The 455,281-nt window shown below is 68.3% G+C and carries 429 protein-coding genes, 2 tRNA genes and 1 riboswitch (2 of these 432 running past the window's edge); of the genes, 184 read left to right on the top strand and 247 right to left on the bottom strand.

Annotated features, from left to right (window positions below; translation table 11 throughout):
• The 3 genes from VV02_RS18840 to VV02_RS18850 all read right to left on the bottom strand — a co-directional run.
• Positions 1-333, bottom strand: the beginning of a protein-coding gene (locus tag VV02_RS18840) for a branched-chain amino acid aminotransferase (protein ID WP_052594003.1). Its footprint begins 774 nt before the window's first position; the window shows 333 of its 1,107 coding nt (coding positions 1-333); its start codon is at positions 331-333; the stop codon falls past the left edge of the window.
• Between the two features lie 162 nt (positions 334-495).
• Positions 496-1,560, bottom strand: coding sequence for a 3-isopropylmalate dehydrogenase (locus tag VV02_RS18845; RefSeq protein WP_052594005.1), 1,065 nt, complete (start codon positions 1,558-1,560; stop codon positions 496-498).
• A 127-nt stretch (positions 1,561-1,687) separates the two neighbouring features.
• Positions 1,688-2,632: a quinone oxidoreductase family protein gene (locus VV02_RS18850; protein ID WP_052594007.1), complete on the bottom strand. Its 945-nt coding sequence runs from the start codon at positions 2,630-2,632 to the stop codon at positions 1,688-1,690.
• A 465-nt stretch (positions 2,633-3,097) separates the two neighbouring features.
• Here VV02_RS18850 and VV02_RS18855 point away from each other — a divergent pair, with 465 nt between their 5' ends.
• Positions 3,098-6,262, top strand: coding sequence for an ATP-binding protein (locus VV02_RS18855; protein WP_052594010.1), 3,165 nt, complete (start codon positions 3,098-3,100; stop codon positions 6,260-6,262).
• On the opposite strand, the gene VV02_RS18860 is transcribed toward VV02_RS18855, so the two are convergent.
• The 10 genes from VV02_RS18860 to VV02_RS18905 all read right to left on the bottom strand — a co-directional run bounded on the left by VV02_RS18860 (position 6,253) and on the right by VV02_RS18905 (position 17,703).
• Positions 6,253-7,065 (bottom strand): ABC transporter permease, encoded by an 813-nt coding sequence (locus VV02_RS18860; RefSeq protein WP_052594012.1) that lies wholly within the window; start codon positions 7,063-7,065, stop codon positions 6,253-6,255. The two genes, VV02_RS18855 and VV02_RS18860, sit on opposite strands and share 10 nt — an antisense overlap.
• The gene (locus VV02_RS18865) at positions 7,062-8,090 is read right to left on the bottom strand and encodes an ATP-binding cassette domain-containing protein (protein ID WP_052594013.1); all 1,029 of its coding nucleotides are present in this window, start codon (positions 8,088-8,090) and stop codon (positions 7,062-7,064) included. Before VV02_RS18865 ends, VV02_RS18860 begins: the two co-directional genes overlap by 4 nt.
• Before the next feature lie 274 nt (positions 8,091-8,364).
• Complete coding sequence (ilvC, locus tag VV02_RS18870; protein WP_052594015.1) at positions 8,365-9,399, bottom strand: ketol-acid reductoisomerase; 1,035 nt, start codon at positions 9,397-9,399, stop codon at positions 8,365-8,367.
• A gap of 53 nt (positions 9,400-9,452) precedes the next feature.
• On the bottom strand, positions 9,453-9,965 hold the full coding sequence (gene ilvN, locus VV02_RS18875) for an acetolactate synthase small subunit (protein WP_052594017.1): 513 nt from the start codon (positions 9,963-9,965) through the stop codon (positions 9,453-9,455).
• A complete protein-coding gene (locus VV02_RS18880) occupies positions 9,962-11,821 on the bottom strand; it encodes an acetolactate synthase large subunit (protein WP_425412280.1) in 1,860 nt (619 codons plus the stop codon). The genes ilvN and VV02_RS18880 overlap by 4 nt, the downstream gene beginning before the upstream one ends.
• 231 nt (positions 11,822-12,052) lie before the next feature.
• Positions 12,053-13,630, bottom strand: coding sequence for a hypothetical protein (locus VV02_RS18885; RefSeq protein WP_052594024.1), 1,578 nt, complete (start codon positions 13,628-13,630; stop codon positions 12,053-12,055).
• Positions 13,606-14,382 carry an ABC transporter ATP-binding protein gene (locus VV02_RS18890; RefSeq protein WP_052594025.1) on the bottom strand — a complete coding sequence of 259 codons (777 nt, stop codon included), beginning with the start codon at positions 14,380-14,382 and terminating at the stop codon, positions 13,606-13,608. The genes VV02_RS18885 and VV02_RS18890 overlap by 25 nt, the downstream gene beginning before the upstream one ends.
• Positions 14,383-14,420: 38 nt before the next feature.
• A complete protein-coding gene (ilvD, locus tag VV02_RS18895) occupies positions 14,421-16,121 on the bottom strand; it encodes a dihydroxy-acid dehydratase (RefSeq protein ID WP_052594026.1) in 1,701 nt (566 codons plus the stop codon).
• Positions 16,122-16,181: 60 nt separating this feature from the next.
• Positions 16,182-16,703: a SixA phosphatase family protein gene (locus tag VV02_RS18900; protein ID WP_052594027.1), complete on the bottom strand. Its 522-nt coding sequence runs from the start codon at positions 16,701-16,703 to the stop codon at positions 16,182-16,184.
• Positions 16,704-16,776: 73 nt separating this feature from the next.
• Entirely contained in the window at positions 16,777-17,703 is a 927-nt protein-coding gene (locus tag VV02_RS18905; protein WP_052597259.1) for a 2-hydroxyacid dehydrogenase, read from the bottom strand.
• Between the two features lie 58 nt (positions 17,704-17,761).
• Between VV02_RS18905 and VV02_RS18910 the strand changes: the two genes are divergently transcribed.
• Positions 17,762-18,892 (top strand): PQQ-dependent sugar dehydrogenase, encoded by a 1,131-nt coding sequence (locus VV02_RS18910; RefSeq protein WP_052594029.1) that lies wholly within the window; start codon positions 17,762-17,764, stop codon positions 18,890-18,892.
• Positions 18,889-20,820, top strand: a complete 1,932-nt coding sequence (locus VV02_RS18915; protein WP_052594031.1) for an RNA polymerase sigma factor — start codon at positions 18,889-18,891, stop codon at positions 20,818-20,820. Before VV02_RS18910 ends, VV02_RS18915 begins: the two co-directional genes overlap by 4 nt.
• Before the next feature lie 13 nt (positions 20,821-20,833).
• Here the strand turns inward: VV02_RS18915 and VV02_RS18920 are convergent, their stop codons facing one another.
• The 4 genes from VV02_RS18920 to gatC form a co-directional block, all read right to left on the bottom strand.
• Positions 20,834-21,559, bottom strand: a complete 726-nt coding sequence (locus tag VV02_RS18920) for a class F sortase (protein ID WP_245633131.1) — start codon at positions 21,557-21,559, stop codon at positions 20,834-20,836.
• Positions 21,560-21,701: 142 nt separating this feature from the next.
• Complete coding sequence (gene gatB / locus VV02_RS18925; RefSeq protein WP_052594035.1) at positions 21,702-23,213, bottom strand: Asp-tRNA(Asn)/Glu-tRNA(Gln) amidotransferase subunit GatB; 1,512 nt, start codon at positions 23,211-23,213, stop codon at positions 21,702-21,704.
• Positions 23,210-24,745 (bottom strand): Asp-tRNA(Asn)/Glu-tRNA(Gln) amidotransferase subunit GatA, encoded by a 1,536-nt coding sequence (gatA, locus tag VV02_RS18930; RefSeq protein ID WP_052594037.1) that lies wholly within the window; start codon positions 24,743-24,745, stop codon positions 23,210-23,212. Before gatA ends, gatB begins: the two co-directional genes overlap by 4 nt.
• Positions 24,746-24,775: 30 nt before the next feature.
• Positions 24,776-25,072, bottom strand: coding sequence for an Asp-tRNA(Asn)/Glu-tRNA(Gln) amidotransferase subunit GatC (gene gatC / locus VV02_RS18935; protein WP_052594039.1), 297 nt, complete (start codon positions 25,070-25,072; stop codon positions 24,776-24,778).
• 92 nt (positions 25,073-25,164) lie between these two features.
• Here gatC and VV02_RS18940 point away from each other — a divergent pair, with 92 nt between their 5' ends.
• Entirely contained in the window at positions 25,165-26,256 is a 1,092-nt protein-coding gene (locus tag VV02_RS18940; protein WP_157063465.1) for a WD40/YVTN/BNR-like repeat-containing protein, read from the top strand.
• Here the strand turns inward: VV02_RS18940 and VV02_RS18945 are convergent.
• Positions 26,243-26,806, bottom strand: coding sequence for a DUF4333 domain-containing protein (locus VV02_RS18945; RefSeq protein WP_052594042.1), 564 nt, complete (start codon positions 26,804-26,806; stop codon positions 26,243-26,245). The two genes, VV02_RS18940 and VV02_RS18945, sit on opposite strands and share 14 nt — an antisense overlap.
• A 219-nt stretch (positions 26,807-27,025) precedes the next feature.
• Between VV02_RS18945 and VV02_RS18950 the strand changes: the two genes are divergently transcribed.
• Entirely contained in the window at positions 27,026-28,150 is a 1,125-nt protein-coding gene (locus tag VV02_RS18950; RefSeq protein WP_052594044.1) for a serine hydrolase domain-containing protein, read from the top strand.
• Positions 28,151-28,205: 55 nt separating this feature from the next.
• Here VV02_RS18950 and VV02_RS18955 read toward each other — a convergent pair whose 3' ends face one another.
• Complete coding sequence (locus VV02_RS18955) at positions 28,206-29,711, bottom strand: DHA2 family efflux MFS transporter permease subunit (RefSeq protein WP_052594046.1); 1,506 nt, start codon at positions 29,709-29,711, stop codon at positions 28,206-28,208.
• Between the two features lie 76 nt (positions 29,712-29,787).
• Between VV02_RS18955 and VV02_RS18960 the strand changes: the two genes are divergently transcribed.
• A complete protein-coding gene (locus tag VV02_RS18960; RefSeq protein ID WP_052594047.1) occupies positions 29,788-30,393 on the top strand; it encodes a TetR/AcrR family transcriptional regulator in 606 nt (201 codons plus the stop codon).
• Positions 30,394-30,400: 7 nt separating this feature from the next.
• On the opposite strand, the gene VV02_RS18965 is transcribed toward VV02_RS18960, so the two are convergent.
• The 4 genes from VV02_RS18965 to VV02_RS18980 form a co-directional block, all read right to left on the bottom strand.
• Complete coding sequence (locus tag VV02_RS18965) at positions 30,401-30,643, bottom strand: glutaredoxin domain-containing protein (protein ID WP_052594049.1); 243 nt, start codon at positions 30,641-30,643, stop codon at positions 30,401-30,403.
• A complete protein-coding gene (locus VV02_RS18970) occupies positions 30,640-31,128 on the bottom strand; it encodes a mycothiol transferase (RefSeq protein ID WP_052594054.1) in 489 nt (162 codons plus the stop codon). Before VV02_RS18970 ends, VV02_RS18965 begins: the two co-directional genes overlap by 4 nt.
• Positions 31,125-33,302, bottom strand: coding sequence for an NAD-dependent DNA ligase LigA (gene ligA, locus VV02_RS18975; protein WP_052597263.1), 2,178 nt, complete (start codon positions 33,300-33,302; stop codon positions 31,125-31,127). The genes VV02_RS18970 and ligA overlap by 4 nt, the downstream gene beginning before the upstream one ends.
• Before the next feature lie 77 nt (positions 33,303-33,379).
• Positions 33,380-34,882: a right-handed parallel beta-helix repeat-containing protein gene (locus VV02_RS18980; RefSeq protein ID WP_169787719.1), complete on the bottom strand. Its 1,503-nt coding sequence runs from the start codon at positions 34,880-34,882 to the stop codon at positions 33,380-33,382.
• 286 nt (positions 34,883-35,168) lie between these two features.
• Between VV02_RS18980 and VV02_RS18985 the strand changes: the two genes are divergently transcribed.
• Entirely contained in the window at positions 35,169-37,271 is a 2,103-nt protein-coding gene (locus VV02_RS18985; protein ID WP_083450285.1) for an NPCBM/NEW2 domain-containing protein, read from the top strand.
• A 68-nt stretch (positions 37,272-37,339) separates the two neighbouring features.
• On the opposite strand, the gene VV02_RS18990 is transcribed toward VV02_RS18985, so the two are convergent.
• Positions 37,340-39,592, bottom strand: a complete 2,253-nt coding sequence (locus tag VV02_RS18990) for an alpha-L-fucosidase (protein ID WP_052594061.1) — start codon at positions 39,590-39,592, stop codon at positions 37,340-37,342.
• Positions 39,593-39,774: 182 nt separating this feature from the next.
• On the opposite strand from VV02_RS18990, the gene VV02_RS18995 reads away from it, so the two are divergent.
• Entirely contained in the window at positions 39,775-42,051 is a 2,277-nt protein-coding gene (locus VV02_RS18995) for a family 20 glycosylhydrolase (RefSeq protein WP_218917444.1), read from the top strand.
• Positions 42,052-42,064: 13 nt separating this feature from the next.
• On the opposite strand, the gene VV02_RS19000 is transcribed toward VV02_RS18995, so the two are convergent.
• The 5 genes from VV02_RS19000 to VV02_RS19020 all read right to left on the bottom strand — a co-directional run bounded on the left by VV02_RS19000 (position 42,065) and on the right by VV02_RS19020 (position 47,357).
• Positions 42,065-43,051 carry a uroporphyrinogen decarboxylase/cobalamine-independent methonine synthase family protein gene (locus VV02_RS19000; protein ID WP_052594063.1) on the bottom strand — a complete coding sequence of 329 codons (987 nt, stop codon included), beginning with the start codon at positions 43,049-43,051 and terminating at the stop codon, positions 42,065-42,067.
• A gap of 21 nt (positions 43,052-43,072) precedes the next feature.
• Positions 43,073-43,981 carry a septum formation family protein gene (locus VV02_RS19005; protein WP_052594068.1) on the bottom strand — a complete coding sequence of 303 codons (909 nt, stop codon included), beginning with the start codon at positions 43,979-43,981 and terminating at the stop codon, positions 43,073-43,075.
• A complete protein-coding gene (locus tag VV02_RS19010) occupies positions 43,978-44,910 on the bottom strand; it encodes a septum formation family protein (protein WP_157063467.1) in 933 nt (310 codons plus the stop codon). Before VV02_RS19010 ends, VV02_RS19005 begins: the two co-directional genes overlap by 4 nt.
• Before the next feature lie 156 nt (positions 44,911-45,066).
• Positions 45,067-46,155 carry a tRNA 2-thiouridine(34) synthase MnmA gene (gene mnmA / locus VV02_RS19015; RefSeq protein WP_052594072.1) on the bottom strand — a complete coding sequence of 363 codons (1,089 nt, stop codon included), beginning with the start codon at positions 46,153-46,155 and terminating at the stop codon, positions 45,067-45,069.
• Positions 46,152-47,357, bottom strand: a complete 1,206-nt coding sequence (locus VV02_RS19020) for a cysteine desulfurase family protein (protein ID WP_052594075.1) — start codon at positions 47,355-47,357, stop codon at positions 46,152-46,154. Before VV02_RS19020 ends, mnmA begins: the two co-directional genes overlap by 4 nt.
• A gap of 123 nt (positions 47,358-47,480) precedes the next feature.
• Between VV02_RS19020 and VV02_RS19025 the strand changes: the two genes are divergently transcribed.
• On the top strand, positions 47,481-48,629 hold the full coding sequence (locus VV02_RS19025) for a hypothetical protein (protein WP_052594078.1): 1,149 nt from the start codon (positions 47,481-47,483) through the stop codon (positions 48,627-48,629).
• Here VV02_RS19025 and VV02_RS27225 read toward each other — a convergent pair.
• Both VV02_RS27225 and VV02_RS27230 read right to left on the bottom strand, forming a co-directional pair.
• The gene (locus VV02_RS27225; RefSeq protein ID WP_245633132.1) at positions 48,609-48,821 is read right to left on the bottom strand and encodes a hypothetical protein; all 213 of its coding nucleotides are present in this window, start codon (positions 48,819-48,821) and stop codon (positions 48,609-48,611) included. The genes VV02_RS19025 and VV02_RS27225 overlap by 21 nt on opposite strands.
• A complete protein-coding gene (locus VV02_RS27230; RefSeq protein WP_245633133.1) occupies positions 48,818-49,021 on the bottom strand; it encodes a hypothetical protein in 204 nt (67 codons plus the stop codon). The genes VV02_RS27225 and VV02_RS27230 overlap by 4 nt, the downstream gene beginning before the upstream one ends.
• 101 nt (positions 49,022-49,122) lie before the next feature.
• Between VV02_RS27230 and VV02_RS19035 the strand changes: the two genes are divergently transcribed.
• A complete protein-coding gene (locus VV02_RS19035) occupies positions 49,123-50,070 on the top strand; it encodes an RNA polymerase subunit sigma-70 (RefSeq protein WP_052594081.1) in 948 nt (315 codons plus the stop codon).
• Between the two features lie 96 nt (positions 50,071-50,166).
• Positions 50,167-50,718, top strand: coding sequence for a dihydrofolate reductase family protein (locus VV02_RS19040; RefSeq protein WP_052594083.1), 552 nt, complete (start codon positions 50,167-50,169; stop codon positions 50,716-50,718).
• Between the two features lie 94 nt (positions 50,719-50,812).
• Here VV02_RS19040 and VV02_RS19045 read toward each other — a convergent pair whose 3' ends face one another.
• The 5 genes from VV02_RS19045 to VV02_RS19065 all read right to left on the bottom strand — a co-directional run bounded on the left by VV02_RS19045 (position 50,813) and on the right by VV02_RS19065 (position 54,812).
• Positions 50,813-51,769 (bottom strand): electron transfer flavoprotein subunit alpha/FixB family protein, encoded by a 957-nt coding sequence (locus tag VV02_RS19045; RefSeq protein ID WP_052594086.1) that lies wholly within the window; start codon positions 51,767-51,769, stop codon positions 50,813-50,815.
• Between the two features lie 12 nt (positions 51,770-51,781).
• Positions 51,782-52,561 carry an electron transfer flavoprotein subunit beta/FixA family protein gene (locus VV02_RS19050; protein WP_052594088.1) on the bottom strand — a complete coding sequence of 260 codons (780 nt, stop codon included), beginning with the start codon at positions 52,559-52,561 and terminating at the stop codon, positions 51,782-51,784.
• Positions 52,562-52,698: 137 nt separating this feature from the next.
• Positions 52,699-53,238 (bottom strand): hypothetical protein, encoded by a 540-nt coding sequence (locus VV02_RS19055; protein WP_052594090.1) that lies wholly within the window; start codon positions 53,236-53,238, stop codon positions 52,699-52,701.
• A gap of 240 nt (positions 53,239-53,478) precedes the next feature.
• Positions 53,479-54,267, bottom strand: coding sequence for an enoyl-CoA hydratase/isomerase family protein (locus VV02_RS19060; RefSeq protein WP_052594092.1), 789 nt, complete (start codon positions 54,265-54,267; stop codon positions 53,479-53,481).
• A complete protein-coding gene (locus VV02_RS19065) occupies positions 54,264-54,812 on the bottom strand; it encodes a hypothetical protein (RefSeq protein WP_052594094.1) in 549 nt (182 codons plus the stop codon). Before VV02_RS19065 ends, VV02_RS19060 begins: the two co-directional genes overlap by 4 nt.
• A gap of 34 nt (positions 54,813-54,846) precedes the next feature.
• Between VV02_RS19065 and glgX the strand changes: the two genes are divergently transcribed.
• Together glgX and VV02_RS26115 are read left to right on the top strand one after the other, a co-directional pair.
• Positions 54,847-57,000 (top strand): glycogen debranching protein GlgX, encoded by a 2,154-nt coding sequence (glgX, locus tag VV02_RS19070; protein ID WP_052594096.1) that lies wholly within the window; start codon positions 54,847-54,849, stop codon positions 56,998-57,000.
• Between the two features lie 13 nt (positions 57,001-57,013).
• Positions 57,014-58,282 carry a GNAT family N-acetyltransferase gene (locus VV02_RS26115; protein WP_083450288.1) on the top strand — a complete coding sequence of 423 codons (1,269 nt, stop codon included), beginning with the start codon at positions 57,014-57,016 and terminating at the stop codon, positions 58,280-58,282.
• Here VV02_RS26115 and VV02_RS19080 read toward each other — a convergent pair.
• The 15 genes from VV02_RS19080 to VV02_RS19145 form a co-directional block, all read right to left on the bottom strand.
• Positions 58,239-58,541, bottom strand: coding sequence for an Imm53 family immunity protein (locus VV02_RS19080; protein ID WP_052594098.1), 303 nt, complete (start codon positions 58,539-58,541; stop codon positions 58,239-58,241). The two genes, VV02_RS26115 and VV02_RS19080, sit on opposite strands and share 44 nt — an antisense overlap.
• A 63-nt stretch (positions 58,542-58,604) precedes the next feature.
• Positions 58,605-59,999 (bottom strand): GH1 family beta-glucosidase, encoded by a 1,395-nt coding sequence (locus VV02_RS19085; RefSeq protein ID WP_052594100.1) that lies wholly within the window; start codon positions 59,997-59,999, stop codon positions 58,605-58,607.
• The gene (locus VV02_RS19090) at positions 59,996-61,972 is read right to left on the bottom strand and encodes a cellulase family glycosylhydrolase (protein ID WP_052594102.1); all 1,977 of its coding nucleotides are present in this window, start codon (positions 61,970-61,972) and stop codon (positions 59,996-59,998) included. The genes VV02_RS19085 and VV02_RS19090 overlap by 4 nt, the downstream gene beginning before the upstream one ends.
• 50 nt (positions 61,973-62,022) lie before the next feature.
• On the bottom strand, positions 62,023-62,865 hold the full coding sequence (locus tag VV02_RS19095) for a carbohydrate ABC transporter permease (protein ID WP_052594104.1): 843 nt from the start codon (positions 62,863-62,865) through the stop codon (positions 62,023-62,025).
• Positions 62,858-63,829 carry a carbohydrate ABC transporter permease gene (locus tag VV02_RS19100; RefSeq protein ID WP_052594108.1) on the bottom strand — a complete coding sequence of 324 codons (972 nt, stop codon included), beginning with the start codon at positions 63,827-63,829 and terminating at the stop codon, positions 62,858-62,860. Before VV02_RS19100 ends, VV02_RS19095 begins: the two co-directional genes overlap by 8 nt.
• Positions 63,829-65,142 (bottom strand): ABC transporter substrate-binding protein, encoded by a 1,314-nt coding sequence (locus VV02_RS19105; protein ID WP_052594110.1) that lies wholly within the window; start codon positions 65,140-65,142, stop codon positions 63,829-63,831. The genes VV02_RS19100 and VV02_RS19105 overlap by 1 nt, the downstream gene beginning before the upstream one ends.
• Positions 65,143-65,273: 131 nt before the next feature.
• Complete coding sequence (locus VV02_RS19110; RefSeq protein ID WP_083450289.1) at positions 65,274-66,356, bottom strand: LacI family DNA-binding transcriptional regulator; 1,083 nt, start codon at positions 66,354-66,356, stop codon at positions 65,274-65,276.
• 46 nt (positions 66,357-66,402) lie between these two features.
• Positions 66,403-66,837 carry a hypothetical protein gene (locus VV02_RS19115; protein WP_052594112.1) on the bottom strand — a complete coding sequence of 145 codons (435 nt, stop codon included), beginning with the start codon at positions 66,835-66,837 and terminating at the stop codon, positions 66,403-66,405.
• Positions 66,838-66,955: 118 nt separating this feature from the next.
• The gene (locus VV02_RS19120; RefSeq protein WP_052594114.1) at positions 66,956-69,052 is read right to left on the bottom strand and encodes a CapA family protein; all 2,097 of its coding nucleotides are present in this window, start codon (positions 69,050-69,052) and stop codon (positions 66,956-66,958) included.
• Positions 69,053-69,078: 26 nt separating this feature from the next.
• Positions 69,079-70,089 carry a poly-gamma-glutamate biosynthesis protein PgsC/CapC gene (locus VV02_RS19125; protein ID WP_052594116.1) on the bottom strand — a complete coding sequence of 337 codons (1,011 nt, stop codon included), beginning with the start codon at positions 70,087-70,089 and terminating at the stop codon, positions 69,079-69,081.
• Positions 70,082-71,407 carry a poly-gamma-glutamate synthase PgsB gene (gene pgsB / locus VV02_RS19130; protein ID WP_052594119.1) on the bottom strand — a complete coding sequence of 442 codons (1,326 nt, stop codon included), beginning with the start codon at positions 71,405-71,407 and terminating at the stop codon, positions 70,082-70,084. The genes VV02_RS19125 and pgsB overlap by 8 nt, the downstream gene beginning before the upstream one ends.
• Positions 71,408-72,274 (bottom strand): hypothetical protein, encoded by an 867-nt coding sequence (locus VV02_RS19135; RefSeq protein ID WP_052594121.1) that lies wholly within the window; start codon positions 72,272-72,274, stop codon positions 71,408-71,410. It abuts the gene before it with no gap.
• Positions 72,243-72,383 carry a hypothetical protein gene (locus VV02_RS26500; protein WP_157063468.1) on the bottom strand — a complete coding sequence of 47 codons (141 nt, stop codon included), beginning with the start codon at positions 72,381-72,383 and terminating at the stop codon, positions 72,243-72,245. The genes VV02_RS19135 and VV02_RS26500 overlap by 32 nt, the downstream gene beginning before the upstream one ends.
• Before the next feature lie 4 nt (positions 72,384-72,387).
• Positions 72,388-74,085: a hypothetical protein gene (locus tag VV02_RS26505; protein WP_052594123.1), complete on the bottom strand. Its 1,698-nt coding sequence runs from the start codon at positions 74,083-74,085 to the stop codon at positions 72,388-72,390.
• A gap of 126 nt (positions 74,086-74,211) precedes the next feature.
• Complete coding sequence (locus VV02_RS19145) at positions 74,212-75,198, bottom strand: NlpC/P60 family protein (protein ID WP_157063469.1); 987 nt, start codon at positions 75,196-75,198, stop codon at positions 74,212-74,214.
• A gap of 358 nt (positions 75,199-75,556) precedes the next feature.
• Between VV02_RS19145 and VV02_RS19150 the strand changes: the two genes are divergently transcribed.
• Positions 75,557-76,066 (top strand): SRPBCC family protein, encoded by a 510-nt coding sequence (locus VV02_RS19150; protein WP_052594127.1) that lies wholly within the window; start codon positions 75,557-75,559, stop codon positions 76,064-76,066.
• Positions 76,067-76,082: 16 nt separating this feature from the next.
• Here the strand turns inward: VV02_RS19150 and VV02_RS19155 are convergent, their stop codons facing one another.
• The gene (locus VV02_RS19155) at positions 76,083-76,448 is read right to left on the bottom strand and encodes a hypothetical protein (protein ID WP_157063470.1); all 366 of its coding nucleotides are present in this window, start codon (positions 76,446-76,448) and stop codon (positions 76,083-76,085) included.
• A gap of 35 nt (positions 76,449-76,483) precedes the next feature.
• Between VV02_RS19155 and VV02_RS19160 the strand changes: the two genes are divergently transcribed.
• Positions 76,484-76,843, top strand: coding sequence for an MmcQ/YjbR family DNA-binding protein (locus VV02_RS19160; RefSeq protein WP_052594132.1), 360 nt, complete (start codon positions 76,484-76,486; stop codon positions 76,841-76,843).
• Here the strand turns inward: VV02_RS19160 and glgP are convergent.
• Positions 76,840-79,413, bottom strand: coding sequence for an alpha-glucan family phosphorylase (gene glgP, locus VV02_RS19165; RefSeq protein ID WP_052594134.1), 2,574 nt, complete (start codon positions 79,411-79,413; stop codon positions 76,840-76,842). The two genes, VV02_RS19160 and glgP, sit on opposite strands and share 4 nt — an antisense overlap.
• Before the next feature lie 43 nt (positions 79,414-79,456).
• Between glgP and VV02_RS19170 the strand changes: the two genes are divergently transcribed.
• The 6 genes from VV02_RS19170 to VV02_RS19195 are packed head-to-tail and all read left to right on the top strand — an operon-like array spanning position 79,457 to position 89,983.
• Entirely contained in the window at positions 79,457-81,538 is a 2,082-nt protein-coding gene (locus VV02_RS19170) for a maltotransferase domain-containing protein (protein ID WP_425412281.1), read from the top strand.
• Between the two features lie 6 nt (positions 81,539-81,544).
• The gene (gene treS / locus VV02_RS19175; RefSeq protein ID WP_052597269.1) at positions 81,545-83,302 is read left to right on the top strand and encodes a maltose alpha-D-glucosyltransferase; all 1,758 of its coding nucleotides are present in this window, start codon (positions 81,545-81,547) and stop codon (positions 83,300-83,302) included.
• 3 nt (positions 83,303-83,305) lie between these two features.
• Complete coding sequence (glgB, locus tag VV02_RS19180; RefSeq protein WP_083450292.1) at positions 83,306-87,220, top strand: 1,4-alpha-glucan branching protein GlgB; 3,915 nt, start codon at positions 83,306-83,308, stop codon at positions 87,218-87,220.
• Entirely contained in the window at positions 87,213-88,862 is a 1,650-nt protein-coding gene (gene pgm / locus VV02_RS19185) for a phosphoglucomutase (alpha-D-glucose-1,6-bisphosphate-dependent) (protein ID WP_052594136.1), read from the top strand. The genes glgB and pgm overlap by 8 nt, the downstream gene beginning before the upstream one ends.
• Before the next feature lie 37 nt (positions 88,863-88,899).
• Entirely contained in the window at positions 88,900-89,454 is a 555-nt protein-coding gene (locus tag VV02_RS19190) for a nucleoside/nucleotide kinase family protein (RefSeq protein WP_052594138.1), read from the top strand.
• Between the two features lies 1 nt (position 89,455).
• Positions 89,456-89,983 carry an AAA family ATPase gene (locus tag VV02_RS19195; protein ID WP_052594140.1) on the top strand — a complete coding sequence of 176 codons (528 nt, stop codon included), beginning with the start codon at positions 89,456-89,458 and terminating at the stop codon, positions 89,981-89,983.
• 100 nt (positions 89,984-90,083) lie between these two features.
• On the opposite strand, the gene VV02_RS19200 is transcribed toward VV02_RS19195, so the two are convergent.
• The 18 genes from VV02_RS19200 to VV02_RS19285 all read right to left on the bottom strand — a co-directional run bounded on the left by VV02_RS19200 (position 90,084) and on the right by VV02_RS19285 (position 106,752).
• The gene (locus tag VV02_RS19200; RefSeq protein WP_052594142.1) at positions 90,084-91,349 is read right to left on the bottom strand and encodes an HNH endonuclease signature motif containing protein; all 1,266 of its coding nucleotides are present in this window, start codon (positions 91,347-91,349) and stop codon (positions 90,084-90,086) included.
• Positions 91,350-91,418: 69 nt separating this feature from the next.
• Positions 91,419-92,240: an SCO6745 family protein gene (locus VV02_RS19205; RefSeq protein ID WP_052597272.1), complete on the bottom strand. Its 822-nt coding sequence runs from the start codon at positions 92,238-92,240 to the stop codon at positions 91,419-91,421.
• Positions 92,241-92,323: 83 nt separating this feature from the next.
• Positions 92,324-92,623: a hypothetical protein gene (locus tag VV02_RS19210; protein ID WP_052594145.1), complete on the bottom strand. Its 300-nt coding sequence runs from the start codon at positions 92,621-92,623 to the stop codon at positions 92,324-92,326.
• Positions 92,624-92,750: 127 nt separating this feature from the next.
• Complete coding sequence (locus VV02_RS19215) at positions 92,751-93,980, bottom strand: MFS transporter (protein WP_052594147.1); 1,230 nt, start codon at positions 93,978-93,980, stop codon at positions 92,751-92,753.
• An 18-nt stretch (positions 93,981-93,998) separates the two neighbouring features.
• Entirely contained in the window at positions 93,999-94,352 is a 354-nt protein-coding gene (locus VV02_RS26510; RefSeq protein ID WP_157063471.1) for a hypothetical protein, read from the bottom strand.
• Between the two features lie 50 nt (positions 94,353-94,402).
• Complete coding sequence (locus VV02_RS19225) at positions 94,403-95,644, bottom strand: ATP-grasp domain-containing protein (RefSeq protein WP_052594149.1); 1,242 nt, start codon at positions 95,642-95,644, stop codon at positions 94,403-94,405.
• Positions 95,645-95,703: 59 nt separating this feature from the next.
• Positions 95,704-96,366, bottom strand: a complete 663-nt coding sequence (locus VV02_RS19230; RefSeq protein WP_245633134.1) for an esterase family protein — start codon at positions 96,364-96,366, stop codon at positions 95,704-95,706.
• 88 nt (positions 96,367-96,454) lie between these two features.
• Complete coding sequence (locus VV02_RS19235; protein WP_052594151.1) at positions 96,455-97,465, bottom strand: alpha/beta hydrolase; 1,011 nt, start codon at positions 97,463-97,465, stop codon at positions 96,455-96,457.
• A gap of 22 nt (positions 97,466-97,487) precedes the next feature.
• A complete protein-coding gene (locus tag VV02_RS19240; protein WP_052594153.1) occupies positions 97,488-98,498 on the bottom strand; it encodes a tetratricopeptide repeat protein in 1,011 nt (336 codons plus the stop codon).
• 58 nt (positions 98,499-98,556) lie between these two features.
• Positions 98,557-100,326: a coenzyme B12-dependent isobutyryl-CoA mutase large subunit gene (gene icmA / locus VV02_RS19245; protein ID WP_052594156.1), complete on the bottom strand. Its 1,770-nt coding sequence runs from the start codon at positions 100,324-100,326 to the stop codon at positions 98,557-98,559.
• Positions 100,327-100,375: 49 nt separating this feature from the next.
• Complete coding sequence (locus VV02_RS19250; RefSeq protein WP_052594158.1) at positions 100,376-100,693, bottom strand: YqfO family protein; 318 nt, start codon at positions 100,691-100,693, stop codon at positions 100,376-100,378.
• A 17-nt stretch (positions 100,694-100,710) separates the two neighbouring features.
• Positions 100,711-101,235 carry a MarR family winged helix-turn-helix transcriptional regulator gene (locus VV02_RS19255; protein WP_052594159.1) on the bottom strand — a complete coding sequence of 175 codons (525 nt, stop codon included), beginning with the start codon at positions 101,233-101,235 and terminating at the stop codon, positions 100,711-100,713.
• A 30-nt stretch (positions 101,236-101,265) separates the two neighbouring features.
• The gene (locus VV02_RS19260; RefSeq protein WP_052594161.1) at positions 101,266-101,805 is read right to left on the bottom strand and encodes a GNAT family N-acetyltransferase; all 540 of its coding nucleotides are present in this window, start codon (positions 101,803-101,805) and stop codon (positions 101,266-101,268) included.
• Between the two features lie 59 nt (positions 101,806-101,864).
• The gene (locus VV02_RS19265) at positions 101,865-102,176 is read right to left on the bottom strand and encodes a thiamine-binding protein (protein WP_052594163.1); all 312 of its coding nucleotides are present in this window, start codon (positions 102,174-102,176) and stop codon (positions 101,865-101,867) included.
• A gap of 9 nt (positions 102,177-102,185) precedes the next feature.
• Complete coding sequence (locus VV02_RS19270; protein WP_052594165.1) at positions 102,186-103,886, bottom strand: NAD(P)/FAD-dependent oxidoreductase; 1,701 nt, start codon at positions 103,884-103,886, stop codon at positions 102,186-102,188.
• 58 nt (positions 103,887-103,944) lie between these two features.
• On the bottom strand, positions 103,945-104,451 hold the full coding sequence (locus tag VV02_RS19275) for a hypothetical protein (protein ID WP_052594168.1): 507 nt from the start codon (positions 104,449-104,451) through the stop codon (positions 103,945-103,947).
• A 76-nt stretch (positions 104,452-104,527) separates the two neighbouring features.
• Positions 104,528-105,484, bottom strand: coding sequence for a methylmalonyl Co-A mutase-associated GTPase MeaB (meaB, locus tag VV02_RS19280; protein WP_052594171.1), 957 nt, complete (start codon positions 105,482-105,484; stop codon positions 104,528-104,530).
• A gap of 23 nt (positions 105,485-105,507) precedes the next feature.
• Positions 105,508-106,752 (bottom strand): acetyl-CoA C-acetyltransferase, encoded by a 1,245-nt coding sequence (locus tag VV02_RS19285; protein ID WP_052594172.1) that lies wholly within the window; start codon positions 106,750-106,752, stop codon positions 105,508-105,510.
• 146 nt (positions 106,753-106,898) lie between these two features.
• Here VV02_RS19285 and mce point away from each other — a divergent pair, with 146 nt between their 5' ends.
• On the top strand, positions 106,899-107,351 hold the full coding sequence (gene mce / locus VV02_RS19290; RefSeq protein WP_052597274.1) for a methylmalonyl-CoA epimerase: 453 nt from the start codon (positions 106,899-106,901) through the stop codon (positions 107,349-107,351).
• A 5-nt stretch (positions 107,352-107,356) separates the two neighbouring features.
• On the opposite strand, the gene VV02_RS19295 is transcribed toward mce, so the two are convergent.
• Positions 107,357-108,541, bottom strand: coding sequence for a Fic family protein (locus tag VV02_RS19295; RefSeq protein WP_052597277.1), 1,185 nt, complete (start codon positions 108,539-108,541; stop codon positions 107,357-107,359).
• Positions 108,542-108,702: 161 nt separating this feature from the next.
• On the opposite strand from VV02_RS19295, the gene VV02_RS19300 reads away from it, so the two are divergent.
• A complete protein-coding gene (locus VV02_RS19300; RefSeq protein ID WP_245633135.1) occupies positions 108,703-110,055 on the top strand; it encodes an AI-2E family transporter in 1,353 nt (450 codons plus the stop codon).
• A 20-nt stretch (positions 110,056-110,075) separates the two neighbouring features.
• Here VV02_RS19300 and VV02_RS19305 read toward each other — a convergent pair whose 3' ends face one another.
• The 4 genes from VV02_RS19305 to VV02_RS19320 form a co-directional block, all read right to left on the bottom strand.
• Positions 110,076-110,681, bottom strand: coding sequence for a mobile mystery protein B (locus VV02_RS19305; protein ID WP_052594177.1), 606 nt, complete (start codon positions 110,679-110,681; stop codon positions 110,076-110,078).
• Complete coding sequence (locus VV02_RS19310) at positions 110,681-111,148, bottom strand: mobile mystery protein A (protein ID WP_052594180.1); 468 nt, start codon at positions 111,146-111,148, stop codon at positions 110,681-110,683. The genes VV02_RS19305 and VV02_RS19310 overlap by 1 nt, the downstream gene beginning before the upstream one ends.
• Before the next feature lie 104 nt (positions 111,149-111,252).
• Positions 111,253-112,527, bottom strand: a complete 1,275-nt coding sequence (gene ilvA, locus VV02_RS19315) for a threonine ammonia-lyase IlvA (protein ID WP_052594182.1) — start codon at positions 112,525-112,527, stop codon at positions 111,253-111,255.
• Positions 112,524-113,351, bottom strand: a complete 828-nt coding sequence (locus VV02_RS19320) for an alpha/beta hydrolase (RefSeq protein WP_425412282.1) — start codon at positions 113,349-113,351, stop codon at positions 112,524-112,526. Before VV02_RS19320 ends, ilvA begins: the two co-directional genes overlap by 4 nt.
• Between VV02_RS19320 and VV02_RS27410 the strand changes: the two genes are divergently transcribed.
• Complete coding sequence (locus tag VV02_RS27410) at positions 113,338-113,466, top strand: hypothetical protein (RefSeq protein ID WP_342667843.1); 129 nt, start codon at positions 113,338-113,340, stop codon at positions 113,464-113,466. The two genes, VV02_RS19320 and VV02_RS27410, sit on opposite strands and share 14 nt — an antisense overlap.
• A 124-nt stretch (positions 113,467-113,590) precedes the next feature.
• Here VV02_RS27410 and VV02_RS19330 read toward each other — a convergent pair whose 3' ends face one another.
• Entirely contained in the window at positions 113,591-115,291 is a 1,701-nt protein-coding gene (locus VV02_RS19330; protein WP_052594188.1) for a 3-hydroxyacyl-CoA dehydrogenase, read from the bottom strand.
• Between the two features lie 71 nt (positions 115,292-115,362).
• On the opposite strand from VV02_RS19330, the gene nucS reads away from it, so the two are divergent.
• Both nucS and VV02_RS19340 read left to right on the top strand, forming a co-directional pair.
• Positions 115,363-116,058: an endonuclease NucS gene (gene nucS / locus VV02_RS19335; protein WP_052594191.1), complete on the top strand. Its 696-nt coding sequence runs from the start codon at positions 115,363-115,365 to the stop codon at positions 116,056-116,058.
• Positions 116,059-116,146: 88 nt separating this feature from the next.
• Positions 116,147-117,682, top strand: a complete 1,536-nt coding sequence (locus tag VV02_RS19340; protein WP_052594193.1) for a gamma-glutamyltransferase — start codon at positions 116,147-116,149, stop codon at positions 117,680-117,682.
• A 64-nt stretch (positions 117,683-117,746) separates the two neighbouring features.
• Here the strand turns inward: VV02_RS19340 and VV02_RS19345 are convergent, their stop codons facing one another.
• The gene (locus VV02_RS19345) at positions 117,747-118,109 is read right to left on the bottom strand and encodes an STAS domain-containing protein (RefSeq protein ID WP_245633136.1); all 363 of its coding nucleotides are present in this window, start codon (positions 118,107-118,109) and stop codon (positions 117,747-117,749) included.
• Positions 118,110-118,371: 262 nt separating this feature from the next.
• Here VV02_RS19345 and VV02_RS19350 point away from each other — a divergent pair, with 262 nt between their 5' ends.
• Positions 118,372-118,980: a cob(I)yrinic acid a,c-diamide adenosyltransferase gene (locus VV02_RS19350; RefSeq protein ID WP_052594196.1), complete on the top strand. Its 609-nt coding sequence runs from the start codon at positions 118,372-118,374 to the stop codon at positions 118,978-118,980.
• Positions 118,981-118,999: 19 nt separating this feature from the next.
• Here the strand turns inward: VV02_RS19350 and VV02_RS19355 are convergent, their stop codons facing one another.
• The 4 genes from VV02_RS19355 to VV02_RS19370 all read right to left on the bottom strand — a co-directional run bounded on the left by VV02_RS19355 (position 119,000) and on the right by VV02_RS19370 (position 121,031).
• Complete coding sequence (locus VV02_RS19355) at positions 119,000-119,425, bottom strand: DUF2550 family protein (RefSeq protein WP_052594198.1); 426 nt, start codon at positions 119,423-119,425, stop codon at positions 119,000-119,002.
• 15 nt (positions 119,426-119,440) lie between these two features.
• Positions 119,441-119,713 carry a F0F1 ATP synthase subunit epsilon gene (locus VV02_RS19360; protein WP_052594200.1) on the bottom strand — a complete coding sequence of 91 codons (273 nt, stop codon included), beginning with the start codon at positions 119,711-119,713 and terminating at the stop codon, positions 119,441-119,443.
• A 136-nt stretch (positions 119,714-119,849) separates the two neighbouring features.
• Entirely contained in the window at positions 119,850-120,236 is a 387-nt protein-coding gene (locus VV02_RS19365) for a LysM peptidoglycan-binding domain-containing protein (RefSeq protein WP_052594202.1), read from the bottom strand.
• Between the two features lie 129 nt (positions 120,237-120,365).
• Entirely contained in the window at positions 120,366-121,031 is a 666-nt protein-coding gene (locus VV02_RS19370) for a hypothetical protein (RefSeq protein ID WP_052597281.1), read from the bottom strand.
• A gap of 70 nt (positions 121,032-121,101) precedes the next feature.
• Between VV02_RS19370 and VV02_RS19375 the strand changes: the two genes are divergently transcribed.
• Entirely contained in the window at positions 121,102-121,887 is a 786-nt protein-coding gene (locus tag VV02_RS19375; RefSeq protein WP_052594204.1) for an MBL fold metallo-hydrolase, read from the top strand.
• Between the two features lie 127 nt (positions 121,888-122,014).
• On the opposite strand, the gene atpD is transcribed toward VV02_RS19375, so the two are convergent.
• From atpD to VV02_RS19440, 13 genes are all read right to left on the bottom strand, one after another.
• Positions 122,015-123,478 (bottom strand): F0F1 ATP synthase subunit beta, encoded by a 1,464-nt coding sequence (gene atpD / locus VV02_RS19380; protein ID WP_052594206.1) that lies wholly within the window; start codon positions 123,476-123,478, stop codon positions 122,015-122,017.
• Positions 123,479-123,504: 26 nt separating this feature from the next.
• Positions 123,505-124,416: a F0F1 ATP synthase subunit gamma gene (locus VV02_RS19385; RefSeq protein ID WP_052594208.1), complete on the bottom strand. Its 912-nt coding sequence runs from the start codon at positions 124,414-124,416 to the stop codon at positions 123,505-123,507.
• A gap of 49 nt (positions 124,417-124,465) precedes the next feature.
• Complete coding sequence (gene atpA / locus VV02_RS19390; protein WP_052594210.1) at positions 124,466-126,100, bottom strand: F0F1 ATP synthase subunit alpha; 1,635 nt, start codon at positions 126,098-126,100, stop codon at positions 124,466-124,468.
• A gap of 112 nt (positions 126,101-126,212) precedes the next feature.
• Positions 126,213-127,025 (bottom strand): F0F1 ATP synthase subunit delta, encoded by an 813-nt coding sequence (locus tag VV02_RS19395; RefSeq protein ID WP_052594213.1) that lies wholly within the window; start codon positions 127,023-127,025, stop codon positions 126,213-126,215.
• On the bottom strand, positions 127,025-127,627 hold the full coding sequence (locus VV02_RS19400; RefSeq protein WP_052597283.1) for a F0F1 ATP synthase subunit B: 603 nt from the start codon (positions 127,625-127,627) through the stop codon (positions 127,025-127,027). The genes VV02_RS19395 and VV02_RS19400 overlap by 1 nt, the downstream gene beginning before the upstream one ends.
• Positions 127,628-127,686: 59 nt before the next feature.
• Positions 127,687-127,902 (bottom strand): ATP synthase F0 subunit C, encoded by a 216-nt coding sequence (gene atpE / locus VV02_RS19405; RefSeq protein WP_425412298.1) that lies wholly within the window; start codon positions 127,900-127,902, stop codon positions 127,687-127,689.
• 122 nt (positions 127,903-128,024) lie between these two features.
• Positions 128,025-128,843 carry a F0F1 ATP synthase subunit A gene (atpB, locus tag VV02_RS19410; RefSeq protein WP_052594216.1) on the bottom strand — a complete coding sequence of 273 codons (819 nt, stop codon included), beginning with the start codon at positions 128,841-128,843 and terminating at the stop codon, positions 128,025-128,027.
• 130 nt (positions 128,844-128,973) lie between these two features.
• Positions 128,974-129,246, bottom strand: coding sequence for a hypothetical protein (locus tag VV02_RS19415; RefSeq protein ID WP_218917445.1), 273 nt, complete (start codon positions 129,244-129,246; stop codon positions 128,974-128,976).
• 33 nt (positions 129,247-129,279) lie between these two features.
• A complete protein-coding gene (locus VV02_RS19420) occupies positions 129,280-129,759 on the bottom strand; it encodes a Cg1360 family ATP-synthase-associated protein (protein ID WP_052594219.1) in 480 nt (159 codons plus the stop codon).
• Between the two features lie 148 nt (positions 129,760-129,907).
• Positions 129,908-131,011, bottom strand: coding sequence for a glycosyltransferase family 4 protein (locus tag VV02_RS19425; protein ID WP_052594221.1), 1,104 nt, complete (start codon positions 131,009-131,011; stop codon positions 129,908-129,910).
• Between the two features lie 10 nt (positions 131,012-131,021).
• Complete coding sequence (locus tag VV02_RS19430; protein ID WP_052594223.1) at positions 131,022-132,299, bottom strand: serine hydroxymethyltransferase; 1,278 nt, start codon at positions 132,297-132,299, stop codon at positions 131,022-131,024.
• A complete protein-coding gene (locus tag VV02_RS19435; RefSeq protein WP_083450297.1) occupies positions 132,296-133,228 on the bottom strand; it encodes an L-threonylcarbamoyladenylate synthase in 933 nt (310 codons plus the stop codon). The genes VV02_RS19430 and VV02_RS19435 overlap by 4 nt, the downstream gene beginning before the upstream one ends.
• Before the next feature lie 9 nt (positions 133,229-133,237).
• Positions 133,238-134,074: a hypothetical protein gene (locus tag VV02_RS19440; RefSeq protein WP_052594225.1), complete on the bottom strand. Its 837-nt coding sequence runs from the start codon at positions 134,072-134,074 to the stop codon at positions 133,238-133,240.
• 145 nt (positions 134,075-134,219) lie between these two features.
• Here VV02_RS19440 and VV02_RS19445 point away from each other — a divergent pair, with 145 nt between their 5' ends.
• The 7 genes from VV02_RS19445 to VV02_RS19475 all read left to right on the top strand — a co-directional run bounded on the left by VV02_RS19445 (position 134,220) and on the right by VV02_RS19475 (position 142,826).
• A complete protein-coding gene (locus VV02_RS19445; protein ID WP_052594228.1) occupies positions 134,220-134,795 on the top strand; it encodes a pentapeptide repeat-containing protein in 576 nt (191 codons plus the stop codon).
• 55 nt (positions 134,796-134,850) lie between these two features.
• Positions 134,851-135,231, top strand: a complete 381-nt coding sequence (locus VV02_RS19450; RefSeq protein ID WP_052594229.1) for a DUF1304 domain-containing protein — start codon at positions 134,851-134,853, stop codon at positions 135,229-135,231.
• 224 nt (positions 135,232-135,455) lie between these two features.
• A complete protein-coding gene (locus tag VV02_RS19455; RefSeq protein ID WP_052594231.1) occupies positions 135,456-138,479 on the top strand; it encodes an alpha-mannosidase in 3,024 nt (1,007 codons plus the stop codon).
• Positions 138,480-138,530: 51 nt separating this feature from the next.
• Positions 138,531-139,910: an extracellular solute-binding protein gene (locus tag VV02_RS19460; RefSeq protein ID WP_052594233.1), complete on the top strand. Its 1,380-nt coding sequence runs from the start codon at positions 138,531-138,533 to the stop codon at positions 139,908-139,910.
• On the top strand, positions 139,910-140,842 hold the full coding sequence (locus VV02_RS19465; protein WP_052594234.1) for a carbohydrate ABC transporter permease: 933 nt from the start codon (positions 139,910-139,912) through the stop codon (positions 140,840-140,842). The genes VV02_RS19460 and VV02_RS19465 overlap by 1 nt, the downstream gene beginning before the upstream one ends.
• Complete coding sequence (locus VV02_RS19470) at positions 140,839-141,735, top strand: carbohydrate ABC transporter permease (RefSeq protein WP_052594236.1); 897 nt, start codon at positions 140,839-140,841, stop codon at positions 141,733-141,735. The genes VV02_RS19465 and VV02_RS19470 overlap by 4 nt, the downstream gene beginning before the upstream one ends.
• A gap of 209 nt (positions 141,736-141,944) precedes the next feature.
• Positions 141,945-142,826 (top strand): NlpC/P60 family protein, encoded by an 882-nt coding sequence (locus tag VV02_RS19475; RefSeq protein ID WP_052594237.1) that lies wholly within the window; start codon positions 141,945-141,947, stop codon positions 142,824-142,826.
• 3 nt (positions 142,827-142,829) lie between these two features.
• Here VV02_RS19475 and VV02_RS19480 read toward each other — a convergent pair whose 3' ends face one another.
• From VV02_RS19480 to rpmE, 5 genes are all read right to left on the bottom strand, one after another.
• Entirely contained in the window at positions 142,830-144,323 is a 1,494-nt protein-coding gene (locus VV02_RS19480; RefSeq protein WP_083450298.1) for a M1 family metallopeptidase, read from the bottom strand.
• A gap of 63 nt (positions 144,324-144,386) precedes the next feature.
• Positions 144,387-144,968, bottom strand: a complete 582-nt coding sequence (locus VV02_RS19485) for an NUDIX hydrolase (protein WP_083450299.1) — start codon at positions 144,966-144,968, stop codon at positions 144,387-144,389.
• 10 nt (positions 144,969-144,978) lie between these two features.
• Positions 144,979-145,827 (bottom strand): peptide chain release factor N(5)-glutamine methyltransferase, encoded by an 849-nt coding sequence (gene prmC / locus VV02_RS19490; protein WP_052594240.1) that lies wholly within the window; start codon positions 145,825-145,827, stop codon positions 144,979-144,981.
• The gene (gene prfA / locus VV02_RS19495; protein ID WP_052594242.1) at positions 145,817-146,899 is read right to left on the bottom strand and encodes a peptide chain release factor 1; all 1,083 of its coding nucleotides are present in this window, start codon (positions 146,897-146,899) and stop codon (positions 145,817-145,819) included. Before prfA ends, prmC begins: the two co-directional genes overlap by 11 nt.
• Before the next feature lie 132 nt (positions 146,900-147,031).
• Positions 147,032-147,247, bottom strand: a complete 216-nt coding sequence (rpmE, locus tag VV02_RS19500) for a 50S ribosomal protein L31 (RefSeq protein WP_052594244.1) — start codon at positions 147,245-147,247, stop codon at positions 147,032-147,034.
• Between the two features lie 220 nt (positions 147,248-147,467).
• On the opposite strand from rpmE, the gene VV02_RS19505 reads away from it, so the two are divergent.
• The 6 genes from VV02_RS19505 (at position 147,468) to VV02_RS19530 (ending at position 153,040) form a co-directional block, all read left to right on the top strand.
• On the top strand, positions 147,468-148,268 hold the full coding sequence (locus tag VV02_RS19505; protein WP_157063473.1) for a hypothetical protein: 801 nt from the start codon (positions 147,468-147,470) through the stop codon (positions 148,266-148,268).
• 44 nt (positions 148,269-148,312) lie between these two features.
• Complete coding sequence (locus VV02_RS19510) at positions 148,313-149,173, top strand: LLM class flavin-dependent oxidoreductase (protein ID WP_052594248.1); 861 nt, start codon at positions 148,313-148,315, stop codon at positions 149,171-149,173.
• A gap of 130 nt (positions 149,174-149,303) precedes the next feature.
• Positions 149,304-151,226 carry an N-acetylmuramoyl-L-alanine amidase gene (locus VV02_RS19515; protein ID WP_052594250.1) on the top strand — a complete coding sequence of 641 codons (1,923 nt, stop codon included), beginning with the start codon at positions 149,304-149,306 and terminating at the stop codon, positions 151,224-151,226.
• A gap of 83 nt (positions 151,227-151,309) precedes the next feature.
• Positions 151,310-151,852 (top strand): TetR/AcrR family transcriptional regulator, encoded by a 543-nt coding sequence (locus VV02_RS19520; protein ID WP_052594252.1) that lies wholly within the window; start codon positions 151,310-151,312, stop codon positions 151,850-151,852.
• Between the two features lie 88 nt (positions 151,853-151,940).
• Positions 151,941-152,630 (top strand): molybdopterin-dependent oxidoreductase, encoded by a 690-nt coding sequence (locus tag VV02_RS19525; protein WP_052594254.1) that lies wholly within the window; start codon positions 151,941-151,943, stop codon positions 152,628-152,630.
• Complete coding sequence (locus VV02_RS19530; RefSeq protein ID WP_052594255.1) at positions 152,627-153,040, top strand: DUF6463 family protein; 414 nt, start codon at positions 152,627-152,629, stop codon at positions 153,038-153,040. The genes VV02_RS19525 and VV02_RS19530 overlap by 4 nt, the downstream gene beginning before the upstream one ends.
• A gap of 159 nt (positions 153,041-153,199) precedes the next feature.
• On the opposite strand, the gene rho is transcribed toward VV02_RS19530, so the two are convergent.
• The 6 genes from rho to VV02_RS19560 form a co-directional block, all read right to left on the bottom strand.
• Entirely contained in the window at positions 153,200-155,203 is a 2,004-nt protein-coding gene (gene rho / locus VV02_RS19535; protein WP_052594258.1) for a transcription termination factor Rho, read from the bottom strand.
• 219 nt (positions 155,204-155,422) lie between these two features.
• On the bottom strand, positions 155,423-156,376 hold the full coding sequence (gene thrB / locus VV02_RS19540) for a homoserine kinase (RefSeq protein WP_052594260.1): 954 nt from the start codon (positions 156,374-156,376) through the stop codon (positions 155,423-155,425).
• Between the two features lie 5 nt (positions 156,377-156,381).
• Complete coding sequence (gene thrC, locus VV02_RS19545) at positions 156,382-157,470, bottom strand: threonine synthase (RefSeq protein ID WP_052594262.1); 1,089 nt, start codon at positions 157,468-157,470, stop codon at positions 156,382-156,384.
• A gap of 1 nt (position 157,471) precedes the next feature.
• On the bottom strand, positions 157,472-158,779 hold the full coding sequence (locus tag VV02_RS19550) for a homoserine dehydrogenase (RefSeq protein WP_052597292.1): 1,308 nt from the start codon (positions 158,777-158,779) through the stop codon (positions 157,472-157,474).
• 5 nt (positions 158,780-158,784) lie between these two features.
• Positions 158,785-160,146, bottom strand: a complete 1,362-nt coding sequence (lysA, locus tag VV02_RS19555) for a diaminopimelate decarboxylase (RefSeq protein ID WP_052594264.1) — start codon at positions 160,144-160,146, stop codon at positions 158,785-158,787.
• A gap of 10 nt (positions 160,147-160,156) precedes the next feature.
• Entirely contained in the window at positions 160,157-160,921 is a 765-nt protein-coding gene (locus tag VV02_RS19560; protein WP_052594265.1) for a hypothetical protein, read from the bottom strand.
• 95 nt (positions 160,922-161,016) lie between these two features.
• Here VV02_RS19560 and VV02_RS19565 point away from each other — a divergent pair.
• Positions 161,017-161,088: transfer RNA gene (locus VV02_RS19565), tRNA-Arg, on the top strand.
• Positions 161,089-161,156: 68 nt separating this feature from the next.
• Here VV02_RS19565 and VV02_RS19570 read toward each other — a convergent pair.
• Genes VV02_RS19570 through VV02_RS19585 form a run of 4 tightly spaced genes read right to left on the bottom strand, consistent with a single transcriptional unit; the run spans position 161,157 to position 165,750 of the window.
• On the bottom strand, positions 161,157-162,149 hold the full coding sequence (locus VV02_RS19570; protein WP_052594267.1) for a LacI family DNA-binding transcriptional regulator: 993 nt from the start codon (positions 162,147-162,149) through the stop codon (positions 161,157-161,159).
• A 40-nt stretch (positions 162,150-162,189) separates the two neighbouring features.
• A complete protein-coding gene (locus VV02_RS19575; protein ID WP_083450300.1) occupies positions 162,190-163,140 on the bottom strand; it encodes a carbohydrate ABC transporter permease in 951 nt (316 codons plus the stop codon).
• Positions 163,137-164,102 carry an ABC transporter permease gene (locus VV02_RS19580; RefSeq protein WP_052594269.1) on the bottom strand — a complete coding sequence of 322 codons (966 nt, stop codon included), beginning with the start codon at positions 164,100-164,102 and terminating at the stop codon, positions 163,137-163,139. The genes VV02_RS19575 and VV02_RS19580 overlap by 4 nt, the downstream gene beginning before the upstream one ends.
• A gap of 1 nt (position 164,103) precedes the next feature.
• Positions 164,104-165,750 (bottom strand): type 2 periplasmic-binding domain-containing protein, encoded by a 1,647-nt coding sequence (locus tag VV02_RS19585; RefSeq protein WP_052594271.1) that lies wholly within the window; start codon positions 165,748-165,750, stop codon positions 164,104-164,106.
• 195 nt (positions 165,751-165,945) lie between these two features.
• Between VV02_RS19585 and VV02_RS19590 the strand changes: the two genes are divergently transcribed.
• Positions 165,946-167,031 (top strand): glycoside hydrolase family 27 protein, encoded by a 1,086-nt coding sequence (locus VV02_RS19590; protein WP_157063474.1) that lies wholly within the window; start codon positions 165,946-165,948, stop codon positions 167,029-167,031.
• A 59-nt stretch (positions 167,032-167,090) separates the two neighbouring features.
• Positions 167,091-168,269: a Gfo/Idh/MocA family protein gene (locus VV02_RS19595; protein ID WP_052594272.1), complete on the top strand. Its 1,179-nt coding sequence runs from the start codon at positions 167,091-167,093 to the stop codon at positions 168,267-168,269.
• A 21-nt stretch (positions 168,270-168,290) separates the two neighbouring features.
• Here VV02_RS19595 and VV02_RS19600 read toward each other — a convergent pair whose 3' ends face one another.
• The gene (locus VV02_RS19600; RefSeq protein WP_052594273.1) at positions 168,291-170,105 is read right to left on the bottom strand and encodes a glycoside hydrolase family 2 protein; all 1,815 of its coding nucleotides are present in this window, start codon (positions 170,103-170,105) and stop codon (positions 168,291-168,293) included.
• Entirely contained in the window at positions 170,077-171,135 is a 1,059-nt protein-coding gene (locus VV02_RS26515; RefSeq protein ID WP_169787721.1) for a LacI family DNA-binding transcriptional regulator, read from the bottom strand. Before VV02_RS26515 ends, VV02_RS19600 begins: the two co-directional genes overlap by 29 nt.
• Positions 171,136-171,213: 78 nt before the next feature.
• Between VV02_RS26515 and VV02_RS19610 the strand changes: the two genes are divergently transcribed.
• The 9 genes from VV02_RS19610 (at position 171,214) to VV02_RS19650 (ending at position 181,045) form a co-directional block, all read left to right on the top strand.
• Entirely contained in the window at positions 171,214-172,578 is a 1,365-nt protein-coding gene (locus VV02_RS19610; protein WP_052594277.1) for an extracellular solute-binding protein, read from the top strand.
• Between the two features lie 14 nt (positions 172,579-172,592).
• Positions 172,593-173,543, top strand: a complete 951-nt coding sequence (locus VV02_RS19615; protein ID WP_052594279.1) for a carbohydrate ABC transporter permease — start codon at positions 172,593-172,595, stop codon at positions 173,541-173,543.
• Positions 173,540-174,397: a carbohydrate ABC transporter permease gene (locus VV02_RS19620; protein ID WP_052594281.1), complete on the top strand. Its 858-nt coding sequence runs from the start codon at positions 173,540-173,542 to the stop codon at positions 174,395-174,397. The genes VV02_RS19615 and VV02_RS19620 overlap by 4 nt, the downstream gene beginning before the upstream one ends.
• A gap of 148 nt (positions 174,398-174,545) precedes the next feature.
• Positions 174,546-175,427 carry a trypsin-like peptidase domain-containing protein gene (locus VV02_RS19625; RefSeq protein WP_083450303.1) on the top strand — a complete coding sequence of 294 codons (882 nt, stop codon included), beginning with the start codon at positions 174,546-174,548 and terminating at the stop codon, positions 175,425-175,427.
• A 137-nt stretch (positions 175,428-175,564) separates the two neighbouring features.
• The gene (locus VV02_RS19630; protein ID WP_052594282.1) at positions 175,565-176,260 is read left to right on the top strand and encodes an NUDIX hydrolase; all 696 of its coding nucleotides are present in this window, start codon (positions 175,565-175,567) and stop codon (positions 176,258-176,260) included.
• Complete coding sequence (gene nadA, locus VV02_RS19635) at positions 176,257-177,513, top strand: quinolinate synthase NadA (protein WP_052594284.1); 1,257 nt, start codon at positions 176,257-176,259, stop codon at positions 177,511-177,513. Before VV02_RS19630 ends, nadA begins: the two co-directional genes overlap by 4 nt.
• Positions 177,514-177,522: 9 nt before the next feature.
• The gene (gene nadB, locus VV02_RS19640; RefSeq protein WP_052594286.1) at positions 177,523-179,034 is read left to right on the top strand and encodes an L-aspartate oxidase; all 1,512 of its coding nucleotides are present in this window, start codon (positions 177,523-177,525) and stop codon (positions 179,032-179,034) included.
• Complete coding sequence (nadC, locus tag VV02_RS19645; protein ID WP_052594288.1) at positions 179,027-179,866, top strand: carboxylating nicotinate-nucleotide diphosphorylase; 840 nt, start codon at positions 179,027-179,029, stop codon at positions 179,864-179,866. Before nadB ends, nadC begins: the two co-directional genes overlap by 8 nt.
• Before the next feature lie 6 nt (positions 179,867-179,872).
• The gene (locus VV02_RS19650) at positions 179,873-181,045 is read left to right on the top strand and encodes a cysteine desulfurase family protein (RefSeq protein ID WP_052594290.1); all 1,173 of its coding nucleotides are present in this window, start codon (positions 179,873-179,875) and stop codon (positions 181,043-181,045) included.
• 53 nt (positions 181,046-181,098) lie between these two features.
• On the opposite strand, the gene ppc is transcribed toward VV02_RS19650, so the two are convergent.
• The 3 genes from ppc to VV02_RS19665 form a co-directional block, all read right to left on the bottom strand.
• Positions 181,099-183,867, bottom strand: coding sequence for a phosphoenolpyruvate carboxylase (gene ppc, locus VV02_RS19655; RefSeq protein WP_052594292.1), 2,769 nt, complete (start codon positions 183,865-183,867; stop codon positions 181,099-181,101).
• Between the two features lie 72 nt (positions 183,868-183,939).
• Positions 183,940-184,965, bottom strand: a complete 1,026-nt coding sequence (locus VV02_RS19660) for a hemolysin family protein (protein ID WP_052594294.1) — start codon at positions 184,963-184,965, stop codon at positions 183,940-183,942.
• Entirely contained in the window at positions 184,965-186,290 is a 1,326-nt protein-coding gene (locus tag VV02_RS19665; RefSeq protein ID WP_052594296.1) for a hemolysin family protein, read from the bottom strand. Before VV02_RS19665 ends, VV02_RS19660 begins: the two co-directional genes overlap by 1 nt.
• Positions 186,291-186,384: 94 nt before the next feature.
• Here VV02_RS19665 and VV02_RS19670 point away from each other — a divergent pair, with 94 nt between their 5' ends.
• From VV02_RS19670 to mctP, 15 genes are all read left to right on the top strand, one after another.
• Entirely contained in the window at positions 186,385-187,377 is a 993-nt protein-coding gene (locus tag VV02_RS19670; protein WP_052594298.1) for an ABC transporter ATP-binding protein, read from the top strand.
• Complete coding sequence (locus VV02_RS19675) at positions 187,377-188,210, top strand: ABC-2 transporter permease (protein ID WP_052594300.1); 834 nt, start codon at positions 187,377-187,379, stop codon at positions 188,208-188,210. Before VV02_RS19670 ends, VV02_RS19675 begins: the two co-directional genes overlap by 1 nt.
• A 176-nt stretch (positions 188,211-188,386) precedes the next feature.
• Complete coding sequence (locus tag VV02_RS19680) at positions 188,387-192,316, top strand: multifunctional oxoglutarate decarboxylase/oxoglutarate dehydrogenase thiamine pyrophosphate-binding subunit/dihydrolipoyllysine-residue succinyltransferase subunit (protein WP_052594302.1); 3,930 nt, start codon at positions 188,387-188,389, stop codon at positions 192,314-192,316.
• 3 nt (positions 192,317-192,319) lie between these two features.
• On the top strand, positions 192,320-193,357 hold the full coding sequence (locus VV02_RS19685; protein WP_052594304.1) for a GNAT family N-acetyltransferase: 1,038 nt from the start codon (positions 192,320-192,322) through the stop codon (positions 193,355-193,357).
• Positions 193,358-193,405: 48 nt separating this feature from the next.
• Positions 193,406-193,579, top strand: a complete 174-nt coding sequence (locus tag VV02_RS26720; protein WP_169787722.1) for a DUF6104 family protein — start codon at positions 193,406-193,408, stop codon at positions 193,577-193,579.
• Between the two features lie 16 nt (positions 193,580-193,595).
• A complete protein-coding gene (locus VV02_RS19690) occupies positions 193,596-194,249 on the top strand; it encodes a DUF459 domain-containing protein (RefSeq protein ID WP_052594306.1) in 654 nt (217 codons plus the stop codon).
• 215 nt (positions 194,250-194,464) lie between these two features.
• Positions 194,465-195,334, top strand: a complete 870-nt coding sequence (locus VV02_RS19695; protein WP_052594309.1) for a DUF4097 family beta strand repeat-containing protein — start codon at positions 194,465-194,467, stop codon at positions 195,332-195,334.
• A complete protein-coding gene (locus tag VV02_RS19700; protein ID WP_052594311.1) occupies positions 195,331-195,924 on the top strand; it encodes a PadR family transcriptional regulator in 594 nt (197 codons plus the stop codon). The genes VV02_RS19695 and VV02_RS19700 overlap by 4 nt, the downstream gene beginning before the upstream one ends.
• Positions 195,925-196,333: 409 nt before the next feature.
• Entirely contained in the window at positions 196,334-197,254 is a 921-nt protein-coding gene (locus VV02_RS19705; protein WP_052594313.1) for an ABC transporter substrate-binding protein, read from the top strand.
• A complete protein-coding gene (locus VV02_RS19710; RefSeq protein WP_052594315.1) occupies positions 197,254-198,225 on the top strand; it encodes an amino acid ABC transporter permease in 972 nt (323 codons plus the stop codon). Before VV02_RS19705 ends, VV02_RS19710 begins: the two co-directional genes overlap by 1 nt.
• Positions 198,225-199,106 carry an amino acid ABC transporter ATP-binding protein gene (locus tag VV02_RS19715; protein ID WP_052594317.1) on the top strand — a complete coding sequence of 294 codons (882 nt, stop codon included), beginning with the start codon at positions 198,225-198,227 and terminating at the stop codon, positions 199,104-199,106. Before VV02_RS19710 ends, VV02_RS19715 begins: the two co-directional genes overlap by 1 nt.
• Before the next feature lie 5 nt (positions 199,107-199,111).
• Positions 199,112-199,414 carry a S24 family peptidase gene (locus tag VV02_RS19720; protein ID WP_083450304.1) on the top strand — a complete coding sequence of 101 codons (303 nt, stop codon included), beginning with the start codon at positions 199,112-199,114 and terminating at the stop codon, positions 199,412-199,414.
• 106 nt (positions 199,415-199,520) lie between these two features.
• Positions 199,521-199,928, top strand: a complete 408-nt coding sequence (gene sodN / locus VV02_RS19725) for a superoxide dismutase, Ni (RefSeq protein WP_052594319.1) — start codon at positions 199,521-199,523, stop codon at positions 199,926-199,928.
• Between the two features lie 196 nt (positions 199,929-200,124).
• A complete protein-coding gene (locus VV02_RS19730; RefSeq protein ID WP_218917446.1) occupies positions 200,125-200,409 on the top strand; it encodes a DUF3311 domain-containing protein in 285 nt (94 codons plus the stop codon).
• Positions 200,409-202,121, top strand: a complete 1,713-nt coding sequence (gene mctP / locus VV02_RS19735; protein ID WP_083450305.1) for a monocarboxylate uptake permease MctP — start codon at positions 200,409-200,411, stop codon at positions 202,119-202,121. Before VV02_RS19730 ends, mctP begins: the two co-directional genes overlap by 1 nt.
• Positions 202,122-202,197: 76 nt before the next feature.
• Here the strand turns inward: mctP and VV02_RS26140 are convergent, their stop codons facing one another.
• The 4 genes from VV02_RS26140 to VV02_RS19755 form a co-directional block, all read right to left on the bottom strand.
• The gene (locus VV02_RS26140) at positions 202,198-202,968 is read right to left on the bottom strand and encodes a helix-turn-helix transcriptional regulator (protein WP_083450306.1); all 771 of its coding nucleotides are present in this window, start codon (positions 202,966-202,968) and stop codon (positions 202,198-202,200) included.
• Positions 202,958-203,263 (bottom strand): LuxR C-terminal-related transcriptional regulator, encoded by a 306-nt coding sequence (locus VV02_RS26725; RefSeq protein WP_169787723.1) that lies wholly within the window; start codon positions 203,261-203,263, stop codon positions 202,958-202,960. Before VV02_RS26725 ends, VV02_RS26140 begins: the two co-directional genes overlap by 11 nt.
• Positions 203,264-203,837: 574 nt before the next feature.
• Positions 203,838-205,145 carry an HD-GYP domain-containing protein gene (locus tag VV02_RS19750; RefSeq protein ID WP_157063476.1) on the bottom strand — a complete coding sequence of 436 codons (1,308 nt, stop codon included), beginning with the start codon at positions 205,143-205,145 and terminating at the stop codon, positions 203,838-203,840.
• Positions 205,142-206,185 (bottom strand): HD-GYP domain-containing protein, encoded by a 1,044-nt coding sequence (locus VV02_RS19755; protein ID WP_169787724.1) that lies wholly within the window; start codon positions 206,183-206,185, stop codon positions 205,142-205,144. The genes VV02_RS19750 and VV02_RS19755 overlap by 4 nt, the downstream gene beginning before the upstream one ends.
• 653 nt (positions 206,186-206,838) lie before the next feature.
• Here VV02_RS19755 and VV02_RS27470 point away from each other — a divergent pair.
• Positions 206,839-206,913 carry a 50S ribosomal protein bL37 gene (locus VV02_RS27470; protein ID WP_370670776.1) on the top strand — a complete coding sequence of 25 codons (75 nt, stop codon included), beginning with the start codon at positions 206,839-206,841 and terminating at the stop codon, positions 206,911-206,913.
• 91 nt (positions 206,914-207,004) lie between these two features.
• On the opposite strand, the gene rsrA is transcribed toward VV02_RS27470, so the two are convergent.
• The gene (gene rsrA / locus VV02_RS19760) at positions 207,005-207,283 is read right to left on the bottom strand and encodes a mycothiol system anti-sigma-R factor (RefSeq protein WP_245633139.1); all 279 of its coding nucleotides are present in this window, start codon (positions 207,281-207,283) and stop codon (positions 207,005-207,007) included.
• Positions 207,280-207,936, bottom strand: a complete 657-nt coding sequence (locus tag VV02_RS19765; RefSeq protein WP_052594328.1) for a sigma-70 family RNA polymerase sigma factor — start codon at positions 207,934-207,936, stop codon at positions 207,280-207,282. Before VV02_RS19765 ends, rsrA begins: the two co-directional genes overlap by 4 nt.
• 285 nt (positions 207,937-208,221) lie before the next feature.
• Here VV02_RS19765 and VV02_RS19770 point away from each other — a divergent pair, with 285 nt between their 5' ends.
• Positions 208,222-208,773, top strand: coding sequence for a ferritin (locus tag VV02_RS19770; RefSeq protein WP_052594329.1), 552 nt, complete (start codon positions 208,222-208,224; stop codon positions 208,771-208,773).
• Positions 208,774-208,811: 38 nt separating this feature from the next.
• Here VV02_RS19770 and fgd read toward each other — a convergent pair whose 3' ends face one another.
• Genes fgd through VV02_RS19785 form a run of 3 tightly spaced genes read right to left on the bottom strand, consistent with a single transcriptional unit; the run spans position 208,812 to position 211,301 of the window.
• Positions 208,812-209,819 carry a glucose-6-phosphate dehydrogenase (coenzyme-F420) gene (gene fgd / locus VV02_RS19775; protein ID WP_052594331.1) on the bottom strand — a complete coding sequence of 336 codons (1,008 nt, stop codon included), beginning with the start codon at positions 209,817-209,819 and terminating at the stop codon, positions 208,812-208,814.
• A gap of 16 nt (positions 209,820-209,835) precedes the next feature.
• On the bottom strand, positions 209,836-210,462 hold the full coding sequence (locus tag VV02_RS19780; protein WP_052594333.1) for an alpha/beta hydrolase family protein: 627 nt from the start codon (positions 210,460-210,462) through the stop codon (positions 209,836-209,838).
• Between the two features lie 2 nt (positions 210,463-210,464).
• The gene (locus tag VV02_RS19785) at positions 210,465-211,301 is read right to left on the bottom strand and encodes an SOS response-associated peptidase (RefSeq protein WP_052597306.1); all 837 of its coding nucleotides are present in this window, start codon (positions 211,299-211,301) and stop codon (positions 210,465-210,467) included.
• A gap of 86 nt (positions 211,302-211,387) precedes the next feature.
• Here VV02_RS19785 and VV02_RS19790 point away from each other — a divergent pair, with 86 nt between their 5' ends.
• The 5 genes from VV02_RS19790 (at position 211,388) to gabT (ending at position 216,706) form a co-directional block, all read left to right on the top strand.
• Positions 211,388-211,906, top strand: coding sequence for a DoxX family protein (locus VV02_RS19790; RefSeq protein ID WP_052594335.1), 519 nt, complete (start codon positions 211,388-211,390; stop codon positions 211,904-211,906).
• The gene (gene aroA, locus VV02_RS19795; RefSeq protein WP_052594336.1) at positions 211,906-213,207 is read left to right on the top strand and encodes a 3-phosphoshikimate 1-carboxyvinyltransferase; all 1,302 of its coding nucleotides are present in this window, start codon (positions 211,906-211,908) and stop codon (positions 213,205-213,207) included. Before VV02_RS19790 ends, aroA begins: the two co-directional genes overlap by 1 nt.
• Positions 213,208-213,216: 9 nt before the next feature.
• Complete coding sequence (gene rsgA / locus VV02_RS19800; protein WP_052594338.1) at positions 213,217-214,251, top strand: ribosome small subunit-dependent GTPase A; 1,035 nt, start codon at positions 213,217-213,219, stop codon at positions 214,249-214,251.
• 225 nt (positions 214,252-214,476) lie between these two features.
• Positions 214,477-215,286, top strand: coding sequence for an inositol monophosphatase family protein (locus tag VV02_RS19805; RefSeq protein ID WP_052594340.1), 810 nt, complete (start codon positions 214,477-214,479; stop codon positions 215,284-215,286).
• Between the two features lie 88 nt (positions 215,287-215,374).
• Positions 215,375-216,706, top strand: coding sequence for a 4-aminobutyrate--2-oxoglutarate transaminase (gabT, locus tag VV02_RS19810; RefSeq protein WP_052594343.1), 1,332 nt, complete (start codon positions 215,375-215,377; stop codon positions 216,704-216,706).
• A 243-nt stretch (positions 216,707-216,949) separates the two neighbouring features.
• On the opposite strand, the gene VV02_RS19815 is transcribed toward gabT, so the two are convergent.
• The 5 genes from VV02_RS19815 to VV02_RS19835 form a co-directional block, all read right to left on the bottom strand.
• Positions 216,950-218,203 carry an MFS transporter gene (locus VV02_RS19815; RefSeq protein ID WP_052594345.1) on the bottom strand — a complete coding sequence of 418 codons (1,254 nt, stop codon included), beginning with the start codon at positions 218,201-218,203 and terminating at the stop codon, positions 216,950-216,952.
• Complete coding sequence (locus tag VV02_RS19820; protein ID WP_218917447.1) at positions 218,200-218,835, bottom strand: winged helix-turn-helix domain-containing protein; 636 nt, start codon at positions 218,833-218,835, stop codon at positions 218,200-218,202. The genes VV02_RS19815 and VV02_RS19820 overlap by 4 nt, the downstream gene beginning before the upstream one ends.
• Positions 218,836-218,915: 80 nt before the next feature.
• Positions 218,916-220,274 carry a M16 family metallopeptidase gene (locus tag VV02_RS19825; protein WP_052594349.1) on the bottom strand — a complete coding sequence of 453 codons (1,359 nt, stop codon included), beginning with the start codon at positions 220,272-220,274 and terminating at the stop codon, positions 218,916-218,918.
• Positions 220,271-221,545 (bottom strand): M16 family metallopeptidase, encoded by a 1,275-nt coding sequence (locus VV02_RS19830; RefSeq protein WP_052594351.1) that lies wholly within the window; start codon positions 221,543-221,545, stop codon positions 220,271-220,273. Before VV02_RS19830 ends, VV02_RS19825 begins: the two co-directional genes overlap by 4 nt.
• An 89-nt stretch (positions 221,546-221,634) precedes the next feature.
• Positions 221,635-223,053: an NAD(P)/FAD-dependent oxidoreductase gene (locus VV02_RS19835; protein WP_052594353.1), complete on the bottom strand. Its 1,419-nt coding sequence runs from the start codon at positions 223,051-223,053 to the stop codon at positions 221,635-221,637.
• 110 nt (positions 223,054-223,163) lie between these two features.
• Between VV02_RS19835 and VV02_RS19840 the strand changes: the two genes are divergently transcribed.
• The 3 genes from VV02_RS19840 (at position 223,164) to VV02_RS19850 (ending at position 229,672) form a co-directional block, all read left to right on the top strand.
• Positions 223,164-224,708, top strand: a complete 1,545-nt coding sequence (locus VV02_RS19840; RefSeq protein WP_052594354.1) for an FHA domain-containing protein — start codon at positions 223,164-223,166, stop codon at positions 224,706-224,708.
• Positions 224,709-224,855: 147 nt separating this feature from the next.
• On the top strand, positions 224,856-227,876 hold the full coding sequence (locus VV02_RS19845; protein ID WP_157063478.1) for an FHA domain-containing protein: 3,021 nt from the start codon (positions 224,856-224,858) through the stop codon (positions 227,874-227,876).
• An 80-nt stretch (positions 227,877-227,956) separates the two neighbouring features.
• Positions 227,957-229,672 (top strand): aldehyde dehydrogenase family protein, encoded by a 1,716-nt coding sequence (locus VV02_RS19850; RefSeq protein ID WP_052594356.1) that lies wholly within the window; start codon positions 227,957-227,959, stop codon positions 229,670-229,672.
• Here the strand turns inward: VV02_RS19850 and VV02_RS19855 are convergent.
• Positions 229,669-230,871: a PucR family transcriptional regulator gene (locus tag VV02_RS19855; protein ID WP_052594358.1), complete on the bottom strand. Its 1,203-nt coding sequence runs from the start codon at positions 230,869-230,871 to the stop codon at positions 229,669-229,671. The two genes, VV02_RS19850 and VV02_RS19855, sit on opposite strands and share 4 nt — an antisense overlap.
• A 134-nt stretch (positions 230,872-231,005) precedes the next feature.
• On the opposite strand from VV02_RS19855, the gene VV02_RS19860 reads away from it, so the two are divergent.
• From VV02_RS19860 to VV02_RS26520, 6 genes are all read left to right on the top strand, one after another.
• Positions 231,006-232,508 (top strand): long-chain-fatty-acid--CoA ligase, encoded by a 1,503-nt coding sequence (locus tag VV02_RS19860; protein ID WP_052594360.1) that lies wholly within the window; start codon positions 231,006-231,008, stop codon positions 232,506-232,508.
• On the top strand, positions 232,505-234,199 hold the full coding sequence (locus tag VV02_RS19865; protein ID WP_052594362.1) for a PHA/PHB synthase family protein: 1,695 nt from the start codon (positions 232,505-232,507) through the stop codon (positions 234,197-234,199). The genes VV02_RS19860 and VV02_RS19865 overlap by 4 nt, the downstream gene beginning before the upstream one ends.
• Positions 234,200-234,203: 4 nt before the next feature.
• Positions 234,204-235,394 (top strand): acyl-CoA dehydrogenase family protein, encoded by a 1,191-nt coding sequence (locus tag VV02_RS19870; protein WP_342667844.1) that lies wholly within the window; start codon positions 234,204-234,206, stop codon positions 235,392-235,394.
• Positions 235,395-235,404: 10 nt separating this feature from the next.
• On the top strand, positions 235,405-236,208 hold the full coding sequence (gene phaZ, locus VV02_RS19875; RefSeq protein ID WP_245633140.1) for a poly(3-hydroxyalkanoate) depolymerase: 804 nt from the start codon (positions 235,405-235,407) through the stop codon (positions 236,206-236,208).
• Positions 236,209-236,305: 97 nt separating this feature from the next.
• A complete protein-coding gene (locus VV02_RS19880) occupies positions 236,306-236,752 on the top strand; it encodes an iron chaperone (RefSeq protein WP_052594367.1) in 447 nt (148 codons plus the stop codon).
• A 51-nt stretch (positions 236,753-236,803) separates the two neighbouring features.
• Positions 236,804-236,980: a hypothetical protein gene (locus VV02_RS26520; protein ID WP_157063479.1), complete on the top strand. Its 177-nt coding sequence runs from the start codon at positions 236,804-236,806 to the stop codon at positions 236,978-236,980.
• Positions 236,981-237,687: 707 nt separating this feature from the next.
• On the opposite strand, the gene VV02_RS19890 is transcribed toward VV02_RS26520, so the two are convergent.
• Positions 237,688-238,290 (bottom strand): hypothetical protein, encoded by a 603-nt coding sequence (locus tag VV02_RS19890; RefSeq protein ID WP_157063480.1) that lies wholly within the window; start codon positions 238,288-238,290, stop codon positions 237,688-237,690.
• A gap of 309 nt (positions 238,291-238,599) precedes the next feature.
• Here VV02_RS19890 and VV02_RS19895 point away from each other — a divergent pair, with 309 nt between their 5' ends.
• The 6 genes from VV02_RS19895 to VV02_RS19920 all read left to right on the top strand — a co-directional run bounded on the left by VV02_RS19895 (position 238,600) and on the right by VV02_RS19920 (position 243,721).
• On the top strand, positions 238,600-239,322 hold the full coding sequence (locus tag VV02_RS19895) for an ABC transporter ATP-binding protein (protein ID WP_245633141.1): 723 nt from the start codon (positions 238,600-238,602) through the stop codon (positions 239,320-239,322).
• 58 nt (positions 239,323-239,380) lie between these two features.
• A complete protein-coding gene (locus tag VV02_RS19900) occupies positions 239,381-240,115 on the top strand; it encodes an ABC transporter permease (RefSeq protein WP_052594374.1) in 735 nt (244 codons plus the stop codon).
• Positions 240,112-240,735, top strand: coding sequence for a TetR/AcrR family transcriptional regulator (locus tag VV02_RS19905; protein WP_052594375.1), 624 nt, complete (start codon positions 240,112-240,114; stop codon positions 240,733-240,735). Before VV02_RS19900 ends, VV02_RS19905 begins: the two co-directional genes overlap by 4 nt.
• A gap of 188 nt (positions 240,736-240,923) precedes the next feature.
• A complete protein-coding gene (locus VV02_RS19910) occupies positions 240,924-241,673 on the top strand; it encodes a hypothetical protein (RefSeq protein WP_157063481.1) in 750 nt (249 codons plus the stop codon).
• Positions 241,674-241,863: 190 nt separating this feature from the next.
• Complete coding sequence (locus VV02_RS19915; protein ID WP_052594380.1) at positions 241,864-242,613, top strand: hypothetical protein; 750 nt, start codon at positions 241,864-241,866, stop codon at positions 242,611-242,613.
• Positions 242,614-242,686: 73 nt separating this feature from the next.
• A complete protein-coding gene (locus tag VV02_RS19920; protein WP_052594382.1) occupies positions 242,687-243,721 on the top strand; it encodes an adenylate/guanylate cyclase domain-containing protein in 1,035 nt (344 codons plus the stop codon).
• An 83-nt stretch (positions 243,722-243,804) separates the two neighbouring features.
• Here the strand turns inward: VV02_RS19920 and VV02_RS19925 are convergent.
• Both VV02_RS19925 and VV02_RS19930 read right to left on the bottom strand, forming a co-directional pair.
• Positions 243,805-243,881, bottom strand: a tRNA-Met gene (locus tag VV02_RS19925).
• A gap of 56 nt (positions 243,882-243,937) precedes the next feature.
• Positions 243,938-246,904, bottom strand: a complete 2,967-nt coding sequence (locus VV02_RS19930; RefSeq protein WP_245633142.1) for a UPF0182 family membrane protein — start codon at positions 246,902-246,904, stop codon at positions 243,938-243,940.
• A gap of 304 nt (positions 246,905-247,208) precedes the next feature.
• Between VV02_RS19930 and VV02_RS19935 the strand changes: the two genes are divergently transcribed.
• Positions 247,209-247,700, top strand: coding sequence for a PPA1309 family protein (locus VV02_RS19935; RefSeq protein ID WP_083450582.1), 492 nt, complete (start codon positions 247,209-247,211; stop codon positions 247,698-247,700).
• Positions 247,701-247,703: 3 nt separating this feature from the next.
• On the opposite strand, the gene VV02_RS19940 is transcribed toward VV02_RS19935, so the two are convergent.
• From VV02_RS19940 to VV02_RS19955, 4 genes are all read right to left on the bottom strand, one after another.
• Positions 247,704-248,075, bottom strand: a complete 372-nt coding sequence (locus VV02_RS19940) for a hypothetical protein (protein ID WP_052594384.1) — start codon at positions 248,073-248,075, stop codon at positions 247,704-247,706.
• Between the two features lie 106 nt (positions 248,076-248,181).
• Positions 248,182-249,270 (bottom strand): YlbL family protein, encoded by a 1,089-nt coding sequence (locus VV02_RS19945; protein WP_052594387.1) that lies wholly within the window; start codon positions 249,268-249,270, stop codon positions 248,182-248,184.
• Complete coding sequence (locus VV02_RS19950; protein WP_052594389.1) at positions 249,267-249,713, bottom strand: molybdenum cofactor biosynthesis protein MoaE; 447 nt, start codon at positions 249,711-249,713, stop codon at positions 249,267-249,269. The genes VV02_RS19945 and VV02_RS19950 overlap by 4 nt, the downstream gene beginning before the upstream one ends.
• Positions 249,710-250,816: a Rossmann-fold NAD(P)-binding domain-containing protein gene (locus VV02_RS19955; protein ID WP_052594391.1), complete on the bottom strand. Its 1,107-nt coding sequence runs from the start codon at positions 250,814-250,816 to the stop codon at positions 249,710-249,712. Before VV02_RS19955 ends, VV02_RS19950 begins: the two co-directional genes overlap by 4 nt.
• 88 nt (positions 250,817-250,904) lie before the next feature.
• Between VV02_RS19955 and VV02_RS19960 the strand changes: the two genes are divergently transcribed.
• The 3 genes from VV02_RS19960 to VV02_RS19970 all read left to right on the top strand — a co-directional run bounded on the left by VV02_RS19960 (position 250,905) and on the right by VV02_RS19970 (position 253,999).
• Positions 250,905-252,395, top strand: coding sequence for a zinc-dependent metalloprotease (locus VV02_RS19960; RefSeq protein ID WP_083450311.1), 1,491 nt, complete (start codon positions 250,905-250,907; stop codon positions 252,393-252,395).
• Positions 252,392-252,973, top strand: coding sequence for an NUDIX domain-containing protein (locus VV02_RS19965; protein WP_218917448.1), 582 nt, complete (start codon positions 252,392-252,394; stop codon positions 252,971-252,973). Before VV02_RS19960 ends, VV02_RS19965 begins: the two co-directional genes overlap by 4 nt.
• A gap of 228 nt (positions 252,974-253,201) precedes the next feature.
• Positions 253,202-253,999 (top strand): SMP-30/gluconolactonase/LRE family protein, encoded by a 798-nt coding sequence (locus VV02_RS19970; RefSeq protein ID WP_052594393.1) that lies wholly within the window; start codon positions 253,202-253,204, stop codon positions 253,997-253,999.
• Positions 254,000-254,007: 8 nt separating this feature from the next.
• On the opposite strand, the gene VV02_RS19975 is transcribed toward VV02_RS19970, so the two are convergent.
• From VV02_RS19975 to VV02_RS19985, 3 genes are all read right to left on the bottom strand, one after another.
• Entirely contained in the window at positions 254,008-254,400 is a 393-nt protein-coding gene (locus VV02_RS19975; protein WP_052594395.1) for a hypothetical protein, read from the bottom strand.
• A gap of 95 nt (positions 254,401-254,495) precedes the next feature.
• Positions 254,496-255,077, bottom strand: coding sequence for a M48 metallopeptidase family protein (locus tag VV02_RS19980; RefSeq protein WP_052594396.1), 582 nt, complete (start codon positions 255,075-255,077; stop codon positions 254,496-254,498).
• A gap of 71 nt (positions 255,078-255,148) precedes the next feature.
• Positions 255,149-255,895, bottom strand: coding sequence for a metallophosphoesterase family protein (locus VV02_RS19985; RefSeq protein WP_052594398.1), 747 nt, complete (start codon positions 255,893-255,895; stop codon positions 255,149-255,151).
• 80 nt (positions 255,896-255,975) lie between these two features.
• On the opposite strand from VV02_RS19985, the gene VV02_RS19990 reads away from it, so the two are divergent.
• Complete coding sequence (locus VV02_RS19990) at positions 255,976-256,503, top strand: isochorismatase family protein (RefSeq protein WP_052594400.1); 528 nt, start codon at positions 255,976-255,978, stop codon at positions 256,501-256,503.
• A gap of 4 nt (positions 256,504-256,507) precedes the next feature.
• Here VV02_RS19990 and VV02_RS19995 read toward each other — a convergent pair whose 3' ends face one another.
• Positions 256,508-257,806 (bottom strand): DUF2207 family protein, encoded by a 1,299-nt coding sequence (locus VV02_RS19995; RefSeq protein ID WP_052594402.1) that lies wholly within the window; start codon positions 257,804-257,806, stop codon positions 256,508-256,510.
• 96 nt (positions 257,807-257,902) lie between these two features.
• Between VV02_RS19995 and VV02_RS20000 the strand changes: the two genes are divergently transcribed.
• A complete protein-coding gene (locus tag VV02_RS20000; RefSeq protein ID WP_052594404.1) occupies positions 257,903-258,724 on the top strand; it encodes a TOMM precursor leader peptide-binding protein in 822 nt (273 codons plus the stop codon).
• Positions 258,725-258,752: 28 nt separating this feature from the next.
• The gene (locus VV02_RS20005; RefSeq protein ID WP_052594406.1) at positions 258,753-260,075 is read left to right on the top strand and encodes an ABC1 kinase family protein; all 1,323 of its coding nucleotides are present in this window, start codon (positions 258,753-258,755) and stop codon (positions 260,073-260,075) included.
• A gap of 174 nt (positions 260,076-260,249) precedes the next feature.
• Here the strand turns inward: VV02_RS20005 and VV02_RS27375 are convergent, their stop codons facing one another.
• The 5 genes from VV02_RS27375 to nudC all read right to left on the bottom strand — a co-directional run bounded on the left by VV02_RS27375 (position 260,250) and on the right by nudC (position 264,533).
• Positions 260,250-260,381: a hypothetical protein gene (locus tag VV02_RS27375; protein ID WP_281177315.1), complete on the bottom strand. Its 132-nt coding sequence runs from the start codon at positions 260,379-260,381 to the stop codon at positions 260,250-260,252.
• Positions 260,382-260,487: 106 nt separating this feature from the next.
• Entirely contained in the window at positions 260,488-260,775 is a 288-nt protein-coding gene (locus VV02_RS20010; protein ID WP_083450583.1) for a WhiB family transcriptional regulator, read from the bottom strand.
• A gap of 216 nt (positions 260,776-260,991) precedes the next feature.
• Complete coding sequence (locus VV02_RS20015) at positions 260,992-261,291, bottom strand: hypothetical protein (RefSeq protein ID WP_052594408.1); 300 nt, start codon at positions 261,289-261,291, stop codon at positions 260,992-260,994.
• Positions 261,292-261,440: 149 nt separating this feature from the next.
• A complete protein-coding gene (locus tag VV02_RS20020; RefSeq protein ID WP_157063482.1) occupies positions 261,441-263,555 on the bottom strand; it encodes an ATP-dependent DNA helicase UvrD2 in 2,115 nt (704 codons plus the stop codon).
• Between the two features lie 63 nt (positions 263,556-263,618).
• Positions 263,619-264,533, bottom strand: coding sequence for an NAD(+) diphosphatase (gene nudC, locus VV02_RS20025; protein WP_245633143.1), 915 nt, complete (start codon positions 264,531-264,533; stop codon positions 263,619-263,621).
• Between the two features lie 63 nt (positions 264,534-264,596).
• Between nudC and VV02_RS20030 the strand changes: the two genes are divergently transcribed.
• The 8 genes from VV02_RS20030 (at position 264,597) to VV02_RS20060 (ending at position 272,086) form a co-directional block, all read left to right on the top strand.
• Entirely contained in the window at positions 264,597-265,868 is a 1,272-nt protein-coding gene (locus tag VV02_RS20030) for a phosphotransferase (RefSeq protein ID WP_052594414.1), read from the top strand.
• Between the two features lie 104 nt (positions 265,869-265,972).
• A riboswitch (SAM riboswitch) is annotated at positions 265,973-266,088 on the top strand.
• Positions 266,089-266,121: 33 nt separating this feature from the next.
• Positions 266,122-266,211: a putative leader peptide gene (locus tag VV02_RS27475; RefSeq protein ID WP_425412283.1), complete on the top strand. Its 90-nt coding sequence runs from the start codon at positions 266,122-266,124 to the stop codon at positions 266,209-266,211.
• 159 nt (positions 266,212-266,370) lie between these two features.
• Positions 266,371-266,934, top strand: a complete 564-nt coding sequence (gene ssuE / locus VV02_RS20035) for an NADPH-dependent FMN reductase (RefSeq protein ID WP_052594417.1) — start codon at positions 266,371-266,373, stop codon at positions 266,932-266,934.
• A gap of 137 nt (positions 266,935-267,071) precedes the next feature.
• Positions 267,072-268,088, top strand: a complete 1,017-nt coding sequence (locus VV02_RS20040) for an ABC transporter substrate-binding protein (RefSeq protein WP_052597321.1) — start codon at positions 267,072-267,074, stop codon at positions 268,086-268,088.
• Entirely contained in the window at positions 268,085-268,933 is an 849-nt protein-coding gene (locus VV02_RS20045) for an ABC transporter ATP-binding protein (RefSeq protein WP_052594419.1), read from the top strand. Before VV02_RS20040 ends, VV02_RS20045 begins: the two co-directional genes overlap by 4 nt.
• Positions 268,933-269,811 (top strand): ABC transporter permease, encoded by an 879-nt coding sequence (locus tag VV02_RS20050; RefSeq protein ID WP_052594420.1) that lies wholly within the window; start codon positions 268,933-268,935, stop codon positions 269,809-269,811. The genes VV02_RS20045 and VV02_RS20050 overlap by 1 nt, the downstream gene beginning before the upstream one ends.
• A 35-nt stretch (positions 269,812-269,846) precedes the next feature.
• Positions 269,847-271,187, top strand: a complete 1,341-nt coding sequence (locus tag VV02_RS20055; RefSeq protein WP_052594422.1) for an LLM class flavin-dependent oxidoreductase — start codon at positions 269,847-269,849, stop codon at positions 271,185-271,187.
• A complete protein-coding gene (locus tag VV02_RS20060) occupies positions 271,184-272,086 on the top strand; it encodes a TauD/TfdA dioxygenase family protein (RefSeq protein WP_052594423.1) in 903 nt (300 codons plus the stop codon). Before VV02_RS20055 ends, VV02_RS20060 begins: the two co-directional genes overlap by 4 nt.
• Positions 272,087-272,205: 119 nt before the next feature.
• Here VV02_RS20060 and VV02_RS20065 read toward each other — a convergent pair whose 3' ends face one another.
• The 5 genes from VV02_RS20065 to moeB form a co-directional block, all read right to left on the bottom strand.
• Positions 272,206-273,636: a hypothetical protein gene (locus VV02_RS20065; RefSeq protein ID WP_218917449.1), complete on the bottom strand. Its 1,431-nt coding sequence runs from the start codon at positions 273,634-273,636 to the stop codon at positions 272,206-272,208.
• Positions 273,637-273,771: 135 nt separating this feature from the next.
• Positions 273,772-277,089: an ATP-dependent helicase gene (locus VV02_RS20070; RefSeq protein ID WP_052594424.1), complete on the bottom strand. Its 3,318-nt coding sequence runs from the start codon at positions 277,087-277,089 to the stop codon at positions 273,772-273,774.
• Positions 277,089-280,292 carry an ATP-dependent helicase gene (locus VV02_RS20075; RefSeq protein ID WP_052597323.1) on the bottom strand — a complete coding sequence of 1,068 codons (3,204 nt, stop codon included), beginning with the start codon at positions 280,290-280,292 and terminating at the stop codon, positions 277,089-277,091. The genes VV02_RS20070 and VV02_RS20075 overlap by 1 nt, the downstream gene beginning before the upstream one ends.
• 22 nt (positions 280,293-280,314) lie before the next feature.
• Positions 280,315-280,656, bottom strand: coding sequence for an MGMT family protein (locus VV02_RS20080; protein ID WP_052594425.1), 342 nt, complete (start codon positions 280,654-280,656; stop codon positions 280,315-280,317).
• Positions 280,656-281,780, bottom strand: a complete 1,125-nt coding sequence (gene moeB, locus VV02_RS20085; protein ID WP_052594427.1) for a molybdopterin-synthase adenylyltransferase MoeB — start codon at positions 281,778-281,780, stop codon at positions 280,656-280,658. The genes VV02_RS20080 and moeB overlap by 1 nt, the downstream gene beginning before the upstream one ends.
• Positions 281,781-281,985: 205 nt before the next feature.
• Between moeB and VV02_RS20090 the strand changes: the two genes are divergently transcribed.
• The 3 genes from VV02_RS20090 (at position 281,986) to VV02_RS20100 (ending at position 283,405) form a co-directional block, all read left to right on the top strand.
• Positions 281,986-282,564: a TetR/AcrR family transcriptional regulator gene (locus tag VV02_RS20090; protein ID WP_083450584.1), complete on the top strand. Its 579-nt coding sequence runs from the start codon at positions 281,986-281,988 to the stop codon at positions 282,562-282,564.
• Between the two features lie 91 nt (positions 282,565-282,655).
• Positions 282,656-282,877 carry a DUF3107 domain-containing protein gene (locus VV02_RS20095; RefSeq protein WP_052594431.1) on the top strand — a complete coding sequence of 74 codons (222 nt, stop codon included), beginning with the start codon at positions 282,656-282,658 and terminating at the stop codon, positions 282,875-282,877.
• A gap of 228 nt (positions 282,878-283,105) precedes the next feature.
• The gene (locus VV02_RS20100) at positions 283,106-283,405 is read left to right on the top strand and encodes a GlsB/YeaQ/YmgE family stress response membrane protein (protein WP_218917450.1); all 300 of its coding nucleotides are present in this window, start codon (positions 283,106-283,108) and stop codon (positions 283,403-283,405) included.
• A 68-nt stretch (positions 283,406-283,473) separates the two neighbouring features.
• Here VV02_RS20100 and VV02_RS20105 read toward each other — a convergent pair whose 3' ends face one another.
• Positions 283,474-284,163 carry a ferritin-like fold-containing protein gene (locus VV02_RS20105; RefSeq protein WP_052594433.1) on the bottom strand — a complete coding sequence of 230 codons (690 nt, stop codon included), beginning with the start codon at positions 284,161-284,163 and terminating at the stop codon, positions 283,474-283,476.
• A gap of 192 nt (positions 284,164-284,355) precedes the next feature.
• On the opposite strand from VV02_RS20105, the gene VV02_RS20110 reads away from it, so the two are divergent.
• The gene (locus VV02_RS20110) at positions 284,356-285,888 is read left to right on the top strand and encodes a DEAD/DEAH box helicase (RefSeq protein ID WP_052594434.1); all 1,533 of its coding nucleotides are present in this window, start codon (positions 284,356-284,358) and stop codon (positions 285,886-285,888) included.
• An 11-nt stretch (positions 285,889-285,899) separates the two neighbouring features.
• Complete coding sequence (locus VV02_RS27240) at positions 285,900-286,943, top strand: response regulator transcription factor (RefSeq protein ID WP_083450313.1); 1,044 nt, start codon at positions 285,900-285,902, stop codon at positions 286,941-286,943.
• A gap of 195 nt (positions 286,944-287,138) precedes the next feature.
• Here VV02_RS27240 and VV02_RS20120 read toward each other — a convergent pair whose 3' ends face one another.
• From VV02_RS20120 to VV02_RS20130, 3 genes are all read right to left on the bottom strand, one after another.
• Entirely contained in the window at positions 287,139-288,053 is a 915-nt protein-coding gene (locus VV02_RS20120) for an alpha/beta hydrolase (RefSeq protein WP_052594438.1), read from the bottom strand.
• A 76-nt stretch (positions 288,054-288,129) separates the two neighbouring features.
• Positions 288,130-288,729, bottom strand: coding sequence for a TetR/AcrR family transcriptional regulator (locus VV02_RS20125; RefSeq protein WP_052597327.1), 600 nt, complete (start codon positions 288,727-288,729; stop codon positions 288,130-288,132).
• A gap of 40 nt (positions 288,730-288,769) precedes the next feature.
• The gene (locus tag VV02_RS20130; protein WP_052594440.1) at positions 288,770-289,810 is read right to left on the bottom strand and encodes an NAD(P)-dependent alcohol dehydrogenase; all 1,041 of its coding nucleotides are present in this window, start codon (positions 289,808-289,810) and stop codon (positions 288,770-288,772) included.
• Positions 289,811-290,038: 228 nt separating this feature from the next.
• On the opposite strand from VV02_RS20130, the gene VV02_RS20135 reads away from it, so the two are divergent.
• Entirely contained in the window at positions 290,039-291,880 is a 1,842-nt protein-coding gene (locus VV02_RS20135) for a BCCT family transporter (protein WP_083450314.1), read from the top strand.
• On the opposite strand, the gene VV02_RS20140 is transcribed toward VV02_RS20135, so the two are convergent.
• Together VV02_RS20140 and VV02_RS20145 are read right to left on the bottom strand one after the other, a co-directional pair.
• Entirely contained in the window at positions 291,826-292,683 is an 858-nt protein-coding gene (locus tag VV02_RS20140; RefSeq protein ID WP_052597330.1) for a RecB family exonuclease, read from the bottom strand. The genes VV02_RS20135 and VV02_RS20140 overlap by 55 nt on opposite strands.
• 58 nt (positions 292,684-292,741) lie before the next feature.
• On the bottom strand, positions 292,742-293,590 hold the full coding sequence (locus VV02_RS20145; protein WP_052594442.1) for a PHP domain-containing protein: 849 nt from the start codon (positions 293,588-293,590) through the stop codon (positions 292,742-292,744).
• Positions 293,591-293,684: 94 nt separating this feature from the next.
• Here VV02_RS20145 and VV02_RS20150 point away from each other — a divergent pair, with 94 nt between their 5' ends.
• A complete protein-coding gene (locus tag VV02_RS20150) occupies positions 293,685-294,392 on the top strand; it encodes a hypothetical protein (protein ID WP_052594444.1) in 708 nt (235 codons plus the stop codon).
• A gap of 135 nt (positions 294,393-294,527) precedes the next feature.
• Positions 294,528-295,166 carry a DcrB/PsbP domain-containing protein gene (locus tag VV02_RS20155; protein WP_169787725.1) on the top strand — a complete coding sequence of 213 codons (639 nt, stop codon included), beginning with the start codon at positions 294,528-294,530 and terminating at the stop codon, positions 295,164-295,166.
• A 6-nt stretch (positions 295,167-295,172) separates the two neighbouring features.
• Here the strand turns inward: VV02_RS20155 and VV02_RS20160 are convergent, their stop codons facing one another.
• On the bottom strand, positions 295,173-296,687 hold the full coding sequence (locus tag VV02_RS20160) for a threonine/serine exporter family protein (protein ID WP_157063483.1): 1,515 nt from the start codon (positions 296,685-296,687) through the stop codon (positions 295,173-295,175).
• 105 nt (positions 296,688-296,792) lie between these two features.
• Between VV02_RS20160 and VV02_RS20165 the strand changes: the two genes are divergently transcribed.
• On the top strand, positions 296,793-298,307 hold the full coding sequence (locus tag VV02_RS20165) for an aminopeptidase P family protein (RefSeq protein ID WP_052594450.1): 1,515 nt from the start codon (positions 296,793-296,795) through the stop codon (positions 298,305-298,307).
• Positions 298,308-298,374: 67 nt separating this feature from the next.
• Here VV02_RS20165 and VV02_RS20170 read toward each other — a convergent pair whose 3' ends face one another.
• Together VV02_RS20170 and VV02_RS20175 are read right to left on the bottom strand one after the other, a co-directional pair.
• A complete protein-coding gene (locus tag VV02_RS20170) occupies positions 298,375-298,887 on the bottom strand; it encodes a YflT domain-containing protein (RefSeq protein WP_052594452.1) in 513 nt (170 codons plus the stop codon).
• Between the two features lie 139 nt (positions 298,888-299,026).
• Entirely contained in the window at positions 299,027-299,782 is a 756-nt protein-coding gene (locus tag VV02_RS20175; RefSeq protein ID WP_052594454.1) for a L,D-transpeptidase family protein, read from the bottom strand.
• 543 nt (positions 299,783-300,325) lie between these two features.
• Between VV02_RS20175 and VV02_RS20180 the strand changes: the two genes are divergently transcribed.
• The 4 genes from VV02_RS20180 (at position 300,326) to VV02_RS20195 (ending at position 304,004) form a co-directional block, all read left to right on the top strand.
• Complete coding sequence (locus tag VV02_RS20180) at positions 300,326-300,814, top strand: hypothetical protein (RefSeq protein ID WP_052594456.1); 489 nt, start codon at positions 300,326-300,328, stop codon at positions 300,812-300,814.
• A gap of 90 nt (positions 300,815-300,904) precedes the next feature.
• The gene (locus VV02_RS20185) at positions 300,905-302,209 is read left to right on the top strand and encodes a magnesium transporter MgtE N-terminal domain-containing protein (RefSeq protein ID WP_052594458.1); all 1,305 of its coding nucleotides are present in this window, start codon (positions 300,905-300,907) and stop codon (positions 302,207-302,209) included.
• A 15-nt stretch (positions 302,210-302,224) separates the two neighbouring features.
• The gene (locus tag VV02_RS20190) at positions 302,225-302,833 is read left to right on the top strand and encodes a DUF1003 domain-containing protein (protein WP_083450586.1); all 609 of its coding nucleotides are present in this window, start codon (positions 302,225-302,227) and stop codon (positions 302,831-302,833) included.
• Between the two features lie 34 nt (positions 302,834-302,867).
• Positions 302,868-304,004, top strand: a complete 1,137-nt coding sequence (locus tag VV02_RS20195) for an Mrp/NBP35 family ATP-binding protein (RefSeq protein WP_052597333.1) — start codon at positions 302,868-302,870, stop codon at positions 304,002-304,004.
• Between the two features lie 92 nt (positions 304,005-304,096).
• Here the strand turns inward: VV02_RS20195 and VV02_RS20200 are convergent, their stop codons facing one another.
• From VV02_RS20200 to VV02_RS20225, 6 genes are all read right to left on the bottom strand, one after another.
• Positions 304,097-305,245 carry a serine hydrolase domain-containing protein gene (locus tag VV02_RS20200; protein WP_169787726.1) on the bottom strand — a complete coding sequence of 383 codons (1,149 nt, stop codon included), beginning with the start codon at positions 305,243-305,245 and terminating at the stop codon, positions 304,097-304,099.
• A gap of 75 nt (positions 305,246-305,320) precedes the next feature.
• A complete protein-coding gene (locus VV02_RS20205; RefSeq protein WP_052594462.1) occupies positions 305,321-305,983 on the bottom strand; it encodes a hypothetical protein in 663 nt (220 codons plus the stop codon).
• Between the two features lie 58 nt (positions 305,984-306,041).
• Entirely contained in the window at positions 306,042-307,187 is a 1,146-nt protein-coding gene (locus VV02_RS20210; RefSeq protein ID WP_052594463.1) for a DUF4185 domain-containing protein, read from the bottom strand.
• Between the two features lie 150 nt (positions 307,188-307,337).
• A complete protein-coding gene (locus VV02_RS20215; protein WP_169787727.1) occupies positions 307,338-308,972 on the bottom strand; it encodes an alpha/beta fold hydrolase in 1,635 nt (544 codons plus the stop codon).
• 394 nt (positions 308,973-309,366) lie between these two features.
• The gene (locus tag VV02_RS20220) at positions 309,367-309,819 is read right to left on the bottom strand and encodes a CoA-binding protein (protein ID WP_052594467.1); all 453 of its coding nucleotides are present in this window, start codon (positions 309,817-309,819) and stop codon (positions 309,367-309,369) included.
• 50 nt (positions 309,820-309,869) lie between these two features.
• Positions 309,870-310,268: a MarR family winged helix-turn-helix transcriptional regulator gene (locus tag VV02_RS20225; protein ID WP_052594469.1), complete on the bottom strand. Its 399-nt coding sequence runs from the start codon at positions 310,266-310,268 to the stop codon at positions 309,870-309,872.
• Positions 310,269-310,354: 86 nt separating this feature from the next.
• On the opposite strand from VV02_RS20225, the gene VV02_RS20230 reads away from it, so the two are divergent.
• A complete protein-coding gene (locus VV02_RS20230) occupies positions 310,355-311,815 on the top strand; it encodes an MFS transporter (protein ID WP_052594471.1) in 1,461 nt (486 codons plus the stop codon).
• A gap of 68 nt (positions 311,816-311,883) precedes the next feature.
• Here VV02_RS20230 and VV02_RS20235 read toward each other — a convergent pair whose 3' ends face one another.
• Genes VV02_RS20235 through sigE form a run of 4 tightly spaced genes read right to left on the bottom strand, consistent with a single transcriptional unit; the run spans position 311,884 to position 314,938 of the window.
• Entirely contained in the window at positions 311,884-312,276 is a 393-nt protein-coding gene (locus VV02_RS20235; protein ID WP_245633144.1) for a twin-arginine translocase TatA/TatE family subunit, read from the bottom strand.
• A 32-nt stretch (positions 312,277-312,308) separates the two neighbouring features.
• Positions 312,309-313,661: a S1C family serine protease gene (locus tag VV02_RS20240; RefSeq protein ID WP_083450319.1), complete on the bottom strand. Its 1,353-nt coding sequence runs from the start codon at positions 313,659-313,661 to the stop codon at positions 312,309-312,311.
• Between the two features lie 30 nt (positions 313,662-313,691).
• A complete protein-coding gene (locus VV02_RS20245; RefSeq protein ID WP_052594475.1) occupies positions 313,692-314,267 on the bottom strand; it encodes an anti-sigma factor family protein in 576 nt (191 codons plus the stop codon).
• Positions 314,267-314,938 carry an RNA polymerase sigma factor SigE gene (gene sigE, locus VV02_RS20250; protein WP_083450320.1) on the bottom strand — a complete coding sequence of 224 codons (672 nt, stop codon included), beginning with the start codon at positions 314,936-314,938 and terminating at the stop codon, positions 314,267-314,269. The genes VV02_RS20245 and sigE overlap by 1 nt, the downstream gene beginning before the upstream one ends.
• A gap of 145 nt (positions 314,939-315,083) precedes the next feature.
• Here sigE and VV02_RS20255 point away from each other — a divergent pair, with 145 nt between their 5' ends.
• Positions 315,084-315,716 (top strand): O-methyltransferase, encoded by a 633-nt coding sequence (locus VV02_RS20255; protein WP_052594477.1) that lies wholly within the window; start codon positions 315,084-315,086, stop codon positions 315,714-315,716.
• Positions 315,717-315,783: 67 nt separating this feature from the next.
• Here VV02_RS20255 and VV02_RS26150 read toward each other — a convergent pair whose 3' ends face one another.
• A complete protein-coding gene (locus VV02_RS26150) occupies positions 315,784-315,951 on the bottom strand; it encodes a DUF3117 domain-containing protein (RefSeq protein ID WP_083450321.1) in 168 nt (55 codons plus the stop codon).
• A gap of 178 nt (positions 315,952-316,129) precedes the next feature.
• Here VV02_RS26150 and VV02_RS20260 point away from each other — a divergent pair, with 178 nt between their 5' ends.
• Both VV02_RS20260 and VV02_RS20265 read left to right on the top strand, forming a co-directional pair.
• Positions 316,130-316,954, top strand: a complete 825-nt coding sequence (locus VV02_RS20260; RefSeq protein WP_052594479.1) for a PaaX family transcriptional regulator — start codon at positions 316,130-316,132, stop codon at positions 316,952-316,954.
• A gap of 22 nt (positions 316,955-316,976) precedes the next feature.
• Positions 316,977-317,768 carry an enoyl-CoA hydratase/isomerase family protein gene (locus VV02_RS20265; protein WP_052594481.1) on the top strand — a complete coding sequence of 264 codons (792 nt, stop codon included), beginning with the start codon at positions 316,977-316,979 and terminating at the stop codon, positions 317,766-317,768.
• 158 nt (positions 317,769-317,926) lie between these two features.
• On the opposite strand, the gene VV02_RS20270 is transcribed toward VV02_RS20265, so the two are convergent.
• From VV02_RS20270 to VV02_RS20300, 7 genes are read right to left on the bottom strand one after another with little or no spacing between them, the layout of a single operon-like run.
• Positions 317,927-319,189 (bottom strand): hypothetical protein, encoded by a 1,263-nt coding sequence (locus VV02_RS20270; protein ID WP_245633145.1) that lies wholly within the window; start codon positions 319,187-319,189, stop codon positions 317,927-317,929.
• Positions 319,186-319,779, bottom strand: a complete 594-nt coding sequence (locus VV02_RS20275) for a DNA-3-methyladenine glycosylase I (protein WP_052594484.1) — start codon at positions 319,777-319,779, stop codon at positions 319,186-319,188. The genes VV02_RS20270 and VV02_RS20275 overlap by 4 nt, the downstream gene beginning before the upstream one ends.
• Positions 319,776-320,225 (bottom strand): SRPBCC family protein, encoded by a 450-nt coding sequence (locus tag VV02_RS20280; protein WP_052594486.1) that lies wholly within the window; start codon positions 320,223-320,225, stop codon positions 319,776-319,778. Before VV02_RS20280 ends, VV02_RS20275 begins: the two co-directional genes overlap by 4 nt.
• Before the next feature lie 9 nt (positions 320,226-320,234).
• On the bottom strand, positions 320,235-320,546 hold the full coding sequence (locus tag VV02_RS20285; RefSeq protein WP_052594488.1) for a DivIVA domain-containing protein: 312 nt from the start codon (positions 320,544-320,546) through the stop codon (positions 320,235-320,237).
• 51 nt (positions 320,547-320,597) lie between these two features.
• Positions 320,598-321,353, bottom strand: coding sequence for an LOG family protein (locus VV02_RS20290; RefSeq protein ID WP_052594489.1), 756 nt, complete (start codon positions 321,351-321,353; stop codon positions 320,598-320,600).
• 11 nt (positions 321,354-321,364) lie between these two features.
• Complete coding sequence (dapE, locus tag VV02_RS20295) at positions 321,365-322,432, bottom strand: succinyl-diaminopimelate desuccinylase (RefSeq protein WP_157063486.1); 1,068 nt, start codon at positions 322,430-322,432, stop codon at positions 321,365-321,367.
• Positions 322,433-322,464: 32 nt separating this feature from the next.
• A complete protein-coding gene (locus VV02_RS20300) occupies positions 322,465-323,454 on the bottom strand; it encodes a helix-turn-helix transcriptional regulator (protein WP_052594499.1) in 990 nt (329 codons plus the stop codon).
• A gap of 103 nt (positions 323,455-323,557) precedes the next feature.
• On the opposite strand from VV02_RS20300, the gene VV02_RS20305 reads away from it, so the two are divergent.
• From VV02_RS20305 to VV02_RS20320, 4 genes are all read left to right on the top strand, one after another.
• Complete coding sequence (locus tag VV02_RS20305) at positions 323,558-324,157, top strand: TIGR03086 family metal-binding protein (RefSeq protein ID WP_052597341.1); 600 nt, start codon at positions 323,558-323,560, stop codon at positions 324,155-324,157.
• A 73-nt stretch (positions 324,158-324,230) separates the two neighbouring features.
• Positions 324,231-325,172, top strand: a complete 942-nt coding sequence (gene dapD / locus VV02_RS20310) for a 2,3,4,5-tetrahydropyridine-2,6-dicarboxylate N-succinyltransferase (protein WP_052594501.1) — start codon at positions 324,231-324,233, stop codon at positions 325,170-325,172.
• A gap of 56 nt (positions 325,173-325,228) precedes the next feature.
• On the top strand, positions 325,229-326,140 hold the full coding sequence (locus tag VV02_RS20315) for a hypothetical protein (RefSeq protein ID WP_052594506.1): 912 nt from the start codon (positions 325,229-325,231) through the stop codon (positions 326,138-326,140).
• A 114-nt stretch (positions 326,141-326,254) separates the two neighbouring features.
• Positions 326,255-327,208: an esterase/lipase family protein gene (locus VV02_RS20320; protein ID WP_052594508.1), complete on the top strand. Its 954-nt coding sequence runs from the start codon at positions 326,255-326,257 to the stop codon at positions 327,206-327,208.
• Positions 327,209-327,275: 67 nt separating this feature from the next.
• Here VV02_RS20320 and VV02_RS20325 read toward each other — a convergent pair whose 3' ends face one another.
• The 3 genes from VV02_RS20325 to fdxA all read right to left on the bottom strand — a co-directional run bounded on the left by VV02_RS20325 (position 327,276) and on the right by fdxA (position 330,135).
• Positions 327,276-328,568, bottom strand: coding sequence for a citrate synthase (locus VV02_RS20325; protein ID WP_052594510.1), 1,293 nt, complete (start codon positions 328,566-328,568; stop codon positions 327,276-327,278).
• Between the two features lie 124 nt (positions 328,569-328,692).
• Entirely contained in the window at positions 328,693-329,799 is a 1,107-nt protein-coding gene (gene dapC, locus VV02_RS20330; RefSeq protein ID WP_052594512.1) for a succinyldiaminopimelate transaminase, read from the bottom strand.
• Positions 329,800-329,808: 9 nt separating this feature from the next.
• Positions 329,809-330,135 carry a ferredoxin gene (gene fdxA, locus VV02_RS20335; RefSeq protein WP_052594514.1) on the bottom strand — a complete coding sequence of 109 codons (327 nt, stop codon included), beginning with the start codon at positions 330,133-330,135 and terminating at the stop codon, positions 329,809-329,811.
• A gap of 67 nt (positions 330,136-330,202) precedes the next feature.
• Between fdxA and VV02_RS20340 the strand changes: the two genes are divergently transcribed.
• Complete coding sequence (locus VV02_RS20340) at positions 330,203-331,189, top strand: GNAT family N-acetyltransferase (RefSeq protein WP_083450322.1); 987 nt, start codon at positions 330,203-330,205, stop codon at positions 331,187-331,189.
• Between the two features lie 114 nt (positions 331,190-331,303).
• Entirely contained in the window at positions 331,304-332,035 is a 732-nt protein-coding gene (locus VV02_RS20345) for a Type 1 glutamine amidotransferase-like domain-containing protein (RefSeq protein ID WP_052594519.1), read from the top strand.
• Positions 332,036-332,174: 139 nt separating this feature from the next.
• Here VV02_RS20345 and VV02_RS20350 read toward each other — a convergent pair whose 3' ends face one another.
• From VV02_RS20350 to typA, 5 genes are all read right to left on the bottom strand, one after another.
• Entirely contained in the window at positions 332,175-335,027 is a 2,853-nt protein-coding gene (locus VV02_RS20350) for an FAD-binding and (Fe-S)-binding domain-containing protein (RefSeq protein ID WP_052594521.1), read from the bottom strand.
• Positions 335,028-335,232: 205 nt separating this feature from the next.
• The gene (locus VV02_RS20355) at positions 335,233-337,674 is read right to left on the bottom strand and encodes a VanW family protein (RefSeq protein WP_052594523.1); all 2,442 of its coding nucleotides are present in this window, start codon (positions 337,672-337,674) and stop codon (positions 335,233-335,235) included.
• The gene (locus tag VV02_RS20360; RefSeq protein ID WP_052594525.1) at positions 337,671-338,162 is read right to left on the bottom strand and encodes a flavin reductase family protein; all 492 of its coding nucleotides are present in this window, start codon (positions 338,160-338,162) and stop codon (positions 337,671-337,673) included. Before VV02_RS20360 ends, VV02_RS20355 begins: the two co-directional genes overlap by 4 nt.
• A 1-nt stretch (position 338,163) precedes the next feature.
• Positions 338,164-339,084, bottom strand: coding sequence for a PIG-L family deacetylase (locus VV02_RS20365; RefSeq protein WP_052594527.1), 921 nt, complete (start codon positions 339,082-339,084; stop codon positions 338,164-338,166).
• 12 nt (positions 339,085-339,096) lie between these two features.
• Positions 339,097-340,998: a translational GTPase TypA gene (gene typA, locus VV02_RS20370; RefSeq protein ID WP_052594529.1), complete on the bottom strand. Its 1,902-nt coding sequence runs from the start codon at positions 340,996-340,998 to the stop codon at positions 339,097-339,099.
• Positions 340,999-341,077: 79 nt separating this feature from the next.
• On the opposite strand from typA, the gene VV02_RS20375 reads away from it, so the two are divergent.
• Positions 341,078-341,563: a MarR family winged helix-turn-helix transcriptional regulator gene (locus VV02_RS20375; protein WP_083450323.1), complete on the top strand. Its 486-nt coding sequence runs from the start codon at positions 341,078-341,080 to the stop codon at positions 341,561-341,563.
• Here VV02_RS20375 and VV02_RS20380 read toward each other — a convergent pair.
• The 3 genes from VV02_RS20380 to VV02_RS20390 all read right to left on the bottom strand — a co-directional run bounded on the left by VV02_RS20380 (position 341,526) and on the right by VV02_RS20390 (position 344,534).
• Positions 341,526-342,962 (bottom strand): alpha/beta hydrolase, encoded by a 1,437-nt coding sequence (locus VV02_RS20380; RefSeq protein WP_052594533.1) that lies wholly within the window; start codon positions 342,960-342,962, stop codon positions 341,526-341,528. The two genes, VV02_RS20375 and VV02_RS20380, sit on opposite strands and share 38 nt — an antisense overlap.
• 93 nt (positions 342,963-343,055) lie before the next feature.
• Positions 343,056-343,997, bottom strand: a complete 942-nt coding sequence (locus VV02_RS26525; protein WP_052594535.1) for a Pr6Pr family membrane protein — start codon at positions 343,995-343,997, stop codon at positions 343,056-343,058.
• Between the two features lie 108 nt (positions 343,998-344,105).
• The gene (locus tag VV02_RS20390) at positions 344,106-344,534 is read right to left on the bottom strand and encodes a (deoxy)nucleoside triphosphate pyrophosphohydrolase (protein WP_245633146.1); all 429 of its coding nucleotides are present in this window, start codon (positions 344,532-344,534) and stop codon (positions 344,106-344,108) included.
• 310 nt (positions 344,535-344,844) lie between these two features.
• On the opposite strand from VV02_RS20390, the gene VV02_RS20395 reads away from it, so the two are divergent.
• From VV02_RS20395 to VV02_RS20420, 6 genes are all read left to right on the top strand, one after another.
• Entirely contained in the window at positions 344,845-347,187 is a 2,343-nt protein-coding gene (locus VV02_RS20395; RefSeq protein WP_083450324.1) for an XRE family transcriptional regulator, read from the top strand.
• 285 nt (positions 347,188-347,472) lie between these two features.
• Complete coding sequence (locus VV02_RS20400) at positions 347,473-348,432, top strand: ABC transporter permease (RefSeq protein WP_245633147.1); 960 nt, start codon at positions 347,473-347,475, stop codon at positions 348,430-348,432.
• A gap of 67 nt (positions 348,433-348,499) precedes the next feature.
• The gene (locus VV02_RS20405) at positions 348,500-350,266 is read left to right on the top strand and encodes an ABC transporter substrate-binding protein (protein WP_052594543.1); all 1,767 of its coding nucleotides are present in this window, start codon (positions 348,500-348,502) and stop codon (positions 350,264-350,266) included.
• An 87-nt stretch (positions 350,267-350,353) separates the two neighbouring features.
• Positions 350,354-351,379, top strand: coding sequence for an ABC transporter permease (locus VV02_RS20410; RefSeq protein ID WP_245633148.1), 1,026 nt, complete (start codon positions 350,354-350,356; stop codon positions 351,377-351,379).
• Entirely contained in the window at positions 351,379-352,419 is a 1,041-nt protein-coding gene (locus tag VV02_RS20415) for an ABC transporter ATP-binding protein (RefSeq protein ID WP_052594548.1), read from the top strand. The genes VV02_RS20410 and VV02_RS20415 overlap by 1 nt, the downstream gene beginning before the upstream one ends.
• Positions 352,416-353,495 carry an ABC transporter ATP-binding protein gene (locus VV02_RS20420; RefSeq protein ID WP_052594555.1) on the top strand — a complete coding sequence of 360 codons (1,080 nt, stop codon included), beginning with the start codon at positions 352,416-352,418 and terminating at the stop codon, positions 353,493-353,495. Before VV02_RS20415 ends, VV02_RS20420 begins: the two co-directional genes overlap by 4 nt.
• 9 nt (positions 353,496-353,504) lie before the next feature.
• Here the strand turns inward: VV02_RS20420 and VV02_RS20425 are convergent, their stop codons facing one another.
• Both VV02_RS20425 and VV02_RS20430 read right to left on the bottom strand, forming a co-directional pair.
• Positions 353,505-354,941, bottom strand: a complete 1,437-nt coding sequence (locus tag VV02_RS20425; protein WP_083450325.1) for a DHA2 family efflux MFS transporter permease subunit — start codon at positions 354,939-354,941, stop codon at positions 353,505-353,507.
• A gap of 117 nt (positions 354,942-355,058) precedes the next feature.
• The gene (locus VV02_RS20430; RefSeq protein ID WP_052594558.1) at positions 355,059-355,793 is read right to left on the bottom strand and encodes a TetR/AcrR family transcriptional regulator; all 735 of its coding nucleotides are present in this window, start codon (positions 355,791-355,793) and stop codon (positions 355,059-355,061) included.
• Between the two features lie 62 nt (positions 355,794-355,855).
• Here VV02_RS20430 and VV02_RS20435 point away from each other — a divergent pair, with 62 nt between their 5' ends.
• Positions 355,856-356,242 carry a VOC family protein gene (locus VV02_RS20435; RefSeq protein WP_052594559.1) on the top strand — a complete coding sequence of 129 codons (387 nt, stop codon included), beginning with the start codon at positions 355,856-355,858 and terminating at the stop codon, positions 356,240-356,242.
• Here the strand turns inward: VV02_RS20435 and VV02_RS20440 are convergent.
• The gene (locus VV02_RS20440) at positions 356,202-357,164 is read right to left on the bottom strand and encodes a DMT family transporter (RefSeq protein ID WP_245633149.1); all 963 of its coding nucleotides are present in this window, start codon (positions 357,162-357,164) and stop codon (positions 356,202-356,204) included. The genes VV02_RS20435 and VV02_RS20440 overlap by 41 nt on opposite strands.
• A gap of 60 nt (positions 357,165-357,224) precedes the next feature.
• A complete protein-coding gene (locus VV02_RS20445) occupies positions 357,225-357,620 on the bottom strand; it encodes a hypothetical protein (protein ID WP_052594560.1) in 396 nt (131 codons plus the stop codon).
• A 142-nt stretch (positions 357,621-357,762) separates the two neighbouring features.
• On the opposite strand from VV02_RS20445, the gene VV02_RS20450 reads away from it, so the two are divergent.
• The 4 genes from VV02_RS20450 to VV02_RS20465 are packed head-to-tail and all read left to right on the top strand — an operon-like array spanning position 357,763 to position 361,010.
• Entirely contained in the window at positions 357,763-358,836 is a 1,074-nt protein-coding gene (locus VV02_RS20450; RefSeq protein ID WP_052594562.1) for a class I SAM-dependent methyltransferase, read from the top strand.
• A 55-nt stretch (positions 358,837-358,891) separates the two neighbouring features.
• The gene (locus VV02_RS20455; RefSeq protein WP_052594564.1) at positions 358,892-359,491 is read left to right on the top strand and encodes a TetR/AcrR family transcriptional regulator; all 600 of its coding nucleotides are present in this window, start codon (positions 358,892-358,894) and stop codon (positions 359,489-359,491) included.
• Positions 359,492-359,518: 27 nt separating this feature from the next.
• Entirely contained in the window at positions 359,519-360,442 is a 924-nt protein-coding gene (locus tag VV02_RS20460; protein WP_052594566.1) for an alpha/beta fold hydrolase, read from the top strand.
• Between the two features lie 37 nt (positions 360,443-360,479).
• Entirely contained in the window at positions 360,480-361,010 is a 531-nt protein-coding gene (locus tag VV02_RS20465) for a DinB family protein (protein ID WP_245633150.1), read from the top strand.
• Between the two features lie 22 nt (positions 361,011-361,032).
• Here the strand turns inward: VV02_RS20465 and VV02_RS20470 are convergent, their stop codons facing one another.
• Positions 361,033-361,986 carry a LysR family transcriptional regulator gene (locus VV02_RS20470; RefSeq protein WP_169787728.1) on the bottom strand — a complete coding sequence of 318 codons (954 nt, stop codon included), beginning with the start codon at positions 361,984-361,986 and terminating at the stop codon, positions 361,033-361,035.
• A gap of 215 nt (positions 361,987-362,201) precedes the next feature.
• Here VV02_RS20470 and VV02_RS20475 point away from each other — a divergent pair, with 215 nt between their 5' ends.
• The 5 genes from VV02_RS20475 to thpD all read left to right on the top strand — a co-directional run bounded on the left by VV02_RS20475 (position 362,202) and on the right by thpD (position 367,679).
• Entirely contained in the window at positions 362,202-363,896 is a 1,695-nt protein-coding gene (locus tag VV02_RS20475) for a M4 family metallopeptidase (protein WP_052594570.1), read from the top strand.
• A gap of 402 nt (positions 363,897-364,298) precedes the next feature.
• Positions 364,299-364,817 carry a diaminobutyrate acetyltransferase gene (gene ectA / locus VV02_RS20480; protein ID WP_245633151.1) on the top strand — a complete coding sequence of 173 codons (519 nt, stop codon included), beginning with the start codon at positions 364,299-364,301 and terminating at the stop codon, positions 364,815-364,817.
• 85 nt (positions 364,818-364,902) lie between these two features.
• Positions 364,903-366,237 (top strand): diaminobutyrate--2-oxoglutarate transaminase, encoded by a 1,335-nt coding sequence (gene ectB / locus VV02_RS20485; RefSeq protein WP_052594574.1) that lies wholly within the window; start codon positions 364,903-364,905, stop codon positions 366,235-366,237.
• 46 nt (positions 366,238-366,283) lie between these two features.
• The gene (locus VV02_RS20490) at positions 366,284-366,685 is read left to right on the top strand and encodes an ectoine synthase (RefSeq protein ID WP_052594576.1); all 402 of its coding nucleotides are present in this window, start codon (positions 366,284-366,286) and stop codon (positions 366,683-366,685) included.
• Positions 366,686-366,782: 97 nt separating this feature from the next.
• Complete coding sequence (thpD, locus tag VV02_RS20495) at positions 366,783-367,679, top strand: ectoine hydroxylase (protein WP_052594578.1); 897 nt, start codon at positions 366,783-366,785, stop codon at positions 367,677-367,679.
• A 16-nt stretch (positions 367,680-367,695) separates the two neighbouring features.
• On the opposite strand, the gene panD is transcribed toward thpD, so the two are convergent.
• Positions 367,696-368,121, bottom strand: a complete 426-nt coding sequence (gene panD / locus VV02_RS20500) for an aspartate 1-decarboxylase (RefSeq protein WP_052597347.1) — start codon at positions 368,119-368,121, stop codon at positions 367,696-367,698.
• Between the two features lie 82 nt (positions 368,122-368,203).
• On the opposite strand from panD, the gene VV02_RS20505 reads away from it, so the two are divergent.
• Positions 368,204-370,210 carry a DUF5107 domain-containing protein gene (locus tag VV02_RS20505; RefSeq protein ID WP_052594580.1) on the top strand — a complete coding sequence of 669 codons (2,007 nt, stop codon included), beginning with the start codon at positions 368,204-368,206 and terminating at the stop codon, positions 370,208-370,210.
• A 41-nt stretch (positions 370,211-370,251) separates the two neighbouring features.
• Here VV02_RS20505 and VV02_RS20510 read toward each other — a convergent pair whose 3' ends face one another.
• Complete coding sequence (locus VV02_RS20510) at positions 370,252-372,015, bottom strand: HNH endonuclease signature motif containing protein (RefSeq protein ID WP_052594582.1); 1,764 nt, start codon at positions 372,013-372,015, stop codon at positions 370,252-370,254.
• A gap of 270 nt (positions 372,016-372,285) precedes the next feature.
• Here VV02_RS20510 and VV02_RS20515 point away from each other — a divergent pair, with 270 nt between their 5' ends.
• Both VV02_RS20515 and VV02_RS20520 read left to right on the top strand, forming a co-directional pair.
• Positions 372,286-373,449 (top strand): acyl-CoA dehydrogenase family protein, encoded by a 1,164-nt coding sequence (locus tag VV02_RS20515; protein ID WP_052597348.1) that lies wholly within the window; start codon positions 372,286-372,288, stop codon positions 373,447-373,449.
• Between the two features lie 8 nt (positions 373,450-373,457).
• A complete protein-coding gene (locus tag VV02_RS20520; RefSeq protein WP_052594584.1) occupies positions 373,458-374,531 on the top strand; it encodes an acyl-CoA dehydrogenase family protein in 1,074 nt (357 codons plus the stop codon).
• 20 nt (positions 374,532-374,551) lie between these two features.
• Here VV02_RS20520 and VV02_RS20525 read toward each other — a convergent pair whose 3' ends face one another.
• Positions 374,552-375,295 carry a class I SAM-dependent methyltransferase gene (locus tag VV02_RS20525; protein WP_052594586.1) on the bottom strand — a complete coding sequence of 248 codons (744 nt, stop codon included), beginning with the start codon at positions 375,293-375,295 and terminating at the stop codon, positions 374,552-374,554.
• A 74-nt stretch (positions 375,296-375,369) separates the two neighbouring features.
• On the opposite strand from VV02_RS20525, the gene VV02_RS20530 reads away from it, so the two are divergent.
• Positions 375,370-375,837 (top strand): AAA family ATPase, encoded by a 468-nt coding sequence (locus tag VV02_RS20530; RefSeq protein ID WP_245633152.1) that lies wholly within the window; start codon positions 375,370-375,372, stop codon positions 375,835-375,837.
• A gap of 6 nt (positions 375,838-375,843) precedes the next feature.
• Here VV02_RS20530 and VV02_RS20535 read toward each other — a convergent pair whose 3' ends face one another.
• Entirely contained in the window at positions 375,844-376,881 is a 1,038-nt protein-coding gene (locus tag VV02_RS20535) for an Lrp/AsnC family transcriptional regulator (RefSeq protein WP_052594587.1), read from the bottom strand.
• Positions 376,882-377,004: 123 nt separating this feature from the next.
• Between VV02_RS20535 and VV02_RS20540 the strand changes: the two genes are divergently transcribed.
• Complete coding sequence (locus tag VV02_RS20540) at positions 377,005-378,531, top strand: DHA2 family efflux MFS transporter permease subunit (RefSeq protein WP_052594590.1); 1,527 nt, start codon at positions 377,005-377,007, stop codon at positions 378,529-378,531.
• On the opposite strand, the gene VV02_RS20545 is transcribed toward VV02_RS20540, so the two are convergent.
• The 5 genes from VV02_RS20545 to VV02_RS20565 form a co-directional block, all read right to left on the bottom strand.
• A complete protein-coding gene (locus VV02_RS20545) occupies positions 378,507-379,016 on the bottom strand; it encodes a GNAT family N-acetyltransferase (protein WP_052594592.1) in 510 nt (169 codons plus the stop codon). The two genes, VV02_RS20540 and VV02_RS20545, sit on opposite strands and share 25 nt — an antisense overlap.
• 117 nt (positions 379,017-379,133) lie before the next feature.
• Positions 379,134-379,427, bottom strand: coding sequence for a HigA family addiction module antitoxin (locus tag VV02_RS20550; RefSeq protein WP_052597351.1), 294 nt, complete (start codon positions 379,425-379,427; stop codon positions 379,134-379,136).
• Positions 379,428-379,443: 16 nt separating this feature from the next.
• Positions 379,444-379,728 (bottom strand): type II toxin-antitoxin system RelE/ParE family toxin, encoded by a 285-nt coding sequence (locus VV02_RS20555; RefSeq protein WP_342667849.1) that lies wholly within the window; start codon positions 379,726-379,728, stop codon positions 379,444-379,446.
• 84 nt (positions 379,729-379,812) lie between these two features.
• The gene (locus tag VV02_RS20560) at positions 379,813-380,169 is read right to left on the bottom strand and encodes a VOC family protein (RefSeq protein WP_052594594.1); all 357 of its coding nucleotides are present in this window, start codon (positions 380,167-380,169) and stop codon (positions 379,813-379,815) included.
• Between the two features lie 48 nt (positions 380,170-380,217).
• Positions 380,218-380,853: a maleylpyruvate isomerase family mycothiol-dependent enzyme gene (locus tag VV02_RS20565; RefSeq protein ID WP_052594596.1), complete on the bottom strand. Its 636-nt coding sequence runs from the start codon at positions 380,851-380,853 to the stop codon at positions 380,218-380,220.
• A 212-nt stretch (positions 380,854-381,065) separates the two neighbouring features.
• Here VV02_RS20565 and VV02_RS20570 point away from each other — a divergent pair, with 212 nt between their 5' ends.
• The gene (locus VV02_RS20570) at positions 381,066-381,986 is read left to right on the top strand and encodes an NADP-dependent oxidoreductase (protein ID WP_052594598.1); all 921 of its coding nucleotides are present in this window, start codon (positions 381,066-381,068) and stop codon (positions 381,984-381,986) included.
• Between the two features lie 15 nt (positions 381,987-382,001).
• Here VV02_RS20570 and VV02_RS20575 read toward each other — a convergent pair whose 3' ends face one another.
• Positions 382,002-383,759 carry a DUF429 domain-containing protein gene (locus VV02_RS20575; protein WP_052594600.1) on the bottom strand — a complete coding sequence of 586 codons (1,758 nt, stop codon included), beginning with the start codon at positions 383,757-383,759 and terminating at the stop codon, positions 382,002-382,004.
• 141 nt (positions 383,760-383,900) lie between these two features.
• Between VV02_RS20575 and VV02_RS26530 the strand changes: the two genes are divergently transcribed.
• A complete protein-coding gene (locus VV02_RS26530) occupies positions 383,901-384,119 on the top strand; it encodes a hypothetical protein (RefSeq protein ID WP_157063488.1) in 219 nt (72 codons plus the stop codon).
• Between the two features lie 49 nt (positions 384,120-384,168).
• On the opposite strand, the gene VV02_RS20580 is transcribed toward VV02_RS26530, so the two are convergent.
• A complete protein-coding gene (locus tag VV02_RS20580) occupies positions 384,169-384,993 on the bottom strand; it encodes a sulfurtransferase (RefSeq protein WP_245633154.1) in 825 nt (274 codons plus the stop codon).
• 24 nt (positions 384,994-385,017) lie between these two features.
• Positions 385,018-386,109 carry a redox-regulated ATPase YchF gene (gene ychF / locus VV02_RS20585; protein WP_052594604.1) on the bottom strand — a complete coding sequence of 364 codons (1,092 nt, stop codon included), beginning with the start codon at positions 386,107-386,109 and terminating at the stop codon, positions 385,018-385,020.
• 71 nt (positions 386,110-386,180) lie between these two features.
• Between ychF and VV02_RS20590 the strand changes: the two genes are divergently transcribed.
• The 6 genes from VV02_RS20590 (at position 386,181) to VV02_RS20615 (ending at position 392,137) form a co-directional block, all read left to right on the top strand.
• Positions 386,181-387,719, top strand: a complete 1,539-nt coding sequence (locus VV02_RS20590) for a molybdopterin-dependent oxidoreductase (RefSeq protein WP_052594606.1) — start codon at positions 386,181-386,183, stop codon at positions 387,717-387,719.
• 84 nt (positions 387,720-387,803) lie between these two features.
• Positions 387,804-388,499, top strand: a complete 696-nt coding sequence (locus VV02_RS20595; RefSeq protein WP_052594608.1) for a fasciclin domain-containing protein — start codon at positions 387,804-387,806, stop codon at positions 388,497-388,499.
• An 83-nt stretch (positions 388,500-388,582) separates the two neighbouring features.
• Positions 388,583-389,176, top strand: a complete 594-nt coding sequence (gene sigK, locus VV02_RS20600; RefSeq protein WP_052597354.1) for an ECF RNA polymerase sigma factor SigK — start codon at positions 388,583-388,585, stop codon at positions 389,174-389,176.
• Entirely contained in the window at positions 389,173-389,910 is a 738-nt protein-coding gene (locus VV02_RS20605; protein WP_052594610.1) for an anti-sigma factor, read from the top strand. Before sigK ends, VV02_RS20605 begins: the two co-directional genes overlap by 4 nt.
• Positions 389,907-390,872: a DUF389 domain-containing protein gene (locus VV02_RS20610; protein WP_052594611.1), complete on the top strand. Its 966-nt coding sequence runs from the start codon at positions 389,907-389,909 to the stop codon at positions 390,870-390,872. Before VV02_RS20605 ends, VV02_RS20610 begins: the two co-directional genes overlap by 4 nt.
• Positions 390,873-390,934: 62 nt before the next feature.
• Positions 390,935-392,137 (top strand): DNA recombination protein RmuC, encoded by a 1,203-nt coding sequence (locus VV02_RS20615; protein ID WP_052594613.1) that lies wholly within the window; start codon positions 390,935-390,937, stop codon positions 392,135-392,137.
• A 143-nt stretch (positions 392,138-392,280) separates the two neighbouring features.
• Here VV02_RS20615 and VV02_RS20620 read toward each other — a convergent pair whose 3' ends face one another.
• The 5 genes from VV02_RS20620 to VV02_RS20640 form a co-directional block, all read right to left on the bottom strand.
• Positions 392,281-392,640, bottom strand: coding sequence for a thioredoxin family protein (locus VV02_RS20620; RefSeq protein WP_052594615.1), 360 nt, complete (start codon positions 392,638-392,640; stop codon positions 392,281-392,283).
• Positions 392,641-392,663: 23 nt separating this feature from the next.
• Entirely contained in the window at positions 392,664-393,122 is a 459-nt protein-coding gene (locus tag VV02_RS20625) for a MerR family transcriptional regulator (protein ID WP_083450327.1), read from the bottom strand.
• Positions 393,123-393,295: 173 nt separating this feature from the next.
• A complete protein-coding gene (locus tag VV02_RS20630; protein WP_052597356.1) occupies positions 393,296-394,324 on the bottom strand; it encodes a 4-hydroxy-3-methylbut-2-enyl diphosphate reductase in 1,029 nt (342 codons plus the stop codon).
• Between the two features lie 43 nt (positions 394,325-394,367).
• Entirely contained in the window at positions 394,368-395,648 is a 1,281-nt protein-coding gene (locus VV02_RS20635) for a cytochrome P450 (protein WP_083450328.1), read from the bottom strand.
• Positions 395,649-395,961: 313 nt separating this feature from the next.
• Positions 395,962-397,218, bottom strand: a complete 1,257-nt coding sequence (locus VV02_RS20640) for an alpha/beta fold hydrolase (RefSeq protein WP_052594619.1) — start codon at positions 397,216-397,218, stop codon at positions 395,962-395,964.
• Positions 397,219-397,833: 615 nt separating this feature from the next.
• Here VV02_RS20640 and VV02_RS20645 point away from each other — a divergent pair.
• The 3 genes from VV02_RS20645 to VV02_RS20655 all read left to right on the top strand — a co-directional run bounded on the left by VV02_RS20645 (position 397,834) and on the right by VV02_RS20655 (position 399,664).
• The gene (locus VV02_RS20645; protein WP_052594621.1) at positions 397,834-398,037 is read left to right on the top strand and encodes a cold-shock protein; all 204 of its coding nucleotides are present in this window, start codon (positions 397,834-397,836) and stop codon (positions 398,035-398,037) included.
• A 138-nt stretch (positions 398,038-398,175) separates the two neighbouring features.
• Complete coding sequence (gene xseA, locus VV02_RS20650; protein WP_052594623.1) at positions 398,176-399,399, top strand: exodeoxyribonuclease VII large subunit; 1,224 nt, start codon at positions 398,176-398,178, stop codon at positions 399,397-399,399.
• Positions 399,400-399,409: 10 nt separating this feature from the next.
• Positions 399,410-399,664 carry an exodeoxyribonuclease VII small subunit gene (locus VV02_RS20655; RefSeq protein WP_052597358.1) on the top strand — a complete coding sequence of 85 codons (255 nt, stop codon included), beginning with the start codon at positions 399,410-399,412 and terminating at the stop codon, positions 399,662-399,664.
• Positions 399,665-399,676: 12 nt separating this feature from the next.
• Here the strand turns inward: VV02_RS20655 and VV02_RS20660 are convergent, their stop codons facing one another.
• Positions 399,677-400,276, bottom strand: coding sequence for a DUF4245 domain-containing protein (locus tag VV02_RS20660; RefSeq protein WP_157063489.1), 600 nt, complete (start codon positions 400,274-400,276; stop codon positions 399,677-399,679).
• A 126-nt stretch (positions 400,277-400,402) separates the two neighbouring features.
• On the opposite strand from VV02_RS20660, the gene glpX reads away from it, so the two are divergent.
• Both glpX and VV02_RS20670 read left to right on the top strand, forming a co-directional pair.
• A complete protein-coding gene (gene glpX / locus VV02_RS20665; RefSeq protein ID WP_052594628.1) occupies positions 400,403-401,425 on the top strand; it encodes a class II fructose-bisphosphatase in 1,023 nt (340 codons plus the stop codon).
• Positions 401,426-401,431: 6 nt separating this feature from the next.
• Positions 401,432-402,352: a carbohydrate kinase family protein gene (locus VV02_RS20670; RefSeq protein WP_052594631.1), complete on the top strand. Its 921-nt coding sequence runs from the start codon at positions 401,432-401,434 to the stop codon at positions 402,350-402,352.
• Positions 402,353-402,368: 16 nt separating this feature from the next.
• On the opposite strand, the gene VV02_RS20675 is transcribed toward VV02_RS20670, so the two are convergent.
• From VV02_RS20675 to VV02_RS20695, 5 genes are read right to left on the bottom strand one after another with little or no spacing between them, the layout of a single operon-like run.
• Entirely contained in the window at positions 402,369-403,094 is a 726-nt protein-coding gene (locus tag VV02_RS20675; RefSeq protein WP_052594633.1) for an SDR family oxidoreductase, read from the bottom strand.
• 57 nt (positions 403,095-403,151) lie between these two features.
• On the bottom strand, positions 403,152-404,402 hold the full coding sequence (locus VV02_RS20680) for an ABC transporter ATP-binding protein (RefSeq protein ID WP_052594635.1): 1,251 nt from the start codon (positions 404,400-404,402) through the stop codon (positions 403,152-403,154).
• A 45-nt stretch (positions 404,403-404,447) separates the two neighbouring features.
• Positions 404,448-405,311, bottom strand: coding sequence for a carbohydrate ABC transporter permease (locus VV02_RS20685; protein WP_052594637.1), 864 nt, complete (start codon positions 405,309-405,311; stop codon positions 404,448-404,450).
• A 5-nt stretch (positions 405,312-405,316) separates the two neighbouring features.
• The gene (locus VV02_RS20690) at positions 405,317-406,288 is read right to left on the bottom strand and encodes a carbohydrate ABC transporter permease (RefSeq protein ID WP_052594639.1); all 972 of its coding nucleotides are present in this window, start codon (positions 406,286-406,288) and stop codon (positions 405,317-405,319) included.
• Positions 406,285-407,592 (bottom strand): extracellular solute-binding protein, encoded by a 1,308-nt coding sequence (locus tag VV02_RS20695; RefSeq protein ID WP_052594640.1) that lies wholly within the window; start codon positions 407,590-407,592, stop codon positions 406,285-406,287. The genes VV02_RS20690 and VV02_RS20695 overlap by 4 nt, the downstream gene beginning before the upstream one ends.
• Before the next feature lie 173 nt (positions 407,593-407,765).
• On the opposite strand from VV02_RS20695, the gene VV02_RS20700 reads away from it, so the two are divergent.
• Together VV02_RS20700 and VV02_RS20705 are read left to right on the top strand one after the other, a co-directional pair.
• Positions 407,766-409,457 carry a fumarate hydratase gene (locus tag VV02_RS20700; RefSeq protein WP_052594642.1) on the top strand — a complete coding sequence of 564 codons (1,692 nt, stop codon included), beginning with the start codon at positions 407,766-407,768 and terminating at the stop codon, positions 409,455-409,457.
• A gap of 11 nt (positions 409,458-409,468) precedes the next feature.
• Positions 409,469-409,966: a beta-class carbonic anhydrase gene (locus tag VV02_RS20705; RefSeq protein ID WP_052594643.1), complete on the top strand. Its 498-nt coding sequence runs from the start codon at positions 409,469-409,471 to the stop codon at positions 409,964-409,966.
• A gap of 101 nt (positions 409,967-410,067) precedes the next feature.
• Here the strand turns inward: VV02_RS20705 and VV02_RS20710 are convergent, their stop codons facing one another.
• Positions 410,068-410,835 (bottom strand): DinB family protein, encoded by a 768-nt coding sequence (locus VV02_RS20710; protein ID WP_052594645.1) that lies wholly within the window; start codon positions 410,833-410,835, stop codon positions 410,068-410,070.
• A gap of 82 nt (positions 410,836-410,917) precedes the next feature.
• Here VV02_RS20710 and VV02_RS20715 point away from each other — a divergent pair, with 82 nt between their 5' ends.
• Entirely contained in the window at positions 410,918-411,757 is an 840-nt protein-coding gene (locus VV02_RS20715) for an MOSC domain-containing protein (protein WP_169787729.1), read from the top strand.
• Positions 411,758-411,775: 18 nt separating this feature from the next.
• Here the strand turns inward: VV02_RS20715 and VV02_RS20720 are convergent, their stop codons facing one another.
• Positions 411,776-412,768 (bottom strand): methyltransferase, encoded by a 993-nt coding sequence (locus VV02_RS20720; RefSeq protein WP_052594649.1) that lies wholly within the window; start codon positions 412,766-412,768, stop codon positions 411,776-411,778.
• An 87-nt stretch (positions 412,769-412,855) separates the two neighbouring features.
• Between VV02_RS20720 and VV02_RS20725 the strand changes: the two genes are divergently transcribed.
• Positions 412,856-413,983, top strand: coding sequence for a helix-turn-helix transcriptional regulator (locus VV02_RS20725; protein WP_052594651.1), 1,128 nt, complete (start codon positions 412,856-412,858; stop codon positions 413,981-413,983).
• On the opposite strand, the gene VV02_RS20730 is transcribed toward VV02_RS20725, so the two are convergent.
• Both VV02_RS20730 and VV02_RS20735 read right to left on the bottom strand, forming a co-directional pair.
• Positions 413,980-414,636, bottom strand: a complete 657-nt coding sequence (locus VV02_RS20730; RefSeq protein WP_052594653.1) for a cation efflux transmembrane domain-containing protein — start codon at positions 414,634-414,636, stop codon at positions 413,980-413,982. The two genes, VV02_RS20725 and VV02_RS20730, sit on opposite strands and share 4 nt — an antisense overlap.
• Positions 414,633-414,986, bottom strand: coding sequence for an ArsR/SmtB family transcription factor (locus VV02_RS20735; protein ID WP_052594656.1), 354 nt, complete (start codon positions 414,984-414,986; stop codon positions 414,633-414,635). Before VV02_RS20735 ends, VV02_RS20730 begins: the two co-directional genes overlap by 4 nt.
• Positions 414,987-415,089: 103 nt before the next feature.
• On the opposite strand from VV02_RS20735, the gene VV02_RS20740 reads away from it, so the two are divergent.
• Positions 415,090-416,385: a family 43 glycosylhydrolase gene (locus tag VV02_RS20740; RefSeq protein WP_052594658.1), complete on the top strand. Its 1,296-nt coding sequence runs from the start codon at positions 415,090-415,092 to the stop codon at positions 416,383-416,385.
• Positions 416,386-416,397: 12 nt separating this feature from the next.
• Entirely contained in the window at positions 416,398-417,255 is an 858-nt protein-coding gene (locus VV02_RS20745; RefSeq protein WP_083450330.1) for an NlpC/P60 family protein, read from the top strand.
• 19 nt (positions 417,256-417,274) lie between these two features.
• Here the strand turns inward: VV02_RS20745 and VV02_RS20750 are convergent, their stop codons facing one another.
• Entirely contained in the window at positions 417,275-417,847 is a 573-nt protein-coding gene (locus tag VV02_RS20750) for a hypothetical protein (RefSeq protein WP_052594662.1), read from the bottom strand.
• Between the two features lie 93 nt (positions 417,848-417,940).
• Between VV02_RS20750 and VV02_RS20755 the strand changes: the two genes are divergently transcribed.
• Positions 417,941-418,318: a hypothetical protein gene (locus tag VV02_RS20755; RefSeq protein WP_052594663.1), complete on the top strand. Its 378-nt coding sequence runs from the start codon at positions 417,941-417,943 to the stop codon at positions 418,316-418,318.
• A gap of 10 nt (positions 418,319-418,328) precedes the next feature.
• Here the strand turns inward: VV02_RS20755 and VV02_RS20760 are convergent, their stop codons facing one another.
• Positions 418,329-418,706, bottom strand: a complete 378-nt coding sequence (locus VV02_RS20760; protein WP_052594665.1) for a VOC family protein — start codon at positions 418,704-418,706, stop codon at positions 418,329-418,331.
• Between the two features lie 38 nt (positions 418,707-418,744).
• Entirely contained in the window at positions 418,745-420,175 is a 1,431-nt protein-coding gene (locus tag VV02_RS20765; protein WP_052594667.1) for an MFS transporter, read from the bottom strand.
• 112 nt (positions 420,176-420,287) lie between these two features.
• Here VV02_RS20765 and VV02_RS20770 point away from each other — a divergent pair, with 112 nt between their 5' ends.
• Positions 420,288-420,941 (top strand): TetR/AcrR family transcriptional regulator, encoded by a 654-nt coding sequence (locus VV02_RS20770; RefSeq protein WP_052594669.1) that lies wholly within the window; start codon positions 420,288-420,290, stop codon positions 420,939-420,941.
• 256 nt (positions 420,942-421,197) lie between these two features.
• Positions 421,198-422,526, top strand: coding sequence for an amino acid permease (locus tag VV02_RS20775; RefSeq protein WP_052594671.1), 1,329 nt, complete (start codon positions 421,198-421,200; stop codon positions 422,524-422,526).
• On the opposite strand, the gene pdxR is transcribed toward VV02_RS20775, so the two are convergent.
• Positions 422,442-423,875, bottom strand: coding sequence for a MocR-like pyridoxine biosynthesis transcription factor PdxR (gene pdxR / locus VV02_RS20780; protein ID WP_052594673.1), 1,434 nt, complete (start codon positions 423,873-423,875; stop codon positions 422,442-422,444). The two genes, VV02_RS20775 and pdxR, sit on opposite strands and share 85 nt — an antisense overlap.
• A gap of 67 nt (positions 423,876-423,942) precedes the next feature.
• Positions 423,943-424,365, bottom strand: a complete 423-nt coding sequence (locus VV02_RS20785) for an organic hydroperoxide resistance protein (RefSeq protein WP_052594675.1) — start codon at positions 424,363-424,365, stop codon at positions 423,943-423,945.
• A 121-nt stretch (positions 424,366-424,486) separates the two neighbouring features.
• Between VV02_RS20785 and VV02_RS20790 the strand changes: the two genes are divergently transcribed.
• Positions 424,487-425,461: a Gfo/Idh/MocA family protein gene (locus VV02_RS20790; RefSeq protein WP_052594677.1), complete on the top strand. Its 975-nt coding sequence runs from the start codon at positions 424,487-424,489 to the stop codon at positions 425,459-425,461.
• On the opposite strand, the gene VV02_RS20795 is transcribed toward VV02_RS20790, so the two are convergent.
• Complete coding sequence (locus tag VV02_RS20795) at positions 425,446-426,600, bottom strand: pyridoxal phosphate-dependent aminotransferase (protein WP_052594680.1); 1,155 nt, start codon at positions 426,598-426,600, stop codon at positions 425,446-425,448. The two genes, VV02_RS20790 and VV02_RS20795, sit on opposite strands and share 16 nt — an antisense overlap.
• Positions 426,597-427,226, bottom strand: coding sequence for a TetR/AcrR family transcriptional regulator (locus VV02_RS20800; protein WP_052594682.1), 630 nt, complete (start codon positions 427,224-427,226; stop codon positions 426,597-426,599). The genes VV02_RS20795 and VV02_RS20800 overlap by 4 nt, the downstream gene beginning before the upstream one ends.
• A gap of 96 nt (positions 427,227-427,322) precedes the next feature.
• Between VV02_RS20800 and VV02_RS20805 the strand changes: the two genes are divergently transcribed.
• Positions 427,323-427,877 (top strand): NADPH-dependent FMN reductase, encoded by a 555-nt coding sequence (locus tag VV02_RS20805; protein WP_052594685.1) that lies wholly within the window; start codon positions 427,323-427,325, stop codon positions 427,875-427,877.
• Positions 427,878-427,885: 8 nt separating this feature from the next.
• Here the strand turns inward: VV02_RS20805 and VV02_RS20810 are convergent, their stop codons facing one another.
• The 4 genes from VV02_RS20810 to rplM all read right to left on the bottom strand — a co-directional run bounded on the left by VV02_RS20810 (position 427,886) and on the right by rplM (position 432,165).
• Entirely contained in the window at positions 427,886-429,493 is a 1,608-nt protein-coding gene (locus VV02_RS20810; protein WP_052594687.1) for a GMC oxidoreductase, read from the bottom strand.
• A 141-nt stretch (positions 429,494-429,634) separates the two neighbouring features.
• Positions 429,635-430,993 (bottom strand): phosphoglucosamine mutase, encoded by a 1,359-nt coding sequence (glmM, locus tag VV02_RS20815; protein WP_052594690.1) that lies wholly within the window; start codon positions 430,991-430,993, stop codon positions 429,635-429,637.
• Positions 430,994-431,172: 179 nt separating this feature from the next.
• Complete coding sequence (rpsI, locus tag VV02_RS20820; protein WP_083450331.1) at positions 431,173-431,685, bottom strand: 30S ribosomal protein S9; 513 nt, start codon at positions 431,683-431,685, stop codon at positions 431,173-431,175.
• Between the two features lie 30 nt (positions 431,686-431,715).
• Positions 431,716-432,165: a 50S ribosomal protein L13 gene (rplM, locus tag VV02_RS20825; protein ID WP_052594697.1), complete on the bottom strand. Its 450-nt coding sequence runs from the start codon at positions 432,163-432,165 to the stop codon at positions 431,716-431,718.
• Between the two features lie 200 nt (positions 432,166-432,365).
• Between rplM and VV02_RS20830 the strand changes: the two genes are divergently transcribed.
• Positions 432,366-432,944: a winged helix-turn-helix domain-containing protein gene (locus VV02_RS20830; protein WP_052594699.1), complete on the top strand. Its 579-nt coding sequence runs from the start codon at positions 432,366-432,368 to the stop codon at positions 432,942-432,944.
• On the opposite strand, the gene VV02_RS20835 is transcribed toward VV02_RS20830, so the two are convergent.
• The 3 genes from VV02_RS20835 to VV02_RS20845 all read right to left on the bottom strand — a co-directional run bounded on the left by VV02_RS20835 (position 432,941) and on the right by VV02_RS20845 (position 437,845).
• A complete protein-coding gene (locus tag VV02_RS20835) occupies positions 432,941-435,094 on the bottom strand; it encodes an acyltransferase family protein (protein WP_052594702.1) in 2,154 nt (717 codons plus the stop codon). The genes VV02_RS20830 and VV02_RS20835 overlap by 4 nt on opposite strands.
• A gap of 124 nt (positions 435,095-435,218) precedes the next feature.
• Positions 435,219-436,121 carry a transglutaminase-like domain-containing protein gene (locus VV02_RS20840; protein ID WP_052594707.1) on the bottom strand — a complete coding sequence of 301 codons (903 nt, stop codon included), beginning with the start codon at positions 436,119-436,121 and terminating at the stop codon, positions 435,219-435,221.
• Positions 436,122-436,153: 32 nt separating this feature from the next.
• Positions 436,154-437,845, bottom strand: a complete 1,692-nt coding sequence (locus VV02_RS20845) for an ABC-F family ATP-binding cassette domain-containing protein (RefSeq protein WP_052594709.1) — start codon at positions 437,843-437,845, stop codon at positions 436,154-436,156.
• Between the two features lie 102 nt (positions 437,846-437,947).
• Here VV02_RS20845 and VV02_RS20850 point away from each other — a divergent pair, with 102 nt between their 5' ends.
• Positions 437,948-439,195, top strand: coding sequence for an MFS transporter (locus VV02_RS20850; RefSeq protein ID WP_052594711.1), 1,248 nt, complete (start codon positions 437,948-437,950; stop codon positions 439,193-439,195).
• A 1-nt stretch (position 439,196) separates the two neighbouring features.
• Here the strand turns inward: VV02_RS20850 and VV02_RS20855 are convergent, their stop codons facing one another.
• The gene (locus VV02_RS20855) at positions 439,197-440,564 is read right to left on the bottom strand and encodes a WS/DGAT/MGAT family O-acyltransferase (protein ID WP_157063642.1); all 1,368 of its coding nucleotides are present in this window, start codon (positions 440,562-440,564) and stop codon (positions 439,197-439,199) included.
• A 114-nt stretch (positions 440,565-440,678) separates the two neighbouring features.
• Here VV02_RS20855 and VV02_RS20860 point away from each other — a divergent pair, with 114 nt between their 5' ends.
• The 4 genes from VV02_RS20860 to VV02_RS20875 are packed head-to-tail and all read left to right on the top strand — an operon-like array spanning position 440,679 to position 443,923.
• On the top strand, positions 440,679-441,650 hold the full coding sequence (locus tag VV02_RS20860) for an alpha/beta hydrolase (RefSeq protein WP_052594713.1): 972 nt from the start codon (positions 440,679-440,681) through the stop codon (positions 441,648-441,650).
• 25 nt (positions 441,651-441,675) lie between these two features.
• The gene (locus tag VV02_RS20865; RefSeq protein WP_052594715.1) at positions 441,676-442,443 is read left to right on the top strand and encodes a LamB/YcsF family protein; all 768 of its coding nucleotides are present in this window, start codon (positions 441,676-441,678) and stop codon (positions 442,441-442,443) included.
• Complete coding sequence (locus tag VV02_RS20870) at positions 442,440-443,051, top strand: 5-oxoprolinase subunit B family protein (RefSeq protein WP_052594716.1); 612 nt, start codon at positions 442,440-442,442, stop codon at positions 443,049-443,051. Before VV02_RS20865 ends, VV02_RS20870 begins: the two co-directional genes overlap by 4 nt.
• Entirely contained in the window at positions 443,048-443,923 is an 876-nt protein-coding gene (locus tag VV02_RS20875) for a 5-oxoprolinase subunit C family protein (protein ID WP_052594717.1), read from the top strand. The genes VV02_RS20870 and VV02_RS20875 overlap by 4 nt, the downstream gene beginning before the upstream one ends.
• Here the strand turns inward: VV02_RS20875 and truA are convergent.
• Positions 443,909-444,760, bottom strand: coding sequence for a tRNA pseudouridine(38-40) synthase TruA (gene truA, locus VV02_RS20880; protein ID WP_052594718.1), 852 nt, complete (start codon positions 444,758-444,760; stop codon positions 443,909-443,911). The two genes, VV02_RS20875 and truA, sit on opposite strands and share 15 nt — an antisense overlap.
• A gap of 67 nt (positions 444,761-444,827) precedes the next feature.
• On the opposite strand from truA, the gene VV02_RS20885 reads away from it, so the two are divergent.
• Entirely contained in the window at positions 444,828-445,070 is a 243-nt protein-coding gene (locus VV02_RS20885) for a DUF2087 domain-containing protein (protein WP_052594720.1), read from the top strand.
• Positions 445,071-445,114: 44 nt separating this feature from the next.
• On the opposite strand, the gene VV02_RS20890 is transcribed toward VV02_RS20885, so the two are convergent.
• Together VV02_RS20890 and VV02_RS20895 are read right to left on the bottom strand one after the other, a co-directional pair.
• On the bottom strand, positions 445,115-445,885 hold the full coding sequence (locus VV02_RS20890) for a siderophore-interacting protein (protein ID WP_052594722.1): 771 nt from the start codon (positions 445,883-445,885) through the stop codon (positions 445,115-445,117).
• A gap of 145 nt (positions 445,886-446,030) precedes the next feature.
• Positions 446,031-447,503, bottom strand: coding sequence for a serine/threonine-protein kinase (locus VV02_RS20895; protein ID WP_052594723.1), 1,473 nt, complete (start codon positions 447,501-447,503; stop codon positions 446,031-446,033).
• A 196-nt stretch (positions 447,504-447,699) separates the two neighbouring features.
• Here VV02_RS20895 and VV02_RS20900 point away from each other — a divergent pair, with 196 nt between their 5' ends.
• Complete coding sequence (locus tag VV02_RS20900) at positions 447,700-448,710, top strand: hypothetical protein (RefSeq protein ID WP_052594724.1); 1,011 nt, start codon at positions 447,700-447,702, stop codon at positions 448,708-448,710.
• 83 nt (positions 448,711-448,793) lie between these two features.
• Here VV02_RS20900 and rplQ read toward each other — a convergent pair whose 3' ends face one another.
• From rplQ to infA, 7 genes are all read right to left on the bottom strand, one after another.
• A complete protein-coding gene (gene rplQ / locus VV02_RS20905) occupies positions 448,794-449,510 on the bottom strand; it encodes a 50S ribosomal protein L17, sunset domain variant (RefSeq protein WP_052594727.1) in 717 nt (238 codons plus the stop codon).
• 59 nt (positions 449,511-449,569) lie between these two features.
• Positions 449,570-450,610 carry a DNA-directed RNA polymerase subunit alpha gene (locus tag VV02_RS20910; RefSeq protein ID WP_052594729.1) on the bottom strand — a complete coding sequence of 347 codons (1,041 nt, stop codon included), beginning with the start codon at positions 450,608-450,610 and terminating at the stop codon, positions 449,570-449,572.
• Between the two features lie 218 nt (positions 450,611-450,828).
• Positions 450,829-451,437: a 30S ribosomal protein S4 gene (gene rpsD, locus VV02_RS20915; RefSeq protein WP_052594730.1), complete on the bottom strand. Its 609-nt coding sequence runs from the start codon at positions 451,435-451,437 to the stop codon at positions 450,829-450,831.
• 30 nt (positions 451,438-451,467) lie between these two features.
• Entirely contained in the window at positions 451,468-451,875 is a 408-nt protein-coding gene (gene rpsK / locus VV02_RS20920; protein ID WP_052594731.1) for a 30S ribosomal protein S11, read from the bottom strand.
• Positions 451,876-451,971: 96 nt separating this feature from the next.
• Positions 451,972-452,349: a 30S ribosomal protein S13 gene (rpsM, locus tag VV02_RS20925; protein ID WP_052594732.1), complete on the bottom strand. Its 378-nt coding sequence runs from the start codon at positions 452,347-452,349 to the stop codon at positions 451,972-451,974.
• A gap of 189 nt (positions 452,350-452,538) precedes the next feature.
• Positions 452,539-452,652, bottom strand: coding sequence for a 50S ribosomal protein L36 (gene rpmJ / locus VV02_RS20930; protein ID WP_006592630.1), 114 nt, complete (start codon positions 452,650-452,652; stop codon positions 452,539-452,541).
• A 58-nt stretch (positions 452,653-452,710) separates the two neighbouring features.
• Entirely contained in the window at positions 452,711-452,932 is a 222-nt protein-coding gene (gene infA, locus VV02_RS20935; RefSeq protein WP_006946284.1) for a translation initiation factor IF-1, read from the bottom strand.
• Between the two features lie 285 nt (positions 452,933-453,217).
• On the opposite strand from infA, the gene VV02_RS20940 reads away from it, so the two are divergent.
• Together VV02_RS20940 and VV02_RS20945 are read left to right on the top strand one after the other, a co-directional pair.
• Positions 453,218-454,468 carry a sensor histidine kinase gene (locus VV02_RS20940; RefSeq protein ID WP_052594733.1) on the top strand — a complete coding sequence of 417 codons (1,251 nt, stop codon included), beginning with the start codon at positions 453,218-453,220 and terminating at the stop codon, positions 454,466-454,468.
• Positions 454,465-455,136 carry a response regulator gene (locus tag VV02_RS20945; RefSeq protein ID WP_052594734.1) on the top strand — a complete coding sequence of 224 codons (672 nt, stop codon included), beginning with the start codon at positions 454,465-454,467 and terminating at the stop codon, positions 455,134-455,136. The genes VV02_RS20940 and VV02_RS20945 overlap by 4 nt, the downstream gene beginning before the upstream one ends.
• A 24-nt stretch (positions 455,137-455,160) precedes the next feature.
• Here the strand turns inward: VV02_RS20945 and map are convergent, their stop codons facing one another.
• Positions 455,161-455,281 carry the final stretch of a type I methionyl aminopeptidase gene (gene map / locus VV02_RS20950; protein ID WP_052594736.1) on the bottom strand. Its footprint extends 716 nt past the window's final position, so only the last 121 of its 837 coding nucleotides appear in the window; its start codon lies beyond the right edge, outside the window — the gene reads right to left on this strand; it ends in the stop codon at positions 455,161-455,163.

Genomic DNA, 455,281 nt, shown 5'->3' on the forward strand with positions numbered 1-455,281 from the left:
CGCGAGGCGATGTGCGGAGCGGGCGAAGCGCGCCGCGTTGGCCTCCGGTCGGAAGGTCCAGACCGAGCCATCCGCGTGCTTGTAAGCCTTCATGCCTTCGAAGATCTCCTGCGCGTAGTGCAGGACGGCGGCCGACGGCTCGAGCTGCAGCGGACCGTACGCCGTGATGCGCGCGTCTCCCCAGCCCTCACCCTTGCGCCAGACGGCCAGCGCCATGTGGTCGCTGAACTTCTGGCCGAACCCCGGGTTGGCGAGGATGACGTTGCGCTCGGCCTCGGCGAGCCGGTCCGGCCGCTCGGTGACCTCGAACGCCAAGGACGGGGACTGCGACATGACTCCTCCTGAGATACACCGGGACGGCCCGTCGGCGACGACGGGACCACGCGTTCAAGCGTACGGCCCACGCGGTGACGTCGATCACAAGCCCCGTCTCCCCTGCTGAGACCGGAGCGCGTGGGGTGTGGTTCGCCAGCGGGAAGGCCCGCGGCGACGGGGTCAGACCAGACGAGCGGCGATGGCGTCGCCGATCTCGCTGGTCGACCGTACGGCGTTGCGGCGGTCGCTGAGATCACCGGCGACCGCGTGCTCGACCCGCGCAGCCTCCTCGTCGCGCCCCAGGTGCGACAGCAGGAGGGCGACGGACAGGATGGTCGCCGTCGGGTCGGCCTTGCCCTGGCCCGCGATGTCCGGAGCGGAACCGTGCACCGGCTCGAACATCGAGGGCGATGCGCCCTCCGGGTTGATGTTGCCGGAGGCCGCGAGCCCGATGCCGCCGGTCACGGCGGCAGCGAGGTCGGTGATGATGTCGCCGAAGAGGTTGTCCGTGACGATCACGTCGAAGCGACTCGGGTCCTGGACGAGATAGATCGTCGCGGCATCCACGTGCGCGTAGGCGGTCTCGACGTCGGGGAACTCCTCGCCGACCTCGTCCACGGTCCGGCGCCACAGGTGACCGGCGTGGCTGAGCACGTTGTGCTTGTGGACCAGAGTGAGGTGCTTGCGCTCGCGCGCCTGAGCACGGGCGAACGCGTCACGGACGACGCGCTCGGCGCCGAAGCGGGTGTTGACGCTGACCTCGGTGGCGAGCTCCTGCGGAGTGCCGACACGCAGCGCGCCGCCGTTGCCGGTGTAGGGCCCCTCAGTGCCTTCGCGCACCACCACGAAGTCGATGCCCTTGGGAGCCACGCGGTCGACGGCCAGCGGCGTGATGACGCCCGGATAGAGCCGCGACGGGCGCAGGTTGACGTAGTGGTCCAGCTCGAACCGGATGCGCAGCAGCAGCTGACGCTCCAGGACACCGCTCGGGACACTGGGGTCACCGATTGCGCCGAGCAGGATCGCGTCGTGCCCTCGCAGCTCCCCGAGCACGGAGTCAGGCAGCGTCTCGCCGGTTTCGTGCCATCGGCGCGCGCCCAGGTCGTACTCGGTGCGGTTGACCTTGGCAGCAGAGACAGCCTCGAGAACCTTCAGGCCCTCGGCCACGACCTCCGGGCCGATGCCATCGCCCGCGATGACCGCCAGGTCGATGCTGTTCGTCACGTCGCTGTCCTCTGTGCCCATGGCCGCGTCTCCTCCCCCAGTCGACATCGCAGGCTCCCTCGAGTCGGCATCGTCGTCACGCATGCCGCCAACAGTAAGTAGCCGTCTTGCATCTTGGTACGTCGATCTCGAAATACGGACAACAATCTCACGGCACGAGCAGGAGCTTCCCCGTGGTTCGTCGACCCTCGAGGTCGGCGTACGCGCTCGCCGCGTCGCGCAGCGGGTAGCGGCCACCGATCTCCAGCGAGAGCTCGCCGGCACTGATGGCGCCAAGCACCTCACCGGCACGGTGCAGGAGATCTTCCCGTGTCTCGATGTAATGCGCCAGGGTCGGACGCGTCACATAGAGCGAGCCGCCCGAGTTGAGCCGCTGAAGGTCGAAGGGCGGGACCTGGCCGCTTGCTCCCCCGAACAGGACGAGCATGCCGCGACGGCGCAACGACGCCAGGGAGGCCTCGAAGGTCGCCTTGCCGACACCGTCGTACGCGACCTGAACACCGTTGCCACCATTGGCTTCTCGGACCTTCTCCGCGAGATCTCCCGACTGGGTGTAGTCGATGGCCCCACGGGCTCCGAGGCGCTGAGCGATCTCGAGCTTGTCGGCGGTGCCCGCGGTGGCGATGACCTCGCCGCCCTTGCGGGTGATCATCTGCACCAGGAGCTGGCCGACTCCTCCAGCGGCGGCGTGCACGAGCGCGACGTCACCGGGCTTGATCTCGTAGGTCGTGTTGACGAGGTAGTGCGCGGTCATCCCCTGCAGCATCGCGGCGGCTGCCACATCGAGATCCACACCGTCCGGCACTGGCACGAGCGCATCGCGCGGCACGTTGATCACGCCCGCGGCGCTGCCGAGTCGCTGCGCCCAGGCGACCCGCTCCCCCGTACCGACAACCTCGCCGGCGCCTTCGGAGCACGTCGTGAACGGTCGTGGGACGGGATACACACCCTGCCGTTGGTAGACGTCGATGAAGTTGACGCCGACCGCACCGACCCGGACCTGGACCTCGTCCGGCCCCGGATCGGGGACCTGCACCTGCTGCAGCTCCATCACATCGGGCGCGGTCACGACGAGTGCCTCAGTAGTGGTCATGTCAGCCCCAACTCTCGATGAGTCCCAGATCATTCCGTGCGTGCCGGGGCCGATGCGCACCCGGACATGGTGGAGCCCCTGGTCGTTGTCCGGACGACCAGGGGCTTCTATCCCCAATGTGACGCTGCGCGGGAGATCAGTCGCGCAGGTCCAAGGACTCTTGAAGGGCGCGGCGTGCTTCCATCTCTTCTTCAGTCATGATCATCAGTCCTTCGCGGTTCTCATCTCGTGACCCCGGGGGTGCGTGGGGTGGAGCAGGTCTGTAGTCAGCGGCAACGCGGGATCTCCGCGGTGAGCAGCTGACTAGAGAGACTCACCGCGGCGTCGAAGGATGTGGATCAGCCGCGTCATAACTCGAGAGTAGGACGGGGTGTCCACGTCGCGATACCGCCATCTCAGATGCCGGTCCGGGGCCGCAGCGCTATCCCCAGTGCGGGTGTCAGGTCCGCTGACTAACCTGTTCCAGTGACCACGACGCTGACGCTGCTCTCGCAGGTCGGCTACCGCAGCACCGAGATCGCCAGCCCTCAGCTGCGCCAGCTTCTCGCGCTGCTGGCCCAGGACCTGCGGACCGGCGCGAGCACGACCCGGCTGGTCGACGGCCTGTGGCCGGACGACCGGCCGGCCAAGCCCACCAAAGCCCTCCAGGTGCTGGTCTCGCGCGCTCGCTCCGTGCTCGGCCACGAGACGATCGTCAGCACCCCGACCGGCTACCGGCTCGATCTCGCTCTCGACGAGGTGGATGTCACCGCCGTCGAGCTGAGCGCCAACGCCGGGGTCCGGGCCGCGCGCGAGGGTGACCACGACCTGGCTCTCAAGCACGCCGAGGCCGGCCTCGCCCTCTGGAACGGATCGCCTGCCGGACTGCAGGACGCCACCGGGCCGCTGGGAGCGCTGCGAGCCGAGCGTTCTCAGACCTACGCCTCGCTGTGCCGCCTCCAGGCGCTGTCGCTGGCGCGGCTGTCTCGTTTCGAGGAGGCGCTGCCCGCGCTTCGCGAGCTGAGCGAGGAGCACTCTCGTGACGAAGAGCTCCTCCAGGAGCTGCTCCACGCCGAGGCCGCGACGACCGGCCCGGCCGCGGCCCTCGAGCGCTACGAGTCGTACCGGCGTCGGCTGCGCGACGACCTAGGCACCGATCCGGGATCGGCCCTGCAGGCCGTCCAGCGGGAGCTGCTCAACGGCGAGGCGCCGACCGTCCGGGCCGGCATCCCGCACGAACCCAACGCCCTGCTCGGCCGGGACGACGACCTCGACGCCGTCGCCGCCCTCGTCCGATCCTCGCGAGTGACCTCGATCGTCGGCCCCGGCGGTCTCGGCAAGACGCGCCTCGCCAACGTGGTGAGCCGTCGGGCGCAGCAGCGAGTGGTGCACCTGGTCGGACTGGCTGGTGTGTCCACCGACGAGGGTGTGCTGGCCGAGGTCGCCTCCGTGCTCGGCGTACGCGATGCGCGGGTACGCCCTGGAACCGCGCGGCTGACCGCACCGCGCGACGTACTCACCGGCATCGTCGAGGCGCTCGGCCCCACTCCTTCGCTGCTCGTGCTGGACAACTGCGAGCACGTCGTCCAAGGCGTGGCCGACGTGGTTCGTGCCCTCGTGTCCATGTCGCCTGACGTCCGTGTCCTGACGACGAGCCGGGCGCCGCTCGGCCTGAGCTCGGAGTCGGTCTACCTCCTGCCCGAGCTCGACCTACGCACCTCGGTCGAGCTGTTCGGGCAGCGCGCTCGTGCGGCACGCCCCGATGTCGACCTCCCTGCCGAGACCGTGGAGCGACTCTGTCGCGCCCTGGACGGTCTGCCGCTCGCGGTCGAGCTTGCAGCTGCCCGCACCAGGGTCATGTCAGTGGCGCAGATCGAGCAGCGCCTGACCGACCGGTTCGCACTGCTGCGGGGCGGGGCCCGCGATGCGCCCGCCCGCCACCAGACCCTGCTGGCGGTCATCGACTGGAGCTGGAACCTCCTGCACGACGACGAGCAGTCGGCGCTGGCCGCGCTCTCGATCTTCCCTGACGGATTCACCCTCGATGCTGCCGACGCAGTGCTGGGCATCGACTCGATGCTCGTGCTCGAGCAGCTCATCGCGCAGTCGTTGCTCAAGATCGTCGAGTCGGCGGCCGGCAGTAGGTTCCGGATGCTGGAGACGGTGCGGGAGTTCGGTGCCATTCAGCTCACATCGACCGGTCGCTCCACAGCTGTACGCGCGGACTTCCTGAGCTGGGCTCGCGAGGTCGGACGTCGACACTCGCCCATCCTGGTCGGCCCGGCGCCGTACGCCTCACTCGACCTGCTCCGCACGGAGCAGGACAACCTCGTCGCCGCCATGCGGCTGGCCACGGAGGATGAAGACGCCCGGACCGTGGCCGCCGTCTTCGCGGCGCTCGGCACGATGTGGACGATGGAGTCGACCCATACCCGCGCCGTGAGCTTCGCCGCGCCCGTCGCCTCAGTGCTTTCCCATGCGAGCGTGGCGCGCGAGGATCTGGAGATCACCCGCACGGCACTGGTGATGGCTGCAAGCAACGCGATCATGCTGGCCGACCACACGGCCGCCCGCGTCTTCGTCGTGCTGGGTCGCTTGCCGGCCCCCGACTCCATCACACAGATCTCGATCATGGCCGACCTGCTGCTCCAGATCCGTGAGCTCTCGCAGGTCGACTCACCCCTGCTGCGCACCCTGACCCGCGACGAGAACCCGCTCGTGGCGTGCACCGCAGCCGGGATCGCCACCCAGACATGGGAGAACGAAGGCCTCGTCGAGGACGCCTTGCAGGCCGCGCGCATCATGGTGCTGCGGCTGGCCGACGACACCAGCCCCTGGTTCCGCGCGGTCGCCCACGCACGGGTCGGCGAGCTCAGCCTGCACCTCGGCCGACCCGACGAGTGCGAGACCGAGATGCGCAAGGCGATCCCGGTGCTCGAGCGCATCGGCGCCTGGACCGACGTGATGCAGGCCCGGTGGACCCTCGTGCTCGCGCGGCTGCAGGTCGGCGACGTCGAGGGCGCGGAGGAGTGGCTGGAGCGGGCGAGCGAGCATTCTGGCGAGGACCCGTTCGGCATGCGCATGCTCGACATCGGGGTGCGCGCCGAGATCGAGCTCGTGAAGGGCAATCTCGACGACGGGCTACGGACGTGGCGACGGGCCGTGGACCGCGTCCAGAGCATCATGAACGGCTTCTTCCAGACCGACCCGCCCGGACTGGAGCCGTGGACGATGTCGACCGAAGCCGTCGCTCTCGCCGCGCACGCCCGGTCGGGCCGGCTCGAGCTGGTCCCCGACCTCGCGGACCGGCTCAGCAGCAAGCTGCGAACCGTCCTCGCGGTGCCCGACGACAAGCGCCGCAACTTCGTCTTCCTCGACTACCCCGTCGCCGGTTCCGGGCTGCTCGCCCTGGGTCTGGTGGCGCTGCGGCCCGGCGCCTCGACGGCAGACTCCGCGACCGGCGCCCGGCTGGTCGCTCTCGCCGAGGCGTTCTCCTACCCGCGGGCGCACCCGTCGATGAAGCGCGAGACCAACCGCGCCGTGGCTCTCGAACGCAACAAACCGGCGTACGACGAGGCAGTCTCGTCGTACGCCGGTTTGAGTCGCGCAGACCTCGTCACCGAGGCGCTGCGACTGCTGGATCAGATCTGACGGCGGTAGCCCTTCACCGCGAGCGGCATGAAGATGGCAACGACCGCGAGGCAGGCCACGATCGCCCAGCCGACCTGACCGGTGACCTGACCGTCGTTCATGAGGTCGCGCAGCGCGGTCACCACGTGGGACACCGGGTTGACGTTGACGAACGACTCCAGCCAGTTCGGCAGCGACGACGACGGCACGAACGCGTTGGACAGGAACGTCAGCGGGAACATCAGCATCAGCGAGACACCCTGCAGACCCTGTGCCGACTTCATGACCGTGGCGAGCGCAGTGAAGACCCACGCCAGCGCCCAGGCGGTGAACACGATCAGCAGCGTGGCGCCGACGACACCGAGCGGGTCCGGGCGGTAGCCCATCGCGATGCCGACCGCGAGCGTCATGACCGTCGCGACGAAGTAGCGCACGATGTCGGCGATCGCCGGCCCGGCAAGGGGGGCGACCCGTGACATCGGTAGCGATTTGAATCTGTCGAAGACGCCCTTCTCCATGTCTTCGCGCAAGGTCACGCCGGTGCCCATGCAGGTGGTCAGAGCGGTCTGCGCGAGCAGACCGGGGATGAGGAGCGGGAGGTACTTGCTCACATCACCTGCGACTGCGCCACCGAAGATGTAGCCGAACATCGGTGTGAACAAAAGAGGTTGGATCGTCACGTCGAAGAACTGCTCCGGGTTGCGGCGCATCTTCTGCAGAGCACGACCGGCCATCAGCCAGCTCTGCCGGATCGTCTCGATCAGACTGACACGTGATTTCAGCTGGGGCAGGGTGGCCCCACGGGTTGCGGTGAGCGTCGTCATCGGCTCATCTCCATCTGCTCGGGCTGCTCTCCGGCAGCCGTACGTCGGTTGGTCTGGTCGACGTCGTCCTGGACGTCGTCGTCCTGGATGTGCGCGTGCTCGCCGGTCAGGGCGAGGAAGACCTCATCCAGGGTGGGCTGCTCGACCTGCAGGTCGGTGACGCTGATGTCGTTGCGCCGCAACGTGATCAGCACCTCGGCAGCCTCATCGGCACGGTCCAGCGGCACGGTCAGACGAGCGGCCTCAGGCGTGCGGTTGGCCGGACGCCCGAGCAGCTGGGCAACCAGCCGCGAGGCGGCATCCATGTCGACCGGGTCGGCCAGACCGACCGCTAGCGTCGAGCTGCCGACGGACGCCTTGAGCTCCCCCGAGGTGCCCTGGGCGACCTTGCGGCCACGGTCGATCACGGCGATCCGGTCGGCGAGCTGGTCGGCCTCGTCGAGGTACTGCGTGGTGAGCAGGATCGTCGAACCCTGCGCGACGAGGTCACGGATCGTGTCCCACATCTGGCCGCGGGTCCGCGGGTCGAGGCCGGTGGTCGGCTCGTCCAGGAAGATCAGCGGCGGGCGCGCGATCAGGCTGGCCGCGAGATCCAGCCGTCGGCGCATACCGCCGGAGAACTTCGCGATCGTCTTGTCCGCGGCCTCCTCGAGGCCGAAGCTGCCGAGCAGGTCGGACGCGGTGACGGACGCCTGCTTGCCGGACTGCCCGTGGATGCGGGCGAAGAGCCGCAGGTTCTCGCGGGCGGTGAGCTTCTCATCCACCGAGGCGTACTGACCGGTGACACCGATCAGCTGGCGCACCTGGTGCGGCTGCTTCTTGACGTCGACGCCGAAGATCTGCGCCTCGCCGCCGTCGATGCGCAGCAGCGTCGCGAGCATCTGCAGCATGGTGGTCTTGCCTGCGCCGTTCGGGCCCAGGACGCCGAAGACCTCGCCCTCGTGCACCTGCAGGTCGATCCCGTCGACCGCGCGCAGCTCCTTGAACTGCTTCACGAGTCCGGTTGCTTCTACTGCCAAAGTCATGGTGTTCCCCTTTCCTACGTCGAGGTCGGGCACCGTCAGGGGTGCTGTCGACTTCGCCCAGAGTGCAGGGGGTCACCTTCGAGGCGGTTTCACACCAGTTTCAGCCGCCTTCCGCCTCACCAACCCCGCTTGGCCGACAGTGCAAGCCGTGTCGCTACGAATTTCGCGGAAGCGACGCGGCTTGCACTGTCGGCCAAGTTGGAGGAGTCGGGGACGTACGACGGCCGGTCACCTCACGATGAGGTGACCGGCCGCGTACGACTGGGCTTGGGTATCAGCGCGCGGCTGAGCCCTCGACGTAGTCGTTGTCCGTCGACTCGTCCTTGATCCAGCTCATCAGGCCGCGCAGCTCCTTGCCGGTGGCCTCGATCGGGTGCTGGGCAGCCTTCTCGCGGAACGCCTTGAACTCCGGCGCACCGGCGTCCTGGTCCTCGATGAACCGCTTGGCGAACGCACCGTTCTGCACGTCGGCGAGCACGGCCTTCATGTTCTCCTTGACGCGCTCGTCGATGACGCGCGGGCCGGAGACGTAGTCGCCGTACTCAGCGGTGTCGGAGACCGACCAGCGCTGCTTGGCGATGCCGCCCTCGACCATCAGGTCGACGATGAGCTTGAGCTCGTGCAGGCACTCGAAGTAGGCGACCTCCGGCTGGTAGCCGGCCTCGGTGAGGACCTCGAAGCCGTACTGCACGAGCTGCGAGGCGCCGCCGCACAGGACCGACTGCTCACCGAACAGGTCGGTCTCGGTCTCCTCGGTGAAGGTCGTCTTGATACCGCCGGCGCGCAGTCCGCCGATGCCCTTGGCGTACGACTTCGCCAGGTCGAAGGCCTTGCCGGACGGGTCTGCCTCGACCGCCACGAGCACGGGCACGCCGCGTCCGTCGACGTACTCACGGCGGACGAGGTGGCCCGGGCCCTTGGGCGCGACCATCGCAACGTCCACGCCCTTGGGCGGCGTGATGTAGCCGTAACGGATGTTGAAGCCGTGGCTGAAGAAGAGGGCGTTGCCCTCCTCCAGGTGCGGCTGGATCTCCTCGGCGTACAGGACGCGCTGCACCTGGTCGGGCGCGAGGATCATGACCAGGTCAGCTTCCTTGACCGCGTCGGCCACGTTGAGGACCCGCAGGCCCTCGGCCTCGGCCTTGGCGCGCGACTTCGAGCCTTCCTTCAGGCCCACGCGCACGTCGACACCGGAGTCACGCAGGTTGAGTGCGTGAGCGTGTCCCTGGCTGCCGTAACCAATGACGGCAACCTTGCGCCCCTGGATGATCGACAGGTCTGCGTCGTCGTCATAGAACATCTCGGCCACGGTAACTACTCCTTGTTGTTGTTGCTGTGAAAGGTCTTGTGGTTGAAGGGAACTCACGCCGACTTGAGGGCGCGGTCCGTGATCGAACGTGGGCCGCGGCCCATCGCGATGACACCGGACTGGACGAGCTCACGCACGCCGTACGGCTCGAGGGCGGTCAGGAAGGCGTTGACCTTGTCGCGGTGCCCGGTGGTCTGGATGATCACCGAGTCGGGTGACAGGTCGATGACATTGGCACGGAACACATCGGCCAGCTGCAGCACCTGACTGCGTGCCACGGTGTCGCACCGCACCTTGATGAGCAGCACCTCACGCTGGACTGATGCGCCCTCCTCGAGCTCGACGACCTTGAGCACCTCGATGAGCTTGTTGAGCTGCTTGGTCACCTGCTCCAGCGCGATCGACTCGACGTCGACCACGACGGTCATCCGGGAGATCTCCGGATGCTCGGTGGGACCCACAGCGAGGGACTCGATGTTGAAACCGCGCCGCGAGATCAGCCCGGAGATGCGCGCGAGCACACCCGGCTTGTTCTCCACCAGCACCGACAGTGTGTGTGAGCTCATGGCGTCTCCTCGCCTGCCTCGTCGTCTTCACGGTCCCAGACCGGTGTCATTGCTCGGGCGACCGTCACCTGGTCATTGCTGACGCCGGCCGGGACCATTGGCCACACCATCGCGTCGCGCTCCACCACGAAGTCGATCACGACCGGGCGGTCATTGATCTCCAGGGCCTTCTGGATCGTGGCGTCCACGTCCTCCGGCTTCTCACAACGCAGACCCACACAGCCGTACGCGTCCGCCAGCTTCACGAAGTCCGGCACCCGGGTGCCGCTCGCGGAGGTGTGGAGATCGGTGTTGGAGTAGCGCTGGCCGTAGAACAGCGTCTGCCACTGGCGCACCATGCCCAGGCTGGAGTTGTTGATGATCGCGACCTTGATCGGGATGTTGTTGATGACGCAAGTCGCCAGCTCCTGGTTGGTCATCTGGAAGCAGCCGTCACCGTCGATCGCCCAGACAACCCGGTCCGGCTCGGCCTCCTTGGCGCCCATCGCCGCCGGGACCGAGTAGCCCATCGTCCCGAGACCGCCGGAGTTCAACCATGAGTTGGGGCGCTCGTACTGGACGAACTGTGCGGCCCACATCTGGTGCTGGCCGACGCCGGCGACGTAGGTCCCCTCAGGGCCGGTGAGCGCACCGATCCGCTCGATGACGTACTGCGGCGCGATCGCGGTGGCGTCCTCGGCGACGGTGTAGCCGAGCGGGTAGGTCGCCTTCCACTTCGTGGTCCTGGTGCGCCAGGCCGCGTAGTCACCACCACGCCCAGCGTCGATGTCCTCGCGCAGCGCCTTCGTCAGCTCGGTGATGACCTCGAGGCAGTCACCCACGATCGGCACATCGGCGACCCGGTTCTTGGAGATCTCGGCAGGGTCGATGTCGGCGTGGATGACCTTGGCCAGTGGCGCAAACGACGAGAGCTCGCCCGTCACTCGGTCGTCGAAGCGAGCGCCCAGCGTGATCAGCAGGTCCGACTTCTGCAGCGCGGTGACGGCTGCCACCGAACCGTGCATCCCCGGCATGCCGAGATGCAGCTCGTGGCTGTCGGGCACGGCGCCGCGGGCCATCAGCGTGGTGACCAGCGGGATCTGAGTCAGCTCGACCAGCTCGCAAAGGGCAGCACTGGCACCGGCCCTGATCACTCCTCCCCCGATGTAGAGGACCGGGCTCTTGGCCTCGCGGATCAGCGCGGCCGCGGCCTTGATCTGCTTCTGATGCGGCTTGGTCACCGGCCGGTAGCCCGGCAGGTCGAAGGTGGGTGGCCACGAGAAGGTCGTGGTCGCGGTCAACGCGTCCTTGGTGATGTCCACGAGCACCGGGCCGGGTCGGCCGCTGGACGCGACGTGGAACGCCTCCGCCAACGCCCGCGGGATGTCCGCAGGGTCGGTCACCAGGTAGTTGTGCTTGGTGATCGGCATCGTGATGCCGCGGATGTCCGCCTCCTGGAAGGCGTCCGTGCCGATGACTCGCGCGGCGACCTGGCCGGTGATGGCCACGATCGGGATCGAGTCCATGTAGGCGTCCGCGATCGGTGTCACCAGGTTGGTGGCGCCGGGACCGCTGGTCGCCATGCAGACGCCGACCTTGCCGGTCGCGGCGGCGTAACCCGTCGCGGCGTGACCGGCGCCCTGCTCGTGCCGGACGAGGACGTGGCGCACCTTGACCGAGTCGAGAAGCGGGTCGTACGCCGGCAGGATCGCCCCTCCCGGAATGCCGAATACCGTTCCGACTTCGAGGGCCTCGAGCGACAGGACCAGGCTCTGTGCACCTGTGACGGTGCGCGGCTGGGCGCTGGGCCGGCCTGCCAGATCTGCTGGCGACGGCGGGCGCGATGCTGCACGAGCAGCCATCGTCGTCTCACTCACGGTTGGTCACCGCTTTCGGTCGGAATGGGTCGGGCGTCGGGTCATCTGCGGTCTGGACACAAAAAAACCCTCAGCCGTGGGACGGCATTGAGGGTGAGCGCGCGAGCTGATCGGAGTCAGCAGGCGCGCCTGGGAAGTACGAGAATTCGTGTCACGGCCACAGCGTGGCGCACCCAGCCGGCCGTGTCAACGGATGAGAACGCGATCCCAGATACCAAGACCGGACTCGCGTCAGCCGTCGACGCTGACCTTGGTCAGCAGCTCCGGCCACGACGTATCGATCCGATGGCCGCCCCAGCGCACTCCGGCCCACAGCACCAGCGGACCGAGCACGAGCGCCAATGCCAGAGCCGCGATCTGGAAGAGCCCGTGCGACATCCCGATCACCGCGAGGACGATCACCGGCACTGAGAGGACCACGGCCCCCGCGGTCCCGACGACGTACACCACGATGGTGGCGAACCCGTTGCCCGAACCGGTCGAGAACGGGTTGCCCCCAGGAGGTGGTGCCGTGCCTGGATACACCGCTCCGACTGCCAGACCCAGCCCCGAACCGCAGCAGGCCAGTGAGATGGTCACGGCGAGGACCACGATCAACCGGTCGTATCGGCCGGAGAGGACGAGCGCGATGGCCAGCGCCACCAGAGTGAGCGGCACGACCCAGGTCATCAGCGCCATGACCCGACCCCATCGGTCTGCGGAACCGCTCACACCGGAGCTGACGTGAGTCCACAACGCCGAGCCGTCGTACGCCAGGTCAGCGATGAGACCAGGCCCACACAGGGCAGCCAGGACGAGCGGCATCGTCAGCAGCGCGTCGCGGTCGCTGCCGCCTGAGCTCATCGACAGGCCCATGACCACGGGCAGGATCACGAAGCTCACCATGGCCGCGACGTAGCGCGGGTCGCGTCGCCAGTAACGGAGGCACCGCGCAGCGACCGCACCGGCCGGTGCGGTGCCGTAGAGGCTCTCTAACCGGTGACCGGACCTGACCTGGGTGGCCGCAGTGTCGGTGACGGTGGTCAGGGCACGGTCCAGCAGGCGGCCCCACCCCCACCAGAGGGCGAGGACCAAGGACACGGCCAGCCCAAGATGCACGGCAGCCGTCCCCCACGCGCCGTCGGCAACGTCTGCCGGCACCGCCCAGGCCCAGCCGTACGGCGTCCAACCGGCCACGTGTCCCGCGGACACTGCGAAGTCGCCGGCGCGATCCGGGTCATCGCTGCCCGCCCTGCCGATGAGGTTCATGCCGAGACCGAGACTGACGCTCAGGACGCCAAGAAGGACGGCCGCCAGATCTTTGAACCTGCGCCCGCTGAGCACGTGGGCGAAGGCTGAGGTGATGACTCGGGAGGCCAGGAAGCTGGTCGCCACCCCCAGCACGATCGCGATCAGTGCCGCGCCGACCGCGAGGACACTACGAGACCAGGTGGCCAGCAGACCGAACGCCGCGAGGCACGTCGCCACGCCGGGTACGCCGATGAGGCCGGCGATCATCATGCCCGGTCGCAGGCGTTGCGCCGTCAGCGGCAGCAGCGCGAAACGACGTGGGTCCAACGTCTCATCAACACCGAAGGCGAGCAGCGGCAACACGGTCCAGGCGACTCCGAGCGAGGAGAAGATCAGCACGGTCACCGCGCGCGCGGTCTCACGGTCTGCCGTCCGCAACCCGATGAGGGCCAGCAGGACCGCCAGAACGAGGACGGCCGCGAAGCAGGCGCCGATCACGATCCCCGCCGCCCGGGCCGTGCTGCCGGCCAAGGAGCGCCGCAGCAGGGTCAGCTTCAGTCCGACGAGGACTGCAACCATGACAAACCTCTCGGATCGGCTGCCTGGACACCGACGAGGTCCAGGAATCGCTGCTGCAGCGACTGGCCGGCGCGCACCTCGTCGGTCGTTCCCTGGACGACGACCTGGCCAGCGATCACGATCGCCAGCCGGTCGCACAGCTGCTCGACCAGCTCCATCACATGGCTGGACAGGATGACCGTGCCGCCGCTGCCGACGTAGCTGCGCAGGATGGTGCGGATGGCCTCACCCGACACCGGGTCGACCGCTTCGAACGGTTCGTCCAGGACCAGCAACCTGGGCGTGTGGATCAAGGCACACGCCAAACCGATCTTCTTGGTCATGCCGGCCGAGTAGTCGACGACGAGCGTGTTGCCGTCGCCATGGAGCCCCAGTGCGTCCAGCAGCTGCTCGGTACGCTCGGCGACGACCTGTTGAGGAACTGACCGCAAGAGACCGACGTACCGCAACAGCTCCCGGCCGCTGAGCCGGTCGAAGAGTCGTACGCCGTCCGGCAGGACTCCCATGAGCGCCTTCGCACCCGCAGGATCAGACCACACGTCATGGCCCACGACGGCCGCCGATCCCACGTCCGGGCGCAGCAAGCCGGTCGCCATCGACAGGGTGGTCGTCTTGCCTGCACCGTTCGGACCGACGAGGCCGTACAGACTGCCGCGTGGGACCTGCAGGGACAGCCCGTTCACGGCTGTCTTGGGTCCGAACGACTTCACCAGTCCACGCAGATCAAGAGCTGGCACTTCCCCGAGTTGCATGGACGTGAGTTAACCAGCCCGGGACCTGACCCACCCCATCAGTCGCAGACAGCGCCCTTGCTCGCGCTGCCGACCAGCTTGCGGTACTTCGCGAGCACGCCCCGGGTGTACTTCGGCTCGGGGGCGGTGACCCCTGCCGTACGCCGACGCTCCAGCTCCGCGTCCTCGACCAGCAGGTCGAGCGTGCCGCCCGCAACGTCGAGGCGGATCCGGTCGCGGTCCTGGACGAAGGCGATCGGTCCGAGGTCGACCGCCTCGGGTGCAACGTGGCCGACGCAGAGCCCCGTCGTCCCACCTGAGAAGCGACCGTCGGTCAGCAGCAGCACGTCCTTGCCGAGCCCGGCGCCCTTGATGGCTCCTGTCACGGCCAGCATCTCGCGCATGCCCGGTCCGCCCTTGGGCCCCTCGTAGCGGATCACGACGACGTCGTTGGGCTGCAGTGCGCCGTTCTCGACAGCGTCCATCGCTGCGCGCTCACCGTCGAAAACCCTTGCGGTGCCTTCGAACACGTCGCTATCGAAGCCGGCCGACTTGACCACGGCACCTTCGGGAGCGAGCGAGCCCTTGAGGATGGTCAGCCCGCCGGTCGCGTGGATCGGCTCCTTCATGGCGCGGATGACCTTGCCGTCGACATCGGGCGGCGCGACGTCGGCAAGGTTCTCAGCGACCGTCTTGCCCGTGACGGTCAGGCAGTCACCGTGCAGCAGGCCGGCGTCCAGCAGGGCACGCATCACGACGGGCACGCCGCCGACACGGTCGATGTCGGTCATGACGAACTGGCCGAACGGTTTGACGTCGGCCAGGTGGGGCACCTTGGCGCCCACGCGCTGGAAGTCGTCGATACTCAGGTCGACCTCGGCCTCGTGCGCGATCGCCAGCAGGTGCAGCACCGCATTGGTCGAGCCGCCGAACGCCATGACGACTGCGATCGCGTTCTCGAAGGCTTCCTGGGTCATGATCTGGCGAGCCGTGATCCCCTTGCGCAGCATCCCGACGACGGCCTCGCCGGACTTGCGCGCGAAGCCGTCACGCCGACGATCGGTCGCGGGCGGCGCAGCGCTGCCAGGAAGCGACATCCCCATCGCCTCAGCGACCGAGGCCATTGTGTTGGCGGTGTACATGCCACCGCACGCTCCCTCGCCGGGACAGATCGCACGCTCGATCGCATCGACGTCGGCGCGGCTCATCTTGCCGGCCGTGCAGGCACCCACGGCCTCGAACGCGTCGATGATCGTGACCGTCCGCTCCGACCCGTCGGACATCTTCGCGATGCCCGGGAGGATGGATCCGGCGTAGAGGAAGACCGACGCGAGGTCGAGCCGGGCGGCAGCCATCAGCATGCCCGGCAGCGACTTGTCGCAACCGGCGAGAAGGACTGAGCCGTCTAGCCTTTCGGCACTCATGACGGTCTCGACCGAGTCGGCAATGATCTCGCGGCTGACCAGGGAGAAGTGCATCCCCTCGTGGCCCATCGAGATGCCGTCGCTCACCGAGATGGTGCCGAACTCGAGGGGGTAACCGCCTCCTGCGTGCACACCGTCCTTGACCGCCTTGGCCAGCCGGTCGAGCGACAGGTTGCAGGGCGTGATCTCGTTCCAGGAGCTGGCGACACCGATCTGGGGTTTGGCGAAGTCGTCGTCGCCAAGGCCTACCGCACGAAGCATCCCTCGCGCCGCGGTCTTCTCGAGACCGTCGGTGACGTCGCGGCTGCGGGGCTTCATGTCAGGCGTCTGCGTCATGGCTCCGATGTTATGACTGTGTCCGAGGAATGGGACGTAGGTCCCGCGATGTGAGCGTCCTCAGCCGCGCGGTGTGTACACGGTGCGCAGCCGCGCTGCACGGGGCGCCACGTCGGCCCAGTCGGTGTCGACGTTGAGGACGGCGACCGTGCAGGTCGGGAAACCTTCGGCCAGACGTTCCTGGACGTCCTCGTCTCCCTCGCCGTCCTGCAGGGTGGCAGCGAGGTCCGGGAGCCCCGGCGCGTGACCGACCATCACGAGCGTGATGGCGTCGGGGTCGGCCTCACGCACCACCCCCAGCAGCCGCTGCGCGGGTGCGTTGTAGATACGCGGGTCGTGCTCGACCACGGTCCCGAGCTTGCTCGCCTCGACGATGCCGGCCCAGGTCTCACGCGTCCGAGCCGCCGTGCTGCACAGCACCAGGTCCGGCGCGATGCCTTGCTCCCGCATCCAGCGGCCGGCCGCGTCAGCGTCAGCCCTGCCCCGCTCGCTCAGGGAGCGGTCGTGGTCGACCTTGGCCTCGGGGTCCTCGGCCTTGGCGTGCCGGATCAGCACGAGCTGCCGGTGGGTGGCGTCGTTCATGACATTCAGCATGTCAGCCGAACGCACCAAAGCACGAGAGGCGGCGCCGCCCTTCCGGGTCCGGAAGTCAGCCCTAGGAGGGGTGCACCACGTGCGACAGACCCTGCCCGTCGGCGTACGCCGTCAGCTCACGCTTCAGGAAGGCCAGGGCCCTCGGGACGAACGCCGAGCTCGCGCCGCCGATGTGCGGACTGATGAGTACGCCGGGCGCACGCCACAGCGGATGCTCGGCCGGCAGCGGCTCGGGATCCGTCACGTCGAGAGCCGCCCGGAGTCGGCCGGCCGAGCACTCGGCCAGCAAGGCGTCCGTGTCGATGACGCCGCCACGCGCCACATTGACGACCAATGCACCGTCCGGCAGCGCGCTCAAGAACTCCGCGTCGACCAGGTGACGAGTGCGTTCGGTCAGCGGCACGATGAGGATGACGACCTCGGCATCCGGCAGCAACGTCGGGAGCTCGTCCACTCCATGCACGCGCTCGACCAGGTCGTCGCCTTGCCTGGCCCGCGACGCGACAGCGGTCACGTGCGCCTCAGAAGCGTTGAGCCGCTTGGCAATTGCGCGTCCGATCGATCCGTAGCCGACCACCAGCACTCGCCGGTCGGCCAGGGAGGGTGCGCCGGCGTATCGCAACCACTGGCCGGTCTCCTGAGCGCGGACGAAGTCCGGGATGCCGCGCTGCGAAGCGAGACTCAGCGCGAGCGCGAGCTCGGCGGTCGAGGTGTCATGGATACCAGCGCCGTTGGCGAGGACGACGCCTTCGGGTAGGTAGGGCACCGCGTGCTCGTAGCCCGCCGTCACGAGCTGGACCGCGCGAAGGCGAGGCACGTTCGCCAGCTGCTCCAACCTCGTCGGCGAGCCCATGTAGGGCGGGATCACGACCTCGATGTCGTCACGCTCCGGCGGAGCCTTCAGATCCCAGTGCACCAGGTCCACACCGGGCAGCACGCCCAGCTCGGCGATCCATTCTTGGTCGGGCAGCGACACAACGACAGCCATGCTCGGAAAGGTACGCGTGACACGGAGCAGGATCCGGTGCACCCCTGCACAATGAGTCATGGGCACTCGTCGGATCCGCACCGCCTGCACGGCCGCTGCCGTCGCAGTCGTGGCCTTCACCGGTTGCGAGTCGAGCCCTCCTGAGAGCTCAGGGTCGACGGCCGGCTCGTCGGCCAGCGCCCCCGCGCCCGCACCGAGCAGCGGTGGTGCACCCACCAGCTCATCGGAGTCGCGCACCACGGTGGCGAGCAAGCTCGACGTGCCGTGGGGCCTCGCGTTCCTGCCCGACCGCAGCGCACTACTCACCCTGCGCGACAAGGCCGAGGTCCTGCAGATCAGAGAGGGCGCCAAACCGGTGTCGGTCGGCAAGATCGACGGCGTCGAGCCGAATGGCGAGGGCGGCCTCCTCGGCATCGCCGTGTCGCCTCAGTTCGCTTCTGACAAAAGGGTATTCGTCTACTACACCACCGGCTCGGACAACCGCGTCGAGCGATTCACCTTCGACGGCAAGGCGTTGCACGCGGATCGCGTGATCCTGCAAGGCATTCCGAACGCCGATCACCACAACGGCGGTCGACTCGAGTTCGGTCCCGACGGCCGGCTCTACATCGGCACGGGTGATGCCGGTGAGACGAGCCACTCACAGGACACGTCGTCCCTCGGCGGCAAGATCCTGCGCGTCGACCAGGACGGCAATGCACCTACGGACAACCCGAACTCGGGCTCACCGGTCTGGAGCTGGGGCCATCGCAACGTGCAGGGGCTCGCCTGGGACAGCGCGGGCCGGATGTTCGCCAGCGAGTTCGGGCAGAACACCTGGGATGAGCTCAACCTGATCCGCAAAGGCGCCAACTACGGGTGGCCAGTGGTCGAGGGCAAGGGCAACCGTGCGCCGTACGTCGACCCTCTGGTGCAGTGGCGGACCTCGGACTCCTCACCCAGCGGGCTGGCGATCGGTACGGACGGAGCGGCTTACATGGCCGCCCTCGCCGGTCGGGCACTCTGGCGAGTCCCACTGAACGGCATCACCGCCGGCACACCAGAACGGTTGCTGGACAACCAACTTGGGCGAATCCGTACGGTGGAGCGTGCCAGCGATGGTCGCCTCTGGATCGTCACCAGCAACACCTTCCGGGGGTCGCCCAGCGATGACGACGACCGTGTGATCGCAATGCGACCGCCGCTGTGAGCACCGCTGAGGACGAGGGATTCCGCGAGCTGGTCGAGGCTCGCTGGCACCGCTGGCTCGATGTCGCCTACCTGGTGATCGGCGACGAGCGAACTGCTCACGAGGCCGTCCTCGACACGTTCATCCACACCAGGCGGTCGTGGACCGACCTCAACGGCTCCCCGGCGACAGCTGCGCTTCGCCGGCTCGTCCGGCGATGTCGTACGGAGGCCGAGGGTCGTGCCCCGGCCTTCCCTGAGGATGCTCCCGAGGACTTCGCGCTGGACGAGCTGGCGCGTACGCGGGCCGACCTCGTCGCCGCGTTCAGCACCCTCCCGATCGAGCAGCGCCTCGTCCTTGCACTTCAGGCGGTCGAGGACCTCACCGACCACGAGATCGGCGACGTCCTCGAACGCACCTCGAACGAAGTGGCAGGCGAAGGACAGTCCGGCCTCCGGTCGTTGCAGCCAGTCTGCCCGCCGTCGTGGTCGATCGCTCAGATCGAGTCGGAGCTGCGCCCCGCTCTGCGCGCTCACGCAGATCTCGCGGTCGATGGCGAACACCCTTGGGAGACAACACAGCTCGCCCTCTCCCAAGCCGACCATCGCCGCAGACGTACGACGGTGGTTGCGCTGGCTGCGCTCGTGGCAGCCCTCATCGCGGCGGGCGGGATAGCACTCGCGCTCCGGGACGACCCGAAGCCGCATGGCCAGCCCTCGCCGACCAGGTCGACCTCAGTTGCTCCGCCTGCGCTGGATGCCCGGAGCGACGACATCAAGAACTGGCCGTTGCGCGGCTCGTTGAGTGCGCATCCTGAGCTGCTCGACCCGCTGCGTGACTCGCCGCAGCTGGACGGCATGTTCGGAGGGGACCAGCCGGTCTACATCGACCGCTTCATCTTCGCCGGCGATATCGGGCAGAGCCGCTTCGTGATCGGCTACAGCGCCGACGTGTCGGAGGCTCAGCAGACCGGGCTCCTGGTCTGGAGCGGCAAGCGAGGTGCCCCGCTGAACACTCTCAAGCCCGCGGTCGCGGACGGCTTTGGAGTCGTGGCTCTGATCCGTCGGCCGGCTGATGGCGCCGGTGATCTCCTCGTGCTGGCACCGGTCGGCGCCAAGCCCGTCAAGGTCTCGCCCGGGCCGACCTATCACCTCGACGGCACTGCGACCAGGACGGAGACCCGGCTGCCCTTCACCGACGGCACCGCCTCGATGACGCTCCCCGCGACCGGGCCGGACGTCGTCATGGTCACCACGGATGGCGGGCAGGCAGCGCTCGCCACCATGGTCGGCGACCTCGAGGGACTGCAAGCGCCTCCGAAGACGGAGTCGGTCGTACAGAGCCTGCTCCGCACCTTCGCCTCGAACCACCGGATCCCCGTCGCGCAGGTCACGCTCCTGGATCAGCAGACCTTCCGCTACAAGGCGCCGGCGTCACCCTCATTTCCGGGTTCTGCGTCCCAGAACGGTCCCTCCGTGACGGGTCCCGACGTCGACTGGACGGCCACCATGGTGGTGATGCGCAAACCGGACGGCACCGTGTTCAGGAGCAGCGCCGTGTCGCAGTCCGGCGCCGACGGACAGGGCGCGCCAGGGCCTGAAGCCCTCACCGACACCCCGACTGACGCTCGCTACTGGCGCGGCCGACCGATGCCGCTTGTGGAGATCACGGACAGCGACAAGCAGACGATCGTGCTGCTCGCGCCCGGGGCATCGAGCGTGACGTTCAGCGGCCCGGGTGCCAAGCAGATCGGGCTCAAGCGCATCGCACCCGGGGTCTTCCGTGGACCGCTGGCGACAACCGCGTGGTACGTCGACCCGCTCAAGGTCCGGGTCGAGACCAAGGATGCGGGCGGCAAGGCGCTCGGCTCGTGGCCACTGATCACGGCGTCTGAGCAGGACCCGTTCGCTCAGAATGGTCCGGACACGATGACAACCAGGACCTACTGACGGTCGAGAAGAATCAGACCGGTGAGGCCCAGACGACGTAGTTGTCGACGTGGTGGTTGCCGACGACCTGGGACGACGCGTCGCAGGTGATCAGCGCAAGGACCGGCTTGCTGGAGGTGCCCCAGACCCGGGCATCGGTCTGCAGCTTCTTCTTGTCGATCGAGGCCTCGTCGTAGACCTTGAACTTCTTCTGCGCGCCGTTGCCGAAGCCGACCGTCACGACGTCGCCCACCGACAGCTTGTCGAGCTTGTAGAACACGTCCGGACCGTCGTACATGACGTGGCCGGCGATGACCGAGATGCCCGTCTGCCCGGGTTTGACGGACTTGTTGTACCACTGCGCCACACCGGCCGGAGGGCTGATCTCGCCGCGGCCGTTGACCCCGAGCGAGGCGAGCGACCGGTTGAACCCGATGGTCGGCATCGAGAGCCGGGTCGGGGCGCCGGCAACCGGCTTGCCCGACGTTGCCGCTCCCCCGTCGGTCGCCCCGCGCGTCGCACCGTTGACACCGGTGCCGTTGCCGTCCGGCTTCATCTCCCCGACAGCGGGCACCGAGCCCGTCGCCCCAGGGGTCTGCGCGTTGGTGCTCGGCGCGCCCGGAGTGCTCGCGGCAGTACTGCTGTCGCCGAGAGGCGACGACGCGTCGTCCGAAGAGCCGCCACACCCGGCCAGCAGCACCCCGAGCGCCAGTGCGCCCGCCGCGGCGCGGAGCGAGCGGGACTTCGGAGTCGTGGTCATGCTCATCAGGTCAAGAACCTCTCATGGTTTGGGGAGCTGGCATCGGGGCACGACAAAGACGCTCGACGCCGAGGACCCCCGTTGCCCGCAGGCGACCCAATCGTACGAAACCTGCCGCCCTCGGGCGACGGGATCGGCCGGATCAGGAGGTGAGTCGCTGGACCAGGAGCTCGCGCACCTTGGCCGCGTCGGCCTGGCCCTTCATCGCCTTCATGACCTGGCCGATGAGCGCGCCGACCGCCTGGACCTTGCCGTCCCGGACCTTGTCCGCGACATCCGGGTTGTCAGCGATGACCTGGTCGACGGCGGCCTCGAGCGCGCCGTCGTCCTGCACCAGCTCCAGGCCGCGCGCGTCGGCAACGGCCGTCGGTGAACCTTCGCCGTCGATGACGCCTTCGAGGACCTGGCGGGCCATCGAGTCGTTGAGGCGACCGGCCGTGACCATGCCGTCGAGCTCGGCCACGTGAGCCGGCGTGACGTTGAAGTCCGAGACGCTCTTGCCCTCGTTGTTGGCCCGACGAGCCAGCTCACCCGTCCACCACTTGCGGGCCGCGGCCGGCGAGGCACCCGCGGCGACGGTCTCCTGGATGATCTCGACAGCGCCGGCGTTCATCACGTCGCGCATCTCGAGATCGCTGTAACCCCAGGCGGACTGGAGCCGCTTGCGACGCTCAGCCGGAGGCTCGGGCAGCGTCGTCCGCAGCCGGTCGACGAGCTCTCGGGACGGCGCCACCGGCACCAGGTCCGGCTCCGGGAAGTAGCGGTAGTCATCGGCGTCCGACTTGGGGCGGCCGGACGTCGTGACGCCGGTGTCCTCGTGCCAGTGCCGCGTCTCCTGCAGGATCGAGCCGCCACCGTCGAGCACGGCCGCGTGACGGCACATCTCGTAGCGGACGGCTCGCTCGACCGAGCGCAGCGAGTTGACGTTCTTGGTCTCGGTGCGGGTGCCGAGCTTGGTGGCGCCCTTGGGCATCAGCGAGACGTTGGCGTCGCAGCGCATCGAGCCCTGCTCCATCTTGACGTCGCTGACGTCAAGCGCCTTGAGCAGGTCGCGCAGCGTCGCGACGAACGCCCGGGCGACCTCGGGAGCGCGCTCGCCCGTGCCCTGGATGGGCTTGGTCACGATCTCCACCAGGGGGATTCCGGCGCGGTTGTAGTCGACCAGCGAGTAGTCCGCGCCCTGGATACGGCCGGTCGAGCCGCCGACGTGCAGCGACTTCCCGGTGTCCTCCTCCATGTGCGCACGCTCGATGTCGACGCGGAAGACCTCGCCGTCGTCGAGCTCCACGTCCAGGTAGCCCTCGAAGACGATCGGCTCGTCGTACTGCGACGTCTGGAAGTTCTTCGGCATGTCTGGGTAGAAGTAGTTCTTGCGCGCGAAGCGGCACCACTCGGCTACCTGACAGTTGAGCGCGAGGCCGATCCGGATCGCGGACTCGACCGCGACCGCGTTGACCACCGGCAGCGCGCCGGGCAGGCCCAGGCAGACCGGGCAGGTCTGGGTGTTGGGATCGGCTCCGAAACCGGTCGCGCAGCCGCAGAACATCTTGGTCGCGGTGCCCAGCTCGACGTGCACCTCGAGCCCCATGACCGGGTCGTACTTCTCGAGCACCTCGTCGTAGGGCAACACCGCGTCCGCAGTCGTCGTGGTCATCGGAGCGCCTCCTTGGCGGTCGGCTCGGCGGTCGCGGACGTCAGCTCGGGCGGAGTGAGCGGCCCGCCCCACTTCTCGAAGAGGGCTGCTTCGAGAGCCGCGCCGACGCCGTACATCAGGTCGTCCCGCGTGGCTGGTGCGAGGATCTGGAAGCCGGCGGGCAGAGCGTCCTCGTCCGCGAGGCCGCTGGGGAGCGAAAGGCCAGGGATACCAGCAAGATTCGCCGGAATCGTGGCCACGTCGTTGAGGTACATCGCCATCGGGTCGTCGAGCTTGTCACCCAGCTTGAACGCCGTGGTGGGCGCCGTCGGCGAGACCAGCACGTCGGCCTTCTCGAAGGCTGCGGCGAAGTCGCGAGCGATGAGAGTGCGGACCTTTTGGGCCTGCCCGTAGTAGGCGTCGTAGTAGCCGCTCGACAACGCGTAGGTGCCGAGGATGATCCGGCGCTTGACCTCGTCACCGAAGCCGGCGTCGCGCGAGGCGGCCATGACCTGCTCGGCGCTCGGGCTGTCGACGCCCTCGGGGCTGACGCGCAGGCCGTAGCGCATGGCGTCGAACTTGGCGAGGTTGGAGGACGCTTCGCTGGGCAGGATCAGGTAGTAGGCGGCCAGGCCCTGCTTGAACGTCGGGCAGGACACCTCGACCACCTCGGCGCCGCGGTCGACCAGCAGCTGCACCGACTCCTCGAAGCGCTGCTGCACCCCGGGCTGGAATCCCTCGCCGGAGATCTCCTTGACGATGCCGATGCGCAAGCCCTTGATGTCGGCCTTGCGGGCAGCCGCGATCACCGGAGGCACCGGCGCGTCAATCGAGGTGGAGTCCATCGGGTCGTGCCCGCCGATGACCTCGTGCAGGAGCGCGGCGTCCAGCACCGAGCGCGTGCACGGGCCGGCCTGGTCCAACGAGCTGGCCAGCGCGATGAGGCCGTAACGCGAGACGCCACCGTAGGTCGGCTTGGCCCCGACCGTGCCCGTGACTGCGGCGGGCTGGCGGATCGAACCGCCGGTGTCGGTGCCGATCGCCAGCGGTGCTTCGTACGCCGCGACGGCCGCCGCCGAGCCTCCTCCAGAACCGCCCGGGATCCGCTCGAGGTCCCACGGGTTGTGGCTGGGGCCGTAGGCCGAGTGCTCGGTCGAGGAGCCCATGGCGAACTCGTCCATGTTGGTCTTGCCGAGGATCGGCAGACCGGCGGCGCGCAGCCGGGAGACCAGCGTGGCGTCGTACGGCGGGATCCAGCCCTCGAGGATCTTGCTGCCGGCGGTCGTCGGCTGCCCCTGGGTGGCGACGACGTCCTTGACGGCGATGGGTACGCCGGCCAGCGGGGACAGGGCCTCGCCCTTGCTCCGGCGGTCATCGACCTCGCGGGCCGCGGCCAGCGCGCCCTCGGAGTCGATGTGCAGGAACGCGTGCACATCGCCGTCGACGGCGGCGATGCGGTCCAGGTGGGCCTGCGTGGCCTCGACCGAGCTGATCTCCTTGCGGGTCAGGCGGTCGGCGATCTCGGCAGCAGTGAGCCGGGTGATGTCAGTCAAGGGAGCGATCTCTCTCAGTGGTTCGGCTCGTCAGTCCTGGTCCAGGATGCGCGGCACCTCGAAGCGCTGCAGCTCACTGGCGGGTGCTCCGGACAACGCCTGCTCGGCCGTCAGGCTCGGGCGGACCTCGTCGGGGCGCGTCACGTTGCTCAGGGGCAGCGGGTGCGACATCGGCGGGATGTCGTCCGCCGCGATCTCGCCGACACCGGCGACGAACTCCACGATCTGGTCCAGCTGGCCGGCGAGGTGGTCGAGCTCGTCATCGGAGAGCTGGATACGGGCGAGCATGGCGACGTGAGCGACCTCGTCACGGGAGAGCGTGGACATGCGCGGCAGTCTAGTGCCGCGCCCGGGTGGGTCCGGAGGCGAGCAGGCTGAAGGTCGCCCGCGACCGGAGACGCGCCGCTACGTTCGAGGGCATGAAGCGAGCCATCCTCACTCTTGCCCCCGCGCTGGTCCTCGCCATGGGTGTCGTGCCGACCGCACACGCCTCCGCGACGGACCGGCCGAGCCACCATCCGTCGTACGGCTGGACCGACCGGAGCACCGGCGCGGACGAGCAGTACCGCGGGCTGGCTGCCGTGAGCGGGCGGGTCGCGTGGGTGAGCGGTGAGAAGGGCAGTGTGCTGCGTACGACGGACGGCGGTCGGTCCTGGACCGACGTCTCCCCCGCTGCGGCCAAGACCGCCGGACTCGCGCTGCGCGACATCGAGGCCTGGGACTCCCGGCACGCCGTCGCGCTGTCGATCGGCAACGGGTCAGACTCACGCATCTTCCGCACGAGTGACGGCGGCAAGACGTGGACCGAGGCGTTCCGCAACGCCGAGGAGCCGGCGTTCTACGACTGCATGGCGTTCAGCTCCCGCAAGGTCGGCCTGGCGATGAGCGACCCGGTCGACGGCCACATCCGCATGGCTCGGACGACCGACGGGGGCAAGTCCTGGTCGGTGCTCCCGACAGCCGGAATGCCCGCGGCGCTCGACGGCGAGTTCGGCTTCGCCGCCTCCGGCACCTGCCTGGTGACCGCGCAGCGGGCCGGCTTCGGCAGCGAGGACTACTGGCTCGTCACCGGCGGCAAGACGCCGCGGGTGTTCCACACGACCGATGCCGGTGACACCTGGACCGTGATGCCCGCTCCCATCCGCGGCGGTGAGGCGGCCGGCATCTACAGCGTCGCGTTCCGTGACCGCCACCGTGGCGTGATGGTCGGCGGCGACTACACCGCGCCGACAGACGGGACCAAGGCCGCCGCGACGTCCGAGGACGGCGGCCGCTGGTGGAGTCCGAGCAGTACGCCGCTCAGCGGCTACCGCTCCGGCGTCGCGTTCGATCCGCGCAGCGGCCACAACGTCATCGCCGTCGGCCCGACCGGCAGCGACGTCAGCACGGACCTCGGCCGCAGCTGGAAAGCCTTGGACACCAAGGCGTTCGACGGCATTCACTGCGCCAATGACGGGACGTGCTGGGCGTCCGGGCCGCATGGCGCGGTCGCTCAGCTCACCCGCCGCTGACGCCGAAGTCGTCCCGCACCACGAAGTGGCCTTGAGCATCCTCGAACTCCACGGACACGTGGATCGAGTCGCCGTCCATGTCGCCGCGGCACTCACTCGTTGCGCCGGGAGCGACGGAGCTGACCTCGTCGCAGGTGAATCCCTCGGGTGACCAGTTCTGGTCCTCGTAGATCCGTGCGACCTCTCCGGCAAGGCGAGCGCCGTCGTAGGGCTGTCCGTCGACAACCTGGGCTGCGGTTCCGTGCAGGGCAGGGCCACCGTCCATAGGGCCGTCCCACTCATCGAACCCGGTTGCGAAGGCCACACCCAGGAAGACCAAGAAGCCGGCCCCGAGCACGATCAGCAGAGACACTCCACTGAGAACGATCGCCGCGATCGCCAAGCCGTTGGAGGACGACGGCGCCGGAGGCGCTGCTGGGCTCCATGCAGCGGCGTGCCCTGTCGGCCAGCTGCTGGGTGGTACCGGCGTCCTGCTCGTATCGGCAGGGACGCGTGTCGCGCCGTCGGGGGCGGCGTACGGGTCGGCGTTGGGCGGTGTCAGGTCAGACATGTGGACCGTGTTCTCGAGCAGGGCCTCCGCAGCGGAGATGCCGCACTATGACACGGCCGGCGAGGCGACGTCTTCGCAACGCTGGAGCGCACCACGTCGTACCAGAGGACCAGTCGAGAGTCACTCATCCGTACGACGAGCGATGGCTCCGTACGGTGATGCGCCCTTGGGCTGTGCCCTCCTAGCGTCGACGCGATCCGACGAGAGCTGGGAGAGCTGATGCAACGAGTGCGACGAGCACTGGCGACTGCAACGGTCGTACTGATCATGGGAAGCGCTGGGGCTGCTGCCGCGACGGCTGACGGCTCCGGCCGAGCCGGTCCACAACAACGGCTGGACGAGGTCGTCGACCACGGATCGGTCGGCGGCCTGGCCCTGGTGCGGACCCCGCACGACGCGTGGCGAGGGACGAGCGGAGTGAGCAAGCTCGGCAGCGACCGACCCGTGCCCGGGAACAGCCGCTTCCGTGCCGGGAGCATCACCAAGACATTCCTGGCCACGGTCGTCCTGCAGCTCACGGCCGAGGGAAAGCTCGGGCTGGAGGACTCGGTGGAGTCGTGGCTGCCTGGCGTGGTCCCGGGCGGCGAGGGGATCACGCTGCGCCAGCTCATGAACCACACCAGCGGCGTGCCCGACTACCGACCCACGATCCCGTTGCCACCGTCGCAGGAGTTCCTCGACAACCGCGAGCGGACCTGGACGGCGGCCGAGCTGATCGCGCGCGCCGTGACGCAGCCACCGACGTCCGATCCGCCGGGCAAGACGTTCTCCTATTCGAATACGAACTACCTGCTGCTCGGGCAGATCGTCGAGAAGGCGACGGGTCACTCGTATGCCGAGGAGATCGAGCGACGGCTGATCAGACCTCTTCACCTGCGCGACACCACCATGCCGGGCACGTCGGTGGAGATCCCTGGGCCGCACCCGCACGGCTATGCGCCCCTGGTGCGCGACGGTGAGTCCGAGATGACTCTCGTCGACTTCACGCGGATGAACCCGTCCCTGTTCGGTGCCTCCGGAGAGATCATCTCCACCGCGCCCGACCTCGACGCGTTCTTCAGGGCATTGCTGGGTGGTCGGCTCCTGCCGGCACATCTGCTGAAGGAGATGGAGCGGCCGGCCGTCGAGGGCCACGCCTACGGGCTCGGGCTGGCCTGGCGCGACACGCCTTGCCATGTCCGCGTGTACGGCAATGACGGCGACGCGGTCTCCTACCAGTCATGGTCGTACGTCTCGGCGGACACCCGACGTGGCGTCACCATCGCGCTCACGCCGAACCACTCCGCCAACAGCGACACAGCCGTAGGCAGCTACATCGACGCCGCGATCTGCGGAGACCGCTGACACAGAGCAGCTGGGCGACCGCGCCGTGTAGCGCGATCGCCCAGCTCGCTTTGCTCTAGACCTGCGCTGCCGCGACAGGGACCTCAGCCGCAGTGGCCTCGGCAGGCGCCGCGGTCACCTGTGCGTACGAGCTCTCTGCCGCTGCCTTCTTGCCGGGCAGGAGCAACGCGGGGATGATCCCGAGCGCGACGCTGACCATGCCGACGAGGAGCGCCGGCCGGAGGGCGTCGGCGTAGCCCGTGGGCGTCAGGTGCCCGTCCGCTGCCAGGAAGACCGCGGTCAGCACAGCCACACCGAGGCTGACACCGATCTCGCGGACCGTGGCGTTCACCGAGCTGGCCGTCGCGTGGTCCGCCTCGGCCATGTCCGAGAGAACCGCGGTCGCGCTGGGCGCGAACGTCAGACCCATGCCGACACCGGCCAGGATCAGCCCCGGGATCTGCTCGGTGTAGCCGGCGCCCGGTGTGATGACGAGCGCGAGGTAACCCAGCGCTGCCGCCTGCAGGATCAGACCGATGGTCAGCAACGGACGTACGCCGACCCGCGGCGCCAGCATGCCGGCGATGGGCGCGACCACCATAGGAGCAGCTGTCCAGGGCAGCGTGCGGATGCCCGCTTCGAGGGGTGAGTAGCCGAGCACGATCTGCAGGTACTGCGACAGCAGGAACACCGCACCGAACATGCCGATCGAGAAGGCCAGCGCGATGACGTTGGCCATCGCGAAGCTGCGCGACCTGAACAGGCGGGTCGGCATCGCGGCGTACGAGACCCGCCGCTCCCGTACGACGAACGCACCGAGGGCGGCCGCCGAGACGGCCAGCGTGCCGAGCACCGAAGCTGAGGTCCAGCCGTCGTCGTTGCCGTGCACGATCGCCCAGACGCCGGCGAAGATGCCCGCTCCACCCAGGAGCACGCCGAGCACGTCGAGCCGGCTGCGTCGCCCGAAGGACTCGTCCAGTACCCAGAGCACCAGCGGCACGGCCAGCATGCCGACCGGCACGTTGATCCAGAAGATCGACTGCCATGAGATGCCTTCGACGACAGCGCCGCCGACCACCGGGCCGAGAGCGACTCCGAGACCAGTGACGCCACCCCAGATACCAATGGCGAGAGGGCGTTTCGCAACCGGCACGGCGCCGGCCAGCAAGGTCAACGACAGCGGCAGGATCGCCGCCGCGCCGGCACCCTGGACGGCTCGGGCCGCGATCAGCGTCTCGGGACTTGTGGACAGCGCGGAGGCGATCGAGGCGAGCGTGAAGACCGCGATGCCGCCGAGGAACATCCGTCGGCGGCCGAGCCGGTCGCCCAGGGTGGCCGCCGGGAGCATGAGCGTCGCGAACGCCAGCGTGTAGGCGTTCATGAACCACTGCAGCTGGCCGATCGACGGGTGCAGGTCGGTGCTGATGACCGGGAGCGCGCTGGTCATGACCAGGTTGTCCAGGGTGGCCATGAACATCGGCAACGAGGTCGCCAGCAGCACCAGCCAGATCGGGACGCGCCGGCGCGCTGAGGCCGGCGGGGAGCCGGCGTCCGCGGGCCGGTCGACGGTTGCGGTACCCATGACCACTCCTTTGTAAGCATTGAATGATTACTTGTCCGAGCAGCACGTTAGTTATCAACTGATAACCTTGTCAACCATGGTGACCAAAACGACCCGAATGAGCGCCACCGATCGCCGTGAGCAGCTGCTGGACGCGGCCGCCCGAGCGTTCGCCCGCGGCGGCTATGCAGGCACCAGCACGGACGCGATCGCCCGCGAGGCAGGCGTCTCACAGCCCTACGTCGTCCGCACCTTCGGCACCAAGGCGGAGCTCTTCACGGAGGTCCTGACCCGCTCGTGCGACGCGATCGTGGCCACGTTCGAGGGCGAGATGGACCGTCAGACTGCCGCGCCCGACAGCGAGGAGTACTGGGCGGGGCTCGGTCAGGCGTACGCCGACCTGGTCGCCGACCGCGACCTGCTGATGGTGATGACCCATGGCTTCCTGGCCAGCTCGATCCCCGAGGTCGGGGCTCAGTCTCGCGCGTCGATGGCCCAGATCTATCGGCTCCTACGCGACCGGACCGGATGTCCGCCTGAGCGTGCCCGCGAGTTCATCGCTCACGGCATGCTGCTCAACACGCTGCTGGCGATGGAAGCTCCGGAGCACCGCGACGACGATCCTGCGCTGCGGGAGCTCGCCGACTGCGCGTTCGGACCCGGGCTCGAGAAGCTCGCTGCGCATCAGGCGGCGCGCACCTGACCCCTCGTCACTCGAGCAGGGCTTCGTGCACCAGGGCCGGGTCGGGGTTGGTGTAGCCCTTGCCGTCAATCACCACGGTCGGCACGATCTCGTTGCCGTTGTTGATGCCTCGAACGACCTCGGCCGCCTCGAGGTCCTCCCAGATGTTGCGCCATTGCGCGCGCGAGCCGTCGGGCCCGAGCGCGGCCCGCAACGAGGTGCAGTAGCCACACCCAGGCCGCCAGTAGATCGTCACGTCGTGCGCGCTCATCTGTGCTCCTTGCGAACGAGGTCTGCGGTCACATCGAGATGGCCGCGATGCTGGGCGAGCTCTTCGTAGATGTGCATGAGCACGCCGCCTTGAGTACGGGTGAACTGCGGCATGTCTTCGCGGTCCCGGTCATCGAGCGGACCGGGCGGGGGCGCTGCGCCGTCGAACGCCTCCAGGTCTTGCTCAAAATGCTTGCGCTGCAACGACATTCGCGTGACCAGGTCGTCCACGGTGCCTGTCGCCACGAACTCCGCCGCTCGGTCCCGATCGATGGCCCTCGCGGCGATGACCTGACCGGCCCAGAACTCCATGACGCCCAGGCAGTGCGTGACGATGACGTACGCAGAGTTGGCGCCTTCGAGGTCAGGGCGCCGGTTGGCGAGGTCGTCGCCGAGCGACTCGAGCGTCGTACGCATGCCGCTCAACGCACGGTCAACGTGCACGAGGACGTCATCCAGCGCCACGGACGGTGATGTCTCGGTCATGTATCGTCCTCCGACGCCGTCTCGTCGTCGGCCGCTTCGTCGTCGGCTTCAGCGAACGCGGACGGACCCTCGTCGAGCAGGGTGCGGAAGCCGGACTCATCGAGGATGCGCAGACCGAGCTCCTCGGCCTTGGTGGCCTTGGTGCCGGCGTTGGCCCCGACGACCACGAAGTCGGTCTTCTTGCTGACCGACCCGGACGCCTTGCCGCCGCGCGTCACGATGGCTTCCTTGATCTCATCGCGTGAGAAGCCTTCGAGTGAACCGGTGGCGACGATCGTGAGGCCCTCCAGCGTGCGTACGACGGACTCGTCCCGCTCGTCGGCCATCCGCACACCGGCGGCTGCCCACCGCTCGACGATCTGCCCGTGCCAGTCGACGGCGAACCACGCCACGACGGCTTCGCCGATGACCAGCCCGACACCCTCGGTCGCCGCGATGCGCTCGGCGTCGGCCTCGCGCAACGCCTCCATCGACTGGAACTCCGAGGCCAGCGCCCGAGCGGCTGTCGGTCCCACGTGCCTGATGGACAGCGCCACGATCACGCGCCACAGCGGCTGCTGCTTGGCCTGCTCGAGGTTGGCGATGAGCCGAGCACCGTTGGCAGACAACGTCTTTCCATCGACAACTGCGTCCTCGGCGTCAGTCTTCTTGGCCGCTCGGGTGTAGAGCGGCACCTTGACGAGGTCTTCGGTCGAGAGGTCGAACAAGGTGGACTCATCGGCGAGCACACCGGAGTCCAGCAGCGCAGTCGCGCCCTCCCAGCCCAGCGCCTCGATGTCGAACGCTCCCCTGCCGGCCAGCCCGAAGAGCCGCTCGCGGAGCTGCGCGGGGCAGTGCCGCGCGTTGGGGCAGCGGATGTCCTTGTCACCGTCGCGCTCGTAGGCCAGCGGCGTGCCGCAGGCCGGGCAGTCGGTCGGCATCTCGAACGCGCGCTCGGAGCCGTCGCGCAGGTCGACGACCGGACCGACGATCTCGGGGATGACGTCGCCGGCCTTGCGCAGCACGATCGTGTCGCCGATCAGCACGCCCTTGCGGGTGACCTCGAACGCGTTGTGCAACGTCGCCCGTTCGACGGTCGAGCCGGCGACCTTGACCGGCTCCATCACGCCGAATGGGGTCACTCGGCCCGTGCGGCCCACATCGACGCGGATGTCGAGGAGCTTGGTGTTGACCTCCTCGGGCGGGTACTTGAACGCGATCGCCCAGCGCGGCGCCCGCGAGGTCGAGCCGAGCTGCCGTTGCACCGACACCTCGTCGACCTTGACCACGACCCCGTCCAGCTCGTGCTCGACCGAGTGGCGCGACTTGCCGTACTTGTCGACGTAACGCTGCACGGCCTTGATGTCCTTGACGACCTTGGAGTGCGTCGAGACGGGGAGCCCCCAGCCGCCCAGCAGGTCGTACGCCTGTGACTGGCGGGTGATGTCGAAGCCGGTCCGCGCGCCGATGCCGTGCACGAGCATCCGCAGGTTGCGGCTCGCGGTCACCCTCGGGTCCTTCTGTCGCAGCGAACCTGCAGCAGTGTTGCGGGGATTGGCGAACGGCGGCTTGCCCTGCTCGACCAGGGAGACGTTGAGTGCGGTGAAGTCCTCGACCGGGAAGAACACCTCGCCACGCACCTCGACCAGCGCCGGGATGTTGTCCCCCTTGAGCTGGTGCGGGATGCCCTCGATGGTGCGGACGTTGAGGGTCACGTCCTCGCCTGTGCGGCCGTCACCGCGGGTCGCGGCGCGAACCAGTCGGCCATCCTCGTAGAGCAGGTTGACCGCGAGCCCGTCGATCTTGAGCTCGCACAGGAAGTGCACCTCCGCTCCCCCGGAGTCGCGCTCGACGCGAGCCGCCCACGCAGCCAGCTCGTCTGCGCTGAAGGCGTTGTCGAGACTGAGCATCCGCTCGACGTGGTCAACGGGCGTGAACTCCGTGGAGTAGGTCGCGCCCACCTGCTGGGTCGGGCTGTCCGGCGTCCGCAGCGAGGGGTGCGCCTCCTCCATCTCGTTGAGGCGGCGGATGAGCCCGTCGTACTCGCCGTCGCTGACGGTCGGCGTGTCCTTGACGTGGTAGGCGAACTGATGGCCGCGGACCTGCTCGGCCACGTCCTCCCACTCGTGTCGTACGTCATCGGGCACCGGCCCGTCAGTCTCCGGGTCGGCTGGGGGCTGCTCCGTCGTACTCACCCGCTCATCCTGCCGCACCGCAGTGACATTGACCGGCGCTGCCGCGCTACCCGCGACGCCCGGCCAGACCTCCAGCCCTACCCGACGCCACGACCTTCGTAGGCGCCGATGTTCGGCGCCCGGTCCCGGGGCACGCGGTTGCCGTAGAAGTCGCGCCCGCCGTTGTCCGAGATGACGGTTCCTGCACCGGTCGCCGGTGAGCCGGCCCGCAGACGGTACCCGGCCGCGCCGGTGCCTGGCGCGACCAGCAGCGGGTCAGCGGTCGAGCCGCCCGGATTGGACTCCACACCGCTGACGTTGACGAACGTGTTGTGCGTCGGACTGACCGCGGTGCCGGGCTGCAGGCGCAGGTTCGCGGTCCCGTCGCCGGCCTTGACCACGATGTTGTTGTCGAACCGGACATGGTGCGGTGCGGTCGTGTTCTCGTTGATCACCGTCATCGAGCGGCCCGGGCCGACGTAGATCGTGTTGTTGTACACGTGCGCGCTCTCGATCCCACCCGAGCACATCTCGACACCACGGAACACGTCGTTCTGGCTGACGTTGTAGCGCACCACCGCGTTCGCGACACGGCCGGTCGCGTTGCACAGCAGCACGAAGCCGCCGGCGTTGTCGTGGCTGTAGTTGTACTCGAAAACCGTTGTGTCCGTGCCCTGGTCGACGTCGAAGGCCATTCCGTCGCGGGTCGTCTCACCACCGGAGACCTCGTTGTAGCGGAACGTCGTCCCGTCGGAGTTCCACGGCCACATCCCGGCGTTGTAGCCCGCGGACCGGCGCTGGAAGCCATCGATCCGGTTGTGCTCGACCAGAGCGTTCCGTGCGGTCAGGATGACGATGCCGTCGCCGCCCACGTCGTACACCTGGTTGCCGGCGACCACGATCCGGGTGTTGGCCGTCCACGGCTTGGTGACCGGCCCGGTGGACCCGACCTGCGGACGCTGCTCCCACTCCGAGACCACCAACCGGATCCCGCCTCGGTTCACGCCCTTGACCGTGTTGCCGGTCACCCGTACGTCGTCGAACGCGCTCGCCCGGACGTCACCAACGACGGAGAACAAGATCCCGTCGCTGCCCGAGGTGCTCTTGGTGTCATCGCCCCAGACGTCGTGGACGTACAGGTTCTGCAGCACGTAGTGCCGACCCGTCCCGTAGTCACTCAGGCGGACATGCACGCCGCGCCGGTTGCCACCAGGGCTCGCGGCGTTGGTGACCTCCAGGTCACGCAGCTCGATCCACTGAGTGTTCTGCAGCAGCACCGCATCCGGCGCACCGTTGCCATCGATCACCGGCCGTGCTCCGGAGCCGTACGCCCCGATACGGATCGGCGCACCCGCCGCGCCGGCACCACGCGGCGCGAACGTCCCCGTGCAGCGGCTGCCGCGCTTGAACAGCACCGTGGTGCCCGGCCGGAGGGTGAGGGCATTCACCTCGGCCAAGGAGCCCAGACCCGACGAACCACCCGAGCAGTCCACGTAGTACGACCGCGGCCCAGCACTCGCCGAACGCGGCAGGACGAACCCGACCGCAGCCATGACAAGAGCAACGACGAGCGCAAGGGCTGAGGAAGTACGTCGGGTCAAGCAGGTGCTGGGTCCTCGCGACGTCATCTCACATCTCCAGAGGTCGTAGATCGGATGTTTGGTCTCGCGGCCGGCGCGAGAGTAGCGGCCAACTAGGCCATCCGGGGGTCAACGTTCATCAAGAAACTTGATCGCTCGATCAAAGATCCGATCATCGTCATCTCTCATGCGTGAACCTGATCAACATAGCGTGTTTTTGGTCACATCTGCTCACCACGAGTTGGCGCGCAGTACACCGTCGAGCACTGTTCCTGCCCCTCACCCCGCGCACAAGGAGCTGGCAAGCATGAGTACGTCAACCCCGCGACATCAGGTACGACCCCACCTGCGACGGCAGCGCACCCTGAGAGGAGGAGCAGCAGCCGTCGGCGTCACCGCGGTCATGGTCTCCGGACTCGGCGTGGCCGCTGCGGCGCCGTCCGTCGGAGCGACGTCAGCGCCGACATCGCCGCCGGCCGCCGCGACCACGGCGGGCGCAGATCTGCCGACACCCTTGATGGGATTCAACGACTGGAACTCCTTCGGCTGCAACGTGTCCGAGAAGCTGATCAAGGCGACGGCGGACCTCTTCGTCACCCAGGGCTACAAGGACGCCGGCTACAACTACGTCAACATCGACGACTGCTGGATGACCAAGCAGCGGGACCCCGCCACGAACCGCCTCGTCGCCGATCCGGTGAAGTTCCCGAGTGGCATGAAGGCGGTCGCTGACTACGTCCACTCCAAGGGACTCAAGATCGGCATCTACGAGTCGGCCGGGACCAAGACGTGCGCGGGCTACCCGGGCAGCCTCGGCTACGAGTCCACCGACGCCCAGACCTTCGCCGACTGGGGCTATGACCTGCTCAAGTACGACAACTGCAACCACCTCGGTGACACCACGCAGGCGCAGTACATCACCAGGTACAAGAAGATGGGCGACGCCCTGAAGGCCACCGGCCGCCCGATCGTCTACTCGCTGTGCGAGTGGGGCAACCTCGAGCCCTGGACCTGGGCCAAGGACAAGGTCGGTGCGCCGATGTGGCGCACGACCGGCGACATCAGCGACAGCTGGAGCAGCATGCTGTCCATCCTCACGTCGAACGCCAAGCTCGACACGTTCGCAGGGCCGGGTGGATGGAACGACCCCGACATGCTCGAGGTGGGCAATGGCGGCATGACCGACACGGAGTACCGCACGCACTTCTCGATGTGGTCGATCATGGCCGCGCCCCTCATCATCGGCAGCGACCTGCGCACGGAGAGTCCGGAGACGCGCGACATCCTGCTCAACAAGGACGTCATCGCGATCGACCAGGACGCGAAGGGCGTGCAGGGCAAGGAGATCGAGAACGCGGGCGGGCGCCACGTCTTCGTGAAACCGCTGGCCAACGGAGACGTCGCGGTGGCCCTGCTGAACGAGACCGATGCCCCGGCACTCATCGACACCACGGCAGCAGCGGCGGGCCTCACCGGCCATCCGTCCTACTACCTCAAGGACCTCTGGTCCAAGGAGACCACCCAGACCACCGGTGTCATCTCGAGCTCGGTGCCCGCACACGGCACCGTGCTCTACCGGGTGTCGCCGGCCGGCAGCAAGGTCTACCCGCCGCAGACCACGCTGAGCGGATCAGCTCCGACGGCGTACCCCGACGGACCCTCGCTGGTGAAGCCAGGCCAGACGGTGGTTGTCACCACGACCTTCACCAATCACGGGACCCAGAAGGTGACCAACGCCAGCACCGGTCTCTCCGCGCCGGGCGGGTGGAGCGTACGCCCGGTGGGCAAGACCCGTACGGCGACAGTGAAGCCGGGTGGGACGTCCGTCGTCACCTGGGCGGTCACCGCCCCGAGCACGCTGCGACCCGGAACGACATCGCTGAGTGCCACCACGACCTACCTGCTCAAGGACGGCCGACAGGTCAGCACCGCGGGCGGCACCGCACTGCAGTACGCCGTGCCGATCGGGACCGGCACGGTCGCCCTCGGCGGTGCGTCGTGGGTGTCCACCAGCAATGCCTGGGGCCCCGTCGAACGCAACACCAGCAACGGTGAGGACGCCGCCGGCGACGGCTCGACCATCACGATCCAGGGCAAGACCTTCGCCGAAGGCATCGGCACGAACGCCCCGAGCGAGGTCACGATGTTCCTGGACGGTGCCTGCACGTCAGTCACCGCGAACGTCGGCCTGGATGACGAGACCGGTGAGAAGGGCAACGCCGCCGGATTCGAGATCTGGGCAGACGGCGTGAAGGTCGCCAGCACGGACATGACGTCGGCCGACCCGGCACGGACGCTGACCGCGCAGGTGCCGCACGCGGCCTTCGTCACCTTGCGTGCCACCGATGGCGGCGACGGAGCCAATTACGACCACGCCGACTGGGGTGGCGCCACCGCCTCCTGCGGCTGACCGCCCTTCCAACGCGACCGGCCCGCTCCCCTACCAGGGGGCGGGCCGGTCAACGAGCGCGAGTCGCGCTACCGGATCTGAACCTCCGCGAGCGCCAATGGGTTGGTCGTGGACTCCAGCTGAATCCGAACGTAGCGGCCCTTCACACCCTTGAGCGGAACCGTCGTCGGCCGGCCCGCAGTCGCTTCCTGGCGGACCGCGGTCACGCCGGGTGTCGCGCGCGCCTCCTCCAAGGAGTTCGCCGTGATCGGGTTGTCGGAGCTGAGGATCCAGTACTTCGCCAGCCGGTCGGCACAGCAGTCGGTGCGGTTCCAGATCGAGGTCTCGGTCAGGGAGCGCGACGCGCCGAGGTCGACCTGCCACCAGGCTTGCGACGACGGTTCGGCGGTGTGCGTGACCGATCCCGAGCCGAACGAACCGTTGGTGTTGCCGTCGACCGCTCGACCGGCCGGTGCGTCGTACGCCGTGCTCGCCTGCGATGCCGCCTTGCCGAGTGCGAGGTTGGGCAGCTGAACGTTGACGTTCGTGGTCGCCGTCGTGCTGACCTTGCCTCCCGACGTCGTGACGCTCAGGTCGTACGACCCCCGCGCCGAGCCTTCCGGGACGCTGATCGTGATCGGCACGGTGACGGTGGCGCCGGGCGGGATCGTGCCGATCGAGCCTGTTGCCGGAGTCACCTTCCAGCCCGCGGGCGCGGTGAACTTCGCGAGCGGGTGCGTGATCGGCGTACGACCGGTGTTGGTCAGCGCGACCGAGGCCTTCGCACTGGTGCCGGGAACGATCTCCGGCGGCACGTCGAACCTCGCACGCACCAGCTGTTTCACGCCTGGCGTCGAGATCTTGAAGACGAAGGCGTTGTCGGTCTTGACTGTGCCGCGCGCCGGGGCCGTGATGTGAACCGTGCCGTCGGCGGCGCGCTGCCATGGCAGCGCCTTGCCGTCGCCGCCGAGCACCTTCACCTGCGTGCCCTTGGCGAAGGGCAGGTCGCCGCCGAGCGTCAGCTGGGCGCCGGGCCAGGACTGCGCGATGGCGTACAGGTTGCCGTCCTTGACCGTGTAGCGAACGGGCACGTTGCTGTGCTTGTCCTCGGCATGGTTGAAGTAGGTGGTGCCGTAGATCGCCTCACCGTTGACGCCGAGCCAGGAGCCCATGTCGCGCAGTCGCGACTGCATCAGGTCAGGGATCGTGCCGTCGGCCTTGGGCCCGATGTCGAGCAGCAGGTTGCCGTTCTTGCTGACGATGTCGCTGAGCGAGTCGATCAGCTGGTCGGAGGTCAGGTAGTCCGACTCCGGCTCGTTGGAGTTGTAGCCGTAGGAGTGCGCGATGCCGCGGCTCGCCTCCCACTTCACCGGGTCGATGTCGTCCTTGACGGTGTACTCCGGTGTCTGGAAGTCCAGCTCGGGGCTGTCCAGGTCGCCCGTGCGCGTCTTGCACCGGTTGGCGACGGCGACCTCTTTGGGCTTCGGACGGTTCTTCGCCTTGTTGTAGTAGTCGGCGATGACCGGCGCCATGTCCCAGTAGGAAGCGGGCTTGTCCCACTGTCCGTCGCACCAGATGATGTCCGGGTCGTACTGGTCGACCAGCTCCTTGAGCTGGGGCTGCATGTACGTGTGGACGTAGTCCTTCGTCGGCTCGACCCCGGTGTAGGGGATCTCCTGGCCGGTGTACGGGTTGGTCACCGGCTTGCCCGTGTAGTTCGGGTTGTTCCACTCGTAGAGCGAGTAGTAGAAGCCGGCCTTGAGCCGACCGTCCTTGCGCGCCGCCTTGAACAGGTCGCCGGCCAGGTCTCGGTGCGGTCCTCGATCGACCACGTCGCGGGTGCTCGTCTTGGTGTCCCAGAGGGCGACGCCCTCGTGGTGCTTGGAGGTCAGCACGAAGTACTTCGCGCCAGCGTCGTTGAACAGCTTCACCCAGTCGGCCGGCTTGTACTTCTCGGCCTTCCAGTCATCGATGAACGAGTCGTACGTCTTCCCGATCCCGAACGTCGCGCGGTGGTGATCGTTGGTCGGCGTGCCCGCGGTGTTCATGTAGTTCCAGTACCACTCGGCGTAGCTGCCGCGCGGTCCCCATGCGGGCACCGAGTAGGCACCCCAGTGGATGAAGATCCCGAACTTGTCGTCGTTGAACCAGCTCGGCACGGGGTGGGTGTCGAGCGAGTCCGCGTTCGGCTCGTAGTCAGGTGTGCTCGTCGAGCCGTGCGGCGGCACCGGATCGACCGAGGTCGCTGACGCGCTGGACGACACCGTCCCGACCGTCAGCGCAGTGGTCGCCAGCGCGGCGACGAGGAGGGTCGTACGCCTGCTGTGTCGTCTGAGCTTCATCTCACATCTCCGTTGACGAAAGATCCGATGTCTGTTGGCTGTGCGTCAGAGGATAGCCACCATTTGGCGACGATTTGTGAGATCTGTCACCAAAAGATCCGATCTAGAGGCGCTCTTGATGCTTGACTGTGAGTGGTTGAACTAGCAGACACTCATATCTGCGCACCCAAAGGAGTCCAGGCATGTTGCCCCTTCGATCGTTGGCCATCCCCGTCGCTGTTACGGCACTGTCCCTCGGCGCCCTGGCTCTCTCTCCCGCCGCCGCGCAGCCGAGCCAGCCGTCAGCGGACGTCGCTCAAGACGCACCCGCAGCGGGCATCAGTGGTGTGGTGCCCCGCCCGACCAGCTGGCAGCCCGCGCCCGGGCAGACCCGGCTCGGGTCCGACACTCGGCTGCTCATCGATCCGCACAGCGCCAGCCGGTGGACCACAGGTGCAACGCAACCCGGGCTCGCGCAGCGCAGCACCATGTCGGTCGCCCAGGAGATCGCCGGCGACCTGTCCGCGATCTTGCCGTCGCGCCCGAAGGTCTCTGCCGCGGTGAAGACCGCCGACCGGGACGACGTCGTGGTCACGCTGACCCGCGATCCAGGGCTCGGCGCTGAGGGCTACCAGCTGCGCGTCGGACCAGGCCCGATCCGGATCGAGGCGAACACCAGCACCGGCGTCTACTACGCCGCGCGGACCTTGCAACAGATGCTTCGGACCGGCGATCACCAGACCGTGAGCGCCGGGACCGTACGAGACGTCCCGACGCAGGCGGTGCGCCAAGTCATGCTGGATGCCGGTCGCAAGTACTGGCAGCCGGCGTACCTGAAGAACCTCGTCCGGCAGATGTCGTGGATGAAGATGAACACCCTCTTCCTGCAGCTCTCGGACTCCGAGGGCTTCCGGCTGGACTCGCCGAAGTTCCCGGGACTCGCGAATCCGGCAGTTAGCTACAGCCGCAACGAGATTCACGACCTCGTCACGTTCGCCGCGAAGCATCACGTCATGGTCGTACCCGGCATCGACGTGCCCGGGCACGCGACCGTGCTCAGCAACTACTTCGGCATCGGGTTCGGGCAGGGCACCGATCCGTGCGGGCCGCAGCACATGCACAGCCACCTCACGCCGGACTGGGTCATCGATCTCACCAGCCCCCGGTCCACCCAGGTGACCAGAGACCTGCTGACGGAGTTCCTGCCATGGTTCGACGCGCCGTACGCGCACCTCGGCGCCGACGAGCTGCCCGGACAGCTCGGCGACTGTCCGCGCGTCCAACGCGCACTGGCCGCGGACCCGGACGCCGACACGCTCGGTGACCTGCTCAGCCGCTTCATCAACGACGCCGACAAGACCGTCCGAGGTCTGGGCAAGCGCTCGATCATCTACAACGGTGTCGAGCACATGGACTCACCGCGCCAGGACGTCAACGACGACGTCGTCTTCATGACCTGGGAGGGCTCCGGCAGCGAGCCGGAGATCCCCGGCAAGGACGAGATCGCCATCGGGCCGTTCTACGTGACCCCGAACAACTACCACCACCTCTACCCCGACCAGCAGTGGATGTATGACGAGTGGGTCCCGAGCCAGGCATCCGACATGCTCGGTAGCGGCCTGATGAACTGGGCCGACTACAACTTCTGGGCCAAGGACGCCTACTTCGAGCAGCTGATGGCGATGCCGCGCGCGATCCTCGCGGACCGCACCTGGAACGCCTCCCCGACGCCGGACACCGTCGCCGAGTTCCGGTCCAGGGTCACGACACTCGGCTCCGCACCCGGCACCACCGCTGAGCCGACAGTCCCCCGCGTGAACGACGGCCGACCGAGCCACCGTTGGACGTTCGACAACGCGAGCTATCCGAGCGGGTGGACGTACGCCGGAAGTCCTGGCAACACGCTGTTCGCCCAGGACGCCGTCGGCGATCTGCCCGGCACGTCGTACATCATCAACAACCCGACGCCCGTCCCTGGCGTGACCGGACAGGCGTGGCGCTTCGACAACGACCGGGACGGCGTCGGCTTCGGCGGTCTGGACGTCCAGGCACCGTGGACCTTCTCGACCTGGGTACGCCGCACGGGAACGACCGGTCCGAACGGCAACTCGACGCTGCTCAGCTCCAACGCGTCAGCGATCAAGCTGGAGCAGTGGAAGGCCTGCAGCAAGGTCGGTTTCACGGCCAAGGGCGTAGCCGATCACAGCTTCGACTACGTCACCCCGCTGAACGAGTGGGTGCACCTGACCATGGTCGCGACCCCGACGCGCACTGATCTCTACGTCAACGGTGCCTTCCACAGCAGCGTTGCAGCCAGCGTGCCGCTGCCGATGCGCTCCATCGGAGACGTCGGCTCCTCGATCCGCGGCGACCTGGACGACGTCACGACGTACGACGAGGCTCTCTCGCCCACACAGGTGCTGGCGGCGTACCAGAAGTACGGCGTCGCCGGCTCGTCACAGCAAGGAGCGTGCGGCTGACTGGCCTGACCGCTCAGCGTTCTTGCTCGAGCATGGCCGCAGCGTCGACGGCAAGGGCCTGTACGCCGTCCGCCTGACGCGGCGTGCGCGTCGCCAGCCCGCACGCCGGCGTGACGACGACCGACTCCAAGCGCGAGCTCTCCAGGCCGACCCGCCGCCAGCCTTCGAGGAAGGGGTCGACGACGGCCTGCGGGTGGCTCGCGTCGGTGTCGGTGGGGACGAGCCCGGCCCACAGGGTCGTCCCGGCCTCGACGCTCGCCGCCACCGACTCCCACGTGCGAGCCGTCAGCAACGACGTGTCGATCGCGAGCCCGGCCGCCCCGACCTGACGGAGCAGAGCGAACGGCACATCAGGCGCGCAGCAGTGGATCACCACCGAATCCGCTTGCCCCTCAACGGCATCCACGACTTCCTGCAACCCGGACTCAACGGCACCCGGATCCACCGCGCGCAGCCGCCCGAACCCCGACGAAGAGCGCAACCGTCCGGTGAGGACAGCCGGCAGGGAGGGCTCGTCCAGCTGCAGGATCAGCTCGGCCCCCGGGATCAGGCCACGGATGCGCGACAGGTGCTCACGAGCCGCCTCGGCCAAGGAACCCGAGAGATCGCGACAGGCTCCTGGGTCGACCACCGCGCGATCGCCGCGCGGCAGCCAGAGCGCAGCCGCGAGAGTCCAGGGCCCGCACAGCTGGACCTTGAGCGGACCGGTGTAGCCGTCGTACGCCTCGGCCAGCTCATCGAGGTCCTCGCGCAGGAAGGCCTGCCCGCGCGCGACGTCCCGGCCGGGCGCATCGGTCAGCCTCCAACCCGAGGGCTGGAGGTCGACCGGCATCTCGACCAGCTGTGCCGCGGTGCGACCCACCATGTCGGCGCCGGGACCCCGCCCCGGGAGCTCGGGCAGGTAGGGCACCTGCCCGTCCGCGAGCCGGTCCCGGACCCGGCGCACGACCTCGCGGACGGGTCCATCGGGCCAAGAGCCGACTCCAGAAGCACGCGTCACGGACGCGACACTAGCCCGGTATCAGCGATAGGCCGTGAGCGGCTTGTCACCGATGCCCTTGAGCGTCTTGGTGACCTGACCGCTGGTCACCTCGGCCCAGCAGCTCGACGTGCGTACGCCGCGCGACCAGCCCGTTGCGGAGGGCTGCGTCTTGCCGAGCACGATGTCGGTGCGCGGTTTGGTCGTCTTGCCGATGAACGCCTGGAACAGCGGCTTGCACAGCGCGTCCGAGCGCTTGTTGCGCTCGGCATCGCCGGGGTAGGCATCGGTCGGCTGCCCGAGGAAGCCACCGCCGACCGCCTCCGAGGCGTGCTTCTTGGAGCAGGGGGACATCTCGACCGACGTCAGTCCCGTGACCCGCTTCTCGACACAGCCGCGGGTCTCATAGGGCGCGTTGCCCTTGAGCTTGCCCTTGTAGGACCCCTTGACGGTGGCCACCTTGTCCCAGGACTCATCGAACTCGCCGACCAGGCACACGATCCGGCTGCCCGCGGCCGAGTCCTTGGCGATCGGGAAAGTCAGCGAGCGGTAGCGCGTGGAGTTGAAGCCGTCATAGCCGACGTATTCGGCGGCTTTGCGGTCACAGGTTGCCTCGCGCAGCTCGTGACGCTTGATCATGTCGTCGGCGAACTGCGTCGTCGGCACCGCGGCGGTGACCTCGTACTGATGGTCCCCACCGCAGCTGATGACGGTCCAGTCCGGCTCCTTGGTCATGCAGGTCCCGGCGGTGTACGCCGTCGCCGCGGCCGTGGAGGTCGCGCTGGTGGCCGGCGGCTGGCTCGCGTCAGACGTGGCCGGGCTGGACGACGTGGCAGCCGTGCTCGGCGCGACGGTCGAGCCGCCCTTCACCTCGGCGTCCTGGCACCCCGCCACGAGCAGCGACGTGACGAGGGCTGCGCCGACGGCGACGGCGCGCGTGGGGCGCCTCATCGGTAAGAGGTGAGGGGCTTGGTCGTGATGTAGTGCAGCGACTTCTTGACCGTGCCCGACGTCACTTCGACGAAGCAACCGGTGAACATCTGTCCCTTGGCCCACGGTCCGGGGCCGCCGGAGTTCTGGGAGGAGATGATGTCCGTGCGGCGCTTGGTCCCGAGGAACTTCTCGCCGATCGGCTTGCAGTACGACAGCGCCTGCTTCTGGATCTTGTCGCCACCGGGGAACGGGGCACCCGGACGGCCGTTGAGCTTGCCGCCAGTCGCTTCCGACGCGTGCGGGGCGTTGCACGGCACGAACTCGACGTCGTCGCTCTTGCTCGCCCGGCCCTTGAGGCACAGGTTGTAGCTGTAGAAGCCCGATCCAGTGAGCTTGCCCTTGACCGACCCGGTCCCCTGCTTGAGGGACTTCAGGCTGTTCTCGAACTCCTGGACGATGCAGACGAACCGTTCCTTGTTCTTGGGGTCCGCCGCGGTCGGCAGCGTCGCGACCTGAAGCCGGGAGACCGCCCAACCGGCGGAGCCGAGGTACTTGGCACCCTGCTCGTTGCACACCGCGGTGCCGTAAGCCGTCCGCTTGACCAGGTCACCGGCGTACAGCGTCGTGGCCGGAGCGGCAGCGACCTCATAGAGGTGCGAGGTAGAGCAGTCGACCTTGGCGTAGCCCGGCTTGGGGCCCAGGCACTGGCCGGCGGCGTAGTCCTGGGCCGCGGGCGCTGAGCTGGTCGAGGACGACGGCGAGGGGCTCTCGGACGACGTCGGGCTCGGGGTCTCGGTCGTGCCGCTGCTCGAGGCCGTGGTCGGCGCGCTGGTGGCCGACGTCGGGGCACCGCCCACCGATGGCCCGTCGCTCCCTCCGCACCCGGCCGTCAGAGCCAGAACTGCCGCAGCTGCCAGAGCTGCACCTGCACTACGTCGCACCATCATGGATCCCCTTCGTCACAATCGTCTGCGCGCAGCCTAGCGAGGCCACGACTGGCGCAGCGACGTCGGCCACCGTTCAGATACGAACATGGGAACGACAGTCTGATCCCCGCGCCGGGGCTTCGACTTCACCTGGCACCGTGCAGGTTCCACCCGATCTCAGGATTGTTGAGCGCGACGCTCCGCACGGCTGATGGTGGCCGATCCCACGACCCGGGTGCCGTCGTACAGCACGACCGACTGCCCGGGCGCGACACCGCGGACCCGCCGCTCCAGGCGTACGGTCACGGTCTCGCCGTCCGAGCTCGCCCGGCACGGGACCTCTTCGCCATGGGCCCGCAGCTGGGCGCCGTACGATGCCTCGCCCGTCGGCGGCGGACCGCACCAGCGCGCGTGGTCACCCACGACGACGTCGACTCCGAGGAGCTCCTCGGTGCCGACCACGACGGTGTTGGTCCGAGGCTGGACGTCGACGACGTAGCGCTTGGCGTGGTCCTCGCGCGGGACCTTCAGGCCGAGGCCGCGACGCTGACCGACGGTATAGGCGAACGCTCCGTCGTGCTGGCCGACGACGTCTCCGTCGGTGTCCACGATCGGGCCCGGCTGCTCACCGAGCCGGCGAGTCAGCCAGCCCTTGGTGTCGCCGTCGGCGATGAAGCAGATGTCGTGGCTGTCCGGCTTCTTGGCCACCGCGAAACCGCGAGCGGCGGCCTCCTCGCGGATCTGCGGCTTGGTCGTGTCGCCGAGAGGGAAGAACGAGCGGGCAAGCTGGTCCGCGGTCAGCACACCGAGGACGTACGACTGGTCCTTGGCCGGGTCCACCGCACGATGCAGCTCGCGGCCCTGCGCACCGTCGACGATCTGCGCGTAGTGGCCGGTGGCGACAGCGTCGAAGCCGAGCGCGAGGGCCTTGTCGAGGAGCGCCGCGAACTTGATCCGTTCGTTGCAGCGCAGGCAGGGGTTCGGGGTGCGACCGGCCTCGTACTCGGCCACGAAGTCCTCGACGACGTCCTCACGGAAGCGCTCGGCCATGTCCCAGACATAGAACGGGATGCCGAGCCGGTCCGCCACCCGGCGGGCGTCGCCCGCGTCCTCGATGGTGCAGCAGCCGCGCGCGGACTCCCGGAGGGTCGCCGCGGACTGGCTCAGCGCCAGGTGGACGCCGACGACCTCGTGGCCGGCCTCGACCATGCGGGAGGCGGCGACCGCCGAGTCGACGCCTCCGCTCATGGCGGCCACGACCCTCACCGCTCGCTCCCCCGCGTCGCGTGGTGCGCTCGTTGGGCGCGTTCGACCGCTGCGGGCAGTGCCGTCAGGAACGCCTCGACATCGGAGTCGGTCGACGTGTGACCCAGCGACAGCCGCAGTGCGCCTCGCGCGTCGTCCTCGGAGATGCCCATCGCGAGCAGCACATGACTGGGCTGCGGTACGCCCGCCTGGCACGCAGATCCGGTCGAGCACTCCACACCTGCGGCATCGAGAAGGTAAAGAAGGGAGTCGCCCTCACACCCGGGCACGCGCAGATGCGCAGTGCCCGGCAGCCGTCGTACGACATCGCCCACGTCGTGCGGACCCGTCACCGTGATCCCGAAGCCGGCTCCGACCGCACCGTGGATGAGCTTGTCGCGCAGCGACGCCAGATGGGCGGCGTGCTCCTCGAGGTGGGTGACCGCGTGCTCGACGGCCATGGCGAGCCCGGCGATCGCCGGGGTGTCGAGGGTGCCGCTGCGCACCTGACGCTCCTGGCCACCGCCGTAGCTCAGCGGCTGGATCTTGACGTCGCGGCGCGCGAGGAGGACGCCAACGCCCAACGGCCCACCGATCTTGTGCCCGGTGAGTGCGAGGAGGTCGGCGCCGCTCTCGGCGAAGTCGACCGGCACCTGACCGATGGCCTGCACGGCGTCGGTGTGGAACGGCACCGCGAACTCACGAGCGATGGCGGCGATGTCACGAACCGGCTGGACGGTGCCCACCTCATTGTTGGCCCACATCACGCTGACGACGGCGACGTCGTCAGGAGCCTCCTCGAGAGCGGCCCGCACGGTTGCTGGGTCGACCCTCCCCTGCTCGTCCACGCCCAGCCAGGTCACCTCAGCGCCTTCGTGCCGGACCAGATGCTCCACGCAGTCCAGCACGGCATGGTGCTCAATGGCGCTCACCAGGAGGCGGGTGCGACGCGGGTCGTCCTCGCGCCGGCGGCGGTAGGTGCCCGCGACGGCAAGGTTGTCGGCCTCGGTGCCCCCAGACGTGAAGATCACTTCCGACGGACGCGCGCCCAGCGCTGCGGCGATCGCCTCGCGGCTCTCCTCGACGACGCGTCGGGCAGCTCGCCCGGCCGTGTGCAGCGAGGAGGCGTTGCCGAGCACACCCATCTGCTGCGCCACGCGTTCGACCACGGCCGGTAGGACAGCCGTGGTCGCAGCGTGGTCGAGGTAAACGCGGTCGGTCACCCATCGATGCTACGGCGGCGCCGCACAGTGGACGAATCTCGATCGGTCGGTGATCGGTTTCGGATCGGGGCCCAAGATTTGCCACACTATGGCGCGCACCAACCATTCAAGCGAGGTCTCTCGATGCTCCTGGCACGTCGCCGTCTCCTGGCCTGCACCACCGGTCTCACCGCCCTGCTCACCGTCAGCGCCTGCTCGGCCTTCGACGACTCGCCGAAAGCCGACGGCGGCAAGTCCGCAGCCAGCAGCACGCCCACGGCCTGCAACGGCCCGGCTGCACCGTCATTCGCCGGTCACAACACGGCGTACGACTCCGCCGCCCGGGTGGAGCGCGACCAGGCCGTCGGAGCCCAGGTCGGCAAGCCGGTGCTGCGCAAGCAGCCCCGCAGCGACGGCTGGGCGGTCGTCGATCTGGCCGTCAAGACGTCGGTCATCACCAACGGCGTCTTCGCGATCGGCCCCGACGCGTTCGTGCTCGTCGGCCCCAACAACAAGCAGTGCGCTCGTCCGGCCGCCGGCTCATCCACCACCGCCTTCAACCTGACCGAGATCGACGAGCAGCGCTCCGGCTCGGGCACGGTGTCATTCCTGGTGCCCCCGGGTGCCAACCTGTCGGCGTACAAGGTGCTCTACAACCCCCAGGGCGGGACCGTCGCCGAGGCGACCTGGGCCACTGGCGGCACGGCGGCCGACTCGGTCACCAGCTCCTGCAGTGCCCGCAAGAGCCCGTTCAAGCCGGTGCAGGGCGCCGACCGCAAGCACTTCGGCGAACCGATCACGGTCGGCGACCCGAGCACCGTCGGAGCCTGGATCAATACACAGGCACCGCGTCCCCTGCCGCTCAAGGCCAGTGACAAGCACCCCAACGACGTCGACGGAGTCCTGGTCTACGCCACGATCCGGGCCGTCGGTGCCGTCGCCTACGTCGATCGCGGGATGTTCCAGCTGACGGACGGCAAGGGCACGGTCTGCCGCTACGGCGCGCTCGGGACCGAGGGCGAGAACCTCAGTAGCGCGCTGGTGCAGACCAACAAGCCCGCGACGTACCGCCTGGTCTTCTGGGTGCCCAAGGGTTCCAAGCTGTCGGGCTGGCAGGTGCACTACCGCCAGGACCCGGACGGCAACTGGACCAACGGCACCTGGTACGACCCGAAGTACAAGGCGCCCAGCCCGAAGCCCGCGCCCAAGCCGACCTCCACGGCCAAGCCGAGCTCGACAGCCAAGCCGAGCAGCTCGGCGAAGCCCAGCAGCTCAGCGACCACCAAGGGTTGAGAGCCACGGATGACCCGGAAGCGCGCGCTGCAGCGCGTCGGCCAGCCAGACGCGTCTGGCATCGCCGAGCAGCGGTAGCGCCACCTCGAAGTCCTCCTGGTCCCGACGCCGTAAGCCCTTGGCCTTGTAGAGCAGCTGAAGGTGCGGTTCGAGATAGGGCACGCCGTCCTTGCTCCACAAGGCCCGGCTCATCGGCATGGTGATCGACGGGTCGCAGTCGTGGTGGTGACGTGAGACCCGGTGAACGCCTCGATCGCCCACCCTCCAGCGATCCACCACGTGCCGGCATAGTCCGCGAACAGCGTTGCTGCGTCTGCGGGTTCGCGCCCCAGCGATGGCCCGTAGACCCGCTCGGACTCATCGTCGCTGATGTCCCACCCCGTCACACCCACGCGCTGCAACCTACCGTCGCGGCGACGAATCACCTGGTCCGCGAGCGCAATTCGGCATGAAGCTCCGTCGTCGGGCGGAGAGTGTTTGTAGGGTTTCGGGAGTGCCGACCATCACCGCCGAGGAAGTCGACAGTCACCGGCAGGAGCTGATCGCCTACTGCTACCGGTTCTTCGGTTCGTACGCCGACGCCGAGGACGCAGTTCAGGAGACGATGCTGCGCGCGTGGCGGCGTGCCGACACCTTCCGGTCGGACTCCTCGACCCGGACGTGGATCTACTCGATCGCCACCAATGTGTGCCTCGACATGCGGAAGGCTCCGTCGCGACGTGCGCTGCCCATGGATCTCAACGGGCCTGGTGACGTCCCGTCCGACAACCGTCCGCTGAGGACCCGGCCCGATGAGAGCTGGATCGGACCGCTGCCCGGCCGCTTCCTGCCGCAACCGGAGGACCCCGCCGACGCGGCGCAGCAACGGGACTCGTTGCGACTCGCCTTCGTCGCTGCCCTGCAGACCCTGCCGGTCCTGCAACGAATCGTCCTCATCCTGCGCGACGCGCTCGCGTGGTCGGCCGCTGAGTGTGCTGAACTGCTGAAAACGACTGTGCCGTCCGTGAATTCGGCGTTGACCAGGGCACGACGCACTCTCGGCACGAAGGCCCTGCCGCAACGCGTCGGCACCGGATCCGACGTGCGGACCGCGGACGCCTACGTCACCGCGTTCGAGCGGTACGACGTCGACGCGCTCGTCGAGCTGCTCTCCGCAGAAGCCGAGTTCAGCATGCCGCCCTTCGAGCTGTGGTTGCGCGGGCGACTAGCCATACGCGAGTGGTGGCGCGGCCCGGGCGCGGTCTGTCGCGGGTCACGAGTCGTGCCCACCTCGTCCAACGGTTGTCCCGCCGTCGCGGTCTATCACCCGCGAGAGGACGGGACGTACGGCGCGTTCGCCGTACACGTGCTGGACATCGACGACGGGCAGATCACCGCCATCACGCACTTCATGGGAGCAGGCGTCTTCGGCGACTTCGAGCTGCCCGCGGAAATTCTTTAGGAAGGACCGCTCAGTTCGTGAGCGCCGCGTCGTCCAACCCTTCGACAGCACGTACCGCGCGGCGCCGACCGGCCCGCCACATCCTTTGGAGCAACCATGAGCCGCAAGGTCACTGCCCACCTGTTCAGCTCGGCCAACGGCGTCGTCGAGTCGCCGAACCTCTTCCAGTTCGACGCGTTCGGCCAGGAAGAGGAAGCAGCGATGGCGAAGTCGATCGCAGGCATCACTGACGTCGTGATCGGGACGACCCTCTGGAAGGAGTGGTCGGAGTTCTGGCCGGGCAGCGACATCGAGCCGTTCGCCTCCTTCATCAACCCGGTCCGCAAGCACGTGGTGTCCTCGACCCTGTCGGGCGACCTGGCGTGGAACAGCACGCTCGTGGAAGGCGACCCGGTCGACTACGTGAAGGCGTTGCGCGACAACGGCGCTGAGGGGGGAGAGATCTCGATCGCCGGGGGCATCCAGACGATCCGATCGCTCTTCGTCGCCGGCGTCGTGGATGAGCTGACGCTCACGACCCACCCGGTCGTCACGCCCGAGGGCGCGCGCCTCTTTGACGAGTCGGTGCCGCTCACCCGCCTGACACTCGTCGACTCGCAGATCACCGCTGCCGGGAATGCCCTGCTGACCTACTCGCTGCGTGACTGAGCCCTGACCGACGCGTCAACTCGTTGAGATACCAAGGCCGCCCGCTCCCCTGAGGGGAACGGGCGGCCTTTGGTGATCGTACGTCTGTGCTCGCTCAGGCGCGGGCCTTCTGTACGGCCTCGGTCGCCTGCGGGAGGACGGTGAACAGGTCACCGACGACACCGAAGTCCACGAGCTCGAAGATCGGCGCCTCCTCGTCCTTGTTGATCGCGATGATCGTCTTGGACGTCTGCATGCCCGCGCGGTGCTGGATCGCGCCGGAGATGCCGGCGGCGACGTACAGCTGCGGCGAGACCTGCTTGCCGGTCTGGCCGACCTGGTTGCTGTGCGGGTACCAACCGGCATCGACAGCGGCGCGGGAGGCGCCGACGGCGGCCCCGAGGGTGTCCGCGAACGTCTCGACGGGCGAGAAGTCGCCGCCGGTGCCACGACCACCGGAGACCACGATCGCGGCCTCGGTCAGCTCGGGACGACCCGACTTCGCCTTGGGCTCGCGGGCGGTGATCTTGGCGCCCTTGGCGGCGTCGGAGACGGTCAGCTCGACGGGCACCACAGTCGCGCTCGCCTGAGCGGCCGACGGGGGTACGACATTCGGCTTGATCGTGATGATCGGCGCACCCTTGGTGACGGTCGACTTCACAGTGTAGGAACCGGCGAACACCGACTGCGTCGTGGAGACGCCGTCACCGGCGGCCTCGACGGCGGTCGCGTCGGTGATCAGACCAGACTCGGTCTTGATCGCCAGCCGGGCCGCGGCCTCCTTGTTGTGCGACGTCGAGGGCAGCAGGACCGCAGCCGGCGACGCCTGCTGGACGACGGCGTACAGCGCCTCCGCAAGCGGGGCGACGAGGTAGTTGTCCACGTCCGCGTTGTCGATGACGTAGACCTTCTCGGCGCCGAACTGTGCCAGCCGCGGACGAGCCGCGTCGACGTTGCTGCCGACGAAGACGGCGGACGGCGTGCCCAGAGACCGGGCAATCGTCAACAGCTCCGCGGTGGTCTTCTTGACCTGACCATCAGCGTGGTCGACCAGGACGAGTACTTCAGCCATGGCGTTCTCTCCTCACACGAACTTCTGAGCGACCAGGAACTCGGCGAGCTTGGTGCCGCCGTCTCCTTCGTCGGTGACGATCTCGCCCTGCTCGCGCGGCGGGCGCGCGGCGAAGGACTCGACCTTGGTCCAGGCTGCGTCGAGACCGACCTGGCCCGCGTCGACGCCGAGGTCGGCGAGCGACCAGGTCTCGACCGGCTTCTTCTTGGCGGCCATGATCCCCTTGAAGGAGGGGTAGCGCGGCTCGTTGATCTGGTCGGTGACCGAGACCAGGGCAGGCAGCTGGGCCTCCACGGACTCCGAGGCGACGTCGCCGTCGCGGCGGCCCTTGGCGGTGCCGCCCTCGACCTCGAGGGTCGAGACCTGAGTCACCTGGGGCAGACCCAGGCGCTCGGCCAGCATCGCCGGGACGACGCTCATCGTGCCGTCGGTCGAGGCGAGACCGGTCAGCACCAGGTCCGGCGTGCCGATCTTCTTGATCGCCTCAGCCAGGATGAGCGAGGTCGCCACCGCGTCGGAGCCGTGGATGGCCTCGTCGCTGACGTGGACCGCCTTGTCGGCGCCCATCTGGAGGGCCTTCTTGATGGCGTCGGCAGCCTGCTCAGGACCGACGGTCACCACGGTGACCTCGCCCTCACCCGCCTCGACGATCTTCAGAGCAGCCTCCACGGCGTACTCGTCCAGCTCGGACAGCAGACCATCGACATTGTCGCGGTCCGTCGTGTTGTCCTCGTTGAAGGTGCGGTCGCCCTGAGCGTCCGGCACGTACTTCACGCAGACGACGATGTTCATGTCGCTCGTCCTCTTCTTTGTGGTGCGTGGATGACTGGGGATTGAGTCGTGACCGCCAGGCTACCCGTCAGTAACACGAGCGCAAGCGGCAGGGGTTTGGTCAAAGCGCCCGGAGGGACGCCGGAGGGCTCCAGGCCCTAGTGGTCCTTGATCCAGATCAGCAACATGCCGATCAGTGTCAGCGCGACGATGATCCAGGGAGCGAGACGGTTGAGCACGAAGGCCAGACCACCCGGGGCCTCGGTCTCACCTGCGGGAGTCTGGAACATGTCGGCCTGCCGCCCGAGCACAGTGTCGGCGACGGCTGCGGCCAGCACGATGACCAGGCCGACGACGAAGGGCAGCACGGGGGGCATCCCGGCGATCTTGTCGAGGTCGCGCACCATGCCGGTGAAGCCCCACAGCGTGAGGAACATGCCGATCAGGCCGGCCGCGGCCAGGAGGATGGCTCGGATGCGCGAGACGCGCCCGTCGATGCTTCCGGTGATGTCCACGCCCGCAGCGTAGGCCTTCGGATCGCCGAAGTGATCGGCTGCCTTCTTGCCGCTTGCACTGAGCGCGTCATCGACCTTGCCCAGCGCCTGGCCGATCGCCTCGGCCGATGCGCCACGAGCCTTCAGAGCCGTCACGAACGGCTCCTGCCACTCCTCGTCGATGTGCCAGGCCTTGATGGTCACGGGTCTTCCTCCCGGGCAGTGGTCACGAACGGACCAGGCGGAGCTGCGGGTCGGCGGGCGCCCCGCGGCACTCGGCTGGACTCTACCGCTGTCTCACCGGCCGGGGACCGTACGACACCGGGTGACGTGGCCGCCCGCCCGGACCCGACTACCCCGCCGAAACGTGCACTGCCCCCGGTGACATGACGAGTCATTCCACCGGGGGCAGTGTCAGGAACGGCGGGGTAGTCGAGGAAAAGCTCAGCGGCCTTCGAACGTCGCCTTGCCCGGCCCGTTCTCCACGAACGAGCGCATCCCGGTCTCCCGGTCCTTCGTGGCGAACAGACCGGCGAACAGCTGGGACTCGATCCCCAGGCCGGTGCTCAGGTCGCCGTCGAGGCCACGATCGATGGCCTCCTTGGCGGCCCGCAGTGCAACGGCCGGACCGCCGACGTAAGGCTTCACCCGAGCCTGGGCGGCGGCGTACGCCTGACCCGGCTCGCACACCTCGTCGACGAGACCGATGGCCAGCGCCTCGTCGGCCTCGACCATGCGACCCGAGAAGACCAGGTCCTTGGCCTTGGCCGGGCCGACCAGTCGGGCCAGCCGCTGCGTGCCACCGGCACCCGGGATGATGCCGAGGAGGATCTCAGGCTGGCCGAGCCTGGCGTTGCTGCCGACGACCCGGAAGTCGCACGTCATCGCCAGCTCGCAGCCACCGCCGAGGGCGTATCCCTCGATCGCGGCGACCGTCGGCTTGGGGATGCGCGCGAGCTCGATGAACGCCTCCTGCAGCAACCGAGCCCGCTTGACGATGTCCGGGTAGGACATGTCGAGCATCTCCTTGATGTCCGCGCCGGCCGCGAAGACCTTGTCGCCGCCCCAGACGATGACCGCGGCGACCTGGTCGTCACGGCCGAGCTCGCGCGCCGCCTCACCCAGGGCGTCCTGGATGGAGGCGTCGAGCGGGTTCATCTTGGGCTTGTCGATGCGGATCGTGCCGATGCCGTCCTCGACCGTGGTCGAGACGTGCTCCCCGTACGAGGTCATGCCTTGGTGTCGTCCTGGCCCTCGTCGGCCTGACGTGCGTCGGCCTGACCCTCGCCGTCCTCCGGCGTCGGGAAGGACACCTGCGGGACGCCACCGTTGGCTGCGTGCGGGCCTTCGCTGGTGACGGCCTGGTGCCACATCTGCACGGCCTGCAGCACCATCTGGATGGTCGTCTGGACGAGCATCTTCAGGTCGGAGCCGTCTTGAACGAGGTGCTCACCGGTCGCCACCAGGGTGCCGTTGGCGATGCCGGTCTTGATGATGTTGAGGCTCAGCGTGACGTCGTTGGCGGCGAGCAGCTGCTTCTCCAGGTCCTGCGGGAGGTCCTCGGAGACCTGCCACTGGCCGAAGATGCGCATGATCGGCACGTCGCCCTCCATGCAACGGACGAAGAGCTGCTGGCCCTGCACCTTGAAGCTGACGTCGCCGTCGTCATCGAGATCGGGGCGGAAGCCCTCGTCCTGCAGGACATCGAGCACGCGGCCGCGCAGCGGGGACTCGTCAGCCGGCGGCGGGAAGTTCGGCAGAGAGGTCGGATCAGTCATGAGGCCAACGTACCGAGTCAATACGCTGGCGACCATGTCAGGTCTGCAGCCCGTTCTCACCCCGCGCCGCTCCCCTAACGTCGCACCGCCGCCCGGGGCCACCATCAGCCCGCAAGGCGTCGAGTTCTCCGTGTACGCCGGTCACGCGTCGTCCGTCGACCTGTGCCTCTTCGATTCGCAGGGCGCCGAGCGGCGAGTGCCGCTGGACAAGCACTCCGACGGCAGCTGGTCCACCCACGTGGACGGCATCGGCGCCGGCCAGCGCTACGGCTACCGGGTGGACGGCGAGTGGTCCGCCTCCGGCGGCCTGCGTCACAACCCGGCCAAGCTGCTCGTCGACCCCTACGCCCGCGCGATCGAGGGCGGCGTCACGTGGCGGCCCGAGGTCTATCCGCATGTCGTGGACGACTCCCTCTCCGGCGACGGCGAGATGCGCGACGACCGCGACAGTGCGCCGTACGTGCCGCGCAGCGTCGTGCTGGGCGACGAGTTCGACTGGGGCGACGACCGCCCGCCGCACATCGCGTGGCAGGACACGGTCGTCTACGAGACCCACGTCATCAGCCTGACCAAGACGCTCCCGGACGTACCCGAGCACCTGCGCGGCACGTACGCCGGCGTGGCCCACCCGGCCACGATCGCCCACCTCAAGAAGATCGGGGTGACGTCGATCGAGCTGCTCCCGGTCCACTCCTTCCTCACCGAGCCCTACATCGCCCAGGGCGGCCGAACCAACTACTGGGGCTACAACACCCTCGGCTACTTCGCGCCGCACGCGGCGTACGCCAGCGCCGACGACCCGCAAGGCGTCCTCGATGAGTTCAAGGGCATGGTCAAGCTGCTGCACGCGGCGGGCCTCGAGGTGCTGCTGGACGTGGTCTACAACCACACCTGCGAGGGCGGCTCGTACGACGGGCCGTCCCTGTCGTTCCGCGGTCTGGACAACCGCGTCTACTACCGCATCGACGAGACCGGTCACGACATCGACGTCACCGGCTGCGGCAACACGGTGGACCTCAGCCACCCGGTGCCCATGCGGCTGGTGCTGGACTCGCTGCGCTACTGGGTCAGCCAGATGCACATCGACGGCTTCCGTTTCGACCTGGCCGTCGCGCTAGGACGCGGCAAGACCGGCGAGTTCCATCCGGACCACCCGTTCCTGATGGCGTTGCGCACCGACCCGATCCTGTCCGGCGTCAAGCTCATCGCCGAGCCGTGGGACGTCGGGCCGGACGGATGGCGCACCGGACAGTTCCCGCCGCCGATGTCGGAGTGGAACGACAAGTTCCGGGACACGGCTCGCACCTTCTGGCTGACCGACCTGGCACGTGACTACGAGGGCCAGCCCGGTGATGGCGTGCACGACCTGGCCACCCGGCTGGCCGGCTCGGGCGACCTCTTCGGCAGCGGCCACCGCAGCCCTTTGGCCTCGATCAACTTCGTGGGTGCGCACGACGGGTTCACGCTCGCCGACCTGACGGCTTACAACGTGAAGCACAACGAGGCCAATGGCGAGGACAACCGCGACGGCAGCGACAACAACCACTCCTGGAACCACGGGATCGAGGGCAACGACGACGTACCGGACGAGGTCCTCACGGTTCGCCATCGGTCGATGCGCAACCTTCTGGCGACCCTGGTGCTCTCGTCGGGAGTGCCGATGATCAGCGGCGGTGATGAGCTCGGCCTCACTCAGAACGGCAACAACAACCCCTACTGCCAGGACAACGAGATCTCTTGGTACTCATGGGATCTCGCCGACTGGCAGCGCGACATGATCGAGACGACGACCTTCCTGACCGGCCTCCGGGCTGCACACACCGTGCTGCGCCAGCGGCAGTTCTTCCCGGGCGACCCGATCGACGGCGACGAGCTCGCGGCGTTGCGCTGGCACAGCGCGGACGGCGGCATCCTGACCGCCGAGCAGTGGGACAACCCATCCACTCGCACGATGTCTGTGGTCTTCGACGGTGCGGACGTTGGCGATGGTCGGCTGCTGATGGTTCTTCACGGCAGCGCCCACGACGCCACGATCACACTCCCCCAGCAGGACGGCGTCGCACACTGGAACCTGTTGTGGGACAGCCGTTTTGATCGTCCTGATCAGGTCGAAGGCGGCGCGGTGGACGCGGGGCAGACCTACGACGTACGTGCCGCCTCGTTCGCGATCTTCGAGGGCCAGGAGTGAGGTCGACCGCGGCATGACGGTGCTGCAAGCCTGGACCGAGCAGGACGGCGCGTTCTACGCCGGCCAGGTCGCCGACCCCGAGATCCAGCGCTTCACCGTCGACTCGCCCGATACGACGGCAGACGACGTCGCCTCGGCGATCCGCGCGCTGCACGCGGATCCCCACGGGCAGTTCGGCCGGGTCATCGTCGATCCCGTCACCGGCGACCTGTGCGGCAACCTCGCTCTGGAGCGGTCTGCGGCCGAGGTCACCGTGTCCTACTGGGTCGCGGCACATGCGCGTGGCCGAGGTCTGGCACGGCGGGCCGTCCGCGAGGCACTGGACTGGGTGCGGAGCCACTGGTCGGGCACGAGCACCGCCTTTGCCTCGATCCACGCCGACAATGCCGCGTCGGCGGCCGTGGTCTCCGCGCTGGGCTTCGAGCGAGCTCCCCAGCGGGACAAGCAGATTCACGTCCGCGGCGAGGACTGGCCGATGCACGGATGGCAGCTGCGGCTGGCGCCGCTCACACCCGACGAGCACGGTGGGTCCGAGCTCGATGGTGACTACCTCGACCAGCTCTGGGACTTCAACGATCCGGCTGAGTCCGAGGGTCGCCTACGCCGCGCGCGAGATGACGCAGCCGACGGCGTACGGGATGAGCTGACGACCCAGGTGGCCCGCGCGCTGGGACTCCAGGAGCAGTTCGACGCAGGGTGGGCCGAGCTGGCGCTCGTCGAGTCCGACGGCCCCGTCGTACGCCTGCGCCGCGCCCTCGAGAGCGGCCGGCTCGCGCGGTCGGCCGGCGACACGGACCGCGCAACCGAGTCGTTCCTCGAAGCGACGCGAGTGACCGACACCGGCCACGACTTCCTGCGGATCGATGCGCTGCACATGCTCGCCATCACCGACGGGCCGCACGCCGAGCAGTGGACCGCCGCGGGGCTCGAGCTTGCGACCACCACCTCGGACCAACGGGCGAAGCGGTGGGTCGGTTCGCTCATGCTGAACGCCGGATGGGCACACCACGACGCCGGTCGACATGCTCAAGCCCTGGAGTCGTTCGAGCGCGCTGTCGCGGCGTACGCCGAGCGCGGCGCGCCCGAGCAGCTGCACGCCGCACGATGGGCCGTCGCGCGATGCCTGAGATCGCTCGGCCGGGACGCCGAAGCCTTGGCGATCCAGGAGCAGCTCGCGCTCGCCGAGCCGACCGATACCTACGTGCAGCAAGAGCTGGCCATCCTGAACGCGGTTGGCACTACTGGCGATTCGGCTCCGCCCAATCGAGAAAAGTCTCGATGATCCGTTCGAGCTGAGTCTCGTCGCCCGCGCCCTTCCAGACCCCTTGCTCGATGTAGCAGCAAAACCAGCGGTCCTGTGGTGTCGCCCCGACGCCTTCCTCGATCTCCTCGAACTCGCGGTTCTCCAACCCCGCGCCTTTGAGCTCGACCTTCACGATCCAACCCGGGTTGGAGACCGTCTCGATCACCACACTGGAGTCGGTCCACTGGTCATCGGACCGCTGCCGAGTCCACTCGCCGAGCCGCTGAAGACTGTTCATGCCTGGAGAGTAGGCGACTGGGCGGCCGCGTAGACAGAACGCCTGCGGAGCCCGTCGGGGCGGTCAGCCGGCGTGCTGACGGGCGATGAGTCGGCGATACCACTCGAAGCTGGACTTCGGAATCCGTTGCTGCGTCTCGTAATCCACGTAGACCAAGCCGAAGCGTCGGGCGTAGCCCTCGGCCCACTCGAAGTTGTCCAGCAGCGACCAGCAGTAGTAGCCGCGGACGTCGACTCCCTCATGGGTCGCCGCCACGACAGCGCGCAGGTGGTCCTCGAGGTAGCGCACCCGGTCGGGATCGTGCACGTGGCCGTTGGACGCCACGACGTCGTCGCACGCGCGGCCGTTCTCGGTGATGTAGACCGGCGGCAGCGTCGGGTAGGTGTCGTGCAGCCAACGCAGCAGGCGGCGTAGCCCGTCGGAGTCCACCGGCCAGCCCATCTCGGTGCGCTCCTCACCGTCCGCGATGACCTCTTTGAACGCGAGGTCTGCAGCCGTGCGGCGGGCCGGGTCCGGCTCGTCGTAGTCGGCGGCGACGACGTTGGACGGGAAGTAGTAGTTGACCCCGAGGAAGTCCAGGGGCGCCGAGATCGTCTCGAGGTCGCCGTCCTGGATCCACGAGAAGTCGGTCAGCCCGGAGTAGACCGTCCGTGCGAGCTCCGGATAGGTCCCGGCGAGAACGGGATCGGTGAACAGGCGGTTGGCCGCGAGCAGCGATCGATCGGCCGCCGCTCGGTCGTCGGCAGAGTCCGTGACCGACGCAACCGGCTGCAGGTTGAGGGTGATCCCGAGCTGTTGGTCCGGGCTGCCAGAGCCGCTTGCACGGAGCCGCTCGATCGCCAGACCGTGGCCCAGCAGCAGGTGGTGCGCCGCGGCCAGCGCGCCGTCACCCTCCTGCGCACCCGGCGCGTGCCGGCCGTTGCCGTAACCGAGGATCGAGGAGCAGTACGGCTCGTTGAGCGTGATCCAGCGCGTCACCCGGTCGGACAGGTGGGCATGCACGATCTCGGAGTACTCGGCGAACCGCTCGGCTGTGTCGCGCACGCGCCAGCCGCCGGCGTCCTCGAGCGGCTGCGGGAGGTCCCAGTGGTAGAGCGTGATCGCCGGCGCAATTCCCTTGTCCAGCAACGCATCCACCAGCCGGTCGTAGAACGCCAGCCCCTCCTCGTTGGCAGGGCCTTTGCCGGTCGGCTGGATCCGCGGCCACGCCACCGACAGCCGATAGCTGTCCACCCCGAGGTCAGCCATGAGCTGCACGTCCTCGGGATAGCGGTGGTAGTGGTCGCACGCCACATCGCCGTTGTCACCACCCGCGACCTTGCCCGGTGTGTGACTGAACGTGTCCCAGATTGAGGGTCCACGACCGTCGGCCGCGATCGCGCCTTCGATCTGGTACGACGCCGTCGCCACTCCCAGCTCGAATCCCTTTGGCAGGCCGAGGCTTTCGTTAGCACTCATCGCTCGTTCCCCTCACTGTCAGTGGAACCCAGCACGGTGTCGCCCTGGGCTTGGTCTTGGGTCATCTGCAGCACGGTCACGCCGTACGCCGGGAGCTCGACCTTGGTCACGGCATCGCCTCCCGAGAGGGGGCGGAGCGTCATGCCGTCCGGGACCCGTGGCGCGGCAACCTGGCTGTCCGCCGACTCACTCACGAACCACACGAACTCGCGGCCATCGTCATGGACAAGCCCGTCGACCAGCACGTGTGGCGAGTCGACCTGGACTCGTCGAGCGACGCCCGCCAGCTCGGCCAGCGCGTCGTACAGCTGCCACGTCGGCTCCGGGTTGGCACGCGGGCGCGCCGCAGCGAGCAGCTCGGTGGGAACCGTTGACAGCACAGCGATTCCGGCACCGATGCGATGCGTCGTGAGGACGACCCGGCCACGTTGGTCACGGGCGACGACCTCAGCGTCCAGCGCCTCGACCGGCAGCATGCTGCGAGCCGACTCGCTCCCTGCGACCGGGATGCGCAGCACGTCCCCTGATCGCAGCGGACCCAGGTCTCGCTCGAAGGTCACCTCGATGACGTCGTCCTCGAGGGGCTCGGTGATGCCGTACATGAGCTGGTGACGGACCCCGAAGATCTCCTCGAGCCCGGACCACCACGGCCCACGCTGGAAGTCGGCGTCGCCGAGGCCGTGGGAGGCATAGACGGTGGCGCCCGCCCGGGCCAGCTCGCCGAGCCGGCGCCAGGTCGGCGCGGTCAGCGCCTTGGTGGATGGCACGAGGTAGAGCGGCAGTCCGTCGGGGATCCCGTCGACCTCACGCGCGAAGTGCACGGCAAGGTCTGCCTCACGGGCCGCCACGTGCGCCTGCTCCAGCGACGCAAAGATCGGCGTGCGCTCCTCGACGCTCTGGGTGAGCGGCTCAGCCGTCTCGAGATAGGCCGGTACGACCAGAGCCGCCTGGGCAGGCCACCGGTGGCAGCGCGTGAGGTCGATCGCCTCGACCGTCTCGGCGAAGTCGCGCATCTCAAGCAGCTGCGGCTTCGGCGAGCCGTCCACGCGAGTCAGCCCGAAGTGCAGCTCGAAGGCGTGGTGCCGGTAGGGATCCTGGTCAGCGAGGTTGTCGAAATCGGTGTTGTTCCAACCGATCCAGCCCGTCGCGCCGGCCAGCAGCGAGTTGTGCAACGTCTGCCGGTAGTAGTGCGCGGCATGCTCGTCGGAGGCGAAGTCGGACGTGACGCCGAACTCCTCGAGTACGACCGGCTTCTCGGCCACAGCGGCCAGCTCACAGATGAAGGCGGCCTTGAGGTGCTGGCGTACGACGTCGGTTTCCATCCGGTAGACGTGCGGTCCGACGAAGTCGACGATGTCCGCGGTGTCCCGCACCGAGAACCCGTTGTCCTCGCCGGTCACCTCGATCCCCCATGCGCCGTCGCCGAGGGACACCGGCTGACGGCCGCCTCCGGCGCGGACGGCTTGGACCATCAGCTCTGCCCAGCTGGTCACCGTCTCGCGTTCGGCGGCCCCGCCGTAGATGGGCATCTCGTTGGAGATCAGCCAGCCGACCACGGCCGGGTGTGACGCGAAACGGGAGACCAAAGTCCTTGCGTACCAAGCCTGTCGGGCGACCAGCCAAGTGTCGGCGTACAGATCTCGACCGGCACGCCAGGACGGGTCCCAGTTCTCTCCCGACATGTGCCCGACGATGAAGGTCGGCACGCTGGTCATACCGAGCTCGTGGTGCAGGTCGAGGAAGACCTCGAATCGGTCGACCACGTCCGGGTCCAGCTGGTCGGCGGTCGGCATGGTGTCCGGCCAGTAGAAGAACGACCGTGTCATCGTCAGGCCGTGGTCGCGCAACGCCGTGAGCTCCTCACGGAGCAGGTCGCGGTCGACGTCGCGCCACATCAGGGGGCCGCCCTGACGCGACCAGAAGTTGGCCCCGATCCAGACGATCGGATCTTCGCCGCGACGCACAAACCTCATGGGCCGTTCGACGAGACCTGTTGTGGCCGAACGGCTCTCGGACGGCACGGTCACTTCACCGCGCCTGCTGTGAGACCGGCCACCATGTAGCGCTGCAGCAGGAGGAACGCGATGACGACGGGGACGCTGACCACCAACGCAGCCGCCATGACCTGGTTCCAGTAGACGTTGATCTGCGTCGAATAGCTCTGCAGGCCGATCGACAAGGTGCGCGTCGTGTCGTTGGTCATCTGCGACGCGAACAAGATCTCGCCCCACGCGGTCATGAACGCGTAGACCGCAACGGCGATCACCCCGGGGCGGGCAGCAGGGAGGACCACGCGGAAGAGTGCACCCATCGCGTTGCACCCGTCCACGCGTGCGGCCTCGTCGAGATCCTTGGGGATGCCGTCCAGATAGCTCGCCAGCATCCAGATCGCGAAGGGCAGCGTGAAGGTCATGTACATGACAATCAGGCCGACGCGGGTCTGATAGAACACCGTGCTGCCGAGGGTCTTGTCGATGTTGACGAAGACGAGGAAGAGCGGCAGCAGGAACAAGATGCCCGGGAACATCTGGGTCGACAGCACGGCTCCGGAGAAGAGCCGCCGGCCGCGGAAGCGGTAGCGGGAGACGGCGTACGCCGCGAAGATCGCGATCAGCACGCTGAAGAACGTCGCGGTCACACAGACGATGAGGCTGTTGGCGAAGTACCGGCCGAGCGGCACGGTGCTCCAGATGTCGACGAATGGCCGCAGCGTCATGTGACTCGGCCACCACTCGAACTTGCCCTGCACATCACTGAGCGGCTTGAGCGACGTGGTGAGCAGGACGTACAGCGGGATGGCCGTGAACAGGCCGACGACCGTGATGACGACCCATCGGAAGATGCGGAACGACAGTGGATCACGCACGTCGAGACCTCCGTGAGGTGAGGAAGAGGTAGAGACCGGTCACCACGAGCAGGAAGAGGAGCAGCAGGACCGACATGGCCGCGCCGAAGCCGAAGTTCCAGCTCACGAACGAGTTGCCGTAGATGTGCAGCGAGATGAGGTCGGCCGACTTCGGCGGAGTCGGGCCGAACAGCACGAACGGGGTGTTGAAGTCGTTGAAGTTCCAGAGGAAGAGCATCAGGATCAGCACGACGTTGACCGGGCGCAGGTAGGGCAGCGTGATGTAACGGATCTGCTTCCAGACGCCCGCGCCGTCGACCGAGGCGGCGTCGTAGACCTCGTCCGGGATGTTCTGCAGTCCCGCGAGCAGCATCAGGAACGCGAACGGCCAGCACCGCCAGATCGCCACGATCGCCATCGAGAAGAACGCGTTGTTGCCGACCAGCCAGAACGACTGCCCGTCGCCGAGACCGAGCGACTTCTGGACGTGGTTCACCAGCCCGTTGTCGCGCTGGAACATGAAGCTCCAGGTCATGATCCCGGCGTAGATGGGCATCGCGTACGGCACCAGGAACAGCGTGCGCAGCAGGCCCCGACCACGGAAGCTGCGCTGCAGCACGAGCGCCGCCGAGGCGCCCACGACCCAGGAGATGAGCACCACGGCGATCGTGTAGAGGATCGTGACCTGGAAGGAGTGCAGCAGGCTCTTGCCCAGCGGGCCGTCGAAGTCCAGGGCGAGACGGTAGTTGGCCAGCCCCGCCGACGGCGCCTGCGACCAGTTGGAGATGAAGAACTGCGTGAGCTTGCGAAAGCTCATCCAGACGCCCACGAGCATCGGCCCGAAGTGGACGAGCAGCTCCAGCAGGACGGCCGGCAGGACCAGCAGGTACGGCGTCAGCCGGGGCCCGGAGAGCCGGCGGCGCCGGGGTCGCGGAGGTGGGTCCTCCGCGGCCCGAGGCGCAGCCTTCACCGTCTCGACGACCATCAGCCGGCGGTCGCCATCTTCTCCTGCGCCTCACCGAGGGCGCTCTTGATGTCAGCGTCCGTGGGCTTCTGGCCCGTCGCCGCCTTGGCGATCAGGCCGTTGACGGCGTTGCCGACGTTGGTCTCGTACGCGGCCTCTGCCGGCACCAGTGGCAGCGGCACCGACTGCGTGGCGAGGATGTCGGCGAAGGTCTTGGCCTCCGCCGGGTTGTCGGTGAACTTCACCTTGCCGCCCTTGACCACCGGCAGCGCGGTGAACGGCTGGTCGAGGATCTCCTGCTCGGCGGGGCTGGTCATGAACTTCACCATCTGCAGGGCGCCGTCCTTGTTCTTGGTGTTCTTGAACACCGAGAGGTTGATGCCCGCGACGAAGCTGGCGGTGTTCTTGTTGCCCGACTTGGTGGGGATCGGTACGACGCCGTACTGGCTGGACTTCATGCCCGCACCCTGGAGGGTGTTGTTGGCGTTGTTCTGACTCATCAGCATCGCGGCCTTGCCCTTGGCGAAGTCGCCGGGAGCCTCCGGACCGTTCTTGTACTGGACGCTGCTCTTGTTGACGACTCCGTCACTCATCAGGTCGACGTACTGCTTGACGCCCTGCACCATGCCCGGCGTCGTGAACTGCGGCTTGCCTTGTGCATCAAAGGGATCCGCGCCGTGCTGCTGCCCGAAGATGAACGCGAAGTGCAGGCTCTCGGTGTAGCTGCCGCCCTCCATCGCCATGCCGTAGACACCCTTGCCCGGGTTGGTGAGCTTCTTGGAAGCGGCCTGCAGCTCCTCCCACGTCTTGGGCGGCTGGAGACCGGCATCGGCGAACATCTTCTTGTTGTAGTAGAGCCCGTAGACCAGGCCGTAGAGCGGCACGGAGGTCGGGTCCTGGCCGGCCATGCCGCTGGTCTTGAACGAGGCATCGACGAACTTCGCCTTGCCACCGATCGCGTCGAGCGCAGCCGAGTCGAACGGCATGAACGCGCCCGTGGACTGCAGGGACGCCGCCCAGGTGTTGCCGATGTTGAGCACATCGGGACCCTTGCCGCTCGCGGTCGCCGCGAGGATGCGGTTCTGCAGGTCGGGCCAGCCGATCACCTCGACGTTGACCTTGATGCCGGTCTGCTTGGTGAACTTCGCCAGCTCGGTGGTGAGGACCTTCTTGTCGACCTCCAGGCTCGAACCCTGGTTGCTCGCCCAGTAGGTGAGGGTCTTGGCCGACCCCCCGCCTCCCGAGCTCGACGAATCATCGTCGCCACTCCCGCACGCGGCGGTGGCCGAGACGGCGAGGGCGATGAACGACGCACACACGAGACGTGTCTTCACGTGGACTCCCAGGGGATCCGGCCCGGCCTTCGCGACCTGGCGATGAGACCCACATCACACCACTGAACGGCTTACCCGGTTCAGTACCAGCGGACGCCGTTACCTGATCGTTAGCAGAATCGGGTCGACGCTCAGTCCGGCGCGGCAGCGGTGCTCTCGCGAGCCTTCAGCACGGACGCGTCGACCTGCACCCTCCCCCGATGGCTGCCTGCCACCAGGTCGAGCAGCACCTCCGCGGCGAGGCGGCCGTACGCCGGGGTGTCGCGACTCAACGCGGTCAGGCTGGGCGTCACCAGGCCCGCCAGCTGGGAGTCGTCCCAGCTCACCACGGACAAGTCATCGGGCACCCGTACGCCCATGGCCGTGGCCGCACGAATGCCAGCCAGTGCCGTCACATCGGAGGCGTAGATGATCGCGGTCGGAGGCTCGGGTCGGGTCAGCAGCTCACGGGTGCGCTCTCCTGCACCCGGCCCGGTGTAGGGCGCCTCGATCGTCTCCACGTCGATGCCGACAGCACGTGCCGCACGCCGTACGCCGCGCCGGCGCGCGCGCTCGTGGACGAACTCGGCTGGTCCCGCCAGGTGCGCCACTCGCCGGTGGCCGAGCTCTGCGAGGTGCTGGACGACCAATGCAGCGTCGCCGCCCTGATCGGTCCAAAGGCAAGGGATAGCAGCATCTTTCAGCGGCCCACCGCACAGCACCGCGGGCAGACCGACGCGCTCGACCGTGTTGACTCGAGGATCGCGGTAGCGCTCGTCGAGCAGGATCACGCCGTCGATGCGACGCTCGCCCCACCAGCGCTCGTAGGTCTCGATCTCGACCTCGGGATGGTCGCCGATCACGCGCAGCAGCAGGCTCCAGCCTCGCTCACTGAGCACGGACTCGACGCCCGCGAGGAACCTCATGAAGAACGTCTCGGTGGTCAGCAGGTCCGGTGACCTGGACAAGACCAGTCCGACGACCTTGGTCTGCGAGCCGGAGAGCGCGCGGGCGCTCGAGCTCGCGTGCCAGCCGAGCTCCTGAGCCAGTGCGAGCACCCGCTCCCGGGTGGTGGCCGCGACACCGGGCTGGCCGTTGAGGGCGTAGGAGACTGCGGCCTTGGAGATGCCGAGCTGCCGTGCCATGTCGCTCATCGTGGTGCGTCGGCCCATGGCTTCGGGCGACGTCGCCGCGGGCTCGCTCGGATCGGGTGTGGTGGTCTCGCCGGCACTCATCTGGACTCCGTCCTGCGGCCCGCGAGTGACGGGCTACGACAGGAGTTTACTTATCCAGTTCAGCAAAGCCCGCCACCGCGCCGGTACGGCGCAACCACCACAGCCCGACGACCGGCAGCACCAGGGGCACGAAGCCGTACCCCTGGCCGAAGTGCGACCAGACCGTCTTGTCGGGAAAGGCATCGGAGTCGAAGGTCGACCACAGGCCCACCACGAGGACGCCGACCAGCTCGATCGAGATCGTCACCAGGGCGATCCGTGCCGATGTCCGGTCTCCGCGGGCGAGCGCGATGGTCGCCACGATGTAGATGACCGCGGCGAGCGCGGACAGGATGTAGGACAGGGGCGCCCGGTCGAAGTATTCGCTGATCTGCAGCACCGAACGTCCGGTGGCCGCCAGGGCGAACAGGGCGTAGACCGCGACGAGCATCCGCCCTGGTCCTGAGCTGGTGCGTCGCGCGCCCGCGGTGGTCTCGTTCATCGCGGACAGCGTAATGCGGCCGGTACGACGCGGACGCGCCACCACACCCCGGCAAAGTTGGCCACCCGCACACGCATACCTGTGCCACCCACCAACTTTTGCCGGTGGGTGGCGCAGGTCAGTTGTCGCTCGAGGAGTCCTCGAGCAGCGGGTCAGACGGCTTGCGCTGCGAGCTCGGCCGGTCCAGGACGAAGCGGCCGGTGCTGTTGAGCGAGCCGCGCACGACGTCGTACTGCCGCCCGCCCTGACCGACCGGCGCCCAGGCGATGAGCCGCAGGTTGTCGACCGCAAGGCGGCGCGACTTCTGGCCGTCCGACGGCGGCGCCAGCCGCAGGAAGGGCTGGACCGCGTGGGCGTCCTTGGGAGCAACGGCGTCCAGGACCACACGGCGGCAGCCTGAGGACGTCGTATCGGTGATCGGCAGCGTGACCGAGGTCGTCTTCATGCTCTTGCCCTCGGAGCGGTAGTACCAGCGCAGCTCGAGGGTGGCTCCAGGAGACGCTCTGCGCAGGTCGGTCGTGAGTGTCAGCGACTGCCCTGGCGTGATCATCTGCCGATGGGAGGGAGTCGCGTAGACGTCCTTGGTGCTGACCGGACTGCGCAGCAGCTCGATGCCCTGGTCACTGGTGCCGTCGCCCAGCTTGCACCGCGCGCCCGTGCTGATCCGGGCGTACTTGCCCAACGTCCACAGGTCACCACCTGACGTCGTGGGATCGACGTCCTGGTCCTCGAAGGTGCCGGTGCCGAACAGCAGGTCGGTGCCGGCGCGGACGCCGCCCGTCGGTGTCGCGGCACCGGAGAACCACCAGCCGGGCGCCACCGACCGGATCTCACCCTTGCCGACCTTGACCTCCTGGGTGCTGGCGGGCGGTGCGTTGCTCGTCGGCAGCAACGCGCCCGCGCCGCCGAGCCTCGCCTGGCCGGGCACGCTGCCGGCGGCAATCCGTGCCGAGGCCTCAGCAAGAGCCCCAACCGCAGGGACCGGGTGATAGCGCTGGATCGACAACGGGTCAACCGAGCTGTAGACCGGCGCACCCTGGCGCAGGTCGACCCGCAGCAGATAGCTGGGGAACGTCGACCAGAGGTCTTGGTCGAACACCAGGTTGCCCATCGTCTCCGCGACCACCGACTTGCCGCTCTGCGTGATGCCGCCGGTCACGTGCGGGTGACCACCGATGATGGCCTGCGCACCAGCCTCGGTCGCCGCGCGGAACAAGGCGCGGACCTCGGGCGTCTGCAGCCGCTGGTACTCGATGGCGCCGTGGATCATCACCACGACGTTGGCCGCCTGCTTCTTGGCCGCGGCCACAGCGGCGCGCATGCGCGGCTCGGTGCAGAACGCAGCGCCGCCTCGGGCCGGACCGGCCACATAGGGGACGGCCTCGTCGTGCCCGTCGACGGTCGTACAGCCGAGCAGCGCGACCTTCTGGCCCGCGCGAGTGACGATCGCGGGCTTCCAGGCAGCGTTCTCGTTGGGCCCGGCGCCGAAGTGCACGATGCCCGCCTGGTCGAGGGTCTTGATGGTGCTGCTCAGACCGGGGTCGAGCGCGTCGTAGAGGTGGTTGTTGCCGAGCGAGACCGCGTCAACGCCCGACTGCTTCAGCGCCTGAGCGGTCGCCGGAGCCGAGCCGAACGCGAGGCTCTTGCTCGGGTGGTAGCGCTTGGGCCGCGGTTTGCTGGGGTCGTAGTACGGGTCGGTGACCAGGGGCGTCTCGAGGTTGACGACGGTCAGGTCGGCATCACCGAGCAACGGGGCAACAGGCGCCAAGATCTTCGCGTGGTCGGCCACGGTCGAGGTCTGCGTCAGGAGTGGCGGCTTGCCGTCGGCCGGCTCATAGTAGCGACGCGCCATCATCACGTCACCCCCGAACCTGATGCTCACGGTGTGGTCGGCCTGCGACGTGAGCTCGATCGAGACCGTCTGGTCCGGAGCGGCGGCCTGGGTGCGCGACTTGTGGCCGGGCGCGGAAGCCGTGATCAGCTCCGCACCTCTGATCGCGGCATCGAAGTGGCCACCCTCGTCGGCCACCACGGTCTCGGCGTCGGTCTTGATCGTGGCACCGGGGACCGCACGGCCCTGCTCGTCGACCACGATGCCGTCGATCGAGGAGGTGATCAGCGCCGCATCAGGCGTGGACGGCTGCCGGATGGTCATCGTGGCTACGCTGCCGAGCACGACAGCGGCGGCCAGGCCGGGCAGGACGACGCGGGTCACGCGTTGCCGGTGTGCTGCGGTGAATCTCACAGGACGGCCCCCATGTGGGTGCTGACGGCGATGAAGTTGACGGCGGCATAGACGCCGAGGCCGGCCAGCGCGGTGCCCCAGACCGTACGCTCCCAGCCCTGCCGCTGCGCGTCATTGGCGATCAGGGCCGGCACCATGAGCGTGGCGACGGTCAGTCCTCGCCACGGCGTGTAGTCGCCGTGGGAGGCCTGCTGGATGACGATCTCGGTGGTCCAGCCCACGATGCTGCCGACCAGGATCATGGTCGACACCTTGCGTCGCCCGAAGAGCAGCAACCGGGGCATCAGCACCCTGACCACCACGAACCACGTGGCCAGTGCGACACCGACCGTGAAGGCGAGGTCGGCCCAGCGCGGGCTCACGAGCGCGAGGTAGGCGCCGGTGATGAACCCGCCCGAGCGCAGTCCGGTACGCGCGAAGATCAGCATGCCCGTGAGCACGCTCAATCCGACTGCGACCACAAGGAACTCGCGCGGATAGCCGAGCACGGAGGCCAGCTGGACGGGGGAAGTGTTCTTGCCCGGCAGGATCGAGAACAGCGCGGTGATCAGCTGGACGAAGACGGCCAGCACGGCCGTCGTGATGGCGACCGCGAAGATGGTTCTGCCGGGCTTCTGGCGCGCCATGTCGTGGGCGATGATGCCCGGCACCAGGAAGCCGACACCGGTCAGCCCGAGGAACATCGGGTCGACCTGGTCGAAGAGGTGCGCGGCGTAGGTCGCCCCCATGATCAGCGTCAGGCCGACCATCACCTCGGCCTCGAACTTCCTTCTGCCGTAAAGGATCTTGCGCTTGGACAGCAGGACCGTCACGAGGAGGTAGGTGAGGTATCCGACGCCGATCGTGACGACGATCGCGAGCGGTCGGAAGACCGCCAGCGACAGGTAGGCCGGCACGATCGCGCCACCGGTCGTGAGCTGGACACGCTCGTAGAAGAGCATGCTCATGATCACGCCGAAGACGATCGCGATGCGAACGACCTCCGGGCTGGCGGCGTACTCAGCCATCGCCGCCCACCGACTGGCGGGTGCGGGTCGCTGCCCGGACGACGCGCTGGACTCCGCGCGGGGCCCGGGACGGGTCGCGGGACTCCTCGATCTCGTCGCGGTGGTCCTCGCCCCGGAGGTGCTGAAAGTGCTCGATCAGCATCTCGGCCTGCGCCGTGTGGATGTTGATCATCCCGATCAGGACGCCCTGCTGACCATCGATCAGCCGGTCGACGGTGCCCAGGATCTGTCGCAAGGACGGCTGCACGGTGTCGCCCAGGTGGTGAATCCGCTCACGGCCGTAACCGCGCTCGACCATCACCTTGGTGACGTTGTCCTCGAATGCACCGAAGGTGATCACGTGGTCCAGGTGGTGCGACAGGTCGTCGGGCACCATCTCGGCGAACAGCTCGGCCCGGCGTCCGCGGTCGCGACGGTTGTTGAGGATGCCGATGACCGTGGCGTTGGGCGGGAACTGGGCGCGCAGCGTGTCCAGCGTCAGCACCACGCTCTCGCGGTCGTTGGCCGCGAACATCGGCACCCACAGCACGTCCTTGCCGTGGATGTCGTAGGTGTTGAGCCGGACGACACCGACGTCGGGCACCGACTTCCACATGCCCTCGAGCGCCGCCTCGCGGCTGACGCCGAGCAACCGCCCGACGGCGAGGCCGATCGCGACGTTCTCCCTGAACTGGAGGTAGTCGAAGCCGCGCATGTCCGCGTCGGAGACACCGGCGGGATCGGCGTACAGCAGTGTGCTGCCACGCTTCTCGGCGTTGCGTCGCAGTCGCTCGCGCAGGTCCGGACGGTCCTCGGCAGTGACGAGTACGCCGCCGGTCGGGATCGTCGTCGACAGCGAGTCCGCGATCTCCTCCAGCGTCTCCCCCATCTCCTCCTGGTGGTCCTCACGCACGTTGGTGATGACGGTGATGTCGGAGCGGACCATGTAGTCCTCGGAGTATTGCTGGTAGAGCGGCCGCACCGCCATGCACTCCATCACCAGCGCCTCGACCTCGGGCGTGACGTGCTCGGCCACGATGTCGATCTGCTCGTTGATGGTGGGCGCACCACGTCGCTGGATCCGCGTCTCTGCGCCGGTCGGCGCGATGATCCGTGCCGCACTGCCGGTGGTCTTGGCGACCGTGACGAAGCCGCCCTCGCGCAGCACACCGGCCAGCAGCCGGGTCACGGTCGACTTGCCACGGATGCCGTTGACGTGGACGCGGACGTCGAGCTGCTCGAGCCGGCGGTTGTGCCCACGAACGGTCACATGCCAGTAGAAGAAGAGGGCTGCGGTGGCCACGACCAGCACACCGAGCCCACAGACCTGTGAGAGCACCTACCGACCGCCGCTTCGTTCGTACGACGAGGGGTCGGCCGACGCCTGCGCGGCGGCCAGGAGGGCCGCACCGGTGGAGTGCTGCTCATCGAGGAGGACGAGGCCGGCGTGCAGCTCGGCGCAGTCGGACAGCGCTCGGCGATCGCCGGTGACGCGGTCGGCGAAGGTGGACCGCGTTGCTGCGTCAACGATGGGTCCGACCTGCTCCCACGCCGCGGCGAGATCGGTCTCGGGCAGAATCGCGCCGATCGTGCGCTCGGACACCATGAACGGCACGTCGGAGCTGCGGGCCAGACTCTCCACCAGTCGGGCCAGGCTGCGTCCGAGTCGCGTGCGCGAGCCTTCGTCGAGCGTGGTGTCGGTGATGTGCACCGTGATCACCAGCAGGCTGAGCGGCGTGCTGCCTCGCTGGGCGCGCGCGACTTCTTCGTCCAGGCGCACCATCGCGGCCGAGCTGGTCAGCAGTCCGAGTGACCCGACGGCAGGTGCCGCATCGGGCACGGCGCGGACCTGGTGAGTGCCCCGGGCCAGGCTGCGGATGCTCGCGCCCAGCTGGCCGGCGACCCACGACAGCACGAGCATCGCTCCTGCCGTCGTCAGGATCGTGAAGAAGTGGTCAGAACCCCAGAGCCCGCGAGCACGGAACAGGAAAACCGCAGCGGCGGCCGCACACAGTCCGACGCACAACGCGATGAATCCGTCGACGCACAGCGAGATCAGCAGCGCGCCGAGCGCGATCAGGATGAGCCCGAGCCCGATGGTGGCCGTCTGACCGCCCGCGATGAACGCCACAGCGGTCGCGGTGCCGGCGCAGAACAGGATCAGCGCATGCTGGTCAGTCCAGGCGACTCTCCGTCGACCGCTCATGGTCGTCTCCCTTCGCGAATCGGATCCGTGCCGCGATGAAGACGACGAGGAACAGTGAGGCAGCAAGGCTGGTACGCGCCACGGCGATCAGCCAGTCGGTCTTGTCCATGTGCTCAGCCCAGGTCCAACGGCCATTGAGCGGTGAACGAGGTGTGCTCGCGTCCCGAACGGGCCTCGAATGCGTCGGCGTGCACGACGTTCTCGAACGACGTCACGCGCAGCTGAGCGGGCGGAGCCGTACGCCGACGACGACTCGTGTGACAGGCCTCGGCAAAGCGCGCGGCGAGGCGGGCCAGCTGTGCCGCGGTGAGCTGCTCCCCTGAGAACCAGGCGGTGAGTTGCACGCTCAGCCGGCCTTCGATGCTGGTGGAGTCCTCGGCCCGCACCCCGACGCCGAGGCGGACCGTGCGATCGAGCGATGACTCGACGGCACTGGACAGCAGCATGGTGACGGCGCGCTGCACGATGCCGGGGTCGGCGGAGACGGTGAGCGAGTCGTCGATGAGGTCGACATCGACCCGGCTGCCCGGGTGCGCCTGATAGACCCCAGCCACTGCGGCGTCGATCACGGCAGGCAGGTCGAACATCGTGCGGGTCCGCGGGCGGGCCGGGTTGCCCTCGAGGTGCGTCCGCAGCCGGGCGCGGCTGCGCTCCACCTTCGCGAACCGCTCCTGGACCGCGGCTGCATGACGGTGGAGGACCTGGTCCTCACGCCGCTCGACGTGGTCGAGCAGCGCACTCAGGGAGTCGGCCGCACCGGCAACCTCGTCGGCGAGCGAGAGGCTGCGGTCTCGCAGCTCGGTGTCATCGCCCTGGGTGACCGGCTGTGTGCCTCGGGTGACTGGCTGGGTGCCCTGAGACCACTGGGTGTCCAGACTCGGCCGCAGGTTGGTGGCGGCATTCGCCTCGCGCAAGATCGAGCTGAGCGGAACCGTCGGATCCTTGATCGGGCGGGCCGCCTTGGGCGGCACATCCAGCCAGCGGTAGTCCGCGGCAGGTTCTGGCTGCGTAGTCGGCGGGGTGGGAAGCGTCCGTGCCTGGGTCTGCGGCGGCGGCGGCTGGTGCCGGGCTGCAGGTGCGGACGGCGCTGGGGTCGACGGTGCCGGAATGCGCGGCGCGGGCGCCGGGCGCGAGGCCTGGACCGGCGAGGCGCCGGACGTCGTGGGTCGCTGCGGAAGGATCACCATCGTGTCGTCGGCTGCGGCCCTACGCGGCGTCGGCGTAGCAGGCGTCGGTGCGGGGCGCGGCGGTGCAGCGGGCGCCGTCGACGCGGGAGCAGATCCGGAGGGCGTCGGCGTCGGCGCGCGGTAGGTGTCTACGGGCTCGTACGTCGGCGTCGGCGCGCGGTACGTGTCCACGGGTTCGTACGTCGGCGGAGCAGGACGCGGCGCAGGCTCGCGAGTCACCGTGTAAGACCGCAGCTCCCCCGCGATCAGCCGTCCGAGCTCACTGAGCTGAGCCGACTCACCCGGGGACGCCGCACGCGGTGTCCGGTCCAGCACGGCGATGACACCGAGCAGGCTCTGGTCGGAGGCGACCACGTGCTGCACGGCGCGTACGGCGACGCCCTCGAGCATCAGTCCTGGCGACACCGAACCCTGGAGCATCGGAACCGACAGTGAGGACGGCGCAGCGAAGACGGACCGGCGTGCGCCGAGGTCGACCATGACGGCGTCACCGGTGACGGGCGCGAACACCACGATGGACGCATCCACAGCGTCGGCGACCAGCCGCGGGACGGCGGAAATGGTCTCGCTCGCGCGGTCGGTGAGCTGGGTGGCACCGGCAGAAGGCACGTGTGTCGTCGTCATGAAGCAAGGTCCCCCGTGAGAAGCCCCCGACAGGCCAACGGTCTCGGCGAACGATGGTACGAGGCAGTAGAGCTTTTGCCTAAAGCGTGGCCGGGCCGACTCTGCTCGAGCTGCATCAGATCTCCCTCAGAAGCGCCTAGCGGTGCGGAATCCACGGGTGAACATGCTGTCGCCATCCAGCACCGACTTGCCCGCGACATCGCCCATCGTCGGACCGTCCGGACCCCCTCGGCTGGAGATGAAGCGGTGCTTCCCCTCGCTGTCGATGCCGAGGAAGATGCCGGAGTGGTCGATACCAGGCTCCGCGTCGGTGATGAAGTAGACGGTGTCGCCCGGCAGCAGCGCGCCGAGACTGGCCAGAGCCGGCCGGACGTTGCGGTCCGGGATCACCGAGATGCCGGGACCGTAGGCCGCCATCGCGTATGCCCGCCGCGGCATCGCCGGCCCCGGTCGCGGCTCGCTCTTGCTCATCAGCGGGAGGCCGAGGCGGTAGCCGAAGACCATGCGCAGGTAGCCCGAGCAGTCCATCGCGCCGAGGCGAGCCTTGTCAGCGGGCTTGGTGCGGCCGTCCGGGAAGGTCCACGGCACACCGAGGTAGTCGTAGAAGTCGGAGGCCTCCAGCCGCAGCGCGCCCACACCGGGCGGACCGAACGAAGCGTTGCCCGCATAACGGCGCCCGTGGGTGTCGACGATGTCGCGGGCGCCCTGGATGTATTGCATCGCGATCCCGAGGATGTCCGGCTTGGTGTCCTGCAGCGCGGTGACCAACCACGGCTTGGCCCACCCCTGCTCGGCACCGGCGGCCCACGGCTGCGGAGCGAGGCGCGCCCAGGTCGTGCTCGTCACGGTCGCCCCGGTGCCCTCGGGCTCGGCGAAGACGCGCTTCGGCCCGACCAGCGTGACGGTGCGCGCCTTGTCGGTGAACGTCGCCACGAGACGCTTCTTCTCGTCGTGCACGAGCGTGCGGGCCGGGTTCGCGGCGCGGGTGTAGGTGAACTTCTCCACGTCGAATGAGAGGGGCGCTGCCGTCGTCGGGGTAGCGGTCGGCGTCGTCTCAGCTGCGGCGGGGAGAGCCTTGAGTGAACGCAGAGCCTGGTAGGACGTACCGGCCATGGCCACACCGGCCACCAGCCCCAGGAGGTCGCGTCGACTGACTCTCGATCGTGGAGCAGTGGTTCCGTGCCGCACTACCGCGTCCCCCTCGTGGGCTCGTGCTGCAAGGGACACATGTGACGGTGGCCGCCCCCGCGGACCGCCGTCGTGCCTGGCGTGGTGCCTTACAGCGTCGTCGTGCCCAGGCGGGACAGCCCGGGCACCTCGCGCAGTTTAACCGCTATCCCACTACCACTCCGACGAACGACACAAGTCGACATCAGTCGGCCGATCATGGACGCCGTGCCCGAGCTCACCTCGGGTTACCGTCGGGTAGCACCGATGCGCACGTGCGTCGTGGCGAACCGAAGGAGTTGGCATGCCAGCAGGGCGCACCATGACCGTGTCCGACAGCGTGGTCATCGCAGCAGATCCGCAGACGCTGTACGACGAGATCAGCGACCCCCGGCACATGGGTCGGTGGAGCCCGGAGAACACCGGCGCCGACGTGACCTGGGCGCACGAGGGCGAGGCCCAGGTCGGTGCCCAGTTCGTGGGTCACAACACGCGCGGCCGGCTCAGCTGGGAGACGCGCTGCCGGGTGACGGCAGCCGATCGCGGGACGCGCTTCGCCTTCGAGGTCTACCGGATCGGGCTCGGTGTGCCGGCGCTGCCCGCCAAGATCGCGACCTGGTCGTACGACTTCGAGCCAACCGCGGAGGGCACGCGCGTCACCGAGACCTGGACCGACCGGCGTACGGGCTGGCCTGACTTCGTCGCGGCGCGCTTCGACCGCGCGGTGACGGGTGGTAAGCCGTTCGCGCAGTTCCAGGAGGGCAACATCGCCACGACCCTGGCGCGGCTGAAGGCCGACTTCGAGTCGCGCTGAAGGGCGCCCAGCGCGGTCAGCCCTGGCCGTTCCAGATCTGGACGAGCCGGGCGACCATCACGAGCAGCCCGAGCGCTGCCACGAGCAGCACGCCGGTGCCCCACCGCGACTCGCGCTCGGCGATGGCCCAGAACCCCGCGACCGGCAGCACCGCCACCAGACCGGCGAGGTAGGCGATGAACAGACCGGCCGACATCTGCGGGTCGCCGTCACCGCTGCGCACGATGCCGACGACGAGCTGGATCACGATGAGCGCCTCGACCACGCACCCGACATAGAACGTCGGGTTGTCGATCGGCCGGCCACGGACGGTCGACAAGGCGGTCATCGCAGCAAGGACGACGAGCGCGGCCACGAGGGCGAAGGTCAAAGGCGCGAGCACCGACACATCGTAAGGATCGATGGCACCCTGGCGGCATGACACCCGCCGAGCTGCGTGCCTACTGCCTGGGCAAGGCCGGTGCCTGGCCGGACGAGCCGTGGGAGGGCGACACCGTCGCCAAGATCGGGCCGGGCGAGCGCGGCAAGATCTTCGCCTTCCTCGGCGAGCAGACACTCGGCGTCAAGTCAGCCAGGACGCGTGAGGAGGCCGATGAGTGGCTGGTGCGCTACCCGGACGACGCATCCGTGATGGCCTACATCGGCCGCTCCGGGTGGAACACCCTGCGCATCGACCGGGACATCCCTGACGACGAGATCCGCGACGCCGTCGACACGTCGTACGACCTGGTCATGGCTGGGCTGCCCAAGAAGTTCTGGCCGCCGGCGTCAGGCTAGGCGTTGACGACGAGTCCCAGCTCGGCCGGCGAGGCGAGACCGGGATGCTTCGGCAGGATCCGCACGGTGTAACCGAACGCGCCCGTCCGCGGGATCGCCACCTCGCCCTCGAAGCGGTGCCGCGACCCGTCGTACGCCTCCGCGTGCGACAGCGCGATCGACTGCACCTCGCTGAGCTCGTCGGTCCGTGAGGCCCGTCCGTGCACGACCTGCACCTCGACGTCGTCCGGACTCAGGTCACCGAGCGAGACGTACGCCTTCACCCGGACCCGGTCACCGACCTGCGGCGAGTCTCCGACGCCCTCGGAGTCGACGTGGTCGACGTTGACGTGGCTGAAGGACCGACGGGCCAGCTCCGTGTAGGCCGCGAGCGCGCGGGCCTCGGCGAAGTCGTCCGCGGAGCGCGCGCGGGCCGCCTCGGCCGCGGGGGCGTACAGCTGAGTGACGTAGTCGCGCACCATGCGTGTCGCCAGCACCTTGGGACCGAGTGTGCTCATCGTGTGCATCACCATCGACATCCAGCGCTGCGGCAGACCCTGGTCGTCGCGGTCGTAGAAGAGCGCGGCCACGTGGTTCTCGATGAGCTCGTAGAGCGCAGCGGCCTCGAGGTCGTCCCGCCGGTCGGGGTCCTCGACGCCATCAGCCGTCGGGATCGCCCAGCCGTTCTGGCCGTCGAACCACTCGTCCCACCAGCCGTCCAGGATGGACAGGTTGAGGCCACCGTTGAGCGCGGCCTTCATGCCCGACGTGCCGCACGCCTCGAACGGCCGCAGCGGGTTGTTGAGCCAGACGTCGCAGCCCGGGTAGAGCTGCTGCGCCATCGCGATGTCGTAGTTGGGCAGGAAGGCGATCCGGTGGCGGATCTTGGGGTCGTCGGCGAACTGCACCATCTGCTGGATGAGCTTCTTGCCGGTGTCGTCGGCCGGGTGCGCCTTGCCCGCGATGACCAGCTGCACCGGTCGGTCAGGGTTGAGCAGCAGCCGCCGCAGCCGCGCTGGGTCGCGCAGCATCAGCGTGAGCCGCTTGTAGGTCGGCACCCGTCGAGCAAAACCGATCGTGAGTACGTCGGGGTCGAGGATCTCGTCGGTCCAGCCGAGCTCGGCCGCGGACGCACCGCGCGTCACCCAGGACTCGCGGACGCGATGCCGTACGTCGGCGACCAGCTGCTCGCGCAGCTCACGTTTGACGCCCCACATCTCGTGAACGGGAACGTTGGTCGCGTCCTCCCAGCCCTCACCGTGGCGGATCCTCTCGCCTCCGACGTAGCGTTGTCCGAGCTCCACGACTCGGCGATCGACCCAGGTCGGCGAGTGAACACCGTTGGTAATGCTCGTGATCGGCACCTCGGCATCGTCGAACCGCGGCCACAGCCCGTCGAACATCCCGCGGCTGACCTCGCCGTGGAGCTGTGAGACACCGTTGGCGCGCTGCGCCAGGCGCAGGCCCATCACGGCCATGTTGAAGATCCCTGCCGCGCCACCGTCGTAGTCCTCAGCACCCAGAGGGAGGATGCGCTCGACCGGTACGCCGGGCAGTGCCCCCTCCCCGCCGAGGAACCTGCGCACCTGGTCGGCCCCAAAACGGTCGATGCCGGCCGGCACCGGGGTGTGGGTCGTGAACACGGTGCCGGCGCGTACGGCCTCCAGCGCGTCGTCAAAACCGAGACCGTGCTGGGTGACCAGCTCGCTGATTCGCTCGAGCCCGAGGAAGCCGGCGTGGCCCTCGTTGCAGTGGTAGACCTCGGGCTCCGGGCCGCCGGTCAACCGCGACCAGATCCGCAGCGCCCGGACGCCACCGATGCCCAGGAGCATCTCCTGCTGCAGCCGGTGGTCTCCTCCCCCGCCGTAGAGCCGGTTGGTCAGGTCGCGTGCGGCGTCGTCGTTGCCGTCCACGTCAGAATCGAGCAGCAGCAACGGAACTCGGCCGACCTGCGCCTTCCAGATGTGTGCGCGCAACACCCGTCCCTCGGGCAGCGGCAGCACGATCTGGGCCGGCGTGCCGTCGGCCTCGCGCACCACTGACAGCGGCAGGTCGTCCGGGTCGAGGACGGGATAGGTCTCCTGCTGCCAGCCCTCGCGCGACAGCGACTGGCTGAAGTAGCCCGTCTTGTAGAACAGGCCGATCCCGACGATCGGGACGCCCAGGTCGGACGCGGACTTGAGGTGGTCGCCGGCGAGAATGCCGAGCCCGCCGGAGTATTGCGGCAGCACCGACGTGATGCCGAACTCGGCGCTGAAGTAGGCGATGCTGCTCGGCCCACGACCGTCCGCGGACCACTCCTGGAACCACTGCGGCGACTCGAGGTAGCGGTGCAGCCCATCGGCCGCCTCGCGCACCCGGGACACGAAGCCCTCGTCGTGGCTGAGCCGCTCCAGCTCGTCCGTCGACAGCGACGCGAGCAGCGCCACGGGGTCGTGCGCGAGTGCTTCCCACCGCGACGGATCGATGTCGCGGAACAGGTCGCGAGTGCGGCTGTGCCACGACCAGCGCAGGTTGGTCGCCAGGTCGCCGAGAGGGGCGAGCGGCTCGGGCAGCACGGTGCGCACATGGAATCGACGGATGGCCTTCACCCAGAGATCGTAAGGGTCGGTCGGTGGGCTGTAACGTCGTGCCGTGACTGCTCAGGCCATCGGCCGTCAGGCCCTTCCCCGACCCCACCAGCCCGCGACTCCCATCCGGCTGCCGCGCGTCGTCGCTGGACAGCGACCGATCGGCCGAATACCCGTCCAGGACGTCAAGCCTGCGGTGGACGGCGGGAGGTTTCCGACCAAGTCCGTCGTGCACGAGGACATCGTCTTCACGGCGACGGTCTTCCGCGAGGGCCACGACGCGGTCAACGCCACCCTCGTGATCGTCGACCCGGACGGCCGCGAGGAGCCGGTCTCGATGACCTGCACCAATCCCGGTCTCGACCTCTGGATGGCCGAGGTCAGCGCTGACCGCCCGGGCCAGTGGTCCTACCGCATCGAGGGCTGGTCGGACCCCTACGGCACCTGGTCGCACGACGCCGAGATCAAGGTCGCGGCCGATGTGGACACCGAGCTGATGCTCGAAGAGGGCGCTCTCCTGATGGAGCGCGCCGTGGCCGAGCTCCGGTTCGACCGCAGCTCGCGGCGCGCGCTGACAGATGCTGCCGCGACCCTGCGCGACCAGGACCTGGCGGCCGCAACCCGCCTGGACGCCGGTCTGGCCGAGGGGGTGCGCTGCCTGCTGCACCACCAGCCGCTGCGCGACATGGTCAGCCCGAGCGCGACGTACCCCTGGCTGGTCGAGCGCGAGCTCGCGCTCACCGGCGCGTGGTACGAGATCTTCCCTCGGTCCGAGGGCGCGAAGCAGGACCCCAAGACCGGCGACTGGACCACCGGCACCTTCCGTACGGCGATGGAGCGGCTCCCCGCGATCGCCGACATGGGCTTCGACGTGCTCTACCTGACCCCGGTCCACCCGATCGGCGAGGTCAACCGCAAGGGGCCCAACAACACACTGAACGCGGGCCCGAAGGATCCCGGGTCTCCGTACGCCATCGGCAGCAAGGACGGCGGGCACGACGCCCTGCACCCCGACCTGGGGACCTGGGCCGACTTCGATGCGCTGGTCGCCGAGAGTGAGCGGCTCGGGATGGCCGTCGCCCTGGACCTGGCCCTGCAGTGCGCGCCCGACCACCCGTGGGTGACCGAGCACCCCGAGTGGTTCACGATGCGCGCGGACGGCACGATCGCGTACGCCGAGAACCCGCCCAAGAAGTACCAGGACATCTACCCCCTCAACTTCGACAACGACCCGGACGGCATCTACGCAGAGGTCCGTCGCGTGGTGCAGGTGTGGATCGACCACGGCGTCACGATCTTTCGTGTCGACAACCCGCACACCAAGCCGGTCGAGTTCTGGCAGTGGTTGATCAGCGACGTGGCCAAGGCACACCCCGAGGTGATCTGGCTGGCCGAGGCGTTCACCCGGCCGGCGATGATGCACACGCTCGCCAAGGTCGGCTTCCAGCAGAGCTACACCTACTACGCATGGCGCAACGAGGCCGAGGAGCTGCGCGAGTACTGCGAGGAGCTCGCGGGCGACGCGGCGGCGTACATGCGCCCGTCGTTCTGGCCGACCACGCACGACATCCTCACGCCCTACATGCAGTACGGCGGCCCGACGGCCTGGCGGCTGCGCGCCGCCCTCGCCGCGACGCTGGCTCCGACCTACGGCATCTATGCCGGCTACGAGCTGATGGAGCACGTCGCGCGACCAGGCGCCGAGGAGCAGCTCAACAACGAGAAGTATGAGTTCAAGGACCGGCACTGGGAGCTGGACGAGCCGGGCGGTCTGCGTGAGGGGCAGAGCCTGGCGCCCTACCTGACGATGCTCAACGAGATCCGGCGCGCGCACCCGGCGCTGCACTGGATGCGCAACCTGCACTTCCACGAGGTCGAGGACGAGACCATGCTGGTCTTCTCCAAGCGTCGGGTCCTGCCCGACGGCAGCGATGACGTGATCATCGTGGTGGCCGCCACCGACCCGCACAGCACGCGCGAGTCGTGGATGCACCTCGACCTCGAGGCGCTCGGGCTCGCCGACGGCGAGTCGTTCACCGCGCACGATCTGGTGACCGACTCGTCCTGGCGCTGGAGTGAGCACAACTGGATCCGGCTCGGCCGTGACACCGAACCCGTCCACATCGTCCATGTGAGGAGGTCCTGATCAGTGGTGCAAGGACTCAACCTCCAGCAGCCAGGGCTGAAGCACGACCCTCACTGGTTCCGTAAGGCGGTCTTCTACGAGGTTCTCGTGCGCGGCTTCGGTGACTCGACCGGGTCCGGGTCGGGCGACTTCTCGGGTCTGATGGCGCGCCTGGACTACCTCCAGTGGCTCGGCATCGACTGCCTGTGGCTGCCGCCGTTCTACGCCTCACCGCTGCGGGACGGCGGCTACGACATCGCCGACTACACCGCCGTACTGCCGGAGTTCGGGACGCTGCCGGAGTTCACCGAGCTGGTCACTCAGGCGCACGCGCGTGGCATCCGCATCATCACTGACCTGGTCATGAACCACACCAGCGACCAGCACCCGTGGTTCCAGGCGTCGCGCTCGGACCCGGACGGCCACTACGGCGACTTCTACGTGTGGTCCGACACCGACGACCGCTACCCCGACGCGCGCATCATCTTCATCGACACCGAGGTGTCCAACTGGACCTTCGACCCCGTACGCCGGCAGTTCTTCTGGCACCGGTTCTTCGGCCACCAGCCGGACCTCAACTTCGAGAACCCGGCCGTGCAGGAGGCGATGTTCGACGTCATGCGCTTCTGGCTGGACATGGGCATCGACGGCTTCCGGCTGGACGCGGTCCCCTACCTCTTCGAGGAGGACGGCCACAACGGCGAGAACCACCCGCGTACGCATGAGTTCCTCGCCGAGCTCCGCGCCAAGGTGGACGCGGAGTACCCCGGGCGGATCCTGCTGGCGGAGGCCAACCAGCTGCCGCACGAGGTCGTGGACTACTTCGGCACCGAGGAGTCGCCGGAGTGCCACATGTGCTTCCACTTCCCCGTGATGCCGCGTCTCTACTACGCGCTGCGCGAGGAGAAGGCCGCCTCGATCATCGACGTCCTGGCCGAGACGCCCGCGATCCCGGCCGGCACCCAGTGGGGCACGTTCTTGCGCAACCACGACGAGCTCACGCTCGAGATGGTTGCTCCCGAGGAGCGCGCCGCGATGTACGGCTGGTACGCCCCCGACCCTCGGATGCGCGCCAACATCGGCATCCGTCGTCGGCTCGCTCCCCTGCTGGACAACTCCCGCGCCGAGGTCGAGCTGGCGCACGCGCTGCTGCTGTCGTTGCCTGGCTCGCCATGCCTCTACTACGGCGACGAGATCGGCATGGGCGACAACATCTGGCTCGACGACCGCGACGCAGTCCGTACGCCGATGCAGTGGTCTCCCGACCGCAACGCCGGCTTCTCGACCGCGGACCCCGGAAAGCTATATCTCCCAGTGGTTTCCAGCCTCGTCTACCACTACAACAACGTCAACGTCGAGGCGCAGATGGCGTCGAGCTCATCGCTGCTGCACTGGGTCCGCGGGATGCTCGCGGTGCGTGCGCGCTACGCCGTCTTCGGGCTCGGCGACTTCGCGGTGTGCGAGGCCGACAACGAAAGCATTCTGGCCTTCACCCGGTCCGTCCCGGACAGCGAAGCCACCGATCAGGGTGTGCTCACCCGAGACGTGCTGTGCGTCAACAACCTGAGCAGTCGTCCGCAGGCGGCAAAGATCCGGCTCGACCCGCGCTTTGCCGACGCCAAGATCCGAGATCTGTTCGGTGGCAGCGGTTTTGGCCGGATCGGACCTGACGGCGAGCTCGATCTGACGCTGGGTTCCCGCGACTTCTTCTGGCTGGCGCTGGACCATGTGGGCGAAGACGCAGCAGCTCCTTCGGGCCGCTCACCTGCCCAGGCGGACGGCTGAGCCATGGCCCTCATCTATCCCGACTCCACAGTCGCGCCGAGCAAGCTCGAGCTGCTGACGGGATGGATGGGGCAGCAGCGCTGGTTCATGGGCCAGGGACGCCAGCCACGGCTGCGGCGGCTGAGTGCCTACCGCTTCGACGACCCCGCCGGCGAGGTCGGGATCGAGACGCTGATCGTTGTCGACGAGGGCGGGGCGTTCCCGGTCGTCTACCAGGTGCCGGTGACCTACCGAGCGGAGCCGCTCGCCGGCGCCGAGGGCGCTCTCGTCGGCACTGCGGAGCACTCGGTGCTCGGCACACGCTACGTCTACGACGCGTGTCACGACCCGGTCTACGCGGGCGAGCTGCTGCGGACGATCGTCTCGGCCGACGGCGAGGCACAACGGTCGGACGGAGTGGTCAGCGCGACGGTGCGCGGCAGCGGCATCATCGGACGACCTGAGCCGCGGCACGGCCAGGACGACCCCGTCACGGTCGAGCTGATCTCGAGTCGGGTGCTCACCGGCGAGCAGACCAACACCTCGATCATCAGCGACGTCGAGCTGGACGGCACGCCACAACGCTTGATCTGCAAGCTGTTCCGGGTGCTGCACGAGGGCAACAACCCGGACGTCGAGGTGCAGACCGTGCTCTCGGCCGCCGGGTGCGAGCGGATCCCGGTGATGCTCGGCTCGTTGTCGGGCAGCTGGAGCGATGAGGAGAAGTCCGGGGTCCGTCGTACGGGCGACCTCGCCTTCGCGCAGGAGTTCCTCCCGGGCGTGCAGGACGCGTGGCGCGAGGCGCTCGACGCGGCGACCGCCGGACGAGACTTCGGCACGCAGGCGGCCGCCCTCGGACGCGCGACCGCTGAGGTGCATGCCGTCATGGCCGAGCACCTGCCGACCGTGCCGAGCGACCCGGAGCGGGTGGCGGCCATCAGCGCCGGCATGCGGGTGCGCTTCGCCCAGGCCGCTGCCGTACGCCCCGCGCTCGCCGCCCGCCGGGTCCAGGTCGATACCGCCATCGCTGCCCTCTCGGACGTGAATTGGCCTGCGCTGCAACGGGTTCACGGCGACTACCACCTCGGGCAGGTGCTGGACGTCCCGGCTCGGGGCTGGATGCTGCTCGACTTCGAGGGCGAGCCGCTGCGACCGTTGTCCGAGCGCACTCAGCCCGACTGCGTCCTGCGCGACGTCGCGGGCATGCTGCGGTCCTTCGACTACGCCGCCGGCTCGGTCGCCCAGGACGGGGGCGAGGACCGCACCAGCTGGGCGGTGAGCGCACGAGCCGCGTTCCTCCAGGGCTACCAGCAGGCAAGCTCCCTCGACCTCGACGAGCTGCAGCCCCTGCTCGACGCCTACGAGGTCGACAAGGCGCTCTACGAGCTGGTCTACGAGACACGGCACCGCCCCGCATGGGTCGCCATCCCCGCGGCCGCCGTCGACCGACTGATCCCGCCACCCGCGGGCGCAGATCCACTCATCCCTCCTCCTGCTCAACGCACCCAGCCTGATCCGAGCACCCCGCACCCAAGGAGCACTCCGGTGAGCCCTGCACGACGCGCGTCCTCCCGCCTGGTCGGGCCTGCCCCTCTCGATCGTCACGACGCCGACCGGCTGGTCGCGGGGATCCACCGCGGACCGCACGGCGTCCTCGGCGCTCACCCCGGCCGCGACGGCGTGACCGTACGCGTCCTGCGGCCTCTCGCGACGGCCGTCGAGGTGCGCCTCGCCGACGGTTCGAACCACGCCCTCGCCCATGAGTACGAGGGCATCTGGTCAGGTCTCGTCCCCGGTGAGGAGGTCCCCGAGTACACCGTCGCGACGTCGTACGACGACGGCGTCGAGCACGTGGCCGACGACCCCTACCGTTTTCTGCCCACGCTGGGCGAGGTGGACATCCACCTGATCTCTGAAGGCCGCCACGAGCAGCTCTGGACCGTCCTCGGAGCCCACGTGCGGACGTACGACGGTGCTCACGAGCCGATCACCGGCACCTCGTTCGCGGTGTGGGCGCCGCACGCCCGCGCCGTCCGCGTCGTCGGCGACTTCAACCGCTGGGACGGCCTCGGTCACCAGCTGCGGGTGCTCGGCAGCAGCGGGATCTGGGAGATCTTCGTCCCGGGCGTCGGCTCGGGCAACCACTACAAGTTCGAGATCCTCGGCCCGGACGGGGTGTGGCGCGGCAAGGCCGACCCGATGGCTCGACTCGCCCAGACCGCGCCGCAGACCGCATCCGTGGTGACCGAGTCGTCGTACGAGTGGGAGGACGCCGACTGGCTGAAGGCGCGCGCCGAGCTCGACCAGCACGCGACGCCGATGAGCGTCTACGAGGTGCACCTGACGTCCTGGCGCCAGGGGCAGAGCTATCGCGAGCTGGCCGAGCACCTCGTCAACTACGTCAAGGACCTCGGCTTCACGCACGTCGAGCTGATGCCGGTCATGGACCACCCCTACCCGCCGAGCTGGGGCTACCACGTCACCAGCTACTACGCCCCGAACTCTCGGCTGGGCGACCCCGATGACTTCAAGTACCTCGTGGATACGTTGCACCAGAACGGGATTGGCGTGATCCTCGACTGGGTGCCCGGTCACTTCGCGACCGACGAGTGGGCGCTGGCGCGCTTCGACGGGACGCCGTTGTACGAGCACCCCGACCCGCGCAAGGGCTGGCACCCCGAGTGGGGCTCCTACATCTTCGACTTCGGCCGCCCGCAGGTACGCAACTTCCTCGTCGCCAACGCGATCTACTGGCTCGAGGAGTTCCACGCCGACGGTCTGCGCGTCGACGGCGTCGCCTCGATGCTCTACCTCGACTACTCCCGCAACCCGGGCGAGTGGCTGCCCAACAAGGACGGCGGCCGCGAGAACCTCGAGGCGATGCAGCTCCTTCAGGAGACGAATGCGACTGCGTACAAACGGGTTCCGGGCATCATCACCATTGCTGAGGAGTCCACGTCGTGGCCCGGCGTCTCTGCGCCGACCTCCGAGGACGGGCTCGGGTTCGGCTTCAAGTGGAATATGGGCTGGATGCACGACTCGCTGGACTACCTGGCCAAGGCTCCGGTCTACCGGCAGTACCACCACCACAAGATGACCTTCGGGCTGACGTACGCCTGGAGCGAGAACTTCGTGCTGCCGATCAGCCACGACGAGGTCGTGCACGGCAAGGGTTCGCTGCTGCGCAAGATGCCCGGCAACCGGTGGGAGCAGCTGGCCAACCTGCGCGCCTACCTCGCCTACATGTGGGCGCATCCCGGCAAGCAGCTGCTCTTCATGGGCGCGGAGTTCGCACAGGAGTCGGAGTGGGCCGATGGGCGCAGCCTCGACTGGTGGTTGCTGGATCAGCCCGCGCACTGGGGCGTGCATGCCCTGACGCGTGACCTCAACACGATCTATCGCGCGCACCCCGCGCTGTGGGAGCTGGACCACGAGCCGGCCGGATTCCAGTGGATCCAGCCCGACGACACGGCCGGCAACACGTTCTCCTTCTTGCGTCGCGGGGCCGAAGGCGACGAGCGGTCCGTGGTCGCTGCACTGGTCAACTTCAGCGGCTCCGAGCACACTCAGATGCGGGTCGGTCTGCCGTTCGCCGGTCGTTGGTCGGAGATCCTCAACACTGATGCGGTCAGCTACGGCGGCAGCGGCGTCGGCAACCTGGGAGTCGTCGAGGCTGTCGACGAACCCGCAGACGGCCAACCCGCGTCGGCCCTCGTCACCGTTGGCCCGCTGTCCGCCGTCTGGCTCGTCCCCGCCGACGAGCCCGACGCCGCCCCCACCGCTGGTCGAGTAGGCGAGGCGCTAGCCGAGCCGTATCGAGACCAAGGCCCCGAGACCGCTGCCCCTGGTCTCGATGCGGGCTCGCCTAGCGGCTCGCCATACTCGACCGACGCGGAGTCCGGCTCAACCGACGACGACGGGGAGGACGACGATGAGTGAGTCGCGCGCGGGACAGCTGGCTGAGGCACGCGACCTGGTGGACGTCGCGCACCTGGTGACGGCGTACTACACCCAGCAGCCGGATCCCGAGAACCCCGACCAGCAGGTCGCATTCGGCACTTCCGGCCATCGCGGCTCATCGCTCAAGACCGCCTTCAACGAGCAGCACATCCTGGCGACGACTCAAGCGATCGTCGACTACCGCCGCGACCAGGGCACCGATGGTCCGCTGTTCATCGGTCGGGACACCCACGGCTTGTCCGAGCCGGCCTGGGCCACCGCTCTTGAGGTGCTCGTCGCCAACGACGTGACCGTGCTCGTCGACGACCGCGACGGCTACACCCCTACCCCCGCAGTCTCCCACGCGATCCTGCGCGCCAACAGATCAAAACCGTTGGACCGCAACGGTTCTGGACTCGCGGACGGCATCGTCGTGACGCCGTCGCACAACCCGCCCTCGGACGGCGGCTTCAAGTACAACCCACCCCACGGTGGGCCTGCCGACTCCGACGCCACCAAGGTCATCGCTGCCGCAGCGAACGACTACCTGCGCGCGGGCCTGAAGGGTGTCAAGCGGGTGCCCTTCGCCCGCGCACGAGGCGCGGCACAGTCGTACGACTTCCTCGGCACCTACATCGACGATCTCCCCAACGTGGTTGACATGCAACGTATTCGCGAGGCCGGCGTGCACATCGGCGCGGACCCGCTGGGAGGCGCGAGCGTGGCGTACTGGGGTGAGATCGGTGACCGGCACAACCTGGACCTGACGGTGGTCAACCCGCTGGTCGACGCCACCTGGCGCTTCATGACGCTCGACTGGGACGAGAAGATCCGGATGGACTGCTCGTCACCGTCGGCGATGGCGTCGCTGATCGCACGGCGCGATGAGTTCCAGATCGCGACCGGCAACGACGCTGACTCCGACCGGCACGGCATCGTCACGCCCGACGGTGGGCTGATGAACCCCAACCACTACCTCGCGGTCGCAATCCAGTACCTCTACGGCGGCGCGCGACCCGGCTGGTCGTCCGCGATCGTCGGCAAGACGTTGGTGTCTTCGTCGATGATCGATCGGGTCGTCGCGGGTGTCGGCGCGCAGCTGCGGGAGGTGCCGGTCGGGTTCAAGTGGTTCGTACCCGGCCTCCTCGACGGCTCCGTGGGCTTCGGCGGCGAAGAGTCGGCGGGAGCCTCGTTCCTGCGGACCGACGGGACCGTGTGGACCACCGACAAGGACGGCATCATCCTGGCGCTGCTCGCCTCGGAGATCCTGGCCGCGACGGGCAAGAGCCCCAGCGAGCACTACGGCGAGCTGACCGCCCAGCACGGCGCACCGGCGTACGCTCGCGTCGATGCCCCCGCCACTCGCGAGCAGAAGGCGCGTCTCGCCGGACTGGCGCCCACGGATGTCTCCGCGCAGGAGCTCGCGGGCGAGGCGATCACGGCCAAGCTGACCGAGGCGCCCGGCAACGGGGCCGCGATCGGTGGGCTTAAGGTGACCACCGAGAACGCCTGGTTCGCCGCTCGCCCGTCGGGCACGGAGGACGTGTACAAGATCTACGCGGAGTCCTTCCGCGGTGCAGATCACCTGAAGGAGGTACAGGCCGCGGCGCGCGATGTCGTGTCGGAGGCCTTGCAGTCATGAGTGAGGGATGGGTCGTCATGAGCGGGGAACAGTCAGCATGAGCGAGGAACGCGGACGACTGTTCGTCATCAGCGGCATTCAAGCGGCGGGTAAGACGACCGTCGGGCTGTCACTGGCCAAGACCCTTACGAAGGCCGTCTTCATCGACGGCGACACGATCGGCAACCTGGTGGTGAGCGGCCAGGAGCCGATGACGCTGCCCCCGACCCAGGAGGCCGTCGAGCAGCTGCTGTTCCGCTACGTCGGTGCGCTGGTCGTCGCGGACACCTACCGCACGGCCGGGTTCGACGCGGTCATCGCGGACAGCATCTTCGGCGAGTACTTCGCCGACTTCCTGGAGCTTGCCGAGCCCGAGACGATCCAGTTCGTGATGCTCAATCCGTCCAAGGACACGGTGCGGCTGCGCGAGATGGAGCGCGGGACCGACGGTTACCGCGAGGACGGCGTCACCATCGACAACCTCTGGGACACGGTCGAGTTCTCCACCAAACGCGTCGGCCTCTGGCTCGACAACTCCCACATGACGGTGGCCGAGACCGTGCTGGAGATCCTGAAGCGCCAGGAAGAGGCGACGGTCGCTCCTGGCGCCTGAGATGTCCTCGACGGGTCACGCGACCACCCGGCTCGTCGTCCTGCGCGGCAACTCGGCGTCCGGCAAGAGCAGCCTCGCGATGGCCCTGCGCGAACGACCGATGTCGGTCGTCCAGCAGGACCACCTCCGCCGGATCGTCCTCAAGGAACGCGACGGCAACGATCCCGCCTCGCTCGCGCCGACACTGATCGACCAGACGGTGCGCTTCTGCCTCGACCACGGCAAGGACGTCATCCTCGAAGGCATCCTGTACGCCGACAAGTACCGGCTGATGATCCTCGCCTTGCTCGCCGATCACCTCGGCACCAACCACGTGTACTACCTGGACATCCCCTTCGAGGAGACCGCTCGTCGGCATGAGACGCGTCCGCTGCGCGACGAGTTCACGGTCGAGGCGATGTCCGACTGGTACATCCCGGCTGACGCGCTCGGTGTGCCGGACGAGGTCGTGATCGGCAGCGAGTCGACGTTCGAGGAGACCCTGGCGCGCATCCACGCCGATCTCGACGCTGCGCCGCCCGGACGCTGAGCTCTCGACGGCCGTTGGTCTCGCGGACCACGCACAACCTCGCCAGCGCCAGAGCATGCTTCTGAGCCCGCCGCTGCCGGCGGGCTCTGGGGCAAGGTGATCAGGCGAGTCCGGTGTGCCAGGTGACGCCGAGCGCGGTGACGGTGGCGCTCAGATCGCGCCGGTGAACCAGAGTGTGATGCCGACCGCAGAGCAACGCGCCGTTCGAGAGGTCGGTCGGTCCGCCTCGGGTCCACCACACGACGTGATGCGCGTCGCACCACTGGGGCGGGATCGTACAGCCGGGGTAGGTGCAGCCACCGTCCCTGCGCCACAACGCTTTTCGCTGCCCTGACGTGAACAGACGCTGCTCGCGACCGACGTCCAGGACCTCCCCGTCCGAGCCCAGGACCATCGGGATGATGCTCGCGTCGCAGGCATGACGGCGTACCTCCGACGGCGAGAGAACCTCGCCTGTCGCCGTGACACCAGCACCCTGCAGATCCGCCAGCAGCTGCTCCAGACCCATCGTGATGACGACCTGAGCCTTGCCGGACCGAGGCTGCTCACCCGGCGCGCTCACGCCGCGGCGGACCACCTCGATGAGAGCATCGGCGCGGCGTCGGGCGGCTGGTCGCGGATCGGGTTCTCCGTCGGGACCCGAGACTGGTGCCGACAAGCCCGCGACAGCCGCGTCGATGATCGCGGAGGCGTCCGGGTCCAGCAGCAACCGGTACTCGCACATCCCGGCCGAGCCAGGACGCTTGGTCAATGACCGGCCGCGGACACGAGCATCGTGCTCACGTTCGAGGTCGGGCTCGGGCTTCATCAGCTGACCCGCATAGCGGATCGCCGTCGCCAGCTCACGCGTGGTCAGCCCAGCGGACTCACGACTGTCGCCGGCGGCATCCACGAGCTCACCGATGACGGCTTCCACCTCGTCGGAAGCGACGACCGGCGACACCTCACGCTCGAATCGAGCGATCTGATCTGCCTTGCCCAACGACAGTCCCCCGGAGCTGAACCGCGCCCACACCTGCTCCGCGCCTGGACGGGCCGCGCACTCAGCCACGCGCTGGACACGACTCGCATGCGCGGGGTCGCCCGGCACGCCCGCCCGCGCCTGGCACGCTCGCACCCAGTCCACCGCGCCATACCCCTGCTCCCGGTGCAGACCACGCTCCAGGCCCTCACGGACAGCCGCGACGTCGAGCCGGTCCAGCACCGACCTGGCCGCCCCGACGAGCTCGAGAGTTTGCTCGACATCGTGTCCGGACAATGGCCACATGGGCTCGCCCGCGGCCCGCGACAGCACCGTCACGACGGCACGCAAGGACGCGACGGTGAGATGCTCATCCGTCGGTGCGTCCAAGGGCTGAGTGGCCATGAGTCGAACCTAAGTCCGACCACCGACAACGACTCCCGGCGCCCGAAATACCCTGCTGTTGCTGAGAGTTCAGGATTGTTCGCCTGCCGCCGCAGCCAGCCGCTCGAGCCCCGCGATCAGCTCGTCGAGCTCTGCCGCGCTGAGCACTTTGTACGCCGGCGCCGCCAGCTCGTCCGTCAGTCCCTCGATCCGCTCCTTGATCTCCCGACCGGCGTCCGTGAAGCGACCAGCGGCGTCCACGAGGCCACGGTCACGCAGCCCGTCGACGACCGCGTCCAGCTGTGCCTTGGGCAGGTGGTGGATCCGGCCGAACTCCTCCGCTCTCATTCCGAGGGAGAGCGCGAGGAGGACGTGCGCCTCGGTCCCGCCGATGCCGTTGGCGACGAGGGCGGCGATGTGGCCGTCACCCCGGTGCTCCCGCAGCAACGTTGCCGCGTGCCAGAGCCTGGCAACGGGCTCCTCGGGTACATCGAGCGCCCGGAGTCCGGCGTACAGCGCTCGGCCCTCGGTCGGCGCACTGACCGCAGCCTTGGTGGCGAGGTCAGCGACGCGCGCCAGACCGGGCGAGTCGGCGAGCGCCCCGATCCGCTGACGCAGGCCGGCAACACTGCCCCGCTCGCGGACCGCGATCGCCTCCTCCGGGGTGATCTTTCCCCAGACCCACGGGATGTGGCGCGCCACCTCGCCCTCGGCGAAGTTGTAGAACACCGCGTGTACGACCTCGGCCGGCGCCATCCCCAGCGGTGCGGCCCGACCTGCGAAGTACCCGTCCCAGTCGTTGCGCATGCCGAGCGCCAGGAACGCCTCGTTCGGCACGTCCGAGAAGGTGACGGTGGCGATCGGCTCGAGGAGCTCGTACATGCGGTGGATCGTGGCCTGTGGGTGCGGCATCGTCGTCTCCTGTGGTCGTGACATGCCCTCGTGGGCGGCGTCTCACCATGGCTACGAACAGGGTTGCGCAGTTGCGACAGAACTCAGTGCGACAGGTCCGCCTCCTCGACGGCCTCCTCGAAGGCGTCGACAAAACCGTTCACGATCTCGCGCAGCAGACGAGCCTTGTGCAGCGCATTACGCGCGGAGTCACGGTCGTCGGCGTAGAAGTCGAGCGTGACCATGCGGTGGCAGTCCGCAAGATGCAGATCTGCATCGACACGCGTCGGCTCGTCCGGGTCCGCGCCGCGGGCGCGCTTGAGATCGACCTGGGCGATGGCGTACGCGCCGGCGTGATGACCTCGTCGGTTCAGGAACCGACGGCGGTAGTAGAGACGGGACATGGTGACCTCCTGTAGGGCAGTGGTAACCGCCCTTCCAGGAGGTCATGCACGTATGCCGCCGATGTGTTCATGCCCCAAGGATGACCGCATGCGGCCCCGTCGCGCAAATGAGTTGAGCGCAAGACGCTCATGCCTCGACCTGCGAGCGCAGTGGGGATACCCACGCGAGCACGGCTGCGAGAAGGCCGGCGCACGTCAGGGTCGCCATCGCAGCGCGTACGTCCACCGCTCGGGCCAGCGCGCTCGCGCCCAGCGACCCGACGGTCCAGCCGACGCCCCAGGAGAGCATCCGAGCCGCCGTGTTGACGCGGCCCAGCATCGTCTCCGGCGTCACTCGCTGGCGGTAGGTCAGCGAGGCGATCAGCACGACCTGGTACGCCACGCCCCAGACGACCATGCAGATCAGCGCGACGGTCCAGGACGGCGACAGCGCCACCAGCACGCCGGCCAGTCCCGACAACGGGATCGCCCACGTCACCGCCTTGGCCGGCGAGGCGACCTGCAGGAGTCGCGGCGTGATGGCGGCCGCGCCGATGCCCCCGACACCCCACGCGCTGTAGAGCAGTCCGAACCGCCAGCCCGAGGTGCCGATGTGCAGAGCCCGGTCGGAGAAGACGACGGCCAACGACATGAACGCCGCCCCGGCGATCGACTGCAGCGTGCCCACGGCAGTCGTCGTACGAACTCCCTTGTGCCGCAACAGAAAGCCGACGCCCTCGCGGACATCAGCGAGCACATGGCGGGCACGTGTCGGACCGGTCCGATCACGCGGCAGCGACAGCGGTCGCCGGATGGATCGTACGAGCACAGCTGAGACGGCGAAGCTGACCGCGTCGATCGCAAGGATCGTCGCCGGCGACCACACGACGAGCAGCAGTCCGACTGCGGCCGGCATCAGCAGGTCCAGGACCCCGCCGACTCCGAAGATCGCGGAGTTCGCAGCACCGATCCGTTCGCTGCCGACCAGCACGGGCAGGGCGCCGAAGTTGGCCCCGTCGAAGAACGTGAAAAGGGACTGTACGACGAACGCGGCCACCAGCACGTGCGCGACGGTGAGGTGCCCGAGCCACCACAGGAGCGGCACCGAGAAGATCACCGCGGCGTTCGCGACGTCGGCCGCGACCATGACGCGCTGGCGGTTCCAGCGGTCGGTGAGAGCGCCGGCGAGCAGCCCGAAGACGAGGTAGGGCAACGCTTCCAGGGCTGTCGTGAGCGCCGTGAGCGAGGCCGATCCGGTGAGCCGGTAGATCAAGACCGGCATCGCGATCATGGTCGTGAGCGACCCCGCGGCCGACACCGTCCGCGCCGTCCAGTAGAGGCGAAAGTCCCGGTCAGCGCGCAGCGTCTCCGTCGTCACTAGCCAACCCTAAGCACGTCAGAACTCGCCTCGTACAACAGCAGACTCGGCAGCCGCCTCAGCCATCGCCACTCGCGCGGTGTACCAGGCGATCGGCGCTACCAGCACCGACGGCAGGAGGAGGGCGAGCCAGTTCGGAGCAGGCGTCAGTTTCGCCGGAACAGTCAGGGCGATGACACCGATGACCAGCACGGCGCCCTCTCCGACCCGTTGAGGCCAGGTCTTGCGGTTCATCCGTTTCAGGACTTCCTCCTGAACGGGCGTCAGCCGTTGATGCCACCGGGATCGAACGCCGACGACGATGGCAGCCGTCTGGGCTAAGCCGCAGCTACCGGCGTACGCCATCGCGATCTCGCGTCGCCTCTCGCTCACCCGCGAAGCGTAAGACGCGACCGTCTGTCGGCAACGGCCATCCGCAGAAGTCAGCCGAGGCGGCCGGCCTCGTCGTGCGCCCACATCCCGGTGAGCCCGCGGAAGTGCCCGAGGAACCGCTCATGCTCCTCGGCCGGATACGTCGACTGCACCGTCTCCACCAGCAGCCGGTCGAAGTCGTCGGACTGCACCCAGTCGAGCACCAGCTCGTCCACGTGCGACAGCGAGGTCTCGCAGAACTCGCGGTACTGCTCGGTCTGGAAGTGGCTGTCCGACAGCCGCTGGTAGGCGTCCAGCTTTTCGCCGTACGACAACGTCGGGTCATCGGCGAACGCGAACCACGGGTCCGGGTCGACCTGCGTCTTGGCCTTGCGACCGGTGACGGTGCAGAAGATCGACCACTTCAGCAGGGACCGGATCGCCCACGGGAAGTAGTAGTGCAGCGAGGTTAGCGCCACGTCTGGGCATGCGTTGGCGTAGTCGATCGGATAGACGACACCGTCCTTCACCAACATCTCGCAGGAGTTGAACTCCCACCGGAAGAACGCATTAACCGTCTGCGCGATCGTGATCGCCTCCTGCCCCACGTCCGGGTCGAGGAAGTCGTGGGCCACGGCGTACCGGTCGTGCATGGGCTTGTCGGGCTGGAACTTCATCACCATCGTCTCCGGCCCGATGGTCAAAGCCCTTGCAAATACTTCGAATCCGTCGACAGCCTTCTGGAGGTGCATGAGCATCTCGTCGGACTCGTCGTACGACTTGTGCAGCGCCGCTTCGTCGCGAATCATCGAGACCCCGCGCCAGCCGCCCCCGTCGAACGGCTTCATGAACATCGGGTAGCCGAGCTCGGCAGCCACCGCGTCGAGGTCGAAGGAGCGGTTGTACTTCGCCGAGGTGTACGCCCACCGCACGTTGTCGAGCGGGTTCTTGTAGGGCACCAGGACGGTCTCAGGCACGTGCATGCCGAGTCGCATCAGCGCGCAGTAGGCCGAGTGCTTTTCCATCGACTGGAACGTGAAGGGGCTGTTGAGCAGGTAGACGTCGTCCATCAGCGCGGCCTTCTTGAGCCACTCGCGCGGGTGGTAGTACCAGTGCGCGAGGCGGTCGATGACCAGATCGGTGCGCGGTTTGGCCCGCAGGTTGAACGGTTCGATGGTGAGGCGCTCGGTGCGCAGGTCGTGCGTCGTCCCGTCCGGTGCCGTCACCGGACCGACGCGGCGCAGCAGCTCCTCGAACGCCCGCGGCCAGTCCTCCTCCGCACCCAGCAACAACCCGATCAGATGCTCGGACACCCCTGACTCCTCTCGTCGAACCGTCCTCGTCGCCAACCCGGTGGTGGCCGAGAGCCGCCTCAGCAGAACCTTGGCAGGTGGTGGGCCAGCTGCCGTTGCCACCATGGCCAGTCGTGCGCGACGTCGTTGCCCCACAGATCCAGCTGATGGGGAATTCCCTTGAGCTCCAACAGCTTTGCGAACGCAAGGCTTGAGGGGAGGGCACCGGTCGGATGCGTCTCGTAGGCACCCTGACCGACGACGAGCAGCAGGCTCACGCGCGACCGGATCCAGTCCAGATGATCACCGTGCATCCCGGCGACGTAGTCGGTCGGGTTGGCGAAGTAGGTCGCGTCACCGCGCTCTCCCCAGCCGTGCCAGCTCGACACGTCGTAGTTGCCGGAGAGGCCGAGGGCCAGCGGCGCCACCTCTGCGTGGGTCAGCGTGAAGTGGACAGCGTGATAGGCGCCCATCGACACGCCAAGGCTGATCAACGGCTCCGGACCGCCGAGCTGGTCGCCGATCCACGGGACCACCGACTCCTCCAGCCATCGCGTGTAGAGGTGGTTGCGCTGTGCGCGCTCCTCGGTCGAGAGGCTGTTGTCGGACCAGGTGTAGCGATCTGCGGAGTCGACGCAGAAGAACGAGATCCGCCCGTCGTCGACCAGGGTCCGGACCGCCTCGACCATGCCGTTGTTGGCGAAGTCCTCGGCACGTCCGGCCTCGCTCGGGAAGACCAGCACCGGCCGACCGTAGTGCCCATAGCGGATCACCCCCAGGGAGGCATCCCGACCTGGCACGGGTAGTTCGACCCGGTGACCGTCCACGGGTTCATCCTGTCGCAGACCAGGTCTGGCGCAACAGGTTCGGCCAGATCGGATCCAGTGCATCCCGCCAGGCGACGTAGTTGTGCAGGTCAGCCACCTCGGTGAGCTCGACGTCCACGCCGCGCCGTCTCAGCGCGCGAGCCATGGCTCGGTTGTTGGCGATGTTCTCCTCGTGACGCCCACAGGTCAGGGCGATCGCAGGCCCAGGAGCCGTACGCCGCCAGCGCCCCTCCCGCAGCGCCGCCACCTCGGCGACGATGCGGCCGAACCCGCCGAACGCTGCCTCCTGACCGTCGAGCTCGGGATCGAAGAACGAGCCCGACTGGGAGAGGACCGCTCCGACGTCGTCCCGTCGCATCGCGACCAGCATCGAGGTGAGCCCGCCGAGGCTGGCGCCCATGAACGCCAACGGTGCCCGGACGGCGTACCGCTCGCGCAGGGCGACCACGGCGCGATCCACGGACCGCAGGTAGCCAGGCGACCCGGCGTACCACTGGAGCCGGCGCATCGGCTGGGCGAGGACGAGACGGAACGGCGGCAGCGTCCTGATCCGCACCTGGGCGGCGGCCCACTGCACGAGGTCCGCACGCTCGGCGTACTCCGGTCCGTCGTGACACCACAGCAGCGGCGCCGGCTGGCGCGCACGCAGCCCGCGCGGCACCCACACCGTGACGGGCAGTGGGTGGGCCAGCGCACTCGGCAGTTCCAGCGCCGTCATCGACCCGACGACGCCGGGCTCGGCCAGCCAGTCCGGAGCCCGGTAGCGGCTCGACTCCCATACCGAGCGCGGCCCGAAGGACGTCTGGACCGTACGCCGCGCCCCCGGGTCGAGCACCGACGTCACCTGACCGCGCGGGCCGGTCGCGCGGAAGACGTACTCGATGCGCTGGGTCTGAGGACGTCCGATGCGTCGTTGCCACTCCCCTGCCCGCCAGGTACACGGCCCGCCGAGGCCGGGGCTGTCCAGGTCGACCGCACGGTAGGTGCGGTCGGGGTCCGGCAGTCGCAGGATCACCGCGAGCTGCTGATCAGGTCGATCAGTAGAGCGCCGACATCAGGGCCGTGCGGGCCTTCTTGACCCTGGGATCGGCGCTGCCGACGATGTCGAACAACCCGATCAGGTGCTCGCGCGCAGCGTTGCGCTCGTCGCCCGCGGTCGCCCGGACCAGGTCGAGCAGGCGCGTGAACGCGTCCTCGACATGACCTCCGAGCACGTCCAGGTCGGCCACTGTCTTGGCGGCCTCGACATCGGTCGGGTCGGAGGCGGCCGCGGCGCGCGCCTGCTGGAGGTCGGCGCCCTCGGTGCGCTTCAGCAGTCGTACCTGACCGAGCCCGAGGCGGGCGTCCTCGTCGTCCTTGTTGTCGGCCAAGGCCTGCTCGTACGCCGTGATCGCGCCGTCGTAGTCGCCCTGCTCGATCGCGTCGTACGCCGCCTGGTGCAGTGCCGGGAGCTCGTCGCTGTCCGCATCCTCGGCCGGCGCGTCGTCCTCCGGCGGAGCGTCGTGGTCACCCGGGACCCGACCGGTGATGCCGTTCTGGACCGCCACCTTGAGCAGCTCGTCCATCAGCTGCTCGGCTGCCTCCTCGGAGGGGAACGGCGGCAGCGGCATCGGCTGGCCCTGCAGGAAGGCCACCGTCGTCATCGGGGTGCCGGCCGGCAGCTGAGCCGCCTGGCCGAGCTGCTGGAACGCCTGCGCGATCTCGGGTGCCTTGTCGATGTCCACGATGCCCAGCTGGACGCGGCCGGCCTCCTTGCGCACCACGCGGGCCAGCTCGTCGACGGGTGTCCGCGACGCCGGCTGCGAGGTCGCCCACAGCGTGATGACGACCGGGTAGCGGGTGGACGCGGTGACCAGGGCGCTGAAGCCCTGCGCGTCGATATCGACGACGAGGCCATCGGTGCTGCCGGGCGAGCCGGCGGGTGCGTCAGGTCCGGGGGCTGCCGCAGAACCGGCGGCCGGTGTGCCTCCACCGGCAGGACGGTTGGCCAGGCTGGACAGGTCGACGGCACCGCGCAGCGCGGCCGCGTTCAGGGGCTGCTGGGTCATGGGCCCATTGTCCCCCTCGCCGCTCACGCGACGAACCGCAGGTGTCGCTCACCGGTCTCTAGAAGCGGGCCGGCTCGCGGTAGACGCCCCAGACGTCGCGCAGTGCGTTGCAGATCTCGCCCATGGTCGCCTCCGCGCGGACGGCCGCCAGCATCGGCTCGATCATGTTGCCCTCGCCGCGTGCAACGTCGCACATCGTGGCCAGCGCGGACTCGACGGCCGCATTGTCGCGACCGGCCTTGCGCTCGGCCAGGGCACGGACCTGCTCGGTCTCGACCTCGTGGCTGACCCGCATGATCTCCAGCTCGTCGGCCAGCGACTCGGTGTGCACGTTGACGCCGACGACCTTCTTGTCGCCCTTCTCGAGGGCCGTCTGATACTGGAAGGCGGCCTCGGCGATCTCGGACATGAACCAGCCGTCCTCGATGCCGCGCAGGATGCCCGCGGTGACCGGCCAGACATGGGCGTCCGTACGACCCTTGCCCGCCTCGACCTGCGCGGCGAGGCCCTCGGTGTCGGCCGACATGACCGTGCTGCCGCCCATCGTGAGAATCTTGTCGAAGATCTTCTCGGCCTCGGCCTCGATCTGGTCGGTGAGCGCCTCGATGTACCAGGAGCCACCGAGCGGGTCGGCGACGTTGACGACGCCGGTCTCCTCCATGAGGACCTGCTGGGTGCGCAGCGCGACCTCGGCGGACTGATCCGTCGGCAGCGCCAACGTCTCGTCGAGCGCGTTGGTGTGCAGCGAGTTGGTGCCACCGAGGACGGCGGCCAGCGCCTCGACGGCGGTGCGGACGACGTTGTTGACCGGCTGCTGCGCGGTCAGCGAGACGCCGGCAGTCTGGGTGTGGAAGCGCAGCCACTGCGCCTTGTCGGTCTTGGCGCCGTAGACGTCGCGCAGCCAGCGTGCCCAGATGCGGCGAGCCGCGCGGAACTTCGCGATCTCCTCGAAGAAGTCGAGGTGGCTGTCGAAGAAGAAGGACAGCCCAGGTGCGAACACGTCGACGTCCAGGCCCCGGGAGAGCCCGAGCTCGACGTACCCGAAACCGTCCGCGAGCGTGAACGCCAGCTCCTGCGCGGCCGTCGAGCCGGCCTCGCGGATGTGGTAGCCGGAGACCGAAAGTGGTTTGTACGCAGGGATTTTCGCCGAGGTGTACTCCATCAGGTCACCGATGAGGCGCAGGTGGGGCTCGGGTGAGAAGAGCCACTCCTTCTGGGCGATGTACTCCTTGAAGATGTCGGTCTGCAGGGTGCCGTTGAGCTTGGTGATGTCCGCGCCCTGGCGCTCGGCCGCGACGAGGTACATGCAGAAGGCCGGCACCGCAGGACCGGAGATCGTCATCGACGTGGTGACGTCCTCGAGCGGGATGTCCTTGAAGAGCGTCTCCATGTCAGCCGCGGAGTCGATTGCGACGCCACAGTGGCCGACCTCGCCGAGGCTCTTCGGGTCATCGGAGTCGTGACCCATCAGCGTCGGCATGTCGAAGGCGACCGAGAGGCCGCCACCGCCGCGCTTGAGGATCAGCTGGTAGCGCTCGTTGGTCTGAACCGCGTTGCCGAAGCCGGCGAACTGACGGATCGTCCACGTGCGGCCGCGGTAGCCCGTGGCGTAGAGCCCGCGGGTGAAGGGGTACTCCCCCGGCCAGCCGATGCGCTCGGGCACCTCGCCGTCGGTCGGACCGTACGCCGGCTCGACCTGCATGCCCGACAGGGTCGTGAAGTCGACATCGCGAACCTGGCCTTTGCTCTGAGCCGCGGCGAAGCGCTGCTCCCAGCGCGAGCGTCCGGTGGCGGTGGCCTGGGTGTCCTGCTCCGGCGTCGACGTCATGCGACCCAGGATACTAGGACGTCCTAGTACTTGTCGAAGCGGACGATCTTCAGGAGGTTTCGAGGAGGTGGTACGCCGGCTCCTCGTACGGGTGGGCCTCGCGCAGGGCGGCGACGACCTGCTGGCGTACGCCGCGGGGCAGCACCAGCTCGACCCGCTCCTCCTCGACCTGCTCGACCTCACCAACCGACCCGATGGTCGGGTTGGCTCCGCGCAGCGGCCGGAACTGCCCCGTCCCTCTGACTCGGAAGGCGCACTTGTCGTAGTCGCCGATCGCGCCGGCGCCGGCTGCGAAGACCGCCTCCAGGACGCTGTCGGCTGCATCGACGGGGACGTAGAAGACCAGGACATCGAGCGGGCCAGGCATACGAGTTCCTTTTATTTTCAGGTGGTTTCGTCGGTGAAGTCGCCTCGCCCGACCCGCAACGTGTGCATGAGCCCGAACAGCTGCTCGTGCTCCTGCGCGTCCAGCGATGCCAAGCCGAACTCGATCTCGTGCAGCGCCGCCGTCGCCTGCTCCATGACGCCACGCCCCTCGTCGGTGATGCGGGCGAGCGCGCCGCGACCGTCACGTGGGTTGGGGAGCCGCTCGACGAGCCCCTGTGCCACCAGCCGCTGCACGATGTTGGTCGCGCTCGTTGGGTGGATCATCAGCCGCTCGCCGACCTTGCTCATCGGCAGGCCGTCGGCACGGCTGAACGTCAGCAGCACCAGCGCTTCATAGCGGGCGAAGGTCAGCCCGAACGGTGCAACCGCGGCGTCGAGCGTCGCGAGAAGGATCTGCTGCACCCGCATGATGGAGGTCGCCGAGGCCATGGCGTCGTACGGCGCATCGTCGCCCCAGCGTGCGCGCCACTGCTCCGCGGCACGCACGATCGGGTCGAACGGCAACGGCGACGGGTTGCTCATCTGCGCCAACCTAGTGCGAGCCCTCGGACGCTAGGCGCGCACCATGCGTACCTCTGCCGCCCCGCTCGCGTCGTGCGACGAGCGGCCACCGTCGGTCTCGAAGCCGTACTTGCGGTAGAAGCTCTGCGCCCGACCGTTGTCCTCGACCACCCAGAGGTACGCCGACCGGTCGCCGAGCGTGGCGGCCAGCAGCTGCCCGGCCGCCCCCGTGCCGTGGAACTCGCGCAGCACGTTGAGTGCCCAGAGCTCGATCGGCAGCGGAGCATCGTCGTCCCTGGCGGGTGCGACCGTGGCAAACCCGGCGAGTCGCCCGGTCTCGCGATCTGTCGCGAGCCGGGTGACCTTGCCGAGCTGCTCCGCGGTGCCTTCGGCTTCCTCCGCGGCGATCTTGGTCCAGATGGCTTCTCGGTCGGCCGGGTTGAGCGCGGCGAGGTAGTCGGCGGGCATCGAGTCGGCGTACGCCTCCCGCCAGACCTGCACGTGCAGGCGACCCATCTCAGGTGCGTCGTCCAGCCGGGGCGCGCGGACGTCGTACAGCCGAAAGTCCTTCTCCTGGTTGCCTGAACTCATTCCCGCGCCTCCTCCTCCGGTCTCGGTCGCAGGCTCCCGCGAGCCGGCATCGTCGGCGCTCATAACTCGAGCTCGGACAGGTGCGCCTCCACCCGCTGGACCTTGGCGTCGAGCTGGCCGGTGAAGCCTGGCCGGAGGTCAGCCTTGAGCACGAGGCTCACCCGCGGGCTGTGCCGGCCGACGACCTCGCAGGCTTCCTTGATGACCGGCATCACCTCGTCCCACTCACCCTCGATGGTGGTGAACATCGAGTCGGTGCGATGGGGCAGGCCCGAGTCACGGACGACCTTGATCGCCTCCGCGACGACGGCGCTGACCGAGCCGTCGTCGGAGCTTGTGGTGGACGGAGCGACGGAGAACGCGAAGAGCATGGCCCCAACCTAGGCCGACGGCACCACCACTGGAACGGGGGCCGACTCGTCCAGGTAGGTGTGCACGAGGGGTACGACCGCGGCGCCCTCTCCGGACGCCGACGCCACCCGCTTCATCGAGCCAGAGCGGACGTCACCCGCCGCAAAGACTCCAGGAACGGTCGTGGCGAGGGCTTCCGGGGGTACGTCGCCACCCCACTGGTCCTGTGGCACGTCGCGACCGGTGCGGACGAACCCGCGCTCGTCGAGCGCCACGGTGTCCGGGATCCAGTCGACGCAGGGTTTGGCGCCCAGGAGCAGGAACAGGCCGCCCGCGTGCACCTTGGTGATCTCGCCGCCCACGCCCTTGAGCTTCAGCCACTCCAGCCGGGTGCCACCGCCGCCGTCGACGACCTCGGTCTGCGGGCGTACGACGATGCGCGAGTTGCCCTCGATCTCACGGATCAGGTAGTCCGACATCGTCTCGGTCAGGGAGTCCCGGCGGATCAGGATGGACACCGATCGAGCAAAGCGCGACAGGTGGATGGCCGCCTGGCCGGCCGAGTTGCCGCCGCCGACCACGAACACGTCGGTGCCGGCGCAGTCGCGCGCGGCGCTCATGGCCGCTCCGTAGTTGACGCCGAGCCCCACGAGGTCCTCGATCGCAGGGACGCCCAGCCGCCGGTAGGACACTCCGGACGCGATGACGATCGTGCGGGCCCGAATCGTGAAGCCCTCGAGCTGGATCAGGTGCGGCGCCCCGTCGACGCCGGGGACGACACTGGTCACTGGTCGCGCGGCAAAGAATCGAGCCCCGAAACGCGACGCCTGGAAGCGCGCCCGCTGCGCCAGCCGCATCCCCGAGATGCCGCGCGGGAAGCCGAGGTAGTTGCGGATCATCGAGCTGGTGCCGGCCTGACCACCGATGGCCTCGGAGTCCAGGACAACGGTCGCGAGCCCCTCGGAGGCGCCGTAGACCGCTGCAGCGAGACCGGCCGGGCCGGCGCCCACCACGGCCAGGTCGGCGACGTAGTCCTCACCAAGAGCGTCCGGGTCGCCGAACATCACCCGACCGAGCTTGCCGATCGAGGGCCGCGAGATCGGGTCGTGGTCGAACGCCGCGACGAGCGGCAGGTCGGTCGGGCGTCCCGCCGAGACCGCTCGGGCGAGCACCTCCTTGGCCGCCGGGCTGGCCGACGGGTAGACCCGCGTCGGCACGCCCATCCGGTCGAGGAAGTCGCGCATCGCGTTGAGCTCGGAGGTCTCCTGGTCGGACACGATCCGTACGACGTCGACCACCGGTCCCCCGGTCGTCCAGCCCCAGTCCGACAGGGACTCGGTGATCGCGGTGTGGAACTCCTCGTCGCGTGCCCCGCGCGGGATGACCAGGGAGACGTCGAGCCGGCCGGTGGTCTGTGCCTGCTGGATCTCCTCCTTGGCCGTGGCCCAGTCCTCCCAGGCCGTCAGCAGCAGCCGCTTCGCGGTCGGGATCAGCGCGTGCAAGCAGTCGATCGTGACCAGACCCTGCGCGTCGGGCAGCGACCGCTCGACCGCAATCAGTGCGACCGGTACGTCACGGGACTGCATACTCGAGGCGGCCGCCACCGCCTCACCGAGCCCGCCGGCCACGACCACGTCATAGTCGCGGGCGTACCGGCTGTTCACCTCGTCGACGACCTCATCACGATGGTCACTGGTCACCAAGAGGATGGCCGGCGTTGCTGGCTTCATGAGACGAGCCTAGACCGACGAAAACTCGCCCGCGCCGGGCTTGTCGGGGACTGTGGGCTCAGCGCTCGGGCCATGGCCACGGGATGCTCATCGACTCCCCGATCCCCACGGTCTCCCAGCGCGCCGCCACGACATCCAGTGCAGGCAAGCAGCCTTGGGTGTCCTCTTCGGAGACGTCGGCCCGGCGCGCGCCATCGGCGAACCAGGCCGGCTCAGGCTTGCCGAGTCGTACGGTGCACCATCGCGCAAACATCACGGCCGCCAGCTGCTCGGATCGTCCAATGTCCTGGCCGCTCAAGGCATTTCGTCGTTCGGTCTGCTTCCGCCACCGCTTCGTCGTCGGTGCGTCCAGCGGGTGGAACGTGCCAGCATCGCCACCGGCCGCGACCTGGCCGTACACACCGTCACGCAGCCCCCAGTGCTGCTCGACCATGAAATGCACCATGTCGTGGGGCAGGTGAGCGTCGTACCCCGGGGCCGGACTCATGATGAGGTCCTCGGCCCGCTCACGTCGGACCTCGACGGCATAACGACGCTCGCCGGTGCGGCGGAAGGTGACCTCCATATCGATCGAGCGTAAGGAGGCCCGTGACGCATCGCGAGTCGTTTTTGTCGCTGCCCACCCGCCAGGTCGAGCGGTTCTACAACGAGCTGACGAGCCGGTCCGCTGCGGCGTAGGGGTCGAGCGTGCCGTCGACGACCTGGCCGGCGAGCTCTTGCAGGCCCTGCCCAGCGTGCACGTCGCCGATGCGCTCCCGCAGCGTACGGACGGCGATCGCCTCGACCTCACCCGCGGCCCGGCGTACGCGTCGCTCGCGCAGCTCTCCGCCCTCCATCCAGGACAGGTGCTTGTCGAGAGCCTCCATCAGCTCATCGATGCCCTCGCTGCGCTCGGCCACAGTCTTGAGAACCGGTGGCCGCCACAGTCCGGGCTCGCTGCGGTCGCCGAGCGAGATCATGCCGCGCAAGTCGCGCACCGTGATGTCGGCACCATCGCGGTCGGCCTTGTTGACCACGAAGACGTCGCCGATCTCGAGGATGCCGGCTTTGGCCGCCTGTACGCCGTCCCCCATTCCCGGGGCGAGGAGGACGAGCGTGGTGTCGGCGAGGCCAGCGACCTCGACCTCGCTCTGGCCGACACCGACCGTCTCGACGATGACGACGTCACAGCCGGCGCCGTCGAGCACGCGCAGCGCCTGGGGCGTTGCCCACGACAGCCCGCCGAGGTGACCTCGGCTGGCCATCGAGCGTACGTAGACCTCGGGGTCGAGCGCGTGCTCGGACAACCGGATCCGGTCACCGAGCAGCGCACCGCCGGAGAACGGCGAGCTCGGGTCGACCGCCAGCACGCCGACGCGGGCACCTCGCTCGCGGAACGCCGCGACGACCGCGCTCGTGGTCGTCGACTTGCCGACACCGGGCGAGCCCGTGATGCCGATGACCCGGGCGCGACCGGTGTGCGGCGCGAGTGCCTGCATGACGTCGCGCAGCTTCGGGTCAGCGTTCTCGACCAGTGTGATGAGCCGCGCCACGGCTCGCGGCGAGCCCTCCCGGGCAGCGGCTACCAAGGCAGGTACGTCGACCTGTCGTCGCGACATGCTCCTGAGGGCCGGTGTCGTGCTCAGCGCGGCTCGGACAGCGAGTGGTTGCTGTCCAGGTCGATGGACTTCGGCACCCGGACGATCAACGCGTCACCCTGACCGCCGCCACCGCACAGAGCGGCAGCGCCGACACCGCCGCCGCGGCGCTTGAGCTCAAGAGCCAGGTGCAGTGCGATCCGCGCACCGGACATGCCGATCGGGTGGCCGAGCGCGATCGCGCCGCCGTTGACGTTGACCCGGTCCGCGTCGACACCGAGCTGCTTGGTGGAGGCGAGGCCGACGGCCGCGAACGCCTCGTTGATCTCGATCACGTCGAGATCGGTCGGCGCGATGCCTTCCTTCTCGCACGCCTTCGAGATCGCGTTGGCCGGCTGGGCCTGCAGCGTGGAGTCCGGACCGGCCACGACGCCGTGCGCACCGATCTCGGCGAGCCACGTGAGACCGAGCTCGTCGGCCTTGGCCTTGGTCATGACCACGACCGCTGCCGCTCCGTCGGAGATCTGCGAGGCCGTACCTGCCGTGATGGTGCCGTCCTTGCGGAACGCCGGACGCAGCTTGGACAGCGACTCGGTGGTCGTGTCTGCGCGGATGCCCTCGTCCTCACGGAACTCGATCGGGTCGCCCTTGCGCTGCGGGATGCTGACCGTGACGACCTCGTCGTCGAAGATGCCGTCCTTCCAGCCCTTCGCAGCGTTCTGGTGGCTACGCGCGGCGAACGCGTCCTGCTCCTCGCGCGTGAACTCCTGGTCGGCAACGTTGGCGTCCTCGGTGAGGTTGCCCATCGCCTGGTCGGTGAACGCATCCCACAGGCCGTCGTACGCCATGTGGTCCTGCATCGTCACGTCGCCGTACTTGAAGCCGGTGCGGCTCTTCGGGAGCAGGTGCGGAGCCTGGCTCATCGACTCCTGACCACCGGCGACGACGACGTCGTACTCACCGGCACGGATCAGCTGGGCGGCGAGCGCGATCGCGTCGACACCGGAGAGGCACACCTTGTTGATGGTCAGCGAGGGCACAGTCATCGGGATGCCGCCCTTGGCAGCGGCCTGGCGAGCGGGGATCTGACCGGCACCGGCCGTCAGGACCTGGCCCATGATCACGTAGTCGACCTGCTCGCCCGTGACGCCGGCCTTCTCGAGGGCGCCCTTGATGGCGAGCCCGCCGAGGTCGGCGGCGGAGAAGTCCTTGAGGGAGCCGAGCAGGCGACCCATCGGCGTACGGGCGCCTGCGACCAGGACGGGGGTGCGGTCAGTGGACTCGGTCATCGGAACAGGCCTCCAGCAACGGTGATGGGGTGCGGCGAGACGGCTTGTGGCCGCATCGACCCCGTCCACTTTAGTCTTGCCGCATGAGCGACGACGATGCCGGATCACGGGAGCCTGCGACCGAGACCGGAGGAGGAGTCGCGCGAATGGATTCAGGAACCGAGCTGCCCACGCACCTGTTCGAGGCCATCGACCACGTCGGGGTGGCGGTACCCGACCTGGATGTCGCCATCGAGTTCTACGAGCGGACCTTCGGCATGACGCTCGCGCACGAGGAGACCAACGAGGACCAAGGCGTCCGTGAAGCGATGATGCAGGTCGGCGACCGTACGCCGGGTGCGGCCCAGGTGCAGCTGCTCGCCCCCTCCACGCCGGAGTCCACCATCGCCAAGTTCCTGGACCGCTCCGGCCCGGGCATCCAGCAGGTCGCCTACCGGGTGGGTGATGTCGAGGCTGTCGCCGCGACGTTGCGTGAGCGCGGGCTGCGGGTGCTGTACGACGCCCCGCGCCGTGGCACCGGAGGCAGCCGGGTCAACTTCGTCCACCCCAAGGACGCGGGCGGCGTGCTCGTCGAGCTGGTCGAGCCGGCGCGGGCGTAGCCGGCCTAACGCTGACGGCGGCCGGCGTACTCCGCGTAGCGGTCCAGCGCGGCCAGCACCTCGGGCGCCCTGAACAAGATGGTGCGCCCCTGATGGTGATTGCTCGCCACCAGGACGTCGGCGCTGACCAGAGCGCGGAGGTGACGGTGGACGTTCTTCTCATCGACCCCGAGCAGCCGGGCCGCCGTGCGCGCGTCGAGCACCGGGTGGGCCGGCAGCTGGTCCAGCAGCCGCCACACGGCTGAGTCGGACCGCACCGTGAGCCGCGTACGCCAGGTGTCGACGAGCGCACGCAGCTCCTCGGCCAGCAGCGTGCCGTTGCGAACGGCGTGCAGAGCGGCGTCCGCGAAGACCCGCACGATCGGCTCGACCCGTCCCTGCCGGTAGGCCGTCAGCGCGGCGATGTAGCGCTCCTTGTCCGCGAGCAGACCGCCAGAGATCGGGATGGTGACCGACCGCGTCAGCTCCTTGTGCCTCAGGAAGGCGTGCACCAGCGCGCGCCCCGTCCGGCCGTTGCCGTCCGCGAACGGGTGCAGCGTCTCGAACTGCGCGTGCGCGATCGCCGCCTGCGCCAGCACGGGAAGGTCGGTCCGCCGCATGAAAGCGACCAGGTCGCGCACCCCGGCCTCGATGCGGGTGTGGTGCGGCGCAACGAAGTCGGCGTCCAACGGCGTCGAGGCCGCGCCGCCGATCCACACCGGCTCGTCACGCCAGCCCACCATCTCGGGGTCGTGGTCCTCCAGGAGCGCGGCCTGCATCAGCCCAATCGCCTGCGCGTCCAAGCGGTCGGCCAGCTCGAGGGCGGCCTCCATGGCCTTGACGTTGGCGGCGACCACACGAGCGTTGGTCGAGCCAGCACCGGTGACCCCGGCCTCGGCCACCGCGCGCGCCGACGCGGTGAGCTGCTCGATCTGCGATGACGAGGCCGACTCGGAGCGCAGGAGGATCGCGGTCAGTACGCCGTACTCCCCCGGGCCTGCCGCGTCGAACCGTGCCATCGCGGCCGACGCGTCCTCCGCGTGCGCCAGCACGTCGGAGTCGACGACCAGGGGCTGCTCAGCGATCTCGGGCGGGACGGCCGAGCGGTACCGGCGGCCCACCATGGCGCGCTCGCGAGCGGTGTAACCCCAGTCTCCTCCGGGGTCCCACACCTGCTTCTCCCACTTCAGCGCGGGCCACTTGCTCGCCATCGTCACAGCGTACGCCGTCGGTGTCACTTATGCTCTTAAGTGACACTTGTCCGGATCTCGCGTGTCAGCAAGCGGCGCCGTCGCAACGGCTTCGACCGCTCGACACGTCGCTGCCACCCCGGCTTCACGGGTGCGGCGTGCACCCAGTGCAGAATGCCTGGGTGAAGCCACTGCCCCGCCCACGACTGCCGCGGCTCCCACGACGCCGGCAGGACCGGACGCCCTATCGTCCGGGCGATGCGATGCGCCAGTGGCGGGCGTTCCAGGAACAGCAGCGCGACGCCCTGAAGGCCAGCAACCGCTTCGAGTCCGACGACGCCAAAACGCCCACGCCGCAAGCTGATTCGCCGACCGGCGCCACACCGGCACCGATCGCGGAGCAGAAGGCGACCGACGACGTACGAGATGCGGGGCCCCGCCCGGACGAGCCGACCGCCGAAGGGGTCGAGACGGCGTACGGCTTCGTCGGCAAACCGATCAACCGCGCCTCCCCGATCTACATCGGGTTCATGGGCGCCATCGGCGTCGCGCTCGCCTACGGCCTCGTCCACCTGATCACCCGGCTGAGCACCACCCTCACGGTGCTCCTGGTCGCGTTCTTCCTGACGCTCGCGCTCAACCCGATCGTCGAGTCGTTGACCCGGCGTGGACTGCGCCGCTCGTGGGCCGTTGGCGTGGTGTGCCTCGGGCTGGTGGCGGTCTTCGCGCTGCTCGCCCTGCTCGTCGTTCCGCCCCTCGTCGACGAGACGACCCAGCTCGGCAACAACGCCCCCAAGATCGTGGACGACTTCCTCGCCCAGCAGTGGGTCAAGGACCTCGATCAGGACTACGACGTCAGCGCCAAGATCCAGGAGCAGGTCCAGAAGCGGGTCACCGACGGAGCCTTCGTCAGTCAGGTGTTCGGCGGCGTGCTCGGCGCCGGCAAGGTGGTCGCAAGCGGCCTCTTCCAGGCGTTCACGATCCTGATCCTGACGCTGTACTTCCTCGCCTCCTTCCCTCGCGTGAAGCAGGGGGCGTACGCCATGGTGCCGGCCTCCCGTCGGCCGCGCTTCATCTCGCTGAGCGAGGAGATCATGCGTCGGACCGGTTCGTACGCCATCGGCCAGGTCCTCGTCGCGACCTTCAACGCCGGCTGCAGCTGGATCATGATGACGATCCTGGGCATCCCGTACGCCGCGGTGCTGGCTGTCGTGGTCGGCTTCCTCGGGCTGATCCCGATGGTGGGCGCCACGCTGGGCGCGGTCCTCGTGGCCATCGTCGCGTTCTTCGTGGAGCCGCAGAAGGCGATCATCGTCGCGATCTATTACCTCATCTATCAGCAGCTCGAGAACTACGTCATCGTGCCGCGGATCATGCAGCGCACCGTCTCCGTGCCCGGTGCGGTGACGGTCGTCGCGGCCCTCGCCGGAGGCACGCTGCTCGGGGTCCTCGGTGCACTGCTCGCCATTCCGGTCGCGGCCGGTCTGCTGCTCCTCTACGAAGAGGTGCTGGTGCCCCGACAGGCGCACCACTAGTCCGGCGAGTCCGGTGCCGCCTAGGACCGCGCGAACGCCACCAGGTCATCGAGGTCGTCAGGGTGGGCGTCGGCCCGCTTCAGGGCGGCCAGGTAGGCCGCCCTGTCCGGGCTCACCTCCTGCAGGTCGGTGCCGGCACCCCAGGAGAAGAGCGGACGCCCCACCGACCGAGTCAGGACGTCGGTGAAGGTGCGGGCATGGCGGCCGTTGCCATTGACGAACGGGTGGATCTGCACGAGCCGGTGATGCACCTTGCACAACGCCACGTCCGGAGCGATCCAGCCGACGTCGGGCGCCAACCAGAAGCGAGCATCCGCGACGAGGTCACGGACGGCCCCGGGTACCTGCCACGGGTCGACGCCGATGTTGAGCTCGATGGTGCGGTAGGCGCCGGCCCATGCCCACACCTGGTCGAACATCCGCCGATGAAGGCGGCGCACGAAGGTGTCGTCCAGAACCTGGTCCAGGCGCAGCGGCCTGCCTCTCATCACCGTCGTACGCCCAGCCGCGATGTTGGCCTGCTCGGCGAGGTTGAGGTCGTCGCGCGTGGCGACCCAGTCGGCCAGCAGAGCGCGGCGGTCCTCGGCGGACAGAGGCGTCGCGCCCTCCGGCTCGGGGCCGAACATCAGTCCTGGTCGCGCCAGAGGTCCCGCGCTGCGACGAGCTCGCGCGCCCGCTCCTCCCGCATCCGGGCACGTTCGTCCGCTGGGACGGACTGGTCCTCGAGGGCCATCGTGGTGTGGACCCGACTCAGCTCCTGGTCCGCGACCTGCATGGCCCTGGTCTCGACGAACTCGACCAGCGAGGCGCGCGGGACGAAGGCGTAGACGAGGTCACAGCCCATGGCATCGGCGGCGCGGGTCAGCGTGTCCAGGCGGACGACGCCGGCCCGCTCGCTGGCCTCGAGCTTGCGGACGGCCACGGGAGTGACCTCAAGGCGACGCGCGAGGTCCGTGGTGGACATGCCCAGAGCGGAGCGGATCGCGCGGACCCACCCACCCGCCGGGCGCGCCAGCGCAGCACGAGCAGGCGGCTCATGCAGCGGAGCGACGCGCTGGTCGACCGCTCGGCGGATGACCTGTGTGTTCGTCACCTCGGGGTCTCCCTTCAGCGATGCTGATAGATACCTCTAGGTTACGTCTGAACCGTCACTATGACAACCTCGAGGTTTCCATACCAGAGAGAGGCGCAACCGGCTCAGACGAGGAAGCGGGACACCGGGCTACCCGGAGGAAGCCGCTCAATACGCAGCGGTCCGGCGTCCATCCGCCGGATCAGCGCGTCGAGGTCGCGCGGCGAGCCGAGCTCGATACCGACCAGCGCAGGGCCGGTCTCACGGTTGCTGCGCTTGACGTACTCGAAGAGCGTGATGTCGTCATCCGGCCCGAGCACCTCGTCCAGGAAGTGGCGCAGCGCGCCCGGCTCCTGCGGGAAGTCGACCAGGAAGTAGTGCTTGCGCCCCTCGTGCACCAGCGCCCGTTCGACGACCTCGGCGTACCGGCTGACGTCGTTGTTGCCGCCCGAGAGCATGCAGACCACCACGGACCCGGCCGGGATGCCGAGATCGGAGGACAGCGCAGCGGTCGCGAGCGCGCCTGCCGGCTCGGCGATGATGCCGTCCTCCTGGTAGAGGTCGAGCATCTCGACGCAGACCTGTCCCTCGGGGATGGTCGCGACCTGCGGCGCCTCCTGACGGATCAGGTCGAAGGTCAGGTCACCGACCCGGCCAACCGCTGCGCCGTCGACGAACGGGTCGACCTCGCCGAGGTCGACGGGATGGCCGGCCGTCATGGCCGCGGTGAGGCTGGGTGCGCCCTCCGGCTCGACGCCGATGACGCGTACGCCGGCGTGCCGGTCCCGCAGCCACGCGAGGCTGCCGGCCAGCAGACCACCGCCACCGACCGGCACGACGAGCACGTCGGGGACCTTGCCGAGCTGCGCGACCATCTCGCGCACCGCGGTCCCCTGCCCCGCGATCACGTCGGGCGCATCGAACGGTGGCACTAGCGTCCGTCCGCTCGTGCGCGCATACGCCAACGACGCCGACGAGCTCTGGTCGAAGTAGTCGCCCTCGATCACGATGTCGACCGAGTCGCCGCCGATGGCGGCCACCCGCTCGCGCTTCTGCCGTGGCGTGGTGCGCGGCAGATAGATACGAGCGTGTACGCCGAGGGCGGCACACGCGAACGCCACACCCTGGGCGTGGTTGCCGGCACTCGCACAGACCACACCGGCCGCCGCGTCCTCCTCGGACAGTCGTGAGATGAGGTTGAAGGCGCCACGCAGCTTGTAGGACCGCACGGGTTGCAGGTCCTCGCGCTTGAGCCACACCTCGCAGCCGGTCGCTCGGGACAGGCGGTCGTTGCGCTGGGTCGGCGTTGGTGCGATGGCGGCAGCGATCCGCGCCGCGGCGTCGTCCACCTGGTCGGCCGTCACCGTGGGGGCCGGTGCGGGTGCGACGTGGCTGCTCATGATGCCTCTCCGGTCACGAGGCCGGCGTCGACGTCGGTCGGCAACGGTCCTCGGTCGGGTACGACGACGCGCACGATCTCATCGAGCGCTCGGCGTACATAGGTCTCCCCGACCCAAAGGTGCTTGGCACCATCGATGCCGATGACCTGCGCCTGCGGGATCGCCGCAAAACGTTGCTCGGCCTCGGCCGGACGAAGGTAGTCGTCGAACTCAGGCACGAGGCAGATCACCGGTTTGCCCGAGTCTGCCCAAGCCGCAAGGTGATCGGGCTGGGAGAAGCGTAGCGGAGGACTCAGCAGGATCAGGCCCTCGATGGACGGGTCCAGGCCGTGCATGAGCGCGAGGTCAGTGCCGAAGGACCAGCCCACCAACCAGCGGCGCGGCAGAGCCGGAGCCTCATGGAACTCGGCGTACTCGATGGCGGCCGCGACGTCGTACCGCTCGGCATCGCCGTTGTCGAAGACGCCTTCCGACGTGCCGCGCGGCGAGGACGTCCCGCGGGTGTTGAACCGCAGCACGGCGAGGTCGGCCAGCGCGGACAGGCGGTAGGAAGCCTTCTTGAAGACATGGCTGTCCATGAAGCCGCCGTGCGTCGGCAACGGGTGCAGGGTGACCAGCGTGGCGACCGGGTCGCGCTCCGCCGGCAGCGCGAGCTCACCGACCAGGGTGAGACCGTCGGCCGTCTCGAGCTCGATGTCCTCCCGCCGGGCCGCAAGGATGGTGTTCGATCGGATCTCGGTCACGTGGGTGTCATCTCCAGGAGCCCTGCGGCGGACGACGGTCGCGGGCCGACCAGCACGTGGTGTGCCAGTGGCGACGATCATTCACGTCGCCGAGCCCGTCTGCAGGCCAGACCACGACGTGGGCAGTCCGGGCCGACAGCTGCTGCTGGCAGCCGGGGCAGACGTACGACCGGTCCTCAGCGCTGCCCCGGAGTGACCGAACGACCCAGCGGCCCCCGGCGTAGGACTCGGTCCTGGAGCCGCCGCCCATGATCCGCGAGACATCGCCGCGCGACTCGTCGCGGCGGGGGCGGTTGCGCCGGGGCACGGACCGGACCTGCTCAGCCCAGGAAAGGACGGTCGATCGCCGCGTGCTCGACCAGGAGCGGAGCGGGTGTGAGAGCAGGCTCGCCGGTCTCGTCCTGCATCTGCGCCAGTCCGGCCGCCACCTCGTCGGCGCCGATCGCGTCGATCAGCGCGAACGGACCCTTGGGGTAGCCGCAGCCCGCGGTCATGGCTGTGTCGATGTCGACGGCGCTGGCGTAGCCCGAGTCGAGCATCCGGACGGCGTCGTTGAGGTGCGGGTAGAGCAGTGCGTCGACCACGAGGCCCGCCCGATCACGCGCGACCAAGGTGACGAAACCGGCCGCGTCGAAGGTGGCCTGGACGCCGCGGACGGCCACATCGGGCGTGTCCAACGGACGGGCGACCTCGAGCAGCTGGCCGGACCGCGTCGGCACGTGCAGTCGTACGGGCACGACCTGCACCTCGGGATCGAGGTAGCCGCTGAGTGCCCAGGTGCTCGCCTCATCGGTGGGTACGACCACGGTGCGTGAGTCGAGCGTCTCGGCGACGGCGCCGAACCAGGCCGCCGGTGCCGCACCGTGGCAGCACTCGCAGGTGGTCGCATCGGCAGGATCCGCACCCTCAGCGATCATGCAGTTGCCGCCACCGCAGTCCTCGCAGTCGGCCTCAGGTCCACCGACCAGGACGACGAGCGGGAGGCCCGCGAGCCCGGAGAGGTCGGCCGACGGGTCGTCGACCGCGGTGACCTGGGCACCGGACTCCGTCAGCTTGGCGGCTAGCTCGGTGGCCAGGCCGCCCGTCCCGACGACGCCGACGGTCTTGCTCGCGACCGCAGCGTGCTCGGCCGCCGGAGGCGCGTCGGTGACCGTGCCGGAGCCGGCCTTCTCATAGGTGTAGAAGCCGCTGCCGGTCTTGCGACCCAGCCGGCCCGCCATCACCATCTGCTGCAGCAGCGCGGGCGGAGCCGCGGACGGCTCGTGGGTGGCGGCGTACAGGACGTCGCACACCTCCTTGACGACATCGAGGCCGATGAGGTCGGACAGCGTGAGCGGTCCCATCGGCAGGCCGATGCCGACGCGGCCCGCGTTGTCCAGGTCCTCGCGGCTGACGTGACCGGTCTCGTAGACGCGAATGGCGCGAGCGAGGTAGGTGATCAGCAGCGCGTTGGCGACGAAGCCGGCGCGGTCGCCGACGACGACGGGCTTCTTGCCGAGCTTTTCGGCCAGGGAGCGGACGGACTCAGTGACCTCGTCGTCGGTGAGGAGCGTGGTGATGACCTCGACCAGGGCGAGGACGGGCGCCGGGTTGAAGAAGTGCATCCCGATGACGCGCTGCGGGTGCTGGGTGGCGGCGGCGATCTCGGTGAGCGACAGGCTGGAGGTGTTGGAGGCCAGGATGGCGTCCTCGCGGACGATGCCGTCGAGCTTGCCGAAGATGTCGTGCTTGATCTCGAGGCGCTCGGGCACAGCCTCGATCACCAGGTCTGCGTCCTTGAGGTCGCTCAGCTGGTCGGTCCAGGTGACCCGACCCAGGACTGCGGCCTGGTCCTCCTCGCTCAGCCGGCCCTTCTTGACCGCGCGACCCGTGGACGCCTCGAGGAAGCCGCGACCGCGCTCGGCGAGCTCCGGAGTGCCGTCGACCCCGATGACCGTCAGCCCGGCCTTGGCGAACACCTCGACGATGCCGGCACCCATCGTGCCGAGCCCGATAACTCCCACAGTGCTGATCTCACGCATGCCGCGCAGTCTCCCAGACCACGAGGTCCCGGTCGTACGCCGGCCACCGGCTGGGCCGTAGGCTGCGGCGGGTGCGCGTCGTCATTGCCCGCTGCTCCGTCGACTACGAAGGTCGGCTGCAGGCCCACCTCCCCCTCGCCACCCGGCTCCTGATGGTCAAGGCCGACGGGTCGGTACTCGTCCACAGCGACGGTGGCTCCTACAAACCGCTCAATTGGATGTCCCCACCGTGCTCCATGGCGGAGGTCGAGCCGACCGAGGACGAGACCGACGAGGGCGTCGTCGGCTGCTGGGTCGTCCAGCACGCCAAGTCCGAGGACCGGCTGCGGGTCCGCCTGCATGAGGTGCTGCACGACTCCTCGCACGACCTGGGTGTCGACCCCGGGCTGGTCAAGGACGGCGTCGAGGCGCAGCTGCAAGCCTTGCTGGCCGAGCACATCCACACCCTCGGCGAGGGCTACTCGCTCATCCGCCGCGAGTACATGACCGCCATCGGACCGGTCGACATCATGTGCCGCGATGCTGGCGGGCAGACCGTGGCGGTGGAGCTCAAGCGACGCGGCGACATCGACGGTGTCGAGCAGCTGACCCGCTATCTCGAGCTGCTCAACCGCGACCCGCACCTGGCACCGGTGACCGGCGTCTTCGCCGCCCAGCTGATCAAGCCCCAGGCCCGCGTACTGGCCGAGGACCGCGGGATCCGCTGCGTGACTCTCGACTACGAAGCCCTCAAGGGCATGGACGACGCGGACTCCCGCCTCTTCTGACCGCGGGCATCCCAACACAAATTGACTTGGGCTACACGCATGCGTGTAGCCCAAGTCAATTTGTGTTGGGGGGTGCAGAATCACGGCTATGCCGGACCGATCCGTACGACGCACAGCAGTCGCTGCACCCAACGCGCTCGCGGCGCAGGCCGGGGTCGACGTCGTACAGCTCGGCGGCACGGCGGTCGATGCGGCACTCGCGGCGATGGCCGCGACCTTCGTCAGCGAGCCCGGCATCGTCAGCGCTCTCGGTGGTGCGTTCATCGCCATCTGGCCGACCGATGGCGATCCGGTCGTCGTGGACGGCAACGTCGAGATGCCCGGGCGGGGGCTCCCGAAGGAGCGTTTCGGGCAGGGCGTCCGTGAGGTGTGGCTGGACTACGCGGGCGGGATGACCGTGCACGCCGGAGCCGGATCCGTAGCAACACCAGGTGCATTCGCGGCTATGGACCTCGCTCACCAGCACTACGGACAGGCGGCGTGGGCCGACGTCATCGCACCGGCGGTGCACCTTGCTCGTCGCGGATTCCGGGTGGGCTCCGCGTCGGGCAGCTATCTCCAGCAGGTCGGCGGCGGTCTGTTCACCTTCGACCCGGAGACACGTGCTCAGATGATCGGGTCCGACGGCCAACCCCTGGGTCCCGGCGATGACATGACGACCGAGCGGCTGGCCGAGTCCCTGGAGCAGGTCGCCGCCGAGGGCGCCAAGGTGCTGTACGCCGGGGAGCTGGGTCAGCGGGTCGCCGACCACGTGCAGGCCGAAGGCGGCCTGCTCACGCGAGCCGACCTCACGGCGTACGCCGCAGTGATCCGTCCCGCGACGGTCTCCCGGCTGGGTGGCTGGCAGATCGCCAGCAACCCTCCGCCTTCGATCGGTGGTCCGGTGCTGACCGCCATGCTGCGGCTGCTCGGGGAGGAGTCGCCGAGCCCCGAGCAGATCCTGAACGTGCAGCGGCAGGTCCTGACCTACCGGCGCGACCGCCTGGACACCGCCCCGGACCTCGAGGAGGCGGGCCGAGAGCTGCTCGAGGCGCTCTCCGCTCTCCGCCTGACCGGCCTGCCGACCTCGCAGCACACCGCCCATGTCTCCGCAGTCGACTCCGACGGGCTGGCCTGCGCGATCACGGCATCGGCCGGGTACTCGTCGGGGGTGACGGTGCCGGGCACCGGTCTGCTGCTCAACAACTGCCTCGGCGAACCCGAGCTCAACCGGCGTGGCCTGCACGCCCTCGACCCAGGCACCCGACTCGCGTCCAACATGGCGCCCACGACCGCGCGGCACGGCGACGGCAGCACCCTGGCGATCGGCAGCCCTGGAGCGGACCGCATCACGACAGCGCTGCAGCAGGTGCTCGCCCAGTACGCCGTCGTCGGGCGCTCCCTGCAGGAGGCCATCGATCACCCCCGGCTGCACGTCCGCGTCCTGGAGGGTGACCAGATCCACGTCGAGCACGAGCCCGACCCCCAGATCGAGGTGGTGCTCGCTCGGCGGGACCTGCCGGCGACCGCGCACGAGGCGTCGTCGATGTACTTCGGCGGTGTGGGTGCCGCTCACGCGAGCGCGCATGGCGAGCTCAGTGCGGCGGCCGACCCACGACGCGCGGCTGCGACCGCAGTGGGCTGAGGACCACACGACGAAGCCCCCGGAGTGATCCGGGGGCTTCGTCGTGGTGTTGCGGAGTACCGACTCAGGCGGGCATCGGCGCGATGCCCGGGTCCTGATGGCTGCCGGCAATCACGCGGTTGAGCTTGGTGGCGCGCAGCAACCGCTCGAGCCGCGGTGACGCATCGGCGATGACGAGTCTGCGGCCCGCACGGCGTGCACGGTGGTGGGCTCCGACGATGACTCCGAGCCCAGTGGCGTCACCGACCTCCGCATCCCCCAGGTGCAGCACCAGATCACCCACGCCCGCGTCGATCGCCCGGCCCAGCACCGTCCGCACGTCGGCGACGGAGTGAACTCCAAGTACACCGGTGATCCCGAGCTCGTTGCCCGGGACAACTTCGGTGACGTCTGCCGACTCTGACTCACGCTGCACCGGTCGCGCCACGTCATCCACCCTTCGTCGTCCTCGAGCAGTCCGCTCATTCCATTGACGCACGTGGCCCCCACCGAGGTTGGGAGCGAAATGATCACGATGAGGTCACGGCGTGTAACGCATCGGGCCACCGTAGCGATAAGACTTGCTTGTCGCGAAGCGGTCCGCCTGTACCTGATCAGCAAATCTCCGAGCAGTCAGCGCACTTGACCAACTCTTGGCCGGATCTTGGGGCTGGACGCGTGACCGTGACCGGCTCTGAGACGATCTGCTCATGGTCAATCTGACGCGCATCTACACCCGCACCGGCGACGACGGGACGACCACGCTCGGCGACTTCAGCCGGACGAGCAAGACCGACCCTCGCCTCGTGGCGTACGCCGACACCGACGAGGCCAACAGCGCCATCGGCGTCGCGCTGGCCTGTGGTGACCTGCCCGAGGACGTACGTCAGGTCCTCACGCGGGTGCAGAACGACCTGTTCGATGTGGGCGCCGACCTGTGCAACCCCCTGGTCGCTGATCCCGAGCACCCACCGCTGCGGGTGCTGCAGCCGTGGATCGAAGAGCTCGAGCGCGCGTGCGATCACTACAACGAGCAGCTCGAGCCGCTGCGATCGTTCATCCTCCCCGGAGGCACGCCGGGCGCGGCGCACCTGCACGTGGCACGCACGGTCGTACGGCGGGCCGAGCGGTCTGCGTGGGAGGCGGTGGAGGCCTACGGCGATGTCGAGGGAGCAGCCGGATCAGCGCGCGGTAGTGGTGGCGTCAACCTGCTGACGGCGAAGTACCTCAACCGGCTGTCAGATCTGCTCTTCATCCTGGCGCGAGTGGCCAACCTGGCCGATGGGGACGTCCAGTGGACGCCCGGTGGTGAGCGGTAGAGCTCGAAACCCGTTGCGGTCAGGCGACGTTGGCGTTGAGCCCGGGCGGAGAGGACTCGGCCCAGGATCGCAGCGCGGTGTAGTCCGCCGATGACAGGGCGATGGTGAAGTCGCGGTCGCCCGACGTGCAGTTCACGGAGACGGGATCGGCCATCGCGACCGGCCGGCCGTGCCCGATCGGCTTCGGCGCACCGAGATCGATATCGCCACGGATCCAGCGCGCTCGGGGCCGGACCGTCACGCCGATGAGGGGGAACCAAGCCACCTCAGAGGCCGTGACGCGGGCCAGACCCAACGTCCAGCCAGAGCCCTTCTGGCGGGCCATGAGCATCATCGGCCCACCACGAGAGATCGCGCGGCGGCGCAGCACGAGGGCAAGACAGATCAGGACCAGCAGGACCAGCAGGCCTGCCAGGATCTCGCCGGTGAGCCGCACCTCCGCCACACGAGACCCCTTGGCTCAGGCCGTCAGAGAGGACGCGTCGACCGTCTCGGACACCAGCGTCACGCGGTCGTGGTCGACGGACAGGAATCCACCGTCAACAGTGACCGTCTTGCGCTCGCCCTCCAGAGGGTCGATGTGGACCTCGCCGTCGACCAGCACGGACAGGATCGGCGTGTGCCCGGGGAGAATCCCCAGCTCACCCTCCACCGTGCGAGCGAAGACGCGGCTGGCCTCGCCTTCCCAGACCTTGCGGTCGGCGGCAACGAGCTCGACGGTCAGCTGACTCACTATGTCCTCCGGGGCAGTCGTACGGTTTACACCATCGTAACGGTCAGTTGAACCGTCATTGACCCGCATGGCAGATGTCGCCAGGGACGCCCGCCGTTGACCACGGCAGGCGCCCCTGGGGCCATGCGTTCGCGGGTCAGCCCGGGATCTTGAAGACCTGACCGGGGAAGATCAGGTCCGGGTTCTCGATGTTGTTGAGCTCCGCGATCTTCTTCCAGCTGACACCGAAGTGCTGCCCGATCTCGCTGAGGGTGTCGCCCTTCTTCACGGTGTACGTCTTCGCGGCCGGGGCAGCGTGCGCCTCGGTCTTGTGCGCGGCCGGCTCCGTCTTGTGGGACGCCTGCTCCACGGGAGGGGCGGGGGCCGGGGCCTTCTTCGCCTCGGACTCCTGGCGCGCCTGCTCGACCTCAGCAGCCTTCTCGTCGGCCTGCGCCTTGGTCTTGGCCTCGTCCTGCGCCTTCCGGGCCTTCTCCGCCTCGTCTCCGAGTCCGAGGTTTTCCTTGATGTCGTCCAGCAGCCCCATTGTGGGCTCCTCTCGCAAATGCCGAACAGCCTCATGAAGGCCGTTGCCGCAGACGTGCGGCGTGATGAGCAGCAACCTACTGTCAGGGACGGTCATCGGTGGTGAACGCCACTCGACCCTCGTCACGGTTCACCCGGTGTTCGCTCCCCCAGGTCGCGGCACCAACGTGCCGGCTGTCCCACCGAGCTCTGCGACGAGGCGCGTGGCGACGTAACGCGCGTTGGCATGCAGGACGTCCATGGGGACCCGCGGAAGATTTTCCTCCCACTCCAGCAGCGGTGAGCCGCGGAACTGCAGGATGCGCGTGGGCCGCCCGAAGAAGAAGAGGTGCAGGTGGGCGCCGCCGTCGCCGTACTTCGCCAGCTGCGCACGGCCGACGCTCGGCAAGGACTCCATCGACGAGGCGATCCCTGTGATGAGCGTGCCCATCTCGGCCGCGAGCTCGGGCGGCAGCGTCGGGAGGTCGTAGTGCTGCTGAGTGCCGAGCAGCAGCATGATCGGCAGGCCGGTGTCGACGCCCAGGTCGAGCTTCCAGCGCTCGTTGCTCCACACCCGACGTTCGACATCGATCGACGGCGGCTGTGCGCACCAGCACTCCGCCGGATCCTCACCGCTCCTGGGTGGCTCATAGTCTGCAAGCGGTCGAATTGGCTTGAGCCGCAACGATTCCAGCTCATAGGGATAGATATCCCAGCCGGGCATCTCCTCGACGGCTACCGATAAGCGCCCCTCGGCATCGGCTGCGGAGGCAATGCGTGCGTAGTACTCCTCGATGCTCTCCGGCTCAGTTCTCACGATTCGCAAGTATGCCGACAGAAAGGGTGCTAAGGCGGTCTCGTGAGTCGCCTCATCTACGGTGATTCTCATGTCAGCTCTCGCGCCCGTTGCGGACGGCGTTCTGGTAGCCATCCACGAGTTCTGTACGACGACCACGACGGTCGTCCTGGACGCCTCGGACGGCTGCCTCGTGATCGATCCAGCGGTGCGTCCGGACGAGATCGATCACGTGGCCGACCAGCTCCGCGCGCTCGGTCGCGGAGTCGTCGCCGGGTTCGCCACGCATCCGCACTGGGACCATCTGCTGTGGCGTCCGAGCCTCGGCGATGCCCCGCGCTACGCCACCGCTGCGGCGGCCCGCACGGCGCGAAATCGACTGTCCAGCAACGAGATCAAGGCGCGAGCCGCCGTCGAGGACATCGACGTCAGCGGCCTCGCCAGGGTGACCGACCTGGCGCCCGACGCCTCCGAGATCCCCTGGGCTGGTCCCCGTGCCGTGATCGTCGAGCATCGTGGACATGCGCCCGGGCATGCCGCCCTGCTGCTGCCCGACGTCGGCGTCCTGGTCGCGGGCGACATGCTGTCCGACATCGAGGTGCCGCTGCTGGACCTGGACTCTCCCGACCCTGTCGCGGACTACCGCGCTGCCCTGGACACCTTCGAAAGCCTTCTGGACCGCGTGCACATCGTGGTGCCGGGCCATGGCTCAGTGGGCGACGGGTCGGACCTGCGAAGCCGTCTCGAGGCCGACCGCCGGTATCTGGAAGACCTTGTACACCAACGAGACTCAGCGGACGCCCGCCTGCTCGCAGGACCGGACTGGCTGCGCCGTGAGCACGAGGACGCACAAGCCTGGGTCGGCACCCACACCTGATGCCGGCTACGACTGGCGAGTGCCGAGACCATGTCTCGAACTACGCAAGCGGACGGCCGCGAACAGACGCAGGAACCCCCGCACGACGGAGTCGGGCGGGGGTTCCGGAGGAGGCGAGCCAGAAGGACTACAGGTTCTTCTGAATCTCAGCCCACTGACGCTCGACGTCGTCGAGGCCACCACACATGAAGAACGCCTGCTCGGCGACGTGGTCGTACTCGCCGTCGGCAATCTTGGTGAAGCCCTCGATGGTGTCGTGCAGCGACACGGTCGAACCCTCGATGCCGGTGAACTGCTTGGCCACGTAGGTGTTCTGGGACAGGAAGCGCTGGATACGACGAGCGCGGTTGACGAGGATCTTGTCCTCTTCGGAGAGCTCGTCGATACCAAGGATCGCGATGATGTCCTGGAGCTCCTTGTTGCGCTGCAGGATCTGCTTGATCCGGACCGCCGTGTCGTAGTGGTCCTTCTCGATGTAGCGCGGGTCCAGGATGCGCGACGTAGACGTCAGCGGGTCGACGGCGGGGTAGATACCCATCGACGCGATCTCACGCGAGAGCTCGGTCGTGGCGTCCAGGTGGGCGAACGTCGTGGCCGGAGCCGGGTCGGTGTAGTCGTCGGCCGGCACGTAGATCGCCTGCATCGAGGTGATCGAGTGACCACGCGTGGACGTGATGCGCTCCTGCAGGATGCCCATCTCGTCGGCCAGCGTCGGCTGGTAACCCACGGCCGAAGGCATGCGGCCCAGCAGGGTCGAGACCTCCGAGCCGGCCTGGGTGAACCGGAAGATGTTGTCGATGAACAGCAGCACGTCCTGGTTCTTGACGTCCCGGAAGTACTCGGCCATCGTCAGCGCCGACAGGGCCACGCGCAGACGCGTGCCCGGCGGCTCGTCCATCTGGCCGAAGACGAGTGCGGTCTGTCCGAGGACGCCCGCCTCCTCCATCTCGACCATCAGGTCGTTGCCCTCACGGGTGCGCTCACCGACACCGGCGAACACCGACACACCACCGTGGTCCTTGGCGACTCGGGCGATCATCTCCTGGATGAGCACCGTCTTGCCGACGCCGGCACCGCCGAACAGGCCGATCTTGCCGCCCTGGACGTAGGGCGTCAGCAGGTCGATGACCTTGATGCCGGTCTCGAACATCTGGGTCTTGGACTCCAGCTGGTCGAACGCCGGCGCCTTGCGGTGGATACCCCAGCGCTCGGTGACCTCGAGCGTCTCGCCCTCTTCGAGGTTGAGGCAGTCACCGGTCGCGTTGAAGACCTTGCCGAGCGTCACGTCGCCGACCGGCACCGTGATGGGGCCGCCGGTGTCCTGAACCTGCGAGCCACGGACGACGCCGTCCGTCGGCTGCAGCGAGATGGCGCGCACCATGTTGTCGCCGATGTGCTGGGCGACCTCGAGGTTGAGGTTCTTCTTCTCCCCGCCGAGGTCGACCTCGGTGGTGAGCAGGTTGTACATCTCGGGGATGGTGTCGATCGAGAACTCGATGTCGACGACCGGGCCGATCACCCGCGCGATACGACCGACGCCACCGGGGGTCTTCTCGGTGCTCGCCTGATCTGGCGTGGCAACAGTGGTCATGATGATTCCTTTACTCCCTGTGGCGTTCAGCTGGCGTCCGCGAGTGCGCTGGCGCCGCCAACGATCTCGCTGATCTCTTGGGTGATCTCCGCCTGACGCGCCTGGTTGGCCAGTCGCGTGTAGGTCTTGATCAGCTCTTCGGCGTTGTCCGTCGCGGACTTCATGGCGCGCTGGCGGGCAGCCAGCTCAGAGGCCGCGGCCTGCAGCAGCGCGTTGAAGATCCGGGAGGTGACGTACTTCGGCAGAAGCGCGTCCAGGACCTGCTCCGGGCTCGGCTCGAACTCGTAGAGCGGTGTCGGCCCGTCGGGGTTGCCGTCGCCATCGGCGTCGGCCTCACCCTCCACGACCTCCAGGGGCAGCAGGCGCAGGTCCTGCGGCTCCTGGGTCACCATCGAGACGAACTTGGTGTAGACGACGTGAACCTCATCGACACCACCCTCCTCGGAACCGCGGGTGAACTCATCGACCAGTCGCTGGCCGATCTCCCGCGCGGTCTCGAAGTCGGGCTTGTCCGAGAACCCGGTCCACTCCGCGGCGTACTCACGACGACGGAACTTGTAGTAGCTCACGGCCTTGCGACCAGCCAAGAAGGGCACGACTTCCTTGCCCTCGTTGGTGAGTCGCTCGATCAGCTCGCCGCTCTTCTTGATCGCATTGACCGAGTACGCCCCGGCCAGTCCGCGGTCGGACGTCACGATGAGCACCGCGGCGCGCTTGGGGTTCTCGCGCTCGGTGGTCAGCGGGTGAGCAGTGTCCGAGTGCGACGCCACGGCGGAGCAGGCCCGCGTGATGGCGATGGCGTACGGCGTGGACTCCTTCACGTACTGCCGTGCCTTCACCACGCGCGATGCTGCAATGAGCTCCATCGCCCGGGTGATCTTCTTCATCGACTGGACAGACTTGGTGCGCTGCCGGTAGACGCGCATCTGCGCTCCCATGCGGCCCTCCTTCTCGTCTTCTCGGCGTCAGCTCGTCAAGGGGTCAGGCTCAGGCCTGGTTCTTGACGATCTTGGCCTGGTCGATCTGGTCCTGGGCGATCTCGTCGTGCTGCTCCGAGCCCTCGCCACCGTGGTCACCGCTGGCCTGGAACTCCTTCTTGAAGGCGTCCATGGCGGTCTGCAGGCGTGCCTTGCCGTCGTCGTCGAGCTTGGTCGTCTCGCGCACGGCGTCGAGCAGGCCCTTGTCGTTGCGACGCAGGTAGTCCAGGAACTCCGCCTCGAAGCGCTGGATGTCCTCGACCTTGACGGAGTCCAGCTGGCCGGTCGTGCCGGACCACAGTGAAGCGACCTGCTCCTCCAGCGGGAACGGCGCGTTCTGTGCCTGCTTGAACAGCGACATCAGACGCCCGCCGCGGGCGAGCTGCTGACGGGACGCGGCGTCCAGGTCCGAGGCGAACATGGCGAACGCCTCCATCTCGCGGAACTGCGCCAGGTCGACCTTGATGGAACCGGTGACGGCCTTCATCGCCTTGGTCATCGCGGCGCCACCGACTCGGGAGACGGAGACACCGACGTCGACGGCCGGACGCTGGTTGGAGTTGAACAGGTCGGCCTGCAGGAAGATCTGGCCGTCCGTGATCGAGATGACGTTGGTCGGGATGTACGCAGAGACGTCACCGGCCTTCGTCTCGATGATCGGCAGACCCGTCATCGAGCCGGCGCCGAGCTCGTCGGAGAGCTTGGCGCAACGCTCGAGCAGACGCGAGTGCAGGTAGAAGACGTCACCCGGGTAGGCCTCGCGGCCCGGCGGGCGGCGCAGCAGCAGCGACATCGCGCGGTACGCCTCGGCCTGCTTGGACAGGTCGTCGAACACGATGAGGACGTGCTTGCCGTCGTACATCCAGTGCTGGCCGATGGCCGAGCCGGTGAACGGGGCGAGGTACTTGAAGCCGGCCGGGTCGCCCGCGGGGGCGTTGACGATGGTGGTGTACTCCAGCGCGCCCGCCTCCTCGAGGGTGCTGCGCACCTCGGCGACCGTGGAGTTCTTCTGGCCGATGGCGACGTAGATGCAGCGAACCTGCTTCTCCGGGTCGCCGGTCTCCCAGTTCTGCTTCTGGTTGATGATCGTGTCGGTGGCGATCGTGGTCTTGCCGGTCTTGCGGTCACCGATGATCAGCTGACGCTGGCCGCGGCCGATCGGCGTCATGGCGTCGATCGCCTTGATGCCGGTCATCAGCGGCTGGTGGACCGACTTACGGGACACCACGTTGGGCGCCTGGAGCTCCAGCTCGCGGCGGGCGTCGGCCTTGATCTCGCCGAGGCCGTCGATCGGGGTGCCGAGCGGGTCGACCACGCGACCGAGGTAGGCGTCGCCGACGGGGACCGAGAGGACCTCGCCCGTGCGCTTGACCTCCTGGCCCTCCTCGATACCGGAGAACTCACCGAGGACGACGACACCGATGTCGTGGACGTCGAGGTTGAGCGCGAGGCCCAGCGTGCCGTCCTCGAACTTCAGCAGCTCGTTGGTCATGACCGAGGGCAGGCCCTCGACGTGGGCGATGCCGTCAGCGGCATCGCTCACGCGACCGACCTCTTCACGGGAGGCCGCGCCAGGCTCGTAGGACTGGACATAACCGTCCAGGGCGTCGCGGATCTCATCCGGACGGATCGAGAGCTCCGTCATCATCTACTCCTTCGTGCCGGGTCGCCCATCGTGGTGCGTCCCGAAGTCTGTGTGTCGTGCGAGGTCTGCTGCAGTTGTGTCGTACGCCGGTCGGCGCCGTGTCGTGCGTGGCTCAGCTGGCCAACCCACGTCGTGCGTCATCGAGCCGTCGAGCGATCGTGCCGTCGATGACCTCGTCACCGATCTGTACGCGAAGGCCACCGACGACGTGCGGGTCGAGGACGACATTCACTTGAACGGGCTTGCCGTACATATCGTTCAGCGCCTGCTTGAGCCGCTGCACGTGCGTCGGGTCCAGCGGCACTGCCGCCGTCACCAGCGCCGTCAGCTGCTCGCGCCGCTGCGTAGCGACTGCCACATAGCCCTCGAGCGCCTTCTCGAACCGGCGACCCCGAGGGGCCTCCGCCGCGTGCGCCGCGAGCCGAACCGACTCGGGCGCCGCCTTGCCGTCCAGCAGTCGCGTGGTCAGCGTGGCCTTGTCGGCCCCGCTGCGCTGACGGTCGTTGTACGCGTCACGCAGGCCCGCGTCGCCGGCAACCGTGCGGCCGTAACGGAACAGGTCGTCCTCGACCTGGTCCAGCCGCCCCTGCTGCTCTGCCGACGCGACGATCGCCTCGGCACCGAGCAGGTCGAGCGCGTCAGCCAGGTCGCGCTCGCCCGACCAGCGCTGCGCGACCAGGGCGCGCAGCAGCTCGAGCGTCTCGTTGCCGACCTTGCCGCCGAAGAGACGCTCGACCAGGTCCTGCTTCGGAGCGGCCTCGCGCGACGGGTCGGCCAGCGCGCGTCGCAAGGACGCGCTGCCGTCCAGCGTCTGACCCGCGAAGAACAGCTCATCGCCGATCTGCGTCGAGTCAATGACGCTGGCCAGGATCTGGCCGAGCTCGTCGCGTCCCTTGGCCAGGGCCGACCGGGAGGCGCCCTGCATCAGGACTCCGTCCCGGCGGGGGTGGCGCCACCGGCCGGCGTGATCTTCTCCGGAGTGACGTCGCCGGCCTCGAGCTCGGCGAGGAAGCGCTCGACGATGCCACGCTGACGCGTCTCGTCCTCGAGCGACTCACCGACGATGCGGCCGGCGAGGTCAGTGGACAGCCGACCGACATCGCCGCGCAGCGAGACAGCAGCCTGCTGACGCTCGGCCTCGATCGACTTGTGAGCCGACTCGGTGATCCGAGTTGCCTCGGTACCAGCCTGCGTACGCATCTCCTCGATGATGGTCGCTCCCTGGGAACGAGCATCCTCGCGGATCTTGGCGGCCTCCGCGCGAGCATCGGCCAGCTGGGCCTCATACTGCGCCTTGGCAGCCTCGGCCTCCTTCTGAGCTTCCTCAGCCTGCGCCATGCCACCTTCGATGGCAGCAGTGCGCTCGGCGTAGGCCTGCTCGAGCTTGGGTACAACCTTCTTGGCCACGACCCAGAGGAGGAGCAAGAAGACGATGATCCCGAAGATCAGCTCCCCCAGGTGGGGAAGGATCGGGGCTCGGCCGGCTACCTTGTCCTCGCTCACGACCGCAGCAGCTGCGGTGGCGATGTTGTGCACGGGGTTCTCCTAGGTCCGCTGAACGTACGAGATGTGCAGACCGGCGCGCGTCAAACGCCCTTCTTGAAGACGAACGCCAGGACGAGGCCGAAGATGGCCAGCGCCTCGGCGAGGGCGAAGCCCAGGATGGCGATCGACTGCAGCATGCCGCGAGCCTCGGGCTGACGGGCCACGCCGTTGATGTAGGCGGCGAAGATGAGGCCAATGCCGATACCGGGGCCGATCGCAGACAGGCCGTAGCCGATGATCGCGATGTTGCCACCGATGTTGATGGTGCCTTCCACGACGGTCTCTCTTTCGTGTTTCTGGTGTCCCCGGGCGGTATGCCACCGGCCGGAAGTGTGATTGGTGTGCGTATGAAGTTGTTGGTCTCGAACGGCGACGGCCGTCAGTGGTGCTCGCTGAGCGAGTCGGCGATGTAGGTCGCCGCCAGCATGGTGAAGATGTACGCCTGCAGGAACTCGATCAGGATCTCGAAGACCGTCATCACGGCGGCCAGCAGGTAGGACGCGCCGCCGAAGATCTTCATGTGGAAGCCCGAGGCGTGGAACATCATGTACTCGCCGCCGAGGATGAACAGCAGGAGCAGCATGTGACCGGCGAACATGTTGCCGAAGAGTCGCAGTGCGAGCGTGACCGGCCGGGTGATGAAGTAGGTGATGATCTCCAGGAACAGGATCATCGGCTTGATCCAGCCCGGCAGACCTGCGGGGACGAGGTCCTTGAGGTAGCCGAGGACACCCTTCCGACGGAAGGCGATGACCTGGTAGATCACGTAGACCAGCAGCGCGAGGGCGATCGGGAATCCGACGCGACCCATCGTGGGGTACTGGAACGGCGGGATGACCCCGAAGAGGTTGTTCACCAGGATCGTGCAGAAGAGGGTGAACAGCAGCGGGACGTACTTCAGGAACTCCTTCGACCCGATGATGTCCTGCGCGATGCCGTTGCGGATGAAGTTGTAGCCCTGCTCGGTGACCCACTGGGCCTTACCGGGAACAACCGCCGCCTTGCGCGTGGAGAAGATGAGGAACGCCCCGACGATGACCGCCGAGATGGCGAACAGGAACATCGGCCGCGTGACCGAGAAGTCACCTGAGCCGAAGAACGGCTGGTAGAACTCCTCCGGTGTCGGGGCTTCGAAGCCATCTCCGCCATCGGATGAGGCGCTGAGACCGCTCAGGGCGGCCAGCACGGTGTAGCTCACGAGATCTCCTCGACCTGGTGCAGAACTTCGGACGTGGGGGTGGGCTGGGAGGTGGCAGATGAGATCCACCGGATGGCCCCAGGAGCCGGCGAGCGCCGCGGTGACGCGCGGTGCTCAGGTCCTGCAGAAGTCAGGACGTACCGTACCGGAACCAGATCAGGTACATGGACAGCGCCATACCGCCCAGGATGCCGAGCACCACAAGGAACTGAGTGCCCAGCCAGTGGTCGAGCAGCAGGCCGAGTCCGCCGTACAGAAACGGGCCGGAGATGAGGTAGGCCGTGACGCTCCACGCGACTGCCTCGGGAATGGGTCCCTCGGAGTGCCGACCCTGCTCCGGGCCGCGGTAGGGCTCCGGGTCGCGCGGGTCCGGCGACGGACTGCCGGGTGAAGAGGCGCTCATATGCGTGTCCTGACACGTGGGGCGTACGAACCATCATGACGTCTCCTCGGTGGAGTCGTCTGCGGAGGAAGGCTCGTCGTAGACCGGCTTGCGCATCCGCATGAAGGCGGCAATCTGCGCGACCTGCCAGACCAGCGCGATCGCCAGCACGGCGATACCGAACGCCGGCCCGTCGATCCAGCTCGCGTCGGACAGGAAGAGGATGACGATGCCGAGGAAGATGATCTGCCCAAGGTAGACGGCGAGCGCGCCCGCCATCACGGTCATCGGGTTGTCATCGACGATCTTGCCCATGATGAGCAGGCCGGCCGCGAAGAAGACGACCGCGAGCAGGGCGCCGAGCGCCGCGGAGCCGCCGCCCTTGCTGTCTCGGGCAATCCAGAGCGCGATGACGACGACCGGGAACGCAACCATCGAGGCGAGCACACCGGCCTGCAGCATGGCAGCGAACGGCTTGTCACCGACAGCGACGGCCTTGGTCGGCCTAGCCGCGTCTCGCGGGCGGGAGTCCATCGTCGGGCTTCCTTAATCTGCACAGATCGTGGGCGTCAACGGGCGCCTCGCGAAGAGGCAATCTGGCGTTCCTTCGAACGCTTGTGAAAACTATCACAAGCATCTGGCGTGCCGCCAATCGGGGTCACTCCCCCGGCTCCGCAACAGGTCAGGGCCGCAGTCGACGAGCCGGGCTCCAGCGAGGTACGCCCCACGTCAGCAACAGGGACGCGGCCAGAAGGCAGGCCACCAGCGTGGTCGCCCAGCTGGCCGGGAGGAACGCATAGCCGAGCACACCCGATGCCACGGAGACCGACCACAGGTACAGGATGAGCACCGCACGACGGTGCGTGTGCCCGATCTGCAACATCCGATGGTGCAGATGCTTGGAGTCGGGCTGGGAGAAGCGGCCGCGCCGGCGGATGATCGCCATCACCACGTCGAGCACCGGCAGCGCCAGGATCGCGACTGGCAAGGCGATCGGCAGCCACTGCGCGACAGTCGCCTGGCGGTTGTCGGCGGTCGCCGGGTCGAACTGACCCGTCAACGAGATCGTTGCCGCCGACAGCAGCAGTCCGAGCAGCAGCGCGCCTGAGTCGCCCATGAACAGTCGTGCCGGGTGGAAGTTGTGTGGGAGGAAGCCCACACAGCTGCCGACCAGCCCGGCCGTGATCAAGGTCGCGACCGAGAAGACGCTGGCGGTGCTCGCATCATTGCCGGTGTTCGGCATCGAGTAGGCCCAGATGAAGAAGGTGCCGCCAGCGATGGCCACAACTCCGGCCGCCAGCCCGTCGAGGCCGTCGGCGAAGTTCACCGCGTTGGTCGTGGCGATCACGATGAAGACGGTCAGCCCGATCATCACCGGCTGCGGCAGGACGGTCTGCCCGGCGATCGGCAAGGTGATCAGCTGGACGCCCGAGAACGCCATCACCCCGGCCGCGATGAGCTGCCCCGCGAACTTGGTCAGCGCATCCAGCTCTCGGAAGTCATCGATGGCCCCGAGAAGGCACATGAGCGTGGCGCCGGCCAGCACGCCGGCCAAGGGACGATGCGGCAGTGTCGACAGATACGGCAGCTGGATGGCGACCAGGATCGCCACGGTAAATCCGACCAGCATGGCGATCCCGCCGAGTCGCGGGATCGGCACGGAGTGGACGTCCCGGCCGCGCACGGGCGTGACCGCCCCGAAGCGGACAGCCACCCAGCGCGCCACCGGGGTGGCGACGAAGGTGAAGACGGCCGCGATGACCGCGACCAGGACGTACTCGCGCACTGGAGCTCAGTCAGCCTCGCGGGTACGCGGGGAAGCGGCCCACGAGATCCGTCACCTGCGCGCGGACCTCCTTGGCCACCGCGTGGTCCGGGTCGCCGTCGCCCTCGGTGATCGCCTTGTGGATCAGGTCGGCGATCTGCTTCATCTCCTCGACGCCCATCCCCTGCGTCGTCACCGACGGTGAGCCGACGCGGATGCCGGAGGCGATGTTGGGCTTCTGCGGGTCGAACGGGATGGCGTTCTTGTTCAGCACGATGCCGGCCGCGTCGGCACGCAGCTCGGCGTCCGCACCGGTGACGTTGATGCCCTGCAGGTCGTGCAGCGAGAGGTGGGTGTCGGTGCCGCCCGTCGTGGGGCGAATTCCCTTCTCCCCCAACGACGTTGCGAGCTGCTGCGCGTTGGCGATGACCTGCTTGGCATAGGTCGCATACTCCGGCGTCGCGCACTCCTTGAAGTTGACCGCCTTGGCCGCGATCGTGTGCATCTGCGGGCCGCCCTGCATCATCGGGAAGACCGCGCGGTCAAGTGCCTTCGCGTGCTCCTCCTTGCAGACCAGCGCGCCGGAGCGCGGGCCACGCAGCACCTTGTGCGTCGTGAACGAGACGACATCGGCGTACGGCACGGGCGAGGGGATGGCCTTGCCGGCCACCAGGCCGATGAAGTGGGCGGCGTCGACCCAGAAGATGGCGCCGACCTCGTCGGCGATCTTGCGGAAGCGCTCGAAGTCGATGAGACGCGGGATGGCCGAGCCGCCCGCGAGGATCACCTTGGGCTGGTGCTCCTTGGCGAGTGCCTCGACCTCGTCGTAGTCGATGTCCTCGGTCTCCTTGTCGACGCCGTAGTTGACGGCGTTGAACCACTTGCCGGAGAAGGACATCTTGGTGCCGTGGGTGAGGTGGCCACCGTGCGGCAGGGACATCGACAAGATGGTCTCGCCCGGCTTCATGAACGCGCCGTAGACCGCCTGGTTGGCGCTCGCGCCAGAGTGCGGCTGGACGTTGGCGTGGTCGGCCTCGAAGAGCGCCTTGCACCGGTCGATGGCGATCGTCTCGGCCTTGTCGACCTCGGAGCAGCCGCCGTAGTAGCGACGCCCGGGGTAGCCCTCGGCGTACTTGTTGGACAGCGTCGAGCCGAGTGCGGTGAGGACCGCAGGGCTCGACAGGTTCTCGCTGGCGATGAGCTGGAGGCCACCACGCAGCCGGTCGAGCTCGGAGAGCAGCACGCCTGCAATGTCGGGATCGAACTGCTCGAGTGCGTCGTAGTCGGAACCGTAGAAGGGCGTGGTCATCGCTGGTCACCTGTCGCTGTCTCGGGCGGGCTGGGCTGATCTGGAAGAGCGGCTGGCTCGGCTTGGTCCTCGTCCACCGATGGTTCGGGGCGCGGGAGCGCTGTGCTCCCGAACGATCGGTGCGGCTGCACGGTCGAAGAATCCTGCCAGTGCTGGCCCAGGGTAGGCGGCTCCGGTTCGTCGACGTCAGCGGACGACGCCAGCTGGACATCCTCGGGCAGCTCCGGTGCGCCGCCAGTGACCCCGTCATCCTCGCCGACGCCGAACGGCTCCTCGACGTGCGGTGCCACCAGGTCGATGTCACCGAGCACCTCGCGCAGCCGGTCGAGCGAGACCGCGCCCTCGCGCAGCACGATCGGGTCGGGCTTGGTGCAGTCCAGGATGGTCGAGGGCTGCAGTGCGTCGCGCGGGCCGTCATCGAGGTAGATGTCGGCGAACGGTCCGAGCTGGAAACCGGCATCGGTGGCCGTCGTGGCAGCCGGCTGGCCCGTGCGGTTGGCGCTGCTCACCGCGAGCGGACCGGTCTCGGCCAGCAGAGTCAGGGTGAGCTCGTCATCGGGCATACGCAGCGCGACCGTGCCGTTGGTCTCGCCGAGGTCCCACGACAAGGACTGCTGCGCGCGTACGACGAGGGTCAGCCCGCCGGGCCAGAACTCCTTCATCAGCCGCTTGACGTAAGACGGCATGGCCATGGCCAGTCCGTCGACCGTGCGGGGGTTGGGGACCAGCACGGGGGGCGGCATCTCTCGCCCGCGACCCTTCGCAGAGAAGATCGCCGCCACACCGGCCGGACTGAACGCATCAGCCGCGAGCCCGTAGACCGTGTCGGTGGGGAGCACGACGAGACGACCGTCACCGATCGCCGTCCTGGCCGCAGCCAGCCCCTCCTCACGCCCTTCCGAGGTCGAGCAGTCGAAGACTGGACTCACACACCACTCCTAGAAACCGCCATCGAATCCACCGCCAAAGTCTCCCCCACCGAAGTCTCCGCCGCCGAAGTCCCCTCCACCGAAGTCTCCACCGCCAGAGTCCGCGCCCGCACCCGGGTCACCACCGTCGTACGCCGCCGTGTCGGCCTGGGCGCCGGCGTCACCGGATGCCGCATCGCCGGAGCCGGCGTCGCCCTGACCCTGATCCGCACCCTGGTCGCCACCGCCCTGATTGTCCGGGTTGGCGCTGTCGTCGAGGGTCGCGTCACTGGTGACGTCGTTGTCGAACAGCTCCTGAGCGATGGCCGTACCGATGAACGCACCGGCAACGCTGCCGAGCAGCATGCCGCCCATCCCGAGGCCACCGCCACCCGCTCGACCGCCGAGGCCAGGCCCGCCGAACGCACGCTGGAGTGTGCCCGGCTGCTGCATCTCGATCCGCGTCGCGCTGCGCGCCAGGGACTGCGGCGAGTCGTCGCGCGGCGCGTCCTGGGGCGAGGTCTGGGCGAGCTTGTTGAGGACCTGCTGGCGCTGCGCGGGTGTCAGCTGAGCGAACGCCTGCTCGTGCGCCTTCTCGATCTGCTCCGGCGGGGCCGTACGCAGGAGGTACTCGTAGCGCTGGATCGCCTGCTGGTCGGCGTCGGTCGTCTGCTGCTGCGGCGGCTGCTGGTACGCCGGGGGCGCCGGCTGCTGCTGGAACCCGCCCTGGGGCGCGGCCTCGGCCGGCGGTTGCTGCTGTCCGAAGCCTGCCTGCTGCCCGTAGCCCTCCTGCTGCGGCGGCTGCGGGAAGCCCGCCTGCCCCTGCTGCTGGTCCTTGCGCCCGAACAACCGGTCCAGGAATCCCATGACTGCCTCGTCTCGTGTCGTGGCTTCGGCATCTGCTCAACGTCCGACCAGCCGCACATGTCTCTGGTTCGCGCGGCCGCTGCCTGACGTGTCTTCCAGCGCTCGCGGTCGAGCGTAGTCCGAGGTCGCTGGCACAGTGCATCCCATGACAGACGAGGAGCTGACGGACGCGTCGTACGACGGACCTGGGCTGCGCGCGGTCGTGGAGTCCGCCCGTGGTCCGGTCACGCTGACCCGGTGCGACGCTCAGGACGCCGACCTGCGTGACGCGGATCTGTCAGAGGCCACCTTCGTGGACTGCACGCTGGACCGGGTGGACCTGCGGGGCGCTCAGCTGGCGGACGCGCGCTTCGTCGGGTGCCGTCTGATGGGTGCCAACTTCGAGCGGGTGCGCGGGTTGGGCTTCCGACTGGAGCGGTGCAACCTGTTCGCCGCGACGCTGGTCGGTGCTCCCCTGGCCCGCACCGACCTGTCCGGCTGCCGACTGACGGAGGCCGTGCTCCGCGGTGCCGACCTGCGGTGGTGCACCTTCGACGGCTGCGACCTGCTCAACGCCGACCTCCACATGGCACTGCTCGAGGGCGCCGACCTGAGGGGTGCCGCTCTCGGGCCGTGTGACCTGGACCGGCTGAAGGCGATGAAGGGCGCGATCGTGACGACGCGTCAGGCCACCGAGATCCTCGAGGACCTCGCCGGCATCACGATCAGCGACCCCAACTGAGCCGTAGCATCGGCACACTCGGTGCCACCGGCGCCCGACCCTTGAGGATGCCTCCATGCTCGTGGCGATCCCGGCGGCGCTCGCCGCCCTGGTGCACGTCTACATCTTTGTGATCGAGTCGCTGCGCTTCACCCATCCGTCGACGTTGAAGGCGTTCGGGATCCGCTCGGTCGAGGAGGCGGAGGTGATGAAGCCGTGGGCCTTCAACCAAGGCTTCTACAACCTCTTCCTCGCCATCATCACGGCGGTCGGTCTGATCCTCCACGCGGGCAACCACGACGAAGCCGGCGTCGCACTGGTGGCCTCCGCCACGGCGTCCATGCTGGCGGCCGCCCTCATCCTCGGAGGCAGTGATCGCAGCAAGCTGCGCGGCGCTGTCGTACAGGGCCTGTTCCCTCTGCTCACGGTCATCGCGCTGCTCGCCACGGGCTGGTAACACGCGCTCATCTGAGCACCACCAGGCTGATCCGTCCCACATGAGAAAACGATTCCCTTCGCACGTCCCGTCGTCGCCGATCTTTTGACAGGCTGATGCTGGCGCCAGTCTCCGCGGACGGCACCGGAGCCGACGAAACACGATGAGACGACGATGCCAGCCGAGGGAGCCTGCGACCTCGGCTGGAGGAGGAGTCTCGTCCAGAGGGAACAGACGAGGGATCGATGCACGACAACGCCGCCTTTGTCCGAGCGCGCCTGAAGCGATTCCGTCAGGAGTACCTCCCGGCCGCGCTTTACCGCGAACGACACCCGCTCACCCTCACGCGATGGGACGCGCCGGGCGAGCCAGTGCCGTACGACGAGGCGACCTCTCAGTCGTACGCACCCTTCGTGGCCGGTGCCGGGATCGACTCCCGCTGGGGTCGTCCGTGGGGCACGACCTGGTTCCACGTCACGGGTTCGATCCCGGAGGGCTGGGCGGATGTCGCGGGCACTCAGCTCGAGGCGGTGATCGACCTCGGCTTCAACGACGCCGGCCCTGGCTTCCAGGCCGAGGCCACCACGTACGGCCCAAAAGGCACGATTATCAAGGGAATCGAGCCGCGCAACGCCCACGTCCCGATCGAGGCGATCAGGGGCGAGCAGGGTGACATCGACTTCTACGTCGAGGCTGCGGCCAACCCCTTCATCGCCGAGAACGGCTGGTTCATGCCGACGCCGCTGGGCTCCAAGGAGACGGCTGGGACGCAAGAGCTCTACGAGTTCCGCAGCCTCGACATCGCGCTCCTCGACGTGGCCGTCTGGGAGCTGACTCAGGACATCTGGGTCCTCGCCGGCTACCTCGAGGAGCTCCCGGCTGACTCGCCGCGGCTGGCCGTCATCAGCCGCGCACTGGACCGGATGCTCGACGCGGTCGACCCGCGCGATCTGGCCAGCACCGCTGCGGCCGGACGCGAGGCGCTCGCACCGGTGCTCGCCTCCCCCGCCGTCGCCAGCGCGCACCAGGTCATCGCGACCGGACACGCGCACATCGACTCCGCGTGGTTGTGGCCGACTCGAGAGACGGTGCGCAAGTGCGCGCGCACGTTTTCCAACGTGGTCGACCTGATGGACCAGCATCCGGACTTCGTCTTCGCGTGCTCCTCTGCGCAGCAGTTCGAGTGGATCCGTGAGCACTACCCGGAGCTGTTCGAGCGGATCAGGGCCAAGGTCGCGGCCGGTCAGTTCGTGCCGGTCGGAGGTATGTGGGTGGAGTCCGACACCAACCTGCCCGGCGGAGAAGCGTTGGCACGTCAGCTGATTGAGGGCAAGCAGTTCTTCCTCGAGCAGTTCGGCGTCGACACGCAGGAGGTCTGGCTGCCCGACTCGTTCGGCTACACCGCGGCCATGCCACAGCTGGTGAAGGCATCGGGGTCGACGTACTTCCTGACCCAGAAGATCTCCTGGAACGACACCAACACGATGCCGCACCACACGTTCCAGTGGGAGGGCATCGACGGCACTCGGGTCTTCACGCACTTCCCCCCGGTCGACACCTACAACTCCGAGCTGTCCGCGACCGAGCTGCTCCGCGCCGAGCACCAGTTCCGTGAGAAGGGCGGCACCAACATCTCGTTGGTGCCGTTCGGCTTCGGCGACGGTGGAGGCGGGCCCACGCGCGAGATGCTCGGCGCCGCCGAGCGTCAGCGTGACCTCGAGGGAGCACCCAAGGTCACGATCGCCAGCCCGAGGGAGTTCTTCGACCGCGCCTCCGAGGACTACCCCGACGCACCCACGTGGTCCGGTGAGCTCTACCTCGAGTACCACCGCGGCACGTACACCTCCCAGGCCCGGACCAAGCGCGGCAACCGGCGCAGCGAGCACCTGCTGCGTGAGGCCGAGCTGTGGGCGTCCGCCGCCGCAGTCCGCGGCGACTACGACTACCCGTACGACGAGCTGCAGCGCCTGTGGCGAATCGTGCTGCTCAACCAGTTCCACGACATCCTGCCCGGCTCGTCGATCAGCTGGGTCTACGAGGACGCGGAGCGCACCTACGAGGAGATCGAGCGCAGCCTCGAGTCGATCATCGGCGAGGCGCTGAAATCGCTTGGTGGCGAAGGAGACTCACGCGTCCGCCTGAACGCTGGACCGTACGCTCGTGCCGGCGTTCCCGCCCTCGGCGCGGCACCGACTGACTCGTCTTCCGAAAAGGCATCGGTAGCCAAGGGCGCCGATGGATCGGTCACTCTCAGCAACGATGCGCTGACGGTCACCGTCGATCCCCGGGGCGAGCTCGTGTCAGTCGTCGACCTCCAGGCAGACCGCGAGCTCATCCCGACCGGCATGACCGGCAACCACCTGCAGCTCTTCGAGGACATCCCGAACGAGTGGGATGCCTGGGACGTCAACGAGCACTACCGGCGCAACGAGATCGAGGTGTCCGGCGCCACGGCTGTCGACATCGATGGCGACGCCGTCGTTGTCACCCGGCAGATCGCGGAATCGACTGTCCAGCAACGTATTTCGCTGAGCACCGAGTCACCCGCGGTGGACATCGACACTACGGTCAGCTGGCAGGAGCGGCAGCGGCTGCTCAAGGTGGCGTTCCCCGTGGACGTCCACGCCGACCGCGCCACGTCGGAGATCCAGTTCGGCCACGTCCACCGCCCCATCCACCAGAACACCTCGTGGGACGCAGCCCGCTTCGAGACCTGTGCCCACCGCTGGGTCCACGTCGGCGAGCCCGGCTATGGCGTCTCCGTGGCCAACGATGCGACGTACGGGCATGACATCCAACGGATCTCGACGAATGAGGGTGTGGCCACCCAGGTCCGTCTGTCTCTGCTCCGGGCGCCGCAGTTCCCCGACCCGGACGCCGACACCGGTGAGCACCGCATGCGCTACAGCATCCGCCCTGGAGCCTCGATCGCCGACGCGGTGGCCGAGGGCTACCGGCTCAATCTGCCGATCCGGGAGGTCGACCTGGGTGCAGCACCCGAGGCATTGGTCAGCGTGGACGGGCCCGCGGTCGTCGAGGCGGTCAAGCTCGCAGCCGACCGGTCAGGCGACGTCGTCGTACGCCTCTATGAGCCGCATGGCGGCCGGTCTCGTTCGACTGTGACGGTGGTCGACCACGGCGACGTGGCCGAGACCGACCTTCTCGAGCGAGAGATCGAGCCGAAGGCGTTGCGCACCAACGGATCTGGCGCTGCCGAGATCGATCTTCGACCGTTCCAGATCGTCACGTTGCGCTTCCGGCGCCCCTGACCGAGCAGCATCCGCACGACTCATCAATGGCGATGACTTGGAGGAACGCAGATGGCGGACTGGATCACGAGACCGGACCACACTCGTCGTGACGTGCTCAGACTGGTCGGCGGGGCGGCAGTGGCAGTGCCCTTCGCCGCCCTGGCCGGGTGCAGCTCGAACAGCGGCAAGACCCTTCGGGTGAGCTATCAGCAGTTCGGGTCCGGCAAGATCATGAGCAACTACCTGACCAAGGTGGCGGCGCAGTTCAGCAAGGCTCACCCGGACATCACGGTCGAGCTGGTGCCCCTGGTCGCGGCGGAGAACGACTACTTCACCAAGAACGAGCTGATGATGAGCTCGTCGCGGACGGCGTGCGACCTGGTCTACGAGGACACGTTCATCCTCAAGTCCGACGTCGCGGCCGGCTATCTGCAACCGATCGACCACCTGCTCGACAAGTGGCCGATGTGGGACCAGTTCTATCCGATCACGCAGACCGCGGTGCAGGCCGAGGACGGAAAGCACTACGGCGTACCGATATTCACCGACACGCGTGCGATCTGGCACAACAAGGACCTGCTCGCCAAGGCCGGGTTCCCCGCGCCGTGGCAGCCCCGCACCTGGGACGACATCCTGACCGCGGCGCGAGCCGTCAAGAAGAAGCTGCCCGGCGTCGTACCGATCAACATCTACGCCGGCAAGGCGTCCGGCGAGAAGACGTCCATGCAGGGCTTCGAGATGCTGCTCTACGGCACCAGGTCGAAGCTCTACGACGAGAAGCACAAGAAGTGGGTGCTCGGCAGCAAGGGCTTCATCGACAGCCTGCAGATGATCAAGACGATCTTCGACGAGAAGCTCGGGCCGCCGATCGCGAATGCGCTCGACCCCAACCTCAGCGAGACGGTCTCCAGCGACTGGTTTCCCCACGGCAAGCTCGCCATGGCGGTCGACGGTTGCTGGATCGGTGGTGCGTGGGGCGAGGGCGCCGCCGCCGCCTGGCCGGAGGCTCACAAGGTCCTCAAGCTGGCCAAGATGCCGACCCAGCACGGTGAGGCGCCCGGCCTGGTGACTCTGTCGGGCGGCTTCTCGTGGGCGATGCCGGCCAAGGCGTCCCAGCCCGACCTGGCCTGGCAGTTCGTCGAGCAGATGATGGGCACCCAGAACATGACCGACTTCGCGATCGCGGACAACCAGATCTCCGTACGCCGCGACATCGCCGCCCAGCCGCGCTACCAGAACTCCTCACCGACGGTCGGGTTCTTCACCGAGCTGGTGAAGAACACGACGTATCGGCCGGCGCTGGCGCCCTATCCACAGATCTCCAACGCCATTCAGGTCGCGACGGAGTCGGTGATGATCGGGTCGAAGTCCCCACAGGCGGCAGCCAAGTCATACGACGCCGCGGTCATCGACATCGTCGGCAAGTCCGAGACGATGAAGGAGGCGTGATGGCGACACTCACGGAGACGGCTGCCCGACGAGACAGCGCCGAACCACCTGACCGACGTCCGCACCGTCGTACGGCAGCACGCGGAATCCCTTTGCTGCCAGCGGTACTCGTGCTCGGAGCCTTCCTGGCCGGTCCCGTCCTCTACAGCATCTATCTCGCGTTCACCAACCGTGCGCTGCGCGGCGAGGGCGCGTCCGAGACGTCGTTCGTCGGACTCGACAACTTCCGTACCGCGTTCGACACGTCGGAGTTCTGGAACGCCGTCGGCCTCACGCTGGTGTTCACGGTCGTGTCGGGGATCATCGGTCAGAACGTCCTCGGCATGGCGCTCGCGCTGCTGCTGCGGCGGTCGGCCACCTGGGTCGGCGTCCTGACCGGCACGATCGTGGTCGGAGCCTGGATCGTGCCCGAGGTCGTCGCCGGATACCTCTGGTACACCTTCCTTTCCGACGGTGGCTCGCTCAACGGCATCCTCGGCTTCTTGCATCTGCCGAATCAGGACTGGCTCATCGCCTCACCGATCATTGCGGTGTCGTTCGCCAACATCTGGCGAGGCACGGCGTTCGCGATGCTGACCTACTCCGCCGCCCTCTCCCAGGTCTCCCCCGAGCTGGATGAGAGCGCGCAGATCGACGGAGCCGGCCCCGTACGCCGCTTCTGGTCGATCACCCTGCCGCTGCTGCGGCGCTCGATCATGACGTGTCTAATGCTCACCACGCTGCAGACGCTGTCGGTGTTCGGGCTGATCTACGTGATGACCGGTGGCGGCCCCGGCATCCAGAGCCAGACCCTGCCGCTCTACATGTACGAGCAGGCGTTCAGCTACGGGCAGCTGGGATACGGCACCGCCGTCGCCCTGATGCTGCTGCTGGTGGGCGGTCTCGCCGCCTTGGCCTACCTGCGCGTGCTGCCGAAGGAGGACAAGGAATGAGCACCGAATCAGCAACCCTGACCGGCGTCGGAGCCGCAACCGCCAAGGCCGGCCGCCGTGGCGGGCATGCCAAACGCAATCTCACCGTCAAGGCCGGCTCGTCGGTCATTCTCCTCATCATCGCCGTGGTGTTCTGCATACCGCTGCTCTGGGTGATCCTTGCCTCCATCAACCCGAATGCCTCGCTGTCCGTGGAGTGGCCGGGCAGCCCGAGCACCGACAACTACCGCGCGGTGCTCAATACGGACACGACGTATCGGCCGATCTGGAACTCCGTGATTCTCTGCGGTGGCGGGACGATCCTGACCATGATCTGCTCGGCGCTGGCAGCGTACCCGCTCAGTCGTTACCAGTCGCGCGCCAAGCGGCCATTCCTGCTCACCATCATCTTCGCGACCGGCTTGCCTATCACCGCGATCATGGTCCCGGTCTATGCGATGTTCGTGCGGGTCAACCTGATCGACTCGATGATCGGCGCCATCTTCTTTCTCGCGGCGTCGTCCTTACCGTACGCGATCTTCTTGATGAAGAACTTCATGGACGGAGTCCCCAAGGAGCTCGAGGAGAGCGCCTGGACCGAAGGCGCCGGGACGCTTCGGGCCCTCTGGTCGATCGTGCTGCCGCTGATGCGGCCCGGCACCGCCGTCGTCATGATGCTGACGTTCGCCAAGATGTGGGGCGACTTCTTCGTGCCCTTCATGCTGCTGCTGTCACCCGACAAATTGCCCGCGTCAGTCAGTCTCTTTACCTTCTCCTCACAGTACGGACAGGTGGCGTACGGGCAGCTCGCGGCCTTCTCGATCCTCTACTCTCTGCCGGTTGTGCTGCTTTATCTCGTACTCGGTCGGCGCCTGCGAGACGGATTTGTCGCCGCCGGTGGCTTGAAAGGCTGATGCCCCAATCTTGACCAAACGTAGATCGGCGGGGGGCTTTCCTCCCGCCGACTACGAATGTCACGGTGGATGTGCAGACGCCAGCTCGGGGTTACGGTCTCTGATCGGGGTACTCCATGTCCGCACGCTCAGGAATCGGCCCGACAATCTCTCGACGCACTGTCCTCGCCTTGCTGGGGGCCGCCCCCACCAGCGCCGCATTAGGGCGAATGGGCAGCGCAAACAAAGCGATCTACCAGTTCGTCAGGCACAGCCCACCTGCCCGGACCGACGTGTACGACGGCACGGGCAAGCTGGTCGCGACATTCACCGACCGAGCACGCACCGTGACGTTGGCCGGACCGGCACGGACGTTCGCCGAGGCCGGCAGCACTTCCGCGACCGTGCGGCAGTCCACGTGGGTGCGGGTCGCGCCGAGGGCTTGGTCAGCCGGCGAGGCGAGCGCCTCCTGGGTGCGTCCGTGGCTGAATGCCGTCGTCGGGAGCCCGGTCGGCGACATCCTCACCCTGGCGATGCAGTATGTCGACGGAGCGCCGAACATCACCGATGCCGACGGCACCCGCTATGCGGGGGACGCGGCGTACGGTCCGATCGTCGCCGGCGAGCACCTCGAAGGGTCGGACATCCAGGACTACCTCGGCGTGCCGTGGACCTTTGACGACGGCGTCACCAGAATGCCCAGGACCGATCGGTACGGCATGGTGGACTGCTCGGGTTTCGTCCGGCTGCTGCTCGGACTCCGGTTCGGCTTTCCGCTGCTCAGCGGGTACGTCGCCGGCCCCGGTCTCCCCCGACGTGCCCAGGACCTGGCCGCCCGAGGGCCCGGCACGATGGTCATCCCGGACACCGGCGTACGTCCCACCAACCTCGCGGCGCTGCGGCCCGGCGACCTGCTCTTCTTCAGCACCGAGGGTGACGGGATCATCAATCACGTGGCGTTCTACCTCGGGATCGACAGCGCTGGGCGACGTCGGTTCTTCTCCAGCCGCAAGACGTTCGAGGGCCCCACCATGGGTGACGTCGGAGGCGTGTCCGTGCTGGACGGCAACGGCTACTACGCGGTCGGCCTGCGCAGTGCCCGTCGAGTCTGAGCGTCAGGTCACCGGTCGGGGCTGGGTCGTGGAGTCCAGCCATGTGTTGATCAGCGCAGTGAGGTCACGGCCGGTGCTCTTGTTGACGTAGGCGATGAAGGTCGCCCGATCGGCGCTGCCGTTGCGATGCTCCTGCGACCAGCCACGTGCCATCGTGAAGAACGCGGTGTCACCGACGGTCTTGCGGATCTGGTGCAGCATCGCCGCGGCGCAGGTGTAGACGTTGCGCGCCGCGAAGCTGTCCGCACGAGGAGTTCCGGGTGGCCCGGACTCCTTCCGATCGGCGGCATCTTCCGTCAGCATCATCTGGTCCAGATCGGCATTGGGCGTGTGGTCCTTGTCCTGCTGCCACAGCACCTGCGCGTAGTAGGCCCAGCCCTCGTTGAGCCAGACGTCCTTCCACGTCTTCGGACTGACCGTGTCGCCGAACCACTGGTGCGCGTACTCGTGCAGCAGGTTGCGCTCGAACCGCGGCCGTCCGATGCCCACCGGGCCCATCTGTCCCATCGTGACCAGCTGCTGGGTCTCCATCGCCGAACGGCTGTCGACCACGACCAGGCCCCCGCTGGCGAACGGGTACGGTCCGAACCGCTGCTCGAGCCAGGCGATCATCGCCGGGGACTCGCGCGCGACCTCGAGCTCGTCAGCGTCCTGCGGCCGGACCCAGTACGTCAGTGGCAGTCCTCGCGGCCCGTTCGCCTCCTCCTTCTTGAACGGCCCGACCGCCACGGTCGTGAGGTACGACGACACCGGGTCGGTGGTCGTGTACCGGTTGGTCTGTCCGCTGGTCCCCGCTGGCGTACCCGATGCCACGCCGACCCAGCCCGCGGGCGCGGTGACGGCGATGTCGTACAACGCCTTGTCGGAAGGCTGGTCGTTGACGGGGTACCAGGTGAGGGCGCCGTACGGCTCCTGCATCGTCCAGAGCTCGCCGGTCGGTGTCACGGTCAGCCCGAGCGGCTCGATGTCGGTGCGCTTGGACGGGTCTGCGATCGGACGCGGAGTGCCGTGGTAGCGAACGACCACAGCGGCGGCAGCATCCTTCGTGAGCGGGGTGGGCACCGTGAGCTTGTCCTGCGGGGACGTCGATCCGCTGACGGACTTCCCGTTGACCGTCACTGAGTCGATGACGTAGTCATGGAGGAAGTCGAGGGTGATCCGCGGCAGGTCGGCCGTTGCGCGCAGCTGCAGGGCCGCCGTGCCGGTTAAGGTCCTGGTCTGCTGCGACCAGGTCAGGTCGAGCCCGTAGTGCAGGACGTCGAGTCCGGCGTTGCCCCGACTCGGATAGATGGTGTCTGGAACAGGGTCCGAGCGGCCGGCCGCCCACCTCGCGATGTCGGCGGGACCAGGGCTGGACGCCGGCGAGGGCGACATGGTCGGTGAGCTGGGCGCCCGCTGAGGCGTGGGGTCGTCGCAGCCGCCAACCGCGACCGCGGCGAGCAGCGTCACTCCTAGCGCCGCAACGGCGCGCCGACCTCCATGAAGATGACCTCCCATGGCCTCACTGAAGGGGACGAGGCGCTCAGAACTCCGGCTGCAGCCGCATCCGAGACCAACCTGTCATCTGTCCTGGACCGCCCCGTGGTGACCGAGAGACGCGGGAACGCTGGACTCCTCGACCTGATCCAGCACGACCGGCCACGCCTTGGTGACCCCCACGAGGTCCCACAGATCCATCAGGTTTGCCGGCCAGATCTCATCCGTCGCGGCCAGGACGTCGGCGCGGCTCCACCAGCGGTGCTGCTGGATCGTGACCTGCTCCTCCGGCGTGAAGCCGACGGTGCTCACCTCGAACGTCGCGACCCGTGCGACATAGAACGCATCGTCCTGATCGACGACCTGGTCGCTGTAGCCATGCACGACGTGCCTCCGGGCCAACGGCCCGAGCACGGCTGCGCGTCCGAGCGCGAGGCCGGTCTCCTCATCGATCTCACGCACCACGGCGTCGAGCTCGGACTCCCCCGGATCGATGCCGCCGCCGGGCAGGATCCACCAGGTCTTGTCGATGCCGGGGTCGCTGTCCTGGAAGAGCAGGACCCGGTCCTGATCGTCGACCAGCAGCACTCGTACGGTCGAGCGCACGACATGTCGGCGTTGGGTGGGGTCCGATGCGGCGGTGAGGGTGCGCTCGAGATCGGTCACCCTGCTGACCCTAGGGCGCGCGGACGGCCGTCAGGGCTCTTGGACGCTCAGTCAGATCACAATGGTCCTGGATGTCCGCCCAGTGGCCCTGCCGCGTCAGCGCGCGCGGCAGCGAGTCGCCTTGCACATCAGCGTGTTCCATGACGAGGCGACCCTCTGGACGCAGCAGCTCTGCGGCCCTTGCCGCGACCTCGACGGGGATCCTGAGACCATCGTCGCTACCCCCGAAGAGTGCGACCTCGGGGTCGTGGTCGCGGACCTCCGGGTCGATCGGCACCATCCCGACGGGGATGTAGGGAGGATTGCTGACCACGACATCGACCAGACCGACGAGGTCCGGGAACGCGGATTGCGCTGCGCCACAACGAATCTCGACCTCAAGACCCAGCTGATCGCGATTGCGCTCGGCCCAAGCATGAGCCATCGGATCGAGCTCGACGGCGAGGACGGTCAGGTCAGGGCGCTCCTGCTTGATGGCGAGTGGGATCGCACCGGACCCCGTGCACAGATCAATGACGAGGCCACCGTGTGCCACGTCGGCGAGCGCGAGGTCGACGAGCATCTCGGTCTCGGGTCGCGGGATGAAAACGCCTGGCCCGACAGCAAGCTCGATGCCCCGGAAGCCTGTGACGCCGGTGAGGTGCTGCAGCGGCACCCGCGTGGCCCGGGCGTCGACCAACGAGGTGAGACGGTCGCGGACGTCGGCCGGCGGCGTACGGCCCATGACCTGGGCGTGCCGGACCTCGGCAACCGAGCGGCCCCACGCATGAGCGAGCAGCGCGACCGCGTCGTGCTCCGGTGAGGGGATGCCGGCCTCCGCGAGCCGAGCCGTCACCTCACGGATCTCGTCATGACCCATCGGCGACGGCCTGCATCCGCGCAGCCTCGTCGGCGGCGACCGCGGAGTCGACCACGGCGCCGAGGTCACCGTCGAGGACCGTGTCCAGGTTGTACGCCTTGTAGCCGGTGCGGTGGTCGGCGATCCGGTTCTCGGGGAAGTTGTAGGTGCGGATCCGCTCGGAGCGGTCGACCGTGCGGACCTGCGACTTGCGCGCTGCTGACGCCTGCGCCTCGCGCTCGTCAATCTGCATCTGCCGCAACCGTGCTCGCAGCACGCGCATCGCCGACTCCTTGTTCTGGAGCTGCGACTTCTCGTTCTGGCAGGAGACGACGAGTCCGGTCGGCAGGTGCGTGATGCGCACGGCCGAGTCGGTCGTGTTGACCGACTGCCCGCCGGGACCCGACGAGCGGTAGACGTCGATCTTGAGGTCGTTGGGACCGATCTCGACCTCGTCGTCCTCCTCGACGTCCGGAGTGACGAGGACGCCGACGGCCGAGGTGTGGATGCGGCCCTGCGACTCGGTGACCGGGACGCGCTGCACGCGGTGGACGCCGCCTTCGTACTTCAGGCGCGCCCACGGTGCCGTCCCCGGCTCGGGAGTGCCCTTGGCCTTGATGGAGATCCGGACGTCCTTGTAGCCGCCGAGGTCGGAGTCCGTGCCGTCGACGATCTCGGCCTTCCAGCCGGCGCGCTCGGCGAACCGGAGGTACATCCGGGCCAGGTCGCCGGCGAACAGCGCCGACTCCTCGCCACCCTCCCCCGCCTTGACCTCCAGGATGATGTCGCGGTCGTCGTCCTCGTCGCGCGGCAGCAGCAACGTGCGGAGCTTGTCCTGCGTCGCGGTCAGCTGTTCCTCGAGCGCCGGGATCTCCTCGGCGAACGACGCGTCCTCGACCGCCAGCTCACGGGCCGCCTCGAGGTCGTCCTTGGCGCTCGTCCACGCGTGGTACGCCGCCACGGTGGGCGCGAGCGCGGCGTACCTCTTGTTCAGCCGGCGCAGGGCGGTCGGGTCGGCGTGCACCGCCGGGTCAGCCAGCTGCCGCTCCAGGTCAGCGTGCTCGGAGACGATCGTCGCTGCGGACTCGAGCATCAGGATCTCTTCTCGGCGGGGCGGGCGGGCGGGTCAGGGAGAGTGGCCGGGTCGGGAGAGCCGGGCTCCGGCGTACGGACCAAAACGAACACCGGCCCTGCCCATCAAGGGCAGGACCGGTGTGCGAGGGAGCTACTTGGCGGCCTTCTTGCCGTAGCGCTCCTGGAAGCGGGCGACCCGACCACCGGTGTCGAGGATCTTCTGCTTGCCGGTGTAGAACGGGTGGCACTGCGAGCAGACATCGGCGCTGATCTTGCCGTTCTCAGCAGTGCTGCGGGTGGTGAACGTCGCGCCACAGGTGCACGTCACCGTGGTCTCGGCGTACGCCGGGTGAAGGTCTTTCTTCACGGGATTCTCCTAGCTGTTGGGGTGTCTCCGGGTCGTCAGCGCTCGATGCGACAACGTGAACCGGTGACCAGCGGACCAGTCTGCCAGAGCGGCAGACCAACAGTCCAAACGAGAACCGTTCCCGCCCTATTCCTCGACGACCCGTGTTGCGCGCAACGGCGCTTGGTATGACCAACCAGGCCGTACGATCCGCGCAGCATTCTTCAATCAGGGGGACCTCATGCCGTCACGCCGAATTCCGCCCATCATGTTGGGCGTCCTCACGTTGCTCCTCGCAGCCTGCTCAAGCGGTTCGGGGACCGCTGAGCCATCCACCTCACCCACCGTGAGCTCGTCCGCGGCTCGCCCCTCCGCTACTGCGTCGGCTACCGCGTCGACGGCTCCGACCACCGCCGCGGACCCCACCGCTCTGGACGACACCACCGATTTCGCGGACCCGAGCAATCCGGACAACTGGGACGAGTACGACGACGGCCCTGACGAGCACGTCAAGGTCGATCCGGGCGGCACGGGATATGTGATCAAGACGTCGACCGACGGCATGGCGTTATTGACCTCGCAGTCCTTCGCCCATGTCCGCGCGAGCGATGTGTCGGTCTCGATGCGGACGGTGTCGCACGCGACACCGGCGGACACCTATGTCGGCGTGGCCTGCATGTCACAGCTGAACACCGATGGCTCGATGAAGACGTGGTACTCGCTCTCGTACAACGGGGCGGGTCACATGGCCATCGTGAAGTCGAGCGGTGATCGGGACACCCTCCTCGCCGAGGGAAAGATCCCGAACTACCGCGCCAGTCACCCACCCACGGTCGATATTCGGTGCCGCCGCACTCCAGCAGGAGTCGAGCTATCGGCCACGGTCGCCGGTTCCCGGGTGGTTCGAACGACTGCCAAGGTCAACCCGCTACCGGCCGGTGAGGTGTTCTTGCAAGTTGCCAATGGGCGGCAACGAGACAAGTCGGGTTCCAAGATCGACCGCTGGGTCATGTCGTTGCGAGGCACCACCAAGACCCAGTAACGGGTCATTCGCGTTGTCGGTGGGTCGGTCTAGCGTCGTGAGTCATGAGATACGGGTTCGTGGTGCCGTTCGCGTCCGAGGTGGAGTTCGTTGAGCTGGCGCGGCTCGGCGAGGAGCACGGCTGGGACGCCGTGTTCAGCTGGGAGGGCGTGTGGCGACGCGATGCCTGGGTGCAGCTGGGCGCGGCTGCCGCCCACACCTCACGTATCCGCCTCGGCACACTGCTCACTCCTGCAGCGCGCTACAAACCGTGGGACCTCGCCTCCGTCGTCTCCTCGGTCGACCAGCTCTCCCACGGTCGAGTCACGCTCGGTGTCGGACTCGGCGCGCTGAACTCCAACTGGACCGTCTTCGAGGGCGAGGAGCCGCGCGCGGTCCGCGCCAAGAAGCTCGACGAGTGCCTCGACATCTACGCAGGCCTCACCAGCGGCGAGCCCTTCTCGTACGCCGGAGACCACTACTCCGTCGACCTCACCTCCCCCGTCGAGCCGGACGGTCCCCCGCCTCCCGTGCAATGCCCGCATCCGCCGGTGTGGGTCGTCGGCGCCTACCTGCCCGGTCGCAAGCGGCAGCGTTCCCTTGAGCGAGCCGCGCGCTGGCAGGGCATCTTCCCGGCGTACGTCGGCGGCCAGGAGGGCAGCTCCGGGATGACCGTCGAGGCGCTCAGCGAGATCGTCGCCCGGGTGCGTGAGCTGCGCGAGGCGGAGGGACTGCCGTGGGAGGGCTACGACGTCGTGGTCGAGGGTGACAGCCACGGCGACTTCGGCGAGGTGCGCGGACCGACCGGGCCATGGGAGCAGGCGGGCGCCACCTGGTGGGTCGAGTCCTGGTGGGACGTCGAGGACTCACCAGCCGGGGTCAACGAGCTCCGGAGACGGATCGCAGCCGGTCCGCCCACTGCGTAAAGACAGGCAAAGGACGCGGTGGGCATTATTTCCGATCAGGTCGGGTCAAAGTAAACCTTTGACGCCCTGATCAGTGGCAAGGTGCGTCTTGTCACGTCGTCTCGGCACACACCCTTATGCAGGAGGCACCATGGGTACGCATCTGTCCCGCCGACACTTCCTCGTCGCCAGCGTCGCCGTGCCCGCGGTCGCCGCAGTCGCGGCCGGCTCGGCACAGGCCAAGGTCACCGTCGACCAGCACACGATCTTCACCGAGGCGGCGGCGGCGTACGACGTCCCGGCCGCCCTGCTGGCCGCGGTGTCCTACTCGCAGACCCGGTGGCAGGACCACGACGGCACGCCGAGCGCTTCGCTCGGCTACGGCCCGATGCACCTGATCGACGGTGCGGCCGCGCAGGAGGCCCGGGCGCGCGCCGACAAGCCGGCGACCGACACCCTGGACACCCTTGCGGGCGCGGCGACCGCGACCGGCTTCTCCAAGGAGTCGCTGCGCACCGACCCCGCCGCCAACATCCGCGGCGGTGCAGCATTGCTGGCCGCGACCCAGAAGGCGGCCGGTCTCCAGACCGGTGCCAAGAGTGACCCGGCGACCTGGTTCGGCGCCGTAGCGACGGTCAGCGGTCTCACCTCGAGTCAGTCCCAGCTCGACTTCGCCGACCAGGTGATGAAGACCGTCAGCGACGGCGCCGCACTCACCCTGGCCGACGGCTCACGTCTGTCGATGGCCGCCCGCACGCTCGGCTCGACCGAGACCCAGCGCGCGCCCCTGGCCCGCCGGGCGAGCGAGGCGCGCAAGCACCACCACGACCACGGCCCGATCGATGCGCCGCGCGGCCTGGACGTTGAGTGGATCCCCGCGCCCTACGAGCAGTACGGCCCGGGCACCGCCGACTACGGCAACCACGACCTGGCCAGGCGTCCGCGGTCGCCCAAGATCACGCACATCGTCATCCACGACACCGAGGGCTACTGGGACGGCGTCCTGAAGCTGGTCCAGGACCCGACCTACGTGTCCTGGCAGTACTCCCTGCGCTCGAACGACGGTCACATCGCCCAGCACGTCGTCCCCGATGACGTCGCCTGGCATGCCGGCAACTGGTACCTCAACGCCCACTCGATCGGCCTCGAGCACGAGGGCTTCGCGCCGCAGGGTGCGCCGTGGTTCTCGGAGCCGATGTACCGCACCTCGGCGACCCTGGTCCGCTACCTCACGCGCAAGTACGACATCCCGGTGGACCGCGGGCACATCGTCGGCCACGACCAGGTCCCCGGCGTCGACACGCCGCACATTCCTGGCATGCACTGGGACCCGGGTCCCTTCTGGGACTGGGAGCACTACTTCGACCTGCTGCGTGCCCCGCTCGACCGCGGCACCAGCAAGCGCCCGCTGCGGGTCGGCGATGTCGTACGCATCCTGCCGGGCTTCGCCGGCAACAAGCAGCCGGTCACCAGCTGTGAGGCGGGCAAGCCGGACTCGTGCGGCGACAAGGACACCAACTTCGTCACGCTGCGCCTGACACCTGCCGACGACGGCGCGCTGGTCAACGACATCGGCCTGCACCAAAAGGGTCAGCCGGCTTCGACCGAGGTGTCCGACATCAGCGCTCGGGCGACGGCCGGCACGGAGTTCGTGGTCGCCGCTGTCCAGGGCGACTGGACCGCGATCTGGTACCTCGGCCAGCAGGTCTGGTTCTTCAACCCGCGCAAGCGTCCGACGGCCCGCGCGGTCGTCGGTCACGCCAAGGTCGCCACCGCCGCGGCCGGCAAGACGTCGTTCCCGGTCTACGGCCGCTGCTACCCGGAGGCGTCGGCCTACACCGATCCTGCGGACGTGCAGCCGATCAGCCCGCTGATCTACACCATCCCGGCGGGCCAGTCGTACGCCGTCATGGACGAGGCGCCGCCGACCGACTACTACAAGGCCAAGACGTTCTCGACGGACACCCCGAACGATCACATCAACATCGAGGGCAAGGACAAGTACGTCCAGATCAGCCTCGGGCACCGCGTCGCCTTCGTGCGTCGCGCAGACATCGACCTGCACCGAGCCTGACCGCACGATGAGGCCCGGGTCCCACGGGGGCCCGGGCCCCGTCGTACCCCCGCGGCGCCGCGACGCGCTTGTAGTGTGCGCAGGTGGCGTCACAGGAGACCTGGCTCGATGAAGGACTGTCCCTGCTCGCGCAGGACGGTGTGGCCGGGCTCCGGATCGATCGGCTTGCGGCTCGACTCAAGCTCAGCAAGGGGTCGTTCTACCACCACTTCGACAGCATGCCGGGCTACAAGACGGCGCTCCTGGCGCACTTCGAGGCGACCCGGACGACCCGGTTCATCGATCTGGCCGATGAGGCCGGCGGCGCCTCCGCGCGCGAGCGCCTCGACGCGCTGCACCGGATCGTGGTCGACACCCACGAGGGCGACGTCGCGATCGAGGTCGCGATGCGCGCCTGGGCCTCCCTCGACGCGGAGGCTCATGCGGCGATGGAGCGCATCGACGGCACTCGTCTCGGCTACCTCGAGCGGCTGTGGAACGAGCTGACCGATGCCGACACCGCGCACGACACCGCCCGAATCGTCTACCTCGTCCTGATCGGGGCACAGCACCTCGCGCCGGCCCTGCCACAGCCCGAGCTGGACCACCTGTTCGCCGTGGTGGCTGCGACCGCCACACCTCGATAGAGCACCCGGATCGGTCCCCCGCGCGGGGGATCTGCGCGAACCGGCCATACCGTACGGTTTGGTCTGGTTCGAGTCGAGGAGGACGACCATGAGCACGACCACCGAGCACCCGCTCCCCCCGGGCCAACGCGCCTTCCCGTGGCGCCCGTTCGGCAAGGCGATGTACGCCGGCCGCACCATCCCGGCGTACGCACCAGCCGAGCTGACCATCGCAGGCGCCGTCGCCCGGCCGATCCTGCTGACCTGGGACGAGCTGACCGATGGCCTGCCGACCGTTGACGAGACCACCGACCTGCACTGCGTGATGACCTGGAGCGCGGTCGGAATCCGTTGGCAGGGCGTGAGATTCGTCGATGTCCACGAACGACTCGCGGACCTGGTGCAGCCGGCCGCGCACGCGCGATGGATCACCGCGCACGGGCTCGACGGCTACGTCACCTGCCTTGCTCTCGAGGATGCGCTGCGCTCCGACGTGATGCTGGTCAACGGTCGCGACGGTGCGTGCCTCGACATCGAGCACGGTGGGCCGATCAGGCTGATCTCTCCGTCGCAGTACGGCTACAAGAGCGCCAAGCACCTGTGCTCGCTGGAGTACTCCACCGGCTACGAGGGCGGACCGCAGCCGTGGATGAGCCATCCGCGCGGTCGGGTCGCTCACGAGGAGCGCAGCCGCTACCTGCCCGGTTGGTTCTATCGGCGCACCTGGGGTGCGCTGCGGGAGACCGCCTGGCGGGCGTACGACACCCGAGCAGCTCAAGCATCCAGGAGGACGTCGTGACTGTGTCCGTCCGGGCCGACCCGGGTTCCGCCGTACGTGTCGGCGTCCGCGACTGGACGTCAATCACCTTGGCAGTCATAGGGATTGGCCATCTCGCGATGTCACCAGTGCTCTACGGCGACCAGATCTCGGATGTGCTCGGCGCGGGACTCATCGCCCAGATCGAGGCTGACGCCGCGGCGAAGGCAGAGCGATCCGCTGCGTTCTGGTACGTCACGGCCGGGTTGGCCATGCTGCTGCTCGCCGCGCTGGTGCGGGCTCTGGAGCGTTCGCCCGCCGGGATCCCCCGCTATCTCTCGGTCGCCTTCGCGGCGCTCGGCGCGTGGGGGGTCGTGCTGATGCCGGCGTCAGGCTTCTGGGCGTTCTTCGTCCTCGCCGCCATCGCCTGGCGCAGCGCTCGACCACGCTGAGGAGCGGGTACGACGAAGGGCCGGGTTCGCGAGAACCCGGCCCTTCGAAGCTGCCTGTCGACGATCAAGTCAGGAGCAAGAACGTACGAGCGTGCGAGTAGTTCTTGCTCCTGACGCTGAGGAGACTGGCGAGACCAGATACCTCAGCGAGAAGACGAATCAGTCTTCGTCGTCGAGCTTGATCGATGAGGTCTGCTGGACCTGCATCAGGAACTCCACGTTGCTCTTGGTCTTCTTCAACCGGTCGAGCAGCAGCTCGATGCCCTGCTGCTGGTCGAGCGCGGCAAGCACCCGGCGCAGCTTCCACATGATCTTGAGCTCGTCCCCGGCAAGGAGGATCTCCTCGCGACGCGTGCTCGAGGCGTTGATGTCGACCGCCGGGAAGATGCGACGCTCCGCGAGCTGACGCGACAGGCGCAGCTCCCAGTTGCCGGTGCCCTTGAACTCCTCGAAGATGACCTCGTCCATCTTGGAGCCGGTGTCGATCAGCGCGGTCGCGAGGATGGTGAGCGAGCCACCGTGCTCGATGTTGCGCGCAGCACCGAAGAACTTCTTCGGCGGGTAGAGCGCAGCGCTGTCGACACCACCGGACATGATGCGACCGCTGGCCGGAGCAGCCAGGTTGTAGGCGCGACCCAGACGGGTGATGCCGTCGAGCAGCAGCACGACGTCGTGGCCCATCTCGACCAGGCGCTTGGCCCGCTCGATGGCCAGCTCGGCCACGGCCGTGTGGTCGGTCGCCGGGCGGTCGAAGGTCGAGGAGATGACCTCACCCTTGACGGCGCGCTGGAAGTCAGTGACCTCCTCCGGACGCTCGTCCACCAGGACGACCATCAGGTGGCACTCGGGGTTGTTGGTCGAGATCGCGTTGGCAATCGACTGCATCACCAGTGTCTTACCGGCCTTGGCCGGGGAGACGATCAGGCCACGCTGACCCTTACCGATCGGCGACACGAGGTCGATGATGCGGTTGGTGATGTTCTTCTGGTCATCCTCCAGGCGCAGCCGCTCCTGGGGGTACAGCGGCGTCAGCTTGCTGAACTCGACGCGCGCGCTGGCCTCCTCCGGAGTCATGCCGTTGACCGTGTCCAACCGCACCAGCGCGTTGAACTTCTGGCGCGCCGGGGGCTGCTCGCCCTCACGCATCGCCTTGACCGCACCGGTCACGGCGTCACCGGCACGCATACCGTTCTTCTTGACCATGCCGAGCGGGACGTAGACGTCGTTGGGACCGGAGAGGTAACCGCTGGTCCGCACGAACGCGTAGTTGTCGAGGACGTCCAGGATGCCGGCTACGGGCACCAGGACGTCGTCCTCGCGCACCTGGGTGTCGACGTCGCCGAACTCCTCGGCGCGACCACGGCCGCGCTTGCGGTCACGGCCACGCTGACGACGACGGCCGCGGCCGTCGGTGCCGTCATCACGGTTGGAGCCGCCATCGCGGTTGGGTCCACCGTCACGGTTGGGTCCACCGTCACGGTTGCTGTTGCCGCCGCCCTGACGGTTGCCACCCTGACGATCGTTGCCCTGGCGGTCGTTGCCACCCTGACGGTCATCGTTTTGGCGATCGCGGTTGCTGTTGCCGCCCTGGCGGTTGCCACCCTGACGGTCGTTGCCGCCGTCCTGGCGGTTGTCGCCGTCCTGGCGGTCGCGGTTGCCACCGCCGCGGTTGTCGTCCTGGCGACGCTGCTGGCGGTCACCGCTCTGGCGGTTCTCGCCTCGGGAGTCCTCGCCGTCGGTGGTCTGACCACCGTCGGAGTCGCCGCTCTCGGAACGGCGCTGCTCGGGCTGGCGCTGCTCGGCCTGGCCGGTCGAAGCGTTGTCGGACGCGCTCTCAGAGGCGCGGCCGCCGGCGCTGGAGCCGGTCGCCGCAGGTGCGGAGGCCTGCTCGACGCTGGTCACCGGCGCGACGGCCGGCTCCGCGGTGGCACTGGTGGCACGACGCGGCTTGCGACGCGCAACCGGCTCGGCGGCAGGAGCGCCGCCTCCGGAACGACCGGCGCCGATGGCGGCAACCAGATCGCTCTTACGCATCTTGGAGGTGCCCTTGATGCCCATGCTCGAGGCGAGCTGCTTGAGCTCGTCGAGCTTGAGGGCGCTGAGGCCACCTCGGGGAGTCGAGTCACCGGCAGATGGCGCGGCGACCTCGGTGGTGTCTGTCACGAAGGATCCTTCCCCCTCGTCATGCCCCAGCCTCGTGCCGGGGTTTGGGGTATTGACCAGCCAGGTTCAGATCCTGGCTACGACCTCACGACCAAACCCGCACGCCAGTGATGGCGTCACGCGCTCGTGAGGAGAAGTCGCACCAATCAAGATCCCGTGTCAGGAGATCTGGGGTGCCCAGAAGCACTAAGCCCCCGGGCTGGTGGTGCGCACCACAATCTACACCGTGGCCCTGGGTTCGCGCGAAACGACCCGAACTCCGGACGCCGCAATCTCCGGCTGGAGGACGTCCCACCCGTCGTGCACCGCGACGATGTCGGTCACGGCCTGGACGTTGTGCGTCGTGGCCAGCACGAGCACCGACGGGCCGGCACCCGACACGGTGGCCGCGTGACCGGCAGCACGCAGCCGGTCCACCATCGCCATGGTCAGCGGGTAGTAGGACCGGCGCTGCTCCTGGTGCAGCCAGTCACGCGTCGCAGGCAGCAGCAGGTCGGGTGAGCGGGTGAGGGCCTGGGTCAGCAGAGCCGTTCTGCCACTGTTCGCGGCGGCCGCCGCCAGCTCGACCTGAGGTGGCAGAGCCGCCCGCGCCTCGTGAGTCGGCAAGCGGTCGGCGGGCAGGAGTACGACCGGCCGCAGGTCCTCGTGAGGCACGAGCTGGGCCGTACGCCAGCGGGTCTCGGCGTTCGGATCGTCGTCGGCCCATGAGACGGTCAGGCCGCCGTAGACGCTCGCGGATGCGTTGTCCGGGTGCCCCTCGAGGGTGCTCGCGATGTCATTGATCAGGGCCATCCCACCGGGCGTGTCGGTGTCCGTGCCCGCCAGCGCGGCCGCGGCCGCGACGCCCGCGACGATTGCCGAGGCGGACGAGCCCAGCCCACGCGAGTGCGGAATGGCGTTGCGGCACCTCAGGGTCAGGCCGAACGGCGCCGGGACCCGCAGCTCGTGCCAGGTGGCGAGCATGGAGCGGTAGACGAGGTGGGACGGATCGCGCGGCACCTCGGCGTGCGCCTCACCCTCAGCCTCGATGACCAGGCGGCTGCCGGTGACGTCGACCTCGAGCTCGTCCCAGACGCCCAGTGCCAGGCCGATCGAGTCGAAGCCTGGCCCGAGGTTGGCCGCGCTCGCCGGCACGCGGACCGCGACGGCCGAACCCTCGACGATGCGCGACAAGGCGATCAGCCCTCCAGGCCCAACGCCGCCGCCGCCGTCACCGCGTCAACCGATACGCGGGTCGGCTGGACATCGCTGCCGTCGGCGTTCTTCAGCGCCCAGGCCGGGTCCTTGAGTCCGTGACCGGTGACCGTGCAGACAATGCGCGCGCCGGCCGGCACGAGGCCCTTCTCGTGCATCTGCAGGAGCCCGGCCACGCTGGCGGCAGAGGCGGGCTCGACAAAGATGCCTTCGGTGCTCGACAGCAACCGGTGCGCCTGGAGGATCTGCTCGTCCGTCACGGAGTCGATCACACCCTTCGACTCGTCGCGCGCGGCCTCAGCCAGCTCCCACGACGCCGGGTTGCCGATCCGGATCGCCGTCGCGATCGTGTCCGGCTGGTCGACCGGATGACCGAGCACGATCGGCGCCGCACCCGCTGCTTGGAAGCCCCACATCGCTGGCGCCCTCGTGGCCAACGGCGCGAGATCGCCTGCAGGAGAAAGGGATTCGCCGTATCCCTTCCAGTACGCCGTGATGTTGCCAGCGTTGCCGACCGGCAAGCAGTGGATGTCAGGAGCGTCACTGAGCGCCTCGACGATCTCGAATGCTGCGGTCTTCTGACCCTCGATGCGGGCGGGGTTGACCGAGTTGACGAGCTCCACCGGGTAGGCCTCGGCGAGCTTGCGGGCCAACGTGAGGCAGTCGTCGAAGTTGCCGTCGACCTGCAGCAGAGTCGCGCCGTGCGCGATCGCCTGGCTCAGCTTGCCCATCGCGATCTTGCCGTCGGGCACGAGCACGCCACACGTCATGCCGGCCTTGGTGGCGTACGCCGCTGCCGAGGCGCTCGTGTTGCCCGTCGACGCGCAGATGACGGCCTTCGCACCGTGCTTGGCCGCGACCGAGATGGCGGTCGTCATCCCGCGGTCCTTGAACGATCCCGTCGGATTCAGGCCTTCGTACTTGACGTGGACCTCGGCACCGACTCGCTCGCTCAGCTGCTCCGCGTGGATGAGCGGTGTGCCGCCCTCACCGAGGGTGACGACCGGCGCGCCGTCCAGCAGAGGCAACCGGTCGGCGTACTCACGGATCACGCCTCGCCACTGGTGAGCCATGTCAGATCCCTTCCATGCGCAGCACGGAGGTCACCGCGCTGACGTCGTCGAGCAGGCGCAGCTGGTCGACCGTGCGCGCGAGCGCGGCATCGGACGCCGCGTGCGTGGCAATGGTGAGTGTGGCGAGTCCGTCCTCGCTGCGACGAACGCCCTGACGCATGCTCTCGATCGAAACCCCTTGAGTACCAAAGACACTCGTCACGTGAGCCAGCACTCCCGACCGGTCCTGCACGTCGGTGCGGATGACATACCGGGTCTGCACCTGCGCCATCGGGAGGATCGGCAGATCGGCGTACGCCGACTCGCCCGGCCCACGACTGCCGGTCACCTTGTGCCTCGCTGCCTGGACCAGGTCGCCGAGAACAGCCGAGGCCGTCGGGTCGCCACCCGCTCCCTGGCCGTAGAACATCAGCTCGCCGGCGAGCTCGGTCTCGATGAAGACTGCGTTGTACGCCTCCCGCACCGAGGCCAGCGGGTGCGAGCGGGGCACGAGTGTGGGGTGAACTCGCACGCTGAGGCTCTCGTCGCCGCGCTCGTCCTGTCGCCGCTCACAGATCGCAAGCAGCTTGACGACGCAACCCATCTTGCGGGCGGCACGGATGTCCTCGGACGTGATGGACATGATGCCTTCGCAGCTGACGTCCGGCGCAGCGACGCGGGTGTGGAACGCGAGTGACGCCAGGATCGCCGCCTTGGCGCGTGCGTCGTGCCCCTCGACATCGGCACTCGGGTCGGCCTCGGCATAACCGAGCTCCTGCGCCTCAGTGAGGACGTCTGCGAGGTCCTCGCCGGTGCGGTCCATCTTGTCCAGGATGAAGTTGGTGGTGCCGTTGACGATGCCCATCACGCGCTGCACGGAGTCGCCGGCGAGCGAGACGTGCAGCGGCCGCAGCAGCGGGATGGCACCGGCGACGGACGCCTCGTAGTAGAGGTCGACGCCGTTCTCGGCGGCGGTCTCGTAGAGCCGCGGTCCGTCCTCGCCGAGCAGCGCCTTGTTGGCCGTCACGACGCTCGCGCCGTGCTTCATCGCACTGATCAGCAGGCCGCGCGCCGGCTCGATGCCGCCGATCAGCTCGACCACGACATCTGCGCGGGTGACGAGCTCGTCCGCGTCTGTCGTGAACAGCGAGGCGTCGAGCCCGGACTCGGGACGCGGCTTGCCGGCGTCCCGCACCGCAACGCCGACGACCTCGAGCGGGCGACCGACCCGTGCGGCGAACTCGTCGGCGCGATCGACGAGGCGCCGCGCGACTGCGGTGCCGACGGTGCCGCATCCCAGCAGTGCGACGCGCAGCGGTGACTCCGCCATGGTGCTCACTCCCCCTCCAGGGCCAAGAGGTCCTCGATCGTCTCGCGGCGCAGGATCGCGCGTGACTTGCCGTCACGAACCGCCACGACGGGCGGCCGCGGCACGTGGTTGTACTGGCTCGCCAGACTCCGGCAGTACGCACCCGTGGCCGGCACCGCGATCAGGTCACCGGCACGGACATCGCCGGGCAGTCGTACGTCACGCACGATGATGTCGCCGCTCTCGCAGTGCTTGCCGACGACGCGGGCCTGGACCTCCGGCGCCTCACTGGCTCGGTTGGCGACGACGCAGGTGTACTCGGCGCCGTAGAGCGCCGGCCGCGGGTTGTCGCTCATGCCGCCGTCGACGGACACGTAGGTGCGGACGAGGTCGTCATCGGCCTGCACCTCCTTGACCGTGCCGACCTCGTAGACCGTCACTCCCCCGGGCCCGACGATCGCGCGTCCGGGCTCGACCGAGATGTGCGGCACCGGCGCGCCCTGCTCACGGCAGGCGGACTCCACGATCTCGGCGAGCTGTCCTGCCAGGTCGTCCGGCTCGAGCGGCTCGTCACTCGGCACATAGGCGATGCCGAACCCGCCGCCGAGGTCGAGCTCGGGCAACGTGATGCCATGGTCGCGCGCGACCTCGAGCTGCAGCGCGATGAGGCGAGTGGCCGCGACGCGGAAGCCGTCGGCCTCGAAGATCTGACTGCCGATGTGGGAGTGAAAACCGAGCAGTGACAACGCATCTGGGTGCTTCAACACCGCCGCGACCGCTTCGCTCACCTGGCCACCGGCGAGGCTGAAGCCGAACTTCTGGTCCTCGTGAGCGGTCGCGATGAACTCGTGCGTGTGCGCCTCGACGCCGGCCTTGACCCGGATCATGACGGGCGCGACGGTGCCCCGCTGACGCGCGGCCTCGGCGACGCGGTCGACCTCCTCGAAGGAGTCGACGATGATGCGGCCGACGCCGTAGTCGACGGCCGCCTCGATCTCGGCGACCGACTTGTTGTTGCCGTGCAGCCCGATCTGCGCGCCGGGGATCTGCGCCCGCTGCGCCACGGCGAGCTCGCCGCCGGTGCACACGTCGAGACGCAGACCCTCCTCGATCACCCAGCGAGCCATCGCCGTACAGAGGAAGGCCTTGCCGGCGTAGTAGACGTCGGCCTGCGTGCCGATCCGCTCGAAGGCGGTGGCGAACGCGCCGCGGAAGGCGGCTGCGCGCCGGCGTACGTCCGCCTCGTCGAGGAGGTAGACGGGCGTGCCGTGCTGGGCCACGAGCTCGCGGACGTCGGCACCGGCGATCTGCACGGCACCGTCGGGAGTTCGCGTCGCCGACTCCGGCCAGACGTGCGGGTGCAGCGCGTTGGCGTGGGGCGATGTCACGCGAACTCCTTCAGATCTGCGTGGGCGCGGGAATCCCGGCCTGTCCCAGGCCGGTCGCGAGAACGATACGGGCCGCCTCGGCGAGCCGAGCACTCGTCCAGCAGACGGGCGGCTGTCCTGAGGCCCGCCAGGCCAGGGCTGCCTCCGCGACGGACTCGAGGTGCAGGATCCAGGGGCGGGTACGCCCGGCCCGGGCCGCCTCGGCCAGCACCATCGGCGTCTCCGCCACCGTCGCCAGCAGTCGCTCGCCCCCGTCTGCCGGTGGTCTGCCGAGCCGCGCGTGCGCCAGCAGCACGGCGAACAACGGGTCGGCCGGAGTCCGCGACCCCAGCCCTGCGCGAGCGACGTCGATCTGTTGGCCGTCCGCGGATCGTGCGGTGACCCAGCGCGCACTCGCGTCGCCTGCGAGACGGGCGAGGTCGGCGTACGACGTCGTGGTGGCGTCGCGGGTGAGGCGCCAGCTCCGGTCAGGCGCCTGTCGAGCGACGAGCTCCTCGCCCACGCTCGCCACGAGCGTCCGGTCGAGCTGCTGGTCAAGCACCGCGTCGAGGTCGTCGGGTCCGAGGGTCAAGGTCAGCTCGTCCCCGGCGAGGGTGACGCCAGGCGTATGCCGAGCGCTCCCCATCGCTCTCGCGACCGCCGCCGCGTCCCGGCCGGCATGGTCGCGCAGCGCGGTAGTGGTCCAGACGTAGGGCGCGCGAGCCACGTCCGGACGCAGGCGGACCGGCGCCCCGAGATCGGCCGCGAGGACGGCGCCGAGCTGCTCAGGGGTCACGAGCGATCAGTCTAGGAACGAGCCCGCTGATGGCGGTCTGACGCACCGCGTCAGGACTGTTAGTCTTGCTCCTCGCGCCCGCACATCAGGCGCACGCCCCCTTAGCTCAGGGGATAGAGCACCGCCCTCCGGAGGCGGGAGCGCAGGTTCGAATCCTGCAGGGGGCGCCGATCAACATGGTGGTCGTAGCGGGAGACATACCTCTCGCTACGACCACCATTTTGCTGCCGCAACCTCAGGCGCCGCCGCTGGACTGCCGCACGATCAGTTCCCACGGGAAGTCGAACAGCTCACCGGGCGCGCCCTCCCGGTCGCTCGCCCTGCTCCCGATGATCTTCGCGAGCGCCTCGATGAAACCGACCGGTCCGACGGTCGACAGCGATGGGTCGAGTCGCTCGCCCTGAGGCGTGTTGCCGACACCGACGACCGCGACGTCGTTCGGGACGGTGAGCCCGAGTCGGTGGGCGGCTTGGACGACTGCGATCGCGGCGAAGTCGGTGGTGCAGTAGACCGCGGTCGGCCGCGGCGTGGTGCTCAGCAGAGTCAGGGCCGCCCAGTACGCACTCGCCGGGTCGTCGTCGTACGTGCCGAGGTGCTCCTCGCGCACCTGTAGCCCTGCTGTGGCGAGCGACGTCACGTACGCGTCATATCTCGGCCCGCGACGACGCCTGGCGAGCGCTGCCACGTGGTCGTGCCGCTCGAGCAGGTGCTCGACCGCCAGATGGCAGCGCGGCTCAGCGCCAGAGCGCACCACGTCGAAGGCACCGGGCTCGAGATGCTCGTCGAAGACGACGATCTGGACGCCCTCGTCCGCAAGGCGGGTCAGGTCGTCGACGGCGTCGGCGGTGACGCCGTCGATGAAGACGACGTCGGGCGTACGCCGCGCCAACGCCTGACGCCAGTCGCCGTGCGCGAGCACGAGAGCGGTCTTGCCCAAGGTCTCTACGTAGTCGCCCACCGCGTTCGCGACGGCCTGGGACCACGGGTCGGCAAGCATGTGCAGCGACAGCAGGACCAGGTCGGACTTCCCGGTGCGGATCGAGCGAGCCGCATCGTTGCGCCGGTACTGCAGATCCCGCGCAGCCGCCCGGACCCGCTCAGCCGTGGCGTCGGAGATGGTGCGTTCGCGCGCTCGCCCAGCGAGGACGTACGACGCAGTCGCCACCGACACTCCGGCACGTTCGGCGACATGGCGAAGCGTCGGTCTGTCCGACCTGCGTGTAGCCACCGTGCCCCCACCTCCCTCGTCCGCCGATGAAACGGCCGGCTCAACCCTTGACGGCCCCCGTGATGACGCCCTTGGCGAAGTGGCGCTGGATGAAGGGGTACACCATCGCGATGGGAATCAGCGCGAGCACCACGACAGCCATCTGCAGCGACTGCGTCTGCGGAGGCGGGTCGACCCCGAGCTGGTCTGCCGACAGGGATGATCCTTGCAGGACGTAGGTGCGCAGGATCAGCTGGAGCGGCCACTTCGCGGTGTCGTTGATGTAGAGCAGGGCGTTGAAGAAGGCGTTCCAGAAGCCGACCGCGTAGAACAGACCGACCACCGCGATCACCGCCTTCGACAGCGGCATCACGATCCGCCACAGGATGGTGAAGTCACTCGCGCCATCGATCCGGGCACTCTCGATCAGCTCCTGCGGCACGTTCATGAAGAACGCCCGCATCACCACGAAGTTGAAGGCACTGAGCGCCCCCGGGAGGATCAGCGACCACAAGCTGTCCAGGAGACCCAGCTGCTTGACCATCAGGAACATCGGGATGATGCCCGGCGCGAAGAGCAGGGTGAACAGCACCAGCAGGAGCACCGGACGGCCGAACACCACCGGCCGGGAGGTGGCATACGCCAGTGTGATGGTGGTGAACAGCGCGAGCGCCGTGCCGACGACGGTGACGAACAGGCTGACCAGGATGGCGCGCCCGACCAGGCCTCCGCTGAACAAGAGCTCGTACGCGTGGAAGGTCGGGTGCTTGGGCCACAGCACGTAGCCACCGGCGTCGATGACGTCCTGGTCACTGGCCAGCGACGTCGAGACGACCACCAGGAGGGGCACGATGATGGCCAGCGCAAATCCGCCGAGCAGCACGGCCTTCACCAGCTGGTAGAAGGCGTTGGGCTGCTCCTTCCAGACCGGTCTCTGGCTCGCACCGAAGACCTTTCTCCGACTCGTGCCGAGCCAGCGGCGGGTACTGGTCAGGTCCGAAGTGGCGGTCATGCTGCCTCCCGCTTCTGGAAGATTCCGGGCTCACCGAGTCGGTGCGCCACACTGTTGGCCCCCCACAGGAGGAGAGCGCCGACGACGCCCTTGGCCAGACCGGCAGCAGCACCGCTGCTCCAGTCCCCGCCGACCACGCCGGAGTAGTAGGTGAAGGTGTCGAGGACCTCGGCGGCACCGGGTCCGACCGAGTCGCGCTGCAGGATGAACTGCTCGAACCCGACGCTGAGGATGTCGCCGATTCGCAGGATCAGCAGCAGCACGATCACGGTGCGCAGGGCGGGCAGCGTGATGTGCCACATCCGGCGCCAACGCCCGGCGCCGTCCGCCGCAGCCGCCTCGTACAACGCGACATCGACGCTCGCGAGCGCGGCGAGGAAGATGATCATCGCCCAGCCGGCGTCCTTCCAGACCAGCTGTGCCGTCGCGAGCAACGGGAACGTGTCCGGGTTGGTCATGAACGGCACCTCGCCGAATCCCCAGTCCCGCAGCAGGTTGTTGACAAAACCGGCCCCGCCCAGCGACTGCTGGAACAGCGCGATCACGAGCACCCAGGACAGGAAGTGCGGCAGGTAGACCACGGTCTGGAACATCCGCCGCAGCCGGTTGCTCACCAGGGAGTCGACTGCCAGAGCGAGGATCAGTGGCACCGGGAAGAACAGCAGGAGCTGCACGGCAGCCAGCTTGAGCGTGTTGGTCAGCGCTGCCCAGAACAACGGGTCGTCGTAGAGGCTGACGAAGTTCTCCATCCCGACGAACGCGCTCTGGGAGATGCCCAGGAACGGCTGGAAGTCCTGGAACGCCACCACGTTCCCGAGGATCGGGATGTAGAAGAACAGCAGCAGGAACAGGACCCCCGGCAGCATCATCACGAGCATCTGCCAGTCGCGCCGTACGCGAGTACCGAAGGACAACGTGCGGGTGGGCACCGCAGCAGCGGGGGTCTGCCGTCGCAACCGCATGTCAGCTCTCACTGACCGGTACGGACGTGGGCAGCACGGCTTCGAACTCACCGCGAATCTTGTCCCCGCCGCCGGAGCGCCACCGCTTGAGCGCCTCGTCGTAGGCCGACATCTTCTTGCGGCCGGTGACGATGTCAAGCATCGTGTCGCGGAACGCCTCGGTCAGCTTGGGTCCGAGCTTGCTCTGGGCGTCGGAGTAGGTGCCGGCCGTGGGGTTGCGCACCGCCATGGTCAGCAGCCGTTCCTCGGTTGCGTGGATCGCGCGGGTGTCCTCGGGGTGCCCCGCGTTGAAGATCACGCTCTCGGGCGCGCTCATGATGGTGAGTGCGCTGACCAGCCCGGGAGCCTGCTGGTTGCCGGCCGCTGTGAGGACCGGGCTGCCCTTCGCATCGAGGCTGTACTGCTGGCCGGCGTTGCCGTAGTTCTTCTGCAGGTACTCCTTGGTGCCGAACGGCGCCGACAGGTAGTTGATCAGCGCGAGCAGCTCCTTGATGCGGCCTTCGCTCGCCTTCTTGAACGGCGTGAAGCCGACCGTTCCGTAGCCCATGTCGTGATGCGGCTTGGCCTTGCCGTCCCAGCCGAACGGGATCATCGTCTCCACGAAGAGCGTGGGATCCAGTGCCCGGTAGTTCTTGGTGTCTCGCGGGCCCGACGACACGGCCGCGGCGATCTGACCGTTGACGATGCGCGGCGTGGCATCAGCGAGGTTGATGTCCGGGTAGAACACCTTCGCCTGCCACAGCTTCACGGCGAACTCGACGGCCTGCCGGTAGGCGTCCGTCTCGTAGAGATGGGTCAGCGAGCGGTCCTTGCCGACGCTCCAGCTGTTCGGGGCGCCGTACCAGCCCGAGAACATGTGGATCATGTTGATGACCGCGGGCTCGAGGGCGTACTTGTTGTTGGTGCTGAGCTCTTTGCACTTGCCGAGGAACTCCTCGGCGGTGTGGCACTGCAGCCCACCGACCTTCTTCCAGACCTTCGGGTTGCCCATCATCACCTGACCGAACGGCGTGGACGGGATCGGCGCACCCCAGATCTTGCCGTTGACGACCGCGGTCTTCCACGACGCAGGCTTGAGCGCGGCAAGGTTGGGGTACTCCAGCACGGCGTCGCCCGACAGGTGCGGTGTGAGGTCCTGGAACTTCGCCTCCAGCATCGGTGCGATGTTGGGGATGTCCTGGTTGGGCGGCAGCCACATCAGGTCGGGCAGCGAGTCACTGGCCAGCAGGGTCGCGAACTTCTCCGGGTAGCCCGGATCAGTGCCGATGACCAGGCGCAGCTTCCCGCCGAGGGCACCATTGAGCGCCTGCCACATCGCGTTGCTGCCCATGGGCGGTGGAGGCGTCGCGAACGTCTCGGTCAGCGCGCTCACGTCCGACTTCAGAGGCGGCGCCTTGACGCTGGCCACGGCGTCCTTGGGGAAGCTGAGGAATCCGGGCTCCAGCCCCAGCTCCGAGCCGGGCAGCTCGGGAGCCACTCCCTTGTAGGCGCGGTACGTCGGCAGCTTGAGGTCGGCCGAGGCCTTGGCGCCTCCGGAGCCGGACTTCTTCCCGGAGCACGACGACAGCGCGAGGGCACCGAGCGCTGACCCGCTGAGGGCGAGGAACGTACGCCGATCAACCTGGCCTGCGCGGAACGAGGACGACATGAGAACTCCTTCGAGAATCGACAACCTGCTCGTTTCTGCCCGAATCAACCGTGATTTGCGCAAAACTGATCACGGTGAAACGTTAACCTGGGACAGTAGGGGTGCTCGGAGACGTCTCGCAAGACTTTGAACGAAACCTGACCAAACCGGTCTCGCCATCCGGAGAGCGCCGACCAACCCGCCACAGGAGCCGCTGTGCACGACCTCGCGCCCACGCCACCGATGGGCTGGAACACCTGGAACGCCCTGCGTGGCGACTACACCGACGCGACCATCCGGGAGATCGCCGGTGCGCTGGTCAGCTCCGGCATGGCCGCGGCCGGCTACGAGTACGTCTGCATCGACGACTGCTGGAGCGAGATGACGCGGCGAGATGACGGCCGCCTGCTGCCCGATCCGGCCAAGTTCCCGGACGGCATCGCCGCGCTCGCCGACGACCTGCACGGGCGCGGGCTCAAGCTCGGCATCTACTCCTCAGCGGGAAGCGTGACGTGTGAGGGCTACCCGGCCGCCCTCGGCCATGAGGCGATCGATGCGCAGTCCTGGGCCGAGTGGGGGGTCGACCTGCTCAAGTACGACAACTGCGGCGACCACGGCGACCTCACCTGCCAGCAGCGCTACGAGGCGATGGCTGCGGCTCTCATCGCCACGGGGCGGCCGATCCTGTTCAGCCTGTGCGACTGGGGCGAGGGCCGCGACTGGGAGTGGAACGGCGAGGCGCAGGTCGGCCACATGTGGCGCAACACCTACGACGTCCGGCCCGACTGGGCGAAGGTCCTCGAGCTGCTGGACCAGCAGCCCGCCGTGGCTGACCGCATCGGCCCCAACAACTGGGCCGACCCCGACATGCTCGAGGTCGGCAACCCGGGGCTGACCGTGCGCGAGTCACGCGCTCAGTTCGCGCTCTGGTGCGCTCTCAACGCACCGCTCATCGCGGGCAACGACGTGCGGACCATGACGGATGACATCCGCGACGTCCTGACCAATGCACGGGCCATCGCGGTCAACCAGGACTGGGCGGGGCGACCGGCGACGCCGCTGACGACCGGTACCACGACTCAGGTCTGGGTCAAGCCGATGTCTGGCGGTGGCGCCGCAGCGGTGCTGCTCAACCGTGCGGACCCGAGCGCCGTGATCGAGGTGACGCTCGACGACCTCGGGCTCACCGGAACAGAGGCCGCCACGACCGATGTCTGGACCGGCGAGGTCAGTCCGGTCATCGACGGTCAGATCGCGGTCGAGGTCGCCGGTCACGACGCAGCCTTCATCACGGTGCGTTGACCTTGTCCGGCACACGAGATCTGTTGCGCACCAACACCATTCACAGGGAAGAGGAACACATGACAGACGTTCGGATCGGCATCGTCGGCTTCGGGCTCCGCGCCAGTCTGGCGAAGTGGGCGCACCGGCCCGGCGAGGGCTCGTGTGTCGTGCTCGTCGCAGACCCGGACGAACGCGGCCGTGCGGATGCGCTCGAGCGCGTGAGCGGGGTCGACGTCGTCGACAGCCTCGACGCGCTGCTCGCTCGACGTGACGAGATCGACGCCGTCCTGGTGCTCACACCCGATCACCTGCACGCCGATCATGCGGTTCGCACGCTCGAGGCCGGCCTGCCGACCTTCGTCGAGAAGCCCGTGGCGACCACGATCGAGGATGCCGACCGGATCCTCACGACGGCGCACCGCACCGGCACCCGCGTCTACATCGGTCACAACATGCGGCACATGCCGGTGATCAAGGCGATGCGCGAGGTGATCCAGAGCGGTGCGATCGGTGAGGTGAAGGCCGTGTGGTGCCGGCACTTCGTCAGCACCGGCGGCGACTTCTACTTCAAGGACTGGCACGCCGACCGCCGCAACAGCACCGGCCTGCTGCTGCAGAAGGGCGCGCACGACATCGACGTGATCCACTGGCTCGCCGGCGGCTACACGACGAGGGTGAGCGCTGTCGGGGCCCTCGCGATCTACGGCGACATCACCGACCGTCGCGACAACTCCGATCGCCGGATGGTCGACTGGTACTCCCGCGACACCTGGCCGCCCACGGCTCAGAAGGAGCTGCACCCTGTCGTCGACGTCGAGGACATCTCCCAGGCCAACCTCGTGCTGGACAACGGCGTGCTCGCGTCCTACCAGCAGTGCCACTTCACACCCGACTACTGGCGCAACTACACCGTGATCGGCACGAAGGGGCGCCTCGAGAACTTCGGCGACGGCCCGGGCGCGCACGTCAAGGTGTGGACCACCCGGTCGGACGCCTACCGCGAGGACGCTGACCAGGTCATCGAGATCCCCGAGGACGACGGCGGCGGCCACGGTGGCGCGGACCCGTTGCTGATCGAGGAGTTCGTGCGGTTCGCACGAGAGGGCGGCCCGACGATGACCTCACCCATCGCGGCCCGGATGTCCGTGGCAGCCGGAGTCGCAGCCACGACCTCGCTCCGTGACAGCAGCACGCCGGTCACGGTGCCCGAGCTCGACTCAGACGTCATCGCGTGGTTCGACAACGACCAGAGCTGAGCCACCGGAGCGGGGCCGCGATCAGGACTCGATCGCGGCCCGCCGCTCCTGGATCGCACGCAGCCGCTTCACGTCGAGCTTGGTGCCGCGGTCGAAGAGGTAGACGCCGTTCTGCTCCTGGAAGACATCCGTGAGCTGGGTGTAGCAGTAGCCGAACATCAGCGGGTTGTCGAGCAGTGCGTCGACCAGTCCCTGGAAGCGCTCGTAGACCGCTTCCTCACTCGTGACAGCCTCCCCATAGCCCCAGGACTCACGACCCTGCGCGGCCGCGGTGCTCCACCAGATGCCGCCGAACTCGCTACAGAAATAAGGCTGCTCGCGGTACGTCGTCGACCACGGCTCGTCATCCGGGCCAGCGTTGGTGAAGGGCCTGCCGTCGGCCAGCGGCGCCATCATCTCGGCGAACTTCGCCGGGTCCTGCTCGTAGAGGTGCGAGTCGTAGATGTCGGTCTGCTCGACTCGGTGGGAGTAGCCCGAGGTGTCCAGCACCGGTCGCGAGGTATCGAAAGCCTTGGTAGCCAAGAACATCCCGAGCGTCACATCGTCGAGCACCGTGGTGCGGTCGTGCTTCACCTGGAAGGTCTCGTTGAGCGGGCACCACCCGACGATGCTGGGGTGGCTGTAGTCGCGCTCGACCGCTTCGAGCCACTCCGTGATGTAGGACGACCCGGGACGCTGGTGGTCGTTGACGTCGAGCATCGGCTCCCGGCAGCCCCAGTCACCGAACTCGCCCCAGACGAGATATCCGAGCCGGTCCGCGTGGTGCAGGAACCGCTCCTCGAAGACCTTCTGGTGCAGCCGAGCACCGTTGAAACCAGCGGCCATTGACATCTCGATGTCGTCGATCAGGGCCTGGTCCGACGGTGCCGTCATCAACCCGTCCGGGTAGTAGCCCTGGTCGAGCACGAGGCGCTGGAACACCGGCTTGCCGTTGAGCAGCACCGCCTTGCCGTCGATCGCCACCGAGCGCAGCCCGGCGTAGCTCTCGATCTGATCGACCACCTGACCCGACTCGTCCACGAGAGTCAGGGAGAGGTCGTACAGGAACGGGTCGTCGAGGCTCCACAGCCTCCGACGCTCGGAGGGTACGACGAGCACGGCTCGCGCAGTCAGGTCCAGGTCCGCGGGGACCTCGGTCGCGACGACCTCGCCTGCGTCGTCCGACAGCACGGTGCGCAGCTGCAGTCCGCGGCGCGGTCCGCGCACCGGCACCTCGAGATGGAACATGCCGTTCGCGACATCCGGTGTGACGCGCGGCCTTTCGAGGTAGGTCGGCGGGACGGGCTCCAGCCAGACGGTCTGCCAGATGCCGGTCGTGCGACCGTAGACGGCCGCCGATCCCTCGAGATCCCTCGTCTGCTTGCCGCGTGGCTGGGGACCGTGGTGGGTGTCGCGGCAGCGCACGACCAGGATCGCTCCGTCGCGCAGCTGTCCACCGGGACCGAGGTCGACGGTGAACGATGTGAAGCCGCCCCGATGGCGGCCGCGCTCGACGCCGTCGACCCACACGGTGGTGTCGTAGTCGGCCGCGCCGAAGTGGAGGAGGATCGTCGAACTTGCCCATTCTGCAGGGATGTTCAGCGCTCGGCGGTACCAGACGGCTTCCAGGAACTCCGCCGTCCGACCGAGGCCGGACAGCTCGGACTCCGGGGCGAAGGGCACCGTGATCTCATCGACCAGGTCTCCCTGGAGGAGGCCACGCTCGAGGCCGCTGTCGGTCGGATCGACCTCGAACTGCCACTGGCCGTTGAGGTTGAGCCAGGCGTTCCGTCGTACGGACGGCCGCGGGTACTCAGGGCGGGGAAGGTCAGACACCGGATGTACCTCCGTGGGCATCGAGTGGATGTGAATCAGGAGTGCTGCCAGCCGTGCTGGCGCGCACTGCGATCTGGTGCTCGATCACGACGTGCTCGCGAGAGGTCACGCCGTGCTCGATCTGGTGGAGCAGCTGATCCAGGGCCGCATCAGCGACAGCGGTCTTCGGGACGGCCACTGAGGTGAGGGTCGGCACGGCGAAGGAGCTCTCCACGATGTCGTCCCAGCCCATGACCGCGACGTCGTCGGGCACGCGAACACCCAGCTGGTGCAACGCAAACAGCGCCCCGAGCGCAAGCTCGTCGTTGTAGCAGAAGATCGCGTCGGGCCGGCTGCTGAGCGTCATCAGCGTGCGCACGGCGTCGGCGCCTCCGGCCCGGTCGAACGACGTGGGCGTCCGGATCCAGCCGCGCCGGACCGGTAGGCCGGCCGACCTCATGGCGGCGCGATAGCCCTTCGTACGAACCTGGCCGGTCTCCCCGCCGGGCCCGGACTGATGGCCGATCACCGCAATCTCCTTGCGCCCCAACGAGATCAGGTGATCGACGGCCGACTTGGCCGCAGCCAGGTTGTCGCATCCGACCCACGCGATGTCGAGCGCCTCGGCGTGCTCCCCAAGCATCACCAGGGGCATCGCTCGTCGGCGCGGATCGAGGTCCTCGCGGGTCAGCGCGAGCGGGCTGACGACCGCGCCCTCCCACAGCTGGTCGGCGGCAGCCTGCGCGAAGGGTGACCGCTCACTGTCGCGGCGGCCGTCGGTCTGGTCGATCACCAGCGTCCGACCACGCCGGCCGGCCGCGGTCACCATGGCGTCCGCGAGCTCAGCGAAGTAAGGCTGGGAGAGCTTGGGTACGAGCAGACCGAGCACACCCGTACGGCCTGTGCGCAGGCGACGCGCGACCAGGTTGGGCTGGTAGTCGAGCTCGTCGATGGCCTTCTGGACCAGCGCGCGCGTGGCGTCGGAGACCTGCGGGAAGTCGTTCACCACGTTGGACACAGTCCTGACCGAGACCCCCGCCCGTTGGGCGACATCACGCAACGTCGTCGGCACAGAGGGGAAGTTATCAGAAATGCTTGCAACGTTGCATGCAACGATGCAATGCTGCCGCGCAGAGCACAAGGAGGTGCCATGGACGCTGTCGCCCCAGCCGGCCAACCACAGCCGCGCCACGCCCGTCTCAGCCGCCGGGTGGTGCTCGCAGGCGGTCTTGGCGGACTGGCCGCCGCGACGCTCACCGGCTGCGGATCCCCCGTCGCGACGGGGCTCGTCGGCGCCGCTCCCCCAGCCGATCGACTGACGTACTGGAGCCTGTTCACCGGCGGTGACGGCGACAACATGAAGCTGATGCAGAAGGCGTACAGCAGGTCCCACCGCAACGTCTCCCTCAGCCCCTCGATCCTCGCCTGGGGCACGCCGTACTACACCAAGCTCGCCCTCGCGACGGCCGGTCACCAGCCGCCCGACGTGGCCGTCGTGCACCTCTCCCGGCTGCAGACGCTGGCTCAGGCCGACCTCCTGTCGGACCTCCCGGCCCAGGAGATGACCAGCGAGGGGATGCCGGCGTCGGACTTCACGCCGGCCGCGCTCACGAAGGCGACCTACGACGACAAGCTCTACGCGGTGCCTCTCGATACGCACCCGTTCGTCATGTACTACAACCTCGACATCTGCCGGAGGGCCGGCCTGCTCGACGCGAGCGGCCAGCTCAAGCCCATCGAGGGGCCCACAGAGCTGACCGCGGCATTTCGGGCGGCGCAGAAGGTCACCGGCAGCTACGGCGCCGTCATCGCCGTCACCAATGACCCGTCGACCAACTGGCGCTGGTTCGCGACCCTGTACTACCAGCTCGGCGGCACCGTCATCGGCGATTCCGGTGCCACCCTGACACTCGACGACGACAAGGCCGCTCAGGCCCTGTCCTTCATGCAGAGCCTGACTAAGAGCGGCCTGATGCCCAAGAGCATCGACGGACCTGGTGTCACCTCATTGTTCAGCAGCGGCAAGGCGGGCTTCCTGCTCGACGGAGAGTGGGCGATGCCGACCTACAAAGCCACGCCGCTGAAGTTCAGCATCGTCCCGGTGCCCAAGGTGTTCGGTCCCAAGCAGGTGGCGTTCGCCGACAGCCACGCCCTCGTGATTCCCAAGAACAGCGCGATGAGTCACGAGAAGCGTTCTCTCGCCTTGGGATTCATCAAGTCGCTGCTGCAGAGCAGCCTCACCTGGGCGCAGGGCGGGCACATCCCCGCCTACCTCCCGGTCCAGCAGAGCGCGAGCTTTCGCAACCTCAAGCCTCAGTCGTCGTACGCCGCCGCCGCCTTGAGCGCCGAGTACGACCCACCCGGCTGGTACTCCGGCGCCGGGAGTCAGTTCGAGAACGTCGTCGGCGCCGCTGTGGCCAGCAGCCAGTCGGTGACGACCACGCCCGCAGCCGCGGTGCGGGCCATCCGGTCTGGTCTGACTCCTTACACCAGCGCCAAGCCGCCGGTGAGCTGACGGAAGGCACAGCCATGGCAACGACAGTCATCGACGACCCGGCCGGCATGGTGGCGCAGGCCCGACCGACCAAGAAGATCCGCGCCGGTCGCGACGAGCACCGGGCCGGCTGGTGGTTCAGCGCACCGTTCCTTGTGCTCTACCTGCTGTTCCTCATCGGGCCGGCGCTCTACGGCGTGGTGATGAGCTTCTTCAACTCCACCTCCGTGCGACCCGGCCTCGGCGAGTACGTCGGGCTCCAGAACTACCGAGACATCTTCGGCAGCAGCGACTTCTGGGCCTCGATGGGCCACACCCTGTGGTTCACGGTCCTCACGGTCCCGCCGCTGGTCGTGATCGCGTTCGTGCTGGCCATCCTGACCGAGCGCGTGGTGCGCGGCCGGTCCTTCTTCCGGTTCATCTTCTTCGCCCCGTTCGTCATGCCGGCCACCTCGGTGACGCTGATCTTCACCTGGCTGTACGCCTCGGAGATCGGGCTCGTGCCGCACTGGCTCGACAAGCTCGGGATCACCTCGCCCAACCTTCTCGGCGAGACGAAGTGGGCGTTCATCTCCGTTGCGGTGCTGACGATCTGGTGGACCGTCGGCTTCAACTTCGTGCTGTTCCTGGCTGGGCTGCAGGACGTGTCGCGCGACGTCTACGAGGCGGCCGCCATCGACGGCGCCTCTCCCCTGCGGACGATGTGGTCGGTCACGCTTCCGCTGCTGCGGCCCACGATCGTGCTCGTCACGATGCTGCAGATCCTGGCCAGCCTGCAGATCTTCAATCAGATGTATCTGATGACAGGGGGCGGTCCCGGCACGTCGACCAGACCGGTCATGGAGTTCATCTACGACGTCGGGTTCTCCGACTACCGAGCCGGGTACGCCGCGGCGGCCACGATGGTCTACTTCGCCGTCGTCCTCATCGTCTCGATCATCTGGTACGCGCTGCAGCGCTACTCCCGCAAAGGAGTTCGGGCATGACAACGGCCAGCAGCAACGCACTGGACTACAACGGACGCTCGCGAGCGTTCAAGACCTTCTCGCTCCTGACGCTCCTCGTGTTCGCCCTCATCTGGGTGGTGCCGCTGCTGTTCGCGGTCACGACGTCGCTCAAGCCCGAGGGTGAGATCGCGGCCAACCCGACCAGCTGGTGGAGCTCACACTTCTCCTTCGACGCCTACTCCAAGGTCATCGACAACACGCCGATCATGACCTGGTACCTCAACAGCCTGATCATCGCGGCGCTCACGGTCGTCATCACCCTGCTGGTGACCTCGATGCTCGGGTTCGCGCTGTCTCAGACTCGGTTCAGCGGCCGCGGCGCGGTCTTCGGTCTCGTCCTCGCGGGCCTGCTGCTGCCCGGTCAGATCCTGGTGCTCCCGCTCTACCAGATGATCCAGGGCATGCATCTGCTCAACACCTACTGGGCGATGGCGATCCCTGCCGCCGCGGCACCCATTGCGGTGTTCATCTTCGAGTCGTTCTTCTCGGGCCTGCCGCGCGATCTCGTCGAGGCGGCGCGCATGGACGGCGCTTCCTGGTGGACGATCTACTGGCGCGTCTGCGTGCCACTGTGCCGCCCAGCGATCTCCGCCGTCGCGATCTTCACTTTCGTGACCAGCTGGAACAACTTCCTGTGGCCACTGCTGGTGATGAGCAACGTCAACCAGATGACGATCCCGGTCGGAATGGCAACGGTGCAAGGCGGATTCGGCATCATGTACGCCCAGCTCATGGCCACCGCTGTGCTCGGCGCTCTCCCGTTGTTCGTGGTCTTCATGCTCTTCCAGCGACGGATCGTCGAGGGCGTCGCCAACACGGGCATCAAGCAGTAAAGGCCAGACGCTGACGGCCAGCGCGACCCCAAGGGGACATCAGGCGTACCCATGATGTTGGCCAAGGCTTGGCAAGATGCGTTGACCCGGTTGTCCACGGATCGAGACGGTGAAGCCATCCCCGATCCGCGAAACCAGGAGACCCACCGTGCCTTCCCGCCGTTCCGCCGCCCGTCTCGCCGCCGCAGCCGCACTTGGATTGGCGAGTCTTGCCGGTCCTGTCGCCACCGCCGGAGCGGACGACAGTCCCGCGGCCAAGCCGAACACCGTGGATCGCCTGAAGGCAGCGGATCTCGCCTCGACGATCAAGCTCGACAACTGCTCCGCCAGCCTGGTGCGCTTCCCCACCTCCAAGGACACCGACCAGGCGATGATGCTGACCAACGGTCACTGCTACGAGGGTGGATTCCCCGCCGCCGGTGAGGTCATCGTCGACCAGCCGAGCTCGCGTGACGGCAGCCTCCTGGACGCCTCTGGCAACGAGGTCGCCTCGGTCCAGGCCGACCGTCTCCTCTACGCGACGATGACGGGCACCGACACCTCGCTCTACCGCCTCACCGACACCTACGCCGACATCAAGAGCAGCGCCAACAGCACCGCGCTCACGATCTCCGACAGCAAGCCCGCCGACAAGAGCAAGATCTCGATCCCGTCGGCGTACTGGAACAAGACCTACACCTGCTCGGTCAACGGCTTCGTCGGGACACTGCGCGAGGGCGACTGGGAGTGGAAGGACTCGATCCGCTACACCTTCCCCGACGACGGCTGCCAGACGATCCACGGCACCTCGGGCTCGCCGATCATCGACGACAGCTCGCTGGAGATCGTCGGCGTCAACAATACGGGCAACGACGACGGCGAGATGTGCACGGAGAACAACCCGTGCGAGGTCAACGAGGACGGCACGACCAGCGCGACCAAGGGCCAGAACTACGGCCAGGAGACCTACTGGTTCACCACCTGCGTGGCCGACGACAACACCCTCGACCTCACCAAGGAAGGCTGCCTGCTGACCAAGCCGGCCAGCTGACCCCACGCACTCAGAGCCCGGCCGCACCCTCCTGCGGCCGGGCTCTGCCATGCCCTCGACTACCCCGGTCTCGGCACTTCGGGTTGACGTGACTCAAAGGGGTGTTAGAGTCATCTCAACCTTAAGGAGGAGGTGGCATGGAACGCATCGATCTGGCGGTGTCCACCGTGATCTTCGCGCTGCGCCCCGAGCCGCACCGCGACCTGATGACGCTGCGGCTCCCCCTCGTCCGCCGCATCCGTGAGCCGTACGAAGGTCGCTGGGCTCTCCCCGGCGGGCTCCTCTCCCCCGACCGGGACCTGGAGTCGTCCGCGCGCGCCACCCTCGTCCGTACGACGGGGCTCACCCCTCGCTATCTCGAGCAGCTCTACGCGTTCGGCGGTCTCGACCGCTCGGCCGTGGAGACCGGCCGCGTCGTCTCGATCGTCTACTGGGCGCTCGTCCACGCTGATGAGGTGGCCCAGGCCATCGACAGCGACAACGTCGAGTGGTTCGCCGTCGACGACCTGCCCGAGCTGGCCTTCGACCACCGCACGATCGTCGACTACGCCGTGTGGCGGCTGCGCAACAAGATGGAGTACTCCCGCATCGCGCACGGATTCCTCGGCGAGACGTTCACGCTCGCCCAGCTGCGCCAGGTGCACGAGGCCGTCCGCGGGTCCGCTCTCGACCCGGCCAACTTCCGGCGCCAGATCCTGGCCTCGGACGCCATCGAGGACACCGGCCGCCGGCTCACCGGCACCAGTCACCGACCACCTCGCCTCTACCGCTACAACACCGCAGTACAGCTGGCCGACCACGGCCCGCTGACGCCTTCGAAGGAGCAGGCATGACATCCGTCAATGTCGCCATCACCACGCGTCCCGGCAGCAGCTGTGACACCGAGCTGGCCAAGGGTCCGTGGGAGTTCGACCTCGCGCCGGGCTACGGCCCCGGCGCCTCCGAGGACGACGCCATCCCCGAGCCGGTGACGCGACCCGGCCAGCTGCCGACGGCGTACCAGCGCATGGACGAGAGCGAGCTGCACGAGCGAATCCGCAACGCCAAGAAGGCTCTTGGCGACAAGCTCGTCATCCTCGGGCACTTCTACCAGCGCGACGAGGTCGTCCAGTACGCCGACTTCGTGGGTGACTCCTTCCAGCTCGCCAATGCGGCGCTCACCAAGCCGGACGCCGAGACGATCGTCTTCTGCGGTGTGCACTTCATGGCCGAGACCGCCGACATCCTGGCTCGGCCGGAGCAGCGCGTGATCCTGCCCAACCTCGCGGCCGGCTGCTCGATGGCCGACATGGCCGACGAGGACTCGGTCGAGGCCGCGTGGGAAGACCTGATGGAGGTCTACGGTGACGAGCCCGCGGCCGACGGTCGGCAAGCCGTCATCCCGGTGACCTACATGAACTCCTCGGCCGCGTTGAAGGCGTTCTGCGGCAAGCACGGCGGCATCGTCTGCACGTCGTCCAACGCCTCGACCGTGCTGGAGTGGGCGTTCGAGCGCGGCCAGCGGGTGCTGTTCTTCCCCGACCAACACCTGGGCCGCAACACCGCCAAGGCGATGGGCATCAGCACCGACGACATGCCGATGTGGAACCCGCGTAAGCCTCTCGGCGGCAACACCGAGGACGACCTGCTGAGCGCGAAAGTCATTCTGTGGCACGGCTTCTGCTCAGTGCACAAGCGCTTCACGGTCGACCAGGTGGCGCAGGCGCGAGCGGACTATCCCGGGGTGCGAGTCATCGTCCATCCCGAGTGCCCGATGCCGGTCGTCGACGCCGCCGACGAGGCCGGCTCGACCGACTACATCCGCAAGGCGATCGACGGCGGCAAGGCTGGCGATGTCTTCGCGATCGGCACCGAGATCAACATGGTCAACCGGTTGCAGGCCGAGCACCCCGAGATGACGATCTTCTGTCTCGACCCAGTGATCTGCCCCTGCTCGACGATGTACCGCATCCACCCGGGCTACCTCGCCTGGACCCTCGACGGCCTCGTCGAGGGTGAGGTCCGCAACGAGATCGTCGTCGCCGACGACGTCGCCACCCACGCCAAGGTCGCGCTCGAGCGCATGCTCGCCGCGAAGCCCTCCTGAGGAGTCACCGTGAGCTCAATCATCATCATTGGCAGCGGTGTTGCCGGTATGACAGCCGCCCTTGAGGCTGCGCCCGGGCACGACGTCACGCTGATCACCAAGGCGGACCTGGACGAGAGCAACACCCGCTACGCCCAGGGCGGCGTCGCCGTCGTCTCCACGCCGGACGACAGCGTCGAGAGCCACGTGCAGGACACGCTGACCGCCGGCGCCGGCCTCAGTGACATCGACACCGCAACGGTGCTGTGCGCCGGCGGGCCGGAGGCCGTGCAGCGCCTCATCGATCGCGGTGTCGAGTTCGACCGCGACCAGACGGGCGGTCTCGCGCACGGGCTCGAGGCCGCGCACGCGCACGCTCGGATCCTGCACGCCGGCGGGGACGCCACCGGGGCCGCGATCGCGTACGCCCTCATCGACCGGCTACGCGACAGCGGCGTACGAGTCCTCACCAACACCACCGTGACCGAGCTCGTACGCACCGGCGACGCCGTCACCGGGGTTCGGCTCCTCGGCGGCGAGGATCTGTCCGCCGATGCCGTCGTCCTCGCGACCGGTGGCGCGGGACAGCTGTACCCGTTCACGACCAACCCCGATGTCGCCACCGGAGACGGCGTGGCTCTTGCCCTTCGCGCCGGCGCCGTGGCCTCGGATCTCGAGCTCTACCAGTTCCATCCGACCTCGCTCGACACCCCGGACTCCTTCCTCATCTCCGAGGCGGTCCGCGGCGAGGGCGCCGTCCTGATCGACGCCGATGGCAACCGCTTCATGACCGAGGTCCACCCGGACGCCGAGCTCGCGCCTCGCGATGTCGTGGCCCGTGGCATCGCCGCTCAGATGGCCAAGCAGCCCGGCACGCCTGTGCGGCTGGACGCCACGGCCAAGGGCGCTGCCTTCCTCGCGAAGCGCTTCCCGACCATCGACGCTGCCTGTCGCGCAAGGGGATTCGAGTGGGACACCACTCCCATTCCGGTCACACCGGCGGCCCACTACTACATGGGCGGGGTCCGTACCGACTCCTGGGGACGCACCAGCCTGTCCGGCCTGTACGCCGTCGGCGAGGCTGCGTGCAACGGCCTGCACGGCGCCAACCGGCTGGCTTCCAACTCCTTGCTCGAGGGCGCGGTCTACGGCATCCGATGTGTCCAGGCCATCGAGCAGCAGCAGCCGGCCGACGCACCCGACCCGACGTGGTCGGAGCCCATCGAGACCGACCTGCGCGACCTGCCCGATGCCACGTCCTTTACCCGGGACGAGCTGCAGCACCTGATGTGGGATGCCGCCGGTCTGGTCCGCGACGAGCAGGGGCTGCGCGCCGCTGCACAGACCCTCCGCTCGTGGCGCACACCCGAGGTCACGGACGCGAAGTCCGCCGAGGACGCCAACCTCCTGCTGCTCGCACGAGCACTCGTGACCGGCGCTCTCGCCCGTCGCGAGTCCCGGGGTGGGCACTATCGCAGCGACCTTCCCGAGTCCGTTGACCCTGCCCTCCACTCATCGATGAAGGTGGCACAGCATGCTTGAGCGTCGACAGATCGAACGCGTCGTCCAGCTCGCCCTTGATGAGGACGCGCCTTCGGGCGACCTGACCTCGGAGACCTTCATCCCCGAGAGTGCTTCTGCGACAGCGGATCTCGTCGCCCGTGAGCCAGGTGTCTTCGCCGGCACGGAGGTCTTCGAGGTCGCGATGACGGCGTACGACCCGCGCGTCGTGGTGGACCTGCTGATCGCGGACGGCGAGCGCTTCGAGGCCAAGGACGTGCTCGCCCGGGTGACCGGTCCTGCGCGGGCGGTGCTGCGCTGCGAACGCATTGCGCTCAACCTCGTGCAACGGATGTCGGCCATCGCGACGCAGACGGCCGCCTACGTCGCCGCGGTCGAGGGCACTCGGGCGCGGGTCGTCGACACTCGGAAGACCACACCTGGGCTGCGCGCCCTGGAGCGCCACGCCGTGCGTTGCGGTGGTGGTCACAACCACCGGTTCTCGTTGTCCGATGCGGTGATGGCCAAGGACAACCACGTCGCTCTGGTGCCCGACATCACTCGGGCGATCCAGGACGCCCGGGCCGCGCTCCCCCATACGACTCACATCGAGGTCGAGGTCGATCGGATGGAGCAGATCGAGCCCGTCCTCGCCGGAGGCGTCAACACGATCTTGCTCGACAACTTCTCGGTCGACGAGCTGCGCGCGGGCGTCGCGCAGGTCGCGGGTCGGGCCATCGTCGAGGCCAGTGGCGGCGTCACGCTGGAGACGATCGGCGACATCGCCCGCACCGGCGTCGACGTGATCTCGGTCGGCGCGCTCACCCACTCCGTGCGCGCCCTCGATCTCGGCCTGGACGTGAAGGTGTCGTGACCTACCTTGACCTACTTTGACCACGCTGCGACGTCACCGCCTCGTCGCGAGGTGGTCGAAGCCGTACTCCCTTATCTGACAAGCGATTTCGGCAATGCTGCCAGCCAGCACGAGCTCGGTCAGTCGGCGCATCGCGCCCTGGAGGACGCGCGCAAGCGGGTGGCCGCTCGATTGGGTGCGCGGGCGAGCGAGATCATCTTCACCTCTGGCGGCACGGAGTCGGACAACACGGCGGTCAAGGGCATCGCGCTGGCAGTGCCGCGCGGCCGGCACGTGATCATCTCGGCGATCGAGCACCCGGCTGTCCTGGAGTCGGCAGCCTTCCTCGAACGTCTCGGGTACGACGTCACGCACCTTCCCGTCGACCACGACGGTCTCGTCTCGGTCGAGTCGTTGCAGGCAGCTCTGCGGTCCGACACCACCCTGGTCAGCGTGCAGTACGCCAACAACGAGGTCGGCACGATCCAGCCGATCGCCGAGCTGGCGGCCGTGACTCGGGCGGCCGGCGTACCTCTGCACACCGACGCGGTGCAGGCAGCCGGCTGGCTCGACCTCGACGTCGACCGGCTCGGCGTGCAGGCGATGAGCCTGTCCGGCCACAAGATCGGTGCGCCCAAAGGCGTTGGTGTGCTTTACGTTCGGCGGCGTACGCCGATCGAGCCGCTCCTGCACGGCGGAGGTCAGGAGCGCGGACTTCGTTCGGGCACGACGGACGTCGCATCTGCGGTGGGCTTTGCCACTGCGCTGGACCTCGTCGACCTCGCAGCGGCGGTTGAGGTGACTCACCGTCGGGACGCGTTGATCGACCAGGTGCTCGGGCAGGTCGAGGGGGCGTCGTTGACCGGACACCGGACCGAGCGTCTGCCGGGACACGCATCGTTCGTGTTCGACGGGGTGAGCGGCGAGTCGGTGCTTCTGCAGCTGCAAGAGCGCGGGTCAATGTGCTCCAGCGGGTCCGCCTGCGCCGCAGGGTCGGACGAGCCGTCGCCGGTGCTGCTCGCGATGGGCTATGACGGCCCGCTCGCGCAGACCGCGATCCGCCTCACGTTCGACGAGCGCACCCCCGAAGCCGACCTGGTCGACGTCGCGACCCAGGTCGAAGAATCCGTAAGCGCCGTACGCCGCCTGGATCGGTCATCGACTATCCCGCCGTCCTTGACACTGCCCCGGGTGGAATGACTCGTCACGTCACCGGGGGTAGTGCACATTTCGGCGGGGTAGTCGATGAAGACTCAGCCTGAGTTACGCAATGCGGTCGCGAGGCCGTTCATCGTCAGCAGGATCCCGCGGCGTAGCTGCTCGCTCTCATCACCCGCGCGGTAGCGGTGCAGCAGCTCGAGCTGCAGGTGGTTGAGCGGCTCGAGGTAGGGGAACCGGTTGAACACCGATCGCTTGAGGCCCGCGTTGTCCCACAGCAGGTCCTCATGCCCGGTAATCCGTCCGAACATCCGGACGGTCCGTTCGTGCTCATCGACGAGTTTGCCGAATACCCGCTCACGTAACGCCTCGTCCTCGACGAGCCGTGAATACCGTTCTGCGATACCGAGATCCGACTTCGCGATCACCTGCGCGAGGTTGGACATCACAGTCTGGAAGAACGGCCACCGCTCGTAGTAGCCGCGCAGCAGTGCGAGCCGCTCATCATCGCCACCGACCCACTGCTCCAGCGCCGAGCCGGTGCCGTACCAGCCGGGCAGCATGACCCGCGACAAGGACCAGCTCATCACCCAGGGGATCGCGCGCAGGTCGGAGATCTGCTCCGTCGGCTTGCGGGACGCCGGCCGGGAGCCAATGTTGAGCGCGCCGATCTCGGCGACCGGTGTCGATGACTTGAAGTACTCGACGAAGCCCGGCGTGCGGTGCACGAGATCGGCGTACGCCTCACGCGCCAGTCCGGCCAGCTCGTCGAGGTGCTCGTACGCCGCCTTCGTCTCCTCGCCGAGACGCTCGGTGTCGAGCAGCGACGCCTCGAGCGTGGCTGACACGAGGGCCTCGAGGTTGCGAACGGCCAGGCGCGGCTCGGCGTACTTGGCCGCGATGATCTCGCCCTGCTCGGTGAGACGCAGCGACCCTCGGACGGCGCCGCGCGGCTGCGCCAGGATCGCCTCATAGCTCGGGCCGCCACCTCGGCCGACCGTGCCGCCACGACCGTGGAACAGCCGCAGCCGGATGTCACCCTCGCGCGCCACGTCGACCAGGTCGAGCTCAGCGCGGTAGAGCGCCCAGTTAGCCGCGAGGTAGCCGCCGTCCTTGTTGGAGTCGCTGTAGCCGAGCATGACCTCCTGCAGGCTGCCCTTGCTGTCGACCAGCGCGCGGTACGCGGGCACCCCCAGCGCGGCGCGCAGGGTCGTGGCCGACACCTGGAGATCCTCGATGGTCTCGAAGAGCGGCACGATGTTGACCGGGCACGTGCCGGACACGGGATCGAGCAGCCCCGCCTCCTTGAGCAGCACCGCGCACTCGAGCATGTCGGACACGCTGGTGCACATGCTGATCACGTAGTTGGGCACCGACTCGGGCCCGTACGTCTGCACCGCTCGGGCCGCGGCGGCCGTGATCGCGAGCTCGCGCTGCGTCTGCTCCGAGAACGACGCGCCGCGCCCGACGAGCGGGCGCCGCGAGCCCAGCTCGCCGACGAGCAGGGCGACCTTGGCGTCCTCGTCGAGGTCGGCGTACGCGTCATGCACGCCGGCCCAGGCGAACAGCTCGGCGATCGTCTCCTCGTGCACGTCGGAGTTCTGCCGCAGGTCCAGCCCGTAGAGGTGGAACCCGAACGTGCGCACCGCCTCTCGCAGCCGCAGCAGCCGGTCGTCGGCGATCAGGTCGTCGCCGTCGCCGCGCAACGAGGTGTCGATGACGTCGAGATCAGCGAGCAGCTCCGCAGGCGTCTCGTACGCCTCCGCGTCCGGTGCATCGACCGCGTGGGCGAGCCGGTCGTCGAAGAACCTGTTGTAGGTCGATGTGAGACGCACACGCACCCAACGGACGGCCTGGCGGTACGGCTCGTCATCGCGGAGGTCCTCGGAGTTGCGTGCCGCGAGATCGCGCAGGGCATCGCTGACCCGAGTCATGCGTACGGACAACGACAGGCTCGTCTCGAGCTCGGCCAGCTCATCGGCGTAGTGGGTGAGCGCGGTCTGGGCGGCCCTCGATGACGCGGTCGCCACGACGTCGGCGTCGACGTTGGGGTTGCCGTCGCGGTCACCGCCGATCCACGAACCCGCTCGGAGCAGTGGCTCGCTCAGCAGGTCGGTGCCGGGATACAGCTCGGCGAGCTCGCGGCGTACCTGCGCGTTGATCTGCGGCATGACCTCGAACAGCGACGCCTCGAAGAACCGCAGGCCGACCTCGATCTCGTCCTGGATCTTGACCCGCTGCAGGCGGATCAGCGCCGTCTGCCAGAGCGTGATCACCTGGATCTTGATGTCGCGCAGCGCGTCGCTCTCCTCGGCGTCGGTCAGCGTCATCCGCTCCCGCAGCCGCATCGTCTCCTTGATGCGCGTCTGCGCGTCGAAGACCGTACGCCGCCGCGTCTCGGTCGGGTGCGCGGTGATGACGGGTACGACGGTGGCGTCGGTGAGTGCGGCCCTCACCTCGGTGGGCTCGAGCCCGGCGGAGGCGAGCTTGGCGAAGCTCGCGGCGAGCGACCCGTCCAGGGGCGGGTCACCGGCCTGGATGTGCAGCGCGCGTCGGCGCTCGCGGTGAAGGTCCTCGGCGAGGTTGGCCAGCAGCGCGAACAGGCTGAACGCGCGGATCACCTGCAGCGCATCACCGGTCGGCAGGTCGTGGAACAGGTGGGCGAAGCCTTCGCGGTCGACCTCGTCGCGTCGTACGGCGAACGCTCGGCGGCGCGCCTGCTCCACCATCGCGAACACCCGCTCGCCTTCCTGCTCGCGCACCACGTCCCCGAGCAGCCCGCCGAGGAGGCGGATGTCGTCCCGGAGGGGTTCGGTGGCGGCACGGGCCTCAGCGCTGACGTCGAAGTCGAGATGGGGAGACATGCGCCCAGCATGGTCGCTGAGCGCCGACGTACGGGATGGGTGTTCGCCAGCCGAGCAGCGCCTCCCCTCCGCTCAGCGCTGGGTGGAGTCGGCGACCTCGCCGACGAGCTCCTCGAGCAGGTCTTCGAGGAACACCACACCGGTGATCGTCCCGTCCGGGTCGACCACGCGCGCGAGGTGCGAGCCGGTGCGCTGCATGGTCAGCAGCACGTCCTCCACCTCGATGTGGGGCTGCACGGTCGCGAGTGGCCGGATCCGCTTGGGAGGCACCGGGTCGTCGTACAGCTCGTCGGTCGCGTAGAGCACGTCCTTGAGGTGGAGATAGCCGGCGATGGAGCCGCTGCGGTCCGTGACCGGGTAGCGGGAGAAGCCGCGCTTGGCGACCAGCTGCTCCAGGTCGGCCGGGGAGGCGCCGATCGGGAGCGTGACGAGGCGCTCGACCGGGACCGCGACGTCGCCGGCCACCCGGTCGGTGAACTCGAGGGCGGCGCGGGTCCGGTCCTGCTGCTCCTTCTCGAGCAAGCCCTCGCGGTGGCTCTCCTCCATGATCATGTGCACCTCCTCGGCCGAGAAGGTGGAGGCGACCTCATCCTTGGGCTCGATCCCGAACCGCCGCACCAGCCACTTCGCGATCGCTTCGAGCAACCGGATCAGGGGCCGCAGTGCCTTGGTCATCCACAGCAGGATCGGAGCCAGGGCCAGGGCAGCGCGGTCCGGCCCGGCGATCGCGAGGTTCTTGGGGATCATCTCGCCGACCACCACGTGCAGGTAGACCACGATCAGCAGGGCGATCAGCAGCGCGACGACGTCGGCGGCGCCCTCGGGAAGACCCGCGTCGTGGAAGGGACCGGCGAGCAGGTGGTGCAGTGCGTCCTCGGCAACCGCACCCAGCAGCACCGAGCACACGGTGATCCCGAGCTGGGCGCAGGCGAGCAGGGAGCCGAGATTTTCCAGGGACTCCAGCACCAGCTTGGCGCGCCGACTGCCTTGCGCAGCAAGGGGTTCCATCTGCGAGCGCCGTGCAGCCATCACGGAGAACTCGGCGCCGACGAAGAAGGCGTTGCCGAGGAGAAGGACCGCCGAGAACCAGAGCGCCATCACGCGCCCTCCCCCTCGACCGGACCCTCGACCGGCAGCTGCGAGAGCCTCAACCGGTCGACCCGACGCTTGTCCATCGACACCACGCGCAGCAGCCAGCCGTCGGCCCGCACCTCGTCGCCGACCTTCGGGACGCGGCCGACCTGCTCCATGACGTAGCCGCCGATCGTCTCGTAGATCGCGCCGTCAGGGATCTGCGCGCCGATCCGGTTGCGCACCTCGTCAGGCCTCCACAGCCCCGACACGGTCCACGACCCGTCGGGCAGCATCCGGCTGGGGTCGCGCACCCGGTCGTGCTCGTCGCTGACCTCGCCGACGATCTCCTCGATGACGTCCTCGAGCGTCACGACACCACTGGTGCCGGAGTACTCGTCCATCACGATCGCGAGCTGGAAGCCGCCCTTGCGCAGCAGCAGCAGGAGCGGGTCCAGCCGGATCGTCTCGGGCACCACGACCGGCGGGATCATCAGCGCGGTCACCGGCACGTCCGTACGCCGCTCGGGCGGCACGGCGATCGCCCGCTTGACGTGCACGACGCCGTGGACGTCGTCCCACCCGTCCCCGAGCACGGGGAAGCGGGAGTGCCCGGTACGCCGGGCGAGACTCACGACGTCGTCGGCGCTGGCCGTCCGGTTGACCGAGACGCAGCGGACCCGCGGGCTCATCACGTCGCTGGCCGTTCGCTCACCGAAGTCGAGCGAGCGGGTGAGGAGGCGGGCCGTACCGGCCTCGATGGTGCCGGCCTCGGCGGAGCGGCGCACCATCGACGAGAGCTCCTGCGGGGTGCGCGCGGCGGACAGCTCTTCCTGCGGCTCGATGCCGAACAGGCGCAGGAACCGGTTGGCGGAGCCGTTGAGCAGCACGATCAAGGGCTTGGTCACCGTCGAGAAGCCGCGCACCGGCCGGGCGACCACCCTGGCGACCGGCAGGGGTGCGGAGATGCCGAGGAACTGCGGCAGCAGCTCGCCGAAGATCATCGAGAAGATGGTGGCCAGCACCAGCGCGAGCACGGTGCTGGACGCATTCACTGCCGTCTCCCCGAGGCCGATGCCTCCTAAGGGAGTCTCCAGCAGATGCCCCAACGAGGGCTCGACCAGAAAACCGAGGATCAAGGTGGTCAGCGTGATGCCGACCTGCGACGCCGACAGCTGGGTGGACAGCTGACGCAGGGAGCGCAGAACGGGCACAGCCCCGCGGTCGCCGTCGTCGATCGCGCGCTGAACAGTGGGCCGGTCGAGGGCCACGAACGAGAACTCGGCGGCAACAAAGACCGCGGTCCCAGCCGTGAGAAGGACACCGGCGAGGACAAGGAGCCACTCGGTCATAGTGCGACACATCCTAGAGATGTCGGATGTCAGTTGACCTCCGGGCACGTGAGGGTGGTGGGATGGGCCCCATGTCAACAACCAGGGGGTCCGAGTGACCGCAGCATCCGTCCCTGTCCACCCACCCGCGCCCGGTGCGCGGATCGAGATCAACGGCCTGTCCAAGGTCTTCGGCGACTTCCGCGCCGTCGACAACCTCTCGTTCGTCGTCGAGCCCGGCCGGGTCACCGGCTTCCTCGGGCCCAACGGCGCCGGCAAGACCACCACGCTGCGCATGCTGCTCGGTCTGATCCGTCCCACCGAGGGCACCGCGACCATCAACGGCCAGCCGTACGCCTCACTGCCTGACCCGATGCAGACTGTCGGGTCCGCGCTCGAGGCGACGAACTTCCACCCCGGCCGCACGGGACGCGACCACCTTCGGGTGATCGCCGCTGCCTCCAAGGTGCCCGACGCCCGCGTCGATGAGCTCCTCGAGCTGGTCGGCATCGCGGCCGCTGCCAAGAAACGCGCCGGTGCGTACTCCTTGGGTATGCGCCAGCGCCTCGGCCTGGCTGCCGCCCTGCTCGGCGACCCGCGCGTGCTGATCCTCGACGAGCCCGCCAACGGCCTCGACCCGGAGGGCATCCGCTGGCTGCGGGGTTTCTTGCGTCACCTCTCCAGCGAGGGCAAGACGATCCTGATCTCCAGCCACATGCTCAGCGAGGTCGAGCAGACGGTCGACGACGTCGTCATCATCGCCAACGGCCGGCTGGTCCGGCAGGGATCGATCGGCGAGCTGCACGGCGCCCGCCGGTCCCTCGTCCGCACCACAGACGCGCCGCGGCTGGCCCGGGCTCTGTCCGACGCCGGGCACGCAGTGCAGCAGACCGGCAACGACAGCCTCGAGGTCACCGGTGACGACCCACGTCACATCGGTGACACCGCACTCGCGATCGGCCTGCCGATCTATGAGCTGCGCGAGTCCAAGTCCGACCTGGAGGACATGTTCTTCGAGCTGACCTCCGCGCCCGAGAACCGCAACCGCAACCTGGGTGACGGCACCCCGCCGCCCAGCTTCGACGTACAGCAGGGAGGGGGTCAGTAATGGGCGCCGCCATCAAGTCTGAGATCCGCAAGATCTTCACCACGCGGATGTGGTGGGGAATGCTGATCGGGATGGTCATCATCGCGGCCCTGCTGTCGATGCTGTTCGCCTCGCTCGTCGGCACGGACAACGCCGACGACGACAGTGGCAGCGGCAACCCGTTCAAGACGATGACGCCGGGCACCGCGCAGCTGATCTACTCCGCCGGCATCAACTTCAACCTCACGACGCTGATCCCGCTGGCGCTCGGCGTCATGCTCATCACCAACGAGTACCGCCACAAGACGATCAGCTCGACCTTCTTGGCGACGCCCAACCGGGCCACCGTGCTCATCTCCAAGATCATCGCGCTGATCCCGCTCGGCATCGTCTACGGGATCCTGCACGACGTCGCGAGCGTCGCCGGTGCGAGCCCGATCCTGTCGAGCAAGGGCGCACCGATGCTGCTCGGCGACTCCGACGTCCAGCAGACGTTCTTGCTGTGCATCCTGGCCTTCACGCTGTGGCTGCTGCTCGGCTTCGGCTTCGGGATGCTGGTCCGCAACCAGGTGGCCGCCGTCATGTCGGCTGTGGGCGTCGCGTTCGTCCTGCACATCGCGCTGAACATCTTCTTCGGCGCGAAGAACTGGGACACCGCAGCCAAGTTCCTGCCGGGCAACCTGACCTCGGGCCTGCTCGTCACGAGTGACCCGACCGCCGGACAGGCGACCACGCAGGACGCCGGCGCGAACTACTTCGACCAGTGGTGGCAGTCCGGCGGAGTGCTGCTCATCTACGCCCTGGTCCTCGCCGGGATCGGTGCCTTCCTGACCACCAAGCGGGACATCACCTGAGCCCTGCCGTTCGTGGTCAACGAGGCGCGTGTCGTACGTCGACACGCGCCTCGTCCATGCGGTGGGCCGGGCCTTCGACCGCCGACCTGCCGCAGTAGGCTTGCCCTTGTCTGTGCTATACGCGCAGGTGGATCATCCGACGCATCAGAATCGACGCACGAAAGAGGCGCATCCGCGTGTCATCTCAGTCCTCCAGCGGCGACCCACTCGCGGCCTTCGGCCCGAATGAGTGGCTAGTGGACGAGCTCTACCAGCAGTACCTCACCGACAAGAACTCCGTGGACGAGGCGTGGTGGGAGTTCTTCGCGGACTACCAGCCCGAGGGGTCCTCGCCCAACGGCAAGCCGGCGCCCACGCCGAGCAACGGTGCGTCCGCGCCGGCTGCTGCGACGCCGCCCGCTCCTGCTCCCGCCACACCAGCGGCCGCGCCTGCGCAGGAGCCCGCGAGCGCCCCGACGCCGAAGGCGGTGCCCGCCGCGCAGGCGCCCGCCGGAGCGCCGGAGTCGGCCGCTGCCGAGAACATCCCGGCGAGCGACGTCACGCCGGAGCAGCCCGAGCTCGTCGACCACACCGCACCCGGCCAGCCCGACCCGGCCAAGGCCGAGGTCATCGCGAGCCGCCTGACCCCGCGCGACGGCTTCAGCACCTCCGTCGAGCCGGTCGAAAACGTCAGCGCCTCCGAGTCCGTGCCGCTGCGTGGCGTCGCTGCACGCATCGTCACCAACATGGAGGACAGCCTCGAGGTCCCGACCGCGACGAGCGTGCGCGCCGTCCCGGCCAAGCTGCTGATCGACAACCGCATCGTCGTCAACAACCACCTGTCCCGCAGTCGCGGCGGCAAGGTGAGCTTCACGCATCTCATCGGCTACGCCATCGTCAAGGCGTTGAAGGACATGCCGGAGATGAACTACGCGCTCGGCACCGACGAGAAGGGCAAGCCGCAGCTGCTCAAGCCCGGCCACATCAACTTCGGCCTGGCGATCGACCTCCAGAAGGACGACGGCACGCGCACCCTCGTGGTGCCCAGCATCAAGGGCGCCGAGAAGATGGACTTCGCCCAGTTCTGGACGGCGTACGAGGACATGGTGCGCAAGGCGCGCACCGGCAAGCTCACCATCGACGACTACGCCGGCACCACGATCAGCCTCACCAACCCGGGCGGCATCGGCACCAACCACTCGGTGCCGCGCCTGATGAAGGGCGCCGGCGCGATCATCGGCGTCGGTGCGCTGGAGTACCCGGCCGAGTGGCAGGGCGCCAGCGAGGAGCACCTGACCCGCAACGCCGTCAGCAAGATCCTCACGCTGACCTCGACCTACGACCACCGCATCATCCAGGGTGCGGTCTCGGGCGAGTTCCTGCGCCGGGTGCACCAGCAGCTGCTCGGCGGGGAGGGTTTCTACGACGAGATCTTCGCGGCGCTGCGCATCCCCTATGAGCCGATTCGCTGGGTGCAGGACATCTCCGTCACCCACGACGACGACATCAACAAGGTCGCGCGCGTCCAGGAGCTCATCCACGCCTATCGCGTACGCGGTCACCTGATGGCTGACACCGACCCGCTGGAGTACAAGCAGCGCAAGCACTACGACCTCGACATCACCACCCACGGGCTGACCCTCTGGGACCTGGACCGCAGCTTCCCCACAGGCGGTTTCGGCGGTCAGCCGTTCCTGAAGCTGCGCAAGATCCTGGGCATCCTGCGCGACTCCTACTGCCGCACCGTCGGTATCGAGTACATGCACATGCAGGACCCGGCCGAGCGGACCTGGATCCAGGACAAGGTCGAGAAGCCGTACGCCAAGGAGTCCCCTGAGGACCAGCTGCGGATCCTGCGCAAGCTCAACGCTGCTGAGGCGTTCGAGACGTTCCTGCAGACCAAGTACGTCGGCCAGAAGCGCTTCAGCCTGGAGGGCGGCGAGTCGGTCATCGCACTGCTCGACCGCATCCTGTCCCACGCGGCCGACGAGAAGATGGACGAGGTCTGCATCGGCATGCCGCACCGCGGCCGCCTCAACGTGCTCGCCAACATCGCGGGCAAGTCGTACGGCCAGATCTTCCGTGAGTTCGAGGGCCAGCAGGACCCCAAGTCCGTGCAGGGCTCCGGCGACGTGAAGTACCACCTCGGCACCGAGGGCGAGTTCGTCTCCGACGAGGGCAACAAGACCAAGGTCTACCTCGCGGCCAACCCGTCCCACCTGGAGGCGGTCGACCCGGTGCTCGAGGGCATCGCGCGCGCCAAGCAGGACCGCATCAACCTGGCCGGCACAGCGTTCACCGTGCTGCCGATCCTGATGCACGGTGACGCGGCGTTCGCCGGTCAGGGAGTCGTCGCCGAGACGCTCAACCTGAGCCAGCTGCGCGGCTACCGCACCGGCGGCACGATCCACATCGTCGTCAACAACCAGGTCGGGTTCACCACCGCGCCCTCCGCGTCGCGCTCCTCGACCTACTCGACCGACGTGGCCCGGATGGTGCAGGCACCGATCTTCCACGTCAACGGTGACGACCCCGAGGCGTGCGTCCGGGTGGCCGAGCTGGCCTACGCGTTCCGCCAGAAGTTCCACAAGGACGTCGTCATCGACATGGTGTGCTACCGCCGCCGTGGTCACAACGAGGGCGACGACCCCTCGATGACGCAGCCGCTGATGTACAACCTCATCGAGGCCAAGCGCAGCGTCCGCAAGCTCTACACCGAGGCCCTGATCGGTCGCGCCGACATCTCGGTCGAGGACGCCGAGGCTGCGCTGAAGGACTACCAGCAGCAGCTCGAGCGGGTCTTCGTCGAGACCAAGGAGGCGCGCAAGCAGGCCGCCGCCGAGGCCGCGGCGCCGGCCAAGCCCGATGCCAGCACCGGCACCGATGCCGAGGGCCACGGCGGCCTGGAGCGTCCGTCGGCGCAGGAGGAGGACGACCGGCGCGGCTGGCAGCAGACCACGCGCGGCACCGCCATCTCGGCTCGCGACCTCAAGCTGCTCGGCGACACCTGGGTCAACCCGCCTGAGGGCTTCACGCTGCACCCCAAGCTCAAGCAGCTGATGGACCGCCGTGCGGCGATGACCAGCGAGGGTGGCATCGACTGGGCGATGGGCGAGCTGATGGCCCTGGGCTCACTGCTGGTCGACGGCACCCCCGTCCGGCTGACCGGTCAGGACACCCGGCGTGGCACCTTCGTGCAGCGCCACTCGGTGCTGATCGACAAGAAGACCGGCGCCGAGTGGACTCCCCTGCGCTACCTGTCCGACGGGCAGGCCTGGTTCTGGGTCTACGACTCGCTGCTGTCGGAGTTCGCCGCGATGGGCTTCGAGTACGGCTACTCCGTCGAGCGCCCCGACGCGCTCGTGCTGTGGGAGGCGCAGTTCGGCGACTTCGCCAACGGCGCCCAGTCGATCATCGATGAGTTCATCTCCTCCTCGGAGCAGAAGTGGGCCCAGCGTTCGTCGGTCGTGCTGCTGCTGCCGCACGGCTACGAGGGTCAGGGTCCCGACCACTCCTCGGCTCGCATCGAGCGCTTCTTGTCGATGTGCGCGGAGGACAACATGACGGTCGCCTACCCGAGCACCCCGGCGTCCTACTTCCACCTGCTGCGACGCCAGGCGTACGCCCGTCCGCGCCGCCCGTTGATCGTCTTCACGCCCAAGCAGCTGCTGCGCCTCAAGGCGGCGACGTCGTCACCGGACGACTTCACCAGCGGCACGTTCCGGCCGGTCATCCCCGACACCACGGTGCCGTCTGACAAGGTCACTCGAGTGCTGCTGGCCTCGAGCCGGATCGTCTACGACCTGGAGGCTGAGCGCACCAGGCTCGAGGACCAGACCACGGCGATCGTGCGCGTCGAGCAGCTGGCACCGATCCCGGCGGCCGAGATCGCGGACGCGGTCAAGAATTACCCGAACGCCGAGCTGGTGTGGGTGCAGGACGAGCCCAAGAACCAGGGCGCCTGGCCGTTCATGGCCCTCAACCTGCCGGACCTGCTGGTCGCGCAGGGCGAGAAGCGTTCGCTGCGCGTCGTGTCCCGAGCGGCGTCCGCCTCGCCCGCATCCGGCTCGCCGCGCAAGCACCAGGCGCAGCAGGCCGAGCTCATGTGCGCGGCGTTCGAGCGCTGATCGATGGACAGTTCCCAGCCGGGTGGTCCGGCTCTCGAGGTACCACCCGGCTGGGCTGCCCGCGCCCCTGTTCCTGAAGACGTTCCTGCGCTCGTCGCCCTGCTCGCCGGTCACCAGCGGTGGATCAAGGGCAGCAGCAGCGTCGACGCCGACGCCGTGCACTCCGAGGTCATCGGCACCGGCTCCTGGACACGTCGCCACCTCGTGGTGACCGATGCTGACCAGCAGATCCAGGCGTGGGCGACGGTGCATGACCGCGCCGCCGGGCGCACGAGCATCGCCGTCACCGTCGGGCCCGACGTCCAGGTCGGTGACCGGCTCGCCGGCTCGCTCTTCCGCTGGGCCTGCGAGACGGCCCAGGAGGTCGCCCGCGAACGCGACCAGGAGTCGACGCTCCTGGATGCGTCCGCGATCGCTGGGGACGAGCGGCAGGCGCGATGGCTGACCGAGGCCGGCCTGCGTCGTACCCGCACCTGGTTGCAGATGTCCCGGCCGGTGAGCGCGGAGGAGGCGTCCGAGGATGCCTTCCCGGCACCGCGCGCCGGTGTGGTCGTACGCCGGGTGGCTCAGCACGAGGACGGGCTGCCGGTCGCGGAGGACGTCAGGGGCGTACATCTCGTGCTCGAGGAGTCCTTCGCCGACCACTTCAACTCCTACCGCGAGAGCTTCCCGGAGTTCGTCGCGCGGCTCCGCGAGGACCCCGGTCACCGTTGGGACCACTGGTGGCTGGCCACTGTTGAGGGCGAGGGCGGGCCTGAGCTCGCCGGAGCCGTCGTGGGATCGGTGCTGCCCGAGGACGCCGGCGGCTTCGAGGGCAGCTACATCGACTACATCGGAGTTCACCGTCGCGCGCGCGGTCGCGGTGTGGCAAAAGCGTTGCTGCGCACGGTGATTCGCGATGCGGCAGAGCGCGGGCGCAACCGCGTGGGTCTCGAGGTGGACGCCGACTCACCGACTGGTGCGGATGGGCTCTACCAGTCGATGGGCTGGAAGACGGCCTACCGGACCGAGACCTGGCAGCGCGACATCCCCGCCTCCTGATCGGCCTGGCGTCGCGGCCGGGGAGCCCCCGCGCGATAGCCTCCGAGTGTGTATTTCACCGACCGAGGGATCGAGGAGCTCGCCGGCCGTCGTGGCGATGAGCAGGTCACCCTCTCGTGGCTGGCTGATCAGCTGCGGACGTTCGTCGACCTGAATCCTGAGCTCGAGACCCCGGTGGAGCGGCTGGCGACCTGGCTCGCCCGGCTGGACGACGACGAGTGACGAGGCACCCGAACGTATGAGTTACCCACACGAGGGCAGTGAGCCCGACTTCACCCCGAGCGCCGAGTTCTCGGTGGGCGATGGCCCACGTCAGATCGGCCTCTGCTTCATCGGCGACTCGTTGGTGGCCGGGCTCGGCGACCCCAAGGCGCTCGGCTGGGTGTCACGAGTCATCGCCCGGACCACGGTCGGCGAGTCCGAGCTGGCGTCCTACAACCTGGGTGTCCGCGGCGAGAGCTCGACCGATGTCCTCGGACGCTGGCGCACCGAGACGGCACCCCGATGGACCCAGAGCAACGAGAAGCGTCTCGTCGTCAGCTTCGGCACCAACGACATCGACCAGGGCATGACTACCGCCCGGTCACGCCTCAACCTGGCCAACATCCTCGACGAGGCTGCGACCACAGGCATCGCGACCTACGTGGTCGGCCCTCCTCCGACCAGCGACCCCGACCTCAACAGCCGCCTCGAGGTACTCGTCGACGCCCAGGCGGATGTCTGCTCGCGGCGGCGCGTCACCTACGTCGACTGCTACCGGCCGTTGCTCGGGCACGAGCAGTGGCAGGCCGACCTCTCCGCCGGTGACGGTCTGCACCCGGGCCAGGCCGGCTACGGCTTGATCGCCTGGCTGGTGCTGCACGCCGGGTGGCAGGAGTGGCTCGCGCTGTAGCGCGCCCAGTTCGTACGGCCTCGTGGCCCAGCCGTACGAGATCCCTCGCCTCCGGCGGCTGCGCGGAGGGGGTCCCTACCGACGCTCCGCCGCCTCTCCTGACACCTCTCCTTCCGCCTACCCAAGACGCGATATATCTTGACCTGGCCACAGACGCGATATATCGTCTCTCGAAGACGCGATACATCGCGTTAACGGGCGAACAGGGAGAGAGCATGTCGGAGAAGTGGGAGATCGACGGGCCGCGGGTCATGGACATCGGCGGCGAGCACGAACGGGTGAGGGCGCTGACGATCGGGATGATCGGCGGCCACGTCGATGTCGTCACGCATGACGACTCCCCCACCGCGCGTATCGAGGTGCACGACGTGGTCGGCCAGCCGCTCAAGGTGAGCTGGGACGGACGCAAGGTCAAGATCCTGCACGTCAAGACGGAGGGTTCGAACCTTTGGGAGACCCTCAAGGGTCTGGGCAAGGGCTTCCAGCGTCAGAAGGCCTGGATCAGCGTCTCCATCCCGCGCGACGCGACGGCCTCGGTCTCGACAGTCAGCGCGGACGCGGTGGTCAGTGGCATCCACGCGCCGACCAAGATCAACACGGTCAGCGGCGAGGTCACCACGGATGACCTCGTGGGCACCGTCGATGTCAACACCGTCTCGGGTGTCATCGAGGCGCACGGCCTGCAGGGGCAGCTCAAGGCGACGACGGTCTCAGGCGGCATCACGGTGCACGACAGCTCGCTCGACCCGATCAAGCTCAACTCGGTCAGCGGCGACATCACGCTGGACCTCAACAACGGGCGCACCACCATCGGGAGCAACTCAGTCTCGGGCGATGTCACGGTGCGGGTGCCGGTCAACGGCGGCTACGACGTCACGGTCAGCACGATGAGCGGCGCGGCGATCGTCGACGGTCGCGAGCTGAACGACGGCTCCGGACGGCGCGGCGGCACCCTACGCGAGGGCAACGGGGCGCTGTCGCTCAAGGCGACCTCGGTCTCGGGCGACGTCGTCATCCTGAGCGCACCTCAGGACAGCCCGGCGCCGCAGGACGAGCCGCAGGACACGCCGGAGGGATCGGTATGAGCCCGGTCTTCGCCCATGGCCAGCTGCGCCTGTACGTCCTCGCCCTGCTCGCCGACGGCCCGCGGCACGGCTATGAGGTGATGCGCGACCTCGAGCAGCGCTTCGACGGTCTCTACACGCCGAGTGCCGGCACGGTCTATCCGCGCCTGGCCAAGCTCGAGGAGGAGGGGCTGGTCACCAGGACGGACGAGGGACGCAAGGCGATGTACGCCATCACCGACGCCGGACGCGCCGAGGTCGCCGACCGGCAGCACGACCTCGGAGACCTCGAGCACGACCTGGAGCTGTCCGCCCAACGGCTGGCCGACGAGGTGCGCGACCGTGTTCGCGGCGGTGCGGCGGACCTACGGGCCGAGCTCAAGCAGGCTGCCAAGGACGCCCGGCGAACCGCACAACCGGTCAGTTCCTCCGAGTTCACGGACAACCGGAAGATGACGGTCGACATCGAGCGTGCGCTGCACGACCTCGGTCGGGAGGTACGTCAGCTCTCGCGCGGATCCCGAGTGAGCGACGACGTACGACGTGTGGTGCTTGAGGCGATCGCCCGGGCTCGTGAAGAGGTCCGGCAGGCGGCGCGGGACCAGCGATGACAACCGTGAGATCCGTGATCCGACAAGGAGATTCGTGATGCCTCAAGGCTCCGTGGGGCTCGCCTGCCGTGGGCGCGACCTGCATCTGACGCCGCGTGGACTCCGCCACGCCGCGCACCAGACTCCCCTCGCCGCGCGTCGCACCGAGCGGCATCGGTCCGAGCGATGATCTTTCGAACCGTGCAGCTGGCTCGAGTCAGGCGTTCGGTCGCCCGAGTGCCCGACAGGGCCGGCCGGCCGCGCGCCGTCGGGCCGGGTTCAGCGTGCTACGACCTTCGATGATCGCCTCCTGAGGAGCCGCCTCGACCGGTCACGGTGGCGTCACTTTCGGGAGGGCCTGGCCGTGGTCGGCGCCACTCGGTGGCAGGATGCCCCCGTCTGCAGGACGCCGCTCGGAAGGAAAACCCTCATGTCGTCTCGCCCCACCCGCCGGTACGGCGCCATCACCGGCGCCTCCGCTGCGATCTTCGCTCTTGCTCTCGCCGGATGCGGCTCCGACAGCCTCGACACCGGTGGCGACAAGACGTCCGCACCAGCCGGCCCGACGGCCAGCGTCACCAAGAACGCCTCCCTCGCCGACAAGGTGCCCGCTGACATCAAGGCCAAGGGCACGCTCAACGTCGCGACCGATGCGTCGTACCCACCCAACGAGTACTTCGGGACCGACGGCAAGACCATCGAGGGCATGGACATCGAGATCCTCAACGCCGTCGCGGGCAAGCTGGGTCTGAAGATGAAGTACCAGAACGCCGGTTTCGACTCGATCGTGCTCGGTGTGAAGTCCAAGAAGTACGACATGGCGGTCTCTTCGCTCACGATCAACCCCGAGCGCAAGCAGCAGGTCGACTTCGTCAGCTACTTCTCGGCCGGCACCCAGTGGGTCACCGCCAAGGGCAACCCGAAGAAGCTCGACCCGGCCAACGCCTGTGGCAAGACGATCTCGGTCCAGAAGGGCACGGTCCAGATCACTGACCTCAACAAGCGCAGTGCCACCTGCAAGGCTGGCGGCAAGCCCGGCCTCAAGCTGCTCATCGAGGATGCCCAGGTCAAGGCGACGACCGACCTGGTGTCGGGCCGCGCCGACGGCATGGCCGCTGACCTGCCGGTGTCCGTCGACGCCGTGACCAAGAACGGCGGCAAGCTGCAGCTGGTCGGCCAGAACTACGACAGCGCCCCCTACGGATTCGCGCTGCCCAAGGGCCAGACGGCGTTCGGCAACGTGCTGGTCGAGGGACTGAAGGCGATCAAGGCCGACGGCAGCTACGACGCGATCCTCAAGAAGTGGAAGACCGAGGGCGGCTCGATCAGCAACTTCGCCGTCAACCCCTGATGGCTACTCCCATCGAGACCGGGGAACGCCCCGGCAAGATCGATGCTCGGCCGGTGCCGCACCCGTGGCGCTGGGTGATCGTCGCGATCATCGCCGTGCTGATTGCGATGATGATCAGCTCTTTCGTCACCAACGACCGGTGGGACTGGTCCTTCGTCCCCAAGGTGATGAAGTTCAACCCAGTCCTCGAAGGTCTGATCAAGGGCACTGTCGCCGTGACCATCGGCGCCATGATCATCGGTGTCGTCGGCGGCATCACCTTGGCGATCATGCGCCTGTCCGAGAACCCGCTGCTCAAGGGCGTCGCGTTCGTCTACACCTGGTTCTTCCGTGCCATCCCACGGCTGGTCTTCCTGGTCATGCTCGGCACAGGTGCGGGCTATCTCTACCCGAAGCTCGACCTGGGTGTGCCGTTCGGACAGCAGATCGCGAGCTGGTTCGGACTCTCCTCCGACCTGACCATCGGCAGCATCAACGTCAACAGCCTGTCGACCGGCATCTGGGTCGGCATCATCGGCCTCGGCCTGTCCGAGGCGGCCTACATGGCCGAGATCGCACGCGCCGGCATCATGTCGGTCGACAAGGGCCAGTCCGAGGCCGCCCAGGCCATCGGCATGTCACCGGGCAAGACGATGCGCCGGGTCGTGCTGCCTCAGGCGATGCGTGTGATCGTGCCGCCCACCGGCAACGAGACGATCTCGATGGTCAAGGACACCTCGCTGCTGGTTGCGGTGCCGATCAGCATGGAGCTCTGGTTCCAGATCAGCCAGGTCTCCAACAACACCGGCCGCATCATGGGCGCCTACATGGCCGGATTCTTCTGGTACCTCATCGTGTGCACCGTGCTGATGATCGGCCAGTACTTCCTCGAGCGTCACTACGGTCGTGGCTTCGGCTCCACGTCCGAGCGGAGCGCACTCAAAGCGAAGATGCTGGGCATCACCGGCGCCGGCCGCGGAGGGATTCACTGATGACCGACACCACTGAGGTGACGTACGACGAGAGCCGGGCCCCAGGCGTACCTCTCGTCCGAGCACTCAATGTCACCAAGGCTTTTCACGGCAACGAGGTCCTCAAGGGCATCGACCTGGACGTGCACGAGGGCGAGGTCGTCTGCCTGCTCGGACCGTCCGGTTCGGGCAAGACCACCTTCCTGCGTTGCGTCAACCAGCTCGAGACGATCAATGGCGGCCGCATCTGGGTCGACGGCGATCTGATGGGCTACGAGGACAAGGGCGGCCGTCTGCACCGGCTGCACGACAAGCGCATCGCTGCGCAGCGTCGTGAGATCGGCATGGTGTTCCAGCGGTTCAACCTGTTCCCCCACATGACGGCGATCCAGAACGTCAAGGAGGGCCCGGTCCAGGTCAAGGGCGTCGGCAAGAAGGAGAGCCACGCCGCCGCCCTCGAGCTGCTCGAGCGCGTCGGCCTGGGCGACAAGTGCGACCACTACCCGGCCCAGCTGTCCGGTGGCCAGCAGCAGCGCGTCGCGATCGCTCGTGCGCTCGCTATGCGTCCCAAGCTGATGCTCTTCGACGAGCCGACGTCGGCGCTCGACCCGGAGCTGGTCGGCGAGGTGCTCGCGGTCATGCGCGAGCTCGCGCAGGAGGGCATGACGATGCTCGTGGTGACCCACGAGATGGCCTTCGCCCGTGAGGTCGCCGACCGCGTCGTCTTCATGGACGCGGGTGTGGTCGTGGAGTCCGGCGATCCCAAGGACGTCATCAACAACCCGCAGCACGAGCGCACCAAGTCGTTCCTCAGTCGGCTGCACTCCGACGAGGAGCACCGCCGCGAGGCCGTCATCGACCCGCTGCACGCGGGTTCGGCTACGGCCGATCCGGAGGACTGACGCGGGTGCAGCTCGGCATCGCGGTCGTTCGCGGACGCTCGATGCTGCCGACCTACCGGGACGGCGACCGCCTTATCGTGCTGTACGACGGGCGCGTCGTCCCGGGCCGCGCGCATCTCGTCCAGCTGCCACCGGGACCCGACGGGCCGCGCCCGATGGCGGTCAAACGGGTCACCCGACGCGACGGCGACGGGTGGTGGATCGAGTGCGACAACCCGGGCGAGGGCGTCGACTCCTGGACGGTGGACGCGCTGCCAGCAGAGGCCGTACGCGCTCGTGTCCTCACCCGTCTCCCCCGCCTTCCCTAAAGCACATGCGACCGAGTCGCATATGCGCTGGCCAGCCGATTCGGCTCGCCTCCGGAGGGGTACGTTGCCAAGGCACGGCCACATACGCGCGAAAGGGATCTGAGACATGCTGAAGCGTTTGTTCGCACCCACGATTGAGGTCAGCGCGCACTGCGACCTCCCCTGCGGCGTCTATGACCCGGCGCAGGCTCGCATCGAGGCCGAGTCGGTCAAGGCGATCCTGCAGAAGGTTGCCGAGAAGCCGGACGACCAGGACTTCAAGATCCGGGCTGCGATCATCAAGGAGCAGCGCTCCGAGCTGGTCAAGCACCACCTCTGGGTGCTGTGGACCGACTACTTCAAGCCGCCGCACTTCGAGAAGTACCCCGAGCTGCACACGCTGGTCAACGAGGCCACCAAGCTCGCGGGCGCCGGTGGCACCAAGGCCAGCTGGGACGTCAAGACCGCCGACGACCTGCTTGCGAAGATCGACGAGATCGCCCGCATCTTCAAGGAGACCAAGCAGGCTGCTTGATCTCCCGTAGTCCACGAGAAGGGCCCGTCCAGCACTCCAGGACGGGCCCTTCTCATGCGCCTGAGCGGGCCCCTGTCGTACGCCTTGCCCGGCTGGCCATGTCACTCACCTGAAAGCCCTGTGACGACCGTCACGGACCGATAGCGTCGGTCCGTTCCCGCGGGCCGGACCGGCCCGCCCGTCATCGGAGGTTGCGGTGTCTGATCACGAGAACCCCGACCAGGCGCCACCGGCGAACACCGGTCTGCTCTGGTTCGCGGGCATCTTGCTGCTGATCCCCATGCTGGCTCTCACCCCGGTGGGCTGGTACGCCAAGAAGGACCCCGAGCTGTGGGGATTCCCGTTCTTCGTCTGGTACCAGCTGATGTGGGTCTTCCTGTGCTCCGCGTGCACGATGGCCGCCTACTCGCTGGTCAAGAAGGCCCGCCCGCACGTGCCGATGCGCACGTCCGCCTCGCTCGATGCGGAGGATGACCGCTGATGTACGCACAGCTCCCGATGGCACCTGAGCCCTCGACTCCCGGCAACGGCGTCAATGGCGTCGCCCTCACGATCCTGATCGTGCTGTTCCTCATCGTCACGGTGATGGGCTTCATGGCCTCCCGCTGGCGGCGCGCCGACTCGATGGAGTCCCTCGACGAGTGGGGTCTGGGTGGCCGGTCGTTCGGCACCTGGATCACCTGGTTCCTGCTGGGCGGTGACCTCTACACGGCCTACACGTTCGTGGCCGTCCCGGCCGCAATGTTCGGCGCGGGTGCGGTGGCCGGCTTCTTCGCGGTGCCCTACACGATCCTCGCCTACCCGATCATCTTCTTCTTCATGTCGCGGCTGTGGTCGATCAGCCACCGACACGGCTACGTGACCTCGGCGGACTTCGTCCGCGGTCGCTACGGCTCGCGCTCGCTCTCGCTGGCGATCTCGATCACCGGCTTCGTGGCCCTGATGCCCTACATCGCGCTGCAGCTGGTCGGCATCCAGGCCGTCCTCGAGGTGGCCGGTGTCGGCGGCAGCGACAACTGGCTGGCCAAGGACCTCCCGCTGCTGATCGCGTTCGCGGTGCTCGCGGCCTACACCTACTCCAGCGGCCTGCGCGCGCCGGCGGTCATCGCCTTCGTCAAGGACATCCTGATCTACCTGGTGATCATCGTCGCGATCATCTACCTGCCCTCGAAGGTCGGCGGCTGGAGCCACATCTTCGACGCCGTGCACGCCAAGACCGAGGTCCCGCCGAAGCCGTCCAAGCCGGGCTACGGGCCTGCTGCACCGTTCGTCGACACCGTGGGCCCCAAGGCGCAATGGGCGTACGTCACCCTCGCCTTCGGCTCAGCGATGGCGCTATTCATGTACCCGCACTCGATCACCGCGGTGCTGTCGTCCAAGAGCCGTACGACGATCCGCCGCAACGCCTCGATCCTGCCGGCGTACTCGTTCGTGCTGGCGCTCCTGGCGCTGCTCGGTTGGGTCGCAATCGCGGCCGGAACCAAGCCGATCGGACTGGACGGCAAGCCCAACGCCCAGCTCGTCGTACCGCAGCTGTTCGAGGACCAGTTCCCGGACTGGTTCACGGGAGTTGCGTTCGCAGCCATAGCGATTGGTGCGCTCGTGCCAGCGGCGATCATGTCCATCGCGGCGGCCAACACGTTCACGCGCAACATCTACAAGGAATGGATCCGCCCCAACGCGACGCCCGCTGAGGAGGCCAAGGTCTCCAAGCTGACGTCGTTGGTGGTGAAGCTGTTCGCCCTGCTGTTCGTCTTCACGATGGACAAGCAGAACGCAATCAACTTCCAGCTCCTCGGCGGCATCTGGATCCTGCAGACGTTCCCCGCGATCGTGGTCGGCCTCTACACGCGCTGGCTGCACCGATGGGCGCTGCTGGCCGGTTGGGCGGTCGCGATGATCTACGGGACGTGGCAGGCGTACGGCATCAAGAGCCCGGCGACCAAGCACTTCGGTGGGTCGACCGACACGATCCCGGTGATCGGCGAGCTCGGCTACATCGCGCTTACGGCGTTCGCGATCAACGTGATCGTCTCGGTGGTGCTGACGTTCGTGCTGCGCGCGGCCAAGGCGCCTGAAGGTGTCGACGAGACCCGCAAGGCGGACTACTTCGTCGACTCCGACGACCCACGGGTGCAGCGTTACGACGCCGACCCGTACGACGGTGTCCCGCCGGACGGTAAGCCCGCCTGACCGACCCGGTCGTTTTACAGCTGCAGAAGGTTCGAGCGCTATGGCGCTCGAACCTTCTGCCGTTACCTGCCCGAGATCAGTGACCGTCCATCCAGCGCCGATACGCGATGCCCAGCTCGAACCTGCTCTGCACCTCGAACATCGTGTAGAGATCGGCCACCGCTGACCTGACGGTGCGGCTGGTGATCTTGAGCTCGGACGCAATCTTCTCGTCCGTCATGCCGTACGTCATCAGGTGCAAGATCCGTAGCTGCCTCAACGTTGGCTTCAACGCCCTCCGTCGATCCCGAAACTGGACCGGCATACTCGTCTCTCGCGCACCCCGGATGTACGAACGAGCCAGGTTGGTTGTCTGACGGTCAACAACCACAACCGCGGCAATCTCCTCTCCCTGTCCCGTCACTCGAAGACGGACGATGCTGTCGTCAATGAGCATCACGCTCAGCGGCAGTCCCGGTCGCTCGCCGCGAAAGTCCTCGCCGCCGCAGTCGCACAAGCCCGACTGACAAAGAACGTCAGGCGTAATATGTGCACAAACCGTAGAACCTCGAACACCGCGATCAGCTGATCGTCGGTGCATCGCTAGAACCTCGTCAGTTGTGTACATGAACGAGGCATAGGAAGCCCCTTCGACAGTGTGCTGGCAGCTTGTTTCCAACGCCCTCATGCCGCGCATATTGTCTTCGCTCAGCCACACTGCTTCAATACCTGGCGAGAAGACGCCAGATCGCTGCTGGAGTACGCGGCAGTCCTCGTCGGTCAGAGAGTTCGGGTCGCCGGCGACAGCCCTTGCCAGCACGGAACGCACCCTGTCGAGGGGCGACACACTACTGCTCTCAATGGCCATTGACCCACCGCTGATAGGCGATGCCGAGCTCGAACCGGCTCTGTACCTCGAACATCGTGTAGAGATCGGCTACCGCTGACCTGATGGTGCGGCTGGTGATCTTGAGCTCGGACGCAATCTTCTCGTCCGTCATGCCGTACGTCATCAAGTGCAAGATCCGTAGCTGCCGCAACGTCGGCTTCAGCGGCCTGCGCCGGTCCCGCAACTGAACCGGCATGCTCGAGGCGACGATGCGATCGATCAAGGTCACGACATTCTGCACAACCACTCGATCAGCAGTCACGATGTAGCTCACTCCGGCTGCATTCAGTGGCACCCGGACGAGCGCGAGGCGTCGATCAATGGCGAACACACCCAGGTGAATGTGCGCCTGGTCGCCGTAGTACTCACCTATCCCATTGCAAGGACAAGCCGACGCTGTGCACAGCAGATCCGGCGAGATGCTCCCTCGCACCGATCGGCCTCGCACTCCCTTCGCCGAGCTGCGGACATGAAGCTCACGACTCTGCTCAGGTACGAATTGGACCGCATCCGGGAGCGCGCTCTCGACCGTATGAGCGCACGATCTCTCCAGGCCGGCCAGCCCATTCCTTGTCTCGTCGGGCCCGAGCCAGACCCCCTCAATCCCTGGGGCGTCCTCCACCCGGCGATCGGCCAACGATTCGAGCTCTGCAGGTGGCCGCAAGATGCCTCGGCCCTGCGCAGCCGCACCAGTAACCGCCCGGATCACGTCAATGGGCGCGACATCTCGTTCCCCAACCAGCCCTTGCTTAGTGGCCAACATCGATCCCCCAACCCCTCGCACGCTCGATGCGTGCCCGTTCACATCACACCATCCCGGTCATCAGGTCGATAGGCAACCGAACGTCTCAGACTGCGGTAAGACTCCGCGCCGTGACCTCGGTAAGGGCGTCAACCACCTGGGGGTCGTACTCATACCCGAGACCGAGGCGAAGGCGTTGCAATGCCGCCTGACGTCGATCTGGGTCACCATGGCTGAAGTCATCGAAGGCGTTGCAGACCTTGAGGATTCGTGCCTGCATGAGCTGGGGCTCGTTTTGCTCCACCATGTGCCTAAACGGCACAGCCTGCTGTTCGAGAATCTGCACCATCACTCCCTTGGCACCAGTACGGCGCACGATCTCAGCACCGTCGTGAGCGATGCGCTCCTGGTCCAAGGGAGCGGCCTCAACCGTCGCGCCCGCGGGAATCGGATCCCGCAACGTGACCTGGCCGATGTCATGCAGCAGCGCGGCACTCTCGAGCTCCTTCAGGTCCCGGTCAGCGAGGTGAAGGTGGCTACCGACGGCAACGCACAACTTCGAGACACGACCCGAGTGGCCGGGCCGCGTGTATCCCGCAAGATCAGTCATCCGGGATAGGGCGGCGATCGTCTCGCGCCTCGCCGTTTGCGTGCGCTGTTGCCGCTGCATGGCGAAGCGCATGAGGAGTAGCGGGACCATGAACAACGGAATCGCGAAGACATGCAGAGTCCGTAGTCCAAGAGCAATGACGACGCCGGTAGATATCGCTGCCAACGAAGTTGGCACCATCTCGACAAGGTCCTCCCGCAGCAGTGTGGGCCAAGACCGTTCGTCTCGCAGGCTGCGCAGAGTGACGTGAACCACGAGTTCGACGCCATGGGCAAAGAGAGCGACAGCGACCATCGCTGCCACCATCCTCCACCGCTCTTCCGCCCAGGCAGGACCCATATCAGCCAGAGGCGAGCCGTTACGCACTCCGATCTGCCGAAAGAGGAGAGCGACGATGCCAATCATCAGAATCCGCACTGCATATGCAGAGTGCACAATCCGGTCATCGCCGTGCCACGCCTGGACCACCACACCGAGCACGAGGGCGAGAAAGGCAACCACCACGACGAACGCGGCATCGTATTGCAGATGCGATTGCCCAGGAAGTTCGCTCGCCAGCGCAAACGACAATGCGCCTGCTACAGCAATCGGAGAAAGCCCTCGCGCCCCGAGACCACCCAATCGGAGCAGTTCGCCACCGAACATGACGATGAAGCAGCATCCTGCCAGCAGCCATGAACCGGCCGGGAGGGTGTCCTGTCTGACAATCAGACTGGTCACGCTGACGATCACTACGACGCCGGCCAGTCCATTGAGGAACGCGGACGCAGCAGCGCCAGCAGGCCGTAACGGCTGCTCGCTCAAGCGAGCACCTCCACAGGCATCGCGTTCATCGACGCCAGGAGATCAGACACCGCTGGGTCGTCGTGATCCGCACCGCCCGGTGCGGCCGTCAGAATTGGAACGACCGCGTCGAGACGACCTTTTAAGGCGACGCGCTCCAGGGCGTCAACACAACCAGGACAGAGCTGAGTTCCCGCCCGCAGACGGAGGACCGTCATTGCGTCTTCGGTCGAGAGTCCCGCAGGGCCACGCGTGCTCGCAATGAAGGCGTCGGAGACTGCAATGACGCGGGCCAGCAGTGGAATGTCAGAGCCAGCCAAACCGCCCGGATATCCGCGGCCATCCCAGCGCTCATGGTGGTGGCGGATCGCGTCGACACTCTTGGACAGGAAGGTGATGTCGCGAAGCATGGCCACTCCCTGCTCCGGGTGGCGAAGAACGTCCTGCATCTGTTGTGGCGCGATCCGCCCGTCCACATTTCGCGCCCGCGTCGATGGTGCGACAAGACCGACATTGTGGAGAGTCGCAGCAAATCGCAGAGCCTCGCCTTGGCTTGGGCGAAGCCTCATCTCGTCACCGATCAAGCCCGCGACTGCCGCTGTGGCTTCGCTCAGTCCTTTCGTCGTGGGGTGTCGCGCTTCGACAGCCGCTACCAGCGTCTCCACTGTCCGGTAGTGCACCTGCTGCTCGGCCACCTGCTGCGAAATTGTCCATTGCGCAAGGGCCAGGGGGGCGAGCACCAGAAGGAGGCTGGCGGGGCCAAGACCGTCTACCTCCCAGAGCACCACGAAAGGAAAGGCAATGACGCCATAGCCCAGATACATCGTCCAGCCGGACTTAATTGCTTCGATGGCCGTAATTCGCACAGGAACGCCTGCCGAAATACGAACTACCACCGCGAGCAGTGGCGCGTTCACCATCAGCATAACTACAGCCGAGGCGACCAGCGGCAACAAAATGTGCCCCAGCAGGCTGCTCACGTGACCTCGCACATCGGTCGGGTCAAGACCGCCAAACAACAGATAGCAAGTGCCCCCGGCCAAACCGAGAAGGCCACTCATCGACGCATTGAATGCGCGGCGGACGACTGGCAAAGACACGCGCGAAAGCCAGGCTGGCAGAAACCCCACCACCGCAGCCCCGGCCGGGCCGACCATCGCAACCGCGGTAAGGATGACAATCGACCTGAGAGAGAGCGTGAATGCACCCTGAGTCGTACTCGTATGCATGAGTTGCGCCACCGACGCGGCCAGCAACAAGGTCGAGAGAACGAGCCAATCAGGCGTCCAATCTGCGCGTGTAGCTGCCCAGACCGAGCCAACGACAAGTCCAATGAAGAGGATGGCGTTGTAACACCAAACACGTCGATCCAGGCTCGAAATCGCGGCACTCCTCGCTAAACGTTACTCCAACCGCAAACCTACTTACTTGCCCCAGTCGATCGTGTCTTGGGACATCTGGCCGCTGTAGAGGCCGAGCAGAACGCTCAGGAGGGCTGACATGACGATCCTCTCTCGGTCACGCAGGGGGTCGTGACCAACCGGGCCTGCCAACCGGACGACAGACCCATAACCAATTTTGCCACTTCCTGGGGCAATCGCGAAGCCCCCCAGGGAGTAGCCAGCCGCTCGGAGGTACCCCAGGGAGCGGCTTGTGGGACAATACGCCGGTTCGCCTCGGCGCGCCCGAGGTTCCACGAAGCAGGGAGCAACACATGAGCAAGCGCGCCCGTAAGCGCCGCTCGCGCAAGGGCAAGGCCGCAAACCACGGCAAGAAGCCCAACGCTTGAGCAAGGCGACCTCACGGTCGTCGTCACACGACAGCAGCCCCCGTCCGGTGCCTGGCACCGCGGGGGCTGCTGTCGTTCACACTGGAAGAATCTAGTGAGATCTGCGCACTTCGACGCTCGTCACGGTCACTGAGATGCGCGTCATGATCTGTGCACGCAGCTGGGTCGGCGCTGGTTCACAGGCACAGGAACGCTGCAGGAGCGACTTGAGCAGCAGGTCGCGCTCGTACTCGTCCACACAGGGCGGGCAGTCCAGCAGGTGGTTCTTGAGCCGCTCCTGGGCCGGACGGTCCAGCTCGCCGTCGAGATAGGCGTAGATCTGGTCCATGATCGCCTGGCAGCCGGCCTTCGGGACGTCTGACTCGGTCACGACGTGGCTCCCTCACGGATGAAGCCACGCTCGATGGCGTAGTCGGTGAGCAGCTCACGCAGCTGTCGGCGTCCACGGTGCAGGCGCGACATGACGGTGCCGATCGGAGTGTCCATGATCTCCGCGATCTCCTTGTACGCGAATCCCTCGACGTCAGCGAGGTAGACGGCCATCCGGAAGTCCTCAGGGAGCTCCTGCAGGGCGCGCTTGACGTCCGTGTCCGGCAGGTGGTCCAGCGCCTCGACCTCGGCTGAGCGCAGCCCCTTGGAGCTGTGAGCCTCGGCGCGAGCCAGCTGGTAGTCCTCGATCTCAGCAGCATCCGACTGCAGCGGCTGGCGCTGCTTCTTGCGATAGCCGTTGATGTAGGTGTTCGTGAGGATGCGGTAGAGCCAGGCCTTGAGATTGGTGCCCGGCTTGTACTGGTGGAAGGCGGCGTACGCCTTCGCAAACGTCTCCTGCACCAGGTCCTCGGCGTCGCTCGGGTTGCGCGTCGTACGCAACGCAGCGCTGTAGAGCTGGTCCAGGAATGGCATGGCCTCCCGCTCGAAGCGCGCAGCGCGCTCAGCAGGAGTTTCCGCAGCGACGTCCACGAGGGCGTCGTCTGTGGGCGTACCGTCGCTCGGCGTCTGGGGCGACGCGGACTCGTCTGTCATCGTCGACCAGCCTAGTCCTCGGTCGGAGACCGGCTTCTCAGAGCCGGAACGGACGACATCCGCGCGGTACCCGGTGGGCGTAGAGGCGGCAAGCAGCAAGAGAGCTCCTTCTGCGGTTCGACGAAGCGGGTGCTAGTGGCACCACGGGCTTCAACGTCGTCCGTCGGGTCAGGAATTCCCACCCTCCGGTTACGGCGTCGGTCCACAGGAGAGGTCTGCCTAGCCTTGGCACGGCGTGCCTTTCCTTGGAAGACAAGCGCCGACCGATCGTCGTACGTTGCCGCCATGCCACGTTCGAAGAACAACACCTCTGCCGCGTTCCGTGACCTTCTCGCCGAGCAGGTCCGTCACGAGTTCACTGCTTCTCAGCAATACATCGCCATTGCCGTCTGGTTCGACGACCACGATCTTCCCCGTCTGGCCGCGCACTTCTATGCGCAGTCGGTCGAGGAGCGCAATCACGCGATGATGATCGTTCGTTACCTGCTGGACCGGGACTGGGGCGTCGCCATTCCTGGCGTCGACGAGGTGCGCGGTGACTTCGAGGCACCGACAGAGCCGATCGCGCTCGCCCTGTCGCAGGAGAAGATCGTCACCACCCAGATCGAGGCGCTGTTCCGCGCCGCTCGCGTCGAGGGCGACGTCCTCGGTGAGCAGTTCATGCTCTGGTTCCTGAAGGAGCAGGTCGAGGAGGTCTCCTCGATGAACACCCTGCTGACCATCGCCGAGCGCGCCGGCAAGGACTGGTTCCAGATCGAGGACCACCTGGCCCGCGAGAAGGTCGGCGACGCGGGCAACGACAGCTCCGCCCCCACCGCCGCCGGCGGGGCCCTCTAACGTCTCGGTCTCGATGCGACCTCGGCTAGCGCCTCGGCCTACTCGACCAGCGAGCGGAGCAGGGGTACGACGTCGCGCGAGAACTCGTTGAGGAATCGCCGCTGGTCGTGGCCGGGCGCGTGGAAGACCAGGTGGCTGAAGCCGAGGTCGATGTAGGGCTTCAGCTGCTCGATCACCGCGTCCGGCTCCGACGCGACGATCCAGCGTGAGGCAACCTGCTCGATCGGCAGCTCGTCGGCGACGCGCTCCATCTCCTGCGGGTCGTGGACCGAGTGCTTCTGCTCGGCGGTCAGCGAGAGCGGCGCCCAGAAGCGGGTGTTCTCGAGGGCCGCCTCGGGGTCGGTGTCGTAGGAGACCTTGACCTCGAGCAGCTGCTCCACCGAGCCGGGCTTGCGCTTGCCGACCTCCATGCCGTCCTTCATCGCGGGGACGAGCTGGTCGGCGTACAGCTCACGACCCTTGCCGGAGGTGCAGATCATGCCGTCACCCATGCGGCCGGCGTACTTGGCGACCGTCGGACCACCCGCGGCGACGTAGACGGGGATCGGCTCGTCGGGGCGGTCGTAGATCGTCGCGTCGCTGGTGCGGTAGTAGTCGCCCTCGAAGGTCACCCGCTCCTCGCTCCAGAGCCGGCGCATCAGACGGACCGACTCGCGCAGCCGGCCGAACCGCTCCTTGAACTCCGGCCACTCCCGCTGGCCGACCGCGATCTCGTTGAGCGCCTCGCCGGACCCGACGCCGAGGATGATGCGGCCGGGATAGAGACAGCCCATCGTCGCGAAGGTCTGCGCGAGCACCGCCGGGTTGTAGCGGAAGGTCGGTGTCAGCACCGACGTGCCGAGCCGCAGCCTCTCGGTCCGCTCCCCCACCGCCGCCATCCAGGTCAGCGCCTGCGGTGCATGGCCGCCGTTGTGCCGCCATGGCTGGAAGTGGTCTGAGGCGAACGCGGAGTCGAGTCCGACCGACTCGGCGTGGACCGCGATCTCCACCAGCTCACGCGGGTCGAACTGCTCTGCAGAAGCCTTGTATCCGATCGTCAGCGCCATGCTCGTCAGGCTATGCCTAGGGCGTGAGCGTGTTGAGCCAGGACCGCACCTCGTCGACGACGTCCTCCGGGTGCTTGCTGAAGCTGTGGTCACCACGCGCCCTGAACACGTGCGCTCGCGAGCCCAACGCCTCTCGTACGTCGTCCGGCGACCCGAACGGGTCGCGGTCGCCCTGCACGATCGCCAGCGGGAGCTCGGCGTCCAGCACGAGCTGAGCCTCGAAGGCACGCGACTTCTCCGGCTTGCCGGGCGGATGCAGCGGGAAGGACAGCGCGAGCACCGCGTCGGCGCCGACCTCGACCGCCGTGCGACAGGCAACGCGAGCGCCCGCCGAACGCCCGCCCTGGATGAAGGGTCGTGGTAGCTGCCAGCGGCCGCTCGTCAGTGACGCGATGATCGGAACCCAAGCAGTATCAAGGACTTTCGGCGGTGGTGCGATCCGCTTGCCTGCCACCCGCCACGGCTGCTCGACAAGGACGTACGTCCAGCCCTCGGCCACGATCTCGGCGAGCGCGACCAGGTCCTTGGCTCCGATGCCACCCCCGGCACCATGGCTGAGTACGACCGACCCGCGAGGGTCCTTTGCGCGCACGACGAAGGCACGGGCCGTACCGACCGGCGTCTCGATCTCCTTGACTGACAACGCTATTCGCCTCCGATGACTTCGCCGGTCTCCGGATCCACAACCCCATGGAGCTCGCCCTCACCGACCGGGGCAACGAGCGCGTCGCTGTTGTTGCGAACGCTGTTGACCGCAGTGCTGACCGGCCAGGCCTCGAACCGTCCGGCCGGCCCGCCCTCCAGGAAGCCCTGCACCACATCCGGGTCGGTCACCGTCGGATCGAGCCAGGTCGCCCACTGGTCGCGGTCGATCACGAGGGGCTGACGGTCGTGGATGCGGTCCAGCCCGCTCTCCGCCGCCATCGTGATGATGCTGTACGACGTCAGCCAGCCCAGCGGGTCGTCGTCGGTCTTCGACCGGTCCCGCCAGAACTCGTACACACCGGCGAAGGCGAGCTGGTCGCCGTCCCCACGCCGGACGAAGAATGGCTGCTTGCGCGGTTTGCCCTTGGCATCCAGGACGTAAGGACTGGTCTGCCACTCGTACCAGCCGTCGGCCGGGACCAGACAGCGACGGGAGACCGCGGCCTTCGCGAAGGCCCGTTTGGCGAGCAGCTCCTCGGCGCGGGCGTTGATCATCCGCAGGCCCGACTTGGTGTCCTTGGACCACGGCGGGACCAGGCCCCAGGTGAGCAGCCGCAGCTGGCGAGTGGGTGCGCCGTCGGGCTCTCCGCGCGGTCTGCGGGTCAGGACCACGGGCGCCTGCTTGGTGGGCGCCATGTTGAAGTCGGGCGTGCCGGCCGGCGGATCCTGCGGATTGACCAGCACGCTGCGCGTGACGTCGAGCAACCGGTCCTCATCGATGTCGAACTCCTCGATGAGGTCCTCGGGGCTGGCGCTGGAGGCGTACCGACCGCACATGCTCGCGAGCATAGGACCCGCCACCCTCACGACCAGGGGGATACCGTGGACGTCAGGACTGACACCCAACCAAGGGAGCGCAACACATGCTCGTCCGTCGCCTGGCTCGCCCACTGCTGGCCTCGTACTTCATCTACGAGGGCTTGAACAACGTCCGGACCCCGAAGGCGCATGCCGAGGAGCTGGCGCCGTTCGTGGAGATGGCCGCCAAGCAGACCGGCGTACCCAACGATCCTGAGCTGATCGTGCGCGGGGTCGGCGGTGCTCAGCTGCTCGGTGCCACCTTGCTCGCCTCCGGCAAGCTGCCGCGTCCCGCGTCCGTGCTGCTCGCCGGCCTGATCGGCCCGGGTACCTATGTGCACGAGGCGTTCTGGGCCGAGTCCGACCCGGCGGTGAAGGCCGCCAAGAAGACCGGCTTCTTCCGCAACGCCGCCATCCTGGGTGGCGTGATCCTCGCCGCGGTCGACACGGCCGGCAAGCCGAGCCTGCGCTGGCGCGCTGCACAGGGCGCCGACCAGACCCGCAAGGGCGCTCGCCGCGCCGCCAAGTCCGCACGCCGCGAGGCCAAGCTCCTCGCCACCCAGACGGAGAAGTCCTTCACCTGATGCCCCCTCATCCAGCCAGTACCGCGACCCTCGACGCCGACTGGCCCGCGCCATACGCCGACGGGCCGCTCGATGCGACCGTTGCGGTCCCTGGCAGCAAGTCCCTCACCAACCGCTATCTCGTGCTCGCCGCACTCGCCGGCGACGAGAGCCTGCTCCGGCGGCCGCTGCGCTCGCGCGACACGCTCCTCATGGCAGCGGCCCTGCGCAGCGTCGGCACCGATGTCACCGACGTGGGTGACGACTGGCTCGTACGACCTGGCGCGCTGCACGGGCCGGCCGAGATCGACTGCGGGCTGGCCGGCACGGTCATGCGGTTCATGCCGCCGGTCGCCGCTTTGGCTCAGGGCCAGGTCTCGTTCGACGGCGACGAGCACGCTCGCGTCCGCCCCATGGGACCGGTGCTGCAGGCCCTGCGCACGCTCGGGGTTCAGATCGAGGACGGCGGTACGTCCTCGCTCCCCTTCACCGTCCACGGCACCGGCCGGGTCGCCGGGGGCAAGATCGTCATGGACGCGTCCGCGTCCTCGCAGTTCGTCTCCGCCTTGTTGCTCGTAGGCGCACGGTTCGACCAGGGGCTGACGGTCGTGCACGAGGGCAAGCCGTTGCCCTCCCAGCCACACATCGACATGACCGTCGAGGCGCTGCGCGACTCCGGCGTCGTGGTCGACGACGGCGACGCCAACACCTGGGTGGTCGAGCCGTCCGAGATCCACTCGCTCGACGTCGAGGTCGAGCCGGATCTGTCCAACGCCGCGCCTTTCGTGGCCGCGGCGCTGGTCGCCGGCGGCACGGTCCGCGTCCCAGCCTGGCCGCAGTTCACGACCCAGGCCGGCGATGCGATCCGCGACATCCTGGACGCGATGGGTGCCGACGTGAGCCTTGGCCGTGACGGGCTGACCGTGTCGGGCACCGGCGAGGTCAACGGCCTCGACGTCGACCTGCACGACGTCGGCGAGCTGACGCCCGTGGTGGCCGCCGTTGCGGCCCTGGCCACGTCGTCCTCTCAGCTGCGCGGCATCGCGCATCTGCGTGGCCACGAGACCGACCGTCTGGCCGCGATCCGCACCGAGCTCACCCGTCTCGGGGGCGACTGCGACGAGACCGAGGACGGACTCATCATCCGGCCGCGTCCCCTGCACGGTGAGCTCGTCAGGACCTACGGCGACCACCGGATGGCCATGGCCGCCGCTGTGCTCGGACTCCGGGTCCCCGGCATCGTGATCGAGAACGTCGCGACCACGGGCAAGACCCTCCCGGACTTCACCGGCCGCTGGAGTGCCCTTCTCGGGCGGGCCTGAGGTCGGCCCGTGCCATCGCGTCGCGAGTACGACGAGCGGGACATCCGAGTTCGCCCCAACCCCAAGGGTTCTCGGCCTCGCACGAAGGACCGGCCCGCCCACAAGGACGCCGTCATCGGGTTCGTGACCACGGTCGACCGCGGACGGTGGACCGTCCTCGTCGACGACCACGTGGTGCACGCGATGCGAGCTCGCGAGCTCGGCCGGACGAGCATCGTGGTCGGGGACCGCGTCGGACTGGTCGGTGACACCAGCGGCGCGGAGGGCAGCCTCGCGAGGATCGTCCGGGTCGAGAAGCGCACGAGCGTGCTGCGTCGTACTGCCGACGACACTGACCCGGTCGAGCGCATGCTGGTCGCCAACGCCGACCAGCTGGTCATCGTCACGGCCCTCGCAGACCCCGAGCCACGGCCACGGATGGTCGACCGCTGCCTCGTGGCGGCGTACGACGCTGGGATGGACCCGCTGCTCGTGCTCACCAAGTCCGACCTCAAGGACCCGGCCGACTTCCTCGGGAGCTACGCGCCCCTGGACGTACGCCACATCGTCACGTCCGTGTCCGATGACGGCATCGACGGCGTCGAGCAGGTCCGGGCCGCGCTCAACGGACGGCTCAGCGTCCTGGTCGGGCACTCGGGCGTCGGCAAGTCCACACTCGTCAACGAGCTCGTGCCAGGGACCTACCGTGCGACGGGACACGTCAACGCCGTGACTGGCCGCGGCAGGCACACGTCGAGCTCCGCCGTCGCCCTGCCTCTGCCTGACGGCGGCTGGGTCATCGACACCCCTGGCGTGCGGTCATTCGGGCTGGCGCATGTCGACCCGGGTCGCATCGCGGCGCTGTTCCCGGACCTCGCGCCGGGCACCAAGGACTGTCCACGAGGCTGCACCCACGACGAGCCCGAGTGTGGGCTGGACGCGTGGGTGGCCGACGGTCACGCCGGCACGGCTGGGCCGTCGCGGCTGGAGTCGTTGCGCCGGCTGCTGCGCTCGCGGTCCGGCGACACCGATCGAGGCGATTCGGACCGAGGCAATACCGAGTAGGGCGTCTGTGCGGCCGGGCGCGAGTGTGCACGAATGGCTCGTTCCAGGGTCGTTCGGAGCCGTTGATGCGCACTGAGTAGCGACTCACCGCCGATCATGCGCACTGAGCAGTCGCTCACTACTGACCCGTCCTCGCGGCCCTGCTCGGCTAGCCCCTCGTGCGACGCGTGAGACCAAGGTCGTCAACTCCCCTGACCACGGTCCGCGGTCGGCTACGGTCACCACGTGCCGACGTACGACGACGACCTCCGCCTGGCCCACGTGCTGGCCGACGCGGTCGAACCCACCACCACGAGTCGCTTCAAGGCGGCCGACCTCGTCGTGACGTCCAAGCCGGACCTGTCGCCGGTCAGTGACGCGGACCTGACAGCCGAGGAGCTGATCCGCACCCAGCTCAAGCGCACCCGTCCGCGTGACGCCGTGTCGGGCGAGGAGTACGAGACCACCGGACACGGTCCGCGCCGCTGGGTCATCGATCCCATCGACGGCACCAAGAACTTCGTCCGCGGCGTCCCGGTCTGGGCGACCCTGATCGGACTCGTCGTCGACGACAAGCCCGTGCTCGGCATGGTCGCCGCACCCGCGCTCAACCGACGTTGGTGGGCCGCCGTTGGCTCGGGCGCTTGGACCGGTCGCAGCCTGTCATCCGCCAAACGCATTGCGGTATCTAAGGTTTCACGCGTCGCGGACGCCTCGTTGTCGTACGGAGACTTCGGGGACTGGTCCAAGATCGGGCGGCGCGAGGAGCTGCTCTCGCTCATGGACGACTGCTGGCGGACGCGCGCCTACGGCGATTTCTGGTCGCACATGCTGGTGGCGGAGGGCGCGGTCGACATCGCCCCGGAGCCCGAGCTCGCAGTGCACGACATGGCCGCCATCATCCCCATCGTCGAGGAGGCCGGCGGGCGTTTCACCGGGCTCGACGGCAAGGACGGACCGTGGAGCGGCAACGGTGTCTCCACCAACGGCCTGCTGCACGCTGAGGTGCTCGCGCGGCTCGGCCAGGACGCGGCCAACCAGCTGCCGATCGGCTGACTCCGGAGGGCGTGCTCACTGCGCCGGGCACGGTGGCAGGATGACGGCGGTCGGCCACTGTCGTCCGACGTACCCGAAGGAGCCCTCCATGACTGCCGCCGTGACCACTCAGGTCCCCCAGCGCCGCGAGATCAAGACCGCCCTGCCCGGGCCGCGCTCGCAGGAGCTGGCTGCCCGTCGTACCGCCGCCGTCGCCCAAGGCGTCGGATCGGTCATGCCGGTGTACGCCGCCCGCGCCGGCAGCGGAGTCATCGAGGACGTGGACGGCAACCTGCTGATCGACCTGGGCTCTGGCATTGCCGTGACCACCGTTGGTTCGTCGGCGCCGCGGGTGGTCGAGGCCGTGCAGCGCCAGGTCGCCGACCTCACGCACACCTGCTTCATGATCAGCCCCTACGAGGGCTACATCGAGGTGTGCGAGCGGCTGGCCGAGCTGACTCCCGGAGACCACGCCAAGAAGTCCGCCCTGTTCAACTCGGGCGCCGAGGCGGTCGAGAACGCCGTCAAGATCGCGCGCTACGCGACGGGCCGGCAGGCGATCGTCGCCGTCGATCACGCGTACCACGGGCGTACCAACCTGACGATGGCGCTGACCGCGAAGGCGATGCCCTACAAGAAGGGCTTCGGTCCGTTCGCCTCCGACATCTATCGGGTGCCGACGTCGTACCCGTTCCGCGACCCCGAGGGCATGACCGGTGAGCAGGCAGCCGCGCGCGCGATCCTCGCCGCCGAGAAGGCTGTGGGCGCGTCCGACATCGCCGCGCTGGTGATCGAGCCCATCCAGGGCGAGGGCGGATTCATCGTCCCAGCGCCGGGTTTCCTTGCGGCGCTTGCGGATTGGTGCACGAAGAACGGGATCGTCTTCATTGCCGATGAGGTGCAGAGCGGGTTTGCGCGGACAGGCGCATGGTTCGCGAGCGACCACGAAGGCGTTGTGCCCGATCTCGTGACGACGGCCAAGGGCATCGCGGGCGGCCTGCCGCTCGCCGCCGTGACCGGGCGCGCGGAGCTGATGGACTCGGTGCACGGCGGAGGGCTCGGCGGCACCTACGGCGGCAACCCGGTCGCGTGCGCGGCGGCCCTCGGCGCTATCGAGACGATGAAGTCCGACGGCCTGGTCGAGCGCGCGAAGGCGATCGAGACACTGGCCGTCGGGCGGCTGCGCGAGCTGCAGGCACGCGTACCGGCCATCGGTGACATCCGCGGTCGGGGCGGCATGCTCGCCGTCGAGATCGTGAAGCCCGGCACGCTCGAGCCGGACGCCGAGCTGACAGCAGCGGTCGCCAAGAAGTGCCACGAGCAGGGTGTCGTGATCCTGACGTGCGGCACGTACGGCAACGTGATCCGTCTGCTGCCGCCGCTGGTGATCAGCGATGAGCTCCTCACCGAGGGTCTGGACGTGCTGGCAGCGGCCTTCTGAGTCTCGACTACCCCGCCGTACCTGACACTGCCCCCGGTGGAATGACTCGTCATTTCACCGGGGCAGTGCACGTTTCGGCGGGGTAGTCGCGTCCGGGCCGGCGGTGGTCCGCCTTCCGGTACCGGAAATGGGCTCCCCACCTGGCCCGAGTCCACCTAGCGTGATCAGTGCTCCAGGGTCGGACAGACCGGGTGGGTGAGCATCTGGCAGGGGGATGCCTGGCCACCCGGTCCGTCGCCGGCATCAGGCCGTGAGGTCCAGATCCTCCGCCCGAGGCACCGGACGCTTGCTGAACTCCCGGAAGCTGCGCCGTGTCAGCGGGAGGAGCGTCGTGGCGAAGTAAGCCAGACCGAACACCAGCAACGTCGGCCCGACTCCGATCAGCGTCACCAGGGCTCCGCCTACAAGACTGCCGAATGGGATCAGCACCCAGCACAGTGCGGTGTTGAGCGACGCAACACGGCCGACCAGCGCCTTGGGGATGCGCTCGAAGATCACGGCACCCAGGATCGGGTTGATGAACCCGGAGGCAAAGCCACCGATCGCGAGCACAGCGAAGATCCCTGCGAGCGGCGAGTCGAGGACGAAGACGAGGAAGCGAGGCAGCCCTGTGAGCAGGAAGGCACCGGCGTAGATCGGGAGTCGCGGCAGCCGCTCCCCAATGGCCGCGGCGATCGCAGCGCCACCGATCGAGCACGCGGAGAAGACGGCGAAGATCGCGCCGAGCAGCTCGGCACCGTGGCCCTGATCGCGAATCCACACTGGTAGCAACACCGTTGACCAGGCTTGGTCGAGGAGGTTGGTGGTCGCGACCATCACCACGATGCCGACGAGGACCGCGTCCTTGCGCAGGAAGGTCCATCCCTCCTGAAGATCTTGCCTGTACGTCGTCGCATCCGTCTCCTCCACCGGTGGCACGGGTCGCATGGCCGGGATCCCCCACCGCACGACGAGTGCGGCGATCGCGAAGGTCACCGCATTGACCGCTAGCGCCGGCGCCGGATCGATCGCCGCGACCAGGCCACCGGCTGCGGCGGCGCCCACCGTGGAGCCCAGCCTCTCGATGGCTCCGGCGACACCTGTCACGCGCTCCAACGGCATGCCTGCCTGTTCCGCCACGTGCGGCACCATCGACTGCTTGGCGCCGTCCGACGGTCCACGCAGGACACCCATGACAAACACGATCGGAAGCAGCACCGCGGTCGAGAGCGCGCCCAAGGCGTACAGCACGGGCACGAGACTGACGACGGCAACCGAAGCTGAATCACACGTGATGGCAATACGTTTGGCGCCCAGACGGTCGATGAGCGGGCCACCGAGAGCCTTCGCGATGACGTACGGAAGCATCTCGGTGAAGGCCACGACGCCGGTCAGGGTGGCGCTGCCTGTCATCGTCAGCACCAGCCACGGGATCGCGATCGTTGACAGCCGCGTGCCGGTGATCGAGAAGGTCTCGGCGACCGCGAGCGCGACGAAGGGGCGGCGTGACCGGTTCATGACTCCGACTCCTCGTTGCGGTGCACGATGCGACCGGGGTAAGGGAACGAGTGGAGGAGCACCGTGTAGAGCTCGGTGTCGTCAGGGATCGCCTCTCCGAGCGGCGGCGACGCCTCCATGACTTCTCGCAGCACCTCGTGCAGCCGGCGGTTCAGTGCCATCGCCTGCTCGGCAGTCAGCGGGATCGTGTAGTCGCTGTGATCTGCGGTCCGGCGCCACTCCGGCGGCAGCTCGGCGTACTCCTGGACGGATTGCTGCGCCAGGCTCGTCTGCCAGGAGAGCGCTGCCTGGGTGAACGCCAGGCTCGCCTGCTCAACGTCCGGGTCCGCGTCCGGCGCAGCCGGGTCATGGGCGAACGACGTCGACTCGTGCTTGGCGCGCCACCACCGATCGCGCTTGCTCCCCTTGGAGTCGTCCTCCTCGATGAAGCCGTGCTGGGCGAGCTGACGCAGGTGATAGCTGGTCGCACCGGAGTTGAGGTCGAGACGCTGCGCCAGCTGGGTCGCCGTCGCCGGACCATCGATGCGCAGCATGCCGAGCATCCGCAGCCGCACGGGGTGGGTGAGGGCTTTGAGCGCGGTCGCGTCGGGGACGATCTGGCTGACTTCGCGGGGTCCGTCAGGAGTGGTCATACCCATGAAGGTACAACTGCAAAGACATCTTTGCAAACACTTCTTTGCGATCCTCGGTCGCCGATCAAGCGGCCCGATCGTCAGGTGACGATGGTGACCTCTCCTCGGCCGAGGGCGCGTACGGCATCCGCGTGAGCCTCGGCGTCGCCCACCAGGACGGTGGTCCAGCTCCCGACGACCGACTTCCATGCCTCCTGCAGCCGCTCGGGCGTCAGTGCCCGGACGTCCTCCAGATAGCTGCTGACGAAGTCGGTGTCGAGCCCGTCGAGCCGCAGCCGCGCCGCCTCATCCGCCACCGCGTCCGCCGTCGCGAATCGACCCGGTGCCGTCTTGCCGATGTAGTCGATCGCCGACTGGGTCTCCTCGGCGGTGAAGCCTTCGGTCGCGCCCTCGAGCACGTCGAGCAGCAGGCCGTACGACTCCGCGGTCACATCTCCACGCACCGAGCCGGCCGCGATGAACAGGCCGTCATGCCGGCGGGGACGGAACGATGTCCGCATGCCGTAGGTGTAGCCCTTGTCCTCGCGCAGCACGGCGTCGATCCGCGCGCTCGGCGAGCCGCCGAGCAAGAAGCTGAGTGCGGGGTACGCCGCCCAACCTCCCTCAGCGCGCCGGTTGGGTCCCGCGGTGCCGACGTAGACCTCGGTTTGCACCGAGCCCGGACGGTCCACGAAGACGATCCGCTGCGATCCTGCGTCACGCTGATCGCGCGGCTCAGCGGAATCCGTTGCAGCAGAAGCAGATTCGGGCGACCAGGCACCCAGGGTGCGCTCGAGGTCAGCGATCGCGGACTGCTCGTCCACGTCACCCGCGACGATCACCGTGCCGCCGGCGGGTCGGACGTGAGCTGCGTGGTACGTCGCACAGTCGGCGCTCGTGATCGGCTCCACCGTCTCCCGACCACCACTCGTCGGGCGTGACCCGCGCGACGCCGAGGTGTAGAACGTCTGCACCCACTCGATGGCCGCGCGCGATGCCGCACCCGCTCGCTCGTGGTCGATCTCGGACAGTCGCTGCCGCACGTGCCGCCCGACCTCTGCCTGGTCGAAGACCGGCTCGCGCAAACACTCCGCCGCGAGGTCGAGCGCCTGGCCGAGGCGACTTGTAGTGGCGTCGAGATCGACCGTGAGCCCCTGCTCCGAGACACCAGCGCCGAGACCAATTCCGTTGCGCTCGAACAGCTCTGCGAGTTCTTCGCCCGTGTGTGACGCGGTGCCCTCGTCCATCGTGCGGGACACGATCGAGGCCACGCCTTCGCGATCGCGCGGCTCTGCGGACAGCACTGAGGGCAGGACGACACGGGTCGAGGTGACGTACTGGCCCGGCAGCCGGTAGATCAGGGCCGTCATCCCGTTGGCCAGCACGTGCCGCGCCGGAGCCGGGAACGCCCAGGGCTCAGGGGCTACGACCTCCGGGCGGGTGGTGGTCACGGCGCTCATGCGACGTCCTCCTTCAGGTAGGCGACGACGGCTCGTGACTGGGGCGCGAGCCAGGTCGCGACGACGTCGCGGATCTGCTCAGCGCTGACCGCAGCGACCCGGTCGAGGTAGGTGTTCACGAACTCTGGGTCGTCGTGCAGCAGGGTGTACTGGCTGATCGTGTCGGCACGCTCGTCGTGCGAGGCAAGGGCCGAGAGCCACCACCGCTCGCTGTCGTTGCGCAGCGTCTCCATCTCGATCTCGGTCGGTCCGTCCTTGCCGAGTCGCTCCAGCTCCTCGCAGACACGTGCCTCCACATCATCCAGGTCGGCGTCGTCCGCGGCGTCCACGACCAGCATCGCCAACGACACCCCGTCGACCAGACCCATCGCCGTACGGGACACCGACGTGGCGACCTGCTCACGCCGGACGATGCGGCGGTAGAGCCGCGAGGTCGCGAGGCCGGCGAGCAGGTCCATCGCCAGCTCGGCGGCGTCGAACTCCGGGCTGCCGGCCGGCGGGAGCCGGAAGGCGAGGTAGAGACGGTTGCTCGGTACGTCCTCGACCCGCTCCAGGCGTACGGGCTCGGTCAGCGGGGCGAGCGGTTCGACCGCCTCGCGAGGTGGCTGCGCGGAGGCCGGCAGCGGTCCGAAGTAGCGCTCGGCCGCGGCGAAGCCCTCCTCCGGCGTCAGGTCTCCGACCAGCGTCAGCACCGTGTTGTTGGGGCCGTAGTAGCGGCGGAAGAACTCGTGCACGTCGTCCACGGATGCGGCGTCGAGGTCTTCCATCGAGCCGATCGTGGAGTGGTGGTAGGGATGGCCCTTGGGGAAGATCGTGGCGTAGACGTCTTCCATGGCGTGGCCGTAGGGACGGTTGTCGTAACGCTGCCGCTTCTCCTCCTTGACCACGTCGCGCTGGTTGTCCAGGTTGGCCTGGTTGACCGCGTCCAGCAGGTAGCCGTGCCGGTCGGCCTCCATCCAGAGGGCGAGCTCGAACGCACCCTTGGGGACCGTCTCGAAGTAGTTGGTCCGGTCGAACCAGGTCGTCGCGTTGAGCCGGGCACCCTCGGCCATCAGGCGCGAGAAGTGCTCGCCCTCCGCGACGTTGCGCGAGCCCTGGAACATCAGGTGCTCGAAGAGGTGCGCAAAACCGGTCTTGCCCTCCGGCTCGTGCCGTGAGCCGACGTCGACCCAGAGGTTGACGGTCACGGTCGGCACGTTGTGGTCCGGCGAGATGACGACGCGCAGCCCGTTGGGCAAGGTGCGTTGGTGGATCGGGTAGTCCAGCGGCATGCCCGACACCCTAGGCCGGGCCGTACGCCTGCTCGGGCGCCGGGCCGTACCCCGCCTCACAACGGAACTGAGTTCCGTCGGACCTTCGGTCAGGCGGTGTGCTGCTCCTCGTCGGGCTGGGCGGCCTTCGGGCGGGAGCTGCCGTTGCCCATGTTGAGCGACGGCGTGAAGTCATCGCCCAGCCGCTCGATCGCCAGCCGCGCATAGATCTGCTGCTCGGTCGAGGTGCGCTCGCCGCGAGCGCGCCCGAGGAACGCAACGGCCCAGTGCAGCATCGTCGTGAAACGGCTCTTGAACCCGATGATGTAGACGAGGTGGACCGCCAGCCACATCAGCCAGGCGATGAAACCGGACAGCCGCAGCTTGCCGATGCTGGCGACCGCGCTGAACCGCGAGATCGTCGCCATGCTGCCCTTGTCGTGGTACTTGAACGGCGCCTCGGGCTGCTCGCCCTTGAGGTCGCGCTTGATCTGCCGCGCGGCGTAGCGACCACCCTGGATCGCCACCTGGGCGACGCCGGGGAGCTTGTCGAGCGAGATCATGTCGCCGACGACGAAGACCTCGGGGTGCCCGGGCAGGGTCAGGTCAGGCTGGACCTCGACGCGTCCGGACCGGTCGATACCGGCGCCCGACTGGTCGGCGAGCTGCTTGCCGAGCGCGCTGGCCTGTACGCCGGCTGCCCAGACCTTGCAGATCGAGTCGATACGACGGTGCTCGCCGTCCTTGTCCTCCACCTCAATGCCGGTCGCGTCCACGTCGACGACCTTGGCGTCCAGCTGGACCTCAACACCCATGCGCTCGAGCCGGGCCTGCGCCTTGGCGCCGAGGCGGTCGCCGAACGCGCCCAGCACCGCCGGTGCCGCATCCAGGAGCACAACGCGTGCATCGGTCGGGTCGATATTGCGGAAGTCGCGCTTCAACGTGCGGCGAGACAGCTCGGAGATCTGGCCGGCCATCTCGACACCGGTCGGGCCTGCCCCGACGACCACGAAGGTCATCAGCGCGGAGACCTCGTCGTGCCGACCTGCTGCGGCGGCGATCTCGGCCAGCTCGAACGACCCGAAGATGCGGCCGCGCAGCTCGAGCGCATCATCGATCGACTTCATACCCGGCGCGAACCGGGCGAACTGGTCGTTGCCGAAGTAGGACTGCCCGGCACCGGCCGCGACGATCAGGCTGTCGTAGTCGTACGTCTGGACGGTGTCGAGCGCCCTCGCCTCGACCTGCTTGGCCTCGAGGTCGATCTCGTCGACGTGACCGAAGATGACCTGCACGTTGCGCTGCCGGTGCAGCACCTCACGAGTCGACGGGGCGATGAGTCCCTCGGACAGGATGCCGGTCGCAACCTGGTAGAGCAGCGGCTGGAACAGGTGGTGCGTGGTCGATGAGATCAGGGTGATGTCGACGTCCGCACGCTTGAGGGCGCGGGCCGCGAAGAGTCCTCCGAAGCCCGATCCGATGATCACAATGCGGTGCCGACCGGTACGCACATGTCCCTGTTTGCTCATACCCACAGGGTAGTAAGGACGGTTACGGACGCCAGGACGTAGATCACACGGCGATACGCTGGCACGGAGAAGGACCATGCAGGACACCTGATTGAGGCTGGAGACCGCTCATGACGCACCCACAGGACCCCTACCGCGCGCAGGACGGCGCGGGCGACGCGGAGTACCCGTCGCAACCCGGAGGCGGAGCTCACGCGGCCGGCGGCTACCAGCCGCAGGGCTACGACCCGGCGCAGGGTCAGCAGCCCTACAACCCGGGCGGCTACTCCGACCAGGGTGGCCCTGCCCAGCAGAACGGCCAGCCGTTCGACCAGGCGCAGTTCCAGCCCTACGGCCAGGAGCCCGCGCCGAGCACCGGCCCCGATGGTGCCTCCTCCATCGTGTGGGCCGACCAGGGCAACCCTGGACCGTCGCCGGCCTGGTCAGGCCCGACGGCCCGAGGTGGCGCCAACGCCGGAGGCCAGCCCCAGGCGTACGACCCGGGCCAGCAGTCGTTCGGCGCCGGTTCGCAGCCGTCGTACGACGCGGGGGCACCGCAGTCGTACGACGCGCCTCGCCCCTACGAGACCGGCCAGCCTCAGGCGCAGGATCCCTCCCGGCCGCCGATGCAGGACGAGCCCGCGTCCGCTTCTTACCCGGCTCCGGACGCGGCACCCGCTGCGCCGAGCTGGCAAGGACCGTCGTTCGACGCCCCTGCACCCGGTGGTGACGCCGCCTGGCAGCCGCTGCAGCACGAGCAGGCCGCGCCGAGCGCAGCTCCCGCGGACCCGTGGGTCAGCCACGGTGCTGCACCGACCGCACATGACGTGCAGCACGACTGGGCCGCGCGCGAAGGTGCCTCGATCCCTGATATCCCGGACCGTCCGGCACCGGACCTCCCCGGCCAGCCCGGTCCCGATGTGCCCGAGCGGCCCTCGGAGCCCGATGCGCCGGACCAGCCGGGCACTCCTCCAGGCTTCCCCAATCCTGAGCCTTCAGCCTGGGGCGCCGAGCCCGGCCAAAGTGGGCTGCCCCAGAGCGGGCCGAGCTGGGGTGCCGAGCAGGCACCCAGTGCCTCGCCCTGGGCCAATGCGGCACCGGCCGCACCTGCCGCACCAGAGGCACCCGCATGGGGTGGCTCCGCCGGCTACCCGGCCGAGGCGCCGGTCGCACGCGAGCAGCAGCCGGCGTACGACCCGTCCCCGGCTCAGCAGCCACCGTCCTACCAACCGCCCGTGCCGCAGAGCCACCCCGCGGCCTACCAGCCGCCGGCACCTCACGAGCAGCCGGGCCAGCAGGGTCACCAGCCTCCGTCGTACGACGGACCGCCGTCCGCGGCCAACGCGCCCCTGGCGCCGGCCGAGGCCGCGGAGGCCCTGCCGACGCAACAGGCACCGGCCGTGCCCCCGCCCGCAGGCAACGAGCCCGCGGAGGAGGCGTTGACCATCGGTCGCGGCCGCGCCAACTCGATCGTGCTGGACGACATGCTGGTCTCGCGCCAGCACGTGCGGATCACGGTTGACGACGAGGGTCTGGCGATCGAGGACCTCGGCAGCCGGAACGGCACCTTCGTCAACGGACGTCGGATCGAGCGCACCCACCTGCGCGAGGGCGACCGGATCGGTATCGGCGCGTCCACGTTCGAGGTTCGTGACGGCTGGCTCGTGTCGATCTGACCGCGCAGACGCAGCCACCCTCCCCGTTCTGGGTAGGGTGGCTGCGCGCCTGCGGGGGAAATCACGGTCGATGAGCCGCGTCGTCGCACCGCCCGCTGAGGGGGTGTGCCCCTGCCGACCCTTGACGACAGTGATCACGGAGAGTTCATGACGACACCCACTGCCGGGCCCGTAGACCTCAGGCTGGTCTTCGACGGCACCGCGTTCACGGTCCGACCGGGCCAGGTCGCAGTGATCGGACGCGACCTCGCCTGTGAGGTCACCGTCGCCGACTCGCGCGCCTCACGGCGTCACGCCGAGGTGCGCTTCGACGGACGCACCTGGCTGCTGATCGACCTCGGTAGCTCCAACGGCACCTACCTCAGCGGCCAGCGCATCGCCCCGCAGACGCCGGTGCCGCTGCCGGGCGGGTCCGCGATCCGACTCGGTGCCGCGGACGGCCCGCAGATCCTGGTGCAGACACCCGGGGTCGGCGCCGCGCCGTCAAGTTCCGGGAGCAACCGCCTTCCCCAGTCCGGGGCCACCTCGGCGCCGTCCGGACCGAGCACCACCGAGGCACCGCTGTCCCGGGCCGCCTACCGCGCAGCCCAGCAGCCGCCGCAGCAGCAGCCCACGCAGCCTGCCGCTCGGCCGGCGCCCACCCAGCCCGCGCAGCCGCAGCAGCCGGCCGCGCACCAGGCGCCGCCGCAGCCCGCACAACAGCAGCCCGCGGCCCGCCCAGCGCCGTCCCAGCCAGCGGCCCACCAGGCGCCGCCGCAGCCCGCACAACAGCAGCCCGCGGCCCGCCCCGCACCGGCACAGCCCGCAGCCCGACCTGCGCCGACTCCGCAGCACGGGTCACCGCAGCAGCCGGCCGCGCACCAGACCCGGCCGACCCAGGGCGGGCAGCACACGCCCTCGCAGGGCACCCAGCCGTCGTACGCCGGGCAAGGCGGGCCCAGCGCGCCCGCTCAGCAGGCGCCCTCGCAGCCGGCACCCGCTCAGTCAGCACCCGCTCAGCCGGCACCCGCTCAGCAGGGCGGTCGAGCGACGTCGTCGCGGCTGAGTCAGCCGCTTCCGCAGCGCAAGGCCAGCAGCCTGCTGCCGCCCAACCCGTCCCACACCGGTGTCGTCTTCGACCGCTGGACGCTGCCGAGCGGCCCGATCGAGACGCGCTCCCCGGCAGCGGCCTCGGGACGCGCAACCGTGACCGGCGCCGTACCTCAGGTCCTCGCAGTCCCCCAGCAGCCGCAACGCGGCGGGCAGGGCCCGGGCCTGACCATCGGTCGTGGCCTGGAGAACCAGATCGTCGTGGACGACCTGCTGGCCTCGCGTCAGCACGTCCGGCTGATCCCCCGACCGGGTGGCGGCTTCGACGTGCACGACCTGCAGAGCCGCAACGGCACCTACGTCAACGGTCAGCGTGTGCAGCACGCGATGCTGGCCGAGGGCGGGCTGCTGGCAGTCGGCCACAGCCGGTTCACGGTGCGCCACGGCCAGCTCGTCGCCAGCGTCGACGAAGGTGACGTCAACTTCGTCGCCAACCACCTGACGTTCGCGCTTGAGTCCGGCAAGAAGCTCCTCGACGACATCTCCTTCGCACTCGAGGGCTCGAGCCTGCTCGCCGTCGTCGGTCCATCCGGCGCCGGCAAGTCGACGCTGCTCAAGGCGTTGACCGGCTCGCAGCAGGCGACCGAGGGCGAGGTCTACTACGACGGTCGAGACCTCTACCAGAACTACCAAGACCTGCGGCATCGCATCGGAGTCGTCCCTCAGGACGACGTCGTGCACCGTCAGCTGACCGTGACCCAGGCGCTGCGCTTCGCCGCCGAGCTGCGTTTCCCGGACGACCTCGACAAGCACCTGCGAGAGCAGCGCGTGGATGAGGTCATGGCCGAGCTCGATCTGACCAACCACAAAGACACCCGCGTGGACAAGCTGTCCGGTGGTCAGCGCAAGCGCACGTCGGTTGCCCTGGAGCTGCTGACGAGGCCGTCGCTGCTGTTCCTGGACGAGCCGACCTCGGGTCTGGACCCGGGTCTGGACAAGCAGGTCATGCATACGCTGCGTGGGCTGGCCGACGGCGGTCGCACGGTCGTGGTGATCACCCACTCCGTGGCCAACCTCAACGTCTGCGACAAGGTGCTGCTCCTGGCACCTGGTGGCAAGGTCGCCTACTTCGGTCCGCCTGACGAGATGCTGTCCTTCTTCGGCGCGAGCGACCACGCGGACATCTTCACCGGTGTCTCCCGCGACGCCGAGGGTGCCAAGATGCGCTTCCGTCACTCGCCGCTCATGCAGGAGCAGGTCGAGGCCCCACTGCGAGCGCCGCGGCCCTTCCACGCCACTCCGCCCGAGAAGCCACCTCGCCAGCAGTCGATCCCCTCACAGCTGTCCACGTTGGCGCGCCGACATCTGCGGGTGATCCTTGCCGACCGCGGATACGCGGTCTTCATGCTGCTGCTCCCGATGGTGCTGGCCGTGCTCACCATGGTCGTGCCGGGCGCAAGCGGACTCGGGTTGCCCATACCGCCTCAGCTGCGAACCACCGAGGCGATGCAGCTGCTGGTGGTGCTCATCGTCGGAGCAATCTTCATGGGCACCGCAGCGAGTGTGCGCGAGCTCGTTGGCGAACGCGCAATCTACTTGCGGGAGAAGGCTGTTGGGCTCTCCTCACAGGCCTATCTGTGGGGCAAGCTGACGATCTTCGGTCTGCTGACCTTGTTGCAGAGCGTGATCATGGTGATGCTCGTGCTGCTCCGTAAGCCGGGACCGGATGACGCCATCCTGCTGGGCTCGCCCACGGTGGAGCTCATCGTGACGTGCTGGTTCACGGCGTTCGCGGCGGTGTGCCTGGGCCTGCTGATGTCCTCGTTCGTGAAGACGTCCGAGCAGGTCATGCCGCTGCTGGTCGTCTCGATCATGGCTCAGCTGGTCCTGTGCGGCGGCCTCTTCCCCGTCAACGGCCGGCCCGGACTCGAGCAGCTGTCGTGGATCACACCGGCACGGTGGGGCTACGCCGGCACCGCGGCGACATCGGACCTGGGCAAGATCTGGCCCAAGGCGGACGACCCGCTCTGGCAGCACACGACGACCTATCTCGTGCTCGCGCTGGGCATGCTCGTCGTCATCAGCCTGCTCTTCTCAATGCTCACGTTGTGGCGTCTGACTCGTAAGGCGGATGCCTGACGGTGTCTCGTCTGAGACGCTGCCTCTGAGGAGCCAACCTCTCTGCGGCCTCACGGCCGCACCACGAACGGAGTCGCCGCATGACTACGACCCCTGTCCCGCTCGAGCTGACCAACGACCTTCGCGCCAGCCTCGATGCAGATATCGAAGAGCTCAGCGTCGGTGTCCAGGCCTGGGCTGATCTGCCGTTGGCCGACCGCGCGGCCCTGCTGCGGCGTACGCAGGACTCGGTGGGTACCCATGCCGAGCGCTGGGCCGAGGCCGCTGTCGCGGCCAAGCAGACGCCGGACAACCTGGCCGGCGAGGAATACCTCTCCGGTCCCTACGTCACGCTCGCCAACCTCGACAGCATCGCGCGCAACCTGGCGCTCCTGGCCGAGGGCAAGTCCCCCGCCGCAGGGCTGAAGACAGGCACCGCTCCGGGCGGGCGGACCACCGTACGAGTGCTGCCGGGCAACGCGAAGGAGTGGCTGCTCCTCAACGGGTTCACCGCCGACGTCTGGCTCGAGCCCGGTGTCAGCACCAAGGACCTGGTCGCCGACGCCGGGCTCGGCGCCCGCGAGACCGGTCGCAACAACGGTGTCGGCGTCGTGCTCGGGGCCGGCAACATCAGCAGCATCGGTCCCCTCGACGTGCTCTATGAGCTGGTGGCCCACAACCGCACCAGCATCCTCAAGCTCAACCCGACCTTCGCGAGCCTGCTGCCGATCCTCAACGACGCCTTCGCGCCGCTGGTCGACGCCGGCCTCATGCGGGTGGTCAACGGTGCAGCCGAGGTGGGCTCCTACCTCACCGGTCACCCCAAGATCAGCCACATCCACATCACCGGCAGCGGCATCACCCACGACGCCATCGTGTGGGGCACCGGCCCCGAGGCCGATGCCCGGCGTACGGCAGGCACTCCCCTGCTCGAGAAGGAGATCACCAGCGAGCTCGGTGGCGTCTCGCCGATCATCGTGGTGCCGGGCGACTGGTCCAAGAGCGACCTGGCGTTCCAGGCCGAGAACGTCGTGACTCAGCGGCTGCACAACTCCGGCCACAACTGCATCGCCGGCCAGGCCCTGATCCTCAGCGAGGACTGGGCGCAGCGCGACGCGTTCCTGGCCGAGATCCGTACGCTGATGGAGTCTCTCCCGGCCCGCGAGCCGTGGTACCCCGGCAGCGAGCGCAAGCTCACTGCGGCGCGGGAGTCGTACCCCACCGCAGAGGACCACAGCGGTCGCCTCCTCGTCGAGGTGTCTGACGAGACCTCGCAGGACTTGCTCACGACGGAGTACTTCGCGCCGGTGCTCGGTCACGTGTCGTTGCCGGGCAGCGGTGCCGAATTCCTCCGTGCCGCAGTCGAATTCGCTGACAAGCGTCTGGACGGAAGCCTCGGCGCGAGCCTGATCGTCAGCCCGGGCGACCGACGCAAGATGGGCGCGGACTTCGACAACGCGATCGCCGACCTGCACTACGGGACCATCGGCATCAACGCCTGGAGCGCGTTCGGATTCCTCAGCCACGGCGTCCCGTGGGGTGCCTACCCGGGCAACACGGTCGCCCACGTGGGCAGCGGCATCGGCGTGGTCCACAACAGCCACCTGCTCAGTGGCACCGAGCGCACGGTCATCAACGGACCGTTCCGTCCGTTCCCCCGGTCGTGGACGCGCGGCGAGCTCGCGATGACGCCGAAGCCGCCGTGGTTCGTGACCGCGAAGACCGGCTCTCAGACGGCCCAGCGGCTCACCCAGTTCGGCTCGAAGCCGGGGTGGCGCCGCGTGCCCGGGATCGTGCTCTCGGCCCTGCGCGGCTAAGGCCCGCTCGAGCCGAGGATGCGCGCGCACTCCAGCGCGACGTACAGCTCGGCCGCGTCGATCGGTCGGGCGAGATCTCGACCGGTCAACGTCTCAAGTCGTTGCAGTCGGTAGCGGACGGTGTTGCGGTGCAGGTGCAGCTGCGCTGCCGCATCGGACGTCGAGCCGTCGGCCGCGAGCCAGGTGCGGGCCGTCTCCAGCAGGACGGTCCGGTCGTCGTCGGAGAGCTCCATCACCGGGGCCAGTACGCCCTCGAGCAGTGACCGGGCCTGGTCCGGGCTGCTCGCGAGCAGCATCGCGAGCGGGCGCTCTCCGAACCGCAGTAGCTCGCGAGTCCCGGGGGTGGCAGCAGCACATGCGATGCGGGCCTGCCTGCGGGCGTCAGCGGCCCGGTCCAGCCGTCCGAACGGCGTACTGACACCGACCCGAGCCGTGGTGATGTCGGCGAGCGCGGTCACCAGTCGCTCGACCGCGAAACCGGGCCGCAGCACGACGACGCCTTCCTGGAAGTCCTGCTCGAGCCGCCAGGCTGACGCGACGTCGTGGCGGCGACGCAGCACCTGCTCCACGTCGCGCAGGCCCTCGGCACCAGGCGCCGGAGTCTCCGCCGCAATCACGACGTAGTCGTTGCTCCCGTCGAGGTCGAGCATGCCGGCGGTTTCCCAGAGCTGTTCTGCCGTGGTGTCGGTGAAGTCATGACCGTCGAGCAGTGAACCCACCAGCACCGAACGCATCTGCTCGTCCCGCCGCGCCCGGTCGGCGAGCGCGGCACGGTAAGCCTCCGTGACATGGCTCGCGAGATCGTCGCTGACGGCCCAGATGTCGGCTGCGGCGGGCAGCAGCAGCTCACGTTCGTCAGGCTCGGCGCGTTCGACGAGGAGCTCCCAGATGAAGCGGCCGCCCATCCGAAACGCCTGCAGGACTGCGGCGTACGACACTCCTTGCTCGGCGCGCGCGGTGCCCGTCGTCCGCGGGCTGTCGAGGTCTGCCCGGGTGTCGCCGGCGAGGATCCCCAGGACGTAACGCAGGTTGTCGGTGCAGGACGTCACGAGCTCGTCGAAGCTGACGATCGCACCCTCGGCGTAGAACGGGATCTCAGCGCAGATCCGCTCTGCCATCCGTATGCCGAGCGCGTCCGAGTCCGGCAGCAGCCTGCGGCTCAGAGCCTGCACTTCCGGAGCGACCTCGGGATCTCGCACAGACTCAAGGTAGCCCGGACGTTGTGCGCGTGCACAAGCACAGCAGCGGATGTTGTGGCACGGAGCCGATGTGCCGCGGCGGTCATGGCGCGCACTCTTAAGGGGTCCGAACGGCCCGACCAAGGGAAACCGCCATGAACCTCTCGCGACTCTTCATCGACACCGCTGAGCGCCGGCCCGAGCAGGTGGCACTCCGGCCGGACGAGACGACCTTCAGCTACGCAGACGTCGCCGAGGCGAGCGCCCGGGTCGCCGGGCTCCTCGTCGCGCAGGGCGTCCGGCCCGGCGACCGCGTCGCCCTCATGCTGCCGAACGTTCCGCCGTTCGCCGCGATCTACTACGGCGTGCTCCGGGCCGGCGGCGTCGTCGTACCGATGAACCCGTTGCTCAAGGGCCGCGAGATCGCCTACCACCTCTCCGACTCGGGAGCGCGCCTGCTGTTCGCCTGGGAGACGGCAGCGGAGGAGGCAACGGCCGGCGCCGCGGGCACCGAGGCCGGGGTCGTGACAGTCACCGCAGACGGATTCACCGCGCTCCTGGCCGCGCAAGCACCGGCGTACGACGTCGTCGACCGAGCCGATGACGACACGGCCGTCATCCTCTACACCTCCGGCACGACGGGACGACCCAAGGGCGCCGAGCTCACACACCTCAACCTGATCCGCAACGTCGAGGTCTCGCTGGCCGACCTGCTGCGGCTGACCGAGGATGACGTGATCTTCGGCGGCCTGCCGATGTTCCACGCGTTCGGTCAGACCTGCGCGCTGAACGTCGCGATGGCCACCGGCGCCAGCGTGCTGCTGCTCCCCCGCTTCGACGCCCGCGCGGCAGCTGATCTGCTGGCTCGGCACCACGCGACGGTCTTCGCCGGCGTCCCCACGATGTACGCCGCCCTGCTCGGTCTGGCCGAGACGCCCGAGCTGCCCGATCTGCGGGTGTGCGTCTCTGGTGGCGCCGCCCTCCCGGTGGAGGTGCTGCGCCGCTTCGAGGAGCGGTTCGGCTGCGCGGTCCTCGAGGGGTACGGCCTGTCCGAGACCTCTCCCGTCGCGTCGTTCAACCGGCCCGACCAGGAGCGCCGGCCCGGTTCGATCGGTACGCCCGTCACCGGTGTGCAGATGGCGATCGTCGACGGGGCCGGCACGCCGGTCACCACCGGCGAGGTGGGTGAGATCGTGATCCGCGGGCACAACATCATGAAGGGCTACTGGGACAAGCCGGACGCGACAGCCGACGTCCTGTCCGCGGACGGGTGGTTCCGGACCGGTGACATGGGCCGCATCGACGAGGACGGCTTCTTCTTTGTGGTCGACCGGAAGAAGGACCTGGTGATCCGCGGCGGCTTCAACGTCTATCCGCGCGAGATCGAGGAGGTGCTCTACGAGCACCCTGACGTCGCCGAGGCCGCCGTGATCGGGATCCCGCACTCCGATCTCGGCGAGGAGATCGGGGCAGCAGTCGCCCTCCGTCCCGGATCGACCGTCACCGAGGACGAGCTGCGCGCGCACGTGAAGGCGCAGGTCGCGCCGTACAAGTACCCCCGCGTCGTCTGGTTCGTCGACGCCCTGCCGAAAGGCCCCACCGGAAAGATCCTGAAGCGCGAGATCGTCGCGCCCACCACTGAGGAGAACGCGCGATGAGCACCCCGACCGAAGCCGCCGACCTCGCCGACCAGGCCGCACCACTGGACTCCCTGTTGGTGGACGCCGCACTCGGCCCGCTGCGCCGGTTCCTGCCCAACGGCTCGACGGTCCGGTGGGCGGCGGCGCTGGCCCGACAGCCGCGTACGACCGCCCGCTGCCTCAGTGGACTGGGTGCGGAGGCCGGTCGCATCGTCGCCGGCACCTCCGAGCTGGCGCCGGCCAGGCGCGACCGCCGGTTCGCCGACAACGCCTGGACCGACAACCCGTTGCTGCGGCGGCTGGTGCAGATCTACCTCGCCAGCGGTCGGACCGTCGACCAGCTGATCGCCGACGCCGACCTCGACCCGCGCGACCAGAGACGAGTCGCCTTCCTGCTCGAGAACGTGGTCGAAGCCATGGCGCCGAGCAACGTCCCGCTGGTCAACCCGGCCTCCGCGAAGGCCGCGATCGACACCGCCGGGCTGAGCCTGGCGTCGGGCGGCAAGCAGCTGGTCAAGGACCTCGCCTCGTCCCCGCGGATTCCCGAGATGGTCGACACGTCGGGCTTCGTGCTCGGCGAGAACGTCGCTGCGACAACGGGTTCCGTGGTTTTCCGCAGCGACGTGCTGGAGCTCATTCAGTACCAGCCGCAGACCGAGCAGGTCTACGAGGTGCCGGTGATGATCGTGCCGCCGACGATCAACAAGTTCTATGCGATCGACCTCGCCCCTGATCGCAGCCTGGTGGAGTTCACGGTGCAGCACGACCGCCAGACGTTCGTGATCTCGTGGCGCAATCCCGATGCGCGGCATGCCGATTGGGGCTTCGACACCTATGTTCGCGCCATCCTCGACGCGCTGGACGTTGTCGAGGAGATCACCGGCAGCGACCGGACCGTGCTCTCGGGCATCTGCTCGGGCGGGATCCTGGCCAGCATCGTCGCGGCCTACCTCGCCGGCATCGGCCGGCAGGACCGCCTCGCCGCGGTGTGCCTCGCCGTCACCGTGATCGACAACGCCGGTGCCGGCACCGTCTCGGCCCTGACCGACCCGAGGCTGGCCGCGATGGCCAAGGCCAGGTCGGCCAAGAAGGGTTACCTCGACGGACGAGCGCTGGCCGAGGTGTTCGCGTGGCTGCGGCCGAGCGATCTGATCTGGAACTACTGGGTCAACAACTACCTGCTCGGCAAACGACCGCCCGCCTTCGACATCCTGTTCTGGAACTCCGACACGACACGCATGACCGCGGCGCTGCACGGCGACTTCGTCGACCTGGCGATCGACAACCAGCTGACCCGCGCCGGCGCCCTGACCGTCCTCGGCGTCCCGATCGACCTCGGCGCGGTCACGGTGGACTCGTACGTCGTCGCCGGCATCGCCGACCACATCACTCCGTGGGAGAACTGCTACCGCACCACCCAGCTGTTCGGTGGCACCTCGCGGTTCGTGCTGTCCACCAGCGGGCACATCGCCGCGTTGGTGAACCCTCCGGGCAACCCGAAGGCGACCTTCCACACCAATGACGACCACGGCGCCGACGCCCAGACCTGGCTCAAGAACGCCGAGACCCACCAGGGCACCTGGTGGACCGACGCCAACGACTGGCTCAGCACGAGGAGCGGCCAGCTGAAGCCTGCTCCCTCCGACCTGGGGTCCACCCGCTTCCAGCCGCTCGCGGACGCGCCCGGCACGTACGTCTTCGACAAGTGAGGCGATGACCATGTACGACAACCTCGGCCGCTCCCGCGGCACCGACTTCTTCCGCATCGGCGACCAGCTGACGGACGAGGAGCGGGACTACTGGAACCGGGCCCGCCACTTCGTCGAGGACGAGGTGCTCCCCGTGATCAACGACCACTGGGAGCGCGCGGACTTCCCGCGCGATCTCGTACGCCGGCTCGGTGAGCTCGGACTGGTGGGCGACGGGATCGAGGGCTACGGCTGCCCGCCGATGAGCCCGATCGCCACCGGCCTGATCCACCTGGAGCTGCACCGCGGCGATGGCAGCCTCGGCACCTTCCTCGGCGTCCAGGCGGGCCTGGCGATGCAGTCGATCGCGATGCTCGGCTCGGAGGAGCAGAAGCAACGCTGGCTGCCACGCATGGCACGGGTGGAGGCGCTCGGAGCGTTCGCGCTGACCGAGCCGACCCACGGCTCCGACTCGGTTGCGCTGGAGACCACCGCGCGCCGAGAGGGGGACACCTGGGTCATCGATGGCACCAAGAAGTGGATCGGCAATGGCACGGTCGCCGATGTGGTTGTGGTCTGGGCGCGCGACGTCGGTGACGGCCAGGTCAAGGGTTTCCTCGTCTCGCGCGATGATCCTGGCTACGACGCCCGCCGCATCGACGGCAAGGGTTCGTTGCGGTCCGTCTGGCAGGCGGAGATCACCCTGACCGGCGTACGTGTGGCGGAGAGCGACCGGCTCCCTGGGGCTGAGAGCTTCAAGGACACGGCTCGCGTGCTGGCCGGGACCCGCAACGCCGTGGCGTGGGGCGCGCTCGGCCACGCGACGGCGGCGTACGACATCGCCGTGGGCTACTGCTCGGAGCGGACGCAGTTCGGCAAGCCGCTGGTGTCCTTCCAGATCGTGCAGGACAAGCTGGTCAAGATGCTCGCGGAGGTGTGCTCGATGCAGCTGTACTGCCTGCGCCTGGGCCGCCTCATCGAGGATGGCCAGCTGACCGACACGATCGCGGCGCTGGCCAAGATGAACAACACCCGCAAGGCTCGCGAGGTGATCGCCATCGCACGAGACCTGTTGGGTGGCAACGGAATTCTGCTGGACTTCCATGTGATGCGACACATGGCTGACATGGAGGCACTGCACACCTATGAAGGCACCGAAACCATCCAGACCCTCATCGTCGGCCGGGACATCACCGGTGTCGGCGCGTTCGTCTGAGGGCGGGGCTGTGACTACCGAGCTGCGCTCGATCACCGTCCTCGGCCATCGGATCCGCGTGTCCGTGCGCCGGGGCACCGAACCCGGCACTCCCCTGCTCCTGTGCAACGGCATCGGCGCGAGCCTCGACCTGCTGCAGCCGTTCGTCGATGCGCTCGACGAACGGATCGAGGTCGTCCGCTTCGACGTGCCCGGCGTGGGAGGTTCGCCCGACCCGAAGGTGCCCTACAACTTCGCGGCGCTCGCGGCGGTCGTCGGCCGGCTGATGACCGAGCTCGGCTACGAGCGGTACGACGTCCTCGGCATCTCGTGGGGCGGTGGACTCGCGCAGCAGATCGCCTTCCAGAGCCCGCGGCGCTGCCGACGGCTGGTCCTCGTGAGCACCGCGATGGGCTCGCTGATGGTGCCCGCCCATCCGCGCGTGCTGCGCAAGATGCTGACGCCGAAGCGCTATCGGGACCCGGGGTACGCCGAGTCGGTCGCGGCCGAGCTGTACGGCGGCCGGGTGCGCGACCAACCCACCGTTGCCCGTCGCCTGTTGCACAACCAGCTCCGCATGGGCTCCCGGCGCGGCTACTGGCTCCAGCTGCTCGCCGGCGCGGGCTGGTCCAGCCTGCCCGGCCTGCCGTTCATCCGTCAGCCCACGCTCATCCTGGCCGGCGACGACGACCCGATCATCCCGTTGGCCAACGCGCGCATCATGCGGCGCCTGATCCCCGGTGCCCAGCTGCACATCTATCCCGACGGTCACCTCGGCCTCGTCACCAGCGCCGACGAGCTCGCTCCGCGGATCGCCGAGTTCCTGCGCGCCTGAGGGGCATTCGATCGGTCAGGAATCGAGAAGTGCCGTACGACGCACCTCACTTACGCTCGGGCCAACGCCACAACGAGCCACCACGAGAGGGAAGACCATGGCCAAGGAGAAGTCGTACGAGGGGTTCACCGAGGACGAGCGTGCGGCCATGAAGGACCGCGCGACCGAGCTCAAGAAGTCCGCGCGCTCCGGCACCTCGGCCAAGAAGGCCGAGACCGAGAAGCAGGCCCTGCTCGACACCGTCGCCGCGATGCCCGACGATGACCGCGCCATCGCCGAGGCGTTGCACGCGATCGTCACGAAGAACGCGCCGGACCTTGCGCCGAAGACCTGGTACGGCATGCCCGCCTGGGCCAAGGACGGCCAGGTCGTCCTCTTCCTGAAGCCTGCCGGCAAGTTCAAGATGCGGTACGCCGAGGTCGGCTTCAGCGAGACCGCCCAGCTCGACGACGGCGACATCTGGCCGACGGTCTATGCCGTCACGACCATCAACCCCGCCATCGAGAAGCAGCTCACCGCCCTGGTCAAGCGAGCCGCCGGCTGAGCCCTCTTGGCAGGAATGCAGTGGGCCACAACCCACCCTGGCCTCAAGGCCGTGCGTCAGCCGTCCATCGGGGCCGGCTACGTTGCGTCGGCAAGTCCGGATCCGTGCGCCCTGAGGACTCGCAAGACGTCATCCCCGACGGGCATCACCGGCGCGTCCGGATCGAGCTGGCAGTCACTGGCCCCCGAGTCGGTCATCCATGCCAAGACCGAGCCGGACATGCACTGAGGCTCGAAGAGTTCAGGCGGGTCGCAGAACGGCAGCCCCTCTGCCCCGATCCAAGCGACCCGACAGCCAACTCCGATCAGAGTGCGCAGGGTCGCCCTGACGGCCAGTTCCATATCGGCGCGCGCGGGCCAGATCACTACAGGGATCTCCCACATCTGGACCTCCCACGCGTCCCCATGCAGTGTCAACTCCGTCGGCTCGGGCTGCGCGATCCAAGAGTCGGTCGGAAAGGTCGCGTCCGCCGGATCGCCAGATCCGCGCAGGCCGTATGCGATCAGACCTGGGACTTCGTCGCCCGCGAGGACGACCTTCAGAGTCTCTCGGGCTGGTGGTTGACTCACGAGACGCCTCACATCTTGAGTTGAATCGCCGAGGGCACGAACGACCACGCGACTTGGCAGCTGCGGGCGAGGAAACCAACGGTCGACCGAGGGTCTCCACCCAGGAGACTGCAGTCAAAGGTGGCAGTCCACCCGGGCTCCTTGTCGCGACCACAAGTTCACGTGGGATCACACGTGTAGTCAACGGTTCCAAGGTGGGCACCGCCCCACGAAGCGGCCCGGGCACTGGCACTGCTTCGGCCGAGCCGTAGATCTGTTGGCGCCACGCCGCCAGCGCGTTGGCAACGTCGTCCAGAGGTGCGCGCAGAAAGCCGATCGCGGAAGTGATGGGCGCGAACTGATCGCCCATCAGGGTCACTGAGTCGGTCATGGCACCTCGAACGGATCGATGATTTCCTCGGGATCGTTCGCGCCGATCCTGAATCTTCCACCACCCACGACGCGCCCCGCGTACCAGAGCTTGAATCTGGTCCCAGGGGTTGCGTACACGCGGCCCAGGTCATCCCAGAATTCGATGGTGACCTGAAGCGCGTCTGCTGCACGAAGAGAACTTCGGGCGGGCGCAGCAATCCGGCCCCCGATCTGTAGTTCGGCCGGCGAGCCCTTGCCGAGGGACTCGAATACCAAGATGAGTGAGGGTGTCGGCAACGGCATTGCTTCCCTGAGCCCGCCATCGCGCGTTGGGAGCAGTTCGATCTGTGCGGAAAACTGACGGTCGGTCACTCGATCTGCAACTAGCTCGCCGCTACCGTCGTCAAGACGGACGACGGTAGCTTCTGCAACGGCGCGAGGCCCCTCCATCAGGAGCAGCTCGGCACCCCGCGATAGGTAGGCACCTGCGAGATCCGCAGCCAAGAATCGGGCTCGAGCCAACGCCTGACCCGCGCGGCTCTCGACGAGATCCAGCACAACACTGAAGTGCTCGCCAGAAGCCGGCCATCCGGGAATGAGCTCCTCGTCACCACCCATGACAAACACGGCCGTTGGGGCGTACCGAGGGCCAAGCGGCGGACCCGATGAGCGGCCGCCTTCGCTCGGTACGCGCCACCGAATCTCCAGCATGCACTGCCAGTCGAGAACCTCCGTCACAGCGGGCCTCCGGTGAGGTCATGGAGCGGGTTCGCAGCAAGGACTACGACATGAGCGGCAGGGCTCAGACTGTCGAGCAGGTCTGGGCAACATCATGGATCCAGTTGCCCGGCACCGGCGACATCTTCCACAGACACGGTCCAGCACGCCTTGACACGCGGTGGTTTCGCGGCGCATATTCAACACATGATGAATTCAACACCAGTTGAAGCGATCGCGGCTGACCGGCTGTGCGTCTCGCGCGGCAAGAAGCAGATCCTGCGCGACCTCCGCTTCGAGATCCCGACCGGTTCGGTGGTCGGCCTCCTCGGACCGTCGGGCTGCGGGAAGACGACGCTGATGCGCACCATCGTCGGCGTACAGCGCATCGGCTCCGGCGATCTCACCGTCCTCGGAGACCGCCCGGGCTCATCCGCCCTGCGGTCGCGGATCGGCTACGTCACGCAGGCCGTGAGCGTCTACCGCGACCTCACCGTGCGGCAGAACGTCGCCTACTTCGCGGCTCTAGTCGGCGCTCACAACGGCGAGGAGGCCATCACCTCCGTCGGGCTGCAGCCGTACGCCGACCAGCGGGTCGACCAGCTGTCCGGCGGTCAAGCGGGGCGCGCCTCCCTGGCCTGCGCGCTCGTCGGCAACCCGGAGCTGCTCGTGCTCGACGAGCCGACGGTTGGCCTGGACCCACTGACTCGCGAGGACCTGTGGACCTATCTGCGCAGCCTCGCCGACCGCGGCGTGACGTTGCTGATCTCGAGCCACGTGATGGACGAAGCCGCTCGCTGCGACAGCGTGATGCTGATGCGCGAGGGCCGCCTGCTGCAGCACATCACGCCCGACGAGCTGCTCAAGCAGACCGGTCAAGACTCGATGGACGACGCCTTCCTGGCTCTGATCCGACAGGAGGAAGCAGCATGAGCACCCCACGAAGTTTCTCCCCCGCTTCGCTCCTCCGAATACTTCGCGGGGACCCCGCATGAACCCGCGCATCGCCTTCGCCACCGCCGGCCGCAACCTGCAACAGCTGCGCGCCGACCCACGCACCATCGGCCTGATCGTGGCCGTGCCGGTCCTGCTCCTCACCCTGCTCTACTTCGTGTACGACGGTCGCCCCACCTTCTCCGGCATCGCCATCTCGATGCTCGGCATCCTGCCGATGCTGGTGATGTTCCTGATCACCTCGGTCGCGATGCTGCGCGAGCGCACGAGCGGCACGCTCGAACGACTGCTGACCACTCCCCTGCACCGCGTCGATCTCCTCGCGGGCTACGGGTTCGCGTTCGCACTGGCGGCACTGGTCCAGGCAGCCGTCCTCGTGGCCGTCAGCGTGTGGTTCCTCGACGTCGAGACGGCTGGCTCGGTCCTCTGGGTGCTGGTGGTCGCGGTCTTCGCGGCTGCAGTCGGCGTCGCCACCGGCCTGCTCGCGAGCGCCTTCGCGCGCACAGAGTTCCAGGCCGTGCAGTTCATGCCGCTGTTCATTGGACCGCAGGTCTTCCTCTGCGGACTGCTCGCTCCACGCGACCAGATGCCCAAACTCCTGCAGTGGGCGTCAGACTGTCTCCCGATGACCTACGCCGTCGATGCCCTCAAAGCCGTTGCGCGGCAGTCCGATCCCGCAGGAGACGTGCTGCGTGACGTCGGGATCCTGGCCGCCTTCGCGGTGGGCGCTCTCGCGCTCGCGGCGCTCTCGATGCCCAGGCAGACCAAGTGACGGAAGCGGGAGGCCGGACCGGTCGGCGTACGGGCAAGTCCGACACCCGGGCCCAGATCCTCGACAGCGCGCGAAAACTGTTCAGCAGCAATGGTTTTGCGCAGACGTCGATGCGTTCGGTCGCGACCGACGCCGGTGTCGACGTCGCGTTGATCAGCCACTACTTCGGCAACAAGCGAGGGCTGTTCCTGGAGGTCGTCGAGCTGCCGGTCGACCCGGTGACGGTTCTAGCCCCGCTCGCCGAGGTGCCGATCGCCGAGCTCGGCGTGACGATGCTGCGCCAGATCTTGACCGTCTGGGACTCCCCCGCCGGACCCGCCGCGGTCGCTGCATTCCGTACGGCCATGGCCGGCGGGGAGGACACGATGCTGCGCGAGTTCATGCTGAACATCGTGCTCACTCCCTTGCGAGATCGGATCGAGGACCAGGTCGAGGACGTCGACACCCGCCTGTCGCTCGTGGCGTCGCAGATCGCCGGACTCCTCGTCGTCCGTAAGGTGATCGGCGTCGAGCCAATCGCTTCCATGCCGGTCGAGGACGTCGTACGCCAGGTGGGGCCCAACGTCCAGCGTTACCTGACCGGAGATCTGGGCTCGCCAGGCGGTTCGAGCCCTCTCTGACGTCTTCAGACCTCACCGGACACCTCGAGCTCTGGACGTAGCGGACGTCGGTAGGCGGTGTGCGAGCGATGCCGACAAATTTGGACAACGGACTGACGGGACGACGGTCGGTCAGGCTAGATTTCGCGCACGCGGTGATGCGAAGGGCACTCGCCCCAGACCTGCGTGGTCACCACAGGGGCTTCACCATGACTGGTCGTACCCGCACGATTGCACTGTCGGCGTTGATCGCGACCGGGCTGACCGGGACCGCCGCGTCCCAGGCCACAGCGACCGACCACAGCCGTAAGGACTTCAACGCATTCCGCAGCAAAGTCGCACACGACATCCAGCCCGGCATCCCGGTGATCGGCAGCTGCTATCTCGTCGTGCCGGCCACCGCACGCGTCGTCCAGCCGTATTCGCCCATAGCCATACGCCTCACGGGGGGCTGCGCGATCTCCGACCGGCCGAATGCCGCCTGGACCGTGGGGCCGGACGACCGCGCCTACGACTTCGCATACTTCGACCACGCGCGCACTGGCACCTGGAATCTCTTTGTCGACACACCGCTCGGTAAGCGCACGTGGAAGGGCAACTTCGCCTACACCTACGACGAGACGGCTCAGTACACCCAGAACGCGCCCGTGACCACCGTCAAGGTCGGCTCCTGGGCCGGCCTCTCGACCAGCCGCTCCGGCAGCAAGGTCACCATCAACACCCGCACCGTGCGCTACTCCACGTCCTACCAGCAGCCGATCGCCTGGGCCGGCGCCACCGGTTGGATCCAGTTCAAGGCCAAGGGCGCCAGCACGTGGAAGACCATCAAGAACGTCACCACCAACAGCTCCGGCACCTACGCCTACAGCTACACCAACAGCGGCACGGGCGACTACCGCGTCGTCTACGCCGAGGCCGCCTACATCTGGGGCGCAACCAGCCCCATCTCAAACCGGTAGATCTTCGACGAGCAACGGCAATCCGATCTCGCGCGTAGCGGAGCCGTGGGGCAGCGCACAAATCGCATGCCAACGATTCTGCAACGGGGCCTCATCGGGGCCTGCCGTCAGTTAGATTTCGCGTCACCGCACGGTGATGCGAAGGGCGTTCGCCTCAGACCCGTGCGCTTCACCACAGGGGGCACTTCCCATGATTCGTCGTATCCACTCGGTCGCGCTGGCGGCCGTCCTCGCGGCAGGTATGGCGGCGGCGGTCTCCTCGCCCGCCATGGCTGCTGACCACCACGGCAGCAAGAAGCTGGACGCGTTCCACAAGGTCGCCCATGACCCCGAGCCCGGCGTCCCGGTCATCGGCAGCTGCTCACTGATCGCTCCCGCGACAGCGCGCGTCGTCCAGCCCTTCCTCCCCGTGGCGGCCCGCGTGACCGGCGGGTGCGCGATCAACGACCAGCCCGTCGCGGGCTGGTCCATTGGGCCGGAAGGCAACGAGTCCGACTTCATCTTCTTCGACGGCGCCCGCAGCACCAGCTGGGACCTGTGGGATGACACACCGCTCGGCACGCGCACTTGGCGGGACGACTTCGCGTACACCAACGACGGCACAGCGCAGTACACCCAGAACAACCCGGTGACCACGGTCAAGGTCGGCTCCTGGGCAGGCGTTTCGACCTCGCGATCCGGCAGCAAGGTCACGATCAACACCCGCATCGTGCGCTACTCCACGTCCTACCAGCAGCCGATCGCGTGGGCCGGCGCCACCGGCGTGATCCAGTTCAAGGCCAGCGGCACCAGCACCTGGAAGAGCATCAAGAACGTCTCGACCACCAGCGCCGGCACCTACGCCTACAGCTACACCAACAGCGGCACCGGCGACTACCGCGTCCTCTACAACGAGGCGGCGTACATCTGGGGCGCCACCAGCCCGACCTCGACCCGCTGATTGCACTGACCGACGTGCCCCAGGGCACGTCGGTCAGTCCGGGCCGGCGTACGAACTGAGATGATCACCCGTCATGGGAGCCACGCCGGAGTCCGTCACGCATGGTCAGAGGCTGTACGACGCCGTCGAGCTGGCCGTCCTCGGCGGCGGTGAGCGCTACACCCGGGCGCAGGTCGCCGAGGCAACCGGCGTCGACCTCGAGCGCCTCACGACGCTGTGGCGAGCGCTCGGCTTTCCCTCTCCCGACGATGACGACGCGCTGTTCACCACGGCCGACATCCGGGCGATCGGTCACCTCGCCGCGCTCCTGGACGCAGGTCTGCTCGAGGCCAAGGACGCCGATGCGGCCATCCGCACCATGGGCCGTACGTTCGCGCGGCTGGCCGAGTGGGAGATCGACCAGCTTGCACCGCACCTGGCCATCGGCGACGTCGACACGCTCGACCAGGAGACCATCAACGCGGTGGCCGACCAGGTGGACGCCCTGCTGCCACAGATCCAACAGCTCCAGGACTACGTCTGGCGCCGGCACCTGACGGGTTCGGCAGCGCGCGCTCTGCTCAATTCCGACCGTGCGGGAGCCGAGCTCACCGTCGGCTTCGCGGACATCGTCGGGTTCACCAGGACCAGTCGTCGGCTCACTCGCGAGGAGCTCGCCGACCTCATCGAGCGATTCGAGGCCACCGCCACCGAGATCGTCGCGAGCGGTGGCGGACGTGTGATCAAGACGATCGGTGACGAGGTGCTGTTCGTCGCGGACGAACCCCGCGATGCGGCCGAGATCGGACTCGCCTTTGCCGCTCGGCACGCTGAGGACCGCCGATTCCCGAAGGTGCGGGTCGGTCTGGCCAACGGGCCCGTGCTGGCTCGGTTCGGTGATGTGTTCGGCGAGGCCGTCAACATCGCGGCGCGCCTGACCTCGCTCGCCCGACCGAGCACCGTACTGGCCAACGGGGCGCTGGCTGCTCTGCTGAGCGAGGAGTATCGCGTGAAGCGGACGGCCACCGAACGTGTCCGTGGGTACGCCCGCCTGGAGACCTGGCGTCTGAAACCACCCCGCGCGAGCACGCCGAGCATCGAGATGTGGGGCGGCCGAACCTCACGTTGAGGCTGCACGGCGCTGACGGCGTATGAAGGGCGTCAACGACGAAGGCCCGGACCAGATGGTCCGGGCCTTCGTCGTTGACGCGTTGGTAGCGGGGGCAGGATTTGAACCTGCGACCTCCGGGTTATGAGCCCGGCGAGCTACCGAGCTGCTCCACCCCGCGTCGGTAATCAGTACTCTACGGGACGCTCACGCTCTCGACCAAATCGGCCCGCCGCCCTACTTCGTTGAGGGTGACGGCGTGGTCGACGGGGTCGGCGACACGGTGATCGAGCCGCCGTTCGGGTTGGCCTTCACCGCCCGCTGAATCGCTTCGTTGAGCCGCTTCTGCGCCTCGCCGTAGGCCGCGAAGTCACCCTTCTTGAGCGCAGCCTGGCCATCGCTGTAGGCCTTCTGGATGTCCTGCACCGCCTGCTGCTGCGGTGTCAGGTTGCCGGTCGGCCCCGAGCCCGGAGGCGCGCTGGTCGACGGCGACGGAGACCCCGACGGGGACGGGGAGGGTGACGTGCCTGGCGTCGGCGTGGGTGTCGTACCGGCATCTCCGGCCGAGGCGCCCGAGTTGCCACCGAACAGGGTGTCGAGCGCACCGTCGAGGGTGGCGGACCAGGCGAGCTTATTGCCGAACGATGTCACGACGATCCGTTGCAGCGGATAGGCGTTGGCACCGCCGGCCTGGATGTAGATGGGCTCGACGTAGAGCAGCCCATCGCCCACCGGCAGCGTGAGCAGGTTGCCGAGCGTGGCCGTCGATCTGTTCTGCTGCAGGAACTGCGACAGGGTCAGCGTGAAGTCCGAGCTGTTGACGTTGGACGACTCCAGCTCGTTCTGGAACTGCCCTGGTCCCTTGATGGTCGAGGCACGTGGCATCTCGAGCAGCCGGATCGTGCCGTAGCCAGGTTTTTTCTTGCCGGTGTCGGAACCGGCGTCGGCGTCCACCGCCATGAAGCCGGACAGGTTGGTCCGGTCACCGGTCGGGATGAAGGTCGAGGTCAGCGAGAAGGCCGGAGCGGTCTGGCCGGGCATCGCGATCGACAGGTAGTAGGGCGGCGTCACCGGGCCCTGCTGACCTGCCGCGCGCACCTGCGTCGGGTCGGTCGGCACCTGCCAGGCGTCGTTGCCCTGGTAGAACTGGCTCGGCTCGGTGACGTGGTAGCGGGCGAGCAGCTCACGCTGCACCTTGAACATGTCCTCGGGGTAGCGCAGGTGGCTCATCAGGTCGCCGTCGATCTTGGACAGCGGCTTGACCGTGTTGCCGAACGCCTTGCTCCACGCCTTGAGGATCGGGTCCTTGTCGTCCCACGCGTAGAGGTCGACCGAGCCGTCGTACGCATCCACGGTCGCCTTGACCGAGTTGCGGATGTAGTTGACCTGGCCGCCCTCGACGCTGCGCACGGTCTGCGAGCGGTTGGTGAGCGAGTCCGAGGTGACGTCACCGATCGAGGCGAGCTGGGAGTAGGGGTAGCGCGACGTCGTGGTGTAGCCGTCGACGACCCACTTGATGCGACCGTCCACGACCACGGGGTAGGCGTTGCCGTCGAGCGTCAGCCACGGCGCGACCCGCTTGACCCGCTCACGCGGCTCACGGTGGTCCAGCAGCTTGGAGTCGCCGTTGACGACGTCGGAGAGCATCAGGTTGTACTGGCGGTACTTCACGGCATAGGCGAGCTTGCGGGCGAACGAGCCGACCTTGACTCCACCCTTGCCCTGGTAGGTCGTCTTCTTCTCACCGCCGGTGGCGCTGTCGGGGTAATCCAGCTCGCGCGGAGCGCCACCCTTGGTGCCGCCCACGATGGAGTACGTCGGTGAGGACTCTCCGAAGTAGACGCGCGGCTCGTACTTGCCGAGGCCGCCGACCGGCGGGATGTCACGCTCGAAGAACTGCGGCTCACCGTCCGCCGTGCGCTTGTTGCCGTAGGCAGCGACGAGACCGAAGCCGTGCGTGTAGACGCTGTGGTCGTTGACCCAGTTGCGCTGGGCCGAGGGCACACCGTCCAGATCGAGCTCGCGCACCGCGATCACGGTGTCGACGGTCTGGCCACCGAGCTTGTAGCGGTCGACATCAAGCGAGTCCGGGAACTGGTAGTACGGCACACGACCCTGCAGCTGCCGGTAGGTCGGCGACACGACCGCCGGGTCGACGATGCGGATCCCGGGCACCGTCGCGGCGTCCTTGCGCAGCTGGCCGGCCGCCGCGTTGGTCTTGGGCTGGTAGTCCTGCGCCTTGGTGGCGGTCAGGCCGTACGCCGCACGCGTCGCGTCGATGTTGCGCTTGATGAACGGCGCCTCACGAGTCTGCTCCGAGGGCCGCACGCTGAAGTTCTGGATCAGGGCCGGGTAGATGCCGCCGATCAGGATCGCGCAGACGACCAGCAGTCCGGTGCCCAGCAGCGGCAGCCGCCAGGTGCGGGTCCAGATCGTCGAGATGAACAGCGCTGCACAGAGCAGCGCCGCAAGAGCGAGCACCGCCTTGGTCGGCAGCACGGCGTGCTGGTCGGTATAACCGATACCGGTGAACAGCCGACCGTCATTGGTCGTCAGGTCGTAGCGGTCCAGCCAGTAGGACAGCGCGCGCAGGAGAACGATGCCGGCGAGCAGCAGCGAGAGGTGCACCCGCGCGGCCCCCGTCGTACGAGGACCCTTGCCCTGCAACGAGATTCCGCCGTAGACGTAGTGCGTCAGCACGGCCGCGACGAGGGAGAGGATCAGCGCCATCGTCAGGAAGCTGACGAGGAATTGCAGCAGCGGCAACGTGAAGACGTAGAAGCCGATGTCCAGCCCGAACTCAGGGTCCTTCTGACCGAACGACTGGCGGTTGATCCAGAGCAGCGGGAGCTTCCACTGGGCCTGGGCCGCGACACCGGCGAACAGACCGAAGAGGATCGGGACCGCGACGAACGCCGCCTTGCGGAACGGGTCGAGCAGCTCGCGGTAGCGGTCCAGGTTGTCCTGCTCGGGCGTCGTCGGCGCGTAGATCGGGCGGTGCCGGTAGGCCAGTACGAGACTCACGCCGATCAGCACGGCGGTGAGCACCCCGCCGACGATGAACATCGAGGTCTTGGCCGTCAGCTCGGTGCGGAACACTGAGGAGTAGCCGACGCTGTCGTACCAGAGCTTTTCGGTCCAGATGCTCGACCACAGCAGGGCCAGCACGATGACGGCGACCACCGCGACAAGGGCTGTGGCCAACGGAGATCGACGAGACCTCAGGGACAGCCCACGTGGCAGCTTGGGACCGCCAGGTCCGAAGGGAGAACGGCCGCGACGGCCGCCGTCCCCGCCGAAGTCGTCCGAAGAGCTCACCGGTGTCCGATCTCTGGGATGGGGCCAGGGGCCCTTAACCTAACCCGCGAACCTGAGGCGATTGGGGCAGGCCCCACGGTGTGTGCCGTACGAGTTCGCCCGCCTCTCGCTCGGCCCTCACCTCGGCGTGCGGCACCATAGCCGGGTGACCTCTCAAGACCCCACCGTCCGCCCGGTCCTCAGCCCGCTCATGAGCTGTGCCGTCGACACCGAGCAGCACGTCGCCGCAGCCGGATGGGACCAGCCACCACGGCTGTTCGCGATCGCACGCAACGGCGACATCGCTCGACGCGAGCCCGCGCTGGCGAAGCAGCTGGCCCGTGTCGACCCGGACGCGTACAGCACGATCGAGCAGGAGGGCATGCCGAGCACGTCGTCGCTGGACTCGATGCTCGGGCGGCTCGCCTGGCCCGACGAGGTCGACGGCGTGGCACTCGCGGTCGAGCGCATCGTCGTCCCGCCGGAGGCCGAGCGCGACCTGCCGGACGACCCTGAGAAGGCCGCCGAGGCGCTGGCCGTGCACCCGGACCACGAGGACGTACGCCTGCTGGTGGCCGTGCTACGCGACGGCGAGTCGGTCTGCCTGCTGCGTCAGCGCAAGCACGACTCGGACGACAAGGTTGCCATCGGCAAGGACATCGCGCCCGGACTCGTCGAGGCCCTGCGCGCGACCTTCAGCTAGACGTCAGCTGTAGAAGTCGTCGCCGAAGCGCGTGCCGCAGCGGCATGGGGGCTCGTAGCCGAGACCCCCCAGATACTTGTAGGCCGAGTCCTCGTAAGCCGTCGCGAGTGAGCGGCACACCTTGCCGCCGCGGTGCACGTTGAACGTCCACGTCGGTCCCCGGCCGGCCACGACGGGATAGACGGTGATGTCGAGCACGTCGTAGCCGGAGCCCGACGAGAGGGACGCGCACACGGTGTCTGTGCCGTCGTTGTACGAGACCGTCCCTCCGCCGCCGACGGAGACGTTGAACGAGTTGGCCGACGCTGTGGGCGCGGTGGCTATCAGTGAGACGCCTATGACGGTGGCGGTCGCGGCGATGCGGAGTGTCTTCATCTGCAGGTCTCCTCTGGACTCGTCGTCCGGCCGGGCATCCGGCCGGACACTGAGCGCGAGGTTAGCGGCTCGGATCGCCCAGCGAACCCTGTTCGTCAGGGTCCGATCAGCCGCAGGAGGGCAGGCCGCTGGCCTGACCCTTGCCGATCTTCTCGACAGCGGTCCTGGCCTCGGCGAACGTGCCGATCTTGACCACGGTCAGGCCGTCGGGCACGTGACCCTTGACCTCGTTGCAGTTGTCCTGAGGGGCCAGGAAGATATCGGCGCCGTCGTTGTGCGCACCGACCATCTTCTGGCGGATACCGCCGATCGGTCCGACGACGCCGTCGGTGTCGATGGTGCCCGTGCCGGCGAACTCCTTGCCGCCCGTGATCGGGCCGGGCGTCAGCTTGTCGTAGATCGCCAGGCTGAACATCAGGCCGGCCGACGGACCGCCGACGTCACCGGCGTTGACCTTGACGCCGAACGGGAAGACGTACTTGGGCGCGAGCGAGATGCCCATGATCGCTTGGCCGTCATCGTTCTTGACGGTGCCGACCGCGATGGTCTGCGACTTGCCGGCCCGGGTGACGGTGACCTGCACGGTCTGCCCCACCTTCACGGCATCCATGGCGCCGTGGATGGTGTCCAACGTGGTGGCGGGCTTGCCGTTGATCTGGTCGATCCGATCGCCAACCCGCAGCAGACCGTCAGCGGGCTTGCCCTTGCTCACCGCTCCCACGGTGACGGTCTCGGCGACCTTCTTGCCGGCCGCGCGGACGGCCACGACCTCGGCTGCCTCCTGGGAGCCGACCATCTCGGCGGTGTTCTCCTGCTCGACCTGCTTGCCGGTCTTGCCCTTGGGGAAGACCTGCTCCTCGGGGAAGATCTCGCTGTTCTTGTCCGTCTTGGCGCGCAGCCACTGCCACACGCTGACGGGATAGTTGGGCCCGCCGTAGAGCGAGACCGTCGTGAAGTCGAGGCGACCCGAGGTCGGGTAGGTCTGCGTCCCGGTGATCGCGATGATGTCCTGCTTGTCGGACTTGCCCAGCGTGTCCTGCGCCGGCCCCGGGCTGAAGATGGCGTACGGGACCTTGATGATCTGGCCGAGGGCGCCGATGACGACCGCGAGCAGCACCACGACCAGCAGCCAGATGGTGCGTCGCGACAGGCCCTGAGCGGGCTTCGGACGCGACGGAACCTGTGTTGCTGTCATGGCAGACCCACCCACTCATCGCTCCCGTCGCTGAACTGCTGGTGCTTCCAGATCGGCACTGTGCGCTTGAGAGTGTCGATCATCTCCCGGCACACCTCCAACGCGGGTCCACGGTGTGGCGCGCTGACGGCCACCACCACCGCGGTGTCACCGACCTCGAGGTGCCCGGTGCGGTGCACGGCGGCAAGGGCGGTGATGTCGTCGCGTACGACGGTCGCGGCGGCTGCCGCGAGCGCCTCGACAGCGCTCGGGTGGGCCGAGTAGTCCAGCGCGTCCACCGATTTCTCGTGGTCTGCCTGACGTACGACACCGACGAACAGGGCGACCGCACCGGCGGCCGGGTCCCGCACCGCAGCGAGCACCTCGTCCAGCGACAGCGGCTCGTCGCGTACGTCGAGCAGGCGTACGCGGGTGTCGGGGACGACGGACGGGTCTGACCTCACGTGCTGCCCTTCTTTCGACGTCGGCGCATGATCGCCGCGGTGGCTCCTACCGCGACCGCAGCACTCGCTGCTCCGATCGCCGCCCCATCTTTGCGGTCAAACCTGCGAGCAGACCCCATACGGTGCGCCCGCGCGTCGGACAGCAGCAGATCGAGGCACTCGGTGTTGTCATGGACGGGTCGCCAGCCGTCCTCGCGCAGCCGAGCACTCGACACCGCCCATGGGTGGGCGATGTAGTCCAGATCGGTGGCCGGGGACGGGAGCGAGCCGACGCGGTGCAGCCGCTGAGCAATGCCCGTCGCCGCCGCGTGACCGAGCTCGACCGTACGCATCCCGGACAGGTCTTCCATCTCGCCTTGGTCGAGCCAGCCCTCGCTGGCGACCGTCACCGCGGGCGCGAGGTGCGACTTCACGACATGGGCGAGGGCGCTCGCGAGATCCTCGACGTGGCACAGCTGCCAGATCGGCGTCGACTCCTTCAGCCGCAGCAGCCGGGGCGCGGCGACGTGCCGCGTCATGATCGTGTCCGTGCCGTCGACGAGGGTCGCGGGGCGTACGAGCGTGGTCACCAGTCCGGGATGGATCGCCGAGGCGTGCTCCAGGGCCTCCTCGACCGCGACGAGGTCACCGACGAGGCCGACGGTCGCATCAGCGCCGCGCACGGCGTCGTCATCGAGCGGGACCGGGTTGTCCTCCTTAGCGCCGAACACCATCGCGCTGGTGACCAGCACCAGATGGGGCACCGAGGTTGCGGCAGCCGACAGCACCAACGTCTGGATCTCGCGGACCAAGCGGTCTCGACGCCCTCCGTCCGCCAGCTCCGCCGCCAGGTCGTCAGGGGCAAGGACGTGCACCAGGGCACGCGCGCCGCGAAGGTGATCGGCCACCGTGGGAGCGCCCAGGTCGACATCCTCGACGAGCTGTACGGACGATGAGGCGAGATCGGGATCGAGGGGTGCGAGCGGCGTACCGAGTGCCACGACGGAGACACCGGACTCGGCCGACAGAGCGCGTGCGGCGGCGGCGCCCGAGCGCGTACCGGCGTTGGTCACGACGACGGGACCGCTGCGCCGAGAGCGAACGCGCCGACCTGCGGAACTCACCAAGGCCCCCTCGTGGTTATCTGTGAAGAGACGTCATCCTCTCACCGCCGCAACTGCCGGCGAGCCCGCCGTCGCCAAGGAGCATCACGTGTCCGACACCCCGCACCTCCAGCCGAGCGGCCCCGGTGACGACGACGAACCCGACCTCACCGAGCTGTTGCGCGCCCTCACCGGCGGCGGCGACATGTCCGATAACCCGCAGCTGGCCGACGCCCTCAAGCAGATGGGCGTCGAAAACCTCGACCCCGCGATGCTGCAGATGGTCCAGGCCCAGGTCCAGGCGATGATGTCCGGCCCGAGCGACGGGTCGTTCAACGTCGAGCTGGCCACCGACGCCGCGCGCAAGACCGTCTCTGCTGAGGGCGACCAGAGCATCGGCAGCAGCACCAGCCGCGATGTCGAGCAGGTCGTCCAGGTCGCCAACCTGTGGCTGGACGAGGTCACCGATCTGCAGGCGCCCGCCGCGGGAGCGCGTGCGTGGTCGCGCGCCGAGTGGGTCGAGCAGACGATGCCGGTCTGGCGACGTCTGGTCGAGCCCGTCGCCGTCGGTGTCGGCAATGCGATCAAGACCGCGATGCAGCAGCAGCTCAAGGACCTCGGCGACGCCGACCTCGCCTCCGAGCTCGGCCTGCCCCCGGGCGTCGACGCCTCTGCGCTGGTCGGCCAGATGGAGCCGATGGTCGCGCGGATGAGCAGCGCGATGTTCGGGATGCAGGTCGGCCAGGCCGTCGGTGCGCTCGCCACTGACCTGGTCACCGGCACCGAGGTCGGCCTTCCCCTTGTCGAGGGCAACCCCGTCGTGATCCTCCCGTCCAACGTGACCGCTTTCGCCGAAGGGCTGGGCATCGAGGGGGGCGAGGTCCACCTCTACCTCGCCGTCCGCGAGGCTGCTCGCGCGCGCCTGTTCGACGAGGTCGCATGGTTGGGCCCGGCCCTGCTGGCCGCCGTGCAGTCGTACGCCGGCGACATCAGCATCGACACCGAGCGCATCGAGCGGGCCTTGCAGGAGGCGGACACCTCCGACCCGGCCGCGATGCAGCAGGCGTTGCAGGGCTCACTGTTCACGCCCGAGCCGAGCGAGGCCCAGCAGCGGGCCGTCAAGCAGATCGAGACGACGCTCGCCCTGGTCGAGGGCTGGGTCGACGTCGTCAGTGAGCGGGCCGCACGCCCGCACCTGCCGCACGTCGATGCGCTGTCCGAGGCCGTACGCCGACGTCGCGCCTCGGGCGGACCTGCTGAGCGGGTCTTCAGCTCGCTGGTTGGCCTCGAGCTGCGGCCCCGGCGACTGCGCGATGCGGCCAACCTGTGGGCTGCGCTGGAGGAGGCGGGCGGTGCGCAGGCCCGCGACAAGGCTTGGGAGCACCCGGACTTCGCCCCGAGCGGTGCGGACCTGGACGACCCGCTCACCTACGTGGCGCGTCGTACGGGCGCCGAGACCAGCGCGCCTGCGCGGGACGAGATGGACGACGAGCTCGACAAGCTGCTCGCGCAGGGCCAGGCCGAGATGGACTCCGACACGTCGGGCGACGACTCCAGCGAAGGCTCCGACGAGGGCGAGGACAAGGACAAGCCCGAGTGACGACGGAGCAAAGCACGGTCCTACCAACGGAGTACGCGCTGCTCCATGCCGACGCGACCAGGCTGTTGCGCACCTGGGCCGCCCCGGACGCCGAGCAGGCAGCCACGCGGGACTCCTACCTGCGTCACCTGTCGGCCGAGCCTGCGGCGATGTGGCGAGACGGGCCGCGCGACCACATGACCGCTTCCGTCGTCGTCCTGGACCATCGGCTGGAGCGCGTGCTGCTGACGCTGCACAAGAAGGCTCGGCTGTGGCTGCAGCTGGGTGGCCACCTCGAGCCTGCAGACGGCACGGTCCACGCCGCGGCGGCCCGCGAGGCACGCGAGGAGTCGGGGATTGAGGACCTGGACGTCCGACCGCGGCTGGCGCAGCTGCATCACCATCAGCTGACCGCTTCGTTCGGTCACTGCCGTTCGCACCTGGATCTTCGCTTCGTGGCGGTCGCAGCTCCGGGCGCCGAGCCGGTCATCTCCGAGGAGTCGGAGGACCTGCGCTGGTGGCCGGTCGACCGGCTGCCACAGCCCACCGATCCGGACATGGGCGACCTGGTGTCAGCGGCACGGGCCGCGCTCAGCTGAGGACGTCGTCCATCGAGACGTCTGGTAGACCGTTCCAGGTGAATCATCGATTGGTCTGGACAGCCGTACACGGCTGGGACCACGATACGGTCCATGCGCATCTGGCGGAGTTCACTCATCGTTGCTGCCCTGCTCGCCACCACCGTGGCTGCCGTACCAGCCTCGGCGTCCCCCTTGCTCACCCAGCCGCGGTGTAGTGACGTCTCCACCACAGTGAGCACCTTTACGATGGGGACTCTTCCGGTCGCCGGCTGGCGCGAGAATCTTGACTTCGACGGGCACGGCACCGTGTGGGTCTCGCGGCTGCTGAACAACGAGGTCGAAGGACTCGGCCCGGACGGAGAGGTTCGGGTACGGGTCTCAGTGCCTGGGCCGTCCGGGATCCGGCGCGGCCCCGACGGCTTGATGTACGTGAACTTCGGATCCAGCGTGGGCTCCACGACCGCCGGCATCATGCGGTTCGACCCTTCCGCGGCGCAGCCGGTTGCCACGCCGTTCACCACCGGCCTGGCCGGTCCGAACGGCCTGGCGGTGGACGGCCAGGGCAACTTCTATGTCACCGGGCTGACCGCGTCGAACATCGTCAAGATCCGGCCCGACGGCAGCCAGGACACCGCCTGGACGGCGGCCGCGAACGTCTTCAGCTCCAACGGTGCCGAGGTCGCGGACGGAACCCTGTACGTCAGCGTTCTTGCCGACCTCGGTTCGCCGATCGTTCGGGTTCCACTGGACGATCCGGGCGCGCATTCCGTCGTCAGCACGCTGAGTCCGTTCCCGTATCTGCCCAAGGGGCTCGATGACCTGACGGTGCTGCCGGGCAACAAGCTGGTGGTGGCGGCCTTCGCTACGGGTGAACTGGTTCGTGTCGACCGCAACACCGGCGCTGCCTGCCTGCTGGTGCAGGGACTGGTGTCCCCGACCAGCGTCCGGATCCCCGATGGTTTCGGTGGCACCGGCCCCTCCCACGAGCTCTTCGTCACCGAGACAACCGGCCGCATCCTCAAAGTCACCATCACACCGAAGTAGCCGATCGCTCACCAGAGGAGGCCGGCCTGGGCGAGCTCCGCCTCGACCACCAACCGGTCCACGCCCGCCAGCCGTCGGGCGGGCGGTGCTGGCAGCTCCAAGATCACGCAACAGGCGCGCAGGGTGTCGTCGTACGCCAGGGTCACTGCCTCGAGCCGGTGCACCTTGGCAGGCATGTCGGACCGCTCGAGCCTGGCGATCTCCAGCTCCAGCCGATGAAGGTCAGCCACGAGGCGTTCCAGCGGGAGGTGGCTCGAGGGCCTGGACGGCTCGATGTCGCGCGCCGGCTCGGACCATGGCCATGGTCGTACGCCGGTCCACGCGTGGTAGCACCGGTCGAGGAGCCAGAAGATGGCAGCCGGGACCACACAGATCCCGACGTAGAGCAGTAGGACGGCCATGCGTTCTCCAGTGCGGCGACCCGCCTGATTGCGGGGGTGATCGCCGTCACCACATGGTCTCACCATGCGGACCGCGGAGCCAGCGTTGGAGGGGCTCAGCCGGCCGGCGCGTCCTCGACGTCAGGTTCGTCGTCCGCGACGGACTCACCGGAACCGTCCGTGTGGGCCACGCCCTCGAGGAAGCCGCGCGCTCGCTCCAGGTGCGGATAGCCGCTCAGCAGCGTCCAGAACGACTTGCCGTGGCCCGGCTGCAGCAAATGAGCCAGCTCGTGGAGCAGGACGTAGTCGACCACCCACTCAGGCATGCCCTGCAGCCGCGAGGACAAGCGGATCGTGCCGTCCAGTGGTGTGCACGAACCCCATCGAGAACGCTGGTTGTCCACCCACCGCACGGAAGTCGGCCGCGCCAGACCGCCGAGATAGCGCGCTGACAGGTCCTGCCCGCGGGCAGCCAGCTGGGCGTCACTGGGACGAAGCCGCCGATCGCGAGCCTGCACCTTGTCGACCATCTCGGCCACGAGCGTGCGCTCTTGGGTCTTGGTCAACCGCGCGGGAACGAGGACCACGATCCGGTCACCGTCGCGATAAGCACTCACCGTGCGTCGCCGGCGGGCACTGCGACGGATCTCCACCACCGGTTCGGCGGCGGAGCCGATCGTCAGCGGCTGCTCGCCCATACCCAAGAACTTAGGCGACGCGCCCGACAAAGTCCCGTATCCCGGGCCTGAGCGGCCCCGTGGGCGCTGCCTCAACGCCCGTCGCGAGGCCCGAACGCGCGTACCGCATCGACATCGGAGTTGCGCGACCAGACGTACTCATCGACCCACTCGGCAACGTCCGGTAGACCGCTCGACGCGACGATCTGAGCGCACGCCTGTGCCAGGTCGAACGTCGTACGCCGCAGCCGCGCCTCTCCCCCACGCAGCAGTGCCCAGTGGGCGCCGGCCCCGCCATAGGGCATCCCGACGCTGCCCGGATTGAGGACCAGACGTCGGTCGACCAGGCGTTGGAACGGCATGTGGGTGTGGCCGCAGACGATCGTCCGTACGTCCTCGGGCACGTCCGCGAGCACCTCCAACCAGCGGTCGATCCGGGTGTCGACCAGGACGACCTCGTCGTCGTCACGCGGGCTCCCGTGGCAGAACAGCACCGGGCCGAAACCCTCGACGTCGAGCGTCACCGGATGCGGCAGGCCGGCGAGCAGCTCGACCTGGTCATCGCGCAGCTGCTGAGCGCACCAGCCATCGATCGGGATCGACAGGGTCGCCCCTCGTGCCGCTGCGGCCAGCTCCCGGTCCGCGTTGCCTCGCACCCACACGACCCGGTCGCCCAGCGCGGTCAGCCGGTCCAGCGTCTCGACCGGCTGCGGCCCGGCTGCGATGTCGCCGGTCAGCACGATCCGGTCGGCGGCGATCACGTCGGGCTCAGCCAGCACTGCGTCCAACGCAGGCAGGACACCATGGATGTCTGACAGGACTGCGACGGAACTCAGCATCGCTCCACGATCCCGCGAAAGTCCCTGGTGCGCGGACATTTTCGCGTGCAGCAGAACCGGCCGAGGGATACCGTGCGGCCATGGCCGCTCCCCTCTCGCTCGACCCCACGCAGACGGCGCTGGTGCTCATCGATCTCATGGACCGGATCATCGGTCTGCCCGTCGAACCCCGCGAGGGCTCTGACGTGCTCCTCGTGGCGGAGACGTTGGCGACGCGCTTCCGATCTGCCGGTGCGTCGGTCGTGCTGGTCCGCGTCGAACGGCCGGGCGTCCCCGAGCAGCCCCCGGGCAGTGGGCTCGCGGCCGGGCTGCAGCAGGCGGGCGACATCGAGATCGTGAAACGGACGATCGGCGGCTTCGCCGGCACCGGACTCGACGAACGACTGCGCGAGCTCGGCGTCAGCACCATCGTGTTCGGCGGCATCGCCACCAACCTCGGGGTCGAGTCCACCGCCCGCGCCGCCAGCGACCTCGGCTACGACCTGGTCTTCGTCGAGGACGCCATGGCCGCGCTCACGGCGGCTGAGCACGATGCGTCGATCCGGCTGAACTTCCCGCGGCTCGGGACCGTGGCGACGGTGGACCAGGTGCACCTCGCGGCTCAGTGAGAGGTCAGTCGCCTCCGCCGCCACCCCCGCCGCTGTCGCCACCGCCACCGCTGTCGCCTCCGCCACTGGAGCCGCCGCTGTCTCCTCCGCTGCTGCCCCCGTCTCCCCCACCGCTGAAGCCACTGTCGCCGGCGAATCCGCCGTCGCTCGACGCACCGCCGGCCTCCGAGATCCCGCTCGTCACGTCGCCCACCATCGAGTCGATCGAACCGACGACGTCCGACACCACGTCGCCGACGGCGTTCGACACGTCACCGACGGCGTTCGACACGTCACCGACGGCGCCCGTGACGTCGCCGACCATCGCGTCGAACGACGACTGCACGTCACCGAGCCACGCCAGGTCCGAGCCCCACGACGAGTCGCCGGCGTAGAAGATCGTCCCGCCGTCGCTGCCACTGGTCTGCGCGAGGACGAGCACGTCGCGGAAGACCCGGCACCAGTGCTCCGTCAGGTCGAAGGCAATCGCCCAGGGCAGGTAGCGGCTGAAGACTCCTGCCGCCTCCTCGAGTCGCAGCTGCCGCGCGTCGGCGGTGGCGATGTATCGCCGAAAGCCTTCGATCTGTACTGCTGCAGCCGTGCCTTCCGCAGTGCGCCGCGGAGTCTGCCCGCTGCCGGCGACCACGGCTGAGATCAGGACCGCGATCCCCGCCAGCGTGCCGACCGTTCCGTGCACGCCGATCAAGCTGGCCACCACGAGCAGCCCGCCGCCGACCACCGCGAGCAGCACCGCGGGCAAACAGCCGTCCCTCGCGCCCACCAGCCACCGCCGGTCGTGCGCCTCGTGAGCGAGCTCAGTGCGCAGGTCGCGCAAGGAAGGCCGCAGAGCCGGCTTCGCCGAGCTGAGCAGCACCGGATGTGCTGTCGGGAACGTCGCCTGGAGGACGCGCCGCTCGACCCCGCTCAGCGGCTGGTCCGGCACGGTTGCCGGGGCTTCGAGAAGCCAGTCCTTCGAGGCATCCCCCTCGCCGGGCCGCGGTCGACGGATCCGGAAGAACCCGCGTACCGCGAGGTCGACAAAGGCGGCTCCGAGATCGCGGGGCTGGACCGCGCGTTCGATCACGATCCCGACGGACGCCGGGCGCATCGCGGTCGGCGGGTGAAAGCGCACGGGAGCAGCGGACACCATCTCGCGCGCTCGTCGACCGCTCGTCCGAGGGGCAGGCGACCCGGTCGCGGGCAGCTCTCCGGGAATGACGTCGGCGAAGTACTCGTCCGCCGCTCCGGTGCGCACCCGGTGGCGCAGCCACCAGGCCGTGAAGGGTGCGGCAACGAGCACCACGATGGCCAGCAGATCTCCCATGGAGGACTCCCTTTCTGTCGCACCTGTGGACGACGGCCGAGGTCGATCGCGTTCCCCTGCCAGAGTTGCCGGCAACTCACCCCACCGGAGGCGGCCATGTACCCGTCGGACATCTCACCGCAGATCGTCGCGCTGCGTGCGGCACCCCACGCCAATGGCGTGATCCAGATCAGCCTGGCTCGACTGCGCGCCCTGCTCCTGAGCGGTCTCAGTCAGGAGGATCGCCGGCTGCTCCTGACGCTCGGCGCGACGACGACGTCCGGCCTCCGCGCCGTGGCCGCCAACCCACGCAGCTCCGCGACGGCATCGGCCGCCTTCGAGCAGCTCGCCGAGGCCGCCGAATCGGCCGCTCTCACGTCGCCCGTTGCCAGCCAGGTCGCGGTGACCGGCCACGGCGCGCTCGCCCAGGCCGTGCGTTCAGTCATTCGTCCGTACGCCGCTCGCCTCACCCGAAGCCCCGACGTCCTGGGGCCGGACGAGGCGTCGTACGACGTGCCCGACCTGGCTGTCGGCGTCTCGGAGATGATGATCGACGTGAGTCAGGCACAGGTCTGGCGAGATTGCGGCGTCCCGTTCCTCCCGGTCGTCCATCACGGTGACCGGATGTCCATCGGACCGGTCGTGGCACCGCAGGGTGGCCCGTGCGCGCGATGCCTTGAGCTCTCCCAGGCCGATCGCGACCCCGGCCGGGCTGCCCTGGCTGCCGCTCTGGCCCACGACACACCGCCCACAGGCGACCCAGACCCCGCACTCACCGCCCTCGCAGCGGGACTCGCCGGCCTCACCGTGCGCAATGTCCTCACCGGACATCCCGTGCCCGCAGGCGTCGGACTCGTGGTCGCGCTACCCCATCCGCGCGTGTCACATCACTCCTGGCGTCAGCACCCGCGATGCCCCTGCGTGACAATGGGCTCATGAATCGCCTCCCGCGTGCGGACCAGACCTCATGAGCGAGCTCCCGCGCAAGGCCGTCGTACGCTCCGCACGGCTGGCCACGCTGCCGATCGGGTTCGCCGGTCGGGCGGCTCTCGGGTTCGGCAAGCGGGTGGGCGGCAAGCCGGCCGAGCTGGTCGCCGCCGAGCTGCAGGCGCGGACGGCCGAGCAGCTGTTCCAGGTGCTCGGCAGCCTCAAGGGCGGCGCCATGAAGTTCGGGCAGTCGCTGTCGATGTTCGAGTCGGCACTGCCCGAGGAGCTGGCCGGCCCCTACCGCGCGACCCTGACCAAGCTGCAGGACGCCGCGCCCCCGATGCCGGTGTCCATGGTCCACACGACCCTCGAGGACGAGCTCGGCGAGGACTGGCGCGACCTGTTCGAGTCGTTCGACGACGAGCCATCGGCGGCCGCATCGATCGGCCAGGTGCACCGCGCGGTCTGGTCGGACGGTCGCGATGTCGCCGTCAAGGTGCAGTACCCCGGCGCAGCGAGCGCCCTGATGTCCGACCTCAACCAGCTCACGCGGGTGGTCCGGCTGGCCGCCGGATGGGTGCCTGGTTTGGATCTCGCGCCAATCCTCGACGAGCTCAAGGGCCGGATGGCCGAGGAGCTGGACTACCAGCTGGAGGCCGCGTCGCAGGAGCAGCTGGCCGAGGCGTACGACGGCGATCCTGACTTCCTGCTGCCGCAGGTGGTCACCAGCTCCGAGCACGTCATCGTGTCGGAGTGGATCGACGGGACGCCGCTCTCGAAGATCATCAGCTCCGGCACCCCGGAGCAGCGCGACCTGGCCGCCACCCGATATCTGGAGTTCCTGGTCGGCGCGCCCGAACGCTCCGGGCTGCTGCATGCGGACCCGCATCCCGGCAACTACCGGCTGCTCCCCGACGGCCGGCTCGGCGTACTCGACTTCGGAGCGGTCAACCGCCTCCCGGACGGGCTGCCGCCGGCGACCGGCCAGCTGCTGACTCTCGCGCTCGAGGGCGACGCGGACGGTCTGGTGGAGGGGCTGCGAGAGGAAGGCTTCATCAAGTCGCGGATCAGCATCGACGCTGACGAGCTGCTGGACTACCTCGGCCGGTTCCTCGAGCCGCTGCACGAGCCGACATTCGCGTTCTCGCGGTCCTGGCTGCGCGGCATCTTCGCCTACATCAATGACCCGCGCAGCAGCCAGTTCACGGTCGGGCTCCGCCTCAACCTGCCCCCGCAGTACCTGCTGATCCACCGCACCTGGCTGGGCGGCATCGCCGTGCTCTGTCAGATCGAGGGGACGGTCCCCGCGCGGGAGATCATCGACCGCTGCGTCCCCGGCGCCAACCTGCCACCCCTGGCCTGACGCGCCCTGCGTGCCGGGAGAACCTCGACCGGCACCGCCTTCATCGCGACACGACAAAGCCGGGCGAGGTACGACGTACCTCGCCCGGCTTCGGGTCTTCACTCAGTGCGTCCGGGGTCCCAGCTGTCGCGCACACTGGGTCCGGCTTGAGCACTGAGTCCTGGGCCGGAGCCATCACCGCTCGTAGCGGTGCTGCTCCACCCGACGTCCCTGCCATGCCACGCGAAGCGACTGGCGGCGGACGCCCTTGCTCTCGTGCTGGTGTACTCGCTGGCGAGCCAGCTGCTCGTTCAGTACCTGATACATCGTGAATCTCCTTGAAACAGAACGCTTTTCGGGTGTGTTCAGATGACATGCCCTCTCGCTGAGGGTCATGCCTGACATGTCGCGCGTTGACACGGCGGCGCCGGGACTATGCGGCGACGGGGTGCTTGCGCGGACGGCCACGCGGCCGCTTGCGAGGAATCACCACGCCCTGGAGGAACAGCTCGCCACCCCAGACGCCCCACGGCTCCTGACGCTCCTTGGCGCCAGTCAGGCAGGCCTGCTGCAGCGGGCACGTGCGGCACAGGGCCTTGGCGAACTCGACGTCTTCCGGTCGCTCGGCGAACCACAGCTCGGGGTCGTTGACCCGGCAGGGCATCTCGGCCCCCAGGTCAATGGCCTCGGCGGCCTCGTCGATGAGATTGGTCAACATCATCGGTGGCACCTCCTTCGTGTCGTGACCCCGGTCCAGGGGTCCTTCTGTCGTGCTCTGGTGCTGCGGGTTGGCCGCTGCTCCAGTGGTCTCGGGTTGGCATCGGGCTGTCGTGCTGATCGACATCTGTGGCTCTCTCAGTCGATGGCCCCGCGGACACGAAAAAGACCGCGGACCCTGGTATCGGGTTCCGCGGCCTGGAGGAGGCTGGTCTAGCTGCTAGACCGGATGGCTCCAGGATGCGGAACGGACGACACCGTCGGCAAAGGACTTGATGGACGGGTAGTCAGAGGAATCGGTGGCGATGACCGGGACGCCGGCTCCACCCGGGCGGGTGCCCTCGATGGAGTGCTGGCGGCTGGCGGCAACGCGCTCACGGGTGACGGCGGCGCCGACGGCGGACACACCTGTCCCCTGGGCCATCACGCTGAGATCTCCGAGGATCGGCAGGGTGAGGGCAGCAGTGAACGGCATGCCAGTGCAATCGCACGTCATGTCCGTCATCGTGTTGTTCTCCATGTGCCAACCCTCCTTCGATCTGATCGTGATCCCCACCCGGCTGCCGGAGCCTGTGGGCTGAACGTCTGACAGATTACGTGCGCCGCGTCACGGCGCACAACTTATTTATCGAAGAAACTTCAGAAAACGTTTCACCGAGATCGGTGGCTTCATGCAGATTCTTCGGATTGCATTGCGGCACAACACTTTTCGGCAACTTCGTCAGGATCTCCACCCGCCAGGATCTCGAGCACGAACTCGCCGTAGCGCTGCAGCTTGCGGACACCGACGCCGGAGATCGTGCTCAGCTCCCCTGCTTTGGTCGGCCGACGCTCCGCGATCGCGGTCAGCGTGGCATCGGTGAAGACGACGTACGCCGGCACCTTGCTGGCCGTCGCGACGGCCAGTCGCCAGGTCCTCAGCGCCTCGAACTGAGCCTCGTCGTAGGTCGGCGGACAGTCCTCGCACCGACCGACCTTGCGCTCCGCCGCGGAGGACAGGTCCTTGCCGCAGGTACGGCACCGGGTGGCCTGGGCAACCTTGCGCTCCTTGGCCGGGCGCTTCTTGGGCTGGGAACGGGCGGCCTCACCCAGCACGGACGCCGCACCGTCGAGAAAACGGGAGGGCCGGCGGGAGGCGCGGCCCCCTGGGTTGCGGGCGGCGGCGTACGACAACATCAGCCCCTTGCGGGCGCGCGTCAGGCCGACATAGAGCAGCCGCCGCTCCTCCTCGACCGCCTCGGCGCCGTCGGCCATGGAGATCGGCAGCAGCCCGTCGCTGCAGCCGACGAGGAAGACGTGGTCCCACTCCAGGCCCTTGGCCGAGTGCAGCGAGGCGAGTGTGACGCCCTCGACCGTCGGAGCGTGCTGCTCGGTCGCGCGGCGGTCCAGCTCGGCCACCAGCTCAGGCAGCCGCACTGCCTCGGAGGCCGCTCCGAAGCCATCGGCCAGCAGGGCGAGCGCGTTCAACGACTCCCAACGCTCGCGGACCGCACCTCCGGACGGCGCCTGGGGTGACCAGCCGGCTCCGGTGATCACGTCGCGGACCAGGTTGCCGAGCGGGACGCTGCCGTCGTCCGAGCGCGAGGCACCACGCAGGAGGAGCACCGCGTTGCGTACCTCCTGCCGGCTGAAGAAGCGCTCGCCGCCACGCACGAGGTAGGGCACGTCGACATCGGCCAGTGCGGACTCGAAGGCCTCCGACTGGCCGTTGGTGCGGAACAGCACCGCGATCTGGCTGGCCGGCGTCCCCTTGGCGATGAGGCCCTTGATCTCGTCGGCGACACCGCGCGCCTCGGACGGGTCATCGGCGTACGACGCGAGCCTGGGTGCAGGGCCGCTCTCGCCCTGGGCCTGGAGCTCGACGGCACCGGCTCGCCCGGCCTGGACGACCAGGTTGGCCAGGCCGATGATCTGAGGGGTCGAGCGGTAGTTGCGGACGAGCTGGACCTTGTCCGCATCCGGGTGCAGCCGCGGGAAGCTCAGCAGGTGACGCGGCGACGCCCCCGTGAAGGAGTAGATCGTCTGGGCGGGGTCGCCGACCACGCACAGGTCGGCCCGCTCGCCCACCCAGGCATCCAGCAGATGCTGCTGGACGGTGTTGACGTCCTGGTATTCGTCCACCACGAAATGCCTGTACTGCGAACGGATTTCGCGCGCGATGTCGTCGCGGTCGCGGATGATGCCGACCATGAGGAGCAGGACGTCCTCGAAGTCGATGACGTTGCGCTCGGTCTTGACCTCTTCGTAGACCTCGAGCAGCCGCGCCATCGCGGTCAGGTCGAGGTCGGCAGGGCTCCGACCAGCCTGACGAGCAGCCGCGGGGTAGGTCTCAGGCGTGAGCATCGAGACCTTGGCCCACTCGATCTCCGAGGCGAGGTCGCGCATGACGACCCGGTCCAGCTGCAGCCGCAGTCGCGAGCCGGCCTCGCCGACGGCAGAAGCCTTGTGCGGCATGACCTCCGGCGCAGCGCCACCGATGACCTTGGGCCAGAAGTAGTGCAGCTGTCGCAGCGCGGCCGCGTGGAACGTTCGGGCCTGGACCGAGGGGACGCCGAGCTGTCGCAGACGAGTACGCATCTCGCCGGCGGCGCGGGCGGTGAAGGTGACCGCGAGCACGCGCTGCGGCTGGTAGGCACCGGAGTGCGCTCCGAAGGCGATCCTGTGGGTGATGGCGCGGGTCTTGCCCGTGCCCGCACCCGCGAGGACGACCATCGGTCCGAGGGGGGACGCGGCGACCTTGCGCTGCTCGGGGTCAAGCCCGTCCAGGACGTCGTCGGCGTTCATCGGCCCCATGCTCGCATCCCCGCCCGACACCCGACGATCGTTGTGCACAGGCGTGGGCGATCGTCAGGAGGGTTCGGCAATGCGACCGCCGTACCAGTCCTCGATCAGGTGGCGGGCGATGGACAGGTGCGGCGAGATCCCGAGGCGACCGTCGCCGACCTCCTCGGCCAGCTGCTCGCGGCTGAACCAGCGCGCCTCAGCGATCTCCTCGGGGTCGAGGACGAGGTCGGTCGAGGCGGCACGCGCCCGGAAGCCCACCATGAGGGAGGCAGGGAACGGCCACGGCTGGTTGCCTCGATAGCGGACGTCGGTCACCGGGACGCCGACCTCCTCGAACACCTCGCGCGCGACCGCGGCCTCCAGGGACTCGCCCGGCTCGACGAACCCGGCGAGCACGGACAGACGGTTCTCGCCCCACTGCGGGCCGCGGGCCAGCAGGAGCCGGTCCTCGTCGTCGACGACCGCCATGATCACGGCCGGGTCCGTGCGGGGGAAGTGACTCGACCCGTCCTTGGTGCAGATGCGGACCCAGCCGCCCTCGGCAGGCTCTGTGGGCGCCCCACACCGTGGGCAGAAGCCCTGGCCGGCGTGCCAGTTGGCCATCCCGACGGACGCCGCGAGCACGCCGACATCGAGATCGCCCAGCTCCATGCCGAGAGAGCGCAGGTTGGCTCGTGGATCGTCCCCGTCATGCTCCGCAGGGTGGATCGCGCAGGCGTACGACCTCCCGTCCGAAGCGCCGAGATAGATCACCAGGTCGGACCGGTCGGCCTCGACCGGCGGACGGTAGTAGAGCCGGCGCGAACCCGGCTCGCCCTCGTAGGGCGCCCGGTCGCCGTACAGATCGAGGACGCAGGTGGCCGGGTCGGCCAGCAGTCGACGCAACTGGTCCGGCTCCTTGCGCAGGGCCGCTGAGCGGTCCAACGCAGAGCGGGACAGGCCTAGCTCGAGCAGGGTCTCTGAGTCCGCGGAAGGCACGGGTCCCAGGCTATGCGGCATGCCTCCAAGGTTGGGGACCGCACCTGACCTAACGTGGCAGACGTGCTCAACCGTCCGCTCACTCTGGCCGCCCTCGCCAATGCAGCCGTGCCCGGACTCAGCCCTGCCCAGGTCGAGGGTGTGGCCATGCGCCCTGGAGCGCCCTATCAGGTGGCGATCGTCACGGACGAGGACGACAACCGCTGGCAGGTGCGATCGGCGCTGACCACAGCCGCCGGAGCCGCGCTGGACCAGGCGGAGCGGCTCGCGCACCTGCTCGGCAAGCGCCTGAGCTTCCAGGTGCCCCATCTCGCGGGCACCACGACCGCCAAGAACGGCAGCAGCGTCGCGGTCTACCGTCAGCTCCCCGGCCAGCCGCTGGGCTGGCGAGACCTCGTGCCTCGTTCCGAGGAGGCCCGCTCCCTGGGCCGTGCCCTCGCCGAGCTGCACGACATCGATCCCCGCGTGTACGACGAGGCCGGGCTGCCGTCGTACGACGCCGATGCCTATCGCAGCCGTCGCCTGTCCGAGCTGGACCGCGCCGCCTCGACCGGCCACGTCCCACCTCGCCTGCTCGGCCGCTGGGAGAGAGCGCTCGAAGAAGTCAGCCTGTGGCGCTTCGCCACGACACCGACCCACGGTGCGCTGCATGACGGTGACGTGCTCGTCGAGGACGGCGACGTGGTCGCCGTCGACAGCTGGGACACCGCAGCAGTCAGCGACCCGGCCTCGGACTTCGCGGTGCTGTCGCTCATGGCCAGCCCTGAGGCGGTGGACACCGTCGTGGAGGCGTACGCCCAGTCGCGTCGCGAGCGGCCCGACACCCACCTCGAGCGCCGGATCCGGCTGGCTTCGGAGCTGCGCCGCGTCTCCGGCCTGATGGAGGCCGCCAACTCCGACGACGACCTGCTCGTCGATCGTCGTGCCGCCGCTCTGCGTCGGCTGGACGAGGAGCGGCACGACGACGAGTCTCTGCTCCCGCCTCCCGTGCGGCGGCGTACGGCCGGCGGGGCGCCTGTCGTCGAGACGCCACCTCCGCCAGAGGTCGACCCGGCAGATATCGAGGTCGTCGAGGTCCGCGAGTCCAACGACGAGGACGAGACCCTGGAGATCCCGCAGGTCGAGGGCGACGACGAGGACGCGTACGACGACGAAGGCATCGAGGACGCGGGCACCGACGTCGAGCTTGAGGACGCAGGAACTGAGGACGCAGGAACTGAGGACGCGGCGACTGAGGACGCGGCGACTGAGGACGAGCCACCCGCGAGCCGAGATACGGACGAGACCCAGCCGATCCGTAGGAAGACGCCGGACCCGGACCTGCACGCCGGTTGAGCGGCAGCCCGCGCCGATCTCACCTCGCGAGACCTCGGTCCGCATAACGGAACGTTTTGCATTCCCCTTGCGCGTCTTATGATTGCGCGGCTACGTTCCTGACAGGTCACGAGATTCAGCGCCAAGCCCCGGCTCGCTGGACGGCAACCCTCCCTCGCGGCGGGGTGCTCCGGGTGATGACCTGGTGACGACCAGCGCCGGTCCGTCGCAAGCGCGAGGCTCCTCAAGCCTCATCACGAGATGGGTGATCCGAGTGAGAGAGATCAGGCCCCCAGCCAGGCGACTGTGCTCCCGCCGCCACATCGACCTCCAGCGAGTCTCCAGCGCGCTCTGTCGCGACTGACCTCGGCATGACCGGCGCGCTCCCAGCGCCGTACGTCGTCCTTCGTCGCGCGACCACATCGGTCGTCTCCAGCCGCATCGACGCGGCTGCTCCTCGTTAACCCGCTGAGATGCCTTGCTGCGCAACGGTATTCGGCGACCCGCCATCATCGGAGGAACCATGGCCCTGATCGCCGCGATCTCCAGCAGCCCATCCGCCACCTCACGCACGGACGCGGTCCTCGGCGACGTCGAGCGCCGCCTCGAGCTCGCAGGGCACCAGGTCGAGCGCATCGTGCTGCGCGACCTGCCCGCTCGGCCGCTGCTGCTTGGACAGGCCGACGACGTCGACATCAACGCCGCCATCGAGGTGTTTGCCTCCGCCGACGCCGTCATCGTCACGACGCCGGTCTACAAGGCGTCCTTCGGCGGCCTGCTGAAGACGTTCCTGGACCTGCTGCCGCAGTACGCACTGCGTGGCAAGGCGGTGCTGCCGCTGGCCACCGGTGGCACCCCGGCCCACGTGCTGGTCGTCGACTACGCGCTGCGTCCCGTGCTCTCCAGCCTGGGCGCCACCCACATCACGCCCGGATGGTTCGTGCTGTCCGCACACATCGTCCTGGGCGACAACGGGGCCGTCGAGCTGGACGACGCCGCCTCCACACCGCTGCGCGAGGTCACCGATGCCTTCGCCGACGCGATCGAGCGTCTCTCCCCGGCACCGCGCCGGGTCGCCGTCGCCTGACCGCATCATCGGGACGACGATGCCGGACCGGGGGAGCCTGCGAGCCCGGCCGGATGAGGAGTCTCGTCCAAAGACTCAGGTCACGAGCTCGTCTGACCACCAAAGGAATCCACATGTTGACCTCTCGCCATCTCGCCATGCCCATTTCCGCTGTGCTCGCCCTCTCCGTGACCGGCTGCGCCATCGGTGCCGGGAACGCCGCGGAGCCAGGAGCCAAGGACGGATCCGGCAACACCGTCCTGCGCTACCAGGGCGCCGCCAACTCCGTGACCCTGCCCGAGCTCGCTGAGGACCTCGGCTACTTCTCGAAGGTCAAGCTGAAGTGGGTCGGCAACACGACCAGCGGTCCTCAGGACATCCAGTCCGCGGCCACCAACCAGACCGACTTCGGCGGCGCCTTCTCCGGAGCGGTCGTCAAGCTGATCGCCGCCGGCGCACCGGTCAAGGCGGTCGTCAACTACTACGGCGAGGACGCGAAGACGTTCAACGGGTTCTACGTCAAGGCGGGCAGCCCCATCCGCACGCCTCGTGACCTCATCGGCAAGAAGATCGCCGTCAACACGCTCGGCGCGCACTCCGAGGCCGTCATCGACACCTACCTGAAGAAGCACGGTCTGACGCCGGCCGAGATCGACAAGGTCCAGCTGGTCGTCCTGCCGCCCAACGACACCGAGCAGGCCATCAGGCGCAACCAGGTCGACGTCGGATCTCTCGGCGGCGTGCTGCAGGACCGGGCGATCGCAGCGGGCGGGCTGCGCAGCCTGTTCAACGACTACAGCCTGTTCGGCGCGTTCAACGGCGGTCAGTACGTCCTGCGCAACGACCTGACGGCCAAGAAGCCGGACGCCGCCAAGGACTTCGTGACCGGCGTCGCCAAGGCCATCGAGTGGGAGCGTACGACTCCGCGCGCCGAAGTCATCAAGCGCTTCGCCGCGATCATCAACAAGCGTGGGCGCCACGAGACGACCGCCAACCTGAAGTACTGGAAGAGCGTCGGCATCGCGAGCAAGGGTGGCGCCGTCAGCGATCGCGACTACACCCAGTGGACGTCCTGGCTCGAGGAGAGCGGCATCGTCAAGAAGGGTGAGCTGAAGCCGAAAGACTTGTACACCAACGAGTTCAACGGCCTGGCTTCGGCTGGTGGTCAGGGATGAGCACCCCGAAGATCAGCCTCCAGGGAGTCGGCAAGCAGTTCGTCGTACGCCCCACCCGCGACCAGCCGCAGGCCGTCGCCCTCGACGCGTTGCAGGACATCGACCTCGACGTCGCCGCCGGCGAGTTCCTGACGCTTCTCGGGCCGAGCGGGTCGGGCAAGACCACACTCCTGGACCTCCTCGGAGGACTCAGCGAGCCGACGTCAGGGCAGGTCCTCATCGACGGCCAGGAGATCACCGGTCCTGGGCTGGACCGCGGCATCGTCTTCCAGCAGTACGCCCTCTTCCCCTGGCGTACGGCGGTCGCCAACGTTGCGTTCGGGCTCGAGCAGCAGGGGTTGTCCAAGGCAGATCGATTGACGAAGGCACGCGAATACCTCGCTCTCGTAGGGCTTTCCGGGTTCGAGGAGCGCTACCCGCACGAGCTGTCCGGCGGCATGAAGCAGCGCGTCGCCATCGCCCGGAGCCTGGCCTACGAGCCAGACGTCCTGCTCATGGATGAGCCGTTCGCCGCGCTCGATGCGCAGACCCGCGAGCAGCTGCAGGACGAGCTGCTCCGCATCTGGGGCACCACGGGTACGACGGTCGTCTTCATCACCCACAGCATCGAGGAAGCCGTCTACCTCGGGCAGCGGGTCGCGGTGCTCACCTCGCGACCCGGGCGTCTCAAGGAGGTCGTCGACATCGAGCTGGGCGACCGCAACGTCGACGGCGACCTGCGCTCCGACCCACGCTTCGTGGCCTACCGCCACCAGCTGTGGGAGCTGCTCCACGACGAGGTACAGCGGGCGCAAGACGCCGGCCACCGCAAGATCCAGCCCAACGGAACCGAAGGAGCGGCCTGATGTCCACCACCGCACCCACGCGTACGGCCACCGTCGCCAGGCCCGCTACCTCAGCCGCACCAACGAAATCCGTTGCCGTCTCTCATCATCCGGGCGGCAGGGTCCTCGGAGTGCTCGGGCGCGGAGCCTGGCGGTCGGCTGCGCTGGTGCTGTTCTTCCTGCTCTGGGAGCTCGGCCCGCAATACCTCCTCAAGCCGGAGACCAAGGTCTTCCTGCCTCCCCTGCACGTCACGCTGCAGGCCTGGGTCGACCTCGTCCGCGACGGCCAGCTGCAGGAACACCTCAAGGCCAGCGTCACGCGTTCGGTCCTCGGCTTCAGCATCGCGGTGGTCGCCGGCATCAGCCTCGGGCTCGTAGTCGCCTGGTACGCATCGCTGCAGAGCTTTCTCACTCCCCTGCTCGAGCTGTTCCGCAACACGGCTGCCCTTGCGCTGCTTCCGGTGTTCACCCTGCTGCTCGGGATCGGTGAGGTGTCCAAGGTCTCGATCGTCGCGTACGCCGCCTTCTTCCCCGTGCTGCTCAACACGATTGCTGGAGTACGCACCGTCGATCCACTACTGGTGCGGGCTGCCAGGTCGCTCGGACTGTCCAACCTCCAGCTCTTCCAGAAGGTCGTCCTGCCGTCGGCAGTGCCCACGATCTTCACCGGGATCCGGATGGGTGGAACCGCCTCGATCCTCGTGCTCATCGCGGCCGAGATGGTCGGCGCCAAGGCCGGTCTGGGCTACCTGATCGTCAATGCGCAGAGCAGCTTTCAGATCCCTCAGATGTACGCCGGCATCCTCACCGTCTCCGTACTCGGTCTCGCCGTCAACATCGGCCTCGTACGACTGGAGCGGCACTTCTCCCGGTGGCGCACCGACGCCCAGGGCCGCTGACGGCGTACGAAATCCCTTCTGCAGAAAGCACTCCCATGACTTCAACGACCCGTCAGCTCCATCTCAACGCCTTCGTCATGTCGAACGGTCATCACGAGGCCGCCTGGCGCCATCCTGACGTCCAGCCGTCTGACGCATTGACTCTGCAGCACTACGTTCGGATCGCCCAGACCGCCGAGCGCGGCAAGCTCGACTCGATCTTCTTCGCCGACGGGGTCGCCCTGCCGAAGAACGTTGCCTTCAATGGACATTCGGCATTCGAGCCGCTGACGCTGCTGGCCGCTATCGCTGCCGTGACCGAGCATGTCGGTCTGATCGCGACGGCCTCGACGACGTACAACGAGCCGTATCACTTGGCTCGCAAGTTCGCCTCTCTCGATCACCTCAGTGGCGGACGCGCAGGCTGGAACATCGTCACGTCGGCAGGTCAGGACGAGGCCCGCAACTTCAACCTCGACAAGCGGCCGGACCACAGCCTGCGCTACGAGCGGGCGTCCGAGTTCCTCGATGTGGCAACGGCCCTGTGGGACAGCTGGGCCGATGATGCCGTCATCGCCGACCAGGCGTCCGGGGTCTATGCCGACAGCGAGGCGATCAGCCCGATCGACCATCAGGGCAAGCATTTCCAGGTGCGCGGTCCCCTCAACATCCGACGCCCAGTGCAGGGCTATCCCCTTCTCGTGCAAGCGGGTTCGTCGGAGTCCGGCAAGGAGTTCGCCGCGCGGACGGCGGAGGCGGTGTTTACCGCCCAGCAGACGCTCAAGGAGGGACAGGGCTTCTACCGCGACCTGAAGAGCCGGCTCACGACGTACGGCCGCTCCCCCGACGACCTGCTGGTGCTGCCCGGCATCAGCCCGATCATCGGACGCACTGAGGCGGAAGCGAAGGAGCGCGAGGCGCAGCTCAACGGGCTCATCAATCCGGCGTACGGCCTCGCCCAGCTCTCGTCGATGCTCGACACCGACCTGACCCATGCCGCGCTCGACGAGCCGCTGCCCGACGTCGGCAACGCGACCGAGGGCAACCAGAGTCGTTTTGACCTCGTCGTCGGCCTGGCCCGGCGCGAGAGCCTCACCCTGCGCCAGCTGATCGAGCGACTGGCCGGCGGTCGCGGCCATCGCGTCATCGCCGGCACCCCGACGCAGATCGCGGACAGCATCGAGGAGTGGTTCACCGAGGGTGCCGCGGACGGCTTCAACATCATGCCGCCGACGCTGCCCGGTGGCCTCGACGACTTCGTCGACCTGGTCGTCCCCGAGCTGCAGCGCCGCGAGCTCTTCCGCACCGAGTACACCGGCCGCACGCTGCGCGAGCACTACGGCCTCCCCCGACCCGCCGATCGAAACAGCAGCAACGACAAGGAGACCGCAGCATGACCACCATCGCCACAGACCGCGCCGTCCGACGCCTCACCGCCCACATCGGTGCCGAGATCAGCGGTATCGATCTGACCCAGCCGCTGGCCGGCAGCGACGTCGAGTTCATCAACGCAGCGCTGCTGGAGCACAAGGCGCTCGTCTTCCGCGACGCCCCCCTCGACGACGCCGGCCAGCAGCAGTTCGCTGAGAGCTTCGGCCAACTCACCACGGCACACCCGACGGTGCCTTCGGTCGACGGTGCACCCAACGTGCTGCCCGTGGACAGCGAGGGCGGTATGCCCGCCAACCGCTGGCACACCGACGTGACGTTCGTGGTGAACCCGCCCAAGGCGAGCACCCTTGTCAGTCACGTGGTCGCGCCGTACGGCGGCGAGACGCTCATCGCCAACACGGCGGCGGCGTACCGCGACCTCCCCGAGCCGCTGCGTGCGTTCGCCGAGACGCTCTGGGCGGTGCACACCAACGACCACGACTACGCCGTGATCCCTGAGGATCTCGACGAGCAGGCCAAGCTGCGGCGCGAGATCTTCACGTCGACGACGTTCGAGTCACTGCATCCGGTCGTCCGCGTGCACCCCGAGACCTGCGAGAAGGGTTTGTTCCTAGGCGGATTCGCGACCCGGCTCAAGGGTCTGACGACGTCGGACTCACGGGACCTGATCCGGATCTTCCAGTCCTACATCACCCGTCCGGAGAACATCGTGCGCGTGACCTGGCAGCCCGGACAGCTCGTGCTGTTCGACAACCGCATCACCCAGCACTACGCACCCGACAACTACAACCGCGAGCCGCGACGCCTGCACCGCGTCACCGTGGCGGGCGATGTGCCGAAGTCCGTGTCGGGTGAGAGCAGCACGTCGCTGATCGGCGACGCGTCCCACTACACGGTGGCCTGACCACCCGAGATGTCCTGCGGGGCTGGCGCTCTGGAGCCGGCCCCGCAGGCGTACGTCACTCGCCGCATCACGCCGTCATGCAGAAGCGGGGCCAGAGCACCGCTTCTGCATGACGGCGATCATGTGGCAACGGTGGTCGTGTCTGGGTCGTACGGGCGCCAAGTGTTGGCCGCTCCCGCCTGCTCCGCACTGTTCTCGGATCGCTCCTCGTCCTGCGTTGCCGAGATTGGGCCGTCCTGAGATGACTGTGCAGTCGATGCAAGGGCAACAGGCTCTTCGATCTCAATGGTTGGGCGGATCTGTGGGGGTTTGGCCTGCCACGCGCGGACACTCTGAGCGATCTCACCGTAGAAATCGTTCGTGGCGTTGATCACGCTCTCGATGAAGCTGCCTCGCCCAGTCCCGCGCTTCGTACCAGCGCTACGAACCGTCGCGACGCGGAAGGACTTCAACTCCTTGGTCCGATCGAGAAGTAGTGCCGAGGGATCTTCGCGAACAGCGCTGAGGAGCTCAGCGCTCCCAGGACCTCGCGCGTACGCGGCAAACGCTTCAACTCTGGTCGAGGGCGGCGCCGAACTCAGTTGCCGGACAAGCCAATTGACTCGTGACGTCGCGCGTCCAACACCAGGTGCCAGAACGTCCATGTGGACCGTTATGTTGCCCGCTCGCAGATCAGCTGTGACCACAAGTTCGCCCACCACATTCGGAACTCGGACCCGACCAGTGAGAGCCCCCGTCGCGGCGGCCTCAGCCGTCAATGACTGGTTTCGAGCTACAGGGTCAGCTAGCTCCTTGCGCGTGAGGACCGGAATGACCTCGTCACCAAGTTGTCGACCCAGTTGAAGACTCGTGTAGCGCAGGAGTGCATCCCAGCGACCTGCGACATCGGCCAATCCGCTGTCTGATACACGAAGCGTGCCTGCACTGATGGCTTCTCGAATCTTGACCCAAGACTCGCCCATGTCGTTGAACGCCAGGGCGCCGGATCGCGGGTGCTCCAGGTAGCGAATCAGCTCGCCAAGAATCCAGGCTTGATCTGGGTCGGCGACTCCCCGGTGCTCCTTTTGCATGACTGCCGCGCACAAGACCTCGGACCACGAAAGGTGGTGCATAGTCACACGTCGCAGCTTGCGACCGTCGACCTTGGTCGGATGCGTCCCCGCGATGGCAGGGATCTCGTTGCTGATCGTTACAACTGCGTCGAAAGCATTCTCGCGCGCGATGTCGAGATAGTTCTCGAGCTGCTCCGCTGCCAACTCCGCCGAGCCAGTCTTCACTTCTACCAACGCGATCCACGACTTCGATCCGCGCTTCACTCGAATCAGTCCATCTGGCCGAAGTGTCCGATCGCCTAGCGGAAACGGCACCTCGATGTACGTCTCAATCGCCCCCGCGGGCGCGCCCAATGGAACAGTGACCGCACGGCCGAACTCTTTGACTGCACCCAGCACGGCCAGAAGTGCACTCGTTGCTCGACGCTCTTGCTCCTCCGCACCATTGATGCCCGATGTCGGAATCAATCTCGCCTGATGCCAGGATTCTTCGGCCATGACGTCCCCCTAAGTGGAACCTCGCCCTTCTCGGACGATAGACCTCGAAGCCACCAATCGCCTGGCATTGCGACTCATCGCAGAATTCTCAACCAACCGGTAGCCGCTCGACCGTCGACTGATGTGCGCGATCAGTCACTCAGGGATGGTGGCGAGCAGCTCCTGCAAGGCGACCTCATCGGGCAGCTCGGGCCAGACTGTCTCACCAGTCGCGGCGTAGTAGAACGCGCCGTCCACGTCTTCAAGAGGGACGTCCCGCAACCGGGCGTAGGCCAAGCGGTACGCCGCCAGCTGCAGCACGCGATGGCGCGCCGCCTCTCCCGTGGGCGGCCGGCCTGTCTTCCAATCGACGATCGTGAATCCACTTGGTACACGAGGAAACACGGCGTCAATCCGACCTCGGACGGCCATGCCGTCCACCACCGTCTCGACCGCGACCTCGATGGCGTTGGGGCGACGACCCGCCCACTCGGAGGCGAGGAAGTGCTCCTTCATGGCGGGGAGGTCGGCATCGTCGCCGGGATCAGTGTCGGACGCACCGGGCATCTCGGTGATGTCGACGAGCGCGGCCTGGGCGTAGTGCTGCTCGACCCACGCGTGGAAGGCAGTCCCCCGCCGCGCAGCCAGGGCCGGCGCGTGCGGCATCGGACGACGGAGCTCGCGGGCGAAGGCGACCGGATCGCTCGCCAACGACACCACGGCAGACGCCGACAGGTGCCGAGGCACCGTCACGACCGCGTCACCCGGCCGTCGCTGGCGGTCACGCTCGCGCAGCAGCAGGTCGATCTCCAGCGCGCGATCATCGACCGGGACGAGCCCCTGCTCCAGGAGCGGCGGCGCCTCGATCGCCTCCCGCACCCGCAACGCACCGTCCGCGAGCTGAGCACGACGCCGGGCGAGCGGGTCATGCGGCCACTGGGCTGTCAGAGCCTCGGCGAGGCGCGGGTTGGGCACGGTCTTCTCGCCGGCCGGGACCACAGGCATCGGCGCCCACTCCCCGACGCGGACCAGGTCGGCCGACCGCAGCTCGTCGATGAACCGCGAGGTGACCCGCGGCATCTTGCCGTCGGCCCAGACCGGCGCACTGAGCAGCAGCTCCTGCCGAGCCCGGGTGAACGCGACGTACGCCAACCGTCGCTCCTCCGCGACCGCGTGGGCGCCGCCATCCTCCTGGAACGCCACGAACGCGTCCTTCAGCTCTTGGGTGCCCTCAGCCGTCCGCCACGGCAGCACCGGGAGCCCGTCCCGGTCGCCGCGGAGGTCGTACGGGACGCCCTCGAGCCCGCTCGTCCATCCCTTGTCTCTGACCGTGCCGGTCCGCCACGTACCGCCGGTCCCCTCACCGCCGGCCCCCTCACCGCCGTCGGCCGCCCAGGAGGCCCGCGCGTCATGGGCCGGGAATGTGCCCTCGGTGAGGCCGGGGACGACGACGACATCCCACTCCAGACCCTTGGACGCGTGCACCGTCAGCACCTGGACCGCGTCGGTCTCGACCTCGAGATAGCCGAGGTCCAGACCACGCTCCTCCTTCTCGGCCGCGTCGAGCCACGCCAGGAAGCCGCCGAGTGTGGGCCGGTCGGCCGAGGCCGCGAACTGCGCTGCGACATCAGCGAATGCGTCGAGGTGGACTCGCGCCGTGGTCGACGTGTGCTCGGGCCGCGACAGCACCTCGATGTCCAGACCGAGCACCCGCTCCGCCTCGCCGGCGAGGTCCGAAAGGGGCAGACCCGTGAGACTCCTCAGACGGCGTACGGCTGCAGCGAGACCCTCGAGTCGACCACGCGCCGTGGCGCTCACCCGCTGCCCGTCACGCCCCGTCCAGGCGTCACGGGGCAGCTCGTCGAGCGCCTCGACCAGGGAGGCCTGCTCGCGGGAGTCGGGGGCGATGTCGGCCTGGTCGCGCGGGACGTCAGGACGATCGCGGGCCGCCAGGTGGCGCGACCACGAGGCCAGACCGTCGAGATCGGCCGGCCCGAGACGCAGCGCCGGACCGGTCAGCAGACGCATCAACCGGTCGCCGCGGCTCGGGTCCTGCACCACCCACAGCAGGCTGACCAGGTCGGAGACCTCAGGCGTCGTGAGCAGACCGCCGATGCCGACCACCTCGACGGGCAGGCCGGCTTCGGTGAGAGCCTCGGCGACCACGGGGAACTGAGATCGCTTGCGGCACAACACTGCTGCTGTTCGTCCGGAGCGCTTGCCCTCGGGCGTGAACCAGCGGGCTCGCACCCACTCGGCCACGTGGCGCGCCTCGTCCTCGGTGGTCTCCAGCCGCGCCGCGCGGATACGTCCTTCACCGGCATCCGGCCGAGGTCGCAGGGTCTCGACAGCCACCTGGCTGGACTGACGCAGCGGGGCGGCGGTCAGGTTGGCGACCTCGAGGATGCCGCGGTCGTTGCGCCAGCTGGTCGACAACGGCAGCACCGTCGCCTGTCCGTGCCCATCGGAGAAGATGTGCGGATAGCGCGCCAGGGTCGTCGCTGACGCACCTCGCCAGCCGTAGATGGACTGGTGCGGGTCACCCACGGCGGTCACCGGGACCGCTTCGCCACGAGCCACGAACAGTGATCGCAGCAGCACCATCTGTGCCTCGCTGGTGTCCTGGAACTCATCAAGCAGGACGGCCCGAAAGCGTTGCCGTTCAACGGAACCCAGCGACGGGAAGCGCTGCGCGAGCTCCGCGGCAACAGCCATCTGATCGGAGAAGTCGAGCGCCGATCGGCGGTGCTTGAGGTCGGCGTACGCCTGCACGATCGGGATCAGGTCCCGACGCGCGGCCAGTGCCTTGAGCATCGCCGTCGCGTCCGGCGGTGTGCCCCTGGTGCGCCCTGTCACAGGCAGCGTCGGGACGTGGGCAGCGACGCCGTCCAGGTAGGTCGCGACGTCCTCCGGGCGCAGCAGGTGCTCGGCCATCTCTCCCGCGAGCGCGACCACCGCTGCGGTGATCGTGCTCTCGGCGAACTCGATCCGATCCATCGGTCCGTCGTAGCGCTGGACCACCTCGCTGGCGTACTGCCAGGCCGCCGCTTCGGACAACATCCGCGACTCGGGTTCGATGCCCAGGCGCAGGCCGTTCTCGCTGACCAGACGACCGGCGTACGAGTGGTAGGTCGAGACCGCGGGGATGTCACCAAGACCCTGGGTCCCGTCATCGTCGGCGGTCGGCGTCCAGAGGCCCTCGTGGCGCAACCGACGCAGCCGACGCCCGATGCGCTCAGCCAGCTCGCCCGCCGCTTTGCGGGTGAATGTCAGACCGAGGACCTGGTCTGGCTCGACCATGCGGTTGGCCACCAGCCACACGACCCGCGAGGCCATCGTCTCGGTCTTGCCCGAGCCGGCGCCCGCCACGACGAGCAGGGGTCGCAGCGGCGCCTCGATGACTGCGCGCTGCTCCGCGGTCGGCGGCGGGTTGCCGAGCGCCTGGGCGAGCGCAGCGGCGGTGTACGCCGGCATCAGATCACCTGTCCCTCGGGCTGGAGGGGGCACGACCGGCGTACGGGACACACACCGCACCGGTCGCCGACCGTCGCGACGAACGTGGCGGCGCCCATGCCGTCGGCGGTGGCGCGTACGACCTCGTGGGCCCACGAGGTCTCGTCACCGGGCTCGATCGCGGGCTGTGCCTGGACGTCGGCAGAGTTCTTGAGGCCGGCCTTGCCGAGCTGCACCAGAGCCGCACCACCGGAGACGTCGCCCTCCTCGAAAGCGCCTTCGGCAACCGCGACCTGGTAGGCCCCGAGCTGCGGGTGCTCGACCAGCTTGTCCTTGGTCGGCTTGCTGCTGCCGGTCTTGAGGTCGATGATGCGCAGCCCGCGCTCGTCGTGCCGCTCCAGCCGGTCGACCCGCCCACGTAGCAAGGCTCGGCCGACCTCGGCCTCGAAGTCGATCTCAACCGCGACCTTGTGCCACCCGTTGGCCTCAGCGCTGTCGAGGTAGCCGGCCAGCTTGTCGAGCATCCGGTGCGCCTCCTGGCGCTTGCGTTCGGAGATCCAGCCCTCGCCGAGACCGAGCCGCGGCCACCGCTCGTCGAGCACGTCCTGCATGCGCTCCGGCTCGGTGTCACCGAGCTCGGCGGCCACCTCGTGGACCAGCGTGCCGAGGGTTGCTGCGCCGAGGTCAGGCCCTTCGCCACCGCACGAGGTCAGCAGCCAGTTGAGCCCGCAGGTCGCGAACTGGTCGACCTTGGACGGAGAGACGCCGACCTGCTGCTCGGGCTCACGCAGCGGCCGGTCGTCGGACAGCTCGGTCAGCGCCCACCACGACGCCGGGTCGGCTCCGGGGACGTGCTCGCGGGCCAGCCGCGAGAGCGTAGTCACGGCTTCCGCGCGCTCCTCGTCATCGCCGATCGCGACCTCGCGGCGCAGCTCGGCGACGGCCGCCTGCAGCGTCATCGGACGCTGCACATCGGTGAAGTCCCGGAGCCCATCCGGATCTGAGTCACCATGCGTATCAAGGGGATCCACGATGTCGAGGTACGCCGACGGCTGCTCGTCCTCGGACCGCACCGCGGTGACGACGAGGCGTTCGCGAGCCCGCGAGACCGCCACCAGGAACTGTCGCGTCTCGTCGTAGCGCACTGCTGCCTGTGCCGCTCGCAGCGTGCGGCCGCGACCGGTCAGCACATCGACGAGGTGCTCGGAGCCGAGCAGCGAGCCACGCAGCCGCAGGTCGGGCCAGACACCCTCCTGGACACCGGCCACCACCACGGTGTGCCACTCGCGGCCGGCCGCGCCGGCCGGCGTCATCAGGGCGACGCACTCGTCATCGGGCGCGCGTGCCACGAGGGTGTCGCCCGGCACGTCCTGGCCGCGCACGTGCTCCAGGAAGTCGGCCGGACCGGACTGCGGCAACCGGTCGACGTATGCCGCCGCCGCCCCGAAGAGCGCCACCACCGCATCGAGGTCACGATCAGCGCGCGCGCCAGCGGGTCCGCCGGCGAGCGCCGCGGAGGACCACGGATCGGCCAGCCCGGACGCACGCCACATCGCCCACAGCAGCGTCTCCGCGGTCGCGTCGTCTGCGCCTGCGGCTTCGACGCCCGCCTGTACGACTCGCGCCACCCTGCGTGCAGGCGCGACTTCGGGGCCGTAGAGGGTCAGCTGCCCGGCGTCGAGCACCGATGCCGCGAGCAGCTCGTCCCCGGTGCGGGTGCCACCTGCCTCCAGCTCGACGCTGCGCAACGCTCGCCGCATCCGTCGGAGGGCCACGGCATCAGCTCCGCCCAGCGGCGAGGTGAGGACATCGGTGGCCACCTCAGCGCTGATGGACGGTTCGTCGGACGATGCGGGCTCGCCGGACGATGCGAGGGAGAGCGCCACCTCGATGAGAGCCAGGAACGGGCGTACGGCCGGCTCGTCTCGCAGCGGAACCGTCGTGGGCGGCACCGCGACAGGGACGCCGGAGGCCGCGAGTGCCCGCCGCAGCGCGCCGGTGCGCCCTTGACCGCGCACAATGACGGCCAGGTCCTGCCACGGGACACCGTCGATCAGGTGCGCCCGGCGCAGCAGTCCGGCGACATGCGCAGCCTCCTGGGACACCGCCCTCAGCAGCGCGACCTCGACGACACCTCCAGGCCTGGTCACCACCTCGCGGTGCGCCGCGCCGGCCACCGCGCCGATTCGTGCACTCACCTGCCCGCCGACGGCCCGCAACGCTTGCGGCTGGCGGTAGGAGACCTCCAGCCGCCGCGCGTCGCCGGCGTCCCACTCCTGAGCCAGGGCAGCGAACAGCCCGGGCTCAGCTCCTCGGAACCCCTGCACCGTGCTGTCCGGATCGGCGATCAGCCGCACCTGGGTCTGCGCACCGACGACGACACGCAGCAGCCGGGCCGCGGCCGACGTGAGCTCCTGGGCGTCATCGACCACCACGAACCGCACGGTGTCGCGTACGCGTCGCAGGGCTTCGTCGTCCTCCTGGAGGAGGTCGGCCGCCGACCCCAGGATCCACGCAGGGTCGTACGCCCCTGGCCGCGACAGGGCTGTCACCTCGTCGTAGTCGTCCAGCACGTCGGCGGCCGCCACCCACTCAGGACGCTCGTGCTCGACACCGAGTCTGCGCAGATCATCCGACTCCTGACCCCACTCCACCGCACGCATCAGCAGGTCGCGCAGCTCGGCACGAAACCCCCTGGTAGGCAACGCTTCTCGGACGTACGACGGCCACGGCGGCTCAGGTGCATCGCCTGCTGCATAACCCTCCAGCAGCTCCTTGAGCACGACGTCCTGCTCCGGACCGTTGAGGAGCCGCGGCGCCGGCAGCCCACGCAGTGCGGCCGCCTGACGCAGCAGCCCGAAGCCGAGCGCCTGATGCGTCCGCGACACCGGCTCGGTCGTCGTCCCAGCATTGCGCCGTCTGGTGGCTGCTCCTCCTCCGAGCGCCGTCGCAGGCTCCGGCGCGTCGGCATCGTCGCGCCACAACCGTGACGTCACGCGGTCGCGCAGTGCCCCGGCTGCGACACGCGTCGGTGAGAGCAGCAGACAGTGCTCGGGTCGTACGCCACGCGCGACCGCGGCCACCACCATCTCGACCGCGGTGACCGTCTTGCCCGTGCCGGGCGCTCCGATGACGGTCAGTGCTCGGCCGTCGAAGTCGACTGCCTCGCGCTGGACGTCGTCCAGCACCGGCAGCACCGCCGTGAGGTCGGCAGCGCGTCGCATCTTCAGCACGCGCGCCATCCCATCACGCAGGTCGGACGCCCTCGACCTCATCCAGCGGGAACCGGGCGCGGCGCAGGTCGACCCGCCCGTTCCGCATCGGCGTGTCCTCCTCGCGGTAGTGCGCGATCGCCTCGTCCTCGTGACCCTGCGGTGGCCGTCCGTCGGCGCGCAGCACCCGCCACCAGGCGACCATCGACCCGTACCCCGACATCACCGAACCGACCTGCCGTGGGCCGCTGCCCGCCACGGCGGCGATGTCGCCGTACGTCACGACGCGGCCCTCGGGGATCTGGTCGACGATCGCGAGGACGAGGTCAGCCAGCTCGGGCAGCTCCTCGAGCAGCTCGTGATCGTCATCGCCCATCAGTACGTCGCCATCGTGGGGTCGATGTCGTGGGCCCAGGCAAGGACGCCGCCGTCCAGCGAGCGCGCCTGTCGACCCGTGCCCTCGGCGAGCAGTCGTACGGCCTCGGCCGACCGGGCACCGGACTTGCACATGATCACGACCGGCACGTCGTCCGGCGTACGCGCGAGGTCGGCGAGCGCCGCGCCCGACCGGAACTCGTCGAGATGGACCGCCTCGCTGCCCCCGATCGTCGCGATCGCGCGCTCTCCCTCACCTCGGACGTCGACCAGCCGCACCGCGCCGGATCCGTCGATGAGCCGGGCCAGCTCGGCGGCACTGATCGTGGGTACGCCGACCGCCGGGTCCTCGCACACCTGCACCAGGTCGGTCGGCTCGGTGATCGTCGGGTGGTCGCCGCACACCGCACAGGCGGGGTTGCGGCGTACGGCCAGCTCGCGCCAGCGCTGCGACAGCGCGTCGTGCACGAGCAGCCGACCGACGAGCGGCTCGCCGATCCCGACCAGGAGCTTGAGCACCTCCGTCGCCTGCACCGACCCGATGACGGCCGCGACCGCTCCGAGCACCCCACCCTCGGCACACGACGGCACCTGTCCGGGCTCCGGCGGTGTGGGGAAGACGCAGCGGTAGCACGGCCCGTGGCCGGCCCACCAGACCGAGACCTGTCCGTCGAAACGCAGGATCGAACCCCAGACGAGCGGTACGCCGGCCAGCACGCAGGCGTCGTTCAGCAGGTAGCGGGTCGCGAAGTTGTCGGTGCCGTCCACTACGACGTCGGCGCCCTCGATCAGTTCCATCACGTTGTCGGCGCTCAGTCGCTCGCGATGCTCGACGACCTCGACCTCGGGGTTGAGATCAGCCAGCCGCGCGCTGGCCGACGCGACCTTGGGAGACCCGACGTCCGGCGTACGGTGCAGCACCTGGCGCTGGAGGTTGGTCAGATCGACCACGTCGTCGTCGATCACGTCCAGCCGACCGACTCCGGCAGCGGCGAGGTAGAGCAGCACCGGGGAGCCGAGTCCACCGGCCCCGACGACGACCACCCGCGCCTCGCGCAGCCGTTGCTGGCCCGCAGGTCCGACCTCGGGCAGGAGCAGGTGGCGGGCGTAGCGACCGGTCGACACGCTCCCATTGTCGCCTCGCCCGGCTGATACGAACGACGCGGCCCGTAGGAATCCGTCGGGAGTGTCCTGTGACTCGCCAGTAGCGACGACATAGGATGCCGAGATCGTAAGTACTTGCCCGAGGGAGGCGCTCGACGTGACGACATTGTCCGAGGGACGCGGCCGCACCAGCAGGCTGCCGCGCTCGGCCCGCCGCGCCCAGCTCATGGAGGCCGCTCAGTCGGTGTTCGTCGAGTCCGGCTACCACGCCACCGCGATGGACGAGATCGCCGACCGAGCCCAGGTCAGCAAGCCCGTGCTCTACCAGCACTTCCCGGGCAAGCTGGATCTCTACCTCGCGCTGCTGGACCTGCACACCGCCAAGCTGCCCGTGCTCGTCACGACGGCGCTGGAGTCCACCACCGACAACGCGCAGCGCGTGGCCGCCACGGTCGATGCGTTCTTCGAGTTCGTGGAGCGCAAGGACGCGGCGTTCCGGATGGTCTTCGAGTCCGACCTGATCAACGAGCCCGCGGTGGCCGAGCGGGTCGAGCGGATGATGGGACTGTGCGCCGACTCGGTGTCGGTCGTCGTCAAGGAGGACACCGGGCTGCCGCAGGAGCAGGCTCACCTGATCGGCATGGCCATGGTCGGCATGTGCCAGGTCGTCGCTCGCTACTGGCTGAGCAAGGGCACCTCGATCCCGCGCGAGGAGGCGTCCCGGCTCGTGGCGACGCTCGGCTGGCGCGGACTCGGCGGGCTGCCGCTGCACGAGGACGGGACCGGGGAACACCCGGGCGCCTGACCGACGTTGCAGCCCACAGTCATAGTGTTCTCCGAGTCGCATCCGCGTCCGCGCGTCGGTGCGGCCGTCATCAGCTGAAAGGGACCCCACCGTGGAGGTCAGGATCGGCGTGCAGAACGTCGCACGCGAAGTCGTCATCCAGTCCGAACAGAACTCGGACGAGGTTCAAAAGCTCGTTCTCGCCGCCCTGGAGTCGGGCAAGCCACTCACCCTCATCGACGAGCGTGGTCACAGCGTGACCGTGCCGGCCAACGTCCTTGGCTACGTCGACGTCGGCTCGGAGCAGAAGGGTCGCGTCGGCTTCGGCAGCTGAGCCCTCTCCCGTCGCACCTGTCACACCCGTTTCCGCGCGGTGACCTCGCCCACATCCTCGGGCGAGGGACCCGCGCGGTAACTATTTCCGCGCGCAGACACAGGGTTCAAGGTCTTGCCAACCGACTTCCTGAGGGGCAAAGTCAGGCAGAGAAGCACCCGTACCGACCCTCACGGTGCGGGACCTTGAAGCGGCCGTGAGGTCTGCGGCCGGAAACGGAGACATCCCATGATCGGCGACATCATCGGATTTATCGTCCTCGGTGCCATCATCGGCGCTCTGGCACGGCTCGTTCTGCCCGGCAAGCAGGACATCGGCTGGGCCGCGACCATCATCATCGGCATCATCGGCGCGTTCGTCGGTGGCCTCATCACCCGTGCGATCGTGGGCGACGACCACCGCTGGATCGGCTACGTCGTGAGCATCGCGATCGGTGCGCTGGGCGTCGCGGTCTACGCGGGCATGGAGGCCAAGAAGGTTCGCTCGACCTTGCCGACCGACCTGAGTGGCAACAGCCGCGCGAGCTGACACCCGTCGTACGGCACCACATCGAAGGGCCCGGCTCCGCAACGGAGCCGGGCCCTTCGGTGTCCGGATCAGGCCGACAGGCCCAACGCCTCCATACGGTCCGTGTGCCCCTGGGTGATACGCGCGAAGATCTGCGTCATCTCGGCCAGGTCGGCGCCGTGGCCGGAGCCGTCGTCGACCAGGAGCATGGTGATCGCGTCCCGGTCCGCCGCCACGCGCTGAGCCTGCGACAGCGCCTCGCCGATGAGCCGCCGCCCGAACAGGGCCAGCCGGCCCGCGATGGCCGGGTCGTCCGCGATGGCCTGCCGCAGCTCCTGCGCCGCGAACTCCGCCTGGCCGCTGTCCTGCAGGACCTCCTTGACCAGGTCGCGGGTCTGCGGGTCGACGTACGCCGAGATCTCGCGGTAGAAGTCCGAGGCGAGCGTGTTGCCGGCGTAGACCTTCATCAGACCCTCGAGCCAGCTGCTCGGCGGAGTCCGCCGGACCCACTCGTCGAAGCTCGCGGTGAAGGGCGCCATGGCTTCCTCCGGGTCGCCACCGAGCTCCTCGATCCGGCCCACCAGCCGCTCGTACTGGGTGAACTCGTTGGACGCGACCTTCGCGAGCGCGACCCGGTAGGCCAGCCGCGGAGCGGTCTGCGCGTCGTGCACGATGGTGAAGAACCCGACGAGCTCGCCGTACGCCAGAGCGCCGCACAGCTCGATCACGCTGGCGCGGAATGTGGGGTCGGAGAGGTCTCGGCCGGTGCTGGGTGCCATGTGTGGATGCTAACGATCGCGCCAACCCCCGGTAGGCTGGCCATGACAACTGGTGCCCGGTCGGCTTGTGCCGTGTGACAAATGGGCTTGACCCGCAGTTCGGGGCAAGCCGCGAGACCTCCGATCGGCCCTTCACCTGGTGTGGCCCGCACGTCTGACGTGCGCGCGGCCCCCGCCGATCAGAGAGACACCATGACCGACCAGATCACCAGCACGACCGAGGCGCAGGCCCCGGCCGAGCCCACCTTCGCCGACTTCGACGTGCACCCCGATATCGTCGGTGCGCTGCGCGACGCCGGCATCATCACCCCGTTCCCGATCCAGGCGATGACCCTTCCGGTCGCGCTGGCCGGGCACGACATCATCGGCCAGGCCAAGACCGGCACGGGCAAGACCCTCGGCTTCGGCGTCCCGATCCTCAACCGTGTGGTCGCCCCCGGCGATGCCGCGTACGACGACATGCCGGCTCCCGGCAAGCCGCAGGCTCTCGCGGTCGCGCCGACCCGCGAGCTCGCGGTGCAGGTGTCCGGCGACATCGAGCGGGCCGGCCGGGCCCGCGGCATCCGGGTCCTGACCGTCTACGGCGGTCGCGCGTACGAGCCCCAGATCGAGGCGCTGCGCAAGGGCGTCGAGGTCGTCGTCGGCACACCCGGGCGCCTGATCGACCTGGCCAACCAGGGCTACCTGGACCTGTCGTACGTCCGCTCCGTCGTCCTCGACGAGGCCGACGAGATGCTGGACCTGGGCTTCCTGCCCGACGTCGAGAAGCTCCTGGCGATGACGCCGGCGTCCCGTCAGACGATGCTGTTCAGCGCCACCATGCCGGGTGCGGTCGTCGCCCTGGCGCGTCGCTACATGACGCAGCCGACGCACATCCGCGCGATGAACGAGGAAGGCGACGACGGCCACACCGTCAAGGCCATCGAGCAGTTCGTCTACCGCGCGCACGCGATGGACAAGGTCGAGATGCTGGCCCGCATCCTGCAGGCCAAGGACCGCGGCCTGACCATCATCTTCACCCGCACCAAGCGCACCGCAGCCAAGGTCGCCGACGACCTGGTCGAGCGCGGCTTCGCAGCTGCTGCCATCCACGGCGACCTCGGCCAGGGCGCCCGCGAGCAGGCGCTGCGTGCCTTCCGCGCCGGCAAGGTCGACATCCTCGTGGCCACCGACGTGGCGGCGCGAGGGATCGACGTGGACCACGTGACCCACGTGATCAACTACCAGTGCACTGAGGACGAGAAGACCTACGTCCACCGCATCGGCCGCACCGGCCGCGCCGGCAACACCGGCATCGCGGTGACCTTCGTCGACTGGGACGACATGCCGCGCTGGGCGCTGATCAACAAGGCGCTCGACCTCGGCATCCCGGAGCCCGTCGAGACCTACTCCTCCTCGGAGCACTTCTACGAGGACCTCGACATCCCGCAGGGCGCGACCGGCACCCTGCCCAGGTCCTCCCGTACCCGTGCCGGCCTCGGCGCGGAGAAGGTCGAGGACCTCGGCGAGACGGGCAAGTCCGGCGGCCGTGGCGGCGCTCCGGCAGGACGTGGTCACGGACGTTCGGGAGGCGGGCGTGGGTCCAAGACCTCCGACCGTCCTCAGACCAACGCGTCCGAGACGCCGCGCGCGGAGGGTGAGCGTGGCACGGGCGACGCAGCCCGCCGGCGTCGGCGTCGTCGTACGCGTGGTGGCGACAAGCCGGCCGCGGGCAGCCAGGACTGATCGAGCCGCTTATGAGCCCAGGGGATCAGGAAGCGCATCCATTCAGCCCGGCCACGGTGGCCGTGCTGCGCAACACCGACCGACGTCTGCGGGCCGCAGATCGTGGTGACCTGACCCGACGCTACGCGGCCTGCAAGGCTGCCCTGACCGGGCTGGCGCCGCTCGATGCGTTCTACATCGGCTACTTCAAGAGCGAGAACAGCCTCGTCATCACCTACATCTTCGATGGCGACCAGTACCTCGCTCCCGAGGTGCTGTTCTACTCCCCCGGTGGCGTCACGCACTGGGTCCGCACGTCGCGCAAGCCCTACCTGTCCCGCGAGGACAACGGGCGGATGCTGCACCGCGGAGCGCCCCTGGGCGATGCGGCGCAGCTCTCACAGGACGCCATCGTGGTGCCGCTGCTGGATCACAAGTCGGGTGAGGCGGTCGGGATGATGAGTGCCCAGAGCCTCAAGCCCGACGTGTTCTCCGAGGAGTTCCTGCGCGCCATGGAGTGGGTGGGCCGCGCGCTCATGCAGTCCGTCGCCCGCGACGACGACGACGCGGACTCCCTCGGCCTCTACGAGCTCTACCCCGAGCTGGACAGCAGCCGCGTGCAGAACGAGGCGGACCTGGTCAACCGGATCGGCGAGAAGCTCGATGAGCTGCGGCTCCTGCTCGGCGACCTGACCGACCAGGCCAAGGAGGCCGGCGGACCCGAGCTCGGCCGAGCCGTCGACAGCGCTCGCCAGCTGGCCGAGCGCGTACAGACCGAGGTGGCGGAGCTGGTCCGCGTGCACGAGCCGCGCATCCTGCACCTGGACCTCACCAGCCGCGAGGTCGAGATCGCCGCGCTGATCGCGCGGGACGGCCTGTCCAACGGCGCGCTGGCGTCCCAGCTGCACATCTCTGAGAAGACCGTGAAGACCCACGTCGGCAACATCCTGCGCAAGCTGGGCGTGACTCAGCGCTCGGCGATTGCGTGGACGCTGCCGCCTGAGGTGCTGGCCGCGACCGAAGACCCGCGTGGTCCTAGGACCATCGGCGCCAAAAGATCAGCCCACGTCCCATAGAGGCGACACCCCCTCTGGCCGCAAGATGAGTACAGGCCGAAGGAGCGGGGGCTCGACGGCTTGTCGGAAGCGCAGTTCGGGGGAGCTGCTCGACCGACTGCCGGGTGTCATGGTCGGGGGGCCACGCACTCGGCGCACGGCGGATACCGCCTGTGAGCCGGGACCAGGGGGAGGCTCACAGGCGGTTGACCGTCTCTATGCGCCTCGCGCACCCACCTCGAGCAGGTGGCGTCGGAGGAAGTCCAGCTCTACGTCGATGGCTCGCTCGTGCTCATCGAGGAACGGCGCGTAGTGGCCGCCGGGCAGCCGAACCAGCTCCGACCTCGGGGCGAGGTCCGCTGCGCGCACGGCGGGAGCCGCCAGGACCGACTGGTCTGCGTCGCAGACCAGTACGAGCAACGGGCACTCGATGCGAGCGGCGGACCGGCCCGGGCGGTACGAGCCCAGCGGGAGCACCGATCGCGCTGCGATGGTCTGCTGCCACTCGGGATAACGGTTGTCGGGGTTCAGGGCCCTTGAGCCGTCCTGCGCGTCGGGTGTGGTCAGCATGGCGACCGTCCCGCGGGGCCCCACCAGCGGAACGACCAGCGGATCGCGACCGAGCAGACCGCGTACGGCATCGCGCAGGGCCAGCAACGGGAAGCGCAGGACGACGCCCAACGTCTCATGGCGCAGTGTGTTCGGGACGGCCGCCAGACCGTCTGCGAACGGCGTCTGGGCGATGGCCGCCGCGACGCGGTTGTCGGCCGCCACCCGGAACACGTGCCCGCCTGACAGGGAGAAGCCCCACGCGGCGATCCGATCCGGATCGACGTCGCCGAGCGTCCCGGCGAAGGCGACAGCGGCGCTCCAGTCCTCGAGCTGCGTCTGCGCGCGCACCACCTGGCGGGGCGTACCGCCGCTCTCACCGAGGTGCCGGTAGTCGAAGGCGAGCACGGTGAATCCGTCCGCATGGAACCGCGCGGCGAAGCGGTCGGTGCCCGGCTCCTTGGGTACGCCCCCGCCGCCGGCCATGACGACGCACGCGCCGTTGGTGCCGGGGTAGTGCCAGGCTGCGCACTCGATTCCACCACTGATGAACCGGACCTTCTCGCGCTGTGCTGTCTTCATCGCCGGACCTCCGAGATCGTCGCTGCGACAAGTGAACCAGGTGGTTCACTTGTCTGCAAGCGTCTCCCGAGGATTGCTATCCGGCGCTCTCTTCCCGTTCCAGCGCCCGCAGCAGCGCCGCGAGTCCGGCTTGGATGCGTTCGCTGTCCCCCGTGGTGCGCCACTCCATGAGGAACCCTCTGATCGTCGCGAGGACCATCTCGATCACTTCGCGCGCCCGGGCTTCCGACCAGCCCTTCGGGCACATCGACCGGAGCGGAGCGAGGTACTGGTCCGAAGCGTCCTTGGCGAGGTGGGCGTAACGCTGCGGGTCGTACATCGCCAACCCGATGGCCTGGTCGATCACCCTGAGCCCAGATGCGTCGTCCATGAGCACCGGCCACACCGACTCGATCCGCGCCGCCAGGGTGTTCCCTGACGCAGCCGCCGCCAAGGTGTTCCCGATCCGTCGGGTCCGGAGGCGGTACATCGCCTGCCCGAGAAGGTCCTCGGCGCTCTCGAAGTGGTAGAGCAGCACCTTGTGGGTCGTGCCGGCCGCCCGGGCTGCTCGCCTGAGCGAGAAGTCGACCAAACCGTGCTGTGACAGGTCGTCGGTCACCAGCTCGAGCAGCTGCTCGCGGCGCGCCGCGCCTCGCGCCGAACCTGTGGACCTGCGGTAGGACGGCGTCTCGGTCACACCGACCGATGGTGCCACGGGATGGCGCTCTCGCGATCCGCTAGATCGTGGCTGTGTCGATCACGACGCGGTAGTGCACCGTGCCGTCCACCACGCGGTCGTACGCCGCATCCACCTCATCCGCACCGATCGTCTCGATGGTCGAGGCAATCCGGTGCTCGGCGCAGAAGTCCAGCATCTCCTGGGTCAGCGCGATACCGCCGATGTTGGACCCCGCGACGATGCGTGACCCGCCCACGAGTGACCACGGGCTGACGGTGTAGTCCGATGTCGGGAGACCGACGTTGACGAGGGCTCCGTGGGGGCGCGTCGTGTCGAGGTAGTCCTGCAGCGGCAGGTCCGCGCTCACCGTGTTGAGGACGATGTCGTACGTCCCCGCCACCGCCTCGAGCGCACCCTCCTCTCCCGTCGCGACGTAGCCGGTGGCGCCCAGCTCGCGGGCGTCCTGCTCCTTGGCGCGGCTGCGCGACATCACAGTGACCTCGGCACCCATGGCCGCGGCGATCTTGACGCCCATGTGGCCCAGCCCGCCGAGCCCCACGACGGCGACCTTGGTGCCCGGGCCGGCGCCGAAGCGCCTCAGCGGGTTGTACGTCGTGATCCCGGCGCACAGCAGCGGCGCTGCCTCGTCCAGCTCGATGCCCTCGGGGATCCGCACCACGAACCGCTCGGCGACCACCACCTCCTGGCTGTAGCCGCCCTGCGTGATCGTGCCGTCGATGTCCGGGCTGCCATAGGTCCAGACGGTCTGCGTGGAGCAGTAGTTCTCCTGGCCGTCCTTGCAGAAATCGCATTCTCCGCAGGAGTCGACCATGCAGCCGACCCCGACCCGGTCGCCCACCTGATGGCGGGTCACAGCCGATCCGACCTCTGCGACGACGCCGGCGATCTCGTGCCCGGGGACCAGCGGGAAGGTCTGCGGGCCCCACTCCTCACGGATCGTGTGGATGTCGCTGTGGCAGATGCCGGCGAACTTGATGTCGATGCGAATGTCGTTGTCCCGCAACGCTCTTCGCTCGATGGTGGTGGTCTCGAAAGGTGCGCTCGCTGCGGGCGCGGCCAGGGCTCGTACGACGGTCATGGTGCTGCTCCTAGCACCGCCGACCACAGCGCTCTGGACCGCGTGTGAGCGACCGGAGACGGTGCGAGCGCAGGCCGGCGAACTTGCCGAAGGGCGTCTCCTTAGGCAAAGTGACGAAGTCCTTTGGCCCCTTTCGGCCCGGGGTCGGCACGAGACTGATGTGAAGACTGCACATAACTGGTGTGAAGACCGTACGTAACTGACAACGACCGAGAACGAGGTCTTGACATGGCTACAACGACATCGACCAGCTCCCGTTCGGGAGAACCGCCGGGCGATGAGCGCGGGCCCGACGCCGAGTCGACCGACGCAGGTCAGCACGAGCTCCTCGGTGGGCTGAGCGCTCCGATCGGTGAGAGCACCACGAGCCGCGGAGGCGGCGTCGACAAGATCATCTTCGGCATCACCGCCGTGATCGCTCTGGGCTTCGTGGTGTGGGGTTTCGTCACTCCCGACTCCTTGAGTACGACATCCGGTGACGCCCTCAGCTGGGTCATGGACAGCGCCGGCTGGGCCTTCGTGCTCCTGGCGTCCGTGTTCGTGGTCTTCGCGATCTGGCTGGCCGCGAGCCGTTTCGGCAACATCCCGCTCGGCGCGGACGACGAGGAGCCGGAGTTCAAGACGGTCTCCTGGATCGCCATGATGTTCAGCGCCGGTATGGGCATCGGCCTGATGTTCTGGGGCGTCGCCGAGCCGCTGAACTTCTTCTCCTCCCCGCCGCCGGACACCGGCGTCACGCCGCAGTCGACCGAAGCCATGAAGACGGCGATGGCGACGACGCTGTTCCACTGGACATTGCACCCGTGGGCGATCTACGCCGTCGTGGGTGTCGCGATCGCGTACGGCACCTACCGCAAGGGCCGCAGCCAGCTGATCTCCTCGGCGTTCCGCCCGCTTCTCGGTGAGCGCACCGAAGGGCCGATCGGCAAGGTCATCGACATGCTCGCGATCTTCGCGACGCTGTTCGGCTCCGCGGCCTCACTCGGTCTCGGCGCCCTGCAGATCGGTGCCGGCATGGAGGCGAACGGCTGGGTCGACAAGACCAGCAAGGTCACTCTGGTGGTCATCATCACCGTGCTGACGGTGGCCTTCATCCTCAGCGCGGTCTCCGGTGTCTCCCGGGGCATCCAGTGGCTGTCCAACATCAACATGGTGCTGGCGCTGGTCCTGGCGCTCTTCGTGTTCGTCGTCGGACCGACCGTGTTCATCCTCGACCTGCTGCCGACATCGATCGGCACCTACATCGGCGATCTCCCCGGTATGGCAGCGCGGACCCAGGCGAGCGGCGACAAGGACCTGGACGACTGGCTGTCCTCATGGACGGTCTTCTACTGGGCGTGGTGGATCTCCTGGACCCCGTTCGTCGGCATGTTCATCGCGCGCATCAGCCGCGGTCGCACGATCCGGCAGTTCGTCACGGGCGTCCTGCTCGTCCCGAGCGTGGTCAGCCTGGTCTGGTTCGCGATCTTCGGCGGCTCCGCGATCGATGTGCAGCGGGACAGCAAGGACCTGGTGCAGAACGTCAAGGGTGTGGCGACGGTCGACAGCAACACGGCGCTGTTCGACATGCTCGACCACTACCCGATCGCGTCGGTCACCACGGTGCTCGTCATGGTCCTGGTCGGCATCTTCTTCGTGTCCGGTGCGGACGCTGCCTCGATCGTGATGGGCTCGCTGTCGGAGCGAGGCTCGCTGGAGCCCAGCCGTCCGACGGTGATCTTCTGGGGTGTGCTGACCGGTGGCGTCGCGGCGGTCATGCTGCTCGCCGGCTTCGCCGAAGGTGATGCCGGCTCGGCGCTGACCTCACTGCAGAACATCACCATCGTGGCGGCCCTGCCGTTCGTGGTGGTGATGGGCGCGATGTGCGTGGCCCTGGTCAAGGACCTGCAGAGCGACCCGATGATGCGGCGAGCCGCACTGGGTCAGTCGATGGTCGAGCGCGCTGTCATCAGCGGCGTGACCGAGCACGGTCACGACGACCTGACCCTGGTCACCGAGGAGACCCACGTCGAAAGTCAGGCGTCCGGCTCCAAGGCCGCCCAGGACGACACCTCGGGTCCGACCGCCTGACCTTCGGGGCAGTGGGCGCGGAAGTCGCACCACCGACACAGTGCTGTCGGGTTGGGTGCGAAGTCCGGCGCCTGCTGCCCCTGGTCGCGGTAGGCCGCATCGGCCTTGCGCAGGTCCCGCGCGATCGACTCGGCCTCATCGATCTTGCGCCGCACCGACTCCGCGCTGTGCTCGTGCGCCACGACCTCACCGGTCGGCACGTGGTGCAGCTCGACCCGCGCGCACGGCTTGCGGAACATCCGGGCCGCGGCAGCGGCATAGAACGCCAGGGCCAGTGAGGTGCGCGCGTCGTCCGTGGTCGGCGTACGACGGCTGGTCTTGTAGTCGACGACGACCACCTCGCCATCCCGCTCATCCATCCGATCGACCCGACCCGACAGCGCGAGCGTGCCGGTCTTGAGCGCGACATTGCGCTCGCGCGCCAGTGGCTCTCGGTCCCGGTCCGCCGTGCGCAGGTAGTCGGTGATCTCCTGCGTGGTGCGCTGCCGCCAGCGTGCCGACTGCGCTGCGTCCTTGAACCCCACGTCCATCCAGGACGAGCGAACGAGGTTGAGCACACCGGTGGGTGTCCTCTCGACCGGTGTGAGATCCCAGAAGTCGCGCAGCACGTTGTGCGTGACCAGCCCGACCGACGTGTGCGCCCGCTGCGACCGCGCCTCAGGACGCGGACGGTCCAGGTATTGCATCCGGTAGCGCCGCGGGCAGTCCAGCCACGCCATCAGCCGGCTGGGGCTCGCGAGATAGAGCCGCTGCGGCATGCCCGGCAGCTGCGACTCCTGCGGATCGCGCTCAGGCGTGCTCATCACCGTCACGCTACCCGTCGTACGACGTGCTCTCGCCCGCCGCGTCCGCCTGTGGATATCAGGGGCGAGCCACGGTCGTACGACCGCTCGACTGCTCCTCGATCTGCGCCAGGACCTCGGGCGCGGTCGTGTGCTCGCCGAGCCGGTTGAGCTTGCCGGTGCCGTGGTAGTCGCTCGAGCCGGTGACGAACAGCCCGAGCCGACCCGCCAGCTGCTCGGCGTGAACGACGGCCTCGGCGTCATGGTCACGGTGGTGCGCCTCGAGGCCGCCCAGACCGGCCGCCGCCATCCGTTCGATGACGTCGTCGGCCACGACCCGACCACGCTGGTGGGCGAACGGGTGCGCCATCACGGGCACACCGCCCGCCGCGCGCACCAGCTCGACGGCGCGTACGGGATCCGGCGCGTAGTGGCCCACGTGGTAACGGCCCGAGGCGTGCAAAAAGCGCTCGAACGCCTCGTTGCGGTCGGCGACGAGTCCCTTGGACACCATCGCGTCCGCGATGTGTGGCCGCCCCAGCGTCGTCTCCACCCCGGCCTGCGCCACCACGTCGGCCCAGGTCAGCGGCATGTCGTGGCCGATCAGCTCGACCATCCGCCGCGCCCGCGTGCGACGCGACTCTCGAGCCCGCTCGAGCTCGGCGAGCAGCGCAGGCTCCGTCGGGTCGTGCAGGTAGCCGAGCAGGTGGACCGAGATCCCGCGCACCTGGCAGCTGATCTCGATGCCGGGCACCACCGCGACGCCGTACGTCGAGGCGGCGGCGAGCGCCGGCTGCCACCCGCGGGTCGTGTCGTGATCAGTGAGCGCGAGAGTGTCGAGGCCGGCCTGGGCGGCGGCTGCCACGACGTCCTCCGGGCTCTGGGTGCCGTCGCTCTCGGTGGAGTGGGTGTGCAGGTCGATGGCCACACGGCGCAGGCTATCGGCCCGGCTTGCCGCATCCGCGGCGGCAACCTGACAGGGTGTGTGCCAAAGCACACTCACCTCGAAGGGACGGATTCCAATGTCCAACCAGCCGCCGTACGGCGACGCCCAGGGCCAGCCCGGCCCGCCTCCTGAGGGATTCCCTCCCCCGACCCCTCCGGGCCAGGGCGGCGGCGCCACGCCACTGCCGGACGGACCTCCACAGGGCGGCTTCCCCAGCGCTCCGCCGGCCGGCGATGCGCAGGGCGGTTACCCGAACGCCCCGCAGGGTGGCTACCAGAGCGCGCCGCAGATGTCCCCCGGAGGCTACGGCCAGCCCCCGGCTGACGTCGTCAAGCCGAAGTCCATCGACCTCGCCGTCAAGCTGATGTACGCCGGCGCCGGCCTCGCCGTGATCAACATCATCCTCGCGTTCTTCATGAAGGGCACGATCAAGGACAAGGTGCGCGAGCAGCTCGAGAAGGACAACAAGTCCCTCGACGACCTCGACACCATCGTCAACTCGGCGATCATCGTCTCGGTGGTCGTGGGCCTCATCGCGGTCGCGCTGTGGATCTTCATGGCGCGGTCCAACGACGCCGGCAAGTCGTGGGCGCGCATCGTCGCGACCGTCCTCGGCGGCCTGTCGATCCTGAGCTTCCTCGGCAGCCTGACCCAGGACACCACGACCGGTGTGACGCTCGCGTTCTCGATCATCTCGCTGATCCTCGCTGCGGCGATCCTGTTCTTCCTCTGGAAGAAGGAGTCCTCGCAGTACTACGCGGCCAAGTCGGCGCCCCGCCACTGACCTTGCTCGACCGAAGGGCCCGCTCCGTCACGGAGCGGGCCTTTTCGTCGTACGACGTCGGCCGGCATCTGCTGCGACGCGCGGTCTCCCCGGGTGTGCACGCGAGCCACAGGCGCCTCACGTACTGTCGCTGGGGTGAGTGTCCGTCGCTGCGTCCTGACGCTGCTACCCGTGTCCGCCCTGCTGCTCAGTGGGTGCTCACAGCCGCCATCGGACGCGGCGTCCTCCTCGGTGACCCCAGAGCTGCCGGCCACGCTCGGCACGCCGTCCGCCACGCGACTGAGCACCAAGGCCGTGCCCGGCGCCGTCCCGGCCGGCGACCGTTCGTTCGGCGTCCTGCCTCCGGCAGGCTGGACCAACGACACGGCCAAGCAACGCACCACCGTGCTCTACCTGCGAGCGCCCCAGCCGTCGGCCAATGTCTACCCGTGCTTCAGCGTCGTGAAGAGCGTCATGGACAAGCCGCCGGCGCTCGAGGAGCTGGTCAACCAGGGCATGATCGCGCAACGCCAGAAGGGCGCCACGGTCACCAAGCTGGCCGACCGCAGCATCGGTGGCGCACCTGCGGCGGGCTATGCGATCACCCGGACCTCGCAAGGCTTTCAGGTGGTCCAGACCCAGTACTACATCGTCAACGGCAGTCAGATCGTGGTGACCACGATGACGTCAGCGGCCAAGGACAAGGCGATGGCGACCAGCACGCAGGAGGCCATCCTGACGTCCTGGTCGTGGGGCAACCCTCCGCCGACCGCAGCACCGTCGACCACGCCCTGAGCGGCGTCACCCGCGGGTGTCGGCCACCGACCGCCGCAGGATCCGGCGCTGCACGCGGTCCGCGCGCAGCAGTCGCAGCGGCAGCGCACCCAGCGTGATCCCGCCGGCGAGCGCGAGACCGATGGCTGCGGCCGTGATCAACGAGCCGACACCGTTGGTCGGGTCCGAAGAGGTGTGGACCAGCTGGAAGATGCCGTTGAACAGCGACAGCCCGGGCAGCAGCGGGATGATCGCCGCTGTCGTGACGGCCAGGGACGGGACGCGGTAGCGCACCGCAACCAGCTGCGCCACGAAGCCGGCCGCGACCGCGGCCACGAAGGTCGCCGGGATGGCGGTGAGCAACCCATGGCCGGCCGCGTTGCTGGCATGCAACGGCTTGTCGTCGAACACTGCGGGCAGTCCGGACCAGATATTGGTGAGCCAGTACATCAGCCAGGAGAACGCGCCCACGAACATCGCGAAGGCCGTACCGCGCAGCCCGGTGTAGCTCGCGACCGAGTGCGCGCCCGCGATGCAGGCGGAGGCAAAGAGCCCGAGCGCGAGGTTGGGCGTGACATTGACCGAGGCTGTGGTGAACGGCAGGTCGGCATCGAGGCGCTGAGCGATGGCCAGCACCGTGGTGATGCCGGTGGCGACGCCGACCGACAGGATGACGACCTCGAACGTCCGCGCTGCCGAGGTCAGGTAGTAGCCGTCGAGCGTCTCCAGCGCGGCACTGACGACGGCCAGTCCCGACAGCAGCACCACAATCGTCGTCGCGACCAGCGTCGAGGGCGCGGCGACGCCGAGATCCTGCCGCTCCTCGCCAGGGACGAGGGTCCAGATGAGCACGGCGACGGTCGTCGGGATGGCGGCGCCGACCGCCTGGGCGAAGAACGCCGAGACACCCAGCAACGAGATGAAGCGCTGCACCCGGTCGATGACCATCGAGATCACGAACGACAGCACGATCAGCGCCCACGAGCCGGCCAGCAGCGCGGTGATCGAGGCACCCAACAGTCCGATGGCGACGGTGACGATGGCTCGCCGGTAGGGGTGGTGCATCGCCAGGATGCTCTCGAGGCGGTCCTGGGCCACGCCGACCTCGCCCGGCTCCTCGACGATGTCGCGGACCAGGGTGTGGATCGCCTCGAGCCGGCCGTAGTCCGAGGAGAGCGCCGGGACAACACGCATCACCGTCAGCGGGTCGCGCATCACGCCGCGGTGGTAGGAGATCGTGATCGAGGTGTAGGTGACGTCGACGTGCACTGAACGGACGCCGTACGCCCTCGTCAGCCGCAGCACCGTGCCGGTGACGTCGGACGCGGACGCGCCCGTCGCGAGCATCGTCTCCCCCACCCGGAGCGCGAGGTCTATGACCGCCCGCGAGTGCCACTCGGTCAGACCGTTGTCGTCACCGCGGATGCCGATCGGCACCGTCGGCGGGCGCTGGGCGCGGATGACCTGCTGAGCACGTCCGCGCAGCTCACCGGGCACCCGGCGCCGGGGGCGAGGTGTCCGCGAAGGCTGGTCAGCAGGCACGCTCGACACTGTGCCGTTCCGCTCTGGCCGCAGCAACTCTGACTCACCCGGACGGGAGCCTCAGGTCCTCGATCCTGCGCCGACGGTGCGTGCGACGATGGGTCGGTGAGCGAAGAGCAGCAGCAGCCAGAGCACCGTAGCCGCCCCACGAGCCAGGCCTTCCGGGACTTCGTCGCCCAGGGCTGGGCTCCGCGCAGCAGCGCGCCTGTCGAGCCCGCGACGGTCAGCCCGTACGCCGCCGCGCGCCGCGCCGAGGTGTCCTCGGCGTTCCCTGGCGAGCGGCTCGTCATCCCGGCCGGCGGCCTCAAGGTCCGCAGCAACGACACGGACTACGTCTTCCGTCCGCACAGTGCGTTCTCCCACCTCACCGGCCTCGGCGCCGACCGCGAGCCGGACGCCGTCCTGGTCCTCGAGCCGCAGACCGACGACGAGGGCAACGACGCCGGCCACGAGGCCGTCGTCTACTTCCGACCGCTGGCCGACCGCGACACCGAGGAGTTCTTCGGCGACTCGCGCTACGGCGAGTTCTGGGTGGGCGCCCGCCCGACGCTCGAAGACATCGAGGCCGAGCTGGGCGTCACCGCCAAGCACATCGACGACTTCAAGGACAACGTCGCCAAGGACGCCGGCTCAGTGTCCGTACGCGTGGTCCGCGAGTCCGATGTCGACGTGAGTGCCGTGGTCGACCAGGCCCGCTCGTCGCAGGCTCACACCGACGAGCGCACCGAGAAGCAGCGCGAGCTGGACGCCGAGTTCGCCCGCCAGCTGTCGACGCTGCGCTTCGTCAAGGACGAGTGGGAGGTCGAGCAGATGCGGGACGCCGTGACCGCGACCTCGCACGGGTTCGAGGCGGTCATCGCCGACCTGCCGGAGGCCATCAGCCGCGGGCGTGGCGAGCGCTGGGTCGAGGGCGTCTTCGGGCTCTACGCGCGCCACGAGGGCAACGGCGTCGGCTACGACTCCATCGCGGCCTCCGGCGACCACGCCAACACGCTGCACTGGATCAAGAACACCGGCGACATCAAGGACGGCGACCTGCTGCTCCTGGACGCCGGCGTCGAGGTCGACTCGCTCTACACCGCGGACATCACCCGCACCCTGCCGGTCAACGGCACGTTCAGCGAGGCGCAGCGCAAGGTGTACGACGCGGTCTACGCCGCCCAAGAGGCCGGTATCGCGGCGGTCCAGCCGGGCAACAAGTTCTCCGACGTCCACGCGGCCGCCATCCGCGTCATCGCCCAGCACCTCTTCGACTGGGGCCTACTGCCCGATGGCGTGAGCGTCGAGGACACCCTCGACCAGGAGAAGGGTCAGTACCACCGGCGTTGGATGGTCCACGGCACCTCACACCACCTGGGCATCGACGTGCACGACTGCGCGGGCGCCCGTCGCGAGGCGTACATGGAGGGCGAGCTGAAGCCCGGCATGATCCTCACCGTCGAGCCCGGCCTCTACTTCAAGGCCGACGACGAGCTGGTGCCGGCAGAGCTGCGCGGCATCGGGGTCCGCATTGAGGACGACGTCGTGGTCACCGAGGACGGTCACGACAACCTGTCTGGCTTCATGCCGCGCTCGGCCGACGAGGTCGAGCAGTGGATCGCTGACATCTGGAAGCGCTGACGAAAACGGCAAGGTCCTGGGAGGCGCGCGCTGGAGCGCGCACGTCCCAGGACCGATCAGTACGCGATCAGTGGGTGAGGCTGGGGCCTGCGCCGGGGCGCTGGGCGAGCAGCTCGCGAGCGCGGTCGGCCAGCTTGTGCTCCACCAGCACCTCGTACTTCGTCGCGATGACCTGACTCACCGAGGTGAAGTCGCGCTGGCCACGTGAGACGCCGTACCCGAACGCCGCCCACACCGCACCGAAGATCGCACCGAAGATCACCGTGGAGATGACGGTCGGCAGCGTGTCGCCGGTGCCGAACATCGCGAAGATCAGGCCGACGAAGGCACCCAGCCAGACACCGGACAGCAGACCACCCACGAGCACTCGTCCCCACGTGAGGCGGCCGGTCACGCGCTCGACCTGCTTGAGCTCGGTGCCGACGATCATGCAGTTCTGCACCGGGAACTCGTGGTCGGACAAGTAGTCCACGGCGCGCTGCGCGTCGGCGTACTGGTCGAACACCCCCAGCGACATGGGGTACTCCAGGGCCAGCCCTGCGCTCGGGGGCCGCATCGGTGACATGCCGGGTGTGCTCATGGCCGCGAGTCTTCCACCAGGGCGGCAGCACCGGAAGGCGACAGGCTGGCCGGGGACGACCATGCTCGTACGACGACGCGGGCCGGTCCGAGGGCGAAGAACCCTGGGACCGACCCGCGTGGTGGTCGTACGAGACGGATCAGTAGACGCTGACGACGCGCCCGATCTTGAGGTAGCCACGAGCCAGGATCTGGTCCTGCGCCGCCGTGCTCAGCCGGCAGCAGCCGTGCGAGGCGTTGTAGGGCGGGATGCTGGTCGAGCCGTGGATCGCGATGCCGCCGTTGAAGAACATCGGACGGTAGAGGTCACCCAGCGCCCCGTGGTACCAGCCCGGGATGTAGCGGGAGACCTTGAAGGTGCCGCTCGGGGTCTTGCCGTCGTACCAGTGGCCGTTGCTCTGGAACGGCTTGTTGGCGCCGGTGCTGGTGTTGAGGCACAGCTGCACCGCGCCGTTCGAGCAGACAAAGATCAGCTGCTTGGTCTTGTTGACCTCGACGCGCTCGCCGCCGTAACGGGCGTGCGGGCGGGCCCGGAGGTTGACCTTGGCCCAGGTGGCCGGTCCAACCACGCCGTCACGGCTCAGGCCGTAGTACTTCTGGATGGCGTAGACGGCCTGCTGCGTCATCGAGCCGAACGAAGCGTCCGGCGTGCCCAGCCAGTAGCCGGAACCAGCGAGCTTGTTCTGCAGGTCACGGACGGCGGCGCCGGAGCTGCCGACCCGAAGCGTCGGGTAGCTCGTTGCTGCCATGTCCGGGACCGCTCGCGGTGCGATGAGCTGCGACGGCGCGACGGCCGCGTCTGCACGCCCGGCGGTGACGATTCCGATCGCTCCCACGGCGCCTGCGGCGGCCGCCCCCTGCAGCGCCTGCCGCCGATCGATGTTGATGCTGGTCATGGTGCGTCCCTTCCGAAAGTGTGTGCCGATCTACTGCCGGCGTGACGGACCTCCCCGCCCGTCACCAGCAAGACGCCTCAGGCGCCGCCGACGTTGCACGACGACCCGATCAATTGTCGGGTCGTATCCAGGCTGTGACCTGGAGGAGATTTCCCCGGGATCAGTGATACCAGGAGCCGCCTTCGATCGCCTGAATGTGACAAGGAGTGGACCAGCAGCAAGAAGCCCCCTGCCGATGGCAGAGGGCTGGTGCTGGGCGGTCAGCCGGGCTGACGTCCGGGACCGGTCCTGTCGGGGGCGTTGGTCAGCGGCGGCGGCCGATGACGCGACGGGCGCGCTCGGTGCGGTACTTGTCCATGGCGACGACGATCGCCTGGCCACCGTGGGTGTAGGTCGAGATGTGGTTCATCTTGTCTTCCTCCTCATGCAGGTCTCAGGAGCTGTAACGCTCGCTCGCTAGTTTATATTTCGATATTGAATAGTTGTGAATCGTAGAGTGGTGATGTCCATCACCCTCGGGACCGACGGCCTACGATCCGGACCATGAGCACCGCCAGTGATGACGCGAGCGCCGGACCGCCCCTGGACCGACTCGTCACCGAGTCACTGGCCAAGGCCGGGATGCTCTGGATCCGTACGCCGGAGCGCACCTGGCCGGCATGGCACGCCTTCGCCGACGGCACGGTCTACGTCATCTCAGGGCCGGAGGAGCAGGAGCTGCCCGCGCAGCTGCCCGAGACCGTCACCCTCGTGCTGCGCGCGAAGGACTCCCGCGCTCGGCTGCTCACGGTCCCGGCCACCACCGAGCGCATCACGCCGGACGACGACGAGTGGACAGCAGCCACAACGGCCCTCAAGTCAGGACGCCTGAACTCAGCGGTCTTGCAGCCCGACCTGGTCGACCACTGGGCACAGCGCGACGTCGTCGTCACCGCACTGCGACCCGAAGCAGCCGACGCAGAGGTCGGTGCCACCGAGGACGAGCCCTCAGGCGCCGCCCCACCTCTCCCCACCAGGGCCACCACCCGCTAGGGCGGACTCAACCAGCCCATAGCGAGTTGATCGGCGCGTCGCGGCAGAGGGCCGGAAGAGTCGGGGTGGCCCGCGGATAGCCTGGGCTCGATGAGCATGATCCGCGTCTTCGTCGCCCGGATGGCCGGGCTCAAGGTCTTCGACCCCCTGGGTGACCAGGTGGGTCGAGTTCGCGATGTCGTCGTCACGTTCAGCGGACCGCAGCGAGCGCGCGCCATCGGGCTGGTCACCGAGGTCCCGGGCCGGCGCCGTGTCTTCGTACCGATGACCAGGGTCACCTCGATCGATGCTGGTGCGGTCATCACGACCGGCCTGGTCAACATGCGTCGCTTCGAGCAGCGCGCCAACGAGACGCTGGTCTGCGCCGAGATCCTCGACCGCGGCGTGAGCGTGCACTCCCCCGACGGCGACTACGACGGCGTCGTAGAGGACGTCGCCATCGAGCAGAACGCGCGGCGCGACTGGATGGCCGTCAAGGTCTTCGTACGCCAGCGCGGCGGCGCGTCCACCGCGACGCGGGCAGTCTCGCGACTCACGCGACGTCGTACGGGCGCCACGGCTCTCGTGGACATCGAGGACGTGACGGGCTTGCACGAGCAGGCGGCCGCGCAGAGCGCCGAGCGGCTGCTGGAGACCTACGACGACCTGCGGGTCGCCGACCTCGCCGAGGTCATCCACGACCTCAACCCCAAGCGTCGCGCCGAGGTCGCCGCGGCGCTGAACGACGACAAGCTCGCCGACGTCCTCGAGGAGCTGCCCGAGGACGACCAGGTCGAGATCATCGTCGGGCTCAGCACCGAGCGCGCAGCGGATGTTCTAGAGGCTATGGAGCCCGACGACGCCGCGGACCTCCTGGCCGACCTGCCACCGAGCAAGGCCGAGGAGCTGCTCCAGCTGATGGAGCCGGACGAGGCCGCTCCCCTGCGTCGCCTGCTGGAGTACGACGAGAACACCGCCGGTGGACTCATGACCACCGAGCCGGTCATTCTCGGCCCCGAGGCGACCATCGCCGAAGCCCTCGCGCTCGTACGACGGGTGGAGCTGGCGCCGGCCCTCGCCTCCTCCATCTATGTCTGCCGGCCGCCCCTTGAGCCGCCGACCGGGCGATACGTGGGGATGGTCCACACCCAACGCCTGCTGCGCGAGCCTCCGCACACCGCGGTCGGTCAGGTCGTGGACAAGACCGTCGAACCGATCCCTCCCGATGCACCGCTCGGGCGGGTCACGCGCACTCTCGCGACCTACAACCTGGTCGGGGTGCCCGTCGTGGACGATGCCGGCCACCTGCTCGGCGCGGTCACCGTGGACGACGTGCTCGACCACATCCTGCCCGCGGACTGGCGTGAGGAACGTCACGAGATCGATCCGGGGAACCAACCCAGCCCAACACGATGACGGGAGGTGCAGGCCATGACCGAACGACCCACCGAGGAGCGTCCACGGGGGCGTGACAAGGCTGAGCGCACCCGTCTGCGCTCCGGCGGGCGGCGAGAGGTGAGCCGGCTGGACCAGCCGCGCGAGCTGCGCCGCCAGTTCCTGCCCAACGTGCCGATCAGCAACGAACGCTTCGGCATCCTGAGCGAGAAGTTCGCCCGCTTCATGGGCACCGCGACCTTCTTGATCTGGATGACGATCTTCGTGGCGGCCTGGCTCATCTGGAACACCTTCGCGCCCCAGTCGGCCCAGTTCGACCCACGATCGCTCAACTACACCCTGCTGACGCTGATCCTGTCGCTGCAGGCGTCGTACGCCGCTCCCCTCATCCTGCTCGCCCAGAACCGCCAGGACGACCGCGACAAGGTGGGTCTGGAGCAGGACCGCGCCCGCGACGAGCGCAACCTGGCTGACACCGAGTTCTTGACCCGTGAGGTTGCCTCGTTGCGCCTGGCCATGCGCGACACCGCGACCCGTGACTTCGTCCGGTCCGAGCTGCGCTCGCTGCTGGAGGAGATGGAAGAACGCGGCTACCTGCGGACCGAGCCCGAGGCCTCCGAGGAGCCCGACCGTCCCACCGCGTGAGGACATCGCTCCACGGCGACCTACCATGGAGTACATGTCTGCAGCACCTTCCCAGGACTCAGTCCTGGCGGCCCTGGCCACCGTCGACGACCCCGAGATCAAGAAGCCCATCACCGAGCTGGGCATGGTGGAGTCCGTCGACATCACTGAGACCGGCCACGTCACGGTCACGGTGCTGCTCACCATCTCCGGCTGTCCGATGAAGGCGCAGCTCACCGAACGCACCACCCAGGCCGTCCAGAAGGTCGCCGGCGTGACCGGCGTCGAGGTGCGACTGGGCGTGATGAGCGACGAGCAGCGCACCGCGCTCAAGGAGCAGCTGCGCGGCGGAGCCCCCGAGCGCGAGATCCCCTTCGCCCAGCCGGGGTCGCTGACACGCGTGTACGCCGTCGCCTCCGGCAAGGGTGGTGTCGGCAAGTCGTCCGTGACGGTCAACCTGGCCGCCGCCCTGGCGGAGCAGGGCTTGTCGGTGGGCGTCGTTGACGCGGACGTCTACGGCTTCTCCGTGCCCCGCATGCTCGGGGTGGAGCAGAAGCCGACCCAGGTCGATGACATGATCCTGCCGCCTATCAGCCACGACGTGAAGGTCATCTCGATCGGCATGTTCGTCCCGGGCAACCAGCCTGTCGTGTGGCGTGGCCCGATGCTGCACCGTGCGCTGCAGCAGTTCCTGGGTGACGTGTTCTGGGGCGACCTGGACGTGCTGCTGCTGGACCTGCCGCCCGGGACCGGCGACATCGCGATCTCGGTGGCCCAGCTCATCCCGGGTGCCGAGATCCTGGTCGTCACGACCCCTCAGCAGGCGGCGGCCGAGGTCGCCGAGCGGGCCGGTGCCATCGCGTTGCAGACCAAGCAGCGCGTCGCCGGTGTCATCGAGAACATGTCCTGGCTGGAGCTGCCCGACGGCAGCCGTCAGGAGCTGTTCGGTGCGGGCGGCGGCCAGACCGTGGCCGACTCACTCACCCGCTCGATCGGCGCCGAGGTGCCGCTGCTGGGCCAGATCCCGATCGACGTCCGGCTGCGCGAGGGCGCCGACTCCGGGATGCCAGTCGTCCTCGGCGAGCCGACCAGCGCGGCCGCCGTGGCGTTGCGCGGGATCGCCAAGGGCCTGGGCGCGCGCTCTCGCGGGCTCGCCGGACGCTCTCTGGGCCTGACACCCGCCGGCCGCTGACACCTCATCGACCCTGACGATCGGGGGGTCATTTCGCGCCCTGAAGGGCACGAAATGACCCCCCGATCGTCTGCGGGGTGGCCTTACTGCGGTCAGCCCGTGGCCTGGAGCTTGATGGCTGGAGAGACACCGGTGGTGCGGCAGAGCGCATTGACGGCGGCCGTCGCGAAGGTGCCCTGACCCTTGGTCGGAATCCCGTGGTACTCGTTGTTGGCGGTGAGGACCTGGCGGGTGCCGTCGTCGTTGCCGATCCAGCTGGTGTAGTTGCCGATCACCGCGCCGTTGTAACCCCAGGCGGTTTGGCCACAGGCCTCGGCCTTGATGATGCCCAGCCCGAAGCTGTTGCCGGGAGCGTCCGGGATGGGGACCGTGGTCTTCAGCTCGGCCATCTGCTGCGCAGGAACGAGCTTCCCGCCGAGCAGCGCGGCGTGGAAGACCGCTTGGTCGTGCAACGTCGACACCATGTTGCCGGCGCCTGCGGTGAGCGACACACTTGAGAAGGACGTGTCGCGGATGAGGAAGTAGCCGTGCATCCAGTTGCCGTGCAACGTCGGGTCGGTTGTGGGGTAGGTCGTGTCCTTCATCCCCAGCGGTGTCAGGATCCGGTCCTGGATCTCCGTCCCTGAGGCCCTCCCGGTCACAGCCTGGATGATCTCTGCTGCCAGCACGTAGTTGGTGTTGGAGTAGTCGTAGGTGCCGACGGTGCCGCCGGAGACGGCCGTTGCTCGATTGACCAGGTCTCGCGGAGACCAGATGCGGTGGATGTCCGTGTCGGAGTAGTACCAGATCTGGATGTCGAGGATGTCCAGGTAGTCCGGGATGCCGGACGTCATGTTGAGCAGCTGGCGGATGGTGATCTTGGTGCCGTCGTGCCCGTTGGCGTTGACCCATCCGGGCAGCCAATGGTCGACGGTGTCGTCGAGCGAGAGCTTGTGCTCGGCCTCGAGCTGGAGCAGGACGGTGGAGATGAACAGCTTGGTGTTGCTGCCGATCCGCACCTGCGACGTTGGGTCGGCGGGAACGCGCATGAACTGGTCGTTGAAGCCGGCACGGACGGTCTGCTCGGTGCCGTGGTCCCAGATCGCGCCGATCGCGCCGGGCTGGTCAGACAACGCGCCCTGGGCACCGGCTTGCAGGGTTTGCAACGGCGTGGTGTCGTCGGCCTGTGCGGGGCCGGCGCCGAGAGCGGCGGTCAGCCCAGCGGCTGCCATGAACGCCGCCGTCAGGGTGATGTTCCTCATCATGAGCTCCTCGTGAGATCGCGACGGCCTCCAGTACGCAGTCGCGTGACTGCGTACTGGAGGCCATTTCATGGGTCAGTTGCGAGCGGTGCAGGTCACCTGGCCCACGAGGGTTGCGGTGAGGGTGAATCCGTCGGTGCCCTTGCACTTCTCGAGCTCGCCCTTGAGCGCGACGACGGCGGTCAGGATGATGCCCGCGATCGGGCCGATGCCGTACGGCAGGACGACGCCGATGGAGTTCAGGAAGTCCAGGACCTGCTTGGCTGTCGCGCCGAGGGTGAGCAGGTTGTCCAGCAGGGTCGTGGCCTCGCCGTCGAGCCACAGCGTGGCACCCGACCAGTCGATCTCGATGCCGCCGTGCTCGCCCTGGTAGGACAGCGGGTTGCCGGCAACGGCCGAGGAGTGCGGGTTGCCCTGCTGGGCGCGGACGAGCTGGTTGGCCTGGCCAACGGCGGACCGTACGGCTGCGGCACCCTGCGGGTCGAGCATCGAGATCGAGGCAGGGATCGAGGCATGGAACGCGCCGTCCTGACCGAGGGTGACGTACTTGCCATAGCGCGCCACCGTCAACGACGTGATGCCCGGGAACATGACGTGCGTCGGTGCGAGCACGGCCGTGCTCGCCTTTGGCTGCTGGTCATCGATCGGCTGGGCTGATGCCGCCGCTGCGCCAGCGGTCGCGAACAGCACCGAGCCGGTGATGGCGGATGCTACGAGACGGAAGGTGGTGGACTGCATGTGTATGGCTCCTTGCAGTGGTTGTTGGATGTGCCGGGTTCGGCCGTGCATGTCAGGGCTACGGGTTCCAGATGCCGTCGATGCGGTAGTGCATGAAGTGGTACTCGTCGGTCGGGCCAGGGTTCTGGACCCACTGGCTGACGATGATGTGGAAGTCGTTGAACGTCGACCCGGGCACAATCCAGCCGCCGTACGGGTTGCGCACCAGGTTTGCCGTGTCGGGGACGTTCTGCGGGCCAGGCAGGATGAGCGGCTGCTGGAAGGTGTTGAACAGGTCGCCCTCCGGGACCGGGATGACCTGGAGCTTGATGATGCCGTCGCCCGCATCGAAGAAGCTGAAGCCGTACTTGCCGTCCATGGCCCGGAAGCACAGCTCGCCCCACTTGCGCGGTTGAGCAACGCTGGAGGGCGGATTGCCCCAGCCCCAGCCGCCGTTGTACCCCCAGGGCTGGTACGCCGACGGGTCACCCAGGCGGTCCAGCGGCACGCGGTGCAGGATCAGGTCGCTGACGAGGTCGCGGTTGAAGCGCGAGGAGAGAACGTACGCGGTGTTGTTGTCCGCGATGGCGTACGTCTTCTGCTGGAACGCGCCGTTGTACTGGTTGACGTCGTCCCACTTGCACAAGAACTGCCAGGTCTCACCGTTGTCGTCCGAGCGCCAGAAGTCGGTGTGGTGCGCCTGGTAGATCAGGCCCCGCATCAGGTGCATGTAGAGGCTGTTCCCGACTCGGAAGACGTCGGTCGGGATCGCCGTCGTGTTGCCTCCCGGCACCGGGTTGTGAGGCTCGTCGACCAGCTGGCGCACGTGGGCGCCGCCGACGCAGCTGTCGATGGTGAGGTTGTTGATGTCCTGGCTGCCGGAGCGCAGACCGACCGGGCAGCTCCAGGTGCCTTGGAAGATGTGCTCGCCGTCCCAGGTGTCGCCGCCGACGAACAGCATCGAGCCGTCCGGGCACCGCACCGGGATTCCGAGGTCGGTGTACCGGGCGCCGAAGCGTCCGGTCTGTGCATTGCCGGTCAGGTCCTGCAGCCGGGTGGCGATGCCCGGTCCTGGTCCCATCCGCATGCCGGTCGGGCGCGACGCAGAGGCCGATCTCGCGGTCGCGCCGGCCAGAGCCGTGGCGGCCGCAGCTCCCGTCACTCCCTTGAGCACAGCGCGTCGACTGCTCACACCGAGCTGCGCCAGCGTCTTCTTGTCGCTCATGACTTTCTCCCTGAGTATTCGATTTCTTGAACGGAATCGAGGCGTCCTGAGGATTCGTACGCGCGCCTCCGTGCTCACCCACCCGCGGTCATCTGCCGCATCATCACCGCCGCAGCTCACGAGTGCGCCGTCACGCGGTGGCCGGCGTGCTCAGCTCACGCCGTAGACCTTGAAGGCCTTGTCGATGGCACATTTGCCGTCAACTGGCAGGGTCCGGTTGATGAAGTACGCCGACGTCTTGGCCTGGGCGCAGGTGCTGCGGCCGATGACTCCGTGGCCCCAGCCCGGTACCTGGATCAGGCGGGAGCCAGGAATCGTCTGCTGCGTCCGCAGGGCGCCGGCCAGGGGCGTCGCCGGGTCGTGGGTGGTGTTGAGGATCAGCGGCGGTGTGCGCAGCGTGGTGTTCCACGGGCCGCGATACGACGACGCCGACGATCCCGGCCACTGCGAGCACTGGGAGTAGCCCCAGACCCACGAGCCCCCACCGGGGTAGCGCTTCTCCCGCTGGGCGGCGACTGCTGGGAACACCGACGTCGCCGGCGAGGTCTGATCCGCACACGCGACCTGCTGCCCGCCACCGAGTCCGATGATCTCGCCGTAGTCGGAGTAGTTGGATCCCATCCCCGCCGGCAGGACGCCGAAGGACTGGAGCGTCGCCACCACGGCGTTCAGAACCGCTGCGTACGTCGCCGGGTCTAGGGGCGCGGTATACAACCGGTAGATCGCGTTGACCAGGCTTGCCATCGAAGGGAAGTTGCGGGGGTTGTAGGACTGGAAGCCGAAGGCCGTATCCAGGTAGCCCTCGGTCAGCTGCAGTCCGGGTACGCCAATCGGCTTGGTGTGCATGAGCTTTCGCACCGTGTCGTACTTCTTCAACGAGTTCGGCGCAAGGGCACACGCCTTGGGGCCGGCCTTGTCGCACTGCGCCATCGAGCTGCGAATCGACTGGCTCATCCCGGCGTCCTGACCCGTACGAACCTGGGCCGGGAGGCCATGAGCCGGTCCGGTCAGTGCTTTGGCATCGATGGTTCCATCGAGCACGATGGCCCGCACCCGGCTCGGGAACATCGCGGCGAAGGTCTGGCCGACGATGGTGCCGTAGGACACCCCGTAGTAGCTGATCTGCTTCTCGCCCAAGGACTGTCGTACGGCATCCATGTCACGTGCGTTGTCCGCAGTCGAGACGTGATCGAGCAGCGCGCCGCCACTGGCCTTGCAGTTGCCACGCTGGTGGGCGTCCCAGGCGTTCTGCTGGTTGATCTGGTCCTGCGTCGTCGGCACGGGGCTCGGCGCAGGAAGCACGGGCAGCACCCACCATGGCCTGGAGCAGTTCACATGGGCCGAACCGCCCGTACCCCGCGGGTCGATCGCCACGATGTCGAACTTGGCTCGCACCTGTGGGCCCATGCCCTCAGCGAAAGTGGGAAGGGCGGACACCCCGGACTCGCCCGGCCCTCCGGGATTGATCATGAGCACGCCGATCCGGTGTGCCTTGTCCGTCGCCGGGATGCGGGCCGCGGCCAGCGTCGTCGTACCCGCAGCTGGCGAGGAGTAGTCGATTGGGACCGTGATGGTGCTGCACTCCATACCGGCCGGCACCTTGCCCTGACAGGCGCCCCAGCTGATCGCAGGAATGGCAGCCGCGGTCGTCCTGGCTCCGGCGCCGCCACCAGTCGCGCGGTCCGGGGCCGCTACAGCGGTGCCACCTGCGGCGGCGGTCATGCTCACGGCTGCGGCAGCAGTCACGACCCCGCGCGACAGCCTCGTCCTGATTCGACTACTCATGCCGGCGAGCATGGCACCCGGCCAGGGCCACGGCAGGGCCAACGGCCGGTCATATACCGGGGCAAGTGACAAGTTTTACCTCTTGCTTAAGGAATTAGTTAACTATTACCCTCCCGTACGATCGCTGAGGATCTCGAACAAGCGAGAGCGCGCTACGACGTGCCCCCACCAGCCCTTCTCGCGGGTGCCACCCATGTCGCTCGATTTGGCGAGTCCGACTCCGCTGCAGGCTGGGAGTCACCAACTCAACTCTTCTCGAGCTCGCACCCGGCACCCCGTTCGTGCTCGTGAACTACGCGGTCGTCCCCGGACCAGCATCGGGGTCAGATGCTGAGCTCGCGCTCGAGCCGCTCTAGGGCTCGACGACCGAGTCCGGACGCCAGGTCGATCGCAGTCACGCCGACTCCGTCGCAGCAGCGTTGGGTCCGAGGCGCGGCCACTCGATGGCCGGGCAGCGGTCCATCACCATGTCGAGACCGGCGGCGGTCGTCCGCTCATAGGCCGCCTCATCGATCACGTCGAGCTGGAACCAGACGGCCTTGGCCCCGATCTGCACGGCCTGGTCCGCGATGTCGCCGGCCAGCTCGGAGCGTACGAACACATCGACGACGTCGACCTTGAACGGGATGTCAGCAAGCGTGGCGTAGCCCTGCTCGCCGTGCACGGTGTCCGCGTTTGGGTGGACCGGCACAATGCGTTTTCCGTTGCGCTGCAACAGTTTTGAGACACCGTACGCCGCTCGCGACGGGTTCTCCGACAGGCCCACCACCGCCCAGGTCTCGCCTTCGGCAAGGGTCCTGCGAATGACGGCGGGATCACCCCACTGCGTGCTCACCTCAAAGGTCATGAAGTCTCAACCTCCAACGACACCAGCGGTATTCCCGTCATCGGGCAACCTCAGCTGGTTGCCGCGAGGTTGTCCCGGAGCAGCTCACGATGAACGCGTTGCGCGTCGCGATGAAGGTCGACCCCGGCGCTGGTCAGCCGGACGAACATGGCCCGACGGTCCTGGTCGCAGATGCTGCGCTCGATGAGGCCGGCCTTCTCCAAGCGGTCCACGACTCGCGAGAGGGCGCTCTGAGTGAGACAGGAGACCTCGCGCAGGTCCTTCATGGCGCACGGGCTGCCCTCAGTGGTGTTCATGAGACCGTCCGTCAGGTCGAGCGTCTCGAACTCGCTCAGACCGATCCCGAAGTCCGCCTCGAGCCGGCGCTCAAGCGCGCCCGAGGTCCGGAAGTAGGTGCCCTGAAGGGCGCGCCACTCCTCGACGAGGTGGTCGTCATCAGCTGTTGGCACACCGGCATCCTAGGCGCCACGCGATTTACATGCAAGAGCAATAAATGCTTGTGCATTGAATGCACGTGCATCTATTGTCACTCCTCGTGACCTCTGCACAGCTCACTCAAGCCCCTACTGTCCCCACTACCGATGAGCCGGCCCGTTGGTCTGCACGCCGCTGGATCCTGCTGCTCACGCTCTGCACCGTCCTTGCCTTGGACGGCCTGGACGTCTCGATGGTCGGCGTCGCGCTGCCCTCGATCGGCACCGAGCTGTCGATGGACACCGCGTCCCTGCAGTGGATCGTCTCGGCCTACGTCCTCGGATACGGCAGCCTGCTGCTCCTCGGCGGCCGGCTCGCCGACCTCCTCGGTCGACGTCGGATCTTCCTCATCGCCCTGAGCGTGTTCGCGATCGCTTCCCTCGTCGGCGGGCTGGTCAGCGACCCCGAGCTGCTGATCGCCTCGCGATTCGTCAAGGGTCTTGCGGCCGCCTTCACCGCGCCGACCGGCTTTTCGATCATCACGACGACCTTCAAGGAGGGCCCAGAACGCAACAAGGCCATCTCCATCTACTCGACCTTCGGCGCGAGCGGGTTCTCCCTCGGCCTGATCGTCGGCGGCCTCATGACCGCGCTCAGCTGGCGGTGGACCTTCCTCGCCTCGGTCCCACTCGCGGTGGCCGCAGTCGCCCTCGGCATGCGCTACATCCCGCGCGACCGACCCAGCGAGGAGGGCGGCCATGACGTCCTCGGCGCAGCAACTCTCACCGCCGGCATGCTCGGGACGGTCTACACGCTGGTCTCGGCGCCAGAGGCCGGCTGGGGCTCTGCCCGAACGATCGTCGGCTTCGTGCTCTCGGCAGCGGTGCTCGCGGCCTTCGCAGCGGTGGAGCAGCGTGTCCCGCACCCGCTCATCAGGTTTGGGATCCTGCGCGAGGGCTGGGTCGCTCGGGCCAACGTCAGCATCGTGGTGCTGTTCGGGGCCTACATCAGCTTCCAGTTCGTCGTGACGCTCTACCTGCAGTCGGTGCTGGGTTGGTCGCCGTTGGCGATGGCCATGGCTCTGCTGCCGGCCGGCATCGTGGTGATTCTGAGCGCACCGTTCGCGGATGCGCTGATCGAGCGGTTCACCGCACCGCGCCTGGTCATCGCTGCGATGGCTGCCCTGGCGGTGGGCTACACGCTCTTCCTGCGGATCGGTACGACTCCCGCGTACGCCACGGACATCCTGCCGTCCGTCATCCTGCTGGGTGTCGGTTTCGGGTTGGGCTTCCCGGCCATCAACGTGCTGGCCACCAGTGGCATCAGGAATGAGGAGCAGGGTCTGGCTGCAGGGCTCATCCAGTCCAGCGGCCAGGTCGGCGCAGCGCTCGTACTCGCCGTCACCTCGGCGCTGGTCTCCGGCGCCGAGGGCGAGAAGGGCAACGCGGAAGCGATGCTCGACAACTACCGGCCCGGTCTGCTCCTGTGCCTGCTGGTCGCGGTCGCCGGACTGCTGATCGCCGCAGCTCCGGGTCGCCGGCGGGCCCGGGCCGATCGGCTCGACGTGGAGCTGGCGGACTGACCCACCAACAGCGATGCCGGGTGAGCCATCGGCTCACCCGGCATCGCTGTCGTTGCGTGATCGCTGTGTCACGTGGCGTCGAGGTCCCAGGGGGTGTCGCGGTCCGGGTCGAAACGCTGGGTGAAGGGCTGAGCCATCTCCGGCGGCGCGGACTCCGACCCGGCGTCGATCGGCGCGACCGGATCGGCGCCGTCCGGCGGATCGGCCGGCTCGTCGAACAACGCCTGACGCACGATCTTGCGCGGGTCGTACTGCCGCGGGTCGTACTGCTGCCAGTCGATGTCCTGGAACTCCGGGCCCATCTGGTCCTTCAGCTGAGTCTTGGCGCCCTCGGCCATGTCTCGTGCCTGACGGATCCAGTCGCGCAGCTTGCCGACGTATTCAGGCAGCCGGTCGGGGCCGATCACCAGCATGGCCAGGACCAGGAGTCCGAAGAACTCCCAGGTGTTGATCCCGAACACCCGTTATCCCCTCACCGTGCTGTCGGGCGCGATCATCCGGTCGCTCCTTCGAGCGTCACGTCGACCGTGCGTTGCTGGCCCCCGGACCGTACCAACAGCCGAACCTTGTCTCCGACCTGCTTGGCCCGGATGGTCACGATGAGCTGGTTGGCGCTGGTCACCTTGAGGTCGTCGATCTTGAGGATGATGTCACCATCTTTGAGGCCGGCCTTCGCTGCGGGTCCGCCCGCCCGCACCGCCGGCTCGCCGTTGCTGCCGGCGAGCTTGGCGCCCTCGCCGGTGTAGCCCGAGTCCACGAACGCTCCGATGATCGGGTGCTCAGCCTTGCCCTTGCTGATGAGCTGATCCACGGTCCGCCGAGCCTGGTCGGACGGGATCGCGAAGCCCAGCCCGATGTTGCCGCCCTCGGTGGCCTTGCTGCCCGGCACGCGAGCGATCGCGGTGTTGACGCCGACGACCTGACCGTGACCGTCGAGCAGCGGACCGCCCGAGTTGCCCGGGTTGATCGCCGCGTCCGTCTGGATGGCGTTGATGTAGGACCGCTGGTCCTCGGAGCCGCCGGGTGAGACCGGCCGGTTGAGCGCGCTGATGATGCCGGTCGTCACCGTGCTGTCGAGGCCGAGCGGCGAACCGACCGCGATCACCGGGTCACCCACGGCCACCGCCTTGGACTCCCCGAACGTCACCGCCGCGAGGCCGGTCCGGTTGACCTTGACCACGGCAAGGTCGTACGACGCGTCCCGGCCGACGAGCTTGCCGTCCACCTGGGAGCCGTCCGGAAAGAGCACCTTGATCTTGCCCTGGTCGCCACCCGCCTGAACCACGTGGTTGTTGGTGACGATGTAGCCGTCCTGCCGCGTCACGAAGCCGGACCCGGTGCCACCGGAGTCCTCGCCCGCATCGGTCACCTCCAGCGTGACGACGCTGGGCAGCACGGACCTGGCGATCGGCGCGACACCTGAGCCGGCCGAGCCGGACGCCTGCGTCTGCGGTTCGTCATCCTGCTGACCTAGTGCGTAGCCGCTGACGCCACCCGCCGCGCCGGCCAGCAGCGCGAGTCCGATCGCTGACGCGACGAGCACGCCCGTACGCCGACGTGGCGGCTGCGGAGGCCCCGGCGGCACGAGCTGAGGCGCACCGAACGGCGGCCCAGCCGGCCGATAAGGAGGGATGGGGCCGCCAGGCCCCTGGTGAGGCGGCTGCGGCCCGGAGACCGGGGCGTACGGCTGCTGCGCCCCGAGACCAGGCGGCGGCTGGCGTACGCCCGCCGGGCTCGCGCCGGCACCCGGGCCAGGAGTCAACCGAACGGTCTCCGTCCGCTCGAGGTCGAGCGGTTGCGTCGACTCGGGAGGGCCACCGGCCGGACTGCTGCCGTGTTCGGTCATGAGGAGAAGTGTGCCGCAGTGCTCAGAGCGTCACGGCACCCGGAGGGAGGCACGCAGCACCAACGGCTGTGCATCCGGCGCGTCGATCGAGTCCTCGGCATCTCGTTCGGCCCGCGCGATCGCGGCGGGGACGACGTTCGAACCGATGGGCACCACGGAGCGTGGCGTGCCGGCGACGCGCACGTTGGCGGGCGACGGCGTGAAGCTCGCGGTGGACTGGACCCGGGTCGGGACGTTGGCCACGACGAGCGCAACGCCGACGCAACCGGCCACGGCGACCAGAGCGCACAGCACCGGATGCCGCACGGACTGGTACTGCGGCGGGGCGTCCCAGGTCACGAGAGTCGGGGTGCGACGGGGAGCCACCGGGGGCATCGGGGTGTGCTCGGCCAGGCCGAGCAGACCTGCGACCAGGTCCTGCTGCCGGCTGGGGTCCGGGCGGAAGGCGCGCAGGCTCTGGACGAGTGCGCGTTCCTGCTCGACCTGCCAGCAGCACATCGAGCACACGAGAAGGTGGCGCTCGACCCACAGGGTCTGGTCAGCATCGAGGAGACCGTCCACGTAGTCGTGGACCGCCTCTCCGAGGTGACGAGCGCGCACAGTCATCAGTGTGTCCCGGACACCACTCGTCCTGTGCTGAGTCCCGCGCCTGAGGTGACCGGCGTACGCACCTCGCGGGTGCGCTCCGGCGCGCGGTGGGCCAGGGCCTCACGCAGCTGGGCGCGACCGCGGTGGATCCGCGAGCGCACCGTGCCGAGCTTGATGCCGAGCGTGGTGGCGATCTCGTCGTACGACAGTCCCTCGATGTCGCACAGCACGACTGCGGCACGGAACTCCGGAGCGAGGGCGTCGAGCGCACGCTGGACGTCGTCGTCGAAGTGGGTGTCGGCGTACTGCTGCTCGGGACCCGCCTCACGGCTGGGCAGCCGGGCCGCGGCGTCGTCGGCGAGCGCGTCGAAGCGGATGCGCTGCTTGCGGCGCATCTTGTCGAGGAAGACGTTGGTGGTGATGCGGTGCAACCAGCCCTCGAAGGTGCCGGGGCGGTAGGAGTGCAACGAGCGGAACACGCGGACGAAGACGTCGTGGGTCAGGTCCTCGGCGTCGTGGACGTTGCCGGTCAGCCGGTACGCCAGTCGGTAGACGCGCGCGGAGTGCTCGGTGACGATCTCTTCCCAGGTCGGCGGCTCCCACCCGGGCGGTGCCTGGTCGGGTACCTCGGTCCGGGGCGGACGCACGCCGACAGCGACGCTTCCGGTTGGTCCTGACTGATCGCTCATGGTCTCACCTCTTCTAGTCGCGACGCCCCCGCGTCGCTGGAGACACCTTGGCCTCCTGTCACCACTGTGGTCGGCGAACCTGGACATTTCCTGGGCGGAGCCTGGGGCAGCGCCGTGGGTCGGTGGCGCGGCTACAGTCGGGGCCATGAGCACCATGAAGCCTGCAACGTGGGCCTATACCGAGGAGTTCCCCCAGGAGTCCGAGGTCATCGAGGCAGCCCGTCGTCGTGGTGCTGAGCTCGGGTGCACACCGGTGTCGGCCGGCACCGGCGCCGCCCTGGCCTTGCTGGCCGCGACCGTCGGAGCGCGCGCCGTCGTCGAGATCGGCACGGGAGCCGGCACCTCCGGGCTGTGGATGCTGCGAGGTATGCCGACGGACGGTGTCCTGACGACCATCGACATCGACCCCGAGCACCAACGAGCCGCCAAGCAGGCGTACGCCTCTGCCGGCATCGCCTCGCAGCGCACCCGGGCGATCTCCGGGAGCGCCCTGGACGTGCTCCCCCGGCTGGCCGACGGCGCGTACGACCTGGTGCTGGTCGACGGCGACAAGCCGGAGTACCCGCAGTACGTCGAGCAAGCGCTGCGACTGCTGCGGTCCGGCGGCGTGATGGCCATCGACAACATGCTGTGGCACGACCGCGTGGCCGACCCGGCGGTCCGGGACGAGACGACGGTCGTGCTGCGCGACCTCGGCAAGGAGCTGCGCGACCGGGACGGACTCGTGGTCTCGCTGCTGCCCGTCGGTGACGGGCTCCTCACCGCCGTCAAGCGCTAGACACCCGACATGCCGCTGGCCCCGGACGCGAGTCGCGTCCGGGGCCAGCAGTACGAGCAGTACGTGATCAGCCGATACAGCCCTTGATGGCGTCACCGAGAGCGGCAGCCTCCTCGGCGTTCATCTCGACCACCAGTCGCCCGCCACCTTCGAGGGGCATACGCAGCAGGATGCTGCGGCCCTCCTTGGTGACCTCGAGGGGACCGTCGCCGGTCCTGGGCTTCATCGCCGCCATGGGAACTCCCTTTCGCATCGCGTGGCTTGCATGTCTCTGAACGCACCACCACGCGGGGGTCGACTGCTGGCCGTCCAGCTGATGCGCTCAAGTGCTGACCTATTATCTCCTCCCGCGACGCCAGGGGGAAATCCCCGCGCAACCGGCTTTGTCGTGGTGCTGAGGCAGACTGTCGAGCATGCACGCCCGATCCGCCGTGTTCGACCTCTACGGCGACCACCTCGCGTCCCGGGGTGGTTGGGCTCCGATCGCCTCCGTCGTACGCCTGCTGGACGCCGTCGACGTCGGTGCACCGGCCGTTCGTACGGCCGTGTCACGCCTCTCCCGGGAGGGCTGGCTCGAGGCCGACGAGCGCCACGGTGTCCGAGGTTATGCGACCACACCACGCGCAACCCGACGGCTGGCATCGGCCTGGGACCGCATCTACCGGACCTCCCCGCCCACCTGGGACGGCCGTTGGCACGTCCTGGTGTGCGAGCACGTGTCCGACCGTAGCCGCCGCGACCGGATCAGCGCCTCCCTGGGCTACCTCGGCTTCGCCCGGATGGCGCCCGACACCTGGGTAGGGCCGCGGACCAGCGACGAGCTCGAGTCCGCCCTGGAGGGTCAGGCCTCGCGATCGTTCGAGGCCAGCTTCGACGGTGATGGGGCGGCGCTCGCCGAGGAGCTGTGGGATCTGCGAGAGCTGGCGGCGGCGTACGACGACTTCGTGGGCTGGGCGGACCTCGTCACCTCTGCGGTCGCGGACCTGCCGCGTCGGCCGCGTGAGGCGTTCGCCGTCCGCACCGAGCTGGTGCACGAGTGGCGCAAGTTCCTGTTCCGCGATCCGGGGCTACCACCGGAGGTGCTGCCCAACGACTGGCCCGGTCATGCCGCGGCAGCCCGTTTCGATGAGCTGACCCGTGAGCTGCGCCCGGCCGCCGGGGCGTTTGTGGACGGCTGCTTGCGCGGCGACCCTGATGTGATCGGCGTCCCCCACGCCGCTCTAGAGTCGAGCGACTGATCCGAGCCCTCAAGGAGCCACGATGTCCGACGCCCCTGTCCTGGTGACCCGCGACGCCGGTGTCGCCACCGTGCAGCTCAACCGTCCCGACGCCATGAACTCGCTGAACGTGGCCACCAAGGAGGCGTTGCTCGCGGCCCTGCAGGAGGTGGCCGAGGACGCCGAGGTACGCGTCGTCGTGCTGACCGGGTCGGGCCGGGCGTTCTGCGTCGGGCAGGACCTCAAGGAGCACGTCGGGCTGCTCAAGGCGCAGTCGGACGACCTGTTCAGGACGGTGCGGGAGCATTACAACCCAATCGCCCTGCTGCTGGCCACCATGAACAAGCCCGTCATCGCGGCCGTCAACGGCGTGGCCGCCGGCGCGGGTGCGTCCATGGCGTTCGCCTGTGACCTGCGGATCGTGGCCGACACCGCGGGGTTCAACCTGGCGTTCACCGGTATTGCCCTGTCCTGCGACACCGGCTCGTCCTGGACGCTCCCCCGGCTGGTCGGCACGGCCAAGGCCAAGGAGCTGCTGCTGATGCCGCGCACGGTCAAGGCGGACGAGGCGCTGGAGCTCGGGCTGGCGACCCAGGTCGTACCTGCCGCGGAGCTCGAGGCGACGGTCCGCCAGCTGGCGACCACCCTCGCGGCTGGGCCGACCGTTGCGTACGGGTCCGTACGCCGGGCGGTCGACTTCTCCGCCTCCCACGACCTGGCCGAGTCACTCGCGAACGAGGGCGAGCTGATGACTCTCACCGGCAAGACGCAGGACCACGCTGACGCTGTCGACTCCTTCCTCGCCAAGGAGAAGCCGACCTTCCACGGCCGGTAGGCCGATCGCTGGTCGAGTAGGCGAGCTCCCAGGGCGAGCCGTATCGAGACCAGGTGCGCGCGGTTGCCAGGTCTCAATACCCCTCCGCTGCTTTGGGTCGAGTAGGCGAGGAACGAGCCGTATCGAGACCCGCTCCGGCTACTCGACCAGCGGTTGACCTAGATCGGGTTGTCGGCGGGTGGGATGAAGCGCAGCAGCTCCCAGCCCCACCAGACCTGCCAGCCGAGACCGAGCAGCACCAGGACGACGGTCCGTAGGCCGATGAAGCGGTACTGCTTCGACCGCTCGTCATCGGCCGTCCAGCCGCCGCCGATCAGCACGACGCCGAGCGGGAAGATGAAGAGCAGGTAGCGGTAGGTGCTGGTCCACGGGTCGAGCACGGCGCCGAGGTAGAGCATGTAGCCCAGCACCCACGCCCGCAGCACCGGACCGAGGGCGCGCGCCCAGGGGCCGAGAATCGCGACCAGCAGCCCGATGATCATGGCGATCAGCCAGAAGCGGCCCCAGAAGTCGCCGAGTGCGACCGCCATGTTGTGCCACCACGGCTGGAACGGCTTGACCTGACCACCTGCGCGCCAGGTGCCCATCGTGTCGGTGTACGCCTTGGGCTCGCCGGTCTGCCACCACGCGATGGCGGGCCAGATCAGTCCGGAGACGCCGCATGCCACGAGCGTGCCGAGCATGCCGGTCCAGTCGGTGGAGTCCAGCGGTCGTTCGCGGCGCGCGCGCCACCGGACGATGACAGCGATCAGCGCGACGAAACCCAGCGGGATCGCGATCGGTCGGGCGAGGCCGGTGAGCAGCGCCAACCCGATCGCCACGATCCACTGCTCGCGCTGGATGGCGAGCAGGAAACCGCACAGCAGCAGCATGGCCAACGACTCGGTGTACGCCATCTGCAGCGTCGGGGAGGGCGGCGAGGCGGCGTACACACAGACGGCGGCGAAGGCGATGGCTGGACCCACACGGTCACGCAGCAGCACTCCCATGACACCGGCCGCGGCGGTGCCGAGCGCGAGGGACAGGAGCGAGCCGACGACGCCGAACGACAGTCCGGTGAGCGCCATCAACGCCTTGGTGAGCAACGGGAACAGCGGGTAGAACGCCCACGGGTTCTGCTGCAGGGCACCGTCCTGGCGAGGCAGCTGGTCGGGGTAGCCGTCGTCGACGACCGTTTGATACCAACGGCCGTCCCACATGCGGCTGATGTCCCAGTAGGTCGTGCTGTGGCCGTTCTCGGGTCCGAACGGCACGCCCTCGGGCACCTGGTGGTGGGCGAGCCAGATCATCAGCACGGCCGACAGGAGCCGGAAGCCGACGTAGGACCCCACCACCACCAGCACGAAGCGGGAGCGCAGCAGCTGCTGCGCCCGGCCCGGCTCCTGGACGCGACGGACGCGCTCCGCCACGGTCGCGGTCATCGGCCGGCCTCCGATCGGAAGCAGCCGACCAGGTGGTCATCGACCAGTCCGCAGGCCTGCATGGCGGCGTACATCGTGGTCGGCCCGACGTGGGCGAAGCCGGCCTTCTTGAGCGTCTTGGCGAGGGCCACCGACTCGGGGGTGGTGGCGACGGCGTCGGCCAGGGTGCGCGGCGGTGTGTGGGACGACGGCTGGTGCGACCAGATCACCTCATCGAGGCCACCGACCTCACGCAGCTGTACGACGGCGCGTGCGTTGGTGATCGCGGCCTCGATCTTGCGTCGGTTGCGCACGATCCCGGCGTCGGCCATCAGTCGGACGACGTCCGAGTCGTCATACGCCGCAACGGTTTCGGGGTCGAATCCGGAGAACGCCTCGCGGAAGGCGGGGCGCTTGCGCAGGATCGTGATCCACGCGAGCCCGGACTGGAAGGCTTCGAGAGTGATCCGCTCGAACAGCGGAGACTCGCCGTGGACCGGCACACCCCACTCGTCGTCGTGATAGTCGAGGTAGTCCGGCGTCGAGCCTGCCCAGGCGCAGCGCGGTCGGCCGTCGGCCCCGATCACGAGGCCGTCGTCGGGTGAAGTCACGCCCCGGCCACCGCCCGAGCGACGAGGTGGTCGACCGTACGGCCGAACAGGAGCTTGGCGGCCCGGTCCGTTACCGGAGCGAGCAGTCTGCCGAGCCGTTCCGGTCGCGGCCAGACCTCCTCCTGCCAGGTGAGGCGTGATCCACCGGCGACCGGCGCGACCTCGATCTGCGCCGAGCCACCGAACACCCGACCGAACTTCTCGAAGCGGACCACGCCGGCGTCGGTCGTCGTCGGCGGGGACCACACGACGACCCGCATCGGGTCATGGATGACCACTCGGCCGACTCCGGTCACGGCGTCCACCACCTGCCCCACTCCTTCTCCTCCGGTCACGACAAGGCGTGTCAACGGCACGTGCTCGCCTTGACGAGGCCAGTCGGTCACCACGGCCCAGAGCCGGGCAGCGGGCACCGGTGTCTCTCGTACGATCTCGACGACACCCACGTTGCCTGCTCAGTCGGCGGCGGCGTGCCGGGCGTGCTGCTCGAGCTCACCACGCAGCCGCTCGATCTCACGGTCGCGCACGAGGAGCTCGTCACGGACCCGGTCCAGGACCCCGTCGACCTGGTTCATCCGGTAGCCGCGCAGGCTCTGGTCGAACCGCAGGCCATCGATGTGGTCGGCGTCCACCGGGCCTTCGGGAAGGTCCTCGAAAGGCGTGGTGGAGGTCGCCTCGTCCATGGTGGTCACGGGGATGCGCCCGATGGCAGCGGCCGCCGCGAGACCGATGACGACGACGAGGAGGGCAATGAGGACCACGATCACGGGTTCGAGGATAGGTCACGACCCTGTCGCGCACCCCGGAGTGTCACAGGGTCACTCCGGTCGTTGTGCGTCCCGCCGCTGCTCGTTGGCCGCGACGATCAGGGCGACGGCCTCTTCGGGACTGTCAACCACGTGCAGCCGCTGGACGTCAGCCTCGCTGATCATGCCGTGCTCCAGCAGCGTGCCGCGCAGCCAGTCGATCATCGGCGTCCAGAACTCCTGGCCCAGCAGCACCACGGGAAAGCTGGTGACCTTCTGGGTCTGGACGAGGGTGATCGCCTCGAACAGCTCATCGAGGGTGCCGAAGCCGCCAGGCAGGACGACGTAGCCCTCGGCGTACTTGACGAACATCGTCTTGCGGGCGAAGAAGTAGCGGAAGTTGACGCCGAGGTTGACGTAGGGATTGAGGCCGTTCTCGAAAGGCAGCTCGATCCCGAGGCCGACGCTGGTGCCCCCAGCGTCCGCAGCCCCCTTGTTGGCCGCCTCCATCGCGCCGGGGCCACCGCCCGTGATCACCGCGTAGCCAGCCTCGACGAGCAGCCGACCGACCTCCTGACCGAGGGCGTACGAGGGGCTGTCCACCGGCGTACGCGCCGAGCCGAAGACGCTGACCGCGCGCCCGAGCTCGGCCAGCGCCCCGAAGCCTTCGACGAACTCGCTCTGGATGCGCAGCACCCGCCAGGGATCGGTGTGCAGCCAGTCGGACGACTCGGCGTTGTCGAGCAGGCGTGCGTCGGTGGTGGTGCCGGGCACCTGCGTGCCCCGCAACGTCGTCGCACCTTTGCGGTACTCCCTACCTGTCGTCATGAGGTTCCCTCTCAGCTCTCGAGCCAGCGTCGCAGCGCCGCCTCGGCATCGATGATCTGCTGCTCTGGGCAGCGCTCGTCGTCGGTGTGGGCCAGGTTGGGGTCGCCCGGGCCGAAGTTGACCGCCGGCACCGCGAGCGAGGAGAAGCGGGCGACGTCGGTCCAGCCCTGCTTCGCCGTGACCGGCAGGTCCAGCGCCTTCACGAACGCCTGCGCCACTGGACGGTCCAGGCCCGGACGTGCCCCGTCCGCGGTGTCGCCGAGCGTGACGTCGTAGCCCTCGAAGACCTCGCGTACGTGAGCGAGCGCCTGCTCCGCCGTCTGGTCCGGCGCGAAGCGATAGTTGACCGTCACGGTGCAGACGTCGGGGATGACGTTGCCGGCGATGCCGCCGCTGATACCGACCGCGTTGAGCGCCTCGTGATAGTCGAGCCCGTCGACTGACACCGTGCGCGGCTCGTACGCCGACAGCCTCGCCAGCACATCGCCCGCGTCGTGAATCGCGTTGTGCCCGTTCCAGGGTCGCGCCGAGTGGGCCGCGACTCCCTTGGTGACGACGTCGACTCGCAGCGTGCCTTTACAACCGCCCTCGATACCGCCGTCGGTCGGCTCGAGCAGCACGGCGAAGTCGGCTTCCAGCAGCTCCGGGTGCGTGGTCGCGAGACGGCCGAGTCCGTTGTAGCGGTCCTCGACCTCCTCCGCGTCGTAGAAGACGTAGGTCACATCACGACTGGGCTCGAGAACCGTTGCAGCCAAACGCAGCTGGACGGCGACGCCACCCTTCATGTCAGTGGTGCCGCGTCCCACGAGCATGCCGCCCTCCCGTCGTACGGGCAGGTTGGGCGGGTCCGTCAGAGGCACCGTGTCGAGATGGCCGGCGAGGACGACACGCTCGGCGCGACCGAGCGTCGTACGCGCGACGACGGAGTGGCCATCGCGTACGACCTCCAGGTGCGGGAGCGCGCGCAGCGCCTGCTCCACGGCGTCGGCCAGGTCACCCTCGTGATGGCTGACCGACTCGATGTCACACACAGCAGCGGTCAGGGTCACGACGTCGGCGGTCAGGTCGAGGGAAGCCATGGCCCTCATCCTGACCTATCGGTGCGGCCCGGCTACGCCGGCGTGCTCGGGCCGTACCGCGCCAAGGTCCGTTCGGCTCCGGCCACGATGTCCGCGATCAACCACTGCGGCTCGACCACAGTGAGGTCGGCGGACATGAGCACCGCGACAGCGCCGAGGACGTGTGGCTGACGAACCGTGAGACGCCAGGTCTGCAGGGCGCCGTCGCTCGCGCCGGACTCGACCTCGATCTCCGAGCCCGGCGCCAGCTGCATGGACAGGAGACGTCGGACCGGGCCCGCCGCGGCCGGTTCGACGAGGACAACGGCGTCGGTCGGCGACAGACGCCCCTCGAACGCTCGCCGCAGCTCATCCCAGATCTGTGCGAGCGGCCGCCGGTCCGCCAGGTCGGCGGGCACGTCGAGGACCTCGACGGCGGAGACCCTCGACACCCGGTACGTCCGCTGCTTGCGACGATGCTCAGCGACGAGATACCAGCGACCGGAGTGGTCGACGATGCCGACCGGATGCACAGTGCGTACGGACGGGTGCGCGGACTCGGCGGAGGCGTAGGCCAGCCGAACTCGCCGACCCTGCGTGGCCGCCTCACGCAGAGCCGGCAACCAGGGCACCTCATCGACCGCCGCGAACCAGCGACGCCGGTCGGCGACCACGACGCCGCCAAGGGCCTCGGCATCCTCCAACGCGCGGGCCGGGGCGGTCGCCGCGATCTTCGCCAGCGCCGACGTCAGGTCGGCACCCAGACCGAGATCAGCCGTGGTCTCGCGAGAGGCCCACGCGAACAGAGCCTGCGCCTCTGGGGGCGTCAGGCCGCTCGCCTGCGTGGTGAAGCCCTCCATCAGGACGCACCCGCCACCCCGCCCGCGCTCGGTGTAGACCGGGACGCCGGCCGCCGACAGCGCTTCCATGTCCCGCAGGACGGTGCGTGTGCTGACCTCCATCTCACCTGCAAGCCAGGGCGCCGACGCGCGTCCGTGCCGTTGGAGCAGCATCAGCAGCCGCAGGAGCCGGTCGGCGCGCATGGTTCACACCATTGCAGACAAACCAGACAGGAGATGTCATGTTTGCCCGATGTACTGGTTCTCGAGGCCACACGAGGTGGCCACCGAGCACCAGGAGATGGACATGTCCACGACCGAGACCCGCATTGCCGACACCGACCTACGCCCTGCACTGAACCTGGCGCTGGACCAGATCGAGCGCCTCCTGACGGTGGTCACGCCCGACCAGGCCCCGCTGCCGACACCGTGCAGCGAGTTCGACGTGAGCACGCTGGTCGACCACCTGCAGGGCGTCGTACGACGGCTGGCGGTGATCCTGTCGGGTCAGCACTTCTCTACGGCGCCGGCCATCGTCGCCTCGACGAGCTGGCTGCCCGACTGGACCGAGGGTCGTACCGCGCTTGCGCCGCTGCTCGCGGACGACGCCACCCTGGCTCGTGAGGCCACCGTGCCGTGGGGAACGACCACCGGCGCCGGTGCGATCGCCTCCTACCTCGGCGAGCTCACCACTCACGCCTGGGACCTGGCCGCCGCAACCGGTCACCTCGATGAGCTGGATCCGACACTCGCCGAGCTGGCCCTCCCGACGTACCAGACGATCCTGCCGGCGACGCCTCGCGCGCTGCCTCAGATCCCCTTCGGTGCCGTCGTGGAAGTCGGGCTCGATGCCGGTCCGTACGAGCAGCTCGTCGCCTGGACCGGTCGCGACCCGCGCTGGTCCTAGCCGTCCCCGCGGCCGACCGCTCACGGACCGAGCCGTGTCGCCCGCGACCGGACGTCCCGCCTACCCTGGGCGCATGACATCCGAGCGCAGCGCCTGGGGCTTCGGCCTGGCGACCGAGACGAAGTCCGGGCAGATCCTGGACACCTGGTTCCCCACTCCTGCGCTCGGCACCTCACCGTCCGGCGACAGCCCGTACGCCGCTCCTGCCGAACTCTCCGCGCACGTGCGGGAGGACCCGCGCCGAGGCGTACGCACTCGAGTGGTGCACACCGAGATCGACCTCGATGCAGCCCCGGCCACCGTGCCGGACGCCTACCTGCGACTGCACCTGCTCTCTCATCGACTGGTCCAGCCCAACACCGTCAATCTCGACGGACTGTTCGGCGTCCTCAACAACGTCGTCTGGACCAACCATGGCCCGTGCGCCGTCGAGGACTTCGAGCGAACCCGGCTGCGGCTGAGCCAGAACACACCGGTCCATGTCTACGGGGTCGACAAGTTCCCACGGATGACCGACTACGTCGTCCCGAGCGGTGTGCGCATCGCCGACGCCGATCGCGTTCGGCTCGGCGCGCACCTCGCGTCCGGCACCACCGTCATGCACGAGGGCTTCTGCAACTTCAACGCCGGCACGCTCGGCACCTCGATGGTCGAGGGGCGCATCGTCCAGGGCGTCGTCGTCGGCGATGGCTCCGACATCGGAGGCGGCGCGTCGATCATGGGCACCCTGTCCGGCGGCGGCACCGAGCGGGTCTCCATCGGTGAGCGCTGCCTGATCGGCGCCCAGGCGGGGGTCGGTATCGCGCTCGGCGACGACTGCGTCGTCGAGGCCGGTCTCTACGTCACCGCCGGCACCAAGGTCACCCTTGAGGACGGCACCGTCGTGAAGGCCAAGGAGCTCTCGGGCCGCGCCGGCATGCTCTTCATCCGCAACTCGACGACCGGCGTGGTCGAATGCCGTTCACGCAAGGGCCAGGGCATCGCGCTCAACGAGGCCCTGCATGCCAATGACTGACTCAGACGGAGCGATCACCGTTGTTCTCTAGGCGACGCGCGCGCGATCCGCACGAGGTGGACGATCTCCACGACGGCGAGCGCTGGCGCGATGACGGTTTCGACTTCGAGGAGCACGGCCCGCGAGGCCCATGGCGGCGTACGGCCGGGTGCCTGATCCCGATCGTCGCGGTGGCGGGTGTCGGCTACGGCGGTTACGTCGCCTACCAGCACCTCGAGAACTTCTTCGGCGGTCAGACGTGTCGCATGGTCGACGGCGACCGGGAGGCGAAGAAGGATCCCGAGCAGGCGGCGAACGCGTCGACGATCACGACCGTGGCCGTCACGTTGGACAAGCTCCCGGTGCAGGCTGCGCACATCGCGGTGACGACCTCGATCCAGGAGTCCAAGCTGCGCAACCTGACCTATGGCGACCGCGACTCGCTGGGCCTGTTCCAGCAGCGGCCCAGCCAGGGATGGGGCACCGAGGAGCAGATCAAGGATCCGGTCTACTCAAGCCGCCAGTTCTACGAGCACCTGGTCAAGATCGACGGCTGGCGCGATCGTCCGCTGACCGAGGTCGCCCAGGAGGTGCAGCGCAGCGGGCACCCCGATGCGTACGCCGATCACGAGAGTGAGGGGCGCATCATCACCCAGGTGCTCTCAGGTCAGGTGCCGGGCGGTGTCGGCTGCCGCCTCGACAAGGCGACCAGCTCGACCGAGCCGGCCACGATGGTCGACAAGCTGCGAGCACAGACCGGTGCGCGCGCCAAGGTCGCGGACCGAGCGCTGACCACCACGGTGTCCAGCGAGACCAACGCGTGGGCCGTCGGGAGCTGGGCCGTGACGCATGCCGAGGCGGACGGCGTCACCCGCGTCACGGTCGGCGACCAGGAGTGGCGGCGCGAGCGCGGTCGGCCCGGATGGCGCTGGCACGAGGCCAAGGACCCGGCCTCCAACGCCAAGACCGTACGGATCGAGCTCGCCTGAGGCGGAACGGCTCGGAACGACTTCTCGTGACGTACCTCACATAGGTTACGTACGCGTCAGTAACCTACGTCACACTGTCCGCCTCTCGTGGCGGGCCCCAGACGGAGGTCTCCCGTGTCTCGAACCCCACGCCTGCGCCGAAAGACCGCCTTCGGACTCGCCGCGATCGGGGTGTCGGCGGGCCTGGTGGCCGCGACGGCGACCCCGGCCCATGCGGCCGACCTCCCCGAGCAGGGCGTGCCGGCGGCGCTCTACAACTATGCGTTCGCTCCCAACGCGACCGCCGGGGCCAACGACTGGAGCTGCAAGCCCACGGCCGAGCACCCGCACCCGGTGATCCTGCTGCCCGGGACGTTCTTCAACATCGGCGCCAACTTCGTGAAGGCCGGCCCCAGGCTGAAGAACGAGGGCTACTGCACGTTCGCCATGAACTACGGGATGACCGCGACATCGTTCGGTCGCGTGGGTGGCCTCGGCGCCATCAAGGGCTCGGCCGGCGAGCTGGATGCCTTCGTCACCAAGGTGCTCGCCTCGACCGGAGCCTCCAAGGTCGACATCATCGGCCACTCCCAGGGCGGCAGTGTCCCGACCTGGTGGATCAAGAAGATGGGCGGCGCGAGCAAGACGGCGCACTTCGTCGGCTGGGCGCCCTCAGGGCGTGGGACGAGCCTCAACGGCATCGCGACGCTCGCCAACAGCCTGGGACTCATGGGCTTCGTCACCGGCCTCTCCAACGTCGGGCAGTTCCCGGGTGTCATCGACCAGACCACCAGCAGCGACTACACCAAGGAGCTGTTCCCGAACGGCAGCAGCGACATGCCGGCCGGGCCGAAGTACACCGTCATCTCGACGAAGCGGGACACCGTGGTCACGCCGTACACGACCCAGACGCTGTCGGCTCCGGACGTCAACAACATCGTGCTCCAGAACAAGTGCCCCTGGGACCAGGCCGGTCACATCGGGCTCTTCAACGACGGGCCGACCCTCCAGATGACGCTCAACGCGCTCGAGGACGGACCGAAGAGCTTCCAGCCCTCCTGCACCGACTTCGGCGTGCCGTTCCTCTGAGTGAAGGCGTACGACGGAAGAAGGCCCTCACCCAGGCGGGTGAGGGCCCTCTTGCGTACGACGTGGGTCAGCGCTTGTCGATGCCGACGAACTGACGCTCGGCCTCGCCGATGTAGAGCTGACGCGGCCGACCGATCTTGGTGGCCGGGTCCTCCATCATCTCGCGCCACTGGGCGATCCAGCCCGGCAGACGACCGATGGCGAACAGGACCGTGAACATCTCGGTCGGGAAGCCCATGGCCTTGTAGATCAGACCGGTGTAGAAGTCGACATTGGGGTAAAGCTTGCGCTCGACGAAGTAGTCGTCCTTGAGGGCGATCTCCTCGAGGCGCATCGCGATCTCGAGCTGCGGGTCGTTGACGCCCAACTTCTGGAGCACCTCGTGCGCGGTGTCCTTGACGATGGCCGCACGCGGGTCGTAGTTCTTGTAGACCCGGTGCCCGAAGCCCATGAGCTTGACGCCGTCTTCCTTGTTCTTCACCTTGTTCATGAAGGTGTCGACGTCGTCGTCCCCGGCCTGGATGTGACCCAGCATCTCCAGCACGGCCGAGTTGGCGCCGCCGTGCAGCGGGCCGGACAGCGCGTGGATGCCCGCGGAGATCGAGGCGAACAGATGCGCGTGGCCGGAGCCAACCAGTCGCACCGTCGACGTGGAGCAGTTCTGCTCGTGGTCGGCGTGCAGGATGAAGAGCTGGTCGAGCGCCTTGGCGACGATCGGGTCGACCTCGAAGTCCTCTGCCGGCACACCGAACGTCATGCGCAGGAAGTTGGACACCAGGTCCAGACGGTTGTCAGGGTAGAGCGTCGGCTGGCCCTGGCTCTTCTTATGCGCATAGGCCGCGATCGTCGGCAGCTTGGCCAGCAGTCGCATGGTCGACAGCTCGACCTGGTCCTTGTCGGTGATCGACAAGGAGTCTTGGTAGAAGGTGCCGAGCGCCGAGACCGCCGCCGACAGCACCGACATGGGGTGTGCATCGCGCGGGAACGCCGCGAGCAGGTCCTTCAGGTCCTCGTGCAGCATGGTGTGCCGGTGGATGCGGGAGGTGAACTCCTCCAGCTCGGCAGTGGTCGGCAGCTCGCCGTAGATCAGCAGGTAGGAGACCTCGAGGAAGCTCGAGCTCTTGGCCAGCTGATCGATCGGATAGCCGCGGTAGCGCAGGATGCCAGCGTCACCGTCGATGTAGGTGATCGCGGACTGGCATGACGCCGTGTTGACGAAGCCCACATCGAGCGTGGTGTTGCCCGTCTCCTTCATCAGGGAGGAGATGTCGTAACCCGCGTTGCCCTCGGTTGCCGGGAGCAGTGGGAACTCGAGCTCCTTGTCGCCCGCCTTGAAAGTGGCGGTGCCCTCGTTTGTCATGTGCTGTCCGTCCTCCTGTATGCCGGCGTCATCGCCGGGAAGTCAGCCCGGACGACGTTACCCCAGGGTCACGACGTCCAAGCAATCGCCCCTGATGGGGTGGAGACCGGTTTTTGACGTCACGTCAAGTCTGCGTGAGGCGTGTCACAGCCGCATTGATTCTTTCGTCGGTGGCCGTCAGCGCGATCCGTACGTGCCGTGCCCCGGGTGCGCCGTAGAAGTCACCGGGCGCAGCCAGGATCCCGCGCTGGGCCAACCAGGCGATCGTCTCCCGGCACGGCTCGTCGCGCGTGGACCAGAGGTAGAGACCGGCGTCGCTGTGATCGATACGCCAGCCGGTCGACTCCAGGGCCGTACGCAGCATCGTCCGGCGGGCGGCGTACCGCTGCTTCTGCTCGGCGACGTGCTGGTCGTCGCCGACCGCGATGCGCAGCACGCGTTGGACGGGCCAGGGCACGATCATGCCGGCGTGCTTACGGACCTCGACCAGGCGGCGTACGAGCTCAGGGTCGCCCGCGGCGAACGCGGCACGGTAGCCGGCGAGGTTGGACTGCTTGGACAGCGAGTAGACCGCGAGCAGTCCCTCTTGGCTGCCACCGCAGACCCGGTCGTCCAGGATGCTCGGCGTGGTCAGACCTTCAGGCGACGCGCGCCAGTCGAGCTCGGCGTAGCACTCGTCACTGGCGACGATCACGCCGCGGCTGCGCGCCCAGTCGACGACCTTGGCGAGGTGCTCGACACCCAGAACCTGACCGGTCGGATTGCTAGGAGTGTTGAGCCACAACAGTTTTGGGCTCTGCGGCCCCATCTCCAGCAGGTTGTCCATCGGCCGCGGCGTCGCACCCGCGATGCGCGCGCCGACGTCGTAGGTGGGGTAGGCCACCGATGGGAAGGCGACCGTGTCGCCCGCGCTCAGACCGAGCAGCGTCGGCAACCACGCGACCAGCTCCTTGCTCCCGATCGTCGGGAGCACACCGTCGGGATCAACCGCACCGGCATTGCGGCGTCGGGCGAACCACGCGGCCACCGCCTCGCGAAGATCAGGCGTGCCGTAGACCTGCGGGTAGCCAGGCGCGTCCGAAGCCTCGGTCAACGCCTCCCGCAGGATCTGTGGGGTCGGGTCGACCGGCGTACCGACCGAGAGGTCGACGATGCCGTCCGGGTGCTGCTGCGCGGTGGCCTTCGCCTCCGCGAGCGAGTTCCAGGGGAAGTCAGGAAGCGAGAGAGGCACCCGCGCAGATTACTCGTCGTGCTCTTGCGGGGGCAGCGCAGAGATGATCGGGTGATCCTTCTTGATCATGCCGAGCTTGGCCGCACCGCCGGGGCTGCCGAGGTCGTCGAAGAACTCGACGTTGGCCTTGTAGTAGTCGGCCCACTCCTCAGGAGTGTCGTCCTCGTAGTAGATCGCCTCTACGGGGCACACGGGCTCACACGCACCACAGTCGACGCACTCGTCGGGGTGGATGTAGAGCGACCGCTCGCCTTCGTAGATGCAGTCGACCGGACATTCCTCGATGCACGCCTTGTCCTTGAGATCGACGCACGGCTGAGCAATGACGTAGGTCATGGGGGTCGGTCCTCCTGCTGATGGTGCGGCGCGATGGCCAGGTCCTGCTGCCTAGTATGCCGAGGCAATGAACCCCGACCCTAACCAGCCTGACCTCACCGCACCTCTCCGTGTCGGAATGCGGATCGTGGTGCGGTCCCGCCTGCCCGAAGGAGGCCTCACCGACCGCCTCGGTCCGCTGGTCGAGGCCGATGAGGCGACCCTGACCGTACGCACCCGAGCCGGGGACGTCGTCGTACGACGCCGCGACGTGGTTGCGGCCAAGGAGGTCCCTCCCCCGCCTGCTCGGCGCGGCCGACCGCATCTCGCGATCTCGATGGGCGACCTGCAAGAGCTCATGGTCGGAGGCATGCCGGGCATCGAGCAGGAGTGGCTCGGCCGGTGGCTGCTGCGTATGGCCAACGGCTACACGGGACGTGCCAACTCGGTGCTCCCGCTCGGCGACCCTGGCGCTCCCCTGGATGACGCGATGGTCGCTGTCGTGCGGTGGTACGCCGATCGCGGCCGGCCGCCGCTGGTGCAGCTCTTCGGGCCGGTCGGGTTCGATCCTGCGGCCGACGAGATCGGTGCGTGGGCGGTCGAGCACGGCTGGCGGGTGTTCCAGAAGACGCTCGTGATGACAGCCGCGTCAGCCGATCTGGCTGCCCAGCCCGCACCCCAGACCCCGGTCGAGGCGCGCGGCACGATCGACGACCGGTGGTTCTCGGGCACCACAGCACGCGAGCAGCAGCACGAGCAGACGTTCCGCGATGTCCTCGACCTCATTCCGCACCAGCGTTTCCTGACGGTGGCGCCGGACGGCCCGGTCACCGCCATCGGGCGCGTGGCGTTCACCTCCGGGTGGGCCGGCGTGTTCGGGGTGCATGTGCAGCCCGCCGCTCGCCGACAGGGCCTGGCCCGTGCGGTCATGACCGCCGCGGGTCGCGAGGCGGTCGCCCGAGGCGCCCGATCGACGTACCTCCAGGTGTCTGCGGACAACGAGGCTGCGGTGGCGCTCTACCGGTCGATGGGTTTCGTGACCCACCACGAGTACTGGTACGCGCGGCCCGCCTGAGTCTGCGACAACCCCGCTCATATGGTCACTTCCCCCGGTGAGATGACCAGTCATCCGCCTCGGGCAGTGCACCTTTCGGCGGGGTAGTGCAGGCCACGCGCCAGACTGGCGACCATGACCGCTGAGCAACCGACGATCCTGGCCACCTCGGGTGGCATCAAGCGCGGCGTACGGACGGGGTGGGAGTTCAGCGAGCTGACGACGTACGCCGTCGAGCTCGCCGGGGTGACCGGACGCGCACCGAAGGTGTGCTTCCTCCCGACCGCCGGTGGTGACGCGCCCGACTACCTGACGCTGTTCTACGGCGCCGCGCAGGTCGCAGGCTACGAGCCGTCGCACCTGCAGCTGTTCGCGATGCCCAACGTCGAGGACATCACCGCGCACCTGCTGGCGCAGGACGTCATCTGGGTCGGTGGTGGGAGCGTCGCCGGTTTGCTCGCGATGTGGCGGCTGCACGGCGTGGACGAGGCGATGCGTGCTGCGTGGGAGGCCGGCGTGGTCCTGACGGGCGTCTCGGCGGGGTCGATCTGCTGGCACATCGGCGGTACGACGGACTCGTTCGGCCCGCAGCTGCGTCCCGTGACCAACGGGCTGGCGTTCCTGCCGTACAGCAACGGGGTCCACTACGACTCCGAGGCCGAGCGACGGCCGTTGTTCCAGCGACTGGTCGGCGACGGCACGCTGCCGGCCGGCTTCGCGACCGACGACGGCGTCGGACTCCTTTACCGCGGAACCGAACTCGTCGAAGCGGTCAGCGAGATCGACGGCAAGGGCGCCTACCGCGTCGAGCCCAGCGGCGACGGAGGAGCAGCCGTCGAGACCAACCTCGACGTCCGCCGCCTGTAGGCCACATCGCCGGTCGAGTAGCCGGAGCGGGTCTCGATACGGCTCGTTCCTCGCCTACTCGACCCAAGCACCGGAGGCGTATCGAGACCAGGTGCGCGCGGTCGCCCGGTCTCGATACGGCTCGCCCTTGGGGGCTCGCCTACTCGACCAGCGGGGTCGCTGACGAGCGATCGGGGTCGAGGAGCTGGGCGAGGTGGATGCCGCGCCGGTCGGTGAGGTCGGCGACCTGGGTGCGGCAGGAGAACCCGTCCGCCAGGAGTACGCCGTCGCGGTTGTCGCGCAGCGCCGGCAGCAGCGAGTGCTCGGCCACCTTGACGGACACCTCGTAGTGACCCTGCTCGACACCGAAATTGCCTGCCAGTCCACAACATCCGCCGAGGCGCTGGACGTCGGCGCCGGCCTTCTTGAGCAGTGCCGCGTCCGGCGTCCACGACATGATGGCGTGGTGGTGGCAGTGCGGCTGGGCGATCACCGACGTGCCTTCCAGCGATGGCGGTGACCACTCCGGGTCGGCCTCCAGGAACTCAGCGAGCGTCTGCGTCCCCGCTGCCACGCGGGTGGCCGCGTCACCACCCACGAGCTCGACGGCGTCGGAGCGGAGCACTGCAGTGCACGACGGTTCCAACCCGACGATCGGCAGCCCTGCCTCGGCCGCAGCGGCCAGGTCATCGACCGTGCTGCCGAGGATCTTCTTGGCAGCATCGAGCTGGCCGGTCGTGATCCACGTCAGGCCGCAGCATCCGGCACGCTCGGTGACCACGGGTTCATATCCCGCGGCGCGCAGCACCCGGACCGCGGCCTGGCCGACCTCCGGTGAGAAGTAGTCGGTGAACGTATCGATCATGAGCAGCATCTGGCGCTCACCAATCGGCGAACCGTCAAAGATGCCAACGCTATTCGCCTTCGCCCACGAACGGAACGTGTCGGGGGCGAGGGCGGGAATGGACCGCCGAGGATCCACACCGGCGACCTTCTTCAGCGCCGAGAACCGGTCGCCGACCCGGAACATCGCGTTGACCACCTTCGGCATCCGCGAGCCCATCCGGACCCATCTCGGCAGCTGCCCCAGCGCGTAGTGCGTGCGCGGCCGCCGCTTGCCCTGGTAGGTCTGGTGCAGCACCTCGGACTTGTAGGTCGCCATGTCGATACCGGTCGGGCAGTCCGACGCGCAGCCCTTGCACGACAGGCACAGATCGAGCGCCTCGTGGACCTCCGGCGCGTCCCAGCCGGTGACCAGCGAACCGTTGACCATCTCCTGCAGCACCCGCGCCCGGCCCCGCGTGGAGTCCTTCTCCTCACCCGTGGCGAGGTAGGAAGGACACATCACTCCCCCGGTGCCGGTGTTGTCGGCGCGGCACTTGCCGACCCCGGTGCAGCGGTGGACCGCCTGCGAGAAGTCGCCGCGATCGTGCTCGTACGCCATCGCGAGCTTCGCGCGCACCGGCTGGGCTGCCGGGATGCGCAGGTCATCGGTCGCGGCTGCCGGGTCCACGAGCACTCCGGGGTTGAGCAGGTTGGTCGGGTCGAGGTGGTGCTTGATCTCGGCGAACAGCTGAAGGGCGTCGGGTGAGTACATCGTCGGCAGCAGCTCGCTGCGCGCGCGACCGTCGCCGTGCTCGCCCGACAGGGAGCCGCCGTACGACGCGACGAGCGCAGCGGACTCTCGCAGGAAGTTGCCGAACTCGGCTGTGCCAGAAGGCTTTTCGAGCGGGAAGTCGATGCGGATGTGCAAGCAGCCGTCGCCGAAGTGGCCATAGGGAAGGCCCGTCAGATCATGCTGCTCCAGCAGCGCGTCGAAGTCGCGGAGGTAGGGTCCCAGCTGCTCAGGCGGCACAGCGGCGTCCTCCCAGCCGGCGTGCGCGGGCCGGTCCCGAGGACTACGTCCGGACAACCCCGCACCGTCCTCACGAACTCGCCACAGGGACGCGGCCTCGCCCTTGTCGACCACGATCCTGGACTCCACGGCGTCCGACTCGGCGGCCAGGCGCTCGGCCCTGGCGAGCACCTCCCCCTCGTCGTCACCGGCAAGCTCGATGAGTAGCCAGCCGTCGCCGCGCGGTAGAGCAGGGACCGCCGACGGACCGCGACGGGCGAGCAGGATGTCGACGATGCGCCTGTCCATGCCCTCGACCGCGACCGGGTCGAAGGCCAGCATCAGGTGTGCTGCATCTCCGGCCGTGGCGATGTCCGGGTAGCCCAGCACGACCAGCAGCCGATGAGCCGGCTCGGTGACAAGGCGTACGGTCGCCTCGGTCAGCACGCCGAGCGTGCCTTCGCTGCCGGCGAGCAGCCGCGTCACGTCGAAGCCGTTCTCGGGCAGCAAGTGCTGGGCGGCGTAGCCGGACACCTGTCGGCCGAAACGTCCCAGCTCGGTGCGGATCGTCGAAAGATGTTGTGCGGCAACGGCATCCAGCGCGGCCCAGGTCGGTGACGCGGCGAGGACGTCGGCGCGCGGGGTGCCCACAGCCGTACGCAGCACCTCTCCCGCCGCAGTGACCAGCTCGGCCCCGAGCAGGTTGTCGCCCGTCTTGCCGTAGCCGAGCGCTCGGTTGCCGCACGCGTTGTTGCCGACCATCCCGCCGATCGTGCAGCGGGTGTGCGAGGACGGGTCCGGCCCGTAGCGCAGACCCGACGCGAGCGCCTGCCGCTGCAGGGTGGCGTGCACTGTGCCGGGTTGGACGACCGCGCTCGCTGACTCACGATCCAGCGAGATCACCTGGTTCATGTGCCGGCTGAAGTCCAGCACCACACCGGTGCCGACCGCGTTGCCCGCGATGGACGTACCGCCGCCGCGCGACGTCACCGGCGCCTGGTGCCGCCTGCTGACCTCGAGCGCGGCGAGCACCTCGTCACGGTCGTACGGCCGGACGACGACCTGGGGCAGCAGACGATAGAGCGAGGCGTCCGAGGAGTAGGCCGCGCGACTCGTCGAGTCGGAGAGGACATCACGCAGCCCGACGGCACGAAGGTCGGCGACCAGCTCCGAAGTCATTCACGCATCATCGGACAACCAGCCATCGTGATGTCGGACGGGTCCGGACTGCGAGCGACGGGACGACGATGCCGGACCGAGGGAGCCTGCGACCTCGGCCGGAAGAGGAGTCTCGTCCAGAAGGAGCAGAGCCCGGGACGACGATGCCGGACCGAGGGAGCCTGCGACCTCGGCCGGAAGAGGAGTCTCGTCGGTTCAGGTAGCGTCAGTCCGTGGGCGGGTTGGTCGACCCCGGCGGCGGCGCGGTGGAGCCACCGGAGGGAGGCGGACCGCAGATGATGTTGTTGGCGGCCTTGTACGTCGTCGTCAGGGTCTCGTTCTTGACGACCGTCCCGCCCTGCTTGACCACGCGCTTCACATCGACGGTGAAGCCACGCTGCGGCGGCACGCGGATACAACCCGGGTGGTTGTCGTAGATCGTCTTCGGCTGGGTGAAGCTGCGCTGCGGGCCGGTCGTCGTCTCGACCGTGAAGGTCTTCTTGCCGTAGAAGCGCATCACCACCTCGTTGCCCTGGACGCCGGCCTCGATGAGGATCGGTGCACCCGTGGTGTTGGTCCACTTGTTGTCCAGGTCCGGGATCCACAGGGTCGCCTCGCGACCCATCGGGTAGCGCGGGATCCAGAACGAGTGCGGTTTGTGCTCATCGAGCTGCACGCCGGCGAAGAACGCCGTGTTGTAGACGGTGGTCGACACCTGTGACACGCCACCACCCATCGCGGCCCGCTCATGGCCGTCCTGGATCGTCGGCGCTTCGACGTAGCCCTGCGCAGCGGTCATCTCGCCGCCCAGCGCCTTGACCAGGCTGAACTGCTCACCGGCGCCGACGACCTGACCGTTGAGGATGCTGAGCGCGACCCGGATGTTCTTGGTACGCGCCGCGTTGCTCGGACCGGTCGGGAACCTCGAGCGGAACTCCGACACGACGTTCTTGGCGTCCAGTGCCTGAACCTGCTCGGTCGTCACCTTGGCCTTGACCGGCTTGGTCGCGATCGTGGCGGTGCGCTCGTCGGTCGTGAGGGCCGCGATCACCGCCGGACCCAGCTTGGCGCGGTCGATCTCGGTGCCGTCGACCGACGGCGTCACCTTCGGCTGCCCGCTGACCAGCTGGACCTTCGCGTTGCGTGCCGGCGTCGCGAGCTCGGGCTTGAGCGACATGATCTTGTCGGCGAGCTTCTCGCTGTCCAGGGACGGCGTGAGCTTGCCACCAGAGCTCTTGACGCTGAGCACTGCCGACAGCTGACCTGGCGTGAGCTTGGTACTGACCTTGCCGTCGGTGACCGTCAGGTCGCCCGACATCGCCTTGTCGCCGAATTCCTTGACGAACCGGTCGATCTCGGCGTTCTTGAGCCGACCCTCGCGCTCGCTGACCTGGGTCGAGAACGCTCGCTTGGCGGGCCACTCCTTACCGATCTGGGCGGCCAACGCGTCGGAGTCGACGCCCTGGCCCGGCTTCGAACGTACGACCTCGACCTTGCCGTTCTCGAAGCTCACCTTGCCGTCGACCGGGTTGCCGGTGATGACCGTACGGGTGGCCTTGTCGATAGCCTCCGCCAGCGTGGCTGGGTTGGCCTTGGTCACGGCGGGCTTGTCCCCACCGCCGGTGAAGTAACCGAATACGTCACCCGGGCCGAAGCCCCGGTCGGTCAGACCGGCGAGAGACTTCTCGACATCGAGACCGAGCCCGGCCGAGGCCGGCTGGATCTCGACGCGGTCCTTGTCGAGGCTGACCGTCACGGGCAGCTTGCTGACCTTCGCGGCCTCCGTCGTCAGACGCGCGGCCGCCTCGTCCTTGCCCAGGCCGCCGACGTCGACGCCGCCCACGGTCGTCCCGGAGGAGATCCGGTCGCCCTCCCAGAGCGCCGTCCCGACGTAACCGAGGATGAGCAGCAGGGCCAGGCCACCGATGGGCCACCAGATCTTGCGCACCTGACGGCCGGCCGACTTCGGCGGACCGCCCACGGGCGGACCTCCGACCGGCTGCGCGACCCTGGGCTCGTCGTCGAAGTCGTCGTACTGGTCGTACGGGGCCTGCTGGGTCTGCGGACGCGGCGCGCTGGCAGCAGGACGCGGTGCAGAGGCCGCTGGCCGCGGGGTACTGGCAGCAGTACGCGGTGCGGTGGCCGCTGGGCGCGGCGCCTGTGCCGCCGGACGAGATTCCTGGGCAGCGGACCGTGCCGTCTGCACGGAGAGCTCGGTGGTCTCCCCGCTCGAGGCGCGGGCGGGCGTCTGGATAGCGAGCTCGGTGGTCTCGCCCGTCGACGGGGCACGCTTGGCAGGCGCGGGCCTGGAGGGGGCATCGGTCGAAGGCTGATCCTTCGCCACTGCGGGCTTGGAGGCTTCGCTCTTGGCTGCCGCTGGTTTCGCGGCCGGCTCCTCCTTGACGGGCGCCGGCTCGGACGGCTCGCTCTTCGCGGCGGCAGGCTCGGACGGCTCGCTCTTCGCGACTGCCGGCTCGTCCTTCGCAGGCGCTGCCTTGTCCGCCTTGGCGGTCGGCAGCTGAACGCGTGCAGGTGCGTCTTCTACAGGCACGGTGGGCAGCTTGGTCGCGCCCTTCGCAGCCGTGGACTCCTGCTTCGAGGTGTCAGTGGCAGGCTGCTCCACCTCGGGCTCGCCGTTTTCGGGCGTGCCCGCGTCGTTCGTGCTCACGGAAGTGCTCCAAATCGTCCTCGGTAGTAGACCAGGGCGTCCCCGGGGTGCTCACTGGCCTGAACAGAGAGTACGTGGCCCACGACGAGCGTGTGATCACCTGCCGGATGTGACTGAACTGTCTTGAGCTCCAGCTGGGCCAACGCCTCAGACAGCAGCGGTACGCCCGTCACCTCACCCCGGTGGTGCGGCACCCGGTCCAGCTGCCCGTGCAGCGGTCGCCCTCGGGTGGCCAGCCACTGGGCGGTGCCTCGCGCAGTGGCGGGCAGGATGCTCAGACCCCACACGCCGGCCTCGATGATCGCGTCGTGGAAGCGCGCCTCGCGCTCGACACTGACCAGCATCAGCAGGGGATCCAAGGAGACCGAGCAGACGGCGTTGGCCGTCATCGCATGGTCGAGATGACCGTCCTGGGTCGTGACGACACTTACACCGGTCGCGAACCGGCTGACGGCTCTGCGGTAGTCGCCCTCGTCGACTGATGACATCTCAGACCTCCTCCGTCAGCCCGCGCCGTGCTCCCTCGTTGCCCTTGAGCAGCGACCCGGTCGCTGGGTCGATCTCGGCAAAACCCTCACGCCCCGCCAGTCGTACGGCGACATCGTTGGACAGCGCGAAGCAGTCATCGAATACGCGAACCTGGGTGCGGTGCGCACCCAGGGCGGTGCGCTGGGTCGCGACGGCGCTCGGGTCGACCGTGGCGTGCGTGACGACGTCATCAGGTACGACGGACAGCTCGGCCGCGTGGCCCTCGGGCGGCAGCTCCAGTCGGTCCGCCCGCAGCCGCGCCTCCGGCACGTGCTTCAGCCAGGAACGGTCCTGGCTCGCCCAGGACTGCGGCGTGAGGATCACCATCAGCCGTGGTGTCCGCTCCACCAGCTGCACAGCCGCGCGGGTCACCCGGTGCGTCTGGATGTGGTCGGGATGCCCGTATCCGCCGTTGGCGTCATAGGTCACCACGACATCGGCGTCCACGCGCCGGATGTGCGCGGCGACCGCCTCGGCCGCGTCGTCGAGATCAGCCCGTACGAACGCGGACGGATGCTCGACCGACGGCGTACCGGCCATGCCTGAGTCGCGATAACGCGGCAGGGCGCGCTCCGGATCGGCCAGCTGGACCGGGTCGTCGTCCTCGCCGAGGACGACGGAGGAGGTGACACCGGCGTACGCCATCGCGTCCCGCAGCTCTTCGCGGCGCAGCGCGCCGAGCGGATCCTGCGCATCCGGATCACGCGGCTCCCCGGGCGGGAGCTCCAGGTGGGCGAGCTCGGGCGGAATGACCTCGCCCTCCTCGCCCAGCGTCATCGTCAGGACATGCACCTCGTCGCCGTCGGCGACGTGGTGCGCCAACGAGACGCCGGTCCAGAGGGACTCGTCGTCAGGATGCGCGTGGACGAAGAGAAGGCGCACGGCGACGCTGGCTCAGCGGCGGGCGCGAGCCGCCGCCCGGCCGCGCTCGCTGGCTCCGAGGACGACCTTGCGGATGCGTACGTCTTCGGGGGTGACCTCGACGCACTCGTCCTCGCGGCAGAACTCCAGCGACTGCTCGAGCGAGAGCTTGCGCGGCGGGATGACCTTCTCGAAGTTGTCAGCCGAGGAGGCGCGCACGTTGGTGAGCTTCTTCTCGCGAGTGATGTTGACGTCCATGTCGTCCGCACGCGAGTTCTCGCCGACGATCATGCCCTCGTAGACCTCGGTCGTCGGCTCGATGAACAGGATTCCGCGCTCCTGCAGGTTGACCATGGCGTACGCCGTCACGGCACCCGAGCGGTCGGAGACCAGAGAGCCGGACATGCGCGTCACGATGGGGCCGAACCACGGCTCGTAGCCCTCGAAGACGTGGTGGGCGATGCCGGTGCCTCGGGTCTCGGTGAGGAACTCGGTGCGGAAGCCGATGAGCCCACGCGAGGGCACCACGAACTCCATCCGGACCCAGCCGGTGCCGTGGTTGGTCATCTGCTCCATGCGTCCCTTGCGGGCGGCGAGGATCTGGGTGATCGTCCCGAGGTATTCCTCCGGGGTGTCGATCGTGAGCTGCTCGACCGGCTCGTGCAGCTTGCCGTCGACCTCGCGGGTGACCACCTGTGGCTTGCCCACCGTCAGCTCGTAGCCCTCGCGGCGCATCTGCTCGACCAGGATCGCCAACGCCAGCTCGCCGCGGCCCTGAACCTCCCACGCGTCCGGACGCTCGGTCGGCAGCACGCGCAGCGACACGTTGCCGACCAGCTCGCGGTCGAGGCGGTCCTTGACCAGTCGCGCGGTGACCTTGGCGCCGCGCACCTTGCCGGCCAGCGGCGAGGTGTTGGTGCCGATGGTCATGGAGATCGCCGGCTCGTCAACCGTGATGAGCGGCAGCGGGATCGGGTTGTCGGCGTCAGCCAGGGTCTCGCCGATGGTGATCTCGGGGATACCGGCGACGGCGATGATATCGCCGGGGCCGGCCTTCTCGGCGGGCTCGCGCTCCAGGCCGCTGGTCATCAGCAGCTCGGTGATCTTGACCTTGGTCTGGCTGCCGTCGTGACGGCACCAGGTGACCTGCTGACCCTTGCGGATCTCGCCGTTGTGCACGCGCAGCAGCGCGAGGCGGCCCAGGAAGTTGCTGGAGTCGAGGTTGGTGACGTGCGCCTGCAGCGGCGCACCCTCCTCGTACGACGGCGCGGGGATGGTCTCGATGATCGTGCGGAACAGCGGCTCGAGGTCATCGCCGTCCGGCAGACCACCGTCGGCGGGACGGTCGGTCGAGGCGATACCAGCCTTGGCCGAGGCGTAGACGACCGGGAAGTCCAGCTGGTCGGCGTGGCCCTCGGCATCGTCGAGCAGGTCCATGAAGAGCTCGTAGGTCTCTTCCTCGACCTCCTCGATGCGGGAGTCGGGGCGGTCGACCTTGTTGATGCACAGGATCACGGGCATCTCGGCGGCCAGCGCCTTGCGCAGCACGAAGCGGGTCTGCGGCAGCGGACCCTCAGAGGCGTCCACCAGCAGCACGACACCGTCGACCATGGACAGGCCGCGCTCGACCTCGCCACCGAAGTCGGCGTGGCCAGGGGTGTCGATGATGTTGATGGTGATGCCGTCAGGTACGCCCGAGTCGACGGCCGCCTTGCCGCCGTAGTGGATGGCGGTGTTCTTCGCGAGGATGGTGATGCCCTTCTCGCGCTCCAGGTCGCCGGAGTCCATGACGCGCTCACCGGTGGCTTCGACGGTCTGGCGTTCGCTGAACGCTCCCGTCTGCCGGAGCATCTTGTCGACAAGGGTCGTCTTGCCGTGGTCAACGTGGGCGACAATGGCGACGTTCCGAACGTCGTTGCGAGACATGCTGGGCATGATCCCTAGTGTCTCAGGGTTTTCGGGTCCCGCTGACCACGGCGTGGGTGGGCCTCGCCACGCCCTCTAACCTGGCGCCATGCACGAGGCGGATCAGGGACGAGGGCTTCGCGCCCACCAGTTGTTCTACAACGCGTTCCTGGTGGAGCAACAGGTCGGCACCCTCCTCGCCAAGGCTCTCGAGGGCACGGGGATGACGCCGTCGGAGTTCGCGATCTACTCGGCCATCTGGATGCGCGGCGAACCCGTGACGCCGAGCGACCTCGCCGACCAGATCAACCTGCCGCGGTCCACCCTGACCGGTTACCTCAGCACGCTGGAGCGGCGCGGCCACATCGAGCGGCTGCCCAACCCGGCAGACGGGCGGTCGTCGTACGTCGCACTCACCGCCGCCGGACGCGAGGCTCATCACCAGGCGGCCGACGCGTCACAGGGCGCGCAGCTCGACCTCAACGAGCGGTTGGGCGCCGACCTGGCCGACGTGCAGCGCTCCGTGCTCACGCTGCACCGCCGGCTGGCCGAGGCGATCAGTGCCGACGATCCAGAAACGCGTCCAGCCGGGTGATGACCTCCGGGTAATCGACTCCTCGGGACTGGACCGAGTGACCGGCACCCTTGACGAGCATGACCTCGCCGTGCGGCGCCTTGTCGAACTCCGTGCGAGCCCACTCCCACGGCGTCGACAGATCGTGGTCGCCAGCCAAGAACAACGTCGGCACCGGCGGGAGGTTGCGCTTGCCCGAGATCGCGTCGGGCGGCGTGATGCCCCACCCACGGCACAGCTGGACCAGTCCGTTGTCGGTCGCGGTCTCGACGTCGAAGGGGTACGTCTGCTTCGGCGACAGCGTGCGCTTCACCTTGGCGATCGCCGCCTCGCGCTGGGCGTACGGCGTGTCACTGTCTCCCCACGGCTCGGCCTGGTCCATGCACAGCGTCGCCGCGTGCAGGCCCTGACTGAACTCGGCCGGCGGCACCTCTCCGACGACACCCTGCAGCCAGCCCTGCAGCAGACCGTCGTTGCCGTTGACCGCGTCGTGCAGCATGCCTGGGACGAACTCCATCTTGGGCTGGACGACGCTGATCACAGCCATCATGTTGAGCAGCGCCGGGCCGTCGTAGTTCTTCTTGACCAGAGTCGCCAGGTCGGCGACCGGGTCGGTCGTACAGCTCAGCTCCTTGCAGACCAGCCCGAGCACGCGGCGTACGGCCGGCATGCTCGCCAGCGACAGGCTCCCTTCTGGGGTCCAGCGGTGCGGCACCACTGAATCCAGCACGAGGTGGTCGACACCGTGCGGGTAGGTCAGCGCGTAACGCTCGGCGACGTAGCTGCCGTACGACGTGCCGTCGACGGTCATCGTGCGTACGCCGAGCGCCCGGCGCAGCAGCTCCATGTCGGACACGGTGTCCTGGGTGCCGTAGAACGCGCGGTCGTTACCGACGATGTCGGAGCACTCCTTGACCGCAGCCTGCGTCGGGGTCACCAGGTCTGACTGGCCCATCTCACGCTGCAGGCCGGGGCAGCTCAGGGCTGTCGAACCCGTGCCGCGCTGGTCGAACATCACGAGCCGGCGACCGTCCAGCGCCTTCCCGAGCCGCTGCTTGGTCTTGGCGGCGAACGAGACGCCCGGCTGGCCAGGACCGCCGGTCAGGTTGAGCAGTACGGGTGCGCTCGCCGGGCCGTGCTGGACCGTCACCGGCAGGTCGAGCGTGCGGCCGCGTGGCTTGGCGTGGTCGACCGGCACCCGCAAGGTGCCGCAGCTGAAGTCCGCGAGCGCCGGATCGGCGCATGGCCTTAAGCCCCGCAGGCCGGGCGCGGAGGCGGTGCTCCGGTCCATCGACGGTGATGACGCCTTGGCCGGCGAGGCTGAGCATGCGGTCGCAATCGCGACGATGACGGCGAGCACCGCGGCCACGACGAGCGTGGTGCCGGAGCGGCGGAGAGCGGGTTGGAACGCAGCGGACATCCGGACCTCCTCAGGTCGAGTCCACGCTAGAGCAAACTAGTTCGAGCCCGAACCATCGTGACGGATTCGTGACCCGGTTGACTGCGAACGCGCTCAGCGCTGGGTCGGGTCCGACCGGCGCGGGAGCCGGGCCTGAGGCGCCGGCTGGTGCTGCGGCGGCTGCGGCTGCGGGTTCTGCGGCGGCAGCTGCGGGGGCGGGCCCTGCTGCTGCGGCGGCTCCCAGCCCTGAGGCGGCGGCTGGTGTGGCGCCCACGGCTGAGCGGGAGGGGCGTACGGCTGCTGGGCAGGAGGGCCGGCGTACGGCTGCTGGGCGGGAGCGGCGTACGGCTGCTGTACGGGCGCGCCCTGCCAGGGGGCGGCGTACGGCTGCTGCATGGGAGCGCCTTGCGGCCAACCGGGCGCCTGCAGCTGCTGCTGCGACTGCGGTGACGTCGAGGCCTTCAGCTTGGCGATGCCGTAGAGCAGGAATGCGCCGACGAAGGTGCCGCTGACCAGGCCGGCCACGACTCCGGGATAGGAGCCTTCGCTCGGATCCATGAAGTCGTAGATCGGGCTGCCCCAGCTGGAGCGGTCGCTGAAACCGTCGGACACGGAGTACCAGACGAGGTAGATCGAGGGCAGGAGCACCCACAGGAACGGGTACCACCAGCGGCTGCGGTTCTGGCTGCGGCCGACGAAGCACCAGTCGATGACCACGAGGGTCGGTGTCACGACGTGCGTCAGCAGGTCCTTGGTCTCAGAGGTGTCGCCGCCGATCACCCCGACGTAGGTGCAGCCGACCACGATCAGCAGCACCGTCATCGCGCCGCGGATCACGGCTGTGCCCAGCTCGCGGTGCGTGGACAGGCCGTAGAGCAGGCCGACGACGGCGATCAGCGCGTAGACGATCGATGCCAGGAAGTTGCCGCTCTGGGTGAGGAAGATGAACTCGTCCGGGTCGTGCCCGTAGAGCCACCACCCGGTGAAGGCACACGCCGCGATGGCCAGCCGCCAGATCGTGGTGCCCACCACGGCACCGGGATGGATCGTCTGCATCGTGTCCCCTCGGCTCTCGTCGCACCGCGCGACACCTGACTCAGCGCCACAGCATGGCGCACGGTCCGACGTCTGCGGCGGCTGCGGGGTTCACCGGCGCAGCGAGAGTCAGCGCAGGTGGGTCTCCACCGCGCGGATCACAGGAAGGTCATCGGGCAGCCAGTCGACGTCGTACAGGTCCTGCTTGGTCAGCCATCGCACCTGGTCGTGCTCGGCGACGGGCCGCGCCTCGCCGTGGGTCACGCGGGCGAGCCGGACATGCATGGCGTACGACTCTCCGAGCGGCCAGGCGCCGACCTCACCGTTGGTCGTGAGCGGCCCTGGGACAGCCACGCCGAGCTCGATGTGCACGTCTAGCTCTTCCTCGAGCTCGCGGTGCACCGCCTCGACCAGCGTCTCTCCCTCCTCGACCTTGCCGCCGGGGAGCTCCCAGCCCCCGGCGAGGTGGGACGGTTCGGTACGCCGCGCGGCGAGCAGGCGGGTGGGCTGGTCGAGATCATCAACGAGGGCCGCACCGACCACGAGTCTTCTGGACACGACCGCGAGCATCTCATCCGACCGGGCACCACCGCCTGCGAGGTGGTTTACCTCATTGCTTCGGCGGTGGAGGACTCGTGCCCGCGTCCCACTCGATGGTCGGCTCGGGGCGGAGCGAGACGTTGATCCGTGGCAGGTGGCCGCGATGTGTCATGCGCCGATGCTCGACTCGCGTCGCGCAGAGGACCAGCAACAACCTGCACACTTCGCCTACACACTGGTGGGCATCACGCCGTTCGAGCGTGTGAGAGCGTAGCTCCGGGACATCGTTGAGCGTCGCCGCGACGCATCGGCAGGTCGGGGAGGGCCAATGACGCAGGTCTCGTTCGGCGAGCGGTTACGAAGCCATCGGCTGGACGCGGCGTTCACCCAAGAAGACCTGGCTCATCGAGCGGGACTCAGCGCGCAGGCCATTGGTGCGCTCGAGCGCGGGGATCGTCGCTATCCATACCGCGACACCGTCGCTCGCATCGCCAAGGCCCTCTCGTTATCTGACGAGCATCGAGACGAGCTCTTCAGGATGGCTCGCCGACGCGGCCAACCGGCACCATCGCAAGGAGCGCCCTCCCAACGGGTCTCAGATGCGTGGCACACGCCTCGCCAGCTGCCAGCTGGCGAAACGTCCTTCGTCGGTCGCGCGAAGGAGGTGCAGCGATCCATTCATATATTGAGCCAGGACACGGCAGTAGCCCCGTCACTCTGCATCTCGGGTATGGGCGGGGTTGGAAAGTCCTCCCTGGCACTCGACGTCGCGCACCGAATCTGTCGTAATTTTCCTGACGGCTCCGTGCATATCGATCTGCACGGTTTCAGCGCGATCGACGCGCTCTCGCCCCTCGAGATCGTCAGTCGTGCTCTTCGCGCGACAGGGATTCCGGCGGACCAGATTCCTGAAAGCCTCGAAGAGGCATCAGCTCAGCTACGCACACATCTTCATCAGCGACGCGTCCTGATTGTCCTTGACAATGCCGCTGACCCGGCACAGTTCGCGCCCTTCCTTCAAGTGGTCGGTCCCGTCGCAGTCATCGTGACGAGCCGCAAGCGATTTACAGAGTTCGCGCAGGCACGCACCGTCGAACTGGGCGTCATGAGCACAGCGGATGCGATTGATCTGTTGGCGAAGACCTCAGAGCGGCCCGTCGACAACGTCAGTTCTCGCGGCGGGACCGAGCTCGTCACGCTGTGTGGTCACCTGCCGTTGGCATTGACCATCGCAGGCCGACGCCTGGCCGCCCGGCCGCATTGGCCGGTCACTGCCCTCTTGGAGCACCTACAGGGTGAGCACAACCGCCTTCGCGGCCTAGCTGACGCCAACATCGATGTGCGCGCCAGCCTCACCTTGTCCACCCAAGAGCTCTCGTCTCGAGAAGACCACGTAGGCGTCAGTGCCACGCGGGCATTCATGCTGACCTGCGCGATCGACTTCGAAGACGCCACTGCTGCCATGCTGGCCGCCGTCTGCGACGTACCGATCGACCGGGCATTCGACATGATGGAACGACTCGTCGACCTCAACTTGCTTGAGAGCAGGCAGTTCGGTCGCTACCGTGCCCACGACTTAGTCGTCCTCCTCGGCCGCGAACTCGGCGCGGAACGCCTGACCGTTGCCGAACGCCAGTCCGCCATCACACGGGCCCTCGAGCACTATGTAGACATGGCCTGGCACGCGTCAGCGGTCTTTGAGCCGGCAAACGCGCGTCAGAGCCTCCGTCCGCTGCCCAAGGTTGCAAAGCCGTCCATGGTCTCGACCGCGGCGGAAGCAAGGGACTGGTTCGAACGAGAGATACCCAACGTCCGCCTACTGATGGCGCAAGCTCAGGAGATCGCGCCATCAGCTGTAGCCGACGTTGCGGCTGGCCTCTCGACCTACTTCCTCGCCAACGAACGCACATCGACGTGGGCGGCAATCCTGGAACATGCGCTCACCGTGGCTCCCCCAGGAAAGATCCACGCCATGCTCAACGCAGACCTTGGAGTAGCCCATGCTCAACTCGGACATTCAGACTCTGCATTGAGATATCTGAACATGAGCAAGGTCGAGTTCCTTGCCCACAAGCAGAATCGCTTCGTTTCGCTCGTGACCCTGAATGCCGGCAACGTCTTGAGGCGCATGGGCAGGGCTGACGACGCCGCCGAATATGCGAGTGAGGCTCTCCACATCAATAGACAGATTGACGATGCAAGAGGGCAGTCCAAGGCGCTATTCCTACTCGGATCGCTCCACCGCGATCGCGAGGAGTACGACAGTGCTCTCGAATGTCACGAGGAGGCCCTTGCCCTACGGCGAACAACGATGGATGAGCGTGGAATCGCCATCACGCTGGGCTCCATTGGCCTGACACGGGTGGAACTGGGCATGCACGCTCAAGGGGTCGCGAACTTGCAAGAGTCCGCACAGAAACTGCATGCGCTCGGTGATCGGATGGCCGAAGCCCGGGTACTCGACGACCTTGGGTGCGCCCTTCTCCTGGGTGGATCCGCCCAGGACGCAGTGCGGGTCCATCACGAGGCCCTGCAGATCGCTGTCGAACGCTCCGACCCATGGCTCGAGCAACAAATCACAGAGCACCTCGACAAGGCCCAGGCAGCGTGCGACGCAGACACACCATCTGAGCCTCCGCACCGGCCCGCCGTTTCGCCAGCGGACGGATGACGCCGCGGCCAACGCGCCACCTCCTCCGTAACGCGTCGTCGCACTGGCGAACCCGCAACGAGCCGACGAGCGCTCGCAGCCACGAGGCGTGTCGACTCAGCCCGCATCCGTCGAGCCTGGGGTCCGCCCACCATCCGGTCACGATTGAGCAACAGGGATCCGGAAGCCTTTGACTCAAACGCCCACGGGCGTCAGGTTGAGGCGGCAGTCTTGATCTCACATTCTGGATGACAAGGTAGGTGCTGGGTTCCCGTGACCGCTCCGCTCGAAGTCGGCCCTGGGCACGTGCCACAGCTTGAGACCCTCGCTGAAGCCAAGAAGATCGAAGGGCGGTCGCTCGGCCGCATCGCCTGGAGCCGCCTCAAGCGCGACCGCGTAGCCATGGGCGGAGGCATCGTCATCGTGCTGCTCACGCTGATGGCGATCTTCGCACCGCTCATCGTCAACATCTTCGGCACCGACCCCAACGTCTGGCACACCGACCTGGTGGACACCCAGGGCGGCACGATGGCCCCGCACGGCAAGTTCGGCGGCATGAGCTGGGATCACCTGATGGGCGTCGAGCCGCAGAAGGGTCGCGACATCTTCAGCCGGGTCGTCTACGGCTCGCGCATCTCGCTGCTGATCGCCTTCCTTGCGACGCTGCTGTCGGTGGTCATTGGCACCACGATGGGGATCATCGCCGGCTTCTTCGGCGGTCGGGTCGATGCGCTGATCAGCCGGCTGATGGACCTGTTCCTCGCGTTCCCCATCCTGGTCTTCGCCATCGCCCTCGCCGGAGTCATCCCGGACGCGGCCTTCGGCTTGAAGGGCGATCCGCTGCGAATCACCCTGATGGTGTTCATCATTGGCTTCTTCAACTGGCCCTACATCGGCCGGATCGTGCGCGGCCAGACGTTGTCTCTGCGCGAGCGCGAATTCATCGATGCCTCCCGAAGCCTAGGCGCCAAGCGTCCTCACATCCTGGTCAGTGAAGTGCTACCCAACCTCATGCCGCCGATCCTGATCTACGCGACATTGCTGATCCCGACCAACATCCTGTTCGAGGCCGCCCTGTCCTACCTCGGTGTCGGCATCAAGGCGCCCACCGCGACGTGGGGCGGAATGCTCTCTGATGCGGTCTCTTACTACACGATGCCGCACTTCATGCTCTGGCCCGGACTCGCGATCTTCGTGACCGTGCTGGCCTTCAACCTCTTCGGGGACGGGCTGCGCGATGCGCTCGACCCGAAGGGCAACCGATGACTCCTCGACACCACCGCACCTGGCTCGACAAACGGCCAGCTCCACACAGAAGGGGTGTACCCACACCATGAGAAAACAGCGATTGAAGCTCACGGTCGCCGCTGGCGCCGTGCTCGCGTTGGGGCTGACCGCATGCGGGGGCAGCTCCAGCGACGGCACCTCCGGTGACGGCAACGGCAAGGGCGGTAAGGAAGCCTTCAACGCCGGCCTGACGTCGGTGCTCAACCCGTCCACCAAGAAGGGCGGCATCATCAAGCTCGCCCACTCCGAGGACTGGGACACCCCAGACCCCGGTGAGACGTACTACGGCATGTCCTGGGACTTCCTGCGCGTCTACGGCCGCTCGCTGCTGACCTTCAAGGCGGCTCCCGGCAAGGCCAGCAATGAATTGGTCCCGGACCTTGCTGAGAGCCTCGGCAAGCCGACCGATGGCGGCAAGACCTGGACGTACAAGATTCGCAAGGGCGTCAAGTACGAGGACGGCAAGGAGGTGACGGCGCAGGACGTGAAGTACGCGGTCCTTCGCTCGACCGACAAGGTCACCTTCCCCAACGGTCCGGCGTACTTCGAGCAGTTCCTCAACCTGCCGAAGGACTGGAAGGGCCCCTACAAGTCCAAGGGGATGAACACCGACTCGGCGATCAGCACCCCGGACAACTACACGATCGTCTTCCACCTCAAGCAGGCTTTCGGTGGCTTCGACTACCTGGCCCAGCTGCCGCAGACCGTGCCTGTGCCGCAGGCCAAGGACACGGGCTCGAAGTACCGCAACCACGTGATCTCCAGTGGTCCCTACATGTTCGACAAGGTGCAGAACGGCAAGCTCTACACCCTGAAGCGCAACCCGCACTGGGACGCCAAGACCGACCCGCTGCGTAAGGCGCTGCCGGACGGCTACGAGGTCACGCTCAACGTCGACGCCAATGACATCGACAACCGCATCAAGGACGGCAGCCTCGATGTCGACATCGCTGGTACGGGTGTCCAGGCTGCGGCCCAGGGCACCATTCTCGCGGACCCGGCGCTGAAGGCTCGGTCGGACAACCCGACCATCGCGCGCCTGCAGTACCTGTCGATCACGTCGCAGGTGAAGCCGTTCGACAACATCGAGTGCCGCAGGGCCGTGATGTACGGCATCGATCAGACGGGCTACCAGACGGCGTACGGCGGCCAGTTCTCCGGTGGTGACCTCGCGACGACGGTCATGCCGCCGAGCATCCCGGGTTACTCCAAGTTCGACCTGTACCCGAACGGCAAGGACCACAAGGGCGACCTGACCAAGGCCAAGGAGAGCCTGACCAAGTGCGGTCAGCCGAACGGCTTCTCCACGACCATGCTCTACCGGGCCGACCGCCCGAAGGAGCGGGCCACCGCCGAGTCGGTGCAGCAGTCACTCAAGCGGATCGGCATCAAGCTCACGCTCAAGGGTGTTCCGTCCGGTGACTACTTCTCCCAGTTCGCCGGCAACCCGCCCTACATGCGCAAGAACGGTGTCGGTCTCGCCACCAACAGCTGGGGTGCGGACTGGAACGACGGCTTCGGGTTCATCTCGCAGATCGTCGACAGCCGCGTCATCCGGGAGACCGGTGGCTCATCCAACGTGAGCGTGCGCATTCCGCAGGTCAACCAGATGCTCGACAAGGCTGTCGCCACCGTCGACAAGGGCGCGCGAGACGCGCAGTACGGCGCGATCGACAAGCGCGTGATGCAGGAGGCCGAGGTCTACCCCGGTCTCTACGGCAAGGTTCTGCTGCTGCGTAGCTCGCGACTGAGCAACGTGTTCTACAGCGACGCCTACGGGATGTACGACTACCTGTCCATGGGTGTGAAGTAGCCCGTTCCGCAAGTCAGGACCATTCCAACCCTGTGAGGTAGGTGAAGGCATCGGGCCAGGTCCGGGACGATCTCCCGGACCTGGCCCGTGCCACCGCTTGTGATCGCATTCATCGTTCGCCGGCTCGTCGCCGCCGTCGTCCTGCTGTTCGTCGTCACTGTGATGACGTTCTCGATCTTCTACCTGGTGCCCCGCTGGGCGGGCGCCACGCCGGAGACGCTGGCCAGCCGCTACGTCGGCCGGTCGGCGACCGAGAGCACCGTCAAGGTGACCGCCGAGAAGCTCGGCTTCAACGACCCGATCGTGGTGCAGTACGGCAACTGGGCCAAAGGCCTCTTCGTCGGTCAGGAGTATGACTACGGCTCCGGAGTCGAGAAGTGTCCGGCCCCCTGCGTCGGCTATTCCTTCCTGAAGAAGCAACCCGTCTGGCCGGAACTGCTCGACCGCATTCCAGTCACCTTGTCCCTTGCCGTCGGCGCGGCACTCATCTGGGTGATCTTCGGCGTCGCGACGGGGGTGCTATCCGCTTTGAGACGCGGCAGCCTGTTCGATCGAGCGGCCATGACAGTCGCTCTCGCAGGCGTGTCGTTACCGATCTTCTTCACCGGTCTCATCTCCCTGGCGTTCTTCAGCTATCAACTGCACTGGACCAAACCCGGCGGCTCTTACGTGCCATTCCAGGAAAATCCGATCACCTGGGCGCAATGCCTGATGCTGCCTTGGATCACCCTCGCCCTGCTGTTCTCCGCCCAGTACGCCCGACTGACCCGAGCGGGCATGCTGGACACAATGAACGAGGACTACATCCGGACGGCGCGGGCTAAGGGTCTGCGTGAGCGAAACGTCGTCATCAAGCACGGACTGCGCGGCGCGCTGACCCCGATCCTGACGATCTTCGGCCTGGACATCGGCCTCCTCCTGGGAGGTGCGGTGCTGACCGAGAAGACGTTCAGTCTCAACGGTCTTGGCAAGTACGCCGTGGAGGGCATCGTGCAGAACGACCTCCCGAAGATCCTGGGCGTCACCATGGTCGCCTCGGTATTCGTGATCATCGCCAACCTGGTCGTGGACCTCTTGTACGCCGTTGTCGACCCGAGGGTGAGGATCGGCTGATGGCTGACCAGGATCCGTATCTGCAAGTCAAAGACCTGAAGGTGCACTTCCCGACCGACGACGGCATCGTGAAGTCAGTCGACGGTCTGACCTTCGACGTAGCCCGCGGCAAGACGCTCGGCATCGTCGGCGAGTCCGGTTCGGGTAAGAGCGTGACGAGTCTGTCGATCATGGGGCTGCACAAACGTGGCTCGGCCCAGATCTCCGGGCAGATCCTGCTCGACGGCGAAGACCTCGTCGATGCGAGCCCGGAGTCCGTACGCCAGCTGCGCGGCAAGCGGATGGCGATGATCTTTCAGGACCCGCTGTCGGCCATGCACCCCTACTACACGGTGGGCAACCAGATCGTGGAGGCGTACCGCGTCCACAACAAGGTCAGCAAGGGAGTCGCGCGCAAGCACGCGATCGACATGCTCGACCGGGTCGGCATCCCGCAGCCGGACAAGCGGGTGGACGCCTACCCGCACGAGTTCTCCGGCGGTATGCGTCAGCGCGCCATGATCGCGATGGCGCTGTCGTGCGACCCTGAGCTGCTGATCGCCGATGAGCCGACGACCGCCCTGGACGTCACGGTCCAGGCGCAGATCCTGGACCTCATCCGGGACCTGCAGGAGGAGTTCAACTCCGCGGTCATCATCATCACGCACGACCTCGGCGTGGTCGCGGAGCTGTCCGACGACATTCTGGTGATGTACGGCGGGCGGGCGGCCGAGTACGCCACCGCGGAGGACATCTTCGACCGGCCGCAGCACCCCTACACCTGGGGGCTGCTCGGCTCGATGCCGCGCATCGACCGGGCTCGCAGCGAGCGGCTGATCCCCATCAAGGGCAACCCTCCCAGCCTGATCAACATCCCGTCCGGATGCGCCTTCCACCCGCGCTGTGAGTACGCCGGCCGCAACGGCGACCTCAGCACGACCGAACGTCCGGAGCTGCTCGACGTCGGTGGCGGCCACCGCGTCGCCTGCCACCTGTCCAACGAGGAGCGGGCGACGATCTGGGAGAACGACATTGCGCCGCGGCTGCGAGGAGAAGCATGAGCACCGACGAGAGCACGGAGACGCTGTCGGAGTCGGCCGGGCCGGCGTTCGGCGAAGAGTTGTTGACCGTCACCGACCTGGTCAAGCACTTCCCCATCCGTGATGGTCTGTTCCAGCGGGAGCAGGCCGCCGTTCGCGCGGTCGATGGGCTGAGCTTCTCCGTCCGTCAGGGCGAGACGCTTTCCCTGGTCGGTGAGTCGGGGTGTGGCAAGACGACCACGGGTCGGACGCTGACCCGGCTCGAGGAGCCAACGGCCGGGAAGATCGTCTTCGAGGGTCGCGACATCACCCACATGTCCAACAACGCGATGCGACCGCTGCGCCGCGACATGCAGATGATCTTTCAGGACCCGTACTCCTCGCTGAACCCGAGGCACACGGTCGGCAAGATCGTCGGGGCGCCCTACCGGATCCAGGGCATCAAGACCGAGCACGGCACCAAGAAGGCCGTGCAGGACCTGCTCGAGTTGGTCGGCCTCAATCCCGAGCACTACAACCGCTATCCGCACGAGTTCTCGGGCGGTCAGCGGCAGCGCATCGGGATCGCCCGCACGTTGGCGCTGCGACCCAAGCTGATCGTCGCTGACGAGCCGGTCTCCGCACTGGACGTGTCGATCCAGGCTCAGGTCGTCAACCTCCTGGAGGACCTCCAGGAGGAGTTCAACCTCACCTACGTGATGATCGCGCACGACCTGTCCGTCGTCCGGCACGTGTCTGACCGGGTGGCGGTCATGTATCTCGGCAAGATCGTCGAGATCGGTGACCGGGACGACATCTACGAGCGCCCCAAGCACCCTTACACGGTGGCGCTGCTGTCGGCGGTCCCGATCCCGGACACCCGTCGGCGCACCGAGCGGGAGCGCATCCGCCTCGTCGGCGATGTGCCGAGCCCGATCAACCCGCCGTCGGGGTGCCGGTTCCACACCCGGTGCTGGAAGGCGCAGGAGATCTGCAAGACCTCTGAGCCTCAGCTCGTCGAACTGGCGCCGGGGCAGCAGGCCGCGTGCCACTTCCCGGAGAACGTCGAGATCGCGAGCACTCCCCCGGTGGACGAGCCGGTCGACGACATCCCCTGACCCTCGAGGTCAGCGCGCAGCGGGCACGGCATCCGTCTCGGATGCCGTGCCCGTTCGTACGTGCGGGTTGCGGAACAGCAGCGCGGCGGCCACTCCGATGCAGATGACCAAGGCGGGCAGGTAGAGCGCCTCCCCCATCGCCCGAGCAAAACCGTCTCGTACGGCCACCGGCAGCTGCTGCTGGGCGGCCTCGGGTCCTCCCGTCATCCCTGACCCGGCGTCACCGAGGTGCGCGACCAGTCGGGACTCCATCAGCGCGGCGATTGCCGCGCTCCCGAGCACGGCGCCGAACTGTCGAGTGGTGTTGTACACACCCGCACCCGCGCCAGCCCGCTGCGGTGGCAGCGTCCGGGTTGCGGTCACTGACAGGGGTGCCCACATGAATCCGTTGGCAACCCCGAGGAGAGCGATGGGCAGCAACAGCTGCCACACCGGCGTACCGGGCCGCAGGATCGCGCCGAGCCAGACCAACGAGACGGCGAACGCGCCGAGGCCGATACCGGCCAGCACCCGTGGGTGCATACGGTCCACGAGCCGACCGACGAACGGCGCGAGCAGCCCGCTGATCAACGCCATGGGTACGAGGAGGAGGGCCGACCGCGTCGGCGACATCCCGCGTACGGCCTGGGCGTAGAGCATCAGCGGGAAGGCAAGCGCGGTGATCGAGAAGCCGACGGTGGTGATGGCGACGTTGGCGAGGCTGAAGTTGCGATCGGCGAAGAGCACGAGTGGGACCAGCGGTTCGCGGCGGTTGCGGCGCTGCCACCAGACGAAGACGCCGAGCACCGCCACACCGACCGCGATGAGCAGCGGCACCGAGATGATCCCGCGGATCTGACCCCAGTCGTACGACTGCCCCTCCTGGATCCCGAAGACCAGCAGGAACATCCCGACGGCGGACAGCCCAACGCCGACGAGGTCGAACTGGTGTGAGCTGATGGGCAGGCTCGGCACGAGACGCCAGGCCAGGACGAAGCCGATGATGCCGACGGGGACGTTGACGAAGAAGATCCACTCCCAGCCCCAGTGGTCGACCAGGAAGCCGCCAAGGATCGGTCCGACCAGGGTGGCCACACCGGCCACTGCTCCCCAGAAGCCCATGGCCTGACCACGCCTCTCGGCCGGGAAGATTCGCGTGATGACCGCCATCGTCTGCGGTGCCAGCAACGCTGCGCCGAGACCTTGCAGCACCCGGGCGGCGACCAGCATCCCGACCGTGGTCGTGAGGCCGCACCACACCGACGCGAGCGTGAAGACGGTCAGCCCGACGAGGTAGAGGTTCTTGGGACCGAACCGGTCGCCGAGCCGGCCGGTGATGAGGAGCGGTACGGCGTACGCCAGCAGGTAGGCGCTGGTCACCCAGACGACACCGTTGATATCGCTGTGCAGGCCCTCCATGATCGCCGGCGTCGCGACGGAGACGATCGTGGAGTCGACCAGGATCATGAAGAACCCGATGCACAAGGCGTAGAGCGCGGGCCACGGCTTCTGCTCTGAGGGCGCGTCTGAAAGTGTCACCCGTTCATATTGGCACCCTCAGCATCTGGCCGCCCGCCTCGCCTGTCAGGGCACGATCGCGGCGATGCCGTCGAGCAGGCGCTCCAGGCCGAATCGATAGAACTGGTCGGGGTTCAGCGCACTGCCGTGGGCCTCGCCGGCGGCCTGGCCGATCCGTGTCGCCGTCGGGTAGATAGCCGGGTCCAGGACCTTCGCGAGCAGCGGACCCACCTGCTCCCACCACTCCTCGTCGGCCATCCCTGACTGAGCCGCGGCACTCGCGGCGTCCCGCGCCACCCGCGCCGCGGAGTGCGCGAACGCCAGCACCTGCGACAGCACGTCGTCGATGCGGACGTCGTCCAGGTCGGTGCTGGTGAGCGCCTGGAGCTCGTGCTCGTACTTCGCCATCACCCCCGGTCCCATCGGCGGTCGCGCGGTGGTGACATCGACCAGCCAAGGGTGCGCGGCGTACAGATCGACGTTGTCCTGTGCGACCAGCGTGAGGCGACGACGCCAGCCGAGCCTGCCGTACGCCGATCGCGGCATGCGCGTGTACGCGTTGTCGACCATTAGCTGGATCAGCTCGGGCTTGCCCGGGACGTAGGTGTAGATCGTCATCGCGCTGGCACCGAGGCGCCCCGCCACGCTGCGCATCGTGATCGCGTCGAGGCCGTCGCGGTCTGCCAGCGCCGTGGCCGCCTCGACCACGGCGTCGATTGTGAGGCGCTGGCGTGGACCGCGACGTGAGGGCGCCTCCTCGCGCCACAGCAGTCGGAGGAGCTGCGCGTCATCAGAGGGCATGGGAACATTCTGCTACTCCGTACGTTGTACGGTGTACGAAGTACGTCGTAGAGAGGATCTCCATGCGAGTGAGTGCCACCGCCCTGTCCCTCAACGTTGCGGATGTCGAGGCATCCAGTCAGTTCCTGAAGAACCATTTCGGCTTCGAAGAGGCCATGGCGGCAGAGGGATTCGCGTCTCTGCGACGCGAGGACGTCGGAGCCAACGTGATCTTTCTCAGCCTCGGCATGCCGACCCTTCCCGAGGATCAACGCCATACCCCCGCCCAGGGCCTGATCCTCGCCTTCGAGGTCGATGACCTCGAAGGTGAGCTGGCGCGACTGGAGTCGGAGGGGGTCGAGATCACCATGCCGCTGACGGCCGAGGAGTGGGGCGAGCGAGCCTTCCAGGTCACCGACCCCAACGGGCTCAAGATCCAGCTGGTCGACTGGAAGGGGCCGCAGGCTTGACCTGAGCCTTACGGCGGGCGAGCACCACGCCTGCGAGACAGAGCGCGCCGCCGGCGTAGGCCAGCGCCGGCGGCGCCTCACCCAGCAGCAGCCAGCCGAGCAGGATGGTCAGCGGCGGCACGAGCAGCGTCGTCATACCTGTCGAGCCGGCCGTGCTCCGGGCCAGCGCGTAGGCCCAGGTGGTGAAGGCCAAGGCGGTCGGTCCGACACCGAGGTAGATCACCCATCCGACCGTCGCCGGTCCGCTGTCGGCGAGCTGGTCGACCAGGCCCGGAGCGTACGGCAGGCAGCACACGGTCGCGACGACGATCGCCAACCACGTGACCCGTAGCGCTGACATCGTTGCCAGCAAAGGCTTCTGGGCGACAACGGCCAGCGCATAAGTCAGCGCAGAGAGGAGACACAAGGCGACGCCTGCGGTCTGGGCGCCACCCGTCGAGGTGCCGATCCCGATCACCACGACGCCTGCGAACGCCACGCTCGTGCCGACGACCAGACGGCGCGGGAAGCCCTCCCCCAGGAACAGCCCGGCCAGCACCGCCAGCAGCACCGGGCCAACGTTGACCAGCATGGCCGCCGTGCCCGCGTCGACCCGACGCTCGCCTTCGTTGAGGGCAACGTTGTAGATGCCGAACCACAGGACGCCGCAGGCGATCACGCGCAGCCATCCGGTCCGATCGGGCCAGGCTCCGGGCACCTTAGAGCGCGCCTTGTCGATCAGGACGACGACGCCGAGGACGACGCTTGCCACGAGCAGCCGGCCAAAGGCCAACGGTCCGCCGCTGAGCTCGTGCCCGAGGTGTCGGATCGCGACGAAGGCCGACGCCCACATGAGCAGCGTCACGCCCATGGCGGCGATCGCGCGCACGTCATGGCTCGCAGTCGGTGCCGCAGCCGAGTCAGCCTTCAAGGAAGTGGTCACATCGATCAGTGTGGCCCGACTCCGACGCACGGTCTGGCGGGAATGCGACGCCGCGCCCGGCTAGGCGATGCCAGACCAGGCGAACAGCCCGGCCAGCACCAGAGAGGTCGGCAGCACGCTCCACCACGGGACCGCTCGGTCGCCAAGAACCTTGCGGCGCAACGCAACTCGTGCGACAACCCAGCCTCCCCAAGCCACCAGGACCGCGAGAACGAGCAGGGCGGCGTACGTCATGCCCTCACGTCCGTTGATCGTCAGACCTACGAGGTACGCGCCGACGAAGGCCACCATGCCGATCAGCAGGTGCCGCGGCGACAGCATGTCCTCGCCCAGCGCGACGTGCACCGAGGTCTTGGTGCTCAGCCCGCGCTCGAACAGCGCATCACGCACGACGACCAGCAGATGCCCGACCAGCAGCACCAGCAGGACCACGAACACGGTCAGGGCGGCACGCATGCGGTGCAGTATGACCGACTCCGACCCGCAATCCGGGACGTCAGGTCACGGATCCCACCACGGGCATCGCGCCTGCCATCATTTGCTCACACTTCGCTCACGAACGAAGACCAGGCCACCACTGGCCCCGAAGGGAACGTGCATGGGCGACCTGGCCCACCGCCAACACCAGCGACACAAGAACGACGACATCCCGTGGGACATCGGGGGCCCGCAACCCGCCCTCGCGCGGCTGCTGTCCTCCACAAGCGTCGGTCCGCGCGTGCTCGACATCGGCTGCGGCACCGGCGAGCTCGCGCTCTGGGTCGCCGCGCATCCCGGCGCGCCCGACACCACGGTGACCGGTATTGACCTCGCGCACGAAGCGATCGACCGCGCGATGGCCCGGGCACAGATACGCGGCCTGGCCGTGGACTTCCGGGTCGCTGATGCCGTGTCCTTCGGGGAGGCGCCGGAGGTGTACGACACCGTGCTCGACTCGGGCCTGCTGCACAGCCTCGACGACCGGGACGTCGAGGCGTACGTCCGCAGCCTCGCCCGCCTCACCCGACCCGGTGGCGCCGTCCGAGTCCTCGCTGCCGCTCATCACGAGCAGCGCCCGTGGGGACTGACGCCCGAACAGCTGCGCGCCATCTTCGCGAGCGAGCACTGGTCCGAGACCGCGGTGGTTCCGGCCGAGGTCCTCGGCGGCGTCGACGGTTCGGTGCGGATGCCCGGCCACCTGGTCACCACTCGACGCACCCGGACGCCGGGCCCGCTACGCGGCACGTCCATCACGTGGCACTGGCCAGGCGACGGGATCGACCCGTTCGACGTGCGCTCTCCCGACACGCACTGGGTGACATACGCCGGTCACGGCTGGGGCAGGGCCTGGCCGGCCGGCGAGCCGCGCGGCTGGGGCGCTCTCGACGGTGACTTCCTGGACGAGGTCCCGACGGGCTACAAGTCGATCCTGCTCGAAGAGCGTTGCGCTGTCGTCCATCGAGGGCACACCGTGCGCGAGTGGGACGAGACCGGCGAGCAGCCCGAGCGTTCACCGTCCCTGGATCCGACCGAGTCCGTGTGGCAGGTCCGGTCGCAGCACGGCAAAGGGCCGGGCAAGGGTGCTGTGCTGTCCGACTACACCTCCGCGCTCGCCGTCGCCCTCGACCGCTCATCCGCAGACGACGACGGCTGGATGGTGCTGCGCCGGTTGCGTCATCAGGACTGGCACTGACAGCCGCCGGAGATGGGTCTTGCCACCATCGAACGACCGTGCTTTTATTGATGGCATGACCAAGGGCCTGGAGACGCGCGAGCTGGTGCTGCGCGAGGCGCTGGCCCAGTCCAGCCATCTCGGCTTGAAGGGTTTGAGCATCGGGGCGCTCGCAACCTCGCTCGAGATGTCCAAGAGTGGACTGTTCGCCCACTTCCGCTCGAAGGAGCAGCTGCAGACCGACGTCCTTGCCTTTGCCGGCGACGGCATCCGTCGACTCGTCCTCGAGCCCGCCATCGCCGAGCCGCGGGGCGAGCCACGCATCCGCAAGCTGTTCGAGCGCTGGATCGGCTGGGAGGGCTACGCCGACTACGCCTTGCCCGGCGGCTGCGTATTCGTCGAAGCCTCAAGGGAGTTCGACGATGAGCCCGAAGGTCCCGTCAGAGACACGCTCGTGCGACTCCAGCGCGACTGGCTCGACTCCGTCGAGACCATCTTTCGCACAGGCATCTCCGAGGAGCACCTGCGGGCCGACGCCGACCCGCGACAGCTGGCGTACGACCTGAACGCCATCATGCTCGGCTTCCACTTCTCCACTCGACTGTTGCGCGACCCCGACGCGGCCATGCGAGCCGAGCGCGCCTTCGAGCGCCTCCTCGACGACCACCGCCCCTGAGACCACTCGAGAACCTGAGGACCTGAGATGACACTAGAAAAAAGCACGACCGTTCGCACCTCAACGCCCCGGACGGCTCTATCCCCCGCCTTCCGCACCCTCCTCGCCACCACCCGGACCCTGGATCGCGTCGCCCCGGAGCAGGCAGCCCGTATCGCCGAGCACCTGTGGTTCCGACTGCCCGAGAAGCCGGCGCCGTCGTACCGCGAACGCTTCACGCCGGCGCACGGCCGCCGCTTCCGCGTCCGGCACGACCACGTCGACGTCTCAGGGATGATCTACGGCCCGGACGACGCGCCGACGGCCTACCTCGTGCACGGCTGGGGAGGCTGGTGGCAACAGCTCGCGGCCTACGTCCCGGCGCTCGTTGACGCCGGCTACCGCGTGGTGGCGTACGACTCCCCCAGCCACGGCGCGTCTGCACCCGGGCAGCACGGCGGCCGGAGCACCACCCTCATGGAGATGGGTGACGCGTTCGCTGTCGTCGCCTGGCAGCAGGGCCCGGCCGATCTCGTCGTCGCCCACTCTCTCGGAGCGATGGCAACCATGTGGGCCTGGACTGGCGGGACACGAGCCAAGGCGTACGCCTTCCTCGCGCCGGGCGTACGCGTCGCTCCCATGGTCGGGGCCTTCGGACAGATGCTGGGGCTGAGCCACGGCACGACCGGACGGCTCGCGCGCCGCCTCGACCGGCGTATCGGCTATCCCGCTGCGCACTTCGATCTCGATCGCATCGCCCACGAGGTCAATGCCCAGGCTCCTGGGACCCGGCTCCTCGTCGCCCACGACCGCGACGACCGCGAGACCCCGGCCGATGGCGCCGTACTCCTCACCGATGCGTGGGCCGGGAGCGACCTGGTGCTTACCTCGGGTCTGGGTCATCGCCGGGTGATCTGGGACGAAGGCGTTGTACGCCGGGTGGTGCAGCTCGCGTCGGCGACCCGAGGCTGAGCCCTGGCCAGCGTGACGCCCTGACTAGGGTGACGCGGTGACCTCCCTGACCACGCCCGAACCCGACGACGATCGCGCTGACCCGCCCTTCATGGCCGACGAGCGCGAGTCACTCGAGAGCTGGTTGGAGCTGTACCGGACGACGCTCCCGCTGAAGATCGCCGGCCTCACCGCGGAGCAGCTGTGCGAGCGGCCCGTGAGTCCGTCGACCCTGTCGCTGCTCGGGGTCACCCGCCACCTCACGAAGGTCGAGCACTACTGGTTCACCTCGGTGGTCGCCGGCATCGAGGCACCGGCGCTCTACTGCGAGCACGACCCCGACGGAGACTTCAACAACATCGGGACCGAGCATGCCCTCGCGGATGTCGCGCGCTTTCACGAAGAGGTCGCCGGAGCGCGGGACCGAGCCCGGGCCGTATCTGATCTCAGCGCACCGCTGCTCGGCCGCCGCCGCGGCCAGGAGGTCAACCTGCGCTGGGTCTACGTGCACATGATCGAGGAGTACGCCCGCCACCTCGGGCACGTCGATCTGCTGCGTGAGGCCGTCGACGGCACCACGGGCTACTGAACTCAGCCCACCAGGGAGAGGCTCAGCTGACCGAGGTGAGGGGGCGCTGCCGGTCCAGCCATCCGGCGTACACCGGAGTCGTGCGCGCCTCGGCGTCCAGCCGCGAGCCGATCGCCTGAGCCAGCCGCACAGCCACACTCTTCAGCGGGCTACGCGGACCGAGGATCAGCAGAGTCCGCACCTGAATGGGTGAACCGACCAGCGGTCGGGTGACGAGTCCGTCGAAACGCGCGGACGGTGCGCACAGTCCGACTCGTGCCCCGCCTCTGATGAAAGCCAGGGCGGACGATCCTTGCAACGTGTATTCGACGCGGGGACGACCGCCCGCGCGGTTGCATGCGTCAGCCAGGACCTCGGGCTCGCGGTCCATATCGGCAGGCTCGACGACCCAGCCGTCCTCGGTCAGGTCACCCAGCTCCACCTCTTCGCGGTGGGCCAACGGATGCGTGGGCGCCATGACGACGAACACCGGCTCCACGGAGACCGCGTGCCGCTCGACATTGGCCGGCAGGTCGACCTCCCACCCGACGAACTCCGTACAGCTGGCGGCATGCAGCAGGCCCGCCGAGACCATGTCGACCAGGACCTGCATCCGGGTCTCGCTCTCGGGCACGACGCGGGTCGCGGGCAGCGCGCGGTCGAGATATTCGGCCATCGCGATCAGGGGTGGTCCGGTGCGTGCTCCGACCGTCACGACGGTCGGAGCCGCACCGGCGCTCTGGTCCGCATCTGCACACAACGTCTCGACGGCGGCCAGCACACTCTGCGCGCGAGCCAGCACCATCTCACCGACCGGAGTCGGGGTCATGCCATCTGCAGACCGTTCGAACAGGGGGCTGCCCAACGAGTCCTCGATGCGCCGCAGCTGGCGGGTGGCCGCCGGCTGGGTCGTGCTCAGTGCGGCTGCCGCCTTGGAAACACTGCCGAGCTCACCGACAGCTTGTACGAGCTTGAGGTGCCGCAGTTCGATCTCCATCACCTCGACCGTAGGCACCGCGAAGTCATCTGATAGCCATCGGAAAGCCAAGAGTCGGTAAGGAAGGCATAGCCGGCTGACATACCTCGACGGCGGCATCTCTCGCCAGGCTGGGACGCGTCGCAGCACCCGGCCTCCCTCCGGCCGGGCACCTCGGGGGAACCCGTAGTAGCCGGGGTGAGCAGGGCGGCACCCACCCAGAGAGGAACCTCATCATGAGGAAGAAGCACATCGCGCTGACCGGTTCGGCAATGATCGCGATCGGATCGATCGCGGCATCCCCGGCCATGGCAGCAGGCGCCACTGACGGCGGCCACCAGACCGCCCAGGCGGTTGTGTCGTCGTACCTCAAGACGCACGCAAGCGACGTCAAGGGCGCAGCGGGCGACGGCTACCAGGTCGTCCGCACCACCACCAGCAAGGACGGCAGCAGCCACGTGCGTTACAACCGCACCTTCCACGGCCTGCCGGTCGTGGGTGGCGACTTCGTCGTGCACAGCAAGGGCGGCAAGGTCACCGGCAGCTCGGTCTCCCAGCAGGCGCCCATCACGGTCGGTACGACGGCCAAGGTCGCCAAGGCGACCGCCCGCACCGCTGCGGCGGCCGGCGCGCACAACTTCAACGCCACCGGCGCCACCCAGCCGATGCTGGTCGTGGACGCCACCGGAGCCAAGCCGGCTCTGGCGTGGATGACCGTGGTGGTCGGCAAGCAGGCCGACGGTATGACCCCGAGCCACAAGGCTGTCCTGGTCGACGCGCAGTCCGGCAAGACCATCCGCTCCTCCGAGATGGTCAAGTCGCTGATGTCCGCAGCGACCTCGAAGGCGGCCATGGGAGCCAAGGCACCCAAGGTCACCATGACGACGGCGCGCAACCTGCCCGGCGTGAGCTGGGCGTCGGTCTCGCCGGCCACGCACGGCACCGGTACGGCGACCGCAGGCGAGGAGGGCACCGGCAAGTCGCTCTTCCTCGGCGAGGTCAAGATCAACACGACCAGCGCTGACGGCAAGTTCTCGATGACCGACCCCGACCGCGGTGGCAACACTGCGTGCGACATGAACAACAAGGGCGAGGGCAGCGACTGCACCCTGTTCACCGACGACGACAACGCGTGGGGTGACGGCACCAACAGTGACCGTGCGTCCGCCGGCGTCGACACCTACTTCGGTGCAGCGACGACGTGGGACTACTACAAGGACGCCTACGGCCGTAACGGCATCTTCGACGACGGCAAGGGTGTGCCGTCACGGACCCACTTCGACACCGGCTACGTCAACGCGTTCTGGGACGGCCAGCAGATGACGTACGGCGATGGTGAGGGCGACGCCAAGCCGCTCGTCGCGATCGACGTCGCGGGCCACGAGATGTCGCACGGTGTCGCGGAGGCGCTCGCGAAGCTCGGCTACGAGGGCGACGTGGGTGGCATCAACGAGTCGAACAGCGACATCAACGGCACGATGGTGGAGTTCAAGGCGAACAGCACCGAGGACAAGCCTGACTTCCTGATCGGCGAAGAGATCGACATCAACGGCGACGGCACCCCGCTGCGCTACATGGACAAGCCGTCCAAGGACGGGGCGTCGCACGACTGCTGGAGCGCGGACACCGCCAACGACGACCCCCACTACACCTCGGGTGTCGGCAACCACTTCTTCTTCCTGCTGGCCAACGGCAGCGGGGAGAACGAGTGGGGCAACAGCGAGACCTGTGACCAGAGCACCATCACGGGTATCGGTCAGGACAAGGCCGCGAAGATCTGGTACAACGCGATCAAGGACTACGGCACGAGCGACATGTCCTACGCGGACCTGCGCGCGGGCATGATCAAGGCTGCTGACGCCGAGTACGGCGCCGACAGCACCGAGAGCAAGGCCGTTGCTGCGGCCTGGACGGCCGTTTCGGTCTCCTAAGCTCTTCCGCTCGAAGCGGCCCCGGCGCCTCCGCGTCGGGGCCGCTTCGTATGCGGCGGGTACGTCCGAGCCTCGTCGTCGTACGTCGCGCCTCGTCGTCGTACGACGCGCCCCCGCCGTCGTACGTCGCGCCCCGTCGTCGTACATCGGGCCGGTCTCCGGCTGGCCAGCACCACGCGAATTCGTGTGAGGTGCATCACTTCTCGGGCCCCGATGCCCGGCAGGTGGGACCGCGCGGCGAAACAATCTCGAAATATTTTCGATGCGGAGCCCGAACCACAAGAATCCCCCGAGATACAGCGGCTAGGTCGAGCTCGACTCGTCGCGCGACGCTCGGCGTGTCTTCGCTCAGAAGGGTGTGCCAGGTTGATTACTCCGCCGGAGTCGTTACGTTCAATGGGCGTGAGCAGCGCCATCCTGACGCCCATCGCCCCTTCGACCACGAGCAGTGCCAACGACTTTCGTCCACCGTCTCTCGCAGACGGTGGCGACCTGTGGAGGATCGCCTCCGATGCCGGGTCGCTCGACGTCAACTCCTCGTACGCCTACCTGCTGTGGTGTCGTGACTACGCCTCCACCTCGGTCGTGGCAGACGTGGACGGCGAGCCCGCCGGCTTCGTGACCGGCTACACCCGGCCGGAGTCGCCCGAGACGTTGATGGTCTGGCAGGTCGCCGTCGACGACGCGGCCCGCGGTCGCGGCCTCGCACTGGGCATGCTCGACGCCCTCGCCGACCGGGTCGCCGACGCCCGGTGGATGGAGACCACCATCACTGATGACAACGCTGCTTCCATCGCGTTGTTCACCCGGTTCGCGGAGGGTCGAGGAGCCTCGATCGACCGCGCGGACCTGTTCGGATCGCAGCACTTCCCGGACGAGCACGACCCGGAGCGGCTCTACCGCATCGGCCCGTTGCGCTGAGCGCGACCGAGCGCGGCCCTTGGTATGACCGGGGCCCCGCTCTCCCGCGCCCGCACCTCATCTCATCCCCGGAAGGACGACCCCTATGACCTCGACCACCAGTGACACCACGATCTTCGAAGAGCGCGAGTCCCAGGTCCGCAGCTACTGCCGAGAGTGGCCGACGGTGTTCAGCAAGGCCCAGGGGGTGTACCAGTACGCCGAGGACGGCCGCCGCTACATCGACTTCTTCTCGGGCGCCGGTGCGCTCAACTACGGGCACAACCACCCCGAGCTCAAGAAGCACCTGGTCGAGTACCTCACTGGCGACAACGTCGTGCACTCCCTCGACACCTACACGGTGGCCAAGCGCGAGTTCCTCCAGACGTTCCAGGACCTGATCCTGAAGCCGCGCGACCTCGACTACACCGTGCAGTTCCCCGGCCCGACCGGCACCAACGCGGTGGAGACTGCGCTGAAGATCGCGCGCAAGTGCACCGGCCGCCTTGACGTCGTCAGCTTCACCAACGCCTTCCACGGCATGTCGCTGGGTTCCCTTGCTGTCACGGGCAACTCGATGAAACGTGCCGGCGCTGGCACGCCGCTCTACCACACCAATACTGCGCCGTACGACGACTACTTCGACGGCGAGACGGCCGACTTCATGTGGCTTGACCGCACGTGGAGCGACGGCGGCTCGGGCCTGGACACCCCTGCCGCGGTCATCGTCGAGACGGTCCAGGGCGAGGGCGGCCTGAAGGCTGCCCGCAACGTGTGGCTGCGTGAGCTGCAGGCACTCTGCCGTCGGCACAACGTGCTGCTCATCGTCGACGACGTCCAGGCGGGCTGCGGCCGCACCGGGCAGTTCTTCTCGTTCGAGGAGGCCGGGATCGAGCCGGACATCGTGTGCCTGTCGAAGTCGATCTCGGGCTACGGCCTGCCGATGTCGCTGACGCTGATGCGCCCCGAGCTGGACCAGTGGGAGCCCGGTGAGCACAACGGCACCTTCCGCGGCCACAACCCCGCCTTCGTCACTGCCACCGCTGCGCTCAAGACCTTCTGGGCCGACGACGCGCTCGAGCAGAACATCGCCGCGCGCTCCGAGCAGCTGCGCGAGGGCCTGCACCGCATCATCGCCCGTTGCGACGGCGCGCTCCTGCGTGGCCGCGGCCTGCTGACCGGCGTGGCCTTCCCAGAGGACGACATCGCGGGCCGGATCCAGGCGGCGGCGTTCGAGCGCGGGCTGCTGATCGAGACGTCCGGTCCCAAGGGCGAGGTCATCAAGGTCATGCCTGCCCTGACGATCACCGAGACCGAGATGGAGGAGGGCCTGGAGATCCTGGTCGACGCCGCCAGCTCAGTGCTCGGGTCCGGCACTCCCCTGACTGAGCCCGTCCAGTCCGTGCGGGTGGCCGAGCGCGAGCCCGCGCTCGTCCCCTGAAGGGCGCGAACGTCGTACCGAGTCTGCTTCTGTCGAAAGGACATTCATGAAGGTCATCAACCTCAGCGACCTCGATGGCACTGAGAACGACGTCGAGCACGGCAACTGGCGCAGCCGCCGCTTCGTGCTGGCGAAGGACGGCGTGGGCTTCTCGTTCCACGACACCACGCTGTTCGCCGGCACCGAGTCGGAGTTCTGGTACGCCAACCACGTCGAGTGCGTCTACGTCTACGAGGGCACCGGGACGCTGCTGAACCGCGACACCGGTGAGGAGTTCCCGCTGAGCCCGGGGTCGATGTACCTGCTCGACAAGCACGACAAGCACACCGTGAAGGCGACGACGGACATCCGGTGCGCCTGCGTGTTCAACCCACCCGTCACCGGCCGCGAGGTGCACGACGAGAACGGCGTGTACCCGCTCGTGACCGAGGAGCCGGTCTCCGCCTGAGACCTTGCACCTCGTATGACCTGGGCGAGTCCTGTTGCGATGCAACAGGACTCGCTCCCTTTCCAGAGAGGAACACCCAACACCGCAGGAGGATGACGTGACAACGTTGGCGACGCCGACGGACACCTACCCCACTCGTACGGGCACCCAGGCAGGTGTCATCGAACGACAGGGACCGATCGTGCACATGAGCGCGGCCGGCGGACCGCTGGACACCGAGACGCTCCAGCACTTCGACGACAACGGCTACCTGGTCATCGACCAGCTCATCAGCGATGAGGAGCTGGCGCAGATGCGGCAGGAGCTGACCCGCCTGTCGGCCGACAAGGCGGTGCGTGCCGATGAGCGCACGATCGTCGAGGCCGCCTCGCAGGAGGTACGCAGCATCTTCGACGTCCACCTCACCAGTGAGGTGTTCCGGGCCATCGCGTACGACCCTCGCGTCGTCGCTCGCGCCCGCCAGATCCTCGGTTCGGACGTCTACATCCACCAGAGCCGCGTCAACGCCAAGCCTGGCTTCGAGGGCAAGGAGTTCTCGTGGCACTCCGACTTCGAGACCTGGCACGCCGAGGACGGTATGCCGACGCCGCGCGCGGTCAGCATCTCGATCTCACTGACCGACAACCACTCGTTCAACGGGCCGCTGATGATCATGCCGGGCTCGCACCGGCAGTACATCTCGTGCGTCGGCGAGACGCCGGACGACAACTACAAGAGCTCGCTGGTCATGCAGGGAGCGGGCACGCCGGATCGGGAGACGCTGCGCGACTTCGCCGACGACTTCGGCATCGACGTGCTCGAAGGTCGGGCCGGTGGGGCGATCATGTTCGACTCGAACTGCATGCACGCCTCCAACGGCAACGTGACGCCGTACCCGCGCTCCAACGTGTTCATCGTCTACAACAGCGTCGAGAACGCGTGCGTGGAGCCGTACGCCGCCGCTTCGCCTCGGCCACCCTTCCTCGCCTCCCGCGACTTCACCCCGGTCAGCTGACTCGACCGGCCGGCATTCAGCGGGCTCGCGCGTCCAGGCGGGGGTCGAGGAGGTCCTCGACCCCGTCTGGCACGTGCGCGGGATCGTGACCTGCCTCGACGATCCGGTTGGCCTCGTCCACGAAGACGATCCGCGGCTGGAGGGCGCGAGCCTCCGCGTCCTCGACGACGGCGTACGAGATCACGATGACCAGGTCGCCGGGGCTGATGAGGCGGGCGGCGGCTCCGTTGATGCCGATGACGCCGGAACCTGCCGGGCCCTCGATGGCGTACGTCGTGAGCCGGTTGCCGTTGTCGATGTCGACGACGTCGACCTGCTCACCGGGCAGCAGGTCGGCGGCCTCCATGAGGTCCTTGCTGATCGTCAGCGAGCCGACGTAGTGCAGGTCGGCCTGCGTGACGGTGGCGCGGTGAATCTTGGACTTGAGCATGGTGCGCTGCATCGGGACCTCCGGTGAGTGACGACGCGACACGCTACGAGATGGTGGGGTCCTCAGGAAAATCAACGTCTTCAGGAGTGGGATCGTGACCTCGACCCGTGCGGACACAGCGTCGACGCTGACCGTGTCCCGGCTGACTCTCGCGGCAGCCGATCTCGGACCGGCCAACCCGTTGCCGCCGCTCGTCGCTTCGGCGGACATCAACACCGGTGTCGGCTTCGGGCCTGAGACAGAGGACCTGGCCACTCGGTCGGGCTATGGCCAGGTGGCCAACGTGCTGCCGTACGCGACTCAGGACGGCTACACGCGAGACCTCCAGGAGATCGAGACGCCGATCGCCGTGCTGGAGAACGAGCTGCTCCGAGCGACGTTCCTGCTGGGCTACGGCGGTCGCCTGTCGTCACTGGAGCACAAGCCGACCGGCCGGGAGCTGCTCTGTCGCAACCCCACGCTGCAGCTGGCCAACCTGTCCACGACCAACGCGTGGTTCTCCGGTGGTGTCGAGTGGAACATCGGCGTGATCGGCCACTCGCCACTGACCTGCCAGCCGGTGCACGCTGCGCGTCTGTCCCGTCCCGACGGAGTGCCGGTGCTGAGGATGTACGAGTGGGAGCGCCTTCGGCAGGTGCCGTTCCAGATCGATGCCTACCTCCCGCCGGGCTCCCCCGTCCTGTACGTCCACTGCCGGATCACCAACCCGCACGAGGGCACGCTGCCGATGTACTGGTGGTCCAACATCGCTGTCCCGGAGACCCCCGACACCCGCGTGCTGGCTCCCGCGGACGCAGCGTGGAACATCGGCCACACCCGCACGGTGTCGTACGTCCCTGTCCCCGTCTCGGGTGGGGTCGATCGCAGCTATCCCACGCGCAGCGATGTCGCCGACGACTACTTCTTCGACATCCGCGAGGCCCGGCGGCCATGGATCGCCGCGCTGGACGGCACTGGCACCGGACTCGTCCAGACATCGACGGCGCGGCTGGGCGGCCGCAAGCTGTTCGTCTGGGGGAACGGCCCCGGTGGGCAGCGGTGGCAGCAGTTCTTGTCCGAGCCCGGTCCGGCGTACCTGGAGATCCAGGCCGGGATCGCGAGTACCCAGCTGGAGTACGCACCGATGCCGCCCGGCGCACGATGGTCCTGGGTCGAGGCGTACGGGATGCTCGAGAGCGATCCGCAGGCCGTGCACGGCGACGGCGACTGGCATGGCGCCCGAGCCGCCGCCGAGGGCTCACTCGAGGATCTCGTCTCCACCAGTGCGATCGAGGACGAGCTGGACTCCTGTGGCCGCTGGGCGGACCAGGCACCCGACGAGGTCCTGCAGCACGGCTCAGGATGGGGAGCGCTGGAACAGCTCAGGAGTGGGCTCGGCCACCCCGGTACGCCCTTCCCCCAGGAGTCCATTGCCGCACCGCAGCAGCCATGGCTGACCCTGCTGCGGACGGGACGGTTCCCGGAGACCGATCCCCGCCAGCCGCCGTCCGCCTTCATGATCCAGCCCGAGTGGCGGACCTTGCTGGAACCGGTCGCTGACGACAGCTGGGAGGCGCAGCTCCACCTGGGGCTCATGCGATGCCAGGACGGCGAGCGCGACGGCGCCCGTCAGGCGTGGGAGCGGTCGTACGAGATCCGCGCCAACGCCTGGGCCTTGCGCAACCTGGCCGTCCTCGACCGCCTCGAGGGTGACCTTCCTTCGGCCGTCGAGCGCTATCGCGCCGCGTGTGAACTCGCTCCTGGCCACTCGGCGCTGGTGATCGAGACGACCCGAACTCTCCTCGAGGCCGAGCGCCCCGACGCGGCGCGCGACCTGCTGTCGACGTTGCCGGACGAGGTGCCCGGCCGGGTCGGGCTGTTGACCGCGCAGACGGCCCTTGCCCTCGGTGACCTCGACGAGGTCGGCCGCATCCTCGACGACGGCCTGGTCGTGGAGGATCTGCGCGAGGCCGACACTGCGTTGAGCGATCTGTGGGCCGAGTACCAGGTCCGCCAGCTGGCAGCGCTGGAGGACCGGCCGATCACCGATGAGCTGCGCGATCGCGCACGCGAGCAGTACCCCTTGCCAGCCAGGTACGACTTCCGGATGAGTGCCGACTGACCCGCGCTCCCCCACGCGCACGCGTCGCGACCACGACGTCCTCAGGGCCCGCGAGGGCTGAGGTCCAGATGCTGCTCGACAGACGGAGGGCGAGTGATGTGCTCGCGTCCGTGGGGGCTGGCCCAGGTGCAGACACCTTCGGTGGTCATGGTGACCTGCCAGCCGGTTTCGTGCTTGGCGCGGTGGTGGTGCTTGCAGAGGGTGAGCAGGTTGGTCGGTCTTGTTGCTCCGGTGGGCCAGGGGATGACGTGGTCGGTCTCGCAGTAGCGGGCTGGGTGTGAGCAGCCGGGGAAGCGGCAGTGCTGGTCGCGTTGTTGCACCAGGCGTCTGATGGCGGCGGTGGGTCGGTAGGTCTGGGCTGCGGTCTCCAGGAGGGTGCCGGTCCGCGGGTCGATCAGGGTGCGGGTGAGGCGGGCGCCCAGGGTGCGCATCAGCGCCTGGGCGGTAGCCGCGGCGATGACGCCGACACCGGGGATCTCGACATCGCCAACGGCATCAGGCGTCATCGCTGCGTCGCCGGCATCACGAACAGCATGTGCCAGCTCAGGAGGAGCTGGGTGGCTGCCAGGAACACAGGTTGCCGCAGAAGAAGAAGTCGCTTCGGAGTCATGTTGTCTGGTCAGTGGTGGAGGGTTCGGAGGGACATCAGGATGGTGCTCAGCGTCTTCGGCGGCGAGGGCGTCCATCAGGTCCCACCAGGGGTCATCTGGTGGCGGGTCGGGTGCTGGTCCGGGGTCGCGGGCGATGAGCTCGGCCAGCGCCACGTCCCAGGCATCGTCGTCCAGGTCGTCGGTAGATGTGTCGGCGGCGGGTGGCTCGGGGTCGAAGCCCAGCGCCCACGGATCACAGGAGCCGGCCGTGTCGGGGGCGTCGGCTGGTCCAGCCGCGTGCGCCGAGGCGGGTCGGACGGGCACGGCGACGGTGAAGGAGGCGGTCACCTCCGCGCGTTGGAGCACCAGGTCGGTGAGTGCGTCGGCGCGGCACTGGCCCAGGGTCTTGCCGCTCTGGTTGGCCCGGTGCAACTCACGAGCCAGCCCGTCAACGGCCGCGTACGCCGCAACGGCTTGCTCGGTCGGCAGCGTCGCGTGCAGCTCGCTCAGCCCGGCCTCCGGGCCGGGCTCGAGGAACACCCCGACGCGTTGCGCTGAGCGTCGGGTCCTGGCCTGGCGGACCGCGGCCGGGTCGGTCTGCTGCACCAGCCGTCGGGTGCGGACCTGCACCTGCCGCGCCGACCAGGACTGCACCCCGCGCTCCAGCAGCGCCGCCTCCACCTGGGCGCACACCGCATCCGGCGCCTCCAACAGCTCACCGGTCACCTTGCGCACTCGCAGGCTGTCCAGGCGCCCAGCAGCCATCTCATCCAGCAGGTCAGGCGTCTTGGTGACCGCATCGATCGCCTCCTCGACACGAGCCGTCGCCTGACGCGGACTCCACGCTAGCCCCGGGGCCAGATCGACATCCGCGAACTCCGCAGCATGACCCAGCGGGTGCGCGACCTCGCCGACCTCACCGGTGACCGGGTCAACATGCTCGACCGTCGCGGCGTACTGCGCGATGCGCAACACCTGCACCGCCGACGCAGCATTGATCAACGCTTGCGCAGCCTCGACGTCGGCCTGCAGCTCAGCAGCCGTCCGGTGATGACGATCAGTCTTCGCCTGCGAGTACACCGCCTGCGCCACCTCACGACACAGCTCCAACGCCCGCGCCGAGTCCAGCAAACCGGTGTCAGGGTCGCGCAGCGCAGCTGTAGCACCCGTGGCGGTGCTGCAGCTCTCGGCTGTCTCGCGGACTCCCTGACTCATACTCACACCGTACACCTGTTCGATCGTTCGTCAAGGCGTCGAAAGCGCGAATCATGTTTGCTATCAGCGTAATTCGGTGCCAGCGAGGCCGACACCACAACCCAGGTGCGAGCGTACGAGAGACCACCGACATCGCTGGTGACGAGGGCCGTCGATCGCCAGAGCTCCCCGACCGAGGTCCGCCACGAGACCAGTCGGCCGAACTCGCCAGTAACCCAGATGGCACCATGTGGGAGAGCGTGACCTAGCCCACAGCGGATGGAGACAGCGATGCAGCGTCGGCTGAGCCAGGAGGACGCGGCGTTCCAGCAACGCATGCGTGACTTCTTCACGACCGAGGTCCCCGCGGACCTGCGCGAGCGCTGGGCGGCCGGCGGCGAGCCGGACCCGGACGACATGCGTGCCAGTCAGCGGGCCCTCAACAAGGCCGATCTCGCGGTGCCGCACTGGCCGGCCGAGTTCGGTGGCCAGGACTGGACCATGCTGCAGCGCCACATCTACCTCCAGGAGATGCAGGCCGCGTCCGTCCCTCCCCCACTGGCCTTCAACGCCAACATGGTCGGCCCGGTCATCGCCGCTTTCGGCTCGCAGGCGCAGAAGGAACGCTTCCTGCCGCCGACGGCCAACCTCGACATCTGGTGGTGCCAGGGCTTCTCCGAGCCGGACGCCGGCTCCGACCTGGCCTCGCTGCGCACGACAGCCGTCAAGGACGGCGACGAGTGGGTCGTCAACGGGCAGAAGACCTGGACCACCCTGGGTCAGCACGCCGACTGGATCTTCGCGCTGGTCCGCACCGACCCGGACGCACCCAAGAAGCAGATGGGCATCTCCTTCCTGCTCATCGAGATGTCGTCGCCCGGCGTCACGGTCCGTCCCATCCAGCTGATCGACGGCGGCCACGAGGTCAATGAGGTCTTCTTCGACAACGTCCGCGTCCCGGCCGACCACCTGGTCGGTGAGGTCAACAAGGGCTGGGACTACGCGAAGTTCCTGCTCGGCAATGAGCGCGTCGGCGTCGCGCCGGTCGGCTCGATCAAGCGGCGTCTCGCCGATGCCAAGCAGTACGCCGCCGCCGTGCAGACCGAGCACGGCACCCTCCTGGAGGACCCGTTGCTCGCCGCGCGGATCGCTGAGCTGGAGGCGCAGGTGATGGCTCTGGAGCTGACCGTGCTTCGGGTGGCCGCGAATTCCCGTGAGGGCAAACCCGATCCGGCGTCCTCGATCCTCAAGCTGCGCGGTTCGCAGCTGCAGCAGGACGTCCTCGAGCTCATCGTTGACATCGCCGGTCCGGCCGGTCTCGACTGGAGCACGGACGACTGGGAGGGGCTGGCGGCCCCGACCTACCTGAACTTCCGCAAGGCATCCATCTACGGCGGGTCCAACGAGGTGCAGCGACAAGTCATCTCGTCCGGGATCCTTGGGTTGAGGGGCTGAGGGTTGACATGGACTTCTCGATCGACACTGAGCAGAAGGCACTTCGGGACGCCGCGCGCGAGCTCGCATCCCGCCGCGCGCCACAGCACGGCGAGGGCGACGTACCGGTCGGCCCGGCGCCGCACGACGCGGACACCTGGTCGGCGCTGGCTGAGGTCGGTGCGCTCGGGCTGCCTTTCGCGGAGGACGTGGGTGGCTTCGGCGCATCGGCCGTCGAGGTCTCTCTCGTCGCCACCGAGCTCGGCAAAGCCGGCGTACGGACGGCGTACGCCGATGCTTTGATCGCGGGTTCCCTTCTCGCCACTGCAGGTTCGGACTTGCTGGAGTCGGTGACCGACGGCAGCGCGCTGGTCGTGCCGGCAATGGCCGAGCCGGATCGCGCGTGGTCGATCACGACCTCCTCCGTGACCGCCGAGGGCGCCGACGACTCCTGGAAGCTGACCGGCGAGAAGTCGCCGGTGCCGTACGCCGACGCGGCCAGCCACGTCGTGGTCCCGGCCTCCGTCGAGGGCGGTCTGGCGATCTTCCTCGTGGAGGGACCGACGGCTGCAGGCGGAGGCGTGACGTTCGACGGCACCGCGGCGACCTTGCTCATCGGACCCGACAACGGCGCGGCTGCGCTGAGTCAGGCGATCAACCTCGGCATCGTCACGCTCTGCGCGGAGGCGTTGGGTGCGATGGAGGGGGCCAGCACCATGACCGTCGAGTACCTCAAGACCCGCAAGCAGTTCGGGGTCCCGCTGATGTCGTTCCAGACGCTCACCCAGCGCGCTGCCGACATGTACGTCTCACTCGAGCTGGCCCGCAGCACAGCGCTTTTCGCGGCCATGGCGATCAGCGATGACCCGTCCGACTCGACGACGGCGTCGCGGGCGAAGGTCGTCGTCGGACAGTCCGGCCGACACATCGGTCAGGAGTCCATCCAGCTGCACGGCGGGATCGGCATGACGGCTGAGTACGCCGTCGGTCACCTGGTCACCCGCCTCACCGCGATCGAGCGGACGTTCGGCGACACCCGCCAACACCTCGCGTCCCTCGCGTCCACGCTGTCGGACCACGAGCAGGTGGACATCCTCAGCTGAGGCTTGCTTCTGCAAGGTCCTCAGCGGCAGACGAAGACCCACTCATAGCCCGGTCGGTCGGGTGCGTCCCGCACATCCTCGACTGCGAATCCCGTTGCCGCCAAAGATGTCTCGATCTCCTCGCGGGATCTGAATCGCAAGGTCGAGTCGGACTCAAGACTTTCGCCCTTGACGACCACCCCGCCGTGGAAGGTCACCAGCAGAGGGCGCTCGGCGGTGGGAACGTCCGGATCACCTTGCACCTCGACGACGTCGTTCCAGTACTCCACCTCACCGACGCCGGGGACGACCGCGCGACCGTACGTCTTCTCCCGGGTCCACGACTCCCAGGCGCGGCGCGCCGGCACCCGAGTCTCGAAGACGAGCCGCCCACCGGGACGTACCAGTCGACGCGCTGCACGCAGCGTCTCCAACCACTCCTCGTCGGTGAGGAAGACATGCGCGACATTGGCGGTCATGACCGCCAGGTCGACCTGCAGGTCGGGCACCGTCGTGGCGTCGCCGTGCACCCAGCGGACCCGGTCGGCGTACGGCTTGGCCTGAGCCACGTCCAACGACGCCTCGGCGGGATCGACGCCGGTGCCGTCGAAGCCGCGCTCAGCAAGGAGGCACGCGAATGTCCCTGTGCCACAACCGATGTCGAGCACCCTCTGGGCACCGAACTCACGAGCGATGTCGGCGTACACCTCGAGGTCGGAGCGGTCTGGGTCGAGCGGGTCGTAGAGCGCTGCCAGGCGGGGGTCTTCGAACTCACGATCGGCCATGGCCCGACGCTAGGTGAGGGTCTGCCACAGGCGCGACCAGATTATTGGTCAGCCGACGCTCGTAGGCTCGGCGCGTGAAGAAGATCCTCGTGACCGGAATGTCGGGCACCGGCAAGTCGACCGCCTTGGTCGAGCTCGGTCGGCGCGGACACCGAGTGGTCGACACGGACACCGACGAATGGCACGAGTGGGTTACCCGTCCCGACGGCTCGCGCGAGTGGATGTGGCGGGAGCCGACCATCCGGCGGCTCCTGAGCGAGCATCGCGACGGAGCGTTGTTCGTCTCGGGCACCAGCTCCAACCAGGGTCTCTTCTATCCGCTGCTGGACGAGATCGTCCTGCTGAGCGCACCGGCCGACGTCATGCTCGAGCGGATCGCACGGCGCGACAACAACCCGTACGGCAAGTCGCCCGACGAGCGTGCGCTGGTGCTGGAGCACCTGAGGACCGTCGAGCCCTTGCTACGCCGAGGTGCAACCGTCGAGATCGACGGGTCAGCTCCTCTCACCGAGGTCGTGCGCCGGCTCGAAGAGCTCGCCTGACCGGACTCATGCACTGCGTCGCCCGGACGCCCGCGGCGGCGCGAGCCGCCCGTCCACGAGAAGGCTGCCGGCCTGCTTGATCGTCGTACCGATGAGCGTGATCTCGACCGAGCCGACGCCGTTGAGAGTGCCGAGACCGTCGGTGACGAACAGGTACAGCTCCTCAGCCGATGCGAACGCCACGCTGGCCGCCAGACTCGAGCGTCCCGACGTGGCGCCGACGAACATCACGTGATCGTTCTCGGCGAGCGCGACGCCGACGTCGTTCAGCTGAGCCGGCGGCACCGTCAGGCTCACGAATGCCTGTGTGGTGAAACCGAATTCGCGCAGGGCAAAGTCGATGTCCAGGTAGATGACGCCTGATGACATCAGCTGCGAGAGACGCCTGGTCACACGTCCTTCGCTCCACCCTGTGACCGACGCCAGTGCGGCATAGGTCGCGCGCCCGTCGACGGCGAGCTCGCGCACCAGGACTTCGTCCTCCGGCAGCAGCTCCTCGACGTGGTCATCGACGACCGGCTGAGTGCGCTTGAGCGTCTCGACGTCCTTCTGCGCGAGGAGCTGCCCTCCGAGCCGCCAGTCGTCCGTGGACGACCCCCGGAAGATGTGCAGGTACGCGAACGCATCGATGGAGTGGACCTGGGCCGTACGTGGCAGCTGGTCGAGCATGAGCTGGTCACGGTCAGCCGCACTCCGCGAGCGCAGCGCGCAGACCACCTCCGCGCCGCCGGCGGCGATGCTGACCCAGCCGACGTCATCGCGCCGAGCCAGCGCCCGCGCGATCTCGAGTGTGGCTGACGGACGGCACCGCACTCGTACGCCCCACCCTGCCTGACCGAGTCGCGACGGGTTGACCAGCCCGACGACGCGGACGAGACCGTCGGCGCGAAGGCGTCTGAACCGGCGCGCAACCGTCTGCTCCGAGACGCCCATCACCTGCGCGACCACGGCGAACGGAGCTCTGGGCGCGACCTGCAGGCAGTGCAGGATTCTGCGATCGACGTCATCAATGACGGCGGATTCCTTGCCACTTGGCATTGCCATAGAGGAAACCTACGCCCGTGCCCCTCCGACTAGGAAGACGTCCCTCTGCGGAGCGATGCTTACTACAGCGCCCCGGACAACTCAGCCGATCGGCGTACAACTCATTGATCGAGGAGGTCTCCCGTGCGCAAGTGGCTCCCCTTGCTCACCATCTGCACTGGCACCCTGATGCTGCTGGTCGACGTCACCATCGTCAACGTCGCGCTCCCGGACATGGCGACCAACCTGGACACGTCGTTCACCTCGCTGCAGTGGGTCGTCGACATCTATGCGCTCGTGCTGGCGGCGCTGCTGCTCGGCATCGGCACCGTCGCCGACCGGATCGGCCACCGCAAGATGTACATCGCGGGCCTGGCACTCTTCGCCGCTGCCTCGGCCGCGAGCGGATTGGCCGGGAGTCCCGGCATCCTGATCGGCGCCCGCGCGGTGCAGGGTGTCGGCGCCGCCGCGATGTTCGCCACGACCTTCGCCCTCCTCAACTCCTCCTATCAGGGCAGGGACCGAGGGACGGCGTACGGCATGTGGGGCGCAGTCTCCGGCGCCGCCGCAGCCATCGGTCCGATCGCCGGCGGTCTGCTGACCGAGCACCTGTCCTGGCGCTGGATCTTCTTCGTGAACCTGCCGTTCGCGCTGGCCGCGATCGCGCTCTGCGTCAGCGTCCTCCCGGAGGACAGCCAGCTGCGTCGTACGCCGCTGGACTGGGCTGGCATGGCGACGTTCACCACGTTCGCGGGTGCACTGACCTTCGCGCTCATCCGGGCGAACGAGGACGGCTGGACCGAGGGCACCGTGCTCGCGCTGTTCGCACTGTCGGCCGTCGCCATCATCGGATTCGTCGTCGCGGAGTCTCGCGTCGCTCACCCGTTGCTCGATCTCTCACTGCTGCGCAACGGCGCCTTCGTGGGTGCGCTCGTCGCCGGATTCGCATTGACCGCAGGGGCATTCGCGTATCTGACCTATGCGTCCATCTGGATGCAGTCAGTCCTCGGGATGTCGCCCGTCGAGTCGGGACTCGCGTCCTTGCCACTCGCCGTTGCCTCGTTCATCACGAGCGCCAGCATCGGGCGGCTCATGCACGGCTCGCGCAACTGGCTCGCTGTCAGCCTCGGCATCGTCCTGACCGGAGCGGGTGGCCTGATCGTCGCGCTGCAGCTCGGTGACGGAGCGGACTGGAAGGCTCTCGTGGCAGGTCTGATCGTGTCCGGTGTGGGCGTCGGTCTGGCTGCCCCGACCATCAGCTCGACGGCGATGGCCGCGGTGCCGATGGAGCGTGGCGGGATGGCGGCCGGCGCGGTCAACTCGGCCCGGCAGCTGGGCTTCGCGCTCGGGATCGCCGCCCTCGGCAGCCTGTTCTCAGCTCGCATCGGCTCGGTCCTGGAGTCGCACGCCGTGCCCGGTTCCGACCAGGTGGGCCACGCCGTCGCCGGCGGCCAGGCGAGCGTCATCGTGGCGTCCGCACCGGCCGGCGTACGAGACGCGCTCGAGTCCACGGTGCGCGTGGCCGCGGTTGACGGCTTGCGGACCACGGCCCTCATCGCTGGATTCCTCGGGGTGATCGGCGGCATCGTGGCCGGCGTCCTGATCCGGCCTCGCCCGGCCGAGTCACCCGAGCCGGAGCAGGTGCCTCAGACGGAGGCCGCGCCTGCCTGACTGTTGGCCCACTCGTCGCGGAGCACGCTGTAGAGGAAGCCGTCGTGATGGCGACCGTTGCGCCAGTGTGCTCCGCGGACGACGCCCTCCTGGCTGAACCCGGCGCGCTCCAGGGCCCGCTGCTCGGCGACGTTGCGTACGTCCGTGTGCGCTTCGACCCGGTTGACCTGGGTGTGCCTGAACAGCAGATCGGCCACGAGGCGCTGAGCCTGAGTGCCGACACCCTTGCCACGAGCGGACTTCTGCAACCAGATGCCGATCATCGGGGATCGCGATGCGGCGGACGGACCCCATTGCTGCCAGTGCCAGCCGACGGAGCCCACGAGCGCGTCGTCGACCACGATCGCCAACGTGCCAGCTGCGTCGACCTCGCACGGCGGTGGCGTGGCGTAGCCCGCTTTGGGCCCGTAGTCGTCGAACTCCGACTGAGGGTCACGCGGCTCGGACAGCTCACCCGGCAGCAACGGCCGGAGCAGCACTGACATGGAGCGACCACCGATCTCGAGGACTCGTCTCGATCACGAATCACTGCGCGACAGCGTAGATCGCCGGGCCACGGCCGAGGTGAGCGCCTGTTCAGCGGTCGCGGATCTCTGCTCCAGTCAGGCGGACCGCAGCGGTCGAATCTCATCCAGGACGGCGCCGAGGTTGTCACGCTCGATCTCGAGGTCATACCTCACCTGAAGGTTGACCCAGAACAGGTCTGACGTGCCGAAGTAGCGCGCCAAGCGCAGGGCGGTGTCAGCCGAGACACGGCGCTTGCCGTGCACGATCTCGTTGATCCGGCGGGGCGGCACTCCAACCGCAACGGCGACCTTGTGCTGGGTCACACCGAGTGGCGCAATGAACTCCTCCATCAGCACCTCGCCGGGGTGAATCGGCGGCAGCTTGCTCATCATGTTGTCCACCTCCTCAGTGGTAGTCCACGATCTCGACGCCCTCAGGACCAGTGTCAGTCCAGGTGAAGCAGATGCGCCACTGATCATTGATCCGAATGCTGTGCTGCCCACTTCGACCGCCCCTGAGCGCCTCCAAGCGATTGCCTGGCGGCACCCGAAGGTCCTCGAGCATCACCGCGGCGTCCAGAACGGCGAGCTTCCTCAACGCCACCCGAAGAATCCGTCGATCGAGCGATCTGACGCGTTCTCGCCTCCACAGCTGCTCGGTGTCTCGGTCTCCGAATGACCTGATCACCACACGAGCATAACGCAACGCGTCATGAACGCCACGCGTTATGGGGCGGCCTAGGTGTGCCGCGGCCGTACTGGATCGGTCGGGCCGTCAGGACGTACAGAGACAGAACGGGTGACCCGCGGGATCGAGGAAGACGCGGAAGGTCGTACCAGGCTGGTGCTCATGCTTGGTCGCGCCCAGCTCGATCACCGCCTTCTCACCGGCGTCGAGATCGTCAACGATCACGTCGAGGTGCATCTGCTGCGGCACCTCCTGACCGGGCCAGCGAGGCGGTGTGTAGTCCTCCACCGGCTGGAAGGAGATGCACTGGCCGTAGTCGGCGCGGATGTCGGCCCAGTCCGGCGAGGACTCGACCTTCCAGTCCAGCATGGTGCCGTAGAACGTCGCGAGTGCGACCGGGTCGGAACAGTCGAGGACGATGCTAGGGAAGCGTGCGATAGCCATGCGACGCACAGTACGACTGCTTCCGGACGATCCTCGTCCTGAAGGCTGTCAGGCGGTCGCGCCGATCCGTCGGGAGAGCTCGGCCACTCCCGGACCGTCGAGATCGTCCAGCGCGGTGGCCCGCCCGGATGACGCGACGAGCAGGGCCGACGCCGGACCGGACACCAGAGCGCCGTCCCCGATAGACAGCTCCATGTCGTCCGCGACGAGCTTCAGGCCGGCCACGTGGTCCTTGGCTCCACCGAACGACGTGGGCGTCTTCACCTGGTAGCGCAACGCCTGCTCGACGGCTGGCAGCGGATAGTCGCCGGAGGCGCCGAGCGGCCGACGGATGTCCTCCCCATGGATGAACGCCTCCACCAGGCGCGTCTCCTTCGAAGCCGGCGGCGTCGACGTACGTCCTGCCACCGCGCGGAAGCGCTCCAAAGTCTCACCCGGCGTCGTACCGCGTTCTCGCGCAACGCCGTTCGCGTTCTGGCGGTCGAAGCTGAAGCGCGCACGTGCGAGATCCGTGACGAAGTTGACCCGCGTCGTCTTGGCCGTGTCGACCAGGTGAGCGACCACGTCATGCACGCTCCAGCCTGGACACAGCGAGGGCGCGTCCCACTGGCTGTCGTCGAGCGAGCCCAGGAAGTCGATCAACGCTTCCCGTTCGGCATGCACCACCGACCAGATGTCCTTCATTCTTGCCGCCCCGATCTCACGTCTCGCGCTGCGCTCGATGCGCACACCCTACGGGTCCCCGCGCACCCGCCGGCTGGCACGGTGGGCGAGCACAGCTCTGCCGATTGGTCCTCTCAAGAACCGGCCAATTGGCCTGTCTGCCAAGGCTGTCCAGCGCCTACGGTCGGAGACGAAGCCATCGCGCATCGTCGACCGCACATTGAAGGAGCCTCATGCAAGCCATCACTGTCCGCGATCGCGACGCCGGTGTCGGCGGCCTGACGCTCGACGACATGCCAGAGCCGCACCCCTCCGAGAACGACGTGATCGTGCGCGTCCACGCGGCGGGGTTCACGCCGGGCGAGCTGGACTGGCCCGGCACCTGGACCGACCGAGCCGGCCATGACCGTACGCCGAGCGTGCCCGGCCATGAGCTGTCCGGTGTGGTCACCGAGCTGGGTTACGGCACGACGGGTCTGACCGTCGGCCAGCGAGTCTTCGGGATGGCGGACTGGAGCCGCAACGGCTCCCTGGCGGAGTACGCGGCGGTCGAGGCCCGCAACCTCGCCCCGCTCCCGGCGGACATCGACCACACGACGGCGGCAGCGCTGCCGATCTCCGGGCTCACCGCGTGGCAAGCGCTGTTCGACCATGCACATCTCGCGGTCGGCCAGACCGTCCTCATCCACGGAGCTGCCGGTGGCGTCGGCTCGATCGCCGTACAGCTCGCCCGCGACATCGGCGCTCAGGTCATCGGGACCGGCCGGGCCGGTGACCGTGACACCGCACTCGAGCTCGGCGTACACACGTTCGTCGACCTGCAAGTGGAGCGCTTGGAGGACGTCGGTGCCGTCGATGTGGTGTTCGACGTGATCGGCGGTGAGATTCTCGACCGGTCCACCGCGCTGGTCCGGGCGGGCGGCACCCTCGTCACGATCGCTCAGCCGGTCACCGCGCAGCCCGCGGACGGTCGGGCGATCTTCTTCGTCGTCGAGCCCGACCGTGCCCGTCTCGCCGACCTCGCCCAGAGGGTGCGCGACGGCCGGCTCAAGCCGATCGTCGGATCGGTCCGGCCGCTCGCCGCGGCCGCCGACGCGTTCGCGCCCGCGCAGCGGGTCGCCGGCAAGACGATCATCCGCGTCGCCGAGGACTGATCCCAGGCCAGCCCGTCAGCCGGTGGCGGTCATCTTCTTGAGGCGGGTGTGCAGGCGGTCGACGCGGTGGGCGTTGCCGTGCAGCTTGATGTAGCGCTCCCCGTGGGCGACGAGAAGGGCGTCGTCGAGTCGGCGTACGGCGCCGGTCGGGTTGCGATAACCCATCCGCTGATCGATGACGGTGCTGTCCACCCCACGGATGGCTTCGGCCAGCTCGGACAGTGAGGTGATGCCGAGCTCGAGCACCAGGCCCGCGATCCACGCGTAGTGGTCGGGCCGGGACCAGCTGGCGTCGTCGTACTGACCTGCCAGGAATGCGGCGAGCTCGCGTGGGCTGATGCGCGGGTCGTCGTCGCCCCCGCTCACCTCGACGTCAGGCAGGCCGCTCTGCAGCCGTTCGCGGATGATGGAGAACTCCCGGTCGGCGAGCTCGAGCAGACCGGCCGCGAGGGTGAAGCGGCGATCGAAGTCGGCGCGGTGCTCGTCGGGAACGATGCCCTTGTAGCGGATGTCGTGCTCGAACTCCGCCCACGCGTGCTGCAGCACCGTACGGACCTGGACCTGGACCGGCCGGTCGGCAATGGCGGAGTGAGTCAAGCGGTCTTCCTTGGACAGCTGGATCTGCAGGTGCCGGCTGACGTAGCCGAACGAGCCGCCCTTCGCCGTCTCCAGACCCATGTCGCGGTCACTCAGTACGACGGCTTCTGTGCCGAGCAGCTCGGCGACGGAAGCGACGTCGCTGTGCACGTAGGTGATGACGCGCAGCCCGATCACGTCACCGATGTCAGTCAACGGATCGGCATACAGCACAACGCCGTTCGCGGTTCGGCCAGCCTTCTCTGCGAACGAGGCGATGCTCTTGGCGCGGCCGGTGACATTGAGGTAGTTGAGCCCCGCGTCATCGAGGATGCCAGTGATGACCTCGACCGCCTCCTCCGCGGCGACGATCAGCTGGCGGTGGAGTGCGGCGTACTCCTGCGTGGCCCGGCGCACGATGTCGACGTGCTTCTCCACCTTCGGCGGCCGTGGCGAGGGCTTGAGATCGGCCGGCAGCGTGGGTGTCACGATGAAGCCCGTCTCGAAGTCGCCGTACGTCGTGACAGCGTCCGGCTGACGCTCACGGAAGAGCGCGACATACGCGCAGATCACGGCGTCGACCTGGTCCTCGGCACGACGCAGCTCAGACTTGCGCTTCGCTCTCTCGACGGAGGCGACCAGCTCGCGCCAGCCGTCGTACGACACGAGCTGGAGGGCAGGTCTGGCGGAGGCGAGGGACTCCAGAAGGCGCATCAGCACGAGGAGCTCGGCACGCAGCTGGTCGACCGAGCGGCCCTGCTTGTTCTTGTACTTCAACGTGCGGCCGAGGCGGAAGAGCGCGACGGTCGCCGGGTGCGGGTAGACCTCGATCGCACGCTTGGTCGCGCGGGACTCGGGGTTCATGTCGAGGCCGAGGCGAGCGCACACGCGGGCGCCGCGGGTGGTCTCGCTCAGCGTCGGGTTCGAGGTGTTGGAGGGGTGCGCGCCCGCGTCGAAGCGAGCGAAGTCGCGGTTGAGCGCCTTCTCCGCAGGGCGACTGCCCTTCTCGTTCTTGACGATCAGCGGTGCGTCGACGCCGACGAGACAACCATCCGTGAGGTAGGGCGCGAGCGCGGCGGTGATCTCGGCGTCGGTGGTGACTGCTGAAAGCTGCTGCAGCACCCCGGCCTCATCGAGGACGGCGACCCCGGTCGGAGAGCTGTTGCCCCAGGCGAGGTCGAGGCCAACGAAATGCATAGGTGCAGCATGCCCCAGGAACACCCCGGCCCCGACCAGTCAGCACCACGACTCGCGGCAGCCGCCCTACCCGGTCTTGAGCTCGACGACGCCGCGTTGCGGAGAGATGGGTCAGTGCGCTGCACGCTAGCGTCGGGCTCGATGATCCGTTTCGATCCACCCGCCCTGTTCGCAGCGCTCGACAGTGAACGAGAGCGCCGGGGCCTTACGTGGGCGCACGTGGCCACCGAGACGGGCGTTGCGGTGGCCACGATCAGGCGTACGCGCGACGGCGGTCGCTTCGAGCTCGACGGCGTGCTCGCGATGACCAACTGGCTCGGCCGCCCGATCGAGGACTTCACGCGAGAGATGCGGAACTAGACGTTGAAGCAGCGAGGTCCACATGCCCTTGCCAAGGGCAGCGCATCAGCTATTCGCCCGTTTCGACCGGGAGTGCGAGGTCTCGGCTCCAGGCACTCCAGCTGCCGGGATAGAGACGTCCGCGCCCCAGGCCCGCGTACTCCATCGCGAGCAGGTTGTGGCAAGCAGTCACCCCGGCGCCGCAGTAGCTGACGACGTCCGACGCATCGTCAATCCCGGCTGCCAGGAAGGTCGCCCGAATATGCTCCGGCGGCTTGACCGCGCCGTCGTCATCCAGGTGCCCTCGGCACGGAACGTTGATCGCCCCGGGAATGTGACCGCGCCGCGGGTCGGCCTCGGGCACGCGCCCCAGAGAGGCGTCGACCTCGGGATCGTCACCGCGATAACGATTCGCGGGACGAGCGTCGATCAGCTGAGGTCCGGTGCGGGCAACGTCCTCAGTGGTCAACAGCTGCTGCGCGGGCCACGGCCGGACCCGGAAGTCGGCGCGTTCTGGCTGGACGGATCCAGATTCCAATGAGCCGGGGTAGGCGGCCAAACCTCCCGACAGCACGGCCGCATCCAGGTCGAGCAACCGCAGCATCCACACGAGCCGCGACGCAATCACGCCGCCCGCGTCGTCGTACGCGACCACCGGTCGTGAGCCATCGATGCCGGCGCGTCCCATGGCTTCGGCGAAGGCACCCGGCTCCGGGAACGGCTGACGTCCGGCCTTGTCGCTCGGGTCAGAGCTGAGGTCACCGTCGAGGTCGACAAAGACCGCTCCGGGTACGTGCCCGTCTTCATACGCTTCACGACCGGGCCGGTCCCAATACCACCGCGCGTCGACGAGTACGGCGTCTCCAAGGTGCTCCTCACACCACCGCCACGACACGAACGGCTCCATGAGGCGGAGAGGTCAGACGTTGAAGCGGAACTCGACCACGTCGCCGTCCTGCATGACGTAGTCCTTGCCCTCCATGCGCGCCTTGCCCTTCGCACGCGCCTCGGCAACCGAGCCGGTGGCGACGAGGTCCTCGAACGAGATGACCTCGGCCTTGATGAAGCCCTTCTGGAAGTCGGTGTGGATCACACCGGCCGCCTGGGGCGCAGTCCAGCCCTTGCCGATCGTCCAGGCGCGCGACTCCTTGGGACCCGCGGTGAGATAGGTCTGCAGGCCGAGCGTGTGAAAACCCTTGTGCGCCAGCTGATCCAGGCCGCGCTCGGTGATCCCCACGGACTCCAAAAGCTCCGACGCGTCCTCGTCGTCGAGCTCGGCGACCTCGGACTCCAGCTTGGCGTTCAGGAAGATCGCGTCCGCCGGAGTCACCAGCTCTTGCATGGATGCCTGAAACGCTTCGTCGGTGAGCTGGTCCTCGTCCACGTTGAAGACGTAGACGAACGGCTTGGTCGTCAGCAGGCCGAGCTGGCGGGTGTAGGTGGTGTCGATGTCCGTGTTGCCACCGGCAATCGCCGCAAACAGGGTCTCGCCGGCCTCCAGCACCGTCCGTGCCGCGAGCGCGGTGTCGAGGACCGCCTTGTCGGTCTTCTTGCCCTTGACCTCCTTCTCGATGCGCGGGATCGCGCTCTCGAGGGTCTGGAGGTCGGCCAGGATCAGTTCGGTGTTGATGGTCTCCATGTCCGACTGCGGCGAGACCTTGCCGTCGACGTGGGTCACGTCGTCATCGACGAACGCGCGCACCACCTGGCAGATCGCGTCCGCCTCGCGGATGTTGGCCAGGAACTTGTTGCCGAGCCCCTCACCTTCCGACGCGCCCCGCACGATGCCGGCGATGTCGACGAACGACACCGTGGCCGGGAGGATCTTCTCCGAGCTGAAGATCTCGGCCAGCGTTGTGAGCCGGGGGTCGGGCAGCGGGACCACGCCGACATTGGGCTCGATGGTCGCGAACGGGTAGTTCGCGGCCAGCACGTTGTTCTTGGTCAGCGCGTTGAACATGGTGGACTTGCCGACGTTGGGCAGTCCGACGATTCCGATGGTGAGTGCCACGGGGACAAGAGTGTAGGTCGTCCGGGCGCCAGACCACCCATCCGCGGATGCGGCGGCGACGAACCCCCTGCATGGCTCAACCCACACGCCGCCGCGCCGCCGCCTCAGGTGTCCTGGCCGCAATCGCAGGTACGACGGCCGGTCACCTCGTCGCGGCCCTCACCGAACCCGAGAGCTCCCCTGTCCTCGCCATCGGCTCAGCGGTCATCGACCGCACGCCAACGCCCTTGAAGGACTGGGCAATTCGCAACCTCGGCACGATGGACAAGCCGGTTCTGCTGGGGTCCGTAGCGCTCGGCACGCTGGTCTTCGCGGTCGTCGCCGGACTGCTCGCACGCCGCAACCTCGCGCTCGGATCCGTCGCGCTCCTGGCCCTGGTCGGCGTCGCCGCGGCCGCCGCACTCAAGCGTCCCGCCGCGAACGGGATGTACGTGATCCCGTCGCTGATCGCGGGCGTCGTCGCCCTCGTGGTCCTCGTCCTGCTCCTGCCGGGGAGACCCAAGGTTCCAGGGTTAGGTGACCTCTCGGCGTACCCCTCTGGCATGGACACCCGCCGCGGATTCCTCGTCGGCTCCGGCACGGTGCTGGCCGCATCAGCCGGTGCCGCGGTGCTCGGTCAGAAGCTCGGCGCGACCGATCCGACCAAGGGCATCACGCTCCCCCGCCCGCGATCCGCCGCGCCGCCGCTGCCCCGCGGACTCGATGCGACGTACAAGGACATCACGCCGCTGCGCACCCCGAACGGTGGGTTCTACCGCGTGGACACCGCGCTCGTCGTGCCCAAGGTCGACGCCGACTCCTGGAAGCTGCGCATTGAGGGCGACGTCCGCCACCCGTTCACGCTCAGCTACGACGACATCCGCAACATGCCGCTCATCGAGCGCAACATCACCATGACCTGCGTCAGCAACGAGGTCGGCGGCGAGTACGTCGGTGGCGCCCGCTGGCTGGGCGTCCGGGTCTCCGAGCTGTTGCGGATCGCGCAGGTCAAGGAACCGGATCGCCCCGACCGCCAGGTGCTCAGTCGCTCGACCGACGGCTTCACCGTCAGCACACCGCTCGGCGCGCTGATGGACGGTCGCGACGCGCTCCTCGCGATCGGGATGAACGGCGCGCCTCTGCCTCCGACCCACGGCTTCCCCGCGCGACTCGTGACCCCCGGGCTGTACGGCTTCGTCGGCTCCACCAAGTGGGTCACCAAGCTGACGGTCACGTCGTACGACGCCGCGAAAGCCTATTGGACACAACGGGACTGGGCGACTGACGCGCCTATCAAGCCCTCGGCGCGGATCGACACACCCAAGAGCCTCGCCCAGGTGCCCAAGGGTCGTACGACGATCGGCGGGATCGCCTGGGCCCAGCGCCGCGGCGTGGTGAAGGTCGAGGTCTCCGTCGACGAGAAGCCTTGGCAGGCCGCGCAGCTCGGGCCGGACGTCGGCGTCGACTACTGGCGCCAGTGGGCGATCCCTTGGGACTTCACCGCGTCCGGCCGGCATTCCATCCGCGCACGCGTCACCGATGGCAGCGGAGCGGTGCAGACCGACAAGCGCGCACGCGTGTTCCCCAGCGGCTCCTCGGGCATCCAGGAGGTCGTCGTCCTCGTGAAATGACCTCGCCTACGGACCCATCCGGGGCCCCGTCGGCACCGAACCACTGACAGCAACGAGACCCCCTCACTGAAGGAGCACATCATCATGAAGCGCACGCGTCGCGGCCTCGCGATCTCACTGGCCCTGACCATTCCTCTGGCCCTCAGCGCCTGTGGCGACGACAGCGGTGACGACGCCGCGTCGGGCTCGGCTCCGGCCGCAGCTCCGACCTCGAGCGCCGCGGCGGCCGAGACACCGAGCGCTGCTCCGACCTCGTCCGACCCGATGGCCTCCATGTCCCACTCGGACGGCGCCATGGGCGCCTCCGCGCCGTTCGGTCCCGGCTGCGCAGCTGTCCCGAAGACCGGTAAGGGCTCGTTCTCCGGTATGGCCCAGGACCCGGTGGCGACCGCTGCCAGCAACAACCCGGCCCTGTCCACGCTCGTCAGCGCCGTCACCAAGGCCGGCCTCGGCGACACGCTGAACAACGCCAAGGACATCACCGTCTTCGCGCCGACGAACGACGCCTTCAACAAGGTGCCGAAGGCGACCATGGACAAGGCGATGGGTGACCCGAAGGGCTTGCTCACCACGGTCCTGACCGGTCACGTCGTCCCGGGACGCCTGTCCCCCGACCAGGTCGCGGGCACCCACAAGACGCTGGCGGGCAACTCGATCACGGTCGAGGGCTCCGGTGAGAGCTTCTCGGTGAAGCCGGCCGCCAAGGTCGTCTGCGGTGACGTGCAGACGTCCAACGCGACCGTCTACATCATTGACTCCGTCCTGCTTCCGGCCAGCTGACCTGAGTCCCGACCATGACAACGCTCACCGCGCGACGGGCATCCTGGCCCGCGAGTCGTGGTGCATCCGCCATCATGGTCGACATGGCGACGGCGTCCTCCTCACACTCAGCGTGGGGAGACGCCGTCTCCGTCTCTGATCTGCCTGACCTGCTCGAGGCCGTGGCGCGTGGCGACCAGGCCGCTTTCTCCAGCTTGTACGACACGACAGCGGCCCGCGTACACGGCTTGGTCGTGCGGGTGCTCGCCGATCCCGCTCAGTCCGAGGAGGTCACCCAGGAGGTGTTCCTCGAGGTCTGGCGGACGGCGTCCCGCTTCGATCGGGGCCGTGGGTCACCGCTCGGCTGGCTGCTCACCATCGCGCACCGGCGTGCCGTCGACCGGGTGCGCGCCTCCTCGGCGGCGCGGGCTCGCGACGTGACCTACGAGCGCGAGACGACACCGGCGTCGTACGACACCACTGAGGAGACCGTGTCCGCCCGGCTCGACGCCGAGCGTGTCCGAGCCGCGATGGTGCACCTGACCGACATGCAGCGGGAAGCGGTCGAGCTCGCCTACTTCGGCGGTCGGACGCACACTGAGATCGCCGCGACGCTCGGCATCCCGCTGGGCACCGCGAAGTCCCGTATCCGTGACGGCCTGACCAGGCTGCGCGACCACATCGGAGGTGAACGATGAACGACGACCTGCATGAGCTTGCCGCCGCGTACGCCCTGGATGCGGTCGACGACATCGAGCGCGCAGCCTTCGAACGTCACCTGCGCACCTGCGCGCGCTGCCAGGAGGAGGTCGCGTCGTACGACGACGTGGTCCTCGCACTGGCCGACTCCGCCCCTGCCGTCACCCCGGCGCCGTCGCTGAAGTCCAGTCTCATGGACCAGATCGAGGCGGAGCCGCAGATCGCCGCGCGTCACAGGGCGACGGTGAGCCTTGAGGCCGCGCCGCGCCACGAGGCCCCGACACGCCACCAGTCCTGGCTCTCCCGGTCTCGGATCCTGGTGGCTGCCGCCGCCGTGGCCCTCCTGGCCGTCGTCGGCGTCGCCGCCACCCAGCCCTGGGAGCAGCCGACATCGGTCGCCTCGATCTCGCCCGCCCAACGTGTCATGCTCGCCCAGGACGCCCAGCAGCGCGTCGCCACCATCGGCCAGGCACGACTCGTGGTCACCACCTCACGCTCGGAGGGTGCGTCCGCGGTGCAGACGGAGCGCATGCCCGCCGCGCCGGCCGGTCACGCCTACCAGGCGTGGTTCCTCGACCAGTCCGGTGCGCCGCGCTCTGCAGGGCTGATGTCCGGCGCTGAGCCCCAGCTGCTCACCGGCAAGCCGGGCTCGACCCTGGCCGTCACCGTCGAACCCGCGGGCGGCTCCGCTGCGCCGACGACCACGCCCCTGGTCGAGGTCTCCCTGGTATGAGCGGTCTGGTCCACCTGCGCCTCACGGTGCCGACGGACCTGAGCGACGTCGTACGCCGTCAACTGGCCGATCATGACTGCGCGACCAATCTCGTCCTCCTGCCTGGAGCGGCGCTCAAGCCGCAGGGCGATGTGATCGAGGCCGACGTGGCGCGGGAGAGCGCCAGCGACATCGTCGACGCCCTGACCGCGACCGGTCTGGCCGACCGAGGCGGGATCGCGCTCTCGGAACCGATCAGCACGCCGTTCGCCGCGGCACGTCGACTTCAGGAGATCGCCCCCGGTGACGCCGACGACGCGGTGATCTGGAGCTCCATCCTGGACGAGGCCGAGATGTCGAGCCGGCCCACCGTGTCCTTCCACGTCTTCCTGGTCCTGGCGACCGTGCTGGCCGCGATCGCGGTCATCACCGACTCCTCGGTGCTCGTGGTCGGTGCGATGGTCGTCGGTCCCGAGTTCGCCTCGATCGCCGCGGTGTGCACCGGGCTCGTGCTGGGACGGCCTCATCTGGCCGCCCGCAGCCTGGCGCTTCTCGTCTTCTCGTTCGCCTTCGCCATCGTTGTGGTGGCCGTGCTGGCCGTGATCGCGGCGGCGACCGGGCTGGTCACCGAGGAGATGGTGACGCGGCCGCGCCCCCAAACCGGCTTCATCTGGCACCCCGACCGCTGGTCGTTCATCGTGGCGATTGTCGCGGGTGCGGCCGGTGTCCTGGCGATGGCGACGCAGAAGAGCAACGCCATGGTCGGCGTGTTCATCTCGGTGACCACGGTGCCTGCGGCGGGCAACCTCGCGCTCGGTCTCGCCCTCGTCGACCGGCACGAGATCCAGGGCAGCGCAGCACAGCTGGGCATCAACATCGTCGGGATGCTGGTGGCCGGCGTCGCGACGATTGCGGTGCTGCGCCTCTTCTGGGTTCGCATCGTGACCGTGTCTGAGCGGCTGTTCCACGCGAGCTTCGGCTGACCGTCGGGGCGTGTCAGTCACGTGGACCGTGCCCTGTCGGTACGCCCTGACAGGCTGCCCGCATGGAGAACCTCATCGGCCTGGTGACCGGACTCGTCCTCGGGACGGCGCTCGCCTGGGCGTGGCTACGGCAGGCGCACGCCGTGCGCTCGGCCGCCCTGCTCACCGAGCGTGACCTGCTGCGCGAGCGCGTGGTTGACCTCGAGGCAGCGGTCAGCGACGACGCCCAGACCGCATCCGTGCTGATGCCGCTGCAGGACGCGCTCGGCCGGGTCGAGCGGCAGGTCACCACGTTGGAGAGGGACCGGGTCGAGCAGTTCGGTGAGCTGGCCGGACGGCTCACTGATGTGGCTGCCAGCACGGCCGCGCTCCGCGATCAGACCGCATCTCTCGCCGGCGCCCTCAACTCCTCGACAACCCGCGGCACGTGGGGCGAGGTCCAGCTCCGCCGCGTGCTGGAGCATGCCGGGATGCTTGCGCACTGCGACTTCGACGAGCAGGTGAGCGCGTCGACCCGCCATGACGCGCGCGTACGACCGGACGTGGTCGTCCGGCTGCCGGGCGACAAGGTGCTCGTCATCGACAGCAAGGCTCCGATGACAGCGTTCATGGCGGCCCAGGCCGATGAGCTGACGGCTGCGCAACGATCGACGAAGCTCGTCGAGCACGCCCGCCAGCTGCGCGGTCACATCGACGGGTTGGCCGCCAAGGAGTACTGGTCGGCGTTCAGCACCACGCCGGAGATGGTGGTCTGCTTCGTCCCGGGTGACGCCATCCTCGTAGCCGCACTGGCGGCCGACCCTGGTCTCCTTGACCGGGCCATGAGCCGTCGCATCGTGCTCGCTTCGCCCAGCACGCTGATGGCGCTGCTGCGGTCGGTCGCGTTCGCCTGGCAGCAGGAGGCGCTGTCGGGCAGCGCGCGCGAGCTGTTGGCGCTGGGCAAGGAGCTCTACGCCCGGCTGGCCACTCTGGGCAGGCACACCTCCGAAATGGGCGCTGCGCTGCGCCGCTCGGTGGAGACCTACAACGCGATGGTCGGGTCACTGGAGTCACGCGTGCTCGTGACGGCTCGGCGGATGAGCGAGCTCGACCTGACCGCGGATCCGCTCGAGGTCGTGCGGCCGGTCGAGACTGCAGCGCGTCCCCTGACCGCGCAGGAGCTGATCGACGCTCTCGACGACGATGTCGCCCGACCGCAGCTCGACCTGGATGTCGCTGCGCCGCAACGGGATTCGAGCGTCGAGCGACGCAGCGACACCGCCTGAGCAATAAGGACCTGCTCACTGGTCAACTGAAGCAATGAGTATCTGCTCACTGGTCAGCTGAGCAGAGTTCTGGCCGCGGTGGACCCTGCCGACGTGACCAGTGAGCAGCTACTCAGTCGCGGCCGGTCCGCCCGACCCGGGTCTCAGCGCGCGGCGAGTGCGGGCAGGTGCTCGGCGAGCGCGCGAAGGACCACCGGCTTCGATCGAGCACCCACGATGCTGGCGACCAGGTGACCACCGACGTACAGCTGAAGAGTCGGCAGTCCGAGCACTCCGGTGGCGCGCATCGTTTCGGGGTTGCGGTCGCCGTCGAGCGCCACCACTGCCAGCTGGTCTGCGTGGTCATGGGCGATCTGCTCGACGACCGGACTCATCATCCGGCAGGGGCCGCACCAGTCCGCCCAGAACTCAACCAGCACAGGCGTTTTCGAGGCCAGCACGACCTCGGCGAAATCGGCATCGGTGACCGGTGTCAGAGCAGGTGCGACAGACAGTGCGGACATGAGCTCTCCTTCATCATGAGTGATCACCGGCTCGGATCGAGCTGGTGCGCGGAGAGCTCACACAGTGGTTCGGCGACGGCACGGTCGCGCAACGCGTCGTCCACACCGTCGCGCAACGCGTCGTCAACACGGTCGCGCAATGCGTCGTCCAGCTGAGCCTGCAGCTCGTGCCGGACCTGCTGCATGGTGTCGAGATAGACGTCGACCTCCTGCAGCTTGCGTCGGTAGACCGCGATCGAGTCTGCGCAGATCCCAGCGCTCTCGTGGCCCGCCCGCAGACAGTCCACGAAGGGCTGGGTCTCGGCGAGCGTGAAGCCCAGATCGACCAGCGACCGGATCTCACGCACCGCGCGCACATCGGACTCGTCGTACGTGCGATAGCCGTTGCTGTCCCGCTCGGCCCGGATCAGACCGAGGGACTCGTAGTGCCGCAGCGTGCGCGTCGTGACTCCGACCCGCGCGCCCAGCTCACCGATTCGCATGCGTGCACCTCCGTCTCCGACGCTAGACATTGACGTCGACGACAAGGCAAGCACTGACGTACGACATGCCTGACCCGCGCTCACGCCCGCCGGTCGACCGTCACGTCGCTCTGGACGAGCCACGCTGCTCTTGTCGCGTGACTGATCGAGAACAGCGCCAGGGTCGGGACGACTTAGTGCAGTGAGCCGGCGTCGTGGCGGACCTTGCCCGCCTCACTGCCGTCCCGGGCCTTGAGGTCGCGGCGCAGCTCGTTGGGCAGCGCGAACAGCAGGCTCTCCTCGGCCGCAGTCACCGCGGCCACGTCCTCGTAGCCGCGCTGCGCGAGGTAGTCCAGCACGTCGCGCACCAGCACTTCCGGCACCGAGGCGCCGGAGGTGACGCCGACCGTGGTGACTCCCTCGAGCCAGGCCTCGTCGATCTCGTCGGCGTAGTCGACCAGGTGGCCGTCCTTGGCACCGTGCTCGACCGCCACCTCGACCAGGCGCACGGAGTTGGAGGAGTTGGTGGAGCCGACCACGATCATCAGGTCGGTCTCGGGTGCCATCTGCTTGACGGCCAGCTGGCGGTTCTGGGTGGCGTAGCAGATGTCGTCGCTGGGCGGATCCTGCAGCTTGGGGAACTTCTCCCGCAGCCGGCGTACGGTCTCCATCGTCTCGTCGACCGAGAGGGTGGTCTGGGACAGCCAGACGACCTTGTCCGGGTCGCGGACCTCGACCTCGTCGACGTGCTCTGGACTCTGTACGAGGGTGATGTGCTCGGGCGCCTCGCCCGAGGTGCCCACGACCTCCTCATGACCTTCGTGGCCGATGAGCAGGATGTCGAAGTCGTCGTTGGCGAAGCGGACGGCTTCGCGGTGCACCTTGGTCACTAGGGGGCAGGTGGCGTCGATCGTCTTGAGGCTCAGCTGCTTGGCCTCGTCGTGGACGACTGGGGCGACGCCGTGCGCCGAGAAGATCACCGTCGCACCCTCAGGCACCTCGTCGGTCTCGTCGACGAAGATCGCGCCGCGCTTCTCCAGCGTCGTCACCACGTGCTTGTTGTGCACGATCTGTTTGCGGACGTAGACCGGTGGACCGTAGAGGTCCAGCGCCTTCTCCACCGTGACGACCGCTCGATCGACCCCCGCGCAGTAGCCGCGCGGCGCTGCGAGCAGCACCCGCTTGGTGTCGGTCTGCGCCTGGTCAGTCGTGGGTGCAGTCATGCGCTCCATGGTAGGTGGGTCCTGAGCAACGGCCGACTCAGGTTCAACGGGTGGCCAACCGGACCCGGAAGTCGGCCGGCACGAGCAGCCCCGCGAAGTGCTCCCGCGGCGGTGTCACAGCTGTGAGGTCGAAGCGCTGCAGCAACCAGCAGGTGATCAGCGTCAGCTGCAGCATCCCGAGCTGGGCGCCGACGCAAACCCGCGGGCCGGCACCGAACGGGATGTACGTGTGGCGCACGGGCGCCGGCGCACCGGCCAGCCAGCGGTCGATCACGAAGTCCTGCGGATCCGACCAGTACCGCTCATCGCGGTGCAGGAGGTAGGGACTGAACACGACCTCGGTGCCGGCTTTCAGCTGCCATGACCCCAGCGTGGTGTCGTGCCGCGCATGCCGACCGATCAGCCAGGTCGGCGGGTGGCGGCGCAGCGTCTCGCGGACGAAGGCCGTGGTCAGCGCGAGGTCGGCCGTCTCGGGCCGATCGCGATCCAGCGCGTCGACCTCGTCGCGCAGGCGGGCGGTCAGCTCGGTCTGCTCGATCAGCGCCGCGACGATCCAGGTCATGGCCGCAGCGGGTACGCCGTAGCCCGCCATCAGCACACCACGCACGAACCGCTGGGCACCCTCATGGCTCACCTCTGGGGCTGCACCGAGCAGCTGGTCGAGCAGGTCACGCGGCTGGTGCTCTGCGCTCGCCGCGGTCGTCAGCTCATCGTGGCGGGTGCGTACGACCTCGCCCAGCCGGTCCATCAGCTCGGTCCGCAGGTCGACGAAGGTTCGCGTACGTCGGGTCGGCAACCAGGAAGGCAACCGGTACGACGTCCCGCCGACGGGCACGAGGGCCGCGGTGTTCGCCGCGACCAGCTCGGGCACGCCGGCGGCGCTGTGTCCGAGGCAGAAGTCGGCGGTCGCCCCGCCCAGCAGCTGCTCCATCGCCGGAAGCAGCTCCAACTCGTCGGAGCCTGCGAACCGGGCGCTGAAGAGGTCGCGCAGCCGGTCGACATGACCGCCGACCGCAGAGCGCGACAGCCGGTGCCAGCCGACCCGGCGAGCGCCCATCCACCGGTCGGCGCTGGTCTCAGCGCCGGCCAGGTCACGCTCATCACTGAACGGGCTGCCGTCGCCGTCGAAGTCGGTGTTGGTGCGCGCGAGGAGATCGTGGATCAGGTCCGGGTCTCCGAGGAAGATGGTCCGACGGTCGTAGGAGAACACGTCGCCGTGCTCCGCGTGCGCCTGGCGCAGGAAGCCGACCCGGTCGCGGTCGTACTCCAAGGTGTTCCCGAGCAGCCACGAGGACCGCGGTCCCGGCGGACGTTCAGTTCTCATCGCAACCGCCCATCTACATGACGGGACCCGTGGACGGACCCTCGCTCAAGCGAGCACCGTCCACGGGTCCGATCGTCAGGAAATCAGTTCCAGTAGGTGTAACGACCACCGAGCTGCGTACGTCCGGTAGCGCGAGCAACAACCTGCTTGACGAGCTTGGCCATAACCGTCTCCTCACGAAATGTGTGTCTGGCACACGTGATTGGGTCTCAGGAACGTAACCCGAGGCCCCTGTCGACGGAGCCTCTCCATACCAAGTGTTGACCAAGAAATCGATTGCCTATCCGAGCCCGAACCGAGCCCTCCAGCTCCCTCACGCCTTGCCGTCCAACATGTCCACGAGCCTTCCCACGACCCCGGTGTCGCGCCGGAGCCCGTCGTGCTCGAACTGGTTGGTGACCCACGGGCGGCAGCGAGGCAGCAACCGGGCGGTCTCCAGCGACAGGTCGGCATCGACGTACATGTCGTCGAAGTACAGCGCAGCGACGACTGGGACCTCACAGCTCGCGAGCCGGTCCCGGTCGTACAACGGGGGCCAGTCAGTGTCGGCCGCCAGCAGATCGGCCGCCTCGGCGAACGGTTGCAGGAGCGAGATCTCCTCGAACATCCACCTGAACATCGTCTCGCCGGTCAGCAGGAGCGGATCGGCCTCGGCGGCGAACTCCGGACGGCTCGCGATCTCGGCGTCGGCGGCCCAGGCCGTCGCCGCACCCTGCGCGTAGCAGTACTCCTGCAAGGCGTAGACCGGTCCGTCGACGAACGAGGTGTCGGGCAGGAGCGCCTCCCGGAAGCGGTCTGAGATGTCTCCGCCGTCCCACGCGGTCTCCAGCAGCCAGTGGACCCGCTCGAACCCGTCGCTCATGCCGAAGTGGCGGCCGAGCATGCGCATCCGCCGGGCGCTGAGCCGCGAGCCGTCCGGCAGCCGCACGTCGTGCTCGGCCAGGTGGTCGGCAAGTCGACGGATCTGCTGCACATCGTCGGGATAGCGGTCGTAGAACTGCGCGTTCTTGGTCGCGATCCGAGGGAAGGTCCGCTCGTAGATCTCGGCGGCGGTCGCGCCCAGCCCGGGCAGACCGCCGGTGACCAGGCAGCCGTCCAGACCCTCAGGCGCCATCGACAGATAGGTCAGCGTGATGAACCCGCCGTAGCTCTGGCCGAGGGTCCGCCACGGCCGACCTCCCGCGATCCGATGGCGAAAGATCTCGGCGTCGCGGACGATGCTGTCCGCCCGGAAGTGCTTGATGTACGCCGCCTGCTGGGCCGGCGGGAGCTGTCCGATCGCGCGAGCGGTCAGTGGTGTGGACCGACCGGTGCCACGCTGGTCCAGCAGGAGGACTCGATGGGTCGTCGCGAGGCGACCGACCCATCCGGTGGCGTCGGTCGGTCGCGGACCTGCGCCTCCGGGACCACCTTGCAGGAAGACCAGCCACGGCAGCTCGGCGTCGGCCTTGTCCACGGCGACCACCTCGCGCGCGAACACCTCGATCTGCGCGCCGTCGGGTTCGGCGTGGTCCAACGGGACGGTCAGGGTGTGGTCGGTCAGCAGGAGGCCGGGGATGCGGGTCGCCATGGCCGGACGCTAACACCGGCCCGCGGACGGCACTCCACGCAGGAAACGAACCGTCCACGGGTCCGACGTTGAGGGCCTCAGCCCCAGTAGACGTACCGGCCGCCGAGCCGCGTGCGTCCGGTGGCACGGGCAATAACCTGCTTGACGAGCTTGGCCATGACGGGCTCCTCACGAATCGTGTGTCTGACACACCTGATGGGGTGCCTGGAACGTAACCCCGGCGCTCGGGACCGGTCCCCAGTCCTGACCAAACGATGACCAAGAAATCGCGCGTTCACCAGAAATCGGTTTCCGACCTAGGGTGTGCGGGCGCCGGGCCTAGCCAGGTGCACCGTTGCGGTCGAGCGTGGCCGGTCCATCGACCACAGTCCGGCAGGCCGCCGGGCCGTGCGCCCGACTCCTGGCGCCGGATCGGGTCGACAACACCAAACTGCGCCGCATGCCCTATCCTCCTACTTGTTGAAGGGACGGCTTCGCCGCCGTCTTGGCCGCACACCATGTCGCGGCTTGTATCTCGTACTCCTGGTTTTCGGTTCGCTGGACATCAGCACAGGTTGGATGTCTTCAGCAGCTTGGGGCACAGCGTCCCGGCACATAACCAAAGGAAACAAGATCATGGCTCAGGGCACCGTCAAGTGGTTCAACGCTGAAAAGGGCTTCGGCTTCATCGCTCAGGATGGCGGCGGCGAGGACGTCTTCGTCCACTACTCCGCGATCCAGACCAACGGCTACAAGTCGCTGGACGAGAACCAGAAGGTCGAGTTCGACCTCGCCTCTGGCCCCAAGGGTCCGCAGGCTGAGAACGTCCACGTCGCCTGATTTTCACGAGAAGGGCCCCGACCGCTTGCGGTCGGGGCCCTTTGTGCGTTCCGGACCATCTCGCGGCTACGCCCGACCGCCGCGCATCGACCGGACCGTGATCATCGCCTGTCGCCCGCAGCCCATATCGTGGCCCGGGTGAGCACACCCCTGCCCGAGCGCGCTGCCGACACCACGGCCGAGCAGCCATGGCCGGTGCGCACGCTCAGCCTCAAGATCGCCGACTACGTCGACAAGATGGCGCCGCTGTGGGTCGAGGGCCAGGTCGTCCAGCTCAACCGACGGCCGGGCACGTGCTACCTCACGCTGCGCGACACCGAGGTCGACCTGTCCTTGTCGGTCACGGTCCCAGGCAACACCCTCGACGCCATGGGCGCGGCCGTACGCGAGGGCGCGCGCGTCGTCGTGCACGCCAAGCCAACGTTCTGGACCAAGCGCGGCACGCTCCACCTGGACGCGCGCCAGATCAAGCCGGTCGGTGTCGGTGAGCTGCTGGCGCGGCTGGAGCATCTCAAGCAGCTGCTGCGCAGCGAGGGCCTGTTCGACGCGAGTCGCAAGCAGCGGCTGCCCTTCTTGCCACGCCGGGTCGGGCTCATCACCGGACGGGCAGGAGCCGCCGAGAAGGACGTCGTTCAGAACGCCCGACGCCGTTGGCCCGCAACGCAGTTCGTGATCCGCCAAGTGGCCGTCCAAGGACCCGACACGGTCCGCGAAGTCTCCGAGGCGTTGCGCGAGCTGGACCAGATCGCCGAGGTCGACGTCATCGTCATCGCTCGCGGCGGCGGGTCCTTCGAGGACCTCCTCGCGTTCAGCAACGAGAGCCTGGTGCGTGCTGTCTCCGGATGCCGTACGCCGGTGGTGTCGGCCATCGGGCACGACGTCGACACTCCCCTGCTCGACTTTGTCGCGGACGTCCGCGCGTCCACCCCGACCGACGCCGCCAAGCAGATCGTCCCCGACCTCCGCGAGCAGCTCGCCGGTCTCACCGCGACCCGCGAGCGCGCGCGCCGCGCCGTGCACCACCGCTTCGCTGCCGAGCGACGCCACCTCGAGGCGCTGCGCAGCCGGCCGGTGCTGGCCGACCCGCACACCCTGGTGACCACTCGTCGACGTGAGATCGACACGATGCGAGAGCGAGCGGCGTACCGGCTGCGCAGCAGGATCGAGCGCGCGACCGACCAGGTCGCCCACCTGCGAGCCCAGGTCCGGTCGCTGTCACCGCTGTCGACGCTGGAGCGTGGCTACGCGGTGGTCCGGCACGCCGAGGGCGGTGTCGTGATGGACCCCTCGGACCTGGATTCCCAGGAACTGCTCAGCGTGACGGTGGCTCAGGGAGCCTTCGATGTCAGATCTGTCTCGTAGGGTGTCGGGCATGTCTGGCACCGAGCAGAGTCTTTCGTCCAGCGTCTCCCTCGCGGCGCACCCCGATATCGCCGAGCTCGGCTATGAACAGGCACGTGACGAGCTGACCAGCATCGTGGCCAAGCTCGAGGGTGGCCAGGCGCCGCTCGAGGAGTCGATGAAGCTGTGGGAGCGCGGCGAGGCGCTGGCCCAGCACTGCCAGGCGTGGCTGGACAACGCCGAGCAGCGGCTCACCGCGCAGGAGGACAGTGCTCCCGAGGAGTGACCGACCGGGGATCTAGGACGCCGGGGTACCCGGCTGCCCGGGCTTGAGCGTCCCCGCGAAGTGCTGGAGCTCTTCCCAGCTCGCCTTACCGGTCACCACGGTGTCGAGACCGCCCAGCGGACCGGTCCGTACGAGACTGCGCTGGTCCTTGTCCTCGTTGACGAACTTCGTCCAGCTCGCGCCACCGATCGACACCAGGTCGGATGCCTTGCCGAAGCCGGTCTGGGTGCGAATCCAGTTGTCGCTGCCGTTCTTGGTCTGCTCGAGCGAGACGAACTTGCCCGACGGCGCCTGGTAGCCGGCGTGCCACGTGGCCGGCTGGTTGTCGTACTTCAGGAGCCGCACGTTGGTCGGGATCCACTGGGTCGACAGTCCCTGCGGCAGCGCGATGTCCCACTTCTGTGTCACGGCGACCTCACGCGCGATGCCGGGGACGTCCTCGACCGGCTTGGAGACGCTGCTGACCCGCGGCACCATCGCGACCCAGACGGCGCACGCGCCCAGCAGGACCAGCATCGAGATGATCATGCTGCGGGCCGAGCCACCCATCCCTCGCCGTCGCGGCGCAGGGGCGGCGGCCGGCACGGATGCGGTGGATGCTGGGGTGCTCACCCCCCTATCGTCCACGATCTGCGGCCCGGCGGGCGAACCGGGCCCGAGGTCGGCGCCCGCTCTCGATAGAGTCGGCGCAGCCGCGGCGCTGCTTGCGTCGCAGGATTCCGCACCCGAGGAGAAGTCATGTCTGCGGACACCAGCCCCACGTCACGCCCCGGTCCCGAGCAGCCCGACCGCAACCTCGCTCTGGAGCTCGTGCGCGTCACGGAGGCCGCCGCGATGGCCGGCGGGCGCTGGGTCGGCCGCGGCGACAAGAACGGCGCGGACGGCGCGGCCGTCGCCGCGATGCGCAGCCTGATCTCGTCGGTGAGCATGAACGGCACCGTTGTCATCGGTGAGGGCGAGAAGGACGACGCGCCGATGCTCTTCAACGGCGAGCAGGTCGGTGACGGCACCGGCCCCGACGTGGACGTCGCCGTCGACCCGATCGACGGCACCACGCTGACAGCCAAGGGCATGACCAACGCGGTGTCGGTGCTCGCAGTGAGCGAGCGTGGCTCGATGTACGACCCGAGCGCCGTGTTCTACATGGACAAGCTGGCGACCGGGCCGGAGGCCGCCGCGGTCGTCGACATCCGGCTGCCGGTCGCCGAGAACATCAAGCGGGTCGCCAAGGCCAAGAACCGCAGCGCCTCCGACGTCACCGTCGTGCTGCTCGACCGGCCGCGGCACGAGAAGATCGCCCAGGAGATCCGCGACGCCGGCGCCCGTATCCGCTACATCTCCGACGGCGACGTGGCCGGCGCGATCATGGCGGCCCGCGAGGACACCGGTATCGACCTGCTGCTGGGCATCGGCGGCACGCCCGAGGGCATCATCGCGGCCTGCGCCATCAAGTGCCTCGGGGGTGTGCTGCAAGGCCGCCTGTGGCCCAAGGACGACGACGAGCGGCAGAAGGCCATCGACGCGGGTCACGATCTCGATGCGGTGCTGTCCACCGACGAGCTGGTGACCAGCGACAACTGCTTCTTCGTCGCGACCGGCATCACTGATGGCGAGCTGCTCAAGGGCGTGCGTTACCGCTCCGGCGGCTGCACCACCCAGTCACTCGTGATGCGTTCGAAGAGCGGCACCATCCGGCTCATCGACGGCCATCACCAGCTGTCCAAGCTGCGTGAGTACGCCGCGGTCGACTTCGAGCACTGAGGCGCCATGGCTCGCCACGCGCGCACGCTCGTACTCGGGGAGGCCCTCGTCGACATCGTGCACGGCGTCGACGGGTCGGTCACCAGCCACCCGGGTGGCAGCCCGCTCAACGTCGCGATCGGGCTCGCGCGCCTCGACCACCCGGTTGAGCTCGCCTCCTACATCGCGGACGACGAGCACGGCGCGGCGATCGTGCGCCATCTCGAGGCCGACGGCGTGCCACTCGCCGACGGCAGCGTGAGCGCGTCCCGTACGCCGACTGCCACCGCCACGCTCGACCAATCCGGTTCTGCCACTTACGATTTCGACCTCTCCTGGGCAGTCAGCACACTGCCGACGGCGTACGAGCATCTGCACACCGGCTCGATCGCGGCGGTCCTTCAGCCAGGCGCTTCGGGCGTGCGGGAGGCGATGGAGCAGGCGCGCACCCACGCGACCGTGTCGTACGACCCCAACGCCCGGCCGTCCCTCATGGGCGACCCGCACGAGATCCGGTCCGACATCGAGCAGCTCGTCGGGTTCTCCGACGTGGTCAAGGCCAGCGATGAGGACATCCGATGGCTCTACGGCGATGACGCACCGCTGACCGAGATCCTGCGGCTCTGGAGCCAGCTCGGACCGCCCCTCGTCGTCATGACGCGCGGCGGTGACGGTGCCCTGGCCCACCTGGACACCGAGAGCGACGTGATCGAGGTGCCCGGGCTGACGGTCGAGGTGGCTGACACCGTCGGCGCCGGCGACTCCTTCATGTCCGGCCTGATCTCGGGCCTGCTCGACGCCGGCCTGCTCGGCGGGCCCGATGCCAGGGCGCGCCTGCGCACGGCACATGCGGACGACGTACGCCCCGCACTCGATCGCGCAGCTCGCGCCTCGGCGATCACCGTGTCGCGCGCGGGTGCCCAGCCGCCCACTCGAGCCGAGCTGTAGCGCAGCCGCAAGAACGCTAGCTGCTGCGGCGGTTGGTGGCGGCGGGGCCCGGGCGGATCGAGATCGTCTCGTAGGTCGCGTCAGGGGTGGCGGTCAGCGCGGTGCGGACGGCCGTCGCCACCGACTCGGGGCGCAAGAACTCCTGTGGGTCGTAGGGCCGGTCCTCCGACGCCACGAGAGCCCGCTGCATGTCGGTGTCGGTCCGGCCAGGGTGCACCGAGCAGACCCGGACGCCGTCCGGGCGCAGCTCCTCGCGCAGCACGTCGGACAGCGCGGTCAGGGCGAACTTCGACGCCGGGTAGTGGCCCCCTGCCCCACGTGCGTTCAGCCCGGACCCGGAGTTGATCGTCACGACCGTGCCACTCGCCTCGATCAGCGCCGGGAGGAGAAGCCTCGTCAGGTCCGACACCGCGATGACGTTGATCTCCAGCATCAGTCGCCAGAAGGCACGGCTGGAGTCAGGCGTACGCCAACCGCCGGACACACCCGCTGAGTGGACGAGCCCGTCGAGCCGAGTGAGATCGAGCTCGTCCACCGCAGCCGTGGTCGCGTCGTCGTCGGCCAGGTCGACGACGAAGGGCTGGGCGTGGTCGTACGCCGCGCACGCCGCCTCGACCGCCGCGCGGTCACGTCCGCCGACGATCAGCTGGTGGTCGGTAGCGAGCGCGTCACAGATGGCCTTGCCGATGCCTCGGGTAGCGCCGGTGACGAGAACGACTGGCAGATCAGCGGATTCAGTCATGCGGACACCGTACGACGGTCGGCCGGCCCCCTCCGGTGCCGGCCGAGCGTCTTACGGTCAGGAGGCTTGCTGCTCCTCGCGCTTGCGCGCCCGCTCGAGTGCTGCCTTGCGAGAGTCCTCGCTGTCCTGGGCGATCTCGGCAGCCTTCGCGTCATCACGGGTCAGGCACTCGCCGGTGTTGGGATCGAACACGTGCATGAGCGCGGGATCGAACACCAACCGAGCCTCCTCACCCTCGCGGAGTCGAGAGCGGGCGTCAAGGTTGACCACCAACTGGGTACGCATGCCTTCACCGTCCAGCTCGCGGTCCAGCTCCTCGAGCTTGCCCTGGACGGCCTCGTGCGCCTCGAACGGGATGTAGGCGTACTGCTCGTTGCCGAGCCACTCGGTCTGGTCCACGACCGCGCTGAACTCGGTGCCCTTGTTGGCATCACCGAGGGAGGCGTCCTTGAAGTACTCCGGTCGTACGCCGACGATCACCAGGTCCTTGCCGGCCACCTTCTCGGCCAGCTCGTCCGAGACGGGAACGTCGACGAACGGCAGCTTCAGAGTGGAGCCATCGACCTCCGCCGGAAGGAAGTTCATCGGCGGGGAGCCGATGAACCCGGCGACGAAGAGGTTGACCGGCTGCTCGTAGAGCTCACGCGGTGAGGCGCACTGCTGCAGGATGCCCTTCTTGAGGACGGCAACCCGGTCACCCAGCGTCATCGCCTCGGTCTGGTCGTGCGTCACGTAGATCGTGGTGACACCGAGTCGGCGCTGCATGCGGGCGATCTCGGTGCGCATCTGACCACGCAGCTTGGCGTCCAGGTTGGACAGCGGCTCATCGAACAAGAACGCGTCGGCGTCCCGGACGATCGCCCGCCCCATCGCGACGCGCTGACGCTGACCACCGGAGAGGTTGGCCGGCTTGCGCTGCAGGTGCTCGTCCAGCTCGAGCATCTTGGAGGCTGCGTTGACCTTCTGGGTGATCTCGTCGTCGCTGTGCTGACCCTTGGCCAGCCGTAACGGGAAGGCGATGTTCTCGAACACCGTCAGGTGCGGGTACAGCGCGTAGTTCTGGAAGACCATTGACAGGTTGCGGTCTCGGGGCGCCAGGTCGTTGACGCGTTTGCCGTTGATCAGCAGGTCGCCGGAGGTGATGTCCTCCAGCCCGACCACCATCCGCAGCAGGGTCGACTTCCCGCAGCCGGACGGACCGACCAGGATCATGAACTCCCCGTCGGCGATGTCCAGCGAGACGTCGTTGACCGCCGGGAAGCCGTCGCCGTACTTCTTGATCAGGTTCTTCAGCTCGATGCTTGACATGCGGTGTGCTCCTTCGGGTGCAGGACTGTACGGCGGACCGGGCGATCAGCCCTTGACCGCACCTGAGGTGAGGCCGGCGACGATACGGCGCTGGAACAGCAGCACCAGGATGACGACCGGGATGGTCACGACGACAGCAGCCGCCGCGATCGCACCGGTCGGTTGAGTGAACTGACTCGCACCGGTGAAGAAGGCCAATGCGGCCGGCACCGTTCGAGCGTTGTTCGAGGAGGTCAGGTTGGAGGAGAACACGAAGTCGTTCCACGCGGTGAAGAAGGCGATGATCGCCGTGGTGAACACTCCAGGCGCGGCCAGCGGGGCGATGACCTTGCGGAACGCCTGCCAGCTCGTGGCGCCGTCGACCTGAGCCGCCTGCTCCATCTCCCAAGGGATCTGCTGGAAGAAGGCGGACAACGTCCAGATCGACAGCGGCAGCGTCAGCGCCAGGTAAGGAATGATCAGGCCGGGCAGGGTGTCGAACAGCCCGATCTGGCGCCACAGGTTGAACAGCGGCGTGACCATCGCGATCACCGGGAAGAACGACACCGCGAGGGCCGTGGTGAGGATGAGCTTCTTGCCGGGGAAGTCCAGGCGCGAGATCGCGTACGCACAGAACGTCGCCAGGATGACGCTGATCAGCGTCGAGACGAGGCAGACGATGATCGAGTTGCGCAGCGCCGGGTTGAACAGGTCACTGGCCCCGCCGGTGAAGATCAGCTTGTAGTTGTCCCAGGTCGGTTCCTTCGGCCAGAAGTTGCCGAGGATGTTCTTCTTGGAGTCCGCGAGCGCGTCCCCACCCTTGAACGACGTGGCCAGGATCCACAGCAGTGGGACTGCGGTCCAGATCATGATCGGGATCGCGCCGACGGCCAGCCAGTTCCTGGTCTTGGCATTGATGTTGGAGTCCATGGCGCTTACTTCCCTCCGCCGGTGAGGTCGACCTTGAAGCCGCGGACGAACAACGCCGCGATGATCAACACGATGATGAACAGGATCACCGCGAGCGCGGATCCCATCCCGATCTCGACGCGGTTGATCGTCTCGTTGGAGACCAGCATGGATAACGTCATGGTTTTGTTCGCGCCGCCGGTCATGACTTGCGGATTGTCGTAGATCCGCACCGCGTCGAGGGTGCGGAACAGCACCGCCACCATGAGCGCAGCCTTCATGTTGGGCAGGATCACCTTGTAGAACCGCTGCCACCAGGTGGCGCCGTCGACCTTGGCCGCTTCCTCCATCGCGCCGTCGACCTGAGCGAGGCCGGCCAGGAGCAGCAGCGACATGAACGGTGTGGTCTTCCAGATCTCCGACAGGCTGATGATCGTCAGCGAGGACCAGCGGCCGCCGAACCAGTCGTAGTCGAGCGGGAATCCGCCGAACGTGAAGGCGTGCAACCAGTGGTTGAAGAAGCCGGTGTCGACCGAGGCCGCGAATAGCCAGGAGAACGCCGAGACCACGGTGATGATGGCGTACGGGATGAGCACGATCGTGCGTAGTGTCCGCCGCGGGATGACGATCTTGTTCATCAGCATCGCGATGGCCATGCCCAGCACGAGCTCGATGACGAGCGTGACCACCACGATGACGAAGGTCGTGATGAACGCCTGCCAGAACAACGGGTCCGTCAGCGACGTCACGTAGTTCTGCAGGAAGACGAATCGGCGGGCGTCGGGGTCGGTGAGTCGGTAGCTGAACAGCGACAGGTAGATCGCGTAGGCGATCGGGTAGAGCGTCACCAGCAGCATGATGATGAAGGCCGGTCCCGCGAGGCGCCAGCCCAGGTTGCGCTCGCCCTTCGCCCGATCGGTCAGCTTGGGGCGGCCGGCCTTCGGCAGCGGTGCGGACGTCTCAGTGGACTCCGGCGTCGGTTCGGCGATCGTGCTCATAGGAGTGCATCACCTTTCAGGACGTCGAGGATGAACTTCTGCGCGGACTTCGGCGTCTGCTGGGTGACCGCACCCGGCGGGCTGAAGCGCTGCTGCAGCCCGGTCGAGATGTCGCCGTAGTACTGCGACTGCGGCCGCGGCACCGCCTGGTCCAGTGACTTGCTGATCGTGGCGGCGATGCCGTTGGGGAAGGCCTTGAGCACGGCCGGGTCGGTGTACGAGGCCTTGCGGCTGGCGGGGTTGCCGGACTTGGCCATGTACTCGGCCTGGCTCTTCTGGTTGGTCACGCAGGCAGCCGCCTGGTAGGCGAGAGTCGGGTTCTTGCTCTTGGACCCGACACCGATCTGAATGCCGCCGTAGGGCGGGGCGGAGTCCTTGTCGGCGACCGTCCGCGGGTAGATCGTCGCCGCGACATCGGCCTTGTCACCGGTCAGTGCGCCGTACGTGTAGGGCCAGTTGACCAGGAAGTTGGCCTTCTTGCCCGCGAACATGTCCAGGCTCTCGGTCTCCTGGTTGCCGCCCATCGCGGGGCCGCCCAAACCGGCCTTCGCAATGGTGCTGATGATGCGCGCAGCGTCCCGGCCGGCCGGTGAGTCCAGCCCGAGCTTGGTGTCGGTGCCCTCCGCCCCGGGGTTCTCCAGGATCTTGCCGCCGGCGCCCGCGACGAGCGCGTTGATCCACACGACGTAGCCCTCGTAGAGCGCCGCCTGGACACCGATGTCGCTCTTGGTCGTCTTGGCCGCGGCGATGAGCTGGTCCCAAGTGACCGGCTTGGTCATGTCGAGCCCGGCCTTGGCGGCGACCGACTTGCGGTACCAGAGCAGCTGGGTGTTGGACCAGAACGGAACAGCGACCAGCTTGCCCTTCCAGGTCGACGCATCGACCGCTGACTGCACCCGGTCTTCCTTGAACTGTGGCTCCAGCGACGCCGGGACCGGGGCCAGGTAGCCCGCCTGAGCGAACTCGGCCACGAAGACCGGGTCGATGCTCATCAAGTCCATCGACGGGTCGCCGGCCGCGAGGCGGCGCAAGAGCTGAATCCGTTGGTCGCTGGCGCTGTTGGGGAGCAGCTGCACGTTGATCTGGTACTTGCCGCCAGATGCCGCGCTGCACTCCTTCGCCAAGGTGGCCTGGCCACCCTTGCTGGCGTCGGCGTTGCCCACATCCGGGTTGATGTACCAGGTGAGGGTCTTCTTCCCGCCAGCCGAGTCGTCACTGCCGCACGCGGCAAGACCCAGACTGGCCGCCATCGTGGCGGCCAGTGCCAGGGCAGTACCTCGGCGACGCGGAGCTGCCTTCTGCATGGAGTCCTCGATCCTTCGAGTGGATTCCCAGGTCTACACCCGCCATGTGACCTACGCCACTGAATCCGCAGCACAGTATCCGGATCTCGATGGCTGACAACGCAAAACGCGCGAGTCACAGTCCGGGTCGGCACCGTTCCGAGTCGGGCCATTCGCCCGGATACCCTGATGCCATGGCGGAGTTCGCGTACGAAGACATGCTTCCGACCGGCCCGGACGACACGTCGTACCGGCTGCTGACGTCTGAGGGCGTACGCACGGTCGACGGACCGGGCGGACGGACCTTCCTGGAGGTCGCCCCCGAGGCGTTGCGGCTGCTCACCGACACTGCCATGCACGACATCGCGCACTACCTGCGCCCCGCGCACCTGACCCAGCTCCGCTCGATCCTCGATGACCCAGAAGCCTCCAACAACGACAAGTTCGTGGCGCTGGACCTGCTCAAGAACGCCAACATCGCGGCCGCAGGCGTGCTGCCCATGTGCCAGGACACCGGCACCGCGATCGTGATGGGTAAGAAGGGCTCTCACGTCCTCGTGGGTGACGGGAGTGCGCCTGATGAGGCGTCGATCGCGCGCGGTGTCTACGACGCATACACCCGCCTCAACCTGCGCTACTCCCAGATGGCACCGGTCACCACCTGGGAGGAGAAGAACACCGGCTCCAACCTCCCCGCCCAGATCGAGCTGTACGCCGACAGCGCACCTGGCCACGAGACGTCGTACAAGTTCCTCTTCATGGCCAAGGGCGGAGGGTCGGCCAACAAGTCCTTCCTCTACCAGGAGACCAAGGCGATCCTCAATCCCGACGCGATGATGCGCTTCCTCGACGAAAAGCTGCGCTCGCTCGGCACTGCTGCGTGCCCGCCCTATCACCTGGCCGTCGTCATCGGCGGCACCAGCGCCGAGCTCGCGCTCAAGACCGCGAAGTACGCCAGCACGAAGTACCTCGACGAGCTGCCCAAGGAGGGCGACGCCGCGACCGGTCACGGGTTCCGCGACCGAGAGCTGGAGGGCGAGATCCTTGAGCTGACAAGGCGATTCGGCATCGGCGCGCAGTTCGGCGGCAAGTACTTCTGCCATGACGTACGCGTGATCCGGCTCCCCCGGCACGGCGCCTCACTGCCCGTCGCCATTGCGGTGAGCTGCTCCGCGGACCGGCAGTGCCTGGCCAAGATCACGCCGGAGGGCGTCTTCATCGAGGAGCTCGAGCGCGACCCGGCGCGGTTCCTGCCGGACACGACGCACGAGCAGCTGGCCTCTGAGGACACTGACGACGTCGTACGCATCGATCTCAACCGGCCGATGGACGACATCCTGGCCGAGCTGACCAAACACCCTGTGAAGACTCGTCTTTCGCTGACCGGGCCGCTCGTGGTCGCGCGCGATATCGCGCACGCCAAGATCAAGGAGCGCCTCGACGCCGGCGAGGAGATGCCGCAATATCTCAAGGATCACGCGGTCTACTACGCCGGCCCGGCCAAGACTCCTGAGGGCTACGCGTCCGGGTCATTCGGCCCGACGACCGCTGGCCGGATGGACTCCTACGTCGAGCAGTTCCAGGCAGCCGGGGGCTCGAAAGTCATGCTGGCCAAGGGCAATCGCAGCAAGCAGGTCACCGACGCCTGCTCCTCGCACGGCGGCTTCTACCTCGGCTCCATCGGCGGGCCAGCCGCTCGGCTCGCCAAGGACTGCATCAAGCACGTCGAGGTGCTGGAGTACGAAGAGCTCGGCATGGAGGCGGTCTGGAAGATCGACGTCGAGGACTTCCCGGCGTTCATCGTCGTCGACGACAAGGGCAACGACTTCTTCGCCGCCACCGCCAAACCAACGGCGTTCACCATCCAGAAGAGGGCGGGACTGTGAGAGAGGTTGCGATGCAGGACGGTTTCGAAGATCTGCTGAAGGCCAACCAGTCGTTCGCAGACTCGTTCTCGCTCAACGGTTTTGACGGTGTGGCCAAGGCGGGCGTCGCCATGGTGACCTGCATGGACTCGCGCATCGTGCCGCTCGGCATGCTGGGTCTGGTGCCAGGCGATGCCAAGATCTTCCGCAATCCCGGTGGCCGCGTGGACAACTCGGCTCTCGAGGCCCTCGTGCTCGGGGTCCACCTGCTCGGCGTCCGCCGCATCCTGGTCATCCCGCACACCCGCTGCGCCATGGCATCGGCGTCCGAGAAGGAGCTGCGCGTCACGGTCGGTGAGTCGGCAGGCCAGGACGCTTCATGGCAGAGCTTCCACGTGATCAGCGACCAGCTGGACGCGCTCGCCCAGGACGTCGCGAAGGTCCGCACTCACCCGCTCGTCCCCGACAGCGTGCTGGTCGGCGGATTCATGTACGACGTCGACACCGGCCTGCTCACCCAGCACCAGTAGCCGACACCTTGCTGGTCGAGTAGCCGGAGCGTTAGCGGAGGCGTATCGAGACCCCGCGACCGTGTGCACCTGGTCTCGATACGTCTCGGCTAGCGCCTCGCCTACTCGACCAGCGGTCGGCCGCCGCGGGCTTCGATCGCGTCGAGGTCGCGGACGGCGTACCGGTGGTGCTCCCATCCCTCCTCCAGGATCGTGTGGAGGCAGGACAGGACGGTGTCGGAGTACTCGGGCGAATGAGGGTTCGTGCGGGTCTCCGCCAGCTGGTCGGGTGTGACCGTGGCGAGGAAGTCGCGCACCATCGCCACCCGACCCGCCCGGACCTCAAGCACTTCGGCGTACGACGGTGCCGAGTCTGCGAAGACCGACATGTCCTTGCCGTCCGCCTCGTAGCTGTCGTCCGGTTGTCCCGCAGGGTGATAGGGCTGATCGATCTCCAGGACCGCTTTGCGCAGCCAGGTGTCCGTGGCCATGACCAGGTGCCGGAGCGTCTGCGCGAACGACCACTCGCCGTCCACCGAGACGTCGACCGTGCCCGCCGGCATCGCGGCCACGCGCTCGAGAGTGGCCGCCCACGTGTGCTCAAGAGCCGTCCAGGCCGAGCGGAGCCCGTCCGGATCGGTGGCGGCGCGCTCGGCACGGCCGGGAAAGCGCCGGTTGAGCTCGGCGTCGATGAAGGGCAGGACGTCGACGCCGTTGACCCGCAGGACGTTGTCGCCCTCAAGGAGCCACGGCGACTCGATCTCGACGCCCTCGAGCACGACACCGCGCATCACTGCGCCGGAAAGGTCGGAGCTGACAAACCGTGCCCCGCGCAGGTTCTTGTCGATGAAGGTCTCGACCTTCGGGTCCTCGGATGGAGTCATCACCATGACCGCACTGTGCCACTCGGCACCGACTCCGGTCTCGGGCAGATTCTCGCGCGCCGCAGCCCGGCCGTCGTACGGTCGCTGGGTGAAGCTCTCGGCCATCAACATCCACCCGATCAAGTCGACGGCGATCCGGCCGGTGCGTGAGGCGTACGTCGGTCGCGCCGGTCTGCGGGGAGACCGCGAGTGGATGATCATCGACGGCGCAGGCGTACTCATCACGGCACGCGAGATGCCGGTGCTGTTCGGGATCCGTGCCGACACACCCCAGACCGACCCGACGGTCGAGTCGGCGCTGCGGCTGCGCGCCGACGGAGCGCCGGATCTGACGCTCGACCTCCCCGCGGCACCACGCCAGCCGGTACGCCTGCACAAGAACGATCTCGAGGCCACGCCCGTGGGCGCCGAGGCGGACGCGTGGGTACGACAGGTGCTGGGACGCGACGACGCTCGGCTCATGTGGTGCGACGACCCGACGCGACGCAGCCTCAACCCGGAGTACACCCGACCGGGCGATCACGCCGCGTTCCAGGACAGCTCGCCCATCTCGCTCACGTCGACCACCTCCCTGGAGCAGCTGAACGAGTGGCTGGCCAAGACCGCCGCGGACGTCGGCGAGCCCGCGCCAGAACCGTTGCCCATGCAGCGTTTTCGGCCCAACGTCGTGATCGAGGGCGTCGAGGAGGCGTTCGCCGAGGACGAGTGGAGCGGGGTTCGGATCGGAGCCACGACGTTCCGGGTGCCCAAGCCGATCGACCGCTGCGTGATGACCACCATCGACCCCGACTCGCTCGCCAAGGGCAAGGAGCCGATCCGGACCCTGGCCCGGCACCGGAGATGGGACGGCAAGACCTGGTTCGCCGTACGGCTGCTCCCGGACACCGAGGGCATGATCCACATCGGCGACGAGGTCGTTCTCATCTGACGCGTGGGCAATCCTGCGCTACACGCCGGCTCTGGCCACGATGACGCTCTGCGGTCCGGCAAGCGGCTCGTGCGCGACAAACGTCCAGCCGGTTGCCGTCAGCCAGGCGCGCACCTCATCGACGCTGTACACATCGCCGTGGTCCACGTGCACCGCGAACTCTCCTGCCATCAGCGCCGCGTGCACGGGTTGGCTGTGCGTGGCGTCGGTCCAGAAGTCTGCGAGCAGCAGCAGTCCGCCCGCCGGTGCAACGGCGCGCAATCGGCTCAGCAGCTCCTGGTTCTCCTGCGGGTCCCAGTAGTGCACGAGGTTCGCCAGCAGGAACGTGTCATGTCCCGTTGGCAGGTCCTCGACCATCACGTCACAGGCGACTGCTTCGACGCGCGCGCGCTCACCCGCTCCTGCGATCCGCCCGGCCGCAATCTCCACCACGACAGGAAGGTCGAGCACGGTGGCGCTCAGTCCGGGATACACGCGAGCCACGGCTAGCGCCCAGGAACCCGTGCCACCCCCCACATCCAGCAAGGATCGCTGGTTGCTCAGGTCCACGGCCCGTGGCAGCGCGTTGGATGGGCCGGCAAGCACCGCCTCGATGCCGGCCGAGACGATCGCCTGTTGCTCGTCGCTGAGGTCGAAGATCTGGGTCGGAGGCTTCCCCGTGGCCAGTGCCTCCCCCAAACCGGTCCAGGCCGGGTAGCTGATCTGGTCCCAGAACGTCAGGAACGCGCGCAGGTCGGCCGGCGAGCGACCGGTGAGGAAAGCGGCCGCGACTGGAGTGTTGGAGTACTCCTGCCCTGATCGCTCGAGCAGCTCGAGAGCCACCATGGCGTCGGCGCTGATGCGTGCGGTCCGGATGGTCAGGCCGGTACGTGCCGCCAGGGCATCGAGCGTGGCGGGTGCGTCGGCAAGGGCTTCGAAGATGCCGAGCTCGCTGGCGACGAAGAGATGCTTTGCGGCCATGAAGCCGGAAGCGATCCGCATGATCGGTTCGGGAGAGAGTGTTGGTTGCATGCTCTGAGGTTGCGCCCGGTCTCGGTCACCGGGCCATCCCAGATTTGTGGCGCAGACGACGAGGTGTAGCGGGCATACGCTTGCCATATGAGCAGTGACCTTGAACGTCGTACGACGGACAAGATCACGCACCTCGTGGGTCAAGGGCCCGACTGGCTGACCCTCGTCCGCGGCGTCAGCGAGCTCATCAACGACGTCATTCCGTTCACCCGCACCTGCTGGCACTCCGTCGATCCCGGCACGATCCTGTTCACCGGCAGCATCAACCAGGGAGTCTCGTGCTCCGGGTCCTGGCTGGCTGATCACGAGTACGTGATCGATGACGTCAACCGGTGGTGGTTCCTGGCGCGTGGGTCCCAGCACGTCGCCGCAGACGGGCGGTCCACACATGGAGACTTGTCGCGCAGCGCCCGCCACCGCTCGCGCGAGGGGTACGGAATCGGCGATGAGCTGCGGGTCTCGTTCGTCAGGGACGGCGTCTACTGGGGAGCGGCCGGCTTCCTGCGGGACGAGGGCGCCTCCTTCTTCGACGAGCGCGACATCACCGTGCTGACGGGACTCGGCAAGGTCATCGCCGAGGGAATGCGTCGATCCATGCTGACCCCAGCCCCGGGACAGAACGTCCTGGACAGCGTCGCGGCCGGCCCGGGGGTCATCGTGTTCGACGAGCACGGGCAGCTGGAGTCCATCTCCCCAGCGGCGGAGATGTGGATTGGCGAGATGATCGAGGTACCCGCCCCTGCGGATCCCTCCCAGTCGAAGGCTGTCCAGGCAGTGGCAGCACGCGCCCGAAGCCTGCGCGAGGGCCAGGACCCCTTGGGCCTCGAAGCGCGCTCACGGGTGCGCACGCGCACGGGCCGGTGGCTGTTGCTCTACGGGACGCGACTCTCAGGAGCAGCACCGGATCGCGTCGCAGTCGTGCTGCAGCCCGCAACGGGCAACGAGGTCGCTCCCTTGGTCGCCCTTGCCTACGACCTCACCGACCGCGAGTGTCAGGTCACTCGGTTGTGCATGCAGGGGCGCTCGACGAAGCAGATGGCCCAGGTCATGCAGGTCTCCGCGTACACCGTCCAAGACCACCTGAAGGCGATCTTCGCGAAGACCCACGTGCAGAGCCGAGGTGAGCTCGTCGGCCAGATCTTCCTGGAGCACTACGTTCCGCGTTGGGAAGAGGCACCCTCGCCGCCTGCGGGTTGGCTGGCGCTGGGCGACTAGGCGCAGCAGGAGTCTTCACAGGCGGCCGGCGACGCCGGCACGCAGCAGCTGTCCCCTCGCCACGCCCCGATCCCCTCGCGCACTGCGACCGCCGCGATCACCAACGCGGCGATGGGATCAGCCCACCACCAGCCCAGGGTGGCGTTCACGACCAGGCCGACCAGCAGCACCGCGGACAGGTAGGTGCACAGCAACGTCTGCGTGGAGTCGGCCACGACGGAGCCGGAGGCGAGCTCACGCCCGGTACGTCGCTGCGCCCAGGACAGGACCGGCATCACAGCCAGGGACAGCGCAGCGAGCACGATGCCCACGGTCGAGGCGTCCGGCTCATGGTCACTCAGCACCGTCCGGACCGCGTCGATCGTCACGTAGGTGGCCAGCGCGAAGAACGCGACCGCCATCAGTCGTAGCGCCTGGCGTTCGCGCTGCTCAGGCACGGCGTGGCGGAACTGCCACAGGATGATCAACCCGGACGAGACCTCGACCACCGAGTCGAGGCCGAACCCGACCAGCGCCGATGAGCCAGCTGCCCGACCGGCCGCGATGGCGACGACCGCCTCAATCACGTTGTACGCCACCGCTGCCGCCGCGAGCTGCTGGGCACGACGGCCAAGAAGAGTGCGTCGCTGCGAGGCAACCAGTGCCACGGTCATGCCGTGACACCCGAGGACGGGCACAGCACGACCGCATCACCCGTACGCGCCAGCAGCGGCTCGGCGCTGCGCAGGACGTCGACCAGGTCTGGGTAGGCAAGCCGGTACATCGCCGCTGCCCCCTCGGGTCGTGAGAGCACGAGCCCGCAGTCGCGAAGGCAGCGCAGGTGCTTCGACACGGTCGGCTGCGCAAGACCCAGGTCGGCAACCAGGTCCGCCACCCGGTGCTCGCCCGCGGCCAACCGGCGAATGATCATCAAGCGCGTCGGGTCCCCCAGGCTCTTGAAGAAGCATGCGGCCGCCACCAGCGAGGCACGCTCGGCGGCAACCTCGGGATCGCGCTCTTCCATAGGTACAAGCATCGCCATTCGGCAATCATAGCCAGATGGCTATGATATCGCGGCACGGTCGTCAAGGGACCGGTCCCGGCGCCGCACTCCTACGTTGGAACGCATGAGGACCGCCCTCCGGCTCGGCTTCGTCCTGGCCCTGGTTGCGGCCACCGCTGTGCCCATGCAGCGCGCCGACGCAGCAGGGACCGAGGCGCCCCACCTGGTGATCGCGCAGAACTTCCCCGATCCGGACGTGAGCCGGTTCGGGAACACCTACTACGCCTACGCCACCAATCAGGGTCTGACCGTGCCCTACGCCACCGCGTCGTCGGTGAACGGGCCGTGGACCATCAAGGGTGACGCGCTGCCGGTGCTCGGCACCTGGGCCGATGCCGGCTGGACGTGGGCACCGGATGTCTCGCAGCGCGCCGACGGCTCCTATCTCATGTACTACACCGCCCGGAGCAGAGCGACCGGACGGCAGTGCATCGGGACGGCGACCGCGGCCACACCTGCTGGACCGTTCCAACCTGCACCCGAGCCCTTGGTGTGCAACGCGTCCGAGGGCGGTGACATCGATCCGTCGAGCTTCGTCGACGGCGACCAGCGCTACCTGCTCTACAAGAACGACGGCAACGCCGTCGAGGCACCGCCGTCGATCTGGTTGCAGCCCGTCGCCCAGGACGGAGTCACGCTCACCGGCGACCGGGTCGAGCTGCTCCGCAACGATCAGTCCGCCGAGGGTGGCGTGATCGAGGCTCCCGTCCTCGTCAAGCGCCCGTCGCAATACGTGCTCTTCTACTCTGCCAACGGTTTTGGCGGTGATGAGTACTTCACCAGCTATGCCGTGTCGACGTCCCTCACCGGCCCGTACGTCAAAGCCGGCCGACCCCTGATGACCACCGCCAGCGTCGACGGCGCCGTGCACGGACCCGGCGGGCAGGACATCGTCGGAGACGACGCGATCGTCTTCCACGGCTGGGTCGACGGAGGTCGCGGGATGTACGCGGCGTCGCTCGGCTGGGCGAACGACTACCCCGTCGTCCGCGGCAGCCGCGTGCTGTACGAGGCCGAGGACAGCACCCTCAACCACTGTGTCGTGCGCGCCGATGACGCAGCCTCCGGCGGCAAGGTGGCTGCGCAGATCGACTATGACGACAGCTGGGTCGAACGGAAGGTCTTCGCACCGGTCGCCGGCGCGTACACCGCGCACATCGGTTACGCAGCGGGCTACGGCGATGCACAGCACACGCTGACGATCAACGGTGGCGCGGCGACAGTCGTCGGCTACGTCGACCACGGGTGGGAGAACTGGCAGGAGGTCGCGGTCGACATCTCGTTGCAAGCGGGATGGAACACCGTACGCCTGCAGCACCTCTCCCGCTGGGCCGAGATCGACTACATCCAGATCTCCTGAAAGGGCAAGATCATGAAACCCCTTGCACGAACAGTGATTCCGACGGTGAGCGGACTCGTCCTGGCCTTCGGCCTGACGGTCGCCGGGCAGCAGCCGAGCAGCGCGGACGAGGCGTGTCAGGCGTACGGAGAGACGTCAGAAGCGGCCGGTCGGGCGATCGCCGCAGCCTGCCAGGAGCTGACCAACCTGACGCCCTACTCGTGGGGCGGTGGTCACAAGGCCGAGCCCGGGCCGACGACCGGCCTGATCTACGACCAGGGCGGCGAGTACTACGACGACCGGTTCAAGGTGGGGGCCGACTGCTCAGGGCTGGTGCGCTGGGCGTGGTTCCGGTCCACGGGCGACGACATCGGAGCCGGCGGGACCGGCTCCATGGACCAGGAGCTGACCTCCCACAGCTTCACGCGGGTCTCAGGCGACCAGGGCGCCTGGGTGCCGGGCGACGTCATCCTGTGGCCGGGACACACTGCGATCTACCTCGGCAACGGCCTGATGGTGCAGGCCGAGAGCGACCCGACCGGTCTGAATGTCCGTCCGGTCTCCAGCCACGGCAGCGCGCCGACGGGTGTCTACCACTACAACGGGGACGGAGGGACTCCCCCGACGAACCTCAAGGTCTTCAAGTTCGTGGTGAGCGACGCGCCGAGCTATCGCGAGACGTCGCCGGCGAACCCTGCCGGCACGCTGCGCGCAGGCACCAACTACTTCTACTGCCAGGCCAAGGGCGAGCCAGTCACCGTCGGCGACAAGAGCAATGTGTGGTGGCTGAAGACCGACGACGACTCGGGCAATGTCAACGTGTGGATCAGTGCCGTCTACATCGCCAACACGGCCAACGACACCGCGCCGACCGACGTCCCCAACTGCTGAGCGCCGGCCGCCGCGGTGGTCAGCAGTTCTTGATGAACCACACGTGGACCCAGTCGTACTCCTGGACGTTGTTGGGCGCGTAGATCTCGTCCCACACCGTGTGGTCCTTGGTCTCGAACAGGGTCCGGGTGCCTGGCGTCTGACTGTCGCCCCAGGAGCCGACGCTCGTCCAGCCCGGCAGCGAGTACGTGTTGCACGTGTACATCGCGAGCTGCGATCCGTTGCCGTAGGTGTCGCTGTACGCGCAGAACCAGCCCGGCGCCGTACCGCCGTCGCAGGGGCCCGCGGCCAACGCGCCGAGCCGTCGCGGGCGCTTCTCCCCAGGTAGTGCGATGCGCAGCTCGGCACCTTCGCGGTGGACGACGTTCAGTGCGGTCTGGCGTCCGCCCGAACGCGTGATCTCGTGCTCGACCGTGGACTGCAGCCAGCCGACCTGCGCGGGACTCAGGCCCGCGTCGCGCCCCTCCTCGGCGAACGAGTCGTGAGCGGAGGCAACGCCGTTCGGGGCTGCCGTGCTCGCAGGTCCGAGGGCGGCCAGCAACGCACCGGTCGCGAACAGGGCTGCTGGCAGAGTCGTGCTCAGGTGGCTCATCGGGTGCTCCTCATCGGCAGGGTTTGGGGCACTCCATACCTAGCGGTCGCGGTCGGGACCGGTCCCGCAGCCGCCAGCGACTACGGTCGAAGGATGGAAGGGCCGACCCCGCCGCAGGTGCTCGTGATCGGCCTCGATCCCTACCGCGTACCCGGTCCCTGGGATCCGCAGCCCGTCGCCGATGCGATCGCGGCCGCGACGGCTGAGTTCACCGAGCGGGGCATCGACGCCGAGAACTGCCTCGTCGGCCTCGACGGCAAGGACGACCACGAGGAGCTCCTCACCGCCGCGCTGCGCTCCCGGTCGTGGGACTGCGTCCTGGTCGGCGGTGGCATTCGCCACTCGGACGAGCTGCTCGAGCTCTTCGAGACGACCATCAACCTGGTCCACCGGCTCGCGCCCGACGCGACGATCGCCTTCAACAGCCGCCCGGACGACATCGTCACGGCAGTCGTACGCCGACTGCCGTGACGCGATCGCCTCACCCGCCGTAGGGCACGGTGATGATCTCCATGCTGTGCCCGTCGGGGTCGCTCCAGTAGAGACCCCGGCCGCCGTCGTTAGTGTTGATCTGGCCCTCCTGACGGTGGAACGGGTCGGCCCAGTAGGTCAGCCCGCGCGCCTTGATCCGGTCGAAGATCTGGTCGAACTCCTCGTCCGAGACCATGAACGCGTAGTGCTGCGGGTGCGCCTCACCGTGGTCATCGGCGTAGTCGAGGGAGACCTCGTTGTCGACCTGGACCACGATGAACGGCCCGTACGTCGTCGGCTCGGCCAGGCCGAGGATCTCCACCAGGTGCTTGGACGACGCCTGCTTGTCACTGCTGTGGACGATGGTGTGGTTCAGCTTGATACTCATGACTCTCTCCGTCTCGTGAACGTGAATCTCGTTGACTGTCAGTGCTGCTGGGGGTCGGGACGAGGCGTACGCACCAGGACAGCGGCCGCGACCGCTGCCGCCAGGAGCAGCACGGCTGCCCATGTCGTGGCGACGGCGAACCCGTGCACCAGGGCCGTCGCTCCCGCTCCGGCCGAGGCCGTCGCGGCGACGGCGACGCTGTTGAGCGCAGCCGTGCCGATCGATCCACCGACCTGCATGAACGTGTTGGCCGTGGCTGCGGCGACACCAGCGAACCTGCGGTCGATCCCACTGGTCGCGACGCTGATCGCGGGAGTGAAGACGCATCCCATACCTACACCCAGCAGGACCTCGGCGGGCAGGATCCGCGTCAGGTAGCCACTGTCGACCGTCATGCCCGACAGCAGCAGGAGACCGCTCGCCGCGACCACCAGCCCGGGCACGATCAGCGCTCTCGGCGCAACCTTCGGAAGCAGCTTGCTGCCCAGCCCGAACGAGCCGACCGAGACCGCTACGGACAACGGGAGGAACGCCAGACCGGTGCGGATCGGGCTCCAGCCGAGCACGCCCTGGAAGTGGTACGTCAGCATCAGGAACATGCCGAACGATCCGACGACAGCCGCCGCCACAGCCAGGTACGCGCCGATCCGAGAGCGATCAGCGAGCACCCACAGCGGCAGGACGGGCGCAGCCGAACGGCGTTGGTGCACAACGAAACCGGCGACTCCGAGCACGCCGATCAGGAACGGCACGATGACCTCACGCGAGGTCCAGCCCTCGCTCGCAGCCTGCGCACAGGCGTACACGATGGCGGCGATGCCAGCCGTGACCAGCAGCCCAGCGGGTACGTCGATCCGGCTCTCCGGGAAGCCGTCACCTGACGGCAGCACGCGTCGTCCGACCACGAACGCCACCAAGGCGATCGCCACGTTGATGTAGAGGCACCAGCGCCAACCGGCGTATTCCGTGAGCACTCCCCCGAGCAGCAGGCCGACAGCCGCGCCGGACGAGGCGACCGCGCCGTAGACGCCGAACGCCTTGGCGCGCTCCTTGCCATCGGTGAAGGTGACCGCGATGAGGGACAGCGCGGTCGGCGCCAGCACCGCGGCGAAGACGCCCTGCAGTGCTCGGCCCGCCATCAGCAGACCGAGGTTGGTCGCGGCACCCGCGAGCGCGGAGGCGACCGCGAAGCCGGCGAGACCGACGAGGAAGGCGCGGCGCCGGCCGAACCGGTCGGCGACCCGGCCGCCGAGGAGCAGCAGCCCCGCGACAGCGGTGGTGTAGGCGGTCACCACCCACGCCCGGTCGCCGTCGGAGAAGCCGAGCGCGTGCTGCGCGGTCGGCAGGGCGATGTTCACGACGGTGGCGTCCAGCGCGACCATCAGCTGCGCGACGGCGATGACCACCAGCGCGGTCCAGCGATGGTCCCGCACGGCTGGCGCCTCCGCCGGCCTGGTCTGTGTCTGCATGATGACTCCTGACGATGTGGAGGGATTTCCTCCACATCAGCGTGGACCCGCGCGCGGCCATCCGTCAAGAGATATGGAGGAAATTTCTCCACTTCTGCGTTAGCGTGGACTCATGGCCCCCACCTCGAGCCCTCTGCGAGCCGATGCCCGCCGCAACCAGGAACAGGTCCTCGAGGCCGCCCGGAAGGTCGTCCTCGAACGCGGCCCCGGAGCGCCGCTGGACGAGATCGCCCGGGTCGCCGGGGTCGGGATCGCGACGCTCTACCGCCGCTTCGGTGACCGCGACGGCCTGCTCAAGGCAGTCGTCCTCGACGCCCTGGACCGCTCACGGACCGCCGCTGAGGAGGCGCAGGCACAGCACGACGCCGGCTTCGACGCGCTCGCCGCCTACCTCCGAACCGCGCTCGAGCTGCGCGTCGCCGCCGTCATCCCACTCGTCCTGGACCGACTCGATCTCGATGACCCCGAGCTCGGACCGGCGCGCGCCGCGTCAGCCGCAGCGATGGAGTCGCTCGTCGACGCCGCGCATGACGACAAGACGCTGAGTCCCGAGATCACGGTCGGAGACATCGGCACCCTGGTCGTACGCCTCTCCCGGCCCCTCCCCGGATCGTTGCCCGCGGAGGTCGAGAGCCGGCTGACCCAGCGCCATCTCGACGTGATGCTCGCCGGCCTGCGGGCGGCTACGGCGGACACGATGAGCGGGTCGGGCCTGTCCCTCGAAGACCTGAGCCGGACCGCCGAACCCCCACCGCTGGTCGAGTAGCAGAAGCGCCGTCCCCACCGCTGGTCGAGTAGCCGGAGCGCCAGCGGAGGCGTATCGAGACCCGGTGACCGCGCGCACCCGGTCTCGATACGGCTCGCCCTATGGGGCTCGCCTACTCGACCAGCGAAGAGGGCTCGCCTACTCGACCAGCGAAGAGGGCTCGCCTACTCGACCGGCGGAGTGGGTGGATTGGACCAGTTGGATTGGCTCGTCTTGGCTCTTCTGACCAGTCCTCTGGCGATCTAGCGTCGGAGACGTGACCACTCGCGACCTCGAGGCGCCCGCTGTCGCCCGGACCGGGCTGTCCGTCGTACAAGGCAGCGCGCTCACGGTCGGCGCCGTGCTCGGCACCGGCGTCATCTCGCTCCCGGCCGTCGCAGCCGGCATCGCAGGCCCGGCCTCGCTGGTGGCATGGGCTGCGTTGATCGCGCTGTCGATCCCGCTCGCGACGACCTTCGCGTCCCTGGGTGCCCGATACCCGGACTCGGGCGGTGTCTCGACGTACGCCCGCCTCGCCTTCGGTCCGCGCGCCGCCACCGTCGTCGGCTGGACCTTCTACCTCGCCGTCCCGATGGGCGCACCGCCGGCCGCATCGTTCGCCGGCGGCTACATCTCCGACATGGTCGGCGGCGGTCGCAGCACGCAGATCCTCACGATCGTGGTGCTGACCCTGATCGTCGGCGGGATGAACGCGTTCGGCATCCGCGTCTCGGGCAGTGTCCAGCTCGTGCTCACCGGAGTCCTGGCCCTCCTGCTGCTCGCCGCCATCGTCGCGGCGCTCCCCCATGCAGAGATCGGCAACCTCACACCGTTCGCACCGCACGGGTGGGCGGCCGTCGGGTCAGCCGCGGCCGTCCTCGTCTGGGCGTTCGCCGGCTGGGAAGCCGTCTCCTCACTGTCCTCGGAGTACGACCGCCCGCGCCGCGACATCCCGCGCGCGACGGCCGTGGCCATCGGTCTGGTCGGCGTGCTGTACGTCGGTGTCGCCGGGGCCAGCATCCTCGTCCTGGGCGGCCGCGCGGGCTCCAGCACGGCGCCTCTGTCAGACCTGCTCGCCACCGGATTCGGCGAGCCGGCGCGCGTGGTCACCACCGCCGCGGCGATCCTGCTGACGATCGGTGTGATGAACGCCTACTTTGCCGGAGGTGCTCGGCTGGGCGCGGCTCTCGGGCGAGACGGTGCACTGCCCGGGTGGCTGGCCCGTGGCAGCCAGGCGGGCGAGGTGCCGCTTCGCTCGCTGGGCGTGCTGGTCGCGCTCTGCCTGCTGTCCTGCGTGGTCACGTTCGTCGTCCGCGTCGACCTGACCGCCACTCTCCTGCTGGTGACCGGCTCGTTCACCTTCGTCTACCTCGTCGGCTCGGCCGCCGCGATCAAGCTCCTCCCACGGGGCACGTGGGGCCACCGCGGCGCCGTGATCTCCTTCGCCAGCGCGATCGGTCTGCTCTGGATGACCGGGTGGCACGTGCTGTGGACGGTGGGCGTCGCCACGGCGGCGCTGGTCTACGCGGAGGTGCGCGACCGGCGTACGAGCTCGGCAACCCTCGAGAACCCGTCGGCGACCGCGTCGAGCTGCACCGTCCCGTAGCCCAGGAGCAGACCATCACGAGGCTGACGGCCGGCGTACATCGGTCGCAGGGACTCCAGCCCGACGCCCTCCGCCAGCGCAGCTTCGACGAGGGCGTCGACATCGAGCTCGACGCCGGGGCGCAGCAGCGCGCAGACGTGCAGACCCGCCGAGGACGGGATCGCCTCGAACCACGGGTCGAGCGACGTCTCGACTCCGGCCAGCACCGCATCGTGGCGACGCGCGTACTCAGCACTCGCCCGTCGTACGTGGCGCGCGAGCAGTCCCTCGTCGATGAAGCGCGCCAGCGCCGCCTGCATGGGTACGACGCCGTGCCAGCCGATCATCTGTCGCGCCGCTGCGAGAGCCGGCCTCAGACTGCTCGGCGCGAGCATGAACCCGAGGCGTAGCGACGGCATCATCGACTTCGAGAACGTGCCGACGTAGATCACTCGACCAGATTCGTCCAACGAGTGAAGAGGCTCCAACGGCCTTGTGGTGTAACGGAACTCGCTGTCGTAGTCGTCCTCGATGATGGCCGCACGATGTCGGTCGGCCCAGTCGATCAGTGCGCGGCGGCGCGACAGGGACATCGCGACACCGGTCGGGAACTGGTGGGACGGCGTCGTGAACACCAGCCGGGCCTCGTCCGGCAGCCGTTCCACCACGAGACCGTCGGCATCAACGGGCACGGGCACGACCTTCACCCCGTGCCCGGCGAACAGCCGTCGCGCCATGGGATAGCCGGGGTCCTCCATCGCGACCACGTCGCCCGGTGCGAGCAGCACCCGGCACGCCAGGTCCAGAGCCTGCTGCGCACCGTCGGTCACCATCACGTCCTCGGGCGCGGCCAGCAGCGAGCGCGACCGACCGAGATGCCGGGCGATTGCCTCGCGCAGAGGCAGATGCCCCTCCGGACCGCCGTAGGTCGCCATCTGCGCGGCCCGACCACGCATCTCGCTGGTGAGCAGGCGACGCCAGGTATCGAACGGGAAGAGCGCGGGATCCGGCATTCCCGCACGAAGGTCGATCGCCGGCGTGTGCTCCGCCAGGCTCGGCAGCGGCGTGAACGTCCAGCCTCGACGAGACCGGAGCGAGACCCGGGCCTCGGTCGTACGACTGACCGGCGTGGCCGCCGCCGTGACGAACGTGCCCGCGCCGACCCGGCCCTCGACATAGCCCTCACCGGTGAGCCGGTCGTACGCCGCCGCCACCGTCGTGCGGGAGACGCCGAGCTGGGTGGCGAGCTCACGAGTCGGCGGCAACCGGTCGCCGGTGCGCAGCCGACCGTCGGTCATGGCCTCCACGAGAGCCGTGTAGATCGCGGCCGTGCGCTCGCCACGCCGATCCAGATGCACCGTCAGGTCCATCCGACGAGTGTCGCACTGACGAAAGGCCCTGGAAACCAATGGTTTCCAGGGCCCTCGATGAGATGGATCAGGCGGTGCCGAGCGTCACCGTGATGTTGTCGCGGGTGGCCTTGGAGTAGGGGCAGAACTGGTGCGCCTTCTCGACCAGCTCCTGCGCCTTGGCCGGGTCGACTCCGGGGACGGTGGCCTTGAGGTCGACGGCGAGACCGAAGCCCGACTCGGTCTTGCCGAACGTCACATCGGCGGTGACGGTGGACTCGCTGGTGTCCAGACCCTCCGCCTTCGCCACGGCGTTGAGTGCGCCGGAGAAGCACGCTGCATAGCCCGCGGCGAACAGCGTCTCGGGGTTGGCCTTGGGGTTGCTGACGCTGCCAGGCTTGCCCAGCGGGAGGTCCACCACACCGTCAGCGCTCTTGACGTTGCCCTCACGGCCGCCCTTGGCGGTGGCAGCGGTGGTGTAGAGAACCTCGGTGACTTCCTCGAACGGCATGCTGTGATCCCTTCTGGATGGCGGGTCGAACCGGTCGTCAGTCTCAACGCATCCCCGCCGACAAACATGCCCCACGTCAGGCGCCGCATCGGGTCGATCGACCCGCTCCTACGCTGACCGCATGACTGAACGACTGCGGCTGGGCATCATCGGGCTCGGAGCCATGGGTGCCGAGCTGCTCAGCGCAGGGCAGGACCATCCGGACGTCGTCATCACGCGAGCCGCCGACCCCTCGGCGGCCGCGGTCGAGAGCGCACGGGCGGTCGACCCGTCGGTGGCCCTCGGCCAGGATCCGGCGCAGGTCATCAAGGACGACACCCTGGACGCGGTCTACGTCGCCAGCCCGCCTGCCACCCACGCGGCGTACGTCGTCGATGCCATGCGGGCGGGTCGACACGTGTTCTGCGAGAAGCCTCTGGCCGTCTCGCAGACGGATGCTGACGCGATGCTCGCGGCCGAGCGTGACAGCGGACTGGTCGGCGCCGTGAACTTCTCGCTGTCCGACCGGGCGGCCGTGCTCGAGGTCGAGCGCGCGCTCCTCGCGGGCGAGGTCGGCGACGTGCTCGGGGTCCAGATCGACCTCAGGTTCCCCGAGTGGCCACGCGCCTTTCAGCAGGACGCACGGTGGGTGGCCGGCCGCGCCGAGGGCGGCTTCCTGCGCGAGGTGTTCTCGCACTTCGCCTATCTCACGCAGCGCCTGCTCGGCCCCATCACGATCGAGGAAGCCACCACCAGCTATCCGGCCGACGGAGGCGAGACCTCAGCATTCGCAAGGCTTTCCGCTCAACAGGCCGACCGATCCGTGCCGATCACGTTGAGCGGATTGGTCGGCAGCTCAGCGCCGGAGACGTACGACTGGACGCTGCTCGGCGAGCAGCGGTCGTACCGCCTGTCCGACTGGAGTCGCCTCGAGGCGTCCGAGCGCACCGAACCCGGCTGGCGCCCGGTCGAGCTCGCGGGCGAGAACGGCTCCGAGCGCACCCGCCTGTCGGCCTTCGCAGCGGCGACTCGCGGCGAACGCAGTCCGAGTCTGGCATCGTTCGCCGACGCCTACGGCGTGCAGCAGCTCGTGGAGGCCCTTCACTCCGACGTGTAGTCGACCAGCCGATCCATCGCCTCGGCGACCTCGGCCGTCGAACCGGCGAAGCTGAGCCGCATGAACCGGTGTCCATCGACGATGTCGAAATCCACGCCCGGAGTGATCGCGACCCCAGTCCGGCTGAGGACCTCGCGGCACCAGGCCGTGGAGTCGTCGGTCAGGTGCCCGATGTCGCACCAGGCGTAGAACGCCCCGTCGGGCGGCGCGTACGACGTCACACCCAGCTGCGGGAGCCGCTGGACCAGCAGCTCGCGGCTCTCGGCGTAGCGGTGCACGTGCCCGTCCAGCTCAGTGCGCGCCTCGGGCGTGAAGCAGGCGAGCGCCGCGTGCTGGGCCACCGCCGGCGGGCAGATCGACAGATTGCCCGACAGCAGCTCGACGGGCCGCGCCAGGGACTCCGGCAGCAGCATCCAGCCGAGCCGCCAACCGGTCATCGAGTAGTACTTGCTGACCGAGCCGACCACCACGCTGGACGTCGAGGTCTGCCACGCGCTCGAGCACGGGCGACCGTAGGAGACCCCGTGATAGATCTCATCGCTCACCAGGAGCGCACCGCGCTGGTCGCACCAGCGTGCGATCGCCGCCAGCTCAGTCTCGTCGATGATCGTGCCGGTCGGGTTGGCCGGACTGGCGATGATGACGCCGTCCGGGGTCTCGGGCAGCGCGTCGAGCATCGCCACCGTCGGCTGGTATCGCGTGTCGGCTCCGCACTCCAGCTCATGTACGCGAATCCCGAGCGCCTGCAACGTGTTTCGGTACGCCGGGTAGCCGGGTCGCGTCATCACCACCAGGTCGCCGGGGTCGAACGCTGCGAGGAACAGCGCGGTGAACCCGCCCGACGAACCGGTCGTCACGCAGACCTGGTCGGGACGGACAGCGACGCCGTAGGTCGACTGATGATGCTCGGCGATCGCCTCTCGCAGCGGCAGGATGCCGGTGGTCTCGGTGTAGCCAAGCGTGTGGCTCGACATCGCGTCACGCGCGGCGTCGAGCACAGCCTGGGGTGCCGGCGTGGAGGGCTGACCGGCGCACATCAGGATGACGTCGCCGTGCGTACGCGCCCGCTCGGCCCCTGCCTTCAGCACCTCCATCACGTGGAAGGGCTCGACCTGCCCACGCTCGGACGGCGTTCTCATGCAGGGGCACCGACGACGCGGCGGACGAGGTCCTGCCAGGCCGCGGAGATCCGTGCGAGGGACATGCCCTGACGGTTGAGCTGCAGGTCGACCAGCGACGGGTCCAGCGGGGCGAGCAGCGCACTGGCCAGCAGCTCGGTGTCCCCGCCGAGGTCGAGCTCGTCGAGCAGCAGGCGGACGTGGCGCAGCGCGAGCACGACCGCCGGGACCTCCAGACGGTCGGCGACGTCCTCGCCGATGGCCCGCATGACCGGACCCTGCGTCATCATCAGCGCCAGCCGGGCGTCACCGAAGGCCAGCAGCCGGTCCAGCGGCGGCGCACCCGGGCCCAGCGGCGGCGGTCCCGAGATGAACTGCGCCTGGAACTCCCGCTCGGTGTGGTCCATCAGCGCCGCCATCAGGCCGGCCCGGTTGCCGAACCGGCGGAACACCGTCCCCTTGCCCACACCGGCCGACTCGGCGACGGCGTCCATCGTGAGGCCCTCAGCCCCGCGCGAGGCGACGATGCGCTCGGCGGCGTCCAGGACCCGCTCCGCGTTGCGCTGCGCGTCCCGGCGCGGCGGCCCGGTCGGTGACGACCCTGCGAGCGCGAGCAGCGGCGTACGCCGTTCGCCGTCCTGTGGCACGTGTCACATCCCCTCGCATCACCCCGAAGGAACAAAACGGACTACAGTCCGTTTGTACCTGGAGTACGAACCATTCCTCTGGAAAGGCACCCTCTCATGACCGTCGTCCTCGCCCTCGTCGGCAGCCTCCGCGCCGACTCCACGAACCGCAAGATCGCCGAGCTCGCGCAGCAGATCGCCCCTGAGGGCACCGAGGTCCGCATCGCCGAAGGCCTGGGCGACGTCCCGTTCTACAACGAGGACCTCGACGGCGAGCAGGCTCCCGCCTCCGCCGTGCACCTGCGTGAGCAGGTCGCTGCCGCGGACGCCCTGCTGCTGGTCACCCCGGAGTACAACGGTGGTCTCCCCGCCGTCCTGAAGAACGCCATCGACTGGGCTTCTCGCCCCTACGGTCAGGGCTCCATCACCGGCAAGCCCGTCGCCGCGCTGGGTGCTGCCATCGGCAGGTTCGGTGGCGTCTGGGCGCACGAGGACTCGCTGAAGTCGGTTCGCATCGCCGGTGGCGCCGCCCACGAGGCGCCGGCCGGATCGTTCAAGTCCACCGAGTGGACCGGCTCGGGCCACCCTCAGGAGCAGGCCGAGGTCGTCGAGGCCGTCACCGCGACGTTGGCCAAGCTGGTCGACGAGGCCAACCAGTCCGTCGCCGCCTGAGCGCGGCGTCAGGCGAAGCGCTTCGCCGCGAGTAGCCGGTCGATGTTGCGCTCCGCGAGCGCCGTGATCGTCACGAACGGGTTGACCCCGATCTTGGCCGGGATGAGTGACCCGTCCATGACGAACACGCCTGGTGCGCCTTTGAGCTCACCCGACAGGTCGGTCGCCTCGCCGAGCACAGCGCCCCCGAGCGGGTGGTAGGAGAAGTAGTCCGCGAACGCCTTGCCACCCTCGAACAAGTCGTGGCGGTAGCACGTGCCGTTGGCCCTGTTGATCTTGTCCATGACGGCCTTGGCGGCCGCGACACCGGGCGCTGCCTTGGCGCTGTCCCAGTCGAGCGTCAGCGACGCCGATGAGGAGTCCCAGCCGAACGTGCCGAAGTTCGGATTGTTAGTCACCGCAAGGTAGTTCGACGTAAAGGTCTCGATACCCAGAGGCAGCGGAGCGATCTCGGCGAACACCGACCCGGGTCCGTCGTCCCACGCGTTGACCCCCATGGCCGGCATGCACGACTGCGAGAAGCCGGTCGGGGTCAGACCGAGGTAGCGCGCCACCATCAGGTTGCCGTTCGGACCCCACTGCTGGCCCACGGCAGGCGACAGACCGGACAACGTGCCGAGGGCCTGAGCCCGCTGCAGCAGCCGCGCTGTCCCGACGCTGCCTGCTGCCAGGACGACCCGGTCGTACACCGCCGTCCGCGTCGACACCACGTCGCCGTCGAAGTTGATGGTCCGCAACGACAACCGGTAGGAGCCGTCGGAGCGGCGAGCCAGATCGGTGACCTCGGTCATCACGATCGGCGTGATGCGACCGGTAGCCAGTGCGGCCTTCAGGTACGTCTTCGTCAGGTCCTGCTTGCCGTGGTTGTTGCCGTAGAGGATCTCTTGGTCCAGGCCCGACTTCGGCACCTCTCCCGCTGCCTCCTGCGCCATGTACGACCAGTCGTAGACGCTCGGGACCTGAGTCGTGGTGAAGCCTGCGCGAGCGGCCTGCTCCCTCGCGACCTTCGTGAAGCCGTACCACTTGGAGTCCAGCATCTGCTGGGTCGGCGGCGCGACGTGCAGAGCAGAGTTCGCCCGCGGGAAGTAGGTGGCGTACATCTCCTCGGCGTCGACCTGCGGCAGCACCTGCTCGAAGAACGAGCGCCGCGGCGTGACCGCCATCGCCCCGTTGACCAGCGAGCCGCCACCCAGACCGTGACCGACGTAGACCTTCATGTGGGCGAACCGCTCGATGCCGAGGGCACCCGCGCCCTTCTTGATCGGCATCGAGGTGGGGATCCCGAGGATCGTGCTGAACGGCACCTCGGTGTGATCCTGGAACCACATCGAACGAGCGCTCGGTGCGGTCATCTTGGTGAAGACGCTGCCGTTGACCGGAGCCGCGCGCTCCCAGTCCATGCCCATCTCGATGAGGTCGGCGGAGTAGCCGGCCTCGGCGAGCCGGCGAGCGGCAACCGCCCCGCCGTAGCCCGAACCGATGATGGCGATACGTCGGCCCGAGGGCTGCGCCACGCGTACGGACGACTGGGCGGCGCGAGCCGGTCCGGTGGCGAGGACAGCAGCGGCGGTGCCGGCCGCGGCGCCGAGGACAGAGCGGCGGGTGATGGTGGACATGGGGCCTCCCGAGCAACGTGGTCCGAGCACCGGGCTACGTCCCGGCAACCACATCGTTCACACCAGCCCCAACACCCGCCAGAGCCGTCTCGCGCCACGCAGTACGACGCTCCGGTTGGCCCCTCGGGATGGATCGTTCTGCTATCGGCCTTCGGGCAGCGCGAGCTCTGCGCGCACGATGGAGGCCAGATGCTGCGCCACGGCGTGCGCCCGGTCGGCCGTGTCTGCCTCGACCATGACGCGGACGAGTGGCTCGGTGCCGGACTTGCGCAGCAGCACCCGGCCGGTGCCGGCCAGGTCCGTCTGGGCGGCGCGTACGGCGTCCTGCACCCGGGCATGGGTGTCGACGGCGTGCTTGTCGACACCGTCGACGTTGATCATGGTCTGGGGCAGCCGGGTCATGACCGCGGCCAGGTCTGCGAGGGGTTTGCCCGTGGCCGCCACCCGTGCCGCCAGCACCAAGCCGGTGAGTACGCCGTCGCCGGTCGTGCCGTGGTCGAGCAGGATCACGTGGCCGGACTGCTCGCCACCGAGCGAGTAGCCGCCGACGCGCATGCCCTCGAGGACGTAGCGGTCACCGACCGCGGTCTGCTGGACCACGATCCCCTCACGCTCCATCGCGTGAATCATCCCGAGGTTGCTCATCACCGTGGCCACCAGCGTGTCCTGCGCCAGCACCCCGCGGTCCTTGAGGTCGAGTGCGAGGACGGCCATGATCTGGTCGCCGTCAACGACCTGACCGGCTGCGTCCACCGCCAGGCAGCGGTCTGCGTCACCGTCGAACGCGACACCGAGATCGGCCTTCTGCGTGAGGACGGCCTCCTGCAGCTTTTCGAGGTGGGTGGATCCACAGCCGTCGTTGATGTTGAGGCCGTCCGGCGATGCGCCGATCACGGTCACCTGGGCACCCGCGGCCCGGAAGACATCCGGGCCGACGTAGCTCGCCGCGCCGTGCGCGGCGTCGAGGACGATGTGCAAGTCGTCGAGGCGGTGCGGCAGGGCACCGAGAAGGTGCTCGGCATAGTGCTTGCCGCCGTCGGCATAGGCCAAGATCCGGCCGACACGGTCGCCGGTCGGACGGTCCCACTCCTCGCGGAGCCGTTGCTCGATGGCGTCCTCGACCGCGTCCGGCAGCTTGTGCCCACCGCGGGAGAAGAACTTGATGCCGTTGTCCGGCATCGGGTTGTGCGATGCCGAGAGCATGACCCCGAGGTCAGCCCCGGTGTAAGCGGTCAGGAAGGCGATGGCCGGAGTCGGCAGCACGCCGGCATCCCAGACGTCGACACCCGCGGACGCCAGACCGGCGATCGTCGCAGCAGACAGGAACTCACCGGACGCGCGCGGATCTCGCCCGACCACGGCCTTCGGCCGGTGACCCCGGAACGCGCCCTGCTCCGCCAGGACGTGCGCCGCAGCCACCGCCAGATCAACGGCCAGCTCTGCTGTCACATCGACGTTCGCGACGCCGCGTACGCCGTCTGTACCGAACAACTGCCCCATAGGCCTAGCTCCTTCTCTCGCGCACCCTCATCCGTCCGGCCTCGGTGGCCCGACCGGCCGGCATCGTCAGCGACGAGATCTGCTCACGATGTACAAACACCCCGAGCACCTTTGCACGTGGCAGAGGTGCTCGGGGTGGACGCGTTCAACTCAGCAGTGGACCAACGTCCGTTGAACGATCAGCGCTTGCTGTACTGCGGCGCCTTGCGCGCCTTCTTGAGACCAGCCTTCTTGCGCTCCGGGACGCGAGCGTCACGGGTCAGGAAGCCGGCCTTCTTGAGGGTGTCGCGGTTGAGCTCGGGGTCCACGTCGTTCAGCGAACGCGCGACGCCCAGGCGGACGGCACCGGCCTGGCCGGAGGGGCCACCGCCGTGCACTCGCACGAGCACGTCGTACGCGCCGTCGAGCTCAAGCACCTTGAGAGGCTCGTTGACGATCTGCTGGTGCACCTTGTTGGGGAAGTACTCCTCCAGGGTGCGGCCGTTGATCTTCCACTCACCGGCACCGGGAACGATGCGCACACGGGCGATGGCCTGCTTGCGGCGGCCGGTGCCGGCGCTGGGAGCGGATGCGCTCGGACGGCGCACCTCCTCGCCCTCAGCGGGGGTGTCGGTGCTCTCGCTGGTGTACTCGGTCAGCTGGGGCTCCTCGGTCTCGAGGGCCTCGGTCTGGGTCTGGTCAGCCACGGTCATCCTTTTATGTCTCTCTGGTCCCGCCGCGGCTTACTGCGCGACCTGGTCGATGGTGAACGGCTTCGGCTGCTGCGCGGCGTGCGGGTGCGTAGGGCCGGCGTACACCTTGAGCTTGCTCAGCTGCTCGCGGCCGAGAGTGTTGCGCGGCAGCATGCCGCGGATCGCCTTCTCCACGGCGCGGGCCGGGTCCTTGGCCATGAGCTCGGTGTAGGAGGTCGCCTTGAGGCCGCCCGGGAAACCCGAGTGACGGTAGGCGATCTTCTTCTGGAGCTTGGCGCCGGTCAGGGCGACCTTGTCCGCGTTGATGATGATGACGAAGTCACCGGTGTCGGTGTGGGGGGCGAAGGTCGTCTTGTGCTTGCCCCGCAGCAGGATGGCGGTCTGGCTGGCCAGACGACCGAGAACGACGTCGGTGGCGTCAATGACGTGCCAGACACGGTCCTTCTGGACCTCTGCCGGCTTCGGTGTGAACGTACGCACAGTCGGAAACCTTCGTTTGGGTGGTCTTGTTCGCCGGATCTCGTGCAGATTGCGCGGACCGCAGCAGGAGTCAAGGTTACCGGCGCCCCGCTGGACCGGCCAAATCCGGCAACTCCCCTTGTCCCCCAAGGGATGTCGTACGCCGGAGCTCCCCTTGGCGACCATTGTGCACCTTCTCTGTGCACAACTATTGTGCACGCATGAGCACTCCCGCCGACCGCCCTGCGCTCCATGTGCTGGCCCATCCCCTGCGCTCGCGACTGCTCGGGCAGCTGCGCGTCCACGGACCGGCGACCGCCACCGAGCTCGCCGCCGCGCTCGGTACCCACACCGGCGCCACGAGCTATCACCTGCGCCGTCTCGACGAGGTCGGGCTGGTGACCGACACCGGCACCGGGGTGGGCAAGCGGCGGGTGTGGGCGGCCGTGGAGGACGCCGCCGCGCACGACGCCGCCGAGCCCGACCTGCCACTGGACGCTGATGACCAGGCGGCCGCGGACTGGCTCGCCCGCGACTACATCCAGCACTTCGCCGAGCGCGCCGACGCCTGGGTCGAGACGCGCGGCGACTGGCCGACGACGTGGCGACAGCACTGCGGGCTCAACGACCACGCCGTCCTGGTGACCACTGAGCAGCTCACCGCGCTCACCGCGGAGCTGACCGAGGTGCTCGATCGCTATCGGCGAGCGGGGGCCGGTACGCCCGGCGCGCGGCGCGTGTCGGCGTACACCTGCCTGTTGCCGGTCGACGACGCACCTCGTCCCGCAGGTGACGGCTAGAAGCCCAGCTTCTTCGCCAGGATCGGCCGCAGCACATCGATGTAGGTCTGCGTCAGATGGTTGCTGTCGCGGTAGGCGACGATGTTGCCGATCACGATGGGGCACGTCGTGTCGTCGCAGAGGTAGGGCACCATGTCGGCGAAGTGGGCGCCGACCTTGGCGGTCTCGGTGGCCCACATCTCGTTACGGCTCGCGATGGTCGAGTGCATGCCCGCGACGCAGCTCGCCCGCGTCGCCGTCCGGCTGCCGAGGCAGCGACCGGAGTACTTCACCAGGCTGGTGTTGTCGCTCATCACATCGATGCGCTTCGTGTGCGCGCCCAGGGCGCTCAGCGTGCGCTGGATCCCGCGCTGGAACGCGACGTCAGCCTCGGCGGGCTCCAGGTAGGTCTTCGAGCCCGGGTCGTTCATCTGGGTGACGTACGCACCCGCGAGGATCACGCGCTCCGGCTTGATGCGCGCGATCTGCTGCATGGCCCACGTGTTGTGGGCGGCGCACTCGTCGTACGGCGAACCGTTGCGGAACGGGAGCGTGTCGACCAGGGGGACGCACGAACCCTTCTCGATGAGGATGACTTTCAGGTGGGCCTGCTTGGCGAAGTCGCTGATCGCGCCCATCCACTGGCCGGCGTGCGAATCGCCCCACACCACAATCGTGCGCGATGACGTGATGTCGCCGTAGGCGCACAGCGTGTGGGTGACCTGGGGCTCGGTCAACGCAGCGCAGCTGCTCGTTGGCTCCCAGAAGTCGTCGAACACAGCGGTCAGCTGGGGCTGGAACGTCTTGGGCAGCGGAGCTCCGTCCCTGGCCTGCTGCGCTGCGGTCAGCACGTCCTTGCGCAGGGCCGAAGGGCTCACGGTGGCCGCCGGTCCGGAGCCTGTCGTGGCACCCACGGCAACGGTCTGGACGTACAGGGTCTGGGTCCCCAGCGCTGTGACCAGGACAGCGACCACCGCAGCCGGCCACAGCATCAGTCCGCGCCTGCGGCGCCGTGCGATGAACGACCACGAGCGGACCGGCGACTCGATGAACCGATAGCTCAGCCACGCCATCACGATCGAGGCGAGCATCAGCCCGATCCGACCGACGAGGCTGATCGGGTGCCCGCGGAGCACAACGGGGATGACGAGCATGGGCCAGTGCCACAGGTAGAGCGAGTAGGAGATGTCACCGATGAAGCGCATCGGTCGGAGACCCAGGACCGTACGCGCGCCCCAGGCCGGGCCGTCGATGCCGCCGGCCAGGATGAGCGCTGCCCCCATCACCGGGAGCAGCGCCTGATAGCCGGGAAAGGGCGCATCTGCGGTGTAGGTCGCGCACGCCACGACGACGGCCGCCAGGCCGAGCCAGGACGCGAGTCCTTTGACGGGAGAAGGGACTTGGCGGAGCTGCTCGATGAGCACCGCGACGGCCGCGCCGATGCCGAGCTCGTAGCCACGGGTGAACGTCGAGTAGTAGGCGATCTGCGGGCTGACCGCAGTGGCGTGCACCGACCATGCGAGCGAGATCGCCGAGATGACGAGCGCGACCACCGCGCAGGCCAGCAGGAACGACCGTCGGCTCGCACGGCTGCGACCTCGCCGTCGGTTGACCACCCAGGCGACCGAGCCGATCACCAACGGCCACGCGAGGTAGAACTGCTCCTCGACGGCCAGCGACCAGAAGTGCTGCACCGGCGAGACGAAGGTGTCGGTCGAGAAGTAGCCCGAGCCCTCCTGCGCCAGGTTGATGTTCTGAGCGAAGAAGGTCGTCCAGCGGACATCGGTCAGGATCAGCGACAGGTCGCCCGAGGTGTAGGTGAAGGCTGAGACCACGATGACGCTGAGGAGTACGACGGCGGCAGCGGGAAGGATGCGTTGCGCCCGCCGCGCATAGAAGCCGGCGATCGAGATCGATCCGGTGCGCTCCACCTCGCGCGTGATGATCCCGGTGATCAGGAAGCCGGAGATGACGAAGAAGACGTCGACGCCGACATAGCCGCCGGCCACGGACGTGATGCCGGCGTGGCTGAGCATGACCGCAAGGACGCCGATCGCGCGCATGCCCTGGATGTCGGGCCGCCGACCCTCCTGCGTGCTGGCGCGCGTGGCGCGCAGGGCCGAGCGGGTGAGGAGCTGTTGGGGCTCCCGGACATCGGTCGTCACACCCACCGGACTCCCCCTGATCCCCAAGATGCACATGAGGAGGCGCTGCCCGCACCGTCAGGAGTAGGAGCCCCTCACTCATGACGACGGGCTGGCTGGGGCAAAAGGTTGAGTCGTGCGGTGCTGTGGGTCAGCCCGGCTGCGGACGCAGGGTGACCTTCGCGTGGGTGCCGTCGGGGCCGAACTGCTCGACGGTCGCGCCCGGGTGCAGCCTTGCGTCCTGCCGGTAGAGCGTGAGCAGGTCCTGCTCGGCAGCGAGGTCGCCGCTGTCCGCCTCGACGAGCAGCTGGGCCACCTGGTCGATCAGCTCGACGTCCGCGCCGGCATCGCCGTCCGGACCCTGCATGGCACCCCAGCCGTCCCACAGCAGCAGCTCGTCACCGAAGCGGTGGGCCACCTCGTAGATGACCTCGTCGCGCACGAAGGCCGGGCCGCAGACCCCTGACACGCCTTCCACGCCGTAGTTGCTGACGTCGGCGCCGGCACGATAGGAGCGCCACGCCTCGGCTGCCGTCTCGAACGGCGAGCCCGGCCCGGCCGGGATCTCGAGCGGGGTCGGCAGCGCCGCGCTCGGCATCTCGATCTCGGGGTCGAAACGGAACCACTCGCTCCCGTTCCACGCCTCCACGATGACGTGGTCGCCTTGCCAGCCGGCGCTGAAGTAGTGGGCGAAGCCCAACCGAGTGCGCGCCGGAATTCCCTTGTGCCGCAACACACTGACGCAGAACAGGCTGTGGTCACGACAGCACCCCTGCAGCCGCTCCTCGGGCTCCCGCTCCTCGTGCAGCGGCGCTCCGTGGCGACGCTGATCGGTCGCGAGCTGGTCGCTCAGCCAGCGCAGGTTGATGTCTCCGGCGCTCGCGATCGGCAGGACCCGGTCAGCGGATCGGTAGTGGACGATCAGGTTGCGCGCGACGTGCGACAGGTGCGCAGCATCGGTCGGCAGCGGGTCGAGCAGGTGCGCCCACTCCCCCGGGTCGCTGTACGCCGTCTGGGCCGCGTGGTCGATGACGCCGGGTCTCGAAGAGCTCACCCGCACATCCTGCCTGGATTTGCCCGTGCGTGTCAGCGGGCGCGCTGGACGCGACCCTCGTCCCACACGGGCTCGTCCGACTCGTAGACCTTGCCGTCCGCGCCGAACACCAGGAACCGGTCGAATCCCCTTGCAAACCAACGGTCGTGGGTCACCGCGACCACCGTTCCGTCAAACGCCTCGAGGCCGTCCTCGAGCGCCTCGGCCGAGTGCAGGTCGAGGTTGTCGGTCGGCTCGTCGAGCAGCAGCAGCGTCGCACCGCTCAGCTCCAGCAGCAGGATCTGAAAGCGCGCCTGCTGCCCGCCGGACAACGACCCGAAGGTCTGCTCCGACGCCCGCGCCAGCTCGTAACGGTCCAGCGCCTTGGCCGCCTGCTCGCGCGCCATCCCGTCACGGTGCTCATCCCCGCGGTGCAGGATCTCCAGCAACGTCCGCTTCAGGAGCGCCGGGTGCTGATGAGTCTGCGCGAACCATCCGGGCCGCACGCGCGATCCCAGTCGCGCAATTCCGTTGTGTACGACCGGTGCTGGCTGCACATCGCCCACCGGCTGATGCTCCGGCTCAGGGTCCGAGCCGCCAGCCGCGAGCAGACGTAGGAAGTGGCTCTTGCCCGAGCCGTTCGAGCCGAGCACGGCCACCCGTTCGCCGTACCAGATCTCCAGGTCGAACGGCTTCATCAGCCCGGTGAGCTCGAGGCCGGTGCTGATGATCGCCCGCTTGGCCGTACGACCTCCCTTGAGCCGCATCTTGACGTTCTGCTCGAACGGGGTCGACTCGGGCGGCCCCTCGTCCTCGAAGCGCCGCAGGCGAGTCTGAGCCGCCTGGTAGCGCGCCGCCATGTCCGAGTTGTACGCCGCCTTCACCTTGTACATCAGGACCAGCGCCTTGAGCTTGGCGTGCTCCTCGTCCCAACGACGACGCAGCTCCTCGAGCTTGGCGTTCCGCTCGGCCCGCGCCTCGTGATAGGTCGAGAAGCGCCCGGGGTGCACCCACGCGATGCTGCCCGCAGCGGTCGGTTCGAGGGTCGCGATCCGCGTCGCCGACTGGTCCAGCAGCTCGCGGTCGTGACTGACCAGAAGCACCGTCTTGGGCGACTCCTGCAGCTGCTTCTCCAGCCAGCGCTTGGTCGGCACATCGAGGTAGTTGTCCGGCTCGTCGAGCAGCAGGACCTCTTCCGGCCCGCGCAGCAGCGCCTCCAGGACGAGACGCTTCTGCTCACCACCGGAGAGTGTGTTGACGTCGCGCCACTGGGTCTTGTCGTACGACGTGCCCAGCGCCGCGACCGTGCAGACGTCCCACAACGTCTCCCACTCGTACCCGTCGACGTCCGCCCAGTCCGCCAGAGCTTGCGCGTACGCCATCTGGGACGGCTCGTCGTCGCGCTCCATGATCGCGTGCTCGGTGTCATCAATCGCCTTGGCCGCCTTGCGAATTGGCGCCGGCGCAACGCTCACCAGCAGGTCGCGTACGGTGACCTGCTCGCCCTCGCGGCCCACCTTGCCGACGAACTGCGACATGACGCCGAGGCCACCACTACGGGTGATCGCACCCTCGTGCGCGTCGATCTCGCCGGCGATGATCCGCAGCAGCGTGGTCTTGCCGGTGCCGTTCGGTCCGACCAGCGCGACCTTGGCGCCCTCGCCGACCCGCAGGCTGACATCACCCAGGAGCGGCCTGCCGTCCGGCAGGGAGTAGCTGATGCTGTTGACGTCGACGTGGCCCACAACGGTCGAGTCTGACTCAGCGAGAGCGGCCCGTCACCTCGTTATGCGCTCGGCGCGATAACGAGGTGCCGGATGGGGGCCAGTCCTGCTTGACTCCGCGATGTGCCGAATCTGATCAACCGCCTGCTGCCGCCCACCCCGTTGGCGCGGCGGCTGAGCGCGCAGTCGGTGCTCTTCGCGGTCGGCGAGGGTGTCTTCCTGACCGGCAACGCGGTCTTCTTCACGCACATCGTCGGCCTCACGGCCGCCCAGGTCGGGCTCGGCCTGACCATCGCGGGCGTCGTCACGTTCTTCCTGGCGGTGCCGCTGGGACGGGCGGCGGACCGGGTCGGGCCCAAGCGGATGTGGGCCGTGGGCGCGCTCCTCGAGGCGGTGCTCTACGTGGCCTATCCGTGGATCAGCGGGTTCGCTGCGTTCGTCGCGATGGTCGTGCTGCTGGAGCTGGTCGGTGCCGCCGGCGGAGCAGGCCGCGGCGCGTACACGCTCGACGTCTTCGACGGCAAGGACCGCATCCAGTCGCTGGCGTTCATGCGCTCGGCGCTCAACATCGGCTTCACCCTCGGTGCCCTGCTCGGCGGACTCGCCCTGGCGACCGGGAGCGACGACGTCATCCGTGCAGTGCCGCTGGTGACGGCGGTGATCCTCGGACTCAACGCAGCCCTCATCATCCGGCTGCCCGACGCCGCTCACGACGCCGACGAGTCCACCGCCAAGGCGCCGGTCGGTCCTGGCGCGCTGCGCAACAAGGCGTTCCTCGCCTTGCACGTCTGCACCGGCGTCATGAGCACCAACCAGGTCCTGCTCAACATCGTCATCCCCCTGTGGCTGGTCCAGGAGACCGACGCGCCGAGGGTGCTGCTCGCGTGGCTCTTCGGCACCAACACCGTGCTCGCTGTCGCGCTCCAGGTGCGCGCGGCGCGCGGCTCGGACACCGTGCCCGGTGCACTGCGCGCGATCCGTATCGCGGCCGGCTTCTTCGTCGCGTCGTGCCTGATCGTGCTCGTCACGCACGACACCATCGGATGGGCGACGATCCTGCTGGTGTGGCTCGGCCACGTCACCGTGACCGGCGCCGAGCTGTTCGAATCCGCTGCTGCGTGGGGGTTCTCGGCCGAGCTGTCCGACCCGGACCGGCGCGGGGAGTACCAAGGCGCGGCACGCCTCGGCGAGACCGTCGGACGGGTCTGGGCACCAGCGGCGTACACCTTCCTGGCGATGACCTGGGGCGCGATGGGCTGGCTGACGATCGCGGCCATCGTCATCGTGGCCGCCGTTGCTGCTCACCCCGCCGCGCACGCAGCGCAGCGTTACCTCGCCAGGCAGCAGAGCCGTACGCCGGCGCTGGGGTGAGTCAGACCGCGGCCTCGAGCGCGGCGAGCGAGTCCTCCATGTGGTGGATCATCCGCTGCACGTGCGGCGCGCTACGCCGGCAGGCGGTGATCCCGAAGTCGACCTGGTCGTCGTAGGTCACCAACGTGATGTTCAACGCCTGCCCGTCCACGGGGATCGAGGCCGGGTAGGTGCCGTCGAGATGAGCGCCGTTGAAATACATCTGCCGCTTCGGGCCGGGCACGTTGGAGATGATGACGTTGAACGGCGGGCCGGACAGGTTGAGGTAGCCGGGCAGCGGCGCCAGGCCGAGACCGGCGACATTGAGACCCGACATCAGCAGGATCTGCAGCGGGCTGAGCTCACGCATGGACGCCTTGGCCGCCGTCGTAGAGCGGTGGATCGTCTCCAGCCGCTTCACGGGGTCAGTGAGGTCAGTGGCCAGCGAGGCGATGATCGCGCCGACCTTGTTGCCGCCGACGTCGTCCGCACCCCGCCGCAGGTTCACCGGGCACATGGCCGTCAGCGACTTGTCGGGCAGCGCGCCGAGCTCGTCGAGGTAGCCGCGCAGTCCGCCCGAGCAGACGGCGAGCACCACGTCGTTGAAGGACGTGTCGGTGGCCTTGACGATCGTCCGGAAGCGGTCCATGTCGAAGGTCTGGGCGACGAAGCGGCGCGAGCCACCGATGTGGCCGTTGAGGATCGTCTTGGGCGCATCGAACATCGTCGTGTAGTCCTCGTCGCGAAACGCCTTCCAGCCCAGCTTCGCGGCCCGCGGCCCGAGCGAGGCCAGCTCACCGATCAAGTCCTTGCCGCCACGCGCGAGGCCCGTCGGCGACAGCAGCCCGGACGCCGCGTCCTGGCCCTCGGCACGCTCCCGCTCGGGGGCGGCGTACGGCGGCAGGCAGTCGCGCGCATCTGGATCCGGGCTGCAGGCTTCCTGCAGCAGGCGTACGGCCGAGACCCCGTCGACGAGCGCGTGATGCACCTTCGTGAAGACCGCGACCCGGCCGTCCTCCAGGCCCTCGACGATGTGCGTCTCCCACAACGGCCGGTAGCGGTCCAGCAGCGAGCCCTGCCAACGTGAGGTGAGCTCGAACAGCTCGCGAAGGCGACCGGGCGCGGGGACGGCGGACCGGCGTACGTGATGGTCCAGATCGACGTCGGTGTCGGTGCTCCAGCGCACGTTGCCGACCGAACCGACCGGCATCGCAGGTCGCAGGCAGAACCGCGAGTTGAGCGGACCTTCGGGCTTGAGCGCCTGCATCATCTGCTCCTGCACGAACTCCGGGCCGGCGCCGTCCGGCAGCGTGAAGAGCTGGAGGCCCCCGACGTGCATCGGGCGCTCGCGCGACTCGACGAGGAGAAACATCGAGTCGACTGGTCCCATGAGCGGCACGGCGCGCACCTTCCGTTCGTGGGTCTACCCGTCGGTAGACGTAGGATGTCACCAGAGTGATGTGACCTGGCCCACAATGCCACGGACTGCAAGGAGGCAGTAGCCATGGACGAGCCCGTGCGCACCACCTGGGCCAGACAGAGCCGGCGGTCGCAGCTCCTCGCGACCAGTCTGCGCCACACCGTCAAGCCGACGTTGCTCGCGTGGAGCTTTCTCCCGGGCTTCATCTGGCCATCCCGCATCGTGGATCACGCGGCCGGGCTGCTGCCCCCGCCCGACGGCACCACGATCGAACGCGTTGGCCTGGCGCAGTGCGGCGCCGAGTGGATCAAGGGTCCTGAGGTCGAGGGTGACGAGGAGCGCGCCATCCTCTACCTCCACGGTGGCGCACTGGTCACCTGCAGCCTGGCCACCCACCGCCGGATGGTGTCCTACATCTCGCACAGCACGCGGGCGCCGGCGCTCAACGTCGACTTCCGGATGATGCCCGAGGTCACCATCGAGCACATGGTCGCCGACTGCTTGTCGGGCTACCGCTGGCTGCTCGCTCAGGGCTACCGCGGCGACAACATCACGATCATCGGTGACTCAGCCGGTGGCTTCCTGGCCTTCCTCACCGCACTCGCGATCCGAGACGAAGAGCTCGAGGCACCCGCCGGAATCGCTTGCATGTCACCGCTGCTCGACCTCGGCGTCGCGCGTAAGGAGGCCAGTCCCTACTCCGACCGGTGTGACGTCTTCACGGTGCGCGCCTGCCGTGGCCTGGAGCGCTTCACCGCGGATGTCGACGCGCGCCACGAGGTGACCGCGCCGCGCATCTCCCCGATCGACGCCGACCTCACCGGCCTGCCGCCGGTGCTGATCCAGGTCGGGTCGCACGAGATCCTGCGCCCGGAGTGCGAGGAGATGGTCGACCGGCTCGCGGCCGCCGACGTGGCCGCAGAGCTGCAGGTCTGGAAGGGCCAGGTGCACGTCTTCCAGGCCGCGGGATCCTTCCTGCCCGAGGGTCGCAGCGCGGTCCGCGAGATCGGCTCGTTCGTCCGCGGCCTCGGCTCGCCCCGCGCGGTGGCCAGCTGAGACCCACGACCGCGACAATCAGTCCATGACCGTCACCGAGGTCGACCTGAACGCCGACATGGGCGAGTCGTACGGCGCGTGGGTCCTGGGCGATGACCTCGCCCTGCTCGACGTGGTCACGTCGGCCAACGTCGCCTGCGGCTTCCATGCGGGAGACCCGTCCACGCTCGTACGCACCTGTCGGGCGGCCGCCCAGCGCGGCGTCGTGATCGGCGCGCAGGTGGGCTATCGCGACCTCGCCGGCTTCGGCCGGCGCTTCATCGACGTGGCACCCGAGGACCTCTACGCCGACGTGATCTACCAGATCGGCGCGCTCGATGCCGTGGCCCGCAGCCAGGGCACCCGCGTCCGCTACGTCAAACCGCACGGCGCCCTCTACAACACGGTGGTGCACCACGCGGGCCAGGCCGCGGCCGTCGTCCGCGCGGTGCGTGACCTCGACGCCACGCTCCCGCTGCTCGGGCTGGCCGACTCGGCGCTGCTGGCGGCGGCCGAGCGGGTCGGCATCCGGACCATCAGCGAGGTGTTCGCCGATCGTGCTTACACCGCCGGCGGCACCCTCGTGCCACGTCGTGAGGACGGTGCCGTGCTGCACGACCCGGACGAGGTCGCCGAGCGAGCCGTGGCCATGGTGACCACTGGCGAGGTCCTCAGCCAGGACGGCGAGGACGTCCAGGTCGACGCCGAGTCGGTCTGCGTCCACGGCGACTCACCGGGCGCGGTGGCGATGGCGACCGCGGTCCGCGCCGCGCTCGAGGACGCCGGCGTGACGCTCCGGCCGTTCGTGTCATGAAGGTTCTCCCCGTCGGCCGGCGGGGCGTGCTGGTCGAGCTCGACGACCCGGACCAGCGGCGGGCGCTCGATGCCCACCTGCGACACGCATCGGTCCCCGGCGTGGTCGAGCACGTCACGGCGGCGCGTACGGTCCTGGTCCGGGTCGCCCGCGAGCGCGACATCCGCCAGGTCATCGACCGGCTGCACGCCGTCGACCTGACCGCTCCGCCGGCCGCGGCGGCGTCCGCAAACCTGGCGATCCAGGTGACCTACGACGGCGCCGACCTGGGCCATGCCGCTGAGCTGCTGGGCATCTCCACGGATGAGGTGGTCCGTCGCCACACGAGCCAGGTCTGGACGGTGGAGTTCGTCGGGTTCCTGCCGGGGTTCGGCTATCTCTCCGGCGCGGAAGGAGACCTCACAGTGCCTCGCCGCGACTCGCCGCGTGCCCGAGTCCCGCGCGGCGCCGTCGGTCTCGCCGGCGAGTGGACCGGCATCTATCCCAGTGCTTCCCCCGGTGGCTGGCAGCTGATCGGCACGACCGAAGAGCGGCTGTTCGACGCCGAGCGATCGCCCGCCGCACTGCTCACCACGGGAACCCGCGTCCGCTTCCGGTCGGCATCATGACCGCGCTCGTCGTCCGCCGAGTGGGACTGCAGGTCCTCATCGAGGACGCTGGGCGGCCAGGTCTGGCCCACCTCGGGGTCAGCCCCAGCGGCGCGGCCGACCGCGCGTCCTACCTGCTCGCCAACCGACTCGTCGGCAACGCGGACGGAGCCGCTGGGCTCGAGGTCCTCATGGGTGGGCTCGTGCTCGAACCCACCCATGACGTCGTGGTCGCCGTCACCGGTGCACCGGCCCTCGTCCGCGCTGGTGGGGCGGCCGTTGCCCTCTGCACGGCACTGCGCGTCCGTGCCGGGCAGACCCTCGAGATCGGTACGCCGGTCGCCGGCCTGCGCACCTACGTCGCCGTCCGGGGTGGCCTGGACGTCCCGACGATCCTCGGCAGCCGCAGCAGCGACCCGACGTCTTCGCTGGGTCCGCCGCCGGTCCGGCAGGGCGACCATCTCGCGGTCGGTCCGCCGCCTACCGCTCCCGTGTCGGACGAGGTCGGTACGCCGGTCAGCCCGCCGCTCGGCCCGATCGACCTGGCCACGGTGCTGGGCCCGCGGGACGACTGGCTGACCGAGGACGCGCTGCGGCTGCTGGGGGACGCTGCCTGGGCGCTGACGAGCGAGAGCGATCGCGTCGGCGTACGACTGTCCGGGCCCCGCCTGACACGCGCGGCTCGCGGTGAGCTGGCCAGCGAGGGTCTCGTGCGCGGTGCGGTGCAGGTACCGCCGTCGGGACAGCCCGTCGTCTTCCTGGCCGATCACCCGACAACCGGCGGTTATCCGGTCGTCGCGGTGATCGATGACGACGCGACCGATCGGCTGGCTCAGCTGCGACCGGGCGAGCAAGTGCGATTCACCCTGCAGCACGCGTCATGGTTGTCCTGATGCCTCGTCGAGTCGCCGGACGGCTCGCGACTCGTCGGCACGGGCCTGCAGCTGGTCGTCGGGCGGATAGCTGACCTCCTCCAACGACAGGCCGTGCGGCGGCATGACGGTGACCTCGGGGTCACGCTGCCCAGCCATGAGAACCGTTGCAGGCCAATCAGTCTCACGCCGCCCCTCTCCCACGGGCACGATCACGCCGACCAGCGAGCGCACCATCGAGTGGCAGAAGGCGTCGGCCACGACGGTGGCCTCCAGGACGCCGTCGTCGGCCCTCGACCAGCTGTACGCCAGGAGCGTCCGCACGGTCGTCGCGCCCTCGCGGCGCTTGCAGAAGGCGGCAAAGTCGTTCAGCCCCAACAACTTTGCCGCGGCCGCGTCCATCGCGTCCACGTCCAGAGGCTTGCGATGCGCGACGGTGTCACGGCGACGCAGCGGGTCCAGGCGAGACGGCTGGTCACACAGCCGATAGAGGTAGCGCCGCTGATTGGCCGAGAAGCGTGCGTCGAATCCCGGTGGTGCGACGCGGACTTCCTGGACGACGACGTCACTCGGCAGCACGCCGTTGAGCCGGTTGAGCGCCGCTTGCTCCGGCGACCGGTCGGACCGACCCGGCAGACCGGCGTACGCCACCTCATCGACATCGGCGTGGCACACCGCACCACGGGCGTGCACGCCCGCGTCGGTGCGCCCGGCGACCGTGAGCCGGACGGGCTCAGCTGAGCGGAGCACGGTGGTCAAGGCTTGAGACAGCTCGCCCTCGACCGTGCGACGGCCAGGCTGCGCCGCCCACCCGGAGAAGTCGGTGCCGTCATAGGCGAAGTCGAGGCGCAGCCGCACGCGAGTCAGGCTACCCACCGAGATATCCCGTTGAGCGACCCTGCCCGCCGTGCCTACCGTTCTGGGCATGAGCACCACCACGCCGACCGACCCGACCGAGCCGCGCAAGCGGCTCGTCGTGCTGCACCTGATCGCGCAGGAGCTCACCCCCGGTGAGCGCTACACGCAGGTCGAGGTCGACAGCCGGATCCGCGGCCTCCACCCCGACGTCGCCGCACTGCGGCGGCAGCTGGTCGACGAGGGCTTCGTGGAGCGGCGCGCGGGCGAGTACTGGCGGGCCGACGACTCGGCGCCGCCGATGGCCAGCTGAGCGGACGGCGTACGACGCCCGCTCAGGCCGTCGTCGCCGTCCGCTCAGGCCTCGGCCGTCGCGAGCTCTCGCTTCCAGACCCGGAAGCCTTCCTCGGTCCGTCCACGACGCCAGTAGCCCGAGATCGACGCGCGCGCCGCGGGCACTCCACGCTCCTTGCGGATGTAGCCGCGCAGACCGTGCATCACGGTCTGGGCCTCGCCGTGGATGAAGACGTGCGGCTCGCCAGGCAGCCACGCGGCGTCCCGAACTGCTTGCACCAGAGGCGAATTCACGCCTGCTTGATCGTCGGGGACCTCGCCTGCCGCACCTCCGCGGTGAACCCAGGTCAGTCGTACGCCGGCCGGTGCGGCGAGCGCGATCTCCTCGCCCGCGTCGGCGACCTCGATGAAGGCGTATCCGACGGCGTCTGCCGGCAGTGACTCGAGCGCGGCGGCGATCGCCGGAATCGCGGACTCATCGCCGGCCAAGAGGTGCCAGTCGGCGTCAGTGGCGGGGCGGTACGCGCCACCTGGCCCGCGCACTCCGATCTCGTCCCCGGGCTGCGCCTCCGCCGCCCATCGACCGGCAACGCCCTCCTCGCCGTGCACGACGAAGTCGATGGAGAGCTCGCGACGCTGCGGGTCGACCGCGCGCACGGTGTAGGTGCGTACGACCTCCTCGCCGTCGGCGATCAGGGCGAGCTTGACGTACATATCGGTGAACTCATTGGGAGCGAACTCGGCGAATCCGGGTCCGCCCAGGACGACCCGCACCAGGTGATCGGTGATCCGCTCGGTCCGCATCACCGTCAGTGGGGTCTGTGCGTTGGCCATGCATCCTTCTTTCCCGGGACAACGCCCGGACTTGGTCTCTGTTAGGTGAGCCTAACTGCTGAGGCGCTCTCCCCCAAGGGGTTGACGACCCGGACGCGGTTCGCGCTCGCGGCTCTCGGCTCGCGGCTGGAGACCACGCAGGGGCCTAGAGCGGCGCCGCCGCGATCCAGTCGTAGAGCTGGGAGTAGGACATGCCCTTGCCACTGACCTGGAACTGGTAGTCGCGACGGTCCGCGGCCTTGAACTCCACCAGCACCCAGGTGCCGTCCACCGGGTCCTCGAAGTGGTACAGGCGGACGTCGTGCCCGGAGCGCAGGCCCGGGACCACCGGGACGGACGTCGGGGGCGTCAGTGCCTTGAGCGCATCGGCAGCCTTGCCGGGCGCGAAGGACAGCAGGTCGACCTGGACGGTCGGCTTGTCGAAGCCCTCCTCGCGAGCCACGCACTGCAGCTTGTAGCGGAACGGGACCTTCGACGACGCTGGAGGCGTCGTGGTCGGCGTACAGATCCCGTTCTGGTAGCCCTTGGCTTTCGGGCCGGCAGGCAGCAGATCGGGCCACAGCTTGATGGCCGGCTGCGCGGTCTGCCAGATGGCGTCCTCCGACGGACTCGTGGGCGCCGCCGGCGTCGTGGTCGAGGACGTCGGGCTCTGGCCAACGGCATCATGGCGCGTGGTCACGACGATGACCGTGGCCGCGACCGCGACGGCTGCCACAGCCGCACCCGCCCCGAGCCAGCGCGCGCGATGCGAGGGCGGCGGTGCTGGGGCCAGAACGGGCTTCGGTGCAGTAGTCGCGCGGAGGGCGTCGGCGTACTCCGCGCAGGTCGCGAACCGTCGGGTCCGGTCCTTGCTCATCGCGCGGTGGACCACATCCTGCAGGGCCGGCGGCAGGTCCGGCCGCGCGGCGAGCAGAGACGGGGGCGCCGCCTGCAGATGCTGCTCGATGACGCGGACCGGCGGCCCCTGGAACGGAGGACGACCCGCCAGCAGCGTGAAGGTCGTACAGGCCAAGGAGTACTGGTCGGAGCGACCGTCGAGCAGCTCGCCCCGCAGCTGCTCCGGTGAGGCGTACTCGACGGTGGCCATGCTGCCGCCCGTTTGAGTGATCTCATCGCCGCCGGCGACCGAGCCGATGCCGAAGTCGGTGAGCAGGACGCGTTCGGCGCCGCCCTCCTGGCCGGCGCGCAGCATGATGTTGCCCGGCTTCACGTCGCGGTGCAGGACCCCGCGACGATGCGCCTCATCGAGCGCCCTCGCCGTCTCGTGCACGACATGCAGTACCCGACCGAGCGGGTATGGGCCGTGCTCGCGCAGCGCCCGGGAGGCGTCGGTGCCATCGACCAGCTGCATCGAGATCCAGGGCAGCCCGTCCTCGATCCCCCGGTCGAGTACCGCCACGATGTTGGGGTGGTCGAGCCGCGCGACCATCTCGGCCTCACGCTCGAAACGCGCCCGCGCCTCGGCGTCATCGGTCGACGCGGTGAGGGTCTTGATCGCGACGAGGCGAGGCAGGCGCGGGTGGTCAGCGGCGTACACCGCGCCCATGCCTCCCCGACCGAGCACACGACGAATCCGATAACCGGCGAACGCTTCCCCCGGATGCAGCTCTCGCACCATGACGCTCACTCTAAGCAGCCGTCCAGCAGGCGGTGGTCGGGTTGCGGCCATCAGGCCGGTCATCCCGACGCATGGATCCTCCTGCGGCCCCGTTCCGTCGGTACTGAACGGGGGAAATCAATCATCAGCGCGCGACGGTCGTCACCGGCCCGGCGGCCGATGCCCCATGCCCTGTACGCCGAACGCAGGAGTGATCATGACGAAGACACGACGAGTCCTCACCATCACCACCGCGGCCGCGCTGGCTGCCGGCAGCGCCACGGTGGCCACCACATCTCACGCGGACGCTGCTTCGAAGTGCGCCACCAGCACCAGCTCGGGTCCGTCCTTCTATCCCGGACCGATGGCGTCCAAGACCTACAACGCCCACTTCGGCCAGGGACCGAAGATGCCCTGGCTGGACACGCACACACCGCAGGGCCTGGGCACCTGGGCCAACTGGGACGGCAGCAGCCACGACCTGCTGGTCATGTCGTCCTACCGCAGCGGGCACGACTCCTACCTGACTGGGATCGACGCGAAGACCGGGAAGCGCGTCGGGACCGTCAAGATCGCCGAGTCCCACGTGGGCGGTGTCGCGATCGTGAAGGGCTGGGCGTTCGTCTCCGGCGCTCGTTCGCACGACGAGAAGAAGCCCACGATCCGCAAGTACAAGCTGTCCGACCTGCGAAAAGCCATGAAGACCAAGGGAACTCCGTTCCTGAAGCAGACCGGTGACGCACGTATTGTCCGTGCCTCCAGCTTCCTTGCCCCACAGGACGGCTATCTGTGGGCGGGCAAGTTCAACTACGACAAGAACGACGACATGCGGCGCTACAAGGTTGGGAGCGACGGCTCCCTGACCGCGACCGGCGAGACGTGGGAGGTCCCGAAGAAGACGCAGGGCCTCATCGTGACGTCCGGGCACTTCATCTTCAGCACGGCCTCCACCACCAAGAACCGCGCCAACGTCTACGTCGTCAAGCGCGGCCACCGCACACTCTCGAAGGCTCAGGTGAAGTGCTTCCGCGCACCGAGCATGGCCGAGGGTCTCACCGTCAGCGAGGGCAAGGTGTTCCTGGCGTTCGAGTCCGGCTCGCACCAGTACCGCGGCAAGGCCCGCAACCCGGTCGCCAACCTGCACCGGGCGGACCTGAGCGACCTGACCTCACTGGTCAGCGACGTCCGACGAGGTGGAGGCGGCGACGTCCGCCGTGGCGGCGCCTGACGGGTGCGGACCACAGCTGCCGCAGACAGCCGAAAGCCCCCGTCCCAGTGAGGGAGCGGGGGCCTTCGTCGTACGAGTGTGGCTCAGTCCTCGTGCTGTGCAGCCTCGCCACCGGCGGGCTCGAAGCCCGCCGCAGCGGCAGCCTCGCCCGTGGTGAACCAGACCTCGGCCTCGGTGGCGTCGTACCAGCGCGAACCTTCGACGTGGTACTTCATCGAGTCCTTGTTGCCCTTGACGGTGAAGCCCTCCGGAGCGGAGCCGTCGGCGAGCGGAGCAGCAGAGTCGGTGCCGAAGCCACCGTCGGTCGCCTCGGTCTCGGCCGCGTCGACCACGGGAGCGACCTCGGTCGCCTCAGCAGCGTCAGCGTCCTTCGTGGACTTCGCGGCCTTCTTGGCAGCGCCCTCGGCCTCGGCGACAACAGCGCGCTTCGGCTTGGCGTTGACCGGCTCGCGCACCAGCTCGATGACGGCCATGGGGGCGTTGTCGCCCTTGCGCGCCGGAATCTTGGTGATGCGGGTGTAGCCGCCCGGACGCTCGGCCATGTCGGGTGCGACCTCCTCGAAGAGGCGGTGGACGACACCCTTGTCACGCACGACCGTGAGCACTCGACGACGGGCGTGCAGGTCACCGCGCTTGGCGAAGGTGATCAGGCGCTCCGCCAGCGGACGCAGGCGCTTGGCCTTGGCCTCCGTGGTGGTGATGCGGTCGTGCTCGAACAGCTGCGTAGCCAGGTTGGCCAGGATGAGCCGCTCGTGCGCGGGACCGCCGCCGAGGCGGGGGCCCTTGGTGGGGGTAGGCATGGTTTCTCCTTGGTTCCAAACGGCGGGCGACTACGTCGACCGCCGAATCACAAAGCGGCTCAGTACTGCTCGTCCTCGGCGAAGCTGTTGTCCTCAGCCTCACCGGTGGTGGACAGGTCGTCGTCCTCGTAACGGTCCGCAATGGCGCTCGCGTCGAACCCGGGCGGGCTGTCCTTGAGCTGCAGACCCATCTCGCGCAGCTTGTCCTTGACCTCGTCGATCGACTTCGCACCGAAGTTGCGGATGTCGAGCAGGTCGGCCTCGCTGCGGCCCACGAGCTCACCCACGGTGTGGATGCCCTCGCGCTTGAGGCAGTTGTAGGAGCGGACCGTCAGGTCCAGGTCCTCAATCGGCAGCGCCAGGTCGGCCGCCAGCGCAGCGTCGGTCGGCGACGGGCCCATGTCGATGCCCTCGGCCTCGACGTTGAGCTCACGGGCCAGACCGAACAGCTCGACCAGCGTCTTGCCGGCAGAAGCCATCGCGTCACGCGGCGCCATGGAGTTCTTGGTCTCGACGTCGACGATCAGCTTGTCGAAGTCGGTGCGCTGCTCGACACGGGTGGCCTCGACCTTGTAGGTCACGGCCAGCACGGGCGAGTAGATCGAGTCGACCGGGATGCGGCCGATCTCGTTGTCGGCCGACTTGTTCTGCTGCGCCGAGACGTAGCCGCGACCGCGCTCGACGGTCAGCTCCATCTCGATCTTGCCCTTGTCGTTCAGGGTCGCGATGTGCAGGTCGGCGTTGTGCACCTCGACACCGGCCGGGGGCGCGATGTCAGCAGCGGTGACGGCACCCGGGCCCTGCTTGCGCAGGTACATCACGACGGGCTCGTCGTGCTCCGAGGAGACGACCAGACCCTTGATGTTGAGGATGATCTCGGTGACGTCCTCCTTGACCCCAGGGATCGTGGAGAACTCGTGCTGCACACCGTCGACGCGGATGCTCGTGACCGAGGCACCCGGGATCGAGGAGAGGAGCGTGCGGCGGAGGGAGTTGCCGAGGGTGTAGCCGAAGCCCGGCTCCAGCGGCTCGATGACGAACCGCGAGCGGCTCTCGGAGACCACGTCCTCGGACAGGGTGGGGCGCTGTGCGATAAGCACTGGTGTTTCCTTTCCACAGGCGACCGCTATATGACGCCTTGTGAGCTCGCCAAGGACCTCTGTCCGACCTTGGCGCTATTCAGTTGTCGTACGTCGTACACGCCGGTCGAGTAGGGCGAGCCGCTAGGCGAGCCCGTATCGAGACCAGGTGATGATCGCACCTGGTCTCGATACGGACCTCCGCTAGCGCTCCGGTCCTACTCGACCAGCGAGAACGACTAGTTCTTGGAGTACAGCTCCACGATCAGCTGCTCGGTGAGCTGGCTGTCGATCTGCTCACGCACCGGCACCGAGTGCACCAGCACCTGGAGGGTGCCCTCGGACACGTGCAGCCATGCGGGGAGCGGACGCTCGCCGAACGTCTCGCGCGCCAGCTGGATCGGGAAGGCCTCGCGGGACTTCTCGCGAACCGTGATGATGTCGTACTGCTCGACGCGGTAGGACGGGACGTCAACGCGCTTGCCGTTGACCTCGAAGTGACCGTGGCTGACCATCTGGCGCGACGCACGACGGGTGCGGGCCAGACCGGCGCGGTAGATCACGTTGTCCAGGCGGGTCTCGAGGATGACGAGCAGGTTGCTACCGGTCTTGCCGGGGCGGCGAGCCGCCTCCTTGTAGTAGCGAACGAACTGCTTCTCCATGACGCCATAGGTGAAGCGAGCCTTCTGCTTCTCCTGCAGCTGCGTCAGGTACTCCTTCTCCTGAATGCGACCGCGGCCGTGCTGGCCGGGCGGGAAGGGGCGCATCTCGAAGTTCTTGTCGCCACCGACGAGGTCGGTCTTGAGGCGGCGCGACTTCTTGGTGATGGGGCCGGTGTAACGGGCCATAGCTCTATATCTCCTTCAGCAAGTCTCGGGTCAGCCGCGCTTGCGCTTGGGCTGGCGGACACCGTTGTGCGGCTGCGGCGTGACGTCGCTGATCGCGCCGACCTCGAGGCCGGTCGCGGCCAGGGAACGGATGGCGGTCTCGCGACCAGAACCCGGACCCTTGACGAAGACGTCGACCTTGCGCATACCGTGCTCGAGCGCGCGGCGGGCGGCAGCCTCAGCGGCCATCTGCGCCGCGAACGGGGTGGACTTGCGCGAGCCCTTGAATCCGACCTGGCCGGCCGAGGCCCACGAGATCACTGCGCCGTGCGGATCGGTGATCGACACGATGGTGTTGTTGAACGTGCTGCGAATGTAGACATTGCCCACGGCAATGTTCTTCTTCTCCTTGCGGCGCACCTTCTTGGCGCCCGGAGCTGTACGGCTCTTGGGAGGCATCTGCTGGTTACTCCTGTGTGCTTGAAGAAAGGGGGGTTGTCATCCGGCTCTGCCAGATCACTGATGGCGTACGACGCCAGGTGGCGTCGGAGCGGACTACTTACCGGCCTTCTTCTTGCCGGCGACGGTGCGCTTGGGACCCTTACGGGTACGCGCGTTGGTCTTGGTGCGCTGACCGTGGACGGGCAGACCACGACGGTGGCGCAGGCCCTGGTAGCTGCCGATCTCAACCTTGCGGCGGATGTCGGAAGCGACCTCACGACGCAGGTCACCCTCGAGGCGGAAAGACGCCTCCAGGTGGTCGCGCAGCTTGACGAGGTCTTCCTCGGTCAGGTCACGAACGCGGGTGTCGGGGCTGACACCGGTCGCGGCCAGGGTCTCCTGGGAGCGGGTACGACCCACTCCGAAGATGTAGGTAAGGGCGATCTCGACGCGCTTCTCACGCGGAAGATCGACACCAACGAGACGTGCCATGTGGTGGTTCTCCTGTATGTGCTGCGGAGGTCTGGTGCAGTACCGATCCCGGTGGTCGACTGGAGAAGTCGCGGGTCCTCGGCCTCCGCGCCGAGGGTGACGTCCTGACCTGCTGGTCAGGGGCCGGGTACTGCGTGCATTCAATTCTGTACGTCTGTCGAAGACGCGAGTGGTGCTGTGGTGCTCTGGTCAGCCCTGGCGCTGCTTGTGGCGCAGGTTCTCGCAGATCACCATGACCCGACCGTTGCGGCGGATCACCTTGCACTTGTCGCAGATCTTCTTGACGCTCGGCTGGACCTTCATCTGCCTACTGTCTTGAAGTCAGGCCCCGCGTGAAGCAGCGAGGCAGGTGGTGGAGCGGTCAGCGGTAGCGGAAGACGATACGGCCGCGGGTCAGGTCATACGGGCTGAGCTCAACGACTACTCGGTCCTCAGGAAGGATCCGGATGTAGTGCTGACGCATCTTCCCTGAGATGTGAGCGAGCACCTTGTGACCGTTCGTCAGCTCCACCCGGAACATTGCGTTCGGGAGAGCCTCCACGATCGTGCCCTCGATCTCGATGACACCGTCCTTCTTGGCCATGTCCTCCACAATCTGCTTCGGCGGGGACGCTCCGGCTGAGCGTCCCACTCCTACGTTCGGCCCCGTCTGCGGCTCGTGCCCACCCGCACGTGGCGCACGTCGACCTGGCCCTCACCGGGAGGCCCGGCCTGGGAAGATCGAGTGCGGGTGTGCGGATGTGCCACGAGATGCCCGTGGACCGACGCACCAGCCTACCGCGCACCCCCAGAACCGCCCAAATCCGCGCCATCGAGATCCTCCTGTAGGAGGACGGCACCCCGGGGCGGCGAACCTACAGTGACTGCCATGAACCGCGACGAGCTCACGTTGTCCTGGGTGGTCCGGGTGTGGCGAGCTGATGCTGCGTCGCGTCCGAGACTTTCACGCGAAGACCGGCTGCGCGATCTGCTCATCGCCGCCGGCTTCGTCATCACGGTGTCCGCCCTTGGCACGAGCCATGGCGGTGAGATCTGGTCGGCGGTCCGATCGAACGGACACGGGTTCGAGGCACATGGCCTCGACACCGCCTCGACCTTCGCACTCGCCGTGCTCTGCGGCGTCGCGCTGGCCGTTCGCCGCTCACATCCGCGGGCCGCATTGCTGTGGGTGTGGGGCTCGCTCGCGGTCGCCTACGTCGAGCACTGGCCGGTCGGGGTGCCGACTGTCGCAGCCCTCACTATCGTCGTGTACGCGATCGCTCGGCTCACGAACCGGGGGTTGAGTCTCTGGGCAGCGGCGACCTCGGCGTTGCTCCCCCTCCTCGTCTTCGCATCCGGCCAGTGGTCGAACGGGTTCGGCAGCACCGAGGGCAACCCGAAGTACTACGTCAGCCTGCCGGTCATCGCAGCCGGTCTGCTCCTGGCCTGGTGGGTCGGAGACGCGGCGCGCGTCCGGAACGACCAGCAGCTCGCGGTCGACGCGCTCACCGACCGCCAGCGGATCGCCCGCGAGATGCACGACGTGGTCGCGCACGGCCTGTCCGTCATGATCGTCCAGGCCGACGGCGCCCGCTACCTCGCCGAGTCAGAACCGCAGGTGGCCGTCGACGCGCTGACGACGATCTCCCAGTCCGGCCGGCGCTCCATGACCGAGATGCGGCGCCTCCTCGGCCTGCTGCGGGAGGACTCCGATGTCACCCTCACGGCTCCCCAACCGGGTCTGGCCGAGCTGCCTGCGCTGATCGAGGACTTCGCTGCCTCCGGGCTCCCGGTCGAGCTCGATCTCCCCCAGGGCGTACCGCACCTTCCCGAGCTCACTGCACTCACTGCCTACCGACTGGTGCAGGAATCCCTCACCAACGTGGTCAAGCACGCCGGGACCGCGGCGCACGCCCGCGTCGCCCTCGCGACGTACGCCGACCGGCTCAGCCTCGAAGTCGTCGACGACGGGGTCGGCGGGCCGCCGTCGGGTGACGGGCTGGGTCTGCGCGGCATGAAGGAGCGGGTCGCTCTCGTCGGCGGCGACGTGGTCGCGGGACCGCGACCGACGGGTGGCTGGCGGGTCACCGCGCTCTTGCCTCTAGCCCTCCCGGGAGAGCTGGCTGCGAAGGCGTCATGACCGAACCGATCCGGGTCCTCGTCGTCGATGACCAGCCACTCGTACGCGAAGGGTTCTCGATGCTGGTGCGCTCGCAGGCCGACATGCTCGCCGTCGGTCAGGCGAGCGACGGGCTGGCCGCAGTAGAGCTGACGCGACAGCTGGGTCCGGACGTCGTACTCATGGACGTACGGATGCCCGGCATCGATGGGGTCGAGGCGACGCGCCGCGTGGTCGACGCTCAGCTCCCCTCACGCGTGCTGATCCTGACCACCTTCGACCTGGACGAGCACGCCTTCGGCGCGCTCCGGGCAGGCGCGAGCGGTTTCCTGCTGAAGGACGCCGAGCCCGATGCGCTGCTGGATGCCATCCGTACGGTGCACTCGGGTCACGCCGTTGTCGCACCGAGCACTACCGCGCGCCTGCTCGACACCTACCTGCGGCCATCGCAGGACTCGCCGGTCCCTGATGCGACCGGCACCCGGGCAGCGGCCGGTCTGACCGACCGGGAGCGCCAGGTCTGGGTCGCGATCGCCCGAGGGCTCAGCAATGCCGAGATCGCGGCGGAGCTGTGGGTGTCCGAGACCACGGTCAAGACGCACGTCGGACGGATCCTGGCCAAGACCGGAGCCCGGGATCGGGTGGGCCTGGTCATCCTCGCCTACGACGCCGGAGCCGTCTCTGCCTGATGGCAGCGCCAGATCTCCGTGCGGTCAGTCGAGCGGCGCGTAGCGGTCGCCGAGCTGTGCCTGACCGCCGTCGAGCGCGGTCAGCACCCACAGCCCGGCTTCGGTGACCGCGATCGTGTGCTCCCAGTGGGCAGCACGCGAGCCG

This window comes from Luteipulveratus mongoliensis (genome assembly GCF_001190945.1).
GTDB classification, from domain to species: domain Bacteria; phylum Actinomycetota; class Actinomycetes; order Actinomycetales; family Dermatophilaceae; genus Luteipulveratus; species Luteipulveratus mongoliensis.

Bases quoted from the DNA above. Each gene is read 5' to 3' on its own strand.
- VV02_RS18845 (WP_052594005.1), bottom strand. From the start codon at position 1,560: ATGGGCACAGAGGACAGCGACGTGACGAACAGCATCGACCTGGCGGTC.
- VV02_RS18850 (WP_052594007.1), bottom strand. From the start codon at position 2,632: ATGACCACTACTGAGGCACTCGTCGTGACCGCGCCCGATGTGATGGAG.
- VV02_RS18860 (WP_052594012.1), bottom strand. From the start codon at position 7,065: ATGACGACGCTCACCGCAACCCGTGGGGCCACCCTGCCCCAGCTGAAA.
- VV02_RS18865 (WP_052594013.1), bottom strand. From the start codon at position 8,090: ATGACTTTGGCAGTAGAAGCAACCGGACTCGTGAAGCAGTTCAAGGAG.
- ilvN (WP_052594017.1), bottom strand. From the start codon at position 9,965: ATGAGCTCACACACACTGTCGGTGCTGGTGGAGAACAAGCCGGGTGTG.
- VV02_RS18885 (WP_052594024.1), bottom strand. From the start codon at position 13,630: ATGGTTGCAGTCCTCGTCGGACTGAAGCTGACCCTGCTGCGGCGCTCC.
- VV02_RS18890 (WP_052594025.1), bottom strand. From the start codon at position 14,382: ATGCAACTCGGGGAAGTGCCAGCTCTTGATCTGCGTGGACTGGTGAAG.
- ilvD (WP_052594026.1), bottom strand. From the start codon at position 16,121: ATGACGCAGACGCCTGACATGAAGCCCCGCAGCCGCGACGTCACCGAC.
- VV02_RS18900 (WP_052594027.1), bottom strand. From the start codon at position 16,703: ATGAACGACGCCACCCACCGGCAGCTCGTGCTGATCCGGCACGCCAAG.
- VV02_RS18905 (WP_052597259.1), bottom strand. From the start codon at position 17,703: ATGGCTGTCGTTGTGTCGCTGCCCGACCAAGAATGGATCGCCGAGCTG.
- VV02_RS18910 (WP_052594029.1), top strand. From the start codon at position 17,762: ATGGGCACTCGTCGGATCCGCACCGCCTGCACGGCCGCTGCCGTCGCA.
- VV02_RS18920 (WP_245633131.1), bottom strand. From the start codon at position 21,559: ATGACCACGACTCCGAAGTCCCGCTCGCTCCGCGCCGCGGCGGGCGCA.
- gatB (WP_052594035.1), bottom strand. From the start codon at position 23,213: ATGACCACGACGACTGCGGACGCGGTGTTGCCCTACGACGAGGTGCTC.
- gatC (WP_052594039.1), bottom strand. From the start codon at position 25,072: ATGTCCACGCTCTCCCGTGACGAGGTCGCTCACGTCGCCATGCTCGCC.
- VV02_RS18940 (WP_157063465.1), top strand. From the start codon at position 25,165: ATGAAGCGAGCCATCCTCACTCTTGCCCCCGCGCTGGTCCTCGCCATG.
- VV02_RS18945 (WP_052594042.1), bottom strand. From the start codon at position 26,806: ATGTCTGACCTGACACCGCCCAACGCCGACCCGTACGCCGCCCCCGAC.
- VV02_RS18950 (WP_052594044.1), top strand. From the start codon at position 27,026: ATGCAACGAGTGCGACGAGCACTGGCGACTGCAACGGTCGTACTGATC.
- VV02_RS18955 (WP_052594046.1), bottom strand. From the start codon at position 29,711: ATGGGTACCGCAACCGTCGACCGGCCCGCGGACGCCGGCTCCCCGCCG.
- VV02_RS18960 (WP_052594047.1), top strand. From the start codon at position 29,788: ATGGTGACCAAAACGACCCGAATGAGCGCCACCGATCGCCGTGAGCAG.
- VV02_RS18965 (WP_052594049.1), bottom strand. From the start codon at position 30,643: ATGAGCGCGCACGACGTGACGATCTACTGGCGGCCTGGGTGTGGCTAC.
- VV02_RS18970 (WP_052594054.1), bottom strand. From the start codon at position 31,128: ATGACCGAGACATCACCGTCCGTGGCGCTGGATGACGTCCTCGTGCAC.
- VV02_RS18985 (WP_083450285.1), top strand. From the start codon at position 35,169: ATGAGTACGTCAACCCCGCGACATCAGGTACGACCCCACCTGCGACGG.
- VV02_RS18990 (WP_052594061.1), bottom strand. From the start codon at position 39,592: ATGAAGCTCAGACGACACAGCAGGCGTACGACCCTCCTCGTCGCCGCG.
- VV02_RS18995 (WP_218917444.1), top strand. From the start codon at position 39,775: ATGTTGCCCCTTCGATCGTTGGCCATCCCCGTCGCTGTTACGGCACTG.
- VV02_RS19005 (WP_052594068.1), bottom strand. From the start codon at position 43,981: ATGAGGCGCCCCACGCGCGCCGTCGCCGTCGGCGCAGCCCTCGTCACG.
- VV02_RS19010 (WP_157063467.1), bottom strand. From the start codon at position 44,910: ATGATGGTGCGACGTAGTGCAGGTGCAGCTCTGGCAGCTGCGGCAGTT.
- VV02_RS19025 (WP_052594078.1), top strand. From the start codon at position 47,481: ATGCTCCTGGCACGTCGCCGTCTCCTGGCCTGCACCACCGGTCTCACC.
- VV02_RS27225 (WP_245633132.1), bottom strand. From the start codon at position 48,821: ATGAGCCGGGCCTTGTGGAGCAAGGACGGCGTGCCCTATCTCGAACCG.
- VV02_RS19040 (WP_052594083.1), top strand. From the start codon at position 50,167: ATGAGCCGCAAGGTCACTGCCCACCTGTTCAGCTCGGCCAACGGCGTC.
- VV02_RS19045 (WP_052594086.1), bottom strand. From the start codon at position 51,769: ATGGCTGAAGTACTCGTCCTGGTCGACCACGCTGATGGTCAGGTCAAG.
- VV02_RS19050 (WP_052594088.1), bottom strand. From the start codon at position 52,561: ATGAACATCGTCGTCTGCGTGAAGTACGTGCCGGACGCTCAGGGCGAC.
- VV02_RS19060 (WP_052594092.1), bottom strand. From the start codon at position 54,267: ATGACCTCGTACGGGGAGCACGTCTCGACCACGGTCGAGGACGGCATC.
- VV02_RS19065 (WP_052594094.1), bottom strand. From the start codon at position 54,812: ATGACTGATCCGACCTCTCTGCCGAACTTCCCGCCGCCGGCTGACGAG.
- glgX (WP_052594096.1), top strand. From the start codon at position 54,847: ATGTCAGGTCTGCAGCCCGTTCTCACCCCGCGCCGCTCCCCTAACGTC.
- VV02_RS26115 (WP_083450288.1), top strand. From the start codon at position 57,014: ATGACGGTGCTGCAAGCCTGGACCGAGCAGGACGGCGCGTTCTACGCC.
- VV02_RS19080 (WP_052594098.1), bottom strand. From the start codon at position 58,541: ATGAACAGTCTTCAGCGGCTCGGCGAGTGGACTCGGCAGCGGTCCGAT.
- VV02_RS19085 (WP_052594100.1), bottom strand. From the start codon at position 59,999: ATGAGTGCTAACGAAAGCCTCGGCCTGCCAAAGGGATTCGAGCTGGGA.
- VV02_RS19090 (WP_052594102.1), bottom strand. From the start codon at position 61,972: ATGAGGTTTGTGCGTCGCGGCGAAGATCCGATCGTCTGGATCGGGGCC.
- VV02_RS19100 (WP_052594108.1), bottom strand. From the start codon at position 63,829: ATGGTCGTCGAGACGGTGAAGGCTGCGCCTCGGGCCGCGGAGGACCCA.
- VV02_RS19110 (WP_083450289.1), bottom strand. From the start codon at position 66,356: ATGAGTGCCGGCGAGACCACCACACCCGATCCGAGCGAGCCCGCGGCG.
- VV02_RS19115 (WP_052594112.1), bottom strand. From the start codon at position 66,837: ATGAACGAGACCACCGCGGGCGCGCGACGCACCAGCTCAGGACCAGGG.
- VV02_RS19125 (WP_052594116.1), bottom strand. From the start codon at position 70,089: ATGGCTGAGTACGCCGCCAGCCCGGAGGTCGTTCGCATCGCGATCGTC.
- VV02_RS19135 (WP_052594121.1), bottom strand. From the start codon at position 72,274: ATGAGCGGTCGACGGAGAGTCGCCTGGACTGACCAGCATGCGCTGATC.
- VV02_RS26500 (WP_157063468.1), bottom strand. From the start codon at position 72,383: ATGGACAAGACCGACTGGCTGATCGCCGTGGCGCGTACCAGCCTTGCT.
- VV02_RS26505 (WP_052594123.1), bottom strand. From the start codon at position 74,085: ATGACGACGACACACGTGCCTTCTGCCGGTGCCACCCAGCTCACCGAC.
- VV02_RS19145 (WP_157063469.1), bottom strand. From the start codon at position 75,198: ATGGCCGGTACGTCCTACCAGGCTCTGCGTTCACTCAAGGCTCTCCCC.
- VV02_RS19150 (WP_052594127.1), top strand. From the start codon at position 75,557: ATGCCAGCAGGGCGCACCATGACCGTGTCCGACAGCGTGGTCATCGCA.
- VV02_RS19160 (WP_052594132.1), top strand. From the start codon at position 76,484: ATGACACCCGCCGAGCTGCGTGCCTACTGCCTGGGCAAGGCCGGTGCC.
- glgB (WP_083450292.1), top strand. From the start codon at position 83,306: ATGGCCCTCATCTATCCCGACTCCACAGTCGCGCCGAGCAAGCTCGAG.
- pgm (WP_052594136.1), top strand. From the start codon at position 87,213: ATGAGTGAGTCGCGCGCGGGACAGCTGGCTGAGGCACGCGACCTGGTG.
- VV02_RS19190 (WP_052594138.1), top strand. From the start codon at position 88,900: ATGAGCGAGGAACGCGGACGACTGTTCGTCATCAGCGGCATTCAAGCG.
- VV02_RS19195 (WP_052594140.1), top strand. From the start codon at position 89,456: ATGTCCTCGACGGGTCACGCGACCACCCGGCTCGTCGTCCTGCGCGGC.
- VV02_RS19200 (WP_052594142.1), bottom strand. From the start codon at position 91,349: ATGGCCACTCAGCCCTTGGACGCACCGACGGATGAGCATCTCACCGTC.
- VV02_RS19205 (WP_052597272.1), bottom strand. From the start codon at position 92,240: ATGCCGCACCCACAGGCCACGATCCACCGCATGTACGAGCTCCTCGAG.
- VV02_RS19210 (WP_052594145.1), bottom strand. From the start codon at position 92,623: ATGTCCCGTCTCTACTACCGCCGTCGGTTCCTGAACCGACGAGGTCAT.
- VV02_RS19240 (WP_052594153.1), bottom strand. From the start codon at position 98,498: ATGACCCAGCAGCCCCTGAACGCGGCCGCGCTGCGCGGTGCCGTCGAC.
- icmA (WP_052594156.1), bottom strand. From the start codon at position 100,326: ATGACGTCGACGCCGGAGCAGGACACCCAGGCCACCGCCACCGGACGC.
- VV02_RS19250 (WP_052594158.1), bottom strand. From the start codon at position 100,693: ATGCCTGGCCCGCTCGATGTCCTGGTCTTCTACGTCCCCGTCGATGCA.
- VV02_RS19255 (WP_052594159.1), bottom strand. From the start codon at position 101,235: ATGAGCAACCCGTCGCCGTTGCCGTTCGACCCGATCGTGCGTGCCGCG.
- VV02_RS19260 (WP_052594161.1), bottom strand. From the start codon at position 101,805: ATGAGTTCAGGCAACCAGGAGAAGGACTTTCGGCTGTACGACGTCCGC.
- VV02_RS19265 (WP_052594163.1), bottom strand. From the start codon at position 102,176: ATGCTCTTCGCGTTCTCCGTCGCTCCGTCCACCACAAGCTCCGACGAC.
- VV02_RS19270 (WP_052594165.1), bottom strand. From the start codon at position 103,886: ATGAAGCCAGCAACGCCGGCCATCCTCTTGGTGACCAGTGACCATCGT.
- VV02_RS19275 (WP_052594168.1), bottom strand. From the start codon at position 104,451: ATGGAGGTCACCTTCCGCCGCACCGGCGAGCGTCGTTATGCCGTCGAG.
- meaB (WP_052594171.1), bottom strand. From the start codon at position 105,484: ATGTCGCGACGACAGGTCGACGTACCTGCCTTGGTAGCCGCTGCCCGG.
- VV02_RS19285 (WP_052594172.1), bottom strand. From the start codon at position 106,752: ATGACCGAGTCCACTGACCGCACCCCCGTCCTGGTCGCAGGCGCCCGT.
- mce (WP_052597274.1), top strand. From the start codon at position 106,899: ATGGATTCAGGAACCGAGCTGCCCACGCACCTGTTCGAGGCCATCGAC.
- VV02_RS19295 (WP_052597277.1), bottom strand. From the start codon at position 108,541: ATGGCGAGCAAGTGGCCCGCGCTGAAGTGGGAGAAGCAGGTGTGGGAC.
- VV02_RS19305 (WP_052594177.1), bottom strand. From the start codon at position 110,681: ATGTTCGGCCCCGAGCCGGAGGGCGCGACGCCTCTGTCCGCCGAGGAC.
- ilvA (WP_052594182.1), bottom strand. From the start codon at position 112,527: ATGAGCAGCCACGTCGCACCCGCACCGGCCCCCACGGTGACGGCCGAC.
- VV02_RS19320 (WP_425412282.1), bottom strand. From the start codon at position 113,351: ATGATCGTCGCCACTGGCACACCACGTGCTGGTCGGCCCGCGACCGTC.
- VV02_RS19330 (WP_052594188.1), bottom strand. From the start codon at position 115,291: ATGCGTGAGATCAGCACTGTGGGAGTTATCGGGCTCGGCACGATGGGT.
- VV02_RS19340 (WP_052594193.1), top strand. From the start codon at position 116,147: ATGCCGGACCGATCCGTACGACGCACAGCAGTCGCTGCACCCAACGCG.
- VV02_RS19350 (WP_052594196.1), top strand. From the start codon at position 118,372: ATGGTCAATCTGACGCGCATCTACACCCGCACCGGCGACGACGGGACG.
- VV02_RS19365 (WP_052594202.1), bottom strand. From the start codon at position 120,236: ATGGGGCTGCTGGACGACATCAAGGAAAACCTCGGACTCGGAGACGAG.
- VV02_RS19375 (WP_052594204.1), top strand. From the start codon at position 121,102: ATGTCAGCTCTCGCGCCCGTTGCGGACGGCGTTCTGGTAGCCATCCAC.
- atpD (WP_052594206.1), bottom strand. From the start codon at position 123,478: ATGACCACTGTTGCCACGCCAGATCAGGCGAGCACCGAGAAGACCCCC.
- VV02_RS19385 (WP_052594208.1), bottom strand. From the start codon at position 124,416: ATGGGAGCGCAGATGCGCGTCTACCGGCAGCGCACCAAGTCTGTCCAG.
- atpA (WP_052594210.1), bottom strand. From the start codon at position 126,100: ATGACGGAGCTCTCGATCCGTCCGGATGAGATCCGCGACGCCCTGGAC.
- VV02_RS19395 (WP_052594213.1), bottom strand. From the start codon at position 127,025: ATGCAGGGCGCCTCCCGGTCGGCCCTGGCCAAGGGACGCGACGAGCTC.
- VV02_RS19415 (WP_218917445.1), bottom strand. From the start codon at position 129,246: ATGAGCGCCTCTTCACCCGGCAGTCCGTCGCCGGACCCGCGCGACCCG.
- VV02_RS19420 (WP_052594219.1), bottom strand. From the start codon at position 129,759: ATGGACTCCCGCCCGCGAGACGCGGCTAGGCCGACCAAGGCCGTCGCT.
- VV02_RS19430 (WP_052594223.1), bottom strand. From the start codon at position 132,299: ATGACCACGCCCTTCTACGGTTCCGACTACGACGCACTCGAGCAGTTC.
- VV02_RS19440 (WP_052594225.1), bottom strand. From the start codon at position 134,074: ATGGGATTCCTGGACCGGTTGTTCGGGCGCAAGGACCAGCAGCAGGGG.
- VV02_RS19445 (WP_052594228.1), top strand. From the start codon at position 134,220: ATGACAGACGAGGAGCTGACGGACGCGTCGTACGACGGACCTGGGCTG.
- VV02_RS19450 (WP_052594229.1), top strand. From the start codon at position 134,851: ATGCTCGTGGCGATCCCGGCGGCGCTCGCCGCCCTGGTGCACGTCTAC.
- VV02_RS19455 (WP_052594231.1), top strand. From the start codon at position 135,456: ATGCACGACAACGCCGCCTTTGTCCGAGCGCGCCTGAAGCGATTCCGT.
- VV02_RS19460 (WP_052594233.1), top strand. From the start codon at position 138,531: ATGGCGGACTGGATCACGAGACCGGACCACACTCGTCGTGACGTGCTC.
- VV02_RS19465 (WP_052594234.1), top strand. From the start codon at position 139,910: ATGGCGACACTCACGGAGACGGCTGCCCGACGAGACAGCGCCGAACCA.
- VV02_RS19470 (WP_052594236.1), top strand. From the start codon at position 140,839: ATGAGCACCGAATCAGCAACCCTGACCGGCGTCGGAGCCGCAACCGCC.
- VV02_RS19475 (WP_052594237.1), top strand. From the start codon at position 141,945: ATGGGCAGCGCAAACAAAGCGATCTACCAGTTCGTCAGGCACAGCCCA.
- VV02_RS19480 (WP_083450298.1), bottom strand. From the start codon at position 144,323: ATGGGAGGTCATCTTCATGGAGGTCGGCGCGCCGTTGCGGCGCTAGGA.
- prmC (WP_052594240.1), bottom strand. From the start codon at position 145,827: ATGGGTCATGACGAGATCCGTGAGGTGACGGCTCGGCTCGCGGAGGCC.
- prfA (WP_052594242.1), bottom strand. From the start codon at position 146,899: ATGCTCGAGTCCGCAGCGACGATCGTCTCCGAGCACGCTGACCTGGAG.
- VV02_RS19505 (WP_157063473.1), top strand. From the start codon at position 147,468: ATGCCGTCACGCCGAATTCCGCCCATCATGTTGGGCGTCCTCACGTTG.
- VV02_RS19510 (WP_052594248.1), top strand. From the start codon at position 148,313: ATGAGATACGGGTTCGTGGTGCCGTTCGCGTCCGAGGTGGAGTTCGTT.
- VV02_RS19515 (WP_052594250.1), top strand. From the start codon at position 149,304: ATGGGTACGCATCTGTCCCGCCGACACTTCCTCGTCGCCAGCGTCGCC.
- VV02_RS19525 (WP_052594254.1), top strand. From the start codon at position 151,941: ATGAGCACGACCACCGAGCACCCGCTCCCCCCGGGCCAACGCGCCTTC.
- thrC (WP_052594262.1), bottom strand. From the start codon at position 157,470: ATGGCTCACCAGTGGCGAGGCGTGATCCGTGAGTACGCCGACCGGTTG.
- VV02_RS19550 (WP_052597292.1), bottom strand. From the start codon at position 158,779: ATGGCGGAGTCACCGCTGCGCGTCGCACTGCTGGGATGCGGCACCGTC.
- VV02_RS19575 (WP_083450300.1), bottom strand. From the start codon at position 163,140: ATGACCGCCACTTCGGACCTGACCAGTACCCGCCGCTGGCTCGGCACG.
- VV02_RS19580 (WP_052594269.1), bottom strand. From the start codon at position 164,102: ATGCGGTTGCGACGGCAGACCCCCGCTGCTGCGGTGCCCACCCGCACG.
- VV02_RS19585 (WP_052594271.1), bottom strand. From the start codon at position 165,750: ATGTCGTCCTCGTTCCGCGCAGGCCAGGTTGATCGGCGTACGTTCCTC.
- VV02_RS19595 (WP_052594272.1), top strand. From the start codon at position 167,091: ATGACAGACGTTCGGATCGGCATCGTCGGCTTCGGGCTCCGCGCCAGT.
- VV02_RS19600 (WP_052594273.1), bottom strand. From the start codon at position 170,105: ATGCCCACGGAGGTACATCCGGTGTCTGACCTTCCCCGCCCTGAGTAC.
- VV02_RS19610 (WP_052594277.1), top strand. From the start codon at position 171,214: ATGGACGCTGTCGCCCCAGCCGGCCAACCACAGCCGCGCCACGCCCGT.
- VV02_RS19615 (WP_052594279.1), top strand. From the start codon at position 172,593: ATGGCAACGACAGTCATCGACGACCCGGCCGGCATGGTGGCGCAGGCC.
- VV02_RS19620 (WP_052594281.1), top strand. From the start codon at position 173,540: ATGACAACGGCCAGCAGCAACGCACTGGACTACAACGGACGCTCGCGA.
- VV02_RS19630 (WP_052594282.1), top strand. From the start codon at position 175,565: ATGGAACGCATCGATCTGGCGGTGTCCACCGTGATCTTCGCGCTGCGC.
- nadA (WP_052594284.1), top strand. From the start codon at position 176,257: ATGACATCCGTCAATGTCGCCATCACCACGCGTCCCGGCAGCAGCTGT.
- nadC (WP_052594288.1), top strand. From the start codon at position 179,027: ATGCTTGAGCGTCGACAGATCGAACGCGTCGTCCAGCTCGCCCTTGAT.
- ppc (WP_052594292.1), bottom strand. From the start codon at position 183,867: ATGTCTCCCCATCTCGACTTCGACGTCAGCGCTGAGGCCCGTGCCGCC.
- VV02_RS19660 (WP_052594294.1), bottom strand. From the start codon at position 184,965: ATGGCGCTCTGGTTCTCGGCGGTCCTTCTCCTCGGCAACGCCTTCTTC.
- VV02_RS19665 (WP_052594296.1), bottom strand. From the start codon at position 186,290: ATGACCGAGTGGCTCCTTGTCCTCGCCGGTGTCCTTCTCACGGCTGGG.
- VV02_RS19675 (WP_052594300.1), top strand. From the start codon at position 187,377: ATGGGCGCCGCCATCAAGTCTGAGATCCGCAAGATCTTCACCACGCGG.
- VV02_RS19685 (WP_052594304.1), top strand. From the start codon at position 192,320: ATGGACAGTTCCCAGCCGGGTGGTCCGGCTCTCGAGGTACCACCCGGC.
- VV02_RS19690 (WP_052594306.1), top strand. From the start codon at position 193,596: ATGAGTTACCCACACGAGGGCAGTGAGCCCGACTTCACCCCGAGCGCC.
- VV02_RS19695 (WP_052594309.1), top strand. From the start codon at position 194,465: ATGTCGGAGAAGTGGGAGATCGACGGGCCGCGGGTCATGGACATCGGC.
- VV02_RS19700 (WP_052594311.1), top strand. From the start codon at position 195,331: ATGAGCCCGGTCTTCGCCCATGGCCAGCTGCGCCTGTACGTCCTCGCC.
- VV02_RS19705 (WP_052594313.1), top strand. From the start codon at position 196,334: ATGTCGTCTCGCCCCACCCGCCGGTACGGCGCCATCACCGGCGCCTCC.
- VV02_RS19710 (WP_052594315.1), top strand. From the start codon at position 197,254: ATGGCTACTCCCATCGAGACCGGGGAACGCCCCGGCAAGATCGATGCT.
- VV02_RS19715 (WP_052594317.1), top strand. From the start codon at position 198,225: ATGACCGACACCACTGAGGTGACGTACGACGAGAGCCGGGCCCCAGGC.
- sodN (WP_052594319.1), top strand. From the start codon at position 199,521: ATGCTGAAGCGTTTGTTCGCACCCACGATTGAGGTCAGCGCGCACTGC.
- mctP (WP_083450305.1), top strand. From the start codon at position 200,409: ATGTACGCACAGCTCCCGATGGCACCTGAGCCCTCGACTCCCGGCAAC.
- VV02_RS26140 (WP_083450306.1), bottom strand. From the start codon at position 202,968: ATGGCCATTGAGAGCAGTAGTGTGTCGCCCCTCGACAGGGTGCGTTCC.
- VV02_RS19755 (WP_169787724.1), bottom strand. From the start codon at position 206,185: ATGAGTGGCCTTCTCGGTTTGGCCGGGGGCACTTGCTATCTGTTGTTT.
- VV02_RS19765 (WP_052594328.1), bottom strand. From the start codon at position 207,936: ATGACAGACGAGTCCGCGTCGCCCCAGACGCCGAGCGACGGTACGCCC.
- VV02_RS19770 (WP_052594329.1), top strand. From the start codon at position 208,222: ATGCCACGTTCGAAGAACAACACCTCTGCCGCGTTCCGTGACCTTCTC.
- fgd (WP_052594331.1), bottom strand. From the start codon at position 209,819: ATGGCGCTGACGATCGGATACAAGGCTTCTGCAGAGCAGTTCGACCCG.
- VV02_RS19785 (WP_052597306.1), bottom strand. From the start codon at position 211,301: ATGTGCGGTCGGTACGCCTCCAGCGCCAGCCCCGAGGACCTCATCGAG.
- VV02_RS19790 (WP_052594335.1), top strand. From the start codon at position 211,388: ATGCTCGTCCGTCGCCTGGCTCGCCCACTGCTGGCCTCGTACTTCATC.
- aroA (WP_052594336.1), top strand. From the start codon at position 211,906: ATGCCCCCTCATCCAGCCAGTACCGCGACCCTCGACGCCGACTGGCCC.
- gabT (WP_052594343.1), top strand. From the start codon at position 215,375: ATGACTGCCGCCGTGACCACTCAGGTCCCCCAGCGCCGCGAGATCAAG.
- VV02_RS19815 (WP_052594345.1), bottom strand. From the start codon at position 218,203: ATGAACCGGTCACGCCGCCCCTTCGTCGCGCTCGCGGTCGCCGAGACC.
- VV02_RS19820 (WP_218917447.1), bottom strand. From the start codon at position 218,835: ATGACCACTCCTGACGGACCCCGCGAAGTCAGCCAGATCGTCCCCGAC.
- VV02_RS19825 (WP_052594349.1), bottom strand. From the start codon at position 220,274: ATGAGCGCCGTGACCACCACCCGCCCGGAGGTCGTAGCCCCTGAGCCC.
- VV02_RS19830 (WP_052594351.1), bottom strand. From the start codon at position 221,545: ATGCCGCTGGACTACCCGATCCACCAACGCACCTTGCCCAACGGGCTG.
- VV02_RS19835 (WP_052594353.1), bottom strand. From the start codon at position 223,053: ATGAGCAAACAGGGACATGTGCGTACCGGTCGGCACCGCATTGTGATC.
- VV02_RS19840 (WP_052594354.1), top strand. From the start codon at position 223,164: ATGACGCACCCACAGGACCCCTACCGCGCGCAGGACGGCGCGGGCGAC.
- VV02_RS19845 (WP_157063478.1), top strand. From the start codon at position 224,856: ATGACGACACCCACTGCCGGGCCCGTAGACCTCAGGCTGGTCTTCGAC.
- VV02_RS19850 (WP_052594356.1), top strand. From the start codon at position 227,957: ATGACTACGACCCCTGTCCCGCTCGAGCTGACCAACGACCTTCGCGCC.
- VV02_RS19860 (WP_052594360.1), top strand. From the start codon at position 231,006: ATGAACCTCTCGCGACTCTTCATCGACACCGCTGAGCGCCGGCCCGAG.
- VV02_RS19865 (WP_052594362.1), top strand. From the start codon at position 232,505: ATGAGCACCCCGACCGAAGCCGCCGACCTCGCCGACCAGGCCGCACCA.
- VV02_RS19870 (WP_342667844.1), top strand. From the start codon at position 234,204: ATGACCATGTACGACAACCTCGGCCGCTCCCGCGGCACCGACTTCTTC.
- VV02_RS19880 (WP_052594367.1), top strand. From the start codon at position 236,306: ATGGCCAAGGAGAAGTCGTACGAGGGGTTCACCGAGGACGAGCGTGCG.
- VV02_RS19890 (WP_157063480.1), bottom strand. From the start codon at position 238,290: ATGGGTGGTGACGAGGAGCTCATTCCCGGATGGCCGGCTTCTGGCGAG.
- VV02_RS19895 (WP_245633141.1), top strand. From the start codon at position 238,600: ATGAATTCAACACCAGTTGAAGCGATCGCGGCTGACCGGCTGTGCGTC.
- VV02_RS19900 (WP_052594374.1), top strand. From the start codon at position 239,381: ATGAACCCGCGCATCGCCTTCGCCACCGCCGGCCGCAACCTGCAACAG.
- VV02_RS19910 (WP_157063481.1), top strand. From the start codon at position 240,924: ATGACTGGTCGTACCCGCACGATTGCACTGTCGGCGTTGATCGCGACC.
- VV02_RS19915 (WP_052594380.1), top strand. From the start codon at position 241,864: ATGATTCGTCGTATCCACTCGGTCGCGCTGGCGGCCGTCCTCGCGGCA.
- VV02_RS19920 (WP_052594382.1), top strand. From the start codon at position 242,687: ATGGGAGCCACGCCGGAGTCCGTCACGCATGGTCAGAGGCTGTACGAC.
- VV02_RS19935 (WP_083450582.1), top strand. From the start codon at position 247,209: ATGAGCTGTGCCGTCGACACCGAGCAGCACGTCGCCGCAGCCGGATGG.
- VV02_RS19940 (WP_052594384.1), bottom strand. From the start codon at position 248,075: ATGAAGACACTCCGCATCGCCGCGACCGCCACCGTCATAGGCGTCTCA.
- VV02_RS19945 (WP_052594387.1), bottom strand. From the start codon at position 249,270: ATGACAGCAACACAGGTTCCGTCGCGTCCGAAGCCCGCTCAGGGCCTG.
- VV02_RS19970 (WP_052594393.1), top strand. From the start codon at position 253,202: ATGGGGACTCTTCCGGTCGCCGGCTGGCGCGAGAATCTTGACTTCGAC.
- VV02_RS19975 (WP_052594395.1), bottom strand. From the start codon at position 254,400: ATGGCCGTCCTACTGCTCTACGTCGGGATCTGTGTGGTCCCGGCTGCC.
- VV02_RS19980 (WP_052594396.1), bottom strand. From the start codon at position 255,077: ATGGGCGAGCAGCCGCTGACGATCGGCTCCGCCGCCGAACCGGTGGTG.
- VV02_RS19985 (WP_052594398.1), bottom strand. From the start codon at position 255,895: ATGCTGAGTTCCGTCGCAGTCCTGTCAGACATCCATGGTGTCCTGCCT.
- VV02_RS19990 (WP_052594400.1), top strand. From the start codon at position 255,976: ATGGCCGCTCCCCTCTCGCTCGACCCCACGCAGACGGCGCTGGTGCTC.
- VV02_RS19995 (WP_052594402.1), bottom strand. From the start codon at position 257,806: ATGGGAGATCTGCTGGCCATCGTGGTGCTCGTTGCCGCACCCTTCACG.
- VV02_RS20000 (WP_052594404.1), top strand. From the start codon at position 257,903: ATGTACCCGTCGGACATCTCACCGCAGATCGTCGCGCTGCGTGCGGCA.
- VV02_RS20005 (WP_052594406.1), top strand. From the start codon at position 258,753: ATGAGCGAGCTCCCGCGCAAGGCCGTCGTACGCTCCGCACGGCTGGCC.
- VV02_RS27375 (WP_281177315.1), bottom strand. From the start codon at position 260,381: ATGTATCAGGTACTGAACGAGCAGCTGGCTCGCCAGCGAGTACACCAG.
- VV02_RS20010 (WP_083450583.1), bottom strand. From the start codon at position 260,775: ATGATGTTGACCAATCTCATCGACGAGGCCGCCGAGGCCATTGACCTG.
- VV02_RS20015 (WP_052594408.1), bottom strand. From the start codon at position 261,291: ATGGAGAACAACACGATGACGGACATGACGTGCGATTGCACTGGCATG.
- VV02_RS20020 (WP_157063482.1), bottom strand. From the start codon at position 263,555: ATGAACGCCGACGACGTCCTGGACGGGCTTGACCCCGAGCAGCGCAAG.
- ssuE (WP_052594417.1), top strand. From the start codon at position 266,371: ATGGCCCTGATCGCCGCGATCTCCAGCAGCCCATCCGCCACCTCACGC.
- VV02_RS20040 (WP_052597321.1), top strand. From the start codon at position 267,072: ATGCCCATTTCCGCTGTGCTCGCCCTCTCCGTGACCGGCTGCGCCATC.
- VV02_RS20045 (WP_052594419.1), top strand. From the start codon at position 268,085: ATGAGCACCCCGAAGATCAGCCTCCAGGGAGTCGGCAAGCAGTTCGTC.
- VV02_RS20050 (WP_052594420.1), top strand. From the start codon at position 268,933: ATGTCCACCACCGCACCCACGCGTACGGCCACCGTCGCCAGGCCCGCT.
- VV02_RS20055 (WP_052594422.1), top strand. From the start codon at position 269,847: ATGACTTCAACGACCCGTCAGCTCCATCTCAACGCCTTCGTCATGTCG.
- VV02_RS20060 (WP_052594423.1), top strand. From the start codon at position 271,184: ATGACCACCATCGCCACAGACCGCGCCGTCCGACGCCTCACCGCCCAC.
- VV02_RS20065 (WP_218917449.1), bottom strand. From the start codon at position 273,636: ATGGCCGAAGAATCCTGGCATCAGGCGAGATTGATTCCGACATCGGGC.
- VV02_RS20070 (WP_052594424.1), bottom strand. From the start codon at position 277,089: ATGCCGGCGTACACCGCCGCTGCGCTCGCCCAGGCGCTCGGCAACCCG.
- VV02_RS20075 (WP_052597323.1), bottom strand. From the start codon at position 280,292: ATGCGACGCGCTGCCGACCTCACGGCGGTGCTGCCGGTGCTGGACGAC.
- VV02_RS20080 (WP_052594425.1), bottom strand. From the start codon at position 280,656: ATGGGCGATGACGATCACGAGCTGCTCGAGGAGCTGCCCGAGCTGGCT.
- VV02_RS20090 (WP_083450584.1), top strand. From the start codon at position 281,986: ATGGAGGCCGCTCAGTCGGTGTTCGTCGAGTCCGGCTACCACGCCACC.
- VV02_RS20100 (WP_218917450.1), top strand. From the start codon at position 283,106: ATGATCGGCGACATCATCGGATTTATCGTCCTCGGTGCCATCATCGGC.
- VV02_RS20105 (WP_052594433.1), bottom strand. From the start codon at position 284,163: ATGGCACCCAGCACCGGCCGAGACCTCTCCGACCCCACATTCCGCGCC.
- VV02_RS20110 (WP_052594434.1), top strand. From the start codon at position 284,356: ATGACCGACCAGATCACCAGCACGACCGAGGCGCAGGCCCCGGCCGAG.
- VV02_RS27240 (WP_083450313.1), top strand. From the start codon at position 285,900: ATGAGCCCAGGGGATCAGGAAGCGCATCCATTCAGCCCGGCCACGGTG.
- VV02_RS20120 (WP_052594438.1), bottom strand. From the start codon at position 288,053: ATGAAGACAGCACAGCGCGAGAAGGTCCGGTTCATCAGTGGTGGAATC.
- VV02_RS20130 (WP_052594440.1), bottom strand. From the start codon at position 289,810: ATGACCGTCGTACGAGCCCTGGCCGCGCCCGCAGCGAGCGCACCTTTC.
- VV02_RS20135 (WP_083450314.1), top strand. From the start codon at position 290,039: ATGGCTACAACGACATCGACCAGCTCCCGTTCGGGAGAACCGCCGGGC.
- VV02_RS20140 (WP_052597330.1), bottom strand. From the start codon at position 292,683: ATGAGCACGCCTGAGCGCGATCCGCAGGAGTCGCAGCTGCCGGGCATG.
- VV02_RS20150 (WP_052594444.1), top strand. From the start codon at position 293,685: ATGTCCAACCAGCCGCCGTACGGCGACGCCCAGGGCCAGCCCGGCCCG.
- VV02_RS20170 (WP_052594452.1), bottom strand. From the start codon at position 298,887: ATGAGCACACCCGGCATGTCACCGATGCGGCCCCCGAGCGCAGGGCTG.
- VV02_RS20175 (WP_052594454.1), bottom strand. From the start codon at position 299,782: ATGACCAGCATCAACATCGATCGGCGGCAGGCGCTGCAGGGGGCGGCC.
- VV02_RS20180 (WP_052594456.1), top strand. From the start codon at position 300,326: ATGAGCACCGCCAGTGATGACGCGAGCGCCGGACCGCCCCTGGACCGA.
- VV02_RS20185 (WP_052594458.1), top strand. From the start codon at position 300,905: ATGAGCATGATCCGCGTCTTCGTCGCCCGGATGGCCGGGCTCAAGGTC.
- VV02_RS20190 (WP_083450586.1), top strand. From the start codon at position 302,225: ATGACCGAACGACCCACCGAGGAGCGTCCACGGGGGCGTGACAAGGCT.
- VV02_RS20195 (WP_052597333.1), top strand. From the start codon at position 302,868: ATGTCTGCAGCACCTTCCCAGGACTCAGTCCTGGCGGCCCTGGCCACC.
- VV02_RS20200 (WP_169787726.1), bottom strand. From the start codon at position 305,245: ATGAGGAACATCACCCTGACGGCGGCGTTCATGGCAGCCGCTGGGCTG.
- VV02_RS20205 (WP_052594462.1), bottom strand. From the start codon at position 305,983: ATGCAGTCCACCACCTTCCGTCTCGTAGCATCCGCCATCACCGGCTCG.
- VV02_RS20210 (WP_052594463.1), bottom strand. From the start codon at position 307,187: ATGAGCGACAAGAAGACGCTGGCGCAGCTCGGTGTGAGCAGTCGACGC.
- VV02_RS20215 (WP_169787727.1), bottom strand. From the start codon at position 308,972: ATGAGTAGTCGAATCAGGACGAGGCTGTCGCGCGGGGTCGTGACTGCT.
- VV02_RS20220 (WP_052594467.1), bottom strand. From the start codon at position 309,819: ATGACCTTTGAGGTGAGCACGCAGTGGGGTGATCCCGCCGTCATTCGC.
- VV02_RS20240 (WP_083450319.1), bottom strand. From the start codon at position 313,661: ATGACCGAACACGGCAGCAGTCCGGCCGGTGGCCCTCCCGAGTCGACG.
- VV02_RS20245 (WP_052594475.1), bottom strand. From the start codon at position 314,267: ATGACTGTGCGCGCTCGTCACCTCGGAGAGGCGGTCCACGACTACGTG.
- sigE (WP_083450320.1), bottom strand. From the start codon at position 314,938: ATGAGCGATCAGTCAGGACCAACCGGAAGCGTCGCTGTCGGCGTGCGT.
- VV02_RS20255 (WP_052594477.1), top strand. From the start codon at position 315,084: ATGAGCACCATGAAGCCTGCAACGTGGGCCTATACCGAGGAGTTCCCC.
- VV02_RS26150 (WP_083450321.1), bottom strand. From the start codon at position 315,951: ATGGCGGCGATGAAGCCCAGGACCGGCGACGGTCCCCTCGAGGTCACC.
- VV02_RS20260 (WP_052594479.1), top strand. From the start codon at position 316,130: ATGCACGCCCGATCCGCCGTGTTCGACCTCTACGGCGACCACCTCGCG.
- VV02_RS20265 (WP_052594481.1), top strand. From the start codon at position 316,977: ATGTCCGACGCCCCTGTCCTGGTGACCCGCGACGCCGGTGTCGCCACC.
- VV02_RS20270 (WP_245633145.1), bottom strand. From the start codon at position 319,189: ATGACCGCGACCGTGGCGGAGCGCGTCCGTCGCGTCCAGGAGCCGGGC.
- VV02_RS20290 (WP_052594489.1), bottom strand. From the start codon at position 321,353: ATGACGACAGGTAGGGAGTACCGCAAAGGTGCGACGACGTTGCGGGGC.
- dapE (WP_157063486.1), bottom strand. From the start codon at position 322,432: ATGGCTTCCCTCGACCTGACCGCCGACGTCGTGACCCTGACCGCTGCT.
- VV02_RS20300 (WP_052594499.1), bottom strand. From the start codon at position 323,454: ATGCGCGCCGACCGGCTCCTGCGGCTGCTGATGCTGCTCCAACGGCAC.
- VV02_RS20305 (WP_052597341.1), top strand. From the start codon at position 323,558: ATGTCCACGACCGAGACCCGCATTGCCGACACCGACCTACGCCCTGCA.
- dapD (WP_052594501.1), top strand. From the start codon at position 324,231: ATGACATCCGAGCGCAGCGCCTGGGGCTTCGGCCTGGCGACCGAGACG.
- VV02_RS20325 (WP_052594510.1), bottom strand. From the start codon at position 328,568: ATGACAAACGAGGGCACCGCCACTTTCAAGGCGGGCGACAAGGAGCTC.
- fdxA (WP_052594514.1), bottom strand. From the start codon at position 330,135: ATGACCTACGTCATTGCTCAGCCGTGCGTCGATCTCAAGGACAAGGCG.
- VV02_RS20340 (WP_083450322.1), top strand. From the start codon at position 330,203: ATGAACCCCGACCCTAACCAGCCTGACCTCACCGCACCTCTCCGTGTC.
- VV02_RS20345 (WP_052594519.1), top strand. From the start codon at position 331,304: ATGACCGCTGAGCAACCGACGATCCTGGCCACCTCGGGTGGCATCAAG.
- VV02_RS20350 (WP_052594521.1), bottom strand. From the start codon at position 335,027: ATGACTTCGGAGCTGGTCGCCGACCTTCGTGCCGTCGGGCTGCGTGAT.
- VV02_RS20360 (WP_052594525.1), bottom strand. From the start codon at position 338,162: ATGTCATCAGTCGACGAGGGCGACTACCGCAGAGCCGTCAGCCGGTTC.
- typA (WP_052594529.1), bottom strand. From the start codon at position 340,998: ATGCCCAGCATGTCTCGCAACGACGTTCGGAACGTCGCCATTGTCGCC.
- VV02_RS20375 (WP_083450323.1), top strand. From the start codon at position 341,078: ATGCACGAGGCGGATCAGGGACGAGGGCTTCGCGCCCACCAGTTGTTC.
- VV02_RS20380 (WP_052594533.1), bottom strand. From the start codon at position 342,962: ATGTCCGCTGCGTTCCAACCCGCTCTCCGCCGCTCCGGCACCACGCTC.
- VV02_RS26525 (WP_052594535.1), bottom strand. From the start codon at position 343,997: ATGCAGACGATCCATCCCGGTGCCGTGGTGGGCACCACGATCTGGCGG.
- VV02_RS20395 (WP_083450324.1), top strand. From the start codon at position 344,845: ATGACGCAGGTCTCGTTCGGCGAGCGGTTACGAAGCCATCGGCTGGAC.
- VV02_RS20405 (WP_052594543.1), top strand. From the start codon at position 348,500: ATGAGAAAACAGCGATTGAAGCTCACGGTCGCCGCTGGCGCCGTGCTC.
- VV02_RS20415 (WP_052594548.1), top strand. From the start codon at position 351,379: ATGGCTGACCAGGATCCGTATCTGCAAGTCAAAGACCTGAAGGTGCAC.
- VV02_RS20420 (WP_052594555.1), top strand. From the start codon at position 352,416: ATGAGCACCGACGAGAGCACGGAGACGCTGTCGGAGTCGGCCGGGCCG.
- VV02_RS20425 (WP_083450325.1), bottom strand. From the start codon at position 354,941: ATGATCCTGGTCGACTCCACGATCGTCTCCGTCGCGACGCCGGCGATC.
- VV02_RS20430 (WP_052594558.1), bottom strand. From the start codon at position 355,793: ATGCCCTCTGATGACGCGCAGCTCCTCCGACTGCTGTGGCGCGAGGAG.
- VV02_RS20435 (WP_052594559.1), top strand. From the start codon at position 355,856: ATGCGAGTGAGTGCCACCGCCCTGTCCCTCAACGTTGCGGATGTCGAG.
- VV02_RS20445 (WP_052594560.1), bottom strand. From the start codon at position 357,620: ATGCGTGCCGCCCTGACCGTGTTCGTGGTCCTGCTGGTGCTGCTGGTC.
- VV02_RS20450 (WP_052594562.1), top strand. From the start codon at position 357,763: ATGGGCGACCTGGCCCACCGCCAACACCAGCGACACAAGAACGACGAC.
- VV02_RS20455 (WP_052594564.1), top strand. From the start codon at position 358,892: ATGACCAAGGGCCTGGAGACGCGCGAGCTGGTGCTGCGCGAGGCGCTG.
- VV02_RS20460 (WP_052594566.1), top strand. From the start codon at position 359,519: ATGACACTAGAAAAAAGCACGACCGTTCGCACCTCAACGCCCCGGACG.
- VV02_RS20470 (WP_169787728.1), bottom strand. From the start codon at position 361,986: ATGGAGATCGAACTGCGGCACCTCAAGCTCGTACAAGCTGTCGGTGAG.
- VV02_RS20475 (WP_052594570.1), top strand. From the start codon at position 362,202: ATGAGGAAGAAGCACATCGCGCTGACCGGTTCGGCAATGATCGCGATC.
- ectB (WP_052594574.1), top strand. From the start codon at position 364,903: ATGACCTCGACCACCAGTGACACCACGATCTTCGAAGAGCGCGAGTCC.
- VV02_RS20490 (WP_052594576.1), top strand. From the start codon at position 366,284: ATGAAGGTCATCAACCTCAGCGACCTCGATGGCACTGAGAACGACGTC.
- panD (WP_052597347.1), bottom strand. From the start codon at position 368,121: ATGCAGCGCACCATGCTCAAGTCCAAGATTCACCGCGCCACCGTCACG.
- VV02_RS20510 (WP_052594582.1), bottom strand. From the start codon at position 372,015: ATGAGTCAGGGAGTCCGCGAGACAGCCGAGAGCTGCAGCACCGCCACG.
- VV02_RS20515 (WP_052597348.1), top strand. From the start codon at position 372,286: ATGCAGCGTCGGCTGAGCCAGGAGGACGCGGCGTTCCAGCAACGCATG.
- VV02_RS20520 (WP_052594584.1), top strand. From the start codon at position 373,458: ATGGACTTCTCGATCGACACTGAGCAGAAGGCACTTCGGGACGCCGCG.
- VV02_RS20525 (WP_052594586.1), bottom strand. From the start codon at position 375,295: ATGGCCGATCGTGAGTTCGAAGACCCCCGCCTGGCAGCGCTCTACGAC.
- VV02_RS20535 (WP_052594587.1), bottom strand. From the start codon at position 376,881: ATGGCAATGCCAAGTGGCAAGGAATCCGCCGTCATTGATGACGTCGAT.
- VV02_RS20545 (WP_052594592.1), bottom strand. From the start codon at position 379,016: ATGTCAGTGCTGCTCCGGCCGTTGCTGCCGGGTGAGCTGTCCGAGCCG.
- VV02_RS20550 (WP_052597351.1), bottom strand. From the start codon at position 379,427: ATGAGCAAGCTGCCGCCGATTCACCCCGGCGAGGTGCTGATGGAGGAG.
- VV02_RS20560 (WP_052594594.1), bottom strand. From the start codon at position 380,169: ATGGCTATCGCACGCTTCCCTAGCATCGTCCTCGACTGTTCCGACCCG.
- VV02_RS20565 (WP_052594596.1), bottom strand. From the start codon at position 380,853: ATGAAGGACATCTGGTCGGTGGTGCATGCCGAACGGGAAGCGTTGATC.
- VV02_RS20570 (WP_052594598.1), top strand. From the start codon at position 381,066: ATGCAAGCCATCACTGTCCGCGATCGCGACGCCGGTGTCGGCGGCCTG.
- VV02_RS20575 (WP_052594600.1), bottom strand. From the start codon at position 383,759: ATGCATTTCGTTGGCCTCGACCTCGCCTGGGGCAACAGCTCTCCGACC.
- VV02_RS26530 (WP_157063488.1), top strand. From the start codon at position 383,901: ATGATCCGTTTCGATCCACCCGCCCTGTTCGCAGCGCTCGACAGTGAA.
- VV02_RS20590 (WP_052594606.1), top strand. From the start codon at position 386,181: ATGGCTCAACCCACACGCCGCCGCGCCGCCGCCTCAGGTGTCCTGGCC.
- VV02_RS20595 (WP_052594608.1), top strand. From the start codon at position 387,804: ATGAAGCGCACGCGTCGCGGCCTCGCGATCTCACTGGCCCTGACCATT.
- sigK (WP_052597354.1), top strand. From the start codon at position 388,583: ATGGCGACGGCGTCCTCCTCACACTCAGCGTGGGGAGACGCCGTCTCC.
- VV02_RS20605 (WP_052594610.1), top strand. From the start codon at position 389,173: ATGAACGACGACCTGCATGAGCTTGCCGCCGCGTACGCCCTGGATGCG.
- VV02_RS20610 (WP_052594611.1), top strand. From the start codon at position 389,907: ATGAGCGGTCTGGTCCACCTGCGCCTCACGGTGCCGACGGACCTGAGC.
- VV02_RS20615 (WP_052594613.1), top strand. From the start codon at position 390,935: ATGGAGAACCTCATCGGCCTGGTGACCGGACTCGTCCTCGGGACGGCG.
- VV02_RS20620 (WP_052594615.1), bottom strand. From the start codon at position 392,640: ATGTCCGCACTGTCTGTCGCACCTGCTCTGACACCGGTCACCGATGCC.
- VV02_RS20625 (WP_083450327.1), bottom strand. From the start codon at position 393,122: ATGCGAATCGGTGAGCTGGGCGCGCGGGTCGGAGTCACGACGCGCACG.
- VV02_RS20630 (WP_052597356.1), bottom strand. From the start codon at position 394,324: ATGACTGCACCCACGACTGACCAGGCGCAGACCGACACCAAGCGGGTG.
- VV02_RS20635 (WP_083450328.1), bottom strand. From the start codon at position 395,648: ATGAGAACTGAACGTCCGCCGGGACCGCGGTCCTCGTGGCTGCTCGGG.
- VV02_RS20640 (WP_052594619.1), bottom strand. From the start codon at position 397,218: ATGGCGACCCGCATCCCCGGCCTCCTGCTGACCGACCACACCCTGACC.
- VV02_RS20645 (WP_052594621.1), top strand. From the start codon at position 397,834: ATGGCTCAGGGCACCGTCAAGTGGTTCAACGCTGAAAAGGGCTTCGGC.
- VV02_RS20655 (WP_052597358.1), top strand. From the start codon at position 399,410: ATGTCTGGCACCGAGCAGAGTCTTTCGTCCAGCGTCTCCCTCGCGGCG.
- glpX (WP_052594628.1), top strand. From the start codon at position 400,403: ATGTCTGCGGACACCAGCCCCACGTCACGCCCCGGTCCCGAGCAGCCC.
- VV02_RS20670 (WP_052594631.1), top strand. From the start codon at position 401,432: ATGGCTCGCCACGCGCGCACGCTCGTACTCGGGGAGGCCCTCGTCGAC.
- VV02_RS20675 (WP_052594633.1), bottom strand. From the start codon at position 403,094: ATGACTGAATCCGCTGATCTGCCAGTCGTTCTCGTCACCGGCGCTACC.
- VV02_RS20680 (WP_052594635.1), bottom strand. From the start codon at position 404,402: ATGTCAAGCATCGAGCTGAAGAACCTGATCAAGAAGTACGGCGACGGC.
- VV02_RS20685 (WP_052594637.1), bottom strand. From the start codon at position 405,311: ATGGACTCCAACATCAATGCCAAGACCAGGAACTGGCTGGCCGTCGGC.
- VV02_RS20690 (WP_052594639.1), bottom strand. From the start codon at position 406,288: ATGAGCACGATCGCCGAACCGACGCCGGAGTCCACTGAGACGTCCGCA.
- VV02_RS20695 (WP_052594640.1), bottom strand. From the start codon at position 407,592: ATGCAGAAGGCAGCTCCGCGTCGCCGAGGTACTGCCCTGGCACTGGCC.
- VV02_RS20700 (WP_052594642.1), top strand. From the start codon at position 407,766: ATGGCGGAGTTCGCGTACGAAGACATGCTTCCGACCGGCCCGGACGAC.
- VV02_RS20705 (WP_052594643.1), top strand. From the start codon at position 409,469: ATGCAGGACGGTTTCGAAGATCTGCTGAAGGCCAACCAGTCGTTCGCA.
- VV02_RS20710 (WP_052594645.1), bottom strand. From the start codon at position 410,835: ATGGTGATGACTCCATCCGAGGACCCGAAGGTCGAGACCTTCATCGAC.
- VV02_RS20720 (WP_052594649.1), bottom strand. From the start codon at position 412,768: ATGCAACCAACACTCTCTCCCGAACCGATCATGCGGATCGCTTCCGGC.
- VV02_RS20725 (WP_052594651.1), top strand. From the start codon at position 412,856: ATGAGCAGTGACCTTGAACGTCGTACGACGGACAAGATCACGCACCTC.
- VV02_RS20730 (WP_052594653.1), bottom strand. From the start codon at position 414,636: ATGACCGTGGCACTGGTTGCCTCGCAGCGACGCACTCTTCTTGGCCGT.
- VV02_RS20735 (WP_052594656.1), bottom strand. From the start codon at position 414,986: ATGGAAGAGCGCGATCCCGAGGTTGCCGCCGAGCGTGCCTCGCTGGTG.
- VV02_RS20740 (WP_052594658.1), top strand. From the start codon at position 415,090: ATGAGGACCGCCCTCCGGCTCGGCTTCGTCCTGGCCCTGGTTGCGGCC.
- VV02_RS20745 (WP_083450330.1), top strand. From the start codon at position 416,398: ATGAAACCCCTTGCACGAACAGTGATTCCGACGGTGAGCGGACTCGTC.
- VV02_RS20750 (WP_052594662.1), bottom strand. From the start codon at position 417,847: ATGAGCCACCTGAGCACGACTCTGCCAGCAGCCCTGTTCGCGACCGGT.
- VV02_RS20755 (WP_052594663.1), top strand. From the start codon at position 417,941: ATGGAAGGGCCGACCCCGCCGCAGGTGCTCGTGATCGGCCTCGATCCC.
- VV02_RS20760 (WP_052594665.1), bottom strand. From the start codon at position 418,706: ATGAGTATCAAGCTGAACCACACCATCGTCCACAGCAGTGACAAGCAG.
- VV02_RS20765 (WP_052594667.1), bottom strand. From the start codon at position 420,175: ATGCAGACACAGACCAGGCCGGCGGAGGCGCCAGCCGTGCGGGACCAT.
- VV02_RS20770 (WP_052594669.1), top strand. From the start codon at position 420,288: ATGGCCCCCACCTCGAGCCCTCTGCGAGCCGATGCCCGCCGCAACCAG.
- pdxR (WP_052594673.1), bottom strand. From the start codon at position 423,875: ATGGACCTGACGGTGCATCTGGATCGGCGTGGCGAGCGCACGGCCGCG.
- VV02_RS20785 (WP_052594675.1), bottom strand. From the start codon at position 424,365: ATGCCGTTCGAGGAAGTCACCGAGGTTCTCTACACCACCGCTGCCACC.
- VV02_RS20790 (WP_052594677.1), top strand. From the start codon at position 424,487: ATGACTGAACGACTGCGGCTGGGCATCATCGGGCTCGGAGCCATGGGT.
- VV02_RS20795 (WP_052594680.1), bottom strand. From the start codon at position 426,600: ATGAGAACGCCGTCCGAGCGTGGGCAGGTCGAGCCCTTCCACGTGATG.
- VV02_RS20805 (WP_052594685.1), top strand. From the start codon at position 427,323: ATGACCGTCGTCCTCGCCCTCGTCGGCAGCCTCCGCGCCGACTCCACG.
- VV02_RS20810 (WP_052594687.1), bottom strand. From the start codon at position 429,493: ATGTCCACCATCACCCGCCGCTCTGTCCTCGGCGCCGCGGCCGGCACC.
- glmM (WP_052594690.1), bottom strand. From the start codon at position 430,993: ATGGGGCAGTTGTTCGGTACAGACGGCGTACGCGGCGTCGCGAACGTC.
- rpsI (WP_083450331.1), bottom strand. From the start codon at position 431,685: ATGACCGTGGCTGACCAGACCCAGACCGAGGCCCTCGAGACCGAGGAG.
- VV02_RS20830 (WP_052594699.1), top strand. From the start codon at position 432,366: ATGAGCACTCCCGCCGACCGCCCTGCGCTCCATGTGCTGGCCCATCCC.
- VV02_RS20855 (WP_157063642.1), bottom strand. From the start codon at position 440,564: ATGGGACCAGTCGACTCGATGTTTCTCCTCGTCGAGTCGCGCGAGCGC.
- VV02_RS20860 (WP_052594713.1), top strand. From the start codon at position 440,679: ATGGACGAGCCCGTGCGCACCACCTGGGCCAGACAGAGCCGGCGGTCG.
- VV02_RS20865 (WP_052594715.1), top strand. From the start codon at position 441,676: ATGACCGTCACCGAGGTCGACCTGAACGCCGACATGGGCGAGTCGTAC.
- VV02_RS20870 (WP_052594716.1), top strand. From the start codon at position 442,440: ATGAAGGTTCTCCCCGTCGGCCGGCGGGGCGTGCTGGTCGAGCTCGAC.
- VV02_RS20875 (WP_052594717.1), top strand. From the start codon at position 443,048: ATGACCGCGCTCGTCGTCCGCCGAGTGGGACTGCAGGTCCTCATCGAG.
- VV02_RS20885 (WP_052594720.1), top strand. From the start codon at position 444,828: ATGAGCACCACCACGCCGACCGACCCGACCGAGCCGCGCAAGCGGCTC.
- VV02_RS20890 (WP_052594722.1), bottom strand. From the start codon at position 445,885: ATGGCCAACGCACAGACCCCACTGACGGTGATGCGGACCGAGCGGATC.
- VV02_RS20895 (WP_052594723.1), bottom strand. From the start codon at position 447,503: ATGGTGCGAGAGCTGCATCCGGGGGAAGCGTTCGCCGGTTATCGGATT.
- VV02_RS20900 (WP_052594724.1), top strand. From the start codon at position 447,700: ATGACGAAGACACGACGAGTCCTCACCATCACCACCGCGGCCGCGCTG.
- rplQ (WP_052594727.1), bottom strand. From the start codon at position 449,510: ATGCCTACCCCCACCAAGGGCCCCCGCCTCGGCGGCGGTCCCGCGCAC.
- rpsD (WP_052594730.1), bottom strand. From the start codon at position 451,437: ATGGCCCGTTACACCGGCCCCATCACCAAGAAGTCGCGCCGCCTCAAG.
- rpsK (WP_052594731.1), bottom strand. From the start codon at position 451,875: ATGCCTCCCAAGAGCCGTACAGCTCCGGGCGCCAAGAAGGTGCGCCGC.
- rpsM (WP_052594732.1), bottom strand. From the start codon at position 452,349: ATGGCACGTCTCGTTGGTGTCGATCTTCCGCGTGAGAAGCGCGTCGAG.
- rpmJ (WP_006592630.1), bottom strand. From the start codon at position 452,652: ATGAAGGTCCAGCCGAGCGTCAAGAAGATCTGCGACAAGTGCAAGGTG.
- infA (WP_006946284.1), bottom strand. From the start codon at position 452,932: ATGGCCAAGAAGGACGGTGTCATCGAGATCGAGGGCACGATCGTGGAG.
- VV02_RS20940 (WP_052594733.1), top strand. From the start codon at position 453,218: ATGAACCGCGACGAGCTCACGTTGTCCTGGGTGGTCCGGGTGTGGCGA.
- VV02_RS20945 (WP_052594734.1), top strand. From the start codon at position 454,465: ATGACCGAACCGATCCGGGTCCTCGTCGTCGATGACCAGCCACTCGTA.